Origin of the sequence: Streptomyces sp. WAC07094 (genome assembly GCF_036320405.1) — a bacterium.
Classification (GTDB): Bacteria; Actinomycetota; Actinomycetes; order Streptomycetales; family Streptomycetaceae; genus Streptomyces; species Streptomyces lannensis.
The window spans coordinates 7,431,726-7,886,520 of record NZ_JAVMJZ010000001.1 but is presented as its reverse complement, the minus strand read 5'-3'; the positions used below and the strand labels follow the sequence as shown (position 1 = coordinate 7,886,520).

General features: G+C 68.5%; 397 protein-coding genes, 1 tRNA gene and 25 pseudogenes (2 of these 423 only partly in view). 209 read left to right on the top strand and 214 right to left on the bottom strand.

The window, feature by feature from the left end:
* Nucleotides 1-2,853, bottom strand: the 5' portion of a protein-coding gene (locus tag RCR19_RS35340) for a cation-translocating P-type ATPase (protein ID WP_331268821.1). It extends 1,761 nt beyond the left edge of the window; the window shows 2,853 of its 4,614 coding nt (coding positions 1-2,853); the start codon lies at nucleotides 2,851-2,853; its stop codon lies beyond the left edge, outside the window.
* A gap of 181 nt (nucleotides 2,854-3,034) precedes the next feature.
* On the opposite strand from RCR19_RS35340, the gene RCR19_RS35335 reads away from it, so the two are divergent.
* The 6 genes from RCR19_RS35335 (at nucleotide 3,035) to RCR19_RS35310 (ending at nucleotide 8,429) form a co-directional block, all read left to right on the top strand.
* Nucleotides 3,035-3,475 (top strand): hypothetical protein, encoded by a 441-nt coding sequence (locus RCR19_RS35335; RefSeq protein WP_331268820.1) that lies wholly within the window; start codon nucleotides 3,035-3,037, stop codon nucleotides 3,473-3,475.
* A 98-nt stretch (nucleotides 3,476-3,573) separates the two neighbouring features.
* Nucleotides 3,574-4,701 carry a PP2C family protein-serine/threonine phosphatase gene (locus tag RCR19_RS35330; protein ID WP_331268819.1) on the top strand — a complete coding sequence of 376 codons (1,128 nt, stop codon included), beginning with the start codon at nucleotides 3,574-3,576 and terminating at the stop codon, nucleotides 4,699-4,701.
* Between the two features lie 153 nt (nucleotides 4,702-4,854).
* A complete protein-coding gene (locus RCR19_RS35325; protein ID WP_331268818.1) occupies nucleotides 4,855-5,850 on the top strand; it encodes a lysylphosphatidylglycerol synthase transmembrane domain-containing protein in 996 nt (331 codons plus the stop codon).
* Nucleotides 5,851-6,101: 251 nt separating this feature from the next.
* Entirely contained in the window at nucleotides 6,102-6,434 is a 333-nt protein-coding gene (locus RCR19_RS35320; RefSeq protein ID WP_331268817.1) for a non-heme iron oxygenase ferredoxin subunit, read from the top strand.
* A complete protein-coding gene (locus RCR19_RS35315) occupies nucleotides 6,431-7,045 on the top strand; it encodes a helix-turn-helix domain-containing protein (protein ID WP_331268816.1) in 615 nt (204 codons plus the stop codon). The genes RCR19_RS35320 and RCR19_RS35315 overlap by 4 nt, the downstream gene beginning before the upstream one ends.
* Nucleotides 7,046-7,223: 178 nt before the next feature.
* On the top strand, nucleotides 7,224-8,429 hold the full coding sequence (locus RCR19_RS35310; protein WP_331268815.1) for a cysteine desulfurase-like protein: 1,206 nt from the start codon (nucleotides 7,224-7,226) through the stop codon (nucleotides 8,427-8,429).
* Nucleotides 8,430-8,491: 62 nt separating this feature from the next.
* On the opposite strand, the gene RCR19_RS35305 is transcribed toward RCR19_RS35310, so the two are convergent.
* Both RCR19_RS35305 and RCR19_RS35300 read right to left on the bottom strand, forming a co-directional pair.
* Nucleotides 8,492-9,532: an amidohydrolase family protein gene (locus tag RCR19_RS35305; protein ID WP_331268814.1), complete on the bottom strand. Its 1,041-nt coding sequence runs from the start codon at nucleotides 9,530-9,532 to the stop codon at nucleotides 8,492-8,494.
* 59 nt (nucleotides 9,533-9,591) lie between these two features.
* Entirely contained in the window at nucleotides 9,592-11,211 is a 1,620-nt protein-coding gene (locus RCR19_RS35300) for an FAD-dependent monooxygenase (RefSeq protein WP_331268813.1), read from the bottom strand.
* Between the two features lie 302 nt (nucleotides 11,212-11,513).
* Between RCR19_RS35300 and RCR19_RS35295 the strand changes: the two genes are divergently transcribed.
* The gene (locus RCR19_RS35295) at nucleotides 11,514-12,767 is read left to right on the top strand and encodes a cytochrome P450 (RefSeq protein WP_331268812.1); all 1,254 of its coding nucleotides are present in this window, start codon (nucleotides 11,514-11,516) and stop codon (nucleotides 12,765-12,767) included.
* Between the two features lie 118 nt (nucleotides 12,768-12,885).
* Here RCR19_RS35295 and RCR19_RS35290 read toward each other — a convergent pair whose 3' ends face one another.
* The 4 genes from RCR19_RS35290 to RCR19_RS35275 form a co-directional block, all read right to left on the bottom strand.
* Nucleotides 12,886-13,743, bottom strand: a complete 858-nt coding sequence (locus RCR19_RS35290) for a dioxygenase (RefSeq protein WP_331268811.1) — start codon at nucleotides 13,741-13,743, stop codon at nucleotides 12,886-12,888.
* A 74-nt stretch (nucleotides 13,744-13,817) separates the two neighbouring features.
* On the bottom strand, nucleotides 13,818-14,660 hold the full coding sequence (locus RCR19_RS35285; protein WP_331268810.1) for a citryl-CoA lyase: 843 nt from the start codon (nucleotides 14,658-14,660) through the stop codon (nucleotides 13,818-13,820).
* Nucleotides 14,653-15,843, bottom strand: a complete 1,191-nt coding sequence (locus RCR19_RS35280) for a CaiB/BaiF CoA-transferase family protein (protein WP_331268809.1) — start codon at nucleotides 15,841-15,843, stop codon at nucleotides 14,653-14,655. The genes RCR19_RS35285 and RCR19_RS35280 overlap by 8 nt, the downstream gene beginning before the upstream one ends.
* 78 nt (nucleotides 15,844-15,921) lie before the next feature.
* Entirely contained in the window at nucleotides 15,922-16,743 is an 822-nt protein-coding gene (locus RCR19_RS35275) for an IclR family transcriptional regulator C-terminal domain-containing protein (protein ID WP_331268808.1), read from the bottom strand.
* A 257-nt stretch (nucleotides 16,744-17,000) separates the two neighbouring features.
* Here RCR19_RS35275 and RCR19_RS35270 point away from each other — a divergent pair, with 257 nt between their 5' ends.
* Nucleotides 17,001-18,449 (top strand): amidohydrolase family protein, encoded by a 1,449-nt coding sequence (locus RCR19_RS35270; RefSeq protein ID WP_331268807.1) that lies wholly within the window; start codon nucleotides 17,001-17,003, stop codon nucleotides 18,447-18,449.
* A gap of 40 nt (nucleotides 18,450-18,489) precedes the next feature.
* Nucleotides 18,490-19,026, top strand: coding sequence for a DoxX family protein (locus RCR19_RS35265; protein ID WP_331268806.1), 537 nt, complete (start codon nucleotides 18,490-18,492; stop codon nucleotides 19,024-19,026).
* Between the two features lie 52 nt (nucleotides 19,027-19,078).
* On the opposite strand, the gene RCR19_RS35260 is transcribed toward RCR19_RS35265, so the two are convergent.
* From RCR19_RS35260 to RCR19_RS35250, 3 genes are all read right to left on the bottom strand, one after another.
* Nucleotides 19,079-19,555: a (2Fe-2S)-binding protein gene (locus RCR19_RS35260; RefSeq protein ID WP_331268805.1), complete on the bottom strand. Its 477-nt coding sequence runs from the start codon at nucleotides 19,553-19,555 to the stop codon at nucleotides 19,079-19,081.
* An 8-nt stretch (nucleotides 19,556-19,563) separates the two neighbouring features.
* A complete protein-coding gene (locus tag RCR19_RS35255) occupies nucleotides 19,564-21,900 on the bottom strand; it encodes a molybdopterin cofactor-binding domain-containing protein (protein WP_331268804.1) in 2,337 nt (778 codons plus the stop codon).
* A 601-nt stretch (nucleotides 21,901-22,501) separates the two neighbouring features.
* Nucleotides 22,502-23,731 (bottom strand): aminotransferase class V-fold PLP-dependent enzyme, encoded by a 1,230-nt coding sequence (locus RCR19_RS35250; protein WP_331268803.1) that lies wholly within the window; start codon nucleotides 23,729-23,731, stop codon nucleotides 22,502-22,504.
* Between the two features lie 221 nt (nucleotides 23,732-23,952).
* Between RCR19_RS35250 and RCR19_RS35245 the strand changes: the two genes are divergently transcribed.
* Both RCR19_RS35245 and RCR19_RS35240 read left to right on the top strand, forming a co-directional pair.
* The gene (locus RCR19_RS35245; RefSeq protein WP_331268802.1) at nucleotides 23,953-24,657 is read left to right on the top strand and encodes an FCD domain-containing protein; all 705 of its coding nucleotides are present in this window, start codon (nucleotides 23,953-23,955) and stop codon (nucleotides 24,655-24,657) included.
* Between the two features lie 347 nt (nucleotides 24,658-25,004).
* Nucleotides 25,005-25,445 carry a universal stress protein gene (locus tag RCR19_RS35240; protein ID WP_331268801.1) on the top strand — a complete coding sequence of 147 codons (441 nt, stop codon included), beginning with the start codon at nucleotides 25,005-25,007 and terminating at the stop codon, nucleotides 25,443-25,445.
* Nucleotides 25,446-25,858: 413 nt separating this feature from the next.
* On the opposite strand, the gene RCR19_RS35235 is transcribed toward RCR19_RS35240, so the two are convergent.
* Both RCR19_RS35235 and RCR19_RS35230 read right to left on the bottom strand, forming a co-directional pair.
* Complete coding sequence (locus RCR19_RS35235) at nucleotides 25,859-26,974, bottom strand: GNAT family N-acetyltransferase (RefSeq protein WP_331268800.1); 1,116 nt, start codon at nucleotides 26,972-26,974, stop codon at nucleotides 25,859-25,861.
* Nucleotides 26,975-27,485: 511 nt separating this feature from the next.
* Nucleotides 27,486-28,001, bottom strand: a complete 516-nt coding sequence (locus tag RCR19_RS35230) for a hypothetical protein (RefSeq protein ID WP_331268799.1) — start codon at nucleotides 27,999-28,001, stop codon at nucleotides 27,486-27,488.
* Nucleotides 28,002-28,182: 181 nt separating this feature from the next.
* Between RCR19_RS35230 and RCR19_RS35225 the strand changes: the two genes are divergently transcribed.
* The gene (locus tag RCR19_RS35225; protein WP_331268798.1) at nucleotides 28,183-28,659 is read left to right on the top strand and encodes a hypothetical protein; all 477 of its coding nucleotides are present in this window, start codon (nucleotides 28,183-28,185) and stop codon (nucleotides 28,657-28,659) included.
* 164 nt (nucleotides 28,660-28,823) lie between these two features.
* Here RCR19_RS35225 and RCR19_RS35220 read toward each other — a convergent pair whose 3' ends face one another.
* Nucleotides 28,824-29,459 carry a LysE family translocator gene (locus RCR19_RS35220; protein WP_331268797.1) on the bottom strand — a complete coding sequence of 212 codons (636 nt, stop codon included), beginning with the start codon at nucleotides 29,457-29,459 and terminating at the stop codon, nucleotides 28,824-28,826.
* 147 nt (nucleotides 29,460-29,606) lie between these two features.
* Here RCR19_RS35220 and RCR19_RS35215 point away from each other — a divergent pair.
* The 4 genes and pseudogenes from RCR19_RS35215 to RCR19_RS35200 form a co-directional block, all read left to right on the top strand.
* A pseudogene (locus RCR19_RS35215) lies at nucleotides 29,607-29,789 on the top strand (hypothetical protein); the annotation flags it as partial.
* 69 nt (nucleotides 29,790-29,858) lie between these two features.
* A pseudogene (locus tag RCR19_RS35210) lies at nucleotides 29,859-30,251 on the top strand (NAD-dependent epimerase/dehydratase family protein); the annotation flags it as partial.
* A 246-nt stretch (nucleotides 30,252-30,497) separates the two neighbouring features.
* The gene (locus RCR19_RS35205; RefSeq protein ID WP_331269645.1) at nucleotides 30,498-31,154 is read left to right on the top strand and encodes a LysE family translocator; all 657 of its coding nucleotides are present in this window, start codon (nucleotides 30,498-30,500) and stop codon (nucleotides 31,152-31,154) included.
* 19 nt (nucleotides 31,155-31,173) lie between these two features.
* The gene (locus tag RCR19_RS35200; protein ID WP_331269644.1) at nucleotides 31,174-31,569 is read left to right on the top strand and encodes a Type 1 glutamine amidotransferase-like domain-containing protein; all 396 of its coding nucleotides are present in this window, start codon (nucleotides 31,174-31,176) and stop codon (nucleotides 31,567-31,569) included.
* Nucleotides 31,570-31,671: 102 nt separating this feature from the next.
* Here the strand turns inward: RCR19_RS35200 and RCR19_RS35195 are convergent.
* Together RCR19_RS35195 and RCR19_RS35190 are read right to left on the bottom strand one after the other, a co-directional pair.
* Nucleotides 31,672-31,749: transfer RNA gene (locus tag RCR19_RS35195), tRNA-Met, on the bottom strand.
* Between the two features lie 347 nt (nucleotides 31,750-32,096).
* Nucleotides 32,097-32,714, bottom strand: coding sequence for a helix-turn-helix transcriptional regulator (locus RCR19_RS35190; protein WP_331268796.1), 618 nt, complete (start codon nucleotides 32,712-32,714; stop codon nucleotides 32,097-32,099).
* 70 nt (nucleotides 32,715-32,784) lie between these two features.
* Here RCR19_RS35190 and RCR19_RS35185 point away from each other — a divergent pair, with 70 nt between their 5' ends.
* A complete protein-coding gene (locus RCR19_RS35185; RefSeq protein WP_331268795.1) occupies nucleotides 32,785-33,489 on the top strand; it encodes an ABC transporter ATP-binding protein in 705 nt (234 codons plus the stop codon).
* Nucleotides 33,490-33,494: 5 nt separating this feature from the next.
* Entirely contained in the window at nucleotides 33,495-36,314 is a 2,820-nt protein-coding gene (locus tag RCR19_RS35180) for an FtsX-like permease family protein (protein WP_331269643.1), read from the top strand.
* 267 nt (nucleotides 36,315-36,581) lie between these two features.
* Here RCR19_RS35180 and RCR19_RS35175 read toward each other — a convergent pair whose 3' ends face one another.
* Nucleotides 36,582-37,049, bottom strand: a complete 468-nt coding sequence (locus RCR19_RS35175) for a GNAT family N-acetyltransferase (RefSeq protein WP_331268794.1) — start codon at nucleotides 37,047-37,049, stop codon at nucleotides 36,582-36,584.
* Nucleotides 37,050-37,267: 218 nt separating this feature from the next.
* Here RCR19_RS35175 and RCR19_RS35170 point away from each other — a divergent pair, with 218 nt between their 5' ends.
* Entirely contained in the window at nucleotides 37,268-37,765 is a 498-nt protein-coding gene (locus RCR19_RS35170; protein ID WP_331268793.1) for a GNAT family N-acetyltransferase, read from the top strand.
* 170 nt (nucleotides 37,766-37,935) lie between these two features.
* Here the strand turns inward: RCR19_RS35170 and RCR19_RS35165 are convergent, their stop codons facing one another.
* From RCR19_RS35165 to rpmG, 7 genes are all read right to left on the bottom strand, one after another.
* On the bottom strand, nucleotides 37,936-38,400 hold the full coding sequence (locus tag RCR19_RS35165; RefSeq protein WP_115974681.1) for a lamin tail domain-containing protein: 465 nt from the start codon (nucleotides 38,398-38,400) through the stop codon (nucleotides 37,936-37,938).
* A gap of 571 nt (nucleotides 38,401-38,971) precedes the next feature.
* On the bottom strand, nucleotides 38,972-41,728 hold the full coding sequence (locus tag RCR19_RS35160; RefSeq protein WP_331268792.1) for an alkaline phosphatase family protein: 2,757 nt from the start codon (nucleotides 41,726-41,728) through the stop codon (nucleotides 38,972-38,974).
* Between the two features lie 4 nt (nucleotides 41,729-41,732).
* Complete coding sequence (locus tag RCR19_RS35155; RefSeq protein ID WP_331268791.1) at nucleotides 41,733-43,091, bottom strand: ABC transporter permease; 1,359 nt, start codon at nucleotides 43,089-43,091, stop codon at nucleotides 41,733-41,735.
* Nucleotides 43,088-44,029: an ABC transporter ATP-binding protein gene (locus RCR19_RS35150; protein WP_331268790.1), complete on the bottom strand. Its 942-nt coding sequence runs from the start codon at nucleotides 44,027-44,029 to the stop codon at nucleotides 43,088-43,090. Before RCR19_RS35150 ends, RCR19_RS35155 begins: the two co-directional genes overlap by 4 nt.
* 462 nt (nucleotides 44,030-44,491) lie before the next feature.
* The gene (locus RCR19_RS35145) at nucleotides 44,492-45,667 is read right to left on the bottom strand and encodes a GTP-binding protein (RefSeq protein ID WP_331268789.1); all 1,176 of its coding nucleotides are present in this window, start codon (nucleotides 45,665-45,667) and stop codon (nucleotides 44,492-44,494) included.
* Entirely contained in the window at nucleotides 45,664-45,921 is a 258-nt protein-coding gene (locus RCR19_RS35140) for a type B 50S ribosomal protein L31 (RefSeq protein WP_331268788.1), read from the bottom strand. Before RCR19_RS35140 ends, RCR19_RS35145 begins: the two co-directional genes overlap by 4 nt.
* 5 nt (nucleotides 45,922-45,926) lie before the next feature.
* Nucleotides 45,927-46,091, bottom strand: coding sequence for a 50S ribosomal protein L33 (rpmG, locus tag RCR19_RS35135; RefSeq protein WP_059126096.1), 165 nt, complete (start codon nucleotides 46,089-46,091; stop codon nucleotides 45,927-45,929).
* Nucleotides 46,092-46,250: 159 nt separating this feature from the next.
* Between rpmG and rpmB the strand changes: the two genes are divergently transcribed.
* Nucleotides 46,251-46,487, top strand: coding sequence for a 50S ribosomal protein L28 (gene rpmB, locus RCR19_RS35130; RefSeq protein ID WP_331268787.1), 237 nt, complete (start codon nucleotides 46,251-46,253; stop codon nucleotides 46,485-46,487).
* On the top strand, nucleotides 46,487-46,792 hold the full coding sequence (rpsN, locus tag RCR19_RS35125) for a 30S ribosomal protein S14 (RefSeq protein ID WP_059126091.1): 306 nt from the start codon (nucleotides 46,487-46,489) through the stop codon (nucleotides 46,790-46,792). The genes rpmB and rpsN overlap by 1 nt, the downstream gene beginning before the upstream one ends.
* 262 nt (nucleotides 46,793-47,054) lie before the next feature.
* Here rpsN and RCR19_RS35120 read toward each other — a convergent pair whose 3' ends face one another.
* The 6 genes from RCR19_RS35120 to RCR19_RS35095 all read right to left on the bottom strand — a co-directional run bounded on the left by RCR19_RS35120 (nucleotide 47,055) and on the right by RCR19_RS35095 (nucleotide 52,762).
* Nucleotides 47,055-47,612 (bottom strand): cysteine hydrolase, encoded by a 558-nt coding sequence (locus RCR19_RS35120; RefSeq protein ID WP_331268786.1) that lies wholly within the window; start codon nucleotides 47,610-47,612, stop codon nucleotides 47,055-47,057.
* A 163-nt stretch (nucleotides 47,613-47,775) separates the two neighbouring features.
* The gene (locus RCR19_RS35115; protein WP_331268785.1) at nucleotides 47,776-49,197 is read right to left on the bottom strand and encodes an MFS transporter; all 1,422 of its coding nucleotides are present in this window, start codon (nucleotides 49,195-49,197) and stop codon (nucleotides 47,776-47,778) included.
* Entirely contained in the window at nucleotides 49,190-49,636 is a 447-nt protein-coding gene (locus RCR19_RS35110; protein ID WP_331268784.1) for a MarR family transcriptional regulator, read from the bottom strand. Before RCR19_RS35110 ends, RCR19_RS35115 begins: the two co-directional genes overlap by 8 nt.
* Nucleotides 49,637-49,970: 334 nt before the next feature.
* Nucleotides 49,971-50,246 (bottom strand): hypothetical protein, encoded by a 276-nt coding sequence (locus RCR19_RS35105; RefSeq protein WP_331268783.1) that lies wholly within the window; start codon nucleotides 50,244-50,246, stop codon nucleotides 49,971-49,973.
* Between the two features lie 486 nt (nucleotides 50,247-50,732).
* Complete coding sequence (locus RCR19_RS35100; RefSeq protein ID WP_331268782.1) at nucleotides 50,733-51,656, bottom strand: LysR family transcriptional regulator; 924 nt, start codon at nucleotides 51,654-51,656, stop codon at nucleotides 50,733-50,735.
* A gap of 29 nt (nucleotides 51,657-51,685) precedes the next feature.
* Complete coding sequence (locus RCR19_RS35095) at nucleotides 51,686-52,762, bottom strand: pyridoxal-phosphate dependent enzyme (protein WP_331268781.1); 1,077 nt, start codon at nucleotides 52,760-52,762, stop codon at nucleotides 51,686-51,688.
* A 76-nt stretch (nucleotides 52,763-52,838) separates the two neighbouring features.
* Here RCR19_RS35095 and RCR19_RS35090 point away from each other — a divergent pair, with 76 nt between their 5' ends.
* The 3 genes from RCR19_RS35090 to RCR19_RS35080 all read left to right on the top strand — a co-directional run bounded on the left by RCR19_RS35090 (nucleotide 52,839) and on the right by RCR19_RS35080 (nucleotide 56,430).
* Nucleotides 52,839-53,741 (top strand): LysR substrate-binding domain-containing protein, encoded by a 903-nt coding sequence (locus tag RCR19_RS35090; protein WP_331268780.1) that lies wholly within the window; start codon nucleotides 52,839-52,841, stop codon nucleotides 53,739-53,741.
* A 231-nt stretch (nucleotides 53,742-53,972) separates the two neighbouring features.
* Nucleotides 53,973-54,134: a hypothetical protein gene (locus tag RCR19_RS35085; RefSeq protein ID WP_331268779.1), complete on the top strand. Its 162-nt coding sequence runs from the start codon at nucleotides 53,973-53,975 to the stop codon at nucleotides 54,132-54,134.
* A 1,018-nt stretch (nucleotides 54,135-55,152) separates the two neighbouring features.
* Nucleotides 55,153-56,430: an IS701 family transposase gene (locus tag RCR19_RS35080; RefSeq protein WP_331264095.1), complete on the top strand. Its 1,278-nt coding sequence runs from the start codon at nucleotides 55,153-55,155 to the stop codon at nucleotides 56,428-56,430.
* 110 nt (nucleotides 56,431-56,540) lie between these two features.
* Here the strand turns inward: RCR19_RS35080 and RCR19_RS35075 are convergent, their stop codons facing one another.
* From RCR19_RS35075 to RCR19_RS35045, 7 genes and pseudogenes are all read right to left on the bottom strand, one after another.
* Nucleotides 56,541-57,599, bottom strand: coding sequence for an IS630 family transposase (locus RCR19_RS35075; protein WP_331269642.1), 1,059 nt, complete (start codon nucleotides 57,597-57,599; stop codon nucleotides 56,541-56,543).
* Between the two features lie 279 nt (nucleotides 57,600-57,878).
* On the bottom strand, nucleotides 57,879-58,112 hold the full coding sequence (locus RCR19_RS35070) for a hypothetical protein (RefSeq protein ID WP_331268778.1): 234 nt from the start codon (nucleotides 58,110-58,112) through the stop codon (nucleotides 57,879-57,881).
* Nucleotides 58,113-58,175: 63 nt separating this feature from the next.
* Nucleotides 58,176-58,733 carry a GNAT family N-acetyltransferase gene (locus tag RCR19_RS35065; RefSeq protein ID WP_331268777.1) on the bottom strand — a complete coding sequence of 186 codons (558 nt, stop codon included), beginning with the start codon at nucleotides 58,731-58,733 and terminating at the stop codon, nucleotides 58,176-58,178.
* A gap of 333 nt (nucleotides 58,734-59,066) precedes the next feature.
* Nucleotides 59,067-60,014 (bottom strand): nitroreductase family protein, encoded by a 948-nt coding sequence (locus RCR19_RS35060; protein WP_331268776.1) that lies wholly within the window; start codon nucleotides 60,012-60,014, stop codon nucleotides 59,067-59,069.
* Nucleotides 60,015-60,352: 338 nt separating this feature from the next.
* A complete protein-coding gene (locus RCR19_RS35055) occupies nucleotides 60,353-60,580 on the bottom strand; it encodes a hypothetical protein (RefSeq protein ID WP_331268775.1) in 228 nt (75 codons plus the stop codon).
* Nucleotides 60,571-60,864 carry a hypothetical protein gene (locus tag RCR19_RS35050; RefSeq protein WP_331268774.1) on the bottom strand — a complete coding sequence of 98 codons (294 nt, stop codon included), beginning with the start codon at nucleotides 60,862-60,864 and terminating at the stop codon, nucleotides 60,571-60,573. The genes RCR19_RS35055 and RCR19_RS35050 overlap by 10 nt, the downstream gene beginning before the upstream one ends.
* 46 nt (nucleotides 60,865-60,910) lie before the next feature.
* Nucleotides 60,911-61,306 (bottom strand): annotated as a pseudogene (locus RCR19_RS35045) (transposase); the annotation flags it as partial.
* Between the two features lie 931 nt (nucleotides 61,307-62,237).
* Here RCR19_RS35045 and RCR19_RS35040 point away from each other — a divergent pair.
* The gene (locus tag RCR19_RS35040) at nucleotides 62,238-63,389 is read left to right on the top strand and encodes a DNA gyrase subunit B (RefSeq protein ID WP_331268773.1); all 1,152 of its coding nucleotides are present in this window, start codon (nucleotides 62,238-62,240) and stop codon (nucleotides 63,387-63,389) included.
* A 139-nt stretch (nucleotides 63,390-63,528) separates the two neighbouring features.
* On the opposite strand, the gene RCR19_RS35035 is transcribed toward RCR19_RS35040, so the two are convergent.
* The 4 genes from RCR19_RS35035 to RCR19_RS35020 all read right to left on the bottom strand — a co-directional run bounded on the left by RCR19_RS35035 (nucleotide 63,529) and on the right by RCR19_RS35020 (nucleotide 67,345).
* Nucleotides 63,529-64,749: an SDR family NAD(P)-dependent oxidoreductase gene (locus tag RCR19_RS35035; protein WP_331268772.1), complete on the bottom strand. Its 1,221-nt coding sequence runs from the start codon at nucleotides 64,747-64,749 to the stop codon at nucleotides 63,529-63,531.
* A gap of 98 nt (nucleotides 64,750-64,847) precedes the next feature.
* Complete coding sequence (locus tag RCR19_RS35030) at nucleotides 64,848-65,696, bottom strand: oxidoreductase (RefSeq protein WP_331268771.1); 849 nt, start codon at nucleotides 65,694-65,696, stop codon at nucleotides 64,848-64,850.
* A 1-nt stretch (nucleotide 65,697) separates the two neighbouring features.
* Nucleotides 65,698-66,369 (bottom strand): TetR/AcrR family transcriptional regulator, encoded by a 672-nt coding sequence (locus RCR19_RS35025; RefSeq protein ID WP_331268770.1) that lies wholly within the window; start codon nucleotides 66,367-66,369, stop codon nucleotides 65,698-65,700.
* A 118-nt stretch (nucleotides 66,370-66,487) separates the two neighbouring features.
* Entirely contained in the window at nucleotides 66,488-67,345 is an 858-nt protein-coding gene (locus RCR19_RS35020; protein WP_331268769.1) for an aldo/keto reductase, read from the bottom strand.
* A gap of 519 nt (nucleotides 67,346-67,864) precedes the next feature.
* Between RCR19_RS35020 and RCR19_RS35015 the strand changes: the two genes are divergently transcribed.
* A complete protein-coding gene (locus tag RCR19_RS35015; RefSeq protein WP_331268768.1) occupies nucleotides 67,865-68,566 on the top strand; it encodes a haloacid dehalogenase type II in 702 nt (233 codons plus the stop codon).
* A gap of 67 nt (nucleotides 68,567-68,633) precedes the next feature.
* Here RCR19_RS35015 and RCR19_RS35010 read toward each other — a convergent pair whose 3' ends face one another.
* A complete protein-coding gene (locus tag RCR19_RS35010; protein WP_331268767.1) occupies nucleotides 68,634-69,599 on the bottom strand; it encodes a pirin family protein in 966 nt (321 codons plus the stop codon).
* Nucleotides 69,600-69,774: 175 nt separating this feature from the next.
* Here RCR19_RS35010 and RCR19_RS35005 point away from each other — a divergent pair, with 175 nt between their 5' ends.
* The 3 genes from RCR19_RS35005 (at nucleotide 69,775) to RCR19_RS34995 (ending at nucleotide 71,150) form a co-directional block, all read left to right on the top strand.
* Nucleotides 69,775-70,272 carry a MarR family transcriptional regulator gene (locus RCR19_RS35005; RefSeq protein ID WP_331268766.1) on the top strand — a complete coding sequence of 166 codons (498 nt, stop codon included), beginning with the start codon at nucleotides 69,775-69,777 and terminating at the stop codon, nucleotides 70,270-70,272.
* Nucleotides 70,269-70,712, top strand: a complete 444-nt coding sequence (locus RCR19_RS35000) for a MarR family transcriptional regulator (protein WP_331268765.1) — start codon at nucleotides 70,269-70,271, stop codon at nucleotides 70,710-70,712. The genes RCR19_RS35005 and RCR19_RS35000 overlap by 4 nt, the downstream gene beginning before the upstream one ends.
* A 90-nt stretch (nucleotides 70,713-70,802) precedes the next feature.
* A complete protein-coding gene (locus RCR19_RS34995) occupies nucleotides 70,803-71,150 on the top strand; it encodes a tetratricopeptide repeat protein (RefSeq protein WP_331268764.1) in 348 nt (115 codons plus the stop codon).
* Nucleotides 71,151-71,345: 195 nt separating this feature from the next.
* Here RCR19_RS34995 and RCR19_RS34990 read toward each other — a convergent pair whose 3' ends face one another.
* Nucleotides 71,346-72,758 (bottom strand): PepSY-associated TM helix domain-containing protein, encoded by a 1,413-nt coding sequence (locus RCR19_RS34990; protein ID WP_331268763.1) that lies wholly within the window; start codon nucleotides 72,756-72,758, stop codon nucleotides 71,346-71,348.
* A 206-nt stretch (nucleotides 72,759-72,964) separates the two neighbouring features.
* Between RCR19_RS34990 and RCR19_RS34985 the strand changes: the two genes are divergently transcribed.
* Nucleotides 72,965-73,630, top strand: coding sequence for a peptide deformylase (locus tag RCR19_RS34985; protein ID WP_331268762.1), 666 nt, complete (start codon nucleotides 72,965-72,967; stop codon nucleotides 73,628-73,630).
* A 123-nt stretch (nucleotides 73,631-73,753) separates the two neighbouring features.
* Here RCR19_RS34985 and RCR19_RS34980 read toward each other — a convergent pair whose 3' ends face one another.
* Complete coding sequence (locus RCR19_RS34980; protein ID WP_331268761.1) at nucleotides 73,754-74,452, bottom strand: alpha/beta hydrolase; 699 nt, start codon at nucleotides 74,450-74,452, stop codon at nucleotides 73,754-73,756.
* 672 nt (nucleotides 74,453-75,124) lie between these two features.
* On the opposite strand from RCR19_RS34980, the pseudogene RCR19_RS34975 reads away from it, so the two are divergent.
* Together RCR19_RS34975 and uvrA are read left to right on the top strand one after the other, a co-directional pair.
* A pseudogene (locus RCR19_RS34975) lies at nucleotides 75,125-75,423 on the top strand (ArsR family transcriptional regulator); the annotation flags it as partial.
* A 432-nt stretch (nucleotides 75,424-75,855) separates the two neighbouring features.
* Entirely contained in the window at nucleotides 75,856-78,324 is a 2,469-nt protein-coding gene (gene uvrA / locus RCR19_RS34970) for an excinuclease ABC subunit UvrA (protein WP_331268760.1), read from the top strand.
* Between the two features lie 245 nt (nucleotides 78,325-78,569).
* On the opposite strand, the pseudogene RCR19_RS34965 reads toward uvrA, so the two are convergent.
* From RCR19_RS34965 to RCR19_RS34955, 3 genes and pseudogenes are all read right to left on the bottom strand, one after another.
* Nucleotides 78,570-78,713, bottom strand: a pseudogene (locus RCR19_RS34965) (IS5/IS1182 family transposase); the annotation flags it as partial.
* Between the two features lie 224 nt (nucleotides 78,714-78,937).
* On the bottom strand, nucleotides 78,938-80,086 hold the full coding sequence (locus RCR19_RS34960; protein ID WP_331268759.1) for a hypothetical protein: 1,149 nt from the start codon (nucleotides 80,084-80,086) through the stop codon (nucleotides 78,938-78,940).
* Nucleotides 80,087-80,213: 127 nt separating this feature from the next.
* Nucleotides 80,214-80,594 carry a DUF2267 domain-containing protein gene (locus RCR19_RS34955; protein ID WP_331268758.1) on the bottom strand — a complete coding sequence of 127 codons (381 nt, stop codon included), beginning with the start codon at nucleotides 80,592-80,594 and terminating at the stop codon, nucleotides 80,214-80,216.
* Nucleotides 80,595-81,035: 441 nt separating this feature from the next.
* Here RCR19_RS34955 and RCR19_RS34950 point away from each other — a divergent pair.
* Nucleotides 81,036-81,326, top strand: a pseudogene (locus RCR19_RS34950) (IS701 family transposase); the annotation flags it as partial.
* A 91-nt stretch (nucleotides 81,327-81,417) separates the two neighbouring features.
* On the opposite strand, the gene RCR19_RS34945 reads toward RCR19_RS34950, so the two are convergent.
* Together RCR19_RS34945 and RCR19_RS34940 are read right to left on the bottom strand one after the other, a co-directional pair.
* Nucleotides 81,418-82,629, bottom strand: a complete 1,212-nt coding sequence (locus tag RCR19_RS34945) for an acyltransferase (RefSeq protein WP_331268757.1) — start codon at nucleotides 82,627-82,629, stop codon at nucleotides 81,418-81,420.
* 341 nt (nucleotides 82,630-82,970) lie between these two features.
* Nucleotides 82,971-84,401, bottom strand: coding sequence for an NAD(P)/FAD-dependent oxidoreductase (locus RCR19_RS34940; protein ID WP_331268756.1), 1,431 nt, complete (start codon nucleotides 84,399-84,401; stop codon nucleotides 82,971-82,973).
* A gap of 119 nt (nucleotides 84,402-84,520) precedes the next feature.
* Here RCR19_RS34940 and trxA (RCR19_RS34935) point away from each other — a divergent pair, with 119 nt between their 5' ends.
* Nucleotides 84,521-84,907 (top strand): thioredoxin, encoded by a 387-nt coding sequence (gene trxA, locus RCR19_RS34935; protein ID WP_331268755.1) that lies wholly within the window; start codon nucleotides 84,521-84,523, stop codon nucleotides 84,905-84,907.
* Between the two features lie 16 nt (nucleotides 84,908-84,923).
* Here the strand turns inward: trxA (RCR19_RS34935) and RCR19_RS34930 are convergent, their stop codons facing one another.
* Both RCR19_RS34930 and RCR19_RS34925 read right to left on the bottom strand, forming a co-directional pair.
* Nucleotides 84,924-86,351, bottom strand: coding sequence for an aldehyde dehydrogenase family protein (locus tag RCR19_RS34930; RefSeq protein WP_331269641.1), 1,428 nt, complete (start codon nucleotides 86,349-86,351; stop codon nucleotides 84,924-84,926).
* Between the two features lie 140 nt (nucleotides 86,352-86,491).
* A complete protein-coding gene (locus RCR19_RS34925; RefSeq protein WP_331268754.1) occupies nucleotides 86,492-87,526 on the bottom strand; it encodes a LacI family DNA-binding transcriptional regulator in 1,035 nt (344 codons plus the stop codon).
* Nucleotides 87,527-87,685: 159 nt separating this feature from the next.
* On the opposite strand from RCR19_RS34925, the pseudogene RCR19_RS34920 reads away from it, so the two are divergent.
* The 3 genes and pseudogenes from RCR19_RS34920 (at nucleotide 87,686) to RCR19_RS34910 (ending at nucleotide 90,971) form a co-directional block, all read left to right on the top strand.
* Nucleotides 87,686-89,107, top strand: a pseudogene (locus RCR19_RS34920) (amidase).
* Between the two features lie 24 nt (nucleotides 89,108-89,131).
* Nucleotides 89,132-89,350, top strand: coding sequence for a hypothetical protein (locus tag RCR19_RS34915; protein WP_331268753.1), 219 nt, complete (start codon nucleotides 89,132-89,134; stop codon nucleotides 89,348-89,350).
* A 133-nt stretch (nucleotides 89,351-89,483) separates the two neighbouring features.
* The gene (locus RCR19_RS34910; protein WP_331268752.1) at nucleotides 89,484-90,971 is read left to right on the top strand and encodes an SPFH domain-containing protein; all 1,488 of its coding nucleotides are present in this window, start codon (nucleotides 89,484-89,486) and stop codon (nucleotides 90,969-90,971) included.
* A gap of 122 nt (nucleotides 90,972-91,093) precedes the next feature.
* Here RCR19_RS34910 and RCR19_RS34905 read toward each other — a convergent pair whose 3' ends face one another.
* Both RCR19_RS34905 and RCR19_RS34900 read right to left on the bottom strand, forming a co-directional pair.
* Nucleotides 91,094-92,074: a D-cysteine desulfhydrase family protein gene (locus RCR19_RS34905; protein WP_331268751.1), complete on the bottom strand. Its 981-nt coding sequence runs from the start codon at nucleotides 92,072-92,074 to the stop codon at nucleotides 91,094-91,096.
* 56 nt (nucleotides 92,075-92,130) lie between these two features.
* A complete protein-coding gene (locus tag RCR19_RS34900) occupies nucleotides 92,131-92,376 on the bottom strand; it encodes a hypothetical protein (RefSeq protein WP_331268750.1) in 246 nt (81 codons plus the stop codon).
* Between the two features lie 246 nt (nucleotides 92,377-92,622).
* Between RCR19_RS34900 and RCR19_RS34895 the strand changes: the two genes are divergently transcribed.
* A complete protein-coding gene (locus tag RCR19_RS34895; RefSeq protein ID WP_331268749.1) occupies nucleotides 92,623-93,687 on the top strand; it encodes an alpha/beta hydrolase in 1,065 nt (354 codons plus the stop codon).
* 121 nt (nucleotides 93,688-93,808) lie between these two features.
* Here the strand turns inward: RCR19_RS34895 and RCR19_RS34890 are convergent, their stop codons facing one another.
* Together RCR19_RS34890 and RCR19_RS34885 are read right to left on the bottom strand one after the other, a co-directional pair.
* Nucleotides 93,809-94,372 (bottom strand): CGNR zinc finger domain-containing protein, encoded by a 564-nt coding sequence (locus RCR19_RS34890; RefSeq protein WP_059130517.1) that lies wholly within the window; start codon nucleotides 94,370-94,372, stop codon nucleotides 93,809-93,811.
* 47 nt (nucleotides 94,373-94,419) lie between these two features.
* Nucleotides 94,420-95,052 carry a TetR/AcrR family transcriptional regulator gene (locus tag RCR19_RS34885; protein ID WP_331268748.1) on the bottom strand — a complete coding sequence of 211 codons (633 nt, stop codon included), beginning with the start codon at nucleotides 95,050-95,052 and terminating at the stop codon, nucleotides 94,420-94,422.
* Between the two features lie 316 nt (nucleotides 95,053-95,368).
* Here RCR19_RS34885 and RCR19_RS34880 point away from each other — a divergent pair, with 316 nt between their 5' ends.
* Nucleotides 95,369-96,064, top strand: a complete 696-nt coding sequence (locus tag RCR19_RS34880; RefSeq protein WP_331268747.1) for an SDR family oxidoreductase — start codon at nucleotides 95,369-95,371, stop codon at nucleotides 96,062-96,064.
* A gap of 18 nt (nucleotides 96,065-96,082) precedes the next feature.
* Here the strand turns inward: RCR19_RS34880 and RCR19_RS34875 are convergent, their stop codons facing one another.
* The 3 genes from RCR19_RS34875 to RCR19_RS34865 form a co-directional block, all read right to left on the bottom strand.
* Nucleotides 96,083-96,691, bottom strand: a complete 609-nt coding sequence (locus RCR19_RS34875; protein ID WP_331268746.1) for a GPP34 family phosphoprotein — start codon at nucleotides 96,689-96,691, stop codon at nucleotides 96,083-96,085.
* 81 nt (nucleotides 96,692-96,772) lie between these two features.
* The gene (locus tag RCR19_RS34870) at nucleotides 96,773-97,933 is read right to left on the bottom strand and encodes a YbfB/YjiJ family MFS transporter (RefSeq protein ID WP_331269640.1); all 1,161 of its coding nucleotides are present in this window, start codon (nucleotides 97,931-97,933) and stop codon (nucleotides 96,773-96,775) included.
* A gap of 216 nt (nucleotides 97,934-98,149) precedes the next feature.
* Entirely contained in the window at nucleotides 98,150-98,293 is a 144-nt protein-coding gene (locus tag RCR19_RS34865) for a hypothetical protein (RefSeq protein WP_331268745.1), read from the bottom strand.
* A gap of 141 nt (nucleotides 98,294-98,434) precedes the next feature.
* On the opposite strand from RCR19_RS34865, the gene RCR19_RS34860 reads away from it, so the two are divergent.
* Nucleotides 98,435-99,358: a LysR family transcriptional regulator gene (locus RCR19_RS34860; RefSeq protein WP_331268744.1), complete on the top strand. Its 924-nt coding sequence runs from the start codon at nucleotides 98,435-98,437 to the stop codon at nucleotides 99,356-99,358.
* 74 nt (nucleotides 99,359-99,432) lie between these two features.
* On the opposite strand, the gene RCR19_RS34855 is transcribed toward RCR19_RS34860, so the two are convergent.
* The 3 genes from RCR19_RS34855 to RCR19_RS34845 form a co-directional block, all read right to left on the bottom strand.
* A complete protein-coding gene (locus RCR19_RS34855; protein WP_331268743.1) occupies nucleotides 99,433-100,449 on the bottom strand; it encodes an alcohol dehydrogenase catalytic domain-containing protein in 1,017 nt (338 codons plus the stop codon).
* Between the two features lie 83 nt (nucleotides 100,450-100,532).
* Nucleotides 100,533-101,105: a TetR family transcriptional regulator C-terminal domain-containing protein gene (locus RCR19_RS34850; protein ID WP_331268742.1), complete on the bottom strand. Its 573-nt coding sequence runs from the start codon at nucleotides 101,103-101,105 to the stop codon at nucleotides 100,533-100,535.
* 90 nt (nucleotides 101,106-101,195) lie between these two features.
* A complete protein-coding gene (locus RCR19_RS34845) occupies nucleotides 101,196-101,705 on the bottom strand; it encodes a helix-turn-helix domain-containing protein (RefSeq protein ID WP_331268741.1) in 510 nt (169 codons plus the stop codon).
* Between the two features lie 106 nt (nucleotides 101,706-101,811).
* Here RCR19_RS34845 and RCR19_RS34840 point away from each other — a divergent pair, with 106 nt between their 5' ends.
* The 4 genes from RCR19_RS34840 to RCR19_RS34825 all read left to right on the top strand — a co-directional run bounded on the left by RCR19_RS34840 (nucleotide 101,812) and on the right by RCR19_RS34825 (nucleotide 103,998).
* Entirely contained in the window at nucleotides 101,812-102,516 is a 705-nt protein-coding gene (locus tag RCR19_RS34840; RefSeq protein WP_331268740.1) for an SDR family oxidoreductase, read from the top strand.
* Between the two features lie 99 nt (nucleotides 102,517-102,615).
* On the top strand, nucleotides 102,616-102,798 hold the full coding sequence (locus RCR19_RS34835) for an antitoxin (RefSeq protein WP_059130508.1): 183 nt from the start codon (nucleotides 102,616-102,618) through the stop codon (nucleotides 102,796-102,798).
* A gap of 81 nt (nucleotides 102,799-102,879) precedes the next feature.
* On the top strand, nucleotides 102,880-103,326 hold the full coding sequence (locus RCR19_RS34830; protein WP_220295534.1) for a type II toxin-antitoxin system PemK/MazF family toxin: 447 nt from the start codon (nucleotides 102,880-102,882) through the stop codon (nucleotides 103,324-103,326).
* A gap of 501 nt (nucleotides 103,327-103,827) precedes the next feature.
* Nucleotides 103,828-103,998: a hypothetical protein gene (locus RCR19_RS34825; protein WP_159045014.1), complete on the top strand. Its 171-nt coding sequence runs from the start codon at nucleotides 103,828-103,830 to the stop codon at nucleotides 103,996-103,998.
* Here RCR19_RS34825 and RCR19_RS34820 read toward each other — a convergent pair.
* On the bottom strand, nucleotides 103,995-106,220 hold the full coding sequence (locus RCR19_RS34820; protein WP_331268739.1) for a transposase: 2,226 nt from the start codon (nucleotides 106,218-106,220) through the stop codon (nucleotides 103,995-103,997). The two genes, RCR19_RS34825 and RCR19_RS34820, sit on opposite strands and share 4 nt — an antisense overlap.
* Before the next feature lie 264 nt (nucleotides 106,221-106,484).
* On the opposite strand from RCR19_RS34820, the gene RCR19_RS34815 reads away from it, so the two are divergent.
* Entirely contained in the window at nucleotides 106,485-107,057 is a 573-nt protein-coding gene (locus RCR19_RS34815) for a transposase (protein WP_331268738.1), read from the top strand.
* 181 nt (nucleotides 107,058-107,238) lie between these two features.
* Here the strand turns inward: RCR19_RS34815 and RCR19_RS34810 are convergent, their stop codons facing one another.
* The 3 genes from RCR19_RS34810 to RCR19_RS34800 all read right to left on the bottom strand — a co-directional run bounded on the left by RCR19_RS34810 (nucleotide 107,239) and on the right by RCR19_RS34800 (nucleotide 109,745).
* Nucleotides 107,239-108,246: a zinc-dependent alcohol dehydrogenase family protein gene (locus tag RCR19_RS34810; protein WP_331268737.1), complete on the bottom strand. Its 1,008-nt coding sequence runs from the start codon at nucleotides 108,244-108,246 to the stop codon at nucleotides 107,239-107,241.
* Between the two features lie 159 nt (nucleotides 108,247-108,405).
* A complete protein-coding gene (locus tag RCR19_RS34805) occupies nucleotides 108,406-108,774 on the bottom strand; it encodes a helix-turn-helix domain-containing protein (protein WP_331268736.1) in 369 nt (122 codons plus the stop codon).
* Nucleotides 108,775-108,887: 113 nt separating this feature from the next.
* Nucleotides 108,888-109,745 (bottom strand): helix-turn-helix transcriptional regulator, encoded by an 858-nt coding sequence (locus RCR19_RS34800; protein ID WP_331269639.1) that lies wholly within the window; start codon nucleotides 109,743-109,745, stop codon nucleotides 108,888-108,890.
* Between the two features lie 358 nt (nucleotides 109,746-110,103).
* On the opposite strand from RCR19_RS34800, the gene RCR19_RS34795 reads away from it, so the two are divergent.
* Together RCR19_RS34795 and RCR19_RS34790 are read left to right on the top strand one after the other, a co-directional pair.
* On the top strand, nucleotides 110,104-111,147 hold the full coding sequence (locus tag RCR19_RS34795) for an alcohol dehydrogenase catalytic domain-containing protein (RefSeq protein ID WP_331268735.1): 1,044 nt from the start codon (nucleotides 110,104-110,106) through the stop codon (nucleotides 111,145-111,147).
* A gap of 93 nt (nucleotides 111,148-111,240) precedes the next feature.
* Nucleotides 111,241-112,440, top strand: a complete 1,200-nt coding sequence (locus tag RCR19_RS34790; RefSeq protein WP_331268734.1) for an MFS transporter — start codon at nucleotides 111,241-111,243, stop codon at nucleotides 112,438-112,440.
* Between the two features lie 335 nt (nucleotides 112,441-112,775).
* Here RCR19_RS34790 and RCR19_RS34785 read toward each other — a convergent pair whose 3' ends face one another.
* The 3 genes from RCR19_RS34785 to RCR19_RS34775 are packed head-to-tail and all read right to left on the bottom strand — an operon-like array spanning nucleotide 112,776 to nucleotide 114,552.
* Nucleotides 112,776-113,411 carry a TetR/AcrR family transcriptional regulator gene (locus RCR19_RS34785; protein WP_331268733.1) on the bottom strand — a complete coding sequence of 212 codons (636 nt, stop codon included), beginning with the start codon at nucleotides 113,409-113,411 and terminating at the stop codon, nucleotides 112,776-112,778.
* Entirely contained in the window at nucleotides 113,411-113,596 is a 186-nt protein-coding gene (locus RCR19_RS34780; RefSeq protein WP_331268732.1) for a hypothetical protein, read from the bottom strand. The genes RCR19_RS34785 and RCR19_RS34780 overlap by 1 nt, the downstream gene beginning before the upstream one ends.
* Nucleotides 113,597-113,616: 20 nt before the next feature.
* A complete protein-coding gene (locus RCR19_RS34775) occupies nucleotides 113,617-114,552 on the bottom strand; it encodes an SDR family NAD(P)-dependent oxidoreductase (RefSeq protein WP_331268731.1) in 936 nt (311 codons plus the stop codon).
* 1,018 nt (nucleotides 114,553-115,570) lie between these two features.
* Here RCR19_RS34775 and RCR19_RS34770 point away from each other — a divergent pair.
* Nucleotides 115,571-118,102 (top strand): Pls/PosA family non-ribosomal peptide synthetase, encoded by a 2,532-nt coding sequence (locus RCR19_RS34770; protein ID WP_331268730.1) that lies wholly within the window; start codon nucleotides 115,571-115,573, stop codon nucleotides 118,100-118,102.
* Nucleotides 118,103-118,368: 266 nt separating this feature from the next.
* Here the strand turns inward: RCR19_RS34770 and RCR19_RS34765 are convergent, their stop codons facing one another.
* Entirely contained in the window at nucleotides 118,369-118,872 is a 504-nt protein-coding gene (locus RCR19_RS34765) for a hypothetical protein (protein WP_331268729.1), read from the bottom strand.
* Between the two features lie 470 nt (nucleotides 118,873-119,342).
* On the opposite strand from RCR19_RS34765, the gene RCR19_RS34760 reads away from it, so the two are divergent.
* Entirely contained in the window at nucleotides 119,343-119,492 is a 150-nt protein-coding gene (locus RCR19_RS34760) for a hypothetical protein (protein ID WP_331268728.1), read from the top strand.
* Nucleotides 119,493-119,554: 62 nt separating this feature from the next.
* On the opposite strand, the gene RCR19_RS34755 is transcribed toward RCR19_RS34760, so the two are convergent.
* Nucleotides 119,555-120,055, bottom strand: coding sequence for a DUF3515 domain-containing protein (locus tag RCR19_RS34755; RefSeq protein WP_331268727.1), 501 nt, complete (start codon nucleotides 120,053-120,055; stop codon nucleotides 119,555-119,557).
* A 384-nt stretch (nucleotides 120,056-120,439) separates the two neighbouring features.
* Here RCR19_RS34755 and RCR19_RS34750 point away from each other — a divergent pair, with 384 nt between their 5' ends.
* Both RCR19_RS34750 and RCR19_RS34745 read left to right on the top strand, forming a co-directional pair.
* Nucleotides 120,440-121,138 (top strand): SDR family oxidoreductase, encoded by a 699-nt coding sequence (locus tag RCR19_RS34750; RefSeq protein ID WP_331268726.1) that lies wholly within the window; start codon nucleotides 120,440-120,442, stop codon nucleotides 121,136-121,138.
* Nucleotides 121,139-121,544: 406 nt separating this feature from the next.
* The gene (locus RCR19_RS34745) at nucleotides 121,545-121,955 is read left to right on the top strand and encodes a cupin domain-containing protein (RefSeq protein WP_331268725.1); all 411 of its coding nucleotides are present in this window, start codon (nucleotides 121,545-121,547) and stop codon (nucleotides 121,953-121,955) included.
* Nucleotides 121,956-122,247: 292 nt separating this feature from the next.
* Here the strand turns inward: RCR19_RS34745 and RCR19_RS34740 are convergent, their stop codons facing one another.
* On the bottom strand, nucleotides 122,248-122,619 hold the full coding sequence (locus tag RCR19_RS34740; protein WP_331268724.1) for a VOC family protein: 372 nt from the start codon (nucleotides 122,617-122,619) through the stop codon (nucleotides 122,248-122,250).
* Nucleotides 122,620-122,789: 170 nt separating this feature from the next.
* Nucleotides 122,790-122,954, bottom strand: coding sequence for a DUF3027 domain-containing protein (locus RCR19_RS34735; RefSeq protein WP_331268723.1), 165 nt, complete (start codon nucleotides 122,952-122,954; stop codon nucleotides 122,790-122,792).
* A 178-nt stretch (nucleotides 122,955-123,132) separates the two neighbouring features.
* Here RCR19_RS34735 and RCR19_RS34730 point away from each other — a divergent pair, with 178 nt between their 5' ends.
* Nucleotides 123,133-123,516 (top strand): VOC family protein, encoded by a 384-nt coding sequence (locus RCR19_RS34730; protein WP_331268722.1) that lies wholly within the window; start codon nucleotides 123,133-123,135, stop codon nucleotides 123,514-123,516.
* A gap of 489 nt (nucleotides 123,517-124,005) precedes the next feature.
* On the opposite strand, the gene RCR19_RS34725 is transcribed toward RCR19_RS34730, so the two are convergent.
* Nucleotides 124,006-124,674 carry a hypothetical protein gene (locus RCR19_RS34725; protein WP_331268721.1) on the bottom strand — a complete coding sequence of 223 codons (669 nt, stop codon included), beginning with the start codon at nucleotides 124,672-124,674 and terminating at the stop codon, nucleotides 124,006-124,008.
* Nucleotides 124,675-124,812: 138 nt separating this feature from the next.
* Here RCR19_RS34725 and RCR19_RS34720 point away from each other — a divergent pair, with 138 nt between their 5' ends.
* Both RCR19_RS34720 and RCR19_RS34715 read left to right on the top strand, forming a co-directional pair.
* Nucleotides 124,813-125,190 carry a hypothetical protein gene (locus RCR19_RS34720; RefSeq protein WP_331268720.1) on the top strand — a complete coding sequence of 126 codons (378 nt, stop codon included), beginning with the start codon at nucleotides 124,813-124,815 and terminating at the stop codon, nucleotides 125,188-125,190.
* Nucleotides 125,191-125,406: 216 nt separating this feature from the next.
* Entirely contained in the window at nucleotides 125,407-125,724 is a 318-nt protein-coding gene (locus RCR19_RS34715; protein WP_331268719.1) for a hypothetical protein, read from the top strand.
* Between the two features lie 205 nt (nucleotides 125,725-125,929).
* Here RCR19_RS34715 and RCR19_RS34710 read toward each other — a convergent pair whose 3' ends face one another.
* Complete coding sequence (locus RCR19_RS34710; protein ID WP_331269675.1) at nucleotides 125,930-126,298, bottom strand: hypothetical protein; 369 nt, start codon at nucleotides 126,296-126,298, stop codon at nucleotides 125,930-125,932.
* Here RCR19_RS34710 and RCR19_RS34705 point away from each other — a divergent pair.
* The gene (locus RCR19_RS34705) at nucleotides 126,215-126,469 is read left to right on the top strand and encodes a S1 RNA-binding domain-containing protein (RefSeq protein ID WP_331268718.1); all 255 of its coding nucleotides are present in this window, start codon (nucleotides 126,215-126,217) and stop codon (nucleotides 126,467-126,469) included. The two genes, RCR19_RS34710 and RCR19_RS34705, sit on opposite strands and share 84 nt — an antisense overlap.
* A complete protein-coding gene (locus RCR19_RS34700) occupies nucleotides 126,415-128,025 on the top strand; it encodes a SpoIIE family protein phosphatase (RefSeq protein WP_331268717.1) in 1,611 nt (536 codons plus the stop codon). The genes RCR19_RS34705 and RCR19_RS34700 overlap by 55 nt, the downstream gene beginning before the upstream one ends.
* Nucleotides 128,026-128,131: 106 nt before the next feature.
* Here the strand turns inward: RCR19_RS34700 and RCR19_RS34695 are convergent, their stop codons facing one another.
* Nucleotides 128,132-129,355 carry a SpoIIE family protein phosphatase gene (locus RCR19_RS34695; protein ID WP_331268716.1) on the bottom strand — a complete coding sequence of 408 codons (1,224 nt, stop codon included), beginning with the start codon at nucleotides 129,353-129,355 and terminating at the stop codon, nucleotides 128,132-128,134.
* Nucleotides 129,356-129,821: 466 nt separating this feature from the next.
* Here RCR19_RS34695 and RCR19_RS34690 point away from each other — a divergent pair, with 466 nt between their 5' ends.
* A complete protein-coding gene (locus tag RCR19_RS34690; protein WP_331268715.1) occupies nucleotides 129,822-130,454 on the top strand; it encodes a DUF6368 family protein in 633 nt (210 codons plus the stop codon).
* A gap of 60 nt (nucleotides 130,455-130,514) precedes the next feature.
* Here RCR19_RS34690 and RCR19_RS34685 read toward each other — a convergent pair.
* Nucleotides 130,515-130,659 (bottom strand): annotated as a pseudogene (locus tag RCR19_RS34685) (IS630 family transposase); the annotation flags it as partial.
* Nucleotides 130,660-131,261: 602 nt separating this feature from the next.
* On the opposite strand from RCR19_RS34685, the gene RCR19_RS34680 reads away from it, so the two are divergent.
* Complete coding sequence (locus tag RCR19_RS34680) at nucleotides 131,262-131,702, top strand: GNAT family N-acetyltransferase (protein WP_331269638.1); 441 nt, start codon at nucleotides 131,262-131,264, stop codon at nucleotides 131,700-131,702.
* A 306-nt stretch (nucleotides 131,703-132,008) separates the two neighbouring features.
* On the opposite strand, the gene RCR19_RS34675 is transcribed toward RCR19_RS34680, so the two are convergent.
* Nucleotides 132,009-132,254, bottom strand: coding sequence for a DUF5133 domain-containing protein (locus tag RCR19_RS34675; RefSeq protein WP_331268714.1), 246 nt, complete (start codon nucleotides 132,252-132,254; stop codon nucleotides 132,009-132,011).
* A 1,288-nt stretch (nucleotides 132,255-133,542) separates the two neighbouring features.
* On the opposite strand from RCR19_RS34675, the gene RCR19_RS34670 reads away from it, so the two are divergent.
* Entirely contained in the window at nucleotides 133,543-133,746 is a 204-nt protein-coding gene (locus RCR19_RS34670) for a cold-shock protein (protein WP_059130479.1), read from the top strand.
* A gap of 87 nt (nucleotides 133,747-133,833) precedes the next feature.
* Here the strand turns inward: RCR19_RS34670 and RCR19_RS34665 are convergent, their stop codons facing one another.
* Nucleotides 133,834-134,049, bottom strand: a complete 216-nt coding sequence (locus tag RCR19_RS34665) for a hypothetical protein (RefSeq protein ID WP_331268713.1) — start codon at nucleotides 134,047-134,049, stop codon at nucleotides 133,834-133,836.
* A 1,201-nt stretch (nucleotides 134,050-135,250) separates the two neighbouring features.
* Here RCR19_RS34665 and RCR19_RS34660 point away from each other — a divergent pair.
* The 4 genes from RCR19_RS34660 (at nucleotide 135,251) to RCR19_RS34645 (ending at nucleotide 139,662) form a co-directional block, all read left to right on the top strand.
* Nucleotides 135,251-135,979 carry an SDR family oxidoreductase gene (locus RCR19_RS34660; RefSeq protein ID WP_331268712.1) on the top strand — a complete coding sequence of 243 codons (729 nt, stop codon included), beginning with the start codon at nucleotides 135,251-135,253 and terminating at the stop codon, nucleotides 135,977-135,979.
* A 1,108-nt stretch (nucleotides 135,980-137,087) separates the two neighbouring features.
* The gene (locus RCR19_RS34655) at nucleotides 137,088-137,978 is read left to right on the top strand and encodes an ABC transporter substrate-binding protein (RefSeq protein ID WP_331268711.1); all 891 of its coding nucleotides are present in this window, start codon (nucleotides 137,088-137,090) and stop codon (nucleotides 137,976-137,978) included.
* Nucleotides 137,975-138,892 carry an amino acid ABC transporter permease gene (locus RCR19_RS34650; protein WP_331268710.1) on the top strand — a complete coding sequence of 306 codons (918 nt, stop codon included), beginning with the start codon at nucleotides 137,975-137,977 and terminating at the stop codon, nucleotides 138,890-138,892. Before RCR19_RS34655 ends, RCR19_RS34650 begins: the two co-directional genes overlap by 4 nt.
* Nucleotides 138,893-138,933: 41 nt before the next feature.
* Entirely contained in the window at nucleotides 138,934-139,662 is a 729-nt protein-coding gene (locus RCR19_RS34645) for an amino acid ABC transporter ATP-binding protein (RefSeq protein ID WP_331269637.1), read from the top strand.
* A 394-nt stretch (nucleotides 139,663-140,056) separates the two neighbouring features.
* Here the strand turns inward: RCR19_RS34645 and RCR19_RS34640 are convergent, their stop codons facing one another.
* Nucleotides 140,057-140,770: an SDR family oxidoreductase gene (locus tag RCR19_RS34640; RefSeq protein WP_331268709.1), complete on the bottom strand. Its 714-nt coding sequence runs from the start codon at nucleotides 140,768-140,770 to the stop codon at nucleotides 140,057-140,059.
* Nucleotides 140,771-140,941: 171 nt separating this feature from the next.
* Here RCR19_RS34640 and RCR19_RS34635 point away from each other — a divergent pair, with 171 nt between their 5' ends.
* The 8 genes and pseudogenes from RCR19_RS34635 (at nucleotide 140,942) to RCR19_RS34600 (ending at nucleotide 147,467) form a co-directional block, all read left to right on the top strand.
* Nucleotides 140,942-141,550, top strand: coding sequence for a helix-turn-helix domain-containing protein (locus tag RCR19_RS34635; protein ID WP_331268708.1), 609 nt, complete (start codon nucleotides 140,942-140,944; stop codon nucleotides 141,548-141,550).
* Between the two features lie 398 nt (nucleotides 141,551-141,948).
* Nucleotides 141,949-142,290, top strand: coding sequence for a metalloregulator ArsR/SmtB family transcription factor (locus RCR19_RS34630; protein ID WP_331268707.1), 342 nt, complete (start codon nucleotides 141,949-141,951; stop codon nucleotides 142,288-142,290).
* Nucleotides 142,287-144,014, top strand: a complete 1,728-nt coding sequence (locus RCR19_RS34625) for a SulP family inorganic anion transporter (protein WP_331268706.1) — start codon at nucleotides 142,287-142,289, stop codon at nucleotides 144,012-144,014. The genes RCR19_RS34630 and RCR19_RS34625 overlap by 4 nt, the downstream gene beginning before the upstream one ends.
* Entirely contained in the window at nucleotides 144,011-144,409 is a 399-nt protein-coding gene (locus tag RCR19_RS34620) for a pyridoxamine 5'-phosphate oxidase family protein (protein WP_331268705.1), read from the top strand. The genes RCR19_RS34625 and RCR19_RS34620 overlap by 4 nt, the downstream gene beginning before the upstream one ends.
* Nucleotides 144,410-144,412: 3 nt before the next feature.
* Nucleotides 144,413-144,838, top strand: a complete 426-nt coding sequence (locus RCR19_RS34615; RefSeq protein ID WP_331268704.1) for an ATP-binding protein — start codon at nucleotides 144,413-144,415, stop codon at nucleotides 144,836-144,838.
* Nucleotides 144,839-145,189: 351 nt separating this feature from the next.
* The gene (locus tag RCR19_RS34610) at nucleotides 145,190-145,540 is read left to right on the top strand and encodes a metalloregulator ArsR/SmtB family transcription factor (protein ID WP_331268703.1); all 351 of its coding nucleotides are present in this window, start codon (nucleotides 145,190-145,192) and stop codon (nucleotides 145,538-145,540) included.
* A gap of 171 nt (nucleotides 145,541-145,711) precedes the next feature.
* Nucleotides 145,712-146,002: pseudogene (locus RCR19_RS34605) on the top strand (hypothetical protein); the annotation flags it as partial.
* 274 nt (nucleotides 146,003-146,276) lie between these two features.
* Nucleotides 146,277-147,467 (top strand): IS110 family transposase, encoded by a 1,191-nt coding sequence (locus RCR19_RS34600; protein WP_331268702.1) that lies wholly within the window; start codon nucleotides 146,277-146,279, stop codon nucleotides 147,465-147,467.
* 5 nt (nucleotides 147,468-147,472) lie between these two features.
* On the opposite strand, the gene RCR19_RS34595 is transcribed toward RCR19_RS34600, so the two are convergent.
* Nucleotides 147,473-148,393, bottom strand: coding sequence for an IS982 family transposase (locus RCR19_RS34595; RefSeq protein ID WP_331268701.1), 921 nt, complete (start codon nucleotides 148,391-148,393; stop codon nucleotides 147,473-147,475).
* Nucleotides 148,394-148,551: 158 nt separating this feature from the next.
* Here RCR19_RS34595 and RCR19_RS34590 point away from each other — a divergent pair, with 158 nt between their 5' ends.
* Nucleotides 148,552-149,229 (top strand): alpha/beta hydrolase, encoded by a 678-nt coding sequence (locus RCR19_RS34590; protein WP_331268700.1) that lies wholly within the window; start codon nucleotides 148,552-148,554, stop codon nucleotides 149,227-149,229.
* Between the two features lie 526 nt (nucleotides 149,230-149,755).
* Here the strand turns inward: RCR19_RS34590 and RCR19_RS34585 are convergent.
* Complete coding sequence (locus tag RCR19_RS34585; RefSeq protein WP_331269636.1) at nucleotides 149,756-150,496, bottom strand: lysophospholipid acyltransferase family protein; 741 nt, start codon at nucleotides 150,494-150,496, stop codon at nucleotides 149,756-149,758.
* A gap of 175 nt (nucleotides 150,497-150,671) precedes the next feature.
* Here RCR19_RS34585 and RCR19_RS34580 point away from each other — a divergent pair, with 175 nt between their 5' ends.
* Nucleotides 150,672-150,956, top strand: a complete 285-nt coding sequence (locus RCR19_RS34580) for a hypothetical protein (RefSeq protein ID WP_331268699.1) — start codon at nucleotides 150,672-150,674, stop codon at nucleotides 150,954-150,956.
* Between the two features lie 493 nt (nucleotides 150,957-151,449).
* Here RCR19_RS34580 and RCR19_RS34575 read toward each other — a convergent pair whose 3' ends face one another.
* Nucleotides 151,450-152,526 carry an acyl-CoA desaturase gene (locus RCR19_RS34575; RefSeq protein ID WP_331268698.1) on the bottom strand — a complete coding sequence of 359 codons (1,077 nt, stop codon included), beginning with the start codon at nucleotides 152,524-152,526 and terminating at the stop codon, nucleotides 151,450-151,452.
* A gap of 227 nt (nucleotides 152,527-152,753) precedes the next feature.
* Between RCR19_RS34575 and RCR19_RS34570 the strand changes: the two are divergent.
* Nucleotides 152,754-153,484, top strand: a pseudogene (locus tag RCR19_RS34570) (helix-turn-helix domain-containing protein); the annotation flags it as partial.
* 75 nt (nucleotides 153,485-153,559) lie between these two features.
* On the opposite strand, the gene RCR19_RS34565 reads toward RCR19_RS34570, so the two are convergent.
* On the bottom strand, nucleotides 153,560-153,994 hold the full coding sequence (locus RCR19_RS34565) for a MarR family transcriptional regulator (RefSeq protein ID WP_331268697.1): 435 nt from the start codon (nucleotides 153,992-153,994) through the stop codon (nucleotides 153,560-153,562).
* Nucleotides 153,995-154,102: 108 nt separating this feature from the next.
* Between RCR19_RS34565 and RCR19_RS34560 the strand changes: the two genes are divergently transcribed.
* From RCR19_RS34560 to RCR19_RS34535, 6 genes are all read left to right on the top strand, one after another.
* A complete protein-coding gene (locus RCR19_RS34560; protein WP_331268696.1) occupies nucleotides 154,103-155,017 on the top strand; it encodes an alpha/beta hydrolase in 915 nt (304 codons plus the stop codon).
* A 281-nt stretch (nucleotides 155,018-155,298) separates the two neighbouring features.
* Nucleotides 155,299-155,469, top strand: a complete 171-nt coding sequence (locus tag RCR19_RS34555; RefSeq protein WP_331268695.1) for a hypothetical protein — start codon at nucleotides 155,299-155,301, stop codon at nucleotides 155,467-155,469.
* 189 nt (nucleotides 155,470-155,658) lie between these two features.
* Entirely contained in the window at nucleotides 155,659-156,108 is a 450-nt protein-coding gene (locus tag RCR19_RS34550; protein WP_331268694.1) for a hypothetical protein, read from the top strand.
* A gap of 565 nt (nucleotides 156,109-156,673) precedes the next feature.
* Entirely contained in the window at nucleotides 156,674-157,288 is a 615-nt protein-coding gene (locus RCR19_RS34545; RefSeq protein ID WP_331268693.1) for a DUF2269 domain-containing protein, read from the top strand.
* Nucleotides 157,289-157,742: 454 nt separating this feature from the next.
* A complete protein-coding gene (locus RCR19_RS34540) occupies nucleotides 157,743-160,226 on the top strand; it encodes a SpoIIE family protein phosphatase (RefSeq protein ID WP_331268692.1) in 2,484 nt (827 codons plus the stop codon).
* A 74-nt stretch (nucleotides 160,227-160,300) separates the two neighbouring features.
* Nucleotides 160,301-160,444 (top strand): hypothetical protein, encoded by a 144-nt coding sequence (locus RCR19_RS34535; RefSeq protein ID WP_331268691.1) that lies wholly within the window; start codon nucleotides 160,301-160,303, stop codon nucleotides 160,442-160,444.
* A 209-nt stretch (nucleotides 160,445-160,653) separates the two neighbouring features.
* Here RCR19_RS34535 and RCR19_RS34530 read toward each other — a convergent pair whose 3' ends face one another.
* From RCR19_RS34530 to RCR19_RS34490, 9 genes are all read right to left on the bottom strand, one after another.
* The gene (locus tag RCR19_RS34530) at nucleotides 160,654-161,058 is read right to left on the bottom strand and encodes a hypothetical protein (RefSeq protein WP_331268690.1); all 405 of its coding nucleotides are present in this window, start codon (nucleotides 161,056-161,058) and stop codon (nucleotides 160,654-160,656) included.
* A gap of 375 nt (nucleotides 161,059-161,433) precedes the next feature.
* Entirely contained in the window at nucleotides 161,434-161,877 is a 444-nt protein-coding gene (locus RCR19_RS34525; RefSeq protein WP_331268689.1) for a hypothetical protein, read from the bottom strand.
* A gap of 1,215 nt (nucleotides 161,878-163,092) precedes the next feature.
* A complete protein-coding gene (locus RCR19_RS34520; RefSeq protein WP_331268688.1) occupies nucleotides 163,093-163,683 on the bottom strand; it encodes a hypothetical protein in 591 nt (196 codons plus the stop codon).
* A complete protein-coding gene (locus RCR19_RS34515; protein ID WP_331268687.1) occupies nucleotides 163,680-164,603 on the bottom strand; it encodes a hypothetical protein in 924 nt (307 codons plus the stop codon). The genes RCR19_RS34520 and RCR19_RS34515 overlap by 4 nt, the downstream gene beginning before the upstream one ends.
* Nucleotides 164,579-164,992, bottom strand: a complete 414-nt coding sequence (locus tag RCR19_RS34510; protein ID WP_331268686.1) for a hypothetical protein — start codon at nucleotides 164,990-164,992, stop codon at nucleotides 164,579-164,581. Before RCR19_RS34510 ends, RCR19_RS34515 begins: the two co-directional genes overlap by 25 nt.
* Complete coding sequence (locus RCR19_RS34505) at nucleotides 164,989-165,783, bottom strand: ATP-binding cassette domain-containing protein (protein WP_331268685.1); 795 nt, start codon at nucleotides 165,781-165,783, stop codon at nucleotides 164,989-164,991. Before RCR19_RS34505 ends, RCR19_RS34510 begins: the two co-directional genes overlap by 4 nt.
* A 22-nt stretch (nucleotides 165,784-165,805) precedes the next feature.
* Nucleotides 165,806-166,606, bottom strand: coding sequence for a hypothetical protein (locus RCR19_RS34500; RefSeq protein ID WP_331268684.1), 801 nt, complete (start codon nucleotides 166,604-166,606; stop codon nucleotides 165,806-165,808).
* Complete coding sequence (locus tag RCR19_RS34495; protein ID WP_331268683.1) at nucleotides 166,603-167,142, bottom strand: RNA polymerase sigma factor; 540 nt, start codon at nucleotides 167,140-167,142, stop codon at nucleotides 166,603-166,605. The genes RCR19_RS34500 and RCR19_RS34495 overlap by 4 nt, the downstream gene beginning before the upstream one ends.
* 711 nt (nucleotides 167,143-167,853) lie before the next feature.
* Entirely contained in the window at nucleotides 167,854-169,758 is a 1,905-nt protein-coding gene (locus tag RCR19_RS34490) for a lamin tail domain-containing protein (protein ID WP_331268682.1), read from the bottom strand.
* 217 nt (nucleotides 169,759-169,975) lie between these two features.
* Between RCR19_RS34490 and RCR19_RS34485 the strand changes: the two genes are divergently transcribed.
* Nucleotides 169,976-170,146: a hypothetical protein gene (locus RCR19_RS34485; RefSeq protein ID WP_331268681.1), complete on the top strand. Its 171-nt coding sequence runs from the start codon at nucleotides 169,976-169,978 to the stop codon at nucleotides 170,144-170,146.
* Here RCR19_RS34485 and RCR19_RS34480 read toward each other — a convergent pair.
* A complete protein-coding gene (locus tag RCR19_RS34480; protein WP_331268680.1) occupies nucleotides 170,139-170,930 on the bottom strand; it encodes a hypothetical protein in 792 nt (263 codons plus the stop codon). The two genes, RCR19_RS34485 and RCR19_RS34480, sit on opposite strands and share 8 nt — an antisense overlap.
* Before the next feature lie 641 nt (nucleotides 170,931-171,571).
* On the opposite strand from RCR19_RS34480, the pseudogene RCR19_RS34475 reads away from it, so the two are divergent.
* The 5 genes and pseudogenes from RCR19_RS34475 to RCR19_RS34455 form a co-directional block, all read left to right on the top strand.
* Nucleotides 171,572-171,697: pseudogene (locus RCR19_RS34475) on the top strand (aldo/keto reductase); the annotation flags it as partial.
* A gap of 48 nt (nucleotides 171,698-171,745) precedes the next feature.
* Nucleotides 171,746-172,678 carry an aldo/keto reductase gene (locus RCR19_RS34470; protein WP_331268679.1) on the top strand — a complete coding sequence of 311 codons (933 nt, stop codon included), beginning with the start codon at nucleotides 171,746-171,748 and terminating at the stop codon, nucleotides 172,676-172,678.
* 314 nt (nucleotides 172,679-172,992) lie between these two features.
* Complete coding sequence (locus tag RCR19_RS34465) at nucleotides 172,993-173,673, top strand: tetratricopeptide repeat protein (RefSeq protein WP_331268678.1); 681 nt, start codon at nucleotides 172,993-172,995, stop codon at nucleotides 173,671-173,673.
* Between the two features lie 154 nt (nucleotides 173,674-173,827).
* Nucleotides 173,828-174,175 (top strand): CU044_2847 family protein, encoded by a 348-nt coding sequence (locus RCR19_RS34460; RefSeq protein WP_331268677.1) that lies wholly within the window; start codon nucleotides 173,828-173,830, stop codon nucleotides 174,173-174,175.
* 4 nt (nucleotides 174,176-174,179) lie between these two features.
* The gene (locus tag RCR19_RS34455) at nucleotides 174,180-178,637 is read left to right on the top strand and encodes a trypsin-like peptidase domain-containing protein (protein WP_331268676.1); all 4,458 of its coding nucleotides are present in this window, start codon (nucleotides 174,180-174,182) and stop codon (nucleotides 178,635-178,637) included.
* Between the two features lie 122 nt (nucleotides 178,638-178,759).
* Here the strand turns inward: RCR19_RS34455 and RCR19_RS34450 are convergent, their stop codons facing one another.
* Nucleotides 178,760-179,623 carry a GntR family transcriptional regulator gene (locus tag RCR19_RS34450; RefSeq protein ID WP_331268675.1) on the bottom strand — a complete coding sequence of 288 codons (864 nt, stop codon included), beginning with the start codon at nucleotides 179,621-179,623 and terminating at the stop codon, nucleotides 178,760-178,762.
* 197 nt (nucleotides 179,624-179,820) lie between these two features.
* On the opposite strand from RCR19_RS34450, the gene RCR19_RS34445 reads away from it, so the two are divergent.
* The 5 genes from RCR19_RS34445 to RCR19_RS34425 are packed head-to-tail and all read left to right on the top strand — an operon-like array spanning nucleotide 179,821 to nucleotide 185,923.
* Nucleotides 179,821-181,092 carry an extracellular solute-binding protein gene (locus tag RCR19_RS34445; RefSeq protein WP_331268674.1) on the top strand — a complete coding sequence of 424 codons (1,272 nt, stop codon included), beginning with the start codon at nucleotides 179,821-179,823 and terminating at the stop codon, nucleotides 181,090-181,092.
* Between the two features lie 39 nt (nucleotides 181,093-181,131).
* Complete coding sequence (locus RCR19_RS34440) at nucleotides 181,132-182,100, top strand: sugar ABC transporter permease (RefSeq protein WP_331268673.1); 969 nt, start codon at nucleotides 181,132-181,134, stop codon at nucleotides 182,098-182,100.
* Entirely contained in the window at nucleotides 182,097-182,933 is an 837-nt protein-coding gene (locus RCR19_RS34435) for a carbohydrate ABC transporter permease (protein WP_331268672.1), read from the top strand. Before RCR19_RS34440 ends, RCR19_RS34435 begins: the two co-directional genes overlap by 4 nt.
* Before the next feature lie 33 nt (nucleotides 182,934-182,966).
* Nucleotides 182,967-184,514: a beta-N-acetylhexosaminidase gene (locus tag RCR19_RS34430; protein ID WP_331268671.1), complete on the top strand. Its 1,548-nt coding sequence runs from the start codon at nucleotides 182,967-182,969 to the stop codon at nucleotides 184,512-184,514.
* Entirely contained in the window at nucleotides 184,511-185,923 is a 1,413-nt protein-coding gene (locus RCR19_RS34425) for a cellulose binding domain-containing protein (RefSeq protein WP_331268670.1), read from the top strand. The genes RCR19_RS34430 and RCR19_RS34425 overlap by 4 nt, the downstream gene beginning before the upstream one ends.
* A 159-nt stretch (nucleotides 185,924-186,082) precedes the next feature.
* Here RCR19_RS34425 and RCR19_RS34420 read toward each other — a convergent pair whose 3' ends face one another.
* The 9 genes from RCR19_RS34420 to RCR19_RS34380 all read right to left on the bottom strand — a co-directional run bounded on the left by RCR19_RS34420 (nucleotide 186,083) and on the right by RCR19_RS34380 (nucleotide 194,383).
* Nucleotides 186,083-186,670, bottom strand: coding sequence for a hypothetical protein (locus RCR19_RS34420; protein ID WP_331268669.1), 588 nt, complete (start codon nucleotides 186,668-186,670; stop codon nucleotides 186,083-186,085).
* A gap of 169 nt (nucleotides 186,671-186,839) precedes the next feature.
* Nucleotides 186,840-187,664: an ATP-dependent sacrificial sulfur transferase LarE gene (gene larE, locus RCR19_RS34415; protein WP_331268668.1), complete on the bottom strand. Its 825-nt coding sequence runs from the start codon at nucleotides 187,662-187,664 to the stop codon at nucleotides 186,840-186,842.
* Nucleotides 187,654-188,835 carry a nickel pincer cofactor biosynthesis protein LarC gene (larC, locus tag RCR19_RS34410; protein WP_331268667.1) on the bottom strand — a complete coding sequence of 394 codons (1,182 nt, stop codon included), beginning with the start codon at nucleotides 188,833-188,835 and terminating at the stop codon, nucleotides 187,654-187,656. Before larC ends, larE begins: the two co-directional genes overlap by 11 nt.
* Complete coding sequence (gene larB, locus RCR19_RS34405) at nucleotides 188,832-189,521, bottom strand: nickel pincer cofactor biosynthesis protein LarB (RefSeq protein WP_331268666.1); 690 nt, start codon at nucleotides 189,519-189,521, stop codon at nucleotides 188,832-188,834. Before larB ends, larC begins: the two co-directional genes overlap by 4 nt.
* Nucleotides 189,518-190,798: a nickel-dependent lactate racemase gene (gene larA / locus RCR19_RS34400; protein ID WP_331268665.1), complete on the bottom strand. Its 1,281-nt coding sequence runs from the start codon at nucleotides 190,796-190,798 to the stop codon at nucleotides 189,518-189,520. Before larA ends, larB begins: the two co-directional genes overlap by 4 nt.
* Nucleotides 190,795-191,730, bottom strand: coding sequence for an amidohydrolase family protein (locus RCR19_RS34395; RefSeq protein WP_331268664.1), 936 nt, complete (start codon nucleotides 191,728-191,730; stop codon nucleotides 190,795-190,797). Before RCR19_RS34395 ends, larA begins: the two co-directional genes overlap by 4 nt.
* A complete protein-coding gene (locus RCR19_RS34390) occupies nucleotides 191,727-192,716 on the bottom strand; it encodes an aldo/keto reductase (RefSeq protein WP_331268663.1) in 990 nt (329 codons plus the stop codon). Before RCR19_RS34390 ends, RCR19_RS34395 begins: the two co-directional genes overlap by 4 nt.
* Nucleotides 192,716-193,567, bottom strand: a complete 852-nt coding sequence (locus RCR19_RS34385) for a fumarylacetoacetate hydrolase family protein (RefSeq protein ID WP_331268662.1) — start codon at nucleotides 193,565-193,567, stop codon at nucleotides 192,716-192,718. Before RCR19_RS34385 ends, RCR19_RS34390 begins: the two co-directional genes overlap by 1 nt.
* 102 nt (nucleotides 193,568-193,669) lie before the next feature.
* The gene (locus RCR19_RS34380) at nucleotides 193,670-194,383 is read right to left on the bottom strand and encodes a FadR/GntR family transcriptional regulator (RefSeq protein ID WP_331268661.1); all 714 of its coding nucleotides are present in this window, start codon (nucleotides 194,381-194,383) and stop codon (nucleotides 193,670-193,672) included.
* A 304-nt stretch (nucleotides 194,384-194,687) separates the two neighbouring features.
* On the opposite strand from RCR19_RS34380, the gene RCR19_RS34375 reads away from it, so the two are divergent.
* The 6 genes from RCR19_RS34375 (at nucleotide 194,688) to RCR19_RS34350 (ending at nucleotide 203,169) form a co-directional block, all read left to right on the top strand.
* Entirely contained in the window at nucleotides 194,688-195,995 is a 1,308-nt protein-coding gene (locus tag RCR19_RS34375) for an enolase C-terminal domain-like protein (RefSeq protein ID WP_331268660.1), read from the top strand.
* On the top strand, nucleotides 195,992-196,750 hold the full coding sequence (locus RCR19_RS34370; protein WP_331268659.1) for an SDR family oxidoreductase: 759 nt from the start codon (nucleotides 195,992-195,994) through the stop codon (nucleotides 196,748-196,750). The genes RCR19_RS34375 and RCR19_RS34370 overlap by 4 nt, the downstream gene beginning before the upstream one ends.
* Nucleotides 196,751-196,854: 104 nt before the next feature.
* The gene (locus tag RCR19_RS34365; protein ID WP_331268658.1) at nucleotides 196,855-197,931 is read left to right on the top strand and encodes a sugar ABC transporter substrate-binding protein; all 1,077 of its coding nucleotides are present in this window, start codon (nucleotides 196,855-196,857) and stop codon (nucleotides 197,929-197,931) included.
* Between the two features lie 20 nt (nucleotides 197,932-197,951).
* Complete coding sequence (locus RCR19_RS34360) at nucleotides 197,952-199,460, top strand: sugar ABC transporter ATP-binding protein (protein WP_331268657.1); 1,509 nt, start codon at nucleotides 197,952-197,954, stop codon at nucleotides 199,458-199,460.
* Complete coding sequence (locus RCR19_RS34355) at nucleotides 199,453-200,514, top strand: ABC transporter permease (RefSeq protein ID WP_331268656.1); 1,062 nt, start codon at nucleotides 199,453-199,455, stop codon at nucleotides 200,512-200,514. The genes RCR19_RS34360 and RCR19_RS34355 overlap by 8 nt, the downstream gene beginning before the upstream one ends.
* Nucleotides 200,515-200,751: 237 nt before the next feature.
* Nucleotides 200,752-203,169, top strand: coding sequence for a glycoside hydrolase family 95 protein (locus RCR19_RS34350; protein ID WP_331268655.1), 2,418 nt, complete (start codon nucleotides 200,752-200,754; stop codon nucleotides 203,167-203,169).
* A 179-nt stretch (nucleotides 203,170-203,348) separates the two neighbouring features.
* Here RCR19_RS34350 and RCR19_RS34345 read toward each other — a convergent pair whose 3' ends face one another.
* Nucleotides 203,349-203,510 carry a hypothetical protein gene (locus RCR19_RS34345; RefSeq protein WP_331268654.1) on the bottom strand — a complete coding sequence of 54 codons (162 nt, stop codon included), beginning with the start codon at nucleotides 203,508-203,510 and terminating at the stop codon, nucleotides 203,349-203,351.
* 170 nt (nucleotides 203,511-203,680) lie between these two features.
* On the opposite strand from RCR19_RS34345, the gene RCR19_RS34340 reads away from it, so the two are divergent.
* Nucleotides 203,681-203,965 carry a hypothetical protein gene (locus RCR19_RS34340; protein WP_331268653.1) on the top strand — a complete coding sequence of 95 codons (285 nt, stop codon included), beginning with the start codon at nucleotides 203,681-203,683 and terminating at the stop codon, nucleotides 203,963-203,965.
* 188 nt (nucleotides 203,966-204,153) lie between these two features.
* On the opposite strand, the gene ligA is transcribed toward RCR19_RS34340, so the two are convergent.
* A complete protein-coding gene (gene ligA, locus RCR19_RS34335; protein WP_331268652.1) occupies nucleotides 204,154-206,199 on the bottom strand; it encodes an NAD-dependent DNA ligase LigA in 2,046 nt (681 codons plus the stop codon).
* A gap of 249 nt (nucleotides 206,200-206,448) precedes the next feature.
* On the opposite strand from ligA, the gene RCR19_RS34330 reads away from it, so the two are divergent.
* The 6 genes from RCR19_RS34330 to RCR19_RS34305 all read left to right on the top strand — a co-directional run bounded on the left by RCR19_RS34330 (nucleotide 206,449) and on the right by RCR19_RS34305 (nucleotide 210,808).
* Complete coding sequence (locus RCR19_RS34330; protein WP_331268651.1) at nucleotides 206,449-207,024, top strand: TetR family transcriptional regulator; 576 nt, start codon at nucleotides 206,449-206,451, stop codon at nucleotides 207,022-207,024.
* 89 nt (nucleotides 207,025-207,113) lie between these two features.
* Complete coding sequence (locus RCR19_RS34325) at nucleotides 207,114-207,908, top strand: SDR family oxidoreductase (protein ID WP_331268650.1); 795 nt, start codon at nucleotides 207,114-207,116, stop codon at nucleotides 207,906-207,908.
* A 106-nt stretch (nucleotides 207,909-208,014) separates the two neighbouring features.
* The gene (locus RCR19_RS34320; protein ID WP_331268649.1) at nucleotides 208,015-208,281 is read left to right on the top strand and encodes a methyltransferase dimerization domain-containing protein; all 267 of its coding nucleotides are present in this window, start codon (nucleotides 208,015-208,017) and stop codon (nucleotides 208,279-208,281) included.
* Nucleotides 208,250-209,077, top strand: a complete 828-nt coding sequence (locus RCR19_RS34315) for a methyltransferase (protein ID WP_331268648.1) — start codon at nucleotides 208,250-208,252, stop codon at nucleotides 209,075-209,077. Before RCR19_RS34320 ends, RCR19_RS34315 begins: the two co-directional genes overlap by 32 nt.
* 192 nt (nucleotides 209,078-209,269) lie before the next feature.
* Nucleotides 209,270-209,503: a hypothetical protein gene (locus tag RCR19_RS34310; protein WP_331268647.1), complete on the top strand. Its 234-nt coding sequence runs from the start codon at nucleotides 209,270-209,272 to the stop codon at nucleotides 209,501-209,503.
* A 33-nt stretch (nucleotides 209,504-209,536) separates the two neighbouring features.
* Nucleotides 209,537-210,808, top strand: a complete 1,272-nt coding sequence (locus RCR19_RS34305; RefSeq protein ID WP_331268646.1) for an MFS transporter — start codon at nucleotides 209,537-209,539, stop codon at nucleotides 210,806-210,808.
* A gap of 395 nt (nucleotides 210,809-211,203) precedes the next feature.
* Here RCR19_RS34305 and RCR19_RS34300 read toward each other — a convergent pair whose 3' ends face one another.
* Nucleotides 211,204-211,782, bottom strand: a complete 579-nt coding sequence (locus RCR19_RS34300) for a TIGR03086 family metal-binding protein (protein ID WP_331268645.1) — start codon at nucleotides 211,780-211,782, stop codon at nucleotides 211,204-211,206.
* A gap of 63 nt (nucleotides 211,783-211,845) precedes the next feature.
* Here RCR19_RS34300 and RCR19_RS34295 point away from each other — a divergent pair, with 63 nt between their 5' ends.
* Entirely contained in the window at nucleotides 211,846-212,658 is an 813-nt protein-coding gene (locus tag RCR19_RS34295) for an AraC family transcriptional regulator (protein ID WP_331268644.1), read from the top strand.
* 418 nt (nucleotides 212,659-213,076) lie between these two features.
* Here the strand turns inward: RCR19_RS34295 and RCR19_RS34290 are convergent, their stop codons facing one another.
* Nucleotides 213,077-213,298: a CarD family transcriptional regulator gene (locus tag RCR19_RS34290; RefSeq protein ID WP_331268643.1), complete on the bottom strand. Its 222-nt coding sequence runs from the start codon at nucleotides 213,296-213,298 to the stop codon at nucleotides 213,077-213,079.
* Between the two features lie 848 nt (nucleotides 213,299-214,146).
* On the opposite strand from RCR19_RS34290, the gene RCR19_RS34285 reads away from it, so the two are divergent.
* Together RCR19_RS34285 and RCR19_RS34280 are read left to right on the top strand one after the other, a co-directional pair.
* Entirely contained in the window at nucleotides 214,147-214,857 is a 711-nt protein-coding gene (locus RCR19_RS34285; protein ID WP_331268642.1) for a sigma factor, read from the top strand.
* 90 nt (nucleotides 214,858-214,947) lie between these two features.
* Nucleotides 214,948-216,834: an SMI1/KNR4 family protein gene (locus tag RCR19_RS34280; protein WP_331268641.1), complete on the top strand. Its 1,887-nt coding sequence runs from the start codon at nucleotides 214,948-214,950 to the stop codon at nucleotides 216,832-216,834.
* Nucleotides 216,835-216,996: 162 nt separating this feature from the next.
* On the opposite strand, the gene RCR19_RS34275 is transcribed toward RCR19_RS34280, so the two are convergent.
* Entirely contained in the window at nucleotides 216,997-217,758 is a 762-nt protein-coding gene (locus tag RCR19_RS34275) for a DeoR/GlpR family DNA-binding transcription regulator (RefSeq protein ID WP_331268640.1), read from the bottom strand.
* Nucleotides 217,759-217,847: 89 nt separating this feature from the next.
* On the opposite strand from RCR19_RS34275, the gene RCR19_RS34270 reads away from it, so the two are divergent.
* Nucleotides 217,848-219,044 carry an MFS transporter gene (locus RCR19_RS34270; RefSeq protein WP_331268639.1) on the top strand — a complete coding sequence of 399 codons (1,197 nt, stop codon included), beginning with the start codon at nucleotides 217,848-217,850 and terminating at the stop codon, nucleotides 219,042-219,044.
* Nucleotides 219,045-219,200: 156 nt separating this feature from the next.
* Here the strand turns inward: RCR19_RS34270 and RCR19_RS34265 are convergent, their stop codons facing one another.
* Nucleotides 219,201-221,054, bottom strand: a complete 1,854-nt coding sequence (locus RCR19_RS34265) for an MFS transporter (protein WP_331268638.1) — start codon at nucleotides 221,052-221,054, stop codon at nucleotides 219,201-219,203.
* A 440-nt stretch (nucleotides 221,055-221,494) separates the two neighbouring features.
* Complete coding sequence (locus RCR19_RS34260) at nucleotides 221,495-222,061, bottom strand: helix-turn-helix domain-containing protein (protein WP_331268637.1); 567 nt, start codon at nucleotides 222,059-222,061, stop codon at nucleotides 221,495-221,497.
* Nucleotides 222,062-222,164: 103 nt separating this feature from the next.
* Between RCR19_RS34260 and RCR19_RS34255 the strand changes: the two genes are divergently transcribed.
* The 3 genes from RCR19_RS34255 (at nucleotide 222,165) to RCR19_RS34245 (ending at nucleotide 224,081) form a co-directional block, all read left to right on the top strand.
* The gene (locus RCR19_RS34255; protein ID WP_331268636.1) at nucleotides 222,165-223,088 is read left to right on the top strand and encodes an NmrA family NAD(P)-binding protein; all 924 of its coding nucleotides are present in this window, start codon (nucleotides 222,165-222,167) and stop codon (nucleotides 223,086-223,088) included.
* A gap of 52 nt (nucleotides 223,089-223,140) precedes the next feature.
* Nucleotides 223,141-223,317, top strand: a complete 177-nt coding sequence (locus tag RCR19_RS34250; protein ID WP_331268635.1) for a hypothetical protein — start codon at nucleotides 223,141-223,143, stop codon at nucleotides 223,315-223,317.
* Nucleotides 223,318-223,409: 92 nt separating this feature from the next.
* Nucleotides 223,410-224,081 (top strand): Type 1 glutamine amidotransferase-like domain-containing protein, encoded by a 672-nt coding sequence (locus RCR19_RS34245; protein ID WP_331268634.1) that lies wholly within the window; start codon nucleotides 223,410-223,412, stop codon nucleotides 224,079-224,081.
* 295 nt (nucleotides 224,082-224,376) lie between these two features.
* Here RCR19_RS34245 and RCR19_RS34240 read toward each other — a convergent pair.
* The 3 genes and pseudogenes from RCR19_RS34240 to RCR19_RS34230 form a co-directional block, all read right to left on the bottom strand.
* Nucleotides 224,377-225,420, bottom strand: a pseudogene (locus RCR19_RS34240) (SPFH domain-containing protein).
* Nucleotides 225,421-225,424: 4 nt separating this feature from the next.
* The gene (locus RCR19_RS34235; RefSeq protein WP_331268633.1) at nucleotides 225,425-225,856 is read right to left on the bottom strand and encodes an NfeD family protein; all 432 of its coding nucleotides are present in this window, start codon (nucleotides 225,854-225,856) and stop codon (nucleotides 225,425-225,427) included.
* Between the two features lie 479 nt (nucleotides 225,857-226,335).
* Nucleotides 226,336-226,666 (bottom strand): annotated as a pseudogene (locus RCR19_RS34230) (biotin/lipoyl-containing protein); the annotation flags it as partial.
* A 107-nt stretch (nucleotides 226,667-226,773) separates the two neighbouring features.
* Here RCR19_RS34230 and RCR19_RS34225 point away from each other — a divergent pair.
* Entirely contained in the window at nucleotides 226,774-227,310 is a 537-nt protein-coding gene (locus RCR19_RS34225; protein ID WP_331269635.1) for a phosphate-starvation-inducible PsiE family protein, read from the top strand.
* Here the strand turns inward: RCR19_RS34225 and RCR19_RS34220 are convergent.
* The 15 genes and pseudogenes from RCR19_RS34220 to RCR19_RS34150 all read right to left on the bottom strand — a co-directional run.
* Nucleotides 227,290-229,463, bottom strand: a pseudogene (locus RCR19_RS34220) (FUSC family protein); the annotation flags it as partial. The gene RCR19_RS34225 and the pseudogene RCR19_RS34220 overlap by 21 nt on opposite strands.
* Before the next feature lie 531 nt (nucleotides 229,464-229,994).
* The gene (locus tag RCR19_RS34215) at nucleotides 229,995-231,170 is read right to left on the bottom strand and encodes a glutathione-independent formaldehyde dehydrogenase (RefSeq protein ID WP_331268632.1); all 1,176 of its coding nucleotides are present in this window, start codon (nucleotides 231,168-231,170) and stop codon (nucleotides 229,995-229,997) included.
* 291 nt (nucleotides 231,171-231,461) lie between these two features.
* Nucleotides 231,462-232,589, bottom strand: a complete 1,128-nt coding sequence (locus RCR19_RS34210; protein WP_331268631.1) for a hypothetical protein — start codon at nucleotides 232,587-232,589, stop codon at nucleotides 231,462-231,464.
* Between the two features lie 499 nt (nucleotides 232,590-233,088).
* Nucleotides 233,089-234,855: an FAD-dependent oxidoreductase gene (locus RCR19_RS34205; RefSeq protein WP_331268630.1), complete on the bottom strand. Its 1,767-nt coding sequence runs from the start codon at nucleotides 234,853-234,855 to the stop codon at nucleotides 233,089-233,091.
* Nucleotides 234,855-235,118, bottom strand: coding sequence for a UBP-type zinc finger domain-containing protein (locus RCR19_RS34200; protein ID WP_331268629.1), 264 nt, complete (start codon nucleotides 235,116-235,118; stop codon nucleotides 234,855-234,857). The genes RCR19_RS34205 and RCR19_RS34200 overlap by 1 nt, the downstream gene beginning before the upstream one ends.
* Nucleotides 235,119-235,857: 739 nt before the next feature.
* Nucleotides 235,858-236,307 carry a DUF1931 family protein gene (locus RCR19_RS34195; protein WP_331268628.1) on the bottom strand — a complete coding sequence of 150 codons (450 nt, stop codon included), beginning with the start codon at nucleotides 236,305-236,307 and terminating at the stop codon, nucleotides 235,858-235,860.
* A gap of 275 nt (nucleotides 236,308-236,582) precedes the next feature.
* Nucleotides 236,583-237,011: a DUF2267 domain-containing protein gene (locus tag RCR19_RS34190; protein WP_331268627.1), complete on the bottom strand. Its 429-nt coding sequence runs from the start codon at nucleotides 237,009-237,011 to the stop codon at nucleotides 236,583-236,585.
* Between the two features lie 72 nt (nucleotides 237,012-237,083).
* Nucleotides 237,084-237,584 (bottom strand): Hsp20/alpha crystallin family protein, encoded by a 501-nt coding sequence (locus RCR19_RS34185; RefSeq protein ID WP_331268626.1) that lies wholly within the window; start codon nucleotides 237,582-237,584, stop codon nucleotides 237,084-237,086.
* A gap of 385 nt (nucleotides 237,585-237,969) precedes the next feature.
* Nucleotides 237,970-238,428, bottom strand: coding sequence for a thioredoxin (trxA, locus tag RCR19_RS34180; protein WP_331268625.1), 459 nt, complete (start codon nucleotides 238,426-238,428; stop codon nucleotides 237,970-237,972).
* A complete protein-coding gene (gene clpB, locus RCR19_RS34175; protein ID WP_331268624.1) occupies nucleotides 238,425-241,064 on the bottom strand; it encodes an ATP-dependent chaperone ClpB in 2,640 nt (879 codons plus the stop codon). The genes trxA (RCR19_RS34180) and clpB overlap by 4 nt, the downstream gene beginning before the upstream one ends.
* Complete coding sequence (locus tag RCR19_RS34170) at nucleotides 241,055-241,462, bottom strand: chaperone modulator CbpM (protein ID WP_331268623.1); 408 nt, start codon at nucleotides 241,460-241,462, stop codon at nucleotides 241,055-241,057. Before RCR19_RS34170 ends, clpB begins: the two co-directional genes overlap by 10 nt.
* Entirely contained in the window at nucleotides 241,459-242,412 is a 954-nt protein-coding gene (locus RCR19_RS34165; RefSeq protein WP_331268622.1) for a J domain-containing protein, read from the bottom strand. The genes RCR19_RS34170 and RCR19_RS34165 overlap by 4 nt, the downstream gene beginning before the upstream one ends.
* A 6-nt stretch (nucleotides 242,413-242,418) precedes the next feature.
* Nucleotides 242,419-243,027, bottom strand: a complete 609-nt coding sequence (locus RCR19_RS34160) for a nucleotide exchange factor GrpE (protein WP_331268621.1) — start codon at nucleotides 243,025-243,027, stop codon at nucleotides 242,419-242,421.
* An 8-nt stretch (nucleotides 243,028-243,035) separates the two neighbouring features.
* Nucleotides 243,036-244,943 carry a molecular chaperone DnaK gene (gene dnaK, locus RCR19_RS34155; RefSeq protein ID WP_331268620.1) on the bottom strand — a complete coding sequence of 636 codons (1,908 nt, stop codon included), beginning with the start codon at nucleotides 244,941-244,943 and terminating at the stop codon, nucleotides 243,036-243,038.
* A 228-nt stretch (nucleotides 244,944-245,171) separates the two neighbouring features.
* Nucleotides 245,172-245,303 carry a hypothetical protein gene (locus RCR19_RS34150; RefSeq protein WP_331268619.1) on the bottom strand — a complete coding sequence of 44 codons (132 nt, stop codon included), beginning with the start codon at nucleotides 245,301-245,303 and terminating at the stop codon, nucleotides 245,172-245,174.
* Nucleotides 245,304-245,794: 491 nt separating this feature from the next.
* Between RCR19_RS34150 and RCR19_RS34145 the strand changes: the two genes are divergently transcribed.
* Nucleotides 245,795-247,423 carry a helix-turn-helix domain-containing protein gene (locus RCR19_RS34145; RefSeq protein ID WP_331269634.1) on the top strand — a complete coding sequence of 543 codons (1,629 nt, stop codon included), beginning with the start codon at nucleotides 245,795-245,797 and terminating at the stop codon, nucleotides 247,421-247,423.
* A 583-nt stretch (nucleotides 247,424-248,006) separates the two neighbouring features.
* Here RCR19_RS34145 and RCR19_RS34140 read toward each other — a convergent pair.
* From RCR19_RS34140 to RCR19_RS34130, 3 genes are all read right to left on the bottom strand, one after another.
* Nucleotides 248,007-252,083: a discoidin domain-containing protein gene (locus RCR19_RS34140; protein WP_331268618.1), complete on the bottom strand. Its 4,077-nt coding sequence runs from the start codon at nucleotides 252,081-252,083 to the stop codon at nucleotides 248,007-248,009.
* A gap of 368 nt (nucleotides 252,084-252,451) precedes the next feature.
* Nucleotides 252,452-253,258, bottom strand: a complete 807-nt coding sequence (locus RCR19_RS34135) for a hypothetical protein (protein ID WP_331268617.1) — start codon at nucleotides 253,256-253,258, stop codon at nucleotides 252,452-252,454.
* Between the two features lie 2 nt (nucleotides 253,259-253,260).
* Nucleotides 253,261-253,626, bottom strand: coding sequence for a hypothetical protein (locus RCR19_RS34130; protein ID WP_331268616.1), 366 nt, complete (start codon nucleotides 253,624-253,626; stop codon nucleotides 253,261-253,263).
* Nucleotides 253,627-253,709: 83 nt separating this feature from the next.
* Here RCR19_RS34130 and RCR19_RS34125 point away from each other — a divergent pair, with 83 nt between their 5' ends.
* Nucleotides 253,710-257,108 carry a CHAT domain-containing protein gene (locus tag RCR19_RS34125; protein ID WP_331268615.1) on the top strand — a complete coding sequence of 1,133 codons (3,399 nt, stop codon included), beginning with the start codon at nucleotides 253,710-253,712 and terminating at the stop codon, nucleotides 257,106-257,108.
* 30 nt (nucleotides 257,109-257,138) lie between these two features.
* Nucleotides 257,139-257,927, top strand: coding sequence for a tetratricopeptide repeat protein (locus RCR19_RS34120; protein WP_331268614.1), 789 nt, complete (start codon nucleotides 257,139-257,141; stop codon nucleotides 257,925-257,927).
* 183 nt (nucleotides 257,928-258,110) lie between these two features.
* On the opposite strand, the gene RCR19_RS34115 is transcribed toward RCR19_RS34120, so the two are convergent.
* The gene (locus RCR19_RS34115) at nucleotides 258,111-259,415 is read right to left on the bottom strand and encodes an MFS transporter (protein WP_331268613.1); all 1,305 of its coding nucleotides are present in this window, start codon (nucleotides 259,413-259,415) and stop codon (nucleotides 258,111-258,113) included.
* Between the two features lie 468 nt (nucleotides 259,416-259,883).
* Between RCR19_RS34115 and RCR19_RS34110 the strand changes: the two genes are divergently transcribed.
* Nucleotides 259,884-260,531, top strand: a complete 648-nt coding sequence (locus RCR19_RS34110) for a class I SAM-dependent methyltransferase (RefSeq protein WP_331268612.1) — start codon at nucleotides 259,884-259,886, stop codon at nucleotides 260,529-260,531.
* A 147-nt stretch (nucleotides 260,532-260,678) separates the two neighbouring features.
* Here the strand turns inward: RCR19_RS34110 and RCR19_RS34105 are convergent, their stop codons facing one another.
* The 5 genes from RCR19_RS34105 to RCR19_RS34085 all read right to left on the bottom strand — a co-directional run bounded on the left by RCR19_RS34105 (nucleotide 260,679) and on the right by RCR19_RS34085 (nucleotide 280,247).
* Complete coding sequence (locus RCR19_RS34105; RefSeq protein ID WP_331268611.1) at nucleotides 260,679-261,155, bottom strand: hypothetical protein; 477 nt, start codon at nucleotides 261,153-261,155, stop codon at nucleotides 260,679-260,681.
* Nucleotides 261,156-261,163: 8 nt separating this feature from the next.
* The gene (locus tag RCR19_RS34100; RefSeq protein WP_331268610.1) at nucleotides 261,164-267,532 is read right to left on the bottom strand and encodes an RHS repeat-associated core domain-containing protein; all 6,369 of its coding nucleotides are present in this window, start codon (nucleotides 267,530-267,532) and stop codon (nucleotides 261,164-261,166) included.
* Nucleotides 267,533-267,792: 260 nt separating this feature from the next.
* Nucleotides 267,793-271,521, bottom strand: coding sequence for a LamG domain-containing protein (locus RCR19_RS34095; protein WP_331268609.1), 3,729 nt, complete (start codon nucleotides 271,519-271,521; stop codon nucleotides 267,793-267,795).
* A gap of 707 nt (nucleotides 271,522-272,228) precedes the next feature.
* Nucleotides 272,229-273,041, bottom strand: coding sequence for a leucine-rich repeat domain-containing protein (locus RCR19_RS34090; protein ID WP_331268608.1), 813 nt, complete (start codon nucleotides 273,039-273,041; stop codon nucleotides 272,229-272,231).
* Nucleotides 273,042-273,323: 282 nt separating this feature from the next.
* Entirely contained in the window at nucleotides 273,324-280,247 is a 6,924-nt protein-coding gene (locus tag RCR19_RS34085; protein WP_331269633.1) for a glycoside hydrolase domain-containing protein, read from the bottom strand.
* 1,106 nt (nucleotides 280,248-281,353) lie between these two features.
* Between RCR19_RS34085 and RCR19_RS34080 the strand changes: the two are divergent.
* The 5 genes and pseudogenes from RCR19_RS34080 to RCR19_RS34060 form a co-directional block, all read left to right on the top strand.
* Nucleotides 281,354-281,722: pseudogene (locus tag RCR19_RS34080) on the top strand (replication-relaxation family protein); the annotation flags it as partial.
* Nucleotides 281,723-281,726: 4 nt separating this feature from the next.
* Nucleotides 281,727-282,233: a replication-relaxation family protein gene (locus RCR19_RS34075; protein ID WP_331268607.1), complete on the top strand. Its 507-nt coding sequence runs from the start codon at nucleotides 281,727-281,729 to the stop codon at nucleotides 282,231-282,233.
* A 238-nt stretch (nucleotides 282,234-282,471) separates the two neighbouring features.
* Nucleotides 282,472-283,167, top strand: a complete 696-nt coding sequence (locus tag RCR19_RS34070) for a DNA alkylation repair protein (protein WP_331268606.1) — start codon at nucleotides 282,472-282,474, stop codon at nucleotides 283,165-283,167.
* A gap of 675 nt (nucleotides 283,168-283,842) precedes the next feature.
* A pseudogene (locus RCR19_RS34065) lies at nucleotides 283,843-284,067 on the top strand (N-acetylglutamate synthase); the annotation flags it as partial.
* Between the two features lie 240 nt (nucleotides 284,068-284,307).
* Complete coding sequence (locus RCR19_RS34060; RefSeq protein ID WP_331268605.1) at nucleotides 284,308-284,646, top strand: Lsr2 family protein; 339 nt, start codon at nucleotides 284,308-284,310, stop codon at nucleotides 284,644-284,646.
* Between the two features lie 119 nt (nucleotides 284,647-284,765).
* Here the strand turns inward: RCR19_RS34060 and RCR19_RS34055 are convergent.
* Nucleotides 284,766-285,377 (bottom strand): annotated as a pseudogene (locus RCR19_RS34055) (IS5 family transposase); the annotation flags it as partial.
* A gap of 104 nt (nucleotides 285,378-285,481) precedes the next feature.
* Nucleotides 285,482-286,963: a DHA2 family efflux MFS transporter permease subunit gene (locus RCR19_RS34050; protein ID WP_331268604.1), complete on the bottom strand. Its 1,482-nt coding sequence runs from the start codon at nucleotides 286,961-286,963 to the stop codon at nucleotides 285,482-285,484.
* Nucleotides 286,964-287,753: 790 nt separating this feature from the next.
* On the opposite strand from RCR19_RS34050, the gene RCR19_RS34045 reads away from it, so the two are divergent.
* A complete protein-coding gene (locus RCR19_RS34045) occupies nucleotides 287,754-288,089 on the top strand; it encodes an ankyrin repeat domain-containing protein (RefSeq protein ID WP_331268603.1) in 336 nt (111 codons plus the stop codon).
* Here RCR19_RS34045 and RCR19_RS34040 read toward each other — a convergent pair.
* From RCR19_RS34040 to RCR19_RS34010, 7 genes are all read right to left on the bottom strand, one after another.
* A protein-coding gene (locus tag RCR19_RS34040; protein ID WP_331269632.1) for an IS5 family transposase occupies nucleotides 288,067-288,857 on the bottom strand; the annotation gives its coding sequence in 2 pieces (ribosomal slippage) (nucleotides 288,067-288,527 and nucleotides 288,527-288,857; 792 coding nt in all). The two genes, RCR19_RS34045 and RCR19_RS34040, sit on opposite strands and share 23 nt — an antisense overlap.
* A 162-nt stretch (nucleotides 288,858-289,019) precedes the next feature.
* Nucleotides 289,020-290,447, bottom strand: a complete 1,428-nt coding sequence (locus tag RCR19_RS34035) for a glucoamylase family protein (RefSeq protein ID WP_331268602.1) — start codon at nucleotides 290,445-290,447, stop codon at nucleotides 289,020-289,022.
* 158 nt (nucleotides 290,448-290,605) lie between these two features.
* Nucleotides 290,606-291,808, bottom strand: coding sequence for a family 1 glycosylhydrolase (locus tag RCR19_RS34030; RefSeq protein ID WP_331268601.1), 1,203 nt, complete (start codon nucleotides 291,806-291,808; stop codon nucleotides 290,606-290,608).
* Between the two features lie 113 nt (nucleotides 291,809-291,921).
* Entirely contained in the window at nucleotides 291,922-292,791 is an 870-nt protein-coding gene (locus RCR19_RS34025; protein WP_331268600.1) for a carbohydrate ABC transporter permease, read from the bottom strand.
* A complete protein-coding gene (locus RCR19_RS34020; RefSeq protein WP_331268599.1) occupies nucleotides 292,788-293,762 on the bottom strand; it encodes a sugar ABC transporter permease in 975 nt (324 codons plus the stop codon). Before RCR19_RS34020 ends, RCR19_RS34025 begins: the two co-directional genes overlap by 4 nt.
* A gap of 5 nt (nucleotides 293,763-293,767) precedes the next feature.
* Nucleotides 293,768-295,015 (bottom strand): sugar ABC transporter substrate-binding protein, encoded by a 1,248-nt coding sequence (locus RCR19_RS34015; RefSeq protein WP_331268598.1) that lies wholly within the window; start codon nucleotides 295,013-295,015, stop codon nucleotides 293,768-293,770.
* 777 nt (nucleotides 295,016-295,792) lie between these two features.
* Complete coding sequence (locus tag RCR19_RS34010; protein ID WP_331268597.1) at nucleotides 295,793-296,866, bottom strand: LacI family DNA-binding transcriptional regulator; 1,074 nt, start codon at nucleotides 296,864-296,866, stop codon at nucleotides 295,793-295,795.
* A gap of 343 nt (nucleotides 296,867-297,209) precedes the next feature.
* Between RCR19_RS34010 and RCR19_RS34005 the strand changes: the two are divergent.
* Nucleotides 297,210-297,373, top strand: a pseudogene (locus RCR19_RS34005) (site-specific integrase); the annotation flags it as partial.
* Here the strand turns inward: RCR19_RS34005 and RCR19_RS34000 are convergent.
* Nucleotides 297,336-298,580: an MFS transporter gene (locus tag RCR19_RS34000; RefSeq protein WP_331268596.1), complete on the bottom strand. Its 1,245-nt coding sequence runs from the start codon at nucleotides 298,578-298,580 to the stop codon at nucleotides 297,336-297,338. The pseudogene RCR19_RS34005 and the gene RCR19_RS34000 overlap by 38 nt on opposite strands.
* A 102-nt stretch (nucleotides 298,581-298,682) precedes the next feature.
* Between RCR19_RS34000 and RCR19_RS33995 the strand changes: the two genes are divergently transcribed.
* The 3 genes from RCR19_RS33995 to RCR19_RS33985 all read left to right on the top strand — a co-directional run bounded on the left by RCR19_RS33995 (nucleotide 298,683) and on the right by RCR19_RS33985 (nucleotide 302,186).
* Entirely contained in the window at nucleotides 298,683-299,768 is a 1,086-nt protein-coding gene (locus RCR19_RS33995; RefSeq protein ID WP_331268595.1) for a helix-turn-helix domain-containing protein, read from the top strand.
* Nucleotides 299,769-300,291: 523 nt separating this feature from the next.
* Nucleotides 300,292-301,158 carry a helix-turn-helix transcriptional regulator gene (locus RCR19_RS33990; RefSeq protein ID WP_331268594.1) on the top strand — a complete coding sequence of 289 codons (867 nt, stop codon included), beginning with the start codon at nucleotides 300,292-300,294 and terminating at the stop codon, nucleotides 301,156-301,158.
* A gap of 44 nt (nucleotides 301,159-301,202) precedes the next feature.
* Entirely contained in the window at nucleotides 301,203-302,186 is a 984-nt protein-coding gene (locus tag RCR19_RS33985; protein ID WP_331268593.1) for a zinc-binding dehydrogenase, read from the top strand.
* A gap of 252 nt (nucleotides 302,187-302,438) precedes the next feature.
* Here the strand turns inward: RCR19_RS33985 and RCR19_RS33980 are convergent, their stop codons facing one another.
* From RCR19_RS33980 to RCR19_RS33950, 7 genes are all read right to left on the bottom strand, one after another.
* Nucleotides 302,439-304,037 carry an NAD(P)/FAD-dependent oxidoreductase gene (locus RCR19_RS33980; protein ID WP_331268592.1) on the bottom strand — a complete coding sequence of 533 codons (1,599 nt, stop codon included), beginning with the start codon at nucleotides 304,035-304,037 and terminating at the stop codon, nucleotides 302,439-302,441.
* A gap of 333 nt (nucleotides 304,038-304,370) precedes the next feature.
* Nucleotides 304,371-305,396 (bottom strand): BadF/BadG/BcrA/BcrD ATPase family protein, encoded by a 1,026-nt coding sequence (locus tag RCR19_RS33975; RefSeq protein WP_331268591.1) that lies wholly within the window; start codon nucleotides 305,394-305,396, stop codon nucleotides 304,371-304,373.
* Entirely contained in the window at nucleotides 305,389-306,672 is a 1,284-nt protein-coding gene (locus tag RCR19_RS33970; protein ID WP_331268590.1) for a 6-phospho-beta-glucosidase, read from the bottom strand. Before RCR19_RS33970 ends, RCR19_RS33975 begins: the two co-directional genes overlap by 8 nt.
* A gap of 27 nt (nucleotides 306,673-306,699) precedes the next feature.
* Complete coding sequence (locus RCR19_RS33965; RefSeq protein ID WP_331268589.1) at nucleotides 306,700-307,557, bottom strand: carbohydrate ABC transporter permease; 858 nt, start codon at nucleotides 307,555-307,557, stop codon at nucleotides 306,700-306,702.
* Nucleotides 307,554-308,552 (bottom strand): sugar ABC transporter permease, encoded by a 999-nt coding sequence (locus RCR19_RS33960; RefSeq protein WP_331268588.1) that lies wholly within the window; start codon nucleotides 308,550-308,552, stop codon nucleotides 307,554-307,556. Before RCR19_RS33960 ends, RCR19_RS33965 begins: the two co-directional genes overlap by 4 nt.
* A gap of 2 nt (nucleotides 308,553-308,554) precedes the next feature.
* A complete protein-coding gene (locus RCR19_RS33955) occupies nucleotides 308,555-309,904 on the bottom strand; it encodes an extracellular solute-binding protein (RefSeq protein WP_331268587.1) in 1,350 nt (449 codons plus the stop codon).
* A gap of 126 nt (nucleotides 309,905-310,030) precedes the next feature.
* Nucleotides 310,031-311,239, bottom strand: coding sequence for an ROK family transcriptional regulator (locus RCR19_RS33950; protein ID WP_331268586.1), 1,209 nt, complete (start codon nucleotides 311,237-311,239; stop codon nucleotides 310,031-310,033).
* 426 nt (nucleotides 311,240-311,665) lie between these two features.
* Here RCR19_RS33950 and RCR19_RS33945 point away from each other — a divergent pair, with 426 nt between their 5' ends.
* Nucleotides 311,666-312,550, top strand: a complete 885-nt coding sequence (locus RCR19_RS33945; RefSeq protein ID WP_331268585.1) for a GNAT family N-acetyltransferase — start codon at nucleotides 311,666-311,668, stop codon at nucleotides 312,548-312,550.
* A gap of 1,158 nt (nucleotides 312,551-313,708) precedes the next feature.
* Here the strand turns inward: RCR19_RS33945 and RCR19_RS33940 are convergent.
* Both RCR19_RS33940 and RCR19_RS33935 read right to left on the bottom strand, forming a co-directional pair.
* Entirely contained in the window at nucleotides 313,709-314,371 is a 663-nt protein-coding gene (locus RCR19_RS33940; protein WP_331268584.1) for a response regulator transcription factor, read from the bottom strand.
* Nucleotides 314,368-315,495 (bottom strand): histidine kinase, encoded by a 1,128-nt coding sequence (locus tag RCR19_RS33935; protein WP_331268583.1) that lies wholly within the window; start codon nucleotides 315,493-315,495, stop codon nucleotides 314,368-314,370. Before RCR19_RS33935 ends, RCR19_RS33940 begins: the two co-directional genes overlap by 4 nt.
* Before the next feature lie 196 nt (nucleotides 315,496-315,691).
* Here RCR19_RS33935 and RCR19_RS33930 point away from each other — a divergent pair, with 196 nt between their 5' ends.
* Together RCR19_RS33930 and RCR19_RS33925 are read left to right on the top strand one after the other, a co-directional pair.
* Nucleotides 315,692-316,117, top strand: a complete 426-nt coding sequence (locus RCR19_RS33930; RefSeq protein WP_331268582.1) for a DUF6223 family protein — start codon at nucleotides 315,692-315,694, stop codon at nucleotides 316,115-316,117.
* Between the two features lie 484 nt (nucleotides 316,118-316,601).
* Nucleotides 316,602-317,789, top strand: coding sequence for an IS4 family transposase (locus tag RCR19_RS33925; RefSeq protein ID WP_331268581.1), 1,188 nt, complete (start codon nucleotides 316,602-316,604; stop codon nucleotides 317,787-317,789).
* 225 nt (nucleotides 317,790-318,014) lie between these two features.
* Here RCR19_RS33925 and RCR19_RS33920 read toward each other — a convergent pair whose 3' ends face one another.
* The 3 genes from RCR19_RS33920 to RCR19_RS33910 form a co-directional block, all read right to left on the bottom strand.
* Complete coding sequence (locus RCR19_RS33920; protein WP_331269631.1) at nucleotides 318,015-318,284, bottom strand: transposase; 270 nt, start codon at nucleotides 318,282-318,284, stop codon at nucleotides 318,015-318,017.
* Nucleotides 318,281-318,577 (bottom strand): transposase, encoded by a 297-nt coding sequence (locus RCR19_RS33915; protein WP_331269630.1) that lies wholly within the window; start codon nucleotides 318,575-318,577, stop codon nucleotides 318,281-318,283. The genes RCR19_RS33920 and RCR19_RS33915 overlap by 4 nt, the downstream gene beginning before the upstream one ends.
* Before the next feature lie 108 nt (nucleotides 318,578-318,685).
* Entirely contained in the window at nucleotides 318,686-319,270 is a 585-nt protein-coding gene (locus RCR19_RS33910; RefSeq protein ID WP_331268580.1) for a DinB family protein, read from the bottom strand.
* A gap of 490 nt (nucleotides 319,271-319,760) precedes the next feature.
* Between RCR19_RS33910 and RCR19_RS33905 the strand changes: the two genes are divergently transcribed.
* Nucleotides 319,761-320,300 carry a winged helix-turn-helix domain-containing protein gene (locus RCR19_RS33905; protein WP_331268579.1) on the top strand — a complete coding sequence of 180 codons (540 nt, stop codon included), beginning with the start codon at nucleotides 319,761-319,763 and terminating at the stop codon, nucleotides 320,298-320,300.
* Complete coding sequence (locus RCR19_RS33900) at nucleotides 320,216-320,833, top strand: transposase (protein ID WP_331268578.1); 618 nt, start codon at nucleotides 320,216-320,218, stop codon at nucleotides 320,831-320,833. Before RCR19_RS33905 ends, RCR19_RS33900 begins: the two co-directional genes overlap by 85 nt.
* Before the next feature lie 388 nt (nucleotides 320,834-321,221).
* Here the strand turns inward: RCR19_RS33900 and RCR19_RS33895 are convergent, their stop codons facing one another.
* Nucleotides 321,222-321,572, bottom strand: a complete 351-nt coding sequence (locus RCR19_RS33895; RefSeq protein ID WP_331268577.1) for a PP2C family protein-serine/threonine phosphatase — start codon at nucleotides 321,570-321,572, stop codon at nucleotides 321,222-321,224.
* A 442-nt stretch (nucleotides 321,573-322,014) separates the two neighbouring features.
* Between RCR19_RS33895 and RCR19_RS33890 the strand changes: the two genes are divergently transcribed.
* Nucleotides 322,015-322,947, top strand: coding sequence for a UTP--glucose-1-phosphate uridylyltransferase (locus RCR19_RS33890; protein WP_331268576.1), 933 nt, complete (start codon nucleotides 322,015-322,017; stop codon nucleotides 322,945-322,947).
* 352 nt (nucleotides 322,948-323,299) lie between these two features.
* Here RCR19_RS33890 and RCR19_RS33885 read toward each other — a convergent pair whose 3' ends face one another.
* A complete protein-coding gene (locus tag RCR19_RS33885; RefSeq protein WP_331268575.1) occupies nucleotides 323,300-324,196 on the bottom strand; it encodes a helix-turn-helix transcriptional regulator in 897 nt (298 codons plus the stop codon).
* Nucleotides 324,197-324,411: 215 nt separating this feature from the next.
* Between RCR19_RS33885 and RCR19_RS33880 the strand changes: the two genes are divergently transcribed.
* The 5 genes from RCR19_RS33880 to RCR19_RS33860 all read left to right on the top strand — a co-directional run bounded on the left by RCR19_RS33880 (nucleotide 324,412) and on the right by RCR19_RS33860 (nucleotide 328,592).
* Entirely contained in the window at nucleotides 324,412-325,389 is a 978-nt protein-coding gene (locus RCR19_RS33880; protein WP_331268574.1) for an aldo/keto reductase, read from the top strand.
* 64 nt (nucleotides 325,390-325,453) lie between these two features.
* The gene (locus tag RCR19_RS33875; RefSeq protein ID WP_331269629.1) at nucleotides 325,454-326,467 is read left to right on the top strand and encodes an alcohol dehydrogenase catalytic domain-containing protein; all 1,014 of its coding nucleotides are present in this window, start codon (nucleotides 325,454-325,456) and stop codon (nucleotides 326,465-326,467) included.
* Between the two features lie 39 nt (nucleotides 326,468-326,506).
* Nucleotides 326,507-327,358: an aldo/keto reductase gene (locus RCR19_RS33870; protein ID WP_331268573.1), complete on the top strand. Its 852-nt coding sequence runs from the start codon at nucleotides 326,507-326,509 to the stop codon at nucleotides 327,356-327,358.
* A 255-nt stretch (nucleotides 327,359-327,613) separates the two neighbouring features.
* Complete coding sequence (locus RCR19_RS33865; protein WP_331268572.1) at nucleotides 327,614-328,141, top strand: flavodoxin; 528 nt, start codon at nucleotides 327,614-327,616, stop codon at nucleotides 328,139-328,141.
* Between the two features lie 88 nt (nucleotides 328,142-328,229).
* Complete coding sequence (locus tag RCR19_RS33860; protein WP_331268571.1) at nucleotides 328,230-328,592, top strand: hypothetical protein; 363 nt, start codon at nucleotides 328,230-328,232, stop codon at nucleotides 328,590-328,592.
* A 221-nt stretch (nucleotides 328,593-328,813) separates the two neighbouring features.
* On the opposite strand, the gene RCR19_RS33855 is transcribed toward RCR19_RS33860, so the two are convergent.
* Nucleotides 328,814-329,347, bottom strand: a complete 534-nt coding sequence (locus tag RCR19_RS33855; RefSeq protein ID WP_331268570.1) for a hypothetical protein — start codon at nucleotides 329,345-329,347, stop codon at nucleotides 328,814-328,816.
* Between the two features lie 342 nt (nucleotides 329,348-329,689).
* On the opposite strand from RCR19_RS33855, the gene RCR19_RS33850 reads away from it, so the two are divergent.
* From RCR19_RS33850 to RCR19_RS33840, 3 genes are all read left to right on the top strand, one after another.
* Entirely contained in the window at nucleotides 329,690-330,187 is a 498-nt protein-coding gene (locus RCR19_RS33850; RefSeq protein ID WP_331268569.1) for a hypothetical protein, read from the top strand.
* Between the two features lie 488 nt (nucleotides 330,188-330,675).
* Nucleotides 330,676-331,296 (top strand): PQQ-binding-like beta-propeller repeat protein, encoded by a 621-nt coding sequence (locus RCR19_RS33845; protein WP_331268568.1) that lies wholly within the window; start codon nucleotides 330,676-330,678, stop codon nucleotides 331,294-331,296.
* Nucleotides 331,297-331,422: 126 nt separating this feature from the next.
* Nucleotides 331,423-331,623, top strand: a complete 201-nt coding sequence (locus RCR19_RS33840) for a hypothetical protein (protein ID WP_331268567.1) — start codon at nucleotides 331,423-331,425, stop codon at nucleotides 331,621-331,623.
* 478 nt (nucleotides 331,624-332,101) lie between these two features.
* Here RCR19_RS33840 and RCR19_RS33835 read toward each other — a convergent pair whose 3' ends face one another.
* A complete protein-coding gene (locus tag RCR19_RS33835; RefSeq protein WP_331268566.1) occupies nucleotides 332,102-334,426 on the bottom strand; it encodes a FlgD immunoglobulin-like domain containing protein in 2,325 nt (774 codons plus the stop codon).
* A gap of 596 nt (nucleotides 334,427-335,022) precedes the next feature.
* Here RCR19_RS33835 and RCR19_RS33830 point away from each other — a divergent pair.
* The 3 genes and pseudogenes from RCR19_RS33830 to RCR19_RS33820 form a co-directional block, all read left to right on the top strand.
* Entirely contained in the window at nucleotides 335,023-335,439 is a 417-nt protein-coding gene (locus tag RCR19_RS33830) for a hypothetical protein (RefSeq protein WP_331268565.1), read from the top strand.
* A 603-nt stretch (nucleotides 335,440-336,042) separates the two neighbouring features.
* Nucleotides 336,043-336,321 (top strand): hypothetical protein, encoded by a 279-nt coding sequence (locus RCR19_RS33825; RefSeq protein ID WP_331268564.1) that lies wholly within the window; start codon nucleotides 336,043-336,045, stop codon nucleotides 336,319-336,321.
* 62 nt (nucleotides 336,322-336,383) lie between these two features.
* Nucleotides 336,384-336,524: pseudogene (locus tag RCR19_RS33820) on the top strand (zinc-binding dehydrogenase); the annotation flags it as partial.
* A 620-nt stretch (nucleotides 336,525-337,144) separates the two neighbouring features.
* Here the strand turns inward: RCR19_RS33820 and RCR19_RS33815 are convergent.
* The 3 genes from RCR19_RS33815 to RCR19_RS33805 form a co-directional block, all read right to left on the bottom strand.
* Nucleotides 337,145-337,879, bottom strand: coding sequence for an alpha/beta fold hydrolase (locus RCR19_RS33815; protein ID WP_331268563.1), 735 nt, complete (start codon nucleotides 337,877-337,879; stop codon nucleotides 337,145-337,147).
* Between the two features lie 183 nt (nucleotides 337,880-338,062).
* Nucleotides 338,063-340,663, bottom strand: a complete 2,601-nt coding sequence (locus tag RCR19_RS33810) for a LuxR C-terminal-related transcriptional regulator (protein WP_331268562.1) — start codon at nucleotides 340,661-340,663, stop codon at nucleotides 338,063-338,065.
* Between the two features lie 758 nt (nucleotides 340,664-341,421).
* Nucleotides 341,422-342,207: an SDR family oxidoreductase gene (locus RCR19_RS33805; RefSeq protein ID WP_331268561.1), complete on the bottom strand. Its 786-nt coding sequence runs from the start codon at nucleotides 342,205-342,207 to the stop codon at nucleotides 341,422-341,424.
* A 247-nt stretch (nucleotides 342,208-342,454) separates the two neighbouring features.
* Between RCR19_RS33805 and RCR19_RS33800 the strand changes: the two genes are divergently transcribed.
* The gene (locus RCR19_RS33800; RefSeq protein WP_331268560.1) at nucleotides 342,455-343,606 is read left to right on the top strand and encodes an ISAs1 family transposase; all 1,152 of its coding nucleotides are present in this window, start codon (nucleotides 342,455-342,457) and stop codon (nucleotides 343,604-343,606) included.
* Between the two features lie 205 nt (nucleotides 343,607-343,811).
* On the opposite strand, the gene RCR19_RS33795 is transcribed toward RCR19_RS33800, so the two are convergent.
* Nucleotides 343,812-344,660, bottom strand: a complete 849-nt coding sequence (locus RCR19_RS33795; RefSeq protein ID WP_331268559.1) for a GNAT family N-acetyltransferase — start codon at nucleotides 344,658-344,660, stop codon at nucleotides 343,812-343,814.
* A gap of 237 nt (nucleotides 344,661-344,897) precedes the next feature.
* Complete coding sequence (locus RCR19_RS33790; RefSeq protein ID WP_331268558.1) at nucleotides 344,898-345,359, bottom strand: cupin domain-containing protein; 462 nt, start codon at nucleotides 345,357-345,359, stop codon at nucleotides 344,898-344,900.
* A gap of 687 nt (nucleotides 345,360-346,046) precedes the next feature.
* On the opposite strand from RCR19_RS33790, the gene RCR19_RS33785 reads away from it, so the two are divergent.
* The 3 genes and pseudogenes from RCR19_RS33785 (at nucleotide 346,047) to RCR19_RS33775 (ending at nucleotide 348,119) form a co-directional block, all read left to right on the top strand.
* Entirely contained in the window at nucleotides 346,047-346,577 is a 531-nt protein-coding gene (locus tag RCR19_RS33785) for an MEKHLA domain-containing protein (RefSeq protein ID WP_331268557.1), read from the top strand.
* 65 nt (nucleotides 346,578-346,642) lie between these two features.
* A pseudogene (locus RCR19_RS33780) lies at nucleotides 346,643-347,233 on the top strand (ketol-acid reductoisomerase); the annotation flags it as partial.
* A gap of 214 nt (nucleotides 347,234-347,447) precedes the next feature.
* On the top strand, nucleotides 347,448-348,119 hold the full coding sequence (locus tag RCR19_RS33775; RefSeq protein WP_331268556.1) for a hypothetical protein: 672 nt from the start codon (nucleotides 347,448-347,450) through the stop codon (nucleotides 348,117-348,119).
* Nucleotides 348,120-348,388: 269 nt separating this feature from the next.
* Here the strand turns inward: RCR19_RS33775 and RCR19_RS33770 are convergent, their stop codons facing one another.
* Entirely contained in the window at nucleotides 348,389-348,850 is a 462-nt protein-coding gene (locus tag RCR19_RS33770; RefSeq protein WP_331268555.1) for a GNAT family N-acetyltransferase, read from the bottom strand.
* A gap of 383 nt (nucleotides 348,851-349,233) precedes the next feature.
* A complete protein-coding gene (locus tag RCR19_RS33765; RefSeq protein ID WP_331268554.1) occupies nucleotides 349,234-349,830 on the bottom strand; it encodes an XRE family transcriptional regulator in 597 nt (198 codons plus the stop codon).
* An 822-nt stretch (nucleotides 349,831-350,652) separates the two neighbouring features.
* Between RCR19_RS33765 and RCR19_RS33760 the strand changes: the two genes are divergently transcribed.
* Entirely contained in the window at nucleotides 350,653-351,600 is a 948-nt protein-coding gene (locus RCR19_RS33760) for a helix-turn-helix transcriptional regulator (RefSeq protein ID WP_331268553.1), read from the top strand.
* An 18-nt stretch (nucleotides 351,601-351,618) separates the two neighbouring features.
* Here RCR19_RS33760 and RCR19_RS33755 read toward each other — a convergent pair whose 3' ends face one another.
* The gene (locus RCR19_RS33755) at nucleotides 351,619-353,274 is read right to left on the bottom strand and encodes a glycoside hydrolase N-terminal domain-containing protein (protein ID WP_331268552.1); all 1,656 of its coding nucleotides are present in this window, start codon (nucleotides 353,272-353,274) and stop codon (nucleotides 351,619-351,621) included.
* A gap of 12 nt (nucleotides 353,275-353,286) precedes the next feature.
* Nucleotides 353,287-353,859: a discoidin domain-containing protein gene (locus RCR19_RS33750; RefSeq protein ID WP_331268551.1), complete on the bottom strand. Its 573-nt coding sequence runs from the start codon at nucleotides 353,857-353,859 to the stop codon at nucleotides 353,287-353,289.
* 85 nt (nucleotides 353,860-353,944) lie between these two features.
* On the opposite strand from RCR19_RS33750, the gene RCR19_RS33745 reads away from it, so the two are divergent.
* Nucleotides 353,945-354,271 (top strand): ANTAR domain-containing protein, encoded by a 327-nt coding sequence (locus RCR19_RS33745; RefSeq protein ID WP_331268550.1) that lies wholly within the window; start codon nucleotides 353,945-353,947, stop codon nucleotides 354,269-354,271.
* Between the two features lie 390 nt (nucleotides 354,272-354,661).
* On the opposite strand, the gene RCR19_RS33740 is transcribed toward RCR19_RS33745, so the two are convergent.
* Nucleotides 354,662-355,354, bottom strand: coding sequence for an SDR family NAD(P)-dependent oxidoreductase (locus RCR19_RS33740; protein ID WP_331268549.1), 693 nt, complete (start codon nucleotides 355,352-355,354; stop codon nucleotides 354,662-354,664).
* 177 nt (nucleotides 355,355-355,531) lie between these two features.
* On the opposite strand from RCR19_RS33740, the gene RCR19_RS33735 reads away from it, so the two are divergent.
* The gene (locus tag RCR19_RS33735; RefSeq protein WP_331268548.1) at nucleotides 355,532-356,500 is read left to right on the top strand and encodes a helix-turn-helix transcriptional regulator; all 969 of its coding nucleotides are present in this window, start codon (nucleotides 355,532-355,534) and stop codon (nucleotides 356,498-356,500) included.
* A gap of 386 nt (nucleotides 356,501-356,886) precedes the next feature.
* On the opposite strand, the gene RCR19_RS33730 is transcribed toward RCR19_RS33735, so the two are convergent.
* Together RCR19_RS33730 and RCR19_RS33725 are read right to left on the bottom strand one after the other, a co-directional pair.
* Nucleotides 356,887-358,854: a SpoIIE family protein phosphatase gene (locus RCR19_RS33730; protein WP_331268547.1), complete on the bottom strand. Its 1,968-nt coding sequence runs from the start codon at nucleotides 358,852-358,854 to the stop codon at nucleotides 356,887-356,889.
* A gap of 593 nt (nucleotides 358,855-359,447) precedes the next feature.
* The gene (locus RCR19_RS33725) at nucleotides 359,448-359,627 is read right to left on the bottom strand and encodes a DUF6233 domain-containing protein (RefSeq protein ID WP_331268546.1); all 180 of its coding nucleotides are present in this window, start codon (nucleotides 359,625-359,627) and stop codon (nucleotides 359,448-359,450) included.
* 232 nt (nucleotides 359,628-359,859) lie between these two features.
* Between RCR19_RS33725 and RCR19_RS33720 the strand changes: the two genes are divergently transcribed.
* The 5 genes from RCR19_RS33720 to RCR19_RS33700 all read left to right on the top strand — a co-directional run bounded on the left by RCR19_RS33720 (nucleotide 359,860) and on the right by RCR19_RS33700 (nucleotide 363,645).
* Entirely contained in the window at nucleotides 359,860-360,129 is a 270-nt protein-coding gene (locus RCR19_RS33720; RefSeq protein WP_331268545.1) for a hypothetical protein, read from the top strand.
* Entirely contained in the window at nucleotides 360,122-360,652 is a 531-nt protein-coding gene (locus RCR19_RS33715) for a hypothetical protein (RefSeq protein ID WP_331268544.1), read from the top strand. Before RCR19_RS33720 ends, RCR19_RS33715 begins: the two co-directional genes overlap by 8 nt.
* Before the next feature lie 9 nt (nucleotides 360,653-360,661).
* A complete protein-coding gene (locus tag RCR19_RS33710) occupies nucleotides 360,662-360,910 on the top strand; it encodes a hypothetical protein (RefSeq protein ID WP_331268543.1) in 249 nt (82 codons plus the stop codon).
* A gap of 800 nt (nucleotides 360,911-361,710) precedes the next feature.
* Complete coding sequence (locus RCR19_RS33705; protein WP_331268542.1) at nucleotides 361,711-362,460, top strand: reverse transcriptase domain-containing protein; 750 nt, start codon at nucleotides 361,711-361,713, stop codon at nucleotides 362,458-362,460.
* Between the two features lie 126 nt (nucleotides 362,461-362,586).
* The gene (locus RCR19_RS33700; protein WP_331269628.1) at nucleotides 362,587-363,645 is read left to right on the top strand and encodes an IS630 family transposase; all 1,059 of its coding nucleotides are present in this window, start codon (nucleotides 362,587-362,589) and stop codon (nucleotides 363,643-363,645) included.
* 45 nt (nucleotides 363,646-363,690) lie between these two features.
* Here the strand turns inward: RCR19_RS33700 and RCR19_RS33695 are convergent, their stop codons facing one another.
* The gene (locus RCR19_RS33695) at nucleotides 363,691-364,500 is read right to left on the bottom strand and encodes a helix-turn-helix transcriptional regulator (RefSeq protein ID WP_331268541.1); all 810 of its coding nucleotides are present in this window, start codon (nucleotides 364,498-364,500) and stop codon (nucleotides 363,691-363,693) included.
* 120 nt (nucleotides 364,501-364,620) lie between these two features.
* On the opposite strand from RCR19_RS33695, the gene RCR19_RS33690 reads away from it, so the two are divergent.
* From RCR19_RS33690 to RCR19_RS33680, 3 genes are all read left to right on the top strand, one after another.
* A complete protein-coding gene (locus tag RCR19_RS33690; RefSeq protein ID WP_331268540.1) occupies nucleotides 364,621-365,013 on the top strand; it encodes a nuclear transport factor 2 family protein in 393 nt (130 codons plus the stop codon).
* A gap of 84 nt (nucleotides 365,014-365,097) precedes the next feature.
* Nucleotides 365,098-365,487: a hypothetical protein gene (locus RCR19_RS33685; protein WP_331268539.1), complete on the top strand. Its 390-nt coding sequence runs from the start codon at nucleotides 365,098-365,100 to the stop codon at nucleotides 365,485-365,487.
* 118 nt (nucleotides 365,488-365,605) lie between these two features.
* On the top strand, nucleotides 365,606-366,124 hold the full coding sequence (locus tag RCR19_RS33680; protein WP_331268538.1) for a transposase family protein: 519 nt from the start codon (nucleotides 365,606-365,608) through the stop codon (nucleotides 366,122-366,124).
* Here RCR19_RS33680 and RCR19_RS33675 read toward each other — a convergent pair.
* The gene (locus RCR19_RS33675) at nucleotides 366,023-366,988 is read right to left on the bottom strand and encodes a helix-turn-helix domain-containing protein (RefSeq protein ID WP_331268537.1); all 966 of its coding nucleotides are present in this window, start codon (nucleotides 366,986-366,988) and stop codon (nucleotides 366,023-366,025) included. The genes RCR19_RS33680 and RCR19_RS33675 overlap by 102 nt on opposite strands.
* A 71-nt stretch (nucleotides 366,989-367,059) precedes the next feature.
* Between RCR19_RS33675 and RCR19_RS33670 the strand changes: the two genes are divergently transcribed.
* The 3 genes from RCR19_RS33670 (at nucleotide 367,060) to RCR19_RS33660 (ending at nucleotide 369,283) form a co-directional block, all read left to right on the top strand.
* Nucleotides 367,060-367,896 (top strand): alpha/beta hydrolase, encoded by an 837-nt coding sequence (locus tag RCR19_RS33670; RefSeq protein ID WP_331268536.1) that lies wholly within the window; start codon nucleotides 367,060-367,062, stop codon nucleotides 367,894-367,896.
* A 70-nt stretch (nucleotides 367,897-367,966) separates the two neighbouring features.
* Nucleotides 367,967-368,428 carry a transposase family protein gene (locus RCR19_RS33665; RefSeq protein WP_331268535.1) on the top strand — a complete coding sequence of 154 codons (462 nt, stop codon included), beginning with the start codon at nucleotides 367,967-367,969 and terminating at the stop codon, nucleotides 368,426-368,428.
* A 46-nt stretch (nucleotides 368,429-368,474) separates the two neighbouring features.
* Nucleotides 368,475-369,283 (top strand): IS5 family transposase gene (locus tag RCR19_RS33660; RefSeq protein ID WP_331268534.1). Its coding sequence is split into 2 segments (ribosomal slippage): nucleotides 368,475-368,814 and nucleotides 368,814-369,283, totalling 810 coding nucleotides; the frame shifts between segments, so codons are not numbered across the junction.
* Between the two features lie 5 nt (nucleotides 369,284-369,288).
* Here the strand turns inward: RCR19_RS33660 and RCR19_RS33655 are convergent.
* Nucleotides 369,289-369,690, bottom strand: coding sequence for a hypothetical protein (locus tag RCR19_RS33655; RefSeq protein WP_059131993.1), 402 nt, complete (start codon nucleotides 369,688-369,690; stop codon nucleotides 369,289-369,291).
* A gap of 30 nt (nucleotides 369,691-369,720) precedes the next feature.
* Here RCR19_RS33655 and RCR19_RS33650 point away from each other — a divergent pair, with 30 nt between their 5' ends.
* From RCR19_RS33650 to RCR19_RS33640, 3 genes are all read left to right on the top strand, one after another.
* Nucleotides 369,721-370,440: an ISAs1 family transposase gene (locus RCR19_RS33650; RefSeq protein WP_331268533.1), complete on the top strand. Its 720-nt coding sequence runs from the start codon at nucleotides 369,721-369,723 to the stop codon at nucleotides 370,438-370,440.
* Between the two features lie 1,007 nt (nucleotides 370,441-371,447).
* Nucleotides 371,448-372,005: a DUF3291 domain-containing protein gene (locus RCR19_RS33645; RefSeq protein ID WP_331268532.1), complete on the top strand. Its 558-nt coding sequence runs from the start codon at nucleotides 371,448-371,450 to the stop codon at nucleotides 372,003-372,005.
* A gap of 207 nt (nucleotides 372,006-372,212) precedes the next feature.
* On the top strand, nucleotides 372,213-374,369 hold the full coding sequence (locus RCR19_RS33640; protein ID WP_331268531.1) for a hypothetical protein: 2,157 nt from the start codon (nucleotides 372,213-372,215) through the stop codon (nucleotides 374,367-374,369).
* Nucleotides 374,370-374,512: 143 nt separating this feature from the next.
* Here RCR19_RS33640 and RCR19_RS33635 read toward each other — a convergent pair whose 3' ends face one another.
* Complete coding sequence (locus RCR19_RS33635) at nucleotides 374,513-375,550, bottom strand: questin oxidase family protein (protein WP_331268530.1); 1,038 nt, start codon at nucleotides 375,548-375,550, stop codon at nucleotides 374,513-374,515.
* Between the two features lie 157 nt (nucleotides 375,551-375,707).
* Between RCR19_RS33635 and RCR19_RS33630 the strand changes: the two genes are divergently transcribed.
* From RCR19_RS33630 to RCR19_RS33620, 3 genes are all read left to right on the top strand, one after another.
* Nucleotides 375,708-375,869, top strand: a complete 162-nt coding sequence (locus tag RCR19_RS33630; protein WP_331268529.1) for a hypothetical protein — start codon at nucleotides 375,708-375,710, stop codon at nucleotides 375,867-375,869.
* Between the two features lie 91 nt (nucleotides 375,870-375,960).
* Nucleotides 375,961-376,464: a DinB family protein gene (locus tag RCR19_RS33625; protein ID WP_331268528.1), complete on the top strand. Its 504-nt coding sequence runs from the start codon at nucleotides 375,961-375,963 to the stop codon at nucleotides 376,462-376,464.
* A 712-nt stretch (nucleotides 376,465-377,176) separates the two neighbouring features.
* Nucleotides 377,177-378,193 (top strand): SDR family NAD(P)-dependent oxidoreductase, encoded by a 1,017-nt coding sequence (locus RCR19_RS33620; RefSeq protein ID WP_331268527.1) that lies wholly within the window; start codon nucleotides 377,177-377,179, stop codon nucleotides 378,191-378,193.
* A gap of 105 nt (nucleotides 378,194-378,298) precedes the next feature.
* On the opposite strand, the gene RCR19_RS33615 is transcribed toward RCR19_RS33620, so the two are convergent.
* The 3 genes from RCR19_RS33615 to RCR19_RS33605 form a co-directional block, all read right to left on the bottom strand.
* Nucleotides 378,299-378,673 carry an AraC family transcriptional regulator gene (locus tag RCR19_RS33615; protein WP_331268526.1) on the bottom strand — a complete coding sequence of 125 codons (375 nt, stop codon included), beginning with the start codon at nucleotides 378,671-378,673 and terminating at the stop codon, nucleotides 378,299-378,301.
* Nucleotides 378,674-378,849: 176 nt separating this feature from the next.
* Nucleotides 378,850-379,227, bottom strand: a complete 378-nt coding sequence (locus RCR19_RS33610; protein WP_331268525.1) for a cupin domain-containing protein — start codon at nucleotides 379,225-379,227, stop codon at nucleotides 378,850-378,852.
* A gap of 344 nt (nucleotides 379,228-379,571) precedes the next feature.
* A complete protein-coding gene (locus RCR19_RS33605; RefSeq protein ID WP_331268524.1) occupies nucleotides 379,572-380,462 on the bottom strand; it encodes an NADP-dependent oxidoreductase in 891 nt (296 codons plus the stop codon).
* 125 nt (nucleotides 380,463-380,587) lie between these two features.
* Here RCR19_RS33605 and RCR19_RS33600 point away from each other — a divergent pair, with 125 nt between their 5' ends.
* Nucleotides 380,588-380,995 (top strand): helix-turn-helix domain-containing protein, encoded by a 408-nt coding sequence (locus RCR19_RS33600; protein WP_331268523.1) that lies wholly within the window; start codon nucleotides 380,588-380,590, stop codon nucleotides 380,993-380,995.
* A 499-nt stretch (nucleotides 380,996-381,494) separates the two neighbouring features.
* On the opposite strand, the gene RCR19_RS33595 is transcribed toward RCR19_RS33600, so the two are convergent.
* The gene (locus RCR19_RS33595; protein WP_331268522.1) at nucleotides 381,495-381,623 is read right to left on the bottom strand and encodes a hypothetical protein; all 129 of its coding nucleotides are present in this window, start codon (nucleotides 381,621-381,623) and stop codon (nucleotides 381,495-381,497) included.
* Between the two features lie 784 nt (nucleotides 381,624-382,407).
* Between RCR19_RS33595 and RCR19_RS33590 the strand changes: the two genes are divergently transcribed.
* A complete protein-coding gene (locus RCR19_RS33590; RefSeq protein ID WP_331268521.1) occupies nucleotides 382,408-383,190 on the top strand; it encodes a FadR/GntR family transcriptional regulator in 783 nt (260 codons plus the stop codon).
* On the opposite strand, the gene RCR19_RS33585 is transcribed toward RCR19_RS33590, so the two are convergent.
* The 9 genes from RCR19_RS33585 to RCR19_RS33545 form a co-directional block, all read right to left on the bottom strand.
* Entirely contained in the window at nucleotides 383,175-384,011 is an 837-nt protein-coding gene (locus RCR19_RS33585; protein WP_331268520.1) for an amidohydrolase family protein, read from the bottom strand. The two genes, RCR19_RS33590 and RCR19_RS33585, sit on opposite strands and share 16 nt — an antisense overlap.
* On the bottom strand, nucleotides 384,008-384,346 hold the full coding sequence (locus RCR19_RS33580) for an L-rhamnose mutarotase (RefSeq protein ID WP_331268519.1): 339 nt from the start codon (nucleotides 384,344-384,346) through the stop codon (nucleotides 384,008-384,010). Before RCR19_RS33580 ends, RCR19_RS33585 begins: the two co-directional genes overlap by 4 nt.
* On the bottom strand, nucleotides 384,343-385,524 hold the full coding sequence (locus RCR19_RS33575; protein ID WP_331268518.1) for a mandelate racemase/muconate lactonizing enzyme family protein: 1,182 nt from the start codon (nucleotides 385,522-385,524) through the stop codon (nucleotides 384,343-384,345). The genes RCR19_RS33580 and RCR19_RS33575 overlap by 4 nt, the downstream gene beginning before the upstream one ends.
* Nucleotides 385,525-385,555: 31 nt before the next feature.
* A complete protein-coding gene (locus RCR19_RS33570) occupies nucleotides 385,556-386,458 on the bottom strand; it encodes a carbohydrate ABC transporter permease (RefSeq protein ID WP_331268517.1) in 903 nt (300 codons plus the stop codon).
* A gap of 2 nt (nucleotides 386,459-386,460) precedes the next feature.
* Entirely contained in the window at nucleotides 386,461-387,414 is a 954-nt protein-coding gene (locus tag RCR19_RS33565; protein ID WP_331268516.1) for a sugar ABC transporter permease, read from the bottom strand.
* A gap of 1 nt (nucleotide 387,415) precedes the next feature.
* Nucleotides 387,416-388,786, bottom strand: coding sequence for an ABC transporter substrate-binding protein (locus tag RCR19_RS33560; protein ID WP_331268515.1), 1,371 nt, complete (start codon nucleotides 388,784-388,786; stop codon nucleotides 387,416-387,418).
* 78 nt (nucleotides 388,787-388,864) lie between these two features.
* Nucleotides 388,865-389,815 carry a sugar kinase gene (locus tag RCR19_RS33555; RefSeq protein WP_331268514.1) on the bottom strand — a complete coding sequence of 317 codons (951 nt, stop codon included), beginning with the start codon at nucleotides 389,813-389,815 and terminating at the stop codon, nucleotides 388,865-388,867.
* 59 nt (nucleotides 389,816-389,874) lie between these two features.
* A complete protein-coding gene (locus RCR19_RS33550; RefSeq protein WP_331268513.1) occupies nucleotides 389,875-390,636 on the bottom strand; it encodes an SDR family oxidoreductase in 762 nt (253 codons plus the stop codon).
* The gene (locus RCR19_RS33545) at nucleotides 390,633-391,619 is read right to left on the bottom strand and encodes an alcohol dehydrogenase catalytic domain-containing protein (RefSeq protein ID WP_331269627.1); all 987 of its coding nucleotides are present in this window, start codon (nucleotides 391,617-391,619) and stop codon (nucleotides 390,633-390,635) included. The genes RCR19_RS33550 and RCR19_RS33545 overlap by 4 nt, the downstream gene beginning before the upstream one ends.
* Nucleotides 391,620-391,753: 134 nt before the next feature.
* Between RCR19_RS33545 and RCR19_RS33540 the strand changes: the two genes are divergently transcribed.
* Together RCR19_RS33540 and RCR19_RS33535 are read left to right on the top strand one after the other, a co-directional pair.
* Nucleotides 391,754-392,785, top strand: a complete 1,032-nt coding sequence (locus RCR19_RS33540) for an aldo/keto reductase (RefSeq protein WP_331268512.1) — start codon at nucleotides 391,754-391,756, stop codon at nucleotides 392,783-392,785.
* A 161-nt stretch (nucleotides 392,786-392,946) separates the two neighbouring features.
* Nucleotides 392,947-395,553 (top strand): right-handed parallel beta-helix repeat-containing protein, encoded by a 2,607-nt coding sequence (locus tag RCR19_RS33535; protein WP_331268511.1) that lies wholly within the window; start codon nucleotides 392,947-392,949, stop codon nucleotides 395,551-395,553.
* Between the two features lie 465 nt (nucleotides 395,554-396,018).
* Here RCR19_RS33535 and RCR19_RS33530 read toward each other — a convergent pair.
* A pseudogene (locus RCR19_RS33530) lies at nucleotides 396,019-396,120 on the bottom strand (IS5/IS1182 family transposase); the annotation flags it as partial.
* A gap of 196 nt (nucleotides 396,121-396,316) precedes the next feature.
* Between RCR19_RS33530 and RCR19_RS33525 the strand changes: the two are divergent.
* The gene (locus RCR19_RS33525; RefSeq protein WP_331268510.1) at nucleotides 396,317-397,441 is read left to right on the top strand and encodes an SMI1/KNR4 family protein; all 1,125 of its coding nucleotides are present in this window, start codon (nucleotides 396,317-396,319) and stop codon (nucleotides 397,439-397,441) included.
* A gap of 228 nt (nucleotides 397,442-397,669) precedes the next feature.
* On the opposite strand, the gene RCR19_RS33520 is transcribed toward RCR19_RS33525, so the two are convergent.
* From RCR19_RS33520 to RCR19_RS33495, 6 genes are all read right to left on the bottom strand, one after another.
* Nucleotides 397,670-398,131 (bottom strand): hypothetical protein, encoded by a 462-nt coding sequence (locus RCR19_RS33520; protein WP_331268509.1) that lies wholly within the window; start codon nucleotides 398,129-398,131, stop codon nucleotides 397,670-397,672.
* A 193-nt stretch (nucleotides 398,132-398,324) separates the two neighbouring features.
* A complete protein-coding gene (locus RCR19_RS33515; RefSeq protein WP_331268508.1) occupies nucleotides 398,325-398,807 on the bottom strand; it encodes a hypothetical protein in 483 nt (160 codons plus the stop codon).
* A gap of 13 nt (nucleotides 398,808-398,820) precedes the next feature.
* On the bottom strand, nucleotides 398,821-399,189 hold the full coding sequence (locus RCR19_RS33510; RefSeq protein ID WP_331268507.1) for a metalloregulator ArsR/SmtB family transcription factor: 369 nt from the start codon (nucleotides 399,187-399,189) through the stop codon (nucleotides 398,821-398,823).
* Nucleotides 399,186-399,632, bottom strand: a complete 447-nt coding sequence (locus RCR19_RS33505) for an SRPBCC domain-containing protein (protein WP_331268506.1) — start codon at nucleotides 399,630-399,632, stop codon at nucleotides 399,186-399,188. The genes RCR19_RS33510 and RCR19_RS33505 overlap by 4 nt, the downstream gene beginning before the upstream one ends.
* A 393-nt stretch (nucleotides 399,633-400,025) precedes the next feature.
* Nucleotides 400,026-400,271 (bottom strand): transposase, encoded by a 246-nt coding sequence (locus RCR19_RS33500; RefSeq protein ID WP_331269626.1) that lies wholly within the window; start codon nucleotides 400,269-400,271, stop codon nucleotides 400,026-400,028.
* A 787-nt stretch (nucleotides 400,272-401,058) separates the two neighbouring features.
* Entirely contained in the window at nucleotides 401,059-401,487 is a 429-nt protein-coding gene (locus RCR19_RS33495) for a MarR family transcriptional regulator (RefSeq protein WP_331268505.1), read from the bottom strand.
* A 364-nt stretch (nucleotides 401,488-401,851) separates the two neighbouring features.
* Here RCR19_RS33495 and RCR19_RS33490 point away from each other — a divergent pair, with 364 nt between their 5' ends.
* The 4 genes and pseudogenes from RCR19_RS33490 (at nucleotide 401,852) to RCR19_RS33475 (ending at nucleotide 405,623) form a co-directional block, all read left to right on the top strand.
* Entirely contained in the window at nucleotides 401,852-402,745 is an 894-nt protein-coding gene (locus RCR19_RS33490) for an NmrA family NAD(P)-binding protein (RefSeq protein WP_331268504.1), read from the top strand.
* Nucleotides 402,746-402,780: 35 nt separating this feature from the next.
* Nucleotides 402,781-402,948 (top strand): annotated as a pseudogene (locus RCR19_RS33485) (SDR family NAD(P)-dependent oxidoreductase); the annotation flags it as partial.
* Between the two features lie 838 nt (nucleotides 402,949-403,786).
* Complete coding sequence (locus RCR19_RS33480; protein WP_331269625.1) at nucleotides 403,787-404,776, top strand: aldo/keto reductase; 990 nt, start codon at nucleotides 403,787-403,789, stop codon at nucleotides 404,774-404,776.
* Nucleotides 404,777-404,783: 7 nt separating this feature from the next.
* Nucleotides 404,784-405,623 carry a helix-turn-helix transcriptional regulator gene (locus tag RCR19_RS33475; RefSeq protein WP_331268503.1) on the top strand — a complete coding sequence of 280 codons (840 nt, stop codon included), beginning with the start codon at nucleotides 404,784-404,786 and terminating at the stop codon, nucleotides 405,621-405,623.
* 300 nt (nucleotides 405,624-405,923) lie between these two features.
* Here RCR19_RS33475 and RCR19_RS33470 read toward each other — a convergent pair whose 3' ends face one another.
* From RCR19_RS33470 to RCR19_RS33460, 3 genes are read right to left on the bottom strand one after another with little or no spacing between them, the layout of a single operon-like run.
* Nucleotides 405,924-408,617 carry a hypothetical protein gene (locus tag RCR19_RS33470; protein WP_331268502.1) on the bottom strand — a complete coding sequence of 898 codons (2,694 nt, stop codon included), beginning with the start codon at nucleotides 408,615-408,617 and terminating at the stop codon, nucleotides 405,924-405,926.
* The gene (locus RCR19_RS33465; protein ID WP_331268501.1) at nucleotides 408,614-408,790 is read right to left on the bottom strand and encodes a hypothetical protein; all 177 of its coding nucleotides are present in this window, start codon (nucleotides 408,788-408,790) and stop codon (nucleotides 408,614-408,616) included. Before RCR19_RS33465 ends, RCR19_RS33470 begins: the two co-directional genes overlap by 4 nt.
* Entirely contained in the window at nucleotides 408,787-410,706 is a 1,920-nt protein-coding gene (locus tag RCR19_RS33460) for an amidase (RefSeq protein WP_331268500.1), read from the bottom strand. Before RCR19_RS33460 ends, RCR19_RS33465 begins: the two co-directional genes overlap by 4 nt.
* A gap of 350 nt (nucleotides 410,707-411,056) precedes the next feature.
* Here RCR19_RS33460 and RCR19_RS33455 point away from each other — a divergent pair, with 350 nt between their 5' ends.
* From RCR19_RS33455 to RCR19_RS33440, 4 genes are all read left to right on the top strand, one after another.
* Complete coding sequence (locus tag RCR19_RS33455; protein ID WP_331268499.1) at nucleotides 411,057-411,389, top strand: hypothetical protein; 333 nt, start codon at nucleotides 411,057-411,059, stop codon at nucleotides 411,387-411,389.
* A 24-nt stretch (nucleotides 411,390-411,413) separates the two neighbouring features.
* Nucleotides 411,414-413,057: a pentapeptide repeat-containing protein gene (locus RCR19_RS33450; RefSeq protein ID WP_331268498.1), complete on the top strand. Its 1,644-nt coding sequence runs from the start codon at nucleotides 411,414-411,416 to the stop codon at nucleotides 413,055-413,057.
* 317 nt (nucleotides 413,058-413,374) lie between these two features.
* Complete coding sequence (locus RCR19_RS33445) at nucleotides 413,375-414,046, top strand: hypothetical protein (protein WP_331268497.1); 672 nt, start codon at nucleotides 413,375-413,377, stop codon at nucleotides 414,044-414,046.
* Nucleotides 414,047-414,211: 165 nt separating this feature from the next.
* Nucleotides 414,212-414,604: a hypothetical protein gene (locus tag RCR19_RS33440; protein ID WP_331268496.1), complete on the top strand. Its 393-nt coding sequence runs from the start codon at nucleotides 414,212-414,214 to the stop codon at nucleotides 414,602-414,604.
* An 85-nt stretch (nucleotides 414,605-414,689) separates the two neighbouring features.
* On the opposite strand, the gene RCR19_RS33435 is transcribed toward RCR19_RS33440, so the two are convergent.
* The gene (locus tag RCR19_RS33435; RefSeq protein ID WP_331268495.1) at nucleotides 414,690-414,815 is read right to left on the bottom strand and encodes a hypothetical protein; all 126 of its coding nucleotides are present in this window, start codon (nucleotides 414,813-414,815) and stop codon (nucleotides 414,690-414,692) included.
* A 17-nt stretch (nucleotides 414,816-414,832) separates the two neighbouring features.
* Nucleotides 414,833-415,456, bottom strand: coding sequence for a TetR/AcrR family transcriptional regulator (locus RCR19_RS33430; RefSeq protein WP_331268494.1), 624 nt, complete (start codon nucleotides 415,454-415,456; stop codon nucleotides 414,833-414,835).
* Nucleotides 415,457-415,748: 292 nt separating this feature from the next.
* Here RCR19_RS33430 and RCR19_RS33425 point away from each other — a divergent pair, with 292 nt between their 5' ends.
* From RCR19_RS33425 to RCR19_RS33415, 3 genes are all read left to right on the top strand, one after another.
* Complete coding sequence (locus RCR19_RS33425) at nucleotides 415,749-416,621, top strand: NmrA family NAD(P)-binding protein (RefSeq protein ID WP_331268493.1); 873 nt, start codon at nucleotides 415,749-415,751, stop codon at nucleotides 416,619-416,621.
* A 16-nt stretch (nucleotides 416,622-416,637) separates the two neighbouring features.
* Nucleotides 416,638-417,468: an oxidoreductase gene (locus tag RCR19_RS33420; RefSeq protein WP_331268492.1), complete on the top strand. Its 831-nt coding sequence runs from the start codon at nucleotides 416,638-416,640 to the stop codon at nucleotides 417,466-417,468.
* A gap of 387 nt (nucleotides 417,469-417,855) precedes the next feature.
* Nucleotides 417,856-419,319, top strand: a complete 1,464-nt coding sequence (locus RCR19_RS33415; RefSeq protein WP_331268491.1) for an MFS transporter — start codon at nucleotides 417,856-417,858, stop codon at nucleotides 419,317-419,319.
* A gap of 158 nt (nucleotides 419,320-419,477) precedes the next feature.
* On the opposite strand, the pseudogene RCR19_RS33410 reads toward RCR19_RS33415, so the two are convergent.
* Nucleotides 419,478-419,661, bottom strand: a pseudogene (locus tag RCR19_RS33410) (ornithine decarboxylase); the annotation flags it as partial.
* Nucleotides 419,662-420,066: 405 nt separating this feature from the next.
* Between RCR19_RS33410 and RCR19_RS33405 the strand changes: the two are divergent.
* The 18 genes from RCR19_RS33405 (at nucleotide 420,067) to RCR19_RS33320 (ending at nucleotide 437,599) form a co-directional block, all read left to right on the top strand.
* Complete coding sequence (locus RCR19_RS33405; protein WP_331268490.1) at nucleotides 420,067-420,393, top strand: plasmid stabilization protein; 327 nt, start codon at nucleotides 420,067-420,069, stop codon at nucleotides 420,391-420,393.
* A gap of 361 nt (nucleotides 420,394-420,754) precedes the next feature.
* Nucleotides 420,755-421,030 carry a hypothetical protein gene (locus RCR19_RS33400; RefSeq protein ID WP_331268489.1) on the top strand — a complete coding sequence of 92 codons (276 nt, stop codon included), beginning with the start codon at nucleotides 420,755-420,757 and terminating at the stop codon, nucleotides 421,028-421,030.
* Complete coding sequence (locus RCR19_RS33395; protein WP_331268488.1) at nucleotides 421,030-421,428, top strand: hypothetical protein; 399 nt, start codon at nucleotides 421,030-421,032, stop codon at nucleotides 421,426-421,428. The genes RCR19_RS33400 and RCR19_RS33395 overlap by 1 nt, the downstream gene beginning before the upstream one ends.
* A gap of 409 nt (nucleotides 421,429-421,837) precedes the next feature.
* On the top strand, nucleotides 421,838-422,881 hold the full coding sequence (locus RCR19_RS33390) for a lytic transglycosylase domain-containing protein (protein WP_331268487.1): 1,044 nt from the start codon (nucleotides 421,838-421,840) through the stop codon (nucleotides 422,879-422,881).
* A gap of 99 nt (nucleotides 422,882-422,980) precedes the next feature.
* Entirely contained in the window at nucleotides 422,981-424,036 is a 1,056-nt protein-coding gene (locus RCR19_RS33385; protein WP_331268486.1) for a sigma-70 family RNA polymerase sigma factor, read from the top strand.
* Nucleotides 424,037-424,145: 109 nt separating this feature from the next.
* Nucleotides 424,146-425,075, top strand: coding sequence for an ABC transporter ATP-binding protein (locus RCR19_RS33380; RefSeq protein WP_331268485.1), 930 nt, complete (start codon nucleotides 424,146-424,148; stop codon nucleotides 425,073-425,075).
* On the top strand, nucleotides 425,072-425,842 hold the full coding sequence (locus RCR19_RS33375) for an ABC transporter permease (protein ID WP_331268484.1): 771 nt from the start codon (nucleotides 425,072-425,074) through the stop codon (nucleotides 425,840-425,842). Before RCR19_RS33380 ends, RCR19_RS33375 begins: the two co-directional genes overlap by 4 nt.
* Nucleotides 425,843-425,845: 3 nt before the next feature.
* Nucleotides 425,846-426,670 carry an ABC transporter permease gene (locus tag RCR19_RS33370; protein WP_331268483.1) on the top strand — a complete coding sequence of 275 codons (825 nt, stop codon included), beginning with the start codon at nucleotides 425,846-425,848 and terminating at the stop codon, nucleotides 426,668-426,670.
* 11 nt (nucleotides 426,671-426,681) lie between these two features.
* On the top strand, nucleotides 426,682-427,926 hold the full coding sequence (locus RCR19_RS33365; protein ID WP_331268482.1) for an MCE family protein: 1,245 nt from the start codon (nucleotides 426,682-426,684) through the stop codon (nucleotides 427,924-427,926).
* A complete protein-coding gene (locus RCR19_RS33360; RefSeq protein WP_331268481.1) occupies nucleotides 427,923-428,963 on the top strand; it encodes an MCE family protein in 1,041 nt (346 codons plus the stop codon). Before RCR19_RS33365 ends, RCR19_RS33360 begins: the two co-directional genes overlap by 4 nt.
* Nucleotides 428,964-429,136: 173 nt before the next feature.
* On the top strand, nucleotides 429,137-430,117 hold the full coding sequence (locus RCR19_RS33355) for an MCE family protein (RefSeq protein ID WP_331269624.1): 981 nt from the start codon (nucleotides 429,137-429,139) through the stop codon (nucleotides 430,115-430,117).
* Nucleotides 430,114-431,223 carry an MCE family protein gene (locus RCR19_RS33350; protein ID WP_331268480.1) on the top strand — a complete coding sequence of 370 codons (1,110 nt, stop codon included), beginning with the start codon at nucleotides 430,114-430,116 and terminating at the stop codon, nucleotides 431,221-431,223. The genes RCR19_RS33355 and RCR19_RS33350 overlap by 4 nt, the downstream gene beginning before the upstream one ends.
* On the top strand, nucleotides 431,220-432,512 hold the full coding sequence (locus tag RCR19_RS33345) for an MCE family protein (protein ID WP_331268479.1): 1,293 nt from the start codon (nucleotides 431,220-431,222) through the stop codon (nucleotides 432,510-432,512). Before RCR19_RS33350 ends, RCR19_RS33345 begins: the two co-directional genes overlap by 4 nt.
* Nucleotides 432,509-433,783, top strand: a complete 1,275-nt coding sequence (locus RCR19_RS33340) for an MlaD family protein (protein WP_331268478.1) — start codon at nucleotides 432,509-432,511, stop codon at nucleotides 433,781-433,783. Before RCR19_RS33345 ends, RCR19_RS33340 begins: the two co-directional genes overlap by 4 nt.
* Nucleotides 433,784-433,794: 11 nt before the next feature.
* Nucleotides 433,795-434,268 (top strand): hypothetical protein, encoded by a 474-nt coding sequence (locus RCR19_RS33335; RefSeq protein ID WP_331268477.1) that lies wholly within the window; start codon nucleotides 433,795-433,797, stop codon nucleotides 434,266-434,268.
* 34 nt (nucleotides 434,269-434,302) lie between these two features.
* The gene (locus RCR19_RS33330; protein ID WP_331268476.1) at nucleotides 434,303-435,052 is read left to right on the top strand and encodes a hypothetical protein; all 750 of its coding nucleotides are present in this window, start codon (nucleotides 434,303-434,305) and stop codon (nucleotides 435,050-435,052) included.
* A 327-nt stretch (nucleotides 435,053-435,379) separates the two neighbouring features.
* Entirely contained in the window at nucleotides 435,380-437,086 is a 1,707-nt protein-coding gene (locus RCR19_RS33325) for a sialidase family protein (RefSeq protein ID WP_331268475.1), read from the top strand.
* Between the two features lie 12 nt (nucleotides 437,087-437,098).
* Nucleotides 437,099-437,599, top strand: a complete 501-nt coding sequence (locus RCR19_RS33320; protein WP_331268474.1) for a hypothetical protein — start codon at nucleotides 437,099-437,101, stop codon at nucleotides 437,597-437,599.
* A gap of 471 nt (nucleotides 437,600-438,070) precedes the next feature.
* Here the strand turns inward: RCR19_RS33320 and RCR19_RS33315 are convergent, their stop codons facing one another.
* Nucleotides 438,071-438,982: a LysR substrate-binding domain-containing protein gene (locus RCR19_RS33315; RefSeq protein WP_331268473.1), complete on the bottom strand. Its 912-nt coding sequence runs from the start codon at nucleotides 438,980-438,982 to the stop codon at nucleotides 438,071-438,073.
* A 273-nt stretch (nucleotides 438,983-439,255) separates the two neighbouring features.
* Between RCR19_RS33315 and RCR19_RS33310 the strand changes: the two genes are divergently transcribed.
* The 4 genes and pseudogenes from RCR19_RS33310 to RCR19_RS33295 all read left to right on the top strand — a co-directional run.
* Nucleotides 439,256-439,888 (top strand): NAD(P)-binding domain-containing protein, encoded by a 633-nt coding sequence (locus RCR19_RS33310; protein ID WP_331268472.1) that lies wholly within the window; start codon nucleotides 439,256-439,258, stop codon nucleotides 439,886-439,888.
* Between the two features lie 92 nt (nucleotides 439,889-439,980).
* Nucleotides 439,981-440,919 carry an SDR family oxidoreductase gene (locus RCR19_RS33305; RefSeq protein WP_331268471.1) on the top strand — a complete coding sequence of 313 codons (939 nt, stop codon included), beginning with the start codon at nucleotides 439,981-439,983 and terminating at the stop codon, nucleotides 440,917-440,919.
* A gap of 78 nt (nucleotides 440,920-440,997) precedes the next feature.
* Nucleotides 440,998-441,657, top strand: a complete 660-nt coding sequence (locus tag RCR19_RS33300) for an NAD(P)-binding domain-containing protein (RefSeq protein WP_331269623.1) — start codon at nucleotides 440,998-441,000, stop codon at nucleotides 441,655-441,657.
* Between the two features lie 102 nt (nucleotides 441,658-441,759).
* A pseudogene (locus RCR19_RS33295) lies at nucleotides 441,760-442,118 on the top strand (helix-turn-helix domain-containing protein); the annotation flags it as partial.
* 259 nt (nucleotides 442,119-442,377) lie between these two features.
* Here RCR19_RS33295 and RCR19_RS33290 read toward each other — a convergent pair.
* From RCR19_RS33290 to RCR19_RS33280, 3 genes are all read right to left on the bottom strand, one after another.
* Entirely contained in the window at nucleotides 442,378-443,451 is a 1,074-nt protein-coding gene (locus RCR19_RS33290) for a PP2C family protein-serine/threonine phosphatase (RefSeq protein WP_331268470.1), read from the bottom strand.
* Nucleotides 443,452-443,701: 250 nt separating this feature from the next.
* Nucleotides 443,702-445,372 carry an ATP-binding SpoIIE family protein phosphatase gene (locus tag RCR19_RS33285; protein WP_331268469.1) on the bottom strand — a complete coding sequence of 557 codons (1,671 nt, stop codon included), beginning with the start codon at nucleotides 445,370-445,372 and terminating at the stop codon, nucleotides 443,702-443,704.
* Nucleotides 445,373-445,448: 76 nt separating this feature from the next.
* A complete protein-coding gene (locus RCR19_RS33280) occupies nucleotides 445,449-445,886 on the bottom strand; it encodes a Fur family transcriptional regulator (protein WP_331268468.1) in 438 nt (145 codons plus the stop codon).
* Nucleotides 445,887-446,351: 465 nt separating this feature from the next.
* Between RCR19_RS33280 and RCR19_RS33275 the strand changes: the two genes are divergently transcribed.
* Nucleotides 446,352-446,636, top strand: a complete 285-nt coding sequence (locus RCR19_RS33275; RefSeq protein ID WP_331268467.1) for a hypothetical protein — start codon at nucleotides 446,352-446,354, stop codon at nucleotides 446,634-446,636.
* Here RCR19_RS33275 and RCR19_RS33270 read toward each other — a convergent pair.
* The 3 genes and pseudogenes from RCR19_RS33270 to RCR19_RS33260 all read right to left on the bottom strand — a co-directional run.
* Nucleotides 446,620-447,108 (bottom strand): annotated as a pseudogene (locus tag RCR19_RS33270) (transposase); the annotation flags it as partial. The gene RCR19_RS33275 and the pseudogene RCR19_RS33270 sit on opposite strands and share 17 nt — an antisense overlap.
* 351 nt (nucleotides 447,109-447,459) lie before the next feature.
* Nucleotides 447,460-447,894 carry a peptidase inhibitor family I36 protein gene (locus RCR19_RS33265; RefSeq protein WP_331268466.1) on the bottom strand — a complete coding sequence of 145 codons (435 nt, stop codon included), beginning with the start codon at nucleotides 447,892-447,894 and terminating at the stop codon, nucleotides 447,460-447,462.
* Nucleotides 447,895-447,932: 38 nt separating this feature from the next.
* The gene (locus RCR19_RS33260) at nucleotides 447,933-448,829 is read right to left on the bottom strand and encodes a hypothetical protein (RefSeq protein ID WP_331268465.1); all 897 of its coding nucleotides are present in this window, start codon (nucleotides 448,827-448,829) and stop codon (nucleotides 447,933-447,935) included.
* Nucleotides 448,830-449,466: 637 nt separating this feature from the next.
* Here RCR19_RS33260 and RCR19_RS33255 point away from each other — a divergent pair.
* Together RCR19_RS33255 and RCR19_RS33250 are read left to right on the top strand one after the other, a co-directional pair.
* Nucleotides 449,467-450,390, top strand: a complete 924-nt coding sequence (locus RCR19_RS33255) for a helix-turn-helix domain-containing protein (RefSeq protein ID WP_331268464.1) — start codon at nucleotides 449,467-449,469, stop codon at nucleotides 450,388-450,390.
* Nucleotides 450,391-450,736: 346 nt separating this feature from the next.
* A complete protein-coding gene (locus tag RCR19_RS33250) occupies nucleotides 450,737-451,453 on the top strand; it encodes a hypothetical protein (RefSeq protein ID WP_331268463.1) in 717 nt (238 codons plus the stop codon).
* A 520-nt stretch (nucleotides 451,454-451,973) separates the two neighbouring features.
* Here RCR19_RS33250 and RCR19_RS33245 read toward each other — a convergent pair.
* The gene (locus tag RCR19_RS33245) at nucleotides 451,974-452,876 is read right to left on the bottom strand and encodes a LysR family transcriptional regulator (RefSeq protein ID WP_331268462.1); all 903 of its coding nucleotides are present in this window, start codon (nucleotides 452,874-452,876) and stop codon (nucleotides 451,974-451,976) included.
* Between the two features lie 99 nt (nucleotides 452,877-452,975).
* Here RCR19_RS33245 and RCR19_RS33240 point away from each other — a divergent pair, with 99 nt between their 5' ends.
* Nucleotides 452,976-453,722 carry an SDR family oxidoreductase gene (locus RCR19_RS33240; protein WP_331268461.1) on the top strand — a complete coding sequence of 249 codons (747 nt, stop codon included), beginning with the start codon at nucleotides 452,976-452,978 and terminating at the stop codon, nucleotides 453,720-453,722.
* A gap of 164 nt (nucleotides 453,723-453,886) precedes the next feature.
* Here RCR19_RS33240 and RCR19_RS33235 read toward each other — a convergent pair whose 3' ends face one another.
* Nucleotides 453,887-454,060 (bottom strand): hypothetical protein, encoded by a 174-nt coding sequence (locus tag RCR19_RS33235; RefSeq protein WP_331268460.1) that lies wholly within the window; start codon nucleotides 454,058-454,060, stop codon nucleotides 453,887-453,889.
* A gap of 481 nt (nucleotides 454,061-454,541) precedes the next feature.
* A protein-coding gene (locus tag RCR19_RS33230) for a TetR/AcrR family transcriptional regulator (RefSeq protein WP_331268459.1) crosses the window boundary here: on the bottom strand, nucleotides 454,542-454,795 show its 3' portion. 481 nt of this gene lie beyond the right edge of the window; 254 of the gene's 735 nt are visible here — the last part of the coding sequence; its start codon lies off the right edge, out of view; it ends in the stop codon at nucleotides 454,542-454,544.

Genomic DNA, 454,795 nt, shown 5'->3' with positions numbered 1-454,795 from the left:
CTTGTCGAAGCACAGCACATCGGCCCGGCCCAGCGCCTCGATCGTGCGCGGATTGCGCACCAGCGCGCCGTGGTCGGCCAGCCGTCGGGCGGAGGCCAGCTGGGCGGCGTTGACGAGGAACGGCAGCCCCTCGGGGACGGATGCGACCGCCAGGTTCACCGCCGACGCCAGGCTCTGGGCCAGCGGGTGGCCGTGCAGCATCCCGGCTCCGGCCACCGCCAGCGCGGAGACCGTCGCCACCGGCAGACTCGCCTTGGTCAGCGACGACAGCCGCGCCTCGACCCCGGTGACGGGTGCCGCCTCCCGTGCCGTGGCCATGGTGCGCCCGACCTCGGTGGCGGCGCCCGTGGCCACGACCACCGCGAGCGCCTCCCCCGCGGAGACGGTGGTGCCCTCGTAGAGCATCGAACGGCGGTCGGTGAGATGCGCGGCCACCACGGGAGCCGGGTTCTTGGGCACGGGCAGGGCCTCGCCGGTCAACGACGACTCGTCGACTTCGAGCCCGTCGGCCTCCAGCAGCCGGCAGTCGGCCGGCACGACGTCCTCGGGCCTGAGCAGGACGATGTCGCCGGGTACCAGGTCCTCGGCGGTGACCATCTGCTCGCGGCTCCCACGCCGTACCCGCGCCCCGACCGCCGAGCGGGCGGTCAGTTCGGCGAGGGCGCGTTCGGTCCGCACTCGCTGGAACCCGCCGACCAGCGCCGATGTGGCGGTGATGGAGGCGACCAGCGCGGCATCCGCCCGCGAGCCCACGGCAGCGGCCAGGGCGGCGCCACCGGCCAGCACCGGTGTCAACGGGTTGGCCAGCTCCTCGACGAACGCGGACAGCAGTGTGGTCCCGGGTGTCGTGGCGGACCCCGAACCGCCCTTGGCCCGTGTCGCGGCCTCTTCGTCGGACAGCCCCTCGCCGCTTGTGCGCAGCCGGTCGAGGACCCGGGAGGGCGGCATGAGATGCCAGGGCACGGTCTCCACGGACGGGGTGATGGGGTGGGAGCACAACTGCCTGGCCCGCCAGACTCCCAGGCCGAACGCGACGCCGCCGGCGGTGTTGCACGCCGCCTGACCGCGCGAGCACGCCTCGCCGGCCGGTGCCCGCATCGCCGCCACCGCGCCGATTCCGCTGCCGCTCGCGGCCAGTACCGCGCTGTCCCGGTCGACCTGCCGGGCCGCACCGACACCGCTCAGGACCAGCGCGACCGAGTCGAGGTCGGTGCCGACCAGCAGGTGCGCGCCCCAGGCGGGCGGCTCGCCCTCGCGGTGGACCCCGATGCCGCAGTCGGAGGCCCCGAGAGCCCGGCGGTTCCCGGACACCAGCAGCACCACCGCGCCGTCCGCCTGCAACGCGCGGACCGACGCCACCAGATCGTTCCCCCCGGGCACCATCGCGTCGACGAAGCCGAGCTCCGGGTAGGGCTGGTCGCCTGCGAGGACCACCCGGATCCCGGACCGACGGGCCGCCGCCGCCAGGGCCTGGGCGCCCGGGAGCGTCTGCACCGCCACGCCGGCGACGGCCGTCAGACGGCGCCGGAAGGCCAGGCCCAGTACCAGTTCACCGCCCCGGCTCCGTATCCGGTCCGCATGCCGCCGCCCGGTGCGGCCGGTGAGCTCGAGGTCCTCGAGCGGACCGAGCACCCAGCCGTCCTCGTCATGCCGGATCCGACCGGGGGCGGCCGGATCGAACAGGCTGAAGAGCCGGTCGGAGACCTCCGTGGGCTCAGTGCCCCCGAGTAGTCCCAACTCAGTCAGTTCGTGCCGGCCACCGCGCAGCACGTCCACGTCGAGAAGCACGGTGTCCACCTGCCCGAGGCGGCGCAGCGCACTGCGGTCCATGGCCACGACGCCGCGCAGCGCGAGATACCGGCCGAGGGTGGCGGCGAAGCCCTCACGCCCGGCCTCCGGCGCCTTCGGCAGGCCCGACAGCGCCACCGCGAGCGCCCGCCGGGGGCCCGCGTACGGCATGACCAGGGCACCGACGGCCGCGGCGGCCCCCATGGCCCGTTCGGCGTAGCGTGCGGTCACGTCCTCGTGCACCGCCGGCCGTTCCACCACGATCGGCTCGGCCTGTGCGTCCTGCGGTCCCCGCACGAGCCGGGGCTCCGCCTCCACCCATGCGTCGAGTGCCGCGTTCGCCTCGCGCCATTGCGCCACGCGCTGCGCGACGTCGAGCACGAGGCCGCCGCCGCGCGTGGCCACACCCTGGACGAAGGCATTGAGCACCGGAACGACCGATCCGCGGCTGTCCTGCGCGTTCAGGCCCGGCAGCACCGCACGGCGCAGCCAGGGATGCTGCTGCACGGCCGTGGCGAGCGCCCCCACCTCGGCGGGCAGAGGTGTCCACGGCGACAGCCGCGTGGCTGCCGTGAGGAGCAGACCCGCCACGTCCGCCGCGAGAACCGGGAGCGCCGGGCGTCTGCCGGGCGCCTCCGACGGGTGATGCGGCTCGGGGCACCACCCGTCGAACAGGCCCGATCCCCCGATGGCGGCGGCCCCGTGGGACTCCGCGTGGTCGATGATCTCGACGAGTTCCCGCAGCGGTGGTGGTGGCGAGGCCAGTTCGACGACGACCCGCTCGGCCGGCGCGTTCACCCGCGCCCACAGGACGCCGGGATGCTGCTCCAGCGCGTGCTCCACGACGCGGCCGACCCAGGTCCCGCTGGGTCCTCGTACCCCGCGCGCCTCGATGTGGCAGCGCCCTGGACGGGACCACACGTCCCGCCGTTCGATTCCCAGCAGCGTCGCGGTCACGTCCGCGGCTCCGCGCACGCCGGCGGCCAGACCGCCGGCCAACCCCCAGGGCAGCGGTGGCACGGTCGGCAACGGCAACGGCAGACGCACTCCGGACAGCAGCGACATCGTGTGTCACCTCCCCGGACGGGCCGGTTCCTCGTCCAATTCCGCTCATCCTGACCCGCCTCCCGCGCCACCGCCCGGCGAGCTGAGCCGAATGGATTCCTGGCTCGCAGGCTCCCTGCCCCGCGGGTAGCTTGTGCCTCGTTGGGGGGCGAAGTCCCGGACCCACGAACGGATGTGAACCGTGACCACGCCGAAGACCGTCGAGAAGCGCCCGTCCGCACGCAGCAAGAGCGCGGCGACACGCAGCAAGAGCCCGGCCACGCGGAGCAAGAGCACCTCACGCCCCGCACCCAGGGCGAAGACGCCGCAGCGGCCCGCCGCGGGGCCGAGGCCGACGTCGCCGAAGACAAGCCCCGGGGCTTCACACGGGGGGCGCAGCCTCACTCTCACCGTCCCGCCGCTCGGCGAGACGGCCACCCGGGCCGTGCAGCAGGTCGCGGCCCTTCCCGTCACGGCCGTGCGCCGCGTTCTCCCCGCCAAGGGCGGCCTGCCGCTGTACGCCGGCCTCGGCGCGCTCGCGGTGGTCGGTGCCCTCGAGTGGCCGCTGGCTGTGGGCATCGGCGTCGGCTACGCCCTCCTGCGGCACCACGGACCGCTCGCTCCACCCTCCGACTCCGAATGAGCCACATGCCACGTGGCCGCGACCGGGTGTATCCATGAAGTATGCGATCGCAGCGTCACAAAGGTGGCGGCTGGGCCCGGACGTCGTACCGAGGCCTCGTGGTGATTCCACTCGCCCTGATCGTGGCGATCACGGTCGCGGACATCCTCTCGCCGCAGAACATTCACCTCGGGCCGCTGCTGGTGGTCGCACCGGCGCTCACCGCGTCGTTCGGCGGTTCCAGACTCACGGCGGCCATCGGCGCCCTCTCGATCGTGGCTCTCGTGCTGCTCTCCGCGATACGCACCAGCGTCTTCACCTCGAACCACGAGAGCCAGCTCATCGCACTGGTCGTGATCAGCGCGTTCACCGTGATCTTCTGCCGGCTGCGGGAACGGCACACCGCGGAACTGAGACAGGTGCGGTCGGTGGCCGAGGCCGCTCAACAGGTCGTGCTGCAGCCGTTGCCCGAGCGGATGGGCACTCTGCGCATCGCCAGCGCCTACGCGGCGGCCACGGACCAGGCCCGCATCGGCGGTGATCTGTACGCGGCCGTGGCCACCCGGCGCGGCACGCGCCTGCTCATCGGAGACGTCCGGGGCAAAGGCCTGCCCGCCATCGAGGACGCGGCTCTCGTACTGGGCGCGTTCCGGACCGCGGCACATCGCGAGCCGGCCCTCACCGACCTGCGGAGCGAACTCGAGGCGACGGTGTGCTGGAGTCTGTCCCAGCCCGTCAAGGAGGGCACCGACGCGGAGGAGTCCTTCGTCACGGCGGTGCTGATCGACATCCCGGACGACGCGCCCGAGGTGCACATCCTCAACTGCGGGCACCCGCCGCCGCTGCGGCTGCGCGACACGCAGGTCACCGTACTCGGCCCCCGGCGGTACTCGATCCCGATCGGCATGTGTCTCCCCCGGGCACCGCACGGTGCCGTCGACACCTTCGCCTTCCGCCCCGGGGACATGCTCGTGCTCTACACCGACGGTGTCTCCGAAGCCCGTGCCGGGGGCGACGGCTTCTACCCTCTCGCCGACCGCGTCGCCGCCTGTACGGACACGGGCACTCCGGCCGGGCTCGTCGACCATGTCCGCCGCGACATCCTCGACTTCTGCGGTGGCACGTTCGGCGACGACGCCGCGCTCGTCGTGATCCAGCGCAAGGCGGTCACGGCCGGCCACGCGGCGCCGCCCGCGGCCGGCCCGCCCGTCCGGCGCCCCGCCGTTTCGCACCGGAACCTGCGATAGCCGCCGCTCGACGTCGCCCGGCTGCCCACGCTGCGTCGACTGATGGACACCGTGCGGTCACGCCCACAGGGAAGGTTTCCGCCGTCCCCATGCCTCGCCTTGTATCCGTCCGCCGCGCATCAGCCGGTGCGACGCGGAAGGACGACGTGCGCCGTGTCCCTGCTGCCGCTCGAAGAAGTCCCCGGACCGCTCCCGGCCCCCCTCCGCTCCCCCTCGGTTGGTCGTCTCGCCCGCCGGGCCCTGAGTCTGCTTCCGCTCCTGCTGATCGGCGCGTGGGCCGCGACCGACTGGCGTGCGGTGCGCGACGGCGCGGCCCGGCTCGCCTCCGCCGACCCCTGGTGGCTGCTGGTCGCGGTGGTCTTCACCTGCCTCGGCTGGCTGACCGCCGCGGTCGTCCGCCAGGGCGCCGTGCCCGAACGGCTTCCGCCGGGGCTGCTGCTCGCCTCGCAGTTCGCCGCGGGCGCCGCCAACCACGTACTGCCCGCGAGCATCGGCGCCCATGCCGTCACCCTGCGCTTCCTCCAGGGCCGTGGCATACCCCTCACCAGGGCCACCGCCTCGCTCGCCCTGTACTCGCTGGTCAAGCCGATCGCGAAGACACTGGTGCTGCTGGTGTTCCTCGTGGCCTTCCCGGAGATGCTCAGGCTCGGTGAACTCGTCCCGGACGGACGGATGGTGCTGCTCGCGGTGGGGGTCACCGCGATCGTGCTCGTCGTCGCCGCCGTGCTTCTGACGGTCGTACGGCAGTTGCGCCGCCCGGCGCTCGGCCTCGTGCAGACCGCCCTGACCGACGCGCGACTGCTGCACACCATGCCCAGCCGGGTCCTGGCCCTGTGGGGCGGGTCGGCCGCCGCACCGGTGTTCCAGGCGACGGTGATCGCCGCACTCGGGACGTCGCTCGGGATGACGCTGTCCTGGACGCAGGTGGTCTTCGCCTTCCTCGCCGCCAGCACCGCGGTCGGGGCCGTACCCGCACCTGGCGGAATCGGCCCCGTGGACGCGGCGATGGTGTTCACCCTGGTCGCCTACGGCACACCGATGGGCCTGGCGACGACCACCGTCATCGGCTATCGCGTCCTGACGGTCTGGCTGCCCCTGCTGCCGGGCGCGCTCGTCCTCGCGGCCCTCGTCCAGCGCAAGGTGCTGTGAGGGCGGACACCCGGGGGTCACCGGGCGAGCCCGGCCGCCCGCACAGCACATCGGCCCGGCCGCCGCCACCGGACGTAGGCCGAACTACCGAGGCCGGCCCCGACCCGGGTCGGAGGCCGGACCCGGAGCAGGTCGCTAGGGTCGACCCAGCCCAACGATCACATGTGCCGCTCCGGGCCGGGATTCCGCTCGATGCACCCCTGTGAACGGGATGTCGCGAATCGACTGCCATCGCCCGGCCGAGGTGAGCCATGCCCAACAGCGGTTACACATACGTCTGCCCGTTCGACGAGTTGGAGGACGGCGTCCCCCGGCGGTTCGAGGTGGACGGCGTTCCCTTCGCCCTCGTCCATGCCGAGGAGGAGGTCTTCGCGATCCGCGACGTGTGCTCGCACAGCGCGGTCGCGCTCTCCGAGGGCGAGGTCGACGGCTGCACGATCGAATGCTGGCTGCACGCCTCACGCTTCGATCTGCGGACCGGCAAGCCCCTCGACCCGCCCGCGCGGATTGCCGTCCCGGTGTACCCGGTACGGATCGAGGACGCCGCGGTGTACGTGAGGCTGGTGCCGGAGAGCGGACGATGACCGTCCCCTCACCGGGTCCGGCGACCGAGCGGGCCGATGCGGCACGCAATCGGGCCCGGCTGCTGGAGGCGGCCGCACGGCTGGTGGCCGAACGCGGCGCCGGGCAGGTGACGATGCAGGCGGTCGCGGAGGCGGCCGGCGTCGGAAAGGGCACACTCTTCCGGCGGTTCGGCGATCGGGACGGGCTGCTGCTCGCCCTCCTGGACGAGGCCGAGGAGGCGTTCCAGGAGGCCTACACCTCGGGCCCTCCCCCGCTGGGACCGGGAGTGTCCGCGGCCGACCGGCTGGCGGCCTTCGGCTGCGCCCTGCTCGACCGCGCCACATGCACCACGGACCGGGGCATGGCGCTGGTACGCCACGTGGACTGCGAACGCCGTAGCGCCTCCCGGATCCACCACGCCTTCCACGGCCATGTCACGGCGCTGCTGCGGGAGGCGGGCGGCGGCGGGGACCCCGAGATGCTCGCCTTCGCCCTGCTCGCCTTCGCCGACATCGATCTGTGGGACCGTCTGATGCGCGACCGCGGGATTCCCGCCGACCGTATCCGGGCCACCTGGCTGGATCTCGTAGGGCGGATGACGGGCACGGAGGTCGATGCACCTGCCTGTTGACATCCGGTCCCCGCGGTTCTTTCACGGCGCGCCCTCCCGCCCGGCGGTCGCGGCGCCCGGCCACCGGCCCCCTGTGCCACCGGCCTCCTGGGCTACCTTCATGCCATGTGTGCAGCGGCTCCGCATCGGACGCCGCCGGCACAGCCATGTCTCTTCCAGCCCTGGACAGGAGCCCTCCGTGCGCTACGACATCACCGGCATCCGCGCGCAGTTCCCCGCCCTGGCCGCCGGCACCGCCCACTTCGACGGTCCCGGGGGCACCCAGACCCCTCAGCCCGTGATCCAGGCCATCACCGACGCACTCGCCCGGCCTCTGTCGAACCGTGGCCACGGAACCGCCGGAGAGCGCAACGCGGAGACCCTCGTCACGGAGTCCCGCCGCGCCATGGCGGACCTGCTCGGCGCGGAAGCGTCCGGGATCGTCTTCGGGCGCAGCGCCACCCAACTGATCTACGACCTCTCGCGCAGCCTCGCCAAGGGGTGGGCGCCCGGGGACGAGGTCGTCGTCACCCGCCTCGACCACGACTCCAACATCCGACCCTGGGTCCAGGCCGCGGAACGGGCCGGAGCCGTCGTCCGCTGGGCCGACTTCGACCCCACGACCGGTGAACTGACCGCCGAGGACATCCGCGCCGTCCTGTCGGAGCGCACGCGGCTGGTCGCCCTCACCGCGGCCTCCAACCTGATCGGCACCCGTCCCCCGATCCCCGCCGTCTCCCGTCTGGTGCACGAGGCCGGGGCCCTGCTCCACGTCGACGGCGTGCACCACGCCGCACACTCGCTGGTGGACCTCGAACAGCTCGGTGCCGACTTCGTCGTCTGCTCGCCGTACAAATTCCTCGGTCCGCACCTCGGCGTTCTCGCCGCCGACCCCGAGTTGCTGGAGACCCTGCACCCGGATAAGCTACTGCCCTCCGCCGACACCGTGCCGGAGCGCTTCGAACTGGGCACGCTGCCCTATGAGTTGCTCGCCGGCACTCGTGCCGCGGTGGACTTCCTCGCCGGGCTCGACCCCGACGCCGCCGGCACCCGGCGCGCACGCCTGACGTCGTCCTTCGAACAACTCGAGGCGCACGAGGCGACATTGAGGGCGCAGCTCGACAAGGGACTGTCCCAGCTCGAGCAGGTCACCGTGCACTCACGGGCGGCCGACCGTACTGCGACCCTGCTGATGACCTTCGAGGACCGCAGCACGGTGGACGCCTACCGCTTCCTGGCCGAACGCGGTGTCAGCGCGCCCTCCGGGTCCTTCTACGCTCTCGAGGCATCCCGCCGGCTGGGCCTCGGGGACACCGGCGGGCTCCGGGTCGGCCTCGCGCCGTACAACGACTCCACCGACGTCGACCGGCTGCTGGAGGGCCTCGCCGACTTCCTGCGGTCCTGAGCGCCGGCGAACTGCCGCCCGGTGTCCGCGCGTTGTGATCCGCGGACGCCGGGCGTGCGGTGTCAGACGTGCTGCCGGTCTCCGGCGAGTGCGGGCAGCAGGCGCTGGGCGTTGTCGCGGTTGATGCTGCGACGCTGTCCCTCGTCCAGGGCGGGGTCGTTGTCGAGCGCGGGTGCGGTGACGCCCGTCACCAGGTGGGCCGGGGTGGGAGGCCAGTCACTGCCGTAGAGGATCCGCGAGGAGCCCACGACGGACAGCAGGCTCGGCGTCGCAGAGGGCGACATGGGACCTGCCGTGTCGTAGTAGAAGCGATGCAGATGGTCGCGCACGCGGGCGGCTTCCACCTTCGGTGTCAGATGGCCTCCGAACACCTCGAGCCGGCTCGCGATGTACGGGAGGAAGCCGCCTCCGTGCGGCAGGATGAAGGTGATGTTCGGGAAGCGGTCCAGGGTCCCGTTCATGATGAGGCTGATCCCGGCACGCGTCGTGTCCATCAGGAAGTCGCACAGGTACGGCGGGACACCCGGCAGGTCCCCCTCCCCGCCGGGGACCTCCATGGGATGCGTACTGACCACGGCGGAGCGCTCGTTGAGCTCCGCCATGATCCTGTCCTGGGACCGATGCCCGAGGTACAGGCCCTTCATACTGGTCCGCACGCTGACCCCGACGGCCCCTCGGTCGTCCATCCCGTAGCCGAGCGACCACGTCGAGAGTTCGGGGCTGTCGAGGAAGACGGGGGTGTAGAACGCGAAGCGGCCCGAATGGCTGTCGGCCAGGTCTCCGGCGGCCTGCAGGGCGATACGAGCGCTCTCCTTGCGCAGCTTCGGATCCTGCAGGCGCCCGAGCATCGCGACGGTGAACACACTGGTCCGGATTCCCGCCCCGTCCATCAACGTCAGAGCGCGGTCGACGTCCCACTGCGTCCAGGGCGGCAGGTGCTTGCGATCGACGATGTCCTGCTTCTCCGCCCAGTCGATCCACTCCGGCGCGGTGTAGTGGTGGTGGACGTCCACCCGTGCGCGCCGCGCGTCACCCTCCGCCGACCCGCCGTGCCCGGCGCCGGCGGTTTGAGCCGCGCCGTCGGCCGTCTGCAGTGAAGTCATGGACAGGCCCCATTTCTGTGGTCGCACCGGAGGAATCGGGGTTCCCGGGCGTTGTTCGGTCAGCGCCCCAGGACCTGAAGGAGCGCCTCGGCCAGTTCCTTCTCCTTGTCCCGCGGCTCGCCCTCGGCCCGCCAGGCCACGAAGCCGTCAGGCCGCACGAGCACCGCGCCCGCAGGGGTCGTACCGTGCGCCGACGCCCAGTCCGGGCCGTCCCCGGTGTCCAGGTCGAACTCCTCGCCCGCGCCGATCGTGCAGGACTCGAGCGGCACGTTGAGTTTGGCGGCCACGTTCTCGCCGGCTGTGCGCCATGCCGCGTTCCCGCCGAGCAGGACGAAGGAGCGCTCGTACATGTCGACGGTGGACAGGGTGACACCCTGGCGAGTGACCCAGAGATGGGGTGCACGCGTTCCGGGGTCCGCGCACAGCGACAGTTCGTCCGGGATGATGGGCTCCTCCGCCTTCGCGCCGACGACCGCCGCGGAGGCGTAGCGGTAGCCGAGCGCCACCGTCATCAGATCCGTGGAGTCGCTCGTCGCCGTCCTGGCGGTGTAACCGGGGTGCTGCTCACGGGCCGCCTGCAGCGTCGCGCGTGCGCTTGTGGCCTGGGCCACGGGGCGGCGCTCGGCCTCGTAGCTGTCCAGCAGCTTGGGGTCCGCCCAGCCGCGCAGCACCGCCGCGATCTTCCAGGCGAGGTTGTGCGCGTCCTGGATACCGGTGTTGGAACCGAACGCGCCGGTGGGAGGCATCTCGTGCACCGAGTCGCCCATGAGGAACACCCGTCCGTCCCGGTAGCTGTTCGCCACCCGGTCCGCCGCGTGCCAAGGGGCCTTTCCGGTGATCTCGACGTCCAGATCGCGCACTCCGACCGCCGCCCGGATGTGCTCGGTGATGCGGTTGTCGGTGAAGTGCTCGAGCGTCTGCCCGCGCTCGGGGAACCACGGGACGTGGAAGACCCACTGCTCCTCGTTGTCCACGGGCAGCAGCACGCCGTCGCCCGAGGGCTCGGTGACGTAGCAGACGACGAAGTGCTCGTCGCCCGCCACCTCGCGGAGGAGCTTGCTGCGGAAGGTGACGCTGACGTTGTGGAACAGGTCTCCCGAACCGGAGTGCTCGATGCCGAGTCGCTGGCGCACGGGGCTGCGGGGACCGTCGGCGGCGAGGAGGTAGTCGGCACGCACGGTGTGGGTCTCACCGGAGTCCCGGGCCTGCAGGACGGCGTTCACCCCGTCGGCGTCCTGGGTGAAGGACAGCAGCTCGGTGCTGAAGCTCACGTCTCCGCCGAGGCTGCGGGCACCCTGGAGCAGTACCGGCTCCAGGTCGTTCTGGCTGCACGCGCACCGGACGGTCGAGCACACGCCGTCCTCCGGCGGCCTGCCGGTCAGCCGTGCGGACAGCCAGCGGCGGTTTCCGCTGTGCAGGGTGTCCACCTGGAGGATGCCGTGGTTCCTCGACAGCGTCGCCGCGGCCTGCCGGATCGCGGGCTCGAGGCCCGCGGTGCGGAACAGCTCCATCGTGCGCATGTTGTTGCCCCGGCCCCGGGGATGCGCCGAAGTGGCCGAATGTCGCTCGACGACGCGGTGCTGCACCCCGAGTCTGCCGAGGAAAACGGATGCGGAGAGGCCCACGAGTGAGCCCCCCACGACCAGGACTGGCACGTAGTCGTTGCCGCGATCGTTCATCGCGTGTTCTCCTCCGGAGTCAGCGTCTGCGATTGAGACGGCCGTTGTCACCGGCCCGCTTCTAGTTCTTTGCCATGCGCCGCCGAGCGATATTCAGCGATCACCCGCACAGCCGCACGAATGCCCCGCCAAAGGTGGAGCGGTGCGTATCCGCAGGCAGGGGTCGTGCGATCGGGCGAATGGCGTTTACGGTCCATATCGCACCGGGGAATGCTGGGTCGAACGTCATATGTCCGCTGTCCCGTGGGCGAGCGGGAACATTCAGAAAGGCCGTGGGAATGACTCAGCTCGACGAACGGGACATGACAGAGGCGACCGAGAGAGCGGCAGCGGCGGCATCACGTGGTGAGGCCTCGTACCGCGCCGACCCCTACCCGGTGTACGGGTGCCTGCGCGCCACGGCGCCGGTGTGCCGGCTGTCCCCTCCGCATGGCGTGGAGACCTATCTGATCACGCGGTACGACGACGCGAAGGCCGCCCTGACGGATCCGCGCATCAGCAAGGACATGTACGCGGCCATGGACGCGTACCACACCATTTTCGGTGACTCGTCCGTCGCGCTCGACGACAACATGCTCTTCTCGGACCCGCCCAAGCACACCCGGCTGCGGCGCATCGTGAACAGCGCGTTCAGCCCGCGCCGTATCGAGTCCCTGCGTCCGCGGATTCAGCAGGTCACCGACGAACTGCTGTCGCGTTGTTCCGGATCCGCGCCGATCGATCTGCTGTCGTCCTTCGCATTTCCGCTGCCGCTCATCGTCATCTGCGAACTCATCGGTATTCCCGAGGAGGAGCGCGACGACGCGCAGAAGCGGTGTGCGACGGTGGCACGTACCGGTTTCAGCAAGGCGGACAAAGAGAAACTCGCGGTGGCCGAGGGGGCTTTGCGGGACTATTTCGTCGAACTCATCGCGCGTAAGCGGAAGAACGCCACCGACGACCTGCTCAGCGATCTGATCCGGACGCAGGACGAGCAGGGCGCCATGAACGACGGCGAGTTGCTCTCGACCCTCTGGGTGCTGCTCTTCGCCGGCCACAAGACCACCGCGTACCTCATCGGTAACGCCGTGTACAACCTGTTGAACCACCGCGACCAGCTGCGGGACGTCATGGCGGACCCCGAGCTCCTGCCGAACGCGATCGAGGAGATCATCCGCTTCGAGGGCTCGGTGGAGAACGCGACGTTCCGTCACGCGCTCGAGGACATCACCATCAGGGACACCGTCATCCCCAAGGGTTCGCTCGTCCAGGTCGCCGTGGCCTCCGCCAACCGTGACCCGGAGAAGTTCGAGTCGCCGGACACCTTCGACATCAGGCGGAAGGGCCTGCAGAGCGCCCATCTCGGCTTCGGCAGCGGAGCGCACTACTGCCTCGGCGCGCCGCTGGCCCGTATGGAGATGCGGATCGCCTTGACCTCGCTCTTCGAGCGGTTCCCGAACATCGAACTGGCCGATCCCGCCGCGGAGACGGCGTGGCTCAAGGTCCCGTTCCCGGCGTTCCGGGGACTCGAGAAGCTTCCCGTGATCCTCGAACCCGCGCAGACGCGGGGAGTCTGACCCCGGCCGTCCGGTCGAGGGGGGTGGAAGCCGTCGCCCGTCGGGCGGCGGCTTCCTGTCGTCCGGGCCTCCTCGCCCTTTCGGCGGGGCGTGCGCGCGGTCGTGCCGCCCGTCGTCGTCAGCCGGGCTGGAGGACGAAGTCGTACTCGGCGTGCAGATACGGCTGTTCGATGTGGCTGCCGTCGGGAGCGGTGCCCGCCGGCTTCTCGGTGAACCGCACGATGAGCGCGTCCTTCGTGCCGAAGACCACGTCGCTGTCGAGGTACTCGCTGCCCTCCTGGAACAGGTGGGTGATGAGCTTGCGGTACCCGGGCTCGTCGATGAGGAAGTGGACGTGGGCGGGCCGGAAGTAGCTGATGTCCGTCGCGCCGATCAGTTCGCCGACCGGTCCGTCCATGGGGATGGCGTAGCCCCGGGGCGCGATGGTGCGGATGCAGTAGGTGCCGTCCTCCCGGGCCTGGTACTTGGCCCGCAGCCGGGCTTCGTCGATCTCGGGGATCTGGGCCTCGTAGGCGCCGTCGGCGTCGGCCTGCCATGCGTCGAGGACGGCAGCGGGGACGGGCTTGCCGTCGACGTCGACGACCTTGCCGGTGACGAACAGGGGTGTTCCTGGGATGCCGTCCGACATGTCGAAGCCGTACGGGGCGGCGGGCGACCCGTCGATGTGGAACGGGCCGAGCACGGTGGCGGGCGTGGCCTGCGCCGAGAACCGGTTGTTCAACTGCACGACGAGCATGCTCAGTCCGAGGACGTCGGAGGTGAGGATCAGTTCCTGGCGCTTGTCGTCGCTGATCCGGCCGGCCTCGGTCAGCCACTGGATCGCGGCCATCCACTCGTCCTCGGTCAGCTGCACCTCACGGGCGAAGGCGTGCAGATGGCGGATCATGGCGGTCATGAGCTCCGCCTGCCGGGGCGAGTGGGCGGTCGCCCAGCGCCGGGCGGCGAGGTCGGTGATGTTGTCCTCGTCGACGTACACGATTGCGGCTCCTTGGTCGGCGTTGCGGGTGCGGTGACGACGGTCCACGGCCCGACGGCCCGTCGGCGGCACGGTCAGCCGTCGCGCCGGCCTTCGGCGAACGGTTGCGGGAGGTAGGGATCCGGCGGGACGGAGGTGTTGTTGAGGTCGACGGAAAGGAAGACGTCCCGCGCGACCGGGTGACGGAGTTCCTCGGCGAGCTGGCCGATCAGTCCGGCCGTCCGGGCCAGCAGGGCGAAGCCGCGCAGCAGAGGCAGCGGGAGGCCGAGGTCGGCGAGGGCGGCGCCGCAGACTCCGGCTCCGTTCAGGGGGAGCGTTTTGCCGAGCACGGTCGGATGGACCCGGCCGATGGCGGCGAACAGCGACAGGTGCGGGCCGAACAGGCCTTCCTCCGTCGCGATCCGCATCAGCCTGGGCGTGCGGGGGTCGCCCTCCTTGTGCACATGGTGGCCGAGTCCGGGGACCAACATGCCGGACGCACGCCGCTCCCGCAGCGTGCGCAGGGCCACCGCGTCCCAGCCCGCCTCGTCGGCCGGCAGTGCCCCGTCCTGCGACTCCAGCACCTCGTGCAGGAACCTGCCGGTGTCCTCGGTGACTCCGAGGAAACGCGAGCCGCCTCCGAGCAGACCGGCGGCGAGTGCGCCCTGGACGGAGTCCGGCGCCGACAGGTAGGTCAGCCGGGTGACGATGGCGGTGGGGGTGAACCCGTGGTCGGCCAGCGCCGCGAGCACGGCCTCGAATACGCGTGTCTCCCCTGCGCTGGGGCGCCGCTGCACCGCCAGCCAGAACGCCAGCTCGCCGAAGCCCACCGAGCCCATGATGTCCTCGGCGAGGTCATGGCCGAGGAGGGTGATGTTCTTCAGGTCGGACGCGCCGAGCGCGGTGGGGTACGCGGCGTCCGCCGTCGGCTCAGACACGGCCCTGCTCCTCGGGTTCGGACAGCCACTTGCGCAGTTCGTCACCGTGCTCGTCCAGTTGCGGCGGTGGCAGCCGATAGGTGGCGGGTGTTGCGGAGAAGCGGATCGGATGCCGGGTGGTGGGTACGGCGCGCTCCCCCTCCCCCACGCTGACGACCGGTTCGAGACCGAACCGTTCGGCCATGGCGAAGCCGCCGTCGATGGTGTTGATCGGCCCGCTCGGGACGCCCGCCTCGACGAGCAGGTCGAACCATTCCTCGGCTCCGCGCTTCCTCAACTGCTCGATCAGAAGGGGGCGAAGCTCCTCCCGGTTGGCCGTGCGGTCGGCGTTGCGGGCGAAGCGCGGATCGTCGGCGATCGCCGTTATGCCCAGTACTTCGCACAGCTTGCGGAACTGCCCGTCGTTGGCCGCCGTGACGATGAGGTCGTTGTCGGCCGTGGGCAGCGGTTCGTAGGGGAACACGCTGGGGTGGGCGTTGCCCATCCGGTAGGGCACGGTATCGCCCGCGACGTACGCGGAACTGTGGTTGACCAGACCGGTCAGGGCCGAGGACAGCAGGTTCACCTCGATCAACTGGCCCTCGCCGGTGGCATCCCGATGGCGCAGCGCCGCCAGGATGCCGATCGTGGCGTGGTTGCCCGCCATGACGTCGAACACGGAGATCCCGGCCCGGTAGGGCGGCCCGTCCGGGTCGCCCGTAAGGCTCATCAGGCCCGAGATGGCCTGCACCATCAGGTCGTATCCGGGCACATGACGTCCGGCTCCGGAGCCGAAGCCCGTGATCGAGGTGTAGATCACGCCGGGGTTGTCGCGGCGCACCGTGTCGAAGTCCAGACCGTACTTGGCGAGCCCGTCGGGTTTGAAGTTCTCGATCAAAACGTCCGCGCGGCGGGCGAGTTCGCGCGCGATGGCGACGTCGGACTCCTGCCTCAGGTCCAGCGCGACGGAGCGCTTCCCGCGGTTGATCCCGAGGTAGTAGGTCGAGACATCGCCCCGCACCGGGGGCATCCAGGACCGGGTGTCGTCGCCGTGCGGTCCCTCGACCTTGACGACGTCGGCGCCGAGATCGGCGAGCAGCATCGTGGCGTACGGACCGGCCAGGATGCGCGAGAAGTCCGCCACCAGAACCCCGGAGAGCGGCCCCGCGCCGGACGGACGATCGGGCGTCGAGCTTTCTGACATCGACCGACCTTGCCTCTCTGTCCGCCAAGCGGACGCCTGTCCGTGGCTTGCGATTCTGGGCCTCGGACTGTCAAGGCGTCAAGGTTTCACCGCCACAGCTGTCGGACGGGTCAGGTGCGGCGCGGAGTCGAGCCGGGCGAAGTCCACGCTGATCTCGCCCGCGGCCTGCAGCAGGAGCGGCAGGTGGTCGTGGAGCAGGGTCTCCACCGAGGTCTCGGCGGCGTGCGCGTTGACGTTGACACTCGCGACGACACGGCCCGACCCGTCGCGCAGCGGCGCGGCCACCGACCGGATGCCCCGCGCCAACTGCTCGTCGGTCATCGCCCAGCCGCGGGCGCGCACCTCTCGCAGCTCGGCCTCCCACTCCGCCCGGTCCGGCCGCCACACGGGGACCAGGCCCGACCGGGTCGGCTCGGCGAGGACCCGGGTCGCTTCGTCGGGCGGCAGCGCGGCCAGCAGCACCTTGCCCAACGAGGTCTGCAGCGCCGGGAACCTGGTGCCGATCTGCACCGCGAGCGTGACGATCTTGGGTACGGAGGCCCGGGCGACGTAGACGATGTCCGAGCCGTCGAGCTGGGCGATCGAGCACGACTCGTTCGTGCGCTCGACCAGACGCTCCAGGTGCGGCCTCGCCACGTCCCACAGCCCCATCGAGCGCACATAGGCCATGCCCAGGTCGAGCACCCGAGGGGTGAGGGCGAACCCGCCGTCCTGCTGCCGCACGTATCCCAGCTCGGCCAGGGTCAGCAGGATCCGGCGGGCGGTCGGCCTCGCCAGCCCCGTCGCCTGGGCCATGTCCGTCAGCGACATCACCGGCCGGCGCGGCTCGAAGGCGGTGATCACCTCGAGCCCTCGGGCCAGCGCCTCGATGAAGTCGGGCCCGGTTCCTTCGCGGGGCATGGAAACTCCTCCTGCCGATGACAACGGTCGTCCGCCTCGCGGACAGCCTGACACAGGCACTTTATGCAGCGACCCGGGCTTCGGCACACACAGCAGTGCGCCAAGGCACCCGCGCCGTCCGCACATCGGACACGGGGCAGGTGTTCTGACCACCGAGGATTCGTCTGCGTCCGGTATTGACATCGACCTGACGCGGAACCACGATCCTCGACAACAGTTGCCCGTCATACGGACGTTCGTCCGAAAGGGAGACAGTGATGAGCCAACCCCTCGAATTCCAGCCGGGACGGGCCGTCGTCTTCCGCAACGGCACAGTGCTTCCCGTGGACCGGAACCGTTCTGTGCTCACCGGCACCGACGTGCTCCTGGCCGGCGACCGCATCGCCGCCGTCGGCCCGCGGCTCGCCGTGCCGGACGGGACGGCCGAGATCGACGCCGAAGGCGGCATCGTCATGCCGGGCATGATCGACACGCACCGGCACATGTGGCAGACGGCGATGCGCGGCTACGGGGCCGACTGGACGCTCACCCAGTACTTCGTCTGGTACTACCTCGAGCACGGCAGGGCCTTCCGGCCCGAGGACGTGTACGCCGGGAACCGGCTGGCCGCCGTGGAGGCGCTCGATGCCGGTGTGACCACCGTCGTTGACTGGTCGCACGGGCTCCAGACAGCCGACCACGCCGACGCGGCGGTCGACGCGCTCCAGTCGGTCCCCGGACGGTTCGTCCTCGCCTACGGCAACATCCAGCAGGCTCCGGCGGAATGGACCCGGGCGCCGGAGTTCCGGGACTTCGTGCGCCGTCGCATCACGGACGACGACATGCTCGGCTTCCAGCTCGCCTTCGATGTGACGGGCGATCCGGAGTTCCCCGAGAAGCCGGCCTTCGAGGCGGCGCGCGAACTGGGCATGGCCGTGACCACCCATGCCGGGGTCTGGGGCGCCACCAACGACGACGGCATCCGGCTGATGCACGAGCACGGGTTCATGACACCCGAGACGGTCTATGTGCACGCCTCGACGCTGTCGGCCGACTCCTACCACCGCATCGCCGCGACGGGCGGCTCGGTCTCGGTGTCGACGGAGAGCGAGCAGAGCGCCGGGCAGGGCTACCCGACCACCTGGGCGATACGGTCCCACGGCATCCCCGTCTCGCTGTCGATGGACACCAGTGTGTGGTGGAGCGGCGATCTGTTCTCCGCCATGCGCACCACACTGGGTGCCGACCGGGCCCGCCAGCATCTGGATGCGCACGGCAGGAACGAGACCGTCACCCACTCGGCGCTGCGCGCGGACCAGGTGGTGGAGTGGGCCACTCTCGGCGGCGCCAGGGCCCTGGGCCGCGAGAAGGACCTCGGCAGTCTCGAGGTGGGCAGGAAGGCCGACGTCGTCCTGCTGAAGAACGACCACTCCCCGGTCTCGTTCCCCCTGCTCAACCCCTATGGCCACGTGGCGTTCCAGGCGCAGCGCGGCGACGTCCACACCGTGGTGGTCAACGGGAAGGTGGTCAAGCACGAACACCGCCTGCTCGGCGTCGACCTCGGCTCGGTGCGGCACGAGGTCGAGCAGACCGTGGAGCACCTGCGGTCGACGATCGGCGAGGAGGAGTGGCACAAGGGCATGAACCCCGACATCCCCGAGACGAAGGTCCTCGACAACCCGTACACCTACACCGACTACCGCAGCTCCACGACGCACCGGCGCTGAGTCGCGCGCGGGCCGGATCGGGACACGGGAGGTCACCGCGATGAGCGTCGGACTGCTGCTGCTACGCGTGTTGCTCGCCGCGCTGCTGTTCGGGCACGCGACGCAGAAGCTGCGTGGCTGGTTCGGCGGTTCGGGACGTGCCGCCACCGGCGCGATCTTCGAACAGTGGGGGTTCCTGCCCGGTGCCCGGATGGTGCTGGTGGCCGGACTGGCGGAACTCCTGGGCGCCGCCTCGCTCGCGGCGGGCCTGCTGACACCCGGCGGCTGCGCACTCGTCGTCGGCACGATGACGGTGGCCGCGGTGGCGACGTCGGTCAACGGATTCTGGGCCCAACGGGGCGGCTGCGAGGTCCCGTTCTGGTACGGCGCCGCGGCGGTGGTGCTCGCGTTCACCGGCCCGGGTCCCTGGTCGCTCGATGCCGCCCTGGGGCTGCGCTGGTCTCCCGGCTACGCCTGGGGCATCGCCGCATCGTTGCTCGGACTGCTCGCCTCCGCGGTCCCCCTCGCCTCGCGTGCGCGGGTCCTGCGCGAGAGGAGGACGACCGCACCGCAGGGCGAGGACCCGGCAGGGGTCTGATCGCCTGAGCGGCCCCCGTCCCTCCCCGGGGCGGGGGCCGCCGCTCCTGGCGTCAGTACTTCGCCGCCCCGGCCACGATCGCCTCCCGGATGCGGTGATACGTTCCGCAGCGGCAGATGTTGCGGATCTCGTCGAGTTCGGCCTCGCCGATCTCGCGCCCCTCCTCGCGGGCCTGACGCACCTTCGCGACGGCGGCCATGATCTGGCCGGGCTGGCAGTAGCCGCACTGGGCGACGTCGTGATCGAGCCACGCCTCCTGCATCGGGTGCAGGTCCCTGCCGACGGTGGCGGGCAGGCCCTCGATGGTGGTGATCTCGTCGTCCGGCCCGATGTCCTTCACCGGTACCGAACAGGGGTTGAACGCCTTGCCGTTGATGTGGCTCGTGCAGGCCTGGCACACGCCGAGCCCGCAGCCGTACTTCGGCCCGGTGACGCCCAGGACGTCCCGAAGCACCCACAGCAGTCGCACGTCGTCCTCGATGTCCACGGTGACGGGTTTGCCGTTGAGGATGAAGGTGTGTCGGGGCACGTGGACTCCTAGAAGGCGCGGCTCAGACCGTCGGTGGGCGACGCGGGGACGGGCGGCGTGGTCGGCAGCGGCTCGAAGCCGAGCGGTTCGCCGTGGTTGATCGGGAAGGTCGTCGGCATCGTGCCGGTGGCGCGGCCGTAGGCGCAGGCCACGGCTGCCATCGCGCCCGCGACGGCCAGCTCACCCGCTCCGCCGGGGTGACCCGTCGTCGGCGGCATGACGACGATCTCCAGCTCCGGCGGCGTGTTCCACTGACGGGTGTAGAAGTAGTTGTCCCAACTGCCCTCCAGGAAATACCCGTTGTCGAGGTGCAGGCCGGAACTGAGCGTGAGCGCGATGCCGTCCATGATGCCGCCCATCATCTGGGCTTCGAGGCCACGCGGGTTGACGGCGAGGCCCACGTCCACCGCGCAGACGACCCTGGTGACACGGGGTCCGGTGTAGGCGTCGCGAATCTTCCGGCCGGTGGTCTGCGGCCGGCAGTCGATCTCGGCGAGGACGGCGACGTACGCGTGGTACTCGGGGTGGATCGCGATGCCCTGTGCCGTACCGGAGGGCATGCTGCGTCCCCAGTCTCCGACCTCGGCGGCCTTGTCCAGAACGGCCCGCGCCCGGGCGTCCTTGAGGAAGGCGCGGCGTACTGCGTAGGGGTCCTTGCCCAGCCGTTTCGCCAGCTCGTCCACCACGAGCTCCTGCGCGCAGCGCACGTTGGGCGAGTAGATGTTGCGCATGGAACCGGTGTTGAACCCTTGGTCGGTCTCGCTGAGCAGCTGGGTGACGACACCGAAGTTGTAGGGGGTCTGCTGGGTGAGAGTGAAGATCGTCTCCGAGAAGGCGAGACCGCCGACGGGCAGCCGGGCGGCCTCGGAGGTGATGATCTCGCCCACGCCATGACCGAAGTCGGTGGACACGGATGTGTGGCGCTGATCGTAGGTGAGCACCTGACCGAGCGCGTAGGTGGCCCGGACCCGCGAGGTGGACATGGGGTGCGTGCGGCCCTGGCGGAAGTCGTCGGTACGGTGCCACATCAGCTTGACCGGTTTGCCCATGGCCCTGGAGATCTCGGCGGCCTCGGCGGCGGCGTCGTGGAACAGCTTGCGCCCGAAGGATCCACCACCCTCGGTGACATGGACCTTGACCGCGGTGGCCGGAAGACCGAGTTCCAGCGCGATCTGCTCCTGCGCGGTGATCGGCGACTTCAGGCTGGCCCAGATCTCGGCGGAGTCCTTGCGCACGTCGGCCACCGCGCAGTTGGTCTCCAGCGCGCTGTTGCTGGCGAAGTGGAAGGTGAAGCGGGCGTCGACGGACCTGGTGAGCAGATCGAGGGCGGGCAGCGGGAGTTCGGCCCTGCGCAGCTCGCCGCGCACGGTGTCGTCCGACTTGCCCTCCGCGGTGCCCGGCCCCCAGTCGACCTCGAGGGCGCGGACCGCGTCGATGCACTGCCCGAAGGTGCGGCCGCGCACGGCGACACCGGTGGAGACCGTGACGACGTCCGTGATGCCCGGCAGTGCCCGCACCTCCGCCAGGTTCGCCACGGAGCGGACCGTGCCGTTGACGGTCGGCGGGCGGCACACCATCGTGGGCAGCGCGCCCGGTACCTGGAGGTCCATCGCGAACCGCTTGCGTCCGGTGATCGCTTCGAGTGCGTCGAGGCGTCGCTGCGGGGTCCCGATGACCTTGAAGTCGGACGGTTCCTTGAGGGCGACCGAAACCTGACCCGTTGTCATCGATGCTGCCTTGGCGGCCAGTTCGCCGTAGCCGAGGCTTCTGCCGGTCAGCGCGGAGGTGATGACCCCGGCCTTCGCGGTCAGGGTGTCGACCGCCTCGCCCAGTTCGAGGGCCGCCGCCTTCAACAGCCGCCCGCGGGCGACGGCGGCCGCGACGCGGATCGGTGTGAAGGTGGAGATCGTGGTGTTCGACCCGCCCGTGAGCTGGTTGAACAGCAGCTCCGGCCGGGCGTCGGCGAGCGACACCCGGATCCGGTCCACGGGAAGGTCCAGTTCCTCCGCGATGAGCATGGCACTGGATGTGGTGATGCCCTGTCCGACCTCGGCCCGCGGCAGCGCGAAGGATGCCGTGCCGTCGGCGTCCATCCGGATCGTGATCAGGTTCGCTGTCGGCAGGGTGGCATGGGTGAGCATGTCGTTGAGGTCGTAGATCTCGGCCGGACCCGGCAGGGAGGGCACCGCCGCGGCCGCCTCCGTGGGAGCCAGGACGCCCTCACCCAGCTGGGCCGCCACGGTCAGGGTCGAGGCGGCCACCACATATCCCAGGAACCTTCGGCGTCCGATGCCGTCCGGCTCGACGTCGGTCCCGCGCTGCTGCGGGCGGTGGTGAGATTCCATCGGCTGTGCTCCCGACCACGAAGTGGAGTGTGCCCGGACATGTCGCGAGGCGGGCACGGAGGCGCCCCTCGGCACGGGAGCCACCGTTCCGTTCACGGCGGCTCTCGACTGTGCACGGCCGACGTGCGCTCCGGAAGATCCCGGGAGCGCATCTCCACGTAAGCCTCACGTCACATCGCGGGGAAAGCGACGGGCGCAGGGGCAGGCCGGGCCCGTCCTCCCGGTGTGGTCCGCCCCGGAGACGGGACGCGGGCGTTCGGTACCGCCGGCTCGAGGGCCACGACGAGGACGGCTTCACCGGCCTGGACACCCAGGTCCCCTACTGTCACCTCGCCGCCATGCTCGGCGCGTTGGACTACCGCGGTGGCCGTGCGGCTTCGCCCGCTTCGAGATCACCGACCGGAACCCGCCGTCATCCGGTTCACCGAGCAGCAGGACCGACCGATGCCCTGGGACATCCCGTCCGGAAGAAGGTCCGGCGACGACCGGGCTGCGGAGGACGGCGACGGCCGGCTCGAAGACGTTCGTGGATCAGCCCGTATCCGACACCCGCACTACCGGTCGGCGACCGCAGGGGCTCGGCCGGCAGTGCGAGTTCGCCTCAGTGACGGGCGGCGCGGGCCCATTCGCCGAGGACGGGGACACAGGACTCGGCGAAGTACTCGTAGTCGGCGGGGGTGTTGTAGACATGCGCGGACACCCGCAGATAGCCGATGCCGTCGAAACTGGTGAAGGCCGCCTCCACGCCCAGTTCCCCGGCCGCGCGGTCGCGCAGCGCGTCGGCTGCGATGCGGGTGGGACCCAGGCCGTCCGGCAGCCGTACCAGCCGCATGCCGGGAACCGGCATGCCCACGTCGACGCCGTCACCGGACGTGCCGGTCAGATCGGCGATCGCGGCGCCGATCACGTAGGCGGCATAGTCGGCCAGCTCGTCCATGTAGCGGCGTGCGTTCTCCCAACCCCAGGTGCGTTCGACGAAGTCGAGGGCCGTAGGTGCGGAGAGGTAGGCGGTCGCGTCGAGCGTGCCCTGCTGGTCGAAGCGGTCGGGATACGGGTCGGCCGCCCCCCACGAGTCGATCAGGGGGTACAACTGGTCGCGCAGCGGGCCACGGGCGACCAGCGCAGCCGTGCCGCGCGGCGCGCAACCCCACTTGTGCAGATTGCCGACCCAGAAGTCGCAGGTCGCCTCGGAGAGGGGTGAGGCGAGCAGACCGGGGGCGTGCGCGCCGTCCACGAGCAGTGGGATGCCGCGGCTCCGGGCCGCCTCGCCGATCCGCTCCACCGGCATACGGCGTGCGGTGGCCGAGGTGATGTGGTCGACGACGACCAGGTCGGTGTCATCCCCCATCTCGGCGATCACGGCCGCGGCCGCCTGCTCCTCGTCCGCGTCCAGCGGCACCCGAGCGGTGCGGACCTGGCCGCCCCAACGGCGGGCGAGCCGCTCCGCGCCCATGGTGACGGCCCCGTAGCCGTGGTCGGTGACGACGATCTCGCCACCACGGCGGCGGCCAAGGGCGGCGAACACGACGCTGGCGCCGGCGCTCGCGTTCGGGACCAGCGCGAGGTCGTCGGCGTCGGCTCCGAGGTAAGCGGCGAGCTCGACCCGGGTGGCGGCGATCCGCTGCGGCAGTGTCGGGAACCACACCACGGGCGCGCGCTCCATCTCCGCACGCAACTCCTCCTGGCGCCGCTGGGCCACGAGGGGGACCGCGCCGAAGGAACCGTGGTTCAGGTGCTTCAGGCCGGGGTCCAGTGACCAGGCCTGGGCGGCGGGCGCTCCGTCGGCCAGCAGCAGGGGGTGAGGTGCGGTGATGACCTCGGACTCGCTCACGTGACTCCCTATCCACCGGGTCAGTCAGAGGACAGCACCCGGAGACATATGATGACTCCGCATGTTGACATGACAACTTCTCCGGATGCAAGGGATCACAAGGGCGGAGTCATCAGATGACTTTCGTCGATAGCGCAGGACGTCCGGCGGCCCACCGCACCGCGCCGACGGACTTGCGCGCCCATCGCCGCAGCCCGTCCGGGGAGAACCGAGGGGGTCGGATGTCCGCAGTCGAGAAGGCTTTCCACGGTCTACGGCACATGATCGCCACGGGTCGTCTAGGGCCGGGTGAGCGCATCCCGCCGGAAGGCGAGCTGTGCGAGGAACTGGGTGTCTCACGTGGATCGCTGCGCGAGGCCGTACGGATGCTCGCCGCCCTGGGAGTGATCGAGCCGCGGCACGGCTCGGGCACCTATGTCTCCCGGCTCAGGCCCGAGGACGTCATCGGCAGTCTCTCGCTGACCCTCGAACTCCTCCCCCTCTCTGGTCTGCTGGAGGTGTACGAGATCCGGCGTGTGCTGGAGGCCCACGTCGCGGCCCAGGCCGCGGCGCGCTCGACGCCGGAGACCGTACGCACGCTCTTCTCGCTCATCGAGGAGATGGAGAACGCCGACGACCCCGCCCTGGCCTCCGAACTCGACCATCGCTTCCACGCGGAGATCGCGCGGGTCGGCGGCAACCCCACCCTGGCCTCCCTTTTGTCGGTTTTCCGTGCCCGCTCCCGCAAGTACCAGGTCTTCACGCTGCCCGAGGGCTCCGCACTGCGCGCCAAGAGCGACGAGGACCACCGTGCCCTGGCCGGCGCCATCGCCGACCGCGACCCCGTGGCGGCCGCCGGGGCCGCCCAGGCCCACGTGGCGCAGACGGAGCGGTGGCTGCGTACCTTCACCCCTCCCGTGGAGAACGACGAGGGCACGCCCGGCTGACGCCCGTGCCCCGGCGCCGGGCCGAAGGGCTCTCCGGAGGGTCCATCCGCCGCGCGACGTCCCACACCGTCGATCCGCCCGCTCCGCTGCGCGCGCCGGTCGGTGTCCGCAGGAAATTGGGACAACCGACCCTTCCCGGTCATGAGGCCGTCGGCGAACACGGCGGTCGCCCGGTGAGGATCGAGACGAGCTGGACGATCCGCCCCGGGGCCGGACGTCACATCCGATGTGACTTTTTTCCGATCATGAAGGAACAGCAGGCCACCCTGCGCGGTTTCATCCATCGAAGACGCGATGTCCCAGCGTCCGCCCGCTTTTGCGCACCTCTCGGAAAGGTCAACACGTTCATGTTCCACCACATCCTGGTCGCCATCGATCCGAGCCCCGCACGCCACACCGCGCTGCGACTGGCCGGTGACATGGCCCGGCTGACCCAGGCCAAGGTCAGCGTTCTGCACATCGCCGCCTCCGCCGCCTCGCCCTCGCTCGGCGCCGTCGTCCCCCTGGAGGACGACTCCGAGGCCAAGGCCGTACTGGACGAGGCCGTCGCGGAACTGCGCGAGAAGGGCATCGCGGCGGACGGCACCGTCACCCAGGCCCTGACCACCATGATCGCGCCGACCATCTCCGACACCGCCGAGGAAGTGGGTGCCGACCTCATCGTGGTCAGCCCCCACCACCGTGGGTCCGTCGAGGCGTTCTTCCACCCGCGGGTCAGCGACGCGGTCGCCCACGCCAGCCGTGTGGCCGTGCTCCTCGCCCCCGAAGAGCCCGAGGCGCAGGAGTAGTGATCCGCGAGCGCCCTGTGCCCCGGCACAGGGCGCCGCAAGCGGTCACACGGCGAGCGTGAGGGTACGCCCGCCCTCGGCGTCGGCCACCGCCACCGACGCCGGACACCGCGCGCGACCGGCGTGCGGCACCGCTGTGCCTCCGCTGGGCCCAGGGGGCCGCGCGCCGGACCGAGACGCGCCGCCGCCTGAGGCAGGCCCACCCTTGACGAGGCCGTGTCCGCCCCGGAGCCCACCGACGCCGCTCCAGGCACGGAGACAAACCGGACATCGGCCGTGATGCGTGCGCCGCCCCCAGCACCCCCGGAACCGGCCCACGGGCACCACGCATCGCCGACCGACACCGCCGAGTGGCACATCCCGCCCCCTCCCGGCACGGCGGGAACGCCCTGCCGGGAGTGTGAGAACCCTGCTCAGCCTGTTCGGGGCCCCGCCTTCCCGGAATCCGGTCCATTGGATGTGCGCAGGCCGCCCACCGTCTTCAGCAACCGGTCGGCCGGTCCCCTCAGCTGGGGATGGGCCAGAACCGTGTTGCGCAGACCGCGCACCGGCCGGCGCCACAGCCGGTGGGCCGTCGCGACCGGGTGAGGTCTGCTCGCGAACCCTTCACCGACCCGCAGTTCCCGGGTCTTGAGCCAGTCCTTGTACTCCTTGTCGCCGCGTCCCATGTCCACCAGTGTCACGCCGTGCCGGGCCGCCGCCTCTGCCAGCCGCAGGTGCATCATCAACCCTGGCGAGTAGTAGCGGAGCTCGGGGTCGTACGCGGTGAACCAGGCTGCGAGCACCGTGCTCGATCGCGGCCCGAAGTGCGCCGCCACGGGCAGGTCACCGGCATACAGCACGGACAGCACCCCGGTGAAGTGCTCCTCGCGGACGCGGGAGAGATAGTCCACCAGATCCACGATCCAGGGGCGGGAGAACCGGTCCATCCGACCGGTCCTGCGGTACTGGGCGGACTTCCACTGCATGAGTGTGCGCAGCGCCGCCGGATCGCGCTCGTCGAAGATGAAGCGCACGTCCCCCTTGTCGCGCCCCAGACGACGTTCCTTCTTCAGCACCGTCTTGGCCAGCCCCGGGTACGCGCTGCGCAGCCACTGGGCGTAGTCGCCGTCACCCGGCTTCACATCGAGCACCGGTGAGGCGAACGTCCCCGTGACGTACGCGCCGAACGGCTTCTGCTCCTGGACGAGGTGGTCGAACTCGAAGATGGACAGCCCGCAGGCCCGCAGGAGGTCCCGGGTGGCCCAGGTGACTCCGGGCCGGTGCACAAGGGCCTGGCAGTCGGACAAGCCCAGACCGATGGCTCGGCCGACGCCGAAGGCGTTGCGCTCGTACGGCAGGAAGCCGACCGGCTCCCCGTTCTCACGCAGGACCGCCACGCGTGCCCCGGCACGGTACCTGCCTATCCCTATCGCGAACTCCGGGGCCAGGAACGGGTTGGCGTATTCGGGCGACGCGTCCATGGCCTGGTGCCAGGCGTCGCGCAGCGAGTCGGTCAGTTCGTCGAATCTGTGAACGGTGATGTCCACCTCACATCAACCGCCCTTCCACAGGCGCCGCGAGAAGCGTGCCGATGACGGCACGGAACGACAAGACGTGTTGGCGACTACTCATTGATCGCATGGCCGACCGCTCCCCCCTATGACGCGCTGTGCGCGTCCTCCCACCGCTGTGGGCATCCGATGACCCGCGCCGTGCACACACGCGGTCCCCGAACGGCGGTGACCGACACGCGTATCCGGCAATGCTCAAACGTCGCGAAACAGTACGCACGCTGTCAAGGGTGCCTGAGGTAACGAAAGAGTGCGGGTCGGACGCCGAGGTCGGGAAACCGGCGTCCCGTCACCCCTGCCGAGCTGGTCCGGCCGCCGTGACGTCGCAGTTCCCGCCCTCCGTCCCCTTTGGCCGGGCCGGACCCGATTGCCGTGTCCGAAAGGGGACTTGGAAAGGACCCGCACATGCCACTAGGCGTCGGGGGCTCCGCCCCGCCGTCAACGTCTCTGCCGGCGCCGCACGGGACGAGTCGAATGCGTCCGGCTCTCAGAGTCCGGGCTGCCGTACGGATGAGTAGAGCCACTGGTTCTTGGCCAGGGGCTGCTCCGGGACGTTGCCCAACCAGAGCACAACCCCATGACGGCGCTCCCAGTAGGTCCCGAACGCGGCATTGGCGAGCCGATCGGGAACGAACACCAGGGGCCAGAGCCCTGCCGGCGATCCCCACAGCAGCGCACCGATCACGCCCGACGCCGCGAGGAGGACCGGAAAACCCACATCGAGACTGCGCCGTAGCGACTCACACGGCGCGGGCAGGACCCTGTCGGGATCGGCCAGGGGCACCGCAGTCTCGAAGTCCCTCCTCTCACCGCCCAGCCACGCCACCCGGGTGCAGGCGAGCGCCCCGAACACCAAGGTGAGTACGGTGAGCACAACCACGGCCCACAACGCCACGTGAACATCGGGAACGCCACCGAGAACGAACGCAACGGGTGCGCTGACGCACGCGGCGCCCACCGCCTCGATGACGGCCGACAGTTGATGGTGCACATACCTGCGCACGACACTCCCCCTCCGCGCACCCGTCTCCCCCACGCTCGGGCGCCCGCGCACCACTATGCACGCAGTGCGCGGCCGTGCAAGGGGACTTGCTGACGACGACGGCCGACCCGGCGGAGCGCGATGGACAACACATGAGACAGTTCCACCGATGCTCACCGATCGTCACCAAGGAGAAGACTCCGTGAGAGTGTTGCCCACCGTCACCGGTCGTGACGAGTTCGATGCGTTGGTCGTGAGAACCGATTACCACGACGACGCGGCATGGCAGGACGTGGCGACGGCGCTGATGCAGTCCTGGGGCGACGGGCTGTACGAGGCACGGATCCACTTCGTCAACGATCCGGCGTGGGCGGACGCGACCGCCGACGATGTGCTGAACGTGGTCCGCGCCGACGAGAACCTGGCCGTCGTCTTCCTCGCCGACCGGATGTCCATGCAGGCCGGAACCCGCCCTCTGCTGGCAGTGACGACACTGACACGGGAGGACTGCGAGGACGACGAGGACTACGACGAACTGACCGAGTTCGGCCGCGAGTTCCGCACCGCCCCGGCGGGCGTCCACGACATCCACGCGAACCTGAGCATCGGCAACATGGGCTTCGAGGAGTACGCGGCGTGGGCCCACGATGATCCCGAGGGGATCTACCGCTCCTTCTGAAGGATCGCCGGCCGCAGACGGAGTGGCGGGCACGCGCGCCTCGCCTCACGACCGCCATCGCCTTCGCGGTCGGCTTCCTCCAAGTCGCCCTCACCGGGAGGCGGACGTCACAGCACGGCCGACGAAGGCGGGTCGGTCAGCGCCGGTTCGACCCCAGGTGCGCCTCAGTCCCGACCGCTAATCGCCAGACGTATCCCCAGGCCGACCATCACCGCACCTGACGCCCCACCAATCCACGACAGACGGCGCGGCGACCTCGCCAGCCAGGTGCGCGCCGACCCAGCGAGCAACCCCCACGCCGTGTCGGAGATCAGCGCGAACGTCACACAGATGAGGCCGAGCAGCAGCAACTGCACCTGGACGTTCGCCACGTGTGGATCCACGAACTGCGGCAACACCGCACCGAAGATCAGCAGCCCTTTGGGATTGCTGATGCCTACGATGAATCCTTCGCGCAGGACACGACCAGGTCTTCCGGCTCCAGATGCTTCCTTCAGGTGCAACGCGAGCAACCTTCGCCGACGCCAAGCCTGAATGCCCAGGTAGACCAGATATAGGGCACCTACGAATTTCAGGATCGAAAAGATCAGAAGACAGTGCTCGATGACCTTTCCCAGCCCGAATACCACGAGCAGCACCTGAACGAGCAGCCCGGCCTCGTTCCCGATCGCGGTGGACACCGCGGCCCGCCGCCCGAGCGTCACGCCACGGCTGACGACGAACAACACGCTGGGCCCAGGCACGGCGATCAACACAGCCACTACTGCCACGAAGGCGGTCAGGCGATCTAATCCGATCACGGGACAATGGTACCGATTCCCGGCCGCGTGATCTGCGCTTTCCACCCTGATGTTTGAGGGGCTGTCCTTCTTGGCGAGATGTCGGTAGTTGATGAGGCTGGTCGCGATGGCTACGAAGGCACGGAAGTACTCCGGGGAACACGATCGAGGAGTCCCGCGTGGCTGCACGGCTTCCGGCGCTTACGGATCCGGTGGTGACCGAGGGCCGACATTCACGAAGCGTTCCTCAGACTCGCCTGCTGCCTGATCACCCGCCGACAACTCAGCTCATCGTCCGACGCAACCGAACCTTGGGCATGTGCATCGAAACCCAAGGGGCAACGTCGCTGAACCTGTCCCTGGGAGTACTGGTATCGGCGAGATCTGGAACGCGATGATCCGTTCACCGACCATGAAGATATGGCACATGTACTCGTCACGGGCGGAACCGGGTTTCTGGGTTCCCACACGATCGCTCAGCTCCTGACCGCCGGGCACACCGTCACGACCACGGTGCGCTCCCTGGCACGGCGGTCCGACGTCGAGCGGATGCTCGCCGTGGCCGGAGCCTCGAGCGCGGACGGAATCGCCTATGTGGAGGCGGATCTGACCTCTGACCGCGGCTGGGACCGGGCCGTGGCGGGAGTCGACCATGTCCTGCATGTGGCCTCGCCGTTTCCCGGAGCGCGGCCGAAACACGAGGACGAGGTGATCGTCCCCGCCCGTGACGGAGCCTTGCGGGTTCTTCGCGCCGCCCGGGACGCGGGCATCAGGCGCACGGTGTTGACCTCCTCCTTCGCTGCGGTGGGCTACGGCCATGGCCGGACCGGACGGACGTTCAGTGAGGAGGACTGGACGGAGAACGACGGGCCGGGGGTGTCCGCGTCGCCTCAAGGGCGACGGCGTCCACCACGCGATGCTCGGCATCGCCCGACTGCACAACCTCGCCCTCGCCAGGTGACGAAGGGGGAGGACGGTCAACGAACACGTAGATCATTTATGGGACAGCGCTTACACAGGCCAGTTACATCCTTTTCGTGCCGCAGAGGAATTGATCTCGTGAGCGTGGCATCGGAGATCGGCGCATTCGCCGGGGTTGCTGCAGTCCTGACGATCACTCCCGGGTTGGACACCACTCTTGTCCTCCGCGCGGCAGCAAGTCAGGGGACACGGAATGCCTACGCGACCGTTTTCGGTATCAGTGCAGGAGTGCTGTGCTGGGGATTGGCCTCGGCTATCGGGGCCGGCGCCATCCTTGCTGCGTCGCCGACCGCCTACAACTGGCTCTGCATCGCAGGTGCGGCCTATTTGATCTGGCTGGGAATCGGCATGCTCCGCCGTGCCCGCGGCCGAGGGCAACGGGAGCAATCCTCCGATACCACAGCCATCAGTCCGCCCTCAGTACAGGAAGTACCCCTTCGCTCCTGGTCACGGGGATTCTTCTCGAACGTGTTCAATCCACGCTTCGGACTGTTCTACATGGCCATGTTGCCGCAGTTCATCCCTGACGACACACCTCCCTTCCTGATGGGGCTGCTCTTGGCCTTGATCCACAATGCCATCGATCTGATCTGGTTCAGCCTGCTGATCGTCGGTGTCCGCCCTCTCGGGCACTGGCTCAACAAGCCGGGAGTCCAACGCGGCTTGGACTGCGTCGCCGGCCTGGTCGTCATAGCCTTCGGAGCCGAGCTGATCATCCCCGTCATCGTGTTGTAGGGGGAGCCATGGCTTCCGTCTGCTCAAGAAGCTTCACGCAAGAGCGCTTCGGATCATCCGCGAACGCGTCCGATGCGACGTCCACTACGTAGGATCAAGCGTCGCGACGAACATGGCTTGCCCCACACTGCACACCACGAATGGCATGCCCATCGTCGAGACCTCGACCTTTCAAGCCTTGGGCTCAGTGCCCTTGCAGATAACCCTCGCTACGTCGAACACGACCCCGACAGCACGCGGTCCATCTGCTCAGCCATCCCACGATGATGAGCCAGATCAGGACGGCAATCCAGATGCACCGTCAGCATCTCAGGGCAGCCGTGGTCGTGGAAACACGCCTCATCGATCCGCGCCGCCCAGTCGGCGCCCGTCCGAAACGGCAAAGCGATCCCGGGCCGCTCCCCCGCTCTCGTAGTGGCTGCGGCAAGGTGGTCTGGTCGGGACAGAAGCCTGCACGGCAGTGATGTGCTCGCGGACAAGAGTCCGGCCCCTTGCCACATGGTCAAGGGGCCGGAGTTGGTAGCGGGGGCGGGATTTGAACCACGCGACCTCTGGGTTATGAGCCCAGCGAGCTACCGAACTGCTCCACCCCGCGTCGGTAACTGAAGCCTACGGCACGCGCGCCACGTCTGCCGGGATTTATTTGCGGGACGACCCCATCTCAGCTCGACAGAGAGCGGCGGGACTTCCAGCGGCCCGGCCTCGTCTCCGGCCACGGCCGCCGGCGTGGCAGGAGCCGCGCTCGCCGTCCGCGTCTCCTCTTACGGCTCGCCCTTCAGACATGACCCTCAGCGGCAGACCCAGCTACTCCCCCACCGCCTTGATATAGGCGCTCTCGCCGGATCTGCGGGTGTCTCGTCGAGTGTGGGGGATCGCGTCTCCCGTCGCGATTCATCTGCGGCACTGCAGGCCGGAAGAGAGACTCCCCCGGGCGACCGGCTGCTAGGCGGACTCCGTGCGGGACCCTCTCATCGCCTCGTTGCCGCCGGCCGCGTCGGCGTCGCCCTGCGCCTGCCTCCCCGTCTGCGCGCCGTGCGCTGTGGCGAGCGGGCCCAGATGCTGCGCGGCGCTGTCCAGCAGCCCGAGGTCGGCCTTGGTGTGCGCGATGGCGGCGTCGATCAGTATGGCGACCAACGGCTCGTCGGCGTGGGCCCGGCGCTGCTGTGCCAGGCCGGCCAGCTCGGACAGGTATGTCTGCCGCTGCGATTCGATCAGCGCCGTCAGAGCCTGCGGGCCCAGGGCGACAGCGCCGAGGAGCTTGAGGAACAGCTCGTCGCGAAAGCCGCCGGTGCGCACCCAGGCGGTGGTCGCCCACTCGCGCAGCTCGGCCTCGCCGGCCTCGGTGAGCGTGTAGAGGTTCTTGTCGGGCCGGTCGGTCTGGGTGACCTGCGAGCGTGAGACATAGCCGTCACGGACCAACCGTTCGAGGACCTGGTAGAGGTGACCGATGTTCAGGCCACCCCATTGCGGGCCGATGGCCTCCTCGAACCGGGCCTTGAGTTCGTATCCGTGGTTGGGTCGCCGGTTCAGCAGCGCGAGCACGGCGTGGTGGAGCGGCATATACGTCCCTTCTGCATTGTGACAACATACCCCTGAATTGCGACAATGTATGAGGGGCGAGGGCGCATCTATGGCTGTGAGCGTGGCGTTGTGCGGGGTGAGCCGGCGGTATCCCGGGCTGACGGCTCTGGACGGGGTCGACCTGGAGGTCGCAGCCGGCGAGGTGGTGATGCTGACCGGACCTTCCGGTGCCGGAAAGTCCACCGTGCTGCATGTGACGGGCGGCATGGACCGGGCCGACGAGGGGCACGTCGAGATCGACGGCACAGAACTGGTGCCCCGGAACCTGGACCGCCACCGTCGGCGTATCGGCTTCGTCTTCCAGCGCTTCCACCTGCTGCCCGCCCTCACCGTGCTGGACAACGTGCTCGCCCCCGTCCTGCCGCGCAGAGTGGGCTTCGACCGGCGTGAACGCGGCATGGAACTGCTCGAAGCGGTCGGCCTGGACGACCGGGCCGACGCCCTGCCCTCGCAGTTGTCGGGCGGTCAGCAGCAACGCGTCGCCGTGGCGCGGGCGTTGATCAACCGGCCGGGGCTGCTGCTTGCCGACGAACCGACGGGCAACCTGGACAGCGTCATCGGGCGGGAGATCATCGACCTGCTGATGTCACTGCGCGAGCTGTACGGGATGACGATGCTGATCGCCACCCACGACGCGGAGGTCGCCGCCAACGGCGACCGGGTGGTGCGTCTGCAGGACGGCAGGATCACCTCGGACCAGCGGCTCACGCCGTCCGGTGACGTGCTGAACCGGCTGGGGGGCCTGCGCCCGTGATAGCGATGATCCTCGAGCAGCTCCGGCGGCGGCGCGGGCGTGCGCTGGCCCTGGCCGCCGGGATCCTGGTGGCGTCGACCAGCTTCACCCTGCTGACCGCGACGGTGGACACGAGCAAGGCGACCACCGTGGGCACGGTACGGAAGAACGCGCGGTCCGCGTACGACGTCCTGGTGCGCCCGCCGAACTCGCAGACGGACGTGGAGCGGCGCAGCGGACTGGTCGCACCGAACTTCCTGTCCGGCACGTTCGGCGGCATCACCATGAACCAGTACCGGCGTATCGAAGGCATGGCCGGCATCGACGTGGCCGCGCCGGTCGCCAACATCGGCTACCTGATGGTGACGAGCACCGTCACCGTGGACGTGTCCCGCTTCCTGGACAGCAAGGCCTCCCGGCAGATCCTGCGCATCAACCCGACGCTCACATCCGGACTGGGCACCTACCGCACCTCCGACGAGTACGTCTACCTCACCCGCAGCCCCTTGACGTCGGCGTCGTCGCCGGACCACCTCTTCGAGTCCGACACCCTGGAGAAGGGCACGGTCGACAAGGCCACCCAGCGCTACCAGTTGAAGGGGAAGTACGACGTCTGCTTCTACTTCAACGGGGACAAGACCGAGCGGACGCGGTTCAACATGGAACTGCCGATGAAGCCGAACATCATTGCCGAGGACTTCAGTGAGAGGTCACCGTTCGACCCGGACCTGAGTTCGCGGATGAACTGTCAGTCCGGTCGGAGCAAGGCCACCATCGATGTTCCGGTCGGTTACCCCGTACTGCTGTCCGCCGTCGACCCTGCGGCCGAGAACCGGCTGGTGGGCCTGGGCAGCACCATCACCTCGGGCCGGATGCTCACCGAGCGGGACAAGCCATGGACACTGCCGAGCTCGAAGAGCATCCACGGGCAGCACGACTCCTACATCCCGGCGTTGCTCAGCAACAACCCGCTGACCGCCGGAACGCTCAGCGCCACCGTGGAACGCCTCGACATCGGTGAACCGGCCAAGCTGCCTTCCGAACTGGGCAACCCGACAGCCGACAGATTCGTCCGCGGCCTGCACGGCACCCGCGTGGGCCGGGTCGGCGTCGACCTGAGCAAGGGCTACCAGAAGGCGCTGGACGAGGACGCGTTCACCACTGATGCCTACTGGACGGTCGGCCCGGTCACCTATCGCCGCACGCCGGGCGGCGACCTCACCGTGCAGGCACAGCCGCCGCAGAAGCCCGGCCTGTGGGTCAACCAGAACCAGCAGCCGTTCCCCAACGTCCCCGAGGAGAACCAGGGCAGGCAGTACCGGAAGGTGACCAGTCACATCTCCACGGAATGTGTCGGAATGGGCTACTGCGACAACATCGACTCCGGGCGCCTGCCCAGTCCCTTCGTCCGCCTCGTCGGCCGCTACGACACCGGCAAGCTGCCCGGCTTCTCGCCGTTGTCCCAAGCGCCGTTGGAGACCTACCAGCCGCCGCAGGTCACCGCCGCGGACAACGCCACCCGCGCAGCACTCCACGACAAGCCGCTGCGGCCCGACCGCAACCTGGGCGGCTATGTCAGCCCGCCGCCCACCATGCTGACGACGATGAAGTCCATCACCGCGCTCACCAAGAGCCGCCGGTTCCCGAGCCTGCAGGACACGGCCCCGGTCAGCGCGATCAGGATCCGGGTGGCCGGGGTGACCGGCGTCGACGCCGCCTCCCGGGCACGGGTCAACGCCGTGGCCGGGCAGATCCGGGCCGCCTACCCCCGACTCCAGGTCGACGTCACCATCGGCAGCTCGCCCGCCCCGCAGACGGTGACGCTGAATGCCTCGGCGCATGTGACGGAGCCCTGGGTCGCCAAGGGCGTGGCACTGCGGATCCTCAGGGCGGTGGACACCAAGAGCGCGGTGCTCTTCGTGCTGGTCCTCGTCGTGTGTGCGCTCTTCCTCGGACAGGCCGCGCTGGCCTCGGTGCGCTCACGCCGCACGGAGATCGGCACACTGCGCTGCCTTGGCTGGAGCGGCGGCGAAGTACTCCGCCTGGTCCTCGGCGAACTGGCGGCGATCGGCCTGGCCGCCGGCGCCGCCGGGGCGATCCTCGCGTATGTGCTGGGCCGGTTGCTGGGACAGCCCGACGCGGGCACCAAGTCGCTGCTTGTGCTCCCGGTGGCGTTCCTCCTGGCCACCGTGGCGGGCCTGATACCCGCCTGGCTCGCCACCCGGCTGGGACCGATGGAAGCCATCCGGCCCCCCGTGGCAGCGGCCCGCCGCGCCCGCCCGGTGCGTTCGGTGGCCGGTCTCGCCATGCTCGGCCTGCTGCGGATGCGGGGCCGCACGCTGCTCGGTGCGGCAGGGCTCGCACTGGGCGTGGCCGCCTTCACGGTACTGCTGGCCCTGACACTGGGCTTCCAGGGGGAGGTCGCCGGATCACTGCTCGGCAACGCCGTAGTGGCACAGGCGCGCGGCGCCGACTACGTCAGCGTCGCCCTGTCCCTGCTGCTGGGCGCCGCCGGCGCCGTCGACGTCCTGATCATCTCGCAACGCGAGCGCGCCACGGATCTCGCGGTACTGCGGGCAACCGGCTGGACCAACCGCGAACTGGCCATGCTGACCCTCTACGAGGGCATCGGGCTGGCCCTGCTGGGTGGCCTGTCCGGCGCGGTGGCCGGTGTGGCCGGGGTGCTGTCACTCGGTCAGGGCGTGCTGCACGGTCACCTCCTCGCGGTCGCCGGCGCCCCACTACTGGCCACACTCGCCGCAACCGTCCTGGTGGGGGCGGCTCTGACGGTGCCGATCCGGGGGCTGTCCCGGATCGCCCCGGCCCACCTGCTCAGCGCAGACTGAGCCGGCCACCACCGTCGGCGGCTTGGCCCAGCGAACGACCCCGGCCCCGGCCCTGTTCATGGGCCGGGGCCTCAGCACTGGCGGACGTCCGGAGTCGGCGCCGTGCCCGAAGAGTCCTCGCCGAGTTGCTGTTGCGGCGGCGGCAGCTGTGGCCGTGGTCTACAACGGCCGGCCCACCAACGAGTACACCGCTTTTGACCGGGGTGGGCGTGCTGGAATCGGCGTTCCCATGACGATCTCATGGATGGATCTAAGAAACGGTCGCTGTCACAGCGGCAGCTCGCCCACCGTCTGTCCCCCGCTCATTTCGCCTGTCGGCCGGAATCCGAGACCCAGATAGAAGCCTTCGGGGCCGTCTGCCCCTGGATGCCAGGTGGTGGTCAGCCGGGTGCCGCCGCGACGGCGGATTTCAACTGCCACGGACTCGACCGCGAAGCGACCGTAACCCCGGCCCTGCTCAGCGGCTGCGATGTTGAGGCGCCACAGACCCGAACGGATGTCGGCGCCCGTGCCGTCTCCCAGCCAGTCGATGTCGAAGAAGCCCATGAGGAAGCCGACGGGTGTGTCACCGTCAAGGATGAGACGGGGCCAAGCCGTGCCGGGATGGACGTATGCCTCGGCCAGAGACTTCACGACCGGCGCGACCAGGTGTTCTTGTTCCGGATGGACCCGCAGACCGATCGCGGCGTCGAGGTTGTCCGGAGTGATCTCTTCCAGACGGAGTGTGCTCGTCATGCGCAAACCATAGGCCGGTCGATCACGTCGACTGAGGTACGAGGCGTCAGGGACCACGGCACGCTGGTCCAGGACTCGACAACCCGGGCATTGGGGCCTGTCCGACCAGTCAGCAAGCAAGTGCCGGCAACTGCCGCCCCTTGGCCGTGCTGATCAGCATAGGAGACAGTCTGTAATCAACTTGCTGCCTGCCCCGGCGGCCGGGCAGGGTCTCGATCATGCTTGAACTACGCACCTTGAATTCAGACGACTGGCCCCTTTGGCGGGAGTTGCGACTGGCCGCGCTTGCTGAGGCGCCCTACGCGTTCGGATCGACACTGGCCCAGTGGCAGGGCTCCGGCGACCGCGAGGAACGTTGGCGTGCCCGTCTGTCGATCCCTGGCGCGCACGATCTCGTCGCGCTCCTCGACGGCCTCCCGGTGGGCATGGCCAGCGGAGTGCCGGGCGAGAAAGCAGAGAACGTGGAGTTGATCTCGATGTGGGTCAACCCCGGGGCTCGGGGCAGGGGCGTGGGTGACCACCTGATCCAGGCGGTCGAGCGGTGGGCCGCGGAGCGCGGTGCCACGACGCTGCGGTTGTCCGTCATGCCGGACAACCGCAAGGCGACCGCGCTTTATGAGCGGCACGGTTTCACGGACACGGGTGAGCCCGGCGATCTTCTGCCCGATGGCGTCGGCAGGGAGCGGGTCATGGCGAAGAGCCTGGCCACTGTCTGATCTCCGCATCCGGGCACGGCGGGTCATGCGTACCGACCCGGCGCACCTACGCGGTCACAGCACTGGTGGGCGACCCGACGTCATGAACGGTGCGCCGTGCCTGTGGGGCCCGGCGCACCGTGGGGTGTCGGTGACCGGCCCCGGGTGGGGTCGGTCATCGGTGGGTGGGGTCAGCGGTGGTTGCGGTAGCCCCAGGAGGCGGTGTCGATGACGCGGCCGCGGTCGTTGCGCAGGGTGGCGGTGTCGATGTGGTTGTCCCAGGCGTAGTTGCGGCGGTCCTGGTAGAGGTCGGTGCGGGTGTCGTGGCCGATGCCGGTGTGGACGCGGACGGTGGCGCGGCCGGCGAGGCGGTAGTGGTGGAAGGTGTAGGTGCGGTGGTCGCGGCCGGTGAGGGTCCATCCGCTGAGGTTGACGGGGCGGCGGGTGTTGTTGGTGATCTGCACCCATTCGGCGTTCAGGGAGCGGTTGGAGCGGTCCTCGCGGCCCGGGGAGTCGTACTGCACGCGGGTGATCTGGACGTCCGGCCGGTGGGGGCGGTGGTCGGCGGCGGTGGCCGGGACGGTGGCGGCGCCGGCCAGGGCGGCGGCGGTGAGGGCGGCGGCGGCCAGGCGGCGTGCGGTGGTGGAAGTGGTCACAGGTTCCCCCTGCTTGGTGCGGGCACCGTCCCGTGTGTGGTGCGGGGTGGTGCGGTGTGCGGGTGCGGGGCCGGGTTGGCCGCGCCCTCATACCGTGCCGTCGGGGTGGGGGTGATGTGTGTGAAACGTGAACCGTGTTACGGGATGCCTATGTCTCTATGACTGTCGTGTGTATGGTCCATTTATCGGCGCAATGCGATGGGTTGACGCCGTTCCGGAGCGTTCGCCCTTGCAATCACTGGCTTGTCGCATGTGTCCGCCAGGGTCCGCCACCCCACCCGTTTCCCGGGCGTCACCCGAAAGTGGGTAACAGCCGCATGACGCCGCACCGGGCCAGGTCAGAGCACCTGCGTGTCGCATGGAGCCCAGCGGCCCAGCCGCCTCACGGTCGCCGACCCGGTCCTTCCAACCGCGGCTTCCGGGGCCGGAGTACGGAGGCGGGCGACGCCCAAGGGCGGCACCGTGCGTGCGCAGGCTCGGCCGGGCGGGAGGCCCGAATGGCGCGCCCACGGCAGAGGGTCCCCGCCGGCGCTGACGCCGGTCGGGGACCCTCTGACTGGATCGGGCTACGTCAGCCGTCGTTCTCCGCCGACGGGATGTAGGCGCCCGGTACGTCGTTCGGCGTGTAGATCTTGTTCTCGCCGGGGTAGGGCGTCTTCCAGTTGTGCGTCTGGTACCACGTGAAGTGGTCCATCTGCGCCGGGTTGGCGTAGTCGGCTATGGCGTTGGGCCCGGTCAGGTGCTGCTTGGACTTCCAGGTGTCCCACTTGTCCGCGAGCGCCTGCTTGTCGGCCGGCACCTTCGCCGACGTCGGTGCGGGCGCAGCCTTGGCGTCCTGCGGGGCCGGGGTGTCCGGGCCACAGGTGGGCTGGGTGCTCAGGCCCAGGGTCAGCGAGGTCCGGTTGGGCAGCGTGGTGAACGGCGTGTAGTTCGGCTTCTTGGTGAACGCCGTGGCCATGGGGGTGGCCGCGCTGTCCTTCTGGTTCATCGGCTGGATCCCGAGGATCTGCTCGATGGTGCGGATCATCGTGATCTGCGAGTAGTACCGGCTGTCGACGGTACCGCGCTGTGCCCAGGGGCTGATGATCTGGATCGGGGCACGGTGGCCGTCGACGTGGTCGAGGCCGGCCTGGGAGTCGTCCTCGACGACGAAGATCGCCGAGTCCTTCCAGTACTTGCTGTGCGAGATCTTGTCGACCATCCGGCCGACGGCGAGGTCGTTGTCCGCGACCTGCGCGGCCGCGTTCGCCGGGCCACCGGTGTGGTCGTTGGACAGCCAGAACATGTTCAGGTTCGCAGGACCGTTCTTCTCGAAGTCCTGCTCCCAGATCTGCTCCTTGTAGATGTCCGGGACGCTGGTGTCGAACAGCGGGAAGCCGGGCACCGACACCTTGTTGAGCGACGGGATCGCCGAGCCCGTCTCAATGGGGTAGGCGGTCTTCTGGCCGGTCGCCTGCATGTTCTTGGTGTCGCAGTACAGGTTCTGCCAGGTCGCGCCGGCCGGCTTGCTCTCGATCGACTGGAACTCGCCGTAGTCCTTGACCGACTTGCCGGCCGCCTGGGCGCCGGACCAGATGAAGCCGGACTTCTGGTGACCGAGAGCGTCGTTCTCGGTGTCGTAGCTGCGCTGGTACTCGCCCGCCGAGGACTCGGTGTACTCCGGGTCGTCGGCCTGCATCAGCCAGTTGTGGCCCTCGGCGGAGTTCGTGCCGATGTCGTATGTGTTGTCGTACAGCCCGAACTGCTCGGCCAGCGCGTGCTGGTTCGGCGTCACGTTCTCGCCGAACTGCGTCAGCGACGGGTCGCCGTTGCCCTGCGGCATGTCGCCGAAGACCTGGTCGTAGGTCCGGTTCTCCTTGACGATCAGGAAGACGTGCTTGATCGTCGACGCGTCACCGAGCCGCGTGGGCACCGGCACCGCCTTCTTGTTGCCCTTGCCCTTGGCCACCGTGACCGAGCCGCCGGTCCAGCCGTTCTGCTTGAAGACCTTGGCCGTCTGTGACCTGATGACGCTGTCGTAGGGCAGCGTGAACTGCGTCAGGCTCGACGTGGTGTCGTGGGTGCCGTGCCCGGCGCTGTTGGTGGGGCGGAGGGCGTCGATGCCGCGGGTGTTGGAGACGACCACCTTCTTGCCCACGGTGGTGATCTCCGAGGGGAAGTAGTCCGTCGGCAGCAGGCCGACGTAACTGGCGGGCTCCTGCGCCGACTTGTACCGGTAGACGGCGACCGCGTTGGCGCGGCCGAGCGTCACCAGCAGGTGCCCGTCGTCGGTCAGCGTCACCGCGTCGGGCTCGTAGCCCACCGAGGCCTCGGGCCACGGCTGGGTGGCGATGGTCTGCACGACCTTGTTCTTGCGGGTGTCGATGACCGACACGTTGTTGTCGGCGGTGTTGGTGACGAACACCACGCCGTTCTTGGCGTACACCGCGGTCGGGTGCAGGCCGACGCCGATGCTCCCCACGGTGGCGGACGGGTCCGCCACGTCGATGACGCTGACCGTGCCGGTGGTGGTGGCACCGGTGTCCGGGTCGGCCGGCACCTGGGTGCCGTAGGAGTTGATGGTGGTGTCGCCGGCCTTGGCCGGACGTCCACCCTCGTTGCTGACGTAGAGCCTGTTGCCGACCATGGCCATGCCGCGGGGGGCGTTGCCCACCGCCCAGCTCTGCTTGATGGTCCCGGTGGCCGCGTCGATGGCGACCACCCGGTTCTGGCCGTTGACCGCGGAGTACACGGTGGAGCCGTCGGCGGAGAACACCGCCGCGCCGACCAGGGCGTGCTTGGAGCCGTCGGCCGGGATCGAGACGGTCTTCGGGGCGGAGAGGGTGCCGTCCGCGTTCACGGTGAACTTGGTGTAGCCGTCGGTCTGGCCGAGCCACAGCTGCGAGCCGTCGGGCGAGTACGTCGGGCCCTCCTGGCCGACCGAGCTGTTCGAGATGCGCAGGTCGTCCGCCGCGTTGGTGCCGACGCGCTGCTTCACCTGCCCGGTGCCGAGGTCCATGATGACCAGCGCCGCGTCGCCGTCGGTGACCGCGGCCGCGAGGTGGGTGCCGTCCGGGCTGACCGAGGACGACATGATCTTGCCGTCGTTGATGACGGTACGGCTGCCATACGGGGCGATGTACTGGTCGCTTGAGATGACCTGGCCATTGGCGGTGGTCTGACCGACCTGGTCGGTGCCGAACTGCTTCGTCTGGGCGACTGCGGTGCCCGTGACGGCGAGAACGACGCCGATGCCCACCGTGACCAGAGAGGTACGGCGACCGACGCGTCTACCGAAAAGGCTGAGCTGCGCCTTCTCGTTGATCCGACGCTGCCGTGTTACCTGCATCGAGTTATCCCTTCGAGGTGGGAAGCAGTTCGACATTGCCGTCGAACTGCCAGAGCGGGTTCGGCGCATCCCCTTCGGGGGTGCGCACCAGGAAGTAGCCGTTGACTTCCTTCGGTCCATCGCCATCGGCCATGAACCGCCCGTCCGCGGTGATGTCGAGTTGGTAGATGGCCGACCCTGCGGCCTTGATGCCGGGGAGATGCCAGGACACGACGCAACGCCAGTCGTTGCCCGGCCCCTCGGGGGCGACTCGGGAGGAGCCCTTGTCGCAGGTCGCCGATGCCTTCAACTGCGCCTCGGTGACGTCGGGTCGGTTGAGCTGCTTGGTCTGGACGCGATAGAGGTGGGCGAAGGCCGTGGCGACCGAGCGCTGCACCTTGTCCTGGTCGATCCCGGAACCCGTGGCCCCGGTCGACACCGCGACGGTCGGCACCGTCACCACGACCAGGCCGACGAGCGGCAGGAGCCCGATGGTGATCGCGCGACGCCCCGAGCCGTCGTAGTTGACGTTGGTGAAGTCGCGGCGCACGAAGAGCACATAGGCCAGAACCGTGGCGAGCACGGCCCACACCAGGCTGACCACAACACCGATCAGCAGCGGGCCCAGCTGTTCGGGGGTGGTGAACAGGCCGTTCCAGGAGATGAAGGCGTAGCTGGGCAGGGCGAGGCGCACGGACACGGGCAGCGGCAGCATCTGCGCGAGCTGCATCGCGAGCGCGACGATCGCGGGCAGCAGCAGTCCCATCGGGGAACGCCCCAGCGAGACCGATCCGAGCAGACCGATCGCGGCGAGGGCCAGGGTGGGTGCGAGCGCGCAGACCCATGCGAGCAGCACCCTGACGCTGGTGTCCCCGGGTGCCAGCAGGTGGCCGTCCAGGCCGACAAGCGGCTGGTTGCCGACCGCCAGGAGACCGCCGACCGTGCTGGAGACGGCCATCCCGGCCACGAGCAGCAGGATGACGGTGAGGCTCGCCAGTGCCTTCGAGACGAAGATCCGCCGGGGCGACCGGACCGCCACGAGCAGGTGGCGCCAGGTGCCGAGCCGGTCCTCGGACGCGAAGACGTCGCCGGCGACCACGGAGGTCAGCAGCGGGAGCGCCCAGGTGCCCGCGAAGCCGAGCATGACCAGGGGCCCGGCCCAGCCCGTGGCGAGCATCCATCGACCGAAGAGGGTGTCGACGGGCAGCGTGCTCTGCTGGCCGACGGCGGCGACGAAGAGCGCCGGCGCGATCCAGCAGGCGAGGACCAGCAAGCGGATCCGCCATTGCGAAACCAGCTTGACCAGCTCGAATCGGTACCCGCGCGGCACCGACACACGGCGTGCACTGGCAACGTTGTCCACCGCCGCGATGGTCGCGGTCATCGGTCGGCCTCCTGCTGCTCGGTCAGGGCGAGGAACGCGGCCTCGAGCGGCGACACCACCGGGGCGAGCTCGCGCACCGCGATGCCCGCGTGCACAAGGCCCGACACCAGTTCGTCGAGGGCGGGCACGAGCGCGCGCACAACGAGCATCCCGGTGTCCTGGCGTGTCATGGCGCCGTCGATGAGGCTGATCCCGGCCGTCGCGTCTGCCAGTCGGCGGGCGCCCTCGGGGTCGGAGGTCTGCAGCCGGTAGTCGAGTTCTCGGTTCTCGGCGGCAAGCTTGCTGAGCGGACCGGTGAAGACGACCCGTCCGGTGGCGATGATGGTGACTTCGGAGCACAGTGCCTCGAGGTCGTCCATGCGGTGGCTCGAGAGCACGACGCTGGTGCCGTCCGCCGCGAGCCGGGAGAGCACACCGTGCACGTGTTTCTTGCCTGCCGGGTCGAGGCCGTTGGAGGGCTCGTCGAGGACGAGCAACCGAGGCTTGGTGAGCAGGGCGGCGGCGAGCCCCAGCCGCTGGCGCATGCCGAGGGAGAAGCCGCGAACCCGGTCGTCGGCGACGTCGGTGAGCCCGACCTGGTCGAGTGCGTCGCCGATCACCGACGCCCCTTCGTCGCGACCACGCAGGGCGGCCAGCGCGGCGAGGTTCTGCCGGGCGGTGAGCGAGGGGTAGAGACCGGGGCCGTCCACGAAGCCGGCGACGCCGTCAGGGGCGTCGAGTGCCCGCCCGACCGGTGTACCCAGGATCTCGAGGCGGCCGCTGTCAGCGACGGCCAGACCCAGCAGGAGGCCGAGCAATGTCGTCTTGCCGGCGCCGTTCGGTCCCACCAGACCGTGGATCTGACCTTGCGTCACATCCAGATCGATCCCGTCGAGTGCGACCACGTCGCCGAAGGACTTGCCGATCCCGCGAGCCCGGACCGCGAGGAGTGTGTCCATGAGTCCCTTCTTTCGAAAGCCTCAAGGACCTTAGGTGCAGCACACAACGTCCAGCAGTGATGGTCGGTTGAACGTTCGCGGAAGGGATCGTCAAGCATTGGCAAGGTCTGCGCACGACCGGTCAGCCCCGAGTGGGGCTTGCGCGACGAACGAACCGGCTCAGTCCGGACGAAGTGCCGTGACCCGCAATTTCGGGGCACGAAAGGAGGTTTCGGCTCGGGTGGCGGGCCCTGCCCACCGTCACCCGAGCCTCACACCTCACGGCCGACCAGTGCCGGCCTCGACCTTCGGCACCTGCGCAGTCTTCACGTTCGCACCCTCCACACCGCATCGGCACCACCGACGGGCCACTTCAGGCGGGTCGGAGACGCCGTCACCTCCTCGCCGCGCACGCGAACACGGAAAGGCCATGGAGGGCTCGTCCTCATCACCCGTCCTGCGGCGCCCCGGCGGATCCGCGGCTCAGGTGACCGAGTCGAGGAAGTCGTCGAAGGCGGAGGGAAGTTGCATCCAGCGCTCTCTGCCCGCCGCGAACTCGTCGTCGGTGAGCAGGCATGAGTCGAGCAGGGCCAGCAGATCTCCCCCGTCGAGACCGGGCGAGGTGAACGTCAGGTACTGGCAGCGGTCGCCGTGCTCGGGGTGCCAGTCGAGGGAGGCGGCGAGCCGGCGCTCGGCGGGCACCAACTCCCAAGCGGCATCGGGCAGGGCGGCCAGCCAGGGCCCCGCCGACTCCACGCACAGCGCACCGCCCGCGGCGTCCCAGGACAGCAGTGCGTCGGGACGGTCCGCGAGCCAGAACCGGCCACGGCTGCGGGCCGCGGCACAGGTCAGCTCCTCCAGTGCCGCGTAGAGGCGCTGAGGATGCAGGGGCCGTTCGCGCCGCCAGACGACGGTGCTCACTCCGTGCTCGTCGCACTCCTGGGGCAACAGCGCGCACGCACAGTGCTGGCGTGCGGCGGCCGCGGCCACGTCGAATCCCCTCAGCAGAGCGAACCCCAGGGCGCCACGCCCCACGCGCACCTTTCGTGCGCCCGGCGTCAGTTGGTCCAGCAGGGCTCGGTCACCGTCGTCTGCGACTTGTCCCTCCGTCCCGTGCGGGGCGTCCTCGGCGAGTGCGATCACCGTGGGGTACTCCAGCTGCCGGGCGAAGGTGTCGGCAACCGTGCGCCGGTCGCTCGGCGCGGCGGCGAGGCCGACCTCGGCCAGATCGTCACCGTTGGACAAGTACGGCAGTACGAGTGCTGGGTCGACGGCGGTGGCCACCCCGGTCAGCACCAGCGGCGCGCCCGCGGCGGCGATGACCCCGGCCATGGACTGGGGCTCGACGGAGTCCCACAGTTCCACGACCGCCAGCCGGTGCCTGCCTTCCTCCGCGAGTCGCCGCAGTTCGGGTACGAGGTCCTCCCGCAGCGCGCAGCACGGGCAGTCGTTGACCAAGGGGGTGTCCCCGCTGTCCAGCAGCCGGACGGCGTCACGGACGCTGCGATGCACCGCGCTGTCGACGGCGGCCGTCAGGTCGTGGTGCAGCGCGACCGAGCCGGGAATCGTGCGCAGGATCTCCGCCACTGCGGCCCGGCGGGCGTCGGCGTGCAACCCGGCGACGATGACGACGGGCAGCCGCGCCTGGTCCTCGCTCACCGCTCGCTCCGTCCTCGTCCGTAGCGCCGCTCGAAGCGCTCGACGCGTCCCGCGGTGTCCAGGACCCGCTGGGTGCCGGTGTAGAAGGGGTGACTCGCCGAGGAGATCTCGACGTCGAGGACCGGGTAGGTGTTGCCGTCCTCCCATTCGACCGTCTTGTCACTGGTGGCCGTCGACCGGGTGAGGAAGGCGAAGTCGGCGGCGCGGTCGCGGAAGACGACCGGGCGGTAGGCGGGGTGGATTCCGGGTTTCACGGTTGTCAGCGCTCCTCACGGAAGTCGACGTGGCGGCCGACGAGCGGGTCGTACTTGCGCAGCGTCAGCCGGTCGGGGTTGTTACGGCGGTTCTTGCGGGTCACGTAGGTGTAACCGGTACCGGCGGTGGATCTCAGCTTGATGATCGGGCGCAGTTCGTTTCGGGCCATGGACGGCACCATACATGGTGTTGGTTTTCATTTTCATCTTGCTGCTACTCTGCTCGCCTCGCTGCCGCGCACCACGTCACGGCCACATCACGTGGCAACCCCAGTACGCGGCACCCGCAGAACCGCACGGACGGCCACGGCCGTGCATGAGGAGGAGACATGTCCGCACATTGCCAACTCACCGGCCGACAGCCCGGCTTCGGCCATCACATCTCGCACTCGCACCGGCGCAACAAGCGCCGCTTCGACCCCAACGTGCAGCGCAAGCGCTACTGGCTGCCCAGCGAAGGCCGCCATGTCCGGCTCACCCTGGCGGCCAAGGGCATCAAGACGGTGGACACGATCGGTATCGAGGCCGCCGTGGCCCGTATCCGCGCTCGGGGAGGAAAGGTCTGATGGCGAAGAAGAGCAAGATCGCGAAAAATGAGCAGCGACGTCTTGTCGTTGCGCGCTACGCGGCGCGCCGCGCGGTACTGAAGGCGATCATCATGTCCCCACGAACGTCCGACGGCGAACGCGCCGCAGCTCAGCGGGAATTGCGGCGGCAGCCGCGCGACGCCAGCGCCACCCGCCTGCGCAACCGCGACTCGGTCGACGGCCGTCCCCGCGGCCATCTGCGCACCTTCGGTCTCTCCCGCGTCCGTTTTCGCGAGATGGCACACGCGGGCGAACTCCCCGGGGTGACGAAGAGCAGTTGGTGACCGGCGCGCCCGTCTCTCGCGTCCAGCGCTGCGACCACGAAGGTTCACCGGGTCGACGCCGGCACACCAGCGTCACCGCACTCACCGGTTCCACGGCCAGGACGGGGTCCGGCCCCGGGGGCTCGTCCGACGGGCGGGCCCCCGGTCACTGGTTACGTCCAGGGCCTCGACCGGTGCCGTCTGCCAAGTTCCGCCCCTCGAGGGAGCAGTGGCCGTTGCCGGACGAACTCCCCCTCCACGGCGTTCGGTTCCCGACGCCGCGCTATGCGTCGGTCGTCAGGGTGTCTGCCCACTCCTTCGTCGTGAGGACATCGCCGCGACGGTTGAAGACCTTGGTCATCAGGTTGGCGTGCAGGTCGGGGTCCGGGTCGGCACAGGCGCCCGACAGGACGGTGACGCGGTGGTCCAGGTCGGCCGCCTGCAGGGCGGTGGACAGGACGATGCCGCCGGTCGCGATGCCCGCGAGGACGAGGTGATCGATGTCCTGTGCGGCGAGGATCTGCTGAAGGTTGTTGCCCGCGAAGGCGCTGACCCGGTTCTTGTGCACCACGATCTCGTCGCCGCGAGGGGCGACGTCGGGGTGGATGGCGGCACCGTGGTCGTCGGCCGTGAACAGATGGGTCGGCAGGGAGCCGAAGATCTTGTTGCGCGGGTGGACGTCGACATGGCCGGGCCGGAGCTGGAGAACGACGTGGATGACGGGGAGCCGCGCGGCGCGGGCCGTCTCCAGGGCCCGGACGGCCGTAGGCAGGTAGTCGGCGGGAACGTGGGCGAGATGGTTGACCTGGAGATCCATGGACAGCAGGGCGGTACGGGACATGGTCGGCCTTTCAATGACGGGGGCTGACTTGCGAGTTGGGTGTTCGAGGCACACGCCGCCCGGCGCGGTAATGAGTGGGCCCGGCGCCGGGGACAACATCCGGCCCGAAGGGTGCGTGTCCAGCGCGGGGGTGGCCGTTACGGGTTCGAACCGCGCGGAAGGGCTATGCCTTGCCGGTGGCTTCGGCCGGGTCGGCCGAGAGGCGTCTCAGACTGCGGTCGAAAACGGAGACGAGGAGATACAGGACTCCGGCACCGAGCATGACCCAGGCGAGGTGGTGCATTCCGGAGGTGCTCGCGTGCCGCCCGAAGGACGCGGCGGTCGCCGACGAGGCGATCATCGAGCCCAGGTAGGCGAAGGTCCGCAGCAGTCCGGCGGAGGATCCGATGCGCTCCGGATCGGCCTGGAAGTACACCGAGTTCTGCAGGGCCAGGCTGTTGGACCCCTGGGGCACACCGAAGACGACGGCAAGGGCGACGAGCATCCACACGGGACTGTCCGCGGTGAGGGTCAGCATCAGGACACAGGCGGCGATCTGGCCGACGGCGCCGAACAGGAGTTTCCCGAGGACTCCGTTGCGCCGGCCGACGGTGACGGAGACGGCGATCCCCACGAGGAACATCGGTATCTGCACCAGGCCGGCGTGAAGGGGCGAGAGCCCGTAGCCCTCTTCCGTCCACTGGGTGAAGCCGTACAGGAAGGCATAGGAGACGACATAGGCCACCAGTGCCCTTCCGTAAGTGGCCAGCAGCGGGATGTTGCCGCCCAGCACCCTCAGGTCGATGAACGGCGTCCCGGCGCGCAACTCCCGCACGGTGAAGGCTGCTCCGGCGGCGATGGTGATCACCAGGAGGTACCAGCTGGCGGCGTGCAAGTTCATCAGGAACAGCAGCAGTGAGATCAGCATGGCCGCGAACAGACCCATGCCCGGCAGGTCGATCCGCGCGGCCGGCCTACTCCGGGCCGCCGCGTCCATGGTGGGTTGCTTGGGCAGCCGCAGCATGCCGAGAGCGACCGCGACCGCGGCCAGGGGGATGTTGAGCGCGAAGGTGGACCGCCAACCGCCCAGCCCGATCAGCAGCCCCCCGAGCAGGGGGCCGATCACGGCGATGGTCTGGTTGGCGACCGCCAGCGCGGTCAGTACTCCCGCGGGACTGTCCTGGCCGGTCCGCTCGGCCTCACTGCGCAGCAGTGCCATGGCGGCGGGATAGCCGGCGCACGTTCCGAAGCCGAGCAGGACCCGTGCCGCGATCAGGACCCCGAGGTCGGGAGCGAGGGTTCCGACGACACCCGCGACGCCGACGAGGCTCGTGCTGAGGAGGAAGAGGCGGCGCGGGCCGAATATGTCGATCAGCCGGCCGACGATCGGCTGCCCGAGCGCGGTGGCCAGGTAGAGGGCGGAGACCAGCCATGCCGTCTGCGACGGCGGCGCCCCGAAGGCGGCACCGATGGGCACGAGTGCGACGGCGACGATGGTGGAGTTGATCGGGTTCAGGACCGAGCCGAGCATCATCGGGGGGACGAGCCGGCGGTCGAAGCCTGCCTTCCGGGTGTCGCCGCGCGCCGCGGTCGTCCGGTCAGTCATGGACGAGTCGCTCCAGCACGGCCATGGCCGCGATCACGGTCTGCCGCTCCTCTTCGGTGCACTTCTTCTGCAGTTCGGCGGCGAGCCATTCACCCCGGGCCTGCCTGCCCTCCTCGGCCCGCCGGCGCCCCTCGGCGGTGAGAGCGATCAGCAGCCGCCGACCGTCCCCGGGATCGCGGCGTCGCTCGACAAGACCAAGCCCGGCCAGAGCGGCGACCGTGCTCGCCATCGACTGGTGACGCATGCCCTCGACGGAGGCGAGGTCGCTGGTCGTGAGCCCTTCGTTGTCCATCAGGCGGGCCAGCACCGACGCCTGGGTGAGGCTGATGTCCTCCGCGCCTCCGGCGGCGCGAATGCGACGCCGCAGACGCCCGATGACGCCCCGCACCTCCTGTGAGGCGCGGACGGCGGACGGCGACGGTCCAGGGTGATCACTCATGACCCTCACCCTAAAATCGTCAGCTCAGGTTGTCCAGTTTACCTGCACAGGTTAACTGGACAACGCCGGTGCCCATTCGGAGCGCGGGCACGGCCGACGTTTCGGCCTGGCATTTCGCACACGAGGAAGCACACGTCGGCGCCTGCAGCGGAGCACAGGGCGGCGTGTGCGACGCGGCTTTCGGGATCTCGGATGCCGTCACGCCCATCGAGCCCTGCACATCGCGAAGATCGTCCGACTTGCCGGTCGGGGTCGTCGCCCGGTTCCGCTGCGCGGGCCTCGGCCGCTCGCTCGAGGCCCATCCCTCAATTCGAAGGCATTTGTGACGTGGCGCCTACCAGTAGGTGCGCGTGATCTTGTCAGGCAGTCGCCCCTGCCGCTGCGCCTCCTGGAAGATCGCCGCCGCCACGACGAGGAAGGCGATGCGGAGTTGCGGGTCCGGGTGGGGGTTTTCCACATTCCCGACGTTTTTGTCGAGGAGCATGTCGCCGAGAGTCAGTCCCTCCGATGTACACAGGCGGGCGACTGATTCCTCGGAGTCGATCAGGATGTTTCCGGTGGCCCCTTCCGCGGTTTCCCAGGTGTAGACGGATCCCGCTTCGAGAGACAAGATCTTCCTGCCCACCAGTGATGCTGTCACGGGGATGGCCACAAGCTCGTCGCCGAGGCCGACGCCGCACGAAGCAGCTGGCGATCGCATCCATTACTGTCCCGAACACCCGGCCCCATGCCTGCTCGGCTATGGTGACCGCCGCGGCCACCTTTTCCTGATGACTCGTCACAAAGCATCATGATCACGGTGGCCTTCCTCCTACTGTCCCCACCCCCGACAAGCTGCTGACCAGCCAAGACGCCGGAACTACAGCTGCCGTGGCTGAACTACGGTGTCTCGCGGTCGACCCGTCAACCAGACCGACGTCAACACCCCTTCCGCCAGCCCAGTCGTTACGCCCAGCTGAGCTGCGAAAGCCTGTCGAGGGGTACTTCACAGCCCAGCCGATCGCGAAGATCAACAGATGGACTGACGCCGGTGACTGGATAGTCGCCATGATCACCGACCTGTTCGCCGCGCCCATCTGAGCAAGCATTCCTACCCCTACTCGCCGCCTGATGGCGGTTCGTCTATGTCGTCTTTGTCATCGGCGTGGGCCAGGAGGTGGTCGCGGAGTGCGCGGGCCGTGTCCGAGAGATCGCGGTCGCTGGTGAAGCAGGCGACCAGCCGCCGGTCCGCCCATGGTTCGGCCAGGGGGATGGCGGCCAGGGTGCCGCTGGTGAGCCGACGCCGCACGCTGTACCAGGGCAGGATGGCGATGCCGATTCCCCCGGCCACGGCGTGACAGGCCGCGTCGATGCTGGGCAGCCGGACGCGATACCTCGGCTGGGTACCCAGCGGCTGGGCGTGTGTCTCCAGGTGCTCTTGCAACGGGTTGGCGACGTTCAGGGCGACGAACGTGCGGCCGAGCACGTCAGCGTACGGTACCTGGGAGAGGCGGGCCAGCGGGTCGTTAGGGAGGGTGACGACCATCAGCGGATCCGGGCGGACCACCCGGGTTTCCAGCTGCCCGAGTTCGACGGAGTCGGCGACGATTCCGATATCGACGCGGCGTTCGGCCACAGCCGCGATAATGCGGTGGCTCGGGCGTTCCTCCAGTTCGATGCGGGCGTGGGGGTACTGGGCGAGAAACGAGACGGCGGCGGCGGGCATGAGGCTGTCAGTGGCGGCGGTGTTGGCCTGGACGCGGACGGTGGCGCCGTGTCCCTGCGCGTACTCGTCCAGTTCCGTGCGCAGCTGGCCGACCGCGTGGCGCACGGACCTGGCGTGGCGGAGCAGCACTTGTCCTGCCGGCGTGAGGGCGACTCCGCGGCGGCCACGGTCGAAGAGCGTCACGCCTAGTGTGTGCTCCAGGCCGCGGATGCGCCCGCTGGCCGAGGGCAGCGACAGCCGGGCGCGGGCCGCGCCGTGCGTGATACTGCCTGTCTCCGCGACCGCCGTCACGAGGTCGAGATCGATGAGGTCCACTGACAGTCCCTGCTTTGGCGATACGGGGATCAGTCGGCGATGTGGCCGACGACTTGGGGAATTTCGAACAGGTTGCCGGTGTCCCCGGTGTGCAGGAACGCGACGTTGCTGTCGACGGGGATCCGCCCACTGCGGGCGTGGTCGAGCAAACCCGCGAGTCCTTTGCCGGTGTAGACGGGGCCGACGAAGACGCCTTCTGCTCGGGCCAGCTCGCGGATGGCCGCTGTGCTTTCGGCGGACGCGACGGCGTAGTCCTCGCCGATGAAGCGCTGGTCGATGTCGATCTCGGCGCGGATCGTCGCATCGTCGGGTACGGGCGCGCCCAAGGTGGCCAGCACCGCCTTGGTCCGGTCGACGATCACGCCGGGGTTCATCCGGTCTCCGTCGTTGAACCTCTGGATGGAGATCGACCGGAACTTCACCGGGTGTCCCAGACTCAGCTTGGCTGCCAGCATCCCCGGCAGCGCGGTCCCGGTGCCGATCGTGTGGTAGACGTAGTCGAGCTCGACCCCTGCGGCATCGGACTGTTCAAGCATCTCCCGGAACGTCAGGGCGTGCGCGATGTAGCCGTCGGGGTGCGCGCCACCGGTCCCGACGACGAGGACCTCGTGCCCCTGCGCTTCGAGTTCGGCCTTGCGCATGGCGATGGCGTCGGTGATCCGCGCGGCCTCGTCCGGAGAGTGCCAGACGTTGCCGCCGACGTTGATGACGTGGGTTTCGACACCCATCGTCTTGTTGAGCAGATAGTTGCCGCGGAACTCGCCGAGCTCACCATGCCGGGACACGTTCCGCGTCAGCACCAGGATCGGCGTGATTCCTGCGTTCAGACAGGCGGCGGCGAACTGCAGACCCGAGTTGGTCAGGTATTCGCCCTGGGTGATGAGGTGTGTCACTCCGTTCTCCAGGGCCCGCCCCAGGATGAACTCGGCCAGGCGCATCTTGCTCCCGCTGATCGCACTGGGTCCGGCCAGATCCTCGCGCTTCATGAAGAGGTTGATCCCGTACGCCGCCGACAGGTTGGGCAAGGCGTGGAACGGAGTGGGGTAGAACCCGACCCGGCATCGGGGGAGTTTGTTGATCGCGGTGTCGAATTGCGTGAAGTCCATGCGCCCAGCGTCGGCCACGCCTCCGGATTAGCACAAGCAATGATCCCTTCTGGGTCGATAAGCTATCCTTAACTTCATGTCCTGGTTGTTCGATCCGCGGCATCTGGTGACCCTTGCGGCTGTCGTGCGGCACGGCTCGTTCGCCGCTGCCGCAGAGGAGCTGGGCTACACCCAGTCCGCGGTCTCGCAGCAGGTCGCGGAACTGGAACGACGGGTCGGTGCTCGAGTCGTGGTCCGGCGGCCCGTCCGGGCGACCGAGGCCGGGCAGGTCCTTCTCGACACCGAGTCCGCGATCAGCGTGTCGATGAGTCGCGCCGCCACCGAGCTCGCGGCGCTCGCGGACGGAACCGGCGGCGAGGTGCGCCTCGGCGCGTTCATCTCGGCGGCGGCCTCCATCGTCCCTCCCGCGCTCGCACGCCTGCGTGCGACCCATCCGGCAGTTCACATCACACTCCGGGAACTCGAGCAGCGCGAAACGCATGCGCTGCTGTTCCGGGGAGAGATCGACCTGGCCGTCACCTTCGACTACGAACACGCTCCCGGGCCGGTGCCCACCGGGCTCACACAAGAGCACCTCATGGACGATCCGATCATGGTCGTCCTTCCCGCCGGTCATCCCCTGGCCGGAACTGACGGTGTCACCCCGGCCGACCTGCCGTCGGACGCATGGATCAACACCGCGGTCGACGCCCGCGACCTGGCAGCGTCACCCCTCGAAGGCGACCGGGGAAGCGGACATCGTCTGGACTTCGACGGCATGGACTTCCGCACCGCGCTCAATCTCGTCGCGGCGGGTCTCGGCGTCGCGCTGCTGCCGCGACTGTTGCTGTCGGACGCCCCGCCGGGCGTCGTGGCTCTGCCCATGCGGCAACCCACACTCGTCCGTCGTCTCTACACCTGCCGGCTCGATACGAGAGGCGTGACCGCATCGATCAGGCGGCTGGAGATGTACCTGCGGGAGGCAGTGGCGGAATTCTGAAATACCGCACCGATCCTCGAACTCCACGACTCGGCCGCGGCGGGCCTCGGTCCGAGCCCGGTCCTCGGTGATCTTGGGTGTGGTCTTGCGCTGGATCGCCTCCACTACGGCCCAGCGCACCAGCTTGCTGCCCTGTTTGGTGACATGCCCGCGGCGGACCGTGGTGTCGGACTCGTAGTACCGCGGGGTCAGCCCCACCCACGAGCACAGCCGGCCCGCGGAGGCGAACCGGTGCACGTCACCAATCTCAGCCACAAGCACCGCCGCCAGGGTGCTGCCGATCCCGGGCATCTGATGGATGGCCCGGTAGCCGCTGTGGTCACGAAGCCGTTCCGCGATGCGGCCGTTGAACAGGCCTTCCTCGGTATCGAGTCCGTCGATCAGCTTCAGTAACGACGCGACGCGCTGGGCATACGGGCCGGCCAGCGCGTTCTGCCCCAGTCGGGCTCGGCCGTCGATGCCGAACAGGTCGGACGTCGGGATGAGTGCGCCGGCCTTGGCCACCACGGCGTGCACCTGGGCTTTCGGCCCAGACCGCAGCGCGACGAGCTTGGCCCCGTAGCGCACGAGTTCGCGCAGCTCACGAACCTCGGTGGCGCGATCCAGGCTTTCGGCAGTCGGCCCATCCGCAGCAGGCCCGCCAAGTCCGCAGCGTGGCAGACGTCGTTCTTCACACGCCGGTAGGCCAAACCTTTCACGCCCAGTGGGTGGGCCAGGCGGACGCGTGCCCCGGCGGCCTGCAGGACGTCAGCCACCCAGTACCAGCCGTATGTGGCCTCCCGGACCACGTCGGAATCGTGCCCGGCCTGCTCAATCTGCAGACCGAGTGCCACCGGATCGCTGAGGATGCGTACTGCGCTCAGCTGGACACCGTCCAACGGCCCGCAGAGTGCCACGGACGATGTCGCCCAGGGCGGCCATGATGGCGGGGGCGTTGCGGGTGCGGATCGTGCGTCCTCACCGAAGACGACGTCGCGGATCCAGTGGACGGAGTTCTCGATGGTCCAGTGATCGCGGGCCCAGGCGGCGGGCGTGGTGGGGCTCACCGCATCCGGTGAGCCCCACCACGCCCGGCGGTCAGGAGCCGCCAGCCCCAGGGGGCCGCCGAGCAGGCCGCCGCCGGATGACCGGGAAGGCCACCACGATGGCGGCTGCGCCAGTGGCGAGTCCGGGGCGCCCGGTGCCCGGCCCGGTTCATGACTCGCCGCGGTGCTGTATGGCCGCGGCCTCTCCCCCGTCGTCGCCGAGGCCTGCCCCTCGGCCGAGGCAGAGCCCGGCGCCGCTAGTCAGCCCACCACAGCCTGAGTAGCGAAACAGAACCCGCCTGCACCACGCATTCACGCACCGTCAGACATCTAGTAGGACTCCGTTAGGTCTGTCTCGCGGTCCTGTTTGGGGGCACGGTAGGTGTGTGGACGCACATGAAGTGAACCGTGCTCGGGCGAAGTTGGCGTTGTTCGTGGCCGACGTGTTCGCGTCGGTGCCGCGCAAGGATCAGCGGGCGAAGGGTGACTGCTATCTGCGGGGGCTGATGCTGGACGGGCGGCGCAAGTCGATCCAGCCGATGGCGGAGCGGCTGTCGGATGGCAACGAGCAAAACCTGCAGCAGTTCGTGAACCAGTCGACGTGGGATCCGGTGCCGGTGCGGCGGCGGATTGCGGAGCGGATGGTGCCGCTGGTGGGCCCGGATGCCTGGGCGGTCGATGACGTGTCGTTTCCCAAGGACGGGAAGATGTCGGTGGCGGTCGCGCGTCAGTACTGCGGAGCCCTGGGCAAGCAGGCCAACTGCCAGGTCACGGTGAGCGTGCACGCGGTCTCCGACACCGCGTCATGTCCGCTGCAGTGGCGCCTCTTCGTGCCCGAGGAGTGGGCAGCCGATGCCCTCCGTCGGCGCAAGACGGGGATTCCTGATGAGATCGGGCACCGGGAGAAGTGGCGTCTGGCCCTGGACGTCCTCGATGAGCTGGCCGGATGGGGCCTTGTCCCACCGGTGGTGGTGGCCGACGCCGGCTACGGGCAGAACGCCGACTTCCGCGACGGGCTGGAGCGTCGGAGCATCGGCTACGTAGTGGCGATCCGCTCGGATGTGACCGCCCACCCGCATGATGCAGTGCCCGCTGCCCCCACCTGGTCCGGCAACGGCCGCAAGCCGCAACCCCGCTACCGCGACAAGCCGTCTTCGGTGGCCGCGCTCGCCGCCGGCTATGGACGGCAGGCTTTCACCGAGGTGACCTGGCGTGAAGGCTCCCGCGGACCGATGCGCTCGCACTTCCTGGCGTTGCGGGTGCGGCCGGCCGGGGTCAGAGCCCGACGCCTCGCCCAGGCCGCCGCCACCGCGGGGGACGGCTCCTGGGACGGTGTCCTGTCCGAGGTCACGTTGCTGGTCGAATGGCCCGCCGGAGCCGAAGCACCCACCGACTACTGGCTGTCCAACCTGCCCGCAGACACCCCGCCGACTGAGCTGGTCCGCCTGGCGAAGATCCGCTGGCGGATCGAGCATGACTACCGGGAACTCAAGCACGGCCTCGGCCTGGACCACTTCGAAGGCCGCTCCTGGGCCGGGTGGCATCACCACGTCACCCTGGTCACCGCCGCCCACGCATTCCTCACCGAACAGCGCCTGGCCCCAAAAGCCGATACAGCGGACTCACCCTCTACCAGATCCTCGACACCCTCCAGGACCTGCTGAACTGTTGGGCCGGCACCTGCACCACCTGCCACCGCCCCCTGCCCACAACATCCACCACCAGCCAGAACCCAAGATCCAAAGCAACCTAACGGAGTCCTACTAGTGGCTCGTCACGCAGCCTTGGCCGGGTATTGGGTCCACTGTCGGATCGGTGAGTCGGGGGCGAAGTTGGTCTTCGGTTCCGCGTGAGTGTTGCGCCAGCGCACGTAGGCGGCGATGGCGGCGTTCTGCTCGTCGTGGCTGCGGTGGTCGGTGCCGTTGAGTGCGAAGTAGCGCAGGGCCGCGAACTCGGCCTCGATCCAGTTCAGCCAGGATCCGTAGGTCGGCAGGAAGACCAGCTCGACCTCGTGGTCGGCCGCCCAGGTACGGACCTTGGCGTGCTTGTGCGGGGAGAAGTTGTCCAGCACCACATACAGCTTCTGGCCGGGCCAGCGGGCCCGCAGGGCCTTGAGCAGGCCGAGGAACTCCCGCCAGCGCTTGCGTGGGCGGATGCGGTAGTACAGCTTGCCGGTGGCCAGATCGAGGGCGGCGAGCATGTGCCTCACACCGCCGTAACGGTTGTAGGTGGCCCGTAACCGGCGCGGACGCCTCACCGGACCCCATGCCTTGCCCTTGCGCGGCATCAGGTTGAGCGGGCCGAACTCGTCGACGCATATCACCCGCCCGTCCGCCGGTGGGGTGTCGTAGAGGGCCAGGATGCGGTGCATCTTGGCGATGAACTCCGGGTCCGTGGACGCCTTCCACGTGGTGGTGGTCTTCCAGGAGACCTTGCCACCGCGCAGGATCCGGCGCAGGGTCTCCCGGCTGATGGCCGCGGTCACCTTCTGCCTGACCAGATGGTCGGCGAGCTTGCTCAGGCTCCAGGTGGAGAACGCGGTGATCTTCCAGTCGGCGGGGGACGTCCGGGCGATCAGGCAGATGTGCTCGCGCACCTCGTCATTGATCGTCTTAGGGCGTCCCCCGCTCCAATTTGGGTCCAGCGCGTCGAACCCCCGCTCGTTGAAGGCGTGGATGACCTCACGGACGTAGTCCTCGCCGACCTGCATCAGCGTGGTGATGTCCTTGACCGTCTGGCCCTGCGCGGACATCAGCACCACGATCGCCCGGCGGAGTTTCACCGGGTCCTTCGCGGTGCGGCTGATCCGCTGCAGCCGGCGGCCCTCCTCCATACTCACCGGCCGGACGAACACACTCGGCGGGCGTCCCACAACCACCTCCAAGATCAGGTCTTGGAGACAGTCTGCTGGCTCACGAGCAGCGGGTCGATTACCCGGCCAAGGCTGCGTGACGAGCCACTAGATAGCCCACAACGTGACAACACCGCGATGCCGCCTACCACCAGCAGTTCCTCGCCGAGCTGCTCAACGCCCCCACGGCGCGGGGCGGATCCCGATGCCGGACGAGTAGGAGGTCCGCGGACGCCATTGGGGCGCCCGAGCCACCAACGATCAGAGCACTTCACCGGCATATCCATTGCCCCACCAGCCACGAGCGATCTGGACGCCGATCTCGAAATCGATGTTGTCGGGAGGCAAAGGCAGCAATGAAACCGCGCCGACGGTGTGGCCGATGGCGAGATCAGTGACCTTCCAACGGCCGAGTGGCGGCTCGATGGTTGCGCCGTCTGCGCCCCACCTGGAAACCAGATGCTGCATGGCAGCCATGTCCGGAATGGGGTTCATGGCCGACGCCAACCATCCTCGACGTCGGCGATTGCACAGGTTTCGGTGCGATCCGGGCGTTCGTCAGTTGGCGCGTTCGCGCGGTGCGCGGTCGGGTACCATCGCGCGGCCCGGGAAGCGACTGTCGACGAGTTCCTTGTATTCAGGGTGGTCGGCAATGTAGTCCGCCACGAAGGGGCAGTAGTTGGTGAGCTTCAGGTCTTGCGCTCGTAGATCGTCCAGAGCGTGTTTGACAAGCCGGGTTGCGATCCCTCGGCCCCGGTACTCAGGCTCAACGATTGTGTGGCTGAGTGTCACGCGTTGATTGCCATGCGGTGTGTGGTAGACGATCATGCCGACAACCTGTCCGTCGATCACGGCTTCGTATGATCCGCTGTCGCCGTTCTTCTGCACATTCATCTCGGGGTTCACTGGGTTCCTCTTGATATTTCCTTGAGTAACGTGGTCTTCGCTGCTTGGGGTGAGGTTGTCGTTTCCGGTGGCGTCAGTGCGAACGTGTTCCAACGCAACGTCGAGAGCGACGGCGATGTATTCACAGTCGTGCGCGGCACGAGCGAGCGTAGAGCTGCCCGGCCAAGGCTTGACGGGACCACTCGTCTTGATGGACAGCTGAACGGGCATCGCGCCGAGCCCAGCTGGTGTCACGGGGTGTGAGGAGGGAGGGCTGCCGGCGTCAACGAATGACTGAAGGGCACGGTCAGGTGCCATCTTGCGTCGACGAGTGGTGAACATGGAGCTTCGAACGTCGTGCTCCAAAACTTTGCGGTAGCGCTCCCAGCGGAGAAGGTCAGCGTCAGCGTGTACGCTTCGGCGGTCCGCGAGCGACATCGCGCAGGCCGTGCCGACCGGCGGCGCCTGCCGCCAGTCTGGCCGTCCGGAGTGTGCCGACATCGAGCACCGAGGTGTCCGAGGCCGACGTACTTCAGCCACGGTCCTTCCCGATGCCGTGGTTGTTTAGAGGAAAGTGAACAGCTCGTCGGATTCGAAGCGCGAAATCGGGTTGCTGTACACCTTCGCGGGGTCGGGGTAGCCAAGGAGCATCAGCACCGTCGTGGTGTGTCCGGTTTCGCGGATCTTGAACTCCTTGTCGACGCAGCCCGGGTCGAACCCTTCGAGTGGCATGGCCTCGACGCCGAGCTCAGCGGCCGCCATCATGGTCATGCCCAGCGCCATGTAGGTCTGCTTTTCCATCCAGTGTTTCATGTTCTTGTCGCCGTACATGCGCGGCAGGCTGAGGAAGTTGAGGAACTCGCGGTTCATCGACTCCCGCAGCCCCTGCTGTGCCAGGTCTGGGAACCGGCCATCGGCCCTCTCCTTCGAGAACACCGCCTCGACGTGGCTCTCGGGCAGATCTGTCCGGGTGGTGAGGATAATGGCGTGCGACGCGTTCAGGATCTTCTCGCCGTTGTCGAATTCGCCCAGGTTGTTGGCAAGCCGCTCTTTTCCTTCAGGCGTGGCAAGGACGTAAAAATGGTTGGGCTGGATGTTCGTCGACGTGGGTGTCGAGCGCAGGAACCTCAGCAGCTGCTGAAGGGTTTCCTCGGGAATGGTCTTTCTGGGGTCGAGATACCTACTGAGGTGCTTGCTCATGAGCTTGTCGAGATTCACGTCAATCTGCCTTCTTCTTGTAATCAGCAGGTAAGGAGCGGTGGTTCGTCGAGTTTGGGCTAGTTCTTGCCGCGGGCAAGTAGTTCGCTGATGCGCTCGAAACTGACGCCTGTCGTCGCCGAGGCGAGGTCGCCCCTGGACGAAGTTGTCAGTGCGGCCGGGAACGACGATCCGCCCCTTGGCCGCGTCGACGGCGCCACGTACGCGATTGACTGCCTCGTCGAAGCCGCGGATCGGTTGATCGGGATTGCCCGAGGTGTCCTCGACCCCGATAGCGGCCAGACCAAACGCCACGGCGGCCTCAACGGTCGCGGCGACGTCTTCAGGCGTGTCGCCGTAACCGTCCTCGACGCCATCTCACCTCGCTGCGGGACATGACCCAAGAGTCGCCTAACGCCAATGGGCGCACAATGCGGAATAATTTGAGCCAGCCTATGTGTGAGACGAAGGCACAATGATGGAGACCACCTCAGACACGGCAGCTGTAGTTCCGATCATGGCTGGTCCTGGAGTTCGTGTCGGCGCTGGTGGCAGGCTTGCGCGACTGCCTGATGGTGGCGGCGCCAGGCCATCCAGTACACGACGTGTTCTGCCTCCCGGACGGATGGTGTGAGGACGAACGCTCTCAGGAGTCAGATGAGTTCGGGGCAGGTCAGCGGGATGATTTGGGTTGTTCGGGCAGGGCGGGCTGTGGTCACGGCAGCGGCGGTGAGTGTGAGGACGGCGGTGGCGATCAGGGAGAACAAGGACCAGCGCATCCAGGAGTTCCAGCAGGTCACCTGCCCTTCGTCCAGGCCGGTGAATGTCTTGCCAAGCTGGAAGGTCTCCTCGATCCGCCATCTGCGGCAGATCACGTCCACGAGCTGGGCGAGAGTGACGTCGCCCGGCGTCCAGCAGCGGAAGAAGGAGAGTTCGCCGGTGTATCGGTGCCGGCGGGCGCCAGAATGCTGGTGCCGTTCTCGTGATGTCCGTCCGGGCTGTCGTCCGCTCGGACGTCGAGCCAGGCCCAGTCGTACTCGCGGGTGCCCTTCGTGCCGTGTCCGGCCCGCATGCGCATCCACCGCTGGGGCAGCACCTTGTTGATTATCTGGCGGGTCTGCCACCTGTGGCCCGCTCCGTCGGTCACCACGTGTGTGTGGGACACGCCGACTGCATAGCCGAGCCCGAACGCCCCTATTTGCGTGCGGAGTTCACGACCGGAATAGACCTCGTCGCCAGGCGAACCAGCGTGCGTCGATGCCCAACTGGAGCGCGCCTGCGACCATGAGGGCGGTCTGCTGCGGCTTGGCGGCGAACATGATCTCCTCCGGCACACCGGCCACGTCGCGGCGTTCCTCGTCCGCGGCCCAGTCCTTCGGGAGATACAGGGCCCGGTCGATCACCACCCTCACCGTCTCGGTGACGGCGGCGAGGTGGACGGCGACCTGGCACAGGCCGACACCATTGAGCGAGCCGGAGTACTCGCGTCCGGCTCCCACACAGTCGGTGGAGGACTTGGCGTCGCCGGTCTCATCCGCGACCAGCACCACATCCTGACCTGCGAGTTCACGCATGACAAGACGGGCGATCTCCTCCCTGGGCGGGCCGTGGTCGAACTTCGCGCGTCACAGCAGGTGCTGCAGCCGGTGTGGATGGATGCCCCAGCGCCTGGGCCAACGTCCAGCAGTTGCGCGTGTCTACCTCTGCCAGCAGTCCGCTGATCATCTCCGCCGCCGCCGCGCGCGTCTCAGGCCGCGCGAAGCAGTCCGCGATCACCTCCAGCGCTGCCCCGAACACTCGGCCGCAGACTGCCTGGACTATCCGGCCCCGCAAGCCGCTGGCCAGCACAGACGCCGGAACTGCAGCTGCCGTGTCTGAGACCGCGCTTGAGATCTGCCGTGCCCCGCAGCTGGTGGGGGTCGTTGGGCCTTGTGTGCGTGGTCCTTGGGGGTGGGTATGCGTCGGATCTGACGGGCGGGCAGTGGGCGTCGGTGGAGCCGTTGCTGCCGCCGGGGGCGGATGAGGCCGAAGGGCGCCGCCGGGAGAAGCCTCCACGTCGGCGGATCGTGGACGCGCTACGTCCGACCGCCCGCTCCGAGACCATGATCCGCTGGGCAATGAGCGGCATCCTGGTCCGCCGACTCACGCGACGCCGACCCGCCACACGACCAGGCCCACGATCCCTCACACGCACCGACCCATGAAATCTCAGGCACCGTCTGACCAGTCAAACCTTCTGGCTCCGCAGCCAGTTGGGCGCGGCGCCGGACGCTTCACCCGTCATCCACGACCACATCGGGCCGACCTGAAAAAAGTCCGGAAATTCGTGGCCCCGCAGTCACCCGAAACAGTGCCTCAGATGACCCTCAGAGGGCCGCGGTGGCATTGGCGGCGGCAGGGCGAACCCCTCCGACGGGGCACTCCCGATCGCCCCTCAGGAGCCCGTCAGCGACCTCGCCAAACTGGCTCTGACCTGGTGTTTTCCAGGAAATCTCCTAGGCTGGGGGCGCTCTGTCGGACACCCTCGGAGGGGGCATCGTGAGCGAGGAATCCAACACATACGACGCCAGCATGATCGTGGTTCTGGAGGGCCTGGAAGCCGTTCGGAAACGGCCCGGGATGTACATCGGATCGGTCGGTGAACGCGGCCTTCACCACCTGGTGTTCATGGTCACCGAGCAGCCGCTGAACGAGATCCTGGGCGACACCGCCAGCCGTCTTGAGATCACCCTCACCGCCGACGGCGGCATCCGCGTCGTCGATGACGGCACGGGCCTCCCGGTCGAGCGCGCCGGCCACAGCGACGGACCCCCGCTGGAAACCCGGTTGGCCATGCTCTGCTGCGGGGCACCGCCTGCCGACCGGCGCTCGCTGTTCGTCGGCTACTTCGGCGCGGGACTGGCCGTCGTCAACGCCCTGTCAGGCCGTCTGAGGGCCGAGGTACGGCGCGACGGCGCCCGCTGGGTGCTGGAGTACGAGCGCGGCGTAGCCGTCGCGGCGCCCACCCACACCGGGCCGGCCGACGGCAGCGGGACCGCGATCACCTTCTGGCCCGACGCCGAGATCTTCGAGACGCTGGAGTTCTCGTTCGACGCGCTGGCGGAGCGCTTCAGGGAACTGGCCTTCCTGAACCGGGACTTGGACATCACCCTGACCGACGACCGTGACCCCGCGGTGCCCCACGCCGTCCGCTTCCGATTCCCGGGCGGACCGAGGGACCACATCGCGGAGCAGAGCACTCCCCTCCACCCGGAAGTGATCAGTTTCGAGCGCGAGTACTCCGAAATGGAGGGAACCGTCGAGGTGGCCCTCCGCTGGTGCGACTCCCACGAGCAGCGGGTCACAAGCTACGCCAACAGCCTGCCGACCACCTGCGGCGGCACACACGAGCTCGGCTTCCGCGACGGCCTGGCGGCCGCGGTCAACGCCTACGCCCGGGAGCAACAGCTGCTCACCCCGTCCGACCCCGACTTCACCCCCACCCAGCTCGGCGCGGGCCTGACCGCGATCGTGTCGGTGAAGCTCGATCACCCCGAGTTCGAGGGGGCCACCCGCGGCCGACTGGGCAACGGACCCGTCCGCGGCTGCGTCGCCGAGGCCGTCCGAGAGCACATGACCGCCTGGCTCCGCGCCAACCCAGTGCAAGCGAAGGCCGTCCTCGCGCGGATCTCGATGACCACCCGCAACTGACGACAGCGCACCGAAGACACCGAAGCCCTGGCCGGGGTTGGTCCCCGTCCTGGGCTTCGGTGGGCACAGGCGGCCCCAACGACCCCACCAGCCACACGACAGGGCAGACCTCAAACACGGTCCGGCAGCGCATCCGAGATCACGGACAGGCTCGGGTTGGCTCGATGACCTCAGGTGAGGAGCCGGAGGACGGGAGTCTTCTTGCTGGTGGTGAGCGGGTGGTGGCGCGATCGCCCCGGACCGCTGCCGTCGCCGTCTGGGGCCTTCGAGGGCTCCGAGGCGATCGCACGCTGCCGGTCCTGGTTGTGGGCCCGGAAAGGGCCGTTGGCACCCCAGGAGCCGGATCCTTGGAGCGGGTCCTTGGGGACGGATCCCCCGTAATGGTCGCCGTGCATCGGCTCAGGCCGGGCCTCGACAACCTGACGCAGGCCGGCTCCGCGCCGAGCGGGCCGCCCGGCGGGGGAGCCTGCGTACACCACACGGGCCGGGGTCCATCCGGACGAACCCCGGCCCGCACGAGTGAAGAGCCACTGCGCGCTTCGTGTGCCCGCTCGGACAGGTCCTTCCAGGCGTGCCAGATGTCCAGGCGCTTGCCGTACTCCTCTTCGATGCGTTCGACCTGGCCGCGGCCGAAGAAGACGCGCAGCGGGGGTTCGTCCGCGTCGACGATCGCGAGGATCGCCTCGCGTGTGGCGCTGGGGTCACCCACCATGCCGGGCTTCACACGTGCCGCGCGGGCGGCGCGGGCCGGCTCGTACACGTCGATCGGCGTGGCGTTCACCGCCGAGTCACCGCTCCAGTCCGTGCTGTAGCCGGTCGGTTCCACGATGGTGACGTGGAGCCCGAAGGGTGCCACTTCCAGGGCGAGGGACTGGCTGAACGCCTCCACCGCCCACTTCGAGGCGTGGTACAGGCCCAGGTTCGGGAAGGCCATGAGCCCGCCGACGGAGGACACCTGCACGAAGTGGCCGCTGCCCTGGGCGCGCAGGATCGGCAGGGCGGCCTTGGTCACCCACAGCGCGCCGAACAGGTTCGTCTCGATCTGTGCCCGGGCCTCGTCCTCGGAGACCTCCTCGATGGTGCCGAAAAGGCCGTAGCCGGCGTTGTTGACCACCACGTCCAAGCGTCCGAAGTGCTCGTGGGCGTGCGCGACGGCGGTGTCGACGGCGGCCTTGTCGGTGACGTCGAGTTGCAGGGCCAGGACACGGTCACCGTAGCTGTCGGTCAGTGCCTTGAGGCTCTCGATATTGCGCGCGGTGGCCGCGACCCTGTCGCCGCGTTCCAGAGCAGCTTCGGCCCATTCGCGGCCGAATCCGCGCGAGGTGCCGGTGATGAACCACACCTTCTGCTGCGTAGTCATGTCCGTTCCGATTCCTGTTCGTTTGTTGCTTCTCGCTGCGGCTGCGGGCCGGGGGTCTTCGGCCGCAGTGTGCGGCCCACTGCGGTGCGGGGGTGTCGTCACGCGATGACCTTGCCGTCGGGGAGGTCCGTGGACACCGAGAGTTCGTGCCAGTGGGCGAACTCCTCGTCGACGGCCGTGCGGGCCTGGGTGACCAGGCGGACGGCGTCACTGCCGAGCAGCAGGTGCCCCGGTGGGTCGGGGGCGTCGAGGACCGCGAGCAGTGCCCGCCCGGCCCCGGCGGGATCGCCGAGCTGATTGCCGCTGATGGCCAGGCGGTTCTCACGGATGGGGCCGAAGACCTCGTCGTAGTCGGGGATGCTGCGCTCGACGCGGTGCATGGAACGGCCCGCCCAGTCGGTGCGGAATGATCCCGGCTCGACGCTGGTGACGCGGATGCCGAAGGGCGCGACCTCCGGCCGCAGGCTGTCGGCGATGCCCTCGACGGCGTATTTGCTGCCGTGGTACAGGGACAGGCCCGCGAACGCCCGCAGTCCGCCCATGGACGTGATGAAGAAGACGTGCCCGATGCGGCGTTCCCTCATGGAGGGCAGGACGGCCTTCGTGACGGCGATGACGCCGAACACATTGACGTCGAACTGGGCACGAGCGTCGGCCAGGGAGGCCTCCTCCAAGGTGCCCTCCACGCCGTAACCGGCGTTGTTGACCAGTACGTCGATCGGAGCGACGGCCTCGGTCACCTCCTCGACCACGGTGGTGACCTGGTCGTGGTCGGTGACGTCCATGACGCGGCCGTGTGCCCGTCCCGGAGCGAGGGACTCGAAGTCCTTGATCTGCTCAGGATCGCGCAGCGTTCCGACGACCGTGTGTCCCGCGTGGAGTGCCTCCGTGGCGATGGCGCGGCCCAGTCCGGTGCTCACGCCGGTGATGAGGAAGGTCTTCGACATGTCACTCTTCCGGTGGTGTGCGATGGCGAGAGGAGAGCGCATCCGCCGTCAGCAGCGCCTTGAGCGCTGTGCCGGCGAGTGCGCGGGCATGGTGTTCGGTGAGGGTGTGGTGGCCCGTGAGGCGGCGGAAGATCAAGGGGCCGAAGAGGATGTCGATGACGTCGTCCACGGCGATCGACGGATCCGCCTCGCCTCTGTCCACGGCCCGTTGCCAGAGTTCGGTGATGGCGGCCCGCCGACCGGCGAGGAAGTATTCACGGAAGTAGGCGGCGCCCGCCGGGTCGTCCACGCATGCGGCGAGCAGCTGGGCGAAGACCACTCCGCGCTCACTGCCGTAGAAGGCGCTGACCCGCACCACTTGCTCGGTCAGGTCACCGACGGCGGAGCCGGTGTCCGGCAGGGGCAGCGCCTGAGCCATCATGCGGCCGAACGCCTTCGCGGCCAGCGCGGTCCGCGACGGCCAATGCTTGTAGATGGTCGCCTTGCTGACTTGGGAGCGGGCTGCGATCGCGTCCACGGTGGCCGCCGGCAATCCGCCCTCGGACAGCAGCTCCTGCGTGGCGAGGAGCACCGTCTCATGGATGCGTTCGCTCCGCGGCCCGGTGGGGTGGGCGACGATCCCCTCCGATGTCTCTCGCGGAACGGAAGGGGCCTTGGCCTTGCGCGTTGTCATCGTCCTGCTCCTGTGAAGGCGTTCGGCGCGGGGACCGTCGAGACGGGCGACGATCCGGTGGTGGCCTGTCGTCCCGTCCCCGGTGAAGTCCTGATACACGGAGACGGGGCAGAAGGTGTCAGACCGCCTTGGCCAGGGTCTCGAGGGCCTGGTCGTCCAACTGGATCGAGGCGGCACCGATGTTGTCCTCCAGGTGCGCCACGCTCGACGTGCCCGGGATGGGAAGCATGACCGGCGAGCGCTTGAGCAGCCAGGCGAGTGCGAGCTGGGACGGGGAGGCTCCGTACTGCCGCGACAGCGCCGCGAGCGGGCCGTCCGGCCCGGCAAGTTCACCGGTGGCCAGCGGGAACCAGGGGATGAAACCGATGCCCCGTTCGGTGGCGTGGTCCAGCAGGTCCTCGGCCGAGCGATTGGCGAGGTTGTACAGATTCTGAACCGTGGTGATGTCGGCGATTCGTGAGGCCTCCTTGACCTGGTCGACGGTGACTTCGCTGAGGCCGATGTAGCGGATCTTTCCCTCGTCCTGGAGCTTCTTCAGCTCGCCGACCTGGTCCTCCAGCGGTACAGCGGGGTCGATGCGGTGCAGCTGGAAGAGGTCGATGCGGTCGACGCCGAGGTGGCGCAGACTGAGTTCGGCCTGCTGCCGCAGGTATTCCGGCCGGCCGAGCGGGATCCACTGATCGGGTCCCTGCCGGGTGAATCCGGCCTTCGTGGCGATGACCAGGTCGTCGGCGTACGGGTGCAGAGCCTCTTTGATCAGGAGCTCGGCGGTGAACGGACCGTAGGAGTCGGCCGTGTCGATGAAGTTCACGCCCAGCTCGACCGCCCGTCGTAGGACCCGGACGGCCTCCGCCCGGTTCGCGGGCTCGCCCCACACACCGGGGCCGGTCAACTGCATCGAGCCGAAGCCGAGACGGGTGAGCGTCAGCTCACCCAGAGTGAAGGTACCGCTGGCGCCGGCAGAAATCTCGCTCATCATGCCTCCAGAAGTGAACTGTACGGACAGTTTACTTCACACGCCCGGAACCGCCAACCGGACCTCGTATGCCGCCGCCTCCGAGGGTTTCCCGCGTTCAGCCCGGCGACTGACGCTCGAGTGCAGACGAGGGCACGCCGTGCACTCGGTGCTATGCGGCGGCGAGCCCGGTGGCAGCGCAGGGGCGGTGTCGGCGCTGCGGGGCACGGGCAGCCTCTCCCCGGGTGCCATGTGGCCGTCGGTCATAAGAGCGAGGCCCGCGCCGATCGATGACGCCGACCCTCGCCGCCATGACCCGATCGGCCCAGCGCACGCCAGCGACACGGCGAAGAGATGCGTGGCGCCCCGTGTACGGCCTTCTACCGCATCACTCGCGCCTCATACTGTCGATGCCGTCGTCGACAGATTTGCCCGAGTGTTCCGGTTGTCCGCGCCTCGCAGGGGCGGCCGGACCGGCCATCCCAGCGGTCGTGACGGCGGTCCGAGTCTGCCGGCCCACGGATGAACGGAAGCCCGGTCATGCCTGAGCGACCGATCGTAGTGTTCGACGTCAACGAGACCCTGCTCGACCTGGACGCGATCCGCCCCACCTTCGACCGGATCTTCGACGATCCCGCAGTCCTGCGCCTGTGGTTCGCCCACCTGATCACCTACTCCGAGGCGCTCACACTCAGCGGCGTGTACGTCCCCTTCACCGACATCGGCGGCGCTGTGCTCCGGATGCTCGCCGCCACCCGCGACATCACGATCAGCGACGCCGACGCCGCCGAACTCACCGACCGGTTCGCCGCCATGCCGCCCCACCCCGAGGTCCCCGCCGCCCTGCGACGCCTTAACGACCACGACTTCCGGCTCTTCACGCTCACCGACAACACGCTCGACATCTCGGGACGGCAGCTGGATCGGGCGGGTCTCACCCACCTGTTCGAGCGCCGGTTCAGCGTCGACGAGACCGCCCGCCGCCACAAGCCCGCCCCGGAGGCCTACCGATCGGTGTCCTCCGCACTCGACGTCGACCCGGCCGGCATCTGTCTGATCGCCTGCCACGTCTGGGACACGATCGGCGCCGCGGCGGCCGGCTGGCAGACGGCACTCATCCTCCGCGAGGGCAACGCGCCACTCGACGTCGGCCCGCAACCCGATCTCATCGGCCAGGACCTCGATGCGATCGCCGACCAGTTAATCGAGCAGTACGGGGACGGCGGCCCGGGCCGCGTGTGACCGCGGGGTCCGTCGCCGCCCGGGCCGACGCGGACCCTGCCCTCCCGTGCGGCATCCATCCCTCGGGTCAGCGCACCCGCCCGCGCGGTTTCAGCGGTACCGGCGGCAGTTCGGGCGCGGGCAGCGGAGCACCGTCGTACCCCTTCACCTCACCGAACCGCGAGCCCGTCATCCACTCGGCACGCGCCTGGGTGATGTCCGCCTGCGTGCGCCCGATGAAGTTCCACCACATGATCAGTTCTTCGTCGAACGGTTCACCGCCGAGGAGCATCAGGCTCGCGTCCGACTCGGCACGCAGCGGGAGTTCGGTGCGGCCGCAGCCGAGGTAGAGCATCGAACCCGGCAGGACCGGCACGCCGTCGACATGGGCCTCGCCCGACATCGACAGCACCGCGTACTCGAAGTCCGCCTCCAGCGGCAGTCGTACGTCCGATCCGCGTGTCAGAGACAGATCGGCGCCCACGATCGGGGTGAACGTCGTACCGGGCGACGTCGCACCGTCGATCCCGCCCAGGATCAGCGTGGCCGTCAGGCCCGGCGCCGTGACCACGGGCAGTTCCGCGTGGTACTCGAAGTGCGGCTCGGTGTGCCGGTGGCTGTCGGGCAGGGCCACCCACAGCTGCGCGCCGTGCAGAAAGCGCGCGTGCGACTTCGGGCTCTCCTCGGAGTGGCTGATCGCCCCGCCCGATGTCATCAGGCCCAACTGGCGCGGACGGATGGTCTGGAGGCTGCCGGTCGAATCACGGTGCAGCACTTCGCCCTCGTGCAGCCAGCTGACCGTCTGAAGGCCCATGTGCGGGTGCGGCGGGACCTGCATCCCGGGCTCGTCGGCGATGTCGTCCGGACCGTAGTGATCGACGAAGCACCACGCGCCCACCATGCGACGCCCCAGGTTCGGCAGCAGTCGGCGGACCTCCGTCGACTCGCCGAGCCGGACACGGCGTGGACTGAGGAGTTCGCGCACCGGCTCCGCCACCACGAACCCGCGGCCACCGCACACGGCGGGCACTGCCTCGCGATCCAGATTGCTCATGCCGCACAACCTAGTCCTGCACGGACGCCTGCGTCAGGCCAACCACGCGTCCGCGGCGGCGCTCTTGAATCGAACCTGACGTCGAGATTCCCCCGTGAGGGCCTTCACTCATGGAGGACCGATGGAGCGGAAAATATAGTAGCCATGGCTATAGTGGCCATGTACAGTAATTCCCATGAGTACGGCATCCGAAGGCGCGACCCCCGGCTTCCTCGTCTGGCGACTGTCCACGAAGTGGCGCGTGGCGGTCGATCGCGCAGTGGCACCGCTCGGTCTGACGCACGCCCAGTACGCACTGGTGGCAACGCTGTTCGGTATGCACCGCAGCGGCCGGCGCCCCAGCCAGCGTCAGCTCGCCGACCACACCGGGCTCGAGGCGCTCTATGTCTCCAAGCTCGCCCGCACCCTGGAGACCGCCGGTCTCGTGGACCGGGCGCGCGACCCGGCGGACCCCCGCGCCGTACAGCTGTCCCTCACGACCGAGGGACAGCAGGTCGCGCGGCGGGCGATCCAGGTGGTCCAGCGGCTCCACGAGCAGTTCCTCGAACCGCTGGGCGGCCTCGACAGCTCCCGTACCAAGGCCTTCACCGACGAACTGCGCGCCCTGCTCGACGCACCACTCGACCCGTCGGCCGCAAGCACCGACATCGGTATCACGGAGGAGACGTCATGACCCACCCCGCTCCCGTCGCCAACGGCCGGCTCATCGGCCTCACCCACTACGCGAGCCGCGCACTGCTGGAGCGCATCCTTGCTCGCACCGGCACCACCTTCACCCAGTCCTCGGCACTGCGGACGCTCGCGGACCACGGCGGGGTCCTCGAGCGCGGCTCGCTCGTGAGTCTCGTTCGCGACGCACTCAGGACCACAGACGAGCCGGAGATCGCCACGGCCGTCGAGGGACTTGTCGCGAACGGGATGCTGGACATGTCCGCCGACGACCGGGTGTCCTTCACAGACCGCGGCCGGGAGCTGCTCGACGGCATCCAGGACGGGGGCAAGGAGGTCGCCTCCCAGTTGTACGCGGGCATCCCCCAGGAGGACCTGGAGACTGCCGGGCGGGTGCTGGCGCTGGTCCTCCAGCGTGCGAACACCGAGCTGGCGGCCGCATAGCCTCTCCCGGGACAGCCCGAACGCGGTCGTCCCGGTCGTGGAATATTCAACAATCCGGGTCGGTTGTGAGCTCCCGTAAGGAGGTATCGAGTGGAAACGACGTACTACGACCACGGGGCACCTGCGGAGCGCTGGGAGCGGGCGCGGATGTTCTTCGACGCCAAGGACTACTACGCGGCGGCGCGGGTCCTGGAGGGGCTGGTCGACGAGGTACCGGAGCAGACCGGACCGCGGCTGCTGCTGGCCCGCGCCTACTACCACTCGGCCCAACTGCGTCGCGCCGAGGCCGAGTTGAATGTCATCGTGGAACGCGACCCGGTGGAGCACTACGCCCGGCTGCTGCTGGGGCGCACCCTGCAGCGGCAGGGTCGCGACGGCGAGGCGGAGCCGCATCTGCGGATCGCGTCCGCGTTCGGGGGCGACTTCGCGCAGGTGTGACGGTCCGCAGGTGACGACGGTGACGGCCCGTGCCCGGCTTTTCCGGGCACGGGCCGCCCCATGGGTCGCAGCGGCCCCGGCGGGGTCCATGGGCCCGCTCCCCCGGCGAAGAGGGCGGCACAAAGGGCGCCATACCACCGGTCAGTCCGATGGGAGAGACCACGCGGCACCATGGCGCCCGTCCGGATGGCCGCGCTAAGTGCGCGTCGACGTGCCCGACCGGGCCGTCCGACCTCCGCGGGAACCCCTGCCCCGACGGTGGGCGATCTCACCGAGGACGATGTCCACCAGCAGGAACGCCGCCAGCGGGATCCCCAGCAGCGGCACGAAGTAGCCGAGCACCGCTATCGCCGCCATGCCCGGGACGAGAATCTGCGGGGGCACCTGCCGCCAGGCACCGCGTGGCACGGGTCGCCCGAACATGCCCGCGCGGCCCCGCTGCCACCACATGCGATAGCCCCACACGATCAGCAGGACCAGGGAGAGCGCCAGACCCATCAGGGCGATCTGGTTGACCGGTCCGAACAGGACACCGGTGTGCAGGTCGATGCCCCAGCGCGTCAACTTCGCGAGCACCGGGTAGTCCGCGAAACGCAGCACGTCGAGCACCTCACCGGTGGCGGGTTCGACGGCCACCGCGTCCTGCTTGCCCGGCCAGCCGCGTTCGATCTGGCGGACGACGTAGGCGGAGGACGCGTCGGCGGGCGGGACGATCTCGACGGGGTCGGTGAGGCCCTCGGCGCGCGCGGCGGCGAGCACCCTGTCCAGGCCCACACCGTGCCGGCCGTCCCCACGCGCCGAACCGTGGCCCGCGTGCTCGCCGTCCACGGTCACCGAGATGGACGGGGTCGCCTGGCCCAGCGAGGTGCGGAGTTCGTCGATGTTCGCCCCCGCGTAGGTGGACCAGGTCAGCCCGGTGGCGGAGAGGAAGAGGAATCCGACGGCGGTCCAGACGCCGACGGTGCCGTGCAGGCCGAGGGTGCGACGGCGGCCGTTCGTCCCACGCACCTTGCGCTGCGCCCGCCGGCGCGCGCACCACAGCACCAGGCCGCCACCGGCGATCACCCACAGCCAGCTGGCGGCGAGTTCGCTGTAGAGGCGGCCGTGCTCGCCGAGGTGCAGATCGCGGTGGAACTCGTCGATCCAGGTGCGCAGCGGCAGGGCTCCGGTGGAGCCGTACTGCTCCAAGGCGCCGCGCACCCTGCCGGTGTACGGGTCGACGAAGACGGCGAGTACATGGTCCTCGTCCACGCCGGGCACACCCGACAGCAGCACTCTGGTTGTGGCGTCCTCCTCCGCGGAGAGCCGTACCGCCGACAGCGTGCCTTCGGGGTGTGCCCCGCGTGCCGCGGCGACCTGCCGGCCGATCGGCAGTTTGCTGTCACCGGCCGGGACGGTCGTCTCCTGCGGATAGACGAACCTCTCGGCCTGGAACGACGCCGCGTACAGGAATCCGGTGACGGCCGCGACCAGCAGGAACGGGGCGACGAGGACTCCTGCGTAGAAGTGCAGGCGCAGCACCAGCGGGCGCAGCGGCGCCCATCGGGAGGGGTCGGGAGCGGCGGGCCGGCTCGGCTCGGCCGTCGTGGTCGTGGGAGCGGTGGGCATCGGCGGCTTCTCCGGGGCTGGGGACGGACTCGGGGCCACGCACCGGGAGGCGGGACGTGGCGGTCCAGTAGTCGGAGGGCCGTGCGGACGAGTTCCCCGCACCGTTCGTGACCTGCATCACATATCGGTCCCCCGTGCGGTGACATCTGCCACAGCGACGCCCGGCGAGCGCCCTCGCCTCGTGCTTCTGCTGTCATGCTGACCGGATGGCATCCGAAGTCGACCGCACGAACCCCACTGGGCGCCCGATCGCCGAGCTGGTCGAAGAACTCCTCGTCGCCGGCGACCCGTTGCCGATCGTCGCCGCCGGCCACCCCGTGCTCCGCCGTGGAGCCGAGCCGTACGACGGCCAGTTGTCGCCCGCGCTGCTGGCCCGCTTCGTCGAGGCCCTGCGCACGACGATGCACGCGGCGCCCGGGGTGGGACTCGCGGCCCCACAGGTCGGGGTGCCGCTGCGGATCGCGGTCATCGAGGACCCGGCGCCCGTTCCCGAGGAGGTCAGGGTGGCGCGCGGCCGGCTGCCGCAGCCCTTCCGGGTGCTGGTCAATCCGTCGTACGAGGCGCTCGGCGGCGAACGGGCCGCGTTCTTCGAGGGCTGCCTGAGCGTGCCGGGCTGGCAGGCGGTGGTGGCCCGCCATGCGCGGGTACGGCTGCGGGCTCTGGACGAGCACGGCACCGTGGTGGACGAGGAGTTCGCGGGCTGGCCGGCCCGCATCGTCCAGCACGAGACGGACCATCTGGACGGCGTGCTCTATCTGGACCGTGCCGAGTTGCGCTCGCTGGCGACGAACGAGGCGGTGTTGGCGCGTTGGGCGCAGCCGACACCCGAACGAGCGGCGGCGGAACTGGGGTTCACGCTGCCCGGCTCATGAACCGGAGCCGTCGGGCCGCCGGTCCTTCGGAGGGCCGCCACCCGACAAGTGGTTCCCCGTGGCCGACATGGACCAGCGCACCTGATGCACGCCCGAACGTGGCCCGCAAGCGTCGGCCCCCGATCACTCCCCCGCGGCGTCGAGGAGGATGTCCGCCAGTTCGCGCGGCTGGGAGAACATCGGCCAGTGGCCGGTGTTCATCTCGACCAGCCGCCAGTGCTCGCTGGTCAGCAGCTTGGTCACGTCCTCGCCGGGCTCGGCTTCGGCGAGCAGACACAGGATGTACGTCGCCGGAAGTTCGGCGAGCGATCGGGCGAGCACGGCTGGCTCGGTCAGCGTAGCGCCCGGGTGCGGCGTCGAACCGCCCACGATCCGTGCGATCTGCTCATCGGTGAGGCCATGGCCGTCGAAGTGGGCTGCGGTCACGAGCGGCCAGAACCCTCCGTTCTCGGCGATCGACGCCTTCACCGTCGCCCCGCCGTCCGGCCACGCGGAGACGAACGACTCGCCGTCGGCCGGAACAGCCGAATCGACGAAGACCACGCGTGTCAGCCGCTCGCCGATCCTCTCCGCTGCCTGGCCGACGGGGATCCCCGAGTAGCTGTGACCGACCAGGACTACATCGCGAAGACCCTGGCGGTCGACCTCGTCGACGACGTCCTGGACGTGGGTCTGCTGCCCGGCCGGCGCACCCCGCTTGTCCGCAAGTCCGGACAGCGTCAACGGGTGGGCGCCATGGCCGGCCGCACGCAGATACGGCACCACGTCGTCCCACGCCCACGCTCCGAGTCGCGCGCCTGCAACCAGTACGAAGTCGGCCATGGCTGCACAGTAGCGCGGCAGCCCTGCAACCGCCCAGAAGATGCTGTTGATACACGCTCTGGCGTCCTGCGCCAGTAGTTGATCGTTAGTAGTTGTGTGACTTCTGCTGGTGCGTCAGTTCCCCGTCGGGGCCCGAAGCTGGAACCGTTGCCGCTGTCTGATGATGAGCGGGCGGCACCCGCTCCGGCACCACCGCGGACCGCACCGCACGCCGCGCCACCGGCCACCACGCTTCGATGTCCGGCCCAGAAGCAACGGCTCGATCCGCGCGCACGGCGCGTCGGACAACGGCGCGCCCGGACCAGCGATCGGATGATCCGAACGAAACGGCTGACCTGGGCGGGATGGCCCGCGCAAACCGGCCCAGGCCGCTGCCCACGGGCCTCTTCCAAGCGCTCGCCGGCGTGTTCGCCACCGCGACGTTCGGCCTCGTCAGCAGCGACATCTTGCCGGTCACCTCTGCGTGGGGCCGCTCCGCGACGCGGTGTTCACCCTGCTGTCGATCAAAGCGCTTTCCCGGTGCTCGTGCACGAGGCGGATCGCCATGGCATCCCCGCCGAGGCCACCCGTTTGACCGAGCCTCTCCTGACGTCGCCGGCGGCGAAGACCCGTGGAAGTGTGGTCTCCAGCACGGGCGGGCCGCGGTGGTGCGACATGTATCAACACAGACAGGTGCCGAACATCAAGGCGCTGCCTCTGCTGGAGCCCAGGTCTCCGGTGCGGTGGTGCCGTGCTGGCCGCCCTTGACCGAGCGACCCCTGACCGCCGAGGAAGCCGAGCGTACCGCGGCGATGTTCAAGGCGCTCGACGATGCGGTCCGGCTGCCCCTGTTCTCGGCGGTGGCCTCGCACCAGGGCGGCGAGGCGTGCGTGTGCGACACCTCAGATGTGGGCGTCTCGCAGCCGACCCTCTCCCACCATCTGAAGCAGCTCGAGGAGCCCGGGCTGCGCGCCTCCGGGCGGCGCGACACGTAGGTCTACTACGGAGTCGAGCCCTCGGTCATGGCCGCCATGGGCGCATGCTCGCGACCTGGGGCTGAGCCGTCGGGGCGAGTGCGCCACCGGGGCGAACCACCGGTTCGCCGAAGCGCGCCGGCGGGGGGCAGGCGAAGACCCCGACTGGTTCGGGGGATCCCCAGCCGATGCCGATCGAAAGTGAGCGCGAAGGGCGGTCGCCTCGCGGCGGGGGCTCCATAAGGCTTCAGCCGAACGATCGTCCTCATGGGCGAAGGGTGAGGCCCGGGGACACAGTTCTCTTCACGCCCACACACGGATCATGGGTGATGCACTCTCGAATGCTCCCTGGGAGCGTCTCGTACCGGGATTTCTCCGAGCGCTCGTGTGAGGGGGCCCGGTGACGGCGGCTGTCGCGCGGTTCCCGGCGCGATCAGGTAATCAGGAACGGTGAACAAGGACGCGACCGACCCCTTCGTGCATGTCCGGGGCGCCAGTGAGAACAACCTGCGGAACATCGATGTCGACGTTCCACGGGACGCGATGGTCGCCTTCACCGGCATCTCCGGTTCGGGCAAGTCCTCGCTCGCGTTCGGCACGCTCTACGCGGAGGCCCAGCGGCGCTACTTCGAGTCCGTAGCACCGTACGCCCGAAGGCTGTTGCAACAGGTCGGCGCACCGCACGTCCAGGAAATCACCGGACTGCCACCGGCCGTGGCCCTGCAGCAGCGACGCGGGTCGCCCAGCTCGCGCTCGACGGTCGGCACCCTCACCACGCTGTCCAATCTGCTGCGCATGCTGTACTCGCGCGCCGGCACCTATCCGCCCCGGGCCGCACGGCTTGAAGCCGAGTCGTTCTCACCCAACACCGCGGCCGGCGCCTGCCCTGAGTGCCACGGACTGGGCGTCGTGCACGACGTCGCTGAGGACCTGCTCGTCCCGGACCCCTCGCTGAGCATCCGCGAGGGGGCGATCGCCGCCTGGCCGGGCGCCTGGCAGGGCGCCAACCTGCGCAGTGTCGTGAGCGGCCTGGGAATCGACATCGACCGTCCGTGGCGCAGGCTCAGGAAGAAGGACCGGGACTGGCTGCTGTACACGGACGAACAGCCCTCCGTGTACATCGAGCCGGAGGAGGACCGCGTCGACTACGGCTACCAGGGCAAGTTCTGGAGCGCCCGCAAGCACGTCATGCACGTCCTCGCCGACTCCAAGAGCGAGAAGATGCGCGAACGGGCGCTCCGGTTCGTCAGGAGTGTGCCCTGCCCCGAGTGTCACGGCAGCGGACTGCGGCCCGAGGCACTCGCCGTGACCTTCGCCGGATGTTCCATCGCCGAGATCAACGCGATGCCGCTCACCGATGTCGTGGCGCTGCTGAGGCCCGTCGCGGGGCGGTCCGAGGCCGACGCCACCACGTCGACCGCCCGATCCGGGGAAACGACCGAGGTCGCGGTCCGGATCTGCGGCGATCTGGTCGCGCGGGTCGACGTACTGCTCGACCTGGGCCTCGGCTATCTCAGCCTCGGGCGCCGCTCGACGACCCTGTCGCCAGGCGAGGCGCAGCGCCTGCGGATCGCCACCCAGCTGCGCTCGGGGCTGTTCGGCGTCGTCTACGTCCTCGACGAACCCTCCGCGGGCCTGCACCCGGCTGACGCGGAACCGCTGCTGAACGTGCTGGACCGCCTCAAGGCGGCGGGCAACTCGCTGTTCGTCGTGGAGCACGACATGGACGTCGTACGGCGGGCGGACTGGGTGGTCGACATCGGCCCCGGTGCGGGCGAGGGCGGCGGACGCGTGCTGTACAGCGGCCCGGTCGCCGGTCTTGAGCGGGTCGGGGAGTCGGCCACGAGCCAGTATCTGTTCGGGCGCGCCCAGCCGCTCGATCACCGCCCGCGCACACCGCACGGCTGGCTGCACCTGAGCGGCGTCTCCCGCCACAATCTGCACGACGTGTCCGTCGACGTACCGCTCTGCGTACTGACGGCAGTGACGGGCGTGTCCGGTTCCGGAAAGTCGACGCTGGTGACGCAGGTGCTCGCCGAGGTCGTCCGCGGCCACCTCGGACTCGTACCCGGGGAACCCGACGAGGCGCAGCTGGAGGTCGACGTCCAGGACGCGTCGGGGGTCGAGTCGTTCGACCGGCTGGTCCGGGTCGACCAACGGCCCATCGGCCGAACACCCCGGTCCAACCTGGCCACGTATACCGGGATGTTCGACGCGGTGCGCAAGCTGTACACGGCGACGGACGAAGCCAGGGCGCGCGGCTACTCGGCGGGGCGGTTCTCCTTCAACGTGCCCGAAGGGCGGTGCGAGACCTGCCAGGGTGAAGGATTCGTCGCGGTGGAACTGCTGTTCCTGCCCGGCACCTACGCGCCGTGCCCGACCTGCGGAGGCGCCCGGTACAACGCGGAAACACTGGAAGTCACCTATCGCGGCAAGAACATCGCGGAAGTACTGGCGCTGTCCGTCGACGCCGCCGCCAAGTTCCTGTCCGACGTCCCGGCCGCCTCCCGCAGTCTGGAGACGTTGCGCGAGGTGGGACTGGGGTACCTGCGGCTGGGCCAGCCCGCGACGGAACTCAGCGGCGGTGAGGCGCAACGCATTAAACTGGCCACCGAACTGCAGCGAGCCCGCCGCGGGCACGCCCTCTACCTGCTCGACGAGCCGACGGCGGGGCTGCACCCCTCGGACATCGCGCTGCTGCTGCGACAGCTGCACCAGCTCGTCGACGCCGGCAACACGGTCGTCGTCGTCGAGCACGACCTGGATACAATCGCCGCCGCCGACTGGGTCATCGACCTCGGTCCGGGCGGCGGCGACGCGGGCGGGCGGGTGGTCGCGGCAGGCCCGCCGGCCAAGGTGGCGAGGGCCCGCCGCAGCGCCACCGCACCCTATCTCGCGGCCCGGCTCGCGCGCTCCTGACGACAGCGCGAGGGGCTGAGCACCGGTCAGCCGGGTTCGGGGGCGCAGGGTCGCGCGTCGCCATGCTGCGTTCCAGCTTGTGGCGGATATTGCCCGCGAGGTGTCCCGTCCGGGCCCCCTACACGATGAGTTCCGCGACGTGGCGCATCTTGAGTTCGGTGTGCGGGGAGATCTCCCGCAGGACGTCCCCGCCGTCCTCCGCGCGCAGGCCGGCCAGCATGACGACGATGCTGATCACCCTGATTGCGGGCCCCGGCAGCATGCTGGTGGGCGCGGCAGGCCGTGGAGTCGATGCTCAAGTCCCATGTGATCGCTCCCTTCGCGTCGGCCAGGGCCTGGAGCCGGGTGAGGATCCGCTGCCAGGTGACGCTCCGCTGCCACCGGCGGAACAGTGGTCCGGCACGGTCTGGGCATCTCCTTCCTGCCCGCTTTCGCTGTTGCAGGCACCCCAGGCCTGCACGTCCTGGACGTTCACGGCACCATGCTCCGCTGGAGCAATGCATCTCGGCACGTCGTCGACCCGGCGGCCCAGCTCGGCCCTGGGGGCGCTGCGCGACATGGTCGACCTCCACGTCATCGCCCTGTGACGCCCGGACCGCGGCCTGGGCGTCCGTCACCCGTCGGTGGTGTCCGGCCCCCTGCGTCCTCCTCGCTCCGGCCGCGAAATCTGCCGCAGCATCCGCTGACGCTCACGCTGCCGTCGTCCATAGGCGGCGTCGGACACCTTCTCGTCCCCTTCGAGGCTGGTGCCGAAGGCCCCGCCGATCATCGCGATGGCGGTGATGAACCAGGCCAGGAAGAGGTAGTCGCCGACGCCGACCTGCCGTCCGATGAACTTGCGCAGGACGGACGCGTCCAGCAGCAGGAAGGAGACGGCGACCAGAGCCACGAACAGGGCCGTGGCCAACACCATCACGGCGAGCGCGATGGTGACCAGGGTGACCAGGTTGTAGGGGTATAGAGGGTGGTGCCGTGCAGGGAGGTGGGTGCTGCGCTCCCAGAGCTGGTGGTCGACGATGATCCACAGGGTGAGAGCGACTGCGGACGCAGCGGTGATGACGGCATGCTGCACGGCGTCGAGTGCGGTGGCGAGGTTCCAGGTGGCGCTGTTGATGAACAGGACCGTAGCCGTGGCGAACACGCCCGCCAGGGCCCGGGAGAGGGAGCCGAACAGCCGCCAGGGGCGGTTGGCGTACACCATGCCGGCGACGAGTCGGGCGTGGCCGCGCAGGCCGGGCACGACGTAGCGCTGGGGCTGCTCGGGGCCGGGACGGGTGTCCGGTACCGGTTCCCGCGGCGGACGGCCGATCACCTCCGGGTGCCTGGGCGTCTCCTCGTGCGCGACCAACTCTCGGACGACATCCACGACGGCCTGCCGCACCCGGCGCCGAAGGCGGCGGGCCCCAAGGGCGGGAAGGGAGATGAGCGCGGCACGGAGCGCGGTGTCGACCTCGACGCTGATCGGGTAGAACCGGGCCCGCCGCGGAAGGTCGGTGAGAAAGATCGCTACGTCCCATTCGGCACCGTCCAGGTGGTTTCTGACGGCCTCGGCGATGTCGGAGACGTCGGCCTGTTCGCTCCCGCTGAGCGGGGCGGTCATCGTGACGACCTGCCATCCGACCCGAGCACGGACTGCCCGGCGCAGATGGTCGGGCAACCGGGGGGCGAGAGCCCGGGCGATCTCCGACGGCAGACCGGGGTCGGCCACCAGTACGACGCGCACGGATCCGCCGGGGGACGTCTCGGGCACGTCAGCTGTCATGACCACACCTTCGTGTGCGCCTCGCGCCATGGCGGCCGCACGGGCCAGCGGTCTGCGGGTGTCACCCACCGTGTCCCGGCGCACGCGCAACGTCCGGGCCGCTGGCGCCGCGCCGAAGGCTCCGGGGTCAGCCGGGGGATTCGAGGGCCTGGGAGAAGTCCTTTCCAAGCTGCGACATCAGGTCGTTGAACTCCTTCTCGCTGATCGCCTCCCGGAGCATGGCCAGTACGGTCCGCACACCCCGGTCGGCTTCCTCCTCCTTGAGCATGGTGCGTTCGGCCACGCGCCGCACGCTGTCGTAGTGGCCGAAGCGCTCGATGCGGTCGGTGGTTCCCCGGCGCACCGCCTCTGCGAGGCCCTCGGGGAGCTCGGTGATCAGGTCCCTGGCCTCCCCGGGGCTCAGCCTGTGGGCCAGCATCTCGAGCGTGGCCCAGGTCAGGTCCGCCGCCTCCTGCCGGCTCAGTCCGGTGCGCTCGGCGACGGTACGGACGAATTCCTGCTCATCCATGCGTCGTCCTCCTTCGCTGCTGTGTTGCGACGAACGGCGCGGACCCCCCTGCAAGCCTGCCACGCCGACCCGGCCCGCGCCCGCGCACGGACTGCGGTGACCACGACCACCCACACCTTGACGCCTCCGTGCACCGTGGTGTGCAGGGCCTCGCCCTCCAGGCTGAGTCCGCCGTGTCCCTCGTGTTGAACAGGCATCACTCAGCCGCCGAGTATCGCCCCCGATCCGCCGTTACAGTAATGAGCTGCTGAACCTCGGCCGCGAGACGGATGCCGCGGAAACCGGCAGTGACCATCCCGCGGCGACCGGACCGTGAACTCGGACCTGCTGATATGCCCGGCCGAAGAATGGCTTGGCAGGGCCATGCGGCTTACGGCAACAGGGGTCTCACGCCCGGTCCAGGAGTGGGAGGGCCCGGGGCCTTGGCTGCGGGGCGCCTTCGCCGGCAGCCGCTGGGCGATCGAGGCATGCTTTCAGGCCGCGAAGAACGAGTGCGGCCTGGACGAGTACGAGGTCCGCCGCTACTTCGGCCGGTACCGACACATCACACTCTCGATGCCCGCCCACGCAGTCCTGACCGCATTCGCAGTCAAGGCGGCCAGCAGCGACACAAAGGGGGCTGCAGAAACGCATCAGCCCTCGTCCCGCTCACGGTGGCGGAGATCCGGCGGCTCCTGGACGCTCTCCTGCCCCGGCCACGAGCCGACCACGGCCCGGTCACCCACGCATTGAGATGGTCGGCGTGGAGAAGACGCCGTCAGGCCGTCGCCCGCCGCTGTCACTACCAAAAACGCAGCTCAGGACACGGACCGCTGCCGGAGTACTAGTTGCCCTTCCCGTCGGTGACGTTCGGTCCGGTGACGATCGGGCCGTTGTGGCGGGCGTCCACGGGGCGGGTGACGAGGATGGCGGTGACCAGGGCCAGCGTGACGCAGCAGACGGTCAGCACGGGGAGGAGCGCACGGGGGCGCCAGGACGAGGCGCGAACGGGGCGTTCGATCAGCCGGTAGCCGGCAGCGGAGAGCAGGACGGACATGCTGAGGGCCACGGGCACCTTCGTGCCCTGGTTCCACTCCGGGTGGCTGACACCGAGGTAGACCCATACGGGCCAGTGCCACAGGTAGAGCCCGTAGCTGCGGTGCCCGAGCCAGAGGAGCGGGCGGGACGACAGTACGTTGCCGAAGCGGTCCGCGTGCGCGATGGCATCAATGAGGGCGCCCGCCGCGATCCCCGCCAGAGGCAGTTGCCAGGCGTAGAACGCAGGTGTGTTGATGTCCGCCGTGCACCACAGCCAGCCGAGGGCCGCTACCGCCGGCCAGGACAGCCGGGAGAGCAGGCCCGGGCGGAAGGCGATGGCGGCTCCGAGCAGGAGCGCCCCGGCCCGGGTGTCGGTGCCCAGATAGGCGCGATCCTGGGCGCCGGGGAGGTAGAGCAGGTGTGCCAGCAGGTAGCAGACCGCGGCGGTCGCGAGGAGAGGCCGGTGGGGATGGCGGATCCGTCGGGCTCCCCAGGTGGTGAGCCCGATCAGCACGAGGGGCCACAGGAGGTAGAACTGCTCCTCGACGGCCAGCGACCAGAGGTGGTTCAGCGGCGCCTGCTCCTGCGCCACGTCCCAGTAGTCGATGTGTCCAAGGATCGCGTACCAGTTGGACGTGTACGTGAGGGCGGCCAGTGTCTGGGCGTTGACAGTGGGACGCAGTCCTGGAGGGTCCTGCAGGAGCACCCACCCTTGGACGGCTGCGACCACCAGCAGGACGGCGGGCAGGAGCCGCTTGACTCGCCGGAACCAGAAGCCGGCCAGTGAGGGGCGCGGGGTTCGGGCTCGTTCCGCCAGGAGCAGCCGGGTGATGACGAACCCCGAGATGACGAAGAAGAGATCGACACCGAGGGAGCCGCCGTCGAGCCCGGCCCCGTAGTGGAACGCGATCACCGCGGCGACGGCGCGCAGGCCGTCGATCGCGTCGATTCTCTGGTGGGGAGTCCGTCTTTCGACTGTGGCCGGGGGTTGTTCGAGGGCCAGCGACACCTCAGGCACCGTCCTTGGCGAACATGGTGTTCAGGGCCCAGTCGGCCAGTCGTGCGCGGGCGGGTCGGGGCGAAGCCCAGAGCACCATCGGTTCCGGAGAGTTCGGGCATGTCTTCAAGTACGTGAAGTTCGACTGAGGCGACGGATCCGGTTCAGGCACCGGGTCCGTGCGGAGTCGGGGACCGGTGCGGCGGCGGTGGGGCCTGAACGCCCTGAATCCGCCTCGCAGTCGGTTTGCCGCTCAGGAGTCATGGACCGTACGGGGAGGGCGCCCGCGGTGGGTTCCGCGGGCGCCCCGCCGTCCTCAGGGAGCGGGGCGGGGGCCCGGCTGTCCCCCGCCGGTGACGTCGTCAGCCCCGGTACGCCTCGAGCAGGCGCAGCCAGACCTCACTGATCGTCGGGTACGACGGCACGGCATGCCACAGACGGTTGATCGGCACCTCGCCGGCGATCGCGATGCTCGCCGAGTGGATCAGTTCGCCGACACCGGGGCCGACCAGCGTGACGCCGAGCAGGGTCTCGCTGTCCAGGTCGACGACCATGCGGGCACGGCCGCGGTAGCCGTCGGCGTACAGACCGGCCCCCGCCACCCGTGACAGGTCGACGTCGACGGCCCGCACACGGCGGCCCGCCTCCTCCGCCTCGGCGAGGGAGAGCCCCACGGCCGCCGCCTCCGGGTCGGTGAAGACCACCTGAGGAACGGCCGCGTGGTCGGCGGTCGCGGCATGGGCTCCCCAGCGGTCCGTCTCCAGCAGCGGGACGCCCGCCGCGCGGGCCGCGATCGCCGCTCCCGCGATACGCGCCTGGTACTTGCCCTGGTGGGTGAGAAGCGCCCGATGGTTGACGTCGCCGACCGCATACAGCCATTCGCTGTCGGTGACCCTCAGTGTGTCGTCGACCGAGAGCCAGGAACCCGGCTCCAGGCCGACGGTCTCGAGCCCGATGTCCTCGGTGCGGGGCGCACGGCCCGTGGCGAAGAGGATCTCGTCGGCCTCGATACGGTCACCGGTGTCCGTGACGACCACGAGCGTGCCGCCCTCGCGCCGTACGGACTCGATCGAAGTGCCGGTGCGTACGTCCGCTCCCGCCTCCGTGAGCGCCTCGGCGACCAGTTCCCCGGCGAAGGGCTCCATACGCGACAGCAGGCCCTTGCCGCGAACCAGGAGGGTCACCTGGGAGCCCAGGGCCTGCCAGGCCGTGGCCATCTCGACGGCGACCACGCCTCCGCCCACGACGACCAGGCGGCCCGGGGCGTCCTTGGCGCTCGTCGCCTCGCGGCTCGTCCAGGGCTTCACCTCGCTGAGCCCCGGCAGGCCGGGCAGCAGGGCGCGGCTGCCCGTGCACACGGCCACCGCGTGCCGCGCGGTGAGCACGCGTTGTTCTCCGTCGGGCCCGGTCACGGTGACCGTGCGCGGCCCGGCGAGCCGACCCTGGCCCCGGTAGAGGTCGGCCCCGACGCCGTCCAGCCAGGCGACCTGGCCGTCGTCCTTCCAGTCCGAGACCTCGTAGTCGCGGTGGGCCAGGACCGCGGGCACATCGAGGTCGCCCTGTGCCAGCTGGGCGAGGCCGGGCACGCGGCGGGCGTCGGCGCGGGCGATCACCGGCCGCAGCAGGGCCTTGCTGGGCATGCACGCCCAGTACGAGCACTCGCCGCCGACCAGTTCGCTCTCCACGACCGCGGTGGAGAGGCCGGCCGCACGCGTGCGGTCGGCGACGTTCTCCCCCACGGGTCCGGCGCCGAGCACCACTACGTCGTAGGCGATGGATTCCGTTTCCGTCATGGGGACAGTCTGGTTGTTGGTGTGCGCGGTGGCCACACGGGTACGCGCGCGGAATACATACCCCTGTGTCGCCGTTGTGGACAGCGGCTCAGCCCCGACATCAGGAAGAGGGATAGGCAATGAGCAGCACCGTGGAGCTCACCAAGGAAAACTTCGACCAGACGGTGCAGGACAACGACTTCGTCCTGATCGACTTCTGGGCGTCCTGGTGCGGGCCGTGCCGTCAGTTCGCCCCCGTGTACCAGAAGGCCGCCGAGGACAACCCCGACCTCGTGTTCGGCAAGGTGGACACGGAGGCGCAGCCCGAGCTGGCGGCGGCCTTCGGCATTCAGTCGATCCCCACTCTGATGATCGTCCGTGACCGCGTGGCCGTGTTCGCGCAGCCGGGCGCCCTGCCGCAGGCGGCCCTCGACGACGTCATCGGGCAGGCCCGCAAGCTGGACATGGACGAGGTCCGCAAGGCGGTCGCCGAGCAGCAGTCCAGCGCCGACCAGAACGGCGAGTGACGCCGGCAGGCAACGCCTAGTAGGGGTAGATCGCCACATCCTCGCGCACCGTCGTCCAGCGTTCGTCGGTGAAGGCCTCGATCACGGCCTCATCTCCGAAGCGGGCGGCGGTGCCGCAGGACACGGCGGCCCCGAAGGGCACCGCGTCGCTCACGGTCTGGTCGTTGACGTGCGCGATGCCCGTACGGATGCGCGCCGCCAGTTCGAGACCGCGCACGGTGTCCCGGGTGACGATCCCGACCGAGAGGCCGTACGGCCCGGCTGACGCCAGGGTCGCGGCCTCTTGCGCCGTATGGAAGGGTCGCACGGGCGCGACCGGCCCGAAGACGTCCTCCGTGTAGGCGGGTGTGCTGTCGCCGGCGCCCGCCAGCACCGTCGGCCGGTAGAACAGCTCCCGGTACGTGCCGCCCGCCACGAGTTTCGCGCCGCGGGCCGTACTGGCCTCCACCAGTCCGTGGATCCGGTCGAGTTGGGCGGCGTCGATGACGGGCCCGAGGTGCACCTGTTCACGGTGAGGATCGCCGACGGTGAGGGCGTCGGCCTTGGCCGCCAGGCGCTCGACGTACTCGTCGTACAGCGAGGCGTGGACGAGGTGACGGCCCGTGGCCGTGCGGACCTGCCCCTGATGGAAGAAGGACCCCCAGGCCGCCGCCGGGATCACTGCGTCGAGGTCGGCGTCCTCAAGGACGATCAGCGCGGAGTTTCCTCCGAGCTCCACATGGGCCCGCTTGAGATGGTGTCCGGCGGCCTCGGCGACCGCACGGCCGGCGGTGGTGGAGCCGGTGAAGGAGATGACCGCGATCCTCGGGTCGGCGATCATCTCCTGCCCCACGTCGGGTTCGGCGGGAAGCACGTGCAGCAGGTCGGCCGGCAGTCCGGCCTCGGCGAGGACGGCGGCGGGACAGAATCCTCCGCAGACGGCGGTGCGCGGATCGGGCTTGAGCACGACGGCGTTGCCGAGCGCGAGTGCCGGTGCCGAAGCGCGCACGGCGAGGAACAGCGGGGCGTAGAACGGCGCGATCACGCCCACCACGCCGACGGGTACACGGCGGGTGTACGACAGCGGGGCCGCCTCCGACTGCAGGACCTGGCCGGTGGGCCGGGACGCCAGAGCAGCCGCCTCGTAGCACTGCCGAACGGCGGCGCGCAACTCGAGGTCGGCCTTCTCCCGGACCGACCCGGACTCGCGGACGATCCAGTCGCGCAGCTCGTCCCCGTGCGCGGCGAACAGGTCCCCCGCCTTGCGGAGCACGGCGGCGCGTTCGGAGTGCGCAGCCCGGGACCACGCGTGGCGGGCGGCGTCCGCGGCCGAGGCCGCCACCGCCACGTCCTGTTCGGACGCGAGGGTGACGGTGGTCAGTGTGTCTCCCGTGGCGGGCTCGGTGACGGCGTAGTCGGCGCCGGTCAGCGGCCGGGACCGCCACTTCGTCGGGTCGAGCGGCATCACGGCTCTCCCATCGGTCACCGGACGGGACCTCCGCCCAGGCGGACGTCCCGTGTCGTTCGCGGCCGGTCGGACGGCCACCGGGCGCGCCGACCGCCGACGACGACGGGAGCGGCGGGTGCTCCGCGTCCGCCGTGCGTTCAGCTGGACTCGCGGTGCACGACCCGCGCCCCGAGCACCTTGTGCGCCTCCGGCACACCTCCAGGATCGCGCACGACACGGTCGACCAGCTCGGCGAGAAAGCGTCCGGACGGCAGTTCGATATGCACGGTGCTCAGCCGCGGACGCAGCAGCCGCCCGAGCAGGAGGTCGTCGGCGCCGATGACGGCTGTCTCCTCCGGAATCATCACCCCGTCGTCCTGCAGTGCGCGCATCAGCAGCATCGCGTACTCGTCGTTGTAGGCGAACACGGCGTCCAGACCGAGCGAGCGCCAGCGGCGGGCGATCCGGGCGGCGGCCTCCTCCTCGTACGCGAGCGGCAGCTCCGTGACGGCCGCCCCCGTGTCCTCCAGTGCGCACCGCACCCCTTCGAGCCTTGGCCTGGAGAAGTACTCCAGGCCGGGCTCCTGAGGAATGACCACGCCGATCCGGCGGCGCCCCCTGGCGAGCAGGTGCGCTCCCGCGCCGTGACCGACCCCGTAGTGGTCCGTGACCAGCGCATGCGCGCCCTCGACACGCTCTGGGCCGAGGGTCACCACGGCACGCGCTCCGGAGCGCTTGAGGATCCGCACACCTGTCGGGCCGAGGCCGCCGCCGGGGACGATCACCGCCACGGGCCGCAACTCGGCCCAGGCACGGGCGGCTTCGTCACCGTGCAGACCCATGCCGGCGTGCTGAACGACCGTGTAGTCGAGGCGGCTGAGAGCCCACTGCAGTTCGTTGATGAACTGACCGTACAGCGGACCCACCGGCACGTTCGGGGCCGGCATGAGGACCATGCGGCTGTGCCCGGCGCGCAGACTGCGGGCCGCGGCGTGCGGAACGTACCCCAACTCCTCGGCGGCCGCGCGGACGCGGCGGCGCGTGGGTTCGCTGATGCGTACGGCGCCTGCGTTGTTCAGGACGTACGAGACGGTCGCGCGCGAGACACCGGCCAGGCGGGCCACATCGGCACTCGTCGGCACGGCGGGGGGTGCGGACGACGCAGGGTCGGGCCGTTCAGGTATCTCCACCATGACGCACCGCATCTTTGCAGAACGGTCACGGCGGGTGGCCTTCGGGTGCGAGGTGGCTCCTCAACAACCCTTGTGACAAGGGAAGTCGGGCAATCGACGGTCTGGCGAGCGGCCACAGGTTACCGTTCGGTAGACAACGGACTCGCGGAGGTGTCCCCCATGGCGTCCGACCGTACTCCCGGGCTGGCCGACTGCGCCCGTATGCTCGCCGCGGGCGAGGTTACGTCCCGCGTCCTCGTGGAGCGCGCGTTGGCGCGGATCGAGGCGACGCAGTCCTCGGTCAACGCCTTTCGCCTGGTGCGCACCGAGGCCGCCCTCGCCGAGGCGCAGGCGGCCGACGACGAGCTCGCGGCCGGGGTACGGCGACCGCTGCTCGGTGTGCCGGTGGCCGTCAAGGACGACATGGACGTGGCGGGCGAGCCGACCGCGTTCGGCTGTCGGGGGGCGTTTCCGCCCGCGGCCGAGGACGGCGAGGCGGTACGGCGGCTGCGGGCGGCAGGTGCAGTGATCGTCGGCAAGACCAACACCTGCGAACTGGGGCAGTGGCCGTTCACCGAGGGGCCCGCCTTCGGTGAGACCCGCAACCCGTGGAACCTCGGCCACACCCCCGGCGGCTCGTCAGGTGGGTCCGCCGCCGCGGTGGCCGCCGGCCTCGTTCCGGCGGCGTTGGGCTCGGACGGCGCCGGGTCGGTCCGTATCCCGGCCGGCTGGACTCATCTGGTGGGCATCAAACCCCAGCGCGGCCGCATCTCGACCTGGCCGCGCCCCGAGTAGTTCCAGGGCATCACCGTCAACGGCACACTGGCCCGTACGGTGGCGGACGCGGCCCTGCTCCTGGACGCGGCCGGCGGCAACCACGACGGTGACCTGCACCGGCCGACCGCCCTCGACGCCTCGGCCGCGGTGGGGCGCGATCCCGGCAGGCTGCGGATCGCCCTGTCGCTGAAGCCGCCCTTCACCGCGGTGCCCGCGCGCCTCGATCCCCGCATACGGGACCGCGTCCGCGCGCTCGCCGAGCGGCTGGCCGCGCTCGGGCATGTCGTGGAGGAGGCGGAACCGCGCTACGGGCAGATCGGACTCGCCTTCGTACCACGGGCGACCGCCGGGATCGCCGAGCGGGTGCGGGACGTACCGTCGCCCCACCTGCTGGACCGGCGCACCCGTGACGCGGCACGCCTGGGCCGGCTGCTCGGCGGGGCACCGCTGCGTGTGGCGCGGCGCGCGGAGGCGGCGCTGCACCGCCGGGTGGGGTCGCTGTTCACGAGGTACGACGTCGTGCTCGCCCCGACAACGGCCGCTCCCCCGCCGCGCATCGGGACGCTGGCGAACATGAGCGGCTGGAACACCGACCGCGCGATGATCGCCGCCTGCCCGTACGCGTGGCCGTGGAACGTGCTGGGGTGGCCCGGCGTCAACGTCCCGGCGGGCTTCGTCGACGGGCTGCCGGTGGGTGCCCAACTGCTCGGCCCGGCGCACAGCGAGCCCCCTCTGGTGTCGCTGGCGGCGCAGTTGGAGGCGGACCTCCGATGGTACGAACACCGGCCCGGGCGAGGGATGTCGGCGGACAACCGGGCGGCGTAGGCCCGTTGACCGTACGCTGGGGACATGGGCGATGCGTCGTTGGTCGGCTTGATGGGGCGTGTCACCGGCACCGTGGGGCCCGGGCTGGTCGGTGAGGTGATGCTCCGTGTGCGCGGCGGCGCCGAGCACTTCCTCGCCTATCCCGCGGACGGCAAGGGGCGTATCGAGCCGGGCACGGTGGTCATGGTGGTGGAGCACCTGCCGCCGCGGACCGTCTACGTCGAGACCGTGTACGACAGTTGAGCCCACCTCGTCGCAGGTGAGAGCCGTTCGTGTCAAGATGGCGACAAGGATCCGTCAGCGTCTTCACCCCCGGCTTGCACAGGCGCACACTCCCTTCGTTCGGTGCCGACCCGGCACCAGGCAAAGGGGGCGCATGCCGATGGTCGTCGGCGTCGTGGCGGGGGCGGTTGTCCTCGCACTGGTTTGCATCGTTGGTGTCTTCAAGCTCATGTGGCGTGTCGCGGAGCCCAACGAAGCGCTGATCATCTCCGGTTCGAAGCATCGGACCGAAGGCCTCGAAGAGGGAATGGGATTCCGCATCGTCACAGGGCGCGGCACGCTGGTGATGCCGGGTGTGCAGGCGGTGCGCAAACTCTCGCTGGACCTCAACGAGACGGAACTGCAGGTGGACTGCGTGACGCAGCAGGGCATTCCGCTGCGGGTGCGGGGCGTGGTCATCTTCAAGGTGGGCGACGACTTCGTGTCGATCGCCAACGCGGCCCGCCGCTTCCTTGACCAGCAGAAGCTGATGTCGGAGCGCGTGCACAACGTGTTCGCGGGTCATCTGCGGTCCATCGTGGGCGGGTTGACGGTCGAGGACATGATCCGCGACCGGGACAAGCTCACCGGGCAGACTCGGGCGGCGTGCGGCACGGAGATGGAGAAGCTCGGTCTGATCGTCGACTCGCTGCAGATCCACGAGATCGAGGACCCGACGGGGTACATCCGCAACCTCGCCGCGCCGCATGCGGCGGCGGTGCAGCGGGACGCACGTATCGCGCAGGCCGAGGCGAACCGACTCGCCACAGAGGCGGAGCAGCAGTCCTTCGCGCGGATGGCGGAGGCGACACGGGACAGCGAGATCCTGCAGGCCGGTTACCAGGCGGAACGTGACAAGGCGGCCGCCGCGGCGCGTCAGGCCGGTCCGCTCGCCGACGCGGCGGCCCGGCAGGAGGTCGTCGTGCAGGAGACCCGGGTCGCCGAACTCGAGGCGCACCGGCGCGAACAGCAACTCCAGGCGGATGTCCGCAAGCCGGCGGACGCCAAGGCCTACGAGAAGCGCACGCTGGCCGAGGCCGAGCGCGATGTGCGGATCTCCTCGGCGCAGGCGAAGGCGAAGGAGACCGAACTGGCCGCCGCGGCCGAGGCGACCCGGGTCAAGACGGCCGCGGGCGCCGAGGCCGAGGCGACCAAGACGCGGGGTGCGGCCGCCGCGGCGGCGACCCGTGCCACCGGTGAGGCGGAGGCGGCCGCGGCCCAGGCCAAGGGCTTGGCGCAGGCCGAGGCGACCAAGGCCCAGGGTCTGGCCGAGGCCGAGTCCATCAAGGCGCGCGCCGCGGCCCTCGCGGAGAACCAGGAGGCCGTGGTCGCGCAGCAACTGGCCGAGAAGTGGCCGGAGATCGTCCAGGCGGGCGCGTCCGCCTTCGGCAACGTCGACAACATGGTGCTGCTCAACGGCGCCGACGGAATGGCCGATGTCTTCGCCAAGGCGCTGACGATGGGTGGTACCGGTCTGGGTCTCGCCCGCCAACTGCTGTCCTCGATGAACCAGAACGGCACGGCGTCGAACGGCGCTGTCGGGCTCAACGGTTCCACACCGCCGCGCCCGGAGAAGGTCACGGTGGAGAAGGGCGAGGGGTGAGGGCGGACGCGCCGGTTTCCCGAGTCGTTCGGGGGCCGGGGCGATGAGCCGCTGAAGCACGGGGACTTCGGGCGTACGGGAGATCTCCCGTACGCCCGAGGCGCGTTCGGACCGGCGGACTGTCAGCCGGACCTGTGCGAGCGCAGTGCCGCGACGGAACGATGCACGGCTTCGGCGTGTCCGAACAGCCCGGGGAGTCCGCCGGTGTGGAGGAACACGGTGCGTTGTCCCCTGCGGATGTCGCCGTCCCGGACGGCGGCGATCAGACCGGCCATGGCCCGCCCGGTGTAGACCGGGTCGAGGACGATGCCCTCGGTGGCCGCGGCTGTCCGCATCGCCTCCAGAACCGGCTCGTGCAGGACGCCGTATGCGGCGCCCACCTGGTCGGTACGGACACGGAGGGTCCCGGGGACGACAGGGCGGCCCATGAGCGCACCGGCGAGGTCGGCCACGGTCGCGGCCGGTTCGGCCACCGCCCCGCAGTGCACACCGAGGACGCGCTCGGCACCCAGGGCGCCGATCAGTCCGGCCATGGTGCCGCCGGAGCCCAGGGCGACCACGACGTGGTCCACGTCGGGCAGTTGGGTCCGCAGCTCCTCGCCGCCTTCGACGTATCCCCGTGCTCCGAGAGGGCTGGAGCCCCCGAACGGGATCAGGTACGGGTGGGCGCCTTCCCGGGCCAGTTCCCGGCAGACCTCCTCGGCGGCGCCGGCGAGTTCGCTCGGAGTGCCGTCCCCGGCCCAGTGGATCCTCGCGCCGAAGAGGCCGTCGAGCACCAGGTTGCCCGAGCCGCCGGCGGCGCCGTCGGGTGTGCCGGGGAAGACGAGCACGACGTCGAGTCCCAGGCGCGCTGCGGCGGCCGCGGTGAGCCGGGCGTGGTTGCTCTGTGCGGCGCCGGTGGTGACCAGGGTGTCCGCGCCTTCCGCGAGGGCGGCCCCGACGGTCCATTCCAGTTTGCGGACCTTGTTTCCGCCGCCACCGAGGCCGATGAGGTCGTCCCGCTTGATCCACAGGTCGTTCTCGCCCAGCCCGATGGCCGCCGCCAGCCGTGGCAGGGGTTCCAGCGGTGTGGGCCAGGTCGACAGGGTGATCTTGTCACTCATGGATTCTCCAGATCGAGCGGGCCACCGGATTTTCCCCCCGGGTGTTCAGCAGACCGTCAGAAGACCTGGGTGAAGCAGCCGACGGCGATCACGAGCGTTGCCACGATCGCCGACATGATCTTAAGGGTTTGGGACATCGTTCCGGACTCCTCGTGCGGCGACGGACGGACGGGGGCCGGCCACCGCTCGGGGCGGACCCCGGTGACTCGTGTCCCGCCCTCCTCCTCGATGAACGCGGCCGGGGCCGAGTCCACCGTGACCGGCTGCCGTCCGCTGGTTGCCGGCCACCACACTGCACGCATCAATCATCACCCGTCAAGAGGGTGATGCAGAACTTCCACACAACCTTTCACCCAGGCAGACGGGCACGAGATCGCACGCTCGGGATGCCCCAGGATGGAGATTCGTCACCGGTTTGACAGGTGACTAGCGCCATGCAAGGGTCTTGCCACGAGCCTATGGCGATCACTGGTCCCCCGCGATTCGGGCGCGGCCGGACGATGCGCAAGCGGCCGTCACAGCCGTACGACTCAGGAGAGAGGTCTCGGATGATCAACAGGCGGAGCTTCGGCAAGGTCGCGGGTGTGGGTGCGGTCGGGACGTCGCTGATCGGCTGGGGCGCGAGCTCGGCCGGGGCCGCGTCAGCCGCGCCGAGCGGGATGCGGACGTCCGGGAGCCCGAACGCCGGGCGGGGACACACGTCGTTCGGCCCGCTGCGGCAGATCAAGGCGGGTGAGCTCAGCATCGGCTACGCCGAGGCGGGCCCCGCCCACGGCCCCGCGGTCATCCTCCTGCACGGCTGGCCCTACGACATCCACAGCTATGTCGATGTCGCGCCGCTACTGGCGGCCAGGGGATATCGGGTGATCGTGCCCTATCTGCGCGGCCACGGAACGACACGTTTCCTGTCCGAGAAGACCTTCCGCAACGCCCAGCAGTCGGTGGTCGCCCTCGACATCATCGCCCTGATGGACGCACTGCGGATCGAGAAGGCCGTCCTCGCCGGTTACGACTGGGGGTCGCGGACGGCGGACATCATCGCGGCGCTGTGGCCCGAGCGCTGCAAGGCGCTGGTCTCCGTGACCGGCTACCTGATAACCAACCGTGAGGCCAACAAGCAGCCGGCGCCCCCCGCGACCGAGTGGGCGTGGTGGTACCAGTACTACTTCTCCACGGAGCGGGGGCGCCTCGGACTGGAGAACCCGCAGTACCGGGACGAACTGGCCCGGCTCGTCTGGAAGTTCAACTCGCCGACCTGGAACTTCGACGACGCCACGTTCGAGCGCACCGCAACAGCGTTCGACAACCCCGACTACGTCGCCATCGTGATCCACAACTACCGCTGGCGACTGGGGCTCGCGGCGGGCGACCCGCGCTACGACTCCCTCGAACAGCGGCTCGCCCAGGGACCCGTCATCGGTGTTCCGACCGTCACCCTCGACGGGGAGGTCGACCCGTTCACGCCCGCCGGTGACGGGTCGATGTACCGGGACAAGTTCTCCGGCCCCTATGCGCACAGGACCCTGAAGGGCATCGGCCACAACGTGCCCCAGGAGGCCCCGAAGGCGTTCGCCGAAGCGGTCGTGGAGGCCGACTCCCTGCGGCGCCGCTGATCCGCCGGAGCGGACGGTGCGCCGGCCGGCCCGTTGCCTCCACGGTCAAGATCCCCTGCCGAGTGCGTCGGGTCGGTCGCCCTCGGAGTCCCGTCGCAGCGCGCAGGGGCCGCTCGCCCGGTCAGCGGGAGGCGGGCACCTGGGCTTCCTTCTTGCGGGCGCGGTAGGCCTGCGCCTTGAGCTTGTTACCGCAGGACTCCATGCCGCACCACTGCCGGCGCATGCCACGCGAACGGTCGATATAGACCCGCGTGCACTGCGGATTGCCGCACTCCTTCATCAGCGGCACATCCGGCCCGCTCAGAAGTTCGACGGCATGTCGCGCCACCACGGAGAGCGCCTCGTCGGGTGTCGCGTCCGTCCAGCGCCCCGTGGGGGTCAGCTGGGGCGTGGCGGGCTGCATACGGGCGGCGGCGTTCACGACGGCGAGCGCCCCCCGGTCGAACTCCTCCCCGGCGATCCGGGCGCCGACCAGCGTGTAGATCGCCTCCCGGACCTCGATGGCCCGCTCCACGTCGGACTCACGGCTCGGGGTGACGGCGTCGACGATCCCGGATTCGACAAACCAGGCGTCCAGCCGGTCCGGAGACACGAACATCTCGAACCGCACCGAACGGCGCGCGCGCAGCGTCGCGGCGAAGTCGAGGGCGGGGCTCCCGCACGGAAAGGCATGCTCCAGTTTCACGTCACCATTTTGACAGGTGACATGCGTCACGGCAACAGCGTCACCCCTCAGACGAGTGACGCTCCCGCGCGATGCGACGCACCGGGTGCCGCGGCGCCGAGAAGGGCCAGGCAGTTCGCCCACAGGGCGTCGAGGCGCTGCGTGTTGTTGTAGAGCTTGGCGAACAGTACCTGCCCCTCGAGCTGGGCGACCACGGATCGGGCGGCCTCGCGGCTGTCCGCGACGGTGACCTCTCCACCCTCGCGCGCCTGCGCGACGACCTCCTCGACCATGTCCACCTGGGCCTCGAAGATCTGCTGCAGCCGTTCGCGGATGGCCTCGGTCTGGTTGCTCATCTCCAGGGACAGGTTCCCGAACAGGCAGCCCGAGACGGTGCCGCAGCTCTGCTGTCCGGCGCGCTGCTCGGCCTCGGTCTCCTCGAACAGCTGCCGCAGACGTTCGAGCGGCGGGGCATCGCCACGCAGGATGCGGTTCCACCCGGCGTACTGCCCGGCCCAGTGCTCGTCGAGCACCGCGAGGGCGAGCTCCTCCTTGGAGTCGAAGAAGTAGTAGAAGCTACCCTTCGGCACTTCTGCCGCCTTGCAGATCTCGGCCACTCCCAGCGCCGAGTAGCCCCGCTGCTCGATCAGCGACTGAGCGGCCGTGAGGATCCGCTCCTTGGCATCACTGGTTCGTCCCATGGCGTCAGTCTACGACCGGTCGTCTACTTTCGGATCACCGGGCCGGGCATCTCCTCGCCCCCATGGGGGCGGTCACGGTGCCGACGTGACCGCCCCGGCACCCACGAGACCGGCAGCCACGGGGCGGCCGGCGTCGCGGACGTGGGCTTCGGCGACCCGAACGGCCAGGGGTCCCGGTTCCGCCGGTGTCCCCACGAATCGCGTGGAGGCGCGCGGCAGGGCCCGCGGGTGCGAGCGGTCGTGTCGCGCGCGATGGTGAGTCGGTGGGCCTTGGCCCCTTCATGGCCGCGCAGGGCGGGACTGCGGAGGAGGAGCGATGGACATCAAAGGCTCGGTGGCCCTCGTGACGGGGGCCAACCGCGGTATAGGCAGGGCGTTCACCCGTGCGTTGCTCGACCACGGCGCGGCCAAGGTCTACGCGGCCGTGCGGGACCCGGACAGTGTCACCGACACCGATGTCACACCGTTGCGGCTCGACGTGACCGACCATGAGCAGGTCGCCGCGGCCGCCGAGGCGGCGGGCGACGTCACCATTGTGATCAACAACGCCGGTGTCGGCGGCTGGGAGACGAAGCTGCTCGAGGGCTCGTTCGACGGCGCCCACGAGGCCATGGAGGTCAACCTCTTCGGCACCTGGGCCGTCGCCCGCGCCTTCGCCCCCGTGCTCGCCCGGAACGGCGGCGGCGCCCTGGTGAACATGCTGTCGGTGGCGTCCTGGGTCGGCCGGCCCGGCTGGCCGGGTTATGCGGCGTCCAAGGCCGCGCAGTGGTCCCTGACCAGTGCCTTGCGGGAGGCCCTGCGCGACCAGGGGACCCAGGTGGTCGGGGTGCATGCCGGCTTCGTGGAGACGGACCTGGCCTCCTGGGTGGACGCCCCGAAGATCACCCCTGAGGACGTGGCCGAGCAGACCGTGCGCGCCCTGATCGAGGACAGGGTCGAGGTCCTCACCGACGAAGGCACACGCGAGGTCAAGGCGAACCTGTGTCGCCCCCTGGATGCCGAGGCACTCTGAGGCTCGCGCCCCGGCGCCTCAGGCGGGTCCCCGCCAGATGTTGTCGAAGGCCGCCTTCTCGATGTCCCGCCGCTGCCGTACGGCCGTCAGCTCCGTCACCGCGTCGTCGACGGCCGCGAGCACCGTCGCCACCGCCTCGCCGACCTCGTCGGGGAGTTCCGCCGTCGGCATGTCCCGGATGCCGACGGTTGCGGCGAGCGTGGCGAGCACCGGCTCCTCCGACGTCCACCGGTCCGTGGCCCGGCGCCGGTCGGGCGAGTCGACCAGCGACGCCACTCCGGTCCAGGACGGCAGCCAGCGGCGGTGCTGCCGCGTGAACCGCCCCTCCTCCTCGAAGACGGTCAAATAGACCGACGACAGACCCCGCCCCCGGCGCCACAGCCAGTCCTCGACCGACTCGTGCGGCATCTGCCGCACGAGGGACGACGCGGCGTCCTTCACCAGGCGGTCGTCCGTCACCGGCGGATCGGCCGGCACGATGCGGTCACCGTCCAGCGAGACGGCCCGGGCGTCGAGAAGGTCGAGCAATTCGGCTCCCGCGAGCGAAAGCGACAGCTCACCCTGTTCGGCGGGACGGCCGGGGGTGGCGTCCAGGGCGACTATGAGCAGATCCCGTGCAGTGGTCATGCGTGACTCCACGTCTCAGGCCGGGGGTGGCATGACATCGCTGAGCGGCCGCCCCGTCAGCCCGACAGTAGCGCGGTCGGTTCAGCTCCGGTCGGTCGAGGTCTCCGCCGCGGCGGCCGGAACGGTCCGGTCCCCGGGTGTGCCGTGCCATACGAGCGCCATGTGGTGCGGGAATCCGATCCGTACGAGCCCCGCGGCGAGGGCGGCGGCGAGCACCACGACGGCCGCCAGCAGCAGCGCCTGGCGGTAGCCGTGGTGGAGCAGCGGGGCGACCGCGAGCGGCCCGGCGATCTGGCCCACGGAGTATCCGGTGGTCAGCAGGGCGACGGAACGGGGGTACTGCAGATGGGCGCCGGTGGCCAGCGCGAGGGTGCTGACACCGATGAAGGTGGCGCCGAACAGCACCGCGGAGACCAGGGCGGCCGCCACCGATCCGAACAGGGCGGGCAGCGCGATCCCGACCGCCTGGATGGCGAGGGCGGCGAGCAGCAGATCGGGACGCGACCAGCGGCGGCCGAGCCGGGCCCACAGTGCCGAGGACGGCACCGCCGCGAGACCGACGAGCACCCAGGCGCCGCTGCCGGCCCAGCCCGGGGAGTTCTGCCCGATCGCGGCGACGAGGAAGGTACCGGCGACGATGTAACCGATGCCCTCCAGGGTGTAGCTGACGAACAGCGCACCGAACCAGCGGTGTGTGGGCCGCCTCGGCCCCGTCTGTGTGACGGTCGCGCCGGGTGCGGGCGCCTCCTCGGGTCGCAGGTTCCAGGAGATTGCGGCGAGGACGGCGGCGAGCCCGGCCGAGGCCCACCATGCGGCCTGCCAGTCGGCGACGTTGCGCAGCACGAGCACCAGTAGGCCCGACAGCGCGATTCCGGCGCCTACCCCGCCGAAGGCCCAGCCGGACAAATGGGCGGGGTGCTCCCTGAGGTGGCTGAGGAGGGAACTGGCCGCGATGACGAAGATCAGGGCACTGGCGATCCCGGCCAGCAGTCGCAGCACGAGCCAGGCCGCGGTGCTGTGGGTGGCGGGCATCCCGGCGAGGGTGAGGGTCAGTACGACCAGGGAGCCACGCAGAACGGCGGGGGAACGGACCAGCGCGGGGGCCAGGATGCCCGCGAGGGCGCCGATGAGGTATCCGACGTAGTTGGCGGTGGCCAGGTGCGCGCCCGCGTCGGCGGACAGGCCGGCCTGCGCGTGCATCAGCGGCAGGATCGGGGTGTAGACGAAGCGGCCGACCCCCATGCCGGCCGCGAGCGCGGCGGCGGCCCGGGCGACGTGGGCCCAGGGGGAATGCGGTGGGGTGGTGGTCGTGCCGGCGGATGAAGGGCGCTGAGTGCGCGCACGCATGGAGTTGTCCTCCGAGGGTCGGTCCGGGCGGAGGCCCGCGTGGCGCGCTCCGTCGCCCTCGATGTACCGGAGCGACCGGATGGCGCCGAGGGCGGGCCGGCGCCCTGCGGGTCAGGACGCGGAGTCGGTGCGGCCCGGGTCGGCGGCGGCCGGTTCCCCGGCCCGGACGGCGTCGGCTGCGCGACCGCGGACCGCCTCTGCCCGGCCGGTGCCCCGGGCAACCGCGGTGGTGATCTCGACCAGGAACTCGCGCATGATCCCTCTCCAGGTGGGCGGGCTCCCCGCGGGTATCGGGGGCCGACGCAGCGCCGTTCTTCCATCTTTCCCCTGCCACCTGGGCAAATGCCAGGACCGGCTCTCTTGTTGCTGATAGGCGGAGCCTCCCAGCGACGTAGCATGGCGGACGTGGAACTACGCCAGCTGCGGTACTTCCTCGCGGTCGCCGAGGAACTGAACTTCGGTCGCGCCGCCGAGCGGCTGCTGATCGCCGGTCCTTCACTGTCGCAGCAGATCAAGGCGCTCGAACGAGACCTCGGTGTGCGGCTGTTCGACCGGGACCGCCGTTCGGTGTCCCTGACTCCGGCCGGCGCGGCCCTGCTCCCGCACACCCGAGCCCTGGTGGAGCGGGCGGACGACCTCCGACGCCGAGCGGGCCGTCTCGCCGGGTCGGAGCCCGTACGGCTGGGTTACGTCAACTGGCTGCCCCCGGACCTGAGTACCCGTAGCGCCGCGGTCGCCCAGGTGCATGTGGATGCCTGGGTGGCCCCTTCGCACACCCAGGCCGCCCGGGTGGCCGCGGGCAGTCTCGACGTCGCGGTGTGCTGGATCGCCGCCGGGGAGCTCGGGCGCCTGGGCCTCCAGGCGCGGCTCATCGGCGCGGACCGGCTGTACGCCGTCTCCCCCGGCGGTGACGACAGCGACGTACGCACACGGGACGCCACGGTGCTCATCGACGCGGACGCCACGTCCTGGGCGTCCTGGAACGCCTTCGCCCAGCAGTTGTCCGACGGCACCGGTGCCCGGGCGGTCCGCACCACCGACGGCGGCGTCACCGGCGCTGCCTTCTTCGACCATGTGCGCCGCTGCCGCCGTCCCGTGGTCAACTCTCCCAAGGGCCAGACCACCGTCGTACCGCCCGACCTGGTCCGGCGTCCGCTGGTCGCGCCCAAGGTCTATTGGACCTGGTCGCTGGTATGGCGGGGCGACGAGGAACGGGCCTCGGTCCTGGCCGTCGTCGACGCCCTGACCGGGCACGTCGGCGACCTCGGCATCCACGACCCGGACGCCTGGCTGCCCGGCGACGACCCGTACAGGCGCTGACGGCCGGGGAGTTCCGGCCGTCCGTACCGCCTCGCCGCGGGCGACCGCGTGCCTCGGGATTCGGTGTCGCGCTCTCAGGCGGCGACGTCGAGGACCACGCGGAACCGGGCCTTGCCCGAGAGCATCCGCTCGTAGCCGTCCATCGCCTGCTCGAACGGCAGGACCTCGACGGCCGGCCGAATGCCGTGTGCGAGAACGAAGGCGAGGTTGTCCTCGTTCTGGATGGACGAACCGGTGAGGCTGCCCGCGAGCGTGCGCGTGCCGAAGATGAGATCGGCCGTGGACACCGTGATCGGGTCGGGGGCCGCGCCGACCACGACGAGCTTTCCGCCCGGGGCCAGACCGCCGACCAGAGGGCTCATGGCGGCGCCGCTGGCTGCGGTGGCGACGATGAGCGCCGCACCGCCGAGGTCGCGCAGGGCCGCCGCGGGGTCCTGGTCCGTGCTGTTGATGTACTCGTGCGCGCCCATCTCACGCGCCTGCTTCTCCTTCTCGCTCCCCCGGGCGATGGCGACCACGCGGTGGCCGAGGCTGCGGGCGTACTGGAGGGCCAGGTGGCCGAGACCGCCGATGCCCTGGACGGCCACGAGGGAACCGGCCCGTGTGGAGTCCTGCTGGAGCGCCATGAACGTGGTCAGGCCGGCACACAGCAGCGGCGCCGCCTCGGCGGCGGTCAGGCCGTCGGGGATGCGGACGAGTCCGCTCGATCGTGCGTAGACCACCTCGGCGTAGCCACCGTCGACGGTGGTGCCGGTCTGCTGCTGGCCGAGGCAGTTGACGAAGTCGCCGCGCCGGCACGGTTCGCACTCCCAGCACTGGCCGCCGAGGAATCCGACACCCACGCGGTCTCCGGGCTGCCAGGCGGTGACGCCGGCACCCACCGCGTCGATCACGCCGACGACCTCGTGACCGGGTACGAGCGGCTGTGCGGGGTCGGCACGCAGTCCCTCCACGGCCAGGACGTCGGTGTGACAGACGCCGCAGGCCTCCACTCGCAGTCGGACGTGCCCGGGCGCGGGCTCCACCAACTCCCGCTCGACAAGTCGCAGTTGGTGGACACCGGTGGCCTCGAAGGCGCGATACGTGGACATGGTGGATCTCCTCGGTGGGTTGCCGGCCCTCGTGGGCCGGAGAGTGAAGGTGGTGCGGGCCTTGTCCCGCCGGCGTGACGCGCTCAGCGCAGGACGACGCCGAAGACCATGTGGAAGAAGCTGTCGAAGGGGACGGAGGTCTTGTCGGCTCGGGCGACGATGAGCGTGCCCTCCCAGGCGCTGAGAATGAACCGCGCCGCCTCGTCGGCGTCGAGGCCCGTACCGAGTTCGCCCGCCTCCCGGGCTTCGGTCAGCACCCGGCCGATCAGTCCCGCCCACTGGTCGAAGCTCTGCCTGACCGCGGATCTGATCGTTTCGTTGTGGTCGGCGACCTCGGCCCCGAAGTTGCCGACGAGGCAGCCCCGTGCGAAGCCGCTGTCGACCGTCATCCGCCTCAGGAACTCGAAGTGGGCCCGCAGTCGGTCGAGGGCGGGCTGCCCCGGCGTGAAGAGGATGTCGAACCGCAGGCTGTCGGCGTAGCGGCTCAGCGCCTCCAGCGCGCTCTCCTCCTTGCTGGAGAAGTGGTTGTAGAAGGAGCCCTTCGGCGCACCGGCTGCTGCAGTGATGTCGTTGATGCCGGTGGCGTGGAAGCCGTGTGAATGGAACTGCTCGAGAGCTGCCTGCGCGATCTCCTCGCGCTTGGAGGCCCGTGCCATGGGATGCCACCTCGGTTCGCGTGCTGACCATTCCAATATGACCAGTCTACTTAGAACCGTCAAGCGGCCTTCCCGCCTCGGCGCCTCCCGTCAGCCGGACATCTCCTCGGGCGCCCGGGTCGGCGCGGTCCCGGAACCGCCGTCATTGAGCACGAACTCCACGTCCGTGATGTCGACGGCCGAGCCGCTGCCGTCCACGAACGCGACCTCCAGGGGTTGCCGGGTCGTACGGCTGCGGCGCACGGCGCTCGGCCCGCCGGCGGGCGGGCGATACCGGTCCCCCCACTGCTGAAGCGCGCCGAGCACCAGCGTCAGGTCGCGGCCCGCCCGCGTGAGGTGGTAGTCGAAGCGTGCTCGCCGGCCCGGCTCCTGATAGGTGCGGCGCTCCATGACACCGGCGTCCACCAGTGACGCCAGACGCTGGGTGAGCAGATCGGTGGCGATACCGAGGGTGTCGCGGAAGTCACTGAACCGGGTCGCGCCCCGCCTGGCCTCACGAACGATGAGCAGGGTCCAGCGGTCCCCGAGAAGGGCCAGGCTGCGCTCGATCGAGCAGACCGGCAGATCCGGCGTGACATCAGGTCGTTTCGCTCTGGCCATGCACCCAAACTACATGACTTGGGAAAACCAATCCACGTGCTAGCTTGGAAAAACCAATACAGCTGGAGCGGGTCCTGCCCCGCTCCCGGATCAAAGAGGGCGACCCATGCGCATCGAAGGACAGACGGCCCTGATCACGGGCGCCAACCGGGGCATCGGCGCGGCACTGGGCCGAGCGCTGCTCGACCGGGGCGCCGCGAAGGTCTACGCGGCGGTTCGACGGCCTGAGACCGTGACCGACCCCCGGCTCACCCCGCTGCTGATGGATGTCACGGACCCGGGGACCATCGCGGCCGCGGCGGAGGTGGCCCAGGACGTCACGCTCCTGATCAACAACGCAGGCCAGGGCAGCGGCGCCACGCGCCTACTGGACGGAGACCTCGACGTGGCCCGCAGGACGATGGAGACCAACTACTTCGGCACCTGGTCGGTCTCCCGCGCCTTCGCCCCGATCCTCGCGGCGGGCGGCGGCGGCGCCCTGGTGAACGTGCTCTCCGTGGCCTCCTGGTGGGCGATGGAGACGGCCCCTGGCTACTCGGCGTCCAAGGCCGCGCAGTGGTCGCTCACCAACGCGCTGCGCCAAGGGCTGCGCAAGCAGGGAACGCTCGTGGTGGGCGTCCACTGCGGTTTCGTCGACACGGACCTCAGCGCATCGGTCGACGCCCCCAAGATCGGGGCGAACGAGGTGGCCGAGCACACGATGCGGGCCCTGGAGAACGACGCGGACGAAGTCCTCGTCGACGGTTTCAGCAGGCGGACCCGTGCGGCGCTCACCGGCCCGATCGCGGGACTGCACCACATCGGTTTCTGACCGGCCCGGGCCCTGAAGCGGCACCTCCGACGCGTCCCGGATGCACCTCTGACCTGGGACCCCGATGCTGGAGGGAGGAGACACCGCAAGGAGGGCGCCATGTCCATGATGGACAAGCTCAAGCGGATGCTGGCAGGGCACCCGGAACGCACGGGCGACAGCGGCCGTACCGCCGCCGAGAACACCCAGGACAGGCCCGCCGGCCAGGTCGACAAGGGCCCGGACGCGCTGCGGCAGCAGATGGGGTCCCCGCAGGACCGGGACAACCCGCCCCAGCCGTGACGCGGGGCCGGTGAACTGACGGGGTCTCACGCCGCGACCCCGCCCGGTCGGCGCACACGGCGACGCTCTAACGTGAGCGGCGTGACTGCCTTTGCCGACGAAGACGTTCCCGGCCGCTACGGGCCCACCGCGACCACCGAGGCCGACCCCCGCCGGGTCGGGCGTGTGCGTACGGAGTACTCCCCCGCGCACGACGGCGACCCCGACCCCGGTGAGATCGTGTGGACCTGGGTGCCCTTCGAGGAGAACGACGGGCGCGGCAAGGACCGTCCGGTCCTCGTGGTCGCCCGCGAGGCGACGGGCACCCTGCTCGCCGTGCAGCTCTCCAGCAAGCGCCACGACGGCGACCGGGAGTGGGTGCCGATAGGCAGCGGGCCCTGGGACCGCTCGGGGCGCGACTCGTGGGTCGACGTCGATCGTGTCCTGCGGCTGCACGAGGACGGTATGCGACGCGAGGCGTGCGCACTGGACCGGATGCGGTTCAACCTCGTGGTGCACCGGCTGCGGGAGCGGTACGGCTGGAACTGAGCGGCGATGACCGTTGAGGCGGGCCCCTCCACAGGAACGTGAGTGGACGCGGCCCGCTTCGCCATGTTGAGCGTGCGACCGCACGGCGAAGCCGAGGGAGTCCGGATCGCCGCGGGGCCGGCCGCGAGCCGTCACCCGCCCGGCCCGGGTTTCCCCACGAACGGAAGCCGCCTCCGGCGTCCACGGAGGCGGCTTCCATCTTCGGTGAACTTCCGTCCCCTCGAGGAGAGTCCGGAACCCGGCACATGTCGCGTCGCCGGGCCGTCCCCTCCGTGAGCGGCACCTGTGGCCGGCCGACGGGCAACGTCGGGCCGGGCCAGGAAACTGGCCCCCGCGTGGCCCGCCTCTCCCCGGGGCTGCGGGCCGGGGCCTGGAGAGGCGCCGTCGCGGGGTACGCAGAACCTACGCCTCCCTCGACCAAAACGGAAGACCTACTTCCTCTTGACCCTCGACGTGCACAGACGCAACCTGAACCACCCACGCATCACGAGGGAGCACAGCATGAGCCGCGCCACCGACACGCTCCGCGTAGTTGAGTACTGGACGGACCGGGACAACCATGTGATCTTTCCCGTCGCACGCAGCGAGGAAGTGGACCGCATGACGGACGAGCAGTTGATCGCCGCGTACGGCGATCCCGAAGCCGGGGCCGTCGCACGCATCGTCCGCTAAGAGTCATCACGTAATGCTGTGATGTCCGTACGGTGTCTGTGCGGAACTCGCGCGCCTGTGGGGCGCTTGTCCGTACAGCCGGCTGTTCCGACGTGGGCCTTGTGCCGCGTGATTGCGGGTCGGGTCTCATTCGGGGTTTGTCCGGTACCGGTCGGTGGTGTTTTACCGAGCAGAAGCCCACGTCCGCCGGAGGTGTCCGGCTTGTGGGCTGCCGCGTGGGTGCGGCCCCGGGTGGGGCGGGTACCGCGCTGCGGTTGACTCGACAGGGCCTCTTGCAGCCCTTCATGGAACATGATCTGTGTGTTGCGCGCCTGGACACTGTCCAGGCGCGCGGTGCTGGGGTCGTCCGGGTTGGTGAGGTGGACGTGTGCGGCCAGGGCGGCGGAGACCATGTCCCGGTCGCCGACGAGCCCGCACACGGTGCAGGCGTGGATCCGGTCGGCGAGAGTCTTGGCGACCTTCTCGCCGCAGAAGCATGTCTGGGACAGCCTTGTGGTGAAGGTGGAGGCGCGCAGCATTCGCCCGCCGGTCTTCTCACCCTCGCGGGCGAGGGCGGTGATGAGTCTGCCTGGCGTGGTGGCCTGCAAGGCTTTGCCCCACAGGCGATACCACGTGCGGATGTCGCAATCCTCGACGGTGAGGTTCGCGCCGTGGACGGCGACGATGTCTTGGGCTATGCGTCTGGCGCGGTGGTCTTTGGCTGCGGCCTCGGTCGCGGCTGCTTCAGCGAGCCGGGCCCGGTTGAGGCGGTAGCCGCCCGACAGAGCATCCCGCCGGTACGCCTGCCTGGACACCCCGGCCCTGTTCGCTGCCCGGGCACCGTTCGGCACTCCGACGGCCCGCTCGGGTAGGCCGGCAGCAGCACGCCGCCCAGCTCGGGCCTGCTGCCCCTTCGACGGCCCGTATTGGCCTGGGTTCGACGCCCTGCGGGAGCGGTCAAGAGCGCGCTTACGGCCCCGTTCCTTCCGGCGGGCCTTCGCCAGGGCGGCGAGTTCGTCATCGGTAAGCGTGATCCTCGTTGCCTCGACGTCGCCCTGGGCAGGGTCGAAGGCGGAGGGGAAGGAAACGATGGAGAGGTTGGAGACGTTTCCATCAACCCCACCGACGCGTTCCAGTTCAGCCGCAGCGGCTCGCCGGGCTTTCGTGGCGGGGGATGCGTAACCTCCGGTGAGGACCATCAGGTGGGCTTCGTACACCCAGCCGCCCAGGGCGGACGCGTCACGCCGGCGTACGAGGTCAATCTTGTGCCACGTTTCCGGGTTGTTGAGGAAGTGCAGTAGCCGTGGCCAGCGGCCGGAACCCGACGGCAGGCGCACAGGCAGGACCAGGTTGCCGCGGATGCTGTCGGCGCCACCGGTGAACACGATCGACAGTGCCCCCGTGTGGTCCCACCACGTGGCGGCGCGCGTCTTTGGTTTACCCTTCGCCGTCACCTCGCCGGTCGCTATGCGGCCCGACGGCCGGACCGGTGCGGGCATACGCCCGGGCTGCTCGAGAACCTGCGCCCCCGGCGAGAGCGCGGCGGCCTGCTCCGGGGTGGCCACCGTGGGGGCAAGAGTGCGGTGCCGGTAGGCGGCTAAGTGCCCGGCGAGCGTGCCGTGCAGGCGGAAGGTCTCCCATTTTCGTGCAGTGGTGTGCGAGCGGGCCCGGCCTGGGATACGGGTGTAATCCCACCACCGGCCGACCTGCGGACGCCCGTGCCTGCGGCCGGAGGAGTCCGGGAACAGGTGCCGGCTCACGGATGTTTCGAAGACCTCGTCGGCCTGGTGCATGACGAGCGCTTTGGTGACGTGATGCCCGAGATGCTTGGACATCTTCATGTGCCGGTAGGCGCGATGTTCCATCCCTTCCCGGGACAGGCCAAGCTCAAGACGCCTCGCCTTCGCATCCGTCTCGCGGCGGACATCGCCGGCCCAGTACGCGTCGACCGCGTCCCGGGCGTCACGCTGCAGCGCGCGCTTGACGGACCACATCGCCGAGAACAGGCCCTCGACCCGGTGCCGGGCGCCGGGATCCTGGACGTCCAGCGGAAGGCGGATCACCGCAAGCTCGGTGTCCTCACCGCGCGTCCACCGTTTCCCCTTGTTCTTGCCCCGGAACCGGCGAGCGGGAACATCGGGGGCAGGCACGGCCTCAAGCAGCTCTGTGCTCATGGACACCCCACCTCCTTTTCCGCTCATGGCCCCCACACCTGTCCGCCGCTTGGCCAGCGCGGCAACCAACGCCGAAGCTACATGCCGCCACTGACAACGCCCCACACACTGTCAGCAAGCCGCGGCTCTACGATCCCGTCATACGTCTTCGTCTCGCCCACTGCGCGCCCGCCGAACTTCGTGCGTGGACGGGACTTACCGGCCCGCAGATGGACCATCTGGTCCGGCAGTTGTGGGACATCATGCCGGACACCGGCCGGGGACGGCCCCGGGGCACTGCCGTTCGCCGACCGGGTCCTCCTCATTGTCGTCGCGTACCGGACCAATCTCACGATGCAGCAACTCGGGTCCCTGTTCGGCATCTCCCACGCTGCCGCACACCGGGTCATCGCACGCCTCGCCCCGCCGCTCGCCGAACTCCTCGGACCACCACCTACTGACCGGCGGGAACTGTGGGTTGTCGACGGCACCCTGATCCCGGTCCACGACCAGGAACTAACCGCGAAGAGCAAGAACTACCGGCGGAGCGTCAACGTGCAGGTCATCTGCCGCGCCCGCGACCGCCGGGTGTTAGCCGTCAGCAAGGCATGGCCGGGCAACCGCAACGACGTTGCCGTCTTCCGGGAAACCCTCGGCAGAACACTGCCTACCCATCCCCGACTGTCCGGCGACGGCGGCTACCGCGGCTGCGACCGCATCCGCACCCCACGACGCGGAGCAGACGGCCGCATCATCAAAGACCGCAGCTACCGCCGGTTCCGTAAACGCCGGGCCATCGCAGAACACACGATCGCCCGACTCAAAGACCACCAGATCCTTCGCCAGTGCCGACGCTGCGGCGACGCGATTAACCACGCAGTCGCAGGCGTCGCAGCACTCCACAACTTCAAGCTCGATATCCGGTAAACGAAGCAGCCACCCCGGCGAGGTGCGCCCCGGCCCGCATTACGTGATAGCTCTTAGGAAACCCCGGTACCGCCCGCGCTCAGGGACGGGCTCGCCCCCGAACCGCGTGGAGTGCGGCCGGAGTTGGCCAAGTGGGTGCCCCTGCTTCCCGGGGCCGGCCGGGTGATCGACTCGGTCCGGATCACGACGAGGAGCCGGCGTGGTCCACGGTGACGACGATCTTGCCGACCTGGCCGTTCGCCGCCATGTATCGGTGGGCCTCGACGATGTCCGCGAGGTCGAAGGTGCGGTCCACCACCGGGTTGAAGGATCCCGAGGCCAGGCCCGCGTTGATGAACGCGACGGCGCGGCGCAGGCGTTCGGGGTTCTTGGTGATCGTGAACAGCGTGTAGGTGCTGCTGGTCAGCTCCGGGTAGGAGTGCGCGTTGGGCAGCGGGGTGGGGCGGGGGTCGAGGGCACCGTAGACGACCAGGCTGCCGCCGGGGGCGATGGCCGGGGCGACGGTCTCGACACCGGGGCCGGCGACGGGGTCGAAGGCGAGCCGGACGCCCTCGCCACCGGTGATCTCCTTGGCACGGGCGGGGAGATCCTCCTCGTCGGTGACGATGACGTGGGCCGCACCGGCGTCCAGCAGCCGCTGCCTCTTGCCGGAGCCGCGCGTGGTGGCGAGCGGGATCGCGCCGATGTGACGGGCGATCTGGATGGCCGCCAGTCCGACGCTGCTGGAGGCTGCGGTGATCAGGACATGGTCACCGGGACGTACGCGGCCTGACTCGATGAGCGGGCCGTAGGCCGTGATGTAGGCCATCCACACGGCCGCGGCCCGCACCGGATCGAGATTCGCCGGACGGGGGACGACGGCGGCGGCCGGAACGATGACGTGGTCGCCGTAGGTGCCGTACTCGCTCTGCAGGAACGCGGGCACGACCGCCACCGGATCACCCTCGGTGAGACCGTCCACCCCCTCACCGACCGCCTCGACCACACCCGTGGCTTCGTAGCCCAGCGTGGAGGGGAGGGCCGGCCGGTCGAAGTAGGCGCCCTCGCGGTACATGATCTCGGCCCGGTTCAGGCCGATCGCGTCGACCCGGATACGCACCTCGCCTGCGCCCGGGGTGCCCACCTCCACGTCGCGCAGGGTCAGGACCTCGGGACCGCCGAGCCGGTCGAACTGTACGAGTCGTGCCATGACGAAACCGTCCTCAAGGCAGGGATGGGAGGCATACGCCGAATCGGCGTCGTGCACCACCCACCCTGCCCTAAGGTTCGACAGCCGTCAAACTTTGATCGCTGTCGAAATATATCTACGCCTGCGCCCTCGCCCGGCGCGCGGGACGACCGGGTGCCCTCAGGCCACAACCGCCGCCGACCGGGTGGCGGCGGTCATCACGGACGACAGCAGACCGGGGAACCGCTGCTCCATCTCGTCCGCGCGAAGCGTGTTCATCTTCGCCGTCCCCTGGTAGTACTGCCGGATCACACCGGCCTCGCGGAGCACGTTGAAGTGATGGGTGAGCGTCGACGGCGACACCGGAGCATCGAAGGTGCCGCAGCTCTTGTCCTCTCCCGCCTGGGACAGCTGGAGCACCAGCCCGCGCCGCACCGGATCCACCAGCGCCTCCAGGACCTGCTGGAGCGAGACGTCCGACAGGTCGGGGTGCTCCACTGTCCGGACGGCGGTTCGGGGGCGGGCCACGGTGACTCCTCGGGATGGCATGCGATGCGGTCGGACCATCGATGGTACGACCACCGTCGAAGCCGGGCCCGGCCTTCGATGTCCCCGTCACCGGCGCAGGCAGCACCCGGATGTGACCCGGACGGGTGGCGGGGTCAATCGCGCGTGGCGGCCCGCCAGTCCCGGGAGGCGTCCGAGCCCCAGCTCGCCAGGAGACCCAGCGCCTCTTCCGAGGGCGAACCGGGCTCGGCGTGGTAGCTCGTCAACGACTGCTCCTGGTCTCCGGGCAGCGTGAACGTCTCGTAGCGCAGCGTCAGTTCGCCGACCAAAGGATGCATCATCCGCATGCCGCCGTGCGTCTTCTTCTTGACGTCGTGGGCCGCCCAGAGCCTCCTGAAGTCCTCACTCTTCAGGGAGAGTTCGCCGATCAGGGCCGCGAGCTGCGGATCGTCCGCGTGCAGGCCGGCGCCAAGTCGCAGTTGGGCCACCACGTCGTACGCCTTGGACTCCCAGTCGACGAAGAGCCGCCTGGCCGCCGGGTCGAGAAAGGTGATCCTGGCCCAGCTGCGGTCCTGAGGAGCACGCGCGCCCCAGTCACCGAAGAGCGCGGAGGCCGTGTGGTTCCACGCCAGCACATCGGTGCGCCGGCCCCACACATAGGCGGGAACGCCCTCCATCGCCGACAGCAACTCCACCAGCGTGGACCGCACCCGCTGGCGCTGCGGCGCGGGGCGCGGCCTGCGCTGCCTCGGCTGGGCGAGGCGCAGCAGATGGACGTGCTCCGCCTCGGAGAGCATGAGCGCACGCGAGATCGCGTCCAGCACTTCGAGTGACACGTTGTGCGCGTTGCCCTGTTCGAGGCGCGTGTAGTACGCGGCGGAGACTCCTGAGACCTGTGCGAGCTCCTCGCGGCGCAGACCGGGCACCCGGCGCCGTCCGCCGTAGTCGGCGAGCCCCACGTCGGCCGGCTTCAGACGGGCCCTGCGGGTGCGCAGGAAGTCGCCGAGCTCCATACGCGGGTCGAGCCGCTGCTCGAAGGCGTGTCCCGGGTCGGATCCGGAGCCGGGCCCGGCCTGCGGGTCGGTGCGGGGGATGCGGTGGGGAGCCATGGCTTCGAGTATCGCGCCGGGTCCCGATCCAAGCCTGTCCCTGCTGGTGGCAGTCGTACGAGACGTAGGTGGGACAGGTGTCTGGCCCGGGCCGTGCGGCCACAGCAGCCTGAGTGCTCCGCCGGGGACCGCGAAGGCGGCCCGGGGTCACCGCGTGCCACCGCGGTGCCGCCTGCCGGCGGCGGCACCGCCCGGCCTTCACCGGCGGACGCGTCCCCTTCCCGGCACCAGTAACGAGCCCCACCTGATCGGAGAACTTCTGATGCGCGCGACACTCCTGTACAAGGCCGGTGACGTCCGGATCGAGGACGTCCCGGACCCCGTGATCGAGCAGCCCACCGATGCGCTCGTCCGGATCACCGCCTCCTGCATCTGCGGCAGCGACCTGTGGCCCTACGCCACCATGGCGGCGCACGACGGTCCCGTGCGGATGGGGCACGAGTTCATCGGCGTCGTGGAGGACATCGGCTCCGCGGTCACCACCTTGAGGAGGGGCGACCTTGTCGTCGCCCCCTTCTCCGTCTCCGACAACACCTGCGCGTTCTGCCGCGAGGGCCTGCACACCTCCTGCACCGATCCCCAGGCCGACCTCTGGGACGGCCTGGCCGAAGAGGGCGGTCAGGCCGAAGCCATCCGCGTCCCGCTCGCCGACGGCACCCTCGTCAAGCTGCCCGTGGCCGCGGACTCGGCCCTCGTCCCCTCCCTGCTGACCCTCGCGGACGTCCTCGGCACCGGCCACCACGCGGCCGTGGCGGGAGGCGTCGACGAGCACACCGGCGTCACCGTGATCGGCGACGGCGCCGTCGGCCTGCTGTCCGTGCTGGCGGCCAGGCGGCTGGGCGCCGAACACATCGTCCTCATGGGACGCCACGGGACCCGGACCGAACTGGGCCGGGAATTCGGCGCCGCCGAGGTCGTCTCCGCCCGCGGTGCGGAGGGCATCGCGGCGGTCCGTGAGCTGACCGGCGGACACGGCACCCACGTGGTCATCGACGCCGTAGGCAGCATGCCCGCCTACGAGCAGGCCCTCGGAGTCGTCCGCCGGGGCGGCACCATCAGCCGGGTGGGCCTGCCGCAGTACGAACAGGCACCGGTCGGGTTCGGCAGCCTCTTCCGCCACAACATCCGGCTGGCCGGCGGACCGGCGCCGGTCCGCGCATCCATCAAGCAGCTCCTGCCCGACATCCTCAGCGGCGCCATCGAGCCCGGGAAGGTCTTCGACGCCACCACCGGCCTCGACGGCGTCCCGGCCGGCTACCAGGACATGGCCGACCGCAACAGCCTCAAGGTCCTCATCAAGCCCTGACCTCTCACCGGTGGACCCGTCCAGCGGCCCCGCCGCTCCCCGCCGGGGCGAACCACCCCCGCCACATCACACCCAGCTCACGGAACAGCGAAAATGACCGACACAACCAGCACAGCCCGGCCCACCACCACACCCCGACGCAACCGCCTCCCCGGCAAAGCCCTGCTCGGCCTCTTCCTCGCCGGATTCATCAGTATCCTCACCGAGTGCCTGCCGGCCGGCCTGCTGCCGGACATGAGCCGCACGCTCGACACCAGCGTCTCGCTCACCGGCCAGACCGTCACCCTCTACGCACTGGCCACGGCACTGGGGGCGATTCCGCTCGCGCGCGCGACGGCGACCTGGCACCGCAAGAACGTCCTGCAACTCGCCCTGGGCATCGTCGCCGTCACCAACGCGCTCACCGCGCTGTCCGGCGACTACGCGCTGACGCTGGTGATCCGGTTCGTGGCCGGCCTGGGCACCGGTCTGATCTGGCCCCTCCTCGGCGGTTACGCCGCCCGGCTCGCCCCGCAGGGCCGGCAGGGCCGGGCCATCGCCATCGCCCTCGCGGGAACCCCCATCGGTCTGGCCCTGGGCATCCCGCTGGGAACCTGGCTCAGCGGACTCGGCGGCTGGCAGGTCGCCTTCCACGCATCCGCCGCCCTGACCGTTCTCACCATGGCGTGGATCCGGCCGACGCTTCCCAACCTGCCCGGCGGGCCGGTGGACGGACGCTTCACGGTCTCCCGGGTCCTGGTCATACCCGGGCTGCGCACGATCCTGTTCGCGCTGGCCACCTACATGATCGCGCACAACATCCTCTACACCTACATCACCGACTTCCTCCGGCACGCGGGCATGGCAGGGCAGACCGGCTGGGTGCTGTTCGCCTTCGGTGTCACCTCCGTCCTGAGCGTGCTCGTGGTCGGTACGCATATCGACCGACACCTGCGCAGGCTCGTGGTGGGCAGCACCGTGCTGTTCGCGATCTGCGTGCTCGTTCTGGCCCTGTTCTCCGGTGTACCGCTGCTGGTCTACATCGCAGTCGCGGCCTGGGGTTTCGCGTTCGGCAGCTCCCCCAGTCTGTTCATCGGCGGTGCGATCGACGCCACGGGAGCGGCCGCCGACGTCGCTCAGTCGATCACCATCACGGTCTTCTCCGCGTCCATCGCGCTCGGCGGCTTCATCGGTGGCCTTCTGCTGGCGAATCTGGACGCGACGTCGATCACCTGGGCGTCGTTGGCCCTTGTGATCGCGGCCGGGGCGGCGGTGATCGGCGGCAGGAAGCACGCCTTCCCCAAGGGCGCCTGAACCGCGGACGGCTGAGCGTCGTGCCGGTGCGTGGGATCGGCGTGGTTCGTCGGCGCGCGGCACCGGGGCACGGACTGTGGAATGCGGCCCGGCCCCCTCCGGACACGGGGATGCGTCACATCGACGACGACGCCGACGAGGCCGCCGACGGTGCGAACACGCGGCCGCGGTACCTGCACACAAACGGTGCGCTCAAACAGCCGCCGTGCCAACATAGTGGACGGCGGTCCGACCCGAAGTCAGCGACTGTGACTACGGGTCGGACCGCCAGGCAGCTGTGGTGCACCCGGTGAAGGCCTGCCCGCGCCGAGACTCGGGCGAGCCCTGTGCGTTGGTCAGGTTCCGGCGGGGCGACGGTGGGCGCCGTACCACCAGATCCGGGCGAGTTCGCGGGCGAAGACGGCGTCACCGCTGCCGTCGTCGACTCGGATGTGGTGCGCGATCGCCTGGGCGCCTCCCCAGACGATGATCCGGCTGGCGGAGACGGCATCGACATCGGCAGGAGTCGAGCCGGCGGCCTGATCGGACAGGAGCGTCCGCAGCGACGTCTCCTCGAAGCTTTCGAGGTTGGCGGTGTAGAAATCGCCCACCGCGGAGTCGTAGGCCGCCGCCTCCCGGACCGCGATGATCACGCTCTGGTGGGCGCGGTGAATCTTGATCACTTCCTCGAAGAACCGGGTGAGCCGGTCGACCCCGTCCTCCCCGCCGGCCGGGTCCCACTGGCGTGCCAGCGCCAGCAGCGACTCCCGCAGGTCGTCGGAGAGCCGAACCAGGATGTCCGACTTGCTCTGGAAGTGCGCGTAGAACGTGGCCCGGGACACCCCCGCCTCCTCCAGGATCCGCTGAACGCTGATCTCGGAGAAGGCCTCACCTGAATCGAGCATGCGCTCAAAGGCGGACATCACCTGCGCCCGGGTCGCGGCCGACCGCGCGGAATGGTGGTCGGCTTGGCGTCGGGTCACGGGTCTCATCAGGCACCTTCCAGTCCGTCATTGTGCTCGGATCGCCCCCGCCCCTCGGCGAAGAAGACCCCGGCTGCGGCAGCCTCCGCCACAGCCGCGCCCCTGTCCCAGTTCTCCCCGGAGGCGAACGGGGCCACGTACACGATGGGCCACACGTCGGCGGCTCCGCGCAGCCGTCGGGTCGGCCCCCCCATGGCGCACAGGGGCCGGCGGGTCAGCGCACCACGGGAAGAGCGTAGTCCCACAGCCGGTCGGCGGCGGTGGGGTCGATCGACCACTTGGCGACGCCCGCCATCACGTCGGGGCCCCCGTCGACGACCTCCGATTCCTGGTTGTCCTCGAAGTACCGCCCGGTCACGCCGTCGAGGAGCGGCGACGCCGCCAGCAGCACCGTGGTGGCGGCGCCCTGGGCCGGGGTCTTGAAGTGGTCGGGGATGACGAGGTTGCCGTCCGCGTCCATGGCACCGAGGGCCTGCAGGGTCGCCTGGTCGAGGTGGCGTGCCAGGTTGGTGTGGATCACGCCCGGCGCGCAGGCGTTGGCGGTGATGCCGTGTTCGGCCCAGCGACGGCTGATTCCGACGGCGAGCAGCACATCGGCGGTCTTCGACTGCGCGTAGGCGACGAACGAGTCGTAGGCGCGCCGCTCGAACTGCGGGTCGTCGAAGTCGAACCCGGCCCGCAACTGGGCACCGGAGCTGACCACGGCCACGCGCGCGTTCTCGGCCGCCTGCAGAGCGGGGCGCAGGCCGACGGCCAGGGCGAAGTGGCCGAGGTAGTTGGTGGCGAGTTGCATCTCCCAGCCCTGTGCGTTGACCTCACGGGTCGGGAGCATCATGATGCCGGCGTTGGCGACGAGGGCGTCGAGAGGCCCGTCCCAGGCGTCGCAGAAGGCACGGACGGAAGCCAGGTCGGCGAGGTCGAGTGCGACGGCCCGCGTTCCCGGGAACTCCTTGACCAGCGCCTCGGCGGAAGCCGGGTTCCGGGTCGCGATGGTCACCTGCGCACCCGCACCGGCGAGCGCGCGGACCGTCTCGACGCCGAGGCCTGAGGAACCTCCGGTGACGATCATCCGGCGCCCGCTCAGATCGACTCCGTCGAGTACCTCGGCGGCGGTGGCGCGCTTCCCGAACGTAGTGGTTGTCAGCGACATAGTCGTGCCCTGCCTTAAGGAGGAGTGGTTGCTTCTTGGCCGGCGAGGTCGCTCACAGCGCTTCCGCCAAGACATCGTGCACGAGAAACCATACAACGTGTTCAGACATGGATTCTGGGGTGAGGGCGGGGCGGCGTTCCGTCACGTTGAGTAAGGAAGATCGTCGAGTTTCCCGAACCGGCGGATGGGGCGGCGGGCTGCATACGCGGTCGAACCGACCCGGTGCCGGGGGGACCGCGGCTCTCCGGGCCCTGGGCCACCGCACCCACGGGGGTCGCCACTGCGGCAAAGCGCCTTGCCGGCCGTCCCGGCACGAACGGGACCGCGCGCGCCGACATGGACTCGGCGCTCCGCACGCGCCTCAGCCCACAGCCGAGGCGGACTCCCCGTCCAGGGTCGGCCGAGCCACCCTGGGCACCGCCCTACGTGGCAGCCCACCACCGGAAGGGCCGGCCTGCACGACGGCCCGCCCAAGGAAGCGCTCGCCTTCGGCTTCGGACCGGTTACTGACCATCACGGCCTGGACAGGGCGACGGCGTTCACACATCCACTGCCGGCGGTACCGAAGCCCCGGGCTCGCGGAATGCGGGGTCGGCCGGCACGAGCTGCCCGGGCCCGTCGGGGAATGAGCGCCCGAGCGGTCATTCCGTCCGTGGCCGGAACGGCAGCGACTCGGCGTCGCACATGGCGTGGTTCCGCAGCCGGCGCACCGGCGAACTCGCCTTCTGCCGCAGCCACTCGGCAGCACCGACGCCATCGCAGCCCACCCCGGTACGCGTCGCCGGACGCTGATGGACCACCAAGGAGAACCTTCAGTGCGGCAAGGGCCTCCGCGAACCACCGGAGGAGTGGCCATTCCGCGGGCCTGGGCAGACAATGCCAATGCGGCGCCCTTCGGTGCGGCCGCACACTGACGCAGCACGTCGGTCGCGGATCGCGCGCTCGGACCGTTGGACGAGGTCCGAGGACGCCGTGTCCCGCTGGATCGAGAGCGGGCCGCATGCGTCATGGAGCCGACATGGTGGACAACCCGGTCGATGTTCTCACCCCGGACCCGGGGGAATCTTCGACAGCCGCTTCCGAACAGGTCCTTGCCGAGGTTCTGGCTCAGATCGTACGGCTCGACCGGGTCTCGGTCGACAGCAACTTCTTCAGTGACCTGGGCGCGGACTCCATGGTCATGGCCCATTTCTGTGCGCGGCTCAGAAAACGGGACGACGTGCCGTCGGTGTCGATGAAGGACGTCTATCGCCATCCGACCGTCAGGAGCCTGGCGGCGGCCCTGACCGATGCCGCGCGGCCGACGCCCGAGGCCTCCCCTCCGCCGATGGCGGCGCCCCACAGGCAACCACCACCCCCCGTCTCCGGCACATCGCACTACGTAGCATGCGGCGCGTTGCAACTGCTCTTCTTCCTGGCCTACTCCTATGTCGTGGCCCTGATCCTCGCCCAGGGTGTGGAGTGGATCTCCGACGGCGTCGGCCTTCTGGGCACCTACCTACGAGCGGTGATCTTCGGTGCAGCGCTCTTCCTCGGCGCCTCCGTGCTGCCGGTGGTGGCCAAGTGGGTGCTGATCGGCCGATGGCGGCGCCAGCGGATCCGCCTCTGGAGCCTGGCGTACGTCCGATTCTGGTGCGCCAAGACGCTCATCCGCACCAGCCCGCTCGTGCTGTTCGTCGGCTCACCGCTCTACCCCCTCTATCTGCGGGCACTCGGCGCGAAGATCGGACGTCGCGTCAGCATCTTCTCCCGGCACGTCCCGGTGTGCACGGACCTGCTCACCATCGGTGACGGCTCGGTGATCCGGAAGGACACCTACTACAACTGCTACCGGGCGGAATCGGGAGTGATCCGGACCGGGCCCATCACGCTCGGCACGGACGTCCTCGTGGGTGAGGTGACGGTGCTCGACATCGAGACCGCCATGGGTGACAGGACCCAGCTCGGCCACACCTCGTCGCTGCACGCCGGCCAGGTGGTGCCCGACGGAGAGCACTGGCACGGGTCGCCGGCCCAGCCCACCGAAGTGGACTACCGCCGGGTCGGACCCGCCCGTTGCGGCGGCGCCCGCAGGGCCATGTACTCGACGACCCAGGTGCTGATGGCCCTGTTCCTCTATATCCCACTGGTCGTCGCCGGTGTGGTGATCCTGGTGGCGGCCGTCCCGGAGTCGACCTCGATCCTTGAGCCGGGGCCCACGGCGCTGGACGACTGGACGTTCTACGCCGACGCATTGGCCGGCTCGGCGATCTTCGTGTTCGGGGCCGTCGTCCTGGGTGTACTGCTCACGGCGACGGTTCCCCGCGCGCTCAACCTCACCCTCAAGCCGGACGTCGTCTACCCCTTGTACGGCGTGCGGTACGCGGTCCACCGGATCATCGTCCTCTTCACCAACCGGCGCTTCTTCACGATCCTGTTCGGCGACAGCTCGGGCATCGTCCACTACCTGCTACGCCTGGGCTACAAGCTCTCCCCCGTCGAACAGACCGGCTCCAACTTCGGCATGGCGGTCAAGCACGACATCCCTTACCTGAGCTCTGTCGGCAAGGGCACGATGGTGGCCGACGGGCTGTCGATCATCAACGCCGAGTTCTCCCCGTCCTCCTTCAGCGTGTCGCCGGTGACCATAGGCCCGCGCAACTTCCTGGGCAATTACATCGCCTACCCCTCGGGGGGCAGGACCGGCGACAACTGCCTGCTGGCGACCAAGGTCATGGTCCCGCTCGACGGAGCGATCCGGGAGAACGTCGGGCTCCTTGGCTCGCCCAGCTTCGAGATCCCGCGCACGGTCCTCCGGGACAGCAGGTTCGACCACCTCAAGGACGGTGAGGTCTTCCGTCGCCGCCTGGCCGCCAAGACCAAGCACAACGCCTTCACCATGGGCGTGCATCTGTTCGCGCGGTGGTTGTACTTCTTCTGCGTGACCGTGATCGCGTCGGCCGCTGTCGACCTCTACGACTCACTCGGCGCTGCGGTGATCGTGCTGGCCGGTCTCCTGACTCTGCTGTTCGCCATCGTCTATATGCTGCTCACCGAACGCGCCGCAGCGGGCCGTAGCGGTCTGCGACCGCTGTATTGCTCGATCTACGAGCAACCCTTCTGGAGGCACGAGCGGTATTGGAAGATCACCACCCCGACCGAGGCGATCGCCGTCTTCAACGGCACCCCCTACAAGAGCCTCATCTGGCGACTGCTCGGCACCCGGATCGGCAGCCACGTATTCGACGACGGGTGCTTCATCCCCGAACGCTCCCTCGTCACCATCGGCAACGACTGCACCCTGAACGAAGGCAGCAGGATCCAGTGCCACTCGCAGGAGGACGGCACCTTCAAGTCCGACCGCACCACACTCGGCAACGGTTGCACCATCGGCGTCAACAGCCTTGTCCACTACGGCGTCACGATGGGCGACACCTCCACACTCGCCCCCGACGCCTTCCTCATGAAGGGCGAGCAAGTCCCGCCCCAGGCGTACTGGGCGGGCAACCCTGCCCGCGAGATGCCCACTTCCCTGCCCAACAGCCGGCCGATCCGGCCGCAGGGCGGGTGAGGGCAACGGATCAGCGGCCGGGGCGGCATTCTGGGTGTCACGTTCCATGGGCAGAGGCCCGCACCAGAGTGCGGGCCTCTGCTCCGGAGACGACGTGCCGAACCTTCACCGCCGGACGCCCTGTCACCGTCGTACGCCCGTCGCGGTCATACCAAATCTGCTCCGCCCGAGGCGCCCAACAACTGATCTGGTGCTGGTTCGCGACGGGTTGACGAAGCAGCGTGGGGGCGGTTGGCGCTACAGCTGCCGGGCGCCCGTGGATGCGATCAGCTGGTGCTGGATCCACGCACAGCGTGCTCCCACAGCTCGAGCCCCACTCGGAGGAGTTCACGCACGGCCGCGGACTCCTCGTCCGTCCAGGCTCCCTCACCGGCGGTCGACTCGAGAGCGTCACCGCCGAAGAACTTTTCGTAGGCGTTGTCGTGGATAGAACCTTGCGAGGGAAGAGGAGGGCCGGTTTTCAGGCTGTGGGAGAGGTCTTCGAAGAAGTTCCACGCCTCCAGCAGCAATCCTGCGGAGACCGAATCAAGGTCAGGGTGCTCGACCCAACGTTGTACGACGCGCAGATCGAGAGTGGCTTCGCCCTCCCGGACGAGCTCCCAGCCGTCGCGAACACAGTGGTCCTGCAGCGTCTTGAAGTCATGGAACACAAGCAGTACCCCGCGGTCGTCAACGGCGAGCTCGTCGGGGGCGTCACCCTCTCCGGGCCGCCAGATCAGAGTCAGGTCACATCTCCCGGACACGATTCGATACGGATAGTAGTCAGCCATACGTGGTCTCCCTGATGCCGCGGCGGTACTCGCCGCATGGGACATCCTGCCTGCAATGATCGCGCAATAACTGCTGATCAGGTGGTGGTGCCGGGTGCGGGCCGACGGGTCCGGGATCTCGGGCGCTGGGTGTTTGGAGCGGTTGGCGCCGCGGGCGGCAGCGGTCGCCGCCGTCCAGTCTGCGACAGTCACCGTCGAGCCTGGGGCAACGTCCTGCTCGCCGACTCGGCCCGTGGCGCACCGGCAACCCCTGTGTGCTCGCGACGACGGCCACAAGCACGACTGACAACACGACGGCGGGAACGGGCGCCCAGTCGGCGTACGGTGTCCTGAAGGCACTGGACAGGGAAATTCCCCCTCAGGGGCCGTGCAACTACCGGGACAGAGCAGGGCGTTGAGAAACACCTCCAGCTGGGCACTGCTCAATTGCGCCTCGTTGGGAGAAGCACGAGCATCGAGGGAGGAAAACTGTGAGCAACCGCTTTGACGCTCCGCCTGAGGACGACCGCGGAAAGACGGCCACCTGGGCGAAAATGCTGGCCGGCCTCGTGCTGGTCTTCGTTCTGCCACTGGTCATTTGGTTCCTGCTGTCCCTCTCCGAGATACGCATCCCTTGGTGAAGCGCGGGCGGCGAAGCTTCGCGAACGAGTGACTCGCAGCTCCAGAGGCCGTGACCAGCCTGCTAGTTGCCGATCCCCTCCGGTATGGCCCGCGTGATGGACGCGGCCAGGTCGATCAGGACGGCGGAGTTGTCCCGACCCCCGGGCACTTGGACCTCGACGTACACCTCGCGATTGGCTGTGGTGAACAGGTGCGCACCGTCGTCTTCCTTCTCCATCAGCCAGTCGACACGGTCTACCTCGCCGGCCACCGCGTCGGGGTCCTTCCCTTCAGCCACCTCGGGGGCGATCATCTTGGGCGGTTGCGGTACACCGCAGCGCAGTATGACCAACGGATCTCCCCAGCCCGCAGTCAAGGAGGAGGGAGGCCCGGGATCTTGGCGATCCAGTCCGTCCACGGTCCGGGGAAGCGCCTTGTCCAAGTTGCGGCACAGCTTCGTGGCCATTGCGTTTGGGCTGGGAACCGCCGCAGTGACTCCGACCCCGCTCGAGGAGCAGCAGACGGCGGCGAGCACCGCCGCTAGAACGGGCAGGCCGAAGCGGCGATGGCGTGAACGGATCACCGGCCAAGCTTAGGCTGATGCCGCCGATTTCACTTATGTCGCCGTGAACTGTGTTGTGACTGGCGGACGTTACATCGACGCACCACTCTCGATGCGCGGTCGCACGGCTCGGCCCAGCCACGGAAGACGGCCGATCACGGTGCCGAATTCTCCGTCGCCGACGCCATCTGGCCAAAGGTGCACTCCCAGCGGCCGATCGGCTTGTACGGCTTGTACCGTCAGCGCCGCGCGTACTACGGTCACGCCAGTCCCGAGCAGGCCAGTCGTCGGCCTGGGGGGGCACAAACAAGTACTCCCCGTCGAGCGTGTCCGACGCCCCCTCACGCCTCATGGCTCTCCGCGCGAGACGCCCGAGAGCCGCACTGAACGGCAAAGGAATCACACATGAGCACAGTCGTTGTCGTCGGCGCCACTCAGGGCACAGGGCGCGCACTGGCCGCGGAGTACGCGCGGCGAGGCGCGGATGTCTTCATCACCGGACGCACCCAGGAGCGCGCCACGACGGTGGCGGGCGAACTCGCAGCGGAGACGGGCGGTACGGTCACAGGGCTTGCGCTCGACCTCAGTCGTCCGGCCGACATCGCTGCCGCGCTCGAACCGGTGCGCCACGTCGACCGGGTGGTCCTGGTCGGAATGGTCCGCGACATGAACTCGGCCCGCGCCTATGACGTGGACGCGGCGACAACTCTGGCCACGACGAAGATCGTCGGCTACACGACCGTGGTCGCCTCGCTCCATCCTCGGATGGCCTCGGATGCTTCGGTGTTGCTGTTCGGCGGCATGGCCAAGGACCTTCCGTACCCAGGATCGACCACGCTCACGGCGGTCAATGCCGCCGTGCAGGGTTTGGTGCGCACGCTGAGCGTCGAACTGGCGCCTGTGCGGGTGAACTCGATACACCCGTGGGCCATCACGGACAGCCCTCATGTCGCAGCCAACGAGCAACTCCGCGACATGGCCCAAAAGATGACGCTCACCGGGCGGCTCGCCACCATGGCGGACATCGTCGACGGCTGCCTGTTCCTGCTCGAGAACCCCATAGCCAACGCGATCGATCTGAAGTTGAACGGCGGCATCGCCTGACGCCACGCTTCGGTGAGCCGGACCGCGGGAGGCCTCGGGACACAGTCCTGTCGCCTCCTGCTACTGGTCGGTGCCTCCCGTACGCCGGTGCAACGCATCACTGATGCCAGAGGCGCGCCTCCGTTGGAACGACACCACTGCCATCAGCCGCCCGACGTCGCTCCGAACGGTGCCCCAGTGGTCCGCGGCGCACCTGTGGACCCTTGCGTGCTCCCGGTCGAAGGGCCGGGCCAAGGCCGGCACGGCGTTGCACACCCGCGACGGGGTTGGAGGGGGCTGAGCACGCTCATCCACCAGCTCGACCGGGTCTCGAGCGCGGCTCTCGGCATGCTCGCAGCACAAGGCTGTCACAAACGAGGAGGCTGTCCTGTCCTTCTCTGTGAACAGTCCCTGTTTGGAGGAATACATGAGCGCTGAGCACGCACACCTGCCGCCGGGCGTCGAGGTGATTGCAGCCATGCAGGGGGTGACGGCCCGAATCCCGGCCGACGCCGAGGCCAGGACCATCCGGGTCACCCTGCCGCCCGGTGATCTCGGTGCGCCGCCGCACCGGCACCCAGGGCCGCTCTTCGGCTACGTGACCGAGGGCGAGATCCTCTTCGAACTGGAGGGACAGCCGCCTCGCGTGCTCAAAGCCGGTGACGCCCTGTTCGAGCCCGGAGGTGACGTGATCCACTACCAGGGTGCCAACAACCTTTCGGACGCCCAGTCGCAGCTGGTGGTGACCATGTTCGCGCCTCCCGGTACCCCTGTTCTCACAGTGGTCAGTGCGGAGGAGTTGGAGGAACGACAGCATCTGCGGGTAACCCAGGCGTAATGACGACCGGCCGGACTGGTATCGCATGCACTTCCAGGCGGTGCGGGACGGTTCGGCCCGTTCGTCCGACAGTCGAGTACGTGTTGCTGGAGAGTCGGACTCCCCTGTCCGGCTCTTGGATCTGCCTGTTCCCCGGCTGACGGCAGCGACGTCGAGTGCGGCCAACGGACTGCCGGGCATCGGCTGCCCAAGGCGCACGTTGGTGTCGGGCCCCGCATGCGGGCTTGACGGGGCCCATCTGCGCACCGTTATGGGAGCGACGGTACGGACGATGCCGTACTGATCCCAGCGGTCAGGGTCGGCAGATGCAGAAGGGATGTCCAGCCGGATCAGTGAGAACGCGCGCCTTGGCGGCCTCATGGGGCTGGTGATCCGGCTTGCCCGCGCCCAACTCCAGCAACCGAGCTTCGGCCTCGTCCAGATCCACGACGTCGAAGCAAAGGTGCAACTGCTGGGGAACGGTCTGGTCGGGCCAACGCGGAGCCCGGTAGTCGTCGACCCGCTGAAAACCGATGAACAGTCCGTCCTCTCGGTTGAGACCCGCGAAGTCGGCGTCCGACTTCGGGTGGGGTTCGAAGCCCGTGGCCTCCTGATAGAACGCGGCCAGAGCCAACGGATCGGGGCAGTCCAGGGTTATCGCGACCAACTTCATCTGCAGGGGCATGGCACCTCCGGGACGATCAGTGGATTCCGGTCACCGACCCGGAGCGACTCCGGCTCAAGGCCGTCAGCCACTACCTCCAACTCGCCAGTAGTGGGCTGCACCCTACCGTGCGGCTGGTTCGGCGCCTCGACGTCCGGTTCAGGATTGCGGGCGCATCAGTTCGCAGGACGTCAGCCAAACGAGGCGTCGGTGCGGGCCATGAAGGAGGCGCAGCCGTCATGCTCGAATCGCACCTGCCCGTCAAACGTCGACGCAACATGGGTGCAGGCTCCCCAGTCCCGCCCCAACTCGCCGCTCAACGCGACCCAGAACCGGCACCCGCCGCACTGGAGCAATGCTCAATGCCGACGGTTCCACTGAGTCCGGCTCCCTGATCGACGAGATCGTGCGCGAGGGCGTCCGGTGCGAGAACGGCGTCCTGGTCGAACGAGAGGAGGCCGCCGCCTGATCCGCCTCACGCGGCTTGTGACAATTGCCCGGTCAAGTGCAGGGCTCATCAGGCAGGCTACGCGAATGAGATCTCGAACTGGTGGCATGTGGTGGGGAACGGCGATCGAGGCGCCGGACCCCAGCGGGTTGGCGAAGTTCTACGCCGAACTCCTCGGTTGGCACCTCGGGCACGAAGAGCCGGGCACAGCCATCGTCGCTGCTTCTCCGCAAGGACCGTTCTTCGTGTTCCAGCCGGCGGAGGGCTATCGACCGCCTGCCTGGCCTCCGGTCGAAGGGGAACAGCGCCCAATGATGCACTTCGACTTCCAGGTAGGTGATCTGGACTCGGCGGTCACCGAGGCGGTTGCCCTGGGCGCCACGGTGGCGGAGTTCCAGCCGCAGGAGAATGTCCGGGTGCTCTTCGACCCGGCCGGCCATCCCTTCTGCCTGTGCTTCGACGAGGGATGACCGGCTGGGGGCAGCCCCGGATGAAAGCCGGGAGAGGGCACACTATGAATGCCTGGCCCGCCCTCACGCCACGAGATCCACAATTCTTGACAGTGGCTCGCCGCACTGCTCGAAGTACCACTCGTCCTTATAGTCGGGCGCCCCCGTCTGCCTGTTCAGCCCACGTAGCCATCGCTCGTGAATCCCGTCGTTGTGTCCAGGGTCGTCCCCCGTCCAAGGCCCGCCAGACATCAGCCGGTCTCCCTCGCTCCCCTTCGAACAGGTCGAGAGGCTACACACGGCTAGAGAGCACCGAGCTTGACCTCTTACGCGCCTGAGGTGTCTGGATAGGCCCGTTCGCTGAACCCGCGCTGCTTCGGCAAGCTTGCGACGGACCTGCGCCGTGAGGGGGCGGACACGGTCTTCCGAGCGCCGAGGCTCGTCAGAAGGGCGGAGCCGTCTCTATGGGCGAGTTGCCCTTTGAGATGTGAGGGAACGGATCGAGTGCTCTCAGGTGATACCCAGGCGCGCCAAGACCCCGCCTACGGTAGGGCCAGGTGGGCCTGAGCTACCACTGAACGGCGAGCCCCACGTGGGGTCGTGCCATACGCTCCTGGCTGAGTGCTCAAGCAGGTGCTGTGCAGTGGTCGGGGCCATGTCCTGAGAGGCTCCTACCGCAATCAGAGCGGCGGTGAGCGTCGCTACTGCCCCGTCCGATGGGGCGTGCTCGGTGAGCAAGGGGAGCAGCAGCAGGAGACGGGCAGCTGGGTCCTCGATCCCTTCGGCTTCGGAGCTCGGACTGTCGACGATGCGGATGAGTTCACGCCACGTCAGCGTGTCTCCATGCAAGTCGCCGTCCCAGCCGGCGATTTGCCGGGCACCGCTCCAGCTCGGATGTGTGAACAAGTAGTCGACTCCGTAGTCGCCGACAAGATTGCGGTAGACGACCACGGCCTCGTACCCGCCCTCAACCGGCATCCGGAACACCGGCCACCGGTCCGGGTCCATGAGCAGGTCGGACATGGCGTCGACATCAGCTCCGTCGTCGCCGAACCACTCGGGCTCAGCACCCGCATCACGGCAACACGGGCCCCACAGGTGGTTCGACCAGAAGCCCGGACGGTCTACCAGTGGCTCTCCGGCGACCAGCGGGCCACCCTCGTATCCCTCAATCAGCACGTCGTAAGCCTGCCATCTGCTGCTGACCGAGTTCGCTCCGGGCGCCCGACGCGGAGGTTCAAAAGAAGCGGGACAGCCGTTGGCGCAAGTTCTCCGTTCTGCCTTGTCAGCCATACAGCGATCCGTGAGGCTGCAGGCGTGCTGCTGCCCCTAACCCATCACAAGACCCAGGTCATCGAAGTCGTCCACATCACCGATCCCATCAGGCATCTCACCTCGGCGGACCTGGTCGGCGACGAGGTCGCCATCTGGGAGGGAGAACGAGCACGGCAGACCCTCTCACTGATCGCCGACCTGCCTGGCAGCGAGCTGTACCGGTGTTTTGTCCCCGGCTGGGGAATCCGAGCTCACAGTTCGACCGATCTGCTCTTCGAGATCGCCTTCTGCTTCCGCTGCCACAGGGTCCGCATCTGGGGGCCGGACGTCTCGGTCGAACAGGAAGGTCAGACTTTCGACGCTGAGGGACCTACTGGCCTTGAGCTGCTCCGCCTCTTTCGATCCTGCGCGCCCAACTGACGATCGGTCTTCCCGGAAGTGACGACCCACTCTCCTCCGGTGCGGCAGCCCACTGGAGCTCCCTGTGACCTGCACGGATGCCGGTAGAAGTTGTCATCTCCTGTCGACGCCGGTTCGCCTCGGACAGCCCAGGCACGGCCTGCCAAGTGGCAGCCTTATCATCCCTGCATAAGGTATCCCGCTACAGACGAACTGTCGTCCGCAGAGCGCGCCTTCATGATCAACGCGTCCGAGATCGACATCCTTCCCGGCGTTCGAGGTGATCTGGACGAGTCGCTCGTGTCCGGAGGTCCCTCAGGTCTTACCGCCATCCTCCTGCCGCTCGTCGACGAAGGTTGGATCGAGGTGTGCCGCCTCGTTCCATGGACCGCCCCCGATGGGGCCCAAGGTCTTCAGCCTGGTCCTTCCGTCCCGCGGCAGGAACTTCCTGCCCTGCTGACGGATGCCGAGAACTGGGAGTACCCAGGTGACGGTGAATGGCTGGGCCGCCTGACACTCGTCCTCACCGAATCGGGACGACGGATTCCCCGGTGACCTGCAACCGCTCGATGGGCGCATGCCCGGAATCGGTGAAGAAGGACGCTGTCCGGTACGCAGAGAGATGAGGGTCGTCCGCAGCGACCCGGCCCGGTGAATCCGGGCAGAGTCCTCGAACACCTGGCATACGTTCTTGCCGCGCAAGCCAGCGCATCCGACTCAGCAGGCCGGGTCAACTCCGCTGAGCGCCAGTGCCGGCGTCTCATTCGCGGCGGCGGATCAAGCAGTTGCCCTCACGGGGTTCAAGGCAAGACGACCTCGACGCCGACCTCCCGAGATTGTCGACCATCATCGTGAAGCAGTCGCTCGGCGACCCACCCGCTGGATGGTAGGGATACCTCATCTTCGCCGCCGGGACCTGCCATTCGTTCCAGACCACGGTGAACGGCGGAACCGCGCCGGCGCCGCCCTTGAAGCACTCCCAGAACCAGAAGAAGCCGGCGCCGTAGTATCCGCCCGGGCCGTTGACCACCTCACCGAAGGCAAGGTGGAAGCCGGGCAGGTCGGTGACGTACCGTCCGTCGAGCTGATAGATCCTGTGTTGCGCATCGGGATCGAGGGTCTGGTCCACCTGCGAGAACTCACATCGACGCCCGTGGAAAGTCCATCAGATGTCGTCCAATCCGGCGACGAGGTCACGGTCGTCGTCACTGAGATCGACCGGGAGCGACGCAGGCTGGTTCTTACATGCCCACGCTTCTCCGCAGGGCCGCAGACGTCATCGAGGGCTTCCACCCGGTGAGGTTTCGGGCCGGGCCCGAATCGACTGGCAGCGTCACGTACGCGCTGCTACACCGGAGGGTAGGGAGGTGTGGTATGCCTCGTGGTCCGGGCAAGGGGCCGACCGCGCTCCTTGCGGCAGTGGCAGTCCCGTTCGCCGTCTGCGTGCTTCTGTTGCCTGTCCGAGGCGCCCTCTCCCACATCAACGTGGCCCTGATTCTGACGTTGGTCGTCGTGGCGGTGGCCGCCCTCGGCTATCGGTGCGCCGCGGTCCTCACGGCCTTGTCCGCGGCCGGGTGGTTCGTCTTCTTCTTCACCACCCCGTACCGCAGCTTCACCTACATCAACAACGCGGACGACATCATCACGGCAGGGCTGCTGCTCGTGGTCGGCCTCGCGGTCTCTCAGCTGGCTCGCCACTACACCCGCGAGCGTGCCATCGCCACCACGCTGCAGCGCAGTCTGCTGCCCCGGGTCCTGCCGGACACGAGCGCTGTCCGGGCGGCGTGCCGGTACGCGCCGGCCGAAGCCGAGGGCGGCGGGGACTGGTTCGACGTGATCCCTCTCCCGGGCTTCCGCACCGCCCCGGTTGTCGGGGACGTGGTCGGCCATGGCCTGAGCTCAGCCGTCACCATGGGCCGGCTGCGCACCGCGGTCCTCAATTTCTCCACCCTCGACCTGCCGCCCGACGAGCTGCTGGCGCGTCTTGACGACGTGGTCAATCAGATGGATGCGGAAGCGGGCGCCGGCGTCGGGGCCGATGGGCCCGTCGCGGCTAGATGCCTGTATGCGATCTACGATCCGGTCTCCTGTAGCTGCAGCATGGCAAGAGCCGGTCACTATCCGCCCGCGATCGTCCATCCGGACGGGCGCGTGGAGATTCTCGACCTGCCCGAAGGACCTCCGCTCGGTCTGGGTGGTCTGCGCTTTGAAGCTGCCGAGTGGCGGCTGCCGGAGGGCACACAGCTCGTTCTCTACTCCGACGGGCTCATCGAGAACCGACAGCGCGATGTCGGGGTCGGGCTGAACGTGCTGTGCGAAGCGCTCTCCGGCGCGGGGATCGACCCGGAGGAGACGTGTGAGACGGTCCTGGAGAGGGTGCTGCCCGCCCGTCCGGTCGATGACGCCGCTCTCCTGATCGCCATCACCCGCGCGTTTCCGCGTGAACGCATCGCTGAATGGGACGTCCCCGCCTTTCCCGCTGAGGTGCCCGCGTTGCGCGCCGAAGTGTTCGCGAAGCTTGTCGAGTGGCACCTGGAAGAGACGGCGTTCGCTACCGAACTGATCCTCAGCGAGCTGGTCACCAACGCCATCCGCTACGGGGCACCCCCTGTCCACCTGCGCCTTCTGCGCGATACCAAACTGGTGATGGAAGTCAGTGACGGCAGTAGCACCTCCCCGCACCTGCGCTACGCAACGGACACGGACGAAGGCGGTCGCGGAATCTACCTCGTCGCTCAGTTCGCCGAGCGATGGGGAACCCGCTTCACCCCCAACGGGAAGATCGTCTGGGCCGAGCAGTCAGCCCCATCGGTTCCCGTCCTCCCCGTCCTGGTATCGGCTGCGCGACGGGGCTGAACACCCGAAGCTCCCGTTACCCGGTACCCACCGGCCACTCGCCGCCCGATCGGGCACGCACGAAGCACAGCCCGGTGACGTAGCGCGCGAGCCGCGTCGCTGAAAGTCATAGGCGAACGACGACCAAGGCTATGTCGTCATTGGCGCCCTTGGTGACACCGAGGCGGGCCAGCAGCGAGTCGGCCAGCTGGTCAGGGGCAAGGGTGGTGTCCTGGGTCAGGGCTTTGGTCAAATGGGCCAGACCGGTGTCGATGTCCTCGTCGCGCCGCTCGATGAGCCCGTCGGTATAGAGCACGAGCGTGTCCCCCCGGGTGTAGGACATGCTGGCCTGCGGGCGGGGGACATGATGCGGGCGGGCGCCGAGCGGCGGATCCGTGGCCCGATCCAGCAGCTCGCACGTCCCGTCGCGGTGAAGCAGGACGGGTGGCGGGTGCCCGGCGTTGCTGTAGATGATCAGTCTGGTGCGAGGGTCGATGAGTACCTTCACCGCGGTTGCGGCCGTCGCGCCTTCGATGGAGCGGGCGTACAAACCGAGGATTTCCAGCGCCTGGGCTGGGCTGGGTAGGGCCCGGATGGCTGCGCTCAGGGCGCTGCGAAGCATGCCCATGACGGCCGCGGCGTGCAATCCATGGCCTACGACGTCTCCGACCGCCACAGAGTAGAGATCGGGCGGCAGGTCGACGATGTCGTACCAGTCGCCGCACACGTTGAGTGATGTCGCCGCGGGCAGGTACCGCACGGCGATGTTTTCGTATCGGAGCAGGTCAGGGTCGTCGAGCATGGCTTCCTGCAAGGTGACGGCGACCTGGCGTTCACGGGCATGGGCCTGGCGCAGCTCCTGGTTCAACCGCTGCAGCTCCCGCGCTCGCGCGTAGAGCTCGGCGGCTATGCCTTTGTCGTGCTCGGTGAGCTGACGTGCCCTGGGTGAGTGGACGAAGGCGGTGACGTCGTCGGCCCGTTGGACGACCCACCTCACGTTGCCGTCCGGCCCGGGAATCGGAGTATGGACCACGGACCACCACCGCTCCTCGAACCTGTGCGGCTGACCGGGGGCGGCAATGTCGTATCGCTGCAGCGTCAGGATGCCCGGTTTCCCGGTGTCCAGGACTTTCAGCAGTGATGCCTTGAGGTGGTCGGCATCGTTCACGGGGGCGCTGGGGTTTCCTGGTAGCGCGTCGAAGAAATACTTGCCGATGAGCTCGTCCCTGGTGCGCCCGATGATCTGTAGACATGCCGGATTGGCGTAGCGGATCACCAGATCCTCGTCCAGAACCACATACGGGCTCGGCGCGGCGTCGCAGAAGGTTGTGAAATCAATGTCTAGTGACATACGCGCTCTCCAGGGTTCGCGAGCGCGACCATCTCAATGTCATTTTATGGGCGATCCAGGTTCCGGGCTCGCCGGCCGCAACCGGCGCCTGAGCTGCACTGCCGGACTCCAGCGTGCACGTCATTTTTGAGCCAGGCTGAGCGGTTTGTGCGCGCGGTGGACCAGCTTGGGAGCTGGAGTCGGCGTGGCGGAGCGGATCTCGGCCCCTGACACCGAACGGCGAATCGAGCGGGCTTGTGGACCCGTCCGTCAGAACCCGCTGTGGGACCATGATCTTGGAGACTGCGCCGAGTTGGCTGCTTCATGCCGTGGGGCCGTTGAGCCGACCGGCCTCAGCCGCAAAAGGTTTTCCAGTGGTCTGACCGCATAAGGTTCGCCGGGTTGACGGCTTCGGTGCTCGGTCCGGCTGGGCTCGGTGTGGGGCTGATGTGAGCGGTCGCGGAGCCGATCAAACTAGGCTCCCGCCATGTCTGGTCCGACGTTGGTGATCGAGTTGGCGGAGCCGCTCTCCCCCGCTGCCCTGCGGGAGTTCCGCGCGTTGATGGTGGGGCTCTCCTCCCACTTCGCTGAGAAGCGGCCCGGGTTCTTCGACGTCAATGTGCCCGCAGAGCGACTGGGCGTCGAGGACAGGCGAGAGAAGGACTGGCGAAAGCCGTTCCCACTTCCGCTCCTCGGCAGCCACTCCACGGACGGGGATCTCACGGCTCTGGTGGGATTCAACCCGCAGCGCGAGGACTGGCGTCGGCCCTTCCTGGTCTACTTGATGGGGCCGGGTGTCGGCGATGAGAGCATTTTCGAGGCTGAGCACGCGGACGAGCCCGAGGTGGAGGCCGTCCTCGGCTTCAGGCCGACCCATGCCGTCAATGTCAGCGCCTGCTGCAATCGCGAGGTCGACCACATGGCCACGGCCCTGCTGACCGCCGCTGTCATGGACGTCATCGGGGGCGTGGCCAAAGCGGAGCTGCTCGACGGACAGGCGTCGGTCGTCGCCGGCCTTCCGGGGATGTTGGGGATCGCGGACGACGACTGGATGGCGCTGGGAACCGCGGAGTTCCTGCGGACCTGGGTTGGGCACCCCGCCTTTCGGCTGGTCAAGTAGCCCGGACAGATCCGCGGCGGAGGTGATGCCGTGACCGGGAACGGTTGCCATGTTGCCTGGTCATGCGGCGAGAGCGGGTCGCCCGCCCCAGCGGATGCCGGCTGCGGATGCAGGCGCGTTCTTTGCGTTCGGCGGTCAGGGAGTCGTGGTGGCGGGCGTTGGCGTTGCGCCGGCGGAGATTGGCGTGCAGAGTCCGGGGCTGCACGGGCTCCAGCCGCCCGACAGTCAGTTCTTTGCGCTCCTCGGGCCACGCGACGGTGGGGTTATGCGGGGAGTCGCCGCCTCACCCGGCCGAATTCGCAGCGTGAACGGGATCGGGCCGAGCCGCAGCCGCTCGTGGAACCGTCGGGTCAGCTAGGCCTCCGGGCAGGTGTCTGCCTCTTCAGCGTTCAACTCCGCGCGCTCTGCGACCGGTTCCCGGCGATACCGCACCGGATGCCTGTTGCCCGCGGCATCGACCCGGATGACGGCGTGTATGGCCCAGTACGCGATGCTGCCGTAGTCGACCGGCCGCGGGTGCACTTGTGTGATCGCCGCCGCGAGGTACGCTGCGCCGCGACGTGTGCCTGCACGGCTCCCGGGTCAGGACCTCCGCTGACAGGGTCTGGTCACAACGTCTCGGTCAGCCCCAGGAATTCGGCCGCCGGGGATGCCCGGACCCCCGGCACCGAGATACGGCTCGACAGCGATGCAGTGCGCGCACCCCACCTCACCGCTGCCGACCTCGCACTCGCCTACGGGGCCTCCGAGGAGGAGTGGACCGCCAACGCAATAGACCTTCTCGGTCAGACCAGTAGCCTGGTGATCATGACGAACTGGGAGGTTCGGCCGGCTTCCACGACGGACGTCGAGGTAGTGGCCGAGTTGCGCGCCACGGTGCTGCGGGCCGATCTGGAACGGCTCGGGCGGTACGACGAGCAGCGGGTGAGGCAGCGACTGCGGGACGGGTTCACGCCTGCGCACACCTGGGTGATCGAGGTGGACGGCGTGTTCGCCGGCTGCGTGTCGCTGCGCCCGGCAGAGGACGCCCATTGGCTCGAGCACTTCTACCTGGCTCCGCACCTGCAGGGCAGGGGCATCGGTGCGGCCGTGCTCAGCAGACTGCTGCGGAAGTGCGACCGCGATGGCAGCCTGGTCCGACTGAACGTCCTGCAGGGCAGTCCGGCCCGGCGGCTGTACGAGCGGCACGGATTCACCCTCGAGGCCGAGGATCCGGTGGACGTGTTCATGGTGCGCAAGCCGACGTGAGCCGTGTGCAGGCAGGGGTTGAGGCGTCGGAACGCGTCAAAGCCGCGCCCGCACTCGGATGCGGCCGCTGCCGTGTCGGTTCACCGGCCAGTGGATCTCCCCCATCACCGACACCAGCGGCTCGACCCCACCTACCTCGTGCACCTACAGGCCAGAGCCCTGAGCGCCGCATGCCAACTCCTGCCCCCCGAAAGCCTTTACCCCGTGAATCGTGAGGTCCTGACTCACCTGAGCCGGTGGGCCAAACCGCCACACCGAGGCGGTCGCCAGGAACGCCTTCAATCATGTCGTTGGGCGAGTCTGGGCTTACGCGGCCAGCGTCGCGTCCTTTCGGGTGGGGCCCTCACGGTCGGCACTGAGTTGACGCAGCAGTGTGTCTGCGGCGAGTAGCGCCTGTTCGGTGGTGCGGGTCCCGGTCATCACGCACAGCGTGTATGTGGCGTCCTCGAGGTCCCGGCTGGTGCGACCGGTGGGGCGCACGTCGTGCTCTATGCGCGCATGAGCAAACCTGGCCAATACAGCGCGCAGTTCTTTCTCCACCGGAAGGATCATGGTGGCTCCTCTCCCAAAAAGGCACGGCTCGTCGGGCGGGCGAACGCCACCGCGAGGCACAGGTTTCATGCAGGGCACCAACGCCGCTTCCCACTCCGAGCGACGCTGAGCAGGTCTCAGGTTCCCCGCAGTGAAAGGCCTATGCCTGCAGAAGTCGTGAACGGCGCGAGGAGCGCAGCCTGCTGGCAAACGACAACGAGGCTGTGCCGAAACGGCTGCACGCACACGCGGCCGCGGCTGCCGGTCCTTGAGGGAGGACGAGCATCCCCTATCGGTCGGATTCGCCTCGCCGGCCAGGCCCGCCGGGCACCCCCACCCACTCCCGGCGACGTATCGCGCCTGGTGCGGCGCCCAAGTCATCTCGCCCGACAGTGTTCACGGCGTGTGACTGCGCGTCCGCGCTTTGTTCCGCCCGGCTCACCCGCCGGAGGGGTGAGCGTGGCGAGGCGGGCCGCATGAACTCTCGCCATGCGGAATTGTTGCGGCACGTGCGGAGCAACAGAGAATGCGTCCACTACGGCCGTAATCCTTTCGGGTGACAGGCTTGTCCGCTGGTTGGCCGCGTGCCCGGCCTGCGCAAGCGGGCTCACGGACCTTCCGGCTGATCCGGCCGTCTACATCGCGGCCGCGCTGCACCAGGGGTGCGCGCGGCTGAAAAAAATATCGTCTACAGCAGGCCAGTGCCCTTGGAACGCTCGAAACGGATGATGGCGGACGTGACGCCGGAGGGTCTTGATCTCCCTGGCCGCGTCCAGTGGTCGGGGTCGTCGTTGGACGGTCGACGCGGTCGGTCAAGAATCGTTGACGGCACAATAGGGTCGAAGACTCGGGAGCGGTCGGGATTGTCGGTTCGCCGGGCCAAGCGGGATGGGCGCGCCCGGGCTGCGCACGGTGGGCTCGGCACGGCCGTGGCGGGCTGCTATTGGCGCAGGTCTCGCCTGCCACGCGGGTTCAGCCCGGTACTGCCTCTGCGTGCCTGGGCGGCGCAGTACGGCCGGCGCGAGCGTGATGGCGTTTCCCGCTTATAGGACACTTGCCGCAAGTAGGCCTTCGCCTTCAATGGCCCGCGGCAGTAACAGCATCGGCGCTTGACGAGTCTCGCAGCGTTTCGGTTAGCGGTGCGCCAGCAAAGGCGTTAGCGTAGGTCCTAGAGCAGTCGTGGTTCCGAAGTCGTGCGCCCGTGGACACCTTGCCCGCGGGCGTTTTTGCTGTGCAGCCCACTCCGGACCAGGGCGATCACCTCCGGACCCGCAAGGTGCAGGTCCGAACCCTCTCGAAGGAGACAGGCATGGCTAAGGGCACTGTGAAGTGGTTCAACGCGGAGAAGGGCTTCGGCTTCATCGAGCAGGAGGGCGGCGGCCCGGACGTCTTCGCCCACTACTCCAACATTGCCGCCCAGGGCTTCCGTGAGCTGCAGGAGGGCCAGCACGTGGAGTTCGACGTCACCCAGGGCCAGAAGGGCCCCCAGGCGGAGAACATCCGGGTCATCTGACCCAGCTCCTGCACAGGCCCGGCACCGTGAAGGTGCCGGGCCTTCGTGTCCGGCCACCCACCTGCGAGCGCTTCGCACCGAGCGGCGTCAACCGGACGGTTCCTCGACCGAGCGGCCGCCGTCACCCAGAGCGCGGCGTGGGCTCGGGGACGTCACCAGAGGGGCGCCGAGCACTCCGCGGGCCCGCAACTCCTCGACGTCGGGAAGGCGGACTCCGGGGAGCTCAGCAAGAAGGTCGGCCTCGGAGGCGCGGATGCTGTTCGCGTCCTGAGGGCCAGTACCAAGGGTGCGGCGGGTCGTCACTCGATCATCGTACGGGCGGCCGTCTCGCGTTCGCGCCGCGGCGCCTGGTCGGACGCGACGGCCGCACTGCTCGTTATCAAGCCATCCTTCTGGCAGAACCGCTCAGTCCCCGATCGCCGTGGCCCAGCGGCGGTCACGGTCATCGTGTGCCAGCTCCTCTTGATGGCGATCTTCTGCGCGCCCTCGCCCGTCGGCCCCCAAGGAGTCCGGCGCATGACACGTCCGAGGTGGCTCTTCACGGGCGGTAGGCGGATACGACGGACGGTGCCTGCTACTGACGACGGTGACTGCGGCCAGGCGCTTGCCCCTGGTCGGACGGCTCGTCTTTCTGATTGAACACTGCGGCGCACTCCGCCTCGAACGCCTGTTGCCGTGCGCCTCGCGCGTCCGGGGCGGCCGCGACCTGGACGAGCGGATGCCATTGCTGGACATCCGGTTGTACGAGCAGGGTGTGCCGGCCGCCTCGCAGAGACAAGGGGCGGCCTGGGGGTCCACAGCCGCGGGGCTGAGGGGATGCCTGTCGCCGATCAGTGATCAGGGCTGCAGTCAGCCCTCTCCGGGTGAGGTTCGTTGCCCCAATTCAGCTCTTCGCGAGGCCCCCGGCCCGGCTGCTCGCCAATGGACCAACTATTTCGTTGCAACGATCTCTCCGGCCCTCGGAATCCCCGGCCATGAACTTCGCATCCCGGTGGCGACAGTGGTACGGCCTTCATGATCGGCCGTCAGGCTGAGGCTGGTGACGCGGTGACCGGAACTTGCCCTCGATGCGTCTCGGCGCTCCGGTCTCTCGGCTTGCGCGGACGGCCGACAGGATGCCGAGCGGATCTCCGTGAGCGGCAGCGGATGCAGGGCGTGTCACAGATTCGGGCTGTGCTTTGTCATCACAGCGAAGCAGTGGTGAGTTCCGGAGCGCACGTACAGCGAACGGGGTCGGACTCAAGGTGCCGGCCGACGTCAAGACGGCTACCGCCGGTGACGAGACCATCCCCGGGACGAGCTCTTCTACGGCCTTTCGATCGTGGCCGAGGCAAGGAGGTGACAGTGGAGTACGTCCGCAGAGGTAGGAACCTCTCGCGGAGACAGTCCCCTTCGTCGGTGGTCTCCACCGTCGCTCTCCCCGACCGATCAAGGCGCTGCTCCCAGACACACCACCAATAGTTGACATGTCCTATTGCCCACGAATCTCGACGAAAGGTTTGTCATGAAGATCGCTGTCTTCGGCGGCACAGGGCTGATCGGGTCGCAGGTCGTCAGGAATCTGGCTGCCGCCGGCCACGAGGCGGTACCCCACTCGAAGTCCACCGGGGTCGACGTCATCGGCGGCCAGGGTCTGGACAAGGCGGTCGCGGGAGCCGACGTGGTCGTCAACCTGACGAATTCCCCGACCTTCGACGAGGCGTCGCCGGCCTTCTTCCAGACCTCGATGGACAACCTTCTTGCCTCGGCCAAGAAGGGAGGCGTCGGCCACGCCGTCATCCTCTCCATCGTCGGCGCGGATCACGTACCGGAGCTGGACTACTACCGCGCCAAGGTGCTCCAGGAGGAGATCCTCGCGGCCGGACCGATCCCCTACTCGATCGTCCGGGCGACGCAGTTCATGGAATTCATGGACGACGTCCTGTCCTGGACGGCCGACGACAGCACCGTCCGGCTGCCCGCCACGCCGATCCAGCCGATCGCTGCCAAGGAGGTCGCCGCGGCAGTGGCAGAGGTCGCTGCAGGCGCCCCACTCAATGGCATCCACAACATCGCCGGTCCCGAAATCTTCCCGCTGGACGAACTCGGCCGGATCACTCTGTCCCACAAGGGCGACAAGCGCACCGTCGTCACCGATCCCACCGCGGGCATGTTCGGTGTCGTCAAGGGCGATGTCCTCACCGACAGGAACGCCCACCTCGCTCCCACCCGTTACGCCGACTGGCTCTCCTGACTCGCCCGTGTCCTCTCCTGCACACATCAAGAACCGACACGCTGCCTACCGGGAGCGACAACGAGCGCTCGGCATGGCGGCCGAGCCCTGGCCACGCGCAAGCCCTCACCGACGAGTTGGCCGGTGAACGGTGCTGGAGTCGTTGTTTCACCCGTGCAGGGCGCGGGGCCATCCTTGTTGCGAGGCCTTTATTCCGTTCTGAAGACGGCGGGGAAGGCTTGAGACATCGGAACGCGTAAGGCCGCACCCGGCACTCGGGTGCGGCCGCCCCGATGTAGACGGCTCTTTCGAACAGAGGCGGTTCTTTCGCAGGGATGCGGGCAGTGCGCCCTCCCCCATCGGTCGTCCGGCTCGGCAATTCCTCCCCGGCAACAGCCCCAACAACCGCAGCAGCCCGTGCGACCTGCTCGATACCGCGCACGGCTGGACCTGGCGCGTGAGCCCGAGCGAAGTGAAGTCGTTGTGGTCGGGGGCGAGATGGCCGTGAGCGTGCACGCCCAGACAAGCGGGTGGGCCTTACCTTGGTCATGCACCGGCAGTGACAAGGACAGCCCCCGACCGGCAACGGGCGCCGGTCGGAGGCTGATGAGCGTATGCGGTGGTGAAGGGCGGTCGCCTACGCGGCGAAAGACTCCATGAGGCTTCAGCCGAACGATCGTCCTCATGGGCAATAGGTGAGGCCCGGGGACACTGTCCCCTTCACCACCACGCCTTCCATAACCACCGGCACCCGGCACATGTTCCCGCCCCGCCGCAGAACTTCATCGACGCAGCCGACGGGTCCCGCCCCGGCCCCAGGGAGCGATCGCGCAGGCTGTGGTTACCTGGGGTCGGCGATGGGCCTGCCGCAAGGAGGGCGGTCGCCTCCCTGACCTACAGATGAGCCGGGAACAAGGTCATCCCTCGGCCGCTCTCCCCCGTCCACCGGCACTGTGCTCAGCGCCAAGCGCTCCCGGACCACGCGATCCGCGGGCGGACCGGCTCTCGGGCAAGGCGCGGCCTCCAGGCTCAAGGAGGCTGTTCACGGGATTGCAACACCCGTTCCCACTATGCGGACAGTTCCCGATATGGCTCGACAGAGGGGGGCGTGCGCTGCCACTCTCCCGCCATGCACCTCGCCCTACGCGCGATCCGTCGTACTGCTCCCGCGGCCGCCGCTGCTGTCCTGCTCGCCCTCGCTGTGGGCTGCGCCCCGCAGCCGGAGGACCAGGCGGCCGGCGCCTCCTCCTCCGGGTCGGCCGGAACCACCTGTGCCCAGGGCAAGTTGGTCACCAAGAGCGCCGGCAAACTGACGATCGCCACCGACTCCCCCGCCTATGAGCCGTGGTTCAAGGACGACAAGCCTGCCAGTGGCGAGGGCTTCGAATCGGCGGTCGCTTACGCGGTGGCTAAGCAACTGGGCTACGACAAGGGCGCCGTCGTCTGGCAGTCGGTGCCCTTCAACAAGGCCTTCGCTCCCGGCGAGAAGACATTCGATTTCGACATCAACCAGGTGTCGATCAGCAACGAGCGCAAGAGGGCCGTGGACTTCTCCTCCGGCTACTACGACGTCCGGCAGGCTGTCATCGCGCTGAAGGACTCCAAGGCGGCGAAGGCGACAAGTATCGCCGATCTGCGGAACGTGAAGCTGGGCGCCCAAGTCGGCACCACCAGCCTCGACTACATCAACGACGTGGTGAAGCCGAAGCAGGACCCGGCCGTGTATGCCAAGAACGACCAGGCCAAGTCGGCACTGAAGAACGGTCAGGTCGACGCGATCGTGGTCGATCTGCCGACCGCCTTTTACATCACCGCAGCCGAGGTGACCGATGCCAAGATCGTCGGACAGTTCGAGAACGAGGGCGGTACGCCCGAGCAGTTCGGCCTCGTCCTCGACAAGGGCAGCGCGCTGACTTCCTGCGTGACGAAGGCCGTGGACAGCCTGCGCGAGGACGGCACGCTCGCGAAGATCGAGCAGGAGTGGCTGTCCGACGCCGTCGACGCTCCGGTACTCAAGTGACGTTCGCCAAGGAGGAGTCCGGGCAGGACGGCCCGGACGACGACGCCGACACGCCGCGCGGGGACGACGGTTACGTCCCCTCGCAGCGGCGGATCGAGCGCGAGGCCTACAAGCGCGCCCGCGCCCGCCGCGCCACCGCGATCGCCGCGCTCTCCACCCTCGTCACCGCCGTCGTCCTGTATCTGATCGTCGTCGGCGCACCGGGCTGGCCGCGTACCAAGGAGACGTTCTTCAACGGGCAGTACGCGCGTGAGGCGTTGCCGAAGGTCCTCGAGGGGCTGTGGCTAAACGTCCGGCTGCTACTCGTGTGCGGCGCGGCCGTCCTCGTCCTCGGCATGCTGATCGCCGTGGCCCGGACGCTGAAGGGCCCGGTGTTCTTCCCGCTGCGGGTGCTGGCCGCCGCCTACACGGACTTCTTCCGCGGGCTGCCGCTGATCATCAATTTGATGATCGTGGTTCTGGGTGTGCCGGCGCTGCGTCTGCAGGGCGTGACCGTGGACCCGGTGCTGCTGGGCGGCACGGCGCTCACGCTGACCTACTCCGCGTACGTCGCCGAGGTCTTCCGCGCCGGCATCGAGTCCGTCCACCCCTCGCAGCGCGCCGCGGCCCGCTCGCTGGGACTGACCAAGCGGCAGGCTCTGCGCCATGTCGTGCTTCCCCAGGCCGTACGCCGCCAGGTGCCGCCGCTCCTCAACGATCTGGTCTCCCTCCAGAAGGACACGGGTCTGGTGTCGATCGGCGGGGCGGTGGACGCCGTGCGCGCCGCCGACATCATCGTGGGCCGCAGTCTCAACTACACCCCCTACATCATCGCGGGGCTCGTCTTCGTGGCGCTGACCATCCCGATGACCCGCTTCACCGACTGGGTCACCGCCCGGATGGACCGCCGCCGGGCCCAAGGAGGCACGCTGTGAGCGACGCCCGGCCCGGAGCGGACGCCGCCCCCGTCCTGCGTATGGAGTCCGTCCGCAAGACCTTCGGTGGCACTGTCGTCCTGCGCGACGTGAACCTTGCCGTCGCCCCGCACACCGTGACAGCGCTCATCGGGGCCTCCGGCTCCGGCAAGTCGACGCTGCTGCGGTGCGCGAACCTGCTCGAGGAGATCGACGACGGCGCGATCTGGCTGGACGGGCAGGAGATCACCGATCCGCGCGTCGACCAGGACGCCGTGCGACGCCGGATCGGGGTGGTCTTCCAGGCCTACAACCTCTTCCCGCACATGAGCGTGCTCGACAACATCACCCTGGCCCCGCGCCGCGTACACAAGGTGGGCCGGGCGGAGGCGGAGGAGTACGCCCGCGAGCTGCTCGACCGTCTCGGGCTCGGCGCCAAGGCCGCCGAGTTCCCCGACCGGTTGAGCGGCGGTCAGCAGCAACGCGCAGCCATCGTCAGGGCGTTGGCCGTGCGCCCCAGGGTGCTGCTCCTCGACGAGATCACGGCCGCGCTCGACCCGGAACTGGTCGGTGAGGTCCTCTCCGTCGTCCGGGACCTCAAGGACGACGGCATGACCATGGTGCTGGCCACACACGAGATGGGCTTCGCCCGGGACGTCGCCGACCAGGTGTGCTTCCTGAGGGACGGGGTGATCCTGGAACACGGCACGGCCCAGGAGGTGTTCGGCGCCCCACAGCAGGAGCACACCCGGCGCTTCCTGCGCCGGATCGTGGAGGCGGGCCGCCTCTAGGGAGGGCCCTGTGCCGCTACTCGGCACCCGGTCTCGGCCCGCTTGTCAGGACCGGGCCCAGCGCGGCGAGGTGAGCAGCGATCGAGCTGCGCTTCACCTCGTCCCGTTTCTCCCGGTCGCTCCCGACTGAGGTGCACCTCGGGCCGCTTCGCCTGTTCACTCCGGCCGACACCAGCCGATGTACCACACCGTGCAGACCCCGCGCCCTCGCCGCCATTTGTGCCGGCGCATCGCGCATGCCCCGCCTCCCCGACGTTCTCACCGCCCGGCGCCGGGGGCGCGCACGCATACGCGGCGAGAAGAACATCCGCTGGGGCGGTCGGCTCACAATGGCCGCAGCCCGATCGCCGGACCGGTGACCGTTCCCGGTCAGAGCCGAGTGCGGATCCGCTCGTCAAGGACGGGCGTGAACACCCACACCTCCAGAGACGATGAGGTTGTCGCCGGTGATGTAGCCGGCGGCGTCCGAGGCGAGGAAGGCCACGGCCTCGGCGATGTCGGCAGCAGCGCCGGCACGGCCGAGCGGAACCTCCCTGGCCCAGGAGTCGATCATCTCCTGGGAGACACCCATCTTGCTGTAGGCGGGGGTGTTGATCAGTCCTGGGCTGACGGCGTTGACGCGGACACGGCGGGGAGCGAGTTCGAGCGCGAGGGACCGTACGAGGGGCACCAGGGCGCCCTTGGCGGCCGTCATGGCGGCTCCGACCCCTTCACCGGCGCCAACGGTGAACACGACCGAGGCACCTTCCTTGAGGAGCGGGAGCGCCTTTTGCAGGGTGAAGAAGTTGCCCTTGACGTTGGTGTCGAACAGCGCATCGAAGGCGTCCTCGTCGGTTGAGTCGATCGAGCCGGGACGGGAGATGCCCGCGTTGAGGAAGAGCAGGTCGAGGGAGCCGAATCGGTCGCGTGCCTGGTCAATCGCATGGTCGATGTCCGGCAGGGACCGTGCGTCGGCCCGGACGACCACGACGTCTTCGGGAAGCCCCGCGTCGGCGACATTGCCGAGGCCGGTGACCATGACGCGGTAGCCGCGGGAGTGGAGCAATTCGGCGGTCGCCCGGCCGATGCCGCTGGTTCCACCGGTGATCAAAGCCGCAGATGCAGACATGATGCGTTCCTTTGTGTGCTCCGGAAGGTGGGGGCGGTCGGCGAACGGTCCGGCCCGTGGAGCGGCGGGCTGTGCTGCAACGACCACCTTGTGGCAGCGTACGACACGTTGGCAGTGACTGCCAAATATGATGCTACTGCCAGACTGGCAGTGCTGGGCTAACCTGGGGGCATGAAACAGGTGGCCAAGAAGGCAACGGGCGAGCCGACCACGCTGTGGGACCGGACACGGCAGCTGGCCTCCCAGGAGATCCTCGAGACGGCTCTGCGCCTGTTCACCGAGCAGGGTTACGACGAGACGACCATTGCCCAGATCGCCCAGGAGGCCGGCGTCTCCCAGCGCACCCTCTTCCGCTACTTCGGCACCAAGGAGGACCTTCTGGGCGGCGACCAGGGCCGGTTCGGGCAGGTCCTGACGGACACGATCAGCGAACAGCCCCCGGAAGCCGACGCATGGGAGACCCTGCGCGCAGGCATCGCTGCCGTACTGGCCTTGCACGACAGCCGCGAACAGGCCCTGGAACGGTTTCGCCTTCTGCATAACACCGCCTCGCTGCGTGCCGGTTGGCTCGAAAAGCGACTGCGGTTCCAGGAGGACCTGCTGCCGTTCATCGAAGCCCGTATGGGCTCTGGTTCCGGCAGGACGGATCCGAGGGCCCGCGCGGTGATCGCGACGGCGTTCGCGTGCCTGGATGCCGCATCGATGACATGGGTCGGCAACGGCGGCAAGGGCGACATCATGGACCTGTACGACGAGTGCCTGACTGCAGTGCGCAGCTGATCCACAGCGGTCGGCCGGCCCGGAAGCTGTGGACCGACAGCGCCAAATCCATCAGCCCGACCCGCATCACCAGCAACGCTGAGACCGATCAGCTCCACCCGGTGATCATTTCCGGTCACAGCACTGGCTGGACCAGCAGCAAACCGGTTCTCCTGTCGCCTCCGGTCACCTGACGAGCTGTCCACGACGCAGGAAGAGCAGATCGTCGACGTCGTCGACCAGACCGGCCGGACGCCCGCCGACCCCGGTTCGCCAGCGGGAAGGCAGGCAGCAGGCTGATGCTGAATTGCAAAATTTCGCAATTGGTTAGATGCTGTCTTGGCTGTGCCCGCAGGTAGCCGCGGGCACAGCCCTTTGTGTCCGCCCCGGGTGGGGCCTGTAGGGGAAGCCGAGAGGTCATGTCCGTTCCGCTGTACCAGGCCAAGGCCGAGTTCTTCCGGATGCTGGGACATCCCGTACGGATTCGGGTGCTGGAGCTGCTGCAGGACGGGCCCATGCCGGTGCGGGAACTGCTGAATGCGATCGAGGTGGAGCCTTCCGCCCTGTCGCAGCAACTGGCGGTGTTGCGCCGCTCGGGGATCGTCACGTCGGTGCGGGAGGGCGCGACGGTGGTCTACGAGTTGGCCGGCGGCGATGTGGCCGACCTGATGCGGGCCGCGCGGCGGATCCTGACCGAGATGCTGGCCGGGCGGGGCGAACTGCTGGCCGAACTGCGGGAATCCGAGGTCGCCGCCCGATGAGCACCGTGATCAGCCGTGTGTGGGCTCGGATGGTGGCGTTGCTGCCCGGTCGCGCCGAACTCATGGAGGTGCGGCGTGATCCACGTCGGGACCTGCTGGCCGGTCTCACCGTGGCGATCGTCGCGCTGCCGCTCGCGCTCGGCTTCGGCGTCTCCTCCGGGCTGGGCGCCGAAGCAGGCCTGGCGACCGCCGTGGTCGCGGGGGCGGTCGCCGCTGTGTTCGGTGGTTCCAATCTGCAGGTGTCGGGCCCGACCGGCGCCATGACGGTCGTCCTCGTCCCCATCGTGGGTGAGTACGGGCCAACGGGCGTCCTCACGGTGGGCCTGATGGCGGGAGTCCTGCTCGTCGCACTCGCTGCGCTCAAGGCCGGCCGTTACATGCGGTACATCCCGGCCCCCGTGGTGGAGGGCTTCACGCTCGGTATCGCCTGCGTGATCGGTCTGCAGCAGGTCCCGAACGCGCTGGGCGTGCCCAAGCCTGAGGCCGACCGGGTGTTGGTGGTGACGTGGCGGGCGGTCGAGGAGTTCGCCACGTCCCCGAACTGGACGGCGTTCGGCTTCGCGGTCGCGGTGGCGGCGGTCATGCTGGTCGGGGCCAGGTGGCGGCCGACCGTTCCCTTCTCCATCCTGGCCGTGATCGCTGCCACGGTCGTGGCGCAGTCGACCCACCTGGACGCGGCGAAGCCGATCGGCGACCTGCCCTCCGGGCTTCCCCTGCCGTCGCTGTCCTTCCTCGACCTCGGCTCGCTCGGCACCTTGCTCGCCCCCGCGGTGGCGGTCGCCGCCCTGGCCGCCCTGGAGTCTCTGCTGTCCGCATCGGTTGCGGACGGCATGACGGTCGGCCAGCAGCACGACCCGGACCGGGAGTTGTTCGGACAGGGTCTGGCGAACATCGCCGCCCCGCTGTTCGGTGGGGTCCCGGCGACCGGCGCGATCGCCCGCACCGCGGTCAACGTCCGCACCGGCGCCAGCTCCCGGCTCGCTTCCCTCACCCACGCCGCCGTCCTCGCGATCATCGTCTTCGCGGCGGCGCCCTTGGTCTCGAAGATCCCGCTCGCCGCGCTGGCCGGGGTCCTGCTGGCCACTGCGATCCGGATGGTCGAGGTCGGCTCGCTCAAGGCCATGGCGAAGGCCACCCGCTCGGATGCTCTGATCCTTGTCCTGACCGCGCTGGCGACGCTGGCCCTGGACCTCGTGTATGCCGTGATCATCGGCCTGGTCGTCGCGGGCGGCCTCGCCCTGCGCGCCGTGGCCAAGCAGGCCCGCTTCGACCAGGTACCGCTGGACCGGGGCAACCACAGTGCGGAGGAGCACGCGTTGCTGGCCGAGCACATCGTCGCCTATCGCATCGACGGGCCACTGTTCTTCGCCGCCGCACACCGCTTCCTGCTGGAGCTGACCGAGGTCGCAGACGTCCGCGTCGTCATCCTGCGCATGTCCCGTGTGTCGACGATGGACGCCACCGGTGCCCTGGTCCTCAAGGACGCAGTTCAGAAGCTGCACCGTCGCGGCATCCTCGTTCTGGCCTCCGGCATACGAGCGGGCCAGCGCCAGGTCCTCGACTCCGTCGGCGCCCTGGAGTTGCTGCGCCACGAGAGCCAGGAGTACGCCACCACCCCCGATGCGATCCGGGCCGCGCGGCACCACCTGGAGACGGCCGGAGTCCTGCCCGCCCTCCCCGCCCACGAGCAGTCCCGACTCGCCAGCGAGGAAGGCCTGCGATGAGCGCTTCCCCCATCATCCTTCGCATGATCGAGGTCTCCCGCGCAGCGGCTCTGTGGCTGCTGAAGGAAAGCTGCCTTGGTCGGCTGATTCGCGTGCCGCGGGACCGGACCACGGTGCGCCCGGCGAGGCATGTGTGGGAGTACGGCCGTCTGATGATCGTGCGTGCCTCGGCTCCGGCCGCGACGGTGCGCCACGACGTGGAGGGGATCCGGATCGTGCCCGCCACTGGCTGGACGGTCACCGTCGCCGGACCGGCCGAGGTGATCACAGACCCCGCTGCTGCCGCCCACCACCGGCGCGCCCTGTCGGGCCGGACGCACGGCCGGCACGACACCCTGCTACGTCTGCATCCCAAGACCCTCGCCGGTCTCCGTCCCACCCGTGCGGAGGCGTGAAACGTGTCCACGCAGTTGGAAGCCCTGCCCTACCGGCATGTACTCACCCTGCCCACCGAGCCGTCGGCCGTGCGGATTGCCCGCGAGACGGCCGAACAGGCACTGGTCAAATGGAGGATCGGACTGCGCCATCCCACCGTGGACCCGGCCCTGCTGATCCTCAGCGAGCTGGTCACCAACAGCGTCAGGCACGCCGCGTCGTTGTCCCCGCAGGTCACGGTGATCTACGCGGCGAGCCCGGACTGCCTGGCCATTGCCGTCCACGACCGCCATCCCTACCAGCCTCCGTTGTACGGAGCAGTCACCGGTGCGGCGGGCGGCGGTCTCGCCACCGTCATGGAGCTCGTCCTCGCCCTGGGCGGCACAGCGGTGGTGCGTGCGGATGCCGACGGCCGGGGCAAAAGCATCTGGATCACCCTTCCCCTCTGACCGATCAGCACGTCTGGGAGCCACCGCCCTTACACATGCCTTCCGCGGTGGTGATGGCCAAGGACAGCTCGTCGACAACGACCAGGCGGGGCGCAGCCCAGCCCAGCCCAGCCCAGCCCAGCCCAGCGGAATGATCCTCAGGCAAAGCTCCCACATGGCCAGCAATTGCTAATATCGGCAATTATCAAGGTCATCACGGCTGGATGCGGCGGTCCTCTTCCTGGGTGCGGATTCGGCCTGGCCGGTGCCGCAGGCGAGGATGGGCCGCATGTTCTTGACGATCGGGTGGATGCGATGCGGGGAGAGCCGGCTGATGACGCCGCGCTGCTTCCTGGGTGAGGGGATGGCACGGTGAGCACACCGCTGTACCAACTGAAGGCCGAGTTCTTCAAAACCCTCGGCCACCCGGCCCGCATCCGGGTCCTGGAGCTCCTGAGCGAGCGCGAGCACGCGGTCGCGGAGATGCTCCCCGAGGTGGGCATCGAGCCTGCGCACCTCTCACAGCAGCTGGCCGTGCTGCGGCGCGCGAACCTGGTCAAGAACCGCAAGGAGGGCTCGACCGTGTACTACTCGCTGACCAGCCCTCACGTGGCCGAGTTGCTGCGGGTGGCCCGCACCATCCTGTCCGGGGTGCTGACCGGCCAGGCCGAACTCCTCGCCGACCTGCAGGCCGCACAGAGCGAAGGAAAGCCGCCGTCGTAACGACGGCCCTCGATCGGTGACCGTCTTCCCGGAGCGAGACAGCACTCTGCGGCATCGGAAGACGGCCCGCCGGCGCCGGTGCGCCGGGCCATGGTGCCCGATCCGGCGACGCCGACCGAGCGGACGGGTCGGCCGGAGACCAGGCCGGCGTCCTCCAGCGGCACCGCGGAGCACCTGAGGCAACGCCTCGGAGTAGCGTGACAACTCCTACCCCGCGACAGCTCGTTGGTCACCGGTCGACCGGCCGCCAACCGGAAGAAGAAGGGCAGCGGCGGCCGGCCTGTCAGGCACGACGCCGACCTGTACAAGGAGAGGAACACCGTCGAGCGCCTGATCAACAAGCTCAAGGCCTGGCGAGGCATCGCCACCCGATACGGCAAGACCCCCGACAGCTACCTCGCGGGCCTCCACCTACGCGCCTCGATGATCTGGATCAAGGACATCACACGAACCACCCCTTGATCACAACCAAATACGCGCCCTAGATGATCGATTCCAAGGGGATTCAGTGGTCCTTACCTTGGTCATCGGTTTGGTCCAGCCATTCGTAGGGTTGGGGCATCCGGGGGTGTGAGGTGTGGCTTTCAGTGGTCTGCCGACCGTGGCTTCGTACGACTGGCCGCCTCACGCCCCGCGACGACTCGGCCGCTGATTGGGATTTGCGAACAGATCGCTATGTAAGGACCTGCCGGCGAGGTCGTCTGCGGACACGACGAGCACGAGCGCCGGAGGGGTAATGGGCCGCATATGGGCCGGGGTGGACATCGGCAAGACCCACCACCACTGCGTGGTGGTCGACGCGGAGGGCAGGCATCTGCTGTCCCGCCGGGTGGCCAACGACGAGTCGGAGCTGCTTGCCCTGATCGCGGCCGTCCTGGACCTCGGCCATGAGACGACCTGGGCCGTGGACGTCACACATGGTGGTGCTGTCCTGCTGTTGGGGCTCTTGGCCAACCATGGCCAGCCCGTCTTCTACCTGCCCGGACTGGCGGTCAACCGGGCAACAGCCGGCTACCGCGGCCAGGGAAAGACCGATGCCCGCGACGCGGCGATCATCGCCGACCAGACCCGTATGCGCCGCGACCTGGAGCCGGTGCGGCCCGATGCGCAAGCCATCGCAGAGCTGAAGATCCTCACCGCCCGCCGGGCTGATCTGGTCGCTGACCGGACCCGCACGGTCAACCGGTTGCGTGACCAACTCCTGGGCATATTCCCGGCTTTGGAGCGTGCGCTCGACATGGGCAACCGCGGCCCGCTGGTGTTGCTGACTGGCTACCAGACCCCGGCCGCTCTGCGCCGCATCGGCATCAAACGACTGGAGACCTGGCTGCGCAACCGCAAGGTCCGCAGCTCCGCCGACCTGGCCGCTGCCGCCGTGGAGGCTGCCGAGCGACAGCACACGGCGCTGCCCGGCGAAACGATGGCCGCGCAGATGGTGCACAGCTTGGCGAAGGAGGTGATCGCCCTCAACGAGAAGGTCGACGAGATCGACAAGCTCATCGAGGGACGGTTTCGCAGCCATGCCCAGGCCGAGGTGATCGCCAGCCTGCCCGGGATCGGCCCCTTGCTCGGCGCTGAGTTCCTGGCTGCCACGAGCGGGGACATGACCCGCTTCGGTACTCCTGACCGCCTCGCGGGCTTCGCCGGCCTGGCCCCGGCTCCCCGCGATTCCGGGCGCATCAGCGGCAACCTGAAGCGCCCGGCCCGTTACCACCGCGGGCTTCAACGCGTCTTCTACACGTCGGCCCTGATCAGCATCCGCTGCTGTGAGGAGTCCCGTCGCTTCTACGACCGCAAACGCGCCGAAGGCAAGCGGCACGTCCAGGCCGTACTGGCCCTGGCGCGTCGGCGGGTCAATGTCCTGTGGGCGCTGCTGCGTGACGGACGGTGCTACCAACTCACACCACCCCTGGCTGAGGCGGCTTGACATCTTCATTGGGAGTCGTAGGCGGTCAACGCCCGCATGACCGGCTGTCCGGTGCGGTCGTTGTGCCAGATGGCGGCAGTCAGTGCGAGGATGCGCTGCAGAACACGGACCATCACCCCGCCGGGGGTGCGGCCCCGGTGGCGTTCGAGGTCGAGCTGGCCCTTGAAGGTCTCGTTGACCGACTCGATTACCTGCCGCAGCGGCTTGAACAGTTGCGCACTGGCCCGCTCGGCCTCACCCTTGCGGGCCGGCCGCAGCAGCTGGATGTGACAGTCCCTCTCGAGGTGGCCCTCGAAGTCTCGCCCGAAGTAGTTCTTGTCGCCGATCAACGTCTGACCGGGCCGATCTGCGAGCAGCTCGGGCTCGACCTCGAACATGGCCAGCAGTGTCTCGCGCTCGTCGGCCTTCGCCCCGGTCAACGCGAACGCGACCGGCAGGCCGTGCAGTGTGCACACCAGGTGCAGCCGCAGCCCCCAAAAGAAGCGTGAGTGGCTGGCGCAGTAGCCGTATTCGGCCCATCCGGCCAAGTCGGAGCGTTTGACGGTCTCGCGGGAGCGCCCGCATTCCACTGGGGTGGAGTCGACCACCCAGACGTCGTCGCTCCACAGCGTGGTGTCGACCGCCAGCAGGCGTGTGACCTGCTGAATCAGCCCGGCGGCCTTGCGCAGCCGCTTGTTGCAGCCGGGCTGTTTCGGCAGGTACGGGAACAGATGACGCAGGTTGCTGCGCGCGTAGCGGATCCAGCGGGCCTCGGAGGGGAAGCCGAGCAGTGCCTGGATAACCGAGAGCGTGATCAGTTCTGCGTCGCTCAGCCGCGGCGCTTTGCCGACGTCGGGTCGGTACGGGGCCAGATGCGGCGATGTCTTCAGCAAGTCGTCAATCTTCACATAGAGTGCGGTCGCGAGGGTATCCAGATTGTTCGTCACACAATGATCATGGGTGCCCTCGCCTTATCAACGCGTGGAACACCTCCTCCCGAACGCGGGACAACTCCGGCCCGGCAGTGGGGCGTTCGCTCGCCCTGCCTCGATGGGCAGCGCGACGGCGTTGAGGCACCGTCTTCGCTAACGAGGGGTCGCTGACGATGGCTACGTATGTGTTGATTCCCGGTGCCGCGTCCGGCCCGTGGTACTGGCACCTGCTGGAGGCCGAGTTGCGTGGGCGGGGACATGACGTGGTGGCGGTGGACCTGCCCTGCGACGACGACTCGGCCGGGCTGGCCGAGTACGCCGACACTGTGGTCGATGCGATCGGTGATCGCACCGACCTGATCTTGGTGGCCCATTCCTTCGGCGGGTTCACCGCACCGTTGGTGTGCGACCGCGTGCCGGTGGACCTGCTGGTGATGCTGCAGGCGCAGATCCCAGCACCGGGCGAGAGCCCGGGCCAGTGGTGGGCCAACACCGGCTACGAGCAGGCCAGGCGTGAACAAGACGAACGCGACGGCAGGGATCCCGACGACGACACTGCCCTGTTCCACCACGACACCCCGCCAGCGCTGGCCGCCGAGGCCAAGAAGCACACGCGCACACAATCGGCCACGCCGTTCATGAAGCCGTGGCCACTGGCCGCGTGGCCGGATGTGCCCACGAAGTTCCTCTTGTCCAGGGACGACCGCTTCTTCCCTGCCGAGTACATGCGCCGGATCGTGCGGGAACGCCTGCGTATTACACCCGACGAGCTGCCCGGTGACCACTGCCCCATGCTCGGTCACCCCGTGGAACTGGCCGACCACCTGGAGGCATACCACCCCGGGGCGTAACAGCCACACAGCTACACGCCCGTCTGACGCGCCGGCATCACCCCTTGGAATAGATCATCTAGTGCTGTTCGGTCCCGCTGGAGAGTTGGCGCGCCACAGCCTTCGCATCGGACGCCCGGCCCGCGCGAAGGCTGCAAGACAAAGCAGTCCCCGGTAGTGCTGCGCGTGTCCTGAAGCTTCAGTCGTCACTGTCGCCTCGGTATCGCGCCGGCTTGCCGGGGGCCTAACCCACATCCTGTCCAAGTCACTCCGTCGGCTAGACGTCCTTACCGGCTTTGTAAACTCTTTCGGTGTTGTGACCTAATAACCACAATGCACCGCATATTTTGTGAGTCAAGATGTTTTGGGTAAATTCTGCGGGATGCTCTACGTGATCGTCCCCCGACTGACGCACTCGGCGCCCGGCCGCGTGCTCCATGAAGCCGCGGACGATATCCGCACGGCAGCGCGTGCCACATCGGATTCTGCTGCCGCAGCGCATCCCGTGCCTGCGCCGGCGAGACACCCGCACACCGACACTGCTCGGTTACAGCGGACGGCCGTTTGGACCGGATCGCGGCGAAGGGGCGGGACTTCGCCTCCGCCGCCCCTGCGTCTGTCTGGCCTTCACGTCAGCCGCGTACTGATCCACGTACTCCTGGCCCGACAGTCGCAAAATCGCGTACGTGATCTCGTCGGTGACTGCCCGCAGCACCGCCTTCTGGTGCACCATCCCTGCATAGCGTGAGAAGTCCAGTGGTTCCCCGAAACGGATCACGATCGGCCGCCGCCTGGGCAGGACACGCCCTGGAGGCCAGATCTGGAAGGTCCCCACCATCGCGCACGGAATCACCGGAACATGCACATCCAACGCTATTAGGGCCACCCCAACCTTGCCCTTGTACAGTCGGCCGTCCGGGGAACGCGTGCCCTCCGGATAGATCGCGAGCAAGTCTCCCTTCATCAGTACACCCAGCCCTTCCCGGATGGCCGCCTGCGCCGCGGCCCTGCCCGATCTGTCCACCGAGATCTGCCCGGCGCCGCGGAGGACGAGCGCAATCAGTCGGCCCATTAGGCCCCGCGCCCTGAAGTACTCGGCCTTGGCCAGGAACGTGATGCGCCGCTTCAGGACCGCGGCCATGAGAAGTGGGTCCGCGAAGGACAGGTGATTCCCGGCAACGATCGCTGCGCCCTTCACTGGAAGGTGCTCGAGGCCCTCCGCGCGCGCCCGGAACAGCAACCGCAGCAACGGCCCCAGAAGAACGTACTTGAGCACGTAATAGAACACGGACACCTCCCGCCCGATCTCCCCGATACGCATGTGCCGGGCCTTCCCTCGCAGCGTCGGCACCACCCGGAAGCCTCGGTGACGGTCGTCGGCGTCACCGGCAGGACAAGAGTCCCGTCTGTCTCAGATGACGCCTCGGAATGCGGTCTGGCTCTGCCTGGGAGACAGTGAGGCCATGATTGAGCGTCCCATAATCGTGGAGACGCCCTGCGGATCTGGCGGCCGCAACATACACCTCGGTGACGAGTTCCTTGGTACGGCGTATTCATTGCACGACCTGACCGTGTTCCTGCAATGCATCGGGCTGGTGGGTTGGGATGAGCTGGACGTGGCCGAATCGGACCTCATCGAGTGGCGGGGCGGTGGTCCGGAAGTTTGGCCGTGCCAGGGTGGTGGGCCGGACTGCTGGGCGGCGCCGGGTGAGCCCGCCCCACCGGTGAAGAAGACGAAGCGCGCCTGACAGAGGGCCGGACCGCAGAAGGCTCCGGGCCAGCGGACAGCACTCCGGTTATCCGAGGACGGCCCCGCACAGCAAAAAGATCAATTACGGCTCGTCGGTCCACCTGCTGCCCGACTTGCTGAGGGCCGCCCGCCTGGAGACGGCGAAAGTCCAGGAGCCCCTGACAACTCCGGCGTTCCCGCGTATGGGTCTCCGCCGACGGCCCACCGGAAGCGGGCCACCACGGCATCCACCCTCCCGCAGGAACCCATCCACGATGCCCAGGCTGCTGACGCGTTCACGCACCAGGACCTCACCCGATTCCATTTCGTCAGCGTTCTGCTGGTACCCGCCGTGTCGCGGCACCCGCAGAACTCGCAGAGCCAGTGCCTCCCGCCTGACCTCGTACAAAGCGCAACGATTGCCCAACCGATTTGAAGGTCGCGAAATCAACCAAAGAGGACGCCAAGCATTGAGGTCGGCGCCCCCTGCGGCGTCGGGTGTCGCCCTGCCGTCACGACGCCTTGCGTTGACGCCTGATGGGCTCGCCCACTCGGTGCAGGTGGGTGAGCGCCTCGCGGTAGGACTGGAGAATCCTGGTTTCGTGGTAGGGCACACCGATCTCGGTGCAGTACGCGCGTACGACGACCTGGGCCCGCCGTAGGTGAGGAGTGGGCATGCTCGGGAACAGGTGATGTTCGATCTGGTAGTTGAGCCCGCCGAGCATCAGGTCCGTGAACCGCCCGCCCCGCACATTGCGGGAGGTCAGTACCTGACGGCGCAGGAAGTCGGGGCGGTCCTCGCCGGTGAAGGTGGGCATGCCCTTGTGGTTTGGGGCGAACGTGCAGCCGAGGTAGACACCGAACAGGCACTGGTGCACGGCGAGGAACGCCACTGCCTTGCCGGGAGAGAGCACCAGGAACAGCGCGGACAAGTAGGCCGCGATGTGCAGGAAGAGCAGTGTGCCCTCCAGCAGGCGGTTCTTCATCGACGGCGAGCTCAGCGCCCGCGCGCTCGCCACGTGCAGGTTGAAGCCCTCCAGCGTCAGCAGCGGGAAGAACAAGAACGCCTGGTGGCCTCCGATGAATCGGGCCAGACCGCTGCTGTTGCGGGCCTGCTCGGTGGACCACACCAGGATGTCCGGGGCGACATCGGGGTCGAGTTCCTCGTGGTTGGGGTTTGCGTGGTGGCGGGTGTGCTTGTTCATCCACCAGCCGTAACTCATGCCGATACCGAGGTTGCCGAAGAGCCGGCCCCAGATCGCGCTCGCGCGGCGTTTTCGGCACACCTGCCGGTGGGCCAAGTCGTGTGCCACCAAGGCGACTTGGCCGAAGATCAGGGCGAGGAAGGCGGCGACCGCCAGCTGCCACCACGTGTCGCCCAGCGCGACGAAGGCCATCCAGCCCCCCGCCAGCAGCCCGATCACCAGACCGAGCCGCACCGTGTAGTAGCCGGGGCGCCGCCGCAGTAGACCCGCCTCGGTGATTCGCTGCGACAGGCGGGCGAAGTCGCTGCCGGCGTCGGGGCGGGATCGGCTGGGCCGCACGGCGGCCGGGCCGTTTGTGACCGTGGCTTCGGAGGAAATCGTCATGCAGGCGAGTCTGGCTACGGCCCTCCCACCGTCACCAGCCTGTCAGCCGTAGGCCTCGTGGGGGCCGGGCCCCCCACCATCCCGGGGGGTTGTCCCCACCTCTGTGCCCCCTGAGCAGGGCATTCGCCGATTCGCAGGGATGCGCGTGCCGGGCCGAGTCGCCTTCGCCACGTACGGCTAGTGCTCTGACCGGGAAGGTTCGCCGGGTCGGCAGTTCCAGCGGTTGGATGTCCGGAGCCGTCCGATCCGACCGTTGGGGGTGTGGGTGGCTGAGCCCTGTCCGTGTGCGCAGGTTGACCGACCACGAGGGGCAGAAGCTGGAGCAGATCGTGCGCCGGGGCAGCACCAGTTCGGTGCGGTACCGGCGCGCGATGATGCTGGTGGCCTCGGCCGGCGGAAACCGGGTCCCGGTGATCGCGAAGGTGGTGCGGGCTGATGAGGACACTGTCCGCGACACGACCCACCGGTTCGACGGGATCGGTCTGGCCTGCCTGGACCCTCGGTGGGCGGGAGGGCGTCCCCGCCTGCTCAGTCCTGACGACGAGGACTTCGTCGTTCAGACGGCCACCACCCGCCCGACCAAGCTCGGGCAGCCCTTCACTCGCTGGTCAATCCGCAAACTCGCCGCCTAGCTGCGGAAGGTGCACCGGCCGCGTGATCCTCCGCCCACAAAGGCGCCGACATGCATCGCTGGGCGAAGAGGAACAAGGTCAAGCTGTGCTTCACCCCGACCTGTGCGTCCTGGGCGAACCCGATCGAAGCCCGCTTCGGATCGCTACGGCAGTTCACCATCGCCAACTCCCACCACCCCAACCACAACGTCCAGACCCGGGCCCTGCACGCCTACCTGCGCTGGCGTAACGCCAACGCCCGCCACCCCGACGTCCTCGCGGCGCAGCGTCGCGAACGCGCACGCATCCGAAGCGAGAAGGGCATCCGCTGGGGCGGACGTCCCTTGCCGTCGCCACCTGAACGGTCTGACGAATCCATGAGGTCGCAGCCCGAAGGTGCAGCAGAGCACCGGACAGGCGAATCACTCGCGCATACGGGCTGACGCGGGCGAGGCGAGCATCGCTTTGAGGATGCGTTGCAGCTCAACGCGGTCCTGGGGGGTGACCTTCGCCAACCTTCGGTCGTACTCCGCCGCGAGGGCTGCAAGTGCTCGATCGCGTGCTTGCGTGCCCTCGGCGGTCAGTACGAGCCGATGACGCCGCAAGTCCGCCTCGTCGATCTCGCGGCGGACAAAGCCCTTGGCGACGAGGTTGCGAACGTAGACCGTCACGCTGGCCTTGGGTAGCAGCAGCGCGGTCGCGATCTCGGCCGGGTACGGCGATGCCTCCACCTCGGCCAGGACGAAAAACTCCTTCGTCTCCAACCCGAGATCGGCCAGCTCCCGCGTGCAGGCATCCATCACGACTGCCAGCAGCCGCTGGTTCAGCGTCCACAGCTGCGCCCCGTCGACTGACATGCGACCCTCCGTCCAATCTGGTACAGTTTCGTATTAGTTCCAAACTGTACTAGTCATTGTCTTGTACTGGACTCCTGTGGAACAACAATCTCACGAAGGACGGCACGCATGCTTCAGCACCTCACGATCCCGCGCGGTCCCATCAACCTCGCCGCAGACCTCCACCTGCCCGACAACGCCGACAGCAGCGCACCGCTGCGCGCTGTGGTGCTCTCCACCCCAGGCAGCAGCGTGAAGGAGCAGATCGGCGCCAACTACGCCTCCCGTCTCGCCGCCCGCGGCATCGCGGCGCTCGTCTTCGACCCCGCCCATCAGGGCCAGAGCGAGGGCGAACCCCGCGACCTCGAAGACCCCTACCGCCGAGGCGAGGACATCTCCTACGCCATCGAAGTGCTCACCACGACCCCCGGCATCGACCCGCAGCGCATCGGCGTCCTCGGCATCTGCGCCGGTGGGGGCTACGCCGTGCACACCGCGCGCACGGACCACCGCATCAAAGCGGTCGGCACGGTCGTCCCCGTCAACATCGGCGCCTCGTTCCGCGGCTTCCAGCCCGACGGTCCGGCCGCAGCACTCGACGCCCTCGCGGACGCACGGACCGAAGAGGCCCGCTCCAGCGAGACGACCCGCGTGAACTGGCTGCCCGATACCCTTGAGGACGCCACGCCAGCGGGCCTGACCGACATCGACACCACTCAGGCCATCACCTACTACCGCACCGAGCGCGGCGGCAACGAACACTCCACGAACCGGCGCCTCTTGCGCAGCGACTCCCTCCTGCTGGGCTACGACGCGTTCCACTTGGCCGATCGGCTCATGACCCAGCCGCTCCAGGTCATCCTCGCCGGACGCATCGGCAACACCGGCTCCTACGACACCGGCATGCAGCTGTGGAAGCTGGCCCCCAACCCCGTCGACCTCATGGTGATCGACGGCGCCGGCCACTACGAGATGTACGACGAACCCGAATACGTCAACGCTGCCGTCGAACGACTCACCAGCTTCTATGTGAACAACCTGTAAGGCACCCAAACCGGTGCACCTATGTGGTCACAGCACTAGCAGGCGCCGGTGTGCAGCCGTCGGCGATCGAGGCGTTCGCCCGCACTTACGGCGCCAAGTAGCCCGAGGCCGTCGTGAAGAACACCGACGACGCCGACGAGTTGCCCGCGTTCCGCGATTTCCCGGCGGAGCACTGGGGCCGTCTGCGGGCCACGAACCCGATCCGAGCTTCCCCTTGGGAGATCCCGTGACCTACGATCACGCCCTGGATCACCAGGAAGTCATCGCAGCCGGGGGGCATCATGGACTTCTTCATCGGCATCCTTCTGATCATTTTTGTGGCACCGATGGTCGGGATCATCGGCCGGTGGATCGAGAACGCTGGTCGCGAGGGCTTGGGCAAAACACTCTCTGTCGGTGGATACCTGCTGGTGCTCGGAGCCGCCGGATGGTTGATCATCCGTAGCTTCTGACTTCAACTGGCCACCTCCTGGCGCGGATGCGCGGTAGAGCACTGAAGTACAGCAACCCCAGCCATCGTCCGTCGGCAGGCGTAATCTGGCCGGAGCGCGCCGGCTGGTCGTGTCGGCCAAGGAGCTGCACCGCTCGGTCCACGCCCCGACGGAGGTGGATGCGCGTGAAGCCGGACGGGGGTGAAGGGAGTGACCGAAGCACTGCCGTTCGTTGACGAGCATCGGGTGCTCGTGTCTGCTCCGGCTTTCGTGGTTTGGAGTGCTCTGGCCGCACAGATCCCGCAGTTTGCCGGTTCCGAAACGTTCGTCCGCCTGCTGGGTGCTTCACCGAATCGGGCCTCCGGCGAGCCCATCGCCAAGGGCGCGACGCTCCCGGGCTTCCGCGTAGCCGAAGCCGTCCCTGGGCACCGTCTCCGATTGACCGGACGTCACCACTTCTCCCGCTACGAGCTGCTGCTCACCCTCGCCGAACACCCCGGCGGGACGCTGCTCAGCGCTTCGACGTATGCGGCGTTCCCTTGGCCCCATGGGCGGGTCTATCGCTTGATCGTCATCGGCTCCCGCATCCATCGCGCACTGGTGATCCGACTTCTCCGCGACGTGCGGCGCCGGGCCGAAAGGGCGGCGACTGGCGGATGACCACCTTGTCGGCCGTGGACCATGTGGGGGCGAGTGACACCACGTGGACGAGCGCAGGCGCGTGACCTGCTCGAGTTCGTCGGAGACAGGGAGCTGCGCGCTACCTGACATCGGCACCGGGATGCCTGCCCAGGCCGCGTAGCGGTGGCAGGTTGGGACCGTGTGTCGCTCGTAGTGGGCGTCGAGGGAGAAGGCGGCGTCCAGCACACACAGTGAGGTATGCGCCCACCGAGGGCCTCGCGGTTTGAGTGCCAGATGCCCGGCGGCAAGGACTACTTGTCCCGTCTCGTCCATCGATCCCCCAATGATGCAACAGCGAGGCTGTCTTGCATGCGGCACCGACAGGACATGGTTCGTTCGCATGCCGCTGGGCGTTGAGACGGTTTGGGTACCCCGGAGCAAGCCCGGCCTGTTGACGGGGTGTCCTACGACTCCCCGGTACTTCCCTCGTAGTAGGCGGTGTGCCGCCCCGGGGAGGACGACGTCCGCGCCTCCCGAGTCCAGGATCGGAGGCGATGTAGGCCCCCCGGCAGGACAAACACCGGACACGGAGGACGCGAGGCCCGTGGACACCCCGTCGCAGAACCCCGCCCCGTTCGCCCCTACCACCCGAACGACGCACCCGCACAACGAGCGCCGCTCCCGCCGACGCGGATCGCTGTTGCCGCCGCAGTGGCGCAAGGCGCTACGGGCCGCACACGTGACGGTGTCGGTCGGGCTGCTGGGCAGCGACGCCGCCGTGCTGACCCTGGCCTCGGCGGGGCGGCTGGGCAGCGACCCGGTCACCGTCTATCCGGCCGCCCACCTGATCGGCGAGCTGCTGCTCCTGCCGCTGGCCGTGCTGGCCCTGGCCACCGGCGTAGCGCTGGGCCTGCTCACGCCCTGGGGCCTGCTACGCCACTGGTGGGTGGTGATAAGCCTCGCGGTGACGGCAGGAGGCACCGTCCTGGCCACGTTCGTGCTGGTTCCGGGGCTGGGGACGGCAGCCTCGGCGGCGCTGGCCCGGCATCCCGTCGCCGACGCCACCGGGCTGGTCCGCGATTCGGCCGCAGCCTGCGGCGTACTGATCGCGACCGTCGTGATTTCTTACGTCAAGCCCTTCGGGACGGTGCGCCGCAGACCCCGCACCGAGCACCCGGCTCCGGTCAGCTCCCACACTGCGGGCGGCTTGTCCCGGTAGGAGCATCCGCTGGCGACAGCAGGTGTCCCATGGAGCCTGGCTCGCGGAAACGGCTCGGACCTGGAGCGACCAGAACGTGCCCGCTCGGCCGTAGAAGCAAGCTGTGTCGGCATCTGCTCAGCGTTTGACCGCAGGTTCGAGTCCTGCCGGGGGCGCCAAGCGCGACCAGCAAGAACGCCCGAGAAGGATCTTCCCTTCCCGGGCGTTCGACGTGGTTGACGGCAACGACCCCGTCACTCATCGGACAGGAGCATCCCCAGCCTTCATCGAGTACCGGTCGCAGCTTCGCTCCTCCGGGCGGGAGCGGGCTTTCATGACCGAACCGGTTTCAGTCGCGGTCGCGATGTTGTCACAGGACGGAGCGCTATCTGGTCGATTGCCCCGTAAAGACCAAACTGCTCCCGTGTTCCATGTCGCACGGTGCAAGCCATCCGAGGACGACAGCTTGATGAATATGACCACGACCAGCACGGCACGAGTGACACTCGGTAAACGGATAGGTGCGTCAGACATATCCGACACGGCGTTCGCGCTGCTCGACGAGCAGGGGACGGTGGTCGCGTGGACGCAGACCGCTCAGCACCTTGTCGGATACACCGCCTGCGCGGTGGTCGGCCGGTCCGCCGCACTCGTCCTGCCGTTCTTCGGTGAAGCGTCGGCGATGTCCACGTTCGTCGAGCAGTGCCGTGCACGGAACGGCTGGTCGGGCGCGACGGCAGTGCGCCACCAGGACGGCCGGGTGCTCGACGTCGGCTTGCGGATCTCACCTCTGCAGGGGCAGGACGGAGCAATGCGGTGGCTCGCGACCCTGACCGACATCGGCGTGCCGTCCGCGGACGCGGCGAGCGGATCGGTGTGGGGGGCGCTTCTTGACCGCGCGCCGATCGGCGTCTTTGTTCGTGATCTGGAGCTCCGCGGCGCCTGGGTGAACGACGTGATGGAGAGCCAGGACGGCATTTCCGCCACCCGTCGGCTGGGATGTCGACCCACCGATGTGTGGTGGTCCGGCGTCGAGGCCGCAACGGTCGAGGCGATGATGCGGCAGGTGCTCCGAAGCGGCACCACCACGGTCCACGAGTACCGCGCATGGCTTCCGACGAGTCGGGACCTGGAGCACCCGTTCGGGATGTCGTTCTCCTGCCTCCAAGGCGCCGACGGCCAGCCTCTGGGGGTATGCATCATCAGCGTCGACGTCGCCGAGAGCCGGCGAGTGCGCGAGCGCCTCGCCGTCCTCGGCGAGGCCGGCCCGCGTTTCGGCAGCACCCTGGATGTGATGCAGACCGCCCAGGAACTGGCGGAACTCGCCGTGCCTCAGTTCGCCGACTTCGTCACGGTGGACCTGGAGCAGTCGGCCTTGTTCGGCGAGAGGGCCCCGGTCCGCTTCGGCACGGTGAGCGAGCGCCTCCCCGTTCTACGACGCGCCGGTCTGGCCTCGATCCGCCAGGGGGCGTCGGAATCCCCTTGGAGACGCGGTGAGGCGGTCCCCGTACCGCCTGACGCTCCCCTCTTCGAGATCCTGCGCACCGGCAGGTCCTACCTGGAGCCGGTCCTGGACACCGCTACGGGCTCATGGATTGACCAGGATCCGATACGGGCGCAGAAGATCCGCGAGAACGGCATGCACTCCATGATGCTCGTACCCATCGGCGTACGGCGCGTCCTGCTGGGCATGGCGCTGTTCATCCGCACCGAGAATCCGACGTCGTTCCAGGAGGACGATGTGCTCCTGGCCGAAGAACTCGTCAGGCGTGCCGCGGTGGCGTTGGACAACGCTCGCCAGTACTGCCGCGAGCAGACCGCGGCGCTGGCGCTCCAACACAGTCTGCTCCCGCGCCGTCTGAGCGGCGGTGCGGCGGTGGAGACGGCCTCTCGCTACCAGCCCGCCGACATCGACAGGGGCGTCGGGGGCGACTGGTTCGATGTGATCCCGCTGTCCGGTGCCCGGGTGGCCCTCGTCGTCGGCGATGTGATCGGACACGGCATCGGCGCTGCCGCGAGGATGGGCAGGCTCCGCGCCGCGGTACGAGCGATGTCCGATCTGGAGCTGCCCCCCGGTGAACTGCTGTCCCGCCTCGACAACACGGTCCAGCGAGTGTCTGAAGAAGACGGCGACGATCCTGGCCAGAACTACGCGGCGGTGGGCGCCACCTGTCTGTATGCCGTCTACGACCCGGTCACCCGCCGGTGCGCCATGGCCGCGGCCGGGCACCCGCCGCCCGCGATCATCGACCCACAGGGCAAGGTGACCTTCCCCGACCTTCCCACCGGTGCCCCGCTCGGCATCGGGCTGGGAGCCCGCTTCGAGGCCATGGAACTGGAACTGCCCGAGAACACTCTCCTCGCCTTCTACACCGACGGCGTGATCGAGACCCGCGGCCAGGACATCGAGGAGGGCATGCACCGCCTGGGCACCGTCCTCGCCCAACCGGGTCGGTCCCTGGAGGAGCTGTGCACCCGCGCGATGGCGTCCGTCGAGGATCAGGCGGCGTTCGACGACGCCAGCCTTCTCCTCGTCCGCACCCGCTCGCTCAGCCCGGCCCAGGTCACCTCCTGGACGCTGCCCAGTGACCGGACCGCTGTCCGCCACGCCTGGACCCTGGCCGCCGGTCGGCTGGCCGAATGGGGCTTGGAAGGACTCGTGGACGGCGTGAAGCAGATCGTCAGCGAGCTGGTCACCAACGTCGTCCGGCGCAGCGACGGGCCGATTCGCCTGCGTCTGATCTGGCACCAAGCCCTGACCGTCGAAGTGATAGACGCCGACGTCAACTCCCCGTGTATGTGCAACGCGCGCACCGTGGACGAGCACGGCCGAGACCTCACCGTGGCCGCCCAGCTGTTCGACAGATGGGGCACCCGCGAGACGCAGGACGGCAAGATCGTCTGGGTCGAAGCAGACCTTGCCCACACATCCCGCTCCCAATCCCATGCTGCCTGTTGACGCGCCAACGCGCTGCAAGCCCTCCCGCAGCCCGTCAAGGCCGCCGTTTGTCCGGCGCCCGGGAAAGTTCGAAGGTGCGGAGCACGAAGCTGCGCGTCGTGGCGGAACACGTGTTGAACTTCGCCCGGGGCGGCAGCCTGCCGGACGCCGAACCGGAGGAGCTACGGCGCGCGCCGGCCCGTTACCGGGCCCTGTTCTCCCGCACGACGCGCCACTGAAGAGGCGGCGGCCGACGAGCAGTGTGGTAGATGAGACAGCTCGCCGGTGAGGGCTTGGACGTCGCTCGACCGCAGGTTGATGTTCTGGCGGGTGCCACCGACAAAGCGCACCAGGGGATCTTCGCTCCAGGGCGTTTCGTGTCTCTGGCGGCAATTGAGCAGTCCCGCACCGAAACCGGTGGTAACTGTCGGGAGCGACTCGGCGTGCGTCAAGCTCGGATCCGTCTTCCGTGTCGTTTCGCAGAGGCGATCACGGCGCAAGCAACGGCCGTCGCAATAAGGCTCCCCATCATGACCATCCCGACGCCGACCATGAAGAGGCCACTGGAGTCGTCCGACCAGTCGAAATAGGCGGCAACGGTGAGGCCGGCCGTGGTGCCGATCACAGCGCCGGCGACATAGCGCCGGGATGCTGCCCAGTACACCGCTGCCAGCAGCGTCAGTAGCAGCCCGATCACCTGCCACGCCGCGTACGGGCCGGTCGTCGTGCCATCCGGCTGCACGTCACGATGCTGGTCCCAGCCGAGCCAAGCAGCCCACAGCACCAGCGACACCCCAGCCAGCGCGGGGATCGGCAGGAGATGGCGAACGGGTTTCACGATTCCTTGGCGCATGCCCCAAGCGTTTCGGCTCACCCCATCACCGGCCAGAGGTCAGGTACTCACCTCCACCTGAGTACATCAGCCACGTGCGGATCGAGTACGTCAAGGCCGGGCACTGACGACAACTGTTGGCGGGAAACCTGTTCGTGCCGTGAGGTCAAGCCGCGAACGGCAGGCGCGCGGGAGGCGGCGCATAGTGGGGAAATCCGCGATCCGCCCACTGCACTGCCCTGCTCGCCGTTCAAGTGCCTTGGTCCAGGCACGGACTCGACGGATGGCTCTCAGCGGGAGATCGCTCCCCTTCACAACATGGGCCCGCTCCGCCCGGCCTGCCGAGCGGGTCACGGACGGTCCTCTCGTTCGTCCCGCTTCTCCAGCTTCCTCGGCTCAGAGTCGGCGCACCCATGCCGCGACGCCGTGGCCCACGCCTAGGTAAACCAGCCCGGGCAGGCCGTAGTTGAGAAGTACACGAAGGCCCTCGGTGTCCATGGTGAAGATGTCCTGCGACCAGCCGGCCAGCCACTCGGCCACGCCGCGGACAAACTCAACGAAGCCGTTGGACTGGTTGGCGTCCAGCATGTAGAGCAAGATCCACAAAGCGAGGAAGCCGGCGGCGATGTCGCCGATCGTGTGGATGACGAGCGCCGCGCGGTCCCGGCTCTCGCCCTCCCGGCGCTGACGGCGCGGGGCGCTGCTGGGCGTCGGGGTCGAGTAGGCGTAGTCGCTCTGTCCGCCGGGATAGCTCTCTTGATAGCCAAGGTTATCTCCGTGGCTACGGTTGCTCCCGTAGGGATCATGCGCCGGCTGTGTGCCATGGGGATGATTGTTCACGCCACTTGCCTACCTCAGACGCCGAGGTAAAGACAAGCCGCGCGATTTCGGCCTCCGTTGCAGCGGATTCACCCGACATCACCCCGTTGACCTTTCTGGATCGCCCATTGGGTCCAGGAATTTCACACTGGTTGCGAGGCGTCGATTCAGATTCATCACCCGACCTTCACGAAACCGCTGCCGCACCTGCTCCGCACAAGCGACGGAGAAAACGGTCGTTATGCCGACCTGTTCCGCAGCCGGACCGGGCATAAGACGGCGACGCGGCCCATGCATGAGCGCCCCCTGGCCGTCTTGGGGCCATGAACGGGCGCTCAACGATGAGCAACGTCGACAACTTCTGACAGCTCGGCAGTAGGCAGTCGGGCTGCCGATCAGAAGGCGGCGAAGACGTCGACCTGGCGGCACTGGCCGATGAAACTCAGGGCCTCGTACTCGACTGCGTCGGCCTGCGCCAGGACGACCGGGTTGCTCACCGCACGGAGTTCATGATGAAAATCCCCTTCGCATGGAGGTTTCGCAACGGGGCAGGACCCACTGGGAACACAGGGTGAGCCTCGACCGCAGGAGCACGACACAGGTTCCCGGATATCTTCGCGCGAGCCCGGCGGCACAACGGATGAAATCAAGGAGCGCACCGATCATCCAGTCCATCGACTTTCCCACCGCTGGAGTCAAACGCACAGGTTGCTCATCCGTGCTGACGTGAACACGAATCGAGGACAAACTCTCTACACACTGCGCGGCGCCCTGAAGCGACGGATATCGCCACGGTGGTTCCGAACTGGACACTCCGGATCAACAAGGCACCATCCGGACGCCACATGCAGATTCAGCGCAGCCACCCCGTGCTCAGTTACGTATTTGGTGCGCATCTTGTCGAGGGACGGTGGTCACCCCGCCGTCGCTGCCGCGCCGGAGCCGGTCGCAGACATGGCCGGCCCGTTCGGTGATGGTGTGGCTGATGTCGCGCCGTCGCAGCCAACTGCCGGTGGCGTTGGAGCCGCAGCCCTTGGGCGGGCCTGCACGGGGCCGTCCAGGACCGGCACAGGATCGGCATGAGGCCGAAGACCGTGGGTGCCACGGACATGCTCGACGACCAGGCTGCAGTGAGCACTGCGGTCTCCGTGTCACACGCCCAGGACTGCCCTGCAGCCGCCCGGTTGGTGCGGCCCGACAGGCTCCGCCATCCCCGTAGGACCGGCCGGGGCCCGGTCAGACGTTCTCCGACGATGTTCGGGGGCGTGGGCCTCGACTCACGTAGGCGGCGATTCCGACGGCGGCGAGCACTGCGGCGACCAATGCCGCGGGTCGGCTGTCGGGCGCCTGCGTCTGCCAGGTCAGCACCTCGCCCGCGGTGCCCGTGCCCGGGTAAGCCGTCGCACCGAGCGTCCACCCGAGAGGCAGGAACCACGCCCGAGCGGTACCGATCGTGGCCGACCCCAGGGCGGTCAGGCCCAGCAGACCGGCCGTGTCGCGGACGACAGAGCCGAACGGCCCGAACCGTGGGCCGGTGAGCAGCGTGGCCAGCAGGAGCATGCATCCCAGGGCCGTGGCCAGGTGGGACAACCGCAGCCACCCCCACGGCCTCGCCCCCGTGCGGTCCAGGGTGTCGTCGGGGCCACCGAGGGTGGTGGTGACAGCGGCCACGAGGAGCAGCACCGTCAGGACGAGTACGGTGCTGCTCACCTCGCCCGTGTCGCTGAAGATCGTCGCCGGCAGCCGTGTGGTGCCGGTGGCTGCGACCGCCGCGCCGAGCGCCGTCGGCACCCGGCGCGAGCGGACGTAGAGCGTCAGCCCTCTCACCGGGCGCTTCGGGTCAGGAGGCCGGTGGTGGCCCGGCACTTCCGGGCGGCCTGGTAGAGGGCGGTCACCCGAGCACCGGCCTCGGCGGGCGGCAGTGCCGTCAGCCCCTTGAAGAGCCTGGCGGTCTCCGGTACGTCGAATTCGAAGCCGTTGGAACCGGTGGTCGGCTCCCTGTCGAGCAGCCAGGCGGCCGCGGCGGTGGCGGCCTCGATGTTCCGGGTGTTTTCGCAGTTGAGGGGTCCGGTGAACACTTCGGTGAGCATCCTCGGTTCGAGCCGGTCCGGGTCGGCGAGATGACCGTGCTTGTCGATCGTGATGGCCATCAGCACGGTGTCGGCCCTCGGCCTCGGTGAGGTGGGAGGAAAGATCGTGGAGGTGTCCTCGTGTGCCTCGACGAGCGGTGTTGCCGACAGAAGTTCCAACGCGTGCCGGGCCTTGGGGACGACCTCGGGCAGCACACCTTCGTGCGCCCGGCTGACGCAGACCTTCGGGGCGCCCGCGGTGCACACCAGTTCCTGGGCGACCGGGTCGAGCGTCTGCCGGTCGTAGGCGGCGCCGGTCGGCGCGACCAGGGCCGTGGCCGTCGCCCCGATGGCCAGCGGCAACAGCGCGGCGAACACGAACTTACGCTTCCGGACTGCGAAGAGGACGACGCCGGCCATCGCCACCGCGACCATCCAGAGTGCCTGGGCGATGCTGACTCCGTCGCCGGCGGTGTCGTAGTCGCTGAACATGCTCATCCCCATGCTCGGGGAGAACGCCGCCATGAGCCCTCCGTCCGGCAGGACGTGGGGCGCGAAGATCAGCAGCATGTAGCCGATCACCGCCAGTGCGGGTGCGGTGGCGAGCGCCGGCACCAGGCGTCCGACGGCCAGCCCGAGCCACACCGAGGCGATCATCGCGACCAGTCCGACGCCCACGACGGCGAACGCGGCCGACGGCAGGTAGTGCGCCGTGTCGGCGATCCGTGGTGCCGCCGCAAAAGGAGCGTGAGCAGGTACGCGACGAGGACCGCCAGCCCGGTCGTGACGAGGATCGGCATCATGTGCTGCGGTCGCGGGCGAGGGACGCAGGCGAAGAGCTCCGCGACGTTCGCCCGGTGCTCGCGATAGGACTGCCAGGCACCGGCGGCCATCGCGAGGGGTGACATCACCGCGAGGTATTCGCGCTGAGTCATGGCCAGCGCCGTCCACCCGGTGGACCATCGCCCCGCGGTGGCGTGCAGCACGGAGGTGCCGGCGACGGCGATCAGTAGCGCTCCGCCGGGAGCTACCGACCGCCGGAGCTCGATGCCGAGGATGCGGATCATGCGTTGCTCCGATGCTGACGCAGGAGTGCGGAGTACCCGCGCTCCGCCGGGCTGTCGCCCGCGTCTCCCTGCCCGCCGCGGGCGATCAGATCGTCGGGGGTGCTCTGGAAGAGGAGTCGGCCTTCGTTCATGAGGATGACGTCGGTGCAGGCGGCGACCACGTCCTCGACGAGATGGGTGGAGACAAGCACACAGGTGTCGGCGCCGAGGTCACGCAGCAGGTCGCGGAAGTCGAGACGCTGTTCGGGGTCGAGCCCCACGGTGGGCTCGTCCAGCAGCAGCAACTCGAGGTCGTTCACGATGGCTTGGGCGATTCCGGCCCGACGCAGCATGCCGCCGGACAGGGCCTTCATCTTGGTGTCGGCCTTGTCGGTGAGACCCACCCGATCGATCGCGCGCTGTACGGCGTCGGGTGTCGCGGCTTTCGGTACTTCCTTGAGCCAGGCCACGTACTCGACGAACTCGCGGACGGTGAACCGCGGATAGAAGCCGAACTGCTGCGGCAGATAACCCAGTCCGCGACGCACCTCACGCAGGTCGGCTCGGCCGTCGACCTGCGCGCCGAGCAGTGTCAACGAGCCGCCGGCGGGCTTGACGACGGTGGACAGCGCACGCATCAGCGTGGTCTTTCCGGCTCCGTTCGGGCCTAGCAGACCGTGCACTCCGGCCTTCAGAGCCAAGTCGAGGCCGTCGACGGCCAGGTGGCGGCCGGCTCTGACCCGCAGCTCTCTCACGTGGACGCGCCAGGGATGAAGGGTGGGGGCCGTCTCGGCAGCACTCACCGGTCGCATGGGTCTCTCCTGTGATGGGGGGTCAGTTGCCACTGGTCAGGCGGCGGAAGCGATTGGCGGCGAAGGGGGTGGTCGCGGCAAGGGCCACGGTGGTCGCCACCCAGAGGGCGCTGCTGCCCGACTGCAGCACCGGGGACAAAGATTCGGTCGCCACGCTCGGCAGCAGGACACCCGCGGACCAGGCGACGCCGAGTCCGATCGCCGCGCGCCGCACGCCGGTGAAGGCGCCGAGCACGAGGGTGGCCGCAGTGAACGCCAGGCACGGCAGCAGGACGAGGGCCAGTGAGGTTCCGGTGCTCACGCCCGCCACCAGCAACGCCGGAAGCACCACGAGGAGCACCGCGAGTGTGCGCCGCAAGACCATGGCCAGGCCGGCTGCGGGCGTGGTGGCGATCAGTTCCCAGACCGGATCCGTCCGCCGACTCCAGGCCACCGCCACACCGGGCAGCGGAGCCACCGGGGCCAGCAGCAGCACGAGCGACGGCAGGTTCGGCTCGGCCGAGTTGAGGAGCACGCCGCAGCCGAGCACCGCGACGGTCACCGCGAGCCAGGGCAACAGCGTCCAGGCAAGCAGGCGTCGGTGCGCGGCTCCTGCACGGGTGCGTCGCCGGGCCGGCAGCGGGCTGGTCTGGATCGCCCGGTCGAGCGAGACGCCGACTCGGTCGAGCAACTCCGCGGTGGCGGGGGTGACTTGTGCGGCCAGTTGCTCACGGCACTCGGCGCATGTGTCGAGATGGACTTCGATCGACCAGAGCGCGGCGTCGCCGAGCCCGCGCCCGCCGTCCGCGTAGCGGGCCAGAACCGCGATGGTGGGATGAGTCATGACAGCGCCTCCCGCAGCGCGATCCGGGCCCGTCGCGCCCGGGTCTTCACCGTGCCCTCCGGCATGCTGAGCAGCACCGCCGTCTGCCGGACCGACAGGTCGTCGAGCACCATCGCCTGCAGCACCTGCCGCAACTCCGGTGGCAGCCGCAGCAATGCCTCTTCGAGGTCCTGGTCGACGCGGTTCGCCAGCACCTCGTCCTCGGCGGCCGGCGCGGTCTCCTCGACCGGGGCAACGGTCGGCAGCCGCTCCTGCCGGGCGCGCCGGCGGAAAGCGTCGACGAGACGGTTCGCGGCGATCGTCCAGATCCAGCCGACCGCGCTGCCCACGGCCGCGGAGCCCGCGTAGCTTCCGGCCGCCCGCCAGACCGCCAGGTAGGTCTCCTGGAGCACGTCGGCGACGACGTCGTCGTCAGCGCAGCGGCGCCGGAGCCGCACCGCCAACCAGGGTGATGTACGCCGATACAACTCGTCGAACGCCGCCCGGTCACCGCCGGCGACGCGACGCACGAGCTCTGCCTCGTCGAGGTCTGCCATGCCTTTCACGTTCAGGAAGACGAAACGACCTTCGATTCGGGTTCTCAGACGGTTCGGCGCTTACCGAGAGCCGTCGATCGTGGCCGCCTGTCGTCCTGGCCGGGCAGAGCGATCTCGTCGATCCGGTCCAGCGAAGTCTCGTTCCCGGCCGGGGTGTTACGGCCCCGGAGCGGGTGGGTGAGCCGGGCAACACCATGCGCACGGGTGTCAAGGGCGTCCCAAACGACGGCCAGGCCTGCGTTTTCGAGGCGCGGCCTCAATCCGGTGGTGGAGGTGATGGCGTGCCGGGTGGGCCACAGCTCGACCTGGGCGCAGGTGGTGGCCCAGGCGGCACGCCGGTGTGGGGCCCTCGTGGGCGGCAGCAGGCCGGGGGCCCGGGGCCCAGCCGGACGACGCCGGGGCCGGCACCTGGCCGCGCTCGGTCAGGGCGCGGGCCAGGACGCGGTCGCGTTCGGCGAAGTCCATGCGCCTGTGCTCGGGGGTCTGGGGATGGGTGAGGGTGGCCTGTAGGAGATGGCGGAGCGGAAGGGGCGGCCTCCCCGGCCTTGGGTTCCAGGGGAGGCCGCCCCTTTGCCGCGTGTGCGGCAGTGGCGTGCTCACTGCACAGCGCCGTCGCCGTTCCAGTCGAGCCCGGGCCGGACGCCTCGCCGGCCCCCGCATTACCGCAGGGTGCCGGCGGGCTCGTGCGCAGTCGTGCTGGTGCGGTCGGTGTCAGCAGGGGAAGGTGCCGCTGTAGAGGGCGTGTCCGTAGGAGGAGCTTCCGGAGCCGAAGCCGTAGATGCCGTCGTCGGTCCAGACGGCTTCGCGGGAGCCGTTGACGCAGGTCGAGGACGGGGCGATCGCGAAGCCCTCCAGGTTGTCGGTCGGCATGACGGAGGGGATGGTGTAGGTCACGTCCGGAACGATCGCGCCGCTGGCGTTGATCTTCATGAACGTGTGCGTCTCACCGCAGGTGTTGTCGCAGGTCGCGATGAGGCGCTGGGTTCCTGCGTCGAACGACACATCCATCACCGAGGCCTTGCCGGTGGCGATCGTGCCGAACGTGGTGAACGTTCCGTCGGAGTTGAGGCCGTAGACGTGCAGCGTGCCGTCCCACTCCAGGCCGGCGAAGAACAGGCCCGACCCGTGCAGCGGGTAGTTCGCCGGGTTGTAGGCGGCGTGGGTCAGCGGGTCGATCCAGCCGTTCGTCGTCAGCCAGCTGTCGGGCACGTAGCCGACACCCTCGAAGCCCAGGTTGGCGTCGTCCTTGTCGCCGGTGTTGAGCTGCGGGAACTGCGAGGTCATGTCCCACTGATGAATCGGGGTCAGCGTCGATCCGGTCGATGCCGGGTCGAACTCCATGATCGTGTCCTTGGGGACCGTGTTCTTGGTGTTGTCGCGCTCGGAGCTCACGTAGATGTGGCCGTTGGCGCCGACCGTCAGGCCCTCGGAGTCCGGCTCGCCGGAGCCGCCGGCAAAGCGGATCTGCTTGCCGGTCGCGCTCCACGAGGGGTCCGGGATCCACTTGCCGTTGCTCTTGACCAGCTTGTACAGCCAGTTCTTGTTCTTGGAGGCCCACAGCACCGACGGGTTGGCCGGGTCGAACGCCAGACCGCTCAGGTCACGGCCCTCCGGGCCCGTGGACGTGGTGAACGCGCAGACGTTGTCGGCGATCGTGACGTCCAGGCCGCCCGGCCACGCCAGCGTGCCCGACGGGCGGGAACCTGTGCCGGAGGGCGCCTCGGGGGCACAGTTCTTGGTGAGGGAGCCACCGCCGCCCAACAGGTGGCCCGTGCCGCCACCGGGGTCTCCGCCGGGGTTTCCGCCGGAGCCCGAGCAGAAGTTCGCGCTGCCGAGCGTGGCGGTCGTGGAGGTCTGGAACCATCCGGTGGCGTCGGCACACCGCTCGGCGGACGGCTTGGCGCCATCGGTCGCCCAGGTCACCGAGTCGATGGTGTTGCCGTTGTTGTCGAGGAGGAACAGCGAGTCGTTGTCACCCAGGCCGATGGTGGAGTTGAACGTGACGTAGCCACCGGCGGGGATGCTGGTCGCGCTCGGTGAGGAGGACGAGATCGAGGCCGGAGAGTGGCTGGTGTCGTTGTCGACGTACTTCCACGACCCGATGCTGACCGCGCTCGCTCCACCGTTGTGCAGCTCGACGGTGTCCGCGCCGTTCGAGGTGACCTCGTTGACCCGCACCAGGCTCGCCGCCGGAACCGACGACGGGCAGCCGGCGCCGTTGGCGGCGCCGAACGTGGTCGCCGCGGTGACGGTCACCCACGCCCCGGCTCCGTCGCCACCGCAGCGCGCCATCGCCGGCTTCGCCTTGTCGGTGGCCCACTCGACGCGGTCGACCACCGTGCCGTCGGACGTGTAGATCACCAGCTTGTCCGAGTCACCAAGCCCCTTGGGCGAGTTGAAGGTGACGAAGCCTCCCGCCGGGATCGTGGTGGAGGACGGGCTGAAGGACTGCGGCGAGAAACTGTCGTCGGACATCTTCCAGCCGCTGATGCTCACCGCGGCCGATCCGGCGTTGTACAGCTCTACCGTGTCGTTGTTCGACGAGGTGACCTCGTTGATCCGAACATTCTGGTATCCGGCAGGGTCCGCGGCAGCCGCGGGCTGCGCGGCGAGCATTCCTGTGAAGACAAGTCCCGAGAACGTCAAAGACGCGGCGCATACGGAGGCAAGGCCGATACGCGAATGAGAAGTAGACACGAGGTCGAACTCTGATGATCAGACCTTGAATCGGGGTGTACTCCAGCTGAATGTCGCCTACTGGTCGCCGAAATGCCGTGCGTGGATGGGCACATGCAAGGCGATGCCACCAACGAGGCCATGGAGGCTCCGCCCCGTGGAAGAAGGCGGAGTGGAACGGACGGCCTCCCGGCCGTGGTTGCTGCCGCTTCCCTACCGTTTGGCCGTGCCGGGCTCGTTCCTGCACGGTGCCGTCGTCGCGGCGTTCCCCACCACGCGTCGGCGTACCGGGCGCCGTTGCGGCGCCCGGTCCTTCACCGTCATCTGACGTCGACGAAATCGCCGGCTGCCGTGGCCGGTCCGGTTGTGGTGGTGCCGATGAAGCGGAGGCGGAAGTAGCCGTCAGTTCCTGCCTTGGTGGTGGTCTTCAGCGCTCCCTTCCTGCCACTGGTGATGGTCTTCAGGGTGGTGTAGGTGGTGCTGCCCTTTTTCCGGAACTGCAGCTGGACCGGCCGACCTTCGTAACCGGTGTAGGTGCCGCTCTCCCAGTTGGCGCGGGTCAGCTTGCCGGTGACGGTGATGCTCCTGCCCCTCTTCACCGGCTCGGGCGAGGCGTTCACCGTCACCTTGGCGTACCGCTTGATCCGGACTGTGGTGACGACGTCGACGGCCGTCCAGTCGTCGTTGGCGTCCTGCGCTTCGGCGAGCACCTTCCAGGTGCCGGCGAGGTCGTTGTCGTCGAGGTCCCGCGCGGCGTCCACGGCGAAGCTCACCTTGCAGATGGACGTGGTGCGATCGGTGGACGACACCGTGCACTTGCCCGCCGGCGGGTAGGTCGGCAGGATGCCGTCGGCGTCGTCGGTGTTGGGGCCGTGCCACAGGTAGGCCCAGGAGGCGGCGACACCGTCGGGGTCCTTCACGGTCCACGTGATGGTGATGGTCTTTCTGGTGGTCAGGCCGAGCACGATGTCCTCGCCGGCGTTGACGACGACCTTCGAGAACGTCGTGTCGCTCGATGCCGCTCGGTCCGCCGCTTGGGCGGTTGCCGGAGTCACTGTCGCGGAGAGGGCGGTGGCAAGGAATATGGCGGCGGTGGCCGGGCGGATACGCATGGAATCCCCCTTCGGGATCGTCGGGGCCGCCGTCTCTACCCGGCGAACCTGATGATGTGTCACGCTCCCTAGACCCTCAGAGGCCGGCCGTGGTTGCCCCAATGTTCGGAGACAATTCACCCACACTTCCGTGCGGGATCACGGCGGTCAGAGCCACCGCGACGCCGTGCACGACGCCGTAGGCGACCACGCTCTGCGCAACGGCAAGCCCCACCCACGAGTCAAGAGGCCCTCAGCCATTCACGGTCCAGCGCACAGAGCGCCGTACCGCTCACTTACTACTTGGTGCGTGACAGGGCCTGAAGTCGCGATGGTCACCGAGCACGGCCCGATATTGCCGAGTCCGCAGACGCCGGCCGATGGACCCGACTGCCACATATCCTCGAGTTCCGCTGCTCGAGTGACGTGGCGCTCCTCGGCAGGCGCGAGCACGTATGCATCTGCCGCAGACCCATTTATCCATTCCATTTCTCAATGTCATGACCAACGGCTGTTGGACTTCTGGATCAGTTGTTCCTAGGCTCGGGCTGGGCCGGTCTTCCGTGCGAGAAGACCTCTGACCACCTGTTTTCCACTACCGGAGCAGATATCGGATGAAGCAAGGCACGATCGGCGTCCACCGCGTGACCCCGGCCTTGGAGCTTGCCCTCACGCCCGTGGTCGTCCCGATCCCCGGGTCCTCACGCCCCGGAAGCATCCGTGACTCGGCGGCCGCCACCGACGTCACGCTCACCCCCGAGCAGATGTCCCACCCGACGGCGGCCTGAGACGCCCCGTACCGGCACCGAACACCACACACCGACAAGGACCCGATCGTGAAGACTTTCACCCTGCCCGGCACCGACATGGTCGTCCCGAACATCGTGCTCGGCCTGATGCGCATCCAGGACAAGAGCGACGAGGAGGTGCGCGCACTCCTCGCCACTGCGATGGACGCCGGCATCACGTTCCTCGATCACGCCGACGTGTACGGCAGCGAGCTGCACGGCTGCGAGCGGCGCTTCGCCGAGGCGATGCAACTGAGCGCCTCGCAGCGCGAAAAGCTGATCATCCAGTCGAAGGCGGGCATCGTCCCCGAAGGCCCTTACTTCGACTTCTCCTACGAGCACATCCTCGAGTCGGTGGACGGTTCGCTCAAGGCTCTTGGCACCGACTACCTCGACATCCTGCTGCTGCACCGCCCCGACGCCCTGGTCGAGCCGGAAGAGGTCGCGCGCGCTTTCGACCAGCTGGCCACGGCAGGCAAGGTACGTGCCTTCGGTGTCTCGAACCACACTCCCCGGCAGATCGACCTGCTGCGCCGCCACGTCAGCCAGCCGCTGGTGGTGAACCAGCTCCAGCTGTCCATCACGCACGCCCCGCTCGTCGCGCAGGGTGTCGCGGCCAATATGCAGGGCCTGGAGCAGTCGGTCAGCCGTGACGACGGGCTCCTGGACTACTGCCGGCTGCACGACATCACCGTGCAGGCCTGGTCACCGTTCCAGGCCGGGTTCTTCGACGGCCCGTTCCTCGGCTCGGCAAGCCACCCCGAACTCAACGCCGTCATCGACCGCCTGGCGGCGAAGTACGATGTGCCGGCCCTGGCGATCGCGACGGCCTGGATCACCCGGCACCCCGCCCGGATGCAGGTGGTCATCGGTACGACCACACCGCAGCGTGTCGCGGACGCCGCCCTCGGATCGGACGTGCCACTGACCCGTGCAGAATGGTACGAACTGTTCCGCGCCGCCGGCTACATCGTGCCCTGACCGCCGTTCCGGCCTCACGGTCCCTGCCGGACAGGACGACGCCGCAACACCCCCGACACCGAAGCCCCCCGACCGGACCCCCGATGGCACGGACCGAGGCGGACCCGTAAGGTCCCGCCGCGTGGAGTTCATACAGAGGAACATCGGCCTGTTCGGGCGGACTGCGGGCGGGATCTCCCGTGCGCAGGCGACGGTCTTCCGCGGTCTCCTGGATCAGCTCGCGACGGGAGAGTACGAAGAGGTCGAAGCCCCGGGCGCAGGCCCTCGCGGCCCGGCCACGGCGCGTCTGGGACCGAAGTCCCGAGCCGGTGTGGATGGCGAGGACGTTCGCCCTGACGGCCGCGGTGCTGTACGGACGCAGGGAGCACGTGCTGCCCGAACTGGAGGCGCTGACGGCGGCGTTGCGGCAGACGAGCGGCAGCGTCCGGACCCTTCTGCTGGTGGTGCGGGTCAATCGCGCGGTCGTTCTCCTCGGCCAGGAGCGGTACGCGAACGCGGAGTCCGAGGCCGCCGGCGTCCTACGTGAGGTGACCCGTCTGGCACATCTCACCCGGGTGGCGGACATCGAGCTGTCCGCTCTGGCGTGCCTGGCGGAAGCCTTGTGCGGACAGGGCCGGTTCGAGGAGGCGGAGGTCGTCGCGCGCGGCAATCTGCCGCGCGCGACAGGGAACAGAGCCGCGTCCTTGCGGTCTCTCCTGGTGCGCAGCCTGAACGGGCAGGGCCGCTACGAGGAGGCACTCGCCGAGTCCCGACAGCCGACGCCGCCCGCGTCCCGAGCCGGGAGCGGGCAGTCGGCCATGGTCGTCGCCGCGGCTCTGCACGGTCTGGGCCGCCGCGACGAGGCCGAGATGATGGCTCGTCAGGCGGTGGACAAGTGTGCGCAGTTCCTCCATCCCACACATCCCCGCATCCGCGAAGCGCGGGATTTGCTGGCCCAGATCACCGCCGGGGATCCTCCGCCGGAAGCTCCGGACGCGGGCGCCGGATCCTCGTAGCGGTTGGTCGGGCTTGTTGGTGGGTGGTGCTTCCCGACTGTTCTCGCGAATGAAACTCAAGCAATGAGCGCCTCCTCTCCCACGGGCACCTGGTGTTACGTCGCGCCCCCGTGAGAGGGTGGTAACAACCGTAAACCGTAGGAGAGTTGGGGTCATGGTCGAGGGGCTCGCCCGGCTGGAGCTGGAGGGCGGCGGATCGGTACTGATCGAGGCGTCACCCGAAGCAGGCGGGCCGGTGAAGGCGGGCCGGGTCGCGCAGACCGTCCAGAACCTGCCCGTGACACTGGAGGCGGCGCTCGGTCCCGTGACCGACACGGCACGCAGCGTGTTGCGCCGACTCCGCGAGGCAGGCCCCGATGAGGTGGAGGTCGAGTTCGGTGTTGATCTCGCCGTCGAGGCGGGCGCTGTGATCACGAAGACCGGCGTCGGCTGCCATCTCAAGGTCAAGATGACATGGCGCCACGAGGACACCGAACGGCAGCGGGACGCCGTGGAGGAGTGACGCCGTGAGCGCGCCGGCCCAGGATGCCCTGCAGGATTCGGAGCCCGGAACCCACACCGCGGTGGTGCAGGTGCTCGACGGCGCACAGCATACGGCGGGCGCGGGCTTCCTCGTGGCGGACCGGACCGTCGTCACATGCGCCCATGTGGTCGTCAAGGCCGGGTCCGGACCCGGCGGCCGCATCCGGCTCGTCTTCCCCCATGCGCAGGGCGCCCCCGAGGCAGCGGGGTACGTGCGGACAGATCAGTGGAGCGCGCCCGAGGCCTTGGACATCGCCGTGGTGGAACTGGACGCCCCGCTCGCAGGGGTCCGGCCACTGCTGCTGGGTTCCGCCGAGGGATGCCAGGGCCACCGTGTGAGGTCGTTCGGGTTTCCCGCCCAGGCTCCGCCCGGCGGCCACCACGGGTTCGCGGTCGCCGGTGACCTGCTGCCGCCCGGCACCGGTCAGGGGTCCGACGACCCATTGCTGCAACTGACCGCCGCCAACGACCTGACGACCGGGTTCAGCGGCGCGCCCGTCGTCGACGAGATGACCGGCCTCGTCATCGGAATGGTCACGGCGATCGCCGCACCCGACACTTACCTGAAGGGCCTGGGCATCGCGTACGCCACGCCCGCCCAAGCGCTGCGCAAGGTGTGCACCGCGCTGGAACTGCACGATGTGTGCCCCTATCGGGAACTGAAGCCCTTCGCCACGGAGCACGCCGCATGGTTCCACGGGCGGGAAGCCGCCGTAGAGCGCGTGGTTGAGGCACTGGCGGGCCGGCGCAGGGCGGTCGCGCTCCTCGGGCCCTCCGGTGCGGGCAAGTCCTCTCTCGTCCAGGCGGGAGTCCTCCCCGCGCTCGCCTCGGGACAACTGCCGGACAGCGACCGCTGGTTGCCCGTGTCCGTGCGCCCGGAACACGATCTGCTGTCGGCGCTCGAGGTTGCGGGACTGCGCGGGGTTCGCACGCATGGGATCGCCACCGCCGTGGAGCAGCGGCTCGCCGAGTGGCCCGACCACAACCATGTCCTGCTGATAGTCGACCAGTTCGAGGAGCTGCTGTCGCACACGTCGCCGGACGGGCAGACACCCGAGCCACAGCGTGCGGCCCTGCGGGAGATCGCCGCGGCGGTCACGTCCGACGCGGCCCTGACGGTGCTCCTGGTCATGCGCGACGACTTCTACCCCCGGCTGGCCGCTCTGGCCCCGGACCTCTTGGACGCCGTCGCTCCAGGCCTGATGAGCGTGCAGGCCACGCTGAGCAAGGAAGACCTGCACGCGATCGTCACCCGGCCCGCAGAAGCGGTGGGAGCACACTTGGAGAAGGGGCTGGCCGACCGGATCGTCACCGACATCCTGGCGATCGACCCGGACGAGGCCGGCGCGCAACGGGCTCCCGTCACCGTACTGCCGCTGCTCGAACTGACCCTCCACCGACTGTGGCAGCGCCGGCGAAGGAACGACGGGCACCTCACCCACCAGGGGTACCAGGCCCTTGGCAAGGTCTCCGGCGGCATCGCGACATGGTGCGACGACGTGGTACGGCAACTGCCCCAAGAAGCACGGCCGACCGTACGGCGGATGCTCACCGCGTTGGTACGGCCCGCCGACGAGGCCCACCATATTCCGGCCGTCCGGCAACAGGTCCCGCTCGCCGTCCTCCGCGAACTGGCTGAGGACACCACGGACGGCCTCTCGGCGAAAGCCCGGGAGCAGCAGACCGAGGACGTCCTCAGCGCGCTCACGCGCGACCGCGTCGTCGTCACCCGCACCGTGCCGCTGCCCGGACGACGCGACGACGGTGGTGAGCCGGTGGCGGAGCTCATCCATGAAGCGCTCATCCGGGAGTGGGGGACCCTGCGCGCCTGGGTGGGCAGGGACCGCGACTTCCAGGACTGGCTGCGCCGCGCGCGCGAACGGTGGGCGCGCTGGCGGGAGTCGAGCAGGTCCGACGACCTCCTCGGCGGAAGTGACCTGGAAGCGGGCGTGGAGTGGTCACGGCAGCGCGGCTTGCCCGGGGACATCGCCGCGTTCCTTGCCGTGTCACGCCGGGCGGCGGCACGACGCCTGCGCGTGCGGCGCACGGTGATCACCGTCATAGTGGCCTTGGCTCTCATCGCCTCCGGTACGGCAGTGGTCGCCTTGTTCGAGCGAGACAACGCGGTCGCGCAACGGCGCGGCGCGGTCGCCCGCCTGGTGGCGGCCGAGTCCGAACGTCTGCTCGACACGAATCCCGGACTCGCCAAACAACTGGCCCTGACCTCGTACCGGCTCGACCCCGATACCGGCTCGGGACCCGTACTGGCTGCGCTGGCTGCTCCCGGCGTGTTCGACAGCGTGGACGCCGTCTCGGACATGGCGCAATCCCGCGACGGGCAGACCCTGCTCATGTCCACGGACAGCGGCATCGCCGTCTGGAGCGTGTCGGGTCACGCCCTGGCCCGAATCGCTGGGCCGAAGGGCGGCCCAGTGGCCCTGACTCCCAACGGACACGTGCTGGCGGCGGCAACCGGTGCGACGGCCCACACACTACGGCTCTGGGACCTCACCGACCCGGCACGCCCTCACGAGCTCAGCACACTCGGCCTCGGCGGGGATGCCGTGACCGCGCTCGCGACGAGCGCCGACGGCCGGTATCTCGCCGCGGGCACCAAGAGAGGTGCCATCGAACTCTGGGACGTGAGCGCGCCGCGGGCGCCGCGGCAGCTGGCGGCTCTTCCCGGCCATCGCGGCGAGGTCGACTCGCTCGTCTTCTCGCCGACCCGGCCGACCCTCGCCAGTTCCGGGGCCGACCACAAGGTCCGGTTGTGGGACGTGTCGGCGTCCGGCCGACAGCCGTCGGCCACGGTCGACGGCTTCCACGGTGACATGCAGCGTTCGTCGGCATACCGCCCCGTGGCGCACAGGCTCGCCTTCACCTCGGACGGTGCGATCCTCGCGACGCCCGGGGACGGGAACAACAGCGTACTGAGGTTCTGGAGCACGGCCCCTGGGAAGCGGCCTCGCCAACTCGCGGCGCCCACGAGTGACGAGGGCCCCACCGACCTGTGTGTCGATAACCTGTTGTCCGTCTCCTTCAGTCCTGACAACGGAGTCCTGGCGACGGTGTGCAGCGACTCGTACGGCCAGGGGCGCGACCAGTTGTGGCAGACACACTCCATGGCGGATGTGACGCCCGTACACACGCTCTCCGGTGTGAACGAGTCCTTCAACGGGCCCGCGGTGTTCGCACCGAGCGGGCGCGTGCTGCTGCACGCGACGGGCGCGGGTGTCCAGCAGTGGGACACCGGCGACCCCTATCAGCCGGGCGCCGCGGGCAGTTACGGCGCGCACCCCGACGGATTCGACGTGGCCCTGGCCTTCAGCCCGGGCCCCAGGCGGCTTCTGGCCGTCGTGGGCGGTGACTCGGGCAAGGTCATCGACGTCACCGGGCAACCGCCCCACCGCGAGATCGCGCATCTCCCCGGTGGCTACATCGGCGCGGAGGCCGCGGCATTCAGCGCGGACGGCAAGATTCTCGCCGACAGCGAGCACATCCCCGAGGGACACGGCAAGGCACGGCTCGTCCTGCGGCTCCGGGACACCACCAAGGCCGGCCTTCCTGTCATCGCGACCGTCGACGGCATCGACCGCGGTGTGCACGGCCTCGCCTTCACCCCGGACAGCCACATCCTGGCCGTCGACGACAACAACGAGGACCGAAGTGCGAACAATGGCCGAGCGCCCACGGTGAAGCTGTTCGCCCTCACCGACCTCGCCCACCCACGGCAAGTCGCACAGGTCCCCGCCGACGCCTTCCGCATCGCCGTCTCCCCCAATGGCCGCCTGCTGATCGCCGACACCGACGATGCGCTGCTCTCCTGGAACATCTCCGATCCACACCATCCGGTCGCCCGTCCCGCCCGCCGTCTGACCCCAGGGACGCAGGTGTCGACCGGCGTCTTCCGCCCGGACGGACACTGGCTCGCCGTCGGTGACTCCTCCGGCACCTTCCGCATCTTCCGGATCGCCGACGACCGCATCGTCGGTGACCCCACCACGTTCCACGTCAGTGGCTACTCCGGCGAGACCCCCGCGTTCAGTCCGGATGGCAACACCTTCGTGCTGAGCAGCGTCCCCAGGGACACACCCATCGGGCAGGGCGAGGGAAGCGCCCACCTCGAGATCTGGAACACCCGCAACCCACGCGGTCCTCTGTTCGAGGCGTCTGCGGCCTTCCAGCCCGATTTCGCGATCAGTGGAGGAAACGTCGCCTTCAGCACGGACGGGGTACTGCTGGCCACCACGATCTCCGATTCGATCGACGTATGGAACGTCAACCCGTCCGCCAACACCGACTCGGTGTGCGCGACCGTCGGCGACGTGATCACACGCAGCCAGTGGAGCCGCTACGTGCCCCATGAGGCCTACCGTCCGCCCTGTGCACGGCCGAACGTCGTGATTCCGTATGTCACACTCGGTAGTCGGCAGGGGCCCTGACCCTCCCCCTTGCCGTGACCGCGTAGGTCCGCCGCACGGCGGCCATGGCGGTGGTGGTCGACGGTGGCGGCGGCGTCACAGCCATGTGGCGGCCCGCGGCCGTGCAGGCCGCCGCGGCGGCGTCAGGGTGCCTGCTGCACGTCACCCCGGGTGGAGGAGGCGACGGTACCGAGGCGGCCGAAGTCGCCTGGCGGGATGCCCGGGTGGTGGTCCGCCACGGGCTCCGCGGGGGTCGTGGCGGGGCCGAGGGTGAGGCGGGAGACGATGCGGTAGCGGTCGCCGCGGTAGAGCGAGTGCACGTACTCGACGGGCCGCCCGGCCGCGTCGCTGGTGAGCCTCTCTATGAGCATTGCGGGCGACAGCTCGGGCACGTCGAGGACGTCGGCCTCGGCCCGGGTGACGACGGTCGGCTCGATGGTCTGCATGGCTTCGCGGACGTGAACGTCGTGATGCCGGCGCAGATGCTCGTAGAGGTCACCGTCCTCCAACTCCTGAGCGCTGAGGCCGGGTACGAGGTCGGCGCGGATGTGCAGGTGCTCGATGGCCATCGGCGCCCCGTCGACAAGCCGGAGCCGGGCCACGTACACGATCTTCGCTGCGGGTGACAGGCGCAGGCGGCGGCCGACGCGGGCGCCTGCCTGGATCGTGGTGAACTCCAGGAGGCGGCTCGACCACGTCCCGCCCGCCTGCGGGAGCGACATCGTCTGCTCCCGGGAGACGAGTTCCTGGGTGATCTTCTCGGGCGCGACGAACATGCCGCGCCCGTGTTCGCGGACGAGAAGGCCCGCGGCGACGAGTTCGTCCACGGCGGCGCGCAGTGTCGGGCGTGAGACTTCGAGGCTGGCACTGAGCGTGCGCTCGGAGGGGATCGGGTCGCCGGGGTTCTGCGACTCGATGAGTTCGAGGATGTGGTCACGCACCCGTTCACGCTTGAGTACCGATCCCGGTGTGCTCACCTCGTTCGCCCCGTGCCCCTCGGCGCTCACGTTCTGCCTCCTCGCTCTGTAGAACCAGTTACCTGACCAGTTGACCACGACACGGGTGAGATCGACAACAGGTCAGCCAACTGGCATGCCTTACCTGGGGGGTTGACGGGCTCATTGGTCTATGCCACCTTTCTCCACCACCAGAGGTCACCTGACCAGTTCGCCAACTGGTCAGGTCCGACTCCCAGAGGTGACCCGTGAAGCTCCGCTTGCTCGCCGGCCTGTCCGCGCTCGTCGCGGCCGCCGGACTCAGTGCCTGTAGTTCGTCCGGCTCCGACGACGGGGGGTCGGGCGGCGGTGGCCGCACCACGATCGACGTATGGCTGATGCGCGACAGCGTGTCGGCCGCGTTCCAGATGGAATTCGTCAAGGGCTTCGAAACCGCGCATCCCGACATCAAGGTGCGGGTGCAGATCCAGGAGTGGGACGGGATCGGCGAGAAGGTCACGGCCGCCCTCGCCAGCAACGACGCGCCCGACGTGATCGAGACCGGCAACACCCAGGTGGCCCAGTTCGCCCAGAGCGGCGGTCTGTTGGACCTGAGTGACAAGGTCGGTGACCTCGGCGGCAGTTCCTGGCTCAAAGGGCTCTCCGAACCGGGCTCCTACGAGAACAAGCAGTACGGCATTCCCTATTACGCGGCGAACCGCGTCGTGATCTACCGCAAGGACCTCTTCCAAAAGGCCGGCGTGGACGCGTCGAAGATCAAGACCCGGGATCAGTGGATCAGTGCCACGCAGAAGCTCGACAAGGGATCCCAGCAGGGGATTTATCTGCCCGGGCAGAACTGGTACACCCTTTCGGGCTTCATCTGGGACGAGGGCGGCGATCTGGCCACCCAGTCCGGCGGCAGCTGGAAGGGCGCGCTCGACACCCCCGAGGCGCTGCACGCGATGGAGTTCTACAAGAAGCTGCAGGCGCTCGGAAAGGGCCCGAAGGACTCCGACGAGGCGCAGCCACCGCAGGCCGAGGTGATGGCGAAGGGGCAGGTGGCGCAGGTCATCAGCACGCCCGGCGGTGCCAATGTCGTCGTCCAGAACAACGCCGCTCTCGAGGGGAAGTTGGGCTTCTTCCCGATCCCAGGCAAGACCGCCGACAAGCCCGGAGCTGTGTTCACGGGCGGATCGGATCTGGTGATCCCCGCGGTGTCGCAGCATCACGACGCGGCGTACACGTTCATCAAGGAACTGACCGGTGACGCCTGGCAGAAGAAGCTCGCCGTCGCCATGAGCTACGTACCGAACAGGACGACTCTCGCCGGTGCTGTAGCGGCCGATCCGGGTGCTTCGGCGATGGCGGTCGGCGCCGCCGAGGGGCACGCGACGCCCAACACACCGGGGTGGGCCGCGGTCGAGGCCAAGAACCCGATCAAGGACTACATGACGGCCGTACTCACCGGCAAGGAGGCGGCGTCCGAGGCGACGAAGGCGTCCGAGGCCATCACGCAGGCGATGAACTCCGGTTCCTGACCCCCGACCTGTCCCGTGACGAAGGAAGGAGTGTGCGCCGTGTCGGTCGTCCATGAGCGGACCGCGCCCCGCCCCCTGACCCGGCCGCCCCGGCGCACACCGGGGCCGGCCCGCCGCGCCACCATGTCCGGCGTCTGGCCCTATCTGCTGGTGGCGCCCGCCGTCCTCGGCATGCTGTATCTGCTGGTCTATCCGCTGGCCCGGGCCGTCCTGATCTCCTTCCAGGACTTCGGCCTGCGTCAACTCATCCTCGGCGATGCGCACTTCGTGGGGTTCGACAACTACCGGACCCTGCTGACGGATCCACGCTTCTGGACCGTGGTGCGCCGCACGTTCCTGTTCATGGCAGTGAACGTCGCCCTGATCATGGTGCTCTCCACACTGGTGGCACTGATGATCGAACGGCTCGGGCGACGCTGGCGCACAGCCGTGCTGAGCTCGCTCGTCCTGACGTGGGCGATGCCGGTTGTGGCGGCGACGACCGTGTTCCAGTGGCTGTTCCACTCGGAGTTCGGCATCGTCAACCATGCCCTGACAGGCCTCGGGTTCACGTCGTTCGAGGGATACCCGTGGCTGGCGCACGGGGGCGCGGCGTTCGGGATCCTGGTGACGCTCGTGGTGTGGCAGTCGGTGCCCTTCGCGGCGATCACCCTGTACTCGGCACTCACCACCGTGCCGTCCGAGCTGTACGAGGCCGCGCGGCTGGACGGCGCGTCCGGCTTCCGCGTCTTCCGCTCGGTGACCCTGCCGATCGTGCGACCCATATTCATGCTGGTGCTCTCGCTCGAAGTCATCTGGACGTTCAGAGCGTTCGTGCAGATCTGGGTGATGACCCGCGGCGGCCCCGGCGACGCCACGACGATCCTTCCGGTGTACGCGGTCCAGACGGCGCTCGCCCAGCAGCGCTACGACCTCGGCTCGGCGGCATCGATGGTCACCGTCGTGCTCATGTCCGGAATTCTGATCGTGTACTTCCGGCAGATGTTCCGTCAGGAGGCCGAGCTGTGAGCACCCGACGGACGGTGCGCCGCCTCCCTCTGCACCTGGCCGCGGCCCTCACCATCGTGATCTGCCTCTTCCCCGTCTACTGGATGATCACGACGTCCTTCAAACCCAACCGCGACATCCAGTCCGAGCACCCTCAACTTCTCCCGCAGACCTGGACACTCGACCACTTCAAGCGGGCGATCGATGCGGAAGGCTTCGGGCTGTTCTGGCGCAACAGCGTCCTGGTGACACTGGGGGCGGTGCTGCTCGCTCTGATCGTCGCCCTTGGTGCGTCGTTCGCCGTGGCGCGAATGCGGTGGCGGGGGCGGCGGCAGTTCATGCTGATGGTGTTCGTCGCTCAGATGGCCCCGTGGGAGTCGCTGATCATCCCCGTGTACATCATCTCCCGCGACACCGACATGCTGGACCGGCTGCCGACGCTGACGCTGGTGTACTTCATGATGACGCTGCCGTTCACGATCGTGGTGCTACGGGGCTTCATCGCGACGATCCCGGCGGAGCTGGAGGAGTCGGCACAGGTCGACGGCTGCACCCGGTTCGGCGCATTCAGGCATGTGGCGTTCCCGCTGCTCGCGCCTGGACTGATGGCGACGTCGCTGTTCGGCTACATCACGGCATGGAACGAGTTCGCGTACGCCAACTTCCTCATCATCAAACAGCAGGACCACCGAACGCTGCCGGTGTGGCTGTCCTCGTTCCACAACACGTTCGGCACCGACTGGGGCGCCACCATGGCCGCCTCCACACTGTTCGCCCTGCCCGCGCTCGCGGTGTTCCTGCTGCTGCAACGGCACGTCACGTCCGGTTTCGCCGCCGGCGCCGTCAAGGGCTGACCCGCCGCCACCCACGTGTCCCGGAGGTACGCAGTGTCCGCACCTCGCCCTGCCCTGATCCCCCAGCCCACCCACCTCGCTCACCGCCCGGGCCACTTCACACTCGACAGCACCACGTCACTGCGCATCACCCCTGGTGCCGAACCCGCCGCACACCTGCTGCGGACGGCCGTCGGACTGCCCCTCGGCCCGCGGGCCGACGGACCGTTCGTTCTCGCGCTCGACCCGCGGCTGACCGGGCTCGGCACCGAAGGCTACGGCCTGACCGTCTCGCCGGACGCCGTCCTGCTGCGGGCGGCGCACGTCACGGGGCTGCTGCACGGCATCCAGACCGTACGCCAACTCCTGCCGGCCTCATCCCTGTTGAGGCGTCCTGCAGCCGAGCTTCGGCTGTCGTGCGTGGAGATCACCGACGTGCCGCGGCACCCGTGGCGCGGGTTCATGCTCGACGTGGCCCGCCACTTCCAGCCGGTGCCGATGCTGCGCCGGTACGTCGATCTGCTCGCACTGCACAAGCTGAACGTGCTGCAGCTGCATCTCACCGACGACCAGGGCTGGCGGATGCCGGTCGCGGCATACCCCCGGCTCACCGAGGTGGGCGGGCGGCGCGCCGAGTCGATGGTGGGGCCGGCCGGGTCAACCGTCTTCGACGGGATCCCGCACGAAGGCTTCTACTCCCGACGGGAGTTGACCGATCTGGTCGCCTATGCCGCCGAGCGCGGGATCACGGTCGTGCCGGAGATCGAGATGCCGGGGCACGCCCGCGCCGCGATCGCCGCGTACCCCGAGCTCGGCGCCGTGCCCGGGAGGCGGGTCGACGTGTGGACCCGCTGGGGGGTGTGCGACACGATCCTCGGCGTCCAGGAGCCGGTGTTCGACTTCTGCCGTGCCGTTCTAGACGAGGTCCTGGACGTCTTCCCTTCGCCGCACGTGCACATCGGCGGCGACGAATGCCCGACGACGCAGTGGGCGGCGAGTCCCGTGGCGCGGGCCCGGGCCGCCGCCGAGGGCCTGGCGGGCACGGACGCGCTGCACGGCTGGTTCCTGCGCAGGGTCGGGGAGCATCTGCTGGAACGGGGGCGCACTCCGGTGGCCTGGGCGGAGACCGGCGAGGAGCTGCCGCCGGAGTTCGCCGTGATGACCTGGCGCGAGCCCGAGCACACCCGGATCGCCCTCAAGCGCGGCCATACCGTCATCAGCGCCCAGCACCGCGCGGCGTATCTGGACTACGCCCAGACGAACGCCCCGGACGAGCCGGCAGGGCAGCCCGGCGCCGTGGTCGACCTGCGCGCCGTCCACAGCCACGACCTGCCCGAAGAGCCGGACGCCGCGGGCGACCTCATCGGCATACAGGCGGAGTTGTGGACCGAGTTCGCCGCCACGCCCGGGCACATCGACTATCTCGCCTTCCCCCGCCTGTGCGCATTCGCCGACCGGGCCTGGCACGGCGCCGCGTCATGGCCCGACTTCCAGCGCCGGCTCGGGGCGCACTCGACCCGGCTCACCGCGCTCGGTGTGCGGCACGGGCTGCTCCATCCGTACGTCCCCATCCCCCACCGTTCCGGAAAGGAACAGTCATGAGTAGGACGACCATCGGAAGAACCCTGACCTGCGCCGTCGCCGCCGTGCTCGGGTCCGTGGGCCTCTTCGCACTGCCCTCGACCGCGGACGCGGCGGCGGGAGACCTCACCGTCCAGTATCACACCGGGTCCACCGGAAGCGACCAGGCCGAGCCGTGGCTCAAGGTCAGGAACGCCGGCGGCTCCGCGGTACCGCTCAGCAGCGTCAAGCTGCGCTACTACTTCAAGTCCGACACGGCAAGCACGAGTTACCGCTTCGCCTGCTCCTGGGCCGTCAAGGGCTGCGCCAACATCACCGGCACGTTCGGCACGCTGGAGCACCCGACCTCGAACGCCGACCGGTATCTGGAGATCGGTTTCACATCGGGCGCCGGCTCCCTCGCGCCCGGTGCCGACACCGGCGACCTCCAGCTGCGGTTCTACCGCTCCGACTGGCAGCCGCTTAACCAGAGTGACGACTACTCCTTCGGCGCCTCGCAGACGTCGTACGCGAACTGGTCCAAGGTCACCGCCCAGGTGGACGGCGGCCTCGTCTGGGGCACGGCGCCCGAGGGGAACGACCCGACCGATCCCACCGATCCGCCCACGGACCCGCCGGCCGACGGGGCGACACTCTTCGACGACTTCAACTACTCGGCGTACAACGACCCGAGGATCTCCGCGAACGGCTGGAGCGTGCGCTCCAACTCCGGCGGTCCGGGCGTGCCGGGCGCGACCTGGGCTCCGGAGAACGTGACGTTCTCCTCCTCGGGCGGCAATTCGGTGATGAACCTGGAGACATCGACGTCCGGGACCGGCGGGAGCACGAAGCAGACCGAAGTCCTCACCAAGGCAACGAAGTTCAAGAACGGCACCTACGCAGCGCGCGTCAAGTTCAACGACGTGCCCAAGAGCGGACCCGACGGGGACCACCTCGTGCAGACGTTCTTCACCATCAACGACCTCAAGGCGCCGATGGCGGACGACTACTCGGAGTACGACTTCGAGTACCTCCCGAACGGGGGCTGGGGCGAGTCGTCGAACATCCTGTACACGACGTCCTGGGAGACCTACAACCCGGACCCGTGGCAGGCAGTCAACCAGCACACGGAGGGCCGCCAGAGCTACGCCGGCTGGCACGACCTCGTGCTCACCATCAACAACAGCTCCATCCGCTACTACATCGACGGCCAGCTGTTCGGCACGCACGACGCCCAGTACCTGCCTGAGCGGCCGATGTCGATCAACTTCAATCAGTGGCTGATCGACTTCGGCGGGCAGAGCAGCACCAGCCCGCGCGCGTACGACGAGCAGGTCGACTATGTCCTGCATGTCAAGGATCAGGTGCTCACCCCTGCCCAGGTGGCGGACAAGGTGTCCGCCTTCCGGTCGGCGGGCACCACGTTCGAGGACACGGTGCCGGGCACCTGACCGGCATTGGGGAGTCCGCGCGGTCCACAGCGCGGACTCCCCCGCTCCTGGGCGTTCGGCGTGCCGGAGTCGTCGCCTCCGATCATCTTGAGGACTTCGCCGGTCGCGCGTCCTGGGGCATGCTGCGGTATTTCGTTTCCGCCCCCAGCGGACGGGGGGTCAACGCGCTGGGCCACCCTGACGGCCCCTCCCGTACCCCGGCGAAATTGCTGGCAACAGGTCACGCAGATAGTTCGGGGACTCGCAGACGAACGCGACGCGCCATAGCTGCCCGGTCGCGAACAGGATGCCACCCGCCCGGGCGAGCAGCCATGGCCCACACGTCGTACAACTCTCGCGGTCACGAGGGTGCCAGGGGGAACCGGTCCGGGGCCCGGCGTCACGCCCGGCACCGGCGCAAGGCCCTATGTAAGCGCTCCAGCGCCGAACATCCTGACGCCACAAGACGTTGGACAGCAGCACGACGGCGAATGCGATACCGAAGACGAATGTGCCCGTACTCACTGCACCGAACCGTGGCAGCGGCAGCAGGCTCGGCTCCAACAACGGGGCGAGGGCGCCGCAGGCCGTCCCCGGTGCGGTCACCAGGGCCGGCGACTGAAGCCGCGAGGACGGCCGTCTTGCGCGGGTCAGGCCCGCGGCGAAGATCTGCGGGAACAGCTCAGGCTTGACGTACAGGTCGACGTCGCCGCCCCTGTTGAGGGCAGGGACGAAGTTGAACACCGTGCTGGAATAGAAGACGTTCAACGTTCGATCCCTCTTCGGCGCCTGTGAGCTGTGCGAACGTCTCGTCGGCGTCGAGGACAATCCAACTACTCCATCTTGAAATCTGAGAACCGCATCAGCCTTGCTTCTACGAGACGGACGGTGCTACAAGTTCACGCCGCCCAGCACTCTCGCGGTTTGACAAACGGCATCAGGAATCGATGTTGAGCCGTCCCGAGCGGAATGGTTCGACCTGGTGGGGCAGGTCGACGAAGCCTGCGGCGGCGAGCGCTTCAGCGAGGGAGGGCAATGCCGCGGTCCGGGTTACGAAGGCCGGATCCACCTCGACGCGGGCCCGGTCTCCAAGGTCGCGGACCCGAAGGTCCGTGACCTGCAGTCCGGCCTCGGCCAGCAAGGCTCGTATGGCGGCCTCGGCGCGGTCGACGCGGGCCAGGCGGTAAGGGGTGACCTCGATGCCGTAGCGAACGCGGCTGGCAAGACAAGGAGTCGCCGGTTTGTTCCAGGTTGGCAGCGACCAGTGCCTGCTGAGTCGGCGTACGTCGGCCTTCGTCAGGCCGGCGTCGAGGAGGGGCGTTCGGATGCCGCGTTCGCGTCCGGCGCGGATGCCCGGCCGGTAGGGGTCTGCGGCGTCGTCCACATTGGTGCCGGTGGCCACCATCTCGAGGCCCTGCCGGTGGGCAAGTGCGGCGATGGTGTCCAGCACCTCTGACTTGCAGAAGTAGCAGCGGTCGGGACCGTTGGCTCGGTAACCGGGTTGCGCCAACTCATATGTGCGCGCCGCGAGATGGGTGACCCCGAGCTCGTCGGCGAGGCGCCGGGCGTGGGAAAGCTCCCCGTCGGCCAGGCTCTCCGACACGGCGGTGACGGCCAGGACTCGCTCGGGCCCCAACACACGTACAGCCGCGGCAAGGACCAGGGCGGAGTCGGCGCCGCCTGAGTAGGCGACGGCGAAGGGGCCCCCGAGCGCACGCACACGGTCCTCGAGCCGGTGCTCCAAGGTGTCATCACTCGGCACGTTCTTCCTCCTGACTCGTCACCATCGTCTTTCCTCGGCTGAGACGAAGGGCGCGCGCGGCGACGGCACGCAAGGGCAGATCCAGGGCCGACGCTGCGGCCGCTACGTCGTCGTGCTCGGGCTTGGCCGCGTACGGACCGTGTTTGATCCGTACGACGTGTCCGGCGACCTCCACTGTCTCGAAGGCGCGCGGCAGCGTGGTGCGTGTTGCGCCGACGCGCCGGATGCCGAGGGCGCCGGTCTCGGCCAAGACCAGATCCCGCAGCCGTCGTTCGTGGTGCGGGGTGGTGAGGACGTGCAGGATCTGTGCGGGTCTGCCCTTCTTCATCACCGCAGGGGTCGTCCAAGCGTCGAGGGCACCGGCGTCCATCGCCCTTGTGATGACGTGCCCGAGTAGTTCCCCGGTGACGTCGTCAAGGTTGGTCTCCAGAACGACCACGTCCTCGTCCGGTGCGGATGGAAGGGGGGCACCGAGGCTGACGGAAACGACGTTGGGCCGGTCGGGTAGGCGGCGAGTGCCTGCGCCGTAGCCGGTGGCGCACAGTGTCATGGGCGGCGGTGGGCCGTAACGGGCTCCGGCAGCGTGGAGCAGCGCGGCTCCGGTGGGTGTCACCGTTTCGCCGGGCAGGTCGCTGCCCGTGACAGCCGCTCCCGTCAGCAGGGCGAGGGTGGCCGGCGCGGGGCAGGGCAGGACGCCGTGCGCGCTCTTCACTCGGCCCCGGCCGAGTGGCAGGGGTGCGCTGATGACGTCAGTGACGCCGAGGGCGTGCAGGGCCGCGGCGCTGCCGACGATGTCGACGAGGGTGTCGTGGCCGCCGAGTTCGTGCAGGTGGACGGTGGTCGGGTCGGCATCGTGCAGCTGCCCCTCCACCTGGGCGACGGCGGACACAGCGGCGACGGCGAGGGCTGCGACGGGCTGGGGGGCTGCCCGGGAGGCCATCTCCAGTACCTCGGCGGCACGGCGCTCAGTGCAGGGGTCGGTGACCTCCACCCGGACCCGGGTGGCGGTCAGTCCGTGGTCGGTAATGCGTTCGGCGGTCAGGTCCCAGCCGGTCAGGCCGGTGGCGGCGACAGCGGCCCGTATCCGGTCGAGCGGTGCCCCCGCATCGATCAGGGCGGCCAGCAGCATGTCCCCGGCCAGTCCGGTGAACGGGTTGACCCAGCAGATCACTCGGTGCCTCCGTGGTCTGTTGTCAGCCAGGTCTGGGCGATGCGGTGGACCGCCATGGCCGCCGAGAAGCCGGAGTCGATGTTGACCACGGTCACCCCGGCGGCGCAGGAGGCGTGCATGGCGAGGAGTGCGGTGACGCCCTCCAGTGAGGCGCCGTATCCCGTGGAGACGGGCACCGCGACAACGGGGGCGCGGACCAGGCCGCCGACGACACTGGCGAGGGCGCCTTCCATGCCGGCCACCACGATGACCGCGTCGGCGTCCTGGAGCCGGCCGCGCACCTGCAGGACGCGGTCGAGTCCCGCCACCCCCACGTCGTGGACGACCGTCGTGTCCAGTCCGATGGCCGAGGCCACAGCAGCGGCTTCGGCGGCCACCGGACCGTCGGACGTTCCGGCGGCCACCACCATGACGGAGAAGTGCCCGGCGGCGGCTGGCCGCCAGGACAGCAGTCGGGCCTTCTCGTCATACACCCCGCCGTCCACCCGCCCCAGGACTGCCTCCGCCGCATCGGGGGCGATGCGGGTGGCGAGCACGGGCCCGGTGTTGTGTTCCAGGAGTCCGGTGACGATTCCGGCTATCTGTTCCACGCTCTTGCCGGGGCCGTAGACGACCTCGGGCAGCCCCTGCCTCGCCTCACGGCCGAGATCGAGCCGTGCGTATCCCAGGTCCAGCACCTCGCTCACGGCCGCCCCTGTTCGATGTACGGAATGGTCTGCGGACCTTCCGGCAGGACACAGAGGCGGGCGTCCGGGCCCACGGCGGCCAGCGTCTCCGCCACGGTGGCGGAGATGTCGTGGGTCTGCCGCAAATGGGCTGTGGCCAGCTCTGCGTCGCTGAGGAAGGAGGTGTGCATGATGACTTGGCTGCCCGACTGGATACGGGCCTGGATCTGCACCTGCCACTGGTCCGGAATCGTTTCGGTCCGGGCGCTTATATCGGCGAACAGCGCCTGTGGGGACGGCGCGGAGGCCAGCACCCGCCGGTACGCGCCATGGTCGGGGAAGCCGTCACGGCACTCGGCCGCGCACACGATCACCCCTCCGGGCCGAACCACCTGGTAGGCCGCTGACATCCCCTTGACCGCCTGGTACAGGTTCTGATCCAGCGGGAAGCCGGAGTTGGTGGTGACGACGACGTCGAACGGCGCCTCGACCGGGCGCATCGCCATCCGCTTGGCCGTGGCCGTCGCGGCGGTGTGCATCGGCAGCAGGTCGCCGCCGAAAGCGGCCACGATGTCCTTGTCCCGGTTGAGCACCACGTCCAGCGCGAAGGTGACGCCGGTGGCTTCGGCGATGGCGCGCACGTCGTCGTGGACCGGGTTTCCGTGCGTGATGCCCCAGGTGGCCCGCGGGTCGCCGATGCGGGCCGCGTCATGCAGCACGAGCACCGTTTCCAGGGCGGCGAGCCCGGGGGCGACGAGCTTGGGACCGCCCGAGAAACCTGCGAAGAAATGGGGTTCGACGAAACCGGTGGTGATGCGCACGTCCGCCTCCCACCACTCGCGGTTGAGCCACACTGGTACGCCGTTGCCATATGTGCCGATCCACGCCAACTGCCCGGCATCGCGTGCGTCGTGGTTGACGATCCGTACCGCGTCCACGATCCCGTCGCCGAACATCGCCCGTAGCTCGGAGTCGTCGTTGCCGCGGTGGGTGCCGGTCGCGACGAGGATCACCACGTCCTCAAGGCGGACGACGCCGTCGAGTTCGTCGAGGACGGCCGGGATCATCAGGTGCCGGGGCTGCGGGCGGGTGCCGTCGCAGGCCGAGATGGCCACCGTCTGCCCCGGGCGCACCCGCTCGCGCAGCGGCGGTCCAGCGACGGGGTCTCGCAGGGCCGCGCGCAGGACGGCCACTTGATCCGCGGCCCCTTCGTGGTGGACGGGTTCGACGACCGTCGCCGCGCGCGGATCCACCTCGATGTCAAGCCCTGACCGCCCGTAGGCGAGGCGCACCTTCACCGGTCCAACCCCACAGGACCTCCGTCACCGGCTCGCCCTCGCCCGTCCCTCTCGCCCAGTCCGTAGGCGCGCTCGGCCGTCACGGCAAAGACGTGGGAACGCTCGGCTGCGGTGAGCTCGGCGGGCAGTGCCTTCGCCACGTCGACGACCTCCTCGTAGGAGGCGGCCAGCGGGCAGACCAGCCAGTCCGAGCCGAACATCACCCGCTCCGGGCCGAAGGCGTCGAGCAACACGTCGGCGTAGGGACGCAGGGCGGCCACGCTCCACCGGTGCCATTCGGCCTCGGTGACCATGCCGGACAGCTTGCAGAAAACATTGGTCAGCGCCGCCAGTTCACGGATCAACGAGGCCCAGGGCTGCAGTTCGCCCCTGGCGATGGGCGGCTTGGACAGATGATCGAGGACGAACGTGAGCTCCGGCAGTTCCCTGACGGCGGTGACGACGGCGAGCAGTTGGTGCGGGACGACGAGCACGTCATAGGTGAGGCCGGCCTGCGCGACCGTGCGCAGCTCCCGGCGCACGGTCGGCCGATTCAGCCGGCCCCAGTCCGGCTCACCCTGCACCAGGTGTCTCAGGCACACCAGATGGTCACCGCCGGGCGCCGCCCGCAGGGCGTGCAGGGTGCCGGCGAGGTCGTTCGAGGCGAGGTCGGCCCAGCTCACGACTCCCGCGACCACATCGCCCGCTGTGGCCGGCATCAGGAACTCGGCGGTCTCGTGGATGTCGGGCAGGACCTGGACCGGTACCGTACGGTCGATGCCCCCGGCCAGGGCTACCGGCGCCAGGTCCGCCAAGGTGAAGTCCCGCCGTAGCGGGGCCATGCCGGGAGCGTCGAGCCACTCGTGTACGCGGCGCCGCGGGCCAGGGCCCGTGGCGGACGGTGGGGCCGATGCCGGCCGCCGGACGTGGTGGTGTGCGTCGAGCCTGCTCATCGTCCGTCCTGTTCGAGGGCATCGAGCGCCGCCCACAGCTCTTCGGGGATCGTCGCGGTGGCGTGCGCGACGTTCACGGTGATCTCCTGGGCGCTGCGCGCCCCGACGACGACACCGGTGACAGCGGGGTGCCGCAGGGGAAACTGCAGGGCCGCGGCGGCCAGTGCCACGCCGTGGGCCGCGCAGCGCTCGCTGAGAGCGAGGGCGTGGCACCGCACCGCTTCTGGGGCCGGCGCGTAGTCGTACGTGGCATCGGCTCCCAGATTCGCCAGGATGCCACTGTTGAAGACACCGCCGACCAGGACGGCCACCTCGCGTTCGGCGCACGCGGGCAGCAACTCGTCGGCCGCGCTGCGATCCAGCAGGGAGTAGCGGCCGGCCACGAGCACGCAGTCGAGGTCCGTCTCGGTCACGAAGCGGGTGAGCATCGCCGTCTGGTTCATCCCCACGCCGATCGCCCGGACCGCTCCTTCGGCGCGCAGCCGGGCCAGCGCCGGGTAAGCGCCGGTGACGGCCTCCTTCCAGTTGTCGTCCGGGTCGTGGATGAGCACGATGTCGAAGGCGTCGAGGCCGGATCGCTCCAGGCTCTCGGCGAGGGAGCGGTAGACGCCTTCGGTGCTGTAGTCGCGGATCCTGACAAGGCCGGGTTCGCCGTGGAAGTTCTCTTCTCCCAAAATGGGGTCGCCCGGCACGAGCAGTCGGCCGACCTTGGTGGACACCGTGCATTCCGAGCGCGGGTGCCCGGTGCCGGTGAAGAATGTTCCGAGCCGCCGCTCGGCGAGCCCGGCACCGTAGTGAGGGGCGGTGTCGAAGTACCGGATCCCGGCCGCCCAAGCGGCCTCCAACGTGGCGGCGGCCTCTCGGTCGCCGACGGCCGAGAACAGACCGCCCAGCGGAGCGGTGCCCAGCCCGAGGCGGCTGACCGTCACTCCGGAGCGTCCGAGGGGGACCCGCTCGGCGTACCAGGGGCGAACCGCGGAGGCCATCAGGCCTGCCCGACGGTGTGCCGCTGACGGCCGAGCCGGTCGATCTCCACCTCGACCACGTCGCCGGCCCGGAGATAGGGGAAGTCGTTGGCGCCGAAGGCGACTCCTGCCGGGGTTCCTGTGTTGATCACGTCGCCGGGGTCCAGCACCATGAACTGGCTCAGGTACCAGACAAGGTGATGTACACCGAAGATCATGCTCTTGGTGTGGCCGTCCTGGCGTGGCTCACCGTTGACCCGCAGCCGCAGCGCCAGGTCCTGGGGGTCCCCGGTCTCGTCCGGCGTCACCAGCCAGGGCCCGAGCGGGTTGAACGTCTCACAGGACTTGCCCTTGTCCCACTGCCCGCCGCGCTCGTGCTGGAAGGAGCGTTCGCTCACGTCGTCGGCGATGGCGTAGCCCGCGATGGCCTCGTCGGCGGCATCCGGCGAGTCCAGGTAACGGGCGGTGCGGCCGATGATCACCGCGAGTTCGATCTCGTAGTCCGTCTTGATGCTGGTGCGCGGTATGAGAACAGTGTCGTCGGGTCCGACTACCATGTTGGCGGCCTTCATGAAGACCACCGGCTCGGCCGGGGGCGGGGTCGCGGTCTCCTCGGCGTGATCGACATAGTTCAGCCCGACGCACACGACCTTGCCCGGGCGCGCCAGCGGAGCGCCGGTCCGTTGTCCGGTCAGATCGGTCCGCGGCAGAGTTCCCTCGGCCAGCGCGGTGCGGGCGCGCTCCACGCCGCCACCGGCCAGGAAGGCGCCGTCGATGTCGGCGCTCAGGGGGGTCAGGTCGTAGGCGACGCCGTCGGTATCGAGGACGGCGGGACGCTCGGAGCCCGCAGGGCCCACGCGCAGGAATCTCATCGGGGTGCTCCTCTCTGAGGGAACGTGCCTGCCCGGGTCCGGCCCGTGGGCCCGGACACGGGGGGGATGACCAATCGATGGACCATGGTGCGAAAGGAACTGCTAGACGTTCACCACGTCCCTCGGGACGCCGCCGTTCGGCTCCAGGTGCTCGCGCAGCCACTGCTCGGTGGTGCTGACGTGCAGGAGCGCAGCGGCCTGGGCGAGGGGGGCGTCGCCGGCAGCCAGCGCCTGGTGGATCGCCTCGTGTTCGGCGACTGTGCGGGCGGCGGCGTTGTCGTCGACCAGACCGCGCCATACGCGTGCGCGCAGCGTCCGGCTGGAGATCCCTTCCAGCAGGGTGGCCAGGGTGGCGTTGCCGGTGGCAGCGACGACCGCCCGGTGGAACGCGGCGTCGTGCTCGTTGAGCCGCTCCACGTCGTCCCGGGCCGCCCGCATCGCGTCCAGGTGCCGCTCCACCTCGGCCAGTTCCTCGGCCGAGATCCGGGTGGCGGCCAGCCCTGTGGCGACCGGTTCGAAGAGGCGGCGTACCTCGGTCAGCTCCAGCAGGGTGTGGCCGCGCAGCAGTTCCACCGCTGACCCGATGCTGCTCAGCAACAGCTCCGGTTCGAGGCTGGTCACATACGTGCCGTCGCCCCGGCGGATCTCCAGCACCCGTGCGACTACCAGTGCCTTCACCGCTTCCCGCATCAGATTGCGGGACAGGCCCAGCTCCGCGGCCAGTTGCTGCTCGGGCGGCAGTTTCGCGCCTGGCGGTAGCTCGCCGGACTGGATGAGATCCCTGATGCGGTCGATGGCCTTGTCGGTCAATGACATGCGGCTGCTCCCTGCTCTTCGCCCAGGCGGTGGCAGCGTAGCAATACATCCCATCACTGCGGAAGAGATGGGATGACACAACCCTCACCCTGCACATGACGTCGATGTAAAAGCACAGGTGGGACGCGTCAATCCATACCTTTTTCTCCCGGGGTATGGACACTCGGACCGGCCGACTCTATAAATCCATCCCATGTCCAGCATCTGCTCTAGCAGAGAGGACATATTTTTGACACACGACGATGGGTGGTCACCATGGCGCCGAGACAGCACCGGACCCTCCAAGCCGAAGGTGCCGGGCCCGATGAGTGAGCTGATCAGCGCGGTCGAGGCCGTCGACGTACGGTTCCCGACTTCGCGGGAACTCGACGGTTCCGACGCCATGAACCCCGAGCCCGACTACTCGGCCGCGTATGTGTCGATCCGTACGAGCGTCGGGGACGAGGGATACGGACTCGCCTTCACCGTGGGACGCGGCAACGAGGTCGAGGTCGCCGCCGTACGAGCCCTGGCCCCGCTGATAGTAGGGCTGCCGGTGGAGGAGGTACTGGCCGATCTCGGCGGCTTCTCCCGGCGGCTGACCGGCGACAGCCAACTCCGCTGGCTGGGCCCGGAGAAGGGCGCCATCCACATGGCCGCAGCAGCGATCGTCAACGCCGTCTGGGACCTGTACGGGCGTCGTAGCGGAAAGCCGGTCTGGCGGCTGCTGGCCGAGCTCTCCCCGGAGCAGTTGGTCGACCTGGTCGACTTCCGCTACCTCCAGGACGCCCTCACCCGAGACGAAGCCCTTGACATCCTGCGCCGGGCCGAGCCCGGCCGCGCCCAACGCACAGCGGACCTGCTGAAGCACGGATACCCCGCATACACCACCACCCCCGGCTGGCTCGGCTACGACGACGAGAAGCTGGTACGGCTGTCCAAGGAGGCAGTCTCCGATGGCTTCGGGCAGATCAAGCTGAAGGTCGGCGCCGACCGCGGGGCGGACGAGCGCCGCATGCGGCTGGCCCGCGAGGCGGTCGGCCCGGACATCAGGATCGCCGTCGACGCCAACCAGGCGTGGGGAGTTCAGCAGGCGATCGACTGGATGGCGTCGCTCGCGCCCTACGATCCGTACTGGATCGAGGAACCCACCTCGCCGGACGACATCCTCGGCCACGCCGCCATCCGCCGGGCGGTGGCGCCGATCAAGGTGGCCACGGGTGAACATACGCACAACCAGGTGATGTTCAAACAGCTCCTTCAGGCGGGCGCGCTCGACGTCCTGCAGCTCGACGCCAGCCGCACCGCCGGTGTCACCGAGAACGTCGCCATCCTGCTGCTGGCCGCCAAGTTCGGCGTCCCGGTCTGCCCGCACGCCGGCGGGGTCGGACTGTGCGAGATGGTGCAGCACCTGGCGATGTTCGACTACGTGGCCGTCAGCGGCACCACCGAGAACCGTGTCATCGAGTACGTAGACCACCTGCACGAGCACTTCACCGCCCCGGTCAGCATCCGCGACGGCCATTACCTCGCCCCGTCCGCCCCCGGCATCAGCGCCCAACTACACCCGCGGTCACTAGCGGACCACCGCTACCCCGACGGCCCTGTGTGGAGCGGGGAGTCCGACAGATGAGCGCTCTCGAGTTCGCGGGACTGACAGCCCTCGTGACCGGCGGCGCCTCCGGCATCGGGCTGGCCACGGCACGCCTACTGGCTGTCCGTGGTGCCCGCGTCGCCTGCCTCGACCTCAAACCGGAGGACGTTCCCGAACCCCTCATCGGTATCCGCGTGGACGTCGCCGACGATGCGAGCGTTCGAGCAGCCGTCGAGGAGGCCGCGCGCGTGCTCGGAGGCATCGACATCCTGATCAACAACGCCGGGATCGGCGCCCAGGGCACCATCGAGGACAACACGGACGACGAGTGGCACCGGGTCTTCGACGTCAACGTCCTCGGTATGGTCCGGGTGACCCGGGCCGCTCTCCCCCATCTGCACCGTTCCGGCAGCGCGGCCGTCGTCAACACCTGCTCCATCGCCGCCACCGCGGGACTGCCCGACCGGGTGCTTTACTCAGCGACGAAGGGCGCCGTGCTCGCCCTCACCCGGGCAGCCGCCGCCGACCTCGTGCACTCCGGCATCCGCGTCAACTGCGTCAACCCGGGCACGGCCGACACCCCGTGGATCGGCCGTCTCCTGGACCGGGCCGCCGACCCAGCGGCCGAACGCGCCGCCCTCAACGCCCGCCAGCCCATGGGCCGTCTCGTCTCCGCCGAGGAAGTCGCCACGGCCATCGCCTACCTGGCGAGCCCACTGTCCGGCTCGACCACCGGCGCCGACCTCCCCGTCGACGGCGGCATGCAAGGCCTGCGGATTCGCCCGCGCGCCTGACCCCGCACCCCTTTCTCTCGGCTCTCACTCACAGCATCCGCACCCCACGCAGCCGGCTCCGCACACAGCCCGTCCACGTGACCCAGCAGCAAGGAGAACGAGCGATGAAGCTCAGAACCACCCGATACGCCTGTTTCGGCGCCCTCGCCACCCTGACCGTGACCGCGCTCACCGCCTGCGGCGGTTCCGGATCCGCGTCGGCCTCGGGCCAGGGCGGTGGTTCGGGGGTGATCGGGGTCGACTACCCGCGCTCGGACACCGACTTCTGGAACTCCTACATCAAGTACACCCCGCAGTTCGCGAAGGAACTCAAGCTCGACCTCAAGACCACCAACTCGCAGAACGACGTCGCCAAGCTCACCGCCAACGTCCAGACGTTCATCAGCCAGGGCGTCAAAGGCGTCGCGATGGCACCGCAGGACACCGCCGCCATCGCGCCCACCCTCGCGCAGCTGGAGGCGAAGAAGATTCCGGTCGTCTCGGTGGACACCCGTCCCGACACCGGAAACGTGTACATGGTCGTGCGCGCGGACAATCGCGCATACGGCGAGAAGGCCTGCCAGTACCTCGGGACCAAGCTGGGAGGCAAGGGGAAGGTCGTCATGCTCCAGGGCGATCTCGCCTCCGTCAACGGCCGCGACCGTACCGAGGCGTTCAACGCGTGCATGAAGAAGAACTACCCGTCCATCAAGGTCTTCGGTGAAGCCACCAACTGGGACGGAGCGGTCGCGGCGCAGAAGCTCCAGACCGACCTGACCGCGCATCCCGACATCAAGGGCGTTTACATGCAGTCCAGTTTCGCGCTCTCTGGCACGCTCCAGGTGCTCAAGCAGAAAAACCTGCTGGTCGGTCCTGAAGACAAGAAGCATGTGTTCGTCGTCTCCAACGACGGCATTCCCGAGGAGCTCAAGGACATCGCGGCGGGCCGGATCGACGCCACCGTCTCCCAGCCGGCCGACCTCTACGCGAAGTACGCCCTCTACTACCTGAAGGCGGCGCTCGACGGCAAGACGTTCAAGCCGGGCAAGACCGACCACGACAGCGCGATCATCAAGGTGCGCGAGGGCCTTCTGGAAGACCAGCTCTCCGCACCCCTGGTGACGGTGGACGGCGGCACCTACGGCGGGGTCCCCAGCCTCAAGAGCGACGACAAGTCCCTCTGGGGCAACAACCTCGGCTGACCGGAAGGCGGTACGCAGACATGGTTACGGCTCCGCCCGTCGCCCAGGCGGCAGGGATCACCAAGCGGTTCGGGTCCACGGTGGCGCTGCGCGACGCCGGAATCACGATCACCCCAGGGCAGACGCACGCGCTCGTCGGGCGCAACGGTGCGGGCAAGTCCACACTGGTCTCCATCCTCACCGGGCTTCACGCACCGGACGAGGGCACGGTGACGTTCGGCGGCGAGCCGGCCCCCAGACCCGCGGACCGTGACGCGTGGCGGCAACGTGTGGCCTGCGTCTACCAGAAGTCCACCATCATCCCGGGGCTGACGGTCGCCGAGAACCTCTTCCTCAACCGGCACGACCGCGGCCGCGGCGGCCTCATCAGCTGGCAAACGGTACGCGGAAAGGCACGCGAGCTGCTGCGGACCTGGTCGGTCGACGTGGACGTGCGCACCCCCGCGGGAGAACTCGACATCGAGCAGCGGCAGTTCGTCGAGATCGCCCGGGCATTGTCGTTCGGGGCGCGCTTCATCATCCTCGACGAACCCACCGCGCAGCTGGACGGTGCCGCGATCAACCGGCTGTTCACCCGGATCCGGGACCTTCAACGACAGGGCGTCACCTTCCTGTTCATCAGCCACCACCTCCAGGAGATCTACGAGATCTGCGACACGGTCACGGTGTTCCGCGACGCCCGGCACATCCTGACCGCCCCCGTGGCCGCACTGCCCCGCGCAGAACTGGTCGCCGCCATGACCGGCGAGGGCGCGACCGAGACCGCCAGGGCACGCCGTCGCCCCGCGGACACCTCGTCCCCGGATGTACTCACCGTGGAAGGTGCCGCTGTGCAGGGCGCGTACGAGGACGTGTCCGTCCGCATCCGCGCCGGGGAGATCGTCGGTCTCGCCGGCGCGGCGAGCAGCGGCCGTACGGAGGTGGCGGAGACGGTCGTGGGACTACGGGCCGCCGACAGGGGCACAGTGACGATCGGTGGGGTTCGTCCACGGTCCGGCAGCGTGGCCGCGGCGCTGAAAGCCGGGGTCGGCTTCGTCCCGCAAGACCGCCACCACCAGGGATTCGTGCCGGAGATGTCCATCGCGGACAACGGGACCCTGACCATTCCCGAACGGCTCGGTCCGCCCGGTTTCATCGAGGGACGCCGCCGGGACGCCTTCGCCCGCTCCATGATCGAGAATCTGGCGATCAAGACGCCTGGGCCGGAGCTGCCCGTCTCCGGGCTCTCCGGAGGCAACCAGCAGAAGGTCGTCATGGCACGGGCCCTGGCCAACGACCCCAAGGTGCTGGTGCTGATCAATCCGACCGCCGGCGTCGACGTGCGGTCGAAGGAGTTCCTCCTCGACAAGGTCGAGGAGATCGCCGAGTCCGGCACCGGGGTGCTCATCGCCTCCGACGAACTCGACGACCTGCGCATGTGCGACCGGGTCCTGGTGATGTTCCAGGGCCGTGTAGTGACCGAGAAGGCCGGCGGCTGGCACGACCACGAGCTCGTGGCCGCAATGGAGGGAGTGGACCTCGATGTCTGACAGTGCGACCGCAGCCGCCGCGAAGAGCCCGAACGGCGGGCAGCCGGACACCGCGAGCGAGCAGCCGGCCGCCGCGAAGACGGGGGAACGCAGAATCGCCTTCGCGCGACTGCGCGACTTGGCACTCATTCCCGCGATCATCGTCATGGCTATCGTCGGCCAGATCGTCAATCCGGTGTTTCTGCAGGCCGACAACCTGATCAACGTACTGCAGACCATGTCCGAGATCGCACTGCTGGTCCTCGCGCAGACCTTGGTGCTGATCGTCAAGAAGATGGACCTCTCCCTGGAGTCCACCGTCGGGCTCGCCCCCGGTGTCGCGGCCTGGCTCACCATCCCGGCGGGCGCGGCGCACGGGATCGGGCTCCTGCCCGGCGGCTGGTCCATCCCCATCACCCTGACGGTCGGCCTTCTGATCGGTGTGGTGAACGCCCTGTTCATCATCCGGTTCGGGCTCAACGGCTTCATCGTGACGCTCGGCATGCTGATCGTGCTGCGCGGCATCCTGACGGGCATCTCCGGCGGCCAGACCTTCTTCCAGTTGCCCCCATCGATGCTCTACCTCGGCACAGCCCAGTGGCTGGGCATGCCCGCCTCGGTGTGGACCTGCCTGATCCTGTTCGCCATCGGGATCGTGGTGCTCGGCTTCACCAGCTTCGGTCGCTCCCTCTACGCGATCGGCGGCAACGTCGACGCGGCGAAAGCGGCCGGCATCCGCACCGACCGGGTGCTGTGGATCGTCATCGTGACCGCGAGCGTCCTCGCCGCGCTGAGCGGCCTGCTGCTCTCGGGACGCCTGGCCTCGGTGGCCTCCGCCCAGGGCAACGGCTACATCTTCACCGTGTTCGCCGCCGCGGTCATCGGCGGTATCAGTCTCAACGGCGGCAAGGGCACCGTGTTCGGCGCGTTCACCGGCATCCTGCTGCTCTTCCTGATCCAGAACGTCCTCACCCTCGGGGGTGTCCCCGCGCAGTGGATCGGCGCCCTGAACGGCGCGATCATCCTGATCGCCCTGGCGCTGTCCCGCATCACCGGAGGCAAGGCACAGGAGTAGGCAGCGCCGCCTTCGCCAGGCATTCGCTCCTCCTTCGCCGCCGCCCGCGTCCGGCTGACCACACCGCGTCAGACGGCGGCGACCACGGCCGTCACGCCGACCTGCGTACCGGCGAGGCGAACTCCGGCCGGAAAGACCCGTACAGCAGCGAGCCCGCGTCAAGCCGCGCTCCCTGCCCTCCAAGTTACACAGACCCGAATGACCGGCCCCACCCGCGATCGAAAGGCAGGCATTCCCATGGAACGAAGAGAATTTCTCGTCACCTCCGCAGCCACCTCCGCCGCGCTCGCCGTCGGCCTCCCACCCGCTGTGGCGTCCACGGCGTCGCAGACCGCATCAGAAGCGGAGGATGCCGCCACGCCGGAGGCCTCGCGCCTCGCCTTGTGGTACGACGAGCCCGCAAGCCAGTGGCTGGAGGCGTTGCCGCTCGGCAACGGCCGCCTCGGCACCATGGTGTTCGGCGGAATCGACACCGAACTGCTCCAGCTCAACGAGGACACCCTGTGGGCGGGAGGCCCCTACGAACCCGCCAACCCCAAGGGCCTGGCGAACCTCCCGGAGATCCAGCGCCGGGTCTTCGCCGGCGAGTGGAACTCCGCTCAGGATCTGATCAACTCCACCTTCATGGGCAACCCGGTCGGGGAGTTGATGTACCAGACGGTCGGCAACCTGCGCCTGACCTTTCCGGACACTGGTGAAGTCAGCTCCTACCGCCGTGAGTTGGACCTGGACACCGCTGTGGCGACCACGACGTACGCCCGCAATGGAGTGGCATACCGTCGCGAGGTATTCGCCAGCCATGCCGACCAGGTGATCGTGGTGCGGCTGACCGCCGGCACGCCCGGTGTCCTGTCGCTCACCGCCGCCTTCGACAGCCCTCAGCAGGCCCAGACGTCGTCCCCGGACCGGATCACCGCCGCCCTGGAAGGGACGGCGCAGACACGTGAGGGGGTCACCGGCCGCGTCCGCTTCCGCGCCCTGGTCCGAGCCCGCACCGAAGGGGGCACCGTACGCAGCGAGAACGGCACGCTCACCGTGGACGGGGCTGACGCGGTGACCCTGCTGGTGTCCGTCGGCACCAGCTACAACGACTACCGGGACGCCTCCGGCGACCACCGCGCCCGCGCCGAGCGCCCTCTGAACGCCGCCGCCGACACCCCGTACGGACAGTTGCGCTCCCGGCACGTGCGCGACCACCGCGCCCTCTTCCGCCGGGTCACGCTCGACCTCGGCGCCACGGCGGCGGCCGACGCACCGACCGATGAACGGGTGGCCGCGTTCACCCAGGGGGATGACCCTCAACTGGTCGCCCTGCATTACCAGTTCGGCCGCTACCTGCTTATCGCCTCCTCCCGTCCCGGCACCCAGCCCGCCAACCTGCAGGGCATCTGGAACGACCAGCTCTCCCCGCCCTGGGATTCCAAGTACACGATCAACATCAACACGGAGATGAACTACTGGCCCGCGCCCACCACCAACCTTCTTGAATGCTGGGAGCCGATCTTCGCCCTTCTCGACGACCTCGCCCAGGCCGGACAGAAGACCGCCAGGGTGCAGTACGGCGCGAACGGCTGGGTCGCCCATCACAACACCGACGCCTGGCGCGGCACCGCGCCCGTGGACGGTGCCTTCTGGGGCATGTGGCCCACCGGCGGCGCCTGGCTGGCCACCTCCGTATGGGAGCACTACCGCTTCACCGGCGACAGCGAAGCCCTGCGCCGCCGGCTGCCCGTCGTCGAGGGAGCGGTCCGCTTCTTCCTCGACGCGCTCGTCCCCGACCCCACCACCGGCTACCTGGTGACCTGTCCGTCCGTCTCGCCCGAGAACGCGCACCACGCCGGCGTGTCCGCGTGTGCGGGCCCGACGATGGACAACCAGATCCTGCGCGACCTCTTCGACGGCTACCTCGCCGCCTGCACGGCGCTCGGCACGACGAGCCCGTACGCCGACCGGGTGCGCGAGGCACGCGCCCAACTGCCGCCCATGAAGATCGGTGCGCTGGGACAGCTGCAGGAGTGGCAGCAGGACTGGGACGCGGGCGCGCCCGAGCAGCAGCACCGCCATGTCTCCCACCTGTACGGCCTGCACCCCAGCAACCAGATCACCAAGCGCACCACCCCGGAACTCTTCAAGGCAGCTCTGAAGACGCTCGAGATGCGTGGGGATGACGGCACCGGCTGGTCCCTAGCCTGGAAGATCAATTTCTGGGCGCGCTTGGAAGACGGCGCTCGCTCCTACAAGCTCCTCACCGACCTGCTCACCCCCGACCACACCGCCCCGAACCTGTTCGACCTGCACCCGCCGTTCCAGATCGACGGCAACTTCGGGGCAACCGCGGGCGTGACCGAATGGCTGCTTCAGTCCCACACCGGTGAGGTCCACCTGCTGCCCGCCCTGCCTACGCAGCTCCCCGAAGGCCGGGTCACCGGCCTCCTCGCCCGCGGCGGCCTCACCGTCGACCTCTCCTGGAGCGACGGCGCTCTGGCCCACGCGCACCTGGCAGCGCGTCAGAGCGGCACCGTCCGACTGCGCACCACCGCCCCGGTCACTGTGCACTCCACGGGCGGCGCTCACACTGAGGTGAAACGCCCCGAAAGCACTGTCGCCGTGTTCGAGGCCAAGGCAGGCCGGGAGTATGTGATCACGCCGCTCTGACACCTTGGGGGCGCCGTCTGCATCGCGCCTGTCGATGGAGTCGGGCGCGGCGGCGCCCTCACGGAGGCGGCTAACGCACGAAGAGCGCTGGAGTCGAGGACAGCACCGATACCCATGTCCCGGCAGCTCGCTACGGGCCCTGGCTTGGACGGCGCCGTAAGACTGCCAGCTGCAGGCGCTCAACGGCCAACGCCGGGAGAACGGGTCTCGTCTTCGCAGAGAAAGGCGCCACACGGCAATACCTCCAGCCCGGGAATCGCCTTCGAACGCTTCAACATCACGGATTTCGCCGAGTTCAACAACACGCCGCGGTTGATCCGGTCCGGATAGAGGGTGACCATCGCCTCCGACAAGTCCTGATGTCCGGCGGCCTTCTCGGCGGCGAGGGCGAACTGCTGGATGTAGCGGCGGGCGCGCGCGATGTCGCCAACGCCTGAGCCAAGTCCGGAGTCATGGTCCGCAACGACATGACCAAGGCAGGAAGTTCGCCGTCACCGCCCGCAACGGCGTCGTGTTCGAGTGGGACGCCAACGGCGACGGATACCTGGACACCGACGCCCGGGCCGGCGTCGACATCTACCGTCCCATCTGGGTAAAGCTCACTCGATCGGGCACCTCGTTCAGCGCCTTGTACTCCTACGACGGTGCCAACTATGTCCCGATCGGTCAGCCCGTGACGTTGGCCTCGGCCGCAGCGAAGCAGGACGCGGGAATCTTCTCCACCTCCCACCACGCCGCCCAGTCAGCGATCAACCAGTTCGACTCCGGCGCCGTCACGGCTGTGACGGCGCCATAGGTGCCGCTCACGGTGGATCGGCAATAGGCGCGGCGAGGTGACCTGGAGGCGCGCCGGCTCATACGCGCATCGATCGGAACTGTAGGGAGATCTCGGCAAGGCGGAAGGAGGCTCCTATGCCGCCTCGGCCGGCGTCAACGTCAGGAGGCGCAGGTTCAGACGGCCACCTGACTTCGGTGAAGGGGTGCTCAGGCAAGGTAGTCGGCGATCAGCGCGGCGAACTCGTCCTCGGTGAGCACCCTGGTGCCGAGCTGCTCGGCCTTGGCCAGCTTGGACCCGGCTCCCTCCCCTGCGACGAGGATGGTCGTCTTCTTCGACACGCTGCCGGAAGCCGTCCCGCCCGCGCGCTCGATGAGCTCGTTCATCTCGTTGCGGTTGCGGCCGGCCAGCGCCCCGTGCATGCCTCCCGTGACGACGACCGCCTCGCCGGCCAGCGGCCGACTTCCCGTCTCCGTATCGCCGACGCTGGGCTCCACCATGTTCACCCCCGCCTTGGCCAGCTTGTCGATGACCGGGCCCAGCGCGGCGATGTGAGCCGCGATCTTCGGGGCGTTCGCGCCAGGAAGCTTGTTGACCTCCGCCAGCTCATCCGGTGTGGCAGCCCGGATCGCGTCCATCGTGCCGAAGTGACGGGCGATCTCCCGCGAGAGCGTCCTACCGGTCCGCACGACGCCCAGCGCGCAGAACACCCTGTTCAGCGGCTGCTCCTTGGCCTTGGCGAGCTGGACCAGCAGCGCGTCGGCGCGCTTGTCGCTTCCGGTCGCCTCGGCAAGCTGCTTCTGACTCAGGAAGAAGAGATCGGCGGCGTCGTCGACCAGACCCGCGTCGACGAGAGTCTCCAGATAGGTGACGCCGAGGCCGTCGATGTCGAGTTGGTCGCGACCGACGGCGTACTTCAGGGACGGCAACTTCCCGCATCCACCGCTCGCCCCGCCCGCGCACTCCCACCGCTCACCGGACTTGTCGATGTCCCCGCCGCACCCCGGGCACGCCTCGGGCAGGAGGATGTCGGTCTCCTCGCCCGTACGCAGCGCCACCACGGGCGCCTCGACGCGGGGGATGATGTCTCCCGCCTTGTAGAGCACGACCGTGTCGCCCACCTTCAGGCCGCTGTTGCGGATGAAGGCGGGGTTGTGCAGCGTCGCGTAGGTGACAGTGCTGCCGTCGACCTCCACCGGCTCCAGCACGGCGCGCGGGGCTATATGACCGGTGCGGCCGACGTTCCACTCGACCGCGAGGAGCTTGGTCTGCGCCTCCACGGGCGGCAGCTTGTAGGCGATGGCCCAGTGCGGGTGGCGTGTGCCGAAACCGGCCGTCCGCTGCTCGGTGTAGTCGTCGGCCTTGATGACCACCCCGTCGATCCCGAACGGCAACTCGGCGCGCAGCTGCTGGATCTCCTCGACGCGGGCCTGCACCTGGGCGAGAGTGCCATACACGCGCAGCCCGACATCGGTGGCGGAGGTGGTCTGCACGCCCAGCGCGGCGACCTGGTCCATGACGGCCTCGTGGCCGGTGCCGGTCAGGAAGTCGACGCCGTCCAGCGCCACCGCTCCGTAGGCGAAGAAGGTGGTTTCGATGGTGTACGGCCGGTCCTTGGCCCGCAAGGTTCCGGCCGTGCCGTTGCGCGGGTTGGAGAAGACCTTCGCGTTGTGCGCGGAGCGGATCTCGTTCGCCTTCTCGAACTGGTCCCGGGTCAGCAGTACCTCACCCCGGATCTCCACGGTGGCGCCGCCGGGGACCTGCGTGGGCAGGCCGACGATGGAGCCGATCGCGTGGCTGAGGTCCTCGCCATGGGTGCCGTTTCCACGTCCGACGAGCTGCACCAGGCGCCCTTCACGGTAGCGGGCCGCCATCGCGGCTCCGTCCAGCTTCGGCTCGACCGCGTAGCCGCCCTCCACCGGGTGGTCGATCCGTCTGGCCAGGGACGCGTCCCACTTCGTCAGGCCCTCGGCGTCGAAGACGTTGTCGAGGGAGAGCATGGCCACGGTGTGCGCCACATCGCCGACCGGGGCCACGCCACCGCCGACCTTCCCGGTGGGGGAGTCGGCCCGGACGTGGTCGGGGTACGCCTCCTCGTAGGCGGCGATCCCGCGGGCAAGGGCGTCGTAGGAGGCGTCGTCGAGAGTGGTGTTCCCGTCCTGGTAGTACGCCGCGCTTGCGGCAAGGGCCTGCTCGACCGCGTGGTCGTAGGCGGCACGGTCGGTCAGCGAAAGGGCAGGTGCGGCTGTCGTCATGCGTTGATCCTTGCGTGGGGGTCTGACAGTGAGGATTCCGCACGCCTCCACAAGGCGCTGCGCCGGCAGTCGCCCACGCGGCAACCGTGGCCATCGCCCGCCATCTGTCGTGGCCTGCGCCGGGCGCAGTTCACCGGGCGACTCAATCGTTGCAGCTCAGGGGGAACACGCCTCGCGGGTGCGGGGCAGATGATCACGACGCCCTCTTTCTGTATTGACCAATCCAGAAAGGGTGCTAGGCTTCCCGGCATGGCACGGATCAGGGAGTTTGACGTCGACCAGGCGGTCGACCGCGCGATGGACCTGTTCTGGCGTCGCGGCTACGCCGAGACGTCCCTGCAGGATCTGCTCAAAGAACTGTCCATCGGGAGCGGCAGCTTTTACGCGGCCTTCGGCTCGAAGGAACAGCTCTACCTTCGCGCCCTCGATCGCTACTCCGCTCTCCAGGCGGACGACCTGGTGGAGATCCTCGAGCAGGCGACCGAGATCCGGCCCGCGGTACGACAGATCCTCGGCGCCATGATCGAGGCCGATCTGGCCGACCCCACGCGCGGATGCCTCGTGGTCAACACCGCCACCGAGTGCGGCAACCAACCTCCGGCCGCCGAACGCGTTGCCGCAGCGATGAGACACGTCGAGTCGTCACTTGCAGGAGCCCTGGAGCGGGCGAAGTCGCGGGGCGAATTGTCGGCGGACAAGAACCCGGTCGAGCTGGCACGCTTCCTGACCACATTCGTCCAGGGCCTCCGAGTCGTCGGCCAGGCGCGTCTTGGCCGCACCTTCACCGAGGACGCCCTCACCGTGGCGATGCGCGCCCTGGACTGACCACGGGCGCGCCCCGACTCACAATCCCGTGAGCCGGGCCGCCGCTTGCCAAAATTGTGTATCAATCAATCCACAAAGGAATGCTCATCATGGAACTGCATCTCAAGGACAAGGTCGCCGTTGTCACCGGAGCCAGCAAGGGCATCGGCCTGGCCGTAGTCGAGGCGATGGCCCGCGAAGGCGTCCACGTCGTCGCCGGCAGCCGCCGCTCCACACCCGAACTCGATGCACTGGCCAAGACCTACGACGTCACGGTCGTGCCCGTCGACCTGGCAAACCCGGAGGGGGCCGAGACCCTGGTCCGACAGGCGGCGGAGCGCCACGGCCGGATCGACATCCTCGTCAACAACGTCGGCGCTGCCGAACCCCGCAACGGATTCCTCGAGGTCAGCGACGCCGACTGGCAGCGGATCTTCGACGTGACCTTCTTCAGCGCCGTGCGTGCCAGTCGCGCCGCGCTCCCCCACCTGGCCGAGGCCGAAGGCGCGGCAATCGTCAACATCGGCTCCATCAACGCGCGGGCACCTTTCCCGATGGTCGTGGACTACTCGGCAGCCAAAGCCGCGCTGACCAACCTGAGCAAGTCGCTGTCCGAGGAGTTCGCGCCGAGGGGCATCCGCGTCAACGCGATCTCTCCCGGCCCCGTGCGCACACCGTTCTGGACGGCTCCGGGTGCTTTTGCGGACGCCACGGCAGCAGCAGCCGGCACCACGGCGCAAGAGGCGCTGGACGTTGTGGTGCCCCAGAGCATGGGCATCACCTCGGGCCGTATCACCGAGCCGCAGGAGGTCGCCGACCTCACCCTCTTCCTGGCCTCACCGGTGGCAGGAAACATCAACGGAGCCGAGGTGGTCATCGACGGCGGCCAGATCAAGACCCTCTGACCCGGTCGACGAAATCGTCGGCAACTCCCGCGGCGCGGCTCGCCCCACTCCGGTCCATGCATGGCGCACACGTGCCACATGCAGCGATGCAAGGCCGCAACCACCGATGAACCTGACAACTGCCATTCAGCAACTGGAGACAAGCATGTCCGTAAACGAATCGATCACCCCCGAGCCGATCCTTCGTCTGGGTCTGGGATTCATGGCTTCCAAGACACTGCTGAGCGCGGTGGAGTTGAACATTTTCACCGTCCTCGCTCGCGGCGGTCGAGATCGTGCATCCATCGCCGCCGAAGTGGGTCTCCACCCCAAGATCTTCCGCAGACTTCCTCGACGCCCTGGTGTCGCTGAACCTGCTGAACCGCGACGATGAAGGCATCTACCGCAACAGCCCCACGGCCGAGATTTTCCTGGACCGGGCCAAGCCCTCCTACGTCGGCGGAATCCTGGAAATGGCCAACGCCCGTCTGTTTGGCTTCTGGGACAACCTCACCGATGCCCTGCGAACCGGCACCCAGCAGAACGAAGTCACCCACACCGGGGCCCCGTTCTTCGCGACGCTCAGCCAAGACCCCCTCGCGTGGCGCAACTTCCTCAACGGCATGAACGGTGTCAGCACTCCCCTGGCCGGAGCACTCGCCTCCGACTTCGACTGGAGCGGCCGACAGCACGTGGTCGATCTCGGTGGTGCTCTGGGGGCCGTACCCGCAGCAGTGCTGCAATCCCACCCCGAGATGACCGGAACCGTCCTCGAACTGCCACCGGTACGCCCCGTGTTCGAGGAATTCGTCGCCAGGCACGGCCTGTCCGACCGCCTCTTCTTCCACGGCGGCGACTTCTTCTCCGACCCCCTTCCTTCTGCCGACGTCTACGTCATGGGGCAGATTCTCCACGACTGGAATCTCGAGCAGCGCCAGTTCCTGCTCCGCAAGGCCTATGACGCCCTGCCCGACGGGGGCACACTGATCGTCTACGACGCCATGATCGACGACGACCGACGCCACAACACCTATGGCTTCATGCTCTCGCTGAACATGCTCATCGACACAGAAGGCGGATCCGAGTACACCGTCGCGGATGCGACCGACTGGCTGGCAGAAGCCGGCTTCTCCAAGGTCAACTCTCGACCCCTCATCGGCGGATACACGGCCATCTACGCCACCAAGTGATCCACCTGGAGCACGCAGTTGAGCTGGGGCGTGAGAACGATCCCGAAAACGGGCACATCGTGCCGTTCTGACCCTCGATCCATCGGGTGAAGGACGGCTCGTGGACGGAGAAACAGGAAGCGGTGCCGGCTGGCCTGGGATGATGGGAGTTCCTACGCCCACACCGGTCCCACGAAACAAGGCACCTGCGAATTGAAAGTCTCGCACAGGCCCACGGAGCTGTGCGCCGCGTTCGACGCCCCCGACCTGGTCGCGCATGCCGGGCTGGTTCCCACGATCCGGCTGGCCGAGCGGTGCGGTCTGTCCTCGCTGGTCGCCGAGAAGGTGAAGCTCGCCGGTGCGGGCAACGGTTCCCGGACGGGCGGCCCAATATCCTGCGCGAGTAATGGTTGGAGGTTCCGGTCGGCGGCGGAGGCCCAACACTGATGATCACCGGAGTCACCAGGGGGAGCCCGCAGCATGACCGGCACCACGGAGGCCCTTGGCGGGTCGGCTGCGCTCGACAGTGCAGCACGAAGTGTCACGCGCCCGTTCTACGTATACGCCGTGCTCGCCAACACGCTGTTCCAGCGCGGCGTATTCGTCCTCTTTCTTCAGCAGCGAGGCTTCTCCGCCGGGCAAGTGGCCTTACTGCAGACGCTGCTCTACCTGGTCAGCGGACTTGCGGAGTTGCCGACGGGGGTCATCGCCGACCGGATCGGCAGGCGTGCCAGCATCGTGGTCGGCCAGGTGCTGATAGCCGGATGTCTGCTCGGTCAGGTGGCATTCACCAACTACTGGGTGTTCCTGGCGCTGTTCATCGGGCAGGGCGTGGGCATGGCGTGTGTGTCCGGTTCGGACACCGCCCTGCTGTACGACCTGCTCGTGCGTCGTGGTGCAACGGCCGGCTACGTCAAGATCAAGTCCCGATTCACCATGCTCGGGACGGTCACCTCAGGGGCCGCCATCGTCCTCGGCGGCCAACTGCAGCAGATTTCCTGGGGGGTCGTCTACGTCGGTTCGGCGGCGTGCCTCGTCCTGGCCGTGGTGGTGCTCATGTCGCGGGTGCCCGAGATCCGCGGCGCGGACGCGGTGGACGAGCAGGACGGGGCCGAGGATCAGCACGGCGATGCCACAGCATGGCGGGCGATGCTTCGGGTCGCCACGCCGGCGCTCGTGACGCTTGTCGTGGTGTCCGGCCTGATGCATGCGACTTTGACGCCGTACATCATTTTTACTCAGAAGACCCTCTCCGATCAGGGAGCGGGCACCGCATTGGTCAGCGTGGTCGTCTCGGCGGGATTCTTCGCCGGCGGGCTCATTCCGCTGCTGTCTGACCGCGCGGACCGGAGCATCGGGTATCGGGTCATCGTCCCGGTGTCTCTCCTGACGCTCGCCGTGGCGCTCGGCCTGAGCGGCCTCGGCCTTGTCTGGGTCACCATCGCCGCGTTCCTGGTCCTGGTCGGGATTCCCGAGATCACCGCCGTGATCGTGGACAACGTGTTCAACGAGGCCGTGCCGTCGCGCCACCGGGCGAGCCTGCTGTCGATGATCGCATTCGTGGAGTCGGCGCTCATCGGCACTGGCTATCTCGTCCTCGGCGTGCTCATGGACGGACTGGGCTCCAGTGTGGGCATGGCCGCCTACGCCGCGGTCCCCCTGCTGGCATGTCTCCTGTGGCTCCCGGTGCTCTTCCGAGGGGCACGGGTGGTCACGGAGATCGAGAAGCCCGCCGACAAGAAGGCATCCTGAAACAGACCGTCTTGAGCGACGCCCCTGCGCGATGGTAGGGGCGTCGCTTGTCGGCCCTGTCGATCGTGGACGGGAAAGTGGCCGGCGCGGACGGCATCGACGTGCTGGACGTGCGCCACGGCGGGCTATCCCGCCTGTTCGGCGGCGTGCGTGCCCCGTCCACTCGAACTGTGTTCCCTTCACCGGGGACCAAGCGCTCGACGCGCTGCGCCAACAGGTCCGAGCGTGCCTCACCCTCGCCCGGACACGGCGCTTGGGTACTTCGACTGCCCCCTCCGGGCGCGCGACACGGCTCGTGGGGAAACGGACCAGCCGGGCGGCGTAAAACTTGCCCTACTTCACAGGGCCCGTGGATTGCGGTCCGCACCTCAGGGGATTGCTTGCGCCCCCTTCACTTACGCAGCCGGGCGCTTCCATGACGGGTCACGGCCCGCCATTCCCAGCGCCCGGTCAAACAACGGCGCCGTGGGCGACACGCTGACCTCAGGGCCGAACACCCCGTACTGCCTAGCCATGTCGGCCTTGCCGGCGATGTCCTTGTACAGCACTGCGGCGAGTTCGTCGTCCACGTTCAGTTTCTGCCCGGTGGCCACCGCCAGGTCCCAGCCATGCAGCAGCCATTCGCCCAGCACGATCGTACCGATGAAGGGTGCCGGCATCCGCCCGCTCCCGGTCAGCGCCGTCTCGCCGACCCATGCCTCCGGAGCGCTCCAGACGGCGGCGGTCGCCGCCGACCGGGCGGCGTAGGCCTCGGCCCAATCCGGCTCCGCGATGAAGGCGTGTCCCTCAGCCACTTCGTTCTGTGCCTGCGGGGGCTGCTTCAGTCCCGCGGCGTGCCCTCGCACACCGGTCAAGAAGATCAGGTGATTCAGGAGTGCCCCGACCTTCAGCTCCGGACACGGCGTGCACTCGTCGAACGCGTCCGGCCCGATCCCTCGGACGATGTCCACCGCCGATTCGGCGGCTCGGGCCATCACAGATCTCGTCTCCACGTCATCCCTTCCCGCTTGCCGTCAGGCACGGTAGACAGGGTGACGATGACGGGTATTGAACAAACGCGACAGCGGGCCATCCTCGACCCGCGCACCGCAGCCGAGCGGTTCCGACTCGACCACGAGCCGGCCCCGGCGGATCTGACCCCGTTCGTGGATGGGTACTGGATCCTCCACTGGGACCTCGCCGAACCCCACCGGCAGCAAGTCCTCACTCACCCGGTGGTCCACCTCACCTTCACCACCGGTGGGCAGGCCCAGATCACAGGCATCGTCAGCGACACGTTCACCCGAGAGATCTCCGGCACCGGCCGGGCACTCGGCCTGCGATTCCGACCCGGCGGCTTCCGCCCCTTCCTCACCGCCCCGGTGTCCACCCTCACCGACCGAGTCCTGGACATCGAAGAGATCTTCGGCCCCGAAGCGCGCGCAGCAGCAGACGCCATCATCACCGAACCCCGCGTGCCCACCGCGCTCCACCTCGCAGCCGCGCTCCTGCGCGACTTCCGGCCTGCGCCCGACCCTGCCATCGACAATGTCTCCAGGCTGGTCGAAACGATCAGCAGCGACCCTGCTGTTCTACGGGTGTCCCAGCTGGCCGCGATCGCCCACATGAGCGTGCGCCAGTTGCAGAGGCAGTTCGCCGAATACGTCGGCATCGGACCCAAGTGGGTGATCCGGCGAGCCCGCATGCAGGAAGCCGCCGCACGTGCGGCCACCGAGCCGCAGGACTGGTCCGCTCTCGCGGCGGAGTTGGGCTACGCCGATCAAGCGCACTTCACCCGCGACTTCACCGCATGCATAGGCACTTCCCCGGCGAGGTACGCGTCTTCGGCGGGACGCCGGAACGACGCCTGAAGTACCCGAAGACACCGGCTGGCTGTGGCACGCGGCGCCGTCAAGGTCAAACGCCCGGCCGAGTTGCTTCGGGATGAACCGGCCAGAGCTGTGGCCGTGGTCGACGAGAGGAGCGTGAAGCTCGGATCGTCCCCCACATGTCCCCTGAGAGGGCGCGACGCGGACAGCCCTAACTTGCCTTGGGTCGCGCTGCACCTTTGTCCGAGGCGGACTCTTGTGCGTCCTTGAGAGGGGAGGTCTCCTCTTCCCCGAAGTCAGGGGCCTGGAAGGGGTTGGTCGTCGGAAGTGGCGATACTGCGGTGGGGCTGCAGGGCTGCGTCTCCACGGCGGAAAACAGCGACGTCAGATCGATGAGTGGTCCCTCTTTCGTTACAGGTCCCCTGACGGGGCCTGGGTGTGCCGTGACCGGCACGCGGTCCTACAGCTTGGTCATCTTGGCGTACGGGCTCAAGATCCGCATTTGCGCCGAGCCGAAGTCCACGAGCGCTGCGGTTCCCTCCTCGATGCCGATCACCCGGCCGAGGCCGTACATGTCATGTGTGACCTGGTCGCCCACGGCGAAGTGCTTGGGAGCCGGGGGGACGGGGGCCTTGAACGGGCTGGTAGGCAGATGACGCTTGGGCGCAGCAGGCTTTGTCATGGTTCAGTATGCGCCTCCGCGCCTTCGATTCGCTGTGGCCGGCGGCACAGATCCGGTCGAGAACAACCGGATCATGCCGCTGACCAGGGGTTTCAAGTGAAAATGAACCCTGGATATCCTTCGCTGACCGTGGCCGGCTCTGCATCCGACTCGGTTACGGCACGAGCCTCGGCCGACGACCGTCGCAAACGGCGGCCCCTCCACCCCGTGAACGTGGTGCCTTCTCGCTGTACCGGTTGGGCTCGGCTACGGACCGGGGCGCAGCTGACCGTGATCGGATCGGTACACGGCGCGGTGTCGCGCGGCGCCCGGATGCTCGGCGTGTTCCGGCAGGCCGTGATGGTGCTGCACCGGATTCTCGACGGCACGCGGGTACGGGAACCGGCCACGGATGACGCAATCGGCACTCGATGAAGCTCACCAGGTGTGACCGGCCTCGGGCGAAAGACGTCCATGGCGCGGTGCGAAGTCATGGCCGGGCCACTCTCCAAGGCGATCAGCTTCGCCGTGCAGTCCTGACCGCTCTTTCACGGCCGATACGGGCTTCCTGCGGGTAGGCTCCGGCGTCGTGTAGAGCAAGTCCGAGGTTCGACTCTCTTCTCAGGTCCGGCCGCTCTCGGGTGGGACAACAAGGCTGCCGGCCAAAGGAGATGAACGGAACTCCAGCACGTGGTGCTCATCGCATCGCCTGCTCTGGTGCCAAGCCTCACCGGACCGGTCAACAGCGCGGCGGAAACTACTGCGCAAGCGGGAGGGACGAAATCATCGGAGACGAGCCACTCGCCTCTTCTCGGGAGGTGGGACGGGGCGACGCAATGTATGAGGTCGGCCAAGAGGTAGAGCTCTCCGTGGAGGAGATCTACGCCCGCCGCTACGGCAAGATGACGAGGTTCGCCCGGAAGAAGCTGCGCGAAATGCACGTGCCCGAGACTTTCGTCAGCCCCGAGGACATCGTGCAGGACGCCTTCGCCAAGGCACTCCGAAACCCCTCCCCCATTGAGCAGCCCCAGGCATACCTCTTCCGGATCATCACACGGGAGATCCAGAACCACGCGAGGCGGGAGAGCCAGTACGCGCAGCCAGCAGCGGAGTCACAAGCCGACATCCGTGCGGAGATCGACGACGTCAGTGAAGTGCTCTCCGATCGTCGCGACCTACACCGGGCCCAGGCCACCCTGCCCGCGGAGCAGTTTGCGGCGGGGTGGGCGACCCAAGCCTTGAACTGCACCCAGGCGGCACACGCGGCCCGGGTGGACGGAAGACCGCGCGCCGCCCGTGCCATGGCCGGTTTGAAGACGACTCTGACCGTATCCGCCGCTCTTGCATCCGTGCTGCTGTGTGCCGCGGGCTCGATCACGATCCACCGCTACAGCGCCGCCCGCCGCAACGGACAGCCGCAGCCCCAGCTGATGCCGGACATGCCGCAGTCTGCGATCTACGGCTTGTGGGCAGCGGCAGTCGTGTACGGTCTCATGCTGTTGTTGATGCTCGCCCACCGTCCGCTGCTGCGAACAGGGGCACGCGCCCGTCGCCCCGGCTGGGGTGACCCAGGCCGCTGATCAGGGCGGATGGCTACGGACGTCCCTTGGCCGCGGCTGTACGGGAGCAAGGCCGGCACCGTTGTCGGTGGCTGATGACACCATTCGGCCATGAGTGGCGAGTCGTTCAACTGGCATGAGTTCCTCGGGCGTTGGCAGGAGGAGTGGATACCGGGCGAGGACGAGGACGGCGGGCAGAGCGCCGTCCCCTTGGGCAGGCCCGGGGCGGGCGAAGCAGCGATCGTCGCGGCGGAGGAGCGGCTGGGGCGGCGGCTGCCGCCCTCGTACCGGGAGTTCCTGGCCGTGAGCGACGGATGGCACGTGGACGAGACGGCCGGGGTCTATCAGCTCGGCGGTGTCGAGGACATCGGCTGGTTCCGGGATCCACACGGCATGACCCCGCTGTATCAGCAGAATCTGGGCGACGACCCGCGCGAGGAGGACGTCCTGCTGGCCGGGATGTGGCAACGGGCGCTGCAGCTGGAAACGGACTCCGACATGTCGTACGCCCTGCTCGACCCGGGCGACAGCGACCGGGACGGCGAGTGGGCGCTCTACGTCTACCGGGGATGGAGCGGTGAGCTGCCGGACCGTTACCCGTCGTTCCGCGCGTATATGGAGGCCAAGTACCGCGGCTTCCAATCCGACCGGGCGGGGAGACCCGGCTTCGTGAACGCGACCACTCGCGTCCAGGACGCCCATGTGGATGAGGGGCGGCTGCTGGCCCTGCGCGGACGGTACGAGGAGGCCCTGCCCCTGCTCGAGGAGGCGCTGTCCTTCGGTCGGCCACGGAGCGCGACGCTGGTGAACCAGCTCCGGCAGCTGCTGGCTCCGCACAGCGCTCAGGGATACGGCGACCTGGTTGCCGACGCGCGCTACCTGCCCGAGATTCTGCCGTTGGAGGCCATGGCACCCGCACGCGGCGAATGGCGGCTGGGCGGTGACGACCACTGGCTCAGGATGATGACCGCCCGTGGGGTCGACCGGGGCACCGCCGAGGCCGTGCTGAGCGCGATGCGGGACGGCACCCACTCCTACGCGCCTCCGGGTCCGTGGGGCCGGGCCGTCGCCGAGGCCCGGGAGTCGGCCCGATGGGGGGCGACCGATGCCGCGTGGCGGGTGCTGCGCGACGCGCTTGCGCTGTGGGAGGCGCCCGGCCCCTTGCTGATCGCTCCGATCGGTCTGCTCGCCGATCCGGTCCTGGGTCCGCTGATCACTCCGGAGCGTGGGCGGGAAATCCTCGCGACACCGCGGGCCGGGGAGACGGGACCCGCTCCTGAGCCTGCGCCCGATCTCGATCCGCCAGGCCTTGCCTGGCTGACGGAGCCTGCGGCGAACGGGCAGCGGTTCGACGGGTACCGCTGTGTCTGGGTCGAGGGAGTCGGCCCCGCTCGCCTGCCTGCCCTCATCGGCGAGGAAGGAGCCGAACTGAGCGCGCCCGCACATCGGCGCATGATGCCCTGGCGGGCGCCCAACCCGCACGAGCGGGAAGGCGTCGAACTGTGGGAGGACCGGGCCGTGGTCTCCGTCGGCCGGACCGCCGAAGCGTGGGCCTTCGCCTTCGACGGCAACTCCCATCGCCGTCTCGACGAGAGGTTCCTGTCCCCCGCTCCGGCAGCCTCATCGTCCGGACGTGCGGTGGTGGTGTGGCGTGACCCAGGACGCTCGTCTCCGGGCCAACACCCGCCCGCCTTTCACCTGTCGGTGGCCGAACAGGGCAAGGAGCTCTACGCGTTCACCCTGCGGGGTGCGGAGATCCAGCGCTCCGGCGCGATACCCAAGGCCCTGGACCCCGCACGGCTGTTCCGTCCCGAGGACAGTGAAGCGGCCTGTGAACTGCGTTTGTTGGAGGCCATGCACACCGAGCTCGGGCTCTCGCTCCCCCGCTTCGCGCTGACCCGAGGCAGGCTCAGCACCTTCACCACCCGGTCGTGGACCCGGGCGCCACGCGCGGGCGAGGGGTTCGTCTACGCAGGGTTCGTGCGGCATCGGCCCTGAACTCACCACTTGGCCGTAACGGCGACTCCGCAGGACAACCTGCGATCGGCATGGTCGAACCCGGCCTCGGCGATGTGGCCCATGACGGCAATGCGGAACTTCTACCACCCGGAGCCGGCCGCGGACTTGGATCGCAGTACGTGGACCCGCGCGGCGACCTTGTCAGACGGTCTTGACGAGGGTGCCGGCGCCATCGAGTGCGGCTACTTCGTCGGCGGGGGCGGTGGTGTCGGTGACGAGCGTGTGGAGGAGGGCGGAGGGGCCGACGTAGGCGTGGGCGGTGTGGCCGAGCTTGCTGCCGTCGGCGGCGGCGACGATGCGGCGTGCGGAGGTGATGATCGCCTTTTTTACTGCCGCGTCGTCGAGGTCGTAAGCGGTCAGGCCTTCGGCGGCGCTCAGGCCGCAGCAGCCGACGACCGCGGTGTCGAAGCGCAGTGCGGACAGGGAGGCGAGCGTGAGGGGGCCGGTGAGGGCGCCCTCGGCGGCACGGGGCTGTCCGCCCGGCACCAGCAGCGTGGTCGCGCTCGGAGGGTCGCTGAGTACGTGGATGGCCTGCAGCGACAGGGGCATCACGGTGACCTGCCGTCCACGCAGCAGGCGGGCGACTTCCAGGCAGGTGGTGCCGCTGTCGAGGAGGACGGTCTCGCCGTCGGCGATGAGTGAGGACACCTCGGACGCGATCCGGCGCTTGGCGTCGATGGACTCGTGGGCGCGCAGCGCGAAGGGGGGTTCCTCGCCCCTGAGCAGCAGGGTGCGCGCACCGCCGCGGACGCGTTCGAGGACGCCTTGCGCGGCCAGGGTGTCGAGGTCGCGCCTGATGGTCATCTCCGAGGCATCAGTCAGGCCGGCGAGCTCCGAAACCGTGGCACTGCCCGATTCCTTGATGGCCTGCACGATCAGCCGATGACGCTCCGCGTTGCTCATGCAGTGATTGAACACCACACAGAACGAACATTCAAGATGTTCGAAGATGGGTATTTCAAACGTGTCTGATGTTCGTTATGGTCACCGGCATGGAACGTTCGCTGCGAGCCGCCCGAGTGGCGACCTTCGTCTACTTCATCCTCAACGGCACCCTGGTGGGCATGTGGGTGGTGCAGATTCCCGCCGTCGAGGAACGCGTGGGCATCAGCCACGCCACGCTGGGCGGCCTTCTGGTGCTGCTGGGCCTCGGTGCCTTCGTCGGTATGCAGGTGGCCGGCCGACTGGCCGACCGTTTCGGGACACGGACCGTGGTCCCCGCCACCGGCGTGCTCTGTGCTGCGACTCTCGTACTGCCGGGCCTTGCCCGGGAGCCCTGGCCCCTGGCAGGCGCGCTGCTGATCTTCGGCTTCGGCAACGGCTGTCTCGACGTGAGCATGAACGCCCACGCCGTACACGTGGAGAAGGCGTACGACCGGCCGGTCATGTCGGCCTTCCACGCCACGTTCTCCGTCGGTGGCGTCGTTGCCGCCCTCGTGGGAGCGGGCGCCGCGAGCACCGGCCTGAGTCCGGCCGCGACGCTCGGCGCAGTGGGAGCCGTGGGCGTCGTGACCGCGTTGGTCTCGGCACGCGGTCTCCTGCCCTCCGCGGCGGCATCCGCCACCGACACCGCGCAGATCGAGGGAGCACCGGCAGCGAAGCAGCACACCGCGCCGGGGCGCATCTGGATGCTTGCCGCCCTGGCTTGGATGGTCATGCTGTGCGAGGGAGCCGCCAACGACTGGAGCGCCCTGCATCTGAAGAACATCCTCGACGCGCCTGCGAGTACCGCCGCCTTCGGTTACGGCACCTACGCGGCGACGATGACCACCGGCCGGCTGCTCGCCGACCGCTTCTCCGCACGGTTCGGGCCGATGGCCGTTCTTCGCTACGGCTCGGCCATGGCCGCGGCCGGTATCACGATCGTTGCCGTCTCCCCGTGGATATGGGCGGCGTTCGCCGGTTGGGCGCTGTTCGGCCTGGGACTGTCAGGCTGCGTGCCCCAGCTGTTCAGCGCGGCGGGGCACGCCGACCCCGCCGCTGCCGGCGCCAACGTCTCCCGCGTCGCCGGGCTCGGTTACCTCGGCATGCTCGCCGGCCCCGCGATCATCGGTTGGATGACCCATCTCGCGGCGCTGAACCACACGTTCCTGCTGCTGACCGTCCTGTGCGTGATCACCGCTGGGACCGCCGGAATCCTGCGCACGCGGCCCGATCGCACACACGAGATGGTACGAACGGGCCACTGACTGCCTGTGCGGCACGGCCCCTGACACCGTGCCGCACAGGCATACCGTTCACCCCCGTCGTGAACCGGTGAGAGTGGACCCACCGGCAACGAGTGGGTCGGGACGGGACCCGCAGGTGATCACCGCTGAGGAGACCTCACCGTCCCGGACCGCGTCTCAGCGTGGCTGCCGACCCGTCGGCGTCCCGCTTCCCGGGGCCTCGACCGCACCGGTCGCCGGGGTGTCCTCGCTCGGCACCACCAGCTCGCTTGGGGCGAGACCGGCCTCGCCGGACACGGCCGCCAATTCGGCACCGAGTGACTCGGGGGCCTCCACCCGGCGCCTTCGGTCGACCCGTTCGGTCAGCAATGACGAGATGGCGGCGATGAGGCAGGCGACCACCGCGAACCAGAAGGCCACCACAAGGCCCCGGTGGAAGGGCGCGGAGATGAGGTGAGGGAAGAACTCCTTGCTGGTGAGGGTGGCGCCGCCGTCCGGAAGGCCGGCGAGGTGGCCGCCGAGCAACTGCTGGAACGGGTTGTAGCCGAGGAAGGCCGCGAAGAGCACCCCGATCGGCGGCAGATGGGAGATCTGCTGCGCCTGTCCCTCCGGCACGCCCTGCTGCACCAGCCCGTCGTGCATGGCCCCCGGCAGGGTGTGGGAGAGGCCCGCGATCATCAGGCTGAAGAAGATGCCGATGGAGAGCACCATCGCGGAGTTCTGGAAGGTCGCGGTCATTCCGGCACCCGCGCCCCGGGATTCGGCGGGCACCGAGTTCATGATCTCCGCTCGGTTGGGGGAGGCGAACAGACCCGACCCCAGGCCGTTGACGAGCAGGAGGAGGGCGAAGAGCCAGTAGTTGAAGTCGGTGGGCAGGGTCATCAGCGCCAGGAAGCTGCCCGCGGTGACGAGGGTGCCGACGACGGTGAAGATGCGGGCACCGAAACGGTCGGAGAGCCAGCCCGAGGCCGGCGCGGAGAACAGGAACCCGATGGTCAGCGGGATCATGTAGATGCCCGCCCACAGCGGTGTCCGTTCGAAGCTGTAGCCGTGCAGCGGCAGCCAGATGCCCTGCAGCCAGATGATCAGCATGAACTGCAGGCCGCCTCGACCGAGCGCGGTCAGCAGGCTGGCGATATTGCCCGCGGTGAAGGCGCGTAGCCGGAAGAGCGAGAGACGGAAGAGTGGATCGGCGACGACCGTCTCGATGCGCACGAAGACGGCGAGCACCACGGCGCCCCCGATCAGCGCGGTGAGCACCCACGGGTTTCCCCAGCCCATGGTGCTGGAGCCGTACGGCTGGATGCCGTACGTGATGCCGACGAGGATGGAGATGAGGCCGACGGCGAAGGTGACATTGCCCCACCAGTCCATCCGGGCCCGCTGCCGCACCCCGGTGTCGCGCAGCTTGAGGTACGCCCAGACGGTGCCGAAGACGCCGAAGGGCACCGACACCAGGAAGATCATCTTCCAGTCGATCGGGGCCAGTACGCCACCGAGGACCAACCCGAGGAACGAACCAGCGATCGCAGCCAAGGAGTTGATGCCCAGTGCGGTACCGCGCTGCTCGACCGGGAAGGCGTCGGTGAGGATGGCCGTGGAGTTGGCGAAGAGCAGCGCCCCTCCGATCCCCTGGACGATGCGCCAGCCGATCAGCCACAGAGCCCCGGCACTGCCGTGCAGCCAGGTAACGGAGAGCAGGATCGAGCACAGGGTGAAGACGGCGAAGCCCATGTTGTACATGCGCACCCTGCCGAACATGTCGCCCAGCCGGCCGAAGGTCACCACCAGCACCGCTGTGACCACCATGAAGCCCATGAGCATCCACAGCAGATAGCTGGTGTTGGAGGGGTCCAGCGGGTTGAGGTGGATGCCCCGGAAGATGTCCGGAAGGGCGATCAGCACGATGGACTGGTTGATCATCACCATCAGCACGCCGAGCGTGGTGTTAGACAGCGCGATCCACTTGTAGTGACTGCCCCGCTCGAGCGGCGGGGAGGCAGCTACAGGTGCCTGGTCAGGTAGGGACACGGCTTGTCCGTTCCTCCGAATCGTCCGCCGCTCGCGTACGGGGCGGTAACGAAGCGAATTAGGTAGTATACCTAAGCAACCATATCTTGTGTAGGTTACACCCATGTGTCCATGATCTGTCGGCGCGCAGCTGTGCGAGCTGCCTCTGATGCATCAACGGACCGCACGCAAGGGCCGGAGCAGCGATCCCCGCCGGCACCGAAGTCACCCTCACGCGGCACTGGCTCAACATCGAAACCGAAACGCTACGCCGGACCACCCACGTCAACATCACGTGCACAGCGATCGGGTGACGCGCCGACATCACCAACCAACTCACAGCATTGGGCAAGACCCCGCCCGACGGGTCGTGGCCGGCGGACGCTGCGAACGAGTCGCGGTGATGAGCGTGCCACGAAAGGCGCAGGCCCGTTCTCGGCTTTGCAGTCTCTACGCCTTGTTCAGCTCTGCGGGCTCAATCCCGCCACGGCGAGCCGGAACAACCGGTCCGCCCGGCCGGCGGGGTCGGGGTAGGACTCCGTGGCCAGGACAATGCCGACGATCAACGTGATCAGGTCTGCCACAGTGACGCCTTTCGCCACCGCGCCATCCTCCACGGCGCGCCGCAGCAGAGGGTCTCCCGCTTCTTCCAGCGCCGCCGAGCAGACGTTCTCGTGCGCCGGGTCCGCCCTGTTGCCGTCATAGGACAGCGCGGCCGCCAGTCCCCGGGCGGAGACGCAGTAGGCGACGACGTCACTCAGCCATTCCAGCATCGCGTCGCGGCTGTCGCCGCTGCCGGCCAGGTCGCGGGCGCGATTACACAGGGCTTCGATCCGCTTCCGGGAGACCGCCTCCAGCAGTGCCTGGCGGGTGGGGAAGTGCCGGCGCACGGTCGCTGAGCCGACTCCCGCGGTGCGGGCGATCTGTTCCAGTGAGGCGCCGGCTCCATGGGCGGCGACCTCCTCCTCGGCCACGGCGAGGATGCGCGCGTAGTTGCGCCGGGCGTCAGCGCGCAACCCCTCGGGCATGGCGTTACCTCCAGGGATTGATAAGCGGCGGGGCCCGCCATATTCTAGCCGACACGAAAACGGCGGACCCCGCCGTTTTTGTGTCGAGTATCCGAGGAGCACCATGTCCGCAGATTCCGCGCCTGTCCTGGTCACCGGCGCCACCGGCCGACAGGGTGGGGCCACCACCCGCGCGCTGCGGGCAGCGGGCGTTCCCGTCCGCGCCCTGGTGCGCGACCCCGGTACCAACCAGGCCAAGGCCGTCGAAGCGCTCGGCGTCGAACTGGCCACCGGCGATCTTCACGACCGCGATTCGGTGATACGCGCCGCCGAGGGTGCTCGCGCCGTCTTCTCCGTGCAAATGCCCGCTGTGACCGCGGAAGGCTTCGATTTCGACGGCGAGGTGGCCCAGGGCGTCAACCTCATCGAGGGCGCCATGGCCGCCGGGGTGCCGCAGTTCGTGCACACGTCGGTCACCGGAGCGGGTGAACACACCGAAACCCCCGGGTGGGCCGAAGGCCGCTGGGCTTCGATGGAACCCACCCTGGGCGCCAAAACCGCCATCCAAGACCGGCTCCGCGCGGCCGGCTTCCCCCACTGGACGCTCCTCAAGCCGGGCTTCTTCATGGAGAACTTCCTCCCGTCCATGGCGTTCCTCTTCCCGCGCGGCATCAAGGGCGGCCTCGTCAGCGTCCTGAACCCCGGGACCCACCTGTCCCTGATCGCGGTGGATGACATCGGCAAGGCAGCGGCCGCCGCCATCGCCGCGCCGGAGCGATTCGACGGAATCGAGCTGGAACTGGCCGGCGACTACCTGTCGATGACGGACATCGCCGAGACGCTCTCCCGCGCCCTGGACATGCCACTGACCGCACCGAACATGACTGAGGAGGAGGCTCTCACCGCCGGTATGCCAGCCATGGGCGCTACCCACGAGTGGCTCAACGTGGCCGCCCAGCCGGGCCGCCCGCAGTACGCCAGGGACCTCGGAATCCCCCTCACCAGCTTCGAGGTATGGGCACAGAAGCACATGCGAGCCAAGGCCTGACCCACCATCTCCGGTTCCGGTGCCGACGTGGCCCTCAGCACCATCGGCGCGTATGACGGCCCTCAGTTGGTCGAGCACCCATGCAGGGGACTACCAACACTGCCTGATCGTCACCAGTGAGGACAACGATCTCCCTCTCGCGTCGGACGACGAGCCGGAGCCGCTGAACCTCATTGCGGACATCCTCGCACTCGAGGTCACCTGGGCGATCCGCCCTTCGAACGGCTAGGGTCAGCCCTCGAAGCCGCCCCCAGAAACCCTTGAGTGCGGGACGGTTCCCGGCGTGTTGATCGCACGCGCTGCCAGTGATTGACTCGGCCGATGAAGTTTCTGCTGACGGCGAGCGGTCTGCGCAACGAGACGCAGCGCATCGCGCTCCGGGACATGCTGGGAAAGCCGTTCACGTCGGCGAAGCTTGTCTGCATCCCCACCGCGTCCGTCGCCGAGCCAGGCGATCACGGATGGTTCGTGGAAGATCTCAGCCACTTGCACAGCCTTGGCTGGCGGGAACTCGACCTCCTGGAACTCAACGGTCTGCCCCGGGGAATGGTCGTGGACCGGCTCTCGCACGCAGACGTCATTTACGTCCATGGTGGCAACCCCTACCACCTCGCACGCAGCATCACCGGCAACGGCCTGGCCGACGCGTTCCTCGATGTGTTGCAGGACCGGGTCTACGTCGGCGTGAGCGCCGGATCGATGATCTTCAGCCAGCATCTCAGCGAACACTCGGCCGATGTCATCGGCGACACCGCAGACCTGCACGCGCTCGGCGCAACGACGGTGCGGCCGCCGTTCGGACTCTTCGACTGGTATCTCAAACCCCACCTGTACTCACCGCACTTCCCGGAGCGGAACGACGCCTGGGCCGATCGGATCGTCGAGCGGGCCGGCTTCCCGGTCTACTTCATCGACGACGAGACGGCCGTCCGCGTCCACGACGACGAGGTCGATGTCGTAACTGAGGGCCGGTGGCGTTTCCATCGAGACTAAAAGACCTCGCGGGATGGTGGTCCGGCCCGCGATACGACTGGCCCTGATGCCCGTGCACCGCGGTGCTGGTTTCTGGCCCGATATGTGGCCACGGCCAAGGCGGCTGGGATGCGGCACTGTGGTTCGGGGCACGGTCGTGGGTGGCGTTCGCCGCCTACCTGAAGGGTATCGACGTCGAGTACGTCGGCTGACGTGGCGAGGCCCCGTCCGTGGTGTGCAGGGGCGTCGACAGCCGAACGGCGCTTCCGCCCAGGGCTGACGGAGGCGCCGATGAGTCAATCCTGCTTGACTGGACTTAGCGGTAGTGCTCAGTCTGTCGGTGCCGGGAGGGATCGGTGACGTCGACGCTGTCGGCCTTGGCTGCGTCGGCGACGGCCTCGGCCGCGGCTTCAGCGGCCTGCGCCGCGTCGTTGGCGGCTTTCGAAGCCATGTCGTCCGAAGACTTCTCGCGGGTGGCCGGTGACAGGGGAAGCACCTCGCTGAAGGCGCGGGATACGCCCTGGAGTGCGGAGGTGACCTCGCTGGGGATCATCCAGAAGGTGCTGCCCGAGCCTTGCGCCAGTTGCGGCAGCATCTGAAGGTACTGGTAGGCGAGCAGCTTCGGATCGGGGTCGTTACGGTGCACGGCCTGGAACACCTCGTCGATGGCCCGGGACTGACCCTCGGCCTGGAGGATCGCAGCGCTACGATTGCCCTCCGCGCGAAGGACAGCAGCCTGTTAGTCGCCTTCAGCGGTGAGAATCTGCGACTGGCGTTGACCTTCGGCCCCGAGAATCGCGGCCCGCTTGTCCCGCTCGGCCCGCATCTGCTTCTGCATCGCGTCCTTGATGGACTGCGGGGGGTCGATGGCCTTGATCTCGACCCGGTTGACCCTGAGTCCCCACTTACCCGTGGCCTCGTCCAGCACGCCCCGGAGTTGGCTGTTGATGGCGTCGCGGGAGGTGAGGGTCTTTTCCAGGTCCATGGACCCCACGACGTTCCGCAAGGTGGTGACGGTCAACTGCTCGACCGCCTGGAGGAAATTGGCGATCTCGTAGAAGGCCGCTCGTGGGTCGGTGACCTGGAAATAAAGGACGGTGTCGATCTCGACGACCAGATTGTCCTCGGTGATGACCGGTTGCGGCTTGAAGGAGACGACTTGTTCCCGTAGGTCGATCACCGGATGAACGCGGTCAATGTAGGGGATGACGAGGTTGAGACCGGGTTTCAATGTCCGTTGGTAGCGGCCGAGTCGCTCGACGTTACGAGCGCGTGCCTGGGGCACGATACGGACTGCCCGCATCACGGTGAACACCGCGATGAGCGCGACGATCACGCCGGCGATGAGGAGCGCATCCATCGTTTCACTCCCGGGGGTAGACGAGTGCGGTGGTGCCGCTGATCTCGATGACGTCAACGGTCGTTCCGGGAGGAATCACCAGCGTCTCGTCGTAGGTGCGGGCTGTCCATTCCTCGCCGTCGATGCGGACCCTGCCGCCCAGGCCCGTCACCTCCGAAACGGCATAGGCAGTCCTGCCGACCAATGCGTCTATGCCGAACCGCTCCACTTGGGGGTGGAGCAGGTGTCGCAACGCAATGGGACGCAGGAACACCACACCAGCTACGGCGACGACGGTGAACACCAAGAATTGGAGAGGCAACGGCAGTCCGACCGCAGCGAATCCCGCCGTGACCAACGCGGCCGCACCCAGCATTCCGAGTGCAGCAGTGAGCGTGAAGATCTCCGCCATTGCCAGCGCAGCTGCAGCGATCAACCAGATCAGCCATGGATCCATTGCGTGCCTCTTTTGGCTGGTGCGGGTGCGCGAATAGGCGGACGGTCACCCGTTGGCCGCCGATGCGGGGCCACGGCCCGCCAGACGGGTGCGTGCCCGTACTCTCCCCGCCGGCGTGTGCGCCCAGGATCCAGGGTCTGGGTGAGTCGTGGGTTCCCCTGCTCAGGCTGCTCTTCGAAATCCTTCAGCTGCCTGTCATCGATATACGCCACAGTTCCTCCTCTCAATGATCAGCGAGCCGGAACGGCATCCTTGCTTCCACGATCTCCCGTGTTTCGCAGCGACCGCAATCGGGACCGGCACCCATTCTGGGATCCCATAGGTAGGGACGTTTGAGCGAGACAGGCGCTGGCGGTGGGGTGAGCTCAGCTTGAGGTGCCGGTGCGCGCGACGATGCACGGCGGGGGCGGTGGACCCACCTGGCGGTATGAGACGGCGGGCTGGCCGTTCACGTCGAGCGACTGGCCCGCCGGTGTCTGTCAGGCCAGTTCGACGGGCAGGTCGCCGCCCTCCGCTTGGTGGATGCGGTTGATGGCGCGGCGCAAGACCCGCCCTCCTTCGGCGTAGTGTTTGCCGCCTCCATCTTCATGGCCTCGATGGTGGCCACGGTCGCCTCGGCGTCCACCTCATCGCTCTCGGCGACCGCCAGGGGTCACCACCCCCGCGAATGGCGCCGCCACGTGCCCCGGGTCGGACGGGTCGCCTTCTCGGTGACAGGGACGTCTGAGGCGGCGGCCCGCGGACCTGAATGGTCCGCAGTTGGCCGTTGAACGAGGACATCAGCGTACGCATGCCGCGCTCTTCGTCGGCGTGTGCCACCGGTGCTGGCGGGCGGGCCCCTGCGCGGTCGCAGAGAGGGGTCCCCTGGTCCACCCGTTCGGCAGCACGCCGTGCCTGCGGGCCGGGGCACCCCTAGCATGCTGACTGTGCGACCCATTCTCCCGAAGATCGAGGGCGGCCGGGTACAGGGCCTCCTGCAGCTCATCGAGGACGGCATCCACCTCGTCGTCGCGGCGTTCCTCGTACTGCTCGCGGGGCTCCTGAGCGTCGGGGTCGTCCGCGACGTCATCAGGTCGATCCAGGGGCCGTACCGCGAGGAGACAGTCGTTCTCTCCGCCCTGGACAACGGCCTTGTGCTGTTCATCGTGGCCGAACTGCTCCACACCGTCCGCCTCACCATCAGGAACCAGACCCTCGACGCGGAGCCGTTCCTCGTCGTCGGCTTGATTGCCGGCATCCGCAAGGTGCTCATCGTGACGGCCGAGGCGGAGAAGTCCTTCCGGTGGAACGTCGAAGGGATCGAACTGCTCATTCTGGCGGGACTGATCCTCGTGATGGCGACGGCGGTGTACGTGTGGCGGCGCTCCACGCGGCCGGGAGACTACTTCCCGCTCAAGGACGCGGGGCGCTCCCCGTCGCCGACTTCGTCGCCTTCCCCGGTGCGCGGGTCTTGATCCTTCAGACCTTCCGCCGCCACGGCCGCCCGCACCCGTTGCTCCTCGCGAGCAGAGCCGACGTCCTGTTCCAGGGGTGTGCGGCTCACGGCCGTCGCGAGGTCCTCCAAGGCCTGCTTCTGCAGTTCCGCCTCGCGCCGCACCACCGGGCTCCGGTCCTCGGCGGCAGCGCCCTCCCACGCGTGGAGTGCCTCCTCCACGCGCCCCCAGTCGGGATTCCTGTGCTCGCGTACGTCGGCTGCCGCCTGCGCGGTGTCCGCCTCCAGGGCCTCGGCAAAGCGCTCCGCCTTGGGGGCGAAATGGCTGTCGGCTCGCGGGACATGGCTCTCCATGAGCATCGCCGCCCGGCCGAACCGCTTGAGCGCCTCCTGCGCCTCCTCCGCCTCGCGCGACGTCAGGCCCCTGGGGCGGACCGGTTCCTGCCTTGCGCGGTCGAAGGCTTCCTGCCAGGCGGCACGTGCCTCCCTGCTCGCCAGCAGGGCCTTGCGTATGTCGGCACGATGCTCGCGGGACGGCTCGGCATAGCTGCGGAGCACCGCGGCCGCGTAGCGGCCGTTGGCGGCGAGCCAGTCCGCAAGTCGGCTCGGCAGCCGCGGCGTCTCCCATGCGGGAAACACCACGTACGCCAGCATCGCCAAGGCCCCGCCGAGAAGGGTGAGAATCATTCGCTCTGGGACCGTCTGCTCCCACGCCTGGCCGCCCATGCCGAGCAGGAAGACGACGTACGCGGCGGTGAAGCACTGGGAGTAGGCGTAGCCGGTACGGACCAGCGTGTACGACAGGCCCGCCGAGACCACCGCTAGCGCCCCGAACACATGGGCGTCCGGGCCCAGGGCCCGCACGATCCCGGTGGCGAGGGCGACCCCCGCCAGGGTCCCGGCGAAACGGGCCACCGCACGCGCGTAGGTCCGGTGGAAGTCCGGTCGCATCACCATCACCGAGGCGATGGGCGCCCAGTAGCCGTGGCCCAGGGGTAGCCGGGCGGCGATCACATAGCCGAGCGTGGCCACCGCCGCGAGGCGGACGGCGTGCCGGAACACGGGTGAGTCCCGGCGGAGCTCACGTCGCACCGCCCGGACGACGACTGGGAGTAGACGGAACATTGTCGGGCGCATAAGGAACTGGGCGGTCGCGGGACCGGGCGGCGGGGGCGTCTTCCGGGAGGCACCGCCGCTCCTGGCGACCTCCATCGCCTCGCAGAGCAGTTCCACGAGCCGCTCGGCGGCCTGCCGGGCGGGCCCCTCCAGTACTTCGTGCTCCCCGTCCACGCGCAGAACGTCCGCGCTTTCGGGCGGCACGCTGGCGGGGGTGCCGCGGCGAATCGAACGGGCGGCCGCGTCCAGGACGTCGGCGGCCGCTTTGAGCAGCTCCCGCGCGCGGTCCCGTCCGGGTCCCTCCGCCGGGGCGCCGACGTCCGGGTCGGCGAGCGCGGCGACGACCGGCCGAATGCGCTCGGCGAGGCCCCGGGGGCCGTGGAGGACGGGGGGACGGGTGCGGGCTTGCGACGGCGTCACGGCGGCCGCGTCCCGGGCTGTCATCAACGGCTCCGGGTCGAACGGGGCGGTCGGGTCGTGCCGCAGCCGGCGGGCGTAATCCGCCACAGCGCCCAGGGCGTCAGCGAGCGCGTCACGATGTGCCCCCCAACGGCGGATCGGGAACAGCAAGATCAGCAGGGCCTGCGCCACGCCTCCGAGCGCGATGACCCCGGCATGCTCCAGGGCTCCGCCGCCGCTCGTGGGCAGAGTGATGGTCACAAGCATGCTGCCGACCGTCGTCGCTGCGACGATCCCGGCGGTCGATCCCACGGCCCACGCCATGCCCGCGAGGAAGGCCCATACGGCCAGCAGAGGGAGGAACGTCACGAGTCGCCCTGCCGCGAGGTAGCCCACGAGGGTGCTGAGCGCCAGACCCGCCCCCGCGCCGAGCGCGATCACCTTGCGTGGACGCCAGGTGCGTTGGAAGGTGGCCCCACCAGCGGAGTAGGCACCGAGGGCAGCGGACGCGGCGTATGCAGGGGAGACCAGCCACAGCGCCGGCCCGATGACGATCGCCACTCCGGCGGCCGTGCGCAGCGCGAGCAAGGGCTCCAGCCGCGTCTCCTCGATCGTGAGCCCGGATCGCGCGACCTCCGCGAAGGCCCGCAGCCACGTCACGGGTGTGAGCCTAGCCGGGACCCCCTGCCGGGTCGCGTTGGCCGCGCCGCCTCCTTGGCTGCGCTGTGCCCGGCGTGCGTGTGGCCCAGGGCCGACGTGCACTCACAAACCGGCATCCGCGCGTACAGGGTGACCACACCCCTAGCTTCGCCTGTTCAGTCCCGGCGTCGGAGCTGCCCTGCCCGGACAACACCCGTCCCGTCAGCGCCATGATCACGCGCCGGAGCACATCGCGCTGCCGCTGCCCTTGCTCAGCCTGAGGCGCGTCTTCCACCGACCGATACGGGGGTGCACCTGCCCGAGAAATCCGGCAACTTGCAAGGCTCTACTACGGGCGTTTGGCCCGGGCCTGCGCCAACGAGGGCCTCAACTTGGCCGTCTCCGTTGACTCCACGATCGTGTGCGCTGGTTCAGGTCCGACCGGGTCCGGGCGATCGCCGCCTGTCTGCCTCGGCCGGTGCCGCGGCGATCGCCGCCCGTCTGCCGGACCGGTCCGGAGGGGGAGCAGGCGGACGGCGGCCCTCGGGTCCCTTACCGTTTCTGGCCGTTGCCGTGTCCGTTGGGATGCAGGACCACCTTGGTCCAGCCCTCGTCACGGGCGTCGAAGTGCTCGTAGGCGATGGGGGCCTCGTCCAGGCTCAGTTCGTGGGAGACGATGAAGCTCGGCTTTGCCTTCCCGCCGGCGATCAGATCCCGCAGCGCGCGGTTGTACTTCTTCACCGGCGCCTGCCCGGTGCCCATGTGCTGGCCCTTGAACCACATCAAGCCGAAGTCGATCGGGACCTTGCCCTGCGCCTCCAGCTCCCCCTGGGCCTCGGCGCCGCCGGGGTCCTCGGGCAGGAACACGCCCACCACGCCGATGTCGCCCGTGAACCTGACCGAGTCGATCAGTCCGTTGAGCGTGAGGCTGGCGTCCTCGTGTCCCTCGGGGTCGTGTGCCTGGTAGCCGACGCACTCACAGCCATTGTCGGCGCCCAGACCGATGGTGGCCTCCTTGACGACCTCCGCCGGGTTCTGCTCGGCGGTGTTGATCGGGATGGCCCCGATCTCCTCCGCCTTGCGCAGCCGGTCGGGCTGGTGGTCGGCCACCCAGACGCGGCCGGCGCCCTTGAGGAGGGCGGAGTAGGTCGCCATCAGCCCAACGGGACCGGCCCCGAAGACGATCGTCTGGTCACCCGGTTTGACGTGGGCCATCTCGGTGGCGTGATAGCCGGTGGGGAAGATGTCGGCGAGCATCACATAGTCGGTCTGCCGCTCGGCGGCGTCCTCACCCAGGCGCAGCGCGTTGAAGTCGCCGTAGGGCACGCGCAGCAGTTCCGCCTGGCCGCCCTGGTACGGGCCCATGTCGGCGAATCCGTAGGCGGCTCCAGCGAGGGCCGGTTCCGGCTGCATGGTCAGGCAGTAGTTGGTCAGACCCCGCTCACACTGCTTGCAGAAGCCGCAGGCGATGTTGAAGGGCAGGACCACATACTGGCCGACCTGGACCTTGCGGACGGCCGAGCCGACCTCGACGACCTGGCCCATGTTCTCGTGTCCCAGGGTGCGGCCAGACTCGAACGACGTGCGGCCCTCGTACATGTGCAGGTCCGAACCGCAGATGTTGGTGGTGGTGATCTTGACGATGATGTCGCAGGGGTGTTCGATCTTCGCGTCCGGTACGTCCTTCACCGTGACCGTTCGCGGGCCTTCGTATACCGCTGCTTTCATGATGGCTTCCTTCGTTGCCGCGGCATGAGCGCAGCACGGCGGTGATGGGGACGGCGTAAAGAGCCAGACTCCCGAAAGTTGGTGCGACGGGGTCCATGGCTCCGCCATGCCTCTGTGGGCCGTTCACCCGGTTCAGGTGGAACGGTGGTGCCGCCGCCGGCCTGCCAGGCGAGGCTTCGGCGCTGCGGCGGCGTGCCTTCCGGGTCCCCCTCGACTCCCGACGCGAAACGGCCACGCACCGACCGACCCGGAATCTTCGGACCCGGACGACCACCGCCCAACCTGCCCAGGTCACAGCTGGTCACTGTGACCGTTCTGGAGCATGTGGCGACGTTCCTGTTCGCGTTTGGAGTAGGCAGCTGCCCGGATCGCCTCATCGCTCTCCAAACCGGATCCCAGCGCGCCGCCCACGGTGGCGACCGAAGCGACGAACCATGACAACGTCAAGTATTCCGTGGCGTGCAGCGGGGTTCGTGTCACAGAAGCGAACACTCGGCCGTTGATGATGAACAGAGCCCACACCAAGTTGATAACGATCAAACCGCCGTAGCAGACAAGCACCCCGAGGCCCACGGTCAGTACGGTCGAGGCGTTGTAGAGCCCCGCCCTCTTCCTCGCCTCCCGCGAGACCTCTGTTGGTCGATGCCATAGCTGCGCGTCTACGATCAGCCAGCCGATCATGAGCCCGATAGAGCCGACCGTGGCGATCACGAGGCGTGGCATGCTCAGGGTCTCGGCCAGGCTCCAGATGGTGGAGTTCACGGTGGCGACCGCTCCCGTGGCGAGTGCGGCTGCCAGGGCTTTCGACAAGCCCGGTACCAATCGCCACGGCCGGTTGGCGCGGACCATACCGAAGAGCACCCTCAGGTAACCGCGCGGCCCGCTGACGACGTACCGAAAATCAGCGGTCTCCTCCTCACCGACCGGGCCCGGGTGAATAGGCGCGAGACGACTGGCGAAGGGCCTCAGAAGCGGCTGACTCTGCGGAGGTCCTTCAGCCCCAGTGGCCCGCGGGCCCGCCAAGCCAAGCACGGCTTCCTCCACCGCCCGCCGGGCCCTCGTCTGCAGACGCAAGCCCCCCAGCGGAGGAAGAGACAGCAGCGCCAAGCCGTGTTCGTGACTCAGATCCACAACGAGCTTGCGCCCGTGTGAGTGCAGCGGAAGATCGGTGAGGGCCACGACGATGTCCCAGTTCTCCGCTCTTCCGCGGTCCATGATCCGGCGCATCAGGGTGGGCGGGTCCTCGGTTCCTGCGGTGAATGGCTCACTGATCACCTCGACGTCGAACCGTCGCCCCTGGCCTGACTTGTCAGCGAGCCGAGTAGGAAGTGTCTGGGCCATGCGCTGCGCGATCTCGGTCGGCGCGTCCGGATCCGCCAGGAGAGCCACGACCGTAACGCCCTGAGACGACACCCGCATGACTCCTTCTCGTCGGCTGCCCCCGCGATCGCAAGTGCCCACAGGATGCCCGCGAGGTAAGGACGACGCCGCGTGACACGCTGGCCCCCGCCAGCAGGCACAGGCGGTACGGCATGATCTCCTCGTCCTCTTCGTACAGGACGCCTGCTCCCACCACCGGGCCACGGTCCCGTGCGCCGCCGCGAACGCGCTCGCCGACGTGGTCACCCCGCGGCGTTCGGCCCATCAACAGCGACATCTTGCGTGTCACCTTGACGTGGTGCCGCTCCGCGACGGCTGGCTGGCCATCGGCTGCCTGTACGCCACGCTGTTCGTGCTCGTCCATATCACCGGGTGTTCCTGGTCGCACCGGAATCGTTGCGCCCGGTCGTCGGGCACCAGCCCGATGCCGGTTATCACCTCTGCCTCCGCCCGGTTCATCACGTCCATGGGAACCGGCGGCCGCGCTATGGGCGCAGGTGGGACGGCAGTGGGTGGTCCGGGCCGCCTACGGGGTCCGTCACAGGGAGGGTGAGCGCCGGGACACGGGCCGACCCGCCACCGGCCAACCCCCGTCGGGGCCTGTGGTGCGGACCAGGTTGCCCGCCTTTTCCCGGTGCTCGTGCACGAGGCGGATCGCCATGGCACCCTCACCGGTCGCTGAGGCCACCCGCTTGACCGAGCCGCTCCTGACGTCGCCGGCGGCGAAGACTCCGGGAAGCGTGGTCTCCAGCAGCAACGGACCACGTCCGAGTGCGGCCCACCGGGTCGCGTCGGCCACGCCCTGGGCGTCGGCGCCGGTGAGGACGAAGCCCTTCTCGTCCAGGGCAAGCACGCCCCTGAGCCATTCCGTGCGCGGCCGGGCCCCGATGAACACGAACAGCGCAGCGGCCCGCAACTCCCCGCGCTCACGGCTGGCGTTGTCCTCGACCGTAAGCGTCTCCAGTTTCTCCTCCCCGGAGAGGCCCCGGACTTCGGTGTGGAGCCGTACCTCGATCTTCGGGTGCCGCTCCACCTGGTCGACCAGGTAGCGCGACATGTCCGCGTTGAGGTTGCCGCCCCGGACGAGGAGGTGGACTTTGGACGCATGGTTCGCGAGGAACAGCGCCGCCTGCCCGGCGGAGTTTCCGCCGCCGACCACGGCGACTGGATCCGCCTGGCAGAGACTGGCCTCGTGGACGGTCGCCGCGTAGTAGACGCTGATGCCCTCCAGGCGGTCCATGCCGGGTATCTCGAGCCTGCGGTACCGCACTCCTGAGGCGAGAACCACGGCGCTCGCCCGGGTCCGAGAGCCGTCCGTGAAGGTGACGACGTACTCATCGTCCTGCGGGGTGAGCCCGTTGACCTGGGCCGGCACCATGATTCGGGCACCGAACTTGCGGGCCTGGAGGACCGCGCGTTCGATGAGCTCGCCACCGGAAATGCCCGACGGGAAGCCGAGGTAGTTCTCGATGCGAGACGTAGTACCGGCCTGGCCTCCAGTGGCCACAGCGTCGACGGTCACCGTGGTGAGGCCGTCGGAGGCACCGTACACGGCGGCGGCCAGTCCCGCGGGGCCCGCACCGACCACCACCACGTCGCACTGCCCGGTCTCCGGCGAGGGGGCGGGCAGCCCGATGAGCCTGGCGAGATCGGCGTTGCTCGGATTGCGCAACACCCGCTCGCCCTTCCAGATGACCACCGGAGTCTCCTCAGGACGGATGGAGAACCGACGCAGCAGCGCTTCCGCCTCCTTGTCCTTCTCCAGATCCACCCAACGGTGGGGCAGCCGGTTGCGGGCGGCGAACTCACGCAGCCGCAGCGTGTCCGGTGAATAACACGACCCCAGAATCCGAAAGCCGACACCGAGGCCAATAAGCAGATACCGGCGGCCCAGGTAAGCGCGGAGGATCAGGTCGCCGAGGACGGGATCTCGGCCGACCAGGGCACGTTGCCGCTCCACCGGTACGGCCAGGATCTCGCCCGCCTCGCGCACCACGGCGGTATCGAACGCCGCCTGACCCTCCAGCAGCCCGAGTTCACCCAGGAACCTGCCGGGTCCGTGCACCGCCACCGTGCGCTCCTCGGGCCCCCCGTGGTCTTCGAGGATCTCGACGCTCCCGCTGAGGATCGCGAGGAACTCCCGGAACGGCTCGCCCTCGCGGTACAGCACCTCGCCCTCGGCGGTCCTGCGGCGCTCACCGTGCGCAGTCAGGTCCTCCAGTTGCTCCGGCGCCAAGCGCGGGAAAGCCCCGTGCCGGTCCGGTGTCTCGCGGACCTCACCATGTTTGTGCTCGGCCGTGCTCATCAGACCATGGCCTCGTGAACGTAGCACCAGCGCCAGTCCTCTCCCGGCTGGAAGGACTGCACAACCGGGTGACCGGCGCTGTCCGCGTGCCGCCTGGCGTGCTTGAGGGGCGAGGAGTCGCAGCAGCCGACGTGGCCGCAGGTGAGGCAGAGCCGCAGGTGCACCCAAGGGGAATGCTCCATCAGGCACTCCTCGCAGCCCTCCGGGGTACGAGGAGTCACTGGGCGCACCATCGCCAGGTGTGGGTCGGGAATCGTGACCATGAGGGTGCTCCTTCCGTGGGCGGGACCGCTCGGCCGCGGCGCCCGCGATGGTCTCCTCCACTCAGCGGCTCAGCTCCGGGGCGAGGACGCCCGGCCGGACATCCCCACTCCCGTATCGAGCAGGGCCAGGGTCGGCACCGCCACGACTTGGAACCGCTGCGCGAGCGCCGGCGACCGGTCGATATCGACCTTTTGACGACCTTGAACTCGACAGGCCGGTGCCCGAGTTCAGCTCGGGCCTGGCTCATTCCACAGCCTCGAACAACCGCTGCAGCGCGGGTGGGGGCCTTGCGCAGCTCGTTGCCGTTCTCCTGCTGGAACTTGTCGGCGGGTGGTCCACCAGGCGCCGTCCGGAGCCTTCGCCGCACAGGTTGCTGTGGCTCCCCGTGGACCGCACATCGACCAGGCCATCGCTGAAGACGGAAGGCGACGAGCAGGGTCGACGCAAGACGCCGGCCCGCGCGGCGCGCCGTTCCGGTCGGGCACTCGGCGACAGGCAGGTGACAACCGCCGCGTAGAAGCGGCCCCCTGCCCAACCGAGACTCGGAGGAGTTCGACCGCGGACGCGGCACTCCAGCGGGGCCCCGGGCCGCCTGGCGCTGCTGGTGGAACTTTGGCGGCGCAGCGCCCTGCACGTGGAGAGGTCCTGGAGCAGGCCGGCAGGATCATTGCGGCAGCCGAGGAGGCATAGCGGTGACGCTGTTTAGCGGTGGCCTGCGCCGCCGGGTCCGGTTGCCACTCACAACAGCAGGTCGAAGAGGGCTCGGGCCTCGTCCCAGTGCTGAGTCTGGGGGTTCTTCAGGTCGGGGTGGAGGATCTTGAAGGTCTGGGCAAGGGCCAGGCTGAGTCCGCCGATGACGTCCGGATAGGCCGCCTCGGTCTCCTCGTCGGGCGTCCGGTCCAGAGCGGGGTGGGTGGCGAGTTGTTCCAGGATCGGCTTGAGTTCTACTTCCTGGTCGATCTTCTGGAAGTGGTGAATGCTCTCCTGCAAGCCTTTCGTGATCGGTAGGTCACAGGTCCGGATGATGTCGCGCCCGTTGGCCTTGGCAGTGGCCTGGGCGACAGTCAGCAGATCGTAGAGCTTGGCGTCGACGAAGTCGCTATAGCGCTTGAGATCGTTCTTGTCGACGTCCAGGCCCGCGGCCGCGCGGAAGAATCTTTCGAACCTGGCGATGGACATCACGGTCATGACGGCAACCTCCGGTTGCGGGCGCCGGGTTGGCTCCCGGCGCCTGGGCTTCCCAGTCAGCCTGGCCGACGGGGCGCGGGAACGCATGCGCATGTCGGGACCAATAAGCCTTCCTGAATTAACCTGCCAGGCCCAGGCGTCCCATTGCCCGGGTAATTGGACGGGCGTGTGATACCCGCGGGTGTGGCCATTTTTGGTATCTTTGTTCGTGCTGGCCGGCCTTGCGCACCGTGCCGTCCCACCGTTCCTGGCCGGGCGGTTCGGTTGCCGAGCGGCTACAGAAGTACGGATGCCAGTGATTTCGGCAGACTGGATTTGAGGTGGTCCCACTCGCCTTCGCTGACGTGGCGTTCCAGAGCCTCCAGCACGGTGTGCACGACTCGTTCGATACCGCCGTCGACCGCGTAGGGAAAGTCGTTCCGGACACGCTGGAGGAATTCCTCGCCGCTCAGTTTCACTGGAGTCTCGGACGGCCTCCATCCGTCGTAGTAGATGCCGCGGATCAGGGTCGGAAGCTGCGCCCCGAAGTGCGCAGCCCCGTCGACGGAGAGCCGGTCCCGTAGCAGGTGCAGGACTGCGCGTAGTGCGGCGTACGACTGCTTCCGGCGGTCCTTGGGCCATCCGTTGGCCTGCTCGATTTCCCTGAGGAGCCGGTTAGCCCTATCCACCATGGTGTCGAATGAGGAGAATCCCGTTTCGGTCATCTCAAAGCCCCTTTCGCTCCCGGAGCGCTCGGCGGCGCCGGACCGTTGTCCCGCACCGCCGAGCTCCTCGGCTCAACGACCGCCGCTCTCGCCGCGCTCGCCGGTCTCGGTGATCTGGACGTGACGGGGCTTGGCGACCTCCGCCTTGGGAACGGTGACCGTAAGCACACCGCCCGACATCTCCGCCGTGACCTTTTCGGCGTCCACCTCTCCGGGCAACCGCAGCCGGTACTCGAAGACACCGGTCCGGCGGGTACCACGTCGCAGGACGCCCTTGCGCTCCTTCTCCTTGATCTCTCCGGTGACCACCAGTTCCTGTCCGTGGGCCTCGACGTCGATGTCCTTGCTCTTGACGCCAGGGAGTTCGATCTCGACCTCGAAGGCGTCATCGGTCTCCATGACGTCCGCGAGGGGGGTCCACGCGGCCGCGGGCGCGGCGCCGCCCACCGTGGATTCGAGCAATCCGCTCATCTGGTTGAGCAGCTCGTCGAATTCCATCAGCGGATTGCGGGCCCACCCGACGGGCCGCTCCGTCGTTCCGCCACCGCGGTGGCGCCGAACGGGCAAGGTCATCGCCCATCACCTCCGTCTTCTCGTGGGTTCGCGGCCGTACAACCTTCTTCGCCCGGCACGGCGGACCGGCTGGGCGGAGCATTGACGTCATCGGGCAGGCTCTGCGCACGCGATTCGCGGACCGCCTCGCAGTGCCTTACGGAAGCGTCCAACGCCCCGTGCCCGTCCTCCCCCACGGTCCGCTCGATCTTCGCGACTAGCGGGCCGCGCTCGGCGAGGGCCTGGGAGCGGATCAGGATCTGACCGGCGTGAATTGCCTGGTGGCGGCCATGACAGGCGAGGAGGCCGATCTGTTCGGCCGTCAGCCGGGGATAGACCCCGTACAAGATCAGACTCTCCGGGACTGCATTTCCGTGGGGCTCCCGAGGTGGCTGGCCCATCGTGTTCATCCTCCTGCAGTGGTTTGCCGGCCCGCCACCGCCTGCTCAACCCACGAGCGCAGGACGTGCGCGGGTGCTGCGCCGGTCTGCCGGGCGACCGACTCGCCATGGTCGAGGACGAGCAGAGTCGGCACCGCCTGCACCTGGAACCGCCCGCTGACCCGGGGGTTCTTGTCGACGTCGACCTTGACGAGCTTGATCCGTCCGGCGAGCTCCCGGGCAACTTGTTCGAGGGCGGGGGTGACCATCCGGCAGGGGCCGCACCAGGTCGCCCACAGGTCGACCACGACGGGCACGGAGGCCTTCTCGACCACGTCCGTGAAGTCGTTGTCCCCCGCGTCGACGATCCAGGGCAGGGGCTGCTTGCAGTGACCGCACTTGGGGCGGCCCTCTGCGGCCACGGGCACGCGGTTGGTGCGCCCGCAGTGAGGGCAGCTGACGGTCTGCGCCTGCATCGTGCTCATGCCGCCCGCGCTCCCTTCACGTCGTCGGGCTGGTCGTAGGTGACGACCAGCTCTCCGTGTTCGGCGTCGACGCGGACGGTGGCGCCGTCCTGGACGTCGCCGCGCAGCAGGGCGCGTCCGACGAGGGTTTCGACCTCGTGGGAGATGTAGCGGCGCAGCGGCCGGGCCCCGTACACCGGGTCATAACCTTGGTGGGCGATCACTTCCCGGGCAGCGTCGGTGAGTTCGACGGTGATGCGGCGTTCGGCGAGCCGCTGCCGCAGTTCGTCGAACTGCAGCTCCACGATCCGCTCGATCTGCCGCTCGCCGAGCGGTTTGAACAGCACGATGTCGTCGACGCGGTTGAGGAACTCCGGGCGGAAGTGCCCGCGCAGCTCACCCATCACCAGGGCGCGGGCGTCGGGCTTGATCTCGCCTTCGGCGGTGGCGCCGTCGAGGAGGTGCTCGGAGCCGATGTTGGACGTCATGATGATGACGGTGTTGCGGAAGTCGACGGTGCGGCCCTGAGCATCGGTGATGCGGCCGTCATCGAGGATCTGCAGCAGGGTGTTGAAGACATCGGTGTGGGCCTTCTCGATCTCGTCGAACAGCACAACCGAGTACGGCTTGCGGCGTACCGCCTCGGTGAGCTGGCCGCCTTCCTCGTAGCCGATGTATCCGGGCGGTGCGCCCATGAGCCGGCTGACGGTGTGCCGCTCCTGGTACTCGCTCATGTCGAGGCGGACCATGTTCTCCTGGGAGTCGAACAGTGCCGCAGCGAGGGTCTTGGCCAGCTCGGTCTTCCCGACGCCGGTGGGGCCGAGGAAGATGAACGAGCCGATGGGGCGGCGCGGGTCGCGGACGCCGGAGCGGGCGCGGATGATGGCGTCGGCGACGAGTTTGACGGCCTCGTCCTGGCCGATGACGCGCTCGCGCAGGATCTCGTCGAGGCGCAGCAGCTTCTCGCGTTCGCCCTCCTGGAGGCGGGCGACGGGGATGCCGGTCCAGGCGGCGACGATCTCGGCGATCTCCTCCTCGGTGACGACCTCGCGTAGCAGCCGGTTCTGCCCTTGTTTGGCGGCCAGTTGCTCCTCCTCTGCGGCGAGTCGGCGCTCCAGGTCCTGGAGGCGGCCGTAGCGGAGTTCGGCGGCGCGGTTGAGGTCGTATGCGCGTTCGGCCTCCTCCGCCTCGTGGCGGACCTGCTCCAGTTCCTGGCGCAGGTCCTGCACGCGGCGGATCGCCTGCCGTTCGGCCTCCCACTGGGCGTGTTTGGCGTCGGCCTGACCGCGCAGGTCGGCCAGTTCCCTGCGCAGCTCCTCCAGGCGGGCTTTGCTGGCGGGATCGCTCTCCTTGGACAGGGCCGCCTCCTCGATCTCCAGGCGGGTGACGCGGCGGGTGAGCTCGTCGAGTTCGGCGGGCATCGAGTCGATCTCGGTACGCAGCCGGGCGCACGCCTCGTCGACGAGGTCGATGGCCTTGTCGGGCAGGAACCGGTCGGTGATGTAGCGGTGGCTGAGGGTGGCCGCGGAGACCAGCGCGGTGTCCTGGATCTTCACGCCGTGGAAGACCTCCAGGCGTTCGCGCAGTCCGCGCAGGATGGAGATGGTGTCCTCCACGCTCGGCTCGTCGACCAGCACCTGCTGGAAACGGCGTTCGAGGGCGGCGTCCTTCTCGATGTGCTTGCGGTACTCGTCGAGGGTGGTGGCGCCGATCATGTGGAGTTCGCCGCGGGCGAGCATCGGCTTGAGCATGTTGCCCGCGTCCATGGCCCCTTCCGCGGCGCCGGCACCTACGACGGTATGGAGTTCGTCGACGAAGAGCAGGATGCGCCCCTGGGCGGCCTTCACCTCGGAGAGCACGGCCTTGAGGCGTTCCTCGAACTCGCCGCGGTACTTGGCGCCGGCGACCAGGGAGCCCATGTCGAGAGCGAACACGGTCTTGTCGCGCAGGCCCTCGGGGACGTCGCCGCGAACGATGCGCTGGGCCAGGCCCTCCACGATGGCGGTCTTGCCGACCCCGGGATCGCCGATGAGGACGGGGTTGTTCTTGGTCTTGCGGCTGAGGATCTGGGTGACGCGGCGGATCTCCGCATCACGGCCGATGACCGGGTCCAGCCGCCCGGACCGGGCCTCGAGGACCAGGTCGCGGCCGTACTTCTCCAAAGCCTCATAGGCCACTTCGGGGTTGGCGGAGGTGACGCGCTGGTTGCCGCGGACCTGGGTCAGCGCGCTCAGGAACGAATCCCGGGTCACGCCGTGCTCCTTGAGCAGGCGTCCGGCGGCGGTCGCCGGGCCTTCCTCGGCCAGGGCGAGCAGGAGGTGCTCCACGGACACGTACTCGTCCTTGAGGCGTTTGGCCTCCCGCTCGGCGGCATCGAGCAGGCGGGACAGGCGCTGGGTGACGAAGACCTGGCCGGGTGCCGCGCCGGGACCGGTGACCTTCGGGCGGCGGGAGAGTTCCTCGCGCACGGCCGCGCGCAGTTCCTTCGGCTCGGTGCCGGCCTGTCGCAGCAACCGTGGGATCAGACCGTCCTCCTGATCGAGAAGCGCGAGCAGCAGGTGTTCCCCGTCGACCTCGGTCTGCCCCATCTCGACGGCCGCGCTCTGGGCCTCCTGGAGGGCTTGTTGGGACTTCTGGGTGAGACGGTTCATGTCCATGGGGGTGTTTCACTCCTCGTACCGGCGCGGCGCAGGGCGGCTTCGAGCATGCTGATGCGGTCCAGCAGGTCGAGCACCAGGCCTATGGATGCGTAGTTGAGGCACAGCCCGGTGCGCAGCCGCTGAATACGGGCGAGAGTTACCGGGGCCGTGGCGTCGAACACCAGTCGCCCCGCGGAGTCGCGCTCCGCGTCGACCAGGCCGAGAGCGACGAACCGGCGGATCAGCTCGGGGTGGAGCCCCGAGCGAAGGGCCACGGCGGCCAGGGAGAGCCTGGGGACGGGGACGAGCGCGTACCGTACAGCCGTCGAGGCGGTGGTGTCGGCGCCCGTTCGTACCGGACGGGCGCCCACGCCGGCCCGGCCGATGCCTCCCGCTCCCGCGGGTCGGTCGTTCATCGCGTCCTCCTGGGGTCGAACGAGGAAGTGGCGGCGAGCTCCTCGAACAGTTCGCGCTCCCGGTCGCTGAGCCTGGACGGCACCATGATCCGGAGCTCGGCGTACAGGTCGCCGTTCGCGCCCCGCGGGTTCGGCATGCCCTCACCGCGCAGCCGCAGCCGCCGGCCGCTGGACGAGCCGGCGGGCACCGTGACCTTGGCCGTGCCGCCGCCGGGCGTGGGCACCGGCACGGTCGCACCCAGGGCCGCCTCCCATGGGGCGACCGGGACCTGGACGTGCACGTCATGGCCGTCCAGCCGGAACCGGGGGTGGGGCTGGATACGCACCCGCAGGTAAAGGTCGCCCGCGACGGCGTCACCGTTGCCCCGGCCGCCCTCACCCGCCAGCCGGATCCTCTGCCCGTCGGTGACACCCGGCGGCACCTCGACCTCGTACCGCCGCGGCTGCCCGGTGGGACCGGCGAGTGTGACGGTGCGACGGCCGCCTCGGTACGCCTCCTCGACGGTGAGCGGCAGTTCCGCCTCCTGGTCCGCTCCGGGGACGCCGCCTCGGGCGGCGCCGGCTCCGAACATGGAGCCGAGCAGGTCCTCGATGTCGATGCCCTCCGCGCCGAAGTCGTCGCCGAAGCCGGTGGTGTACCGGACGCGAGGACCGCCACCGCCTGCGGTCCTCCGTCCGCGGAAGCCGCCGCCCGCTCCCGCCGCGACCCGTTCGTCGAAGTCTTCCGGGATCTTACGGAAATCCTCGCCGAAGCGGTCGTAGCGGGCTCGGGTCTTGGGATCGGACAGGACGCTGTATGCCTCGTTGAGGTCCTTGAATCGCTCCTCCGCCCCGGGGTCCTTGTTGACGTCTGGGTGGTACCTGCGGGCGAGTTTGCGATATGCCTGCTGGATCTCGTCCTGGCTCGCGGTCCGTGACACGCCCAGCACCTGGTAGAAGTCCCGTGCCATGACCGGTCACTCCCGCTTCGCGACCGTCACGGCGGCGGGCCTGAGCTGCCGTTCGCCGTCCCCGTAGCCGGGGCGCAGCACCTCGACGACTGTGCCCGGTGGGGCGTCGGGGTCCTGGACGACACCGACCACCTCGTGCCGGGCCGGATCGAAGGCGACGCCGGTCTCCGCATGCCGCGGGTAGCCGAGCAGTTCGAGGACGTTCACCGCCTGGTCGCGTACGGCCCGGATGCCCTCCACGATCGCGCCCGGATCGGCACCGGCGTGGGTCAAGGCGAGTTCGAGGTTGTCGAGGACGGGCAGGAAGGCGGCCGCCGTGCGGGATCGCTCGACCGCCCGTTCGCGCTCCAGTTCCCTGGCGTGGCGCTTGCGAAGGTTGTCGAGGTCGGCGAGTGCGCGCCGCCAGCGGTCCTCCAGTTCCTGGATTGCGGTCGTGTACTCGTCCTCGGCCGGCGTGGGGCCGGCGGCGTCGGGTCCCGGTTCGTCGTTCGCCGCTTTGGGCCGGGGCGGGCCCGGTTGGGGCAAATCCCCGCGAGGAGGGCGTTCGGTGATTTCCGGGACCGGTTCGACCGGCTCCGACGCGGCCCGGTCGGGTTCCTGGGGACGGCTGGGCATGGCGCGCCTCAGTCCTTGTCGAACTCGGCATCGATGACGTCGTCGTCACCGCCACCGCCGCCCGGGCCACCGGTCGCGCCGCCCCCGGGGGTGTCCTGGCCGGGACCGCCGGTGGTAGTGGCGCCCTGATGGGCCGCCAGCCCGGCGAGCACCTGCTGGAGTTCGGAGGTCAGGGGCCGCACGCGCTCCACACCCGCCTCTTCCTTGACCGCCGCGCGGGCGTCGGACACGAGCATCTCGGCGCGTGCCTTCTCGTGCGCGGGCGCTGCGTCGCCCAGTTCGGCGAGGCGCTTCTCGACCTGGTAGGCGACGGCGTCGAGCTCGTTGCGGGCGTCGACGGCCTCGCGGAGTGCCTGGTCCTGGCCCCGGTTGCGCTCGGCCTCCTGGACCATGCGTTCGACCTCACTGCGGTCCAGGTTGGAGCTCTCGCTGATGGTGATGCCCTGTTCCTTGCCGGTGTCCCGGTCACGTGCCTTGACGTTGAGGATGCCGTTGGCGTCGATGTCGAAGGTGACCTCGATCTGCGGTTCGCCCCGCGGCGCCGGGCGGATGTCGGTGAGCTGGAACCGGCCGAGCACCCGGTTGTCGGCGGCCCGTTCGCGCTCGCCCTGGAGGACGACGATGTCGACGGCGGGCTGGTTGTCCTCGGCGGTGGAGAAGGTTTCGGTGCGACGGACGGGGATGGTGGTGTTCCGCTCGATGATCTTCGTCATCACGCCACCGCGCGTCTCGACACCCAGCGACAGGGGGGTGACGTCGAGCAGCAGGACGTCCTTGACCTCGCCCTTGAGCACCCCGGCCTGGATCGCGGCGCCCAGGGCGACGACCTCGTCGGGGTTGACGGTCATGTTGGGTTCCTTGCCGCCGGTCAGCCGACGCACGAGGGTCTGGACCGCCGGGATGCGTGTGGAACCGCCGACGAGGATGACCTCGTCGATGTCGCTCTCGCCGACCTTGGCGTCGGCCATGGCCTGCTGGACCGGTCCCAGGCACCGCTCCACCAGGTCGCTGGTGATCTGCTCGAACGTGGACCGCATGATCGAGTCGGTGAGATGCTTGGGGCCCGAGGCGTCGGCGGTGATGAACGGCAGGCTCACCTGCGTCTGCGTCACCGAACTGAGCTCGGTCTTGGCCTTCTCCGCCGCCTCGAACAGGCGTTGCAGCGCCTGCGGGTCCTTGCGCAGGTCGATGCCGTTCTCCTTCTGGAAGTCGTCCGCGAGGTAATCCACCAGACGGCGGTCGAAGTCGTCGCCGCCCAGGTGACTGTCGCCGGCGGTGGAGCGCACCTCCACCACGCCGTCGCCGACGTCGAGGATGCTCACGTCGAAGGTGCCGCCGCCCAGGTCAAAGACAAGGACGGTCTCGTGCTGCTTCTTGTCCATGCCGTACGCGAGGGCCGCTGCGGTCGGCTCGTTGATGATCCGCAACACCTCCAGTCCCGCGATCCGTCCGGCGTCCTTGGTGGCGGTGCGCTGAGCGTCATTGAAGTAGGCAGGCACCGTGATGACCGCCTCCGTGACCCGCTCCCCCAGCTGCTTGGAAGCGTCGTCGGCGAGTTTGCGCAGCACCTGAGCGCTGATCTCCTCAGGCGCGTACAGCTTGTCGCGCACCTTGAAGCGGGCCGCCCCGCCGTCGCCCTCGACGACGTCGTACGCCACCGCCTTGGCCTCGTCGGAGATCTCGTCGAAGTGCCGGCCGATGAACCGCTTGGCCGAGTAGATGGTGCCCTTCGGGTTGAGGATCGCCTGGCGCCGGGCCAGCTGGCCCACCAGTCGCTCCCCGGTGTCGGTGAAGGCCACCACGGACGGTGTCGTGCGGTTGCCCTCGCTGTTGGGCACGACGGACGGCTCGCCGCCCTCCCACACGGCGATCACCGAGTTAGTGGTGCCCAGGTCGATGCCCACTGCCTTGGCCATGAAGATCTCCTCCTGGTGCGGCGGCCTGCGCCGACTCTCCGAATCACGTTCGTTCAGGTGTGGATGGGACCTCCGCCGGTGGTCTGTAGTGCGCTGATCAGCTGCACAGCCTCGTCAGCACCACGACGACCTCCTACCGGCTCGGCTGCATCGAACGGAGCGAGGAGAAAGCCTGGCGACGGCCCTGCAGCGACATGCCAAAAGGCGCGCCGACGACAGCTCCGAAGATCAGCCCGCGCAGAGCGAAGAGCCGGAGACGACGGGGTCGAGCCAGTTCACGAGGCCGAACAGGCGTCCGGTCAGGACGCCTGGGAGCGCACCGCTCGCCGCCCCGTGAAGGGCGACCCTGCCGTAGTCCATCCGGCCAATCACCTGCTCGACCAGGCGGGAAACCCATGGTCAGGGAGGTGGTCAACGGCGCGTTCGGCTTCCCAGTACGTCTTGTACGAGGCCACCGGCCTGCCATGCTGCTCGGTCATCGCCCAGCCCTTCCTGCCGGTGCGCACGGAGGGGTTCGAACACTCCCCAGGGTGGCGAGCCGATTGGCTCCACGCCTGCGCCTGGCGAGTCAGAAATGCGCGGGTCGGGTCGCCCCACGAGTACTAGAGGAAGAATCCCCACATCTCGGATGAGCCTGCCCGAGAGCGGGTACCCGGAACACCGCTCGCCTCCCTAATGGCTCGGGAGAACGGAGTGATCCCATGTCCGGCAGTCGGGTATACAGCCTGTCCCGTCGCTCTGACCGGGAGGCGGGTCTCTCGTGGGGCGGCGTCGGGCGGCCCCACATGGCCGGGCGGAGAGGGCCCGGTCCGCGCGTGTCAACCCCGGCCGACCATGCCCTCCACGAACTGATGGTGCTCTCCAAGGCCCTGTTCGACACCCTGGACGAAGGCGAGATTTTGCGCCTGGCCATGGACCATATAGCCACCGCAGGGCGATACAGCGCCGAGGCCGGATACCTCAGAGTGGACGGCGACCTGGTCCCCAGCGCGAGGAACGGGCGGATCCACGCCTTGGCCGTGGACCGGAGGGTGCGGGAGCTGGCCGGGCGGGACGGCCCTGTGACCGTATCCGGCAGTCCCTGGGGCTGGGCCTTGGGGTTGCGCGGACATGAGGGACTCCACGGTTACCTCGTGGTTACATCGCGCTCCCAGCCCACCGAGGCTGAACGCTCCCTGCTCGTCACGCTCGTCCGGCACACCGCTGCTGCTCTGTCAGTCGCCTTCGCACACCGCCGCCGGCAAGAGGACGCGCTGACGCTGCACAGGCTCAGGGGGGAACGCACAGCCCTCCAGCGGCAGCTGATCTCCGTCGTGGCCGAGCTGGGGTACCAGCGGGCCGTTCACGCGCTCATGGCCGACGTCGCTGCCTCGGGCGGCGGTGAAGAAGCCATCACCCGCGCACTGCATGGGCTCACTGGGCTCTCCGCGGTGGTCGAGGACCGCTTCGGTCGGCTGAGGTCCTGGACCGGCCCCAACCGCCCCGACCCCTATCCGGAGCCGGACCCCGTGCGCCAGGACGAAATGCTGCACGCCGTCGCCCGGGAGGCCGGGCCGGCTCGGATGAAGGATCGGCTGATCACCCTGATCCGCCCGCATGGCAAGATCCTGGGCGTGCTCGCCCTGGTCGATCCAGGGGACGATGCCGACGAGCACACCGTGCTCGCGATGGAACACGCCGCCACGGCGCTCGCCCCGGAGCTAGCGCACCTGCGTAATCTGGCCGAATTGGAGCTGAGGCTCCACCGCGAGTTGGTCGACGACCTCCTGGCAGGGACGGACGAGGCGAGCGCCTACGCCCGCTCCGAGGCAGTCGGACACGACCTGCACCGTAGCCACTACGTCGTCGTGGTGCAGTGGTCGAACCGGACTGCGGACGATTCCTTCGCGCAGACCGTGGGTCGGGCGGCCTCCAACGTGGGCATGCGCTCGCTGCTGACCCGACGTTCCGACCACGTGGTCCTGGTCGCCGACGACAGGCCGCACGCCCGCGCACTGTACGAGGCACTCGCCCGGGAGACCGGGACACGGTCCGGGGCGATCGGAGTGAGCGCCCCTTGTAACTGCCTGGACGACATCCCTCACCGCTACCAGGAGGCCCAGCGCGCCCTGGAAGTGCGCCGCTACTCCTGCGAGTGCTACGGCACGACGTTCTTCGACGAACTCGGCCTCTACCGCATCCTGGGACCTGGCAACGACTACCAGGAACTGGAGACGTTCGTCCACGAGTGGCTCGGACAGCTCATCGACTACGACTCCCGGCATCACACGGCCATGGTGGAGACTCTGTCCCGGTACTTCGACTGCGGCGGTAATTACGACGAGACGGCCGAATCCCTCGCGATCCATCGCAGCACGCTGCGCTATCGGCTCCAGCGCATCCGTGACATCAGCGGCAAAGACCTCGCTAACGTGGAGGATCGGCTAAACCTCCAAGTGGCGACCCGGGTGTGGAAGATCGTGCTGGGCGGACCCGGCTGATGCCTCGCGGGAACTGTTGTGCGATCGGTCTAGTGGCAATGGGTCGGGCTCCCGTGCTACAGCGCTGTAGCGGGTGGCCGGCCCTTGTGCGGAGCCAGGGTGTATACGTCGCGTCTGAGGCGGCAGGTTGGCAAACCAAGGGACATTTGCCAGGCCCGGCGGCCCACCCGGCGCCCGCTACACCAGGTTCCGCCGTCGAATATCTCGTGACTTTCTGTGCTCTCTGCACCCCGGTAACGACATAGCCCTGGCCATGGAACTGCACCAAGCGGGGCCGCTCCGAGCCTCCCACCCCCGGCATCAAGCGCCGACTACCGGACTGGGCCGTAATCTGCCCCTTCGGTGTGTGCAGTAGGCGTAGGCCGCCAAGGCTCTGGGGGGTCATCGCTGCGGCAACCGTGTGGGTGATTGAGCTGGGTCAGGACAGCCCGGTGGGCCCTCGACGTGGTGAGCACCGAGAAAAGCACCATTAGGAGCGGGATCGGCGCTGGCTAGGACTACGACCAGTTCGAGCGAACGGAAGGCCGATAAGCGGCCCCCGATGCCGAGGCAACGGGGGCCGCTCAATCGCAACCGGCCCCCGCTACGACCCGCTCGCCACCTCGGGCACGTTGTAGCCCTCGATCCGGAGCCTCGGCCGCGCTGCCTCCACATGCGCGGGCCAACTGGCGGTGATCGTGCGGGATTCCCCTGGCAGGAGCCACAGGTAGTTGTCGCTGTACTCGGCGGGCAGCACCCGGTGGCCGGACGGGCCGTCCACCAGTGAGACGCGCACCATGGCCGCGACCGACGAACCCCGGTTGGTCACTCGCGCGGTCAGCTCGCGCCGTCCGTCGGACCCGCTGCGCGAGCCGGTGGCGTCCACCGCGACCCTGGTCTGCCGTGCCTTGTTCAGCGCCTGCATGGCCTCGGGGGTCTTGTACCGCCAGTATGTGTTCTCCGCGAGCGTCTTGCCGTGCTCGTCCGTGAGCCGCAACTGCAGCAGGTACAGGCCGGGCAGGGAGCCGTTCGGGTCGGCGGTGAACGCTTTCGCCGTCGCGGACGGTGCGACGTCCACGGTCGCCTTCTGCTCGGCGGCCACCTGGCGGCCGTCGAGGTCGTACCAGCGGGCCGTCACGGTGGCCTGACTGATGGCGCGCGGGGTGTGGTTGACGGCGATGACCTGCCCGTCGACCGGGCTCGCCTGCACGTGGACGGGCTCGGAGGCCTTGCGGGAGCCGTAGTAGGCGCCGTTGACGTCGAAGTCGTAGTCGTAGGTCTGCCAGACCGTGCTGTACCAGGCGGGGTGGGACATCCACAGCAGCAGGGCGCTGGCGTCGTCCCACAGCCTGGCGTTCCACGCCTCGAACATGGCGCGGTGGTTCTCGTAGTTGAGGAACTGTGCCTTGCGGCAGAAGTCGTCCAGGTCCTTCGCGGTGCCGAGCCGGGACTCGATGGCCGCGCGGTAGTTCTGCGGGGCCTGGTTCCCCTTCGTGCTCCAGTCGTGGTAGTACCAGGCGCCGCCGATGGGCCATTCGGGCTCGTCGCCGACCAGGCGGCGTACGGTCTCCGCCGTGGAGACGACCGGCATGCCGATCTCGGTGTGGAAGCCGTAGTTCTTGCTGCCGTAGGTCGTGGCGGAGAAGTACTTCTCCGGCTCCACCCAGCCGTAGGGACCGCCACCGGTGACGATGCCGTCGGCCGAGTTGTTCTGGTACAGCACGCCGGGCGCCCCGGAGTGGACCGCGTCGCGCATGCCGTCGTCGATCGCGGCGGGCGGGTTGCCCTCGTTGGCCCCGCACCACACGACGACGCTCGGGTGGATGCGGTAGCGGAGCACGACGTCCCGAGCCGTGCTGTTGAACGCGTCGTGGTCCGGGGGGTCCATCGCCCAGGCGTTGGGGAAGTCGTTCCACACGAGCAGACCGTGCTGGTCGCAACTGGTGTAGAACTCCTCGCGGTTGCTGCTGCCCACCCAGTTGCGGATCATCGTGAAGTTCATGTCGCGGTGCATCCGCACCGCCGTGTCCATGCGCTCGGCCGGCATCCGGCGCAGCAACTCGTCCCAGCCCCAGTTGCCGCCCCGGCAGAACACCCGCACACCGTTGACACTGATCTTCAGCGGCGCGATCGAGTTGTCGACGGACTTGACGTCCTTCCAGTCCGTGCCGTTGTCGGAGACCTGGATCGTGTACGTCCGCGCGTACGCCTGCTCCCAGGTGATCGCCACCCGGTCGAAACGCTCCGGGGCGCCGAGGTCGAACCGGATCCAGCTGTCGTCCTCGTAGATCGAGGTCCAGCGGGTGTTGACGTCGCCGTCCACCGCGTTGGCCGCGACCGTGCCCTCGCCTTCGGAGGAGGCGGTCGCGGGCTTGCGCAGCGCCAGGTTGGTGCCCGGTCTGGCGCTGTCCACGACGGCCAGGTCCCACATCGAGAAGCCCCAGCCGGTGGCGCGGGTCCGGCAGAACACCCGCATGTAGCGGGCGGTGACGGCGTCGAACTCGACGTTCTGCATGCTTGCCGAGCCGGAGGTGTTGAACGGCAGCGGAGCGGCGACGTTGTCGACGTCGCGCACGTCGGTCCATGCGGAGCCGTCGTCGGAGACCTGGACGGTGTACGTCTTGGCGTACGCCTGCTCCCAGTTGACGGCGATCCGGTCGAAGGCGACAGAGGAGCCGAGGTCGACCTGGACCCACTGCTCGTCGTCGAAGGAGGACGACCAGCGGGTGTCGCCGTCGCCGTCGGTGACGTTGCCCGCCCCGCGCGAGGGGTCGTCGGTGGAGGACGCGGTCGCCTTCTTGCCGAGGGCCAGGTCGTCGCCGGGCGTGGCGCTGTTCAGGATCGACAGGCTCCACATCGAGGAGCCCCACTGGGTGGCGCGGGTGTGGCACAGGATGCGGACGTAACGTGCCTTCTGCCGGGGGATGTCCACGGTCTGGGTGAAGATGTCGCTGCTCCACCGGAACGTCATCGGCACCGCGCCGTACTCGTAGCCGAACTGGCGTATGCCGAAGTGGCTGGTGCGGCGGTCGCTCTCCCGGCCGTCCACGGACGCGGTCAGGGTGAGATCGTGCAGGTTCGGCTCGCCGTAGCCGTTGGGCCACCACAACTCGGGGTCGTGCAGGCGAAGTTGCGGGAAGTCGGCGGGGGCGAAGGTGACGTCCGTGCTCGCGCCGCCGGCCACCGTCACGGTCCGGCTGACCCGCACCCGGCCGAACGCCGCGGTCACGGTGACGCGCTTGTCGCCGGAGTCGGCGTTGCGCACCGGGACCACCACGGTCAGCTCCGCGGTGCCGGTGTCGGGCAGGTCGGGCAGTAGCGTGTCCACCCGCGGGTCGCCGATGACGGCCGCGCCGGTGGAGCGCAGCCGGACGTGGTTCCAGATGCCGGCCGCACGGTCGCGCACCGCGGGCATCCAGTCCCAGCCCGAGGAGGCCAGATAGGTGGGCGAGTTGCGGTTCATCATGTTGGCGCCCGCGTCCACGAACGCGAGGCCCGCCGGGCCCTTGTCCGTCGGACTGCCCGGGAACGGCATCGGGGTGATCTTCACCGCGAGCGCCTGGCGGTCGGACGTCAGCAACTGGGTCACGTCGTAGGAGGCACGCGAGAACGGGTTGGTGAAGGAGCCGGCCTTCGTGCCGTTGAACCAGACCTCGGCCTCGTGGTTGACGCCGTCGAACTCCAGCCAGAGGTGCCGTCCCGAGCCGGTCTGCAGTCCCCTGGGCAGCGCGAACTCGCGCCGGTACCACCAGGAGTGCCGGGACAGGGCCTCGGGCACGTGCAGATTGTTGAACCCGGTCACCGGGTCGGGCAGATGCCCCTGGTCCACCAACGAGGTCAGCACGGTGCCGGGGACGGTCGCCGGGAGCCAGCGGCTCGTGTCGTACATGGTGCGGGACAGGGCGGCACCGTCGGCGCCGGCCCAGTCGTCCATGGTCAGGTCCCAGCCGGACTCCAGCGGGACGGTGCCGTCGCCGGCCACCTTCAGCGGCTCGGGGTGCCGCTCCCGCACGCCCCAGTCGGTCCAGCCGGTGACCTCCGGGCGCCGGGTGCTGCAGGTGCCGTAGACCTGGAGTCCGTTGAGGCCGAGCGGGTTGGCGTTGGAGCGCTTGTCGACCGTCATGCGGACCCAGCGTGCGGTGACCGCCTTGGGCAGGTCGATCTCCATCTCGCCGCCCTTGCCGGAGTCGGTGTGATACACCGCCGTCCAGGTCTTGCCGTCACGCGAGGTCTCGATGGCGAAGTCCACGGCGCAACTGGACAGGATCTCCTGCCCGGTGGTGTTGTCACGGGGGCTGCCGGTCGGGGACTCCTTGAACGGCGGATCGTCCGAGGTGGCCTCGAACACCAGCCGCACGGAGGTGACTTCGCACAGCGCCTGAAGATCCACCTTGATCCACTGCGGATCGCCCGCCGCCGCGCGCCAGCCGCTGCCCCTGACCCCGCGCACCGCGAGGCCGTCCACCGCGAACTCCGCGGGCGTGGGGGCGTAGTCGGTCGAGGACACCGAAACCGGCCGGTAGGCGGCGAGTTCGCCCGACGGGGTGTCCCGGTCGGGGTGTCCGGCTCCAGCCGTGGCGGCGGAGGCGAGCGGCCCCATGCCAAGACCGAACCCTGCCAACAGGGTTGACCCCGCCGACAGTACGGCACGACGGGAGGGCACGGTGGACTGATCCGACATGGGGCTCCGATCAGGGAAAACCAAGGAATGGGGGACTGAGGGACCAGGATGACAACGTTGCCACCCGCGACACGCTGCCGAACACTGCCGCCACGCAACCCGACTGTCAAGACATCGCACACACCTTGCTTCTATTAAATTAGGAATACATACTGGCAACGCTTCGTCCAGGCGCACCGTCTTCACAATGCTGCTGTAGACCCCTGTTCCGGCCGCTGCTCCTGGCCAGGAAACCCGCTTCAGTGAATGAGAGTGCGGTCGATCCGGACAAGGCGGCCGCCCCCGCAGGTGGCTCTCTTCAGCGCCCACTCCAACCGCGGGAACTGTGCGATCTTGTGGGCCGCCCGCACCTGACCCGGCTCCCCCGCTCACGCCCTCTTGTTGAGCATGTCGTTGATCTGCAGCCCCTCGGTGGGGGTGATCCGGCCGTGTGGAAGGGCGACGCCCAGTGCCTCGGCCAGCTGCCGCTGATGGAGGTCGACGGAGGCCTCGACCAGGTCCGCGAGGGCTGCGCCCGAGGCTCGGCCCCTGTGCCGGCCGACGAGGCCCATGATCGCGCCCGCCGGCAGCGCCGGCCACCAGAACAGCCCGAGGCACATGGTCAGGAGCCCCCAGGCGCTGGTTTCCGACGAACTCTGGTAGCGGGAGTACGCGGAGCCGATCAGCGGACGGGCGCTGTCCGGCAGGAGGAGCCACAGCCGGGGCCACGCCAGGGCCGCCGAAATCCCGTACTGGACGTCCACCCGTTCGTCGACCAGGCGGAAACGGTCCCCGATGTCCGTGATCCGCGCGGGGAGGTACCGGTCCGGGCTGGAGCCGCCGTCCCGCTCTCGTGCGGCGCGGGCCCTCCCCCGCCGCCATCTCACCCAGCGCCGCGGGCGGCGGGCGACCCGCACTCGCCGTACGGCAGCTGCGAGCCCCTGCACGACCAGTCCCGACACGGTGGCGGCCAGCAGGGCTCCGGCGACCGTGAGGGCCGTCGTCGCCGGACCGGTCGTCATCCGTTCGCCGAGTCGTGTGAGTTCGTCGGCGAGGTGCGCCGAATCCAGTGCCGATCCCTGCCCGAGCAGCACTCCGCACACGGCGGTGGCGACGAAGAGCAGACCGGGCAGCAGCAGGGCGCCCATCCAGCGGTCGGCGAGCTTCTTGCCCAGCTCCGCCAGGACAGTGTTCATCGTCAGGGCTTCGCACGCAGGATCATCGGCGCGTCGTCGACCTGGCAGCGCGGCTCCCGGCCGGACTCGTCCGCCTGCGACCTGCGCGAGCAGCGTCCCGTCGGGCATCGGTACTCGCCCCGGACGACCACCGGATCGAAGCCGAAGTCGTCGAGAACGGTCAGATCACCCGTGTGCTTGTCCGGTTCCGCCCGGGACGGATAGCCCAGGCGACGGCACACCGGGGCAGCGGGCTCCCCGTTCCGTACCGCGGCGAGCGCCGCGTCGATCCAGGCCAGCACCTCCTCGTCGCCGAGTGCGCCCGCGCGCAACTCCGGCGCGACGGCGCACAGCCACCCGGCCAGGGCTCGATCCTCGGCGGTAGGCAATGCGGCCTTTCCTTCCTGTCGTGGTCACAAAGGTCCTGATCTCCTACGGTAGTTGTGGACGCATCGCTACGGGGGACAGTTGCGTGGACTTGGACGAAGCCGTGGAGGCGGTACGGCAACGGGTGAGCCGGTGGGAGCACGGCGGCGACCCGGATGCCGTGACGGGGCCTGGTGTGCTGGCCCCGGCGGGGCGGATCTGGCGGACCGTCCTGACCGGGCAGGGAGCCACCGTCGAGGCCGTGTACGCACTGGCCGGGCTGCACTGGGCGCGCACGGTGGCGCTGGGCCAGGACAGCCCCATCGATGACCTTTGGGGTGCGCTCGTGCTGTACGGGGCGGTCGACGGCGCGGAGTCGGTCGAGCTGCCCGACGAGGTGCGAGCCCTGCTGTCCCGAAACCCGTCGAACTACGACCTTTCCTTCGTCGGCCCGGAGCATTGGGGGCGTCGGGCGATCCACCTGCTGAAAGAGGTGCAGGTCGACGAGGACCTGGACAAGCTCGACGAGGTGATCGAGCTGTTCAACGGCACGGTCGAGGCATACACGCCCGACCATGAGTACTGGGCCGGGGACCTGTCGAACCTGAGCCTGGCCCTGCACATGCGCTACTACCGGCGCGGTGACCCGGCGGATCTCGAGCGCGCTGAGCGGGCAGCACGAGACGCGGTGCGCGGCACCGAGCCATGGGACCCCAAACTGCCACTCCGCCTCGACAATCTCAGCGCTGTGCTCCAGTACCGGGCCGAACTCACGGGTGACGCCGTCGCCTGGGCCGAGTCGGTCCGACTCAGTGCCCGCGCTGTGCGAACGACACCGCCGGAGCACCACTTGCGTGCGATGTTCGAGGTGAGGCACGCCTGTGCGCGCATCGGGCGGTATGAACTGACCGGCGACCAGAGTGAACTGGACCAAGGAATCGAGGAGTTGGAGCACACGGTGGCGCGGACTCCCGAGAACGACAGAGAACTCGCCACCCGGAGGAGCCGTCTCGGAGGCGCATACCATTCGCGGTATCTCCTCACCCGGGACCCACGCCCGCTGCACCGAGCCATCGAGTTGCTGACGCAGGGTGCCGACGCCACGCCGCTCGGATCGCCCGACCGGGCGGCGTCTCTGGCCGGCCTGAGCAAGGCCCTGCTCAGCCGATTCGAGGAGACCGGCGACGCCCACGACCTGGACGACGCTCTCGCTGCGGGTGAAAGAGCCTTGAAGGAGGGCCCGGACGAGGAAGCGGGCACGGCCGCCCTCGCACGCCGTGCGGATCACCTGCACACCTTCGGGCAGGCGTTGTTCGCCGCGTCCGAGTACACCCACGACCGGTCCTTTCTCGACCGGGCCGTCCAGGCGTTCCGTGAGGCGGTCCGCACCGGGACGGCGGATGCAGACCTGTCGGGCCACCCGAGGGCACCGGCCCATCACGCAAGTCTCGGCGAGGCGCTCATGGCCCGGAACTTCGGATTACTCGGGCAGGTCACGCCCTTCGGCCTCACCGACCTCGTCCACGAGACGGCACAGCTCGAGTGGGAGCGCAGGAAGGCGTCCGGGGCGGTGCTGGAACCCGCAGAGATCGAGGACGTCAGTGAGGCGTACGAGTGCCTGCTGCGTGCCGTCGAGCAGACCGGCCCGCACCATCCGGACCTCGGCGGCCGTCTCCGCGGCCTGAGCTCCCTCTCGTACAGCCTCTACCGCCTGCACAACCGGCGTGGCGACGCCGACCGGGCGCTCGAACTCGGTGAGCGCGCCGTACGGGTGACTCCGCCGCGGCATCCCCAGCGGGCCCATGCGGTACTGCTCCTTGCCTTTCTGCTGGCCGAGCTGGGCGGGGTAGCCGAGAACGACCGGGCCCTGTCTCTGTGGGACGGGCTCGTCAGCGACCCCTCGGTACAGCCGTCGTCCCGCGCCTCGGCCGCCGCATACGCGGCGCGGGCACGGTGCCGGCGAGGTGCCTGGGCCGCGGCCGTCGAGCTGTACGCCCAGGCGCTCGACGTGCTGCCGTCGCTGGTGACGCCCGCCCAGGACACGCGTGCACAGGAGGAGTTGCTCACCCTCTGGAGCGGACTGGCCGGGGAGGCCGCGAGTTGCGCGATCGCCGCCGGCGACCCGGATCGGGCGGTGGAGTTGCTGGAACAGGGGCGAGGCGTCCTGTGGTCCCAGCTGCTCGACTCACGTACGGAACTGGGCGCCCTGCAGGCCGTGGAGGCGGAGCTGGCCGAGCGGCTGACCGTCGTCGAGAGGGAGTTGAACACAACGCCCGAAGCGGGCGCCTCCCAGCCGTGGTGGGGCCGGATCGCCGACCGGCGACTGACGCTGGCCGCCGAACGTGAGGACCTCGTCGCCCATATCAGGACGTTGACCGGCTTCGAGGACTTCCGCCGCCCGGCAGACATCGAGGAGCTGCGCCGGGCCGCCACAGACGGTCCCGTCGTGCTGGTGGTGTCGAGCCAGTGGCGCACCGACGCACTGATCGTCACCACGTCCGCCACCCGGACGGTCCCGCTCGATGTAGACCATCCGGAGCTTCTGGCCAGGGCCGAGCGCTACCTGATGGCACTCCAGCGGTACGAGACCGGACCGCGCGACGCACTGGCCCAGGTCACGCTCAATCTCATCCTCACCCGTACGCTGGAATGGCTGTGGCGGGACATCGCCGAACCCTCCTTGCGGGCACTGGAATTGACCACCTCACCGCCCGAGGGCACGCGCCTCCCCCGCCTGTGGTGGTGCCCCACCGGTCTACTGGCGCTACTGCCCCTGCACGCCGCCGGGCTCCCGGACTCCGACACCGATACCGGCGCTCAGGACGGGGAATGCGTCCAGGACCGGGTCACGCCCTCGTACACGCCCACCCTGCGCGCCCTGCTCGACAGCCGCGCCGACGCCCGTTCCACCGTGCCGGGGGACGGAATGCTGGCGGTGGGACTGCCGTCGACCCCCGGCTACGGCCCCCTGCCTCAGGTCGAGGACGAACTGGCCGTACTGCGAACGGCGTTCCCCACATCGACAGTGCTCCGTGGCGAACGCGCGACCCGCCAGGCCGTACGGGACGGCCTGCGCACACACCGCTGGGCGCATCTGAGCTGCCACGGCGGCCAGGACCTGACACGGCCCTCGCAAGGTGGGGTGGTTCTGCACGACGCGATGCTGACCGTGGCCGACCTGCGGTCCGACCACTTCGCCCAAGGCGATTTCGTCTTCCTCTCCGCATGCCAGACCGCCCTCGGTGGAGCCGGGGCCCCCGACGAGGCCATGGCCGTCACCAGTGCCCTCCATTACACCGGGTGGCGGCAGGTCGTCGGCACGCTGTGGTCGGTCGGCGCCACCACGGCCGCCGAGGTGACCGCCGGCTTCTACGACGCGCTCGCCTCCGACGGGACCCTGGACACCGGCGAGGCGGCGCAGGCCCTGTACGAAGCGGTCCGGGAATTGAGGAGAGCCGGCCACCCGCCCCGTGTCTGGGCGCCGTTCGTGCATTCGGGGATCTGATCCACCACCGCGACGGGAGGAACATCGACCATGCACCCGGAACACCGAGGGACGGCACAGTCCAGGCAGGACTACGTATCACCGGACGGGGATCCCTACGGCGAGCACACTCCGGATCTGCCACCCGAGACCGCCGAACGACAGGAACTCGCCCAGCAGTTGTTCGACCGCGAGCTGTACGAGGCGGCGGAGCCGGTGATGCGGGATCTGCTCACCGACTACGAACGCCTCCTCGGCTCCGATCACCCGATGACGGTCGAGCTGTACGACGCGCTGGGGCACGCCCTTTACCAGCGTGGGCTGCTGCCCGAAGCGGAGGCCATGCACCGCGAAGCCCACGAACGCTCGGCACGCCTCTTCGGGGCCGACGCCCCGGACACGCTCGCCTACGCACACAATCTCGGGGCCGCGCTGGTGATGGGCGATGAGTGGGAAGAGGGGCTCGCCCTCATCGGACGGACGCTGGAAGGCCGCGACGCGGTTCTGGGCCCCGGCCACCCGGACTCCCTCGACACTGCCTCGCTCCTGGGCTCCGTGCTGTTCAAGGCGGGTGACCAGCAAAGGGGTTACGAGCTGCTCAACCGCGCGTACACCGGCTACCAGCAGGCCCTTGGCCCGGACGACCTCCAGACGCTCGCCGTGGGCGGCAACCTGGTGGCCGCGCTGTACACCCTGGGACAGCGGCACGAGGCCGGACTGCTGCTCGTCGACATCCTGCGGCACTACGTACGCACCCTCGGCATCCACCACCAATTGACGCTGGAGACTCAGCAGCGCCTGAGGAGGATGGGCTGGAACGTCAACATCAACATCACCTGAGACGGGCGAGCGGAACGGCGGGGCCAATGCGGCAGGGCCTGAGTCGGAGCGGGTTCGGGTCGGGGGTGTTGTTGCCGGTCGGGTGGTGGCGGGCGGCTGGGGCCGGATCGAACGTCGTCATGGTGGAGATGCCCCCATGGTTGCGTGGTCCGCGCCTCGTCGTCGTAGGGGCGGCAAAGACCCTCACGCCGACGGGACCGCAGTTCCCGGCGAAGCCGACAGAGTTCGTCCCAGGCGGGCGAGTGGTGACAGGGTCATCAGCGCCGGCGACACCAGCATGCCCAGGGCTGTCACCAGGAGACTGGTCCGCGTCCCCCACGCTTCCGCGAGAAGGCCGCCGAGGAGCGAGCCGAGCGGGGTCAGCCCCATCCCGACAAAGTTGATCGTCGCGGCCGCGCGGCCTTGCATCGTGTCCGGAGTCACGGTCTGCCGGACGGCCATGACGGTGACATTCACCAGCTGGCTGAACGTTCCGAAGACGAAGTTGACCGTAAGGAGCGCGGGAACCGTCACCTGGGAGCTGCCGTGCAGTGCGGGCACGAACAGGAAAACGCCGTCGCCGAGTGCTGCCGCGGACACGAGCACCGCGCCGTATCCGAAGCGACTTGGTAGGCGGGCTGCCAGCAGCGAGCCCAGGAGCGCGCCCGGCCCCGTCGCCGCGAGCGCCAGCCCGACGGCGGTGCCCGACAGGTGCAGGTCCCGTGGCAGGAACAGCAGATAGACGGTCATCACAGCCGCGAAGAAGAACTGGAAGGCGGCTGATGCCAGGCACACAGTCCGCAGCGAGGCGTCGCCGGCGACAAAGCGGAGGCCCTCTAGGATCCGCCGCCAGACCCGAGGAGAACGTTCCGAGCGTTCCGGGATGGATTCGCGGCGGTCGATCCGCCGGATCGACAGGAACGACAGCACGAAAAACACTGCACTGGATGCGACAGCGATCGGCGCCGACAGCACGGACACCAAGACACCGCCGAGGGCAGGCCCGCCGATCTGCGCAGCGGACCGGCTGCCCTCGAGCGCGCTGTTCCCTCGCACCAACTGATCGCGTTCCACCATCCGTACCAAGGATGCCTGGTATGCCACGTCGAAGAACACGGACAGAGCCCCGACCGCGAAGGCGAGCACGAGCAGCGCGGGCAGGCCGAGTCCAGCAAGGAGACCGGTCACGGCGGCGGCGCCGAGAGCCAGGGCACGACCGGCGTCCGCCAGCACCATCAGTGTGCGGATCCGCCATCTGTCCACCCATGCGCCGACGAAGAGCGACAGCAGCAGGATCGGCGCCTGTCCCACGGCGCGCAGGACGCCCAACTGCCCGGCACCGGCGTGGAGCGTCAGGACGGCGAAGAGCGGCAGAATCACCAGGCTTGTGTGTTCGCCCAGTTGGGAGGCAGTCTGGCCCACCCAGAGCCTGCGGAAGTCGCCGTCCCGCCACAAGCGTGACGGATCGAGTCGACCGGAATCGGATACAGCGGAGGACGGGGACGGCAAGGGGACCTCTCGGTAGACCGAAGACGAAACCCACCAGCCGGCGCACGACAGGTGCACCGACCGTGTCAGACAGCGGGAAAGGACGGCTCGCTGTGCCGCGCATCAAGGGCGGCACGCGATGACGGCCGCAAACGTCAACGCGTGCTCGGACGACCGACCATGTCTTCGCTCCTCGTGAGTCACTCGCTGCTCAGACACTAGCTCCCGCCCGACAGCGCACGAAAGGTAATTTAGGTGCGGGGGCGAGCGGACGGCGGAAAGGGTCCGATTGTTCGCGCCAGGACACAAGGGTGGGCGGCTCAACGGGTATTGCCCCTGCTCGGCGAGTGTCTCGCCCCAGGAGACCTTGCCCCTTGTCCCACCTGACCCAATTTCACTCGGCAGCCGGCTCCCGCACATGATCGGTCACACAGCCGCTCGGCAGGTGTTCTTGAAACGCAGGGCCTCTCCTGCCGCTACCGTCTCCGGGTGACCGAACTCGACACCTTGCACACCACCCGCAAGGCCTACGACGCCATCGCCCCCACCTACGCCGAGCTGTTCCACGACCCCCTGCACGACCGCCTTCTGGAGCGCGCCCTCCTGAGCGCCTTCGCGGAGCTGGTGCGGACGGTCGGCGACGGCAGAGCTGCCGACCTCGGCTGCGGACCGGGTCACCTGACGGCTCACCTCCACGGACTGGGCTTGCACGCTTTCGGCGTCGACGCCTCCCCCGTGATGGTCGAGCTCGCTCGCGAAGCCAACCCCGGACTGCGGTTCGAGGTCGGCTCGATGGCCGCGCTGAACATCGAGGACGGTGCGCTGGGCGGGGTGCTCTCTCGGTGGTCCGTCATCCACACCCCGCCGCTGGACCTGCCCGCCATCCTGGCCGAGATCGCCCGGGTCCTGGCTCCCGGCGGGCACCTGCTGATCGACTTCCCCGCCACCGACGGCCCCCACGAGGAGACGCAGGCCTATGACCACACGGTGGTGACGGCCTACCGCTGGTCCCCCGACCGCTTCGCGGAGCTTCTGGCCGATCACGGGTTGGCACAGTCGGCCCGCTTGGTGATCGAGCCCAAGCCCACCGACCGGCGGCAGTTCCAGGAGATCCAGCTCCTTGCGTGTAAGGCCTAGACCCAGGAGCCGGACGACAGGCCGGAAGCCGGCACCTCCTTGTAGGGAGGTACCGGCTTCCGGCCCTGCTTCGGCGAGTGCCCTTCGCCAGGCCGTCACCTGCCCGGCCCGGGGTGGCGCCGGTGATGCGACGGACTTCCGATCGGTTCAGGCGCCGAGGAACATCCTGCACGTCCCCGATCGTTCGAAGACCGCTCCAACGACCTTGGGCAGCTTCGTTCCCTTCGCGCGGGTGTAGGCCGGGCCGGAATCCGGCGTGAACCCCGCGTCGACGACGTCTGTCAGTACTTCGTCGGGGGTCTTCTTCCCCGCGGAGGCGAGCCGGTTGTCCTGGACGAACGCCGGTACACCGTCGCACGGCATGGAGAACTGGACGTTGAACGGGTATCCGTCCAAAGCCTTGAGGGCACCGTAAGCGATGTCCTCGGCCCCCTTGGGCAGGCGGACACCGTAGTCGGACAGGGCCTGGTCGAGGCTGACGTCGGCGGCGTCCGACGGAGACTCGTGCGGGAACGGCCCGGCGCGCTCGGCGGAGTGCAGGCCGTCCGGATCACAGGCGGCAAGACCCCCGGCCAGCAGCGCACCGACGAACAACGCCGACATCCGGGTCAGGCGGTGGAACACGATTTCTCCTAGCCGACGTTGAACGTCTGGTGGCCGACGACGTCGAAGTCATGAGCCAGCCCGACCGAGTTCAGATGAGCCATGTCGTTCTGCCGCAGCGGCTTGAAGGGCCCCACACCGAGGTCGCCCCGAGGCTTGCCGCCTCCGATGTTCCCCCAGTTGTACCGCTTGTAGACATCCACGGTGACGGTACCCGTGAGCTGGCCCCTCTTCATGACCGTGTCTCCGCGCACCCGGTACTGGTAGCCGTTGAGCGCGAAGTAGTAGTCGTCGGCGTCGGCGCCTTTGTTCATTCCGTGCTCACGCCCCCTGGCGACGCTGCTGCCGTGCCAACCGCTGTCGAAATGACCCGGCTTGATCTGCTGACCGACCTCTTTCCGCATGTAGGAGGGGCTGTTCATCATGTCCGCGACGCTGACCTCGACCGTCTCGCCGCCGTTCTCCATCCAGTGTTCCATGAGGTCGAAGCCGCGCTGCCACCCTCTCATCGCGACGTAGGACAGGGCCATGGAGCCGGCCAGGAAGAACACGCTCTTGTCGTGCGCGTCCGTCTTCAGGGTGCCCCACCCCGGACGGTTGGCGTCCTCGGCCTGGACCGGGGGGTACTCGTAGGCCGGGCCGCCGGCCGGCATCTTCTTCGGGTCGAAGCCTGAGCAGTTGTGCGGGTTGCACAGGGAGCCGAATCCCTGCTCGTTGGCGAGGTCCTGGCTGATGGGCGTCCCGCCCTTGTCCACGGGCTTGTTCATGGTGGGGTCGGCCCACCAGTTGTCCTCGCCCGTCGGATCCCAGCCCATCAACGGGCTGTTGTCGGCGTAGGCGTATCCGTTCAGCGACTGGGCGTCGGAGGTGTCCAGCAGGGGGTCGACGCTGAGGAACTGGCCGAGCAGCGGATCGTATTCGCGGGCGCCGACGTGGGTGAGGCCGGTGGCGGGGTCGGCGGGCTTGCCGAGGAACTTCTTGTCGTCGGGCCAGTTGGTCACCGCGGTGCCGCGGTCGGCGCCGAAGGGGGTGGTGTAGCGCTTGGTGATGGCCTGGTCGGTGGCGGCGAGGGCGAGGCTCGCGGTGTTGTGCCGGTCGGCGGCGAGCCAGGTGAGGGTGGAGGTGCCGCTTTGGTTGGTGCGCACCGCCACCGCGGTGCCGCCGAGGGTGTAGGTGCGCTGGGCCCACTTCTTGCCAGTCGTGGTGTTGTAGTGGACCTCGGTGGCACCGAGGTAGAGGACGGTCTCTCCGCCGGTGTTGCGGCGGACGAGGAGGCTGCCGTCGGTGTCGTAGACGTATCCGGTCGTGCTGGTGGCGGAGCCGGCCGTCTCCTTCAGGCTGCCGAGCCGGCCCTCGCTGTCCCAGGTCAAGGCTTGGGTCGCCGTTCCGTCGGGGCGCGTGGTGGTGTCACCGGCGGCGTCGTAGCCGTAGGCGGCGGTGACCCCGGTGCAGGCACCGGCGGCGGTTCCGGAAGGAGTGGCGGTCAGGATGTGCGGCTGGGCGGTGTTGTTGTAGCAGTACGTGCGTGAGGTGGTGCTGCCGGAGGTGCTGTGGTTGGTCTCGGTGGCGCGCTGCCCGGCGCTGTCGTAGGTGTAGCTGTTCCAGTAGGGGGCGGGACCGCCGAGGTTGGCGGCGGTGCGGCCGGAGGCGGCGCAGTCCGCCGTCTTGGGTGTCCAGGCCTCGGTCAGACGCTGGTAGCCGTCGTAGGCGAAGCACTGGTTGTCGTCGGTGCTCGTACCGCCCAGGGCGGTGGGGTCGGTGAGCGAGGTGACGTTGCCCGCCTGGTCGTACGCGTAGTTGAGCTGCTGGAGTTGCCAGGGGTGGGTGTCGTCGGTGACCACGGACTGGGTCAGGCGGTCCGTGCCCTCGTCCCAGGTGTTGGTCAGGTAGGCCTTCTTGACTCCGGCGGCGTCGGAGACGCCGAGGGTCAGCTGCTGGACCTTGTCCGTGGCGGTGAAGTCGCTTGCGAGGACGTAGCTCTGGGTGCCGCTGAGGGTGGTGGGGAGGCCGTAGTCGTTGTAGCCGGTGTCGATGATCTCCTTGGGCAGTCCGGCGACCGCGGGCTGGACGTCCTGGTCCTGGGCGCCGGTGATGTCGTAGTGGGCGCTGAAGGACAGTGTCGCGGACGGTACGGCACCGGAGGTCACCAGCGGATCGTCGGCGGGCAGCGTCAGAGTGGAGTCCAGCGCGTGGTAAAGGCTGTCGTAGCTGGTGACCTTGCGCGTGTAGGCGTGGGCGGTGTCGGTGGCGCCGTTGGTGTAGCGGGTCGACGTGGCCAGCTGACCCTTGTAGCCGGTGGCGTCGTAGGTGAGGGCGGTGAGCTGGTTGGCCGGGATCTGTTCCTCGGTGGTGGAGGTCAGGTCGGCGTCGGTGGCCGCCTTGTAGGTGGCGGTGGGGCGGCGCAGCTTGTCGTAGGCGGTGATGACCACCCGGCCGGCGCCGTCCTTGGTCCACGAGGGCAGGTCCCGGCTGTCGTAGCCGGTGGTCTCGGTGCCCTTGTCCGGGTCGGTGCTTTTGACCTGACGGCCGAACAGGTCGTAGACCCAGGTCCAGGAGCTGTTGTCCGGGCCGGTGACCTTCGCCTGCTTGTCGTCCAGGGTGTACGCGAACTTCGTCGAGGTGTAGAGGGTGCCGGTGCCGCCGCCGTAGGCCGCGTCGTCGGGGGACGGGGAGGCGTACTGGCGGGTCTCGACCGTGCGGCCGAGCGCGTCGGTGATCGTGCGCTTCGCCGAAGCGCCCTGCACGCCGGAGGTGGCCGTGGAGTCGCCGGTGTAACTGGTGGTCGTGGACCAGCGTTTGACACCGTAGGTGTAGAGGGTGCTGGTCTCCGGGCGTTCGGCCCCGTCGAAGGTGACCGAGGTCTGCTTGGCGGTGCCTCCGTACTCGGCGCGGCTGTAGGTGCCCGAGGGCGCGTTCTTGCTGTCGTAGACGTCGGCGTAGGTCTCGTAGGCCAGGCCGCGGCTGTCGTATCGGGTGTCGGTCAGGATCCGGCCGCCCTCGGCGCTGCGCTTCTGGGTCTGGATGGGCCGCAGTTGGGCGTCGTAGATGGAGTAGGCCGTCTCGTAGGTGTCGCCGTCCGCCTTGATGGCGCCCGTGGAGGTCCAGGACGCGGCGGTGTTGCTGACGCTGTAGCCGAAGACGTAGCTGGCGGGCAGGTCACTGGTGCGGTTGGGCAGCCACAGGGCCGTGACCCGGCCGAGGGCGTCGTAGGTGTACTGGGTCTGCTTGTTGTTGATGTCGAACGAGCGCATGACGTTGCCGCGCGCCGGGTCGTAGTAGGTGAACGTCTTCTGGGTGGCCGCGTTGGTCGTGATGGCCATGGTCAGCGGGCCGCCGGAGGCGGGTGTGTAGGCCGTGGTGGTGGCGTTGCCGGCGGCGTCGGTGACGGTGGTGGGGCGGCCGAGGGTGTCGTGGACGGTCTTGGCCGTGGTCTGCCAGGTGGTGGGGTTGCGCTCCCCTGCGCTGGAGGTCGCGGGGTAGGCGGCTGCCCGTCCGGTCCAGGAGGCGTCGCCCAGGGTGGGCGTCTGGTTCGCGGTCCAGGTGGTGGCGGCGGTGTTGTCGAAGACGGTGGCCTTGTCGGAGAGCACGTCTCCGCGGTCGGCGACCTCGGCGGGCAGGTCGAGCTGGTCCTCGCCGGTGGCGCAGGTGCGGGAGACGGTGCGGCTGCGGGAGACGAGGTCGGAGATGCCCTTGGCGGCGTTGCGGGCGTACCAGGTGCGGGTGCAGGTCTCGTCGCCGCTCTTGGCGACGTCGCCGGCGTCCTCCTCGGTGGCCTTCATGCCGTAGGAGTCGAAGGTGGTGGAGGTGGTGTGCGTGCGCCAGGAGTCCTTGACCGTCAGATAGGTCGATGTGGCGGTCCCGGCCGTGCGGACGAAGTACGCCTCGGTGTCCGCGTAGGACTCGTGCTGGGTGGCGGTCCTCTTCGACCACGGGTCGTTGACGGTCACCGCGATGGCCTGGCTGCCGTCGTAGGTCACCTGCTGCCGGGTGAAGCCGGTGTACTGCTCACTGTCGGTCTGGTCCGCGATGGTCAGTCCGGGGACGGCGAGTGCGTTCACGCTGACGTCCTTGCGGGCGGTGGGGTCCAGCTTGCCGTCCGAGCCCTGTACCCGGTCCCCGTCCATGCCCTGCATGTAGAGGGTCACCGTCTTGGACTTGGTGGCGTCCGTGCCCTTGACGGTGGTGACCTTGCCGTAGCCGCGCCACTGCGACCAGGTTCGCTCGGCCTGCGGCGTCAGCGGGTTCTCGTCGTAGTGCCAGGCGGGGTCGGCGTAGGTGTAGTCGGTCTCGGTCGTGGCGTTCTTGCCGGTGGGGTCGGTGCTGGTCACCGCGAGGACGCGGTACTTGTGGAACCAGTCGAGGCCGGCTTCCTCGGCGCCGTTGATGTGCCAGTACACCGGGTAGCACGAGGTGTGGTCGTCGTCCTCGTCAGGGGTGTTGCCGCGCACGCACTCCGGGTCGGAGAGGGTCACGGTGGTCACCGCACCGGTCTCCGAGATGAGGGTGCGGATGCGGGGTCGGTAGAGCGGCACGATGTCGTCGGTGCCGTCGACCCGGTTGGGTCGCTTGTCGTAGGTGAACGTCACCGGCGGCAGGGCGATCGCGGCGCCCGACTTGCCGGTGTGCTTGATCGAGTCGAGCACCAGGACCTGGTCGGAGGTGTCCCCCAGGTCGCCGCCGTCGAAGAAGTGCTGGGCGAGATCCCAGGAGTCGACGGCGTCGTAGGTGTTGGCGGCCGCGTCCCAGGAGAAGGAGTTGATGCCCGTCAGCCGCTTGCGGGTGAAGAAGGAGGGGCTCTCGGCGTCGCAGTCGTCACCGCTCTTGCAGATGGTGTCGAAGGGCACGTCGGGCCAGTTGTCGGCGGTGGATTCCTTGAGGTCCGAGCAGTCCGAGGCGGTGCAGCGCTCGGTGTAGTCGAAGGTCACCTTGTGCGAGGCGGTGCCGGAGAACAGGGCGTCCTTGCGCTGACCGTAGAGGATCTTGGTCAGGTAGCCGCCGCGGGTGTAGGTGGCGGTGGCGGTGTCCGCCTTGTTCTTGGCGTAGGAGTTGGTCTCGGCGGTGTACCAGTACGACATCGCGTTGCCGTGCAGGTCCTCGACATAGTCGAGGTTCCACCGCCACGCCTGCGTCACCGCGCGGTCGGCGAATGCGGTGCCCTTGCTGTAGCCCGGCTCACCGGAGTCGTCACCGAAGACGGGCACGGTCCAGGTGGAGTTGGTGCGCTCGGTGCCCGCGCCGTCCAGCTTGTTCTGGCCGAAGACGTACTTGGTGCCGTTGCCTGTGGTCACCGTCCAGTATTCGCCGTCGTCGTCGCCGTTGTCGGCGCCGGTGCCGTGGGTGACGGTGGAGGCGTCGTCGTCCTTCAGCCGCCAGGTGCCGGTGGTGTCGTCCTTCACCAGGGTGGTGGACTTGCCGTTGAGCACGAGGGAGGCGTTGTCGTACTTCCAGCACATGTCGTACTTGTCGTCCTGGCCGTCGTCGTCGCAGGAGCCGTACGAGCGCTCCACGTACGAGGAGGACGACAGGTCGAATCCCTCACCGACGACGCTGCCCTGGTTGTTGGTGTTGGCGGTGCGGCCGTCGATGGAACCGGAGTCGTAGGACAGCGTGACCGACGGGGTGGGGCCGGCCGCCGGAGCGGGCGGGGTCATGGGGTACGACCAGGTGAAGGACCCCGCGGAGCCGCCGGCCTGCCAGGACGACGACGCGCTCAGCGGGGTGGCGGTGTAGGCGCCCGACCCGGACGCCGACTCGCCGGCGCCCGCGGTGAGCGCCACCACGGCGGTGGCCGGTGCCGCCGCCGCGCGGGCCGACACCGCCACCTGCGCGGACACGGTCTGCTCGCTCACGTCGTTGTGCGTGCCGGCCAGCGGTGTCTCAACGCGACAGGACGCCTTCTCCGGCGTGGTCAGCGCACACGCGGGCAGCTGCACCAGGCGCAGCCGGCCCGCCCAGTCGCCGCCGTAGGCCGAGGCGAACGACGAGTAGTCCACGTCAAGTCCGGTGGTACCGGCCTGCTGTGAGGTCAGCGACAGCAGAACGCCCTTGATCCCGGCGGCGGTCGCCTCCTTGCGGCCCAGCACCTGTACGGTCGCCGCGGTCGCGGACGTGGCCGACCGTGCCGCGGGCGCGGTGAGGGTGACGGGCAGGCCGCCCACCTCGGCGCGCTTGCCGCGGACGAGTTCGGCGCGGGCGGCGGCGGGCCAGGTGGCGTGCTGCGCGGCCAGTGCCTTGGCGCCCTGCGCGCGGTTCTCCGCCTGGGCCTTGGCCAGGCGGTCCCGGGCCGCCTTCGCCGTGGCGGGGTCGGCGGGGATCATCTTGGCGCTACGGGTCTTCGGTGTGCCGGGTCTGCCGAGCGCGTCGGCGGCCTGGGCGACCGGGGCCAGGCCGATCGGCACGCTCAGAGCGAGAACGAGTGAGCCTACGGTCAGGCGAAGCGTGCGGCTGACGGTGGCCGGGCGGCCGTTCCGTCGTCTTCGCGGACGGAAGAGCATGGTGTGGTCCCACCCCTTGGCGTTCGTGCACGGATGTTGCATGAGGACGCCGGGTCCGCTGGACGTCGAGTCCGCGGGACGCCGGAGGGCCGGGTCGCGGCGCGACGCGGCCCGGCCCGGTGGTTGGTCGGGGCCCGGCCCTCGCGGCCGGGCCCCGTCGGCGGCTAGCCGCCGATCATGTTCTCCACCTGCATGTCGTTGGCAGGTGCCCCGACCCAGATCCGCAGATCGCTGATCTTCTCGGGCAGGTAGTTGCCCCACGCCTTGTTGACGTAGGCCCGGCCGGCGGAGAAGTCCCCGTTTCCGGCGACCGCGGTGAAGGCGGTCGGCACGTCGTTGGGTGTGGCGTCGAGATACAGGCTGATCGTCCCGTCCTGGGCGTTGTAGGCGCCGGTCAGCCGGACGCGTTCGTCGGTCAGGGCGGTGCTTTCGGAGCTGACGGCGGTGTAGGTCCTGCCGTCGGCCGCGAGGCGTCCGAAGCGCCAGTACCCGACGGGTACGTCCTTGAGGGTTCCGTCGTCCTGCGGGACCTGTTCGGTACCGGTCTGGTTGAACCACAGGCCCCAGGCGGACCCGTCGGCCGTGCGCTGGCCGACGACCTGTCCGCTGTATCCGGCGCTCTTGCCCGCCAGGGCGGCGCCGTCGAGTTCCACCTCGGTGGTGACGGTGAAGGAGCCGGTGTCGTCCACGACGGGGCCGGATACGGTGGCCGCGTCGTCGACGCCGTCCAGTGAGACGGCCTCGCCGTCGAGTGTGGCGCCGCCGCTGAGGGCCATGGTCCGGCTGTAGCCGCTGACCGAGTCGGCAAGGGTGCTTCCTGTGGCGCCGTCCGGGTCCCACGCGCCGACCAGTTCCACAGCTGTGCTTCCGGTGTCCGGGTCGATCAGGCCGGCCTCTTGCGCCATCTCGCTGTCGGACAGGGCCCGCTGGAACACCGCAACTTCGTCGATGCGCCCGCGCCAGTAGTTGTTGAACCCGCCGCTGTAACCCGCTCGTCCGATCTGGAGGGCACCGTCGCTGGTGGTCGGCTTGCCCGAGGTCCCCAACGCCGCCGGTGCGCCCTGCGGGCGGCCGTTGACGTAGAGGGTGATGGTGCGGTCGGTGGCGTTGTAGACCCCGCCGACGTGCGTCCATGCCTTCAGGGGTACGCCCTGGGCCGAGGCGTTGGCGCCGATGTACTTCCGCGCGCCGTTCTCGTACCAGGACCACAGGAACACCCAGCGCTGGACGCCCGAGGAGTAGTACAGCGACCAGCCGGTGTTGTCCGAGTTCTGCTGGGAGGCGATGCAGTGGAAGTCGGTGTCCTCCGTCAGATAGGCCCAGGTCGAAACGGAGAAGGAGGCCTGAGTGTTGATCGCGGGTGACGTGGTGTCGGCCCAGGCGGTCTGGTTGGCGGTCACGTTGGAGTCCAGCCAGAAGGACCGGTCCTGCTCGCCACGGCGTGCCAGGCTGGAAAAGCCCGCGCCGGCGGTGTGGAAGATCAGGGGGTGGCGGGTGCCGGCCGTGGTGGCGGAGTCGGCGGCCGTGACCACTCCGGAGCCGGGCGCCGCGTCGTCGAAGTGCCAGCGTCCGGAGGCTCCTTCGCCCTCCGCGACCTTGAACAGGAAGCTGGTGGTCGCGCCGGGGCGCCCGGAGCCGACGTTGTCCTTGGCACGGACCTGGAGGGTCTGCGTGCCGGGCAGCTCCGGAGTGATCAGCTTCGTGGGCGCCGAGCCCGTGACGGAGTGCCAGGTGGGCCACGTCGGCAGCCGGTACTCGTAACCGGCGATGTTGGTGTCACCCGTGGCGGGTTTGAAGTAGAAGTTGCCGCCCTGGCCCGGTCCGCCGCCGGCGGCACAGGCGTTGGCCGTGCACAGGCTGTACGTCCCGTCGGTGGTGACCGTAGGCGCCTTCGGGGCGGTGGTGTCGACCTTGAAGTAGCACCAGCCCTTGGTCGTCACCGAGCTGTGCGTCGACTCGATCATGTGGTCGTCACCGCTCCAGTACGACCGGGTCCACGACGACATCCGGGCCAGGGTCCCGTCCGCGAAGGTCACCGGCGAGGTCACCTGTACCTTGGCGTTGTCGGTGACGAACCCGCTTGAGGGGCGCACCGGTTCGGTGGCGGTGGTCCAGCTGCCGTCGGAGTTCTTCTTCTGCACCACGAAGTGGGCGCGCAGGGTCGCACCGCTCTCGCCGCCGGACTCCGTCTGGACGGTGGTGAGGAAGTCGGGGGTCGGGTCGGAGATGATCGCCGGGTCCGACTCGGCGGTCTCACAGGTTGTGCCGCTGCCGGAGAGGACGCCGGGACCGGTGGGCGGCGCCGGGACACCGACGTAGTTGACGTCGAGGACCGCGTCGTCGTCGAAGCGCTTCCAGCCGTTGGGGTCGCCCTCGTCACCGGCCTTGATCATCAGGGTCAGCCGGGACATGTCACCGGCTGCGAAGGACTGCACCGTCTTGGTCAGGTTCTCGTACGACTGGCTGGGGTCGTCGTTGAACTCGATCGGCTTCGCGGGCTGGCTCGGGGAGCAGTCGGAGCCACGGCCCGCCGAGACCGTACGGTCGCCCATCACGTCCCAGTTGGCGGTGGGGCCGGGCCAGCGGGTGGAGGAGGAGATGTCACCGGTGCGCACCAGCTGCACCACGGTCGCCGTGCAGGACATCGACCAGCGCTCGGTCACCCGGAAGGTGGCGTCGAGCACCCGCTTGCCCTTGAGCGCGGACGGCGCGAACTCGAAGTACATGCGCTGCTTGTACGGGGTTCCGGTGGTACAGGGGTAGCCGAAGCCGCCGGTGTAGTAGATCGAGCACAGGCCCACCCCCTTGCCCTCGTCGCCACCGGAGAAGTTGTAGAAGGTGTCGCCGTCGGAGGAGAGCACCGTGCGCTCGGACTCCGACCAGGAGACGTCCGGGTCGATGTAGAGCGGGTAGACGGTGTCCTCGTCCTTGAGCTCACCGGCGTCGGGGACGACGGTGATGGCGCTCTGGGTGAGCGACATGTCCAGCGGAACAGCGGTGGCACCGTCGCCGGGGCCCTCAGCCGGGTCGGTGACACCCGACTCGTCGCCCTCGGCCGCGGAGCCGGCCGCCTGGCTGTCGCCGGTCTGCCCCGCAGCGTTCGTGGACGGAGCCGAGGCCGTCTTGGCCGAGGAGGAGCCCGAGGGCTTGGTCTGAGCGGCGGGGGCGGTGGTGCCGTCATGGCCCGTGGAGTCCCACTGGCGGGCCGTCGGGGCCCGGAAGACGGTGGTGCCGTTGTCGTCCACCGCCTGCAAGGACTGGCCCGCGCCCTCCCTCAGCACCAGGCCGTCTGCCCGCACCGGCAGATGCAGCGCGGTCAGTGCCGGGTTCGCGGCGGCCTGAGCCGTCTTGACCACGAGTACTTCGCGATAGCCCTCGGTGGTCGCCGTCATCCGCAGGTCCACGTCCGGCAGGACGTTCGCGTAGACGGCCGAGTCGCCGTCCAGCGTGGGAGTGGGCAGTGAACCGGGCCAGCCCGCCGTCAGGGTGTGGCCGTCCTCGGTGATGCTCACCAGGTCCGTGCCGTCGCCGCCGTCGGAGAACGACACACCGGCGACAGCCGCCTTCGGGGCGATCCGGTGGTCTTCACGGCGGGTCAGGGTGGCGTCGGGCGTCGCCCAGGCGCCACCGGGCTGTGCCACCCGGACAGGGACGGCCGACTGCTTGAGGTTGAAGGTGCTGCCGTCCGGATTGGCGTACGTGGTCGAGTACTCGGTGCGCTCGGAGACCACCTCGACCGGCTTCCCGGTGGCCACCGCCTGCGCGGACGCCTGCGTTGCAGCGGACGCTGCGGAGGCAGCCTGGCTCGGCGCCGCGGCGGCGGGAGCCAGCGGCAGGACGGGAAGTCCGCCGAGCAGCAGTCCCGACAGTGCCCCCGCCACCGTCGTGCGCATTCTCGGTCTGTGTCGTGTGCTGATGCCCATCGGTATGCCCCACCCCGCCATTTCCCTGGTCCGTCGGCCCGGGCGCCGCACGAAGGACCCGGTCGGGGCTCGTGACGGCGGCGCCGAAGAAAACTCAGCACAGGAAAGCCGCACCCCGAGGGGGCGTCAACTGACTAATTTTTGCGCGGAGTTGACTGGCAATTGGGCGGAAGGAAGCGTGAGAGATACATCCGAATACCCTCCTCTCCCGTCATGCGTACCGAATCGGACGAACCATTTCGTCACGTCGCATCAAGAGAGGAACCCACACCTCCGTTTGAATGTCGGACAGGCGGCACCAATGAAGATCAACCCCATTCCGGCAAAGACCGGGAACGGTGGCGCCCGTCACATCGGCGAAAGAGAGGGAGCGGCCTCCGCATTTAACCCGTGAGACATCTCTGCAGGGGCGGACGTTCATGCCGAAGATGATCAACTTTCATCCGGCAAACATGTGCCGATCCTGTGCTCCGCCACCCGCGTAGACGTCTCGTCGATGACCTTCGCCCGCCGCCACGGAGCGGCTCGCGCACGCACGGACGCCCCGGGCCATGCCAGACCGCGGCTGGGACGGCGGTACATGTCGCAGTCAGCCGCGTGCGACGGTCACCCACCGCGCAAGATCACGCTCGGCCGTACTCGCTACTCCGGGGAGCGCCGAGAGGTTCCTCGGCTGGTCAGTCCCAGTCAGATGCCGGCTGCTCGATTTTGCCACCCTTGTGCGGTGAAGGAATGTAGTCACGAGCGCCGCTGGGCAGTGCGGCAACACAGACCGGTGAGCAGGCGCTGACCAGCAGGGGCAATACGTCTGTGGCCACACGCAGTGAGATCCATACCTGATGGAGTGCGTTCTGTTCGATCTCACGGTCGCAGACACTGCACTTGTGCACGGCGGTCGCCCCCCAGCGCCGAGGATCCAGGTTTGCCAGGTCCAGGTCCGCGACGGATTCCAGGGAAGGTTGGAGCCGCGGGAATGGAGGTCGCAGCTTGTAGTTGCCGAACAATGCACGCGTGCTCACGGTGCTGCGGGTCAGCTTCCGGCAGCGAGTGATCTCGTAGGGGAACCAGTGCAGCCGGTAGGAGGTGTAGGGGCTGAACTCCTCGAGGCTGGTCATGGCCCCGATCTCAGGCGGAATCCGGACCAGGTTGCTGCCGTAGAGCACGAGGTGCTTGACCGCGGTCAGCCTGGCGATGCTCGGCGGCAGGGTGATGACTTGCCGCCGCTCCTCCGGGCTGAGTTCGAGCAGGGGACGGAACTCTTCGCGCCCGTCGTCCGCGGCCTCGTCGACCAACTCCAACAGGTGCCGCCAGCCCGGGGCGGAGGTGTCCTGACGTTCGGGGTGGAAGCCGACTCGGGCTTGCGGATGCGGCCTGTACCGGTCGAAGCACGAGCATGTGTCCACGCTGCAGGACCCGCTCACACCTGGGGCCCAACCTGGGGTATCGCCCCAGCGGTTCACGTAGAGCCTGGGCCCTTCTTCGTCCGTCACAGCGCCAAGATACGGAGCTTGCCTTGAAGCGTCACACTGATTACGCGGGTTCCGAGTACCTCGTCGGACGGTCGGCGGATGCGGTGGCGTCGGGGCCGGGCTCCCCGACGCCCCGCCGTGAACCACCGCACCACCGCGCCCCGAGCAGCCGTGCCGTCATGCCGACGGCCCCTCCAGGTGAACACAACAGGTTCACCTGGAGGGGCCGTCGTCTGCGGTCCTGTCTCTCGAAGGATCAGCAGGATCCTGCCGTGCCCTCACCGGGCACGGCAGGTCCGTCGGTCATGTCGTGCGCTGCGTCCGAGGGATCCACATGGGCTTCGCCCAATCCGTCAACGACGACCAGAGTCCGCCGCCGACGAGGCCGGCTCCGTTGTCACCCTGGCTCCACGTGCCGGACAGGGGCCAATGGCCCGAACCTCCGTCACCGCCGTGACCTCCGGCCGCGGTCGGCCGGTGATCGCGATCCGTACGCTGGAACCCGACCGTGTAGGTCCGGGTGACCGAACCGTTGGCCGAGGTCACCTTGATGGTGCGGGTGGTGAACCGGGACTCGGTCGACGAGAGGACCGAACTGCCGTCGGTGACCTTCACCCGTGCACCGGACTGGGCCGGTAGGGCGGTGACGGCCGGGATCCCCTTGTTCTTCGGCCAGTCGACGACGTACGTGGACACGTCCGGATCGAACCCGTCGATCGCGACGCCTGCGACGGTGATCGCCTTGGCGTCGGCGACGCTGGCCTTCGTGGCGTCCGAGTGGTTCGTCACCTTGACGGACCCGTCGGCGCCCACGACCACCTTCGCCGCCATCGCCGCCGCCAGGTTGATCCGCTGCCAGCTCGCCTCGCCGTCGGCGGTGAGGTCGAGCGGGTAGCCCGAGTCCGTCGCGGTCTGCTCGAGGACCTGAGTGCGCTGCTCGGCGGTGAGGTTCGGGAAGGCCGTGATCAGGAGCGCCGCCGCGTCGGACGGTGTCTTGAGGGTCTGCCCGGACTTGCCCACCTGGGAGAAGCCGTAGGTCAGGCGCTGCGTGTACAGGTCGACGTCCTGCGTCGTGCTCAAGCCGGCGTAGGGGTCGCCCGCGCAGGCCGCGAGCGTGTCGCCGTAGCCCTCCTTTTCACAAGTGGCGAGAAGTACGTTCTCCATCTCGGTGTGGGCCTGCATCAGCAGCTTCGCGAAGTCGGGGTCGGCCCACCGGTGCGCCACGGTGGCCTGGCCGGTGATGCGGCCGCCCATGACGTCGAGCGGGTAGTGGAACCCGAGGACGATGCGGTTGTTCCCGTACTCGGAGGTGCGCGCCAGGATCGACGGTGCCAGCTCCGGCAGGAGCGTGGCGAGGATGGTCCCCGCCTCGTAGCCGCCGTAGGTGTGACCGCTCGGGTACGAGCCGCTGGTGGTGAGGCTGCCGTACGAGCCGTCCTGCGACTCGTAGATGTCCCCGCCGTCGCCGACGAACCCGAGCCGCACGTACGGACGCAGGTAGCCGAAGTGGTCCTTGGCCGCCCCACCCTTGTCGAGGCCCTGCGTGACGCGGCCGAACAGGGCGCCGGTCTTGGGCAGTTGGCCGCCGTTCAGGGCGTCGAGGTAGATCTTGCCGAGCCGGGATCCGAGTCCGTCGGCCATCGTGACGGTGGAGCTGTTCGTCGCGTCGACCTCGGCCCGGTCCACCTCCTTCTGCGTCGCCGCGTTGTTGATGCGCACGGCGATCTGGTCGTTCTCAGCGGTGAGCGGGGTACCGGAGGGCACCTTGGTGTTGGCGCCGAGGATGTCGGAGCCGAGGTCCCGGAAACCGTTGAGCAGGCCGTAGAAGTAGTCGGTCCCGTCGCCGGTCCCCGGCCAGGTGTCCGAGGCGTAGTTCGCCTTGAGCGTCTCGTCCGGGAATGGGGACGGCTCGTACGCCGGGTCGGCGGCGTCCGCCGAGGCAGTCGCCGAAACGGTCGCCGGCGCGGTCGCCGGGGAGTCGCCCGAAGTGCCGGCCAGGGTGACGGCGGTGACGGTGGCCGTGTGCGCCTTGGCCTTGCCCGCGGTCGTCAGCAGCGCCGCGTCCGCCGTCGCGGGAAGGTGCGCGGTGGTTCCGTCACCGAGGGCCACGGTGTAGCCGATGATCGGGAATCCCCCGTCGCCGGCGGCGCGCCAGGTCACCCGGACCTGCTTGCCGTCGGTGATCACACCCGTCACGGTGGGCGTCTGCGGCCTGCCGCCGTCGGCCACCGCGGGTGCCGTGGCGGCGCTCGGGCGCGAGGCGCCGAACTTGTTCACCGCCTGGACGCGTGCCGCGTACGACCTGCCGGATCGCAGCCAGGTGAACGTGGTGCTCCGACTGTCCGGATCGTCGATCTCGACCTGGTGGCCGTCGTCGAGGGTGACCTTGTAGCCGGTGACCGGAGAGCCGCCGTCGTCCTCGGGTGCGGACCAGGCGACCGTCACGCTCGTGCCGGACGACGTCGCCGACACCGCGTCGGGCGTGGCCGGCACCGTCTTGGGCTTCGTGGTGAGTGCGGACTGTGCATGGCGAAGGGCGTCGTACCGTGCGGTGAGGGTCGCGTCCGTGGACGTGTCGTCCGCGACCGCGGTCCTCGCCGCGGCGAGTGCGTCGGTGAACGCCTTCCAGGACGCGTCCGTGTAGCGGTTGTCGTCGAGGGCCGACGCGGTCGCGACCAGGTCCTCCAGCTTGAGCCTCGGCAGGGGTATCAGCTGGTTGGCGGCAAGGGTGAGGCTGCGCGTCTGTGCGTCGACCTCGGCCTGCGTCGCGTCGTCGGCGTCGACGAGGGCGCGTGCGGCCGCGAGTTCGCGCAGGTACACACCGAAGTCGATCGCGTTGTAGCGCTCCGCGTCGCCGGAGAGTCCCTCGTACTGGTCGATCGCCTTCCGCAGGGCGGACTTGTCCGTGACGGCGGGCGTGTCCACGTGGCTGAAGGTGATCCGGCCCAGGTTCGCGACGTACGGGTGCGAGGAGTCCGGGGTCGTCGTCAGCCGCAGGTAGACGGTGTGCGAACCGGTGATCGCCTTGGGCAGCGTCAGGCTCGTCGTCCCTCCTGACGACCACGCGGCTCCCGTGACGGGCAGCGGCACGGTCGCGTACGGCGTGCCGGGGTTGGCCGCGTCGAAGGAGTCCAGGTAGAGCTGGACGGCAGAACCGGTGCCGCAGCGGGCGGAGTTGTTGACGTAGGTGATCGTGACGGTGCTCTTCGGGGAGTTGCCGAAGTCGATGTCGCCGTAGTCGAGCCAGGCTCCGTTGTAGGTGCCGCCGAGGTCGGTGGCGGAACCCGCGCCGGTCCAGCCGACCGGCTCGCTCTTGAGCCCGCCGCCGCTGTTGGAGTGCCAGGCGGTGGCGTCGAAGCCCACAGGGGCGTCGGCGTCCTGAGCCAGGGTCAGCGAGTAGATGTTGCCCACGTAGGGCTGCGCGCTGGTCTGCGTGCTGGAGACGAAGGCCGCGTACACGTCCTGGACGTCGGTGAACACGCTCGGGTCCAGCTGCACGGTCGTGGTGGCGATGGTTCCCCAGCCCGATCCGCTGTACTCGAGGGGGATGTCGACGCGCTTGGGGCCGTCCTTCGAACCGAGGTGCAGTTCGATGTGCGAGTCCGACGCCGCGCGCGACTGGGGCTTGTCATAGCGGACCGTGACGGTGTCCGCGCCGTCGCGCAGGTTCGTGTCCTTCCACTGCGCCCACGCGCCGTTCGTCACGTTCTCGAAGATGCCGTTCGAGAGGTTGAGCGGGAGCGAGCCGTCGCCGGTCGTGGTGCTGTTCACCGCGGTCAGCGTGGCGAGCGTGGTCGACGGCGACGAGGAGACCTCGTTCGGCGAGAACTGGTACCAGTCGAAGTTCGACACCCACTGCTGTCCGGACGGGGCGTGGAACACGAACGTCGCGCTCTTCGCGCCCAGCAGGGCGTCCGGGTCGGTGATGGCCGCCTGCACCGTGGTGTAGTACTGCCAGCCGCCCGTTCCGGGGAGGGAGGCGGTGGCGACGACAGGACCGTCCGCGGCGCCCGCGTGGATGTCGACGCTGCTCGGCTTGGCGTCCGTCGGCTGCGAGTTCGCGTAGCGGACCGAGATGCTCCGCGGGGCGACCCCCCCGAAGTCCAGCTTGGCGTACCGCTCCCACGCTCCCTCGGTGACGCCGCCGAGGTCGCCGTCCGAGTAGTACGCCTCCTTCACCAGGCTGGGGCCCTCCATCTGGTCGGGGGCCTCGGCCTGCAGGACGGCGTAGCCGCCCTCGTCGATGGTGAGCGCGTCGATCGCGGAGTGCAGCGCGTCGTCCGCGGCCATGATCGTGCCCGTCGCGGAGGTGGTGTCCGCGAGGACGGTCCGAGCGCGTTCGAGCGCCGACCGGAACACATTCCAGGAACCGTCGGAGTAGTTGCCGCTGCGCACCAGCAAGGCCTGGTCGACCAGTGTGCCGAGGGCCTTGCGGTGCACCGCGGCGGCGGAGATGAGCAGCGGGTCGGTCGGGGATATCCCGGTGCCGCTCACCGTCGCGGCCCGCACGCCATGGGCGAAGGCCGCGTCGCGGAATGTGATGCCGAAGCGCGCGTCGACGTCAGTGGTGCCGGTGAGCGACAGCGTCGCCGTCCGCTTGTCGCTGACGCGCAGGTCCGCCGTGACGCCCTTCGGCAGTCCGGTCACGCTCGCCGCACCGGTCTTGGTGAGGCTGGTTCCCTTGTGAGCGGCGAACGACGCCGGTCCGGACAGGGTGAGCTTCACGCTGCCGTCGACGGTGCCGTCCGCGGCGGTGTCGACGGTGCCCGGTTGGGCGGAGACGACGGTGTCGCCCTTGTCCGTGCCGCCGTCGCCCGTGTCGCCCGAGTCCGTGTCCAGCGAGTACGCGGGCTTGGTGTGGGCGCCCCACTGGGAAGGCTTGGAACCCATGGTGAAGTCCAGGGTTCCGCCGGCGATGATCTGGGAGTAGTCGAGCCACGTGTTGTCGAACCGCTCGCCGTTGAGGGTCGCGCTCTGCACGTAGTAGTTGCTCGGCGACACGCCGTCGGCCTTCACCGTGAACCGGCTGCCGTTGGCGTAGGTGATCGTCGTGGAGTCGAAGAACGGGCTGCCGATCTGGAACTGACTGGAGCCGGCGGTCACCGGGAACAGGCCCAGGGCGGCGCCGACGAACATGGTCGACATGGTGCCGGCGTCGTTGTCCATGGTCGGCAGGAAGCCGTTCGGCGACAGCTTGTAGACCTGGGTCTTGATCGGCGGGGTGAACTGGCCGCCGGAGCTGGGGGCTTCGTTCGTGGAGCCCGTCGCGATGTAGCGGTTCCAGGTCGTGCCGGTGTAGATCGACCGCACCCACTTCTGCGTCAGGCTCGGCTCACCGACGTAGTTGAAGAGGTAGGGGGCCTGCAGGTCGATCTCGTTCGCGTTGGAGTGCAGCATGGTCGAGCCGTCGTCGACACTCGAGTCCTCGCCGAACATGTGCTCGATCGCGGCCTTGCCGGCCTTCTCGCCGCCCATCGCCTTGATGAGGCCGCCCATGTCGTACGCGTCGTACCAGTGGTACTGCCACAGCGTGCCCTGGTAGAGGCCGGCCGCCTCGAACTTCTCGTAGTCGGCGCTCTGCCAGTCGCCGCCCGCGGCACGCGGGGTGAGCAGACCGACCTTGGTGCCGTCGGCGGCGGTCCAGGCGCCGGACTTCACGAGGTTGTCGATCGCCATCGTCGACTGGGTGCGCAGCTTCTTCGCGTCGTCCCTCTTGCCGAGCGCGTCGGCGATGATGGAGAGCGCCCACTGGTCGTAGCCGCGCTGAACTGTCGTACCGGGATCACCCGCGACGTATCCCTGCCGCAGCTGCGCGCCCGTGTAGAAGCCGCTGTACGACAGCAGCGCCGGGTAGGCCTCGTCGAGCCGGTCGAAGTTCTTGTAGCCCTTCGACAGCGCATCGGCGACCAGCACGGCCGACCGCTCCCAGCGCACGGTGGGGACCGAGTGGGTGAGGCTGCCGAGGCTCTTGCCGGAGGTGTGCACGTCGGCGAAGAGCTCGATGAGCGACTGCATCATGTCCCGGTAGGTGGCCGGGTCGATGTAGGCCTCGACGGAGTACTTGCGGAAGTCGTCCCAGGTGGACCAGCCGTCGTAGTACGTGAAGCCGTTGGCCTTGTGCACGGCTCCGTCCGCGCCGCGGTACGTTCCGCTGGTGCTGGTGGCGTTCACCGGCAGCGCGTACATGCGGTACAGGTGCGTGTAGAACTCCTTGGTGAGCGTCGACCCGGGGTCGGACTTCGCAGAGGAGTGCACGTCGACCGCGCCGAGCGCGCTGTTCCAGTCCGCCTTCGACTGCGCGCGCGCCTGGTCGAAGGTGAGGTGGCCCACCTCGTTGCGCTGGTCGGTCGCGGCCTGTTCGGCGCTGATCGGCGACAGCGTGATGCGCAGTTCGATGTCGTCCCCGGCGGACTTGTCGAACCCGAGGACCGCGCCGGTGTCGGACCCGTCCTGCGTGGTCGCCTCGCTCAGCTTGCCGTCGTTGCCCCAGCTCTTCAGCGAGGTGACGGGGACGTTCGTGGTGGCGTTGTAGTACAGCTTGTACGAGGCGCCGTTGAACGAGCCCGCGATGAGTCCGGCGATCGAGGTGGTCCCGTCGGGGAGCGTCGTCGCCTTCATGGTCGAGCGGGTGCGGCTGGTGAAGTTGTTCGCGAGGTCCAGGACGAGCTCGGGGTTCGACCCGGCGGGGAAGCTGTACCGCTCGAGCGCCGTGCGCGTCGTCGCGGTCATCTCGGCCTTGATGGTGCCGGAGTCCTGCTTCACCGACGACGCGGTTCCGGAGATCGCCCCGAGGCCCACCTGATAGGAGCCGGGCGTCGCGCTCTCGTCGTCGTGGCTGTACGCGTGGGCGTACGTGCCGGCGGCGGGCCGGCTGTCGTACTGCACGGACGTCGGGACGACCAGCAGGTCGCCACCGCCCCCGGAGCCGCCGACGCCGTCGAGGTTCGTCGCGGTGAACCCGGCGATGTGGTCCTCGTTGTAGTCGTACCCGGTGTGGTTGCGGTTCGGCGTGGTCAACGGGTTGACCTTGGCCAGGCCGTGGGGCGCCTGAGCGCCCGGCAGGTCGTTGCCGTCGTCGCCTGCGGTCGACACGAACGGGTCGACGAGCTTGGTGTAGTCCGTGCCGCCGGATGTCTCTGCGGACCCCGCGGACGAGGTCGCGGCGGGCAGTGCCACGGCCGCGCCACCACCCGCCAGCGCGGCAACACCGAGCGCTCCGGTCAGCAGCGCGGCCACCGCCGCGCGGAGTGGCCGGCGATGCCGGCGGGCGGGTCTCGGAAGGATCCCGCGGGGCAAGGGGGGATGAGATCTGATGGGCACGTAACCTCTCCAGCGTCGCGATACGCACGCACGGTCCGGCCTCACCAGAAGACAACGTTGTCAGCCCGGCCGCCGGGCGTGCAACCCAGACTGAGTCGGCAATGGACACACGGGTTCGCACCCGCCGCGTTCACAACCGTCCGACATGACACATGGAGAAGGCATACAGCAGGCCAACAGCGTTCGTACAGTACGTGCGTGCCGGTAGCCGCGAAGACGACGCACCCGCTTCGCGTACGGCGCGGCTCCGTGCGTACGGGAGGTGCCCGTTGTGCAGGTCACCCCTGCGCCGGAGAGTCCGCGGTTCTCCGACGCTTTCTACTTTGACAAGCCACGGCTGATCGCGTCTCGCGGCAGGGCTGTGGCCTGCCTTGTCTGGCCCGGTGCCGACAAGGCAAGGCGCGTCGTGGGCTGGGACTCATCCCCGTGTGGACCTACGCCTGTTGTTCAACCGGAAACCCCGCAACGCGGACTTCCACTCGGATTCGACGGACTATCGACTCGGTCCGACGGTTGAGGCCCAAGCTGTGCCTGCAGGGCAGTTCTGACACCTCGCGTTGCCGGCGGTTCACCGCCAACCGGTCTCACCGTCCCCTGTGTCGCCGAGCACTGCCCGGCGACGAGCGCGAAGGCCCCGCCGACGCGCAACGAGACACCGAGGCGCCCCGATCCCCCGCCGTGCCGACCGCCAGCCACAGCCCGCCTCACTTCCCTTTGTCTGTTCTGGGGTCGGCTGCGAGAGGTGCATAGGGGGATGTCGGGCTGCCGACCATGCTCGAATGTCCTGGTGGCCTGCGGATACTCCGTCAGGCGCCTAATGGGTGCGGCTGGTTGTGGGCGGGGATGTCGGCGGGGTCTACCACGGCGTTTGGGGCGGGGTCGGGGGCGGGGTTATCGCATCGTGACGCTGGTCGGGCCCGGATGGTCGAGGTCTTGGTCGGGGCCGGCTGCTGCTGTGGCCATACACGCGGCGCCCAAGGGGTGGCGTCGCACGGTAGGGAAGGGACACAGCGATGGTGAACGGGGATGCCGGCGGTGGGGACCGGCTGGCACTGGCGGTCCTGGCGCAGCACCGGATGGCCACCACACAGCAGGTGCACCTCATGATCTCGCCCACTGTGCGGATCGAGCAGACCAGGCGGCGGCTGGTGAAGCTACGCACTGAGGGCTTGATCGACCGTGTGACACTGCCGCAGGCCGGCCGGACGCGGGTGTGGTTCGTCACCCACTACGGGGCCGAGGTCGCCTCGGGATGGCCGGAGTTGCGGGACTGGCGGCCGCCGAGGCTGGCGGCGGATCGAACCGCTGCCCGGCTGCGTGTGGGGCACGCCCTGGTGGTGACGGAGACCGCCCTCGCGTTCGTGCAGGACGCACGACGCCACGGGGATGTGTGCCAGCCGCTGGACTGGATCCCCGAGGTCTACCACTCACCACTCACTCGGGAGCGGCGAGGCCCTCATACCCGATGCCCTGCTGTACTACCGCCGCCAGGCCAAGGACAGGGATGGGTGGTCAATGCTGCGGGCGTTCGTGGAGGTCGACCGGGCCACCATGGAGCCCGAGCGCCTCGCCGCAACAATCAGCGCCTACGAGCGGCTGTACCGGCACGTCCCCGCGGTTGTCGGCCGACCCCGGCCCGGCAGCGAGCTACCGGTGGAGGAATGGCGGCGTCGGTATCCCGTGTTCCCGCGGGTACTGTTTGTCCTTGACGGCACTGGACCCACCGGCATCGACAACAGCATCAGTGCCCTCCAGGCGGGCGCCAAGTTCGCACACATCGACTTCCTGCGCCGCGTGCCCATGCTGGCCGCCCCGCTGAACGACCTTCTCCGAAGCGGCCCCTCAGCGCCCGTCTGGCGGCCCGTGACCGATCCAGGGCAGCAGGTCAGCTAGACGGACTCGCTGCGGGGCTGACGACCCGCAAACGCGCTCGAATCGACACGGCCTCGACCGAAAGGTCTGTACAGTCGTGCACACGATGTGGCCGTCCGGCGCGTGGGCAACAGCCGGGGCGGCGAGGATCTGCGCGACGGTCAACGACGGGGGCGTGGACCGCGACGAAGTGGACCAGCCGCTCCCTCGAGGGAGTCTCGGCGGCGGGCGGGGGCACTCCACGCTAGCGTCCACCGTCATGACGATCGTTTCGCTCAAGGAATTACGGGCCGAGTTGCAAGAGCTGGCGGAACCGGCTGTGCGGGCGCAACAGGAACGGGTCCTCAGCCGTGCGGAGGACGACGAACTGCTCGGCGTACGCGTGCCGGTGCTGCGCAAGCTGGCGCGTACCTACCACGGCTTGTCCCTCGACGATGTGGACGTCCTGCTGGGCAGCCGCGTCCACGAGGAGCGGTTCGCCGGGCTGCTGATCCTGGCCGAGCAAGTGCGCACGACGCGCGGCACAGACCGAAAGACGTTGGTCGACTTCTATCTGAGCCGTACCGACTGCGTGGACAACTGGGACCTGGTCGACGGTTCCGCGCACGTCGTACTCGGGCCATGGCTGCTGGATGGGGATCTGCGGGTCCTGGACGAACTGGCCGCGTCTTCGTGGCTGTGGGACCGCCGGATCGCGGTGCTCGCCACGCTGGCACTGATCCGCGAGGGACGCTTCGAGCCGACGTTCCGCTTGGTGCTGACGCTGCGCCAGGATCCTGAGCCGTTGATCCACAAGGCGCTCGGCTGGATGCTGCGGGAGATCGGCCGTCGGGACGAGCCGCTGATGATGGCCTTCCTCGACCGGCATCTCGACGAGCTGCCGCGCATCACCGTGCGCTATGCGACGGAGCGGCTCGCGCCGGCCGAGCGGGCACGGTTCGTGAAGGGGCGATAGGGCCCGGAACGTGCCCGGGCACAGCCCTCGGGGCGGCGCCGGGCACCGTATCGGGTCGGCGTCGTGTCAGTCGACATCCGCGGTTTGTGGCTCGCTGGAAACCGACTGCCCCGCGGGCGAGGCCGGTTTGCCGCTCAAAGATGAGAATGCCCTCGTGGCGCAGCATGAGTGAGCCGGTCTCGAACGCCTCCGTCTCCTTGTAGGAGACCGCGTCGAGCAGGCGCCCTGGCTGCGCAGCACGCCCACCACCGCCGAGCCGCTGTGCTGGCGCAGGCCGGCGACATGGGTCTCGGGCTGCGTAGTCACGGCCAAGGATGTAGGACTTGGTCAGCGGCGTGATGCGCTCCGGGTCGTGGCCGAACACCGAGTGGCTGGTGGCATACTGTGCGGCAACCGCCTGGCCGGCCGCGAAAGCGGGAGATCCCGTCACCGTCCTCTCACTCGGTCGCCGGCTGTATGCAGGTTCCGGCATTATTCCGCGCAACCCTGCAAAGTAACCACCAGCAGATACAGTTGGCGGAACTGTGCAGCAGCCCGGCACCACGTGATCTCATCAGCCTGGTCCGCTTCCATAAGTGGATCCGAGTACCGAAACGGCCGCCGCTGAGGCTGGATCCCCCAAATCCCCGCCTCCTTCTGGGGGAACGAGGGCGAGAAGCCTGAGGGGAGCCCGGACTGCAAACTGCCTGCCGGCTCGGCGTTCGCCGCGTTTTCTGTCTCACCTTCGAAGTGGACTTCTTCGGGAAGCACGGCTTCCTGATGATCGGTGAGACGCCCGTGGGCACCGATGTGTACGCGGAGCTGATGCGTTCCTATGACGAGGGCGTGGCGGAGTTCCTCGGTCTCGAACGAGTGAAACCGAACACCTTGGGCAACAGCCGGATGCTTCTGCATCTGTGATCGCCTTCAACTATTCAGCCATGCTGCAACCCGACGACCTTGCTCGGGTTCCCTATGCCCGAAATGCGTATCTTTCCGTCTTCGGAGCGTGCTGTCGGGCTCTCCCTTAGGGTTTGTGTTTTTCCAGCAAAAGCGGTTTGCTTTCCGACGTACTGCAGTACCGCATATAACAGGGGACGCGATTCAGGCGGCACATGCCGTGCATCCTCGGCCCTGAAGTTATCGATGAAAGGAAATCCGGTGGCACAGAAGGTTCAGGTCCTTCTTGTCGACGACCTCGACGGTGGCGAGGCGGACGAGACCGTCACGTTCGCGGTGGACGGCAAGACGTACGAGATCGATCTCACCACCTCCAACGCGGACAAGCTCCGTGGCCTTCTCGACCCCTATGTGAAGGGTGGCCGTCGTACCGGAGGCCGTGCGTCGGGCGGACGCGGCAAGGCCCGCGCCGCAGCTGCCGATGGCGGCCAGGACACCGCGCAGATCCGTGCCTGGGCGAAGGAGAACGGCCTCGAGGTCAACGACCGCGGCCGCGTCTCCGCGAGCATCCGCGAGGCCTACGAGAAGGCTAACGGCTGAGCGCACGAGCGCAGCAGCCGGGCCCGGTGGCATTGTGTCGCCATCGTGTCGACGAGCCGCAGCAGATACGGGGCGTCCCCACCGCCCCGTACGGCCGACAGCGTCGGCAGTAGAAATTCCTCAACAGACTCGATGCCTTTGCGGGCGATGCGCACGCCGATGCGCTTCCATCGCAGCCATCTAAGCAAGTCGGGGGTCGTAGGCTTTGTCCGCGTGGAGGCGTTGGGGCTTGAAGTACCGGCCTTGATGAGGGTCGTGACTCGTTTGGTGACCCCCGACCATGGGCTTCAGTCCTTAACTGTCGTTGGTGTTGGCGGTAGAGACGTCGACGAGAAGGGGCAGTGCGTTCGCGTCCGACAGGACGTGCATCTTGGAACCCGGCTTGCCCCGGTCTACGCGGCTCGGGCCTGTGAGTTCGCCCCCGTTTTAGCCCTGACGTGGGCGGTGTCGAGAACGACACGGGTGACATCGATCAGGTCGGCGTCAGCGAGTTGGTGCAGCACCTCCTCATGGAGGCCGCCCCATACGCCGGCTCTCGATCAGATCAGGAACCGACGAGGGGCGGTCGACTTCGATAGGCCGAAGCAAGGCGGCAATACGCGCCAGGCGCAGCCGCTGAGCAGCACGTAGACGATGGCCACAAACATCGCCTCATCAGGGGTGTGCTGCGTTCCACCGCCCTGCGGCCGCACCTTCGACGGCGGGATCAACGGCTTCGCGATCTCCCACAGCCTCGGAGATCACCACGCCCGCTGCTACGGCCAGCTCCGAACGCAGAGATCAGTGATAGGCCCCTACCCCCTCGTGTCCGACCCCGACCGGCAGATGGGGAAACTCAATGGCCCGCCATCACCGTGGGGTCGGCGGCCTTGACCTTCTTGCGCGGCAGCAGGGCGGCGGGAATGAGGCAGACGGCGATAAGGATGGCTGCCACCAGGAACACCGAGGCGAAGGCGTCGCCCATCTGGTCGCGCACCTCGGCGGGAGAGGTCGCGGTGATGTCCTTGAGGCCGTTGGTGAGCAGCACCGAGAACAGAGCGGTGCCGATCGAGGCCGCCACCTGTTGGACAATGTTCATCAGCGTCGAGCCCCGGGCTACGGTGTGTTCCCTCAGGGTCGCCAGCGCCGATGCCATGATCGGCATCATCGACGCGCCCATCCCGAGGCCCATCACGAAGAGCGCAACGATGATGTAGGCGTATGAGGTGTCGGCGGTCAGTTGTGTGAACATGCCCATGCCGACAGTGATCACTGCTATGCCCGTCAGCACGATTTTGCCGGGGCCGATCTTGTCGGCGAGCATCCCGGCGATCGGCATCGTAATCATCGCGCCGATGCCCTGCGGGGCGAGCAGGAGCCCGGAATCGAGCGCGGACTCGCCGCGCACCTGTTGGAAGTAGAGCGGGAACAGCAGGCTGGCGCCGAAGAACGCGACGGCGAACAGCGACATCGCGATCACCGCGATGCTCATGTCTCGGTTGAGGAACAGGCGCAGGTCCACCAGCGGGTGGAGGTTGCGCCGGTGCAATGCCCACGGCACGAACGCGACGATGAGCACCAGCCCGATGACGGCCGGTATGAGCACCTTGGCATCCCAGATCGTGCCGGTCTCAGGGATGGACGAGACGCCGTACAGGAAGGTCGCCAGTCCCGGCGAGAGCATCACCATGCCCAGCCAGTCGAAGGTCTCCGACGGTTCTACGTGGTCCTTGGGCAGGACCTTCGCCGCGTAGACCAGCGCGATCACGCCGATCGGCACGTTGATCAGAAAGATCCAGTGCCACGAGGCGGCATCAATCAGCCAGCCGCCGAGGATGGGGCCGAAGATCGGTCCGAGCAGCATGGGGATACCCAGCACCGCCATGACCCGCCCGACCCGCTCGGGGCCGGCAGCACGCGTCAGGATCGTCATGCCCAGCGGCATCAGCATGCCGCCGCCAAGTCCCTGGACGACCCGGAACGCGACCAGCATCTCCAAAGAGGTGGCGGCCGCGCACAGCGCGGAGCCGGCGGCGAACAGGGTGACCGCAAGGAGATACAGGCGTTTGGTGCCGAACCTGTCTGCGGCCCAGCCGGTGAGCGGGATGACACTGGCCAGAGCCAGCGTGTAGCCCGTCATCGTCCAGGCCACCTGGGCCGAGGTCGCGTCGAACTCCTTCTGGAACGTCCGTAGCCCGACCGACACCACCGTGATGTCGAGGATCGACATGATCCCGCCCAGCACGATCACGCCGGCTACGAGGAGAACCCCCTTGTCCAGCCGGTCGGCGGACTTGTCGAGAGGAGCGCTGCTCTCTCTCTGGTGCGATGTGGTCAATTCTCAGCCTTTCCTGGGAAAAAGAACCACCCGCGTTCGGTGGCCCGCCCACTTCCTGGGGCTGCCGGATGGAGGCGGCCGTCATGGTGCCTCGCTCAAGCGGGCGGCTTCCGCCTCGTGCAGGCCGACCTGAATTCGACCGACGAGCCCCACCCTCACACCAAACGACATGATGGTTCGGAATACTGGTGAACCGTTACAGAACAGGACCGGACCGTACCACCTGCGGTGGACAGGGGGTCCGGGTGGTGGCAAGAAATGCGACCCTGCGCGATCAGGTCACAGCCGTCGTCCTCGATGCCGCCGCCGTAGTTCTCGCCCAGCGGGAGAGTGCCGGCATGTCAGAGTTCGCGGCTGCAGCAGGCATCGGCCGCATCACGCTGTACTGCTACGTCGCACCCTCCTGGTCGCTGGAGCGGACACTGCGCTGGAGGCACCGCCCCAGTTCGGCAGCCGAACCGACTCGGGTCTGTTTCAGGCGGGTCCGGTGAGCGGGACGGCCAAGCCGTCCCCGGGCCACAGTCCTGTTGGACCACGAGGCCGGCGAGGAACGTGTTGAGCTCGGCCGGCACCGCGGTGCGCTCGGTGGGCCCGTATGCGATGAAGTCGTCGGTAGCAGCGTTGTACGCAAAGGACGTGGCTGTGCGGGCCGGTGCACACGAGGGCGCGTGATCTCGGACAGGTCGACGCTGGGAGCATCTCTGTTGGTGTTCTTAGAGATCGTCTCGATTGGTGATCACCGGGAGATAGCTGCTGGTGAATGCCGTCAGTGCGACGGTTCAATGTCGGGGTGAGTGACTACTGGACACCTGCACACCTGGCCGTTGAGCACGAGGACGCGGAAACCTTGGCCAGGCTGCTGGCCGATGGTGCGGATCCCAACGAGGTCTTCGGCAATATGACGCTGCTGACCCACGCCATCGATGCCGAAGCAGATGGAGCTCTCCAGACAGGCGAGCCGTTGACCGTACACACCACGGCCGTGCTCCTGGCATTCGGAGCCGACCCGGAACTGGCAGGCCCAGACGGAGACAGCCCTATGGACCTGGCGACTCGCTACGGCCATGACCTGGCGGTGCGCCTGCTACGGGCACACATCAACCCTAGAAGCGCCGGAAACAGATGAGGGCGGCGGCGATGCCGGCGAAGGCCAGAAAGTGTTCGGCCTTGCGCTCGTAGCGACGGTGCAGACGGCGACACCCGGCAAGCCAGGACACCGTTCGCTCCACGGTCCAGCGGTGGCGGCCCAGCCGCTGGGAGGACTCGATGCCCCGGCGCGCAATGCGCGGTGTGATGTTCCGGGACCGAAGCCACCGGCGCAGGTGGTCGTAGTCGTAGCCCTTGTCGCCGTGGAGCTTGGCGGGCCGTCGGCGACGCGGGCCGCGGCGGGAGCGGATGGGCGGGATGCCACGGACAAGGGGTTCGAGTCCCTGGCTGTCGTGGGTATTGGCGGCGGAGATGCCAATGGAGAGAGGCAGACCGGTCCGCTCCGTGATCAAGTGGATCTTTGATCCCTTCTTGCCGCGATCTACGGGATTCGGACCCGTCAGGTCCCCCCTTTCGTCGCCCGCATGTTCACCGAGTCGATCGCGCACCGCGACCAGCCCAAGGCGCCTCGGGCTCCGAGTTCATCCAGGACCAGGCGGTGGAGCTTGCCCCACACCCGAGCCCGGCTCCACTCGGTGAACCGCCGGTGCGCGGTTGGTCCGGACGGGCCGAAGCCCGACGGCAGCTGGCGCCACGTACAGCCTGTCGTGGCCACGAACACGATGACCGCCAGCACCTGCCGGTCTCCATACCTGCGCCGACCACCACCTTGGGGCCGTACCGGAGCAGCCGGGACCACTTGCTGGAACAACTCACACAATCCGTCCGGCACCAGCCGCTCCACCATCGCCTTCACGGCCGCCAGCCTAGTGATCAAGCCAGTTGAGACGATCTCTTAGGGTACGAGCAGCAGCCTCCGGGCTGTTGCCGGTCTTCACCATCAGGGGAAGGCACTGGGCTGCGAGGCCGCCCGCCTCGATCCCGTTGGTTGCCCGCGTGGGGTCCAGGTTCAGATCGAGAAGCGTTCCTTCTCCAGCAGCGGGCGGACCTTGGTCTGGAAGCCGCCGGTGCGGAAGGGGCCCTGGAGGAGACCGGGGTACAGATGCTGAGCGAGGGCTGCCGCGATCATGCCCTGGTCCAGTGCGAGCACGAAGTCGCTGACGCGGCCGGTCTCCACGTTCACCGAGTCGCGGAAGCCGTAGCGGTCATCATAGGCGCCGAAGTCCTGGTCGAGGGCGCGGAGGTTGGCGAGCGCCTCGACCGGAGCCTGCGGCAGGGCGAGGAAGGAGGCGTGCGGGGTGACGACGGCACGTGGGAAGTAGCCGTCCTCCTGCATGCCGATCTCGTCGACTCCGAATACGTCGTACCCGCCCTCGGGGATGCCGGCCGGGGAGAAGCCCCAGTAGCCGTACTTCTCCTGGACGAGGCCGGCCTCGATCTGGCTGCGGACGTAGCGCCGGTGGTTCAGGCCCCAGGAGCGCGGGGACCATTCGGGCTCCGGAACGAACAGCGGCACCATCAGCGCCTCGAACATCGAACCGCCCCAGGTGGGCACGAGTTTGCGGCCGCGGTAGGTGTAGTGGCCCTCCCAGACGTTCACCCCGTCGATCGTCCGGTACGCGCCCTCGGGTGTCTGCTCCTGGCCCATGCCGGGCAGCAACGTGCGGAAGAGGTGCCAGTAGTGCTCGCCCGGCAGCGAGCCGTCCGCGATGCCGAGGTAACTGGCCATGCGCGGTTCGGTGTTGAGGGCGCCGTAGTGGTGGCCGGTGGGCTCGCCCTTGCCCGGCTTGTCCGGCCAAAAGCCGCCTCGCAGCTGTCCCGGGCCGGCGACCGGGTCGTTCGGGTCGTAGGGGGTGTAGTAATACGACCAGTCGGCGTCGGCGAGCAGGGCCGCGACACGGGGGCGCAGTTCCGGTGAGGCGTGGGCGGCGATCCTGAGGCCCGTGACGAGCCAGGCGTTATCGACTGTGGAGAGGAACGGGCGCACCGGGTCGCCGGATTCCGGCCAGGTGGTGAGCACCGAACCGTCGTGCGCGTCGTACCAGTTGAACCACCAGCCGTGCGCGCGCTCCAGGCGCTCGACGGCGGAGACGGTGCGGGCCAGGCGCTCGCGCATGGTGGCGGCCGGGATGACGCCGAGGCCGCCGGCGGCGGCCGTCGACCACAGGCCGCAGCCAATGTTGGTGGGCGAGGTCTGCACGGAGGGCGTGGGCGTGCCGGTTGCGCTGACGTCGATCTTGTCGGCGGCCAAGCCGAAGTCGCTGGTCATGGCCATGACAGACCGATAGGTGGCGGCGAACCACTCCCGCAGCTCGGCGGCCGAACGCTCGCCCGGCACGGGCGGGGCGGGGCGAGGGGCCGCGTGGGCCGCGGTGCCGGTGAGGGACGTGGCGGCGAGCGTGGTGCCCGCGGCGGTGAGGAAACGACGACGGTTCATGCGGTCCGACTCCTGTGACGAGGTAGGACGGGAACAAGGCATCTGTCGTGGTGCTGGTGGAACGTGGTCCTTCGGGCAGTGCGGGTCGTACGGGCATGGTCGGCCGGGAGCCGGCGGGGGTCAGGCCGCCACCGGCTCCCGGGCCGGGGGCCGGCGCGTCAGGCGGACGTGCGCGGCAGTTCGCGGGTGCGGCCGAGGCCGCCGAGCCAGACGGCGGACGGCTTCGCGGTGCGCTCGAACGTCTCCGGGTCGACCGCGATCAGGCCGAAGGTCGGTTTGAAGGAGCCCCACTCGTAGTTGTCCAGGGCGCTCCAGGCGAGGTACCCCTGGATGTTCAGGCCGTCCTCGATACCGGCCGCGACCTCGTCGAGGGCGCCGGCGTAGTAGTCGGCGCGGCGGTTGTCGTCGGCGGTGGCGATGCCGTTCTCGGTGACGATCAGCGGCATGTCGCGCCCGATGATCTCGGCGGTGTGGCGTAGGGCGTGGCCGACGGCGCGGGGGTAGTACTCCCACTGTGTCAGGGTGCGCTCGGCGTTCTCGGGGGCCGGGACGGGACCGTCGGCGCCGATCTTGGTGCGCGTGTACGACTGGACGCCGATCCAGTCGTCGCCGCGGGCGGCCTCGATGAAGACGTCCTCGCGGGGGTGGCGGTAGGCGACGGCGACGTCGTCCGCGCCGGGCAGCGCCTGGTAGACCTGGTTGGCGATGGTCCAGCCGGCCTTGATGTCCGGGTTGATCGCTCGGACGGCCTTCATGGCTGCATGGTGGGCGGCGATGATCGCGTGGGTGGTCTCCTCGTCGGGCGTGGGCAGGCCCGCGGGCGGGAAGCCCTTCTCACCGGACTTGGCGAGACCGGCCATCACGGCGATCATGTTCGGCTCGTTGATGGTGCAGACGTGGGCGACGCCCTCGCCGATGATCGGCGCGCACTGCTCGACGTAGCGGGCGAACAGGTCCGTGGCACCGTCGGTGGTCCAGCCGCCGAGGTCCTCGAACCACTGCGGCACGGTGAAGTGGTGCAGGGTGACCATCGGGCGCAGACCGCGGGCGAGGGCGCCCTCGACCATGCGGCGGTAGTGGGCGATCTCGGCGCGGGAGAAGGTGCCGCGCACCGGCTCGATGCGGGCCCACTCGACGCTGAATCGGTAGTCGGTGAAGCCGAGCGAGGCGAGCAGGTCCATGTCCTGCTCCCAGCGGTGGTAGCTGTCGCAGGCGTCCAGGCTCGGCTCGGCGATGCCGGCGGCAGGGTCGTGCTCCTTGCGCCACCAGTCGCTGTTGACGTTGTTCCCCTCGATCTGGTGGGCCGCGGTGGAGGCGCCCCACAGGAAGCCGTCGGGGAAGCTGGTCGAGGTGTGCGTCATCGTCCGTTCTGTCTTTCTGGTGCGTGTGGGGGGGGGCGTCGGGCGTGCACGCCGCGGGCGGGACCCGGGCCGAACCCCTCGTGGGGCTGGGCCCGGCCGCGGGCGTGCCGGGGTCACTTGAGCCCGGCGGTCGCGATGCCCTGGGTGAAGTGCCGCTGCAGTACGGCGAAGACGAGCAGCACGGGGACGACGACCAGCAGGGAGCCGGCCATCAGCATGCCGTTGCCGCCCGCGACGGTGCGGTTGGGGTCGTTGGCGAAGGTCGCGAGGGCCACCGGCAACGTGTACTTGCCGGGGTCGTTGGTCGCGATCAGCGGCCAGATGAAGTTGTTCCAGGAGCCGAGGAACGTGAAGATCGTCAGCGTGGCGAGGGCGGGCTTCACCAGCGGGAGCACGATGCGGAAGAAGATGTACCACTCCCCCGCACCGTCCATCCGCGCCGCCTCCAGCAGCTCGTCCGGGACGCCCTGCATGAACTGCCGCATCAGGAAGACCCCGAAGGCGCTCGCCGCGAAAGGCAGGACCAGACCGGCGTAGGTGTCGATGAGACCGATCTGGTTCATCAGCACGTACAGCGGGAGGACCATGAGGTTGCCCGGGACCATCAGCGCGGCCAGGACGACACCGAAGATCTTGGAGCGTCCGGAGAAGCGCAGCTTGGCGAGGGCGTAGCCGAGCATCGAGCAGAACAGCAGATTGCAGACCGTCACGAGGACGGCGACGATCAGCGAGTTCAGGAAGAACCGCGGCATGTCGAGCTGGTCGAGCAGCTCGGTGAAGTTGCCGAGCGTCCAGTGGCTCGGGATCCACACCGGCGGGCTGGCGGTGAGGTCCTTCTTCGTCTTGAAGGCGGACAGCGCCATCCACAAAAACGGCGTGGCCATCACGAGCAGACCCGCGCAGGCGATCAGGTAGAGCAGCGGCTTGCGCAGCGCCGCTTCCCGCGGGCGGTGGTTCGGCGCGGGTGCCGTCGGCGCGCTCATCGGGTGTTGTCCTTCATGAGTCGGAGCTGGAGCACCGTGATGCCCATGATCACGACGAACAGGACGTACGCCATGGCGCTGGCATAGCCCATATGGAAGAAGTTGAAGCCCTGCTGGTACATGTTCAGCGACACCGTGAGAGTCGCGTTGGTGGGACCGCCCTGGGTCATGACGAACGGCTCCTCGAACACGTTGAGATAGCCGATGGTGGTGATCACGGTGGCGTAGAGCAGGGTGGGCCGCAGCAACGGGACGGTGATGCGGCGCAGTTCCTGGAAGGCGCCCGCGCCGTCGAGACGGGCCGCCTCGCGGACCTCGGTGGGGATGGCCTGGAGACCGGCGATGAACAGCACCATCACGGTTCCCATGTTGCGCCACACGGCCATCGCGATCAGGGCCGGCATCGCCCAGGTCCGCGAGCCGAGCAGGTCCGGGGTGTGCACGCCGAGCACCGAGCACAGGCCGGCGATCAGTCCGTCCGACGGGTCGAGCACGAACCTCCAGACGACGGCCACGGCGACGATGGTGGTGACCACCGGGGCGTAGAAGCCGATGCGGAAGAAGGTGCGGGCCCGGTCGATGCCGTTGTTCAGCAGGAGCGCGACCAGCAGGCCGAGCACGATGGTCAGCGGCACGCCGACGACCACGAAGTACGCCGTGTTGAACAACGCCGTGAGGAACGTGTCGTCCTGGAACAGTTGCGTGTAGTTGTCGACGCCGATGAAGTTCGCGTCACCGGGGTGCGTGACGTTGCGCGCGCCGAAGTCGGTGAAGCTCATCAGGAGCGTCGCGACGATCGGGAAGAGCATGAAGACGCCGAACAGCACCAGGAACGGGGCGGAGAACAGCCATCCGTGCAGGTTGTGCCGGCCGAGCGAGCGCCGGGCCGGCCGGGAGGCGGGAGTCCTCGCGGACTGCCGCTTCTTCGTCACGGCCGCATCCGACGCGGCCTGTCCTGTCGTGGAAGACATGACGGTTACTTGACGAGCCCTTCGATCTGGGACTGGGCCTGGTCCAGCGCGGACTTGGCGGATGAGCTGCCCTGGGTGACGGCGCCGATGGCGGTGTCGACCTTGGAGGTGATCTCCGTCAGCTTCGGCTCGGACGGGATGGTCTTCGACGTCTCGACCTGCTGCTTCCAGATCTTCAGGTCGGGGTCGGTGGCGAGCTTGCCGGTGTTCCAGGCAGCGCGGGCGGCCGGCAGGTCGTTGGTGCGTGTGAACCAGTCGGCCTGGCCCGCCGGGTCGGTCAGGTACTTGATGAAGTCATTCGCGGCGGCCTTGTGCTGGCTGTCCGCGGAGATCGCGAGGCTGGAGCCGCCGGCCATCGACACCGAGCCCTTGGTGTCGGCCGGGAGCGGGGCGATGGCCCATTTCCCCTTGAGGTCGGGGTAGTTCTCGGCGATAAGGCCGGACATCCAGGGGCCGCCGATGAACATCGGCGCTGCGCCGGTGTTGAAGTCCTTGGTGACATCGTAGCCCGGCGGGACGGACTTCTGGGTCAGGCCCTTCTTGATGTAACTGCTGTAGTAGTCGAGGGCCTTGACCGCCTCGGGTGAGTTGACGACGGGCTTGCCCGTGTCGTCGAGGATCGCGCCGCCGGCCGAGTAGAGGAACGGGTAGAAGCTCTGCACTGTGTCGAGGCCGGCCGACTGGATGTACAGGCCGTACTTGGTGTGCGCCTTGGACTGGTATGCCGCGGCGTCCTTCTGCAGGTCGGCCATGGTGGCGGGGGCCTGAGCGATGCCGGCCGTCTTCGCGAGGTCGGTGCGGTAGTACAGGACGCGGGTGTCCACGTACCACGGGACGCCGTACGTCTTGCCGTCGTATTGGCCCTGCTGCCAGGCTGCGGGGAAGTAGTCGCCCTGCTTGAAGGTCGTGGTGTCGACCGGCTCCAGTGCGCCCATGTCGGCGAACTCACCGAGGTAGCTCCCGCCCATCTGCACCACGTCGGGGAGCTTGCCGGCGGCGGCCGCGGCGACCAGCTTCTGGTGCGCGACGTCCCAGCCCACGGGCGTGACCTTGATGGTGACGTTCGGGTGGGCCTTCTCGTACACCTTGGCGACGTCCCCGAGCTTCTCACCCTCGGTGCCCATGGCCCAGACCGTGAGCGTCTGCTTGGCGCCGGCGGCGACACCAGCGCCACCCGAGCCACCACAAGCGGTCAGGGCCAGCACGGACGCCAGCGTGAGGGTGATCGAACCGATTGCGGCGGCGCGGTTCATTGGACGGCTCCTCCTCGAGCTTGATGCATGTATGCGCTGCCTGTAAGCGCATACATCACTCTGTTCCAGCCAGTCCCGAACTGACAAGAGGGGCCTTGGTCACACTCGCGTAACGGCCCAGACATCAGCGGGTGCTTCTCATGAGGGCGCGAGACACGGCAAGGTCCGCATGCACGGGACCCTTACGAATCGGAGCATTGCCGATTCGGAAATTTGCAAGAATAAAGCAGCTGTGTGGGGGATTTCACCTCACGTCCCGAAGAGCCCGCCATACGGTGTTCCCCTTGCACGGCACCTCAATGTACCCGGCTGAGCTGGCCCAAACAGGCCGCCCCAAGTCCCGCGACCCAGGCCCGGCCAGGGTACCCCGCCGACTCCCGCCCACTCGCGATTGCTTCGCATGCGCAATCACCCTCCGGCATCTCGCGGAGCCTGTCCGGGCCGGCCGCATGACGTTTGACCGGTATCCCGAAGCGGGCGGTGAACCTACGGCAGGCTTCGGGGTGGCGGACGGAGGGGTACCTGGCTGTGGCCTACTGATTGCACGACCGGCGCTGCTTGAGTTCGTGAGCGGATGCCAGGGTGACCGCCCCACCTGGATCCCCGCATGCGCCGTTTCCATGGCACCGCGGGTGCCGCCTCTGCCGCCTCTGCCGCCTCTGCCGCCTCTGTAGGAGAACAGCACACGGGACCATCCAGCGACCGTCGTGCCACGCCCTGAACTCAGCCCCGCCCACACCCGCGCCTGTCCCGACCCTCCCTCTGCACCGGGCGCTTTCAGAGCGTGGGGGTCGTCTCCGTGCAGCCGCAGCTGGCGCGTCGGGCCACGCTGACCGGGAGCACGCGGGAGACGGGTTCACCCTCGCCCTTGCTGCTGAGGCGGCGCACCAGGAGTTCGGTCGCCTCCTCACCCATGCGCACCATGGGCTGGCGCACGGTGGTGAGGGCGGGCCGTACCAAGCGGCTCAGCGGGATGCCGTCGAAGCCCGTGACGATCACGTCGTCCGGGACCGACAGGCCACGGCGTTCCAGCTCACGCAGGGCGCCCACGGCCGTCTGGTCGTTGGCGAAGACGAACGCGTCCGGCAGCTCTCCGGGACTCTCGCACAACCACGCGGCCGCACGAGCGCCCTCTTCCTGCGTCAACCGGCCGAGGCGGAGCGCGGGTTCGTCGCCCGTCTCGACGCCCGCCTCCCGGCAGGCGAGCCGGAAGCCGTCGAAGCGGGCCTCAACGTCCGGCGACTGCTCGATGGTGCCGATGTAGGCGGGGCGCCGGACGCCGTGATCGACCAGGAGGTGACGGGTCAGCTCGTGCTGACCGTCCTCGTTTGCCACCTCGATGTGGTCGAGATGATCCAGGAACGCAGTGCCTTCACGAGGGCCCGCAAGCATCACGACCGGCATGCGCCGGGAGATCACTTCGAGTTCCTCGGTGGGCACCGTGCGGGCCATCACCGCGAAGCCGTCGACGCGTCCAGCGACCTTGGCGACCAACCCTGCGGCGCCACCCTTCAGCGAGGCGGCGATGAGGAGGGCGTAGCCGTGACGGCGGGCGGCGCGTTCCATGCCCCGGATGATCTGATCCGAGTAGAGCATGGCCGTGTCGTCGTCCTCGGTATCGGCCGCGGGGTCGCCGTAGTCGGGGAAACACAGGCCGATCACTCCGGTGGAACGGCTCGCCAGACCGCGGGCGTTCCCGCTCGGGACATAGCCGAGTTCGCGGGCTGCAGCGAGCACCCGTTCACGGGTGGAGGCGCGGACCGAATCGGGAGTGCGGTAGACCCGGGAGACAGTGGCGATGGAGACGCCCGCGCGCTCCGCCACGTCGTACACGGTAGGCGCGGCTGTCACGATGCGGTTCCGTTCACCGGTCGGGGCCGCCCATGCCGACAACACCATCGTCACGGCGCCCCGAAAGAAAAATGAAAGCGCATTCACTGTAGGTCTCGTGGGCCTGATCAGGCAAGCCGTGATCATGGGGAAAAGGGAGGGTCGAGGGTTTGAGCCTCTTGCTGGTCCGCTCGACGTCGTCGCGCTTTGACGCCGCTTCGCTGCCCCAGCTGTCCGGGTTGCTCGGGGCCCGTGGCGCAAGCCGGTCGTTCTGCTGCCGGACGTGATGCGCGGCGAGGCGGGCAACCTCGGGGACGTGCGCGTCCTGGACGCCACGTGGTTCTCCGTGCCCCAGTTGTGCCAGTCCTCGCTGACCAACCTCGGCGAGCAGAACGCGTCCCTGTTGATGCTGAGGGCGAAGTCACGGCACAAGGAAGTGGACAAAGCGTCCGCCGCTACTTCCAACCGTCACCAGAGGCGATTGCCCAGCTCACAGGCCTGCTCGCGCCCGGGGGCGGCAACCGCTGAACCGCGTTGCTTGATCCTTCTCGGTGGCAACGGCGGAGGCGGAGAGGAGTGTCGCGGCGGCGAGGCTGCCCCAGAGGGCGGCCGGGCCGTGGGGTGCGAGCGTGGTGATGACCGCCGGGGAGACGGCGAGGCCGAAGCCCGTGGAGAGTTGGAAGCGGGCGAGGGCGCGTCCCAGCACGTGGGTCGGGGCGATTGCGGTGACGAGCGCGGTGGCGCTGCCGGCGTAGATGATCTCGCCGATCGTGCAGACCACGGACACGGCGGCAACGGCCGCGGTGGCCCAGCCGTGTCCCAGTGAGGTGGCCGCTAGGAAGCCGAGGTAGGACGCGGCCAGCACCACGCCGGAGAGGGCCAGCACGGTCCGCCGGGAGAAGGGGGACATGAGGACGGTGACCGGCACCTGCAGGGTGACGACCAGCGCCGTGTTGGAGACGAAGACGACTGCCGGCCACACCGGGGACGCGTGGAGTTGCGTCACCAGGACCAGAGGGAGCGCGATCTCGGGGACGTTGAGGCAGAAGACGTAGATCACATTGGCGGCAAGCAGCGCGAGCATCCGGGGTGCGGGCTCGTCGTCCCGGTCCTTGGCCGGGGCGGCCTCCGCTGGATGTGCATGCACGTGGACCGACCACGCCAAGGCGGCTGCGGCGAGGTAGGCGAGCGCGGTGACAGCTGCCAGCGCCCGCAGTGCGGTGGTGCCGCCCGCCATGCATGCGGTGGCAAGGAGTGCTCCGACGCCCAGGGCGGCGTTGCGCAGGGCGCGAGCCCCTGCGAGGGCGGTGTCCCGTTCCCGGCCGTGGGCGACCGTGGCCACGAGCGCGGCGTGGGCGGCCGGCCATGCCTGGTTGCCGATACCGAGGAAGAGCGATGCCGTCGCGAAAAGCCAGATGTGCCCCTCCGGGGCGGCCAGCAGCAAGGCCACGCCCAGCACTCGCACCAGCATCGACGCGGCCACGACCGTGCTCCGTGCGCCGCGGTCCAGCCATCGGCCCACTGAGGGCATGCACACCAGACCCGCGACGATGCCGACCGTCATGGCGGTGCCGGTGACCGGAGCGGACAGCCTCAGGACCGTCACGCCATAGAGAAGGAGAGTGGGCCGCAGCAGGCCGGTGCCCAGCGCGTCCACGGCCAGGGCGACGACATAGCGGGGGCCTCCTGAGGCGCGGACGAGGACGCGGGGCTGGATTCCGGTGATGGTTGCCATGGCGTCAGACGGTGCGTTCGGCCGCTGGGGCAGGGCACGTCGGTTGACGCACATCGTCAATCGACGCCGTCGCCGGGTTGTCCGGGCGGTGATGATGGGGGGATGACGCTGAGGATCGACATCAGCGGTCTGCCGTCCGAGCGAGTGCGGTTCGCCGCCTCCCCGCTGGCCGAGCTGACCGCGATGCTGCACGTGCTGTTCGAACCCGGTCACCATCCGCAGTTCGCCGACTGGGCCGCGGACGTCTGGGCCGGGCTGCGGCCGGAGCTGGCCGAGCGGCTCAGGGAGGCGGAGTTCCTCTGGCGTTCCTCACAGGCCGACTTCCTGATCCCCGCGCGACCCCGGCCGACCCTCGCCGAGGAGTTGGACGACGTGGACCGGATCGACGACGAGAGGTATGTGACCGCCGCGCTCGTCACCACGTGCGGCAGCAACCGGGTCCATTTCGCGGGGGCGTCGCCGCTGACCGACTCGACAGCACGCGAGCGGGCCCTGGACGTGGCCCAGGCTCGCGGCGCGCTGCAGGAGGCCTTCGCGGAACGGCTGCTCGCGGACCCGGCCGCGGTACGAACGCGGGTGCGCCACACCCTCGAAGAGTGCGCCGGAGCCTTCTTCGACGGCGCCTGGGCGGGCGTCGCGGTGCAGCTCGCAACCGATCTGCGACTGAAGAACGAACTGCTCAGGCGCCAGGGCGTCGGGGCGGCTCTCGCCTCGGTCTCCGGCGCGGTCACCCTGGCACCGGACGGCGACTGCATCATCGTGGACAAGGTGCAGGACAAGGCGACCGCCGCCCGTGGCGCCGGGGTCACTTTCATCCCCAGCGTCTTCGGCCGCCCGCACCTGGTGGCGGTCCACGCGCCCAGGTGGCATCCGGTGGTGCAGTACCCCGTCGCCGAGCCGGGTCCGGCTGAGCCGGTCTCTCTGGAGACGGTCACCCTCCGGCTGGAGGCGCTCGCGCATCCGATACGGCTGCGGCTGCTACGCACTTTGGCCCGCGGCCCGCACACCACCGCCGAGCTGGCCCACTTCTGGGAACTCTCACCTCCGGAGGTGTCCCGCCACCTTGCCGTACTGCGCCGCGCAGGCCTGCTCACAGCTCGGCGGCACGGTCGTTACGTCCGGTACACCCTCAAGCTGTCCGATCTGGCGGCGTTGGGCACCGACTTGCTGTCGGCCGTACTGCGCTGAGCGGCTTCCGTCCATCAGGACGCGGGCGACCACCGCCTTCGCAGCGTCGTCCGACTCGGCAGGCCGCCGAGCAGTACCGGCGCGACCGCCTGCTGGCCTAGGGCAACGGGCGTCGCGGCGGCTGCACCGCCGAACCTTCCCTCTGGTTGTACACCGGGGGCGTCCCGTCCGGCCGTTCGGGCCGGGGCCTGTCCCTTCTCGTCGGTCGCCTCCTGGTCGTGAAGCGGACGCGGGCCGTCGGGCACGTCGGGGAGCTCGAAGGAGTACCGGCCGGTCGGACGTGTCAAGGATCAGCGACACTGGACTCGCCCGGCATCGCCTCCCCCACTACAACGCCTTGGTGTGGCAACGGTACGCGGATCACGCTGCCGGCCGACCCAATCGCTTCAGCAGGTCGACACTCGCTGTCCCCGCCTCGCAAGGGTGGCCGGCAGCTTTGCAGCGGGCTGGCCCACGCGGCTCTCACCAGGTTGTTCAGCACCGCCGCATGCAGACCCCGCCAAGCCCAACTAGGGTGCGATCCATGGCTAGTGGTGATTCCTCAGTGTCCCGCGACAGCCGCCGCATCGAGTTGCGGGAGTTCCTGCGCAGCCGCCGCGCCCGGGTCTCGCCCGCTGATGTCGGGATGCCGGCGGGCGGACGGCGACGTACGCCGGGGCTGCGCCGCGAGGAGGTCGCGGTCCTGGCAGGGGTCGGGGTGTCGTGGTACACGTGGCTGGAACAGGGGCGGGACATCAAGGTGTCCGAGGAGGTCCTCGACGCGATCGCGCGGGTGCTGCTGCTGGATGTCGCCGAGCATGCCCATCTCTACCGGCTGGCCGGGTTGAACGCGCCTGAGATTTCCGCCCGGCCCTCGGTGGCGCCCTCGCCCGAAGTGCAGCGGTTGTTGGATTCCTGGTCGCCGCGGCCGGGGTATGTCCGCGACCGCCATTGGAACTTCACTGCTGTCAACGACGCGGCGCGCGTGGTGTTCGGCTACGGCGACGACGACCACAACTGCCTCGTCTCCTTCTTCACCAACGCCCGCTACCGGGTGCTGCATCGTCACTGGGCCGAGACCGCTGCCGACGTGGCCGCCGCATTCCGAGCCGACGGTGCGCGCTACCCCGACGATGGGGAGTTCGAGCGCATCGCCGCCGACCTGGCGGCCGTCAGCCCCGAATTCGCCGAGCTGTGGGAGCGCCACGATGCGGCCGAGCACACCCACGCGGTGAAGGCGGTCGATCATCCGGAGGCCGGGACGCTGGTCTTCGATGCCACGCTGCTGCCGCTGCCCGAACACCCCGGCCACCACCTGATCCTGCACAACCCCCGTTCCGGAACCGACACCCAGCTCCGTGTGGAGGCCCTGATGCGGCAGCCCAGCCTGGTGGTGCCACACCCCGGATAAGCGGACACTGCCCACGACGCCGACGCGCCCGCAGGATCATTGCCATGAACAGCAGCGAGACGCAGATCAAGGCAGTGATCATCCCTGAGTTCGGCGAGGCCGAGGTGCTCCGTGTCGCCACCGTGGCGGTTCCCCAGCCCGGACCGGGCCAGGTCGCCATCGACGTGGCCTACGCGGGCGCCAACTTCGCCGAGGTCCTCTACCGGCGCGGTGTGGTCGACGTACCGCTGCCCTTTGTGCCCGGCATCGAGGTGGCGGGCCGGATCCGTGCGGTGGGCCGGGGCGTTGAGAACCTGGTCGTCGGGCAGCCGGTGGCGGCGCTCACGATCGTCGACAGCGGCGGCTATGCCGAGGTGGTGGTCACCTCCGCGGACCTGGTCGCGCCGTTGGACGGCCAAGGCATCGGGATGGATGTCGCCGCGGCGCTGCCGTCCAACGGCACCACCGCGTTCCTCGTGCTGGACCGGGTGGCCCGCATCGAGCCCGGCGAGAGCGTCCTGGTCCACGCGGCTGCCGGCGGCGTGGGCAGCCAACTCGGCCAAGCGGCCAGGCTACTGGGTGCCGGCCGGGTGGTCGGCACCGTCGGCAGCGCGGCCAAGATCAAGACCGCCCGGAGCTTCGGCTACGACGAGGTGATTCTGCGCGATCAGATGGCCGACGCCGGCGAGTTCGACATCGTGGTGGACATGGTGGGTGGTCCGGTCCGCCACACCAGCCTGGACCGGCTCGCTCCGATGGGGCGACTGGTGGTGATGGGCAACGCCTCCGGTGCCGTCGACGTCGGTATTCCAGCCAACGAACTGTGGTTCACCAACAGGACCGTCTCCGGATTCAACCTGGCCGCCTTCGCCGCCGCCTTCCCCGAGGAGACCGGTCGGGCCGTGCGCCGCGCGGTGGCGGCCGCAGCGGCAGGGGACCTGAGGGTGCAGGTCGAGGCCCTGCCACTGGAGCAAGCCGCCCAAGCCCACCAACGCATCGAATCGGGCGCTACCACCGGCAAGCTCGTGCTCGACGTCACGGCCCCGTGAACCACGACCGTGGGATCCTGCTCAGGCCATGTCATACGTCCTGACGCGTCGTTGACCTCGGCATGGGGCGGGGTACGTCGAGTACCCAACGGTTCGCCGCCGCCGATGCGACGAGTGGGCAGCCGAATGCGCAGCGAGAAGGGCATGCGCTGGGGAGGACGCTCCCTCGTGGTCGCAGCATGACCCGCAAACCCAGTGAACCCATGCGGTCACAGCACCAGGTGGCAGGGCAGACGCCCACCTCACCGCGTGTCAGCGGCGCCTGCTCCGGCGCCTGCCGCGGACGAGGTGCTGGGCCACGAGGTGTCCCGACCCGGCGCCGAGGCCGGGGCCGGGGTGGGTCGAGGCGCCGATGTGCCACAAGCCGGGTACAGGTGTGGCGTGCCGGGCCGCGCTGGGTAGGGGGCGCCACAGCAGGGCCTGGTCGAGTTCGGCCGAGCCGCCGTAGGGGTCGCCGTCGACCGCGTTCGGATTGTGCGCCAGCAGGTCCGACGGTGTGACGGCGTCCCAGGCGAGCAGCTTCTCCGGCAGGTCGGGCGCGTGAAGTGCGATCCTGGCCAGGACTCGTTGGACGTATCCCTCGGTCAGCTCCTTCGTCCAGCGGCCCTGGGCGTCCAGTTCGCCCGCCGCGTCGCCGGTCGGCTTGTAGGGCAGTTCCTGGAGCTGGATCCACAAGGTCGCCGCGCCTTCCGGCACGCGTGAAGGGTCCAGGACATACTGCTGGCCGACGACCAGCGTGGGCCTGCGCGGCAACAGCCCCGCCTCGGCCTCCGCGCACGCGATCGCGGTGCTCGCGGACCCGTCGCTGAGATGGACCAGCGGAATGTCGGCCAGGCGTGCATCACGCCAGCCGAGCGGGGCGGAGAGGGCGACATGGAGCTGCATCGCGGCGCGTCCGTACCGGTAGCGCTGGGCCTCGTCACGGATGGCGGGCGGGACGGGCGCGTCCTGTGGCAGAAGCTCCCCATACAGCGCGGTCGGGGTCACCGAGGCCAGGACGGCGTGGCGGGCCCGGACGGTTTCGCCGTCGGTGGCGACACCCGTGACCCGGCCGCCCGTGAGGAGCAGCCGCTCCGCCGACTGTCCCGTGAAGACGTGCACTCCGAGCTCGCCGAGCAGCGCCTCGAAGGCCTGGACGAAGTTCCGGGCGCCGCCCGCCACCACGGGCACGCCGAAACCATGCAGGGTCGCGGCCATGACAGGCAGCATCAGCCCGCCCAGGGCGTGGTCCGGAGACAGTCCGGCGTGCAGCAGCCAGGGTGTCCACAGCACATCAGGCTCGTCGCCGCGGAAGGTGCCGCGGCAGTAGGAGCGGCCGCTGGTCACGGCGGCGCGCAACCACTCCTCGGTGCCACTGAAACGCTCGCGGCGCAGCAGTTTGAGCACATGCCGGAGCACACGGGGCGAGCGTGGCTCACCACCCAGGATGCCGCCCAGCGCGTCGGCGTTGTCGAGGAACCTCTGCAGCGTGGTGAGGTAGGCGATTCGGTCCTCGGAGTGGCGGAACATCTCCGTAGTGGCTGCGGCGTCCCGGTGGGCGAGGACCACGCGGCCTTCGTCGGTGACGGTGCCCGTGATCAGTCCGTCGGTGTTGCGGTACTCCAGACCGTGACGGTGCAGGTCCTCACCGAGGGCGGCGTAGGCCCCGCCGGACACGAACAGCGGGTGCCACGAGGAGTACGTGTCGTGCAGGTAGCCGGGCAGAGTCCGCTCCTCGGTGGCGATAAAGCCGCCCAGCCGGTCGCTTCTTTCTACGAGGGCCACCGACCAGCCGTCCTTGGCCAGCTCGGCGGCGGCAACCAAGCCGTTGACGCCGGACCCGATCACGACCGCGTCGAAGGTAGGTGTCATCAGCGCTCCTCATGCGTGAGGTGTGGGGTGCCAAGGCTCCACCTGAGCGAGCCACCGTCGGCGAGGACGAGGGCGTGACTCCCGCCGACCCAGCCTTACCGTCGGACACCCGACTGTCCAACGCTTGTAGCAGCTGCCCCGAGCCCTGACCATCTCGCCGGGCAGTACGTTGTTCGCGAGTCGGCCGGCGACGCCGCCGTAGGACCCGATGCCGGTGGCTTCCTGGTGGTTGTCCGGGCCGGTCGGGACTGACTGCGTGAGCTGCGCGGACCCACACGCCGCTGTGGACGGCACCCACGCACCGGGCCAGAACCGGGCTCGTCCAGCAGCGTCCTAGCGCGGTCCCGAGCCGGGTGCGCAGTCGGCGGACGCGTCCGGTGGTTTCCTGGTGGCGATGGTCTCCCGGAGCCGCTCCTGCGCTTGGGCTGGGGCGCCCGCGGTCACCAGTGCCTCTGCTGTCGCGCCTGCGACCGGTGCCACGTCCAGGACCCGCGGAAGGGCCAGCGGTGCCTCGGCGGCCAGGCGGGCGCCGATGTGGTCCCGTAGCATCTGTTGGTCGTTCTGGAGGGTGCCGCCGCCCAGGACCACCGGGGTCGTGGTGCGCAGCAGACGCAGTCGGCGCAGCAGGGCGACAACCATGGTGACGATCTCGTCCCCGAGGCGTTCCACAATGCTGCGGGCCACCGCGTCCCCGCTCTCGGCGGCCGCGAAGACCAGCGGTGCCAGGCCGTGCAGCGCGGTGACCTGGATCTCCCCGGCGCTGACGGCCAGCGCGACGGCTTCCACGCTGTCGAGCCCGAAGTGCGCGGGCAGCTCCCGGCGCAGTCGGGTCGCCGGTCCCCGCCCGTCGCCCGCGCGGACGGCGGCGCCCAGGCCGGCCCGGGCCACCGCGAGTCCGCCGCCCCAGTCCCCGGTGATGTCCCCCAGGGAGAGGAACCGGGCCGAGCGGCCGCCCGGATGGAGAGCGGCGGCGTTGATGCCGGCGCCGGACACCACGGCCACCCCCCAGCCGTCCGGCGCGCCGGCCCGCAGGACGGCGAGGGTGTCGTTATGCACGACGGTTCGCTCGGCCACACCCAGCTGTGTCAGCTGTCGCTGGGCCAGCCGTTCCTGGGCCCGCCGGTCGACGTTGGCGAGGAAGTATGCGCCGGCCGTCACCGGAGTCGTTTCGGGCAGGCCGGCCTCGGCCAGCGCTTGCCGGCCGAGGCGGGCGAGTCGTTCGGTGGTGGCCTCCATGCCCTCCGTGTGCGGGCGGGTGCCCGCGCCGCGTACCCAGGACAGCAGTCGCCCGTCGGTGTCCGCGAGGACGAGGTCGGTCTTGGAGTTCCCGCCGTCGACTCCCACGACGAGATCAGGCATCGGCGGCCTCGCTCGCGAAGAACCGGGGCAGATGGCGGCGGTTGGCCTCAAGCAGGGCGTCGAGCAGAGTGGCGGCGACACCCCATTCGCGTACAAGCGGGTTGGCCATGAGGGCTCGCCGTGCGACCGTGCGGTCGCCGGTCAGGGCCGCTTTCACGGTGAGGGTCTCGTAGGCGGTCACTGCCTGGACGAGACCCAGCATCTCGGGTGGCAGCGGTGGCACGGGCACTGGACGAGGCCCTGCTGTGTCGACGTCGGCCGCCACTTCGACCACCGCTTCGTCCGGCAGGCCGGCCAGTAGCCCGTCGTTGCGGATGTTGACGTAGTGATGGGCGCCGTCGCCGGTCAGCAGGCTGGTGACCAGGGCTGCGGCGGCTTCGCTGTAGTAGGCCCCACCCCGCTGCTCCAGCAGGTCGGGTTTGCTGTCGAGGGCGGGGTCCGCGTAGAGCGTGAGCAGTTCCTTCTCGATGGCGAGGACCTGTTCGGCGCGATGTGCGCCGGCCTGTTGGGTCCGGATCTCCTCCTGTGTGCAGTAGAAGTAGTGGAGGTAGTAGGAGGGGATGGCGCCCAGGTCGCGTAGTGCGCCTGCGGGGAGCCGGACTTGTGCAGCGAGTTCGTCGAGTGTCCCGCCGGTCAGCAGGTCGTGCAGCCGGTCCAGGCCGTCCACGGTGACCGAGCGGATCCAGGACAGGTGGTTGAGGCCTGCGTGGCCGAGGCGTACCCGGTCGGGGTCGGTGCCCAGCAGGGCGGCCAGCTGCCGTTGGAACTTGATCGCCACGTTGCACAGGCCGACGGCGCGGTGTGCGGCGTCCACCAGGGCGCGGGTGACGATGCCCACGGGGTTGGTGAAGTCGACGATCCAGGCGCCGGGCTGGGCCCGGCGCCGTACCTCCTCGGCTATGTCGAGTACCACCGGCACGGTGCGCAGGGCCTTGGCGAAGCCGCCGGGGCCGGTGGTCTCCTGGCCGAGCAGGCCGAAGTCGTTCGGCAGGGTCTCGTCGACCAGCCGGGCCGCTTGGCCGCCCACGCGCAGTTGGACGAGGACGGCGGCCGCGCCGTCCACCGCTTGGGCCAGGTCGGTTGTGGTGGTCAGCCGGCCGGGGTAGCCGTGCCGGGCGAGGATGCGGCGGGCCAGGCCGCCGATGACGTCCAGGCGTTCGGTGTTGATGTCGTGCAGGACGAGTTCGTCGACCGGCAGCACGTCGGCGCGCCGGGCGAAGCCCTCGATCAGTTCGGGTGTGTAGGTGCTGCCACCGCCGACAACGGTGATTTTCACTCGTGCTCCCAGGTGAGATGTGGCGGGTCAGCCCTTGACGCCGGTCAGTGCGATGCCCTCGACGAAGACCTTCTGCGCGAGGAAGAACAACACCAGGACGGGCAGCAGGAACAGCAGCGAGGCCGCCATCTGCAGTTGGTAGGCGTTCTGGTGTCCGTTCTTGGCGAGCTGGCTGAGGGCGACGGCCAGGGTCTGCCCGGTGTCGCTATTGCCCGTGTAGAGCAGCGGGTTGTAGAAGTCGTTCCACGCGTAGAGGAAGGCGAACAGGCCGACTGCCGCGATGGCCGGGCGGGCCATCGGGATGAGCACCCGCCACAGGATGCGCAGTTCGCCCGCACCGTCCACGCGAGCCGCCTCGGTGAACTCGTCCGGGATCGTGAGGAAGAACTGGCGCAGCAGAAAGATGCTGAACGCGTCGCCGAAGAACGACGGCACGATGAGCGGCTTGAGCGTGCCCACCCAGCCGGCGTGGGCGTACATGACGTACAGCGGCAGGCTGGTGACCTGGGCCGGGATCATCATTGCGGCCAGGACGACCAGGAAGACCGCCTCCCGGCCGCGCCACCGCAGCCGGGCCAGTGCGTAGGCCACGGGCACCGAGGAGACGACGACGCCGATGGTGGAGAGTCCGGCGTAGAGCATGGTGTTGAGCAGGTCGCGGCCGAACGGCATGGCCTTGAAGACTTCGCCGAAGTTGCCGAACTCCCAGGGTGAGGGCCACAGGGAGCCGGTGCCGGCCTGGTGCTGGGTCATGAACGCGGTGAGCACGCAGACGGTCAGCGGCAGTAGGAAGCACAGTGCGACGGCGATGGCGGGCGCGTGCTCGGCGACTACGTACAGCGCACGGCGCCCGGTACGCTGCTTGGTGAGTTGAAGAGTGCTCATCGGCCACCGCCCGAGTAGTGCACGAAGCGGCGCGATGCGCGGATGAAGACGACGGTCGCCGCGAAGATGACGAGGAACAGCAGCCAGGCCATGGCCGAGGCGTAGCCGGTCTTGAAGTACCCGAAGCCCTGCCGGTACAGCTCGGTCGAGTAGAAGAGCAGCGAGTTGGCGGGGTAGCCGATCAGGTCGTTGCTGGATGAGGTGGCGTTCGCGGAGCTGGAGGCGACGAACGCCTCGGTGAAGTACTGGAACGTGTAGATCATCCCGGTGAGCAGGGCGAAGAAGATGACCGGGGAGATCGCCGGGAGGGTGACGCTGCGGAACTTCTGCCAGGTGCCCGCGCCGTCGAGTTCGGCCGCCTCGTACAGCTCGCGGGGCACGTCGAGCATGGCGGCGGAGAAGATGACCATCACGTTGCCGCTCGCCCACAGCGCCATCAGGACGAGGCTGGGCTTGGACCAGGCGGGGTCGGAGAACCACCCGGGTCCGTCGACGCCGAAGAGGTTCAGCAGCCGGTTGAGGGGGCCGACCGGGTTGAGCAGAACGATGAACGACAGGGCTGCGGCCACGACCGGCACCATCGACGGCAGGAAGAACAGTGTGCGGTACACGGCCCGGCCGCGCTTGACCCGGATGATCACCCAGGCGGTGAACATGGCCCAGGCGGTGCGCAGCGGCACCATGACGAGGACCATCCACAGGGTGTTGCGCACGGACACCCAGAAGGTGTCGGACTGGGTGAACAGGGCGTGGTAGTTGCGCAGTCCTACGAACTGGACCGGCCGGTAGGAGCCGGCCTGGAAGTCGGTGAGCGAGTAGTAGAGCGTGGCGATCACCGGGTACAGCACGAAGACGCAGAACCCGATGATGAACGGGGACAGGAAGGCCAGTACGACCCACCAGCGGGCTCGGCTCGGTCGGCGCCGCCCGCCCCGGGCGGTGCGCTGGTGCGCCGTGCCCGGGGCGTCGCCGACGGGGGCGAGAAGGGTCGTCATCGCTACTGCCCGCTCTGGGAGTTGAGGTCGTCGATCTTCTTGCCGACCTCGGCGAGACCGCTCGCCACGTCCTTGACCTTGCCCTGTTCGTAGTCGAGCAGGAACGCCCGCCAGGCGTCGAGGTCCTCGATGCCGGCCGGGGTGAGCGTCTTGTAGGAGGAGTGCTTGTTCTCGAAGATGTCGACGAACGGCTTCCAGTGCGGGTCGTCGCGCTTGTCCCAGGCCTTGAGCGCGGCGAACGTGGTCGGGACGTTGTAGACGGTGTCGGCGAGGGTGTTGAGGAACGCGGTGTCGGTGGTGAGCTGCTGGAGCGCGAAGAATGCCTCCTGCTTGTGCTGCGAGCCGGCCGACAGGTAGGCGACGGTGCCGAGGGTGCTGCCCGCGCCGTAGGTGCCCGACGATCCGTCCAGGACCGGCATCGGCACCACGCCGTAGTCGAAGTCCTTCTTCTCCGAGGCGATCTCGCCGACGTGCCACTCGCCGTCGAGCTCCATGGCGGCGGCGCCGGTCAGCAGCGGGTTGCCGGCGTCGTCGGCGTGCGGCTGGTAACGGCCGACGAACTTCTGCACGTTCGCCTCGCCGTAGTAGTCGATCAGCTCCTGGTCCCACTTCAGCAGTTGCTGCCACTTGGGGTCGGAGGCGAAGGTGGTCTTCCCGTTGCCGGCGTAGAAGTCGGTGCCGCTGTGCGCACCGGTGAAGAGGTAGCGGTTGACGTCGTAGTCGGAGCGCGGCACGAAGCCGTATGTCTTGATGGAGCCGTCGGAGTTCTTGGCCGTCAGTTTCTTTGCATCGGCGGTCAGTTCGGCGAGTGTCTTCGGCGGCTCGGTGATGCCGGCCGCCTTGAACATCTGCTTGTTGTAGTAGAGCGCGAAGGCGTCGGTCAGCAGCGGCAGCGCGCACTGCTTGCCCTGGTAGCGGGTGTAGGCCAGGGTCGCGGCCGGGAAGGTCTTCGCTGCGTCGATCTTGGCCGAGGTCAGATAGGGGCCGACGTCGGCGACCGTGCCGTTATAACAGAACTTCGCCACGTTGTCGGGCACGGAGCTGATGAAGACGTCGGGCGGGTCACCCGCGGCGACGGCCTTGGCGTAGGCGGCGTCGTCCTTGTTGGGCACGAACTTCACGGTCAGCCAGGGGTACTTGCTGTGCAGCTGGTTCAGGGTCGCCTTGAACGCGGCCACCTCGTTGGGCAGGTGGTTGAACGTCCAGACGGTGACCGTGGTGGCCGTGTGCGAGGCGCCTGGGGATATGGCGGACTGGGGCTGGGAGTCGGAGGGCCCGGTGGAGGTGCAGCCTGCCAGCAGCAGGACTCCGGCGGCCGTGACGGCCGCAGCCCCGGTGATAGGTTTGAACACTGATCGTCCTTCCTCGGAGACGGGATTTCCTGGGTGCCGGATCGGTCGTCGGTCGACGGGCGCGGCAACGCCCGGTGACCAGTAGCGGCGATGCTGTCCGGCAAGACAGCGTCGCCGCGATGTTTCTCAGGACGGAGTCGATGGCTCAGCCTGCGGCACGGGAGTGGTGGCGGCGGCGAAGGCAGCCTCGCGGGCCAGCTTCGCCGACATGGTCGTGGCTCCGTTGAGCACGGCGTCCTGACCCAGCCCCGAGGCGACGATGGGCGGCCGGAAGGTAGTGAAATCGGCCAGATGACGGGCGACCGGCTCGAGCAGCAGATCGCCGTTGGCGCCGATGGCGCCGCCCAGCACGATGAGCGCCGGGTCGATGAGGGGGACGACGCAGGCCACCACGTAGGCGACGCTGCGGGCGGTGTCGTCGACGATCGCCAGCGCGCCGGGATCACCGGCGCGGGCCAGGTCGAAGACGGCGCGCGGGCTGCCATCACCGGGCAGGCCCAGCCGTCGCGCCTCGGCGCTGATGTAGCGGGCGCCCAGGTGTTCCTGCACCAGATCCCGGCGCTGCCCGACCGGTGCGATCATGCGGTCGCTGGGCAGGTAGCCGGCTTCACCGGCGACCCCGGTGGCGCCGCGCCGGACCCGCCCGTCCACTACCAGTCCGAGGCCGAGCCCGACACCGAGGCTCACCAACACGAAGTCGTCGGTCTCGGTGCCCAGACCGTGCGTGCGCTCGGCCAGCGCCGCGAGGTTCACATCGTTCTCCAGGACGAGCGGCACCGGGACCGCCCGGCCGAGCGCCTCGCCAAGCCCCTTCCCGGCGTCCGGCAGCCCCGCCGCGTACGACAGCCGGCGCCCATCGGGCCCGACCGCGGCAGGCAGGCCCGCAACGACCTGGGTGATCTCCTGCAGCTCCCGGCCGACTTGCCCGGCGAGGCCCGCGCACATGTCCAGGACCTGTCCGACGAGGGCGTCGGCACCCCGCTCACCGTGCTGGCCGGTCTCCGCCCGCGCCCGGATCCGGCCGGTGACGTCGGCGACCGCGGCGCGGATCCGCCGGTGCCCGACGTCGACACCGATCCCGAAGGCGCAGTCGGCGTTCACCCGGTACTGCGCGGGGGCCGGTCCCTTGCGGCCGGTCGCCGGGCCGACCTCGGTGATCACCCCGCGCTCCAGCAGCAGTCCGACCGCGGCGGCCACGGTCGGCCGGGAGAGCGGGATCCGCCCGGCCAGGTCGGTGGTCGTGACCGGGCCCGCCTCGTCGATCGCCTCAAGGACGGCACGACCGTTCAACGAACGCAGCAACCGCTGCGGACCTGCTGGATAACGGCGGGTCACGGTGCCCTCATCTCGCCATCAGCGCCCTGTAAGAAAGAAAGTTGCTTATTTATACGCGCGGGCCTGGCCGGAATCAACCCTCCGAGCGTCTTCCGTGAGACGGCGGTCAAGTCCGCTTGTACGCCAGGCGAGGCCGGGAGCGGTCTGAAGGCCACGGCTTGAAGTGCCCAGCACGTGCACGAGGGTCATCTCCGGTCGGGCGCAGGGGCGTCCGGCCCGACGAGCTCGTCGTCTTCAAACCTGTCAGCGCGACCGTCCAGGACCCTCGCGGTGCCACGATGTGCGCCCGCCCGGCCCCCCAGCTCCCCCTCGGCACCGAACTCACGGTCACCAGCGCAAGCAACCGGGAGCCGGCCCTGCCGCAGCCAAAGACAGGTGGCCGTGTAAAACACATGCGCCAGCGCCGCGTTCACGAGATCGTGGTGCATGGCCACAGACGCATACAGCTGGCACTTCACGCAGGACGTCGAGGAGCTCCTCGACCGAGCCGGGGAGTTCCTCTGGTCCGAGCCCGCGTTGCACACCGTCCAGCTGACGGTCAGCGAGATGGTGCGGACGAACGGGATCACCGCGTACGGCGAGGATGCGCCCTACTTCGGCCGGCTCGTGGGCGATGACGGTACCGTGCGCGCCACCGTCATGCGCACGCCCCCGTTCCAGCTCCAGCTCACCGCTCTCCCCTACGGGGCGGCTGACGCACTGGCCGTACTGCTCGTCAAGGACGGCCGGGCGGTTCCGTCGGTCTTCGCTCCGTCGGAAGCGGCTGCCGAGTTCGCGGCCGCCTGGGAGCGACGCACCAAGGCCACCGCCCGGCTCGCGATGAGCCAGCGCCTCTACCGTCTCGGCACTCTCACCCCGCCTGAGCCCGCGCCCCCTGGGCGCGCCCGCGCCGCCGTGACGGACGACCGCCAACTGCTCGCACAGTGGTATGACGAGTTCTGCACGGACATAGGCGAGGAGACCCGGCCCGACCCGGGGAGCTGGGCCGAGAGCCGACTCGCCCAGGGCGGGGTCGTGCTGTGGGAGACCCCCGACGGCACACCTGTCTCCATGGCGAGCGCCTCCCCCGAGGTCGCCGCGCAGGTCCGCGTCACCACCGTCTACACCCCCGCCCCGCTGCGCGGCCGCGGCTACGCAGGGGGCGCCACCGCCGAGGCCAGCCAAGCCGCGCTCGACTCGGGGGCCAAGGAGGTCCTGCTCTTCACCGACCTGGCCAACCCTACGAGCAACGGCCTCTACCAGCGGCTCGGCTACCAGCCGGTGGCCGACTTCGCGACGCATGAGTTCGGGGACGCCACCACGAAGGGCTGACAACTCCTCAGGACCACAGCAGGTTTCTGGCCCACCGCGTACGCAGGCCCTCGACGCCTCGCCCTGGTAACAGTGGTACCAGGTGTAGCAGGCCTGCCAGCGGATCCCGAAGCACCGGCAGGGCATGGCGACGTTCCCGGTGACCTCTCCGACGCGGCGTATGACGGCCAGGCACCGGCCAGGCACCGCTTGGCCTCACGCTCAAGCGGCGGAGTGAGGGGCGTGGACTTCGGCATGTGGGTCTCCGTAGTGACCGGAAACCCAGGTGTCAACGATGATCGTCAGTTTTGGAGTGGGAGCGTTGAGGTTGGCGTTCTGCTGGGTGACGTGACTGGTGTAGTGGTGGTGGGCTTCGGTGTGGGTGGCCTGGATCAAGCGCGCGACCGATGGCGGTGGCGACTGTGACGACGGCGGCGATCGGCAGAGTGATGAACAGGGCGCTGGTCAGGGTCACGGCGGCGAATCCTTGGCGACACGATCACCTACGATCCGCAGGTGCTGACGCTGCTGCGCCCGCATCACCCGAGGGGATCCCTTGCGACAGCGACTACCCCTTCGACATGGCGCAGCCCGACCCGGTCGGCTTCCTGCTGGACAACGGAATGGATGCCGCGGCTCTCAAGGGGACGGCCGCCGGTTCCTGGGCGTGAAGGCTGCGGAGACTGCAGTGATGCTTGTACTCGCCCACGGAACCTGACGCCCACGCCGGATGACGTGAATCCTGGCGTCCCGTCTGCTGGAGCGGCAGGGCGCTCGGGCCCACTCGCAGCACAGGATCGATGTGGAATGCGTGCGCCTCCACCGCCAGCGCTGGTGTCAGTAGGTCACGATCGCTACCACCGACCCGCCTCACCGAGTGCCGCTCGTTGTCCTGGTCTTTGTCCGGTTCACCGGCGGGCATCGCAGTTCGTCGCCGTCCGCTCATCGCGTCGGACCTGCAGTGTGCCCCCCGGACGCCCCCGAAAAGCCACGCGGACAGTTGGAAAGAGTCCGGGCTGGCGACATCGCCGGGAGGAAAAGGCCGACGGGGACCGTGCATCGTACCGTCGCCGTCGTGGATGCGGCCCGCAGGTCCATAGTCGCCGTGACTTTGGCCGTGAGCTCGCGCGTTTCCCCGGAGAATCATCGGCGGGCAGGCCTGCACCCGGGTCGTGGATGTCAGGAGTTGCGTGGGGCTACCAGGCCGGATTCGTAGGCGAGGACGACGAGCTGAGCGCGGTCACGGGCGTGGACCTTGGTCATGGCCCGGTTGATGTGGGTTTTCGCGGTCATCGGGCTGATCACCATGTGGTCGGCGATCTCGTCGTTGGACAGTCCCTGCGCGACCAGTGCGACGGCCTCGCGTTCGCGGTTGGTCAGCTCTTCCAGTCCAGTGCCGGCAGTGGTGTTGAGCGGCTGGGCGACGTACCGGTTGATCAGCTTTCGGGTGATGGACGGTGCGAGAAGGGCGTCGCCGCGGGAGGCGACGCGTACGGCGTGCAGGAGGTCTTCCGGCAGGATGTCCTTGACGAGGAATCCGGCGGCGCCGGCGCGCAGCGCGTTAAAGATGTATTCGTCCATACCGTAGTTGGTCAGGATGACGACGTGCACCTGGGCCAGGGCCGGGTCTGCGGCGATGAGCCGCGTGGCCTCGATGCCGTCGACGACCGGCATCTGGATGTCGATGAGCACGATGTCGGGCAGGTGTTCCTTGACCAGCGCCAGGCCCTCGTTCCCGTCGGCGGCCTCGGCCACCACCTCGATGTCGTCTTCGAGGTCGAGGAGTGCGCGGAATCCGCTGCGAATGAGTGGCTGGTCGTCGATCAGCAGGACGCGGATCACGACGTCTGCTCCACGGGGAGTTCGGCCTGGACGGTGAAACCGCGCTCGCCGCGCGGTTCGGCGCGCAGTCGGCCGCCGAGAGCGGTGACGCGTTCGCGCATGCCGAGCAGCCCGAGGCCGAGCGTTGGCGCGGTGTCCGGCGTGGCCTTGCCGTCGTCGTCGATGCGTATCGCGAGGGCGTCGGGCCGGTAGTCGATCCGGACCGACGCGGTGGCGGCGGCGGCGTGGCGGGCGATGTTGGTCAGCGACTCCTGAACGATCCGGTAGGCGGTCCGGCCCACCGCGGTCGACACATCGGGCCTCTGTCCCTTGATGGTCAGCGTCGTCTTCAGACCGGTGCTGCCGGCCCGTTCCACCAGCTCGGGGATGTGGTCGAGCCCACGGGGCGGTGCGGTGTCGTCGTCGCGCAGCGCTTGAAGGGTCGCGCGCAGTTCGCGAGTCGCCTCACGTCCGGCTTCCTGGATCGCCAGCAGGGTGTGCGGCACCTGCTCGCCGCGCCGACGGGCCAGGTGAACGGCAACTTCGGACTGCACCTTGATGATCGAGATCTGGTGGGTGAGCGAATCATGCAACTCACGTGCGATGTGCAGCCGTTCCTCATCGGCCCGGCGTCGCGCGGTCTCCTCACGGGTGCGCTCGGCTTCGTCCGCCCGCCGCTCGGCCTGCCGCACAGCCTCCCCTGCGGCAAAGGCGGCGATCAGCCAGGCCAACTCCAGGACGCCGCGGGGTCGAGCGAGCGCCTCGCCCACGGGCCCGTCGTGGAAAACCAGTGCCGTCAGGTTCAGAGCGACCAGCATGGTCACGGACGCCGCCACCGTGATGGCACGGTGCCCGGCCCGCACCGCGCCGTAGACCGCGACCAGGTACGACACGGCGAGCACGTCGAAACCGGCCGCCTGATACCCCACCGCGCACAGCCCGGTGACGGCCAGGACAACAAGGGGAGCCCGGCGGAGCGCGGCCAGCGCCAGTCCGCCGGCCGCCAGCAGCGCGTAGCCGATCAGATCGGGTCCCGTGCCGGGGTGCTCTCCGGACCACCCTGTGCCCAGCAGCAGCGCCGCCACTCCGGCGGCGATCGCCCAGTCTGCGACACCGGCCGGGACACGGATCCGTCCTTTGACCATGCGCGCACCCTAGCCGGATGACGCGGCGGGCGAGTCCCCCTCGTGGACGAGCGGCAGGCTACCGCCCACGCGGTAGCTTCGCGGCGCCTGCCGCAGCGGCGGCAGCACAAAGTGTCTGCGTCTGCGGAACGACCGGCGGTGGGTCCGTCGGACATGCTCAGGCCCTGACCAGCCGCAGGACGAGAAGGAGTACCTCATGGCAGACGGATTTACGCTTGCCGCAGCAACGGCAGGGCACGCCTTCGCCCAGTCGGCCCACGTCGATTCATACACCCTGACCGCCGCGCGATTGTGGGCCTCCTCGGCCGCGCTGCTGGGGCTGGCCGGCGCGGTCATCGGCGGGTTGGCGCTGGCACGTTCCGCCCGCCGTATCGGCAACAGCGGGAAAAGGGGGGCTGTCGTGGCCCTGGTGTCCGGGTTGATCGCCGTGCTCAACGGTGCGCTGAATCTGGCCGTCGCCGACGGTGGTCCCGGCACCGGCAACGGAGTAGTCGGTGGCGCCCTGGCCTTGGTGCTGGGCCTGGTCGCCATGGCCCTCGGCGGGCTGGCTCTGGCCCGCTCCCGCCGCGCTGCCGCACCGACTGACCACAGCGAATACGAGCGCACGTTCGGGTCTGCCTGAAATCTTCCCCCTGTTCGTCGGCTCCTGGGCACGTTCTTCGACACGCGAGAGCAGCCCGACGGCCTGGCCGAACGTTCAAGGAATACCAGTCACAATGGCGCATCCCTGGATCGTGGTATCCAGCCGTGGAGTGGAAGGACCGCCCACCGCATGGCGGTACAGCAGCAATCCAGATCTGTGATCGAACTTGTAAGGCGAATGTCAGCCCGGGCGGAGCGGGGAACGGGGCAGCGGAGTGCAGGCGCAGCCCGGGCCCGATTGCGTACCCCCGCGAAGGCCCTCGTTGTCCTGATCTTTGTCCAGTGCGCGGATGGCCGTTGGCGTTCAATGCTATGCGCGCACTCCGTCTGAGCTGCGGCGCGAACGCATACGAACGCCACCGACCGGGGACGCAGACAGTTGGAAAGCGTGCAGGAAATAGGGGCTAGGTCCAATGCCGTTGCCTTTGCTGTGGGCGTAGTCTGCTTGGCAGTGGGTCTCGGGGGTGGTTCGGGTGGCTGCGAGTGTGTCTGACTTATCGGGTCTTGGCTTGTTGACCTGGGTGTATCCGCCAGGTTTGGTGGATCGGGTGGTGGCCGCGTGTGGGCGTTCTGAGCAGCGTCAGCGGCTGCTTCCCGCCCGGTTGGTGGTGTACTTCGTGCTGGGGCTGGCCCTGTTCTCGCCTGCTCCGTATCTGGAAGTGATGCGGCACCTCGTCGAGGGACTGCGGGGTGTGGGCCTGCTGGGTACCTGGCGTGTTCCGGCGAAGTCCTCGCTGTTCAGGGCTCGGGAGCGGCTGGGATCCGAGCCTTTGCGGGTGCTGTTCGCCGCGACCGCGAAGCCGATGGCCACTGAGGCGACTCCCGGTGCGTTCTGGCGGGACTTACGGCTGCTGGCCGTCGACGGAACCTGCTGGGACGTCGCGGACAGCGAGGCGAACGAAGCCGCTTTCGGACGTCCCGGCAGTGGCCGTGGGTCGGGCAGGAGTGCGTTCCCGCAGGTGCGGATGGCGGCGTTGGTGGAGGTGGGCAGTCATGCGGTGCTGGATGCGGAACTCGCCGGCTGCCGCACCGGGGAAGTCACCCTGGTCGCCCGCCTGCCCCGGTCGGTCGGCCCGGGTCAGCTCGTCCTGGCCGATCGTGAGTTCCTCGGAGTCCCGTTGTGGCAGGCGTTCACCGCGACCGGCGCCGACCTGCTGTGGCGAGTGCCCGCCAACCGCGTCCTGCCGGTGATCAGGCAGTTCCGTGACGGGTCGTGGCTCTCTCATATCCGGGCGAGCAGTGGCCCCGCCCGGGATCAGCCGGTCGTGGTGCGTGTCCTGGCCTACCGGGTCAAAGAACAGGCTGGCGCGGACGGGGGTGACGGATACCGCCTGGTCACCACTTTGCTGGACGCCCGACGGTATCCGGCCCGGCAACTGGCCGCGCTCTACCGCGAGCGCTGGGAGATCGAGTCCGTCTTCGCCGAGATCAAGACACACCAGCGCGGCGCACGCGTCGTCCTCAGCAGCAAGACACCCGAAGGTGTCCGTCAGCAGATCTGGGCACACCTCCTGGTCCACCACGCACTGCGCGAGCTCATGCTGAGAACGGCTGCCACCCGTGGCCTGGACCCTGATCGGGTTTCCTTCACCGAGACCCTGCGCTCTGCCCGGCGCAGCGTGACCGTCACGCCGGGCAGTTTTTCCCCCTGACCTCCTGGTCAGAGCACTGGTGATGCTCGAGCAGGACCTCCTGGAACGACTCCTGCCTGTCAGACGGCTCCGCAGCCAGCCCCGCGTCGTGAAACGCAAGATGTCCAACTACCACCTCAGACGAGCCGAGCATCGTGCCTGGCCGCAGCCGACCCGCACCGGCACGCAAGCCGTTCTCGTCATAAGACCCCAACCGGCGAACCCGTAAAAGCAACGGCATTGGGGCTAGGTCTGGACTAGCCCACGCTCGCGCAGCCAGCTGATGTGCTCGGCGGAGAAGTACGCCTTGTCCGCACGGAGTTTGACGGGTCGGCGCCGCCGTGGTCCCCGGCGGGACCGGACGGCGGGGATGCCGAGGATGAGCGGCTTGAGGGCGAGACTGTCGTGCATGTTTGCACCTGATACGGCGACGGCGAGCGGGACGCCCTGGGCGTCGGACAGCACGTGCAGCTTGCTGCCCTTCTTGCCGCGATCGACCGGGTTCGGCCCCGTCAGTAAGCCCCCCTGTTGGCGCGGACGGAGGCCGCGTCGACGATCGCCGAGGTCCAGTCCACTTCGCCCCGGGCCCCGAGTTCGTCCAGCACCGCCCGATGCAGCCGACGCCAGAGGCCGACCCCAGTCCATATCGTGAAGCGGCGAAGCGCGGTGGCGGAGGACGTGCCGAACGTCGGCGGCAGATGCCGCCAGGCACAGCCGCTGGTCAGCACGTACACCACTGCAGTGAACACGGCCCGCTCGTCACGCGGAGCGGTCCCGCCACCTTGCGGTCGAGCCGCGAACGACGGCAGTAACGGGCGACCAGCTCCCAGAACTCGTCAGGAACCAGACGCTTCGACAGATCAGCACTCACGGCCGGCATCATGCCGCCCGAACATCAAGTCATGTGGCACAGCGTTTTATGCCTTGACTGATGCGGCCGATCTGGCGGCCTGCTCGATCTTCGCGCAGTAGGCGGCGCGGGCTTCCTCATCGATCTGCAACTCGTGTTCGGGGCGCATTCCGGTTCGGCCGTCGACGCCTTCGCGCAGGATGTCGGCGTGCCCGGCATGCCGGTTGGTCTCGCCGAGGACATGGACCAGGATGGCGAACAGGTTCGTGTTGTTATAAGGCTCCGGCCACCACGGCACGTGGCCCGGGGCATCGAGGGCAAGCTCGCCTATCGTCGCGTCTGAGTGTTCCCACGTACGCCGGTAGGACTCGATGATCTGATCACGCGCCTCGTCCTCAGTCGCCCACAGATCGCTGCCGTCGTGGTCCTGCCACCGGGGCAGCGGTTCCGGGGACGGCCGGTCGAAGACCTCGCCCAAGTACCTGGCCTCGACGCTGGCCACGTGTTTGACCAAGCCGAGGAGGTTGGTCCCGGTCACTGTCAAAGGCCGGCGGGCGTCGTATTCGGACAGGCCGTCGAGCTTCCAGAGCAGCGCCTTGCGGTCCCGCCGCAGTCTCCCGTGCAGGTTGTCCTTCGCGAATTCACCGATCATGCGACAGGAGCCTGCCATGGGCTGCTCGCGGCCTCAAGATCCCGTACGTGGACCGCAACGACCAGCAGAGCCGAAGCCTGGCCATGGCCGCCGCCCTGAGCCACTACAAGGAGTCGTGGAACTTGCCACGTGAGACAACCTCTTAGTTCAGAGAAGTGCCACCGGCACTCCCACCGCCGCGAACGTGACCGCGCCTCGCGCCTCGGCATTGTCTCCTTTGGAGCCCTGCCAGACGAGGAGCATCGTCACTGACCCACAAGCTGCCGTGAGACTCAGTCCTCCGAAGAAGAGCGATCGCCGATCAGTCCTCGGGTCCGGCACGGTGGACCATTGGCTTCAACAGGGCACGCCAAGCGTGGCCCCGTGCTTGACTCGGGGCCCCGTGGGCCAGGTGCCGGCGGGTTGAGACGGTTACTGACTTCGGCGTCGTAGGGTCTGGGTCTTCGTCGGGCCTGGTGACGGCGTCCGCTTTGCCTGGTACCCCGGAGGTATGCGGTACGCAGATGGGGGCGGGCTGACCGCCGAGCAGCGCAAGCGCCGCGAAGAGATAAGGATGCAGGCCGTCGACCTCTTCGAGGAGCGTGTGAAAGTCCCGCGCATCGCCCGGGAGTTACGGGTGAGCGAGAAGTCCGTCTACCAATGGCGCCGTGCCTGGAAGGCAGGCGGGCGGGAAGCCCTGCGGTCCAAGGGGGCCCCGGGCTACGACTGTCGGCTCGGCCCCCACCTTCAGGCCAGACTCGCCGCCTGGCTGGACGAAGGACCGGCCGCACACGGCTGGACGGACGACCAGGTGTGGACCGCCGCCCGGGTACGCACACTGATCGGGCGGAAGTTCCACATCTCCTACAGCGTCTCCGGGGTGACCCGGCTGCTGCACCGGATGGGCTACAGCGTGCAGATGCCTGCCCGGCCCGCCGCCGAGCGCGACGAGGACGCGATCACCGCATGGCGGGAGGCGACCTGGCAGGAGGTAAAACCTTCCGGGCGGCGACCGGCGCGTTCATCTGCTTCGAGGACGAAGCAGGCGTGACCGGCCGGCCGCCCAAGGGCCGCACCTGGGGCCGACGCGGGATCACCCCGACGGTGCGCGTTGCCGGGCGCAGCCGTGGCCGCCTGTCGGTGGCCGGGCTGCTGTGCTTCAAGCCGGGCCTTCCCGCCCGCCTGTGCTACCGGCTACGCCGGCACACCGGCCGCAAGGACGAGCGCCGCTCGCTGGGCGAGAGCGACTACATCCACCTACTCGACGGCGCCCACCACCTGCTCAAAGCCCCGCTGATCGTGGTGTGGGACCGGCTGAACACTCACATCTCCAAGGCGATGCAGGCGCTCGTGGCGCAGCGCGAGTGGCTGACGGTGGTGCTGCTGCCCGGATACGCGCCCGAGCTCAATCCGGTCGAGGGCATCTGGGCACACATCAAACGGAGCCTGGCCAACCTGGCCGCCCGCCCCCTCACCAACCTCGAGACCCTGCTCCGCAGACGGCTCAAGGCACTGCAGTACCGGCACGCCATCCTTGACGGATTCCTCGCCGGAACGGGCCTCACTCTCGACAGACCGGACTGACCCTACGACGCCGAAGTCAGTAACACATCGACGCAGGTCAGAGTGGGTCTGGGCTGTGATACCGGGATGCTCTTGAAAACCGTCATGGCGCGAGCCACCGTGGGTTCAAATCCCACACCCACCGCGCGGGTGAACGAGCCCTGACCAGGCGAATCGATCAGGGGCCGTTGCGTTGTGCTGTGGCCGCTCCACACCGGAGTTCCCCGGGGTTCCCTCGTGGGATCGGGCACGGACGGGGCGCGGGCAACTACTGATCCGTAGCTTGAGTAGTCCTGCAGCACGAAGCGAGAGATGCCGTTATGCGCGCTTGACGACCAGCACGGCCACGTCGTCAGGTGGTCTACCGCGACCGCGGCGCCGAGGATTCGGTCAGCGATCGCCTCGGCGTTCAGTCCGTCACGGAGAGCTTGGCCGGCCAGTATTCCGGCCCGCTCCAGTCCGGCTTCGAGCGTCTGGCCGGCCCCTCGACCACACCATCGGTCAGCATGACCAGAGCGCTGCCTTCGTCCAGCGTGAAGGTCTCCTCGAGGTAGTCGGTGCCTGTCAGGACTCCCAGCACCGGACCGCCCAGCAGCTCGCGGATGTCACTGCTGTCGTCCTCGCGTGCGCACAGCAACGGCACATGCCCCGCGCTGGCACCGGTGACCTGTCCGTCGCGTGGATCGATGTACAGCATCGTGCAGCTGGCGAACCGTGCCGCGTTCATCGTGATAAGCAGCTCGTTGGTGCGCGTCAGCACGATTCCCGAGCCCGCCCGATGACCTGTTCAAGGCGACCCCCAAGGGTCGGCTGTCGCCGGCCAACGGTAGCGATCTGCTCGGCGCACACTTTGAACAGGTGGACACCGTGACGTGGCAGGACCAGTTGCGCTTCACGGACCCCGAGCCCTTCATGCTCTTCTACCAGCCCGGCCACAACCAGTGTTGCGCCTCCTCCGAGCCCGACGACCGCCTCGGGAGGACTTCTTCCACGAGCTGCGCAATCGTGTCCGCACCCAGGTCATCCAGACGATCGAAGCGAACGGGTACTTGGCGGTGACGAAGTACACCGGAAGCTTCCTGTGCCGTTGATCATCAAGGATGGAAGAACGGGTTGTCGCCCAAATGGTGCAGGATCCATTGCTAGCGTCGGCGTGTGCCGTGCCGACCGGTACGGCGTGCCGTCCGACCGAGAGAGACCTGATGTCCCCGACGATCCGCAGGGCCGTGATCCCCGCCGCCGGACTCGGCTCCCGGCTGCTGCCGCTGACCAAAGCCACGCCGAAGGAAATGCTGCCGGTCGGCGACAAACCGGTGATCGAGCACACCGTGCGCGAGCTGGTGGACTCCGGCATCACCGACATCACCATCGTCGTCTCCGGCGGCAAGAGCTTGATCCAGGATCACTTCCGGCCCAACCCCGCCCTCGTAGAACAGCTGCGCCGTGATGGGAAGACGGCGTACGCGGCCGCGGTGGAGGAGGTCGCCGAGCTAGCCCGCAAGGGCCACATCACCTACCTCGACCAGCACGGCCCGTACGGCAACGGTACGCCTGTGCTGAACGCCGCCCGCTCCTTCGGCGACGAACCGGTACTGGTGCTGTGGCCGGACGACGTGTTCGTGGCCGAGGTCCCGCGAGCCCAGCAACTGGTCCGCGCCTACGAACAGACAGGCTGCCCCGTCCTGGCTCTGATGCCGGTGGACCCCGCCGAGTCCCAGCGCTACGGCGTGCCCGTTGTCAAGGAAGACCTCGGTGACGGCCAGTTGCGCATCACCGGCCTGATCGAGAAGCCGAAACCGGCTGATGCGCCATCCCCGTACGCGGCCATCGGCGGCTATGTGATCACTCCCGGCATCGTTGACGAGCTGCGCGAACAGACACGCCGCTGGTACGAGCACAAGACCGGCGAGGTGTACCTGACCGACGCCATCAACGCCTACGCTTCTACCCGGGCGGTGTACGGGCAAGTCATCCAAGGCCGCTGGTACGACACCGGCAACCCGGCCGACTACCTCGTCGCCCAGATGGCCTTCGCCCTCGCCCACCCTGAGTACGGGCCCGTCCTGCGCGGCCTCGTCCGGGAACTCGACGACGACCGCGCCGACTCCAGCGTGGACGCCACATCCATGCCCTGAGCTGCCGCTCTCCTTTGTTCGCCCAGGTCAGCGCCCGAGTGGCCCGCAAAGGCCGGCCACCGGTGCTGATCTCTGACCTGATCGACATCCAGCCGAGAACAGCGGAATGCTTCGCAGCCTTGACCGCTGAGATTTGGTCCGACTACCTGGAAAGTCGCTACCCTGCCCGGATGTGAAGGTCACGAAGCGGCGCGGGCGTGCATCCTGTCCCCGCTCCAATTCATCGACATCAGGACGACGAGTGGTGGTCAGCTGCGGACGGCGTCCATGGCCGTGTTGTACTGCTCGTTTCGGACACGCTCCTCGCTCTCGATGAGCGCAGCGGACCCCCGCGTTTCTCGCCTGTCGCCGGTCAGGGTGACGTGTGCGGGATTTCCTGGTGGGGCGCGGCTACGGGCACGGTCATGTCGAGCAGCAGCATGGCGTCGTGGTCGGGTGTGCCGGGGTCGGCGGTGTAGACGCCGATGCGCTGGCCGAGGGTGCCTTCCAGCTGCATGGACTGGGAGGTGAGCGTGACGGTGCCGACGCGGGGGTGCTGGAAGGTCTTCTGCGCGGGCTTGCGGCCGGTGACCTCGTAGCGTTCCCATAGCCGGGCGAAGTCGGGGCTCTTGAGCAGGAGCTCGCCGACGAGGTTGGTCAGGTCCGGAGCGTCGGGAGCGGTGCCGGCGACAGCGCGCAGCCGGGCGACGCAGCCGGTGATCTGACGGTCCCAGTCGCCGAAGAGATCCCGCGCGGCCGGGTGGAGGAAGAGGTAGCGGGCCAGGTTGCGATGCTTGGTCGGCCAGTCCTCCAGGCCCGCGTACAGAGCGAGGCCGCCGGGGTTCCAGGCCAGCATGTCCATGCTGCGGCTGATGACGTAGGCGGGGTTCGGGCGCAGTGATTCCAGCAGCAGTTTCAAATGGGGGCGCACGGTGCGGCTGGGGGCCGGGGGTGGTTCGGGGGCGTAGCGGGCGGCGCGGGCGGCAAGCTCACGCACGTGCTGGTGTTCCTGGTCGTCCATGTGCAGGGCGCGGGCGAGGGAGTCGAGGACGGCGGGGCTGGGGCGGGTCTCCCTGCCGCGTTCCAGGCGTACGTAGTAGTCGATGCTGATGCCGGCGAGGGTGGCCAGCTCCTCGCGGCGCAAGCCGGGAGTGCGGCGGATGCCGGCGCCGACGGTGAGGCCGACGTGTTCGGGATTGGTCTGGGTGCGGCGGGCGCGCAGGAAGCGGCCCAGCTCGGCGCCCTCGCTGTTCGCGCTCTGGGATGCCATGACTCCAGTCTCACCCGGTAGGCAGCCGCGCCGCAGACGGGAGGGGGGCCCTGTCATTACCCCTGAAGAGCCCGCCCTGCCACACCCGAGCAATCCGGGCGAAGGTGAATGAGAAAGACACCGGACCCCTTCGCCGCCCGGACTTCAACCGGCACGACCTGCCGGACCGGGCAAGAGCGAGAGACCCGGCGACACCATGATCGGAAGAGGGCGAGATGCGGTACATCAAGCTGCGTGACCTGGAGGTTTCCCGGATCGGGCTGGGCGCGATGGGCATGTCCCACGGCTACACCGGTTCAGGCACCGATGACGCGGAGTCGATCAGGACCGTGCACCGAGCCCTGGACCTCGGCGTAACGCTGGTCGACACCGCCGAGATCTACGGCCCCTACACCAACGAGGAGCTGCTTGGCCGGGCGCTGAAGGGCCGCCGGGACCAGGTGGTGCTGGCCACCAAGTTCGGCCTGGTCTCGCACGCCGGCGAAGGCGCGTGGAACCTGGACTCCAGCCCGGCCAACATCCGCACCGCGGTCGAGGGCTCCCTGAAGCGGCTGGGCACCGACCACATCGACCTCTACTACCAGCACCGCGTCGATCCGAACACGCCGATCGAAGAGACCGCCGGCGCCGTTGGCGAACTGATCGCTGAGGGCAAGGTCCGAGCCTTCGGGCTCTCCGAGGCCGGTCCGGACACCATCCGCCGCGCCCATGCCGTCCAGCCCGTTACCGCGGTCCAGTCCGAGTACTCCCTGTTCACTCGCGGGATCGAGGAACGCGTGCTGCCCGTCCTGCGGGAGCTGAACATCGGCCTGGTGCCGTTCTCCCCGCTGGGCCGCGGCTTCCTGACCGGAACCGTGCACTCCACCGACCAGTTCGACGAAAACGACTTCCGCCGCGACAACCCGCGCTTCACGGGCGAGAACTTCCAGCGCAACCTGGCACTGGTCGACGAGGTCAAGGCCCTGGCCGACGGGGCTGGTGCCACGCCCGGTCAGGTGGCGCTGGCCTGGCTGCTCGCCCAAGGCGACGACATCGCCCCGATCCCCGGCACCAAGCGCGTCAGCCGGGTCGAGGAGAACACCGCAGCCGACACGGTCACGCTCACCGCCGAGCAGCTCGACCGGCTCTCCAGCCTGCCGCCCGCCGCCGGCGACACCCACACCAAGGCCCAGGCCCGCATGCTCGAACGCTGAACTTCGTCGTCCCGACCTCAGCACCATCCTCGTTTGGAGTAGCACCCTCGTGCGTGCAGCAGTGATGTACGGAGCCGGCGACGTCCGCGTCGAGAACCGGCCCGACCCGAAGATCGCCCAGCCGACCGACGCGGTGGTGCGCACGCTGGCCGCGTGCGTGTGCGGCAGCGACCTGTGGCCCTACACCTCCATGCCCGCCACCGACACAGGTCGCCCCATGGGCCACGAGTTCCTCGGAGTCATCGAGGAGACCGGCGCGGACGTGACCGCCCTGAAGGCCGGTGATCTGGTCGTCGCCCCGTTCACCTACAGCGACAACACCTGCGACTACTGCGCCAAGGGCCTGCACATCTCGTGCCGCAACGGCGGCCGGTACGGCTTCGACGGTGTTGATGGCGGCCAGGGCGAAGCCGTTCGCGTCCCGTACGCGGACGGCACCTTGGTGAAGCTGCCGGTGGCCGCCGACTCCGCGCTGCTGCCGTCGCTGCTGGCGCTGTCCGATGTGATGACCACTGGCCACCACGGCGCCGTCACCGCCGGCGTCGGCCGCGGTGATGCGGTGCTGGTGGTCGGGGACGGCGCGGTCGGCCTGTGCGCCGTGATCGCCGCCAAGCGGCTCGGTGCCGAGCGGATCGTGCTCGCCGGCCGCCACGAAGCCCGCACCGGCCTGGGCCGCGAGTTCGGCGCCACGGACGTGGTCGCCGAGCGCGGCGAGGAGGGCATCGCCCGGATCCGCGAGCTGACCGGCGGCATGGACAAGGTCATCGAGGCCGTCGGCACCCGCCAGGCCCTCGACACCGCACTGGGCGCGGTCTTGGACGGCGGCACCATCAGCCGCCTGGGCGTTCCCCAGTACGAGCAGGGTCCGATAGGCCCGGCGGAGTTCATGCGGAACGTCACCCTGACCGGCGGCGCCAGCCCCGCCCGCGCCTACATCGAGCAGCTGCTGCCCGACGTCCTGGACGGGACGATCGCCCCCGGCCGTGCCTTCGACCAGACCTTCTCCCTCTACCAGGCACCGGACGCCTACCGGGCGATGGCCGACCGCCAGGTCCTCAAGGCCCTCATCCGCCTCTGACCACCCGCTCTCTCCCGCACAGCGAAGGACATCCCGCTCATGCAGACCGTCACCCTCAACAACGGCGTCGAGATGCCGATCCTCGGCTTCGGCGTCTACCAGATCCCCGCCGAGGACACCGAGCGCGCCGTCTCCGAGGCCCTGGCCGCCGGCTACCGCCTGCTGGACACCGCCGCCGCCTACGGCAACGAAGAAGCCGTCGGCAGCGCCATCAAGTCCAGCGGCATCGCGCGCGAGGAGCTTTTCGTCACCACCAAGCTGTGGGTTCAGGACGCCCCCGCCCACGACAACACGCGCCGCGCGTTCGAGACGTCGCTGACCAAGCTGGGCCTGGACCACCTCGACCTGTACCTGATGCACCAGCCCTTCGGCGATGTCTACGGCCAGTGGCGTGCCATGGAGGCGCTCAATCGCGAGGGCGCGGCGAAGGCGATCGGCGTCGCCAACTTCTACCCCGACCGCTTGATCGACCTGATCATCAACAACGAGATCACCCCGCAGGTCAACCAGATCGAGACCCACCCCTTCTTCCAGCGCGCCGACTACCAGGACCTCATGCGTGAGCACGGCGTGCAGATCCAGTCCTGGGGCGGCTTCGCCGAAGGCAAGAACAACCTGTTCACCAACCCCCTGCTCGCCGAGATCGGCAAGGAACACGACAAGTCTGTCGCCCAGGTCGTCCTGCGCTGGCTCACCCAGCGCGGCGTCATCGCCATCCCCAAGTCCGTGCGCGCCGAGCGCATGGCCGAGAATATTGACGTCTTCGACTTCCAGCTCACCGACGAGCAGATGGCCCAGATCGCCACCCTCGACACCGGCAGCTCCCTCTTCTTCGACCACCACGACCCCGAGATGGTCACCTGGCTCGCAGGACGCCGTCTGGACAGCTGAACGGCGCTCCTTACCGGCCGCGGGTGCCCCGAAGCCAACGTCCGGGGCGCCTGCCCGGGCCTCCACTCCGCTAACGGTTCACCGGAGCAGTCCATCGTGATCACGCACACCGTTCTGCCGAGCCGGCGCACCATTCTGCGCAGCGCGCTAGCGACCGCAACCGCCGCTCTGGGCGCAACCCACCTGGCGGGTTGTTCACCGTCCTCACAGCACTCCAGGGCCTCCTCCCGTTCCGCCGCGACGACCGGAAGCAACGTGAAACGAGTTCTGCTGGCCTACTTCTCGCGACCGGGCGAGAACCACTACAACGGCGGCCGTATCGACCTGAAGGTCGGCAACACCGAGGTGCTCGCTGACAAGATCGGCGGCCGCATCAGCTGTGACACCTACCGCATCCTGGCCGCCGACCCCTACTCGCACGACTACGACGCGACCGTAAAGCGCAACGTCCGCGAGCAGGACACCGACGCCCGCCCGGCCATCGAAGGTCGCCTGCCCTCCCTCGACGGCTACGACACCATCCTCCTGGCCAGCCCCATTTGGAACGTCCGAGCACCCATGATCATGACGACGTTCATCGAAGCCCTCGACTTCCGAGGCAAGACCGTCCACCCGGTCACCACATACGCCGTGAGCGGCCTGGGCACCACCGAACGCGACTACGCCGCCTCCTGTCCCGGCGCGACCATCGCCGAGGGCCTTGCGGTACGCGGCGAAGAGGTCAAGGACGCCGACACCGAAGTTGAGGCATGGCTGCGTCGTATCCGGCTGCCCACCCGGTAACGGCTCCTGCCGGGCACGTCACGGCCCGTCCGGATGCCAACGCTCACGGCTTCTCGTCGTCCTCGCGGGTGGCCGGGTCCGTCAGCGGGTGCAGACCACCGCCAGCGGGGACGGCGGCACGGAAGCTGTCGCGGCCCAGGCATTCTTTGATCTGCCGGAGACACCTCCGGAGCATGCCGTGATCGCCCGGTTCCACCTGGGCGGCGGCCTCGGTGAGTCCGATCAATGGGCGCTGGTCTTCGAAGCCGAGCGGACGATGGCGGCCGCGGTCGAAGCAGCGGGTCTCGGTGAAGTCGACGGCAACGAGTTCGGCGGCGGCGAGGTCGTGATCTTCGCCTACAGGACTGACGCGAAAGCCCTGTACCGGGTCATGGAGCCCGGCTTGCGTGCCCTCGCGTTTCGGCTGGCGCGCGTCGTGCTGCGCCATGGAAACCTGCCGATGATGTCGTGAGTGAGCGCATTGATCCCGTCAAACAGCGTGCACTGGAGTTGCCCGTCAGCGCATAGCCGCTCGGGCTGACATCACGAGTTGACATCAACGGCGGCGATCGATGGCACACCGCAGTGACTGAAGCCAGATCGGGGAGCGAGCCGCAAGCTCCGTTTCGGCAGTCCACACCGCGCTGCGATCGAACCTACAAAGCGGATGTCGGCGAATGCTCCAGCTGTAGATCAGTCTCGGTAATCGAGATCCCTGCCACCACTGGCCTTGATCAGCCAGGACAGTGAGCCGCTGCCGAACGGCCAGCCGGTCGTCGCCACCTCAACCCAGCCGCTGCCTGGCTGACCGGACCCCGCGTCCCACCACCACCAGCTGCGATCGTCGCCCATGCCGTCCTCGGTCGGGTCGAAGTAGTAGAGCCAGTCCGACAGCGTCCAAGGCTCTTGGTTGAAGGCTGATTTCTGCTCGGGCGTCATCGCCTGCCATGTCTGCAGCCAGGCCTGAGCATCGAATGACGGGTCGGGCTCCGGCTCCGGCGCGCACTGATGTATGAACTCCGCCGGCAGCAGCTCCGACCATTGCCCGAAAGCTGGCCAGTTTCCCGTTCGCTGGACCACGCACGCCAGTACGGCACGGGCATTCGCGATGATCCGCGCCGGATCCTCGGCAATGAACCGGACCCGCACGAGAAACGGCTGCTGTCGACCGTCATCGGCCCCGAGGCCGGACTGAAGACGCCGCAGCTCGCCCTTGATGATGTCCACGGCGAAGAAGTGTGCACCGCCACCGGCTTTGTCGCACGTCAAAAAGGCGAGCCATGGCCTCCAGGTCTCGGTCTACGTCTGACCATGCTGACTGACTGCTGCCTAGTGAGCAGCAGGCCCTTCTGTCCTATGTGGCCAGATCGCTCCCTTGTATGCACTTCGTGTACGTGTCAAACAGTTGGGGGCGGGGTGACCGGGGAGAGGGGACGCTGCGTGTCTGCGGTAGGTGGGGCTCGGGTTGTGCCGTCGGATTGGGCGGTAGAGCGGTTCGGGCAGCGTGCCGGCGGGCTCGCTGCCGCGGTTCCGGTGCAACTGGCCAGGGCCCACGCGCGAGCTCACGCCGTGCATCTGGCGGCCCGGTTGAAGAAGCGCAGTCCCTATGGCGCCACGCTGGCGGAGGCGGTGCGGGAGAACCTGGCGGATACGGCGCGGGAGCTGGACGAAGCCGTGCGGGACGTACGTGGGTACGAGTACGCCGTTATCAACGACCACGCGCTCTTCCCCTTCAAGTACGCCGACCGTCCGAGGCCGCTTGATCGTGCCCGGTTGGCTTCCAACGCTTCCCCTACGCGCCGCCGGATGCTCCTGGGGCACGGTCCGCAGCCGCAGGACGGGCTGTTCCCGCTCGACGACGACCTGACGACAGAGGAGTACGCGGAGCTGCACGAGACGTTCGAAGCACTCGGCGCCTCCACCGAGCTCGTCTGTCTGTTCTTCACGGCTGACCCGGAGAACGGCATCCACGTCATCCACTGGGGAGACGCCCATCTCGAACCAGACCGCACCTTCACCTGGCTCTACAGCGAACAGCTCCCGGTGGCCCCCCAGTTGCTCGAGTGATGGCCCTGGGCGTGCGCGGCCAGCGTCATGTGGGCAATGGTGAGCGGTCTCCTGGGCCGTCCCTGGGCCGTGCGAGGGCGCTCGACAGCGACCGACGGCGACAACCAGTGACACGTCAGCTCCCGGCGTCGCCGGTGAAAGGCCGGGTCACGGGCCCCTGACCGAACGGGTTTCCTTCAAGGGGTGGCGGTCAGGCAAGATGGGGTGTTTCTTGCTGCCAGGTTATGGATCACAGCAGCCACAGCTTCCGCTGACATCCAACGCTGACATCAATGACCACGAACAGCGGCAACAACCGGCAGCCACGTGCGGCCCCGGTGGACGCGGTGGAACGCGACCACGGCGGGGTGAGATCGAACTTGTAAAGCGAGTGTCAGAATCCACCCAGCGTACGGGGCGTTGGCCGCAGCGCGGGAGGCCAGCCGCTCGCTATCAGGCGTCGACACGATTGAAGTCTGCGATCTGCACGAGGGATCTACGGTTGGGGCGTGAAGCCACAGCCGATCCGTACATCGCAAATACAGGTCATCAGAACTGGTAGGGCCTACGGGGCCCGGCCCCTGCTCGCCGAAACTGCCGACGGTCAACTGGTGGTGTTGTCGTCCTCCCACGGCGGAGACCGCTGTTATCGGTGGGATCCAGCGACTGGCCGCGAAATGTGGTCCGTCAAGTTCTACGCGGGCGGCGGCCCGGGCAAGGCTGTCGCGTGCCCGTCTGGCGGCGGTGCAGTACTGGCCTCAGCAAATGAGGTGGGTGTCTGGCGCCTGGACGCCTTGACCGGCGAGGAACTGTCCAGCCCGTACATGGAAGAGGTGAGCACCGTCTGGGACGTCGACGCAGGCGTGTTGCCCGGTGGGCGCCACTTCTTCGTCGGTGCCGGCAGCGACGTCTTCCGTTGGGACGCTGTGAGCGGCGACCCGCTGGGTGCACCGCTGACGGGGCATCGAGGTTTGGTCATGGCCGTCACGGCCGTCCCAGGACGGAACGGCACTGCGTTGATCGCCGCAGGTGACGAGAACGGAGTCATCCTGCGATGGGACCCCAAGACCGGCGATCGGACCGGGGATCCCATCGCTGGATCCCGCGCCCGGATCATGCAGATCACCTAGCTGTTTCTTCTCACTGGCTCCACCCTCCTCATCGCCACCGACTTCGACAGCACTTTGTGGCGCTGGGATGCTTCAACGGGTGAATCGGTTGGGGAGCCGATGTCTCTGGGTTCGGAGTACCGAATAGTGGCTTCGGCTGTGGTGGACGGTGGTGCGCGGCTGTTCACCTCGGGGACCGACAACATGGTCCGTGAGTGGGATGCAGCAACCGGCGAGTTGATCGGGATTCCGTGGGCTGGAAGGGCCGTCGAAGTACTCGCGCGTGCCGACGGCAGCATGCTGTTCGCCACAGGGTCATCCGAGGGCGACATCAGTTTGTACAAGTGAGGGTTCTGCACTAGCGATGTACGGTGGCGCATCTACGTCCTGCAGTGTTCAAACGCTTGCGTAGTCGTGCTTTTCTGGGCAACCAGCAGTCGACGGCAGTGACGGCAACGCTGACGGCAACGGCGGCGGACGACAACGGGACACGGCGGCCTTGAGCTGTTGCGACACGGTGGCATCGAACGGAACCACCAGGGGCTTGACCGCATCTTCTAAGCGCCTGGCCGCATCCTTAAGCGTTGTGGAGATGAGTGTCTAACTGCGTGACAACGCCGAGATGCAGCGGCGGACAAGCCCGCACTCCTGGGGACCATCGCAGCAGGTGAGCGGAGCACCAGCCCATGGCCGAGCGCCCACGCGAGTTGCTTCAGGACGAAGAGGTCTGTGCCAGATTCGGGCCAGGTCTGGACATGTGCTGAAGACGGATCCCCCAACCTGGCGAAGATGCGCCGGGTTGGGGGATCCGCCATCAGTTGTCCCGTCAGGAGCCGTCAGTGACGGTTAGGGTGCCGGTCAGCGTGAGCGCGGCGCCGGTGCCGTCCTCAGGTTCGGCGGTGAGCTCCCAGGTGTAGGTGCCGGTGGCGGCAGGCTTACCGTCCGCGAGCGTGCCGTCCCATCGGGCCGTCAGGGCGGCGCCGAGTGCGGTGGCGTCAAGCGTGCGCACGATCTTCGCCTTGCGCTTGATCACCACCTGAGCGCCGGTGGCTGGCTTGGACAACTGCCACAACGGGTTCCAGGCGGCGCCGGCCGTCGGGGTGCAGACGGTGTCGGTTCGGGTGGCGGTCACGGCGAGCGCCTGGGCGGGCACGCCGCTGGGTACGACGTGTGCTGCCCCGGCGGCATCCAGCCAGGCTACGCCGCCGCCGAACTTGTCCACGTCGTAGTTCTTCCAGCCGGACACGGCGGGCAGGTCGGTGAGCACCCGGGGCGCGGCCGCGGTTCCGGTATGGAAGTCGGTGAGCAGCAGCTTGCCCGCGGTCGTGTCCTGATTGAGAACGAAGCCGTCGCCGAGCTTCCCGCGCTCGGGCAGGCTGATGTTCTCACCGGTCTGCAGGTCGTACACGCCGAACGGGGTGGACTGGTCGCCGCCGATGATGTCTTGCCCCAGGCAGTCCCAGTACACCCAACGCCCGACGGTCTGGATGTCCCGGATCCCGCAGGAGGCACCGACCGTGTACGGGGTGACCGTGCCGGACACCAGATCCCGCGCTTCGATCTCGCCGGCGGTGCCGTCCGTGGTCCACAGCTTGGAGCCCCACAGCGCGGCCGCCGGGGTGTTCAGCTGCTGCACCACCGCCCCGCCGCCGGACGCCTCGAAGTCGACGACCAGCCGCTCGTCGCCGCTGCCGTACACCGCGTACTGCCCGGCGGCGTCGCGCAGGCCGAGGCCGGAGGTCGCCGGGGTGGTGCGGTCGAACGGTACGACCTCGGTGCGTGCGCCAGCCGCGGTCGCGCGCACGAGGACGTCCCGCTGGGTGACGTCGTCGTGGCGGACGTGCACGACGGACCCGTCCCCGGCGCCCAGCGGCTGACCGTAACTGTCGCCGAGGGGCGCGGTGGTGACCTCGGAGCGCTCCCCCGCCGACGGCGTCCCGGTGAGCGTCACCTTGCGCGTCTGGTACGAGGGACGCGGCGCGCTGTCCTCCTCCTTGGTGACCAACTGGCCGCCGGCGAGCGCGATGCCGCGCACCGCAGCCGGTCTGGCGGGCACCTCGGAGAGCGTACGTACGGTCAGACCGCCGTCCGCCGCGACCTCGATCCGGCGCACCGCCCAGTCTCCGGCGTTCGCGCCGCCGACCGTGATCGCCCCTCCGCCGGGGATCTGGGTCAGGTCGGGCTGGGCGGCGGCCAGCAGGGTGACCGGCGATCCACCGTCGAGCGGGGTGGCCTTGAGAGGACCGCCGCCGGTCAGTGGCGGGTTCGGCTCGGTGGGGGCCGACGGTCGGTAGCTTGTGAGCAGCCAGTCGCCCGCCAGTCCGATGACGGGGGTGCCCTCCGCGGAGGGCGGTACGGCGACGGAGGTCTGGGTCCCGGAGGGGTCGTCGCGGAGGACCACCCGGGCCTGGCTCATGCCCTTCTGGTACCAGGCGATGTGGGTGGGTGAGACGGTGGCCTGGATGGTCGCTGGGTTGTCGACGGCGACGTTGGCGGTCACGGGCGTGAGGGCGCCGGTGGTCAGGTCGACGAGACCGAGCGTGTGCCCGTGAGTGAACTTCACGACGGCCAGCCGTCCGTCGCCAGCCGCGACCGGGTACCGGTCGAACCTCAGCCCCGAGGGCGGGTCGACCGGCGTGTCGGTGGTCACGCCGTCCTGGAGGTGGAGAATATGCAGCTTGTCCACCTGCCATACGTCGTTGTATGAGATCGTCAGCACGGTCTGCCCGAAGGAGCCGACGGTGTACTGACCGTCCGGAACGGTGAGCGGCGTCGACTCCGCGGTCGCGGGGTCCCGCAGCTGCACGACTCCGCTCGCGTCGATGGGTACCGGCAGGATGTCCGTACCCGCCCCGTAGTAGCCCTGCTGGCCCGGCAGTTTGCCGGTGAAGTTCTCGACCGTTCGCTCGGTGCCGTCGTAACCGCGCCACTGGTACGGCGCGGTGGAGCCATCGCTCGTCTCCCGGCGGTGCAGATAGCCGGTGTCTCCGGAGGCGTACAGTGCATCCTGCACCGGCGCGTATCTGTCTGGCGCGGCCAGCACGAGCTCTGCCGGCCCGGCGTCCCCGGCATGGGCGACCGTGGGAACGGTGATGACGGGTACGGCGGCAACGGCGAGGACGAGGGCGAGGCGACGCGCAGCATCGGGCATACGTTCGATTTTCATGTCCATGCTCATCCAGCGCTGCACGGGACGGAAACGTCACAGTGGCGGGCCATGGCGCGGTGGGTAGCCAACCTCAGCAACGCCCCCTGACGATCGCCGCAGCGCTTCGATCAGCTCAGCTGGGATCCCTGTGCCGCAGCGGACCACGACGCTCGCCGTGTTCCTGATCACCCCCTCACTCGGGGTCTCACACCGCTGGTCGTCTACCTGATCCGAGGGAACGGGCGAAGGGAGCGGGGCGACCTCTACGAGTTGTGCCCTGACGGTCTCCTCGCCGAACTCAACGGCCAGGCGGACCCAACACGGATCACTACGCTGCTGAAGCACTGCAAGGCGCAGAAGCGGTAAGTGTCGCCGAGCAGTGGATGGCGATGACGCGGACCACAAGCGCACCAAATCGAGCGGGGAACAGCAGGGAATCACGGTAACAACAGCCGAGCCCGAGGAGGCCACGGCTTAGCTGTTCGCCCAGATCAGCGCCTCAACAAGGTCCAGAGAGCCCCAGCTTCCCAAGCTGAGGTTCTGGGGTGACGGTCTTGCGATACGGTGCGGGCTTCATATGACGCCCCCTCGGAGAACAAGTGGATCTGCTGAACAGCCGTGTTGCCCGCTTTGCGACCATGATCCTGCTGGGCTTGGCTGCACTCGCTATCGCCGGTTGCAACCCTGATCCGACCGACCCCGAGAACGTCGATCCGATCTCTCTGGTGAACAGCACATCGAACCCAGTGCGCGTCTTCTGGTGTGCCGACGACGGGGACAACGAATGCGCGGAGGAGCACAGCTTAGGAGTCATCCCAGCGAGGGCACATCGCACCGTGCACATCTCCTCATACGAAGTAATGCTGCACGTCGAGACAGCTTCGGGCCCAGGGGGATATGTCTGCGAAGACGACGCTCCGGGCAGTCGGATAGCTCTGAGCGCGTCGTACCCCTCCATGAAAGCCGCATACGACAACTGCCTGGACAGAGCATCACCGAGCATCTCGCCCCGCTGAGGTCCCGCATGGACGTGCCCCTACCCAGGAGTTGACATCCACCGCCGACATCAACGGCGGCGGACAGCGGCAGAGGTAGACGCACGTGGACGGCCAGTACCCCCAAGCCAGGTGGGCCTACCGAAGGAGTTTCGGCCCTCCGGATCGAACTCCTAAAGCGGGTGTCGTGCTCCGGCAACTTCGACGTCGTCACGATCACCGGAACCAGCCGAGAGATCCGCCGTCAAGCCACTGGTGTATGCCGGATGGCGCTGCAAGGCAGGTAGGGCGCCCGTCGAATGCGTATCGACGCTCCCAGCAGCTTCTCCGGCAGCCACATTCTCTGCCCAGGTCAGGGGGCGATTAACCGTCGAAGAACTCAGCGCCTTCCAAGCGCTTGGCAAATCTCGCGGGGCCTGGTCAAGCGTCAGCCATCGTGTTCCAGCGGGTGGGCGTTGGAACCACCGTTTGAAGAAGCTGCGCCCGAGGTCGGCTGGCACCCGGCCGTTCACCGGGGGCTGCTGTCCGGTTCAGGCAGGGACGTGACGACCCCGGCGCGAACGCGAACCGGTACGGGCAGCAAGAATCCATACACCACAACGACGAAGACGAGGGAGAGACGCCGTGACGAGACCGGCCCCGCGCAGCGCCACAGCCTTGTACGCGATAGCCGCGACCTGTGCCGCCGTAGGCGCACTGCTGTGGGTGCGCAGCCAGGCCAGCACGCCCATCAGTCTCTCCTCCAGATCGTACGGGTCCTTCCTGGCGGCCGACAGCTATACCCCGTCGGCCTGGCGGGTCTGGTCACCGGCAGTGCCCGAAGACCGTCTTGGCCTGTACCTCCTCACGGCCGGGCTGTTGCTGGCTGTGGCGGCGCGCCTGGTCTCCGTCTGGCGTGACTGAGCAGCTCAAACGCAAATCTCGCCCCTCCCCTTATTTAGGTCAGCATCTGACCTCTAAGGAAGTTCGACCGCTTGACGGACATGGCTTGCCGCGCCGAGGTCCGGCCTGTCGTCGCCGCGGTCTTCCCGCTGGAGCGAGCCGCCGAGGCGCAGGAGGAACTCTCCCGCAGGACTCACGTGGGAAAGGTCGCCATGCACCCGTGAGCGCCCCCGCCCCGGTGCTCACGGACTGCCGTCGCCTTGCGGATCCACGGCGTGAGGGACACGCCGCAGTCGGCGCCCTTCCGCTGGAACGACCAGGGGCACTGCGGTCTGTTGCATGTCGGTACCGGAGCTGCCTGTGGGGAAACTGACCGTGCGGATCTCGAACAGCGCAGGCTGGCGGGAGGAAGGCGGCGACACCGGGGCCGCCGGGGCGGGGCGCATGGCACGCCGCGCGGCACAGGGCCCGGCGGGCAGGAGGCGCGGCAGCAGCGGGGCCGTAACTGTGTTGCGGGAGGGGGGAGATGAGGTCGGCGAGGAACCGCGGCGTGCCGGGCGGTTCGAGAGCGTGCGCTGTGCCCGGTGCACTGCGCCGTGATCCGCAGCTCGTGGCGGGAGGCGAGCGCTGCCGTCGTGGCGATGTCGTCGGCCCCGGGGACTCCACGGCGCCGGCCAGCCGCTGCTCTGGCACGCAAGTTCCCTGTCCGCCGGGCAGTGTCCCCATCCGGATCACCGGGCAGGAGCAGCCGGCCCAGCGCGTTGGGAGAGATCGGAGAACCTTGCGGCTGACCGCTGTGTCATGACGACATCGCCTTCGGGTGAGCTCCGTCAGCCGGTACTGCTCACTGGCGAGATTCCAGAGCGCTGATGAGGGCGTCGGCCACGATGGCCGGATCAGTCAGCAGCGTCATGTGATTGCCCGGGATGACCGCGGGCTCGACGCCGAGCCGAGCCGCGAACTCGGTGCCGGGCCGGGCCAGGGCAATGTCGTCGGCGCACTGTACATAAGCCGCGTCCAGCCCGATCTTCGTGACCGGGGGCACGTCGAGGCTGTCCGTCATATAACCGCCCGGCTGCGGCAGCAGCAGTTGGCTGACAAGCTTCTGGAGCGGCGTGGGGTCTCCGGGCATGAGCACGCCCTCGACCGCGTCGAGGCCGACGGGGACGGTGCCGTCGGGAGTCGCTGCGATAGCCTGCCGAATCATCGCGGCGTACTGCTCGTTCTCATCGATCATCGGCATGCCCTGCTCGGGGACCACCGCGGCGAAGTAGATCACCTTTGCGACGCGGCCCGCGAGCCGGTGGGCCGCGCCGGTGACCGGGTATCCGCCCCAGCTGTGGCCGACCAGGACAACATCGGTGAGATCGCGGCTCTCGACTTCGCTCACCACGTGGTCGACCGCGTCGGCCAGCCTGAGCCCGGCTGGCGAGCCGTTGTAGGTCAGTCCGGGCATGCTCAGCGCCAGAGTCGGGTAGCCGCGCTCGGTGAGTTGGCGAGCCACCGGGTACCAGCTCCAGTCCCCCAGCCATGCGCCGGGAACGAGGACGAAGGTCTGCGTGGGCTTGCTGGCAGTCAAGTCAGACTCTCTATCTCTTACGACGGGCACCCTGGGCAGGGGAACGGCGTGCGCTACCCGAGGCGCTCCGGTGTCGATGGGGATGGTGCGCTCGCCTCACCGCAAATTACGGTCCGGTCGGGTTATCGAGCGTCACCCGATCCGGGTGATAGCGCGCCGACGGGGTGCGTCTTTGAGAACCGCTCAGCGGGTGCCGGGCGCAAGCAGGCCCAGGTCGCGGGCTCGGGCGACGGCCTCGGCGCGGCGGTGGGCGCCGAGCTTGGCGTACAGGTGGCGCACGTGCACTTTGACGGTGTTGGGCGAGACATTGAGCTGGCCGGCGATTTCCGGCGTGGTCAGGTTGGTCGGCAGGTAGCGCAGTACCCGCACCTCGCTTCGGCTCAGCGGCTCGGCGAGCGGCCAGGGCCCGGCGGTCGACGGCGCGGGCTGGCGACCGGCGAGCAGGCCGAGGATCTCGGCGATCAGGGCGGCGTGGGCGGTGCGGTGCCCGGGGAGGCTCTCCAGCAGATCCGGCACCGGGTGCAGCAGGAACCACAGCAGCACTCCGTCCGGTTCGGCCAGGTCCAGCGCGCGCTCCAAGGCTCCGCCGGCGGCGCGGGGATCACCGAGCGCAGCACGGGCGATCGCCTCCAGCAGGAACGCCTGGGCCAACCAGCCCGGCCAGGGCAGCTGCGCGGAGCCGTCGAGCACCGGCGCGAGCGCGGCGACCGCCGCCTGCGGATCGTCTTGGGCGAGCCGCAGGGTTGCCAGGCCCAGACGCATCTGCCCGCCATCGCGGTCCTGGTCGGAGAGACCGGCCAGGATTTGCTCGGCGCGGTCGGTCTCACCGAGGCGGACAAGGGTCTGCACGAGGAAGGACCGGTTCCCGTGGACCATCAGGTTCGGTTCGGTCAGGCGCTCGGCCACCTGGTCGGCGGCTTGGAAGGCGGCAAGCGCGTCGGCGTCCCGGCCGCGCGCCAGCGCCAGCACTCCGCGCAGGGAGCGGATCGCCAGCGCGTCCGCGGGCTCGGTCTCCGCCCGGAGGGTGCGCTCGGACTGCTGCATCCAAGGTTCGCCCTCCTCCGGCCGCCCCTGCCAGGCCAGGATGGTCCCGACGTTCATGCTCGCCAGGCCGAAGGCCGGCCCCTCGGCCCAGCCGTGCCGTTCGGCCAGCTCGGCCGCCTGCCTGCTGTGCTCCAGTGCCGACGGGACCGATCGGAAGAACTCGAGAGCCGCCTGGTAAACAAGGCCGGTGAACTCCAGGTAAGGCCGTCCGATCCGGCGCGCGAGCGCGACGCCCGGCTCCAGGTGCCGCACGGCCTCCTGGAACCTGGCCATCCAGAACTCGGTGCTGCCCAGGCTGATCAGCGCCAGCGCGCGCAATTCCTCGCCCAGGCCGGGCTGCGCCGTCTCGGCCGCCTCCGCCGCGTCCTGCAGCCGCTGCGCCTGCTCGGTCACCGCCGCCAGGCTCCCGTGCCAGCGGGCGATCAGCAGCCGGACGATCCCCACCAGCAGCTGCGCCTGCCCCAGCCGACCCTCCGACGCCAACGCCCGCTCCGCCAGGCACAGGTAACGTTTCGCCGCCGCCGGCGACCCGCCGGCCAGCTCGTCGGCCGCGGCCACCGCCGCCAGCTCCGCGTCCGCCGTGCGGTACTCGGTGGGGAATCCGGCGAGAAGCCCGTGGATGACGGCGGTCTTCCCGTCCAGGTACAGGCCGGGCCACTGGTCGGCGAGCAGCCCGGCAGCCAGCCCCCAGTCCCGCGCGGCCTGGGCGTGCCGAATCGCCTCCACCGCCATGCCCCGGCCCGCCAGCCAGTCGGCGGCGGTGCGGTGCAGTGCCACGACCTCGCCGGGGCGGGTGCGCCGCAGTTGTAGCCGCAGCAGGTCCGCGAACAGCTGGTGATAGCGGAACCAGGTCCGCGAGGTGTCCAGCGAGACCACGAACGCGTTCGCGGCCTCCAGGTCCTGCAGCACCCGCTCTCCGCCCTCGCCCCCGGTCAGCAGGTCCGCGAGCTCGCCGTTGACCCGCTCCAGGATGCTGGTGCGCAGCAGCAGCTCCCGCACCTGCTCGCTCTGCCGATCCAGCACCTCGGCCAACAGGTACTCGGCCACCGTCCGTTCACTGCCGGAGAACTCGGCCGCCAGCCGCTGGTCCGGGTCCGCGTGCCCTGCCAGGGACAGCGCGGCCAGCCGCAGCCCCGCTGCCCAGCCCTCGGTCCGCTCGTGCAGCACTGCAACCGCAGGCCCGCGCAGCACCAACCCCGCCGCTCTGAACAGCTCCTCGGTTTCTGCCAGGGTGAACCGCAGATCCGGATCGCGGATCTCGGCGAGTTCGCCTTCCAGCCGCAGTCGGTGCAGGCCCAGGCGCACGTCGTGCCGCGTGGCCAACACGAAACGCAGCTGAGGCGACGCCCGCATGATGAGCAGTTGCAGTTGTTGCAGCGCCTCCGGGTCCAGCTCGTGCACGTCGTCGATCACCAGGTAGTTCCGGTCCTGCAGCGGGGCCAGGTCCGCGATCAGCCGTTCCACGACCGTCCACCCGTCCAGGTCCGGAGCCGCCGTGAGGGTCCCGACCAGCGCCGAGCCCGCCCTAGTCCGGCGCAGCGCATCCACGACGCCAAGCCAGAAGAGCTGCGGATCCCGCTCATCCCGCCCCACCGACACCCACGCCGCGTATTCGGCCAGGCCCGCCTCGGACAGCCATGATCGCAGCAGCATCGTTTTGCCGCTCCCCGCCGACGCCGACACCACCGTCACCCGGGCCGCCCCGCCCAGTCGCCCGACCAGCGCCGGGCGAGCAACCACCTCTCCCGCACCGATACCTGCTTTTCGCGTGGATGCGGCACCCGTCTCGCTGGACCTCACAGTGCCGATCTTCCCATGAACCTGCGCTCCGCCCCGGATACCATCGGCCTCGCCAGGTCCGCTCCGTCATGGAGCAGACCTCTGCCCCACTCCACCAGTTCAAGTACCTCGCCGTCAGCCGGGAATGACGCCTCGACGACCTCCACGGCGCCTTCGTCCCACTCGCCTGACGAGCTAGCGCTCGCGGCGGGGCAGCCGACGAGCAGTGGCGTTACGCCAACGCGCGGTGCGGACGGCTGACGAGCCTCTGAGCGCAGCCATCTCCTTCGGCCCGCGCACGAGCCGGCATGCCCCGGTGTCCTGGTCGACGAGGATGGGCCAGTTTCCCCCGGACCCGGATCTGGCGCCACTCTTCGTCCTTCGCCATGGGATACCAGGCGAAACCATAGATGCCCGTGACAGCTGGAGTCGCCCACAGGCCGATTTCGAAGGCCCACTCCTCCCAGTGGTCGGTCAGGGTCCGGCCGAACTCCTCCGCGCGTCTCCGTGCTTCGTTCTCCCCCAAGAGATCCCCTTTCCGCACTCCAACACCTGGGCGAGCAGAGGTTACGGGACTGAGGCACGCCACAGAACGGGAGCTGCTGCGGTGCACATATCTCTGTACCGGGCGGTGCCCACAGAGAAGTACGCGGACACGTGGGGCACAGCAGCTCGACAAGGCCATGGCCTTGCTCTCGCACTCGTTGCGAGTCGATGCATCAGTCGTCGCTTCTGTACAGATTGGTCTGGCCGTTTGATGCGGTAAGGCCTCCGTCGACGGGTATGTGCACGCCATTGAGATAGCTTGCATCAGAACCAGCGAGGAACGCGATGACAGCTGCCGCCTCCTCCGGTTCAGCAGGACGGCCCATCGGTACGCGATCGATGAAACGCTTTTGCAGTGAAGTTCCGTCAGCCAGCGCGTCGCGGTAATATTGTCTCGTGAGTGTCACCCCAGGATGAACGGCATTGACCCTGATCTGACGGCCATGATCAAGCGCCATCACGTTAGTGAGGTTCCTTACTGCACCCTTGGTCATGTTATAGACGGCCTGCCCCCAGTCGCCCCCGAGCCCCGAAACCGCTCCCACATTGACGATACATCCGCGTGCCCTGACCAGGTGTGGCAGTGCCGCCCTTGATGCAAAGAAAACACCGTCGACATTAGTACGCATCATGGACTGGTAACTCTCCAAGTCCACTTCGTCTACTGCGCCAGGCATTGCGACACCCGCGTTATTGACCAGGACGTCGACGCTCCCGAACCGTTCCGCCACCTCGCTGACGACCGCGGTGATGGAAGCCACGTCGGAGACGTCAGCGGCCCAGGCATGCACGTCCGCACCGGCAGGGCACTCCCGAATGGTGCGCTGAAGAGTCTCAAGAGTCCGACCCACCAACGCGACGATGTACCCATCAGCGGCGAATCGTCGTGCAGAGGCTGCCCCTATACCGCTTCCGGCGCCTGTGATGATTGCAACGCGGCGCGGTCTGATCTGGTCCACGGTTCTCCCACTTTCATGTGCATCAGGCGCAAAAGGCCCAGACCCAGCTGGACTATCCAAGCCTAGGCAGCAGCGGCTTGAGCAGCTGTGGACCAGAGCGACATGGTCAGAGAAGATAAACGTCAGCAGGGCGATTTCAAAGTCTGAGTGATCTTGTAAGTGTGCAGGTTACGGTGCGCGACGCAACGCAACGAAGCTCCGTTGTGGAGGTGACCTTCCCAAGTCGCCTTCGCCCAACGGAGCTTCGATGTGCCGCCAGTCTGCCACCGTCTGCCTGACCAAGTCGCCCAGCCGTCAGCATCGGTCGATCGGTCCGCTGGCGCTGCGGCTGCAGACGCTGGCTGATCCCCGCTCGCGGCGCGGGAAGCGTCACCCGTTCGTGGCGGTGCTGCTGGTGGCCTGCTCGGCAGTGACCGCCGGAGCACAGTCTTTCGCGGCCATCGGGCAGTGGGCCAAGAACGCGCCGCAGGACGTCCTGACCCGGCTCGCGGCCCGCACTGCCACCGCGCTCGGTGTGCGGGTGGCACCGAGTGGAGCGACGATCCGCCGGGTCATTCTGCACACCTGCCCCGGAGGCTTGGCCGACCTGCTGGGATGCGAGCCGGATGGGAGCGAGACGTTGGCTGTGGACGGCAAGAGCGCCCGCGGCTCGCGCCGTGGCACCACCCCGGCCGCCCACCTGCTGGCTGCGATGACCGGCGGCGGGCAGACCGTCACCCAGCTGCGAGTGCCGGACAAGACAAACGAAATCACCTGCTTCGCCGCCCTGTTGGAACCCTTCGACCTGACCGGCATCACCGTGACTGCAGACGCCCTGCACACCCAGCGTGATCACGCCCGATTCTTGGTGGAGGGCAAGAGGGCCCACTACGCGTTCACCGTGAAGAAGAACCAGAAGGGCTTGTACGAGCAGTTGCGCACCCTGCCCTGGCAGGAGGCGACCGCGAAGTTCTACGACCGGACCACAGGACACGGACGCCTGGAGACCCGGGTGGTGCAGGCGCTGACCGTCACCGAGCTCGGCGTGGACTTTCCGCACGCCGTCCAGGTCGCGAAGATCGTGCGGCACCGCACCAGCGTCACGACCGCCAAACGCAGCCGCGAGACCGTCTACCTCATCACCGATCTGAGCAGCAGGCAAGCCTCCCCGGAACGGATCGCGAAGATCGTCAGATCACAGTGGGTGATCGAAAACCGGCTCCACTTTGTACGCGACACCACCTACCGCGAGGACGCTTCCAAGATCCGTACCGGACACGGCCCAGAGAACATGGCCGCCCTCCGTAGCTTCGCCATCAACCAGCTCCGTGCCGCCGGCCACACCAACATCGCGGCCGGACTGCGGGAGATGGCCCTCCGACCCTTCGAGCGACCGCTGACCCTCCTCGGACTCAGCTGACCAGCATCAACCCCGGATCATCGGACTTTGCAATCGCCCTGCCCCCAAGGCGGTGTCAAAACTCACCGACATTCTCCGCCTCACGGAACAGGAACCGCTGCCAGGACTCATCGAGATGTGGTGTTCTGTCTCATCGACAAAGCCAGTCCTTGAGTACCGCAGCCCGGTGCCGATCACGACACCGGGCGGGAGCGGCGGCGCGCCTCTAGGCGGAGAGTGTTTCAGGATTGCGCCAAACCCAGTTCTGGCGGGAGTAGCGCAGGGTGAATCCCGCGCGGACCAGGTTGTGGTACGAGGAGTTGTGCGTACCCGCAGGCTCGTCGAAGGTCTCCACCACAAGCAAGCGGCACCCTGCGTCCCGGGCCGCGCGGATACGGGCGGCGATCAGCGCCGACTGCGCACCGCGTCCGCGGGCCGCAGGCAGGGTGCATCCGGCGAACAGGCTGCCCACCTTCTGCCGCGTGCGCAAAGTTGCGGTGGCGACGATGGCGCCGGCTTCGCGGACGGCGAAGGGGTGCCAGCCGGGGAGGCCGACCGAGGCGGCCGCCATCTTCTCCATGCCTCGGGCCGGCATCCCCATCGCCGGTGGTACCACTGCGGCCCACTCGGCGGCCTCGTCGAGTGCGACCGGGCCGACGGTCAGGCCGTCGTCAAGCGTGGCACCTGAACTGGCTTTTACGGCGGTGTCAATGTCAGTGGCCAGCTTGCGGATGATTTCTCCGCGCTCGATACCGAGCTTCTCGCAGATGGCCGGCCAGTCCTCCGGGATGGTCGACGGCGCCAGTTGAATGGTGGCCATCCGGATGTTCCGCTCCCGGTAGAAAGCGATGACCTGCTCCATCAGCGAGAGCGTGACTGGCTCGTCGAAACCGAAGCCTAGGGCTTTGCTCCAGTAGTCGCTGGGGTCGTCCCGCATGGCCAGGACGACTCCGCCGCCCAACCGCATGGAATCCAGCCCGTACGTGGACCGGTCGGGCTCGGAAACCCCTTCCTCGAATTCGTACATTTCCTCGGCCTCTGCCTTTTCGAGCAGTGCCACGGTAATGTCGAGCATGATGTAAGAAAGCCCTTCTTGAGGTGCCCGGAAGTGAAGTCCGACGCAACACGTCGGTGAAGTGACTGGGATGCTGGGCCTGCGGCCGGGGTTCAGCCAGACGTCCTTCACTGTCCGAGAGCGAAGGCCGCGCGGCCTATCGCCTTTGGTTTTTCCAGCAATGTGGTTCTGTTCACCGGCCCGCGTGTGCGGACTGCCGGGGATTGGCGCCGAACGGGCCTCCGGTGTGGAACCGTCTCAGCGCACCGCGCTGACCGTCACCGTCGGCTGGTCTTCGCCGTGCATCTGGCGCCAGGATGCCTCTCCGCTCTCCAGTCCCGTCGTGTGGAACCGGGCGTTGAGGTCCGCCAGCTGTTCCGCGGTGGGGTGCGGGCCGAGCAGGCTCATGTCGAGGAAGAGCTCCTCGTTACCGGCCGGCGAACAGACGAACAGCGCCCGTCCACCAGTGGAGGTGGTGAAGGTGTGCTGACTCCCCTTGGGTACCACGACTATGGTGCCCGGTCCTCCGCAGAAGGTTGCATCCCCGACGCGGAAGTCGTAGTGACCTTCAAGCACGTAGACGATTTTCATGAAGTCGTGGTGGGCGTGCGGAGGGTTCTCGGTGATCACGTCATGAGTGAAGACGAACGCGCCCAGTGCGCCGTCGACGTCCTTGCCCTGGACCATCACCTCGAGCCAGTGCTTGCCTCCCGGATCCACGCGCACGCCTCCACCCGGCGCGACCGCCCAACCATCTGTTCCCCAGTTCCCCACGGTGTGTCCTTTGTACGGGTCCTCCGGCAGCGAGCCGAAAGGGTGTGTTCCTCAATGGCGTGGACGGACCGACATTCGTTCCCACGGTCGTCCACGGACCGATCGATGCTTCTGCACAGTGTTCGCCGCAGCACCCGTCCGTGAATAGGATGATTGTGCCATATCTCCGCCTTGAAAAATGGCGCGCAGATGCCGATTTCTGGACGCCCACTCACCTGCTCCATCCCGGCTCCGGGGGAACCGGCGGGGCTCGTGACATCACGATGTACGCCACAATTAGGTTGAGCAGACGATGAGAGAGCCGTCGGTGGTCATTCCTTGACCCGGCTTCCACGGTGAGGAACTCTCCCGGTGACGTCTGATGTTCCCTCTTTATTCATGACACTGATCGCGTCCACGAGAAGCGGAAGACTCCGCCTCGCCCAAGACCTGGCCGCCGCGTGGATCGTGACATTCAGTGTCGGACCGACCGGGTGGCGTTTGTCGGCCATAGTGGAGGCAGCCGCGACTGAACAGCACCGGTGCGCCACGGAATTTGGCACACGCGTTCAATGATGTGGAGACAGAACAAGCTAGCGTTGGACCTAGTTTTCGTTTCCGCGAGAATTTTGCGAATGAAGTACTCTTCGACCGATGAGGAGCGGAGGGCCGTATCTCCCCGATGATGCGGCGTTTTCCGCTTCGGGGGTTTTCTTGGCATCTCTGCTCGGCTCACACGACGGCCGATTCCTCTCATTGCTCGCCGGTAGCCATCTCAAGCTGACGGGTGAATCCATTGCGCCGGAGGGGTATGAGGCCATCGCAAATATGATGGACTGGCTCTACCGAAACGCGCCGTTCGGACTCCTCGCCCAGGACGCTTCGGCGGAACCTCGATTCGTCCACGCAAATCAGGCCGCTCAATCGTTTTTCGAATGTAACTGGCACGAGATCGTCGGAATGCATTCGCGACTGTCGGCGCCCGAAATGAATCGGGAGGCCCGCGAAACCGTTATGGAGGATGTCCTGAAAAACGGCTACCGGGCCGGATACCGAGGGGTCCGAAGAACTCTCCAAGGGCGACTCTTCTGGATCGAGGATGTCAGCATTTGGAATATCGTCGACGACGACGTGATCCATGGACAGGCGGCTCTCATTCGCCAGACGAGCCCATATTTCAGCTGAGCAGACCGGATATCCGGTTTCAATCTAGGCCCGCCGGTGTTCGGAAGGTAAGGAAAAGATTCATCATGGAACCCACGTCGCTTGACTTCGAGACGGCGATTTTCGACAAGGAATACGTCACTCTGGGCGGCCGCCGCGAGGCGATCGTGCGGGGCGGGCGGCACCTCTTCGACCGGCTGCCCGCCGCCTTCGAGGGCGTCAACCAGATAGCGGTCATCGGCTGGGGATCCCAGGGGCCGGCGCAGGCACAGAACCTCCGCGACTCCCTGCAGGGTGCGGTCAAGGTCGTCGTGGGCCTGCGTGAGTCCTCGTCGTCCGCGCCGGCGGCCCGCGCCGCGGGATTTACCGCGGAGGACGGCACTCTCGGCGAGATGTTCCAGGTCATCTCGGACTCGGACGTGGTGCTGCTGCTCATCTCGGATGCCGCACAGGCCGAACTCTTCCCGCAGGTGTTCAAGGCGTTGCGCCCGGGTGCGACCTTGGGGCTGTCCCACGGCTTCCTGCTGGGCCACCTGTCCGGCGTCGGACAGGAGTTCCCCTCCGGTATCGACGTCATCGCCGTGTGCCCCAAGGGAATGGGGCCGTCGGTACGCGCACTGTACGTGCAGGGTGCCACAGTGAACGGCGCCGGCATCAACGCGAGTTTCGCGGTGCACCAGGACGTGAGCGGCCGCGCCGTGGACCGCGCGCTGGGCTGGTCGGTCGCGTTGGGCGCGCCCTTCACCTTCCAGACGACGCTGGAGTCCGAGTACCTGTCCGACTTGACGGGGGAGCGATCGATGCTCCTGGCGGGAGTGCACGGCATCGTCGAAAGCCTGTACCGCCGATACCGTGACCAGGGCATGACCGCGCGCGGCGTTCCTCAACTCGGTGGAATGCGTCACCGGGCCGATCTCCCGCATCATCTCATCGAGGGGCCTCACCGGGGTCTACGACGAGTTGGCCGACGGCGACAAGGAAGTCTTCGCGAGGGCCTATGCGGCGGCGTACCCGGTCGGACTCGAGTTGACTGCGGAGATATACGACGAGGTCAAGTCGGGTAACGAGATCCGCAGCGTCATCCTCGCCGGACAGCGAATGCCGCGCTTCCCCATGGGGAAGATCGACGAGGCGGAAATGTGGGTCACTGGGCAGAAGGTCCGGGCGGAGCGCGCAGACCGCGATGACGTCACCCTCAACCCGTTCACGGCCGGCGTCTTCTGCGGCATCATGATGGCGCAGGTGGATCTTCTCCTGGAACAGGGCCACCCTTACTCCGAGATCGCCAATGAGTCCGTCATCGAGGCAGTCGACTCGCTCAACCCCTACATGCACGCACGCGGCGTGGCCCACATGGTGGACAACTGCTCCACGACCGCGCGCCTGGGAGCCCGCAAGTGGGCGCCGCGGTTCGACTACCTGCTGACTCAGGTGGCGTACCCGGCTGTCGACGGGGACAGGGTCGAGCCGGCCCCCTTCGACGCCTTCGAGAAGCACGTCATTCACGACGTCCTTCGCGTCTGCTCCGAGATGCGCCCGTCGGTCGACATCTTCGTCGAGTAGCGGACACCGTTCTGCCCGGCTGTCGTTGCGAGTGAACAAGGCATATGACATGACGTCCTCCTCCGAACAGTCGGAGGAGGACGTTCGCATGTCGGCTGGTCGTCAACCCTTTGCTCGGGCTCACTGTTGAGACATACCAAAGGAGAAAGCGATGACAGAATCCCTGGCCTGTGAGTTCCGGCCCGTGTTCCGCTCCGTACCTCGTCACAGACGGCGACAAGACGCGATCGGCACGCGGTCCGGCGGTCATACGGGGAACAGCCGGGCGGTTACCTTCCGGCAGCCCCCAAGCCGGTGAACACTTTGTATTCCGCTACTGCTTGAAACCCCATGCGTTGGTACATCGACCTGGCGGTGCTGGTCTGAAGGGTGCCGACTCGCAATCCCTTTTCCCGCGCCCTCGTCAGGGCCGTCCCTAGGCCTCTCCCCCGATATTCCTCCGCCGTGGTCACCACGTAAACTCCAGCCACACCGTCCCGGTCCAGCAGTACTGAGGTGCCGACGATACGCTCGCCGTCGCGGGCTTCGAAGCGTTCGAGGACGCCGGGCGCCTCGGGACGAACGCGGTAACGCTCGATGACGGCGTCGGCGACATCGGGTGACAGGCCGAAACTTGGCGTGTAGGCACGCACCCAGGCTGCGATGTCCCTGAGCCCCTCGACCCGGTGCACCGAAATCCCGGTCGGGATATCGGCTGGACCCATCGATGCGAGATCGATGCGAGGCTGCATCGCATCCTTTCGAATTGTCGACACTCAACCCGCTGACGGATAGAAAAGGTCACGCGCTCGCCTGGCGATGCAAGCCGGAATCGACAAAAAACGGGCACGCAGATTCCAAGCCGATTTACGAGGCTACTCGCGAGGGAGTGGCTCGGCCCACCTGACGCCCCAGCTGCCGTCGTACGCCCGAGAGAGCAGGCTGGAATGGGTAAAGCAAGACCCGAGGTCGACGAAGTCGGCCCGGAACCTCGCCTTGCCCACGGAGCGCCGCCCGAGGCTCTCCCCGAGAGGCGTGCCGTGGCGCCCAGTCGTTCGTGGCGGTCATGGCGTCCGCAGGTGCGGGAGAAGCCTAGGAGGAGTCGTGAACGAGGCCGTGACTGTCGAGGTGCTGGCTAGGCTCCGGCGCTCGGGGTTGATGGCACCACACGGGGTCGTACCTGTTCTCCCTGCCGCCCGTAGAGACAGAGGACCTCGGCTGGTTCCTGCCCGCTGTTGCCGAACCAATGTGGTACGCGTGTACTGAATTCCGCTGATTCTCCGACCTTGAGGTGCAGCTCTTCTTCTCCGAGCACGAGGAACAGACGTCCGGACAGGACATACATCCACATGTGTCCTTCGTGGGCCTGTGGGTCCGGTTGGGTCCGGCGCGGCGGGATGACCAGCTTCCAAGGCTGGATGGGGCCGATCTCCTGTGTGAGTGACAGACGCACCATGCCGTTCCAGGGATGGGGTGCCAGCGGGTTGAACTGGCCTTCGTGCGGTTCTACCTGGACTACGTCATTGAGGCTGATGCGCAGGGCCTGGATGATCGGCAGCATGAGTTCCAGGCTGGGACGTCGCTGACCGGACTCCAGCCGGGACAAGGTGCTCTTGGAGATGCCGGTCGCTTTGGCGAGCGCGGTAAGTGTCACGCCACTGCGCACGCGGTGCCGCTTCAGTTGCGGGCCTATCTCAGCCAGTGCCCGGCTGATCGTTTCAGAACCTTCCACGCCTCATCAGGGTAGTCGCTCACTTCTATTCCCAGAAACAGCAACGACGCTTGTGCGGGGGATGGAAGTCCTCTCAGGGTGGCACTCCGCGCTCGCGAGCAGAGGCGTACAGATGCGGTCGGATTCGCGCGTGGCCGTCGTCGGAGCGCGGGCGGGCTCCCTTTGGCGAGCCTGCCGCTGGATGGTGTCGAAGGAGATGTGAGTGAGTGGCTGGGGAGCCGATGGTCGGGCGGTCGTGCTGGGGGACGCCGTGCTACTGGAGCCCGGAGGTAAACATGCAAGGGGATCAGAGGAGGAGCTGCGTCTGGCCCTTGGTTCAGGTCGCGGGCATCGCGTCGACAATTCCGGGTGGCGGCCGCCCGGGATGTATCCCTTGCCGCCCCGGGTGTGCACGGTGGCCTGGCCGGAGCGGATGCCGACCGCGTCGGTGAAGAGCACGTCGTCCGCAGCTGCCGGTCAGCCCGTGGTTACTGGGGTGGCGGTCCAGTACGGCCTGCTGGACCGACTGCTGCTCGACCGGGTCGAGGACCCGGTGTTCGCCGAGCCGGCGCCCACGCCGCTGGGCCACGAGCCTCGCGGCCGCCTGCCAGCCACTTCGCCCATTTTGTCCACTGCCTTGGGCGAGAACTGGAACGCCGTCGTGACTTCCTCGCGAGTCCGACGGCCGAGCAGCCAATAGAAGGCTTTCCTGGTGATTCAGGACATTGAATGAAATCGCCCATTACGACAACAATAAGTAGAGCAGAGATGAGCGATCGAAAAGTAATGAGGGTGCGAGATGGTCTGTCGAGCTCCGGAGAGAGAACGGGCTTCAAGACGGCTATGAATCTGACGGCTTGTCAGATTCAACGCGAAAAGAATATTTTTCAAGAGTGGGAGGGCGGCCCGTTTGCACATCTGACGAAAGTCTCCATACCGCATCTCGCCATCGGCAACGGATTTAAGTTCGCAGCCAGTGGTCAGTCGTTCGGCGAGCTGATGTCTGCAAAGGTTTATTGTGATGCACTGACGGGCATTTCCGGAAAGCAAAACGAGCAAGATCCGATTGTGGCAGACTTCGTTTCCGCCGGATGGCTCGAATTCACCGGAAAAAACGGAACGAGCAGAGTCGACACTGGCCAACTCTGTATCCGGGACACCAGTGCTCCCTGGGAGTTTTCCTGTGGGCCAGAGGCGCGCCTCCATGTCGTCACGATTCCTCGTCAGTCCCTGTTGGCGCATCTCAGATCAGGCCAGGCACTCAATACGTCCTTCGTTGCGGACGCGGGAACGCCCGAAGTTCGGTTCCTGCTGAATTTCCTTGAGGCGATCGAACGGAGCAGCGAGGCCTTGGACCGCTCAACGCCTGCGCAGGGCATGGCGAGCGACGCATGCGCAGCGGTCCTGGCGAGAATGCTGTCCGGCCGACCCAACGATATGACGGCATTCCCCAATGTCACGGTTGAGGCCGCAAAGAGCTTCATCGCAAAGAACATCGACACCGTTGATCTAGCGCCGCCCATGATCGCCCAGGCCCTGGGCGTTTCCGTCAGAACGCTTCACCGATCTTTTGCGGAAACGGAAGACTCCGTGATGGCACTGGTTCGCCGCCGGCGCCTGCAAGAAGCCCACGACGATCTGCTGAAAACAGGTTCAGCGGTCGGCGTTTCAGAGATCGCAGCGCGCTGGCACTTTTCAGACGCGAGTCATTTCATCAGACAGTTCAAATCATCTTATGGAGACTCCCCTGCTGCATATCTGCGGAGATTCCAGCAGGGTGAACTGACCTGACAGTCAGAACTCACCACTTCAATGATGCAGGGGTTCCGAAGATCGCCGAACGCGCTTCGCCCGCGTCCTGTCCCCGGTGGTCTCGTAGTACTCCCAGAACGGGTAGAGCAGCCAGAACTCCCCGCCGGTGACGCACTGGTAGGGGTAGTCGTAGTTGATGTTGGAGATCAGGCCCTCGGCGTTGGGGGTGTTCCCGCCGGTCAGCATGCCGCGGGTGCCGAACAGCTTCTTCGCGTTGGTCTCGAAGTCCTTCTGCCACTGCTGGTTGAGCCAGAAGTAGCCGGCCATGGCCTCCGGCATGCTGCCTATGTTGCCGCTGGAGATCTGCAGGTTGAGGTTGGCGTCCAGGTGGTAGTAGCCGTCCCAGCCGACGTTGCTGTCACCGGTCCAGTTGCCGAGCAGGTCGGGTGCGGCCGTCTCGTTGCTTGAGCCGAGCAGGTGGTAGCGGCTGGCGTAGAACATCCGCTCGTAGAGAGCGGGAACGGGCGTCGAGGAGGACTTCTGCTCGGCGAGCAACTGCTCGGTGGACTTGGCGCGGTCCGCCGGGGTGGCGCCGAGGTCGAAGGAGACCCGGTTGAAGATCGCGCTGTGCTTGGCGACGTGCCGGTTGAGCAGCGTCTGGTAGTTGGTGCTCAGTCCGGCGAGCTTCTGCTGGAGCAGGTTCTTGTTCCACTCCTGCTCGGCGGGGACGCCGCCGTTGTAGGTGCCGTTGTAGCGCTGGGTCAGTGAAAGGAGCAGGACGTAGCTGGCGTTGGAGACGGTGACCTGGCCGTTGCTGAGCGTCTTTGTGCCGTCGGTGACGATGCGGGTGACGCCCTCGTAGCCGGCGTTGTAGCTGCCGTTGGGGTACTTCGCTCGCAGGTTCAGATAGTCGGTGGTGTTGTTGGTGGTGTAGGTGACGCCCTTGTTCAGCAGGTTCATGCCCGGGTCGATGGACAGTCCGAGGGTGACGGTCTGCTTCTGGCCGGGTGGCGCGGCCTGGTACTGGACGGTGGCGCCGTCGGTGCGGGAGACGAACGAGTCGCGTTCCCATGATCCTTTGTCGTCACTCCAGTTGACCTTCAGCACGCCTGCCGCGTAGTCGGTGAAGCGGACGTAGTTGCTGACCGTGCCGGCGTCGGGCATCTGGAGGGTCATCTTGTAGCCGGGGTGCTTGCTGCCCTCGCCACCGCCCTGGTAGCCCTGCACGTCCGCCGCGAGCTGGTTGGCCTGCTGGTACTGACCGGCGATCAGCTCGTCGCGGATCTTGTTGATGTTGTCCTGGCTGACGGTGTTGAAGGTGCGGTGCGGACGGGCCTCCGTCCGCACCATGAAGAAGTCTTTGTCGTCGAAGACGACGGTGTCGTTGCGTGGGTTGCCGAACACGATGACGCCTTGCTTGCCGTTGCCGGCCAGCAGACCGTTCTGCCAGTCGCTGTATGTCGTCGGGTACGTGGTGGACGGTGCCACGGTCGGCGAGCCGATGGCCTCGGTGCCGGCACCATCCGTGACGGTGCCGTCCTCGTAGGAGGCGACGGCCGCGGCACCGGAGTTGCGGGCCAGGTTGACCGTGGTGTCTGCGGCATGCGAGACGGGAGGCGCTGCGAGCGCCGTCACAAGCAGCAGGAAGAAGGTCACGGCTGCGCCGAGCGGTCGTCTTCCACGGGTGAGGGTTTGTGCAGGTGTGGGTTTCATGGGGCTCGCTCCTCAGCTGCCGGAGGTGACGCGCAGGGACGAGATCATGTCGTTGCTGCCGCCGGCCGTCAGCTCGGTGGTGTCGCTGCTGTAGGTCCAGGCGGTGCCGGAGAAGCCCGCGTCGGCGTAGCCGGTCACGGTGTAGCCGGCGGGGACGCGGAGCGAGGAGATGCTGTCGTTGGCGATGCCCTTGGCCTGGAGTGCGGGCAGGTCGTAGCTTCCGGCGCCGAACGTCGCCGACGGGCCGCCGTATCCGGCGTCGCCGTAGACGGTCGCCCCGCCGGTACCCGGGCCTGCGAGGGCGGTGCCGTAGATCTCGAACTCCCAGAGGGAGTAGCCGTACTGGGTGGCGGGTGTGACGCCCTGCATCCGCACGTAACGTGCGTTCTTGTTGACGCTCACTGTCTCGGTGCCGCCCTGTCCGGTGGTCGTGGAGTAGGCGTCGGTCCAGTGCGTGGAGTAGTCGGAGACCTGGATCCTGTAGGCCTTCCCGTAGGCGGCCTCCCAGTTGAGTACCGCGGTGGAGACCGCGTATTCGGCGCCGAGGTCGACTCGGGACGCCCTGCGCGGCTCATTTTCCCGCACCCACTCTCGGTGTGACCATGTGCTTGCTTGGCCCAAAGACGGACAGACTATTCGTGAAATGCCGCCCCCCTTCCGCGGAGGCAACGTGGAGAGCCACGCGAATGAGCTCCCTGGCGCGGTCCCGGAGCCGGAAAACCACGCTGATGATCAGGTCAACGAACTTCGGAGCAAGGTCGCTCAACTTGAGAAAGCCGTGGATTCACACGCCGCGATCGACCAGGCAATCGGCGTCATCGTCGCCGTCGGACGCCTGACGCTAGGTCAGGCCTGGGATCTGCTCCGTGAGACGTCCATGTCCACCAACATCAAACTGCGGCACGTAGCCGAGCTGGTCGTCACATGGGGTGTGACCGGCAAGCTTGCCTCAGACATTCGTGAGGAGCTGGCGAGCAGGCTGAATGGCTCGACCTGACCTGCGCCCAGATTGACACCGTGAGCCTTCGCACAGAGCCGTGCGGAGGCTCACGTCATTCAAGCTCGGTGTCCGGTCGGCAGTGTGTGCACGCCGGCACCGCCCCGACTCTTTTCAAGAGCGTCGCGCTATCACAGCGCGGACCCACTCCGACCTGTGTCGATGCGTTAACCGTCTCAACCCGCTGGCACTTTGGCCCACACATGGCCCACGGTCATCCAGCAGATCCGCCGCCAGCGCAGCCGGACGGACCTCTTCAACCGCCTCAGTCGAGGCAGTCACGTCGCTCATCAGGCGCTACTTCCGTGATCGGGAGTTACACCGAAGACCACAGGTCGGTGGTGAGCTGACCGCTGTGACGGCCCGACGTGGTGTGACAAACGAGCGTGGTCAGACGGGCTGGCCCATGGGCCGGATGGTCAGGGTGTTGAGGTCGACGCCCGCCGGCTGCTCGAGGGCGAAGCAAATGGCCTCGGCTATGGGCTGGGGAGGCAGGGCGAAGGGGGGAACGTCGGCTCCTTGCCAGAAGGGTGTGTCGATCATGCCCGGGTTGACAAGAGTGACACCGATGCCGCGGGTCGTGGCGTGCAGACGCAGGTTCTCAGCGAGTCCGGTGGTAGCCCACTTGGTGGCCGAGTAGAGATTGGCGGGAGAGTTCTTCAGCCCGGCGACGCTGCCGATGAGCACCAGCCGTCCGCCAGTGGCCTCAAGGTGGGGCAGGGTGGCATGGGCCAGCAGGGCGGGGCCGAGAACGTTGGTGAGGACCATGGGCGACCACAGTGTCGGGTCGCCGGCCCCGATGGAGTCACCGGACATGAAGCCGGCGTTGGCCACCGCCGCGTCAAGGGCACCGAAATGCTCCACGGTGCGGGTCACGACCGACTCGGTGGCCTGCCAGTCCGCCGCATCCGCGACCAGGCCCAGCAGCCGGTCAGGGTGGCCGGCCTCGTCGAGGAACGCCTTCAGTTTGCTCTCGTTGCGGCCGGTGACGGCCACACGGTGGCCGCGGTCGAGGAGCAACCTCGCGGTGTGGGCGCCGATGCCGCTGGTCGCGCCGGTGATCAGTACGGTCTTGCTGGCCATGGTCATGCTCCTGAGGTGTGGATGAGGGGGCGGCGGACGGCGGCCCGCGATGAAGGAGTGCCGTTCAAGTCCGCCGACCTCACGAAACCGGCACCGTCAAAGGCGGGCAAGGTCGCGTTTATGGGGGGTATAAACACAACCTCTCTCTATCCGCCGGGCCACGGGTACCGTGGACGAATGGAACTTCGGTCCGAAAACCGCACCGGTGATCCCACCGACAACCGCTCGGAGATCCGCGACTTCCTCGTCAGCCGACGCGCCAAGCTCGCCCCGGAGCGGGTCGGACTGCCCACCAGTCGGCGCCGCCGGGTTCCGGGGCTACGCCGCGAGGAGGTCGCGGCCCTCGCAGGCGTGAGCACCGAGTGGTACACGCGGCTGGAGAAGGGCCACATCGGTGGCGTCTCCGAGGAGGTGCTGGAAGCGGTCGCGAAGGCATTGCTCCTCGACGAGGACGAGCGCACCTACCTGCTCGATCTGGCCAGAGCCGCTCGTCCCGCCCGCCGCAGGTCGCCCCGCCGCAAGGACGTCAAGATCCCGTCTCCCGTCCAATGGATGGTGGACTCCATGACCATGGCCCCTGCCTTCGTACGCAGCGGCCGTTTGGACATCGTCGCGAGCAACGCGCTGTGCAGGGCCCTGTACTCACCGATGTTCGACAGCGACACCACCAGCGACCGGGGCTGCGCCAATTTCCCCCGCTACTTCTTCCTCGACCCCGGCTCCCCCGACTTCTTCGTCGACTGGGAGGAAGGCGCCAGGGCTACGGTCGCGGTGCTCCGCGCCGAAGCCGGACGTGAACCTCACGACCGGGCCCTGCGTGAACTCGTCGGCGAACTGTCCACGCTCAGCCCCGACTTCCGCACCATGTGGGCCAGTCACGACGTCCGAATCCGTCACGAAGGCACCAAGCGGCTGAACCATCCCGAAGTCGGCCGTCTGGAGATGACCTTCCGCCACCTGAACCTGCCCCTGCCTCAACGGGCCGTCCACGACCTGATCATCTACACGGCCGAGCCGGGCACCCTCTCGGAGGACCGCCTCAAACTCCTCGCCAGTTGGACAGCACGGCTGCAGCAGCCGCATCCCGAGGGACAGACGGAAAGGGCGGACCCCGCCACCCGGGCCAACACCGCGGCCGCGGGCTGACCCACGCGACCCGGGACACTCAGATGCCGGTGCATGAGTCGCCGGTCCCTCAGCCGGGAGACGGTCATCAGCGTCGGGTGACCGAAGTCGTTCTCGCTTGTATGGGCGGCGTTGTCGCGCGGGTACTCCCTGCGCTTCCGGCGGCCAGCGCCCCGCCTGGTCCCCTGTGCGCAGGAGCCGGGAGCGGCCGACGGCGGGCCGGACAGCGGGTGGTCGCGGCGGACTGCTCCGGCCATCGTTGGTAGCACCCACCAAGACCACCCGGGCGACTCCGCGACGAATCCCAACGAGCACGCCCCCTGGGCATCACCAACTAACGGGGCACCTACGGAACTTGATCAAGCCCCGCTCATACGGGGGGCGCGTCGGGGTGGCGACACCTTCAGTCACGTACGTCGGATGACCAGCACGGCCACGTCGTCGAGGTGGTCAACTGCGACCGCGGAGTCGAGGATGCGGTCGGCGGTCTCCTCGGCATTCAGTCCGTCGCGGATGGCCGCGCCGGCCAGTGTTCCGACTCGTTCCAGTCCGGCTTCCAGCGTCAGGCCCGGTCCTTCGACCACTCCGTCGGTGACCAAGACCAGTGCGATGTCCTTGTCCAGGGTGAAGGTCTCCTCGCGGTAATCGGCGTCAGGCACAACTCCTAGCACCGGTCCGCCTGGCAGCTGGCGGACGGTGTGGCTGCCGTCCCTGCGTGCACAGAGGATCGGCACGTGCCCAGCGCTGGCGCCGGTGACCTGTCCGTTTCGCGGGTCGATGTGCAGCAGGCTGCAGCTGGCGAACCGTGCCGGAGCGGTCGTGAGGACCAGCTCGTTGGTGCGCGTCAGCACGGTTGCGGGATTCCGTTCCTCGTCGGCGATTGCGCGCATGAACAGGCGCACCTGTCCCATGAGGGCGGCGGCGTTCACGTCGTGGCCTTGGGCGTCGCCAATCTCCAGGGCGATGCTGCCGCCGGGCATCACGAAAGCGTCGTACCAGTCTCCGCCGATGTCCAGCCCGCCGTGGCAGGGCCGGTAGCGGGCGGCGACCTCCAGCCCCGGAAGGTGCTGGGGCAGCGTGGGGAGCATGGTCTGCTGCAGTGCCGTGGCCAGCTCGACTCGTGCCTGCTGTGACCTGATGCGCTTCAGTGCTTGGCCTGCCAGGTCGGCCAGAGTACTCATGAGGGTCTGCTCGTCCAAGGACGGCTGGTAACCGTTGCCGTAGGCCATTGCCCAGGCTCCGAGTGGTGGATTGCCTGCCTCGCTGAGCGGGGTGATCGTGCCAGCGTAGTCGCAGCCAAGTCGGCCGATCCGCGGGAATCCGGCCCCGTGTGGCCAACGGCTCATGTAGTCCTCTCGGCCTAGGATGAACTGGGGCTTGCCGGTGCGGATCGCCTCAGGGATAGGGCTGGGATGGTTAAGCGGCAGGCCGTGCGTGGTCGCGACCTCCCATAGGGCTATCCCGGCATCAGTAGAGACGCGCAGTCGGCCGTTGTCGACGAGTGCGAGCAAGGCTCCACAGGCGCCAAAGGTTGCGGCGAGCCGGGTCAGGACGACCTGCTGCAGTTCCTGCTCGGTGGCCGCGGTGATCAGAGCGGAGGAGAAGTCGGCCGTGTCTTTGGCGCGCTGTCGCTCGGCAGCCAGCGCTGCCCGCGCCCTCTTCTTCCGCTTCTCGTACTTAGTGTCGTCGCGGACCACCCCGAAGATCCGCTCAGGGCCGCCATACCCCAACTGGATCCGAAGGGTCTGGGCGGCCAGTTCGTGCCAGCCATCGTGCTCGGTTAGGTAGCGCAGCCTGGTCCAGGGGGATCGTGCGGAGACCGAGCTCACCAGCTGCTGCAAGGCTCCCCGGTCATCAGGATGGACTGACGGCATCACGCGGGACAGGGGCGCAGTGGGATCTGGGAAGAGGTCGGCCACGGCAGGTGCGCCACCGAGCCACTCCAGACTGTGCTCACGGGACGAGTACATCCACAGACCGAGGTCGCCGGCCGTGGTAGCCATCCGGAACGGGATCAACAGACTGGTCAGGTCGTTTCGCGCGTCCAGCGAATGCACCCACACCAGATGCTCGCCAGTCGCGGCATCCTTCACTTGCCGAGCCTCGATCAAACATGCAACGGATGCTCTGCCCGGCCCGGGGAAATCCAGCACCCGCATGGCGACCGTCTTCGCCCTGACGGCATGACCCACGAGACTCTCGGCCGACATCCGCTGGCTCGCGGGCAACAGATCACCGAAGCGACATCCCAGACATTGCTCCGCTGGCCTATCCAGCACCGAGGCCATCGCGGCGTTGAGATCGCTTATGACACCGTCCAGCGTCAGAAGGGCCGCCGGGTCATGCTTTCTAAGGAGTTCGTCTGAGGCGTCCATCCGTGGCTCCCTGGCCATAGCGAAAACTGCCTCTTCTGCCATCCTCGCGCACTAGCCGCGACGTTTGAGAAGGCGAGGTTGCGCGAGCGAGCCTGGCTCTTGCTGTCGTGTACCCGAAAGCGGACAGGAGGTGGTCTCGGACGATCACGGGCGTACGAGTCAGCCGTCTGGAGGCCCGACACTGCCGGGTCAAGATGGGCTCGACTCCACGCGGCCTGGTGGGTCCTTCCAGGTCAGACAGGGTGGAAGTCGAGGCAGAGCACGCATCCCACCCTTCGTCCCGCCACACCGAATGGGGTGGGAGACGTGCTCCCAGAATCGAGATGCGACGGCACGTGGTCGGCGTCACGCTTGATGTAGCGGAAGGTCGCCCCAGGACGGCTGGGGCTTCCAGGCCACCTGACCGTTCTGGGGTGTCGCCGTAGCGGGTTCACTGACCCGCGCCGACAATTAAAAGTTGCGCCGAACGTAGCCCGCTGGCCGCGGGTGTTCCATGCTCTCCCGGCTGCCGGCTACGCCCTCGATGTCGGCGCAACGTACTGCCCCCCCCGTGATGCCACGCGCGCGGGGGGCACCTGCCCCTGGCGGCATGTTCAGTCGAGAATTCCCAGCGCGGTGTCCGGCCGGCAGTGTGTGCACGCCGGAACCTGTCGACGCAGCGCATCCAATGCCTGAGACCGCGAGACTCCGATGCATCGGCTGCTCTTCCGTACGGTCCAGCAGTCGCCCGTGTGTACCGCGACCAGGTTCGTCTTCTGCAGGCCGCGCTCCACCACCCACTCCGGGGGAGGGCCTCATCTCGGCGGCTTGCTGTTGGCGCGTCTCGCGCTCCTGTTCCTGTGCGATCCAGGTGTCGATCTGCGCGAGGGCAGCCGTGGCTTGCTGGACGACGACGCGGCGTGCGAAGTGCAGAAGATCGAGTCTCGACGGTGCGCGATCGTTCACGTGTTCGATATTACGGCGTAGGCTTTCCACTGCCACCTCGGGGCAACGGAAGGAGACGTCATGGACGTGAACGAGCTGCTGCAGCGCCTCGACATCGACACCGGCCGCCTCGACCCTGCGCCGGCCTCCCCCTCATGGAAGGAAATGCGGGACCACCTCGCGCTCCTGACCGGCTGCGCGATCTGCGGCGACACCTGCCTTAGCGCCTGGGTGGTCGGCACGACGGCCGACCCCCGGTGGGTCGGTCTCTGCCGAGGCCACACTCCCGGCGTACTGTCCGAACTGGCCGCGCCGACCGTGCTCGGCAGAACGGGTGCCGTTCATGGATGACGCCGGCCGCTACCGCCTCACCCTGCTTCTCGACGGCCGCCGGGTGATGAACGGCTGGTGGGGGCGCGAGGCCACGGGCCGCAAGAAGTTCTTCGCGACAGTCGGCGACTACGGGCGCGACGGGGCGCCCATGGTCCTGCCGCCCCCGAAGAAAAGCCGGGTCGGCCTGGTGATCGGGATCGCGGGCGGGGTGTTCGTGGTCATCCTGGCGATCCTGCTGACGCTCGTCATGATCGGAGTGAAAACCGAAAGCGGTTTTCCAGAGGCCAACTTCGCCCTCACGCTGCCCAGGACGCTACTCGACGGCCGCTACGAGCTCACCAAGGACCTCTCCGATTCCCTCGGCCGGAAGATCGAGAAGGATTCAAAGGGCATCTGGGACGCCAAGATCACCCACGGCGTCGTAGGGCGGTACAGCTTGGGCGGCGACCCGACCAGGGGCGCGTTGCTGATCTCGGGCCTCTACGGCCGGCTCAAGAACATGGACGAGACCCGCTTCAACGCGCTGAAGCGCGACGGCTAGGCCGCCGGTGTGACAGTGGCCGTACCGCCGAAGGACGTCACCCCGCCGGGGGCGGCCGTCAGGATCAGCTGCGAGGTGCTCAGCCGGAAGCAGCCCTCCCTGACAATCACCCACCCGGTCTGCGCCTGGGCGGATGGCAACACCTCGGCGTTGGTGGCCGAGATGACCTTCGGTACCGCGAACGCTGATCTGGACCTGAAGTCGGCGGCCAGGACCACGCTCCAGGTCCGTTCCGAGACGGTGAAGGCGATCAAGTGACCGTCCGGTCGGACGGCGGGATCCCGAGATTGAGAGTGTTCGAGTGGTCCTCCCCACCCCCTCGTGCACAGTCGTCTCGGCCTCACCGGCAGGGCCTCAAGCCCCTGCCCTGTAATTCAGCCACCACTCAGACTTCGGTGAGAATGCTCAACCTTCCCTGACACAGGAGTGCGCCACGAAGTACCGCGTAATCGAGTGGAGGTGGAAGGCCGACACCGCCGGGCCGTCGCAGCGGCTTGATGAAGCTGGGGGCAGCCTGATCTGGGGAACGCCGGGGAGGGTGGCAAGCGGCCCCGACAACGGCGGGACGTGCCGGGACTACCGGACGGTGCGGGTCCGTCTAGCGAGGTCAGAAGGTGTAGCGAGAGCGAACCAGTAGTTGAAGCTCCGTAAGCAGTGAGCCGGCTCAAACCTGGTGGATGCGGGCCGGTGGGCATCGCGTGACGTGCTCGTCCTCGGACGGGCGGGTCAACTCCGAAGCCGGATTTCCTGTTCCGGTGGGGAGGCCACGCTGAAAGCCTGCGGCATAGGCGTGGCGATGTTGCCGGAGTAGAGCTGGGCACCTCCCTGACCGATCGATTGCGTGGTGAACGTGGGAACCATCCGCGGTCGCCCGAGCCGCCGGGCAGCCAGTTCGGTGGTGGGCAGGTCCGTTGCCGACTGATGGCCGTGGGTGGGGCGGAGGCCCCGTAGTAGTCGCGGGAGTAACGACCCGTCGTGGAGACCGGGAAAGCCGGTCGCAGGGCCAAGGGGGCCAGCAAGTCAGTGGCTGAAGTACTGGAATGTCGGGAGGGTCGCCGGTGAACACCGACGAGCTGGAGCGCGCCTTGTATGAGGCGGAGCGCCGGGTACTGAAGATCCGGACCAGGCTGAACCCTTGGGCTCGTGATGATCCTCATCGCAGGTTCGACGACCTGTTCAACCTCGTTGCCGATCCCGGCTTCCTGCTGGTGGCCTGGGATCGGGTGCGGGGCAACAAGGGTGCACGCACGGCCGGGGTGGACGGACGCACGGCGTCGTCCATCGCGCTGTGGGTCGGTGTCGAGGAGTTCCTCGACGCGCTGCGGTCGCAGATTAAGGACCGCAGTTTCCAGCCCATGCCGGTGCGGGAGCGGATGGTTCCCAAGTCGGGTGGCAAGCTGCGCCGACTTGGGATCGCGACGATCACCGACCGGGTGGTGCAGGCATCCTTGAAGCTGGTGCTGGAGCTGATCTTCGAGGCGGATTTCCTCCCGTGCTCCTACGGGTTCCGCCCGAACCGCCGGGCTCATGACGCGATGGCCGAGGTACGCCTGCTCACGTCCAAGAAGTACGAGTGGATCGTGGAAGGCGATATCAAAGCTTGCTTCGACGAGATCTCACACACCGCCCTGATGGAGCGGGTGCGGGCACGCGTCGGGGACAAACGCGTCCTGACCTTGGTGAAGGCGTTCCTCAAGGCGGGCATCCTCAGCGAGGAGTGCCCCGACTGCGGTGCGCCCGTGACGACGACCGCCTGGGTCTCCGAGGAGCACCACGCGAAGTGCCCCCATCGCGACCCGAACTTCTAGTGGCTCGTCACGCAGCCTTGGCCGGGTAATCGACCCGCTGCTCGTGAGCCAGCAGACTGTCTCCAAGACCTGATCTTGGAGGTGGTTGTGGGACGCCCGCCGAGTGTGTTCGTCCGGCCGGTGAGTATGGAGGAGGGCCGCCGGCTGCAGCGGATCAGCCGCACCGCGAAGGACCCGGTGAAACTCCGCCGGGCGATCGTGGTGCTGATGTCCGCGCAGGGCCAGACGGTCAAGGACATCACCACGCTGATGCAGGTCGGCGAGGACTACGTCCGTGAGGTCATCCACGCCTTCAACGAGCGGGGGTTCGACGCGCTGGACCCAAATTGGAGCGGGGGATGCCCTAAGACGATCAATGACGAGGTGCGCGAGCACATCTGCCTGATCGCCCGGACGTCCCCCGCCGACTGGAAGATCACCGCGTTCTCCACCTGGAGCCTGAGCAAGCTCGCCGACCATCTGGTCAGGCAGAAGGTGACCGCGGCCATCAGCCGGGAGACCCTGCGCCGGATCCTGCGCGGTGGCAAGGTCTCCTGGAAGACCACCACCACGTGGAAGGCGTCCACGGACCCGGAGTTCATCGCCAAGATGCACCGCATCCTGGCCCTCTACGACACCCCACCGGCGGACGGGCGGGTGATATGCGTCGACGAGTTCGGCCCGCTCAACCTGATGCCGCGCAAGGGCAAGGCATGGGGTCCGGTGAGGCGTCCGCGCCGGTTACGGGCCACCTACAACCGTTACGGCGGTGTGAGGCACATGCTCGCCGCCCTCGATCTGGCCACCGGCAAGCTGTACTACCGCATCCGCCCACGCAAGCGCTGGCGGGAGTTCCTCGGCCTGCTCAAGGCCCTGCGGGCCCGCTGGCCCGGCCAGAAGCTGTATGTGGTGCTGGACAACTTCTCCCCGCACAAGCACGCCAAGGTCCGTACCTGGGCGGCCGACCACGAGGTCGAGCTGGTCTTCCTGCCGACCTACGGATCCTGGCTGAACTGGATCGAGGCCGAGTTCGCGGCCCTGCGCTACTTCGCACTCAACGCCACCGACCACCGCAGCCACGACGAGCAGAACGCCGCCATCGCCGCCTACGTGCGCTGGCGCAACACTCACGCGGAACCGAAGACCAACTTCGCCCCCGACTCACCGATCCGACAGTGGACCCAATACCCGGCCAAGGCTGCGTGACGAGCCACTAGTTGTTGCGGGGCGGAACCTTGGTGACACCGGCAATCAGGTTGTCCCGCGGGTTACCCGAGCTGTGAGGGTTCTCAGCAGCGTCGCGCTCTGCGCGTCAGCGGGGAAGAACGTCTCGATCGCAATCTCGTCGAGGGTCACGTCGCGGGCGGCGCCGAAGACAGTCAGCGCATGGTGCAGGGAGAGATCGCCGTGCTCGGTCGCAAGCACGGTCGGCGTCACGAGGTCGTTGTCGGGGATCGTGACACCGTGGTCGGGTTGACCCGGCGGCGTCGGGTAGGACTCGAGCTCCTGGAGTATCTCGGCCAAGCCTTCGGCGGCGGTGCGCTCCAGTTGACGACGCACGCGGCGGAGGGTCGCGGCTCGCCATTGGCTGTAGTTGCGGATACGGGCGGCCATCCCGTCCGGGTGCAGCATGGCACGGAGCACGTTGGCAGGGGAATCGAGGAACCGCCCGTCCAGACCTCCGAGGAAGACCTGCATCGCGTGGTTGGCGGCCAGCAGCTCCCACCGAACGTTGATCGCCATCGCCGGGTTTGGTTCGTGCCCGGTTAACACCGCGTCGACAGCGGCCTGCGCAACACCGAGGTCTGCGAGTGGTCGTTCGGCGTACTTGGGAGCAAAGCCGGCGGCGAGGTAGAGCTCGTTGCGGTGGCGCAAGGGTACGTCGAGCTCCTCACAGAGCCGTTCGATCATGTCCCGGCTCGGGCTGGCCCGACCGGTCTCGATGAAGCTCAGGTGTCGAGCCGACAGCTCCGCGGCGATCGAGACGTCGAGTTGTGAACGGCGGCGGCGCTCGCGCCACTGACGAACCAGATCCCCGACCGGCTCTTGAGTGACGGTCATGGGTGCAGGCTGCCTGACCGGGCCCGGGCAGACAACTACCTCCGAGGTAATCGACGGGCCGCGGTATCGGTGTCACGCTCCTGAGGATTCCCGATTTTGTCGAACACCCAGGAGCAGCACATGACCGACGCCGCCACGCCGCTGACCGCCGATGCTGTCGAGCACTACCTGCGGTTCTGGAACACCGACCCGTCCGAGCAGCGCCGGGTCGGCAGCGAGATCTTCACCGAGGACGTCACGTCGGTCACACCGATTGGCGTGATGAGCGGCATCGAGGCGCTGATCGGCTTCACCGAGCAGTTCACCGCCAACGTCGGCACGTACGCTTTCCGCGCCCGAACCGAGCCCGATGTCCACCACGACCGTGCCCGGCTGCAGTGGGAGATCCGGGTCGGCGAGGAGTCGTTCGCCGAAGGCACCGACGTACTCACCATCGTCGGCGATGGACGCATCGTGTCGGTCACGGGGTTCCTCGACCGCGCCCCGGACGGCTTCGACCCCGCCCGCCACTGAGGAACGTCCTGCGATGACCTTCGCGTTTCAGGCCCCCGCACCGGCTGGCATCGCTCGTTCTTCAGCCTGCCGCACTACCCCGAATTGCTGATCGCCGGCCGGGAACGCGCCTTCTGGACGTACTTCATGCGGCGGATCATGTGGGACCCGAGTGCGTACACGGACGTCGACGAGGACGAATACACCCGAGGTCTCGAAGAACCGGGCGGCAACCACGCGGTGTTCGAGCTGTACCGGGCGACCGAGACCGACGCCGATCAGAACCGACCGCAGTTCGCCGTCCCGCTGGAATGCCCGGTACTGGCCGTCGGGGGGCGCGCCTACCTCGCCGCGGAGCCTGGGGAGCAGATGGCTCAAGTCGCAATGCACGTCACACCTGTGGTGATCGAGCAGGCGGGGCACAACAACCCGTTGGAGGCACCAGGCGAACTCGGGCGCTGCTACCTCGATTTCTTCGCGACCGCGAAAGAATGACAGTTCAGCGACGCTTGTAGCGCCGCGCCGGCGACAGTCACCGCGTCACCTCGATCCGGTCGCCGACGACGGTCGACGGACTCCCGCTGCACGCACAGCCCTACACCCCGGCCCACCTGTGCCTGCCTGCTCATCTTCGCCCATCCCGCCCGGCCTGGGCCAACTCGTCGGTGTCGCCCCGCCTTCGTCCGGGGAGATTGCCGGACTGTTTGCTCTTCTGGCCGCCGTGCCCGACCCGCACTGCCGCCGGGGGTGTCGCCATCCGCTGGTGTTCGTCGTGGCCTTGGCCGCATGTGCGGTCCTGGCCGGCGCCTGCTCGCTCGCTGCGATCGCGGAGTGGGCCGCTGACGCCCCGCCCGACCTGCTGATCCGGCTTGGCGGGTCGGGCCGGGAACCAGACACCGGGCCGGCAGCCCCGGCCGAGGCCACCGTGCGGAGCGTGCTCCAGAGGATTGATGGCGATGCGTTGGATGCCGCGATCGGTACCTGGCTGGCCGGGCGATCCCGTGGCGGGGCGGCGGCGCAGCCAGCGGCCCTAGGGAGAGGTGATGCCCAACAGATGGGTCGCTCGTTCCGTGCGCAGATGGAGCGCGGTGCGGCCGTTGCGGTGTGTCGCTACCAGGCCCGCCCCTCGTAGCGCGCCCAGGTGTTGAGAGACCGCGCTGGGGGTGACGCCCAAGCGTGTGGCCAGGGCCGGGGTCGTCAGGGGTTCGGCCAAGGCGGCCAGCAGCGCCGTCCTCGTGTGGCCCAGCACTGGGGCCAGGCCTGCCAGTGTGGGTGGGGACGGCTCCCACAGGAGGCCGACGCCCATGGCCGGATAGCGGATCGACGCGGCGGTGACCGGGGACTTGTCGACGCCTACGTTCGGCCAGTTGAAGACGCTGGGCAGCACGACGAGGCCGTGTCCGCCGGTGTCCACCGTGGAGACGGAGTGCGGGGCCCGTCGGCCGTGCACCACCAGCTGGCCACCGTCCCAGGCGATGTCCCGGTGCAACTCCCCGAACAGGGCCTGCACCCCGCCGTCCACCAGGGTCAGCGCCCGCCTGCCGATGTCGGCCTCCAGCACCGTGCACATCCGACCCCAGTACGGAGCGATCACCAGCTCGTAGCAGCGGAGGAGCGCCTCCGCCAGCTGCGGCAGCACCGCCGCCGGCTCGGGGGCCTCCTCGGCCGGTACGCGCAGGACCGCGCCGTACTCTCGCCGGAAGAAGTCCTCCTCCGTGGCCCGCAGCAGGTCCAACTCCGCTGCCATCGACGGAAGCCGCTCTCCCGGTACCGGGAAGAGAAACGACGGCATCGGTCCCGCGATCAGTGCACGCAGCAGCGGCAGCTCCCGTTCGGCCGCAAGCAGCGGCCGCGCCTGGCGCACCCACGGCTGGTGCACGACGTGCCCGCCGGTGCCCAGCAGGATCCGCAGTGCCAGCACCGTCTCTCCCAGCGGCGAAATGGCGAACCGCACCTTGGCGACCGACGCCGCGGTGAACCTGATCTCGACCGCCATCCGGCCGCCCCCATCGTGTAGCTGTGGCTAAACGATAGCCAACGCTCACCGTCACCTTCAGGCTGCCGGGCATGGACTTCTTCACCGCGTACGACGGCACCAAACTCGCCTACCACGTAGTCGGCGACGGGTCGCCCGTGGTTTGTCTGCCCGGAGGGCCGACGGCCTCCGCATACCTCGGCGACCTCGGCGGGCTGTCCGCGCACCGGCAGTTGATCAGGCTGGATCTGCGCGGCACCGGTCAGTCCGCGGTGCCCAAGGACGCCGCCAGCTACCGCTGCGATCGCCTGGTCGATGACGTGGAGGCCCTGCGTGCGCACCTGGGCCTGGAGCGGATGGACCTGCTCGCGCACTGCGCCGGTGCGAATTTGGCCGCGCTGTACGCGGCCCGCCATGCGGACCACGTCCGCACGCTTTCGCTGATCACAGCGAGCGTCCGGGCAGTGGGTGTCGCGATCCCGGGCGAACTCCGGTGTGAGACCGCGCAGCTACGCCGGGACGAGCCGTGGTTCCCGGCGGCGTTCGCGGCCCTGGAGGCAATCATGGCGGGCCAGGCCGCTGTCGAGAATTGGCAGGCCATCGCGCCGTTCTCCTACGGGCGCTGGGACGCGGCGGCACGGGCACATCAGGCGGCCGACCAGGAGCAGCAGGACATGGACGTCATAGCGGCCTTCGGCGCCGAAGGCGCTTTCGACCCGGACACGACTCGTGCCTCTCTCGCCCGGTTCGCACCGCCGGTGCTCGTGCTGGCCGGTGAGGTCGACCTCGGTGCCCCGCCGCGCGCCCTGGCCGAACTCGCCAGGCTGTTCCCGAACGCCCGGCTCATTGTCCAGCCCGGAGCTGGCCACTTCCCCTGGCTCGACGACGCGGACCGGTTCGTGGCCACCACCGCGGCGTTCCTTCGATAGGTGACAGCACTCTGTTGCTCCCGCAGTCGGTGAAGAGTTCTCTACGCCCTCGTGATCCGAGTGGAAGATCATGCCTGCCGACACTTCATCGCGGATCCCGCCTGCGCTCGACCAGCTCCGCGAGCAGCCCGAGGTCGTATCCACAGAGGTTCCGGGCCTGTTGGAGCGGCTGGCCGAGGTGCCGGATCCGCGGGATGCGCGCGGGGTACGTCACCCGCTGGCCGTCGTGCTCGCGCTCGCTGCGTGTGCCGTGTTGTCCGGAGCGACCTCGCTGCTGACGGTCGGCGAGTGGATTGCCGATGCCCCGGCACTCGTGCTCCGACTGCTCGGCGTCCCCAGCGTGCTCTGCCCGCCGAGACGACGGTTCGCCGTCTGTTGGCCCGTGTCGACGCCGATGCGCGCGACCGAGCCGTCGGACGCTGGCCGGCAGATCGTCGTCCGAAGGCGACCGGGAATGCCGGGCTTCGTGGTCTGGCCGTGGACGGCAAGAGCCTGCGCGGCGCGACTAACTGATCGTTTCAGAATGAGTTGAGCTGCGGGTCTTGTGCTCGAGGATCTTGGTCGGCAGGGTGTCTGGGGTGCGTGCTGATCTTGTTCCGGACGACCTGTGGGAGCGGGTGGCCCCGCTGCTGCCGTCCGCTCCTGAGCGGCGCCGTCGCTATCCCGGGCGGTTGCGTGTTCCTGACCGAGTGGCCCTCGCCGGAGTCCTGTTCGTGCTGCGAACGGGTATCGCGTGGCGTGATGTTCCCGCGGAGACGGTGGGCTGTTCCGGTGTGACGGCCTGGCGGCGGCTGCGGGATTGGACCGAGGCCGGCGTGTGGCCGCGCCTGCATGCTGCCTTGCTGACCGAGCTGCGCCGCGCCGGTCTGCTGAACCTGGACGACTGCGCCGTGGACGGGTCGCACGTCCGGGCTCTCAAAGGGGGGATCATGTCGGCCCTTCGCCCGTCGACCGTGCCCGCCCCGGATCCAAGCACCACCTGATTGTCGACCGTCACGGAACCCCGCTCGCCGTCACGCTCACCGGCGGCAATCGGCACGACGTCACCCAGCTCCTGCCGCTACTGGACGCCGTTCCGTCGATCCGGGGTCTCCGGGGACGTCCCCGCCGCAAGCCCCGGCGCCTGTATGCGGACCGGGGCTACGACTTTGACAAGTACCGCCGCCTGCTGTGGAAGCGGGGCATCAAGCCGTTGATCGCGCGACGCGGCGTCGGCCACGGTTCCGGGCTGGGCAAGGTGCGCTGGGTCGTCGAGCGAGCCTTCGCCTGGCTGCACCAGTTCAAACGGCTCCGCACCCGCTACGAGCGACGGGCCGATCTCCATCAGGGCCTGCTCGAACTGGCCTGCAGCCTCATATGCCTGCGCCGCTTGCGAACCTCATCCTGAAGCGATCAGTTGGCCACGCTGAACCACCCGGGCTGCACCTCGGTCAGAAGCGGTTGTAGGGACCGCACTGCGGCCTGCAGGTCCTGATCCGTGACGTCAAGAGGCTCCGGCAGGCTCTGCCCGTACCAGCGCAGCCGCCAAAGGTCGAAGACTTCGCTCCCGTCGGCTGCGAAGTCCACATCGACTTCAGCGCCGTTGTCGCACTCGAAGCGGCACCCTGCCCCATGAACCGAGTAGGAGTAGGTGCCGACGTGGCCACTCCGGCTGATCCGGCGCGAACGGGCCAGGCCGAGGAAATCTGCCAGTCGCTCCAGCGAGGGAATCGCCACCCTCATGGCCTCGTTGATCGCGTTTAGATCGTGGACGTAGCCGAGCACAAGGTCCCGTGCAGCCCCAACACGCTCCATACGGCGTCATCCCCCCTGAGCCCGTGGCTGATGGGATTGTTCCATGAGGCCGCCTGCATCTCCGCAGGATGGCATTCTGAAACGATCAGTAAGGCCCACGGTCGGAAGATTCACCTGCTCGCCGCCCGTGACCACGCCAGTGGCCTGGTCCTGGCCCAGCTCGACGTCGGCGAGAAAACCAACGAGATCACCTGCTTCCAGCCACTGCTGGGCGCCGTCACGGACCTCGCCGACACGGTGGTTACCAGCGACGCCCTGCACACCCAGCGCGAGCACGCCGACTACCTCCTGGCCCGTGAGGCCCACTACATGGTGTTCGTAAAGGGCAACCAGAAGAACCTCCACAAGCAGCTCAAGTCCGTGCCCTGGAACGACGTCCCTCTCCAGGAGCGGGTCAGGGGCGTCAGCCACGGTCGTGCCGAAATCCGCCGCATCAAGGTCGCCACCGTGAACAACCACCACTTCCCCGGAGCTCGGCAGGTCATCCAGGTCAAGCGCCGCCGCACCTGCCGCAAGACCGACAGGACCACCATCAAGACCGTCTACGCGGTGACCAGTCTGACCGCCGAACAGGCCACGCTCGCCCAGCTCGCCAAGCTGGTCAAAGACCACTGGCAGGTCGAGGCCCTGCACCACGTACGTGACACCACCTTCGCCGAGGACGCCTCTCAGCTGCGGACCGGCAACGCCCCAGAATGCCGGCCAGTTGGCGCAATCTCGACATCGGCGCTCTCAAGCTGGCGAGCGTGAAGAACATCGCGGCCGGCCTCCGCCGCAACGCTCGCGCCCCGCCGCCCCCTCTCACTCCTCGACCTCGGCTGATCACAATCCGGACGTCGCGCGACTACGCCGAAGTGCTGGGCACCGGTCAAGCGCGGTGTCGCACGGCTGAAGGGGCAGCGGCTCACAATTCAGCCGTCGCCGACAGAGGGCGGCGGGGGCCCAACTCGCCTCGCGCACCCAGCCACCAGGTGAAGGAAGTGAATGCTTCCTGTCCGGTCTCGGTGGCCAGGGCTGCAACGGAGGGCGCGGGCTGACGGTAGCGGGGCCGAGGCCAGGTATCGACAGGTCCCGGGCGCTTCGAGGCTACCGGTTGGGCGTCGAATGGGTGGGCGGTGATGTCCGCGCGGATGGCCAGCACGTAGTGGATTGCACGGTCGCGAGTGCGGCCCGTACGCGGGCGTTGGTGCCGAACGAGGCGGGGCAGCCACAGCGTTTACGGTCTTCGAGCCCGGGCAGGCCCGACGAACCCGCCAAGCCGGCGGCACATAGTGTCCAAATGCAGCCCCGTCTCCCGGGCGATGCATCGTGGGAGCGTCCACGCGCGGCGTACAGCACCACCCGCGCACGCACCCGCACCCGGTGCTCGGTCCTGTGACCGTAGGCCATCTTCTTCAACCGCGCCCGTTCGGCGGCACTCGCCGCTGTCGGACAAGGGGTGCGGACGGGCATGGCGGGCGAAACGATTGGCCGAAGTGGATCACTGGTACCTCGCAGCCTGCCCCGCCCAGCACCGCCCCAGCCTCCGCAATGACCGGTGAAGAGGCCACGTGGACAGGGAAAACGCAACTTCGACATGGCCCGCGGAGGCAGCTACCTTCACCTGGTCTTCGGCGATCGCCCAGGGTCGCACGGGAGTTCCTTGAGGCCGAGCCACCCGCGACGGAATGAGTTGGTCGCCCTCCACGAATCCTCGTCCCCATGCGTAAGCCACCGAAGCGGGTCCACACCAGGCACCCCCAACCAAGGAGAGACGTATGCCCCATCTTGCGCTGTACACATTCGGCATCCTGAAGTCGCCTCTCGCCGATCCCGCACCTCTCACGCGCGAGTTCTACGAAAGTGGTGAGGCCGTCTACCGGAAGGTCAGTCAGCACCCCGGGTACCTCGCTCGTGCTGAAGCGGCAGACGGTGACCGGGGCATGCTCTTCGAGGCGGACTGGGGTGCATGGGGAGAGTTCGCCGTACCGACCTGGTACGGCAAGGGCCGTACGGTGCAAACCACCGCCCTGGCCGCGACACTCTCACTCTGGACCGACCTGCGCCCCGCCTTCGACGCCGTCTACACGGGTCTGCACCGTGAGGCGCTGAACAGGCGTTACGACTGGTTCGAGAGGACAGAGCACCCGAATTACGTGTGCTGGTGGGTCTCCGACGGCGTGACACCCACCTGGCGGGACGGGGTCTCCAGGCTGGAGCACCTCCACGACCACGGCTCCGCGCCGCACGCCTTCACCTTCCACCACTCGTTCACCCCGGACGGAACTTTGACCAGGATCAACGGCATCGGGCCGAAGAGCGACCAGGTTCGCTGACAAGGAAGCCTCAACGACTGGGGTCGCTGTCAAACGCCTCGATTGAATAGATGCGGCGGGTGAGGAAGGCCGGCCAGCAGTGGTACTCGGAGAAAGGCGTCCCGCCACGACCTCGGCGGCGAATGGGAACTCCGCTGGCTGGACGGGCCGGACACCACACCGGCCACGGTCCGCAGGGCCTCCTTGCCCGCCCAGGTGCCTGGCGAGGTGCACACCGCACTGCTCAACGTCGGCCACCTGGCCGACCCCGACGTGGGACTCGGCGAGCTGGAACAGGACTGGGTGGGCCGCTCCCAGTGGTCGTACCGCCGTTCCTTCCCATGGAAACCGACCCGCGGCACCCGCACCGACCTGGTCGCAGACGGTCTCGACACCATAACCGAGGTGTATGTCAACGGGCACCACGTCGGCGCCACCCGCGACCAGCACCTCGCCTACCGGTGGCCGGTCGACCAGGCGCTGGTGCCCGGCAACAACACGATCGAGGTGCGTTTCACTTCCGCCTGGGACGCGGCCCTCGCACACGAGCGCGACCACGGCCCGCTGCCTTCCCCCTACGACGAGCCGTACCCGCACATCCGCAAGACGGCGGCCAACTTCGGCTGGGACTGGGGGCCGCACTACGTCACCGCCGGCATCTGGCGCGATATCAGACTGGAGACGTACGTCGGCCGGATCGACCACATCCGACCGCTCATCCGGCTTGCCGACGACCACCGCAGTGCAGAGGTCACCGTGCACATCAGCGTCGACGCGCCCACCGGCTCCCGCGTCCTAGTCGAACTGGCCGGCCCCGACACCCTGACCAGCCGCGCCACCGCAACACGCATCACCGAACGCATCGACCAGGCCGTAGCCGGCAATGCCAACCTGCTGCGGGTCTGGGGAGGCGGCCACTTCGCCACCGAGGAGTTCCTGAACGCCTGCGACGACCGGGGCATCCTGGTCTGGCACGACTTCCTCTTCGCCTGCGCCGCTTACTGCGAGGACGAAACCACCGCGGCACTGGTCGCTGCCGAGGCCGAGCAGGCCGTCAGCGGCACTGGTCGCTGCCGAGGCCGAGCAGGCCGTCGCCCGCATGTCGCCGCACCCCAGCCTGGTGGTGTGGTGCGGCGGCAACGAGACAGTACTGGGCCGACACCACTGGGGATGGGGCGGCCAGATCGGCGAGCGAGGGTGGGGCGCACGTCACTACCTCGACGTACTGGCCCGTCTCGACCCGACCCGCCCGTACGTGCCCAACTCCCCATGGTCCGGCGCCCTCGACACCGATCCGGCGCCCTCGACACCGACCCGGCGGCCGACACGCACGGCCCCAGCCACCTCTGGGACGCCTGGAACGAGGCGGACTACGCCCACTACCGGGACCACGACCCGTCGTTCGTCGCCGAGATGGGCTGGTGCGGGCCCGCCGCCTGGACCACCCTGGAGCGGGTGCTCGGCGGCGAGACCCGCGGCCCCGCCTCCCCACTGACCCGCCACCACCTGCGGGCCATCGACGGAATGCACAAGCTGACCCGCGGCCTCCAGCCGCACATGCCCACGCCCGCCGAGGGCGCGGACTGGCACTTCGCCACTCAACTGGTGCAAGCCCGCGCTGTCGCTGCCGGAGTGGAATGGCTGCGCTCGCGGGAACGCTGCGGAGGGGCAATCGTCTGGCAACTCAACGACTGCTGGCCGGCAATCAGTTGGTCCGCAATTGATGTCGCCGGCATCGAGAAACCGCTCTGGCACGCTCTGCGCCATTCCTTCGCCCCGCGCCTGGCCACCGTGCAACCCATCGCCCCCGGTCCGACGCACGACCCGACAGGCAGAAAGGGATTGGCATTCACGCTGGTCAACGACACGGCAGCAGAATGGGCCCCGACGGTCGACGTCCTACGAATCGGCCTGGACGGCCGCGAGTTGGCCCGTACCCGCCTCGAAGTGTCCTGCCCGGCCGGCGCCCTAGTCACTCTTCCCCTGGACAAGGCAGTGGCCTCTCCGACGGACCCGCACGCCGAGCTCCTGATCGTGGACGCGGATGGCGTACGCACGACATGGGCCTACCGCACCGACCGCACCCTGACAGCCCCGCAGCCCGTCCTCGAGGTGACCGATACCTTCGCCGACGGCGTCCTTCACCTGACGGTGACGGCCCGGACAGTCACACGCGACATCTGCGTCTTCCCCGATCGCCTCGCCACGCCCCTCGGCGTTCCTCCGCAAACCCTGATGGTCGACACCTCCATGGTCACTCTCCTTCCAGGCGAGTCCCACACCTTTCATATCGCCTCCCGCGCAGACGAAACCCTGCGTCATACCCCGATCCCCTCGTCCTTCATCCGCCTGGCGGTCCGGTCAGCGTCCGACCTCACCCAGTAGGACCGTGGCGTACGTCCACAACTGGTCGTTGCCACGCCGGGAGAAGTGCGGCCCGGAATCCAGCGGCAACGACCAAGGACGAGAAGTGGAGTTGGTCTGAGGCTCGGAGGAACTACCTGGGAACAGAGCCGAAAGGGGTGGCATCAGGGCTCGTCGATCAGTTCGGTCGCACGAATAACCGCGCTGAGAGCATCCGGGCGCCCTGTGCGTTGGTGAACATCGAGACAGGTGTCGGCGAGCTTGATGACGTGTTCGTCCTGGTGGCGGACGGCCAGGGCGAATGTCTCTTCTGCTGACTGGGGTGCGGCGGGGAGTGTGTGTCGAGGTGCGGGTGCGTCAGGGGTGTAGGCCGCGGCGACGGCCGCGCTCGCCCCCCAGGCCGCGTGCAGGCTCATGACCCATTGGGCGCTGGGCAGTGCGGGCAAGGTACGCAGCACAGCCATGGGTGCGGTTGCCGCGTGAACCAGCATGACGGGCGAGCCGTGCGCGTTCGGGAGGTAGTGCAGGGCACCAGCCGTCGTCAGTTCGGCCAGCAGGTCCCGGGCCGCCCCGGCGTCCTCGGCGGGTCTCAGCGCGGCCAGCGCGCTTGGCCAGCCGGTCAGGCTGGTGAGCTGGTCGAGCCGGTGGTTGATGCCCCCGGTCTGGTCGGGAACGCGCGGAACGCCCGCAAGAGCGGACGCCGCGTCGGCGGTTCCGGAAGGGGTGGGGGATGGCACCCGCTGCCAGCGCGCCGCCCAGTAGCCGAGGGCTTGGCCGAGCTCGGCCAAGCGCGGTCCGTCCTCGTGGTCCAGCAGGGCGTGGACGGCGTGGCCAGTACGGATCACCCCGTGGGTGGCACCGGCCGCGATACCGGGCAAAAGCCGTGGCCACCACGTCTCCAGTACCTCGCGCCAGGGCCGTTCGGTCATCTCTCGTTCGAAGAACGCAAGCCAGTCACCGAGACGATGCGGGTCCCCGAGCGCTGTGCGCCATTCGGCGGCGGTGATGGGCGAGGCGCCGCGGGGGCGATCGTCCAGCCGACTCATGTAGAGGTCCAACCAGCGGTGGACCTCTCGCGCGTGTCCACGTCTGACCATGGATTCCACTGCCATGGGACCGTGATTGGTCAGCCAGCCTTCAAATTCCGGTCCGGTCCCATGTAGCCGTTCGTAGGCCTCGTCGAGCGTGCCGTCGTTTCCCATGCGATCTGACTGTAGCCACGCGATGACGCACCATCATCGGTCCAGGGATCCAGACCCGCCCCTACGCCGGACTTAGGACCTTCTGTTCGGGCACGCTCTCGAGCGCCAGATCCAAATCTTCACGCCATCGCGGCTGACCAGGCATTTCAGCTCAGCCTTGGCCCAGCTCGACGTGGCCGAGAGGACCAACGGGATCATGTGCTTCCAGCCGCTGCCGGAGACCATCGATGATCTGGCGGGCGTGGTCGTGGCCGGCAACACGATGCACGCCCAGCGCGAGCATGCGCGTACCTGCTCAACGATGCGCACTGCATCGTGACCGTGCAGCAGAATCGGAAGAAACTCCGCAAGCTGCTGAAGTCCACGCATCGAGGTGGCCTGGTGGGCCCATGCCTTGTCATGATCGCCGGATGAGTGATGACCAGCGCACGACACCTTCCAAGGTGGCCGACGACCGTGTGTCGCTAACCTCGTTCCTGGACTATCAGCGCGCCACCTTGGCCATGAAGTGCGAGGGGCTGACCGCTGAACAGCTGAAGGAAAGGGCGGTGCCGACTTCAGGCCTGTCCTTGCTCGGCCTTGTCAGACACGCGGCCGAGGTCGAGCGCAGTTGGTTCCGTACGGTGCTGAGCGGAGAACAGGGCGCGGCCCTGTGGCCCGCGGTCGATGGTGTCTTCGGCGAGTTCCATGTGGACGACGCCGACGTGGACGAGGCGTTCACGCTCTGGCGTGAAGCATGTGAGGGCTCCCGCGCTGTCACCGACGCCTTCAAGTCCCTTGATGACACAGTGCAGTTCCGAGGCGAGGTCATCTCGCTGCGCTACGTCCTTACGCACATGATCGAGGAGTACGCACGTCACAACGGCGACGCTGACCTGCTGCGCGAGTCGGTCGACGGGGCGGTCGGCGAGTAGGCCGCCGGGCGAAGCAGATCGGCATGGCCCGCCGAGGCCGCGGACCTGAGACGAGATGCGAGCCCCACGAAATGATCACGCCATGGGTGGAGTGATCGCGGCGTCGGAGCCGTCCGACGGAAGGTCTCGAGGACGTCGATGCTTCGCGGACAGTGCCGTTCAGGCGCGGCCGGGCGGGGTCAGTCGGCAGTTGTGCTCGGCATGTTGAGGGACGGTAGGGAGGATCGTTCCGGACGACTTATGGAAGAGGGCAAGGGTGCTGCTGCCGCTGGCGTGACTGCATCACTGCTCAGAGACGGAACCGAGCGCGGAAACGAGGCTGGGGATGATCAGTGCGGCAGCGTTGGCGCCGGGGACAACCACGGTCTGCGCGTCGAGCACGCAACGATTTCCTCGACCAGACGCTCAACCATCCGTGGCGCCTTCCATCGCAGCAAAGCGGCAAGGCGGCACCGGATTTCCTACGTGATCTGCACGGCGCAGCCCACTACCTGTGCCGCGCCTGTCCTCGATGTCAGTGGGCCGCGCACGTGACTCGGGCTGGCGACCTGAGGTGGGACGAAGGCGGCGGCTGCGGTTTCCGGACGACGGCGAAAGAAATCCGAACGCAGGAAGATCACCCCTTGGACGGCCCAAACCTAGTGTGAGCAGTGCGCGGAGACGCCGCGCACGCTGCACTTATGGGCCCCGAGGGCCCCCGAAAGGCCAGACCATGCACTCTCCCGTTCAGCAGCCGATCGGCTCCGGCTTCACCGCGGCGAACACCGCGCTGGAGGTCGTCGCAGGCGTCGATCTCACGGGTAAGACCGCGGTGGTGACCGGCGGCCACTCCGGTGTCGGGTTGGAGACCACCCGCGCTCTGAGTGCGGCAGGTGCCCAGGTCGTGGTGCCCGTCCGTGACCCCGCCAAGGACCGGGCCCGGCTGGCAGGCGCCGGAGACAACATCGAGGTCGCCCGGGTGGACCTCGCCGAGCCTGCCTCCGTGGACGACTTCGCCGCACGCTTCGTCGCCTCGGGCCGGCCGCTGCACATCCTCGTCAACAGCGCCGGGATCATGGGAGTGCCCCTGACCCGCGACAACCGCGGCTACGAGGCGCACTTCGCCACCAACCACCTCGGCCACTTCCAACTCGTCCGGCAACTGTGGCCGGCGCTGGCCGCCGCCGGCGGCGCGCGAGTGGTGAACGTTGCCGCCTGGGCCCACCGGATGTCCCCGATCGTCTTCGACGACCCGATGTTCGAGCACCGCGGCTACGAATGGATCCTCGCCTACGGACAGTCCAAGACCGCCAACATCCTGCACGCCGTCGGAATCACGGCCCGGGGCGCCGACGACGGCATCGAAGCGTTCGCCGTCCACCCTGGAGCGATCCCGAGCACCGACCTGTCCCCGTGGGCGACCCGGGACATCCTCCGCGCCATGGACCTCATGGACGAGGAAGGGAACTGGGTCATCGACCCCGAGGCCGGCAAGAAGACCCCACAGCAGGGCGCCTCCACCCAGACCTGGATGGCCACCGACCCGCGCCTGACCGGTCTCGGCGGCGTCTACGGTGAGAACAACGAGGTCTCCCCTCTCGTCGCGCTCCCTGAGCCCGACGATCTGCAGGCCCTCGCCGTCGCAGGCAAAACCTCGGTGGGCGTTGTTCCCCACGCTCTCGACCCCGACGTCGCCGACCGGCTCTGGGACCTCAGCGAGCGCCTCGTGCCCGGAACCGGAATCCGCTAGACCCCGGTTTTCGGGGGGCCACCTCACAGGGCCGCGCCCCGTGCATGACTAAGGTCGTTCCACCACTGCGGTACACCCTTGTCGGGATTCCGCGGTGGCGCGCTCTCAGCCGGCGGCGGGCACGGCCTCGTGCCCGGTAAAGCGGGTTCGGTATGCGCGGGGGGACTCGCCCACTTCGCGGCGGAAGGCGGTGCTGAAGGCACTGGCCGTTGAGTAGCCGAGGCGCATGGCCAGTTCGTCGACGCGCACGTCCTCGCCTCTGAGGGCACGCCGAGCCGCGTACATGCGCCAGCCGGTCAAGTAGGCCAGGGGCGGTTTCCCGACCACGGTGGCGAACCGTTCGGCGAACACGGTGCGGGACATGGCCGAGTGTCGGGCGAGTTCCTCCACGCGCCACGAGCGTCCGGGATCGGCGTGTATCGCCCGCAGCGCCGGGCGAAGGGCCTCGTCGAGTAGGCCGCGTGCCCATCCGATGGACACGGACTCCCCGTCTCGGACCGCGGCCCGGAGCACTTCGAGAATCACCAGGCGTGCGTGAAGCCGGCCAGCCGGTTCTGAGGCGACCCGCGTCGACATCGCCTCGTCGACGAGATGGTTCAGCGTCCTCGCCAGCCTCTCGGTGTCACGGCCTGCGGGCAGATACAACAAGGGCCCACTCAGGCCCCGACGAGCGCATCGGCTCCTTCCGACAGGTCGATGTGCCCCCCGACGACCACGGTGTCGTCACCACCGCCGGCCTCGTAGAAGGCCCGATCGGGGGGATGCGTGAACGTCGTTTGCAGCCCGCCCGTCTCCAAGGCGTCCTCGATGCCCACGAACTTGCAGCCATTGAGCACCACAACATCGCCCACACTCATGACCTGAGCGTCGGCGCCGTCCGCCGAGACCCGGACCCCTCCCCGGGCAACGGTGAGCAGCTTCAGCCGCACGTCCGGTCGAAACCCGGTGCGCCACCTGCCTCCTGCCGCGAATCCCGCCGAGATCACGCCGTTGACTTCCAGCAGGTCGAACACCGTGCCCAGGTCATCGCTCACATCGGCAAAGTATGACATCGGCCCGGCGGACGAAGGCGTGTGCGAGCCGCCGTCGGCGGCGCACTCCCCGACTACCGCCCGAACGAGGACCGCCCCGAGCCCAGACCCGAGCCGGCGGCCAGTTGCGCGCCGGCTTCGGCCAGCGTCACCACGTGCCAATCCCCCGCCGCTGCAAGGCCCCGATAGGCAGTGGCAGACCGGGGCTCCAACCACCGATTGTGCAGGCGGGAGACCGGCGAACCCAGCGTGCGGCCATGCTGCTACCTGGACCTGCGCCAGGAACTCGGTTCGTAGCGTCGCAGGCCTGGGACGGGTGGCGGGCTGCGGCACTCAAGGCCGGTTCGCTAGGGAACCAGCACGATCCGCCCCCGAACCCCGCCCTCCTCCAAATGCGCATGGGCCTTTGCGACTTCCACCAGTGGGTACCGCGCAGCCACGCGGAGGGTCAGGGCACCCTCGTCCACCAAGCGGACGAGCTCGGCCAGGCGTGAGCCGTCTGCGCTCGACTCGACGGCCGCCGTCCGCACACCGCGGGCCGGATCCGGGGCAGTGCCCGGGATGAGGGCGACGAAGGCGCCGCCGTCGCGCACCCACTCCAGGGTCGTCGGGCCGAGGACCCCCGCGTCCAGCACAGCGTCGAAGCTGCCGGCCGCGACGGCGCCGCTCGTGAAGGACGACGCCCCCACGGACCGTACAAACTCCTCGTCGCCCTCCCGGGCCAGCGCGGTCACCGCGATACCGCGGCGCGCGGCGAGCTGCACCGCGTAGCCGCCGACCGCGCCCGCCGCACCGGTGACCAGGAGGGACTGCCCGGACTCCAGCTCCAGCAGATCCAGGGCCTGTGCGGCGGTCAGCGCGTTCAGAGGCAGCGTCGCCGCCGCAACCGCGTCGACCGACGTCGGAGCGGCCGCCGCCGCGTCCGTCTCGACAACGACGTACTCGGCGTGCGTGCCCAGCGGCCTGACCAGGCCGTGGGCGACAGCCACCACCGCGTCGCCGACGTGCCACGTGCTCTCGGCCCCGGTGGCATCCACCGTCCCGGCGACGTCGAAGCCGAACCCGAGCTGCTGTCCCTCCCCTCCGAAGGCTCCGGACCGCACTGCCCCGTCCACCGGGTTCAGCCCGGCCGCCGACACCTTGATCCGCACCTGCCGCACCCCCGGCTCGGGTACCTCGGTCTCCACGATCTCCACCTTCTCGGGCCCGCCGAAGGCCCTCACCACAGCTGCACGCATGACTGAAATCTCCCGGTTATCACTGTCGGCTTTGGTATCTCCCCAGCCGTCAACAACCCTAGGAAGAGCTACTATCTCTTGGTAAGTAGTTACCTGAAGGTGCCTACGTTCCGTGGAGGTGAGCCATGGCGACCGTGACGGCCGCGCAGCGGCGCGAGCAGGCCCGCATCGAGTACGACGCATTCATCAAGGCCTGCCCCACCCACCAGCTAGTCGGCCGCATCAGCGAGAAGTGGGCCTGTCTCACCATCGCCGCACTGAGCGAGGGTCCCCGGCGCTACAGCGACATCGCCCGCACCATGGCCGGGGTGAGCCCCAAGATGCTGACGCAGACACTGCGGTCACTGGAGCGCGACGGACTCCTCACGCGCACGGTCACCCCGTCCGTCCCGGTCCGCGTCGACTACGAACTGACTGACCTGGGCCGCAGCCTCTCCGAGCTGATGATGTCCGTGAAGCGGTGGGCGGAGACCCACATCGAAGAGGTCCACGGGGCGCAGGAGCGGTACGACGCGGAGAACGACCAGGGCTGATCCGCCGAACCCCAGGAATCCGTACCTCCTGGAAGTGAAGCACTCCTGGACGGCTTCCCGTCGCTCACCTGCACCCGGCAGCCCTTCTGCTACGGTCCCTGGCCCAGCTGCCACCGCCGCAACCAGCTCTGGCTGCAGGACGGCACCCTGGCTCGTCTCACCACGCAACCCTGCCCGCCACCGATCGCATCTGGCAGACCGCGCTTCCCCGCACCCTCGCCCAGCATGAAGACGACCACGAGTTGGCAGACTCCGCCGACCCAAAGCCTCCCCCTGTCTGCCTGTTCGCCCGAAAGATGGGAGCCGTGCCCCTACCCACGCTCTTGCACCGCCGGCTGGCGGCCAGGAACAGGGGCATTCGATCAGCGTTCGTATTCCAAAGCAGCGTTCACGCTGCAGGCGCCTACTCGTGCGAGCTTGTCGATGATGTCCAGGCAACCGATCGCAGCCCGAGCCGGGGCACCGTGGCCACGCCGTCGCATGTCGGGGCGCGAACCGGTCAGCCCATGGCGATGCGGCTGAGGCACTCCCAGGACCGGTCCAGATTCACTTGAGCCTGGCCCATCTCCAGGACGTGATCGAAGGATTGGCTGCCGACGATGAAGCCGAGGGAGGTGTAGAGGAGCACAGCAGAGTTGCCGTCCTCGACACTCAGGCTGAGCCGAGCGGCTGGGCCTCTCGGCGGCTACCCGGATCAGCGCCTCCATGGGCGCCCGGCCGCGCCCGCGACCACGGTGCCCGGGCGGTGCGTCAAGGGTCAGCTGGGGGACGTCCGGGGCGACGAAGCCGTACCTGGGCTCATCCTCGGGCCGGTATCGCGCCCAGGCCCGCGCCGACCGGTTCGCCGACCTCGGTCTCTGCGAGAGCCCCGAAGCCACCTGCGGGGGCCAACCAACAAGGTAGGGCGCGGCGTGCACGACAAATGGATCGCCTCCCCCACAGCTACTTCCCAAAGGGCGACATGGACTCGATCGATCCCACGACCGAAGATCCACCCGACGTGATTACGCCGCCGACACGGGACATGACCAGATCCTGCCGCTTGGCTGGTCAACGAGCGGCTGGCCCACCACCGGTGCGCAGCCTGCGCCGGTCGTATCCTCGGCCTTCCTGACCACCACGTCCCGACCGAGTGGACACCGCGCCGGCCCTGGGCCACCAAGGGGCGCAGGCCCGGCGGAGCCCGGTGCCCGTCAACCAGGGCCCGCACCTGGCTCGCAGTCTGGCCCGCACCGACTGCGGCCCGCTCGCGAGGTTACAGTCGGTGACTTCGGCGGCCGCCGTGATCCAAGCCCTGACTCGACAATGCTGCCGCCGACGACTTCGAGGTGGTACGTCGCGGAACGTCGACGACATGTTGTGGACCAGGATCCTCGTCGACCGCAGATTGATTGAGCGATAAGGTCATACGTATGCCAACCGAGCCGCAGCCCGCAACCCGTCTGATCCCGCGACGCCTGCCCGCGGGCCGCTTGGGCGTTGCAGTTGTTTCCGAGCTCGTCGACCTCATCGTGACGGGCCAGTTGAAGGAAGGCGAGCTGCTGCCTCCGGAGGGTCCGCTGAGCGAACACTTCGGCGTGAGTCGCACGGTGCTGCGTGAATCGGTGAAGCGGCTGGAGGAGAAGGGCCTGGTGATCGTTTCCCAGGGGCGCGGCACCCAGGTGCGGGCGCCGGGCTACTGGAACATGCTCGATCCGGTGGTGCTGTCCGCGTTGATCGACAACGACGAGACGCTCGGCGTCCTCGACGAGCTGACGATCGTGCGGGCGAGCCTCGAGTCGGCGATGGCGGGCGCGGTTGCCGGTTCTCGCAGCGCAGATGGGTTGCGGAGGCTGGAGAACGCTTTGACCACGATGCGGGAAAGCCAGTCCGAGGCGGACTCTTTCCGGCAGGCGGATGTGGTGTTCCACTACGCGCTCATGGAGATCTCCGGCAACCGGCTGGCGGAGAACATCGCCAAGCATCTGTACAAGCGAGCCACGGAGTCCAGCCGCTACCAGGGCATCGACCCGCCTGATGCGTTCACACTGACGCTGAAGGAACACGCGGCGATCGTCGATGCCATCTCGAGGAAGGATGTCGCCGCGGCCCAGAAGGCGATGCACGATCACATCCACATCTCGTGGGAGCGTCGTCGGCTGCCCGACCACGCGCCACGGGCGCGTGGTCGAGCGCTCAATCAGAAGAGCGAGTAGACGTCGGCAGCGTTGCCGCCGAATACACCCGCGCGTTCCGAGACGGAAAGCCCGTCGAGCAGGGCTTCCAGAGCGGACTTCCAGGGCGCCGCACCCCCGCCGAGCTCAGCCAGCGGCCAATCGGAGCCGTAGAGCAGACGCCCGGGGCCGAAGGATCCCAGGGCGATCGTCACCGGGGCGGCGAGATCGGCTGCACGCCATGATCCAGGGGCGAGGCCCGACGTGAGTCCCGAGACCTTCGCGACGACGTTCGGTTGCCGCGCTAGATCCCGCAGCCGCGACGCCCACATACTCCTGTCCTGCCCGGGCTCGGGCGGACCGCCCAGGTGATCGAGCACGAAGCGGAGTCCGCCGTGGCGCGCTGCCAGGCGGGTTGCCTGAGGGAGCTGCCACTCACGCACGACGAGGTCGAAGCAGAGGCCCTCACGCTCGAGTACGGCGAGGCCCGCGCCGACCTCCTCGCGCATCATCCACTGCGGGTCCGGGTCGATGTGGGCCAGATGCCGCACCCCGACGACGGGGACAGCGGCGTCCTTGCGGATCCGGTCGAGCTGAGGTCCGACCTCCGCCGCGAGGTCGACCCACGCGACGAGGCCGGCGATGGCTGATGAGTCCAGCTTGGCGAGCCGGATGCTCTCCTCGAGGCTGTTGCTCGACTGCACGACCACGGCGCCATCGAGTCCGGTCGAGGCGAGCATCTCGCTCAGATCTGAGGCGCCGAAGTCGCGGGCGATCGGCGCCATGGTCTCCGCGTCGATCCAGTCCTGCGGGTCCACCGCCCGGTCCCACAGGTGCACATGGGCGTCGATGCCGGCAGTCATGCGAGATGCCACACTTCCTCGACAGGCTGCCACAGCGCCCCGGGATCACGTTCCTCCGCGATCCTCACCTGGCACGGGTCGGTATGCGTCCACCATTCCTGCGAAGCCGGGTCCTCGGCGATCCTTTGCATGTCCGCCTCGTGGTCCTCGCCGACGTACTCGTAGTAGGCGAACAGGATGTCGCCGAAGATGAAGATGCTGTAGTTGCGCACGTTGCATTCGGTGAGCTTTCGCTCGACGCTCGGCCACACGGCACGGTGCAGCGTCAGGTATTCGTCGCGCTTCTCGGGCCGTACACCCACGACGAAGGCCCTGCGCTCAGGTTGACGGGTCACGAGGATCGGCCTCCGCGGTGCGTCGGGTCATCCATCACGTCCGGCTCGGCCACCAGTCGCAAGGCAGCGCGTTCGGGCCGAATGTGCGGTCCGGTCGCCGCGGGCCGGGGCGTCGCAGCGCCGGCCGGGGACATCTGGGACTCGTCGACCACGATCCCGATGCCTGGGCGATCGCCCAGGACGATGCCTCCGTCGTCGAACTGCTGGTCGACGTCGAGACCGACGGGAAAGAGAAGATCCTGGACTTCGAAGGCCAGATGGTTCGGCACGGCGGCGGCGGCGTGCGCCACCGGGTTCGCGTTGTACGCGACGGGACTCACCGGCAGATCGTGGGCGTGTGCGAGCGTCGCGACGCGGAGGAAGTGGGTGATCCCCCATACGTTGCCGACCTGCACGATGTCGACCGCGTTGGCGTCCAGCAGCGGGCGGTACTGCTCCAGCCCGGTCAGGTTCTCGCCGCTTGCGATCGCCGCACGCACCTTCCCGCGCAGCGCGGCCATGCCGGCCGCATCCCACCGGCGCAGCGGTTCCTCAACCCAGGTGAGGTCCATGCGCTGCTCGATGGCCGCGACATACCGGGCCGCCTGGGCGTGGTTCCACGACTCGTTGGCGTCGAACATGAGCGCCGGCCGGCGGGAGTTGCGGCTGAGAATGTCACGCATGATCTCCAGCCGGGGCAGGTCGCGGTCGAGGTCGCGGCCGCCCTTGAGCTTGCCGGCCTTGAACCCACGGTCCGCGAACCGGCCGTAGAGGTCGGAGAGTTCGTCCTCGGTCAGGCCGTACTCGAGACCGGACGCGTACCCGGGGACGAAGCGCTCGCGGGCCCCGAGGGTCCGCCATAGCGGCTCGTCGGCGGCCTTGGCCTTGATGTCCCAGAGGGCCATGTCGACGGCCCCGATGGTTCCGAAGGTGGATCCTGAGTGACCGGCCTTGAACACCCAGTCGAGCATTCGGTCGTAGAGCGCCACGACCGACCGCGGGTCATCGCCCTCGATCGCGGGGAAGACACGGGCGATGTCGGCGTGGGACCCGAGGCCTACTCCCTCGATGCCGGTGTCGGTCTCGATGATGAGGACGGGGACCGGCGTGGCGTGGCCGGGCTGGACACCGTTGACGTCCCCGGTGATTCTGCCCCAGTCGTGAACGGTGTTCAGGCTGCGGTACCCGGTGATCTTCATCGGCGGTGGTTCTCCTTGCATGTGCGAGCGGTCATTCCTTGGTTCCTCCAGCTGTCATGCCCGCGACCAGGAATCGCTGGGAGAACAGGAAGACGACCAGGACGGGCAGGATCGACACGATCGTCCCCAGCGCCAAGGTGGGCAGCTGGACGGAGTCGGATCCCGCGGAGCTGGGATTGAAAGCCGGGGTTGACGCCAGAAGCGAGGTGAGCCCGACCTGGATCGGGTATCCGTCGCTCGAGGGCAGCATCACGAACGGGAGGAAGAAGTTATTCCAGTTCTGAACAAAGCTGAAGAACGCCACCAGGGCGACGATCGGGGCGGCCAGCGGAAGGGCGACCCGGGTGAAGACCTGGAACCCGTTGCAGCCGTCGATGCGCGCGGCGGCGAGGATGTCACGAGGGATGCTCGTCGAAAAGTAGATGTAGGTGAGATAGACGCCGAACGGGAAGAACGACATGGGCAGGATCACCGACAGCGGGCTCCCGATCAGACCGACACTGTTCAGCTCGAGGAAGATGGGCAGCACCAGTGCGGTGCTGGGGATCAGCATGACCACGAGTGTCAGCACGAGCAGCGCCTGCCGAAGCCTGAACTCCGTGAGCGCGAGCGCGTAGCCTGCGGGGATGCTCACGAGGAGCGTGATCACCAGGGCGCCGATCGCATACAGCGCGGAGTTGCCGATCCAGGTCGTCACCGCACCGTCCTGGAAGTCGAACAGCTGATGCCAGTTGGCGACGAAGTCCGACCGCGACCCGAGCGAGAACGGGTTGGCGACGACGAGCGCCTTTGAGGACTTCGTGACCGCGAGGAGCAGCCAGAGGATCGGGACGGCGAAGAACAGGACGAAGACGACGAGCAGGACGCCGGCGATGGACCGCCCGCTCCACCCGCTGAGGCTCGGCCGGCGGCGTTCGGCGGAGAGTGCTCTCATGGTCATTCCTTCTCGAAGAGGCCACCGCGGGTCACGAACACCCAGGACAGCAGGAGCGCGACGACCAGCAGGATCAGCGAGATCGCGGCCGCGCCGTTGAAGTCGTTCTGCTGGAACGCGTACTGGTAGGCCAGCTGGTTGAGCGAGTAGTCGTTGGGCACCACCGCATTGCTGGCCTGACTGAGCAGTTGCGGCTCGACGAACAACTGGGTGCCGGCCGCGAGTGACATGACGCCCATGTACGCAACCCACTTGCGCAGCATCGGAAGTTGGATCCGCAACGCGATCTGGACGGCGTTCGCGCCGTCGATGCGGGCGGCCTCGATCACCTCGGTGCTGATGTTGTTGAGGGCGCCGTACATGATGATGATCCACCCGCCGGCTCCGGTCCAGAACGCGATGATTGCGAAGATCACCGGAAGGTGGCCGGGTTGGATCACCTGCACGAAGCTGTCGAACCCCAGCGCGCTGAGCAGACCGCTGACCGGGCTCGCCGTCGGATCGAGGACGAAGAGCCACAACAGGACGCTGGACGCGCCCGCGAGCGCGCCGGGCAGGTAGTAGACGAAGCGCAGGGTCGCGCTCACCCACCGCACACTGACGGCGTGGACCACCAACGCCAGGCCGACGACGAAGACCACCAGCGCGAGGAGCCAGATGAGGAGATAGGTGGTCACGTGCAACACGGCCGGCCAGAACCGGAAATCGCCGACGACCTTGGTGAAGTTGTCGAAGCCTGCGAATCCGCCGTCTGCGTTCGTGAAGGCCAGGACTACTGCGTAGAGCGAAGGGATGATCCCGAAGGCGATGGTGAGCAACGCGTAGGGCGAGACGAAGAGATAGCCGATCGGGCTGCGAGCGAAGGCGCTACCGGCCGGCCGGCCGCTACCCCGGCGTGACCGCCGACGCCGTGAGGCGTCAACGGTCAGCTGGTCACTCGGAGGAGCGAGGGTCATGTCACTTCACCACGTATCCGTTGACCTTGGCTTGGTTCTCGATCGCCTTCTGCCAGGTCGGCAGCAGGTCCACGATCGACTTGCCGCCTGTGATCCCCGGGGTCATCGTCTTCGCCCATATCGCCTCCTGGCTGAATGTGGGGTAACCCCAGCCGTCCCAGACCCGCGACGCTGCGCTCACCACCGGCTGCAGCGGGGTGGCGTAGTACTTGCTCGCCTCCTGCTTCGCGATCCACTTCTGTGCGGCGGGCGCGTACGCCGGGTAACCCGGTGCGACGTCGACCTGATAGTCGTCGGCCGTGGTGACGAACTGGACAAACTTCTCAGCGGCCTTCAGGTTCTTCGAATGGCTGGAGACGAACCAGGTTCCGCCACCCACGTTGCCCGTCGCAGCCTCGTCCTCGCCCTTCCACGGCAACGGCGCGGCGACGCCGAGCCGTCCGGCCGGCACGTTGAGCGACTGAGGGTTGTTGAAGATCGCGCCGGCGTACCAGGCCGGACCCGGCATCATCAGCACCTTGCCCGAGTACTTCTTCAAGAACTCGGGAGTGAAAACGCTGACCACCGGCACGGTCCCGTTGTTGCGGAGGGCGTCGAGCATCGAGGCCGCCCGCTTGCACTCGGTCGAGTCGGTCTTCACGGAGAGGGACTTGGGACCGGTCACGTCATTGGCCTGGCACTTGCTCGCCCACATGAACACCTCGGGCGTCCAGGCATCTCCGGCCGTCCCGATGATGTAACCGGGGTGCTCCTTGGCGACCTTCTCGCCCAGCGCCTGGTACTCCTCCCACGTGGTCGGGACGGCGTAGCCGAACTGCTCCAGCAGGGACTTGTCGTACCAGAGCACCGCCTGGGCGAGGTCGTTGCGCAGGCAGTACACGCGGCCGTCCACCGTGCAGGGGTTGAGCGAGCCTCCGGTGAAGTTGCTGAGCGTGTCCTTCGGGACCAGACCCTTGTCCAACACGGCCGCGAACGCCTGCTTGCCACCGCTCTTCTGGCTGGCCCACGCCGCGTCGTTGTTCTGACTGGAGAAGACGACATCGGGCCAGCCACTGCCGGCGCGGTCGAAGAGCTGCACCTTCGTCCGGAAGGAATTGGACCCGTTGGCGGACCCGTCATAGGTGACGACCTTGATCTTGGTGTCCGGGTTCGCCGCCTGGAACGCCTTCGCGGCAGCCTGTCGGTCCGCGTCCACCCAGACGGTGATCGTCGAGGAGGCTTCCTGCTTGGCTTCGGGAAAACCATGCGGCCCGTTCGCCGAGCTGCCTTGGCCGCCGCAACCAGCAAGGGTCAGGAGCGCAGTTGCGGCGCACATCACGGCGACGGTCGACGCCTTACGGCGCGAACGCACCAGAGTGTGGATTCCGACCATGAGATGTCCTTGTCCTGTCGACTTCGTTGACGACTCCGGCAGGACTATAGAGCATACGTATGATGTTTGTCATTCATATTATCTTGATACTGGATCGTCGTTCTCCAGCAGTGTGAGATCGTCCAGAGTCGGCGCGCCCTCCCAGTCGCCGGGGCCCATACACGCGAAGGCGCCGGCGATCGTCGCAAGGTCGAGGCAGGCCGCCATGTCGGCTGCTCGGGTGTAGCCGGCAAGGAAGCCGGCGACGAAGGCGTCGCCGGCGCCCACCGAGTCCACGACCGGGACCGCGATGGCGGCACGCTCGAGCACAGCTCCGTCGTGGTAGCCGATGCTGCCGGCCGCACCCCGCTTGACCACCGCCGTCGACGGACCCAGGTGCGCGAGCGCGGCGACGAGTTCCGCAGGGTCGCTCGTCCGGGTGCCGGTGAGCAGGGCGGCCTCGTCCTCGCCTGCGAACACGAGGTCCGCGGCGGCCGCCACCTCTCGGTACACCGGCGCGGGGTCCCCTGTCCTCCACAGCGAGCGCCGATGGTTGACGTCAAAGGAGACGCGCACTCCGGACCGCCGCGCCAGCCGCACCACCTCGTGGACGGTCTCGCGGGCCGAGTCGGAAATCGAAGCGGTTATCCCGGTGACGTGAATGAGGGCGGCGCTCTCCACCAGGTGGGGGTCGATGTCGTCCACGGTCAGGCGGCTGCCGGCGCTTCCAGAGCGGTAGAACCACACTCTCGTGGTGTGAGGGGTGCGCTTCTCCTTGATCATCAGGCCGGTCGGCGCGTCGGGATCGACGATGACTCTTGCGTCGACACCTTGGCCTCGGATGTCGCGAACGACCCGCCGACCGAGGGGGTCGGCTCCGACTCGGCCCACCCAGACCGCGTCAATGCCGAGCCGGCTGAGGCCTATGGCAACGTTGCTGTCCGCACCTCCCGTCGCGATGCGGGCGTCGGCCACCTCCGCGAGGTCGCCGACGTCGGCGGCGCGGAACAGCCCCATCGTCTCCCCGAAGGTCAGCACGTGACCACCCATCAGGCTCCCCTCACCGCTTCCGCCCGGAGCGTTGTCGCCACCTGGGCGTTCGAAGAGCCTCATCGGCCAAGCCAGCCACCGTCGACCGGCAGGATCGTCCCGGAGATGTAGCGCGCTGCGTCCGACGCCAAGAACACAGCAGCGCCTGCGATGTCCTCCGCCGTTCCCCACCGCCCCGCCGGTATCCGCTCGAGGATCGCGCGGGACCGGTCAGGGTCGTCCTGAAGCGCTTGGGTGTTGTCGGTCGCGATGTAGCCCGGGGCGATGCCGTTGACGGTCACACCGCATCCAGCCCACTCGTTCGATAGCGCCCGGATCAGTCCCGCCATGCCGGACTTGGCGGCCGCATAGCCCGGCACGTTGATCCCGCCCTGGAACGAGAGCAGGGAGGCGGTGAAGACGATGCGCCCGTGTTGCGCATCCAGCATCCTCCGCCCGAGAACCTGGCTGAGCACGAATGTGCTCGTGAGATCGACTTCGAGCACCTCGTCGAACCAGTCCAGGGGATGCTCGGCGGCGGGAGCGCGGCGGATGGTCCCGGCGTTGTTGACCAGGATGTCAACCGGGCGCTCGCCTGCGGCGAGTTCCTCGGCGAACCGGGTCACCTGCCGTCGGTCTGCGAAGTCGACGCGGTGTCCCGAGAACTCGCGGCCGAGCCCGCGCACGCGGTCGCCGATTGCCGATGATGCCGGATCGAGGGTGGCGGAGAGTCCGACGATGTCGGCACCGGCAGCGGCCAGAGCCTCGGCGATGGCGAACCCAATTCCGCGCTTGGCCCCGGTCACGACAGCGAGGCGGCCGGTCAGGTCGAAGGGGTTCATGACACGCTCACCTCGACGAGCAGCTTCATCGCCTGCCCGGCCTCGAGGACACCGAAGGCCGATTCGACCTCGCTCAGGGGCACGATGCCCGTGATGAGCTTCTCGGCCGGGATGGCGCCCTCGGCCACGAGCTCGACGGCGCGCTCGAAGTCGTGGCGCTGGTAGACCCGTGCACCGAGCAACCTCAGCTCCCGCCAGAACACGCGGTGCAGGTCGATGGGCCGCGGTTGCGAGTGGATGGCCACCACAACGAGCGTGCCACGGACCTTCGCCAAGCTCGTGGCGCCGAGCACGGCGGCGGCCGAGCCGGAGACCTCGAACACGACGTCCGCTCCGGCTCCGTCCGTCCACTCCTCCACCCAGGCGACCTGATCGACCGACGAGGGGTCCAGCGTCGTCAGCCCCATCTCCTCGGCGGCGGCCCGCCGGGTCGGGTCGATCTCGGCAATCACGACCTCGGCACCGAACGCGGCAGCGACGACCGCGATCAGAACGCCGATCGGGCCCGCACCGATAACGACCGCCTTGTCGCCTACGACGAGTTCGGAGCGTCGTACGTCGTGCACTGCCACCGCGACGGGCTCCACAAGCGCGGCGTCTCGCAACGAGATCTCGGAGGGCAGCCGCACGAGTGCCGACACCGGTACGTTCCAGTACTCCTGAAGGGCTCCGGGGCTGTCGATGCCGATGAAGTCCAGGTTCTGGCAGATGTGCTCGTTCCCCGCACGGCAGGCCGGGCAAGTGCCGTCCCAGGCCAGCGGCATGACAGTCACCGCATCACCCACCGACCAGCCCTCCACGCCGGCACCGAGGGCGACGACCGTGCCTGACATCTCGTGTCCGATCGTCGCCGGCTTGCTGACCCGACCGTCCATGTCCCCGTGGAAGACATGGAGGTCCGTGCCGCAGATTCCGACGTAAGCCACGGCGACTCGGACCTCCCCCGCACGCGGCTCGGCCGGTTCCCGCTCCTCGACCCTCATCGTGCGCGCGCCTACGTAACTTGCCGCCAACATGCTGATCGGCTCCTCCTCGCTATGTCCGGGGCCGCAACGGCCCAAAGCCGTGCGCAACATAGCAGGAAACATAATACGTATGCTGTCCTATAGTCGACCTCGTGACCAGCAAGCCACCGCCGCGCGACCACGCATCCATGGAACAGACGCTCCCGACCCGAGGCCTGCGAACCGGGCACCAGCTCACGGAGTTGGGCCTGGGCACAGCCCAGTTCGGCAACCTGTTCACCGAGACGACCGACGACGAGTCCCAGCGCGCCGTCAGAGCCGCAGCCGAGGAAGGGATCCGCTACATCGACACCGCGCCGCATTACGGCCTCGGACTGTCCGAACGCCGCCTGGGGGACGCCCTGAACGCGGCCACTCGGCGAGGTGTGGTCATCTCCTCGAAGGTCGGGCGCCTGCTCGTGGACAGCCCGGACACGACCCACCGGCTCGACGACGACGGGTTCATCGTGCCGGCGACGAAGAAGCGGGTCTGGGACTTCAGCCGCGACGGGATCCTTCGTTCCGTGGAGGAGTCACTGGCACGGCTGGGGACGGACCGGCTCGACATCGCCTATCTGCACGATCCGGACGACCACTGGGGGCCGGCATCGTCGAGCGGGATCGCCGCCCTGGCCGAGCTCCGGGACCAGGGCGTCGTCGGTGCCATCGGCGCCGGCATGAACCAGGCGGCGTTGCTGGCCGAGTTCGTGAGGCAGACCGACGTCGATGTGGTGATGGTCGCCGGGCGGTTCACCCTTCTCGATCAATCGGCACTGGACGACCTGTTGCCCGTCGCCGGCGCCCGCGGCGTCGGCGTCGTCGCCGCGGCGGTCTACAACTCCGGACTGCTGAGCAGTACGGCCGTGGACAGCTCGGCGACCTACGACTACGGGGCAGCGCCGCGGGACGTCGTCGAGCGTGCCGCCCGCATCGCCGCCGTCTGCGAGCGCCACGGCGTGGAGCTTCCCGCGGCCGCCATCCAATACCCGTTGCGTCATCCCGCAGTTGCCTCGGTGGTGACAGGGATGCGCACTCAGGAACACGTGCGAGGCAATGTCGCGCGGTATCGGGCGGTGATCCCGGAGGCGCTGTGGGAGGAACTGCACTTCACAGGGCTCGCCCCGGACCCGATCCGGACACGCTGATCCTCCAGGGTTCCGGGTCATACGTCATATGAATCTTGTCACAAACATCATACGTATGCTAACTCTGTGTCGGGCATCAACGCCCCTATCACAGGAAGCGATCGAACATGACATCGACGTCAGACTCGACACGCTCGGTGAGCAGACGATGGAGGCGCAGGGTGGGCACCCTCGCGGCGCTCGGCGCCTGCGCCGTCATCGCATCAGCGCTCATTCCTCTTCAGGCGCAAGCCGCCCCCAGGACGGAGTACTTCGCAGCACCGGACGGCAAGGACGCCGGACACTGCAGCCAGTCGCAGCCGTGCTCGCTGGAGCGGGCGCAGCATGTTGTCGGTCCGGCCACCAAGCATGGTGACGTGACCGTCCAGCTTGCCGACGGCACCTACCGCCTTTCCGAGCCCCTGCGGTTCGGACCCGGCGACGACGGCGGCGACCACACCGTCCACTGGACCGCCGCCCCGGGCGCCCACCCGGTCATCACAGGCGCCTCGAAGGTCACCGGCTGGTCCAAGTCCGAGGCAGGGTCGGGCATCTGGGAGGCGGACACCCCCAACGGCCTCGACACCCGCCAGCTCTACGTGAACGGCGTGATCGCCCCTCGCGCCGCCATCCGCCTGGCCAACGCGGACGTCACTCCCACCGCGACCGGTCTCACCATCAAGAACCCGGCCCTGAGCTACCTCGCCACGCTCCCCGACCAGAGGCGCATCGAGTTCGAGTCCCTCGGCGACTTCACGAACCGCTACTCGCCGGTCCAGAGCATCAGTGCCACCGAGATCACGATGGCGCAGCCCGCTTGGGACAACAACACGTGGGGCTGGGACACCGTCCAGAACTCGTTCCTGGCCGGTCCGAGCTGGTACCTCGACAACTCACTGAGCTTCCTCACCCAGATCGGCCAGTGGTACATAGCTCCGGGCGCCGGGAAGCTCTACTACAAGCCGGCGGACGGGGTCGACCCCAACCAGCTCGACATCGAGCTGCCCCGCCTGCAGACACTGGTCAGCATCGGCGGGACGTATGACGCGCCCGTAACCGGTCTTGCCTTCGAGGGCATCCAGTTCTCCGGAACCTCCTGGCTCGGCCCCTCGACCGACGGGTACGCGGACCAGCAGAACGGCCTCTTCATCAAGGGCGCCTACGACTACCGCCCCGCCGACGCCTTCACCAGCTGCTCGCGCGGCTGCGAGATGTTCGAGCGAGCGCGCACCAGCTGGTACCAGGAGCCCGCCGCCGTACAGGTCTCCGCCGCCAGCCGCATCTCGTTCACCGGCAACACATTCACCAACCTCGGCCAGTCGGCGCTGGGTATCGGAAACGACGCCAACGCCACAAGGACCGGAATCGGGCTGGGCGCCGGCGACATCGACGTGGTCGGCAACCGGTTCATGGAGAACAGCGGGCACGGCGTCGCGGTCGGCGGTGTACTGCCTGACGCGCACCACCCCAGCGACCCGAGGATGACCAACAAGAACATCCAGATCGCCAACAACACGATCAATCGCGTGGCGGTGGACTACAAGGACAACAGCGGAATCCTCAGCACCTACGTCACAGGCGCCCGCATCCTGCACAACGAGGTCTCCAACGTCCCCTATGACGGCATCGACACCGGCTACGGCTGGGGCATCAACGACGCCGGGGGCTCGAACGACTACGTCGACCGCGGCTACTACAAGTGGAACACGCTGTACACGACGCCGACGACGCTCAAGGACAACCGCGTCGAGGGCAACCTCGTACACAACACGAAGGCACGCTTCGCCGACGGCGGATCGGTCTACAACCTCTCCGCCAGCCCGGGAAGCGTGGTCGCCAAGAACTACCTGTTCAACATCTCTGGAGTCGGCCTCTACCTCGACGAGGGCTCGCGCTCGATGACCTACGAGAACAACGTGGTCCAGGGCGGTTCCTTCCTCTTCACCAATGCATACAGCCTCCGCAACAACACCAGCGACAACGTCATCCAGAACAACTGGTACAACTCGGGCGGGGCCTCGACGCCGAACGCCGGGGCGCACAACAACCAGCTGATCAACAACGTGAAGGTCACCGGTGCCAACTGGCCCCAGGGCGCGCGAGACGTGATCTGCCAGGCGGGTGTCGCGCCGCAGTACCGGACGTCGCTCAACGCGAACCAGTTCGGCTTCAGCGGGTGCGCGGTCGGTGCACCGGTCGCACCCGGCCTCCGCACTTCCGGAGCTTCGGCCGTCAGCTCGTACTTCGGCCAGAGCGGCGATGGATTCGGGATCGCGGCGGCGGGCGCCGACGTGTGGGGCGCCGGCGGTCAGCACGACGACCAGTTCGGCTCGATCTACCGGGCCGGCTCGTTGGGGGCCGACTCGAGCGTGTCCACACGGGTCGTGTCGGTCAACGATGCCAACGCCTGGGCCAAGTCCGGGGTCATGGTCCGCAACGACATGACCAAGGCGGGAAGTTCGGCCGGGTACGCCGTCGTCGCGGTCACCGCCCGCAACGGCGTCGTGTTCGAGTGGGACGCCAACGGTGACGGATACCTGGACACCGACGCCCGGGCCGGCGTCGACATCTACCGCCCCATCTGGGTGAAGCTCACCCGATCGGGCACCTCGTTCAGCGCCTCGTACTCCTACGACGGCGCCAACTATGTTCCGATCGGTCAGCCCGTGACGTTGGCCTCGGCCGCAGCGAAGCAGGACGCGGGCATCTTCTCCACCTCCCACGACGCCGCACAGTCAGCGATCAACCAGTTCGACTCCGGCGCCGTCACCGCTGTGACGGCGCCATAGGTGCCGCTCACGGTGGGTCGACGGTAGGCGCGGCAAGGTGACCTGGAGCTCGCCGGCAGACTGACCGCCCAGAATCACGGATTCTGGCGGCGAGCGCATGAGAGGACCAGAGCACCAAGCGTGACCTGCCATCGACCATCCGGCGGTGCGGGGCGGGCGTACGCTCGCCCCGCACCGCCTTCTCGCCCAGTGCGGTGGGCCCCATTCTCAAGCCATTCGTGATGACGGTTCGGCCGAGGACTCCTGACGTGATTTCAGGGGCTTTGCCAGGTCCAGATCCAGGCAAGCTTGTCGATCGAGGCGGGCGCGGCCGGCGCAGCTGGCCGCCCGCTACGGTTGCATCGCCATGCGCAGGATCGGTTGGGTGAGCACAACGAAGCGCTGGGGGGCGCCTGCGCGTGGCTGAGAACACCCGCCAGTCTGTCCGAGGGAACAGAGCGTGGGTGTTGATTCCGGCAAAGATGAGACCACCTGCCGACCAGCGCTCAGACTCCGCCAGTGGCAGCCGATCGCGCTACGGTGCTGCCGCAGACGGGTGGACAGGAAGCATAGGGCAGAACTGGACACGTCGACGCCCGACGGGTAGACAAGCGTGCGAAGCCTCCGGTGGAGACGGTTCTCTTGGTCGAAAACCCATCTACCAGGAGCTTCACCACATTGTCAGCCCAACCACCCTGTCCTTGCGGCAGGTTGGAACGAGCTCATGTGCTTCCCCGCCCTCCCGGGCAACACCCGTTCGCTCCCGATAAAGGTCGATAGACCCGTGAATGCTTCAGACCCGCACGTCAAAGCCTTCGCCGAGATCTTCGGCGATCCGCCGGCCGACTTCGCCGTCCCTGTCGACTGGGCGGCAGTCGAGTCCTGGTTGGGGATGCGCCTGCCCGCCGACTACAAGGCCATTGCCGCCGCGTACGGCCCACTCGACATCGGCGCCTGGCTCTGGCTTCACATGCCATGCGTCAACCGCGGTTGGTTCGACTATGGAACCTGGGTCCAGCAGACTCGGCGTAACGCCCCCGGCGTCCTTCCCTTCGGCGCCACCCGTACCGCCGATACCCTCTACTGGGACACCACCGCATCCGACGACCCCGACCAATGGCCGGTCGTCATGCACTGTCAGGACGACGAGAACGCGGGCCGCGACCCCTGGCGGCGCTTCGCGACCCCGCTCGTGCCGACGCTGGCCAGGCTCGTGGCCGACGGCATGCGCCCGGTGGCCGCCCGAAGTGGCATGCAAACCGACTTGGAGCGAACCCCGTGGACACCGCCGCCTCGGCGACCGGAGCCAACCGCTCAGCAGCGGGCGGCGCTCACCACAGGCAGCGGGCTGGAGACTTTGATCGCACTCGTCCCGCCGCCGGAGACACCCGCGCTCGGTAAGCACAACTGGGACTGGCTGTACGAAAGGCTGGATACACGTCTGCCCGGCGAGTACGTACGACTGATGGAGCGGTACGGGGCCGGCTCCTGGTGCGGCTGGCTGCGCTTCAACATCCCCTTCGGCGAAGGCCAGTACGCGCTCGCACCGTGGGCCGAGTGGTACACGGAGACTTACCAGGGGCAGCGAGCCGAGTTCCCTGAGTATCATCCCCTGGCTGTCTATCCCGAGCCCGGAGGATTCCTGCCCTTCGCCGACTCTATCGACGGCGACCAACTGTGCTGGCTGACCGAAGGTGCCACGCCGGACGACTGGCCATTGATCGTCGTACCGCGCCATGCCGACCAAGGACCACCGCTCAACACCGACCTCACCAAAACCCTGCTGGAGTGGTTGCGCGGCCGGTACGCGACCGAGGGCCTGCCCCCGCTCGGACGCCGCGACGAGGACCCTCTCGACTACATCGAATTCGAGCCCTACGACGCAGAACCAGCCGCTGATGACCAATGATTCAGCGCCGCATCGGTCGAGTTCGAGGCAGGTGGCCGACTCCATCAGCACACCCCACCCTGTCGCCGCTGGTCACTGGTCAAGCGCGACATGGGTAACCTCGCCGCGGCCGGTCTCGCGGAGATCACGCGGGTGGCGAAGCGCCGGCTGAAGATGCTGCAGTACCGGCCGACGGTGATCGATGGCTGCCTGGGCGCCACTGGCGCTGAGCCTCAAGGACTGCCTTGTTCAGTCCGTGGCCCCGTCCTGCCGTGTCGCTGTCACGCGGAAGCCATGCAGTTCAACGTCCCAGATGTCCACCACCGGCTCGGGGGCGTCATCCTCGTCGGAGAAGCCTTCGACATAGAAGCCGAAGAACTCCAGCAGCGCTCGCTCGCCCAACCCCAGCGGATGGAACGGCAGCGGGTACGGAACCTCGTCCTCGAAGGGCGGAAAGGGCTCCACCGGTTGTCGGCCCTCCCAGTACGGCAGCTCGAACGGCAGCCGTTCGCCGATATCCTCGATGATGCCGCTGTCCGGAGACAGACTGAGTGAGCGGACGAGCTTGCCGTCGTCCCAGACCGCGAAGGCCAGCCCACGTGCCGCGTGCAGGACGATTTGTGCGCGAGGCGCGGCCGATACTCGGTCTTGTGGCCCCAGGCCATCTTCGTCAGCCGGTACCGCTCGCTGGCCGCCAGGGCTATAGGGCATGCGGTGGCAACAGGCACGGACACCTCTCGACCGCTGGTCGTGGCCTGGCGGAACTACCTATTTCTGCGAGACGTAAGCGCCGACATATGCCTGTAGGGCGCAGTACGGCGGCGGAGCCGCCCGGTCCACGCAGTCGGTCCTCGAAGGGAGACGGGGGGATCACGCGCCCGATGTTCGACTCAGGCGCCGCCTTTCAGACGTGCCCAGGGACGGCGACGCGAAGATCGAGGAGCTGTTGCGTATGCACGGGCACGTGGTTTTCGGCGAGGCCATCGATGAGGCTTGCCAGCGGAACTGGCTGGTCCAGCACGAGTGCGTCATTGGACAGGAGGAGCGACGGCACCGCAACCGAGGCGGCTTCTTCGTTGAGTTGATCGGCGATGTCGCACAGGACCGTAGCCTGGCTCCGGACGTGATCAATCAGGTCCGCCCGGCCTGAGTGCCCGGTGATGATCCGGTCAAGATTCCAGGTGTCGAGGGAGATCCGATTGTCGAAGGTGGGCCGCGAGCCGGCGACGACGCCCAGAGCAACCGCTGCGATCGAGGCATCGATGCTAAGGAGATGGGCCAATATCTGGTCGGCATTCCATCCTCCATCGTCCGCGTCGCCGAGGTCGGGGATGGCCGCCGCATCGAGCAACCTTTCGTAGGCGCTGCGAAGTACTGTCGTGTCCATAGCCTGCTTTCCTTCAGTCGGGGCGTGTTGAACTCGAATCCCGCTCCGCTGCCTCAGCGACGCGTTTGATGTGCGCCAACCGACGGTCCCAGTCGGCCGCGAGCGAGGCCATCCAGCGTGCCGTCGTGTCCAGCGCCGCGGGCCGCACCGCGTAACGCACCTCGCGCCCGACCCGGCTGCCGAAAACCAGCCCGGCTGCGTCCAGAACGGCAAGGTGCTTGACCACCGCCTGCCGCGAAACGGGAAGGTGTTCGGCCAGCGCCGTCGCGGTGGCCTCGCCCTGAGCGGCGAGCAGGTCAAGCAGTTGACGTCGCGTCGGGTCGGCCAGCGCACCGAGGACACTGTCGACGACCTCGGCGGCGCCGGGACGTTCTTCCGTCACGTGGAGGGCTGTTCGGCGCGCGTCTTGAGCGCGTCGAGCTCCAGGGGCCAGCCTTCGCTGTGGTCCTTCAGATTCTGACTGCGCAGCTCCTCGGACCCGGCCAGCGCCGCAAACCCGCTCTCGACGACGCGCAGCCGCGTCTGGTCGCCTTCCGGGGTCAACGTGAACTCCACGAGGGTGCTGTTGTCCTCGCGCAGCTCTTCTCCAGGGAACGCGCTGGTCCAGCGGTACGCCAGGTACGTGGGCGGCTCGATCTTCTCCACGCGCACCGGGAAGTCGCCGTGCTCGGCGTTCTTCGCCGTCATCGACTCGCCTTCCCTGGCCACTGTGCCGGGCAGGCTTGCTTTGTCGGCCACCCAAAACCCGGGTTGGGCCACCAGCGACCAGACCCGCTCCAGGGATGCCGCGATCAGGGTCTCGCGTTCGATCCGGTCCTCGCTCATGAGGGGACTCCTCTGCTATTGCCATTGAGTGCAACTTCAGAGTTGCACATCCCATCCTTGAAGTGCAACCCAAGGGTTGCACCTAGGTGCTCATCGTTGGTTGGTGATGATGGAAGGGGGCTGGGTGAGGGCCGTGGGCTACTCAAAGTCCGTAAGGGCTGCATCCCACCAGCGGTCGGCACACCTGCGCGCCTTGGTCACGAAACCAACCTCCGCGTCAACCCCGAAGGACTTCCGGAGCCAACCACTTAGTCAAGCCACACCCTCGCCACCCGAATGACGGCCACGAGTCGCATGCCGCGTCATCCCTGGAGACGGTGAGTTCAGCGTGCCATTAACGAGCTCGTGCACGGTAGGCAGTGAGACGTCGAGGACTTCTGTGGGGCTCGGGGTTCACATCTGCCGTGCGGATTTGGGGTCCGTGATCTGTTGGTGGGACAGCAGGCCGGCGATGGCTTGGACGGTGTCGCTGATGTGTTCGCGGCGGCCGAGGTGGCGGGCCAGGGCGCGCCAGTTTTTCAGGTGGGCGATGCCGTGCTCGACGCGGATGCGGCGTGAGGAGTGCGCTTTGCGCTGGCGTTCGTAGATCTCCTCGTACCAGTCCGGGGCGTTCTTCTTGAACTTGCCCGGCCAGGCCATCACCCCGCCGAGAAAGTCGCGACCCGGAGCACTGCCTGGTCGCCTTCTTCTTGCCGGGGACGAACGCCCGCCGTCCGCCGCGGCCGGCCGGCGGCCTGCGGACCTGGATCTCGGTGGCGTCCAGGCGCAGCTCGACGCCTTCGGCCTGGGCGTAGGCGAACACCTCTGAATCACACTATTCTCGGAGCGGCATCGCGAGGTCGGGTCCACCTGGGGGTGGGATGACGACGGCCTGGCCGGCTCCATCGGAAAGGAACTGACCGACGACTGGCCGCTCCTGCGGTCCGGAGCCTTCAAGGGGAGCCTCGGACACGCGCAGATGGTCCACGCCAAACTCGTCGACTGGAAGAACAAGCACGCTCAGCGGAGCTGATGCCGCCGCCCAGCCAGTCCCGCCCACGACGCGGCCTGGAACCGGCTGGGCCGCAGTGGCCCGGAACATGGTGGCGCTGCCGACTTCCACTCGCTGCACTGGCCTGAAGCGTTGCCGTCCACAGCATCAGCCTCGCCACTGCTCCTTTCAGATCCCGGAGGCAGGTGCAGCCGCCTGGTGAGCGTGTGCTGTCACATACAGCGCGGCCAGGAGCACAAGTGCCACCGTCTGAGGGGCCGTCTCCGTGTCAGACAGATCATGGAGTTCGCTATTGCGGAGGCTGAGTCCTCCGTCGCTGTCGACGAGCAGGAGACGAAGAAATGCCTGCCAATCGGCGTGCATGCCCGCGTCCGTCCGAGGGGCCACTGTCCTCCTTCATCCCCAGCATCCGGACGGCAGACGCCGATGAGGGGGTCAGAGGCCCTTTTCGGGAACGAGTCTGGGCAGAATTGCAAGCAGCGACTGCCGCTCGGCCGGGGCGAGGACGGAGAGGAATTCGTCCTCCATCTCACGGATCGCCGCCTGAGTTGTCGCGTGGAGTACGCGGCCCTGGTCGGTGATCGAGACCGTCTGGGACCGGCGGTCCGCCGCGTCGCGCTTCCGGACGATCAGCTCACGCTTCTGGAGCCGGTCGAGCAGCGTGATCAGTCGCGTTTTGTCGTGCTTGATCTCACGCGCCAGCGTCAGCTGGTTCGGCGCGGCGCCGCGGGAGAGTCGGTCGAGGACGATGTACTCCCACATCGTCAGCTCGTTTGCGGCCAGCAGTGGCGCCTCCGCCTCAACCAATCGGTCAGTGACCCAGGCGAACAGCGCACCCAAATCTGCGCGATCTGAATCTGACATGCAGCGAGTGTACCGCTGCTTGAGATTATCTCTGATGTAGATGATCTGACGGTCCTTACTATCCAGGTATCCCCGTCGCCGGAACGACTGAAGCACTCGCGCGGGATGTGCCGCCGACGCGGGAGTTGACGCCCGCCAGGGAGCTCGACCCCGGGCGCCGCGAAGGGCGACTGCCGCAACGGGCGGCGGGGCGCCGTGCAGGCCGGGTCGATACGGACACCCCAGTGAGTCCGGGCCTGCGTGTGGCGCCGCGCGCGACGCCCTCATCTCATCAAAGCCGCGCACGCCCGGCATGCCGCCACTATGAGCAGCATCCATAGACCGTCTGCTTGACGGATGATGTGCTTCTGCTTACCGTACAAGCATGGATACCATCACGGTTTTCGGAGCCACGGGTCACATCGGGTCTGCCACCGTCCGTCGCCTCGGCGAGTCGGGCGCGACTGTGCGGGCGGTGGTGTGGCGAACGCCCGCTGACACGCGGATCGAGGGAGCGGCCGCCGTGGTGCGGGCCGATCTGCTCGATCCCCAAGCCATCGCCGCCGCCGTCGAGGGATGTGACAGCGTGCAGGTGATCTTCCCCTTGTCCCCGGTCGCGGAGGACCCGGACGGGGTGACAGCGGCCCTCGCCGAGTCGCTGGTCCAGGGCCTGTCTGCCTTCCCCTCGCTCCCGGTCCTGGTCATCTCGGACTACGGAGCCCAGACCCCCTCCGGCACCGGCATCCCGGCCCTCTTCCATCAGATCGAGGTGCGCCTGAGCGAGCTGCCGAACCCGCTGACGTTCGTGCGTTCGGCCGAGCACATGCACAACTGGGCACGCCAGGTGCCGGTGGCGCTGAAGACGGGGACGCTCGCGAGCCCGCACCAGCCGCTGGACAGGCCGTTGCCGATGGTCCACGCCGCGGATGTCGGCACGATCACCGCCGACATCCTGCTCTCAGCTCCGCCGCAGGCCGGATCGCGGCGAGTCGTCCATGTGGAGGGGCCGCGCCGCTACACCGCGCGGGAGGTCGCCGACGCGCTGGCCGCGGCCACCGGCACCGACATCACCACCCTGGAGCTCCCGCGCGAGGAGTGGGAACCCACCGTAACCGCGGCAGGTGCGGCACCGGCGTTCGCCAAGCTGAACGCGGAATTCTTCGACGCCCACAACAAAGGGCTCGTCGAGCCGCCGGCCGGAGCGGACGTCCGCCGCGGAAGCACCTCGCTCAACGACGCCCTGGCCTTCGCGATCAAGAACTCCGGGGCCGGCCGATAACCCACACGGCGCCGAGGACTCCCAACCCGTGAGAGATCCAGCTCGCTCCCGTCACCGGTGGGAACCGCGGTCTGGGCCGCTCGATCGTCGAGGCCCTCGCGGACGACGGCGTCGATGTGGTCTTCACATACCGCTCCCCCGAGAAGGAGGCGAAGGAGGTCGTAGAAGCCGTGGCCGCCCGCGGCCGTCACGCGAGGGCTCTGCGGCTCGACACCACCGAGATCACCGCCTTCGCCGACTTCACGCCACCCTGCGTTCGACACTGCGGGAGGAATGGAACCCGGAGAGCTTCGACATCTTGGTCAACAACGCCGGCTTCGGCGCCCACACCTTCCTCGGGCCCACCGACGGGCCGAGCTGATCCGTTTCGGGATCGACACCACGATCGTGGTGCCCGGCGCCTACCCGTCGGGCACCAACCGCTTCCACCCACGCTGCTACGCCCGCCGACACCGAAAGCGCGGCCGACTACGAGGACCTCTACGGTGAGGCCATCCGAACCGTTCCCGACCGCCTGGCCGCGCTCCTCCCCAAGGACGCCTCCGTCCAGGAGGTCGCCGACGCCATCGTCAAGGCCGTCGCCGCACCCCCAGGTGCCCGCCCCTGGCGGGTCCACATCGACCCTAGCCACGACGGCAGCGAGGTCGTCTGGGCCGTCGGAGACCGTATCCGCGCCGAATTCCTCGCCAACTCCGGCCTGGGCGACCTTCTCGTCCCCAACAGCCACCGCTGACCAGCCCCGCGGCGCTCACCGGGCGGTGAGCCCGGTACCAGGGAACGCCCTCGGACGGCTGTCGCTGCTCCTCCGGCGCGAGCACCGCCACACTTCCACGCGATGTGCAAGAAGGTGTTCGCGGATGTGGTGGAACAGCAGAGCGTGCGCGGGTTTGCGTCGCCCGGCACGGCCGGTCCGGCAGACGGTGCGTGAGGTGTCTGCAGGGTCGTCCTGGCAGGACGAGGGAACTCACGCAGAACTGGCAGACCCTCTTCTCAAGGCCGCCGAACGACGTCGGCCGATCACGGCAGGAGAACTACATGAGCATGAACAAGCACGCGGTCGGCAACCAGGGCCTCGTGACCTCGGTCGAGGGTCTGGGCACCATGGGCATGACGGCGATGTACGGCACCCGGGACGACGAGGAGTCGACGAAGACCCTGCACCGGGCGGTCGAACTCGGTGTCACACTGTTCGACACCTCGGACTTCTACGGTCCCTTCACCGGTGAGGAACTGGTCGGGCGTGCCCTGGCGCCGTACCGGGACCAGATCGTGCTGGCCACGAAGTTCGGCGGGGTCACCCTGGACGACGACGGGAACATCGTCGGCGGACCGAACGGCAGACCCGACTACATCCGGCGTTCGCTGGAGGGGTCGCTGCGCAGGCTCGGCACGGACCGCATCGACCTTTACTACCAGCACCGCGTCGACCCCGACGTGCCCGCGGCGGAGACCTTCGGCGCCCTGGGCGAGCTCGTTGCCGAGGGCAAGGTGCGCTACCTGGGCATCAGCGAGGCGTCCGCCGAGACCATCCGGGCGGCCCACGCCGCGGCCCCGCTGTCCGCGGTGCAGACCGAATACTCGCTGTTCACCCGGACCGTGGAGACCAACGGTGTGCTCGATACGGTGCGCGAGCTGGGCATCGGCTTCGTCGGATACTCGCCTCTGGGCCGCGGGATGCTGACCGGCACCCTGCGCTCGGTGGCCGACCTGCCTGCGGACGATTTCCGCCGCACCGCTCCCCGCTTCAGCGAGGAGCACTTCAACCACAACCTCGTCCTGGCCGACCGCGTCCGCGCCATCGCCGAAAAGGCCGGTGTCACCCCCGGACAGCTGGCCCTGGCCTGGGTGCTCGCCCAGGGCGCCACCGCAATCCCCGGCACCAAGCGGCGCCCCTACCTTGAGGAGAACGCCGCTGCCGCAACGATCGTCCTGGACGACGCTACGCTGGCTTTGCTCAACGAGGCCATCCCGGCCGACGAGGTGGCCGGCGCACGCTACGTCCCGCAGGCCATGCAGGCCGTCCAGGAGTGACGATCCGATGAACCAGGGTGAACTGGGCCGCTTCCTGCGGGCCCGGCGGGAGGCGCTCCTGCCGGCCGACGTCGGGCTCGTCGCCGGTGGCCGGCGCCGCGCCAGGGGTCTTCGGCGGACTGAGGTCGCGCTGCTGGCCGACGTCTCGACGGATTACTACGAGCGCCTGGAGCAGGGGCGCAACGCGCACCCCTCCGAGTCGATGGTCGGCTCCCTCGCCCGGGCACTGCGCCTGTCGGTGGACGAACGGGACCACCTGTACCGGCTCGCCGGGTACGCACCCCCTGCACGCGGAGCGGGAAGCGGCTACGTCGATCCGGCGATGATGTTTCTGCTGGACTCCTTGACCGGGGTGCCCGCACACGTCACCGACGACCTCAACACCATGCTGGCGCAGAACCGGCTCAGCCGGGCCCTGGTCGGCTCCTGGGAGACGGGCGACGACAGGGACGGAAACGTCACCTGGCGATGGTTCACCGACCCCGCCTCCCGTTCGCTCAACGCCCCCGGGGAACACGAGGCGATCGGCCGCGGCTACGCGGCCGACCTCCGGGCGAGCACCGGCCGCCGCGGCGAGGACCCCAATGCCGCGCGCCTGGTGAGTGACCTGCTGCGCGGCAGCGAGGAGTTCACCCACTACTGGAACGACATGGCCGTCGAGCCGCTCCAGTCCACCCGCAAACAGCTCAACCACCCGGACGTCGGCACGCTGGATGTGCAGTGCGACGTCGTCCTCAGCAACACCACGGGCCACCGGATGGTGATCTTTCGCCCGCAACCCGGGTCCACCACCGCGGAGAGCTTCGCCTTCCTCGGCGTACTCGGCACCCAGGAATTCACCACCTGACGCCCCGTCACTGGTGCGGCACGGCCGAGGAAACCGGCTGACGCTCCAGGGACCACAAGACCGTCGCCGCCCCACCCGAGGCGCACTCCGGGGATCGCCGGTCCTCCGGCAAGCAGCCTCCGCACCCGACATCCGGTGACGAGGCATCAACCCCCGGATGTCACGCCCCCGACCACGCCCAAAGAGGCCTGGTGGCCTGTACGGACGCGAGGCCGGCCGAGCAGCGGACGCAATGCCGCCCCGCCGGCTGGGCGGGGCGGCGTCGGTGTCGTAGGGGCAGAAGGTCAGTGGGTCAGGGGCTCAGTGATGGGTCGGGATGCGGTGGGGGGCGCAGACGTCACCCTGCGGGCCGACCGGAGGGATCGGCGGAGTCGTGCCGGTCATGCCGTCGTCCTCGCGTACGGTGATCGTCGCGAAGTCGTTCGCGCCGAGGACCGCATTGGTCGAGACGGAGACCGCCGTCTTGAAGGCGGTGCTCGGGGCGGCGCCGGGGAGGGTGTCGCCGGTGATCGGGAACGGCACCGCCACACAGGTGCTGCCCGGATGGAAGGTGACCTGGGACATCACCGGGCCCAGCGCGCCGGTCGTGGCGCCCAGCACGGTCAGGTAGGTCGTGACCGGCACCGTGCTCGGCCGGGACAGGTAGACCGCGACCTTTGCCGTGGACGGACCCGAACCCTCCTCCGCCGACGTCGAGTCGACGTTCACCGTGGGGCGGGAGTGGGAGTGCGGGGTGCCCATCGACGGGGTGTCGAAGGACAGGTCCGACAGGTACGTGCCGCCGGCCGCCCCGACGGGCGTGAAGCGGACAGACGCCAGCCGGTGCAGGTCGAGGCCCGCGCGGCGCAGCGTGGAGGTCGGGACGTGCACCTGCTGGAGCACGATCTTGCCCAGCCTGTTGGACGTGCTGGCCGGCATCCGGGTGACCGCCCACGGGTTGAGGGCGGAGACCGGCTGGCTCCAGTGCCGGCCCGACGTGTCGGTGACGGTGAGCGTCATGTCGGTGGCCGAGGCGACGCTCTCGTCCGGTGACATGTCGAAGGTCATCTCGTCGTAGCGTGACACGTCCCGCTGACGGGCCGGCACGGAGACGGCGACCCCGCCGCCGGTCCCGGTCCACGTCACGTGCGTCATCGGGTTGAGCGGCACGTTGGGCGCGTAGTTCGCCGGGGTCCAGTACGGCACCTGCTGGTTCGTCAGCGTGCTGCCCGGGAGGGTGCAGTCCGGCAGCGGCTCCGGCACCGTGCGCCCGTACTTGTTCGCGCACACCGTCGCCGTGACGTCACCGGTGGCGGTGACCTGCGGTGAGGCGGACTGGAAGGTCGTGATGTCGCTGCGGGTGGAGGCCGGCTGCTGCGCGACCGTACGGACGTCCGCGTAGCCCGCCACGGACGGCGGTTCGGTGCCCGAACCGTCGAACATGCCCTGGAAGGAGGCCTGGTGGCCCAGCGAGGACTCGAAGAAGCCGGCGATGTAGGCGGATCCGACCTGGTACTGCTGCGCGGCCGTCAGCCGGATGTTCTGGCCCGAGGCCAGCGCCGTGGCGCTGGTGCCGCACACCGGGTCGTCGGCCTGCGACCAGTCGTCGGATGCGCCCGGATACGGCGGTGTCCACGAGGTGTTGTAGAAGTCGTGGTCGGTGCCCATCACCCAGATGTCGGACCGCTGCACGTCGTCGGCGAACGTACCGTCGCGCGAGTCGGCGTAGAAGTGCTGGCCCTGCTGGTCGGACACGTCGCCATCGCAGTACGGCAGCAGCGTGGTGGTGATGACGTCCGGCAGCGTGACGCGGGTGAAGTCGATCGGCGCGAGCGCGAAGACCGACTTGATGGCCCACGGGTGCGGCAGGCCCTCGTTGAGCGTGGCCGCGGTGACCACGCCCTCGCCGCCGCGCGAGTGGCCCATCAGCCCGATGCTGTTGAAGTCCAACGAGCCGGCGAACTGCCGTGCGGTCATCGTGCCTTCGGGGTACGTCGAGCGTCCCGCCGCCAGCGCCTGGTCGAAGTCGACGTCCTGACCCGTGACGTCGTCGTGGTAGCTGACGGAGTGGCCGGCGTTGACCGCCTTGAGCATCGTCAGCGTGTCCAGCACGAGCTTGCCGCGGGTGCCGGCTCCGTCGTCGGGGGAGCGCTGGTTGTCGTTCGCGTTGATCGCGTTCGCCGAGATCGACACCACCGTGTAGCCCGCCGCGGCGAGCGCCTCGCCGGCGCCGTCGTAACCGGCGTAGCTGAGGATGGGCGTGGTGCCGGCCGGGCAGGGCCAGCCGCTGGCGCCCTTGAGCGTGGTGGTGTTGTAGCAGGAGCTGTGCCGGCCGTGCAGGAAGATCACCAGCGGGTGCGGGCGGTGGTCGGTGGGGACGTAGATGCGCCCCTCCAACTCCCCGCGGATCCCGCCGATGTCGGCCAGCGCGATGGACTGCGCGCCGAAGTCGTAGTCGGCGACGGTGTAGGAGCCGGGGCCCACCGTCGTCGGGTCGGCGGGCGTGTTGCCGTTGCCGCCGGGGTGGTACGGCGACGGGTGGCCGTCCTTGCCGCCCTTGGCCAGGGTGCGGCGCTGGGCCGCGAGCTGGTCGGCGGCGGAGGGCAGCGAGGCGGGGCCGGTGGCGGTGCTCGAACCGCCGGTGGACCACTGCCACGCGATCGACGACGCCTTGGCGACGGCCGGATCGGTGGTGGTCGCGGTCAGCGTGCGGCCGTCGGCGGACTCCGCGGCGGGGCCCAGGTCGAGCCCGTCCGCGACGAGTTCGGGCATGTCGTCGCGTATCGGCAGCGGGCTGCCGAGCCGCAGCGAGACGGTGTAGCCGGCGGCGCCGCGCGTCACCGTCCAGCCCTCGCCCGACGCCACCTGGGCGGAGGCCGTCTCCGTGCCCGGCGACGCGGCGGACGCCGGTCCCGCGGCGCCGAGCACCGCCGTCACCAGGGCGCCGGCCGCGGCCAGCGCGACCACGGGTCTGGGTATGCGCATACCTGTGCGTACGCGTGTTCGCGCGCTCACGGCCGTACCATCCCTTCCTCGGCTTCGGGATCGTCGTCGGGATAGGGGTAGAAGGCGGTACCGAGCTTCGGCAGCCAGCCCACCGTCGCCACCGGCGACGCGTCGTCCCCCGGGTGCTGCGGCGGGAGCCCGGCGTTGATTACCGGCTGCCAGCCCACGGTCAGGAAGCTCATCGCAGCGCCTCCTCGGCCACCAGCGGGTCGTTGGACAGCTCCGGCGGCGTGGCCGGCTCGACCGAACGCAGCACGCGCGGCGCTACCTTGGGCGTGTCGGCCACCGGGTCCGGCGGCGCGGCGTTGTGGTACTGCGGGAAGTGCTCCTGGTAGTCGATCGCGGCCTGCACGATCTCCGGCTCGCTGAACCGCGGGCCCCAGAACTGCGCGGCGATCGGCAGCCCGACGGTGCTGTCGTAGCCGACCGGGAAGGAGACCATCGGCCAGGCGAGGGCGTTGGGCAGCTGGTAGTAGGCCCGGTAGACCGGGAAGCCGCCGCCGGTCCGCAGGCCGATCTGCGCGCCGAGCGAGAAGACAAGCATGAAGTCCACGCCCGCCTTGTCCAGCGCCGCCTGGTAGTTGGCCTGGAGCTGCCGGCGCCGCTTCTCGCCCTCGACGCGCACCGACGCCGGGATCATCCCGCCCAGGCGGGTGGCCGACTCGAAGGACGCCGACGTCTCGCCGGGCGCCTTGCGGCCGTACTGCGCCAGCAGCACGGCGGCCTGGTCGGCGGGGCGGGTGGCAGCGAAGTCCTTGACCGCGTCCCAGTAGCGGATCTCGTAGCGGTTGGGGCTGAGCACCGCCGACGACGGGGAGATGTTGGAGCCGTCGACGGTCGCCAGCACGTCGCTGCTGGAGAAGTACGGGTCGTTGGCCGGGTCGGTGACGTCCAGGCCCGTGAACTCCTTGACCGTGGCGCCCAGCGACGCCAGCTGCTGCTTGAGCCGGTTGAAGGCGGCCAGGTGGTCGGCGTCGTAGGTGCCTTGCGGGGAGGTGCCGGCCTGGATGCCGCGGCTGGTGCGCATCCAGTCGGTCTGCGGGATGCCGATGGTGACACCGGCCAGCGGGCGGCGGCCCTTGCGGGCGCTCAGCGGCATCGTCGGGAACGGTTCGGGCGCTGACAGCGTCAGCGGGTCGTTCGCCGGGTCGGGGCCGAGGACGATCGACAGCACCAGCGAAGCGTCGCGCACCGAGCGGCAGATGGGGCCGAGCACGTCGTAGCCGGGAGAGAGTGGCATCAGGCCGGCGACCGACGTGGTGCCCAGCGACGGCTTGATGCCGCTCGCACCGTTGGCCGCCGACGGCATCATGATGGAGCCGCCGGTCTCCTCGCCGATGCACGCCGCCGCGAGCCGGGCGACCGGCGCGACGCCCGAGCCCTGGCTCGAACCGCCGGGCACGTAGTCCTTGTTCCAGGCGTTGCCGGCGAACGTGCCGGTGATGGAGCCGGAGAAGGCCGAGGCGACGGTATGGCCAAGGATCACCGCGCCCGCCTCACGCAGCCGGTGCACCACGGTGGCGTCCCGCAGCGCGGTGTTGCCGTCGAAGGCGTGGCTGCCGTCCTTGGCGTCGAGGCCCTTGACGGCGACGGAGTCCTTGATGCCGAACGGGATGCCCAGCAGCGGCGGCAGTTCCTCGTGGGTGTGCCGGGCGCGGGCGAACCGTGTGTCGGCGGCGGCCGCCGCGGCGAGCGCGCCCGCCCGGTCGATCCGGACGAAGGCGTTGTAGAGGCCGTTGTCGCCGTAGGTCTCGAAGGGACCGTTGAAACGGTCGATACGGTCCAGGTACGCCTTGGTCACCTGGGTGGCGGTGACCTTGCCGGCCCGCAACAGCGAGGCGAGCTCGACCACTTCGTAGTCGACGAGCCGGGAGCGCTTCTTGATGCCGGAGGCCGCCGGGAGGGCGGCGATAAGCCGGGCGGTCGATGAGGCGGCGCCGCCGGAGGTCGCCGAGGCCGGGGTGGCGACGGCCGCGGAGACCGCGACGGCACCCGTCATGGCGGCGGCGCCGCCGAGCACGGCGCGCCGGCTCATACCGCCTGCGGGAGCGGATTCAGCGAGGGAGGAATCGGTGGTGCGCGGGTTACGGGTAGGCATGGAACGATCTGCCGTCATGTACAGCTTTCCTGTCCTCTGCGGTGGAGAAAGAAAGGACCAGCGCGAAGTACTCGCGTCCCGCGAGGAGACTTTAGGTCGCGAATATGGTGCGCGGAAGCCGTCTGACCTGGAGTTTGATGCACCGTGAATGCAGTTGGGCACTTTATTTCGCGCGGGTGTCGCGGGCGTGAAAATCGGCGCCGCCGGAAACGTGCGGGAATCGGGCGCAAACGGCCGCCGGAGTGCTGCTGATCAGCTGATCGACCACCCGAGGAGAGGTTGATGAAACTTAAATTAAACCTGACGGTTCGACAGCCATCGCGTGCCGGGGGGGCTTTGCAGCGGCCGGTGTGACGAATGCGCGGAGGGCGCCCCCGTCGGTCAAGACCGCCGCCCGCGCGCGCCTGCTTCAGGCCGCCCGCGCCGGACGGAAACCCGACCCCGAACAGGCCCGGCTGGTACGGATGGTGGAGTACAAGGTCGAAGACCGCGGCAACGCGACCGACCGCGAGCTGTTCTGCCTGCTCACCACGCTCACCGACCCCCTCACCCATCCCGCACCCCTGCTGGCGTACACCTACGCCGAGCGGCGGGACGAGCTCCTTGTGCAGGGTGAGCGAGAGACCGACTCCGAGCACCTCGTCAACTGCGGGACCCGTCCAGGCGTTGCGCGTGCCGCGTAGTGCCCTTTACCTCAGTGTGTTGCGTTGAAACTGCTGCAGCGACGGACAGGGGAAGGGAAGATCGTTTCCGTGACGATCAACCCGCCTGGCCCCCGTGGATGTACCCATCCCTTCTGCGAAGGAGCGGTGATCCCGGCCCGCCTCCACTGTCTGGAACACGCAACGGACAGCGAGCGAAACTTCGCGATGACCGCGATCACCATGGGCTTCATCCATGACTTCAGCGGAGTGAAGTTCACCGCCGACCTGTTCGCGGCTGTGCGCAGCGCGTCACGGCTCTCGCTGGAAGCGGCACAGTTCGAGGAGGCCGTCTTCGACGCCGGCGCTGACTTCAGCCGCTTCGAGTTCATGGGCGCTACGTCCTTCAAGAGGGCGCGCTTCGGCGGTGTAGCCGACTTCAGTGGTACTCGCTTCAGAGGCGGCGAAGTGTCCTTCGAGGGAGCCCAGTTCGAGGACGCTTGCATCTTCGATGGTGCCGCCTTCTCCTGGAACGGCGCGACCTTTCCCAGCCACACCGTCGACCCCCAAGCGAAGTCGGCCGACTTCACACGAATCAAGTGCAAAGGCGAGGCCTCATTCCAAAAGCTCTGGGTAGCCCAGAACTGGATCCTCACGGGCGCGGAGATCGAGGGAAGCCTGAGCGGAACGGCGTGGTGCGGCGGCTCGATGCTATTGCGTAAGGCCACTCTGACCAAGAGCGTGAAGCTGGAGCTTGATGCAGCCGAGGTCGACTGCCAGGCCGTCACATTCGGCGGCCAAATGGCGCTGCAGCTACGCAACGCGCGACTGCTGCTCAACGATGCCACGCTGAGCGCCAAGTCGTCAGTCGTCTACGACGAAAAACGGTTGCAACTACCCCGCAGCCTTCCCATGCCCCGAGGGCTCGCCAAGCCGAAACTGACCGGACTACGGCACGTCGATACCTCACATCTCATGCTGATTGATCTCGATCTGGGCAGCTGTCACTTCGCCGATGCCCGCAACCTTGATCAGCTCTACCATTCCGGTTGCGAGTTCGAGAAACCACCCCGGCTGTCCTGGGCCATGGGCGTGATACCCATACGTCCCGTGCGGCGGGACGTTCTTGCTGACGAACGCTCACCGGAGGTCGGCCGCAGCACTGTTGCCTCCCTGTACCGGCAGCTACGAAAAGGGCGTGAGGACGGAAAGGACGAGGCCGGTGCCAGCGGTTTCTACTACGGCGAAATGGAGATGCGCCGCCGTCGCGGCGCGAGGCACACGACCACTACCGAGCGCTGGATCCTGCACTCCTACTGGCTGATGTCGGGGTACGGCTTGCGCGCCATGCGCGCACTCGGGTGGCTCCTCACGGCCATCACCGCGACGATCATCCTGATGATGGGCGTAGGTCTCCCCAATGCCGATCCCGATCAGACAGTGACCGGCAACATGCCGCCGGCTGGCGGACAGGTCGAGCTCCAGGTTAAAACCCCCGACGCCAAGCTGACGGTTCCCATTCGTAGCCGGTTCACCAAAAAACGGGCAAACTCCGCCCTCAAAGTAGTACTTAATTCGGTGGTATTCCGCTCCAGTGGTCAGAACCTCACTACATGGGGGACTTACGTCGAAATGGCGAGCCGCTTCACCGAACCCCTCTTGCTCGTCCTCGCAGGCCTGGCCATTCACGGGCGTGTCAAACGAGGTTGAGACCTCAGACCGCGGACGCGAGCGTCAAGAGGACGCCGAGGTGCCAGCCCGCAAGCAGGCGGCCGTGGAGCTGCTGCCGCTGATCGTGTCGGCGTCGACCGGGTCGGTGTTCAACAGCGAGTCCGGAGTCATCGACTCGCGCACGACCTGATCGCGGTGCCACCGGCCGACTGGCTCAACTCCCCCTACTGGACCCATCTTCGTCACCCCAAGCAGAAGACCACTGTTGTACTTGGCGGTCGTACCGGCCTCTGGAGGACCTCATGGACCGCCGTCGAGGCGGCCAGCAGCACACGCCCACGGCACCGTGAGGCGACATGATCTCCCGGGCGGCTCTGTCCGCGGCGTCGGCGGGGGCTTACCAGTTCCGCCACGCCCGGCTGCGGGAGCGCCTCGTGCCAGCCGACCAGCACGCCCCGGTGCTTCGGGCGGGCGTGCGGTGGGACGGCGAGAAACTACAGGTCACGGCAATGACGCGGCCTCCGCTCGGCCCGTTCCTGCGCAAGAGGTTCCCGCCCGGCATGCTCCTCCTCGACGCCGCCGCCATCGCGATGGCCTGGGCTGTCGGGGTTGGCCTGACCACGGTGTTGCAGATCGAGGGCCTCTATCCGCTCGGGGTGGCAGCCCTTGCTGCGTTCCTCCGCCTGAAGGTGCCCAGGTGGAGGAACAACGTGCGGATCACCGCGGAGGTGGTCGAGGGCGGCACCACTCAGCGTCCGTTCCGCTACCGAACCGACGACGCCGCCGAGTTGACCGTGCGCCCGCTGCGCGTACGCCTGCGCCAGGAGTGGCGGTCCAGCCCCTATTACGCCGTCCACGTCCGCCTGCGCCCCGGGGCGCCGTTGACCGGCCACCACGCACAGACGGCGGTCGGATCCGATGGCTGGATCCCGCTGTGGGTGATCGGCACCACGCCTGAAGTGCACCCTGCGCTGGCCCAGGCCCTGTCCCAATGCGTTCCGGGACGCTGGCGGCCCCCGGCGCAGTAATGGAAGCGCACATCGACTCGACTGTCTGACGGGTTCGCTTCTCAGGGAGGGGTCGTGACCCCGCCGGCACGGCCTGCGCCGGCACAGGACACGGGCTCCGCGCCCGCCTCGCCCCCTTCGGGGCTGGAGTGGGATGGGTCGCCGGTACGACCCGCGTCACACCAGGTGGTCTGGCCTGAGCCCGACGTGGGCGAGGCCCAGGGGGAACTCGTCGACAAGTTCCCAGGCTGCGAGGCCCTGCTCGTGAGCGTGCCGGTCCCCTGCACGAAGCCCGACGGCACCACTGGAACCGACCTGTACCTGAGCAAGGACGGCCAGGCCGCCTTCGCCGCCGACCTGTCCACAGCGGCTTTCCGGCTTCTGCAGTCCACTCAGCAATCCTTCGACGTCGCCCCCTTCATCCATCCGGCAAAGGCCGCCGCGTGGCAGACCATCCGGACGTCACCACCCGCCCCCCTCGAGGACAACCGCACAGGCGACCTGCTGACACCCCGCCCCGCCTGCTCCGGCCCCACCATCACGGGCCGGCGCACGTCAGATTCGCGACGCCGAAGGTAAGGAGTCGGGGCCTCGTTGCGCGCATTGCTGGAGAGCCGCGCTGTGCCTTCTTGCTCCGGCCGACTACGACGTGGCGGCCCCGTAGTCAGGTCGCCGGTGTGGTCCAGTCGAGCAGGGCGCCCAGCTCCGCGACCGTCGCGACCGCATCGGTGCGGTGGATGGTGTGGATGCCCGGGGCCTCGGTGGGCTGGCAGTTGCCAAACTCCCGCACCCGGCGCGGGGGAGCTCCTAGGGCTGCGGGGTGAAGGATTCGACATAGTCCAGGGCGCCGTGAAGGGCGTCGCGCAGCGGCGTGGTGTTCCCGGCCGCCTGGTCCAGGAGCATCCCGCCCTGGAAGGCCGCCGCCAGCAGATGGGTCAGCGCAGCAGGGTCGGCCTCGGCGCGCAGTTCGCCCCGCTCACGCATGGCGGTCAGTCCACGGAGGAACAGCTCCTGCCACCTCTCGAAGCCGTCAGCGATTGCACTCCGGTGGGAGGGCTGTCCTTTGATCAGCTCGGCGGCCAGCGAGCCGAATGTGCATCCGCCATGCAGTGCTTCCCGGGCTGCGACGAAGGTGTCGGCCCATAGACGGAGGGCGGCGAGGCTGTCGAGCCTGCCCTCGGGTATGCGCGGATCGGTGACGATCTGCTCGGCCTGCCACTGGAGTACCGCGCGGACCAAGGACTCCTTGGTGGGGAAGTGACGGGTCATCTGGGAGCCACTGACGCCGGCGATCGCGCGGATCTTCTCGTCGTTGGTGTTGTGCACGCCGTGTTCGTAGATCAGGTCTGCGGCTGCGCTGACGATGCGCTCCCGAGTCGCCCGGCCCTTTGCGGTCAGTTTCGGGGGCCGCCTCTCGCTGGTGGTGGTCATGGGGTCACCCTAACACAGAAAGTGGGGTTGACACCCCCTTTTTTTGGGTGTTCCATGCCTTCAGGTCGAAAGAGGGGTTGGAACCCCATTTCTTGCTCAAGTGAAGCGGTGTCCAGTCAGCCGTCAGCGCAGGCCGCCGTGTCGGCGTCGCAGCACGCGGGGCCGAGGGGGCTGCCTGCGATGCTCGCCGTCCGCTCCCGCTCGGCGACGTGACAGCCAGGCGCGACAACCATCTCCTGGCAAACCTCGGGACGAAAACACCCGTCACTTCTCCACGGAAAAGGAACCCATCATGCAACGGAACCTCCTCGTGATCGGAGCCACCGGCCAGACCGGTGGCCACACCGCCCGCCTACTCCTTGAACGCGGTCACCACGTGCGCACACTCGTGCGCCGCAGGGACGACGCCGCCGCGCGACTGGCCGAGCTGGGAGCCGAGATCGTGGAAGGCGACGTCCAGGACCTGCACTCCCTGGATCGCGCGACTCAGGGGATCGACGCCCTTTACTTCACCTACCCCATCCTCCCCGGCCTGATGGACGCCACCGCGAACGTGGCCCAGGCCGCTGAGGACAACGGTGTCAAGGCGATCGTGAACATGTCCCAGAAGTCCGCCCGCCGCGAGAGCGCCAGCAACGCGGCCCGCCAGCATTGGGTCGCCGAACGCCTCCTGGACCGCTCACCCTTCGCAGCAACCCACCTGCACCCCACGTTCTTTGCCGAATGGCTGGTCAACATGTGGGACGGGAGCGGCGAGCTGCGGTTCCCCTTCGCCGATGGACGTCATGCCCCCATCGCAGCCAGCGACCAGGCGCGCGTGATCGCGGCCATCCTCGAGGAGCCCACCCCGCACGCCGGCAAGATCTACCCCCTGTACGGACCGGTCGAGCTCAACCACCACGAGATCGCCGAGAGGATGACGCGGACGCTGGGCCGGCAGGTCACCTACGTACCCATCGAACTCGACGAATTCGAGGACATCCTCAAGAAGCGCGACATGTCGCCGCACATGATCCAGCACCTCCTCGCCGCCGCCGTCGACTACCGCAACGGCATCTTCGCCGGAACCAACGACCTAGTGAAGAGCATCGGCGGCATCGAGCCACTCGACGTCGAATCCTTCGTCGCCCGCAACCGGGCCTTCTACGACGCCCACACGGCCTGACCCACAGGAGAACGCAATGAGTATTTGGTTCATCACAGGCTCGTCCCGCGGTCTCGGCTTGGAAATCACGCGCGCGGCGCTCGCAGCAGGACACCAGGTTGTGGCAACAGCCCGAAAGGCCGAAGCCCTCCGCGAACAATTTCCCGATGCCGCAGACGCGCTGCTGGCCGTCCCTTTGGACGTCACCGACCCCCACAGCATCCAGGCGGCCGTGGACGCGGCCGTGCACCGGTTCGGACGGATCGACGTCCTGGTCAACAACGCCGGAACGGGCCTGCTGGCAGCCATCGAGGAATCCGACGACGCAGCAGTACGGCGGATGTACGAGACCAACGTATTCGGCCTTCTCGCCGTTCAGCGCGCGGTACTGCCGGTCCTGCGGCGCCAGCGCTCCGGACACGTGATCAACATAAGCTCGATCGTGGGCTTCGCCACCTCACCGGGCTGGGGGATCTACGCCTCGACGAAGTTCGCCGTCGAAGCGATCGGCGAGACACTCGCCGCCGAGCTTGCTCCCCTGGGAGTGCGCGTGACACTCGTGGAACCAGGCTTCTTCCGCACCGACTTCCTTGACCCGGTCAGCCTGCACAGCAACGTCGAGATCATCGAGGACTACGCGCCCACCGCTGGCGCGGTGCGCAACGCCATGTCAGACCTCAACCATTCCCAGCCAGGTGACCCGGTCAAAGGCGCCCGCGCCATCGTCGACATCGTCCAGGCGCCTGAACCCCCTCTGCGCCTGCAGTTGGGTGCCGACACCCATCAGGCCTACGAGGCCAAACTCACCCGAGTCCGCGAAGAGATGAACGCCTGGCGCCACGTAGCCCTCAGCACAGACCACGACTGAGAAGAGCCCCGGGCCGGCAGCGTTGCAGCCAGACCGATGTCTAGCCAGCCGTCCACGAACCGGCCCCAAGACCAGCGCGCAACCCGACCATCAAGCGGGCTCCCCCCACGGGATCGGGCGGCGGCCCGAGGAGGGGTACATGTTTCACAAACTGGTCACGGAGAGTGCGACACTGCCGGAAGCGTGCGGCCCGCCGTGCCGATTACCCCAAGAGTCTTGCGCGACGGCAGCATGGCCTGACACAGCGTCAGGGAAGCACTCCTCTCGCCACCGAGACCGTCGTATCCGGTCGTGACTGGCACACCAGGCCGGCCCTTGGAGTCCCCATGGCCGCTCACGGCTGCGCCCACCTGACGAACCCACATGCCAGATCCTGAAGGAAGATCCATGTCGCAATCCCCTGTGGATTCCATTCTCGGCGATACAGCCGCGGTGCGGCCGCAGGCCCCCGAAGGGGGCCGCACCGGGCGCATCAAACCGCATCCGGCACTCGTGCTGACCGTGCTGGCCACGTCGATGTTCCTGTCCGCACTGGACTCGTTCGTCGTCAACGTCGCCCTGGCCCCCATAGGACGGGGTCTGGGGGAAGCTTCGCTGTCCCACCTGAGCTGGATTCTCAACGCCTACGCCATCGTCTACGCGGCGTTCCTGGTTCCGGCCGGCCGTCTGGTCGACCGCTACGGCCGCAAAGCGGGCTTCCTACTGGGCCTCGGCGTCTTCACCGCGGCCAGCCTGGGCGCTGCACTGAGCGGCAACCTCTGGGTCCTGGTTGCCTTCCGTTTCCTCCAGGCGGTCGGCGCAGCCATCCTCACCCCGTCGAGTCTCGGCCTCGTGCTCACCACAGCCCCGCCGAGCAAGGTCGGCAAATACGTCCAGATTTGGGCCGCTAGCGGTTCCCTCGCCGCCGCGGCCGGCCCCGTGGTCGGCGGGCTGCTCGTCCAGGTCTCATGGCAGTGGATTTTCCTGCTCAACCTACCGATCGGGATCCTCGCGCTGTTCATGGCGCAGCGACTGCTGCCGGCCGGACGCCGGGGCGATGACAAGCGCATACCCGATCTGGTTGGTGGAGCGCTGCTGGTCGCCGGGATAGGAGCGCTCGCTTTTGGGCTGGTCCAGGCTCCGGAGTGGGGCTGGGCCAGCGGTTGGACCATCGGAAGCTTCGTGACCGCCCTCGCCGCACTGACTCTGTGTGTAGTGCGATCGGCACGTCACTCGGTGCCCGTGGTCGACCTGAGCCTTCTACGCAACCGCGTATTCGGCTGGGCAAACGCTGCCATCCTGCTCTTCTACACCGCATTCGCCGGCCAACTGCTCGGACTCACCCTGTGGCTCCAGCAGACCTGGCACTGGTCAGCGATCAAGACCGGCCTCGGTATCGCGCCCGGCCCGGCCATGGTGTTCGCGAGCACACTGCTCGCTCAGCGTCTAGCCCGCCGGATCTCGATCGGCATCGTTGGGGCGACGGGCTCCCTGCTCGTCACCCTCGGGATTGCCTGGATCGTCCTGAACATCAGCAGCACGCCGAACTACGCAGCCGCCATCCTCCCTGGGTGGATGATCGCCGGTGTAGGCGTGGGCCTCGCTGTGCCGACGCTGGTCTCTTCCGCCACCTCCGGCCTGCCTCAGAACCGAGGGGCCTCTGGCAGTGCCATCGTCACCATGTCCCAACAAGTCGGCACCGTGCTCGGCGTCAGCCTCCTGGTCATCATCCTGGCAGCTGCTGGATCGGGTGGCCCCATACACGCCTTCTCCGTCGCGTGGTGGGTCTCGGCCGGTGTCATGGCTCTCAGCAGTGTTGCCGCGCTGGGCATCACGGACCGCCAGCCCAAGGCCGCCGCGAGTCGCCACTGAACTTGATCGGGCGAAGTCGGCAGCGGTCGCCCGACAAGGGCCGCCCGACTCACGGGTCTGCAGTGTTGCCTGGGCACTCCGTGGGGAACACCACCCGGTCCGGATGCCGCTGCGTCCTGGGTGCCGAGTCCGACGCTCCGCCTTGGCAACAGGGCCACCCGGTCGTCGAGACCACCGTTGGCCAGCACATCACCGAAGAACACGGCATCCCCCAGCACCTTGCGCGCGGGGGTCCGCCCCACGGGCCTGCTTGTGTCCGGGCGGCGTGAATCCCCGCTCCTCAGCGTCGTGGTACCGGGCGAGGGCATCGAGGACCGGAGCCTCATCATGGTTCAGACCCACGGATGACGCGTTCCTGAAACCGCGGCCGACATGTCCTGTGAACCCTCCGGGCGAGTGGCAGATCCCGGCGTGCGTGAGACGGCCGCCTGGGGTACTTGTGGCTGTGAAAGAAGAACGCCGACAGAGCGGGGTGCCGCAGATGTCGAACCCACAGCAACCCGAACAGCGCCGCAGCAGTAAGGGCGGCGCGACACCGCAGCCCAGCCGCTGAACTGAAGGCGCGGGAAGCCCGGGAGGCCGATACCAAGAGCGGCCACGCCCGCGCGCATGGCACGGACAAGGGCAGCAAGGGCGGAGGAAAGGGCGGCGGCGTGCCGCCGGAGCAGCAGCCTGACCATCCGTGACGCGAGGAAACACTCAGTCCCGGAATCCGACACGACCTCTGTCAGCAAGGGAGGCGCCATTATGCCGGCCGGATCGAGCTCCAAGCGGGAGCGACAGTACGAGCACATCAAAGAAAGCGCTGAGGACCGCGGTGAGTCGACCAGGCGCGCCAAGGAGATCGCCGCGCGGACCGTGAACAAGGAGCGGGCGCGCTCCGGCGAGTCAAAGACCGCCAGCAAGACCTCCACCCGTGACCCGAAGTCGGCTTCACAGCGCGGAGGGCAGCGCTCCCACAGTGGGGCGGAGGGCCCCACCAAGGACCAGCTGTACGAAGAGGCCAAGAAGCGCAACATCGACGGCCGCTCCTCCATGACCAAGCAGCAGCTGAAGAACGCACTCGGTCGATGACCTCGGCGACGGACGTCTCTGACCCACGTTGAACATAGGACCGAAGACGAAGCCTGCCCAAACCACAAGTGGCTCCTCGCCCGCCGGGCTGACCGGCAGCGGCAGGGACGACAGGCATCCCATAGCGGCCCCTGCCGGCGGCCCGAGCTCTGCTGGAGTGTGCGCTCCCACACGTCCCGGGCGGCCGCGAGCTGTCCGCGCACGTCGGCCACGTCGAGGAAGTCGCCCCGGGCGAGCCGGTGGGTGGTGATCCTCGGCTGCAGGTGGCGCACCGCAGCCAGCCCGGGCCGCTGACAGTGACTCCCAGGCGGCATGTCCGCGTTCCTCTACCGCCAGTAGAGGAACGCGGGAGAGTCGGGACATGGCAGCGGACGAGACGAGCATCAAGGTGAGCGTGGCCGCGCGGGACCGGTTGGCCCAGCTGGCGGCCGAGCACGGCACGACCATTCGCGGCCTGGTCGAGGACCTGGCGCAGAGCACGCCGACGCAGGCCGAATACGTCGAGCGTGCCGAGCTGGCCCGCGCCGAGCTCGTCTCCGCCCTGGGTAGCGCGCCGAGTCCGGAGGCAGAGGCGAAAGCCCGAGCTCTACTGGAGCGCCTGGGCGCCGCCTCGCACGGTCCGCGGGCGGCCGCATAGTGGCGGCGATCGCGGTCGTCCTGGACCACACGACCGCCGCGGCGCTGTACGACCCGAAGGGTCCGTTCAACGAGGCGGTCGCCGCGTTCTACGTCCAGACCTCGGGCGGACTCGGTGATGTGTATGCGCCGGTGCTGTCACTGACGGCCGGCGACGCCGAGCGGCCCGGCTTGCTCAGCTACATCAAGGGCCTGCGGTTCATCCACATCGAGGCCTTCGACACCGACGCCGCGGTCACCGCCACCGAACTACTGCGCTTCGGACACTCCTGGGCCGCCGTCCACGCCATCCACGCCGCCCGCCCCTCCGCCACCCACCCCACCGGCCGGTTCCTACTCACCCTCACCCCTAAGGCATACGCAGGCACCGGCGTTCAAGCCGTCCACCCAGGCCAATAGCGGGTGAGCCGCCCGACGGCAGTAGGCGGTCGCGCGAGCGCGCCTGTTCCGCCGACACGATCGTCGCTTCGGCCCGGACACCGGACGGCCGAGCGCGTCGTATTGCGTGGCGGTGGTGTTTCTCCCGCCGTCGTTGTTGGACAAGCGGTACTCACATGTTCGAACGGACAAGTCCTAGCCGAGGCGTAAGGCAGGTCTTAAGCCCGTCACCTGCTGGAGCATGACCGGCGGCAGCGGCTCCCAGGCCGCTGCCGCCGAGCCGACCACGGCCCCCTTACCTCCCTTGACGGGCACGCATGCGTACGCCGCTCCCGTAGAGGCGTCCGCCGATCCCCCGGTTCCGTACGACGGACCTGCCCTCCGGCCGCGTAGAGCAGATGACGGATTCACCCACGGAGGGGACCGCACGATGACAGCGCGTGCACTCAAGGGGGCACTGAGGGGTGCCAGGGGTACGGCGATCGCGGCGGCGGCGATGGCCGTGCTGACCGCGTCGCAGGCGCCGAGGGCGGCCTCGGCCGAGGCCGCGGAGCCCGCGCGGAGGGCGGCACCCCCCGAGCACGGCCTCAGCGTGTCCGGCAACACCCCGTACCGCACCGATCTTCCCCCGCTGCGGACGCGGAAGAAGGGCTCGGCACAGGGAATGACGGGCGGCGGCGCCCTGCCCGCGAGCGTGTTCGCCGCGTACCGGCGTGCCGAGGAGGAGCTGGCTCGGAGCGCGCCACGCTGCCGGCTGCGTTGGCAGCTGTTGGCCGCGATCGGCCAGGTGGAGTCCGGGCAGGCGCGGGGCGGCCGGGTGACCCGGGACGGTACGACCGTGACGCCCGTCCTCGGTCCGCGGCTGACCGGCGGTGCCTTCGCTGTCGTGGCGGATACCGACGGCGGCGCGTACGACGGGGATGCGGTGTACGACCGCGCGGTCGGCCCGATGCAGTTCATCCCGTCCACCTGGGCCCGCTGGGGAGCGGACGGCAACGGCGATGGCCGGATGGATCCGAACAACGTCTACGACGCGGCGCTCGCCGCCGGCCGCTACCTGTGCGCGGGCGGCCGGGACCTGTCGACCCCGGTCGACCTGGACCGGGCGATCCTGGGCTACAACCACTCGGACGCCTATCTACGCACCGTCAAGGCGTGGTACGCGTACTACCTGACCGGACACCGCGTGGTGCCGGACGTGTCCGACGGATCCCGGTCGGCCCGGCCGGAGCCGTCCCGCCCGAAGAGGCCGAAGCCCTCGCCGTCGAAGCCGTCGGACGAGCGGAAGCCGGGCTCTGGTCCTTCGAGCACGCCGTTGACGTCGCCCACCTCACCATCTCCCAGCCCGTCCCCCAAGGCCGGCGTCCCGAAGAAGTCCGGGACGCCGCTGGTTCCGGTCCCCGAGCCGACCCTCACGCTGCCCGGCGGCGGTGTGCTGCCCGACGCGGGGGCGCTGACCACCGGCAACGGCTGAACACGATGGGCGACTCCCCCTCCACAACTGCCACTACTCGGCGGTAATGTCGCCACCGTCGGAAGCACAGGACCGGCGGGTGAGTGCGAAGGGGCTCTCATGGCGACGGACATGCCTGCGGACACAGCGGCCGCAGACGCGCGTTGGCAGCGCATGTGGAGCCATCGCGAGCAGCTGCTCAAGGTGGCTCGGCGGCGATCCATGAGCCAGGAGGACGCTGAGGACGCCGTTCACGAGGCGATGCTGCGCGCCGCGGAGCGCCCGGACCTTGACGACGAGCGGCTGGGCGCCTGGTTGACGACGGTGACGATGCGGCTGTGTGTCGACCGGTACCGGCAGGTCAACCGCGAGGCCGAGGTGGGCCGCCTGCCCACACTCGTCGCGCCGGGCCCGGTACCCGTCGAGGAGGCGGTGTGCGACCGGGCCGAGGCGAAGTGGCTTGCTGTGCGCAGCGGTGAGTTGCCCGTCCGGCAGGCGGAGGCGCTTCGGCTGAGGTCCGAGGACTTGGACGTGAGTCAGGTCGCGGTGCGGATGGGACTCAGCTACCGGACTGTCGAGTCGCTGCTGGCCCGGGCTCGGCGGACGTTGCGCGCCTCGCTGGCCGGGACGCTCGGGCTGGTGCTGTTCTTGGTCGGGCGCGGGCGGCTGCGCGGGGGCGGCAATGTGCAGGCGGTCGTGGTCACTTCGACGGCGGCGACCCTGGTGGTGGCGGGGTTGGTGCTGCCGTACGCGCTCGACGGGGGCGGAGACGGAAACGGTCCGGTGCCGCGGCCCGCCGTGTCCAGCGACGCGCAGTTCCTGGACGGCGAGGCCGCGGGCCGGGGGCGCAACTCCGCGACGCCCGCCCCCTCGCCCTCGGCGTCCGGGGCTTGGGGCCGGACGCTCTCACCCACTGAGGGAACATCCGTGCCGCTGAGGGTGTCGGTGCCGTCCCCGCCGGAGGTATCCGCGTCGACGCTCTCGGGGTTGTCGGTGCCGCAGGTTCCGCAGGTGCCCGAGGTGCCGGACTTGCCGACTGCCGTGGCCGGCCTGCCGAGGGGGTCGGCGGCCTCGTCGGTCCCGTCGCTTCCCCCGGCCTCGGTGGTGCCGGCCGCTCCGCTGTTCGTCCCCACCCCGAGGACGCCTTCACGCACGCCGTTGCCGAAGCTGCCGTAGCGCCTCGTACACGCGTCCGCGGAAAAATCTTTCTCCGCCGCGACGGACGCCCCTGTCCTCCCCGTAGAGCAGATGTCGGAGCTGCTCCACGGGCGAAGGATGGAACCGGATGGGTGTCGAGATCTGTGTGGAAGGGCTGACCAAGTCCTTCGGCCGCCAGGTCATCTGGCAGGACGTCTCGCTGACGCTGCCCGCCGGGGAGGTCTCGGTGATGCTCGGCCCCTCGGGGACGGGCAAGTCGGTGTTCCTCAAGACGCTCGTGGGGCTGCTGAAGCCGGAGCAGGGCTCGGTGAAGGTCGCGGGCCGGGACATCACCCGCCTGCGTGAGCACGACCTGTACGAGGTGCGGAAGCTGTTCGGCGTGCTGTTCCAGGACGGCGCGCTGTTCGGCTCGATGAACCTGTACGACAACATCGCCTTCCCGCTGCGCGAGCACACCCGCAAGTCCGAGAGCGAGATCAAGCGGATCGTCCTTGAAAAAATGGACATGGTCGGGCTGATCGGCGCCGAGGGAAAACTGCCTGGTGAGATCTCCGGCGGTATGCGCAAGCGGGCCGGGCTCGCCCGTGCCCTGGTCCTCGACCCGGAGATCATCCTGTTCGACGAGCCGGACTCGGGTCTGGACCCGGTCCGCGTGGCCTACCTCAACCAGCTCATCGTCGACCTCAACGCACAGATCGACGCGACCTTCCTGATCGTCACCCACGACATCGCCTCGGCCCGCCAGGTCCCGGACAACATCGGGCTGCTGTTCCGGCGCGAGCTGGTGATGTTCGGGCCCCGCGAGGAGCTGCTGGCCAGTGACGAGCCCGTCGTACGGCAGTTTTTGAACGGCCGGATGCAGGGGCCGATCGGCATGGCGGAGGAGAAGGACGCGGCCCAGCTCGAGCAGGAGCTGGCTCAGATCGACGAGGGCGGCCCGGCCGATGCGCTGGCTCCCCGCCTGCTTCCCGGCCCCGGCATCACCCGCCCGCCGCGCTGGGAGGCGATCGCGAGACGCGAGGACAAGCTGCACGGGACGGGGGTGGCGGACGCATGAGGCTCTCCCCGACGGGCGCGCTGCGGCACTCGGGCAGCCTCTTCGCGATGGCGCTGGACGTCGTCCGGTCCCTGCCCCGCCGGCCCTTCCAGGCGAGGGAGTTCATCCAGCAGGCGTGGTTCGTCGCGAGCGTCACGATCCTGCCCACGGCTTTGGTGTCGATTCCCTTCGGGGCGGTCATCGCGCTGCAGATCGGCAGCCTGACCCGGCAGTTGGGCGCGCAGTCCTTCTCCGGTGCCGCGTCCGTGCTCGCCGTGCTGCGAGAGGCCTCGCCGATCGTCACCGCGCTGCTGATCGCGGGCGCGGGCGGCACGGCGATCTGCGCGGATCTTGGGGCGCGCAAGATCCGGGACGAGATCGACGCGATGCAGGTGCTCGGCATCGATCCGATCCACCGGCTCGTCGTACCGCGGGTGCTGGCGTCGATGGTCGTGGCCGTGCTGCTCAACGGCCTGGTCTCGGTGGTCGGTGTCGCGGGCGGCTACTTCTTCAACGTCATCCTCCAGCACGGCACGCCCGGCGCCTACATGGCGTCCTTCACCACCCTCGCGCAGCTGTCAGATTTGTGGGCGGCGGAGATCAAGGCGCTGGTGTTCGGGGCCATCGCGGCGATCGTCGCCTCGTACAAGGGGCTGACGGCGCAGGGCGGTCCGAAAGGTGTGGGCGATGCCGTCAACCAGTCCGTGGTGATCACTTTCATGTTGCTGTTCGTGACGAACTTCGTGATGACTGCCGTGTACTTCCAGGTCGTCCCGCAGAGGGGTTAGCCGATGAGACCGCGACAACTCCTCGATCGCCCCTTGCGTTCACTCGAAGAGCTCGGCGCCCAGCTGTCCTTCTACGGTCGCTCCTTGGCTTGGACGGGTCACACCCTGCGCCGCTACAAGAAGGAGATCCTGCGGCTGCTCGCCGAGGTGAGCTTCGGGCGTGGCGCGCTCGCCGTCGTCGGTGGCACGGTCGGCGTGATCGCGTTCCTGTCCTTCTTCACCGGCACCGAGGTCGGCCTCCAGGGCTACGCGGCCCTCAACCAGCTCGGCACCTCCAACTTCGTGGCGTTCTTGTCGGCGTACTTCAACACCCGGGAGATCGCCCCGCTGGTGGCCGGGCTCGCCCTGTCCGCGACGGTCGGCGCCGGGTTCACCGCGCAGCTCGGCGCTATGCGGATCAGCGAGGAGACCGACGCGCTGGAGGTGATGGGCGTGCCGTCGCTGCCGTTCCTGGTGACGACGCGGATGATGGCCGGCTTCGTCGCGGTGATCCCGCTGTACGTGATCGGGCTGCTGTCTTCGTACCTGGCCGCCCGCACCATCACCACCGGCTACTACGGGCAGTCGACCGGCACGTACGACCACTACTTCCACCAGTACCTGCCGCCTGTCGACGTGTTCTGGTCCTTCGGCAAGGTGATCGTCTTCGCCCTGCTGATCATCCTGGTGCACTGCTACTACGGCTACCACGCAAGCGGCGGCCCGGCCGGTGTCGGCGTCGCGGTGGGCCGGGCGGTGCGGACCTCGATCGTCGCCATCAACGTCCTGGACTTCTTCCTCAGCCTGGCGATCTGGGGCGCCAACACGACAGTACGGATTGCGGGGTGAGAGCGGTGCGCATGCACACGATGAGACTCAGGCTGTACGGGCTCGCGTTCCTCGCCGTGCTCGCGCTGCTGCTGTCACTCGCGGTGGCCGTCTACCAGCAGGCGTTCACCTCCGTGGTGCCCATCACCCTGGAGGCCGACACCCTCGGCAACCAGCTCGATCCACGCGCCGACGTCAAGCTGCGCGGACTGCTGGTCGGCGAGGTACGCGAGGTGCACGCCGACGGCACGAAAGCGATCCTCGACATCGCGCTCAACCCGCAGTACGTGCCGGACATCCCCTCCGACGTGCACGCGCGGCTGCTGCCCAAGACGCTGTTCGGCGAGAAGTACGTCGACCTGGTCGCCCCCGCCGACGCTGCTCGGCCCATCCAGGCGGGCGACGTCATCACCCAGGACCGCACGAAGGTCGGCATCGAAGTGCAGCAGCTGATGAACGACCTGCTGCCGCTGCTGCGCACGGTCCAGCCGGGTGAACTCAACGCCACACTGTCGGCGTTCGCGACCGCGCTGGAGGGCCGCGGCGACCGGATCGGCGACAACCTCACCCGGGTCGAGGGCTATCTGCGCCGCCTCAACCCGCACATGCCCTCCCTCAAGGAGGACATCACACGGTTCGCGGACGTCGCCGAGGTGTACGGCGACGCCGCGCCCGACCTGATGCGGATCCTGCGCAACACGGTCACCACCAGCCGAACGATCGTCGAGAAGAAGGACCAGTTGGCGTCGGCTCTGCGCGCGACCGCCTCCATGGCGGGCACGGCGAACGACTTCCTTTCCGAGAACGGCAGCCGGCTGATCACCCTGGGCCGGGTCTCGCGCCCCACGCTGGAGCTGTTCGCCCGCTACTCCCCCGAGTACCCGTGCCTGTTTAAGGGCCTGGTCCGGCAGGAGAAGGCGTCCGAGGACGCGTTCCGGGGTGGCGAGATGCGGATCACCCTCGAGGTCGTCCGGCCGCAGGGGGCCTACCGGCTCGGTGAGGAGCCGGTGTACGGCGAGCGATCCGGCCCGAACTGCCGCGGCCTGCCGCATCCGCAGATGCCCGGGCCGAAGCCCCATCTCGACGACGGTACGTCGGCCGGGGATTCCGGCGACGCACTTCCTGGAGGTGTCGGCGTGTCCGCCACCCGGGCCGAGCAGCGGGCCGTCGACTCACTCGTGGCCCCCGTCATGGGCGTGGCTGCGGACCAGGTGCCACCCGTGGCGACCCTGCTGTTCGGGCCGCTCGCGCGGGGAACGGCGGTGAGTGTCGCATGAGCAGCTCAGGAGCCCAGCAGACCGTCGCCCCGCTGGTCAAGTTCAGTCTCTTCGCCCTGGTCACGATCGCGGCGACGGCGCTGCTCGCCGCCACCATCGTCAACGTCTCCTTCACCCCCAAGGACACCTATCACGCGGTGTTCACCGACGTCACCGGGCTGGAGAGCGGCGATGACATTCGGGTGGCCGGAGTGCAGGTGGGACAGGTCGAGGGCATCCGCATCAAGGACCGGACCCTGGCGGAGGTCACGTTCACCGTCAGCGCCGGCCGTCCGCTGCTCGCCGGGACCCACGCGGTCGTCCGCTACCGCAACCTGGTCGGGCAGCGGTACATCGCACTCACTGAGGGCACCGGCGACGTCACCGCCCTACTGCGGCCGGGCGGCACCATCCCGCTGTCGCGGACCCAGCCCGCGCTGGACCTCAACGCCCTGCTGAACGGCTTCAAGCCGCTGTTCGCCGCGCTCAACCCGAGCGACGTCAACCAGCTCGCCACCGAGATCGTTCAGACCCTGCAGGGCGAGGGCGGCACGGTGAACAGCCTGCTCGCACACACGGCGTCGCTCACCAGCACCCTCGCCGACCGCGACAAGCTGATCGGATCGGTCATCGACAACCTGAACACCGTCCTGGAGACGCTCGACAAGCGCGGCTCCCGCTTCTCCGCGCTACTCACGCAGCTGCGCCGGGTGGTTGCGGGGCTGTCCGCCGACCGCCGGCCCATCGGGGAGTCGCTGGTGAGCATCGGCAACCTCACGGACGTCACGTCGGGGCTGCTGAAGGACGCGCGCCCACCGCTGAAGGACGACATCACCGGGCTCGGCGATCTGACCGGAACGCTGAATGAGAACGAGAACACCGTGGAGGGTCTCCTGAAGCGGCTTCCGAACAAGCTCGAGAAGCTGACAGGGACCGCCTCGTACGGCTCGTGGTTCAACTTCTACCTCTGCGACTTCGACGGCCGGATCGTGCTGCCGAAGACCAAGCAAGTGATCAACCCAGAGCTGCATGTGGCGCGGGCGAGGTGTGGCGGATGAGCCTGCGCATCAGGCGGCGCACTGTCCGCCGCCCCGAGCCGCTGATCAAAGTCCGGGTCCTGGCGCCGAAGCTGCCCAGGTTGCTGCCCAAGCGCACACCCCGCCCCGCACCCCTGGTGAAGGTGCGCGTCCTGCCGCCCAAGCTGCCCAGGATCCGGCTCAAGCGCCCACGCCTGAAGTCCTTCCGCGAACGCAACCCGGTCGTCGTCGGTGCTGTCGGCCTCACCGTCCTCGCGCTGCTCACCGTTGCCGCCTTCAACGCCGACAGCCTGCCACTGATCGGCGGCGGCGACACCTACAGCGCGGCCTTCTCCGAAGCCGGCGGGCTCAAGCCGGGCGACGAGGTACGGATCGCCGGGGTCAAGGTCGGCAAGGTCAAGGGCGTCGACCTGGACGGCGACCACGTCAAGGTGACCTTCAAAGTGAAAGGCCGCCCGGCGTTCGGCACCGACACGGGTGCCTCGATCCGGGTCAAGACGATCCTCGGCGCGAAGTACCTGGCCCTGTACCCGAAGGGGCCCGGCCAGTTGAAGCCGGGCAGCGAGATCCCGCTTCGGCGGACCGTGTCGGCGTACGACGTCGTCCAGGCCTTCAGCGACCTGACGACCACCACCGAGGAGATCGACACCGGCCGGCTCGCGAAGGCACTGGACACGATCTCCGTCACCTTCCAGGACTCCCCCGAGGAGGTGCGGGTGTCGATCAAGGGGCTGTCGCGGATCTCCCGGACCGTCGCCGCCCGTGACAAGGCGCTGCACGGTCTCCTCGACCATGCGAACGGAGTCACCGAGGTGCTGGCCGGTCACACGAAGGACTTCTCCGCGCTGGTGAAGGACGGTGACGCCTTGTTCATGGAGATCAACAAGCGGCGCACGGCGATCCACAAGCTGCTCAAGAGCTCCGCGCTGCTGGGCATCGAGCTGTCCGGCCTGGTCGACGACAACAGCAAGGAGATCGGGCCCGCACTGAGGAACCTCAACACCTTCGTGACGATGCTCGACCGCAACCAGGCGAGCCTGGACCGCAGCGTCCGGCTGCTCGCCCCCTACGTGCGGCTCTTCACCAACACCCTCGGCAACGGCCGCTGGTTCGACTCCTACATCCAGAACATGGTCGCCGCCCCGGTCACGCCACGGACGGGAGGCACCCGATGACCCGCAGACTCCTGGCCCTGTTCACCGCGCTCGCGATCGTCGTCGGCGTCGCCGTCGTCCTGTGGCCGGGCCCCGGTCCCGTCCGCGTCACGGCGTACTTCCCGCGCACCGTCGGCATCTACCCCGGCTCTGACGTCCGCGTCCTCGGCGTCCGCATCGGCGAGGTCAAGAAGATCACGCCTGAGGGCGGCCGAGTACGGGTGGAGCTGGAATACGACCGGGGCCGCAACGTCCCCGCCGACGCCCAGGCCGCCATCGTCAACTCCTCGGTGGTCAGCGACCGGTACGTGCAGCTGCTGCCGGTGTACCGCAAGGGCGCGGTGCTGCGGGACGGAGACGTCATCCCCGAGTCCCGTACGGCTGTTCCCGTCGAGCTGGACCGGATCTTCGACAGCCTGCACACCACCGCCGAGGCACTCGGCCCGAACGGTGCCAACAAGCAGGGTGCCCTGTCCCGGCTGCTCGCAGTGAGCGCGGACAACCTCAAGGGACAGGGCGCGAACCTGAACCAGACGGTGCAGGACCTGTCCCAGGCGGTCACCACGCTGTCCGACGGGCGGGGTGACCTGTTCGCGACCGTGCGGAACCTTCAGGTGTTCACGGCCGCGCTGGCGGCGGACGACACCAGCGTGCGGTCGTTCAACACCGACCTCGCCGACGTGGCCGGGCAGCTCGCCGGGGAGCGTAAAGATCTCGCGGCCGCGCTGAAATACCTGGCGGCCGCACTCGGCGACGTGTCCGGCTTCGTGAAGGGCAACAAGAAGGAGCTGACCTCAGATGTGAAGGGCCTGGCCAAGGTCACCAAGGTCCTGATCACCCAACGGGCCGCTCTGGAGGAGTTGCTGAGCGTCGCCCCCACGGGCCTGTCGAACCTGCAGAACGCCTACAATCCCGCCGCCGGCACCCTCGACACCCGCAACAACGCGCAAGCCCCGCAGGATCCGTCCTCCCTTCTCTGTTCGATCCTGAAGACGACCGGCGACGACCACGACAACTGTGCCCGGCTGAAGAAGCTCTTCGGCACCCTGCCCAAGATTCCCTCGGCGCCGACGTCGCCGGGCACGGTCGACAAGACCCTCGGCGGAATTCTGGGGGCACCGGCATGAGCGTGCGGCGCAAGGGGCGGGTGGCCGCCTGGACGACGGTCGGCTCGCTGCTGCTGACCGGCTGCGACTTCAACGGCTGGTACGACGTCTCGCTGCCCGGCGGCGCCGCCTCGGACGGTCACGCCTACCACGTCACCGTCGACTTCCGGGACGTCCTGGACCTGGTGCCGCAGTCGGCGGTCAAGGTCAACAACGTCACCGTCGGCACGGTCGAGAAGATGGACTTGGACGGCTGGCACGCCCGCGTGCGGCTCAGGATCGCCGACTCGGTGAAACTGCCCGGCAACGCGGTCGCCGATCTGAGGCAGACCAGCATGCTCGGCGAGAAGTACGTCGCCCTGTCCGCGCCGGCCGACACGCGGCCCGTCGGACGGCTCCGCGACGGCGATCGCATCCCGCTGTCCCGCAGCGGCCGCAACCCGGAGGTCGAGGAGGTGCTGTCGGCCCTGTCCGCGCTGCTCAACGGCGGCGGGGTGGCACAGCTGAAGACGATCACCGTCGAGTTGAACAAGGCCATCAGCGGCCGCGAGGACCAGGTCAGGTCCCTGCTGAAGCAGCTCGACACCTTCCTCGGCGGCCTGGATGACCAGCGGGCGGACATCGTGCGCGCGCTGCAGGGCGTCGACCGGCTCGCAAAGCGGCTGAAGAAGGAGAAGAAGACGATCACCCTGGCCGTCGACACCATGCCGCCCGCCCTGAAGGCCCTCGCCGACCAGCGCAAGGACCTGACGAAGATGCTCACCGCCCTGTCCAGGCTCGGCAAGACCGGCACCAAGGTGGTCAACGCCTCCCACGATGACACCGTCGCCAACCTGAAGAAGCTCCAGCCCATCCTGCAGGAGCTGAACAAGGCGGGCGACGACCTGCCCAACTCCCTCGAACTCCTCACCACGTACCCGTTCCCGCGCAACGCGACGGACGCCGTCAAGGGCGACTACGTCAACCTGAAGATCACCGCCGACCTCGACCTGGCCGGCCTCTACGGCAACGTCACCGGCCGACCTGGCAAGGGCGGGAAGTCCCCGGCCCCCGGGCCACCGCATCTTCCCGGCGTCCCCACTCCCGCCCCTCTCCCGTCTGTCCCATCCCTGCCGGGCACCCCGTCCGTGCCCGGCGTGCCGCCCGTACCCTCCGCGCCCGCCGTGCCCTCGACGCCTCCCGACGGCAGCACCCTGCTGTGCCCGCCGATGTGCACCGCCGCCTACGGCACTGAGGGCGGCTCGCGTCGCCTCCCGCCGGGGGTCGATCCTCGCCTCGCCGAGCTGATGCTGAAGGGGATACTGCCGTGATCACACGTACGGTCAGGGCGCAGCTGCTCGCCTTCGCGACGGTCACCGCCCTCGGTGTGTCCTACGTCGGCGCCCGGTACACGGGCCTGGTGGACGATGTTTTGCACCGCGGGTACACCGTGCGCGCCGACTTCGCCGAGTCCGGGGGCGTCTTCCCGGGCGCCGAGGTCACCTATCGGGGGGTGCCGGTGGGCCGCGTGGGCGATCTGCAGCTGACCGGGTCCGGCATCTCGGTGGCGCTGAAGATCGAGGACGGTGCCCCGAAGATCCCGGCCGACACGCTCGCGGTGGTCGCCGACCGTTCGGCGGTGGGCGAGCAGTACGTCGACCTCCAGCCACAGCGGTCGGGCGGGCCGTACCTCACGGACGGCAGCCCGATCCCGCGCAGCCGCACCCGGACCCCGCTGCCGGTCACCGACCTGGTCCTCAGCCTCGACCGGCTGGTCAACTCGGTCGGCAAGGACGATCTGCGGGTCACCGTCGACGAGCTGGGCAAGGCGTTCGCCGGCACCGGACCGAACCTGAGCCGGCTGGTGGACTCCGGTGACGCGCTGGTGGAGTCGGCATCCGGGTCGCTCCCCCAAACGGTGTCGCTGATCGAGGACTCGCGGAAGGTGCTCAAGACACAGGCCGACCAGGGCTCGGCCATCAAGTCGTTCTCCCGCGATCTCGCCACGCTCACCCAGCAGCTGAAGTCGAGCGACGGCGATCTGCGCCGGCTGATCGGCTCCACTGGGCCCGCCGCGCAGGAGGTCGACTCCCTGCTGAAGTCCACGCGGCCGCACGTGCCGGTCCTGCTGACCAACCTCATCAGCGGCGGCCAGATCACCGTGGCCCGGCTGCCCGGCGTCGAACAGGCTCTGGTCACGCTCCCGCTCACTGTCGCGGGCAGCTACACGGTCATCCCCGGCGACGGCACCACCCACTTCGGGCTGACCGTGAACGCCGACGACCCTCCCGCGTGCACCCAGGGCTACAACACCCAGCGGCGCGACCCCGCCGACACCGGCACACGCCCGGCGAACACCGACGCGCGCTGCACCCTGCCGCGCGGCAGCAAGACCTCGGTGCGCGGAGCACAGAACGCGCCCGGCGCGAAACCCGGCCGGTACAGCGCCGGCCAGGCCGCGTTCGTGGCCCCCTACGACCCGGAGACCGGCACCGTGACCGGACCGGACGGAACGCCCCTCGCGATCGGCTCGACGGGCGGGGAACAGACCGTGTTCGGAAAGGAGTCGTGGCAATGGCTGCTCGTGGGACCGATGGCGTGAGAGGCGGACGCATGAGGCTGCTGTCGGCGGGGCTGATCGCCGCGACCGTGTTGACGACCGTGCTGTGTGTCTGGCTGGGCTGGAAGCTGTCCGACCAGCACGCGAAGGAGCAGCGCCGTCAGGACATCCTGGCGGCGGCCCGCCAGTCGGCACTGAGCTTCACCTCGCTCGACTACCGGCACTACGACCGGGACAGCAGCAATGTACTCAAGGGCGCCACCGGCGAGTTCAAGAAGGAGTTCGCCGCGCAGACCGCACAACTGACGAAGCTGGTCGCGCAGAACAAGTCGGTGTCCGAGGGGCAGGTCCTGGAAGCGGGCATCGTGCGATCCGACGCGCACTCGGCCCGGGTCCTGGTCGTGGCCGACAGCAAGGTGACCAACACCGCCGCGCCCGAGGGCCAGGCGCGCGCCTACCGGCTCCAGCTCGACCTCACGCGCGTGGCCGGCCGCTGGCTGACCTCCGACGTCGCGTTCGTGGGCTGACCCAGCCGTGAGGCCATCGATGAGGAGAGACACCGTGGCGAACCCGCCCTCCCGCACCCGCGGCACCGGCTCACCGGCCCGCCGCACCATGACCGCGGCCGCCCGCGCGGCAGCCAAGCGCGCCGGGCGGCCCGCGCCCCCCGAGCGCGGTGCCCGCCAGGAAGAGCAGACCCGCTCCGGGCGCACCCTGCTCGTCGAACCCCCGGCGAACGGCTGGGAGGACCCGCCGGAGCCCGAGTCGTTCGAGGAGGAGCCGGACGACGGCACGCCCCTCCGCAAGGCCGGGCGGAGCGTGCTCACCGCGGTGCTGGGCGTCGTCCTCGTCGCGGCCCTGGTCGCGGCCGCCGTGCTCGGCTGGCAGTACCAGCAGGGGCGGCAGGCGGAGCAGGCCCGCGACGAGGCCCTCGCGGCTGCGCGGAAGGCGGCGCCGGTCGTGCTGTCGTACGACTATCGGCACTTGGACCGGGACTTCTCCCGGGCCCGCGCCCTGCTGACCGGGCACTTCCGCGACCAGTACGGCAAGACCACGAAGGCGGTGGTCGCGCCGACCGCGACGAAGTACCACGGTGTGGTGAAGGCGACCGTGGCCACCCCCGCCGACGGCGGCGCCCCCGCGGTCTCCGTTGTGTCGGCCACACCGGACCGGGCCGTCGTCCTGCTCTTCGTCAACCAGGTCACCCAGAGCACTCAGGTCCCAGAGCCCCGGCTGGATCTGAACCGGGTGCGTATGACGCTCACCCGCACCTCCGACGGCTGGAAGGTGAGCGGCGTCGACGCCCTCTGACAAGCATGGCGTAAGTGCCCTCGCGCAGGCGCGCGGGGGCACTTTTTCGCCGGGGCTACGCCACCCCCGAGCAAACTACGTCACCCTCCTGCCGACCCCCTGAGCACCCGTCCGGCCCGTTTCGAAAAGAGTTCGGTTTCTCGCGACGGACGCCGCCTGCCTCCCCGTAGAGCAGACGAAGGCATCACCCGTACCGCCACTTCGTCCGACTCGCGAACCCACGAGGTACCTGTGGCTCTCTTCTCCGCACTCCGGCTTCACCACCATCCGCGGTCGCGGGGGCGTCTCGCCGTCGGGTTGCTGGCACTCGTCGCCGCAACCCTGCCTGTGACTGCCGATGCCGCCACCCCGCCCTCCGGATCGGTCAGCAACGCCGCGCCCACGACCACGTGGAGCGCCGACCCCTCCACCGTCCCGAATGTCTCCGGCACTACCGGGACGGTGAGCTGCGGGAATGCGCAACCCTGCGACGACTACGCCCTGAAGGTGTCGGTGCCCGCGGGCTACGACGCCGGTCACAGCCTGCGCATCGACGTCAGATGGCCGGACTCCGCCGCCGACTTCGACCTGTACGTCCTCGACGCGGACGGCCGAGAGGTGGCCACCTCGGCCTCTTCCAGCGACCCCGAGACCGTGCTGCTCCCGGCGGTGCCGGCGTCGTACACCGTGCGCGTGGTGCCGTACGCGCCGCTCGGCGACAGCTTCACCGGCTCCGCGAGTCTGATCACCGCTCCGGTCGATCCGCCGCCGAGTTCGGCCACACCGCCGACCTACGCGAACTCCTGGGCCCCCGACGGCATCGCGGACGCGCACAACGCCGGTGAACCCTCGATCGGCGTCGACCGTGCGAGTGGCGCCGCGATGTTCCAGGCGTACACGTCGACGCTCAAGGTCACCTACGACAGCGCCGGTACCGCCATATGGCAGGACAAAAGCGCGACTGCGGCCAACGGCTGCCCCCAGGGCAGCACCACCAGCCTCGACCCGATCCTGTTCACCGACCCGGTCACCCACCGCACCTTCGAGTCGCAGCTCGCCGGCAAGACCGCCCTGACCTGCTACACCGACGACGACGGTGACACGTGGACGCCGACGGGAGGCTCGGGCATCAACTCCGGTGTGGACCACCAGACCATCGGTGGCGGCCCCTTCGCCCCAGGCGTGCCGGGTGCCGTCACGTCGTACCCGAACGCCGTCTACTACTGTTCCCAGGACATCGCCGATGCCTCCTGCGCGGTCAGCCGGGACGGCGGTCTGACGTACGGGCCCGCCGTTCCGATGTACTCGCTGCTGGACTGCGGCGGTCTGCACGGGCATGTGAAGGTCGCCCCGGACGGCACGGTGTACGTGCCCAACAAGGGCTGCGGTGGCAATCAGGCCGTGGCTGTCTCCGAGGACAACGGGCTGACATGGACCGTCCGTCACAACCCGTCCAGCACCCCCGGTGAGTCGGACCCGAGCGTGGGGATCGGGGCCGGCGGAACCGTCTACATGGGCTACCAGAACAGCGACGGCACGGCGCGTATCGCTGTCAGCCACGACAAGGGCAAGACGTGGCTGTACGACCAGAACGTCGGCGCGGCCCTCGGCATCAAGAACATCGTCTTCCCGGCCGTGACCGCGGGCGACGACAATCGCGCCGTGTTCGCCTTCCTGGGCACCACCACCGGCGGCAACTATCAGGACGCGGACAACTTCGCGGGCGTCTGGCACCTGTACGTGGCCACCACCTACGACGGCGGCCAGTCTTGGGTCACCGTCGACGCCACCCCAACCGACCCGGTTCAGAAGGGGTCGATCTGTACGGGCGGCACCACATGCGGCAATGACCGCAACCTCCTGGACTTCATCGACGTCACCACCGACTCCCAGGGTCGCGTGCTCGTCGCCTACGCCGACGGCTGCACCGGCACCTGCGCGAGCGGCGGTGCGCAGAACTACGACGCGCTGGCATCCATCGCCCGCCAGTCCTCCGGCAACACGCTGTACGGCGTGTACGACGCCGTGGTCCGCGGCAAGCACAAAAAGCCCTAAGGAAGCCACCAGATGAAGCCATCACCCTCGGCTGCCGTACTGGTGGGAGCCGTCCTCAGCCTGGCCGCGATCACTGGATGCTCGGCGGCGAACGAGCACGCCGAGCATCCGGGGGCGACGTACGCGGCGGAGCAGGCAACCGATCCGCCGGCCGGGACTGCAGCCGTTGCCGCGCCCGGCGGCTGTCCCACTGCCGCCTCACTGCCGCTCCCCAAGGACTTCCCGGAGAACCTGCCGGTGCCCGACGGCACGGTCGTGACCTCGGTGGAGCATCGCACTGGCGGGCGGCTCGTCGTCGACACCGTCGTACGGGGCGGCTTCGACACCACCTTGGCGTTCCTGCACAAGCGGCTCCCCAAGGCCGGCTACATCCCCAAGGAGGGCGAAGTGGAGAGGGACGACGCCGAGTCGAACTTCTCCTCCACGACCGTCCAGGGCCGCTGGAGCCTGCGGAAGATGTCCGACTGCGAGGAAGGGGTGTACCTGACGTACCTGACTTCTGCCGTCTCCTGAACCCCGCCCCGCCAAGCCCCTTCCTGGGCCGGTGAAAACTGCAAGGGGCCACCTTTCGTGACGAGCGGCACCGCGTGCGCCGTTGACCGAAGGGTGGCCTCTCGGACTGGAAGACCCCTGGTGAACGGGTGCACCGTGACCACGCCAGCTCGCAACGAAGGCCAAACAGGCGGACAGCCAACACGTCCGGCTGGAGCCCGCGCCGCCGTCGGATTCTGGATCCCAGGGGCCGACTCCCGACGCTACGAACGGCAGACCGTCGGTGAACGGCTCCGCTCCGACGACAGGACGCTCAGCCGACTTGAGCCGCACCGGCAGCACGTACTTCCAGTGGGTCTCAGGTGCTTCGGAGCTCCCTCAGACAGCTACTGGCCGAAGAACGGAACCGGCTCAGACGTCAGCCGCAACAGCACCACTTGGCCAGGCCATTTCACTCTTCAGCGCATGACGAACGGGGGTCAGTCGAACTACTCAAGCGTGCCTTGAGACGACATCGCCTCCCAGCTGCCACATCTCGTAGTTCCCACATTCTGCCGTGATCTCGGCCGTCGACTGAGCCGCAGTGACGAAGTCAAGTACTACCGGCGAGGTCTGAGATGCCGCTACCGCGAGGCACACCCGTTCGGGCGCCAGTTCCGGGATGGGCACATAGACGACGTCCGGATGCGAGTAGAACACGGACGCCGAACGAGCCAGGAAGGAGATGCCCCGGCCGGCCGCGACATGCTCGAGCGTCTCGTCCACCCCGCGCACCGGGTACCCGGCATTGGGGAGCGGGCGCTTGGTGGGCTGCGTGCTCGGGTCACCGTGCCAGACCAGCGGTTCGCCGGCCAGGTCGGCCTCGGTGACCTCCTCCTTGCCGGCAAACCGGTGTCCGACGGGCAGTACCGCTACCCGCGGCTCGGTGTACAGCGGGGTGAGGCGCAGGCCGGCCTCGTCGATGGGCAGCCGCACGTAGCCGACGTCGATGCGGCCGTCGAGCAGCATCGCTGCCTGGTCGTCCCCTTCGATCCGCTGCACGTCCACGACCACGTCCGGGTGCCGGTCCTCGAACGCACGGGCTGCCGGGGTGACTGCAACGCCAGCCCGGAAACCGACCATCAGCCGCCGCTTGCCGCCGGCGGCCGCGGACACCCGGCGGCGGACCGCTTGGGTCGAGGCGAGCAGCGGACCGGCGTCGGCCAGCAGTTGCCGGCCCGCGTCTGTCAGCTCTACGCCGTGGCGATCCCTGATGAACAGCGAGGCGCCGAGATCCTGTTCGAGCGCGCGGATCTGCCGGCTGAGCGCCGGCTGTGCGATGTGCAGCTCATCGGCGGCGCGGCCGAAGTGCAACTGGTCGGCCACAGCGACGAAGTAACGCAGTTTGCGCAGGTCCAGATCCATCGCGTCTCCCAGTCGGTGATGCCGCCAAGGTATCACCAGGGCTGAAAGAAGTCTTGGACGGCCTACTCAGGCCAATGGCAACCTGAATAGGTACCTGATAGTCCGAGTGAATCCGGCACAAGGATTCGGCATCGGAGGGCCTGGGCTCAGAATGAGCACATCAGGAATTGAGCACCCCCTCCCATCGCGTCATTCGATGGCGTCGACGACACAACCGTTAATAACGACGGCGTGAGCATGGCATCCTATTCAGCTCCAGAAAGCAGAAACTCCATGAGCAGCATCAGCATCATCGGCTTGGGGAATGTGGCCCGCGCCCTGGCCGCCCGGGCGCTCGAAGGCGACAACGCAGTCGAGATCATCGGACGCGACCCGGCCAAGGCCAAGGAATTGGCTGCTGCGCTGGGTGGCGCCACTGTCGGGACGGCCGGCACCGTCCCGGCCGGGGACATCGTTGTCCTCGCCGTGCCGTACGTCGGCGCGACGGCGGTGGTGAGGGAGTATGGGGACGCACTGCGCGGCAAGGTCATCGTCGACATCACCAACCCCGTCGCCCCCGACCTGCAGGGCTTCGTCGTCCCCGACGACAGTTCCGGCGCACAGGAGATCGCCAAGGCGGCTCCCGACGACGCGCATGTCGTCAAGGCGTTCAACACTGTGTTCTCCCACGTTCTGTCGGCCGGCCCGGCCGAAGGCCGCCCTCTGGACGTGTTCATCGCCGGCGACAACGCGCAGGCGAAGGCACGCGTGTCGGCGTTCGTCGAGACCCTGGGGCTGCGCCCCTGGGACACCGGGGAGCTGTCCATGGCGCGGGCACTGGAGAACGTCGGCCTGCTGGAACTGGGCCTCATGAACCACTCCGTCAAGCACACCAATTTCTCCCTCGGCATCACCCTTCTCAGCTGAGCACACCCATTACCCCTACCTTTCGTGCCGCGTTACGCCAGTTCGCTTTCCGCACGAAAAGACCCTGAACCTACCCTCACAAGGACAGTCAGATGCGCGTATTCGTCGCTGGGGGGACCGGCCATTCCGGTTCGTACATCATCCCCGAGCTCATCGCCGCCGGTCACGAGGTCACCGGCCTGGCCCGGTCGGACGCTTCCGCAGCGGCCCTGTCCGCACTCGGCGCGAAGGTGCGTCGCGGCGACGTCCAGGATCTCGACGGGCTCAAGGAGGCAGCCTCGGAATCCGACGGCGTCATCCACGTGGCCCACAGGCAGGATCTGCTGCCCTCCGGTGGGATGGACGCCGTGGCCGCTGCGGAGCTCCCGATCATGCTCGCGTACGGCGAGGCCCTGGCGGGAACCGGAAAGCCGCTGGTCACGGCGGGGAGTATTGGCTCCCCCGGGCAGCAACTGGGCCGGCCGGCCACCGAGGAGGACCCGGCCCTCCCCGCCGGCGAGGAACACAAAAGCAGCCTGCGGATCCGCAACGTCGTGGAAAGGGCTGTAGTCGACCTCGCCAAGCTGGGGGTGCGATCTTCGGTCGTTCGGATCGCCAACATCGCGCACAGCACAACCGATCGTGCCGGCTTCCTCCCCACACTGATCGCGCTCGCGAAGGAAAAGAGGTTCGTCGGCTACCACGGCGACGGCGCGAACCTGTGGAACGCCGTGCACATCCGCGATGCCGCCACCTTGTTCCGCCTGGCGCTGGAGAAGGGGCCGGCTGGCAGCTACTGGCACGCGGTTGGGGACGGGGCCATCCCGTTCCGCGAGATCGCCGAGGCCATCGCCAACCGTCTGGGCCTGCCCGCCGTGAGCGTTCCCAACGATGCCTTGATGACGCCGGGGTACTTCGGGTTCCTCACGAATATCGTCACGCAGAGCTACCCGGCGTCCAACCTCATCACCCGCCGGACCCTCGGCTGGGAACCCGCCCAGCCCGGCCTGCTCGCCGATCTGGACAACGGCCACTATTTCCCCGCCGGCTGACGGCGGGAACCGGAATCGAAACGAGCCCGGCAACCGGCAAGTTCGGCTTTTCTGAAGGACATTGAGATTATGACGACTGTGGGATTCATCGGAAGCGGAAACATCGGCAGGACCCTTGCGCGACTCGCTGTCGGGGTCGGACACCAGGTAGTGCTCAGCAACTCGCGCGGTCCCGAAACGCTCGCGGACACGGCCGAGGAACTGGGGCCGCGGGCGTCCGCGGCCACGAACGAAGAGGCCGCAGCGGCTGGTGACATTGTCGTGGTCACGGTGCCGGTCAGTGCCTTCCCCCACGTGACCGCCGCGCCGCTCGCCGGGAAGACGGTCATCGACACCTGCAACTACGGACCCGAGCGTGACGGGCACATCCCCGAGCTCGACAGTAAGTCCCTCACCTCAAGCGAGCTGCTCCTGCAGTACATCCCGGACGCCCTGCTCGTAAAAGCGTTCAACAACATCTTCTTCAAGCACCTGCTGTCACTCGCCCGCCCGGCAGGAGCGGCCGATCGCTCCTACCTGCCGGTCGCCGGGGACTCCGCACCGGCGAAGGCGGCAGTGACCGAATTCATCGACGCCATCGGCTACAACGTGGTAGACGCGGGAACGCTGACCGACAGCTGGCGGCAGGCGACGGGCACGCCAGTGTGGGGAACACCGTACGGGCCGTACTCGAACGAGAAGGGCCAGCCGGTCGGCGAGGACGCCATCCGCGCGGCACTGGCCGCCGCAACGCGGTAACCGTCGATTATCGCGGACCGTGATGTGGTCCGGCCGTGCCATGCCCCGCCCGGGAATCGTTGGTTCTAGTGGTCGTCGCAACACCCCAGTTCAGGGGGTGCGATGGACTTCGAGATCCGGAAGAGCCGCAAGGAGCAAGGACTTCGCGAGCTGCAACGGGAGCGGGAGCGGGAGGAATACTTCCGGCTCATGAAGCTTGGGTTCGGCAATCTTGAGGCGTCCAGACGAGTCGGGGTCAACCCTCGGACCGGCCGTGAGTGGCGCAACGGCCGGCCCGAGGGACGGAAGAAGCGTCCGAGGCCACTCCCAAATGCTATGCGGGTGGCCTCGGGGCCATCCGGTACCTGACGGAAGACGAGCGGATCCACATCGCCGACCGGTTCCGGGAGAAAGCGACGGTCCGGGCCATCGCCGCCGAACTGGGCCGCAGCCCGTCCACAGTCAGCCGGGAGATACGCCGAATCGGCATGCCCCTGCCCGGTGACCGCAGTGGGAGATGACTCCGGCGGCCATGGCCTACTCAGAGATGGCTGTAGACGCCGCCCCACGAGGGGTTAGCCTCATCCCTGAGGGATGACGCCGGAAACGGGCCGGTTCCGGCCTTCTGCTCCGATGCGTGCACGAGTGGACTGCCCGCGCTGGGTCGCGCGGCCACCGTGTCCTGGATGGCCTTCGGCGCCCGCACTCCAGGTTCGCCACCGTCCTGGCAGCTCGCGAGCCTCAGGTGTCCGGTGCGGCACGATGGGCGACCAGGGCCGTGAGGTCGTCGTCGAGGGCGCCTGAGACGTAGGCGCTCAAGTCTTGGTGGAGGTGGGCGAGTAGCTGGCGGGGAGTCGCCAGGGACCATCGGCGGATGCGCTGGCTGAGGGGATAGAAGGTCCCGGTGAGGTCGCGACTCTCACTGACGCCGTCGGTGTAGAGCAGCAGCCGATCGCCAACGGTGAAGGGGATGACGTCGATCTGGTACTGGGCGCCGAGCAGGGCAGCCATGTTGACGGGCGGTGACGGCGCGCTGGGTTCCACCTCGCGCACTTCTCCTTCGTGCAGCAGCAGCGGAGGGGGGTGCCCACAGGTGACCAGGCGCGCGATGGACTGCCCAGCGGGGATCTCGACCAGCAGGGTGGTGACGAAGCACTCCATCGCGTCCTCACTGGGAAGGTCCTCGCAGTATTCGTTCATGCTGGTCTCCAGCCGGGCTGCCAGGTCCGCCAGATCAGGTGCGTCGCGCACGTTCACCCGGAACGAGCTGAGCACCACGGCGGCGGCCTCGACGGCTGGAAGTCCCCTGCCGCGCACGTCGCCGATGATCAGCCGCACCCCGTGCTGGGTCTGGCGCGCTTCGTAGAAGTCTCCGCCGATCCGGGCGTGCGGGGCAGCGGCCTGGTAGAGGAGTTCGATGTCGACGTGCCCGAGATGGGGCGGTAGCGGACGTAGCAGCACCTGCTGCGCGGTCTCCGCTACGGTGCGGACGTCGGCGAGGGTGCGCTCCCGGTGCTGGCGTACCCGGCTGGCGTAGGCGGCGGCCAGGGTGATGGCCGTGATCGCCAGCACCGTGAACAGGCTGGATGTCCCGCCCAGGTCGTGGTTGTAGGTGGCCGCGAGCCCGATGGCGGCGACGATGGCCAGCAGTCCGATGATCAGCGTGCCGGCCAGTGGCCAGGTGGCGGCGGCCAATGCCGGCGCCGCCCCCAGCAATCGGTTGAACTGCAGGTGGGGCGTGAGGGTATCCACCACCACGGTCAGCGCTATCAACAGCAGTGGGGCAAGGCGGATCCACTCGAACGGCTGGTCCACTTGCCGAATCCGCCGGAGGTGCCGGTTCGGGCCGATGCGCTGCCGCAGGGGCCGAAGGGGGATCCTCCGGGATGCCGTGGGCTCCTTGAGCCGCGCACTCATGCCTGGGCTCCTGGGACGGGAATGGGATGTACATGCGCGTGTCCGTGGAGCGAGTACATGTCGTACCGCGGTGGGCCCGACTTCGACGCCCGCTGCGGCCGGCGGCCGACGGGCTCTTGAAGGGGGTGGCGGCTTTCGGGATGGCGGCTCATGTCGGAAGGTCTTGTTCAGTCCAGACGGTCTTGCCGGAAGCGGTGTAGCGAGTCCCCTGATGCTGTGCGAGCTGCGCCACGATGAACAGGCCGCGGCCGCTCTCATCGCAGCGCTCCGGCTCTCGGAGATGGGGAGCCGTGCTGCTGGTGTCGGAGACCTCGCAGATGAGTGTGCGGTCGTCATTGATCAGGCGGAGTTCCACCGGCCCCGTGGAGTAGCGAATGGCGTTGGTCACGAGTTCGCTGACGATCAAGGCGGTGGGGTAAGCGAGTTCGTCGAGCATCCACCTCGCCAACTGCCGGCCGGTCCACCTGCGGGCGGCGGCGACAGCGGCGGCGTGAGGCGGCAGGCTCCGGGTCGCTACATTGTCGGTGTCCAACGCGCGAGTGCGGGTCACCAGCACAGCCGGCTCGTGTCCGGGAGACACGTCCCAACGGACAGCCTCAAGGATCTCCTGTGCATCTGGTCCGGGTCGGCTCAACATCTCGTGGAGACGTTCTGCCGTCGTCTGTGCATCGGAAAGCGGGGCGTTGTCACCGCCGCTGTTCAAGAGCAGGATGCTGCCCGAGTATACGTCGATCTCGGTGGCCTCGAAGGGCTGGCCACCGGCGCCCAGCGGTGGATGGGAGGCCAGGACGGGGAAGTTGACGGTGCCGTCCGGATGGACGACCACGATGTCGGCATCACCCGCCCGGGACAGGGAGCAGTGCGCGGTGACGGGGTCGTAGACCACGCATATGCAGCTGGAACCGACGTACTTCAGGCCGAAGGGGTGCTGAAGGTGAGCCTCGTGTTCTCGGTCCAGGCGGCTCGCCACCTCGTCCAGGGACGAGAGTATTTCGTCGGGCGCCAGGTCTTGCAGGGCGAGCGTGAGGATCATGGCTCTCAGCTGGCTCATGCCCACCGCGGTGTCGGCGCCCTCCCCTTCCGTTGCGCCTACCACCAGAGCCACCCGCGCGCCGGACAGAGGGATGATGTCGAACCACTCGCCGCCGGAGCCTTCCACCGGGACGTGACTACGGGCAGCCTCAAGTGCACTGAGGGATGGAAGCGCCTCAGGAAGCAGGGCCCGTTGCAGGAGCCGGGCGCGGGCCCGCTCTTGGATGCGGCGGCGGACGAGGTCGATACACAACGCAGCACGTTCCGCGAAGGTGGCGGCCGCTTGAAGGTCGCCCGCGTCGTAGGGAGCCGAGTCGGCCTGCCGACACAAGGCAACCAGGCCGAGGACGGCGCCTTGCACAACGAGGGGCACCACCACGAGGGAGCGCACCCGCGCCTCCCGCATCACGCGGGCGCGCGCTGAATCGCGGGCGAGCCACAGGCTGTCGTCGTTCAGCTCGCGGATGAGACGTGGGCGCAGATGGGCAAGGGTCTGCCGGTAGGGGGTCGTCGGTGGATTCGGGATCATGTCACCGACCGCATACGCGGGCCGGGCGCCACTGGCTCCCCGCAGAGACCGGAAGGCGGCGCGCCGCAACGGCGTACTTCCGCAAAGGGCACCGGGTGGGGGCACCTCGCCACGCAGGGTCAGCTCCAGCAGCTCCACGGTGACGATGTCGCCCAGCTCGGGCACTGCGGCCTCGGCGAGATTCTCGGCAGTGCGGAACATGTCCGTGCCAGTGTCGCTCGCCAAATTCTCCAGTTCTGAAGGGCTGCGGGCAATCACGGTGATGGTCCTATCGCAGGGGCAATCTCTGAGCCTGAACGTCGCGAGGCTGGATGGGCGCCGTGTCGCGAAACGATCAGCCGTGCTCGGCGGGGGCGCAGCGCGGGCACGCGCCCCAGAAGGTCACCGCAGCCTCGTCCACCCGATAGGACTCGGACAGGTCGGCCACAAGACACGGAGCCTCGCCGATAACGCAATCCACATTGATGATGTCGCCACAAAACCGGCACACGAAGTGGTGATGATTGTCGTGCCGCTCGGCCTCGTACCGGGCCTGCTGGCCGGTGATCTGTGTACAGCGGACCAGGCCGACATCCGTGAGAACGCGCAAGACGTTGTAGGTGGCCTGCAGGGACAGCCCGCCTGTGACCTCTTGCGCCCGACCCCGGACTGCCTCGGCATCGGGGTGGCCGCCCAATTCCTCGATGGCGGTGAGCACCGCCATGCGCTGCACGGTCACCCGAAGCTGCGTCTCACGCAAGCGCGCCGCGGCTCGAGCCATGGGGTCGTGCACATCTCGATCCTTGCCTGCTGTCCCGGCCCGATGGGCGCCCTGATGCACAAGACCCGAGCTTGCTCGAAACTTGGCCATCGTTCCTCTTCTGGGTGAGTTACGAGCCCGACGGCCTCTCCGCACCGGCTTCGAAGCCGCTCAAAGTCGCGAGGTCGTGATCTCGGAGGCGTCTTGCCCCCGGGGACACATTGGGCCGTTCGGCTTGTTTCCATTCACTCTAGAGTCTTGAGTCATTCAAGACAATAGAGGCAATCCACTCTTGCCTCTCTTATTACCTTTAACGGGACCAATCCACCGTCGTGCCCCTCCGGCCCGAACGAACAGGACACCTCGGCCCCTCGATCCCCTCGCCGGAGCCTGGCCACGGCACCGCTGATCCTCAGCAGCGGTTTGGGTTGTTGGTCTAGAAGATGGTGGTTCCTGTCCGTATACCTCGGCGGTGCGCACTGCTATATATTCGAATGTGTGCACGATTCCCCGTCCCGTCTTGAGCTGCTGCGGTTTGCGTGGCGCGTCGTCGTCCAGCAGGCGACGGCTTCTCTGGCGCAGATCGACGGCTGGATCGCGGTCGAGGAGCGGCGGGGGGCGGAGCGCCGCCGCGGCGACGAGATGCGGCCGCCTCCGCCTGAGTGGGTGGTCGAACGCGGACTGCAGAAGACGAACATGGTCGCCGTGCACCAGGGGCGACCGCTGGACGGTAAGGAAGAGCACCAGGTGCGTCGGCGTCACGCGGGACGCCGTCGCCTCTGAGGCGGCAGTCACGAAGGATCTTCCAGCTCTTCATGCGTGCGAAGACGTGCTCAACACGAGCCCTGACCTGCTTGTGCGCTCGGTTGTGTTGCTCCTTCCAGGAGGGCAGTTCTTCGCCGGTACGGCGGCGGTGAGGGATGACCAGGCCAGTGCCCTGATAGCCGCCATCGGCAATCGTCATCGTCTTCCCGACGGCGGCTTTGGCGCCGGACTCCTCCCAGCCTCGTGAGTCGTGCCGGCTACCCGGCAGGGGCCGGCCGACGACCACGACCCGGCGGGTATCGGCATCGATCACGACCTGATGGGCCGTGGAGTATCGATAGTTCTTTGACTGCTCGGCCACCGAGTGGTCGCGCGCGGGCACCAGGGTGCCGTCGACGATGAGGACGGTGTCCCTGCGGAATCTGCTCCGCTGCCGGAGCGCCAACAGCGAACCGAGGCGATCAATAATGCGGTCTGCGGCCTCACGCGCATCAGAAGGCCACGACCCCTACGACACCGGCTTGATCCGCCAGTTGGCACCTGGCGCGCCAAGCCGGTAGGCGTTCTGTACCTACCCGACCAGCAGCACCGCCCCGGTCCCGGCGCGGCCTGTCTGCGGCAGGGCTCTGCCGGAATGGACTCGGGTGCTCCGCAATGGAACGGCCAGCCTCGCATCCGTCCGGAGCATCTCACCAAAAGCGCGCGGTAAGCGGGCGTGCCCGCGGACATCCGGCGGACTCCCTTCATCAAGGGCTGTCCCGTGAACCACTCGTGGGACAGCCCTTGATGCGGCGCAATCTGCCGGCAGCGTCGCCTCAGGTGCTGTCGCCGCCGTGGGGAGTCAGCCCTGGCTGCAGTACTCTACCCATTGGTGCGAGGCGATATTGTCGTTGACGTTGTCACCGAAGCCACTGAGACCCTGGCCATAAGTAAAGTGATACTGCCCGCCACTGAGGTCCCCCCAGATGTCGCCTCGGCTAATGCATGCATGAGCACCGGTGTGGAATTCCCCCCAGTACAGGTCTACAGCGTCGATGCCGTAGTAACCGTTGTTCCAGAGTGAGGAAGCCTCGTTCTCACAGGATCCCCACGTGCCGGCGCTGCCGGCCCAACGGCACCGCGTTCCTTCCAACTCGGGGTCGTTGTAGGCGTACAGATATCCGTCGGCGTTGGCGGAGTCAGGCAGGTTGGGTGGTTGAGCGTGAGCGGCGGTGGGCGAGAATGCCACCAGACTGCACAAAACGGCTCCTGCGATGGCAAATCTGCTCAATGACATAGTGGTCCTCACTTTGTAGGTTGACAGTGTCTGGGGGTTCAGCCCCGAGTGATTACAGCGCGGGCTCTCGGCAAGGCCGTGCGTGCCAGTCGCTGTCGGTCTGAGGTCTCTCGGGGGTATCGCAGTTCCTGTTTGTGTCTGCACTTTGAGTCGAGTCGTTTGGCAACAGAGCTCAGTTGGGACTGAGTTGCACACGTCGCCTCGGCAACGGCGGTGGCAATCTCCCGGTCACGTGGCAGGAGCGACTTCGTGTCGTTGGCTGCCATCCTGGACTGGGTTGGTGTCCGGTAGCGATAGCCGCTGCGGAGCATGCATCGGCTCCATGCCTGTACCGCGGCATCGAACTGCGGGTCGGAAGTCACTTGGCCGATGCGCAGTCCTGCAAGGCTGTCAGTGATTCGGGAAGCCCGGAACCAGGCGTAGGCGTCCCCGTACAGTTTCTCGTCGGATTCCGTGTCGCAGCCCCCCTTGCTGTGGCTGACCAGGATTCCGTTTGGAAGACGTACTGACATCCCCACAGGGGCGGGACCGTTCATGGATCTCAGGGCGGCAGCCCTGCGGGGGGCGGAAAGCGATGAAAAATACCTCTGGTTCGGATCACGTTTTTCCGCATTCTCTCGTTTCTTCTGAATGTCCTTGCCGTAACCGTGCAGCTTGGCCCAGTCGATGTCCTCGATCACGTAGGGAAAGTCCCGTTGCGTCTTTTCCACATGTTTTGGGACGACCCAGAAGCGGAAGCCGTGCCTTCTCATGCAGTGTCCTATGAGGATCTGCTTCGCGAGATCGAGCGTTTCCGCTTGCGTTGCAGGCATAACGTAGGTCTGTCCGGCATGGGTTACGGCTGCACGGCTGCCGAACTGGCACGAGGTCATGAAGAAGACCGAAGCGACGCAGGCCACCGAAACACGGGTCCCCAGGGCCAGGCGGGAGCTCATTCCACCAGTCAATCGCCTTACTCCTCTCATGAAGGGTGGGCACCGTCTTGCTGGGCCAACAGGCTCCCCGGACACGGTCTTTCCAGGTGCTTCGCACCGGAACACAAGGCCGGCTCCAGTCGCTCATGCCGACTCAGGGCGCCTCAATGCAGGACTCGACGGAAGGCACGTGCCGAGGTTTCTTAGACTCAAGAAGATGCTCCGCACGGCGTCCGATCGCCGAAGGGACTGTCATGCCGATCGCACACGACGACACGTACGTGAAGGGCGGTGAAACAGGGGCCAGGCAACTCCCCGACGTCCCACGGCCCGGTCCGCTACGAACATTTCGCCGAGCGTGCCGTTTCGTCCCCGCCTCGAGGTCTACCTGGTCGCCGATAATCACGGGCACTGCCCGGCATGATGCTGACGCCCCGAGAAGAAGGTCATGAATCCGCTACCTCCAACCAGAAAGACAATGACTCTCTTGGTGGAATGCGTCGATTCCGCACTCTGGGCGATGACAGTAGGAGCGATCCCGGACGCGCAGGCACCAATACGTGCACCGCGACTCCCCAGATCATGCACGACGCAGCAGTACACTGCTGTACAGCTATGAGCTGGGATACATCGGCGCGATGGACGCGGGGGTTCCGGTTTGACTGGAACGGAACGATTATCGGGAACAGCCTCGTTCGAAGCGGCGGTCTCCCCCTTGTTCGCTCCGCTACGGGTGACGGATCCAGAGCCGTCGGCGTTCCGAGCCATGGTCGACCACACGGCCATCGGGTCAGCGGTCGTCGCCCGCATCCAAGCCACTCCTGCAACGGTGCTGCGGGACAGCAAAAGCATCACCTCCACCGACATGGAGTGGATGCACCTCACACTGCACCACCGCGGCCGGGTCACAGTGACCCAGGGCGATCGGACCTCGGCGCTCAAACCCGGCGAGCTGTTCGCCTGCGACAACACTCAGCCCTACCGGATCATCGGCGGCGGGCCCAGTGACATGACCGTGCTCTGCCTTCCCCGTTCAAGTCTGGGCAGGTATGCGGACGCCATCAGCCGCCGAACGGCACTCCCCATATCCTCTCAAGGCGGGACCGGCAGACTGCTCAGCCACACACTGTCCGCACTGGAGGATGATCTCCCCGGCCAGGAGGTGGCACGCAGCCACCTGGCTGACGCACTCACCGCGCTCCTGCTCGCCACTTTCGCCGACACCACCCCCGAGCGTGCCTCCGTCGCCAGCGCCCTAGTCGACCGCATCCGCGTCTACACGCTCGCCAGCCTCGGTGACCCCTTACTCAAGGCTGAACAAGTCGCGCGCCAGCACCACATCTCAGTCCGTCACCTCCACGCGCTTTTCCGAGGCGCTGACCTGACCTTCGCCGCATGGGTGCGGCATGAACGCCTGCTGCGTATCCGCCGCGACCTGCTCAATCCCGCCTTCGCAGGTCGTTCCACAGCCGCGATCGCGGCTCGGTGGGGAATAGTGGACCCCAAGCACCTCAGCCGAGCGCTGAAACACGAGTTCGGCGAAACCGTCAGAGACCTACGCCGAGCGCAAAAGGCCGGTTGAGGACATGCCCCGAACCTGACACCGGGACTGCTGCCCACTCACCGAAATTCCCACCCGTCACACCCTGAGCCGTTTGTGAGATTCACGCCTTGACCCCACGCAGCAATGAGGAACACCCGCTGCGCGGATCCGAGGTTCACACTGAATCGGTCCAGCCGTGGGTTGCGGCTGGTGATCCCTGCGTGGATGAGCGACGAACCGTCAGACGAGGACCGAACCTCACCCACGTCCAGGTCGTTTTCCGCGGCGCACTGGGCAAGGGCTGCACGGAGGCTCCCAGCGGCTTTTGCTGTGGCCGAGCCGGCTTGCAGCGTGGAGCTCCGGACGGCACATCCGCGCCAAAGAGGTGCTGAAGAAGCGACGCAACCTCATTCTGCTGGCCAACCGCGAACGCCACGGGACGGCGCTGTCTCCCACGGACCAGACCCGGCTCGCCTCGCTACGGTCCGACCCGCAGATCCGGCGTCGTCGCGCCGACGACGAGCGACGCAACATGGTGCGCCGGGCGCTGCTGGGCGAGCGGTTGCGGCGCTACCCGGTCGACGATGAGCAGGTCACGCCTACGCTGCTCGGCAACGCCATCCGGCGGTTCGAGGAGTACGGGTACAACCGCTTCGGCCTCGACAGCCAGGTGCTGTGGGACGAGTTGATCGGCGTCGTGCCCGATGCCGTGCGGCGGCAGACGGAGACGGCGCGGACAAGCGTCGACTTCTTCGTTGCCCTTCTCTACGGACATCTCCTCGTGGCAGCGGCGGCGTTCGGCACGCTGTTCGCTGCTTCCGGGGAGACGGCCCTGTTGCTCGTCACCGGTTTGGGACTCGCGGTCCTGGCACCTGTCTGGTATCGGTGCGCGATCGCGGCCACCGACGATTGGGCGGCCGCGGTCCGTGCCCTTGTGAACCTGGGCCGTAAGCCGCTCGCGGAGTCTTTGGGACTGGTCCTTCCGGAGAAGCTCGCAGACGAGCGCGAGATGTGGACCAAGGTGACCCGCTTCGCTCTGCGCCCTTATGGGGTCGACTCCGACGGTCTCGACGCGTACCGCGCGAAACCCCCCGGGGCGTAGGCGCTGCCGGAATCGCGCCGACCTCGCCCATGGTTCAGCCGAGGTAAGGGGCAAGGGTGGCCGCAGTGGTTGACGACCGCAGGTAGTGGAACCCGACGACGGTCGTGTGGTCCAGGGCGACGCCGTCCGAGGAATCCGCCGAGACCTGGCGGAATGGCCACGGGGTCGCCAGGATCGGCGATGTTGACCCAGCGCGTCACGCCCGGTGGACGGGCTCCCCGCAGTGCCGGTGCAGAGCCCTGGGGCGAGGGGAGTAGCCGCTCGAAGACGGCGCGCGGCAGAGCTAGCGGCGAGCCAATGGTCAGGAACAGCTCAGGCCGCAGTTCGACCGGATTGCCACCCGAGATCGCCGCCTTGGCCAACTGGGCCCCGGCACCGACCCGTCCATGTGGCTGTGGGACCTCACCGACCTCACCACTGGAAAACCCACCCACCGCCTTACCGGGCCCAGACATCCGACAGTTCATGTCACCCGACCATGATCCACGATGCAAGATCGTTTGAAGACACCGCCTGGGGGTCAGCTGACCGGCAACGCGCTGTTCTCCCGCCTGGAGGCTGTGCCGAGCACTGTACGTGCGACATCTTCCAGTGATCTGAGCAGCGGGTTCGGGTCGTCGGCGCGCGTGACGAGTACGACCTCGCAGGAATCGGTGTCGATGACGGGCACCAGGGCGATGTCCTCGCGTACAGCGGCGCGTCGATCGCCGGCAGGGAAGATCGCGACACAGTGGCCGGTGGCGACGAGCTCCAGCTTGTCCTCGTAGCTGTCGTCGATGGCGGGCCGAAGTGGTGCCGGGCGGTCGCCAACCGGCTTGGGCGTGCTCCAGATGACCGGAGTGCTGACGCAGGCCACCAGTTCCTCGTCCGACAGAGCCCGCAGGCTGACTGCTTCCTCGTTCGCCAGAGGATGACTCACTGATGTGACGAGCACCCGCGGTTCCTCATGAAGCTTGGTCACCCGGAAGCCGTCCGTGGTGAAGGGCAGGGGCCTGTACGCGACGAGGGCGTCGACCCGCCCCTCGGCGAGAGCGCGCGTGTCCCGCCAGTCGAGGTGCCGGGTGCGGAGCTGACCTTCAGGGTGCCGGCGGCGCAGTTCCTGCATACAGGCGGTGATGATCAGTCCTTCGGCGCAGCCGACGGTGACGGCATGGGGCTGGACAGCGGCTCTGGCCGCGCGAGCAGCTTGTTCGGCCTCGCGCAGCAGCGTCCGGGCCCTGGGAAGGAATGCCTGCCCGGCGTCGGTGAGGCTGGTGCCCTGTGGCGAGCGGTCGAACAGCCGGACACCGAGCTGAGCCTCCAGTCGCTGGATCTGGCGGCTCAGCGACGGCTGCGCCAGATGCAGACTGGTGGCGGCCCGGCCGATGTTGCCGTACTCCGCCACGACCGTGAAATAGCGCACCAGCCGCAGATCGACGTCCATCCGCCCAGCCTACGTCGCACGTCGCCATACGCCTGGGACATGACGGCATACGGAACAGGACTTGGACATGGTGTGCGGTTGGATATTTGGCTGGAGGGCATGACCACTTATGACGGCAAGAAGATCGTGATCACGGGCGGAAGCAGCGGTATTGGCCTGGCTACGGCCCGGTTGTTCGCGGACGGCGGGGCGCACGTACTGATCACCGGCCGCACCCGATCCACCCTGGACGCCGCGTTGGAGCAGTTGGGGAACAAGGCGATTGCCGTCCCTAGCGACGTCGCGTCCCTGAAAGACATCAAGGCGCTGGCTGGCACGGTCCAGGAGCGGTTCGGCGCGGTGGACGCGCTGTTCGTCAACGCCGGCGTCACGGCGTCCGCGCCGTTCGACTCGACGACGGAGGAGATGTACGACGAGCTGTTCGGCATCAACGCCAAGGGCCCGTACTTCACAGTGCAGGCATTGGCACCGCTGTTGCGCGAGGGAAGCGCCGTGGTCCTCACCACGTCGGTGGTGAACGTCCTGGGCCTCGACGCGCTCAGTGTCTACTCGGCGAGCAAAGCAGCCCTGCGGTCGATGACGCGCACCCTGGCCCGCGAGCTGCTTCCGCGCAAGGTGCGCGTCAATGCCGTGAGCCCCGGCCCTGTCGACTCGGGCATCCTGGACCGCTCCTTGCTGTCCGCCGACGTCGTCGAGGCGATGAAGGACACCTACCGGAGCACCAACCCGATGCAGCGGCTGGGGACACCCGAGGAAGTGGCCGCCGCGGTCGCGTACTTGGCGTTCGGTGCGACCTTCTCGACGGGAACAGAGTTCCCTGTTGACGGAGGGGCTTCGCAGCTCTAGGCCCAATGCCTGCCTGCGCCGCTCAGGCTGCCCTATGCCCCCAGAACGCCCAAGACCGTTCGGGGCGTTCGGGGCGTTCGGGGCGTTCGGGGCGTTCGGGGCGTTCGGCTGAGCCTGGGTCCTGGCAACGTCGCGGTTGAGCGGCAGCAGTTCGCCGACGTTGCTCACGTCGTGGGCTCCTCGTCCGGGCGCCCCCAGCCACGGCCGTTGAGGTCCGGATGCGTCATGAAGAACAGGCGCGAGTGCCCGCTCTGCAGGGCACGCGGGAGACGGATCGCGTCCACGTGGAGCTCGACGATGATCGGCTCCGGCTCAGGTTCGCCGGGCTGATGGCTCATGTGGTCCTCTCATCGCTGACTGTCGTAAGCGGCTTGAATACGGTCCGCAATCGGACTGCCGGCGTGGAGCCGCCAAGTTGCGCTGCCTGCGTCATCGCCGCCGTCTGCCCGGCGAGGCGCTGCTCAAACCGTGTCATCGGCCTGGGCTCGGCACGCGGTCTGGTCTCATCGTCGCTGCGGCTGAGTCGGTGCAGGGCGCGGTCGGCGTTCCGGTAGGGGCGATGCGTCATGTGGTCTACTCCCCGGCGCTCTTCACCAACCGTTGCAGGTGCTCACGCGTCCATCCGGAGACGCGGGACACGGTGGCTTTTGCGCCACGCTCGTCGGTCTGGCACAGGAAGTGCTTGTGCGGCAGGAGACCTCCCTAACCGACCGGCGTGACCTCTGCCGCCACAGGCAGCCGCAGGAGTAACGAGGCGACACCGTCCCCCCTGCCGGGGCGGACCCAGTCCTGGTCGGCACCGCGACCCCGCCGTCTGTCCTACCGCGCGAGGAGTCGCCCCTGCCCACCGCTGGCGTCCGCACCATCGAGACGCCCTCCGGCCTCGTGCACGCCACTGCCGACCTCCGGTGCAGTGACGCCGGCGTCGGGAGACGTCGCGAAGGTCTGCACGTAGTCGATGGCCGTCTGCAGCGCATCTTTCAGTGGACCGATGTTCCGTGCGACCTGGGCGAGGAGCGTGCCGCCCTGGAAGGCGGCAAGGAGCAGAGTCGCCAGCCGGGCCGGGTCTGCCT

What these genes read in the sequence shown, in the direction of transcription:
- RCR19_RS34235 (WP_331268633.1), bottom strand. Translation starts at nt 225,856, where the DNA reads ATGGATCCATGGCTGATCTGGTTGATCGCTGCAGCTGCGCTGGCAATG.
- RCR19_RS34200 (WP_331268629.1), bottom strand. Translation starts at nt 235,118, where the DNA reads ATGGTCACGATTCCCGACCCACACCTGGCGATGGTGCGCCCAGTGACT.
- RCR19_RS33380 (WP_331268485.1), top strand. Translation starts at nt 424,146, where the DNA reads ATGGGTGTCGAGATCTGTGTGGAAGGGCTGACCAAGTCCTTCGGCCGC.
- RCR19_RS35185 (WP_331268795.1), top strand. Translation starts at nt 32,785, where the DNA reads ATGGCTGTGAGCGTGGCGTTGTGCGGGGTGAGCCGGCGGTATCCCGGG.
- RCR19_RS33460 (WP_331268500.1), bottom strand. Translation starts at nt 410,706, where the DNA reads ATGCCTACCCGTAACCCGCGCACCACCGATTCCTCCCTCGCTGAATCC.
- RCR19_RS33960 (WP_331268588.1), bottom strand. Translation starts at nt 308,552, where the DNA reads ATGACGACCCTTCTCGCCCCCGTCGGCGACGCCCCGGGCACGGCGCAC.
- clpB (WP_331268624.1), bottom strand. Translation starts at nt 241,064, where the DNA reads ATGGACATGAACCGTCTCACCCAGAAGTCCCAACAAGCCCTCCAGGAG.
- RCR19_RS34855 (WP_331268743.1), bottom strand. Translation starts at nt 100,449, where the DNA reads ATGTCCACGTATCGCGCCTTCGAGGCCACCGGTGTCCACCAACTGCGA.
- RCR19_RS35075 (WP_331269642.1), bottom strand. Translation starts at nt 57,599, where the DNA reads ATGGAGGAGGGCCGCCGGCTGCAGCGGATCAGCCGCACCGCGAAGGAC.
- RCR19_RS34750 (WP_331268726.1), top strand. Translation starts at nt 120,440, where the DNA reads ATGAGCACAGTCGTTGTCGTCGGCGCCACTCAGGGCACAGGGCGCGCA.
- RCR19_RS35270 (WP_331268807.1), top strand. Translation starts at nt 17,001, where the DNA reads ATGAGCCAACCCCTCGAATTCCAGCCGGGACGGGCCGTCGTCTTCCGC.
- RCR19_RS34715 (WP_331268719.1), top strand. Translation starts at nt 125,407, where the DNA reads ATGATCAACGCGTCCGAGATCGACATCCTTCCCGGCGTTCGAGGTGAT.
- RCR19_RS33975 (WP_331268591.1), bottom strand. Translation starts at nt 305,396, where the DNA reads ATGCCTGATCTCGTCGTGGGAGTCGACGGCGGGAACTCCAAGACCGAC.
- RCR19_RS33320 (WP_331268474.1), top strand. Translation starts at nt 437,099, where the DNA reads ATGAAGCCATCACCCTCGGCTGCCGTACTGGTGGGAGCCGTCCTCAGC.
- dnaK (WP_331268620.1), bottom strand. Translation starts at nt 244,943, where the DNA reads ATGGCCAAGGCAGTGGGCATCGACCTGGGCACCACTAACTCGGTGATC.
- RCR19_RS34805 (WP_331268736.1), bottom strand. Translation starts at nt 108,774, where the DNA reads ATGCCATCCCGAGGAGTCACCGTGGCCCGCCCCCGAACCGCCGTCCGG.
- RCR19_RS34460 (WP_331268677.1), top strand. Translation starts at nt 173,828, where the DNA reads ATGGTCGAGGGGCTCGCCCGGCTGGAGCTGGAGGGCGGCGGATCGGTA.
- RCR19_RS34360 (WP_331268657.1), top strand. Translation starts at nt 197,952, where the DNA reads ATGGTTACGGCTCCGCCCGTCGCCCAGGCGGCAGGGATCACCAAGCGG.
- RCR19_RS34670 (WP_059130479.1), top strand. Translation starts at nt 133,543, where the DNA reads ATGGCTAAGGGCACTGTGAAGTGGTTCAACGCGGAGAAGGGCTTCGGC.
- RCR19_RS34345 (WP_331268654.1), bottom strand. Translation starts at nt 203,510, where the DNA reads ATGGTCACCCTCTATCCGGACCGGATCAACCGCGGCGTGTTGTTGAAC.
- RCR19_RS33730 (WP_331268547.1), bottom strand. Translation starts at nt 358,854, where the DNA reads ATGGACGCCTCAGACGAACTCCTTAGAAAGCATGACCCGGCGGCCCTT.
- RCR19_RS34255 (WP_331268636.1), top strand. Translation starts at nt 222,165, where the DNA reads ATGTCCGCAGATTCCGCGCCTGTCCTGGTCACCGGCGCCACCGGCCGA.
- RCR19_RS34660 (WP_331268712.1), top strand. Translation starts at nt 135,251, where the DNA reads ATGAAGATCGCTGTCTTCGGCGGCACAGGGCTGATCGGGTCGCAGGTC.
- RCR19_RS34860 (WP_331268744.1), top strand. Translation starts at nt 98,435, where the DNA reads ATGGCGGACGTGGAACTACGCCAGCTGCGGTACTTCCTCGCGGTCGCC.
- RCR19_RS34840 (WP_331268740.1), top strand. Translation starts at nt 101,812, where the DNA reads ATGCGCATCGAAGGACAGACGGCCCTGATCACGGGCGCCAACCGGGGC.
- RCR19_RS34365 (WP_331268658.1), top strand. Translation starts at nt 196,855, where the DNA reads ATGAAGCTCAGAACCACCCGATACGCCTGTTTCGGCGCCCTCGCCACC.
- RCR19_RS33675 (WP_331268537.1), bottom strand. Translation starts at nt 366,988, where the DNA reads ATGGCGGTCGAGATCAGGTTCACCGCGGCGTCGGTCGCCAAGGTGCGG.
- RCR19_RS33880 (WP_331268574.1), top strand. Translation starts at nt 324,412, where the DNA reads ATGCGGTACATCAAGCTGCGTGACCTGGAGGTTTCCCGGATCGGGCTG.
- RCR19_RS34785 (WP_331268733.1), bottom strand. Translation starts at nt 113,411, where the DNA reads ATGAGACCCGTGACCCGACGCCAAGCCGACCACCATTCCGCGCGGTCG.
- RCR19_RS34635 (WP_331268708.1), top strand. Translation starts at nt 140,942, where the DNA reads ATGAAACAGGTGGCCAAGAAGGCAACGGGCGAGCCGACCACGCTGTGG.
- RCR19_RS35015 (WP_331268768.1), top strand. Translation starts at nt 67,865, where the DNA reads ATGCCTGAGCGACCGATCGTAGTGTTCGACGTCAACGAGACCCTGCTC.
- RCR19_RS35030 (WP_331268771.1), bottom strand. Translation starts at nt 65,696, where the DNA reads ATGTCGAAGACCTTCCTCATCACCGGCGTGAGCACCGGACTGGGCCGC.
- RCR19_RS35190 (WP_331268796.1), bottom strand. Translation starts at nt 32,714, where the DNA reads ATGCCGCTCCACCACGCCGTGCTCGCGCTGCTGAACCGGCGACCCAAC.
- RCR19_RS35315 (WP_331268816.1), top strand. Translation starts at nt 6,431, where the DNA reads ATGACCGTCCCCTCACCGGGTCCGGCGACCGAGCGGGCCGATGCGGCA.
- RCR19_RS33515 (WP_331268508.1), bottom strand. Translation starts at nt 398,807, where the DNA reads ATGGACACGACAGTACTTCGCAGCGCCTACGAAAGGTTGCTCGATGCG.
- RCR19_RS35000 (WP_331268765.1), top strand. Translation starts at nt 70,269, where the DNA reads ATGACCCACCCCGCTCCCGTCGCCAACGGCCGGCTCATCGGCCTCACC.
- RCR19_RS34600 (WP_331268702.1), top strand. Translation starts at nt 146,277, where the DNA reads ATGGGCCGCATATGGGCCGGGGTGGACATCGGCAAGACCCACCACCAC.
- RCR19_RS33370 (WP_331268483.1), top strand. Translation starts at nt 425,846, where the DNA reads ATGAGACCGCGACAACTCCTCGATCGCCCCTTGCGTTCACTCGAAGAG.
- RCR19_RS33415 (WP_331268491.1), top strand. Translation starts at nt 417,856, where the DNA reads ATGTCGCAATCCCCTGTGGATTCCATTCTCGGCGATACAGCCGCGGTG.
- RCR19_RS34370 (WP_331268659.1), top strand. Translation starts at nt 195,992, where the DNA reads ATGAGCGCTCTCGAGTTCGCGGGACTGACAGCCCTCGTGACCGGCGGC.
- RCR19_RS33720 (WP_331268545.1), top strand. Translation starts at nt 359,860, where the DNA reads ATGGACGTGAACGAGCTGCTGCAGCGCCTCGACATCGACACCGGCCGC.
- RCR19_RS34000 (WP_331268596.1), bottom strand. Translation starts at nt 298,580, where the DNA reads ATGGCAACCATCACCGGAATCCAGCCCCGCGTCCTCGTCCGCGCCTCA.
- RCR19_RS35095 (WP_331268781.1), bottom strand. Translation starts at nt 52,762, where the DNA reads ATGGACTTCACGCAATTCGACACCGCGATCAACAAACTCCCCCGATGC.
- RCR19_RS34275 (WP_331268640.1), bottom strand. Translation starts at nt 217,758, where the DNA reads ATGAGCAACGCGGAGCGTCATCGGCTGATCGTGCAGGCCATCAAGGAA.
- RCR19_RS33360 (WP_331268481.1), top strand. Translation starts at nt 427,923, where the DNA reads ATGAGCAGCTCAGGAGCCCAGCAGACCGTCGCCCCGCTGGTCAAGTTC.
- RCR19_RS33740 (WP_331268549.1), bottom strand. Translation starts at nt 355,354, where the DNA reads ATGGCCAGCAAGACCGTACTGATCACCGGCGCGACCAGCGGCATCGGC.
- RCR19_RS33445 (WP_331268497.1), top strand. Translation starts at nt 413,375, where the DNA reads ATGATCTCCCGGGCGGCTCTGTCCGCGGCGTCGGCGGGGGCTTACCAG.
- RCR19_RS33795 (WP_331268559.1), bottom strand. Translation starts at nt 344,660, where the DNA reads ATGCTCGACATTACCGTGGCACTGCTCGAAAAGGCAGAGGCCGAGGAA.
- RCR19_RS33635 (WP_331268530.1), bottom strand. Translation starts at nt 375,550, where the DNA reads ATGGGAAACGACGGCACGCTCGACGAGGCCTACGAACGGCTACATGGG.
- RCR19_RS33585 (WP_331268520.1), bottom strand. Translation starts at nt 384,011, where the DNA reads ATGACTGCCGGCATCGACGCCCATGTGCACCTGTGGGACCGGGCGGTG.
- RCR19_RS34135 (WP_331268617.1), bottom strand. Translation starts at nt 253,258, where the DNA reads ATGAACACTGTCCTGGCGGAGCTGGGCAAGAAGCTCGCCGACCGCTGG.
- RCR19_RS33910 (WP_331268580.1), bottom strand. Translation starts at nt 319,270, where the DNA reads ATGATCGGTGAATTCGCGAAGGACAACCTGCACGGGAGACTGCGGCGG.
- RCR19_RS35120 (WP_331268786.1), bottom strand. Translation starts at nt 47,612, where the DNA reads ATGTCCCGTACCGCCCTGCTGTCCATGGATCTCCAGGTCAACCATCTC.
- RCR19_RS33345 (WP_331268479.1), top strand. Translation starts at nt 431,220, where the DNA reads ATGAGCGTGCGGCGCAAGGGGCGGGTGGCCGCCTGGACGACGGTCGGC.
- RCR19_RS33885 (WP_331268575.1), bottom strand. Translation starts at nt 324,196, where the DNA reads ATGGCATCCCAGAGCGCGAACAGCGAGGGCGCCGAGCTGGGCCGCTTC.
- RCR19_RS33235 (WP_331268460.1), bottom strand. Translation starts at nt 454,060, where the DNA reads ATGAGCCATCAGCCCGGCGAACCTGAGCCGGAGCCGATCATCGTCGAG.
- RCR19_RS34385 (WP_331268662.1), bottom strand. Translation starts at nt 193,567, where the DNA reads ATGAGATTCCTGCGCGTGGGCCCTGCGGGCTCCGAGCGTCCCGCCGTC.
- RCR19_RS33945 (WP_331268585.1), top strand. Translation starts at nt 311,666, where the DNA reads ATGGCCACAGACGCATACAGCTGGCACTTCACGCAGGACGTCGAGGAG.
- RCR19_RS34875 (WP_331268746.1), bottom strand. Translation starts at nt 96,691, where the DNA reads ATGACCACTGCACGGGATCTGCTCATAGTCGCCCTGGACGCCACCCCC.
- RCR19_RS34210 (WP_331268631.1), bottom strand. Translation starts at nt 232,589, where the DNA reads ATGCGGGTGTCGTCTCAGGGCGTTACGGTCGTGGCTCTCCTGGCGGAT.
- RCR19_RS34280 (WP_331268641.1), top strand. Translation starts at nt 214,948, where the DNA reads ATGAGTGGCGAGTCGTTCAACTGGCATGAGTTCCTCGGGCGTTGGCAG.
- RCR19_RS33315 (WP_331268473.1), bottom strand. Translation starts at nt 438,982, where the DNA reads ATGGATCTGGACCTGCGCAAACTGCGTTACTTCGTCGCTGTGGCCGAC.
- RCR19_RS34490 (WP_331268682.1), bottom strand. Translation starts at nt 169,758, where the DNA reads ATGCTCGCCGCGCAGCCCGCGGCTGCCGCGGACCCTGCCGGATACCAG.
- RCR19_RS34900 (WP_331268750.1), bottom strand. Translation starts at nt 92,376, where the DNA reads ATGCGTGCAGTGTGGTGGCCGGCAACCAGCGGACGGCAGCCGGTCACG.
- RCR19_RS34835 (WP_059130508.1), top strand. Translation starts at nt 102,616, where the DNA reads ATGTCCATGATGGACAAGCTCAAGCGGATGCTGGCAGGGCACCCGGAA.
- RCR19_RS34025 (WP_331268600.1), bottom strand. Translation starts at nt 292,791, where the DNA reads ATGAGCGCGCCGACGGCACCCGCGCCGAACCACCGCCCGCGGGAAGCG.
- RCR19_RS34215 (WP_331268632.1), bottom strand. Translation starts at nt 231,170, where the DNA reads ATGAAAGCAGCGGTATACGAAGGCCCGCGAACGGTCACGGTGAAGGAC.
- RCR19_RS34185 (WP_331268626.1), bottom strand. Translation starts at nt 237,584, where the DNA reads ATGACCTTGCCCGTTCGGCGCCACCGCGGTGGCGGAACGACGGAGCGG.
- RCR19_RS35170 (WP_331268793.1), top strand. Translation starts at nt 37,268, where the DNA reads ATGCTTGAACTACGCACCTTGAATTCAGACGACTGGCCCCTTTGGCGG.
- RCR19_RS33575 (WP_331268518.1), bottom strand. Translation starts at nt 385,524, where the DNA reads ATGAAGATCACCGGGTACCGCAGCCTGAACACCGTTCACGACTGGGGC.
- RCR19_RS34620 (WP_331268705.1), top strand. Translation starts at nt 144,011, where the DNA reads ATGAGCGCTTCCCCCATCATCCTTCGCATGATCGAGGTCTCCCGCGCA.
- RCR19_RS34590 (WP_331268700.1), top strand. Translation starts at nt 148,552, where the DNA reads ATGGCTACGTATGTGTTGATTCCCGGTGCCGCGTCCGGCCCGTGGTAC.
- RCR19_RS34655 (WP_331268711.1), top strand. Translation starts at nt 137,088, where the DNA reads ATGCACCTCGCCCTACGCGCGATCCGTCGTACTGCTCCCGCGGCCGCC.
- RCR19_RS34035 (WP_331268602.1), bottom strand. Translation starts at nt 290,447, where the DNA reads ATGAACCGTCGTCGTTTCCTCACCGCCGCGGGCACCACGCTCGCCGCC.
- RCR19_RS35240 (WP_331268801.1), top strand. Translation starts at nt 25,005, where the DNA reads ATGTTCCACCACATCCTGGTCGCCATCGATCCGAGCCCCGCACGCCAC.
- RCR19_RS35280 (WP_331268809.1), bottom strand. Translation starts at nt 15,843, where the DNA reads ATGTCAGAAAGCTCGACGCCCGATCGTCCGTCCGGCGCGGGGCCGCTC.
- RCR19_RS33590 (WP_331268521.1), top strand. Translation starts at nt 382,408, where the DNA reads ATGCCAACCGAGCCGCAGCCCGCAACCCGTCTGATCCCGCGACGCCTG.
- RCR19_RS33665 (WP_331268535.1), top strand. Translation starts at nt 367,967, where the DNA reads ATGCCTGCCGACACTTCATCGCGGATCCCGCCTGCGCTCGACCAGCTC.
- rpmB (WP_331268787.1), top strand. Translation starts at nt 46,251, where the DNA reads ATGTCCGCACATTGCCAACTCACCGGCCGACAGCCCGGCTTCGGCCAT.
- RCR19_RS33605 (WP_331268524.1), bottom strand. Translation starts at nt 380,462, where the DNA reads ATGCGTGCAGCTGTGGTGAGGGCCTTCGGCGGGCCCGAGAAGGTGGAG.
- RCR19_RS33760 (WP_331268553.1), top strand. Translation starts at nt 350,653, where the DNA reads ATGAATCTGACGGCTTGTCAGATTCAACGCGAAAAGAATATTTTTCAA.
- RCR19_RS34530 (WP_331268690.1), bottom strand. Translation starts at nt 161,058, where the DNA reads ATGCGCCAAGGAATCGTGAAACCCGTTCGCCATCTCCTGCCGATCCCC.
- RCR19_RS34790 (WP_331268734.1), top strand. Translation starts at nt 111,241, where the DNA reads ATGACCGACACAACCAGCACAGCCCGGCCCACCACCACACCCCGACGC.
- RCR19_RS35035 (WP_331268772.1), bottom strand. Translation starts at nt 64,749, where the DNA reads ATGACTACGCAGCAGAAGGTGTGGTTCATCACCGGCACCTCGCGCGGA.
- RCR19_RS33555 (WP_331268514.1), bottom strand. Translation starts at nt 389,815, where the DNA reads ATGGGTGGTCACGTGCTGACCTTCGGGGAGACGATGGGGCTGTTCCGC.
- RCR19_RS33905 (WP_331268579.1), top strand. Translation starts at nt 319,761, where the DNA reads ATGCGGTACGCAGATGGGGGCGGGCTGACCGCCGAGCAGCGCAAGCGC.
- RCR19_RS34645 (WP_331269637.1), top strand. Translation starts at nt 138,934, where the DNA reads ATGGAGTCCGTCCGCAAGACCTTCGGTGGCACTGTCGTCCTGCGCGAC.
- RCR19_RS34500 (WP_331268684.1), bottom strand. Translation starts at nt 166,606, where the DNA reads ATGACTCATCCCACCATCGCGGTTCTGGCCCGCTACGCGGACGGCGGG.
- RCR19_RS34850 (WP_331268742.1), bottom strand. Translation starts at nt 101,105, where the DNA reads ATGGCACGGGCCTCCAAGCGCGAGGAGATCGCGCAGGCAGCTCTCGAG.
- RCR19_RS34815 (WP_331268738.1), top strand. Translation starts at nt 106,485, where the DNA reads ATGCAGCAACTCGGGTCCCTGTTCGGCATCTCCCACGCTGCCGCACAC.
- rpmG (WP_059126096.1), bottom strand. Translation starts at nt 46,091, where the DNA reads ATGGCCCGAAACGAACTGCGCCCGATCATCAAGCTGAGATCCACCGCC.
- RCR19_RS35065 (WP_331268777.1), bottom strand. Translation starts at nt 58,733, where the DNA reads ATGCCCGTTCAGCTGTCCATCAAGACGAGTGGTCCCGTCAAGCCTTGG.
- RCR19_RS34560 (WP_331268696.1), top strand. Translation starts at nt 154,103, where the DNA reads ATGCTTCAGCACCTCACGATCCCGCGCGGTCCCATCAACCTCGCCGCA.
- RCR19_RS33335 (WP_331268477.1), top strand. Translation starts at nt 433,795, where the DNA reads ATGAGGCTGCTGTCGGCGGGGCTGATCGCCGCGACCGTGTTGACGACC.
- RCR19_RS33375 (WP_331268484.1), top strand. Translation starts at nt 425,072, where the DNA reads ATGAGGCTCTCCCCGACGGGCGCGCTGCGGCACTCGGGCAGCCTCTTC.
- RCR19_RS33900 (WP_331268578.1), top strand. Translation starts at nt 320,216, where the DNA reads ATGGCGGGAGGCGACCTGGCAGGAGGTAAAACCTTCCGGGCGGCGACC.
- RCR19_RS34765 (WP_331268729.1), bottom strand. Translation starts at nt 118,872, where the DNA reads ATGGCTGACTACTATCCGTATCGAATCGTGTCCGGGAGATGTGACCTG.
- RCR19_RS35245 (WP_331268802.1), top strand. Translation starts at nt 23,953, where the DNA reads ATGTCCGCAGTCGAGAAGGCTTTCCACGGTCTACGGCACATGATCGCC.
- RCR19_RS33755 (WP_331268552.1), bottom strand. Translation starts at nt 353,274, where the DNA reads ATGAAACCCACACCTGCACAAACCCTCACCCGTGGAAGACGACCGCTC.
- RCR19_RS33985 (WP_331268593.1), top strand. Translation starts at nt 301,203, where the DNA reads ATGAACAGCAGCGAGACGCAGATCAAGGCAGTGATCATCCCTGAGTTC.
- RCR19_RS34395 (WP_331268664.1), bottom strand. Translation starts at nt 191,730, where the DNA reads ATGAGCAGGCTCGACGCACACCACCACGTCCGGCGGCCGGCATCGGCC.
- RCR19_RS33690 (WP_331268540.1), top strand. Translation starts at nt 364,621, where the DNA reads ATGACCGACGCCGCCACGCCGCTGACCGCCGATGCTGTCGAGCACTAC.
- RCR19_RS34195 (WP_331268628.1), bottom strand. Translation starts at nt 236,307, where the DNA reads ATGACCGTGATGTCCATCGCCAGGTTCGAAAGATTCTTCCGCGCGGCC.
- RCR19_RS34165 (WP_331268622.1), bottom strand. Translation starts at nt 242,412, where the DNA reads ATGGCACGGGACTTCTACCAGGTGCTGGGCGTGTCACGGACCGCGAGC.
- RCR19_RS34915 (WP_331268753.1), top strand. Translation starts at nt 89,132, where the DNA reads ATGGGCGATGCGTCGTTGGTCGGCTTGATGGGGCGTGTCACCGGCACC.
- RCR19_RS33480 (WP_331269625.1), top strand. Translation starts at nt 403,787, where the DNA reads ATGAACAAGCACGCGGTCGGCAACCAGGGCCTCGTGACCTCGGTCGAG.
- RCR19_RS33625 (WP_331268528.1), top strand. Translation starts at nt 375,961, where the DNA reads ATGAGTGATGACCAGCGCACGACACCTTCCAAGGTGGCCGACGACCGT.
- RCR19_RS34640 (WP_331268709.1), bottom strand. Translation starts at nt 140,770, where the DNA reads ATGTCTGCATCTGCGGCTTTGATCACCGGTGGAACCAGCGGCATCGGC.
- RCR19_RS34895 (WP_331268749.1), top strand. Translation starts at nt 92,623, where the DNA reads ATGATCAACAGGCGGAGCTTCGGCAAGGTCGCGGGTGTGGGTGCGGTC.
- RCR19_RS33425 (WP_331268493.1), top strand. Translation starts at nt 415,749, where the DNA reads ATGCAACGGAACCTCCTCGTGATCGGAGCCACCGGCCAGACCGGTGGC.
- RCR19_RS34075 (WP_331268607.1), top strand. Translation starts at nt 281,727, where the DNA reads ATGTGTGCCAGCCGCTGGACTGGATCCCCGAGGTCTACCACTCACCAC.
- RCR19_RS33350 (WP_331268480.1), top strand. Translation starts at nt 430,114, where the DNA reads ATGACCCGCAGACTCCTGGCCCTGTTCACCGCGCTCGCGATCGTCGTC.
- RCR19_RS35115 (WP_331268785.1), bottom strand. Translation starts at nt 49,197, where the DNA reads ATGACTGACCGGACGACCGCGGCGCGCGGCGACACCCGGAAGGCAGGC.
- RCR19_RS34575 (WP_331268698.1), bottom strand. Translation starts at nt 152,526, where the DNA reads ATGACGATTTCCTCCGAAGCCACGGTCACAAACGGCCCGGCCGCCGTG.
- RCR19_RS33260 (WP_331268465.1), bottom strand. Translation starts at nt 448,829, where the DNA reads ATGAGCTCCCGCCTGGCCCTGGGGACCCGTGTTTCGGTGGCCTGCGTC.
- RCR19_RS33245 (WP_331268462.1), bottom strand. Translation starts at nt 452,876, where the DNA reads ATGGACGTCGATCTGCGGCTGGTGCGCTATTTCACGGTCGTGGCGGAG.
- RCR19_RS33995 (WP_331268595.1), top strand. Translation starts at nt 298,683, where the DNA reads ATGACGCTGAGGATCGACATCAGCGGTCTGCCGTCCGAGCGAGTGCGG.
- RCR19_RS34795 (WP_331268735.1), top strand. Translation starts at nt 110,104, where the DNA reads ATGCGCGCGACACTCCTGTACAAGGCCGGTGACGTCCGGATCGAGGAC.
- RCR19_RS34690 (WP_331268715.1), top strand. Translation starts at nt 129,822, where the DNA reads ATGTCTGGTCCGACGTTGGTGATCGAGTTGGCGGAGCCGCTCTCCCCC.
- RCR19_RS33475 (WP_331268503.1), top strand. Translation starts at nt 404,784, where the DNA reads ATGAACCAGGGTGAACTGGGCCGCTTCCTGCGGGCCCGGCGGGAGGCG.
- RCR19_RS33500 (WP_331269626.1), bottom strand. Translation starts at nt 400,271, where the DNA reads ATGGCCTGGCCGGGCAAGTTCAAGAAGAACGCCCCGGACTGGTACGAG.
- RCR19_RS34020 (WP_331268599.1), bottom strand. Translation starts at nt 293,762, where the DNA reads ATGTCTTCCACGACAGGACAGGCCGCGTCGGATGCGGCCGTGACGAAG.
- RCR19_RS33520 (WP_331268509.1), bottom strand. Translation starts at nt 398,131, where the DNA reads ATGCCCTATAGCCCTGGCGGCCAGCGAGCGGTACCGGCTGACGAAGAT.
- RCR19_RS34960 (WP_331268759.1), bottom strand. Translation starts at nt 80,086, where the DNA reads ATGACAGCTGACGTGCCCGAGACGTCCCCCGGCGGATCCGTGCGCGTC.
- RCR19_RS34300 (WP_331268645.1), bottom strand. Translation starts at nt 211,782, where the DNA reads ATGGCCCGAGCCGCCGAATCGGCGGTGGACATCGTCCGAGGGATCGGG.
- RCR19_RS33655 (WP_059131993.1), bottom strand. Translation starts at nt 369,690, where the DNA reads ATGGAGCGTGTTGGGGCTGCACGGGACCTTGTGCTCGGCTACGTCCAC.
- RCR19_RS34985 (WP_331268762.1), top strand. Translation starts at nt 72,965, where the DNA reads ATGGCATCCGAAGTCGACCGCACGAACCCCACTGGGCGCCCGATCGCC.
- RCR19_RS33700 (WP_331269628.1), top strand. Translation starts at nt 362,587, where the DNA reads ATGGAGGAGGGCCGCCGGCTGCAGCGGATCAGCCGCACCGCGAAGGAC.
- RCR19_RS34990 (WP_331268763.1), bottom strand. Translation starts at nt 72,758, where the DNA reads ATGCCCACCGCTCCCACGACCACGACGGCCGAGCCGAGCCGGCCCGCC.
- RCR19_RS34825 (WP_159045014.1), top strand. Translation starts at nt 103,828, where the DNA reads ATGAGCCGCGCCACCGACACGCTCCGCGTAGTTGAGTACTGGACGGAC.
- RCR19_RS33770 (WP_331268555.1), bottom strand. Translation starts at nt 348,850, where the DNA reads ATGCAGCCTCGCATCGATCTCGCATCGATGGGTCCAGCCGATATCCCG.
- RCR19_RS33715 (WP_331268544.1), top strand. Translation starts at nt 360,122, where the DNA reads ATGGATGACGCCGGCCGCTACCGCCTCACCCTGCTTCTCGACGGCCGC.
- RCR19_RS34140 (WP_331268618.1), bottom strand. Translation starts at nt 252,083, where the DNA reads ATGTCGGATCAGTCCACCGTGCCCTCCCGTCGTGCCGTACTGTCGGCG.
- RCR19_RS33800 (WP_331268560.1), top strand. Translation starts at nt 342,455, where the DNA reads ATGTGCCGCCAGTCTGCCACCGTCTGCCTGACCAAGTCGCCCAGCCGT.
- RCR19_RS34325 (WP_331268650.1), top strand. Translation starts at nt 207,114, where the DNA reads ATGGAACTGCATCTCAAGGACAAGGTCGCCGTTGTCACCGGAGCCAGC.
- RCR19_RS34880 (WP_331268747.1), top strand. Translation starts at nt 95,369, where the DNA reads ATGGACATCAAAGGCTCGGTGGCCCTCGTGACGGGGGCCAACCGCGGT.
- RCR19_RS34905 (WP_331268751.1), bottom strand. Translation starts at nt 92,074, where the DNA reads ATGAGTGACAAGATCACCCTGTCGACCTGGCCCACACCGCTGGAACCC.
- RCR19_RS35295 (WP_331268812.1), top strand. Translation starts at nt 11,514, where the DNA reads ATGACAGAGGCGACCGAGAGAGCGGCAGCGGCGGCATCACGTGGTGAG.
- RCR19_RS34700 (WP_331268717.1), top strand. Translation starts at nt 126,415, where the DNA reads ATGCCCACGCTTCTCCGCAGGGCCGCAGACGTCATCGAGGGCTTCCAC.
- RCR19_RS35255 (WP_331268804.1), bottom strand. Translation starts at nt 21,900, where the DNA reads ATGGAATCTCACCACCGCCCGCAGCAGCGCGGGACCGACGTCGAGCCG.
- RCR19_RS34885 (WP_331268748.1), bottom strand. Translation starts at nt 95,052, where the DNA reads ATGGGACGAACCAGTGATGCCAAGGAGCGGATCCTCACGGCCGCTCAG.
- RCR19_RS33890 (WP_331268576.1), top strand. Translation starts at nt 322,015, where the DNA reads ATGTCCCCGACGATCCGCAGGGCCGTGATCCCCGCCGCCGGACTCGGC.
- RCR19_RS34865 (WP_331268745.1), bottom strand. Translation starts at nt 98,293, where the DNA reads ATGCGCGAGTTCCTGGTCGAGATCACCACCGCGGTTGCCCGGGGCACC.
- RCR19_RS34305 (WP_331268646.1), top strand. Translation starts at nt 209,537, where the DNA reads ATGACCGGCACCACGGAGGCCCTTGGCGGGTCGGCTGCGCTCGACAGT.
- RCR19_RS35150 (WP_331268790.1), bottom strand. Translation starts at nt 44,029, where the DNA reads ATGGACACACTCCTCGCGGTCCGGGCTCGCGGGATCGGCAAGTCCTTC.
- RCR19_RS33990 (WP_331268594.1), top strand. Translation starts at nt 300,292, where the DNA reads ATGGCTAGTGGTGATTCCTCAGTGTCCCGCGACAGCCGCCGCATCGAG.
- RCR19_RS35175 (WP_331268794.1), bottom strand. Translation starts at nt 37,049, where the DNA reads ATGACGAGCACACTCCGTCTGGAAGAGATCACTCCGGACAACCTCGAC.
- RCR19_RS34565 (WP_331268697.1), bottom strand. Translation starts at nt 153,994, where the DNA reads ATGTCAGTCGACGGGGCGCAGCTGTGGACGCTGAACCAGCGGCTGCTG.
- RCR19_RS35155 (WP_331268791.1), bottom strand. Translation starts at nt 43,091, where the DNA reads ATGACCGCGACCATCGCGGCGGTGGACAACGTTGCCAGTGCACGCCGT.
- RCR19_RS33670 (WP_331268536.1), top strand. Translation starts at nt 367,060, where the DNA reads ATGGACTTCTTCACCGCGTACGACGGCACCAAACTCGCCTACCACGTA.
- RCR19_RS34170 (WP_331268623.1), bottom strand. Translation starts at nt 241,462, where the DNA reads ATGAACGACCGACCCGCGGGAGCGGGAGGCATCGGCCGGGCCGGCGTG.
- RCR19_RS34375 (WP_331268660.1), top strand. Translation starts at nt 194,688, where the DNA reads ATGAGTGAGCTGATCAGCGCGGTCGAGGCCGTCGACGTACGGTTCCCG.
- RCR19_RS34260 (WP_331268637.1), bottom strand. Translation starts at nt 222,061, where the DNA reads ATGCCCGAGGGGTTGCGCGCTGACGCCCGGCGCAACTACGCGCGCATC.
- RCR19_RS34160 (WP_331268621.1), bottom strand. Translation starts at nt 243,027, where the DNA reads ATGCCCAGCCGTCCCCAGGAACCCGACCGGGCCGCGTCGGAGCCGGTC.
- RCR19_RS34355 (WP_331268656.1), top strand. Translation starts at nt 199,453, where the DNA reads ATGTCTGACAGTGCGACCGCAGCCGCCGCGAAGAGCCCGAACGGCGGG.
- RCR19_RS35180 (WP_331269643.1), top strand. Translation starts at nt 33,495, where the DNA reads ATGATCCTCGAGCAGCTCCGGCGGCGGCGCGGGCGTGCGCTGGCCCTG.
- RCR19_RS34330 (WP_331268651.1), top strand. Translation starts at nt 206,449, where the DNA reads ATGGCACGGATCAGGGAGTTTGACGTCGACCAGGCGGTCGACCGCGCG.
- RCR19_RS35300 (WP_331268813.1), bottom strand. Translation starts at nt 11,211, where the DNA reads ATGAACGATCGCGGCAACGACTACGTGCCAGTCCTGGTCGTGGGGGGC.
- RCR19_RS34675 (WP_331268714.1), bottom strand. Translation starts at nt 132,254, where the DNA reads ATGATCCTTCCGGTGGAGAAAGAACTGCGCGCTGTATTGGCCAGGTTT.
- RCR19_RS33785 (WP_331268557.1), top strand. Translation starts at nt 346,047, where the DNA reads ATGAGGAGCGGAGGGCCGTATCTCCCCGATGATGCGGCGTTTTCCGCT.
- RCR19_RS34510 (WP_331268686.1), bottom strand. Translation starts at nt 164,992, where the DNA reads ATGATCCGCATCCTCGGCATCGAGCTCCGGCGGTCGGTAGCTCCCGGC.
- RCR19_RS34250 (WP_331268635.1), top strand. Translation starts at nt 223,141, where the DNA reads ATGACGGCCCTCAGTTGGTCGAGCACCCATGCAGGGGACTACCAACAC.
- RCR19_RS35265 (WP_331268806.1), top strand. Translation starts at nt 18,490, where the DNA reads ATGAGCGTCGGACTGCTGCTGCTACGCGTGTTGCTCGCCGCGCTGCTG.
- RCR19_RS33490 (WP_331268504.1), top strand. Translation starts at nt 401,852, where the DNA reads ATGGATACCATCACGGTTTTCGGAGCCACGGGTCACATCGGGTCTGCC.
- RCR19_RS34295 (WP_331268644.1), top strand. Translation starts at nt 211,846, where the DNA reads ATGACGGGTATTGAACAAACGCGACAGCGGGCCATCCTCGACCCGCGC.
- RCR19_RS35010 (WP_331268767.1), bottom strand. Translation starts at nt 69,599, where the DNA reads ATGAGCAATCTGGATCGCGAGGCAGTGCCCGCCGTGTGCGGTGGCCGC.
- RCR19_RS34015 (WP_331268598.1), bottom strand. Translation starts at nt 295,015, where the DNA reads ATGAACCGCGCCGCCGCAATCGGTTCGATCACCCTCACGCTGGCGTCC.
- RCR19_RS33980 (WP_331268592.1), bottom strand. Translation starts at nt 304,037, where the DNA reads ATGACACCTACCTTCGACGCGGTCGTGATCGGGTCCGGCGTCAACGGC.
- RCR19_RS34625 (WP_331268706.1), top strand. Translation starts at nt 142,287, where the DNA reads ATGAGCACCGTGATCAGCCGTGTGTGGGCTCGGATGGTGGCGTTGCTG.
- RCR19_RS34120 (WP_331268614.1), top strand. Translation starts at nt 257,139, where the DNA reads ATGCACCCGGAACACCGAGGGACGGCACAGTCCAGGCAGGACTACGTA.
- RCR19_RS34695 (WP_331268716.1), bottom strand. Translation starts at nt 129,355, where the DNA reads ATGTCACTAGACATTGATTTCACAACCTTCTGCGACGCCGCGCCGAGC.
- RCR19_RS34870 (WP_331269640.1), bottom strand. Translation starts at nt 97,933, where the DNA reads ATGGGGGTCGGCCGCTTCGTCTACACCCCGATCCTGCCGCTGATGCAC.
- RCR19_RS34910 (WP_331268752.1), top strand. Translation starts at nt 89,484, where the DNA reads ATGCCGATGGTCGTCGGCGTCGTGGCGGGGGCGGTTGTCCTCGCACTG.
- RCR19_RS34740 (WP_331268724.1), bottom strand. Translation starts at nt 122,619, where the DNA reads ATGCCCCTGCAGATGAAGTTGGTCGCGATAACCCTGGACTGCCCCGAT.
- RCR19_RS33645 (WP_331268532.1), top strand. Translation starts at nt 371,448, where the DNA reads ATGCCCCATCTTGCGCTGTACACATTCGGCATCCTGAAGTCGCCTCTC.
- RCR19_RS34555 (WP_331268695.1), top strand. Translation starts at nt 155,299, where the DNA reads ATGGACTTCTTCATCGGCATCCTTCTGATCATTTTTGTGGCACCGATG.
- RCR19_RS33240 (WP_331268461.1), top strand. Translation starts at nt 452,976, where the DNA reads ATGACCACTTATGACGGCAAGAAGATCGTGATCACGGGCGGAAGCAGC.
- RCR19_RS34245 (WP_331268634.1), top strand. Translation starts at nt 223,410, where the DNA reads ATGAAGTTTCTGCTGACGGCGAGCGGTCTGCGCAACGAGACGCAGCGC.
- RCR19_RS34480 (WP_331268680.1), bottom strand. Translation starts at nt 170,930, where the DNA reads ATGCGTATCCGCCCGGCCACCGCCGCCATATTCCTTGCCACCGCCCTC.
- RCR19_RS33305 (WP_331268471.1), top strand. Translation starts at nt 439,981, where the DNA reads ATGCGCGTATTCGTCGCTGGGGGGACCGGCCATTCCGGTTCGTACATC.
- RCR19_RS35070 (WP_331268778.1), bottom strand. Translation starts at nt 58,112, where the DNA reads ATGAACCCCATTCCGGACATGGCTGCCATGCAGCATCTGGTTTCCAGG.
- RCR19_RS33550 (WP_331268513.1), bottom strand. Translation starts at nt 390,636, where the DNA reads ATGAACCCCTTCGACCTGACCGGCCGCCTCGCTGTCGTGACCGGGGCC.
- RCR19_RS33430 (WP_331268494.1), bottom strand. Translation starts at nt 415,456, where the DNA reads ATGACCACCACCAGCGAGAGGCGGCCCCCGAAACTGACCGCAAAGGGC.
- RCR19_RS34495 (WP_331268683.1), bottom strand. Translation starts at nt 167,142, where the DNA reads ATGGCAGACCTCGACGAGGCAGAGCTCGTGCGTCGCGTCGCCGGCGGT.
- RCR19_RS35305 (WP_331268814.1), bottom strand. Translation starts at nt 9,532, where the DNA reads ATGACTTCACTGCAGACGGCCGACGGCGCGGCTCAAACCGCCGGCGCC.
- RCR19_RS34425 (WP_331268670.1), top strand. Translation starts at nt 184,511, where the DNA reads ATGAGTAGGACGACCATCGGAAGAACCCTGACCTGCGCCGTCGCCGCC.
- RCR19_RS34630 (WP_331268707.1), top strand. Translation starts at nt 141,949, where the DNA reads ATGTCCGTTCCGCTGTACCAGGCCAAGGCCGAGTTCTTCCGGATGCTG.
- RCR19_RS34145 (WP_331269634.1), top strand. Translation starts at nt 245,795, where the DNA reads ATGGTGCTCTCCAAGGCCCTGTTCGACACCCTGGACGAAGGCGAGATT.
- RCR19_RS34775 (WP_331268731.1), bottom strand. Translation starts at nt 114,552, where the DNA reads ATGTCGCTGACAACCACTACGTTCGGGAAGCGCGCCACCGCCGCCGAG.
- RCR19_RS35160 (WP_331268792.1), bottom strand. Translation starts at nt 41,728, where the DNA reads ATGCAGGTAACACGGCAGCGTCGGATCAACGAGAAGGCGCAGCTCAGC.
- RCR19_RS33965 (WP_331268589.1), bottom strand. Translation starts at nt 307,557, where the DNA reads ATGAGCACTCTTCAACTCACCAAGCAGCGTACCGGGCGCCGTGCGCTG.
- RCR19_RS33930 (WP_331268582.1), top strand. Translation starts at nt 315,692, where the DNA reads ATGGCAGACGGATTTACGCTTGCCGCAGCAACGGCAGGGCACGCCTTC.
- RCR19_RS33465 (WP_331268501.1), bottom strand. Translation starts at nt 408,790, where the DNA reads ATGAGCTTCCTGACCGTGGGCTGGCAGCCGGTAATCAACGCCGGGCTC.
- RCR19_RS34980 (WP_331268761.1), bottom strand. Translation starts at nt 74,452, where the DNA reads ATGGCCGACTTCGTACTGGTTGCAGGCGCGCGACTCGGAGCGTGGGCG.
- RCR19_RS34580 (WP_331268699.1), top strand. Translation starts at nt 150,672, where the DNA reads ATGATTGAGCGTCCCATAATCGTGGAGACGCCCTGCGGATCTGGCGGC.
- RCR19_RS33560 (WP_331268515.1), bottom strand. Translation starts at nt 388,786, where the DNA reads ATGGTCGGAATCCACACTCTGGTGCGTTCGCGCCGTAAGGCGTCGACC.
- RCR19_RS33400 (WP_331268489.1), top strand. Translation starts at nt 420,755, where the DNA reads ATGGCAGCGGACGAGACGAGCATCAAGGTGAGCGTGGCCGCGCGGGAC.
- trxA (WP_331268755.1), top strand. Translation starts at nt 84,521, where the DNA reads ATGAGCAGCACCGTGGAGCTCACCAAGGAAAACTTCGACCAGACGGTG.
- RCR19_RS34070 (WP_331268606.1), top strand. Translation starts at nt 282,472, where the DNA reads ATGACGATCGTTTCGCTCAAGGAATTACGGGCCGAGTTGCAAGAGCTG.
- RCR19_RS34225 (WP_331269635.1), top strand. Translation starts at nt 226,774, where the DNA reads ATGCTGACTGTGCGACCCATTCTCCCGAAGATCGAGGGCGGCCGGGTA.
- RCR19_RS33735 (WP_331268548.1), top strand. Translation starts at nt 355,532, where the DNA reads ATGGAACTTCGGTCCGAAAACCGCACCGGTGATCCCACCGACAACCGC.
- RCR19_RS35025 (WP_331268770.1), bottom strand. Translation starts at nt 66,369, where the DNA reads ATGACAACGCGCAAGGCCAAGGCCCCTTCCGTTCCGCGAGAGACATCG.
- RCR19_RS33875 (WP_331269629.1), top strand. Translation starts at nt 325,454, where the DNA reads ATGTACGGAGCCGGCGACGTCCGCGTCGAGAACCGGCCCGACCCGAAG.
- RCR19_RS34465 (WP_331268678.1), top strand. Translation starts at nt 172,993, where the DNA reads ATGGCGAGGACGTTCGCCCTGACGGCCGCGGTGCTGTACGGACGCAGG.
- RCR19_RS33935 (WP_331268583.1), bottom strand. Translation starts at nt 315,495, where the DNA reads ATGGTCAAAGGACGGATCCGTGTCCCGGCCGGTGTCGCAGACTGGGCG.
- RCR19_RS34940 (WP_331268756.1), bottom strand. Translation starts at nt 84,401, where the DNA reads ATGACGGAAACGGAATCCATCGCCTACGACGTAGTGGTGCTCGGCGCC.
- RCR19_RS34925 (WP_331268754.1), bottom strand. Translation starts at nt 87,526, where the DNA reads ATGGTGGAGATACCTGAACGGCCCGACCCTGCGTCGTCCGCACCCCCC.
- RCR19_RS33385 (WP_331268486.1), top strand. Translation starts at nt 422,981, where the DNA reads ATGGCGACGGACATGCCTGCGGACACAGCGGCCGCAGACGCGCGTTGG.
- RCR19_RS34380 (WP_331268661.1), bottom strand. Translation starts at nt 194,383, where the DNA reads ATGTCATTGACCGACAAGGCCATCGACCGCATCAGGGATCTCATCCAG.
- RCR19_RS34680 (WP_331269638.1), top strand. Translation starts at nt 131,262, where the DNA reads ATGACGAACTGGGAGGTTCGGCCGGCTTCCACGACGGACGTCGAGGTA.
- RCR19_RS33265 (WP_331268466.1), bottom strand. Translation starts at nt 447,894, where the DNA reads ATGTCATTGAGCAGATTTGCCATCGCAGGAGCCGTTTTGTGCAGTCTG.
- RCR19_RS33310 (WP_331268472.1), top strand. Translation starts at nt 439,256, where the DNA reads ATGAGCAGCATCAGCATCATCGGCTTGGGGAATGTGGCCCGCGCCCTG.
- rpsN (WP_059126091.1), top strand. Translation starts at nt 46,487, where the DNA reads ATGGCGAAGAAGAGCAAGATCGCGAAAAATGAGCAGCGACGTCTTGTC.
- RCR19_RS33600 (WP_331268523.1), top strand. Translation starts at nt 380,588, where the DNA reads ATGGCGACCGTGACGGCCGCGCAGCGGCGCGAGCAGGCCCGCATCGAG.
- RCR19_RS34290 (WP_331268643.1), bottom strand. Translation starts at nt 213,298, where the DNA reads ATGACAAAGCCTGCTGCGCCCAAGCGTCATCTGCCTACCAGCCCGTTC.
- RCR19_RS34320 (WP_331268649.1), top strand. Translation starts at nt 208,015, where the DNA reads ATGAACCTGACAACTGCCATTCAGCAACTGGAGACAAGCATGTCCGTA.
- RCR19_RS35110 (WP_331268784.1), bottom strand. Translation starts at nt 49,636, where the DNA reads ATGAGTGATCACCCTGGACCGTCGCCGTCCGCCGTCCGCGCCTCACAG.
- RCR19_RS34780 (WP_331268732.1), bottom strand. Translation starts at nt 113,596, where the DNA reads ATGGGGGGGCCGACCCGACGGCTGCGCGGAGCCGCCGACGTGTGGCCC.
- RCR19_RS34390 (WP_331268663.1), bottom strand. Translation starts at nt 192,716, where the DNA reads ATGGCCTCCGCGGTTCGCCCCTGGTACGCCGAGCGGGTCCCCCTCGGA.
- RCR19_RS34930 (WP_331269641.1), bottom strand. Translation starts at nt 86,351, where the DNA reads ATGCCGCTCGACCCGACGAAGTGGCGGTCCCGGCCGCTGACCGGCGCC.
- RCR19_RS34030 (WP_331268601.1), bottom strand. Translation starts at nt 291,808, where the DNA reads ATGACGCACACCTCGACCAGCTTCCCCGACGGCTTCCTGTGGGGCGCC.
- RCR19_RS35005 (WP_331268766.1), top strand. Translation starts at nt 69,775, where the DNA reads ATGAGTACGGCATCCGAAGGCGCGACCCCCGGCTTCCTCGTCTGGCGA.
- ligA (WP_331268652.1), bottom strand. Translation starts at nt 206,199, where the DNA reads ATGACGACAGCCGCACCTGCCCTTTCGCTGACCGACCGTGCCGCCTAC.
- RCR19_RS35090 (WP_331268780.1), top strand. Translation starts at nt 52,839, where the DNA reads ATGTCCTGGTTGTTCGATCCGCGGCATCTGGTGACCCTTGCGGCTGTC.
- RCR19_RS35275 (WP_331268808.1), bottom strand. Translation starts at nt 16,743, where the DNA reads ATGCCCCGCGAAGGAACCGGGCCCGACTTCATCGAGGCGCTGGCCCGA.
- RCR19_RS34800 (WP_331269639.1), bottom strand. Translation starts at nt 109,745, where the DNA reads ATGGAGCTCGGCGACTTCCTGCGCACCCGCAGGGCCCGTCTGAAGCCG.
- RCR19_RS33365 (WP_331268482.1), top strand. Translation starts at nt 426,682, where the DNA reads ATGCACACGATGAGACTCAGGCTGTACGGGCTCGCGTTCCTCGCCGTG.
- RCR19_RS34205 (WP_331268630.1), bottom strand. Translation starts at nt 234,855, where the DNA reads ATGAGCACGGCCGAGCACAAACATGGTGAGGTCCGCGAGACACCGGAC.
- RCR19_RS34350 (WP_331268655.1), top strand. Translation starts at nt 200,752, where the DNA reads ATGGAACGAAGAGAATTTCTCGTCACCTCCGCAGCCACCTCCGCCGCG.
- RCR19_RS34095 (WP_331268609.1), bottom strand. Translation starts at nt 271,521, where the DNA reads ATGCGCACGACGGTGGCGGGGGCACTGTCGGGACTGCTGCTCGGCGGA.
- RCR19_RS33650 (WP_331268533.1), top strand. Translation starts at nt 369,721, where the DNA reads ATGGGATTGTTCCATGAGGCCGCCTGCATCTCCGCAGGATGGCATTCT.
- RCR19_RS33870 (WP_331268573.1), top strand. Translation starts at nt 326,507, where the DNA reads ATGCAGACCGTCACCCTCAACAACGGCGTCGAGATGCCGATCCTCGGC.
- RCR19_RS33570 (WP_331268517.1), bottom strand. Translation starts at nt 386,458, where the DNA reads ATGAGAGCACTCTCCGCCGAACGCCGCCGGCCGAGCCTCAGCGGGTGG.
- RCR19_RS33620 (WP_331268527.1), top strand. Translation starts at nt 377,177, where the DNA reads ATGCACTCTCCCGTTCAGCAGCCGATCGGCTCCGGCTTCACCGCGGCG.
- RCR19_RS34730 (WP_331268722.1), top strand. Translation starts at nt 123,133, where the DNA reads ATGAGATCTCGAACTGGTGGCATGTGGTGGGGAACGGCGATCGAGGCG.
- RCR19_RS33505 (WP_331268506.1), bottom strand. Translation starts at nt 399,632, where the DNA reads ATGAGCGAGGACCGGATCGAACGCGAGACCCTGATCGCGGCATCCCTG.
- RCR19_RS34810 (WP_331268737.1), bottom strand. Translation starts at nt 108,246, where the DNA reads ATGGCACGACTCGTACAGTTCGACCGGCTCGGCGGTCCCGAGGTCCTG.
- RCR19_RS33835 (WP_331268566.1), bottom strand. Translation starts at nt 334,426, where the DNA reads ATGCCCGATGCTGCGCGTCGCCTCGCCCTCGTCCTCGCCGTTGCCGCC.
- RCR19_RS34150 (WP_331268619.1), bottom strand. Translation starts at nt 245,303, where the DNA reads ATGGACTACGGCAGGGTCGCCCTTCACGGGGCGGCGAGCGGTGCGCTC.
- RCR19_RS34540 (WP_331268692.1), top strand. Translation starts at nt 157,743, where the DNA reads ATGACCACGACCAGCACGGCACGAGTGACACTCGGTAAACGGATAGGT.
- RCR19_RS33545 (WP_331269627.1), bottom strand. Translation starts at nt 391,619, where the DNA reads ATGAGGGTCGAGGAGCGGGAACCGGCCGAGCCGCGTGCGGGGGAGGTC.
- RCR19_RS33695 (WP_331268541.1), bottom strand. Translation starts at nt 364,500, where the DNA reads ATGACCGTCACTCAAGAGCCGGTCGGGGATCTGGTTCGTCAGTGGCGC.
- RCR19_RS34845 (WP_331268741.1), bottom strand. Translation starts at nt 101,705, where the DNA reads ATGGCCAGAGCGAAACGACCTGATGTCACGCCGGATCTGCCGGTCTGC.
- RCR19_RS33565 (WP_331268516.1), bottom strand. Translation starts at nt 387,414, where the DNA reads ATGACCCTCGCTCCTCCGAGTGACCAGCTGACCGTTGACGCCTCACGG.
- RCR19_RS33420 (WP_331268492.1), top strand. Translation starts at nt 416,638, where the DNA reads ATGAGTATTTGGTTCATCACAGGCTCGTCCCGCGGTCTCGGCTTGGAA.
- RCR19_RS34955 (WP_331268758.1), bottom strand. Translation starts at nt 80,594, where the DNA reads ATGGATGAGCAGGAATTCGTCCGTACCGTCGCCGAGCGCACCGGACTG.
- RCR19_RS34770 (WP_331268730.1), top strand. Translation starts at nt 115,571, where the DNA reads ATGGTGGACAACCCGGTCGATGTTCTCACCCCGGACCCGGGGGAATCT.
- RCR19_RS33405 (WP_331268490.1), top strand. Translation starts at nt 420,067, where the DNA reads ATGCCGGCCGGATCGAGCTCCAAGCGGGAGCGACAGTACGAGCACATC.
- RCR19_RS33495 (WP_331268505.1), bottom strand. Translation starts at nt 401,487, where the DNA reads ATGTCAGATTCAGATCGCGCAGATTTGGGTGCGCTGTTCGCCTGGGTC.
- trxA (WP_331268625.1), bottom strand. Translation starts at nt 238,428, where the DNA reads ATGAGCACGATGCAGGCGCAGACCGTCAGCTGCCCTCACTGCGGGCGC.
- RCR19_RS35020 (WP_331268769.1), bottom strand. Translation starts at nt 67,345, where the DNA reads ATGAGCGAGATTTCTGCCGGCGCCAGCGGTACCTTCACTCTGGGTGAG.
- RCR19_RS34505 (WP_331268685.1), bottom strand. Translation starts at nt 165,783, where the DNA reads ATGCGACCGGTGAGTGCTGCCGAGACGGCCCCCACCCTTCATCCCTGG.
- RCR19_RS34190 (WP_331268627.1), bottom strand. Translation starts at nt 237,011, where the DNA reads ATGACCGAAACGGGATTCTCCTCATTCGACACCATGGTGGATAGGGCT.
- RCR19_RS34270 (WP_331268639.1), top strand. Translation starts at nt 217,848, where the DNA reads ATGGAACGTTCGCTGCGAGCCGCCCGAGTGGCGACCTTCGTCTACTTC.
- RCR19_RS34745 (WP_331268725.1), top strand. Translation starts at nt 121,545, where the DNA reads ATGAGCGCTGAGCACGCACACCTGCCGCCGGGCGTCGAGGTGATTGCA.
- RCR19_RS33390 (WP_331268487.1), top strand. Translation starts at nt 421,838, where the DNA reads ATGACAGCGCGTGCACTCAAGGGGGCACTGAGGGGTGCCAGGGGTACG.
- RCR19_RS35320 (WP_331268817.1), top strand. Translation starts at nt 6,102, where the DNA reads ATGCCCAACAGCGGTTACACATACGTCTGCCCGTTCGACGAGTTGGAG.